This window comes from Streptomyces sp. NPDC008150 (assembly GCF_042956945.1).
Lineage (GTDB): Bacteria > Actinomycetota > Actinomycetes > Streptomycetales > Streptomycetaceae > Streptomyces.
In genome coordinates this window covers 164110-622839 of sequence record NZ_JBIBHJ010000002.1, presented here as the reverse complement: position 1 = coordinate 622839, position 458730 = coordinate 164110, and the positions used below count along the sequence as shown (strand labels likewise).

Here is a 458730-nt window from a genome sequence, read left to right as displayed (position 1 = left end):
CTTCACGCTCCGGCGTGGACCGGAACCCCGTCGTCCAGGTGCACCGGGAGGGGCGCGCCCCTCGCCCGCGCCCCCCGCGCTGGGACCCCGGGGGACGGCGGACGGTGGTGTTCGGGCGACAGGACCATGCTTACGGACCCCTTGACGGCCACGTGTGCCGCCCCGTCAGAATCTGTTCGGTCACGATCAGTTGTGAGTACTTCTGGGCCCTGATGAGGGAGAGCCGCCATGACGGTCACTCGCAGATCGCTCTTGATCGCCACCACCGCGGCGCCGACGGCGGGTGCGCTCCTCGGCGCGCCCGCGGCCGGGGCCGCGGAGACCGCGCGGACCGCGCGGCCGACGTCCGGCCGGCGCACCGTCGCACTGCGCGACGGCTGGCGCTTCGCGCTGGTCGACCCCGGTGGCATCACCGACCCGACCGGTGCGTACGCGGACGCCGCGCTGCCCGGTCACGACGACTCGGGGTGGCGCGAGGTCGCCGTCCCGCACGACTGGAGCATCGAACAGACCCCCACCACGCAGTACGGCACGACCAGCGGCACCGGGTTCCTCCCCGGCGGCCTCGGCTGGTACCGGAACACCTTCACCCTCCCCTCCACGGACCGGGGCAGGCGGGTGTTCGTGGAGTTCGACGGTGTCTACATGGACAGCGTCGTGTACTGCAACGGGACCGAGGTGGGCACCCACCCCTACGGCTACACCGGCTTCGCGTACGACCTGACCGACCTGGTGCACACCGACGGCAGGACCCCGAACGTCGTCGCCGTCCAGGTCCGCAACAAGCTCCCCAGCAGCCGCTGGTACTCCGGCAGCGGCATCTACCGCGACGCCCGCCTGGTGATCACCGGCCCGGTGCGCGTCGCCCGCTGGGGCACCCGCGTCACCACCCCCGAGGTCACCGCCGCCCGCGCCGCGGTCCGGGTGGCCACGACCGTCCTGAACGCGGCGGACACCCCCGCGACGGTCGAGGTGCGGTCCCGGATCGTCGCTCCCGACGGCAGCACCGTCGCCACCGCCGCCAGCACGGTCGGCGTCCCCGACGAGGCCACCATCACGCACGAACTCACCGTGCGCAGGCCGAAGTTGTGGGACTTCACCGCACCGCACCGCTACACCCTGGTGACCGAACTGCGGTCCGCGGGCGGCACGCTCGACACGGTCACCACGACGTTCGGCATCCGTACCTTCGCCTTCGACCCGGACGAGGGCTTCAGCCTCAACGGCGTCCCGGCCAAGATCAAGGGCGTCGACCTGCACCACGACCAGGGGGCCCTCGGGGCCGCCATCAGCACGGACGCCGTGCGCCGCCAGCTCACCATCATGAAGTCGATGGGCGTCAACGCGTTCCGCACCTCGCACAACCCGCCCTCGCCGCAGATCATCCAGGTCTGCGAGGAACTCGGCATCGTCATGATGGTCGAGGCGTTCGACTGCTGGCGCACCGGCAAGACCACGTACGACTACGGCCGCTTCTTCGACGAGTGGTGCGAGAGGGACGCCACCGAGATGGTGCTCGCCGCCCGCAACTCCCCGGCCGTGGTGCTCTGGTCCATCGGCAACGAGATCCCCGACTCCACCTCCGTCGCGGGCCTCGCCATGGCCGACCGCATCATCGCGGCGATCCGCGCCGCCGACGACACCCGCCCGCTCGTCATCGGCTCCGACAAGTACCGGAAGGTGCCCGCCAGGGGGAGCGCCGCCGACCTCATGCTCGGCAAGCTCGACGGGCTCGGCCTCAACTACAACACCGCGCAGTCCGTGGACAACCTGCACGCCGCGTACCCGCACCTGTTCCTGTTCGAGTCGGAGTCGTCGTCCGAGACCTCCAGCCGCGGCACCTACCAGGAGCCCGAGCACCTCAACACCGGTGAGAACCAGACCCCGGGGCGCCGGGCGACCTCCTCGTACGACAACAACCTCGCCTCCTGGACGATGAGCGGCGAGTACGGCCACAAGAAGGACCGCGACCGCAAGTGGTTCACGGGGCAGTTCCTGTGGTCCGGCATCGACTACATCGGCGAACCCACCCCGTACAGCGGCGTGTTCCCGGTCAAGGCGTCCTTCTTCGGCGCCGTGGACACGGCGGGCTTCCCGAAGGACATGTACCACCTGTTCCGCAGCCAGTGGGTGGCCGAGCCCATGGTGCACCTGCTGCCCGCCACCTGGAACCACGAGGCAGGCGACACCGTCGAGGTGTGGGCCTACGCCAACGTGGAGACCGTCGAGCTGTTCCTCAACGGCACGTCCCTGGGCGTGCGTTCGTTCGACACCAAGAAGACCGTCGACGGCCGCGTCTACCTGGAGACCACCGAGCCCACCGGCGACGACAGGACCGTCACCGCCGGGCCGTACCCCGGCAGCTACACCAGCCCCAACGGCAGCGCGGGCAAACTCCACCTGACCTGGCACGTGCCGTACGCGCCGGGCGAGTTGAAGGCGGTGGCACGGCGCGACGGGAAGACGGTCGCCACCGACGTGCTGCGCACCGCGGGCGCCGCGCACGCCGTGCGGCTCACCGCCGACCGCACGACCGTGGCGGCGGACGGCAGGTCGCTGGCCTTCGTGACCGCGGACGTCGTGGACGCCAGGGGCGTCGTCGTGCCGGACGCCGAACACCTCATCTCCTTCTCCGTGTCCGGCGGTTCGCTCGCCGGACTCGACAACGGCCGCCAGGAGAGCGCCGAGCGGTACCAGGCGTCCACCCGGACCGCCTTCCACGGCAAGGCGCTGGCGATCGTGCGCTCCGGCACGAGGGCGGGCACCCTCAAGGTCACCGCGCGGGTCCCCGGCCTCGGCACCGGCACCGTGTCCCTGCGCACCACCGCCGCGAGGTCCGTCGCCACCACCGCGCCCCAGCGGTTCGCGCCGGAGCCCGCACCGGTGCCCGACCTCCCGGCGGCGGACGCCAGTTACTCGGGCCGCGTCGACACCCTGCCCGCCGCGATGCTGGACGGCGACCCCGCCACCGGCTGGTCGAACGCCTTCTACAAGGCCGCGACCGCCCTGCTGCCCGCGTTCTCCGGGGCCCGCGCCTCGGACTGGGTGAGCGTCGACTTCGGGCGCGCCCGCACGGTCGGCCGGATCGAGGTGTCGTTCACCGTGGACGCCACGCACACCCTGCCCGCCGGCATCGCCGCCGAGGTCCGGGACGGCGGCCGGTGGGTGCCCGTGAAGGGGGCGGCCGTGGACCGCGCGGACGTCTCCGACGACCCGACCGTGCTCACCTTCGAGCCGGTGCGCGGCTCCGGGGTCAGGCTCGTCCTGACCAGCGCGCACCCCGGCGGGAGCGACGGGGCGGTGCGGATCAGCCGCCTCGACGTGCCTGCCGTCTGAGCGGCCCGCGCCCGCTGTCCGTGCGCCGGGCGCCGGGATGTCCGCCCGGCGCACGGGCCCGAGCCCGCCGTACGCCCCGGGGTACCGTCCGGTGTCCCGCTTGACCTGGGGGTATTTACGAGTAAGTACCCGAGCGGTACCGTGAAAACATGCCAGCCCTCAATGTGGAGTTCAGCGACCGTGAACTCGAGGATCTCCGGCAGATCGCCAAGGAGCGCGGTACGTCGATGAAGGCCCTCGTGCGTGAGGCCGCCGCCGCGGACATAGCCCGGCACCGCGCCCTCCAGGAAGGCGCGGAGGCCTTCCGCCGCTTCTTCTCGGCGCACGCCGACGAGTTCGCGGAGGCCTTCCCCGACGACGAACCGCCCGCGCACGGTGAGGGGCGGGCCGCCTGACCGATGGCTCCCGTCATCCACATCGACGTGCCCTGGCTGCTCCAGCGACATGAGGAAGTGCTGCCGGACCAGCCCACGGTCAACGACTTCTCCGCCCTCGTGGCCGCCGTCGCCCGGCACCGCGTGGACCCGCCGCGCCTCGGCGTGGACTCCGACCCCGCCTGGCGGGCCGCCGCCCTGCTGCACACCCTCGCCCTGCTCAAGCCGCTTCCGTCGGCCAACGCCCGCTTCGCGTGCGCCACCGCCGTCGCGTACATGTACGTCAGCGGCGCCGGCATCGACCCGCCCTACGGCGCTCTCGTCGACCTGGCCCGCGACCTGATCTCCGGCAAGGCCGACGTCTACGGCGCGGCGGACCGGCTCCGCTCCTGGCAGATCTGAGCCGGTCCCGCGCGCAGGGCGGCCCGCGGTGTCAGGACCCGGCCGCCACGAGGTCGCCGGGCCCCGGTGTCGCGGGCGTCGCGTGGCCCGACAGCGCGAGGGTCAGGTCGAACTCCGCGAGCAGGCAGCGGATCACGTGCTCCACCCCCGCCTGCCCGTCGAGCGCGAGCCCGTAGACGTACGGGCGTCCCAGCAGCACGGCGTCGGCGCCCAGCGCGAGCGCCCGGAAGACATCGTCCCCCGTGCGCACCCCGCTGTCGAACAGCACGGTCAGCCGGTCGCCCACCGCGCCCGCGACCCCCGGCAGCGCGTCCGCCGCCGCGACCGCCCCGGCCACCTGACGGCCACCGTGGTTGGACACCACGACGCCGTCCACTCCCGCGTCGGCGGCGAGCCGGGCGTCGTCCGGGTGCAGCACGCCCTTGAGCACGATCGGGCCGTCCCAGTTCTCCCGCAGGAAAGCCAGGTCCGGCCAGGTCTTGCCCGGGTCGGCGAACATGCTCACGAAATGCATCACCGCCGCGTTCGGGTCCTCGTGCGGCGGCTTCGCGAGACCCGCGCGAAACGCCGGGTCGGAGAAGTAGTTGGCGGTGCCCACCCCGTGCAGGAACGGCAGGTACGCCTGGTCCAGGTCGCGCGGGCGCCAGGCCAGGAGCGGGGTGTCCAGCGTGACCACCAGCACCGAGAAGCCGGACGCCTTCGCCCGCCCGAGGAAGCTCCGCGTCACCTCGCGGTCCTTCGCCCAGTAGAGCTGGAACCACCGTTCGGCGTCGCCCATCGCGGCCGCGACCTCTTCGAGCGGGGTGCTGGACGCCGACGACAGCACGTACGGCACGCCCTGCGCGGCTGCGGCACGGGCCGCCGCGCACTCCGCGTCCGGGTGCACGATCGACAGCACGCCGACCGGGGCCAGCGCCAGCGGGGCGGGCAGCGGCCGGCCCAGTACCTCGACCGACAGGTCCCGCGCCGACACGTCCCGCAGCATGCGCGGCACGATGCGGTGGCGGGCGAGCGCGTCCCGGTTCGCCCGCGCCGTACTGCCGTCGCCCGCGCTGCCCGCCACGTAGCCGACGGGGCCGGGGCCCAGCCGCCGTTCGGTCAGCTCCTCCAGGCGGGTCAGGTCGGTGGGCAGCCGCGGGACCGCGCCCGTCATCCCGTTCAGGTAGATCTCGTACTGGAAGTCCGCCCAGTGCTTCGCCATCCCCGCGTCCGCCTCTCACCGTCGGGATCTCGCCGTCGAGTCCGCGCCGCCCCCGACGATACTGACGGGTAGCCACGCGGTGGCACCGGGGGACGCACGAGGGGCCGCCGCCCGGACGAACCGGGCGGCGGCCCCTCGGCGAGGACCGGCGGTCACATGTGGACGACCGGCGCGGCACCCTCCTCCGCGGCGGCGGGCACCCCGCGCCGGTAGAGCACCAGGGCGATCACGGCACCGGCCGCGAAGAAGCCCGCCGACCACCAGAACGCGGTGGTGTAGCTCTCGATGGTGGCCTGCGCCCGCACCATCCTGTCGGCGGGGTTCTTGCCCACCAGGTAGTCGGTGGCGGCACTCGCGGCCAGGGTGTTCAGCAGCGCGGTACCGACCGAACCGCCCACCTGCTGCATGGCGTTGACCGTCGCCGAGGCGACACCCGCGTCCGCGGCGGACACCCCGCCGGTGGCGAGCTGCATGCCGGGCGGGATGACCATGCCGAGGCCGAGACCGATCACGATCAGCTGCGGCAGCACGTTGCCGAGGTAGTGCGAACCGACCCCGATCTGCGCCAGCCACGCCATGCCGACCGCCGCGATCGCGAAGCCGAGCGGGATGATCACCTTGGGGCCGATCCGGGGCACCAGGACCGTGGTGCTGAGCTGTGCCGCGACCATCAGCGCGCCGACCATCGGCAGGAACGCCACACCGGTCTTGGTCGGGCTGAAGCCGAGGTTCAGCTGGAGGTAGTAGGTGAGGAAGAGGAACACGCCGAACATGCCGGCGCCGGTGATCAGCACCGCGACGAACGAGGCCCCGCGGTTGCGGTCGAGCAGGATGCGCAGGGGCAGCAGCGGGTGCGCGGCCCGGGTCTGCCACCAGGCGAAGGCGGCCAGCAGCAGGACACCCGCGATCAGGTAGACCCAGGTGTCGGGCGAACTCCAGTGGTGCGTCTCGGCGTTGGAGAAGCCGAACACCACGCAGAACAGGCCAGCGGCCACGAGCAGCGTGCCGGGCACGTCGAGCTTGGAGTTCGCCGCGTCCCGGTGGTTGCCCAGCAGGATCCAGCCGCCCGCGAAGGCGACCACGGCGATGACGACGTTCACGTAGAGCGTCCAGCGCCAGTCCAGGGCGTCGGTCAGCAGACCGCCGAGGAGCAGGCCCACGGCGCCGCCCGCGCCGGCGATGGCGCCGTACACGCTGAAGGCCCGCGCGCGTTCACGGGCGTCGGTGAAGGTCGTGTTCAGCAGGGACAGGGCCGCCGGGGCGAGCAGGGCGCCGAAGACGCCCTGGAGGGCGCGCGCGACGACGAGCATCACGAAGCCCTGCGCCGCACCGCCGAACGCGGAGGCCGCCGCGAAGCCGGCCACGCCCACGAGGAAGGCGGTCTTGCGCCCGAAGAGGTCGGCGATGCGGCCGCCGAGAAGCAGCAGGGAGGCGAAGGCGAGGGCGTAGGCGGTGACGATCCACTGCCGGTTGCCGTCGGAGAAGCCGAGGTCCTGCTGCGCGGACGGCAGCGCGATGTTCACGACGGTCACGTCGAGAACCACCATCAGCTGCGCGATGCCGATGACCGCGAGGATCCACCACCGCTTCGGCGAGGGCGCTTGCGTCGCCTCGGCGGCGTCGACGGGGGCGCCTTGGGCCCCGGAGTTCTGGGACATGGTGCGAACACTCCAGCACTGTCGTTCGTGACGGTGAACAAAAGATTTTGGTACGGAGAGTCTGGCGCGGGTCCGGCTCCACTGCGTCGTGACGGAGATCCCGACAGGAAACTTAAACGAAACCGTTTCGTACACATAGAGGCTAGACCACCCTCCGCGGGACGGCAAAGCGGTCCGGGGGGCCGACCGGTGTGTCGCGCGCCACGTCGCGTCCCGCCGCGCGTGCCGCCGCGCTTCCGACACGCCCTTTCGGAACGGCAGTTGGGGGCCGGGACTGAACGCCCCGGCCGGCCCGTCCGTACCAACGGCCAGTCAGGCACCCCCCACCCGGCTGCCGTCCGGCGGCGCCGACCCCGGTTCCAGGAGGTCGAGAGGTCTTGAGTCACCAGCGTCACCAGCGAACATCGAAGCGCAAGGTCGCGGTCGCGGCGGGTGCCGCGGTCGCCCTCGGGGCGGCGGCGGTCCTGCTGCCGCACGCCAACGCCTCCCAGGACGACCCGGCGGACAACGCCCCCCGCACGCTGAGCACGTCGGCCGCCGCGGACCTCGCGGCCCGGCTGCCCGGTCTGCTCGGCGACTCCCTCGCCGGTGCCTACTACGACCCGGCCGGCAACCGGCTCGTCGTCAACGTCAGCGACGCCGGCGGGAGCGACGCGGACACGGACGCCGTCGAAGAGGCCGGGGCCGTCGTGCGCACGGTGCCCAACAGCGCCGCCGAACTGGCCGCCGCCGCGGCCACGTTGCGGGCGCGGGCGACCGTCCCGGGCACCGCCTGGTCCGTCGACCCGCGTACCGACAAGGTCCGGGTGACGGCCGACAGCTCCGTGACCGGCGACGCCTGGGAGCAGGTGAAGGGCACCGTCGACGCCCTCGGCGCCGGCACCGCGACGGTCACCAGGTCGCCCGGCACCCTTGCGCCGTTCGTGTCCGGCGGCGACGCGATCTTCGGCGGCCAGGTGCGCTGCTCCCTCGGCTTCAACGTCACCGCCGGCGACGGCGCCCCCGCCTTCCTCACCGCCGGGCACTGCGTCGCCGCCGACCGGTGGTCCGGCTCGGCGACCGGCGCCCCGGTCGCCACCGTCGACACCGCGACCTTCCCCGGCGCCGGGGACTTCTCCCTCGTGCGCTACGACGACCCGGCCACCGGGGCGCCGAGCGAGGTGAACGTCGGCGGCGGCCAGGTCGTGCCGATCGTCGCCGCGCAGGACGCCACGGTCGGCCTCCAGGTCTTCCGCATGGGCAGCACCAGCGGCCTGCACGACGGGACGGTCACCGGTCTGAACGCCACCGTGAACTACCCGGAGGGCACCGTCACCGGCCTGGTGCAGACCGACGTGTGCGCGGAGCCCGGCGACAGCGGCGGCCCCCTGTTCACCCGGGACGGCGGTGCGGTCGGACTCACCTCCGGCGGCAGCGGCGACTGCGCCACCGGCGGCGAGACCTTCTTCCAGCCCGTCACCACCGCCCTCGCCGCGACCGGTGCCACGCTCGGCGCGGGCACCGCGGGCGCCGACCCCACCGACGGCACGCCGACCGGCCCCGCCGCCGACCCGACGGCCGCGGACCCCGCCACCGCGAGCGCCCCGGCCGGGCACCGCCGGCACGGCCACCGGGGCGGCAGCTCCGCGTTCACCGCGACCGGGGGGCGCTGACCCCGTCCCGGACCGGGCACCGTTGGCGGCGCGCGCCGGTCCCGCCCCCGGCGGGCGGACCGGAGCCCGCGCGTCCGCATCATCTCCCGTACGGGCGTGGCGAGTTGAATGTTCCGATAAGCCCCCATTGCGGCCCGCCCGGCCGTGCGCCCGGCCGCACGGAACGGCCGCAGGGGCTGCGCGGGCGCCCGACAAGCGCTGTAATGACGGACGTGGCCGAAGAGGACGCCGGAGGGCGCGGCAGCCCGAGAAGGCCGCGAGCCGAACTCGCCCTCAAGACACTGAGCACCGAGCCCGACGCCCGCGACCGGCCCCGCCGCGTCCTGGAACTCGCCCTCGCCTACGGCGGTGCCGTCCTGGCCGCCGCCTACACGCCCACCGCCGACGGCGACCTGCTGTGCCTGGCCGGATCCGTCGGCGCGCCGCGCACCCTGTACGGGCTGCGCGACAGCTACCCCACCGGCGGCCGTTCGCCCGCGGCCGACGTCCTGCGCACCGGACAGGCGGTGTGGCTCGGCCCGGAGGACCTCACCGGCGGGCCCGAGTTCCGCCGCCTGCCCGGCGAGGACTTCTCCATGGCCGTGCTGCCGCTGCCCGGCACCGGCGGCTGCCTGGTCGCGGTCGGCGAACACGCCGGCGGCTTCGACCCCGACGACCGCACCTGCCTGTCCCTGGTCGCCGACGCCGCCGGGCGGCTGCTGTCGTCCGCCCCGCAGCACACCGGCGGCGCCGAGGAGGCGCCGCCCGGGGGACACCTGCCCTCCCACGCCTTCAGCCTCGCCATGGACACCGGCCGGGTCGAGGCGGGCGACGGGCTGCTCGACCTGTTCGGCCTCGCGCCCGCCGAGTTCGACGGCCGCATCGAGACCCTGCTCGCGCTCACCGTGCCCGACGACCTGCCCGCCCTGATGTCCGTCGTCGAGGCCGACCACATGTCCATCGGCGACCGCGAACTGGAGTTCCGCGTCCTCAGCCCCTCCGGACGCCCCCAGTGGCTGCGGCTGCGCGGCCGGCTGCGGCCCGCGGGGGAGGGCAGCCCCGTCCGGCTGACCGGCACCGTCGACGACGCCTCCGCGCTGCGGCCCGGCGTCACCGACGTCACCCGCGTGCAGCGCCTCGCCGCCGCCCTCGCCACCGCGGGCACGGTCCGCGACGTCGCCCGTGCCGTGGTCACCGCGCTGCGCGGACCGCTGGGCGCCGACCGGATCGCCTTCGCGGGACTGGAGAACGACCGGCTCGTCGTCGCCGCCCTCGACCCGCCGCACCCTCAGGCCTGGCCCATGGCCTGGCGGCTGGAGTGGCGCGCCGAGTGGCCCGACGCGCCGGTGCGCGCGCTGCCCGTCCTCGCCTCCGTGCTGCGCGAGGGCCGCGCCCGGATCTGGCCCGCCGGGACCGACCTCGACCCGGCCGTCGCCGAGGTCGGCCCCGGCGGCCTCGCCCTGCTGCCGCTGCCCGCCGACGGACGCACCGCCGGGGTCTGCCTCATCGGCTGGGACACCCCGCACGACGTCGGCCCCGACGAACGCGCCCTGCTCACCGCCTGCGCTGGCCTCGCCGGCCAGGCACTGGTGCGGGCCCGCGCGTTCGACGCCGAGCACGAACTCGTCGCCACCCTCCAGCGCACCCTGCTGCCCCGCCGCCTCGCCGAGCTCCCCGGCGCCGAGGCCGTCGCCCGGTACCTGCCGACCACCGCCGACCTCGAAGTGGGCGGCGACTGGTACGACGTGATCCCGCTGCCCGACCACCACGTCGCCCTCGTCATCGGCGACGTGCAGGGCCACAACGCCGGCGCCGCCACCCTCATGGGTCAGATGCGCACCGCCGTACGCGCGTACGCCACCGAGGGGCACCCGCCCGACGTTGTCGTCTCCCACGCCAACCGCCTGCTCATGGACATGGAGAGCGACCTCTTCGCCACCTGCTGCTACGTCGACCTCGACCTCGTCGACGGCACCGCCTGGTGCGTGCGCGCCGGGCACCTCGCGCCCGTGCTGCGCCACCCCGACGGACGCACCGAGATCGTCGAGATCGAGGGCGGCCCGCCGCTGGGCGTGACCGCGGGCGCCGAGTTCCCCATGAGCCCGGTCGGACTGCGGCCCGGCACCCTCCTCGCCCTGACCACCGACGGCCTCGTGGAGTCCCGCGACGCGGACATCGACGTCGGCCTCGCCCGCCTCGCCGAGGCCCTCGCCGGCTGCGACCCCGCCCGCCTGAACCCGGCCGCCGACACCCTGCTGAGCGACGCCCGCCGCGAGGACGACGTGGCGCTGCTCCTCGTGCGCTACGACGGCATGTCCGTGCGCCCGCTGCGCGAGAGCTGGACCGTGTGGCGGGTGCCCGAGGCGGTGCGCCACGCCCGCCGCTTCACCCGCCGCACCCTGCGCGCCTGGGACGTGCACGGGGTGGGCGACGCGGCCCTCCTCGTCGTCTCCGAACTCGTCACCAACGCCCTGGTGCACACCGACGGCCCGGTCCGCCTCGACCTCACGTACGTCGGCGGCCGGCTGCGGATCGCCGTCGCCGACAACTCGCCCCGCACACCGGCCAAACCGCGCAGCATCGGCTGGAGCGCCACCGGGGGCCGCGGCATCCTCCTGGTCGAGGCGGTGTCCGCGGCCTGGGGCGCCGTGCCGGTCAGCGGCGGCAAGCAGGTCTGGAGCGAGATCCTCCCGGAGCAGTGAGTCCCCGCCACACGGGTACGGCGGCGAGCCGCCCGGCAGGTCGGGCCCGGTACCGGCCGCCGTCGCGCCTAGGGTCCCTGCCTGTGGCACACACCTTCGAAGAACTCGTGGAGAAGAAGCGCGCGGCGGACGCGGCACACACGAAGGTCCTGGAACTCCGGGACACCTACGGACCGCCCGCGCACGAACCCTGGGCCGACCCCCAGACCGAGACGTACGAGACGGCCTGGCGTGCCTGGCGCGACCTCGCCCGCGACGCGCAGTCCGCGATCGGCGAGTACGCGAAGGACGAGGGCCGCCCGCGCCCGGAGGTCGAGGAGGAGGTGGCCGCCGCGGCGGGCGGGGCCCCGCCGCCGTCGGCGACCGGTGCCGCGTAGCCCGGCCCCCGCCGCCCGGCCGCTGAACTGGGCGTCGCCCCGTGGATGTTGTCTTGGTCAAGCGCGTCGATAGCCCTTGGAATCGCGAGGTTCACCGCTAGGGTGAACGGATGAAGGCTCTCGTTCTCTCTGGCGGGGCCGGTACGCGCCTGAGGCCGATCACCCATACGTCGGCCAAGCAGCTCGTCCCCGTCGCCAACAAGGCAGTCCTCTTCTACGGCCTGGAGTCCATCGCCGCGGCCGGCATCACCGAGGTCGGGATAATCGTCGGTGACACGGCCGCCGAGATCGAGGAAGCCGTCGGCGACGGGTCGGCGTTCGGCCTGGACATCACATACATCCCGCAGGAGAAGCCGCTCGGGCTCGCCCACGCGGTGCTCATCGCCCGCGAGTACCTGGGCGACGACGACTTCGTCATGTACCTCGGGGACAACTTCATCGTCGGCGGCATCACCGAACTCGTCGACGCCTTCCGGGAGAAGCGGCCCGACGCGCAGATCCTGCTCACCCGCGTCCCCGACCCCAGAGCCTTCGGCGTGGCCGAACTCGACGCGGCCGGACAGGTGGTCGGCCTGGAGGAGAAGCCCGAGCACCCCAAGAGCGACCTCGCCCTCGTCGGCGTGTACCTCTTCACCCCGGCCATCCACGACGCGGTCCGCGCCGTCGAGCCGTCCTGGCGCGGCGAGCTGGAGATCACCCACGCCATCCAGCACCTGATCGACGTCCGCGCCGACGTCCGCTCCACGACCATCACGGGCTACTGGAAGGACACCGGCAACGTCGAGGACATGCTGGAGGTCAACCGCATGGTCCTGGAGGGCCTCGACGCCCGCGTCGACGGCGAGGTGGACGAGAGTTCGGAGACCGTGGGCCGTGTCGTCGTCGAGGCCGGCGCGCGCGTCGTCAACTCGCGGATCGTCGGCCCCGTCGTCATCGGCGCGGGGTCCGTCGTCACCGACTCCTACGTCGGCCCGTTCACCTCGGTGGCCGAGAACTGCGACATCGTCGACAGCGAGCTGGAGTTCTCCATCGTGCTGCGCGAGTCCTCGATCCACGGCGTGGGCCGCATCGAGTCCTCCCTGATCGGACGGCATGTCGAGGTGACCCCCGCCCCCGACGTCCCCAGCGCCCACCGACTCGTCCTCGGAGACCACAGCAAGGTGCAGATCCGTTCATGAACCTCCTCGTCACCGGCGCCGCCGGGTTCATCGGTTCCCGTTACGTCCGCATGCTCCTCGACGCCCCCGACGCGCCCCGGATCGTCGTGCTGGACAAGCTCACCTACGCCGGAACCCTCGACAACCTCGACCTCGACCACCCGGGCCTGGAGTTCGTCCAGGGCGACATCTGCGACACCGAACTCGTCGACAAGCTGGTCGGCGGGGCCGACCAGGTCGTGCACTTCGCCGCCGAGTCCCACGTGGACCGGTCCATCGCCGGCGCGGGCGACTTCGTGCGCACCAACGTGGTGGGCACCCAGACACTGCTGGACGCCGCGCTGCGCCACCGCGTCGGCCCGTTCGTGCACGTCTCCACCGACGAGGTGTACGGCTCCATCGCGTCCGGCTCGTGGCCCGAGACCCACCCGCTCGCCCCCAACTCGCCCTACAGCGCGTCCAAGGCGTCCTCCGACCTGCTCGCCCTGGCCTACCACCGCACCCACGGCCTGGACGTCCGCGTCACGCGCTGCTCCAACAACTACGGGCCGCACCAGTTCCCCGAGAAGGTGATCCCGCTCTTCATCACCAACCTCCTCGACGGCAGGAAGGTCCCGCTGTACGGCGAGGGCCTCAACGTCCGCGACTGGCTGCACGTCGAGGACCACTGCCGGGGCGTCGACCTGGTCCGCGCCAAGGGCCGGGCCGGCGAGGTCTACAACATCGGCGGCGGCACCGAGCTGAGCAACCGCGAACTGACCGGGCTGCTCCTGGAGGCGTGCGGCGCCGGCTGGGACCGCGTCGAACAGGTCGCCGACCGCAAGGGCCACGACCTGCGGTACTCCGTGGACTGGCGCAAGGCGCACAGCGAGCTCGGCTACAGCCCGCGCCACGACTTCACCACCGGCCTCGCCGAGACCGTCGCCTGGTACCGCGACCACCGCTCCTGGTGGGAACCCCTCAAGCGCCGCGTGGCCGCGAACGAGACCCGGGAGGGCGCGTGAGGTGGCTGGTCACCGGCGCGAACGGCATGCTCGGCCGTGACGTCGTCGACGAACTCACCTCCCGGGGCGAGCAGTTGACCGCCCTGGACCGCGCCGGCCTCGACATCGCCTCCGCCGCGTCCGTGGCGGAGGCCGTCGCCGGCCACCGCCCCGACGTCGTCGTCAACTGCGCCGCGTACACCGCCGTCGACGACGCCGAGACCGACGAGGAACGCGCGCTGCTCGTCAACGGCGAGGGCCCCCGGCTGCTCGCCCGCGCCTGCGCCGCGCACGGGGCACGGCTCCTCCACGTCTCCACCGACTACGTCTTCTCCGGCGACGCCGGCACCCCGTACCCGGAGGACGCGCCCACCGCGCCGCGCACCGCGTACGGCCGCACCAAGCTCGCCGGTGAACACGCGGTCCTCGCCGAACTCCCGGGCGCCGCCGCCGTCGTACGCACCGCGTGGCTCTACGGCGTGCACGGCCGCAGCTTCGTGCGCACCATGAGCGAGCTGGAGGCACGCCGCGACACCCTCGACGTCGTCGACGACCAGCGCGGCCAGCCCACCTGGAGTGCCGACCTCGCCGCCCGCCTCGTCGAGCTCGGTCCCCTGGTGGGCCCCGACGGCGCCCACGGCGTCTACCACGCCACCGCGTCCGGCGAGGCCACCTGGTACGACCTGGCCCGCGAGGTGTTCCGGCTGATCGGCGCCGATCCCGAACGGGTCCGCCCCACCACGAGCGAGGCGTTCACCCGCCCCGCACCCCGACCGGCGTACAGCGTCCTCGCGCACGGCCGGTGGCAGGAACTCGGTCTGCCGCCGCTGCGCGACTGGCGCTCCGCGCTGCACGAAGCACTGCCCTTTGTCCGCAAGGTGTCCTGCTAGGAGTCGTCCGTCGTGAAACGCCATGAGTTCCTGCGCGAACTGCACAAGGTTTCCGCCAACCGCAACTACCTGGAGATCGGGGTCAACGACGGCCGCAGTCTCGCCCTGTCGCGCGTGCCCAGTGTCGCGATCGACCCGGCGTTCAAGGTCGTCACCGAGATCCGGTGCGACGTCCACCTCGTGAAGGCGACCAGCGACGCCTTCTTCGAGCGCAAGAACCCGCTCGTCCACCTGCGCAGCGGCCGCAACCCGCTGCGCAACATCGCCCGCAACCGCAGCCCGATCGGGCACTGGCGCCGGCCGGTGCTGGACCTCGCGTTCATCGACGGCATGCACCTGTTCGAGTTCGCGCTGCGGGACTTCATCAACATCGAGAAGTACGCGGACTGGGCGAGCGTCATCGTCTTCGACGACATGCTGCCGCGCAGCGTGGACGAGGCGGCCCGCGACCGGCACACCGACGCGTGGACCGGTGACGTCTACAAGGTCATCGAGATCCTCAACCGCTACCGCCCCGACCTGGTGACCGTCCTCGTCGACACCCAGCCCACCGGACAGCTCGTGATCTTCGGCGCCGACCCGACGAGCACCGTGCTCACCGACAAGTACGACGAGATCATGGCCGAGTTCGAGGTGCCCGACCCGCAGAAGGTGCCCGAGGGCCTCCTGGAGCGGGTGCAGGCGGTCACCCCGGAGAAGCTGGTCGAGGCCGGCTTCTGGGCGCCCCTCACCCGCGCCCGCAACCGCGGCACCAAGCGCTCGCGCGGCTGGGAGCCGCTGCGCAAGGCCCTGGAGCCGTTCGCCTCCAACCGCTGAGCCCGCCGAACCCGCGGACCGCGCGCGGCCGTCAGCCTTCCGGCAGGCGGTCGCGCAGGCCCGCGCGGTAGGCCGTGCACCGGGCGTACGAGGGCAGCAGGCCCGACCGCTCGGCCTCCGTGAGGGAGGGGGCCTCGGCGTCCTTCGCGGAGAGCACCGGCTCGATGTCCCGCGGCCAGGCGATCGCCAGGTCCGGGTCGAGCGGGTCGATGCCGTGCTCGCGGCCGGGCGCGTACCCCGTCGAGCACAGGTAGACGACGGTGGCGTCGTCGGTCAGCGCCATGAACGCGTGCCCGAGGCCCTCCGAGAGGAACACCGCGTGCCGCGTGTCGTCGTCGAGCCGCACGGCTTCCCACCGGCCGAACCCCGGTGACCCGACACGCAGGTCCACCACCACGTCGAGGACGGCGCCCCGGACGCAGGTGACGTACTTGGCCTGGCCCGGCGGCACGTCGGCGAAGTGCACGCCGCGCAGCACACCGCGCCGCGACACCGAGCAGTTGGCCTGCGCCAGGGTCAGGTCGTACCCGGTGGCCCCGCGGAACTCCTCACCCCTGAACCACTCGTGGAAGCTTCCCCGGTCGTCCGGGAACACCTTGGGCTCCAACACCCAGGCGCCTTCTACGTCCAGTGCGCGCACGCCGTCACGTCCTCCGTGCTCGAATCGGAACTGCCTTGCTCCCCCCGCCCGTTGGGCTACCGCCCCAGGGCCGAGCGCAGCGTGCGCCGCAGTTTGCGCACCACCCGCCGTGCCAGGCCGGGCCGTTGGGGCCCGCCAGCGGCGGGCGCCGGAGGCCGTACCGCCCGTACGCCCGAGGCCGTGACCCGCAGCGCGGGCGTCAGGGCGTGGCGGCGCCGGCCGGGCGCGTCGGGCACCAGGCACACCGAGGCGCGCCAGGTGGCGCCCTTGAGCCGTTCGAGGGGCAGTTCCGCGGTGAGCGTCGCGCGTCCCGCGGCGCCCTCGCCCGTCCCGTCGCCCGGGGACAGCGTCGCCGGCACGTCGACCGGCGGCACCCCCGGCCCGGTCAGCCGCAGTTCGACCGGCGTCGCGGCGGCCACGTGCAGCGGCAGCGGGACGCGGAGCACGGGTCCGTCGCCGCGGATGTCCTCCGGGGCGACCGCGGCGATGCCGAGGCGCTTGCCCGCCCGGTCCACGTCCAGCGAGAAGTTGTGGTGCTCGTTGGTCCAGTACGGCAGCACGACCCGGCCGCCGACGACCCCCGCGTGCGGCTCGGGGCGGTCCGGGCCCGCGTCCGGGCCCAGCCGGCAGTCCTTGGTCCAACTCCCCAGTCCCACACGGACGTACGTGTCCCACAGCCCCGCGCCGAGCGGGGCGCCGCCCGCCGCGGTCGCCGGGTCGATGTCCGCGGTGACGTGCAGCACGAGCCGGACCCGGCCGTCCTCGCCCGACGGCACCGTCTCGCGCTCGACCGTGACCGGCTGGAAGTACTGGGCGGAGGTGGAGCGTTCGCGCACGAGGAGGTCGGCGGTGGCCTGGCCGAAGCGCGCGACGGCGTCGGCGTCCAGCCACGCGTTGGCACCCTCCAGGTCCTCGGGGGTGCCGTCCGGGGCCTTCGCGTGCTCGGAGAACGTCAGCGGCGTGTCCGCGTGCAGGTACTCGACGTCGAAGGTGACGCGCACCGCCTCGCCCGCCCAGGCGACGCCCGTGGGACGCGCGGCGGGGGCGATGGCGGCCTGCCGTTCGGCGAACGCCAGCAGGTCGTCGTAGCGGTCGGCGCGCACCAGGGCGGCGACGATCCGCTGGGCGGGCCGCAGCCCGGCGTCGACACCGGGGCCGAACCGCTCCAGGACCACCCCGCGGATCTCGTCGTACAGCTCGCGGCGGTACTCGTCGGGGATCGTGCGCATGCGCCGGCCGCTCAGCCGTTCGACCATCTCCACGCGCAGCCAGCGGCGGAACAGCCGGTCCCGCAGGGGGCCCGGTTCCGTGTACCGCTCGACGACGTCGAGGGCCTCGCGCAGGTTCTTGAAGTAGCCGACCGGGTCGAAGCGCTGGAAACCGGCGTTGGAGCCGTCGTCGCGCCGGATGTGGTAGTAGCACACGTAGTCGCTGAGGACGGAGACGTTGTCCGCGCGCAGGTACGCCTCCGTGACGAAGACGTGGTCCTCCAGCCGCCGCCTGCCCTCGGGGAAGCGCAGTCCGGTGCGCTCCAGGAACGCGCGGCGCACCATCTTGTGCGGGGTGAGGCTGTCGATCAGCGGCGCGTTCTCGACGTTCGCGTGCGGGCGGTTGACGCGGAACAGCTCCACCGGGACGCCGCGGCCCTTGCCCGCCATCTTGCCGACGACCACGTCCGCCTCGTTCGCGACGCCGTAGTCGTACATCCGCTCGAGGGCCTCGTCGCCGAGGTAGTCGTCGTTGTCGACGAACATGACGAACTCGCCCTTGGACGTGTCGATGCCGACGTTGCGCGGCTTGCCCGACCACCCGGAATTCTCCTGGTGGACGACCTGGATGTGGGCGTGTTCGGCGGCCAGTTCGTCGAGCCGGGCGGGTGTGTCGTCGGTGGAGCCGTCGTCGACGAAAATGACCTCGAACTCGTCGGGGGGCAGCGACTGCCGCAGCATCGAACCGACGCAGTCCTCGATGTACGGCCCCGGGTTGTAGACGGGGATGATGACGCTGACCTTGACCGGCATCCGGCTCGTGGCCCCCTCGGATCGTTAGCCGCTCTGCTCCTGGCACGGTGTTCGTGGCGTGATGCTATCCGGCTCGGCCGCCCGTTCTGTGTCCGACGTGTTCCCAGGGGAACGCGTCGTCAGTGGCCTTGGTTCCCGGGCCGGTCCGCGCCCGGGGCGCGGCGCGGACGGACCCGTCGGGTCCGCTTGCGGCGGTGCCCTCCGGTTCCCGACGTGCGGGTCAGGCCGTCTTCCTGACAAGGGAGACGAGGGAACGGTCGGGAGCGCTGGCCAGGAGCAGCAGCGCGGAGCCGGCGAGCATGAAGAGGGCCAGTCCGTGCAGGCCGCCCGTGTCGGCGCGGTGGTGGTAGAAGCCCGCGTTGGCGGCGGAGGCGGCCAGTGCGCCGAGGTACATGAAGGTGCGCAGCAGACCGGCGGCGGAGGCGATGCGGGCGGGTTCCGCCTGACGGTAGAGGGCGTTCTGGTTGGCGAGCCCGATCAGGCCCTGCGGCAGCCCCATGACGACACCGGCGGCGAGCAGCAGCCACACCGAGCTCGCCGAGCCGACCGTCAGCAGCACCAGGCACCCCACGATCTGGACGGCGGCGCCGACGACGAGCTTGCCGCGGATCGCCTCCCGCCGTCCGGTCAGCGAGGACACGGTGAGCGCGCTGACCGACAGCGGAAGCAGCACGAGACCGGCCGTGGACGCGCTGAGCCCGCGCCCCTCCTCCAGCCACTGCGTGTAGCCGTACATGAAGGCGTACGAGGTGGTGTAGCCGAGGAACTGGCGCACGTACGTCGCCAGGAGCGGCTTGTTGCCGCCGAGGACGCGCAGGTCCACGAAGGGCGCGGGCACGCGCAGCTCACGGGCGGCGAAGCCGGCCGCCGCGAGCGCGCAGACCGCCAGCAGGTAGAGGTCGTCGACGCCCGGCTCCATCAGGAAGAGCATCAGCGCGCCCAGCATCACGGTGAACAGGCCCATGCCCGGCAGGTCGAGGCCCTGTCCGGCGGCGGCGGACCGGGTACGGGTGCGCGGCAGACGCAGCGCGCCCAGCACCAGGCAGGCGGCGGACAGCGGGACGTTGACGGTGAACACCGCGCGCCAGCCGCCGACCCCGATGAGGAAGCCGCCGAGGGCCGGGCCCACCACGGACACCGTCTGGTTGGCGATCGCGAGCGCGGTGAGCACGCCCGCCGGGCTGTCCTGGCCGGTGCGCTCTGCCTCGCTGCGGGTGAGCTGCATGGACGCGGGGTACGCGGCGGAGGTGCCGAAGCCGAGCAGGACGCGCGCGGCGATCAGGAAGCCCAGCGACGGCGCGAGCGCGCCCAGCACACCCGCGACACCGACCATGCCGGTGCCGATCAGGTAGAGGCGGCGCGGCCCGTACATGTCGACGAGCCGCCCGATCACGGGCTGGCCGATCGCGGTGGCGAGGTAGAGCGCGGAGACCAGCCAGACGGTCTCGGAGGGGGGCGCCCCGAAGGCGATGCCGATCGGGACCAGGGCGACCGCGATCATCGAGGAGTTGATCGGGTTCAGTACCGAACCCAGGATCATCGGCGCGATCAGCCTGCGGTTGAACGAGGTGGGGGAGGGGGCGGGCGCTCCGGCCGTGCGCGGCCGGGTGGGTGCGGGCTTCGGTATCACTGCTGTGTCAGTGGCTCCATCGGGGTCGGTGCGGTGAGCGTGGGGGAGCCCTGCCGCTCGGTGACCATGCCCGTCACCGTAAAACATGTACAGCGAAACTGTCTAGTTTGCACTCAACAGTTTCGCTGCGTATTCACCGCTTGCCCGATGCCGCGCCGTGGTACGGCGCCGTGCTGCCGCGTCGTGAAGCCCCGCTTACTCCGGGAGCGGCCGGCCGGCGGTCAGCTGCCGCGGGTTCACCGGCGCGTCCGGCCTCGGGCCACCGCGCGGGCCGTGCCCGACGCCCGGGACAGCAGGCGGGGGCGCGCGGCGCGCAGCACGGAGCGCAGCACGCGGCAGGGCAGCCCCGCGGGCGCCGCCGGGGTCGGCCCGGGGTGCCGGGGGGCGCGGCGTGCCGCCGTGGAGACCGTCCAGGTCATCCGTGCCGACGCCGAGAACCGGACCCGTCCGGCGGCCCGGCCCATCACGCGTCCCCCGGCGGGACCGGGCCCGTGCGCACCGGGACCGGTGGGGCTCCGTCGTGCTCGGTGCGCGCCGCCGTCGCGTTGTCTGCCGCCAAACTCATGTCGGCCTCCCGGGAGGACCGCGGCCCGTCGAGGGGGAGCGGGCCGCGGCGGACCTCCCTTCGAGGCTCCCCCGCCCCGCCGGACGCGGCAAGCGCAGGCCCCGGTTTCCGCCTGACGGGTGAGCGGAACGGTCCGCCCGTGACCGCCGGGCACCCCCCGCCGTTGCTGAGGGCATGTTCTCAACACGACGAATCGTCGCCGCCGTTGGTCTCGCCGCGTCCGTCACGGCCCTCGCCGCGCCGATGGCGAGCGCCGAGACGCAGGGCCAGGACGCCGCCAAGCTCAACCCGGTCACCGCGCTCGACACCATCGCCTCGACCGGCCTCCCCGCCGACCGCCAGGGCGAACTCCCGCGGATCTCCGACCAGTTGTCCGGCCTGAACCACCTCAACGACCTGAACCAGCTCCACCAGCTCACCGACCTGGCCGCCCCCGTCACCGGTCTCCTGCCCGGCATCCAGGCCTGACCCCGGCCCCGGCCCGGTACTGACCGGCGCGCTCCCGCGTGCCCGGCGTACCGCGGCGGCCTCCACGGCCCCCGTGCCGGTGGCCCTCCGGACCCGCGCGGCCACCCGCCGTGACGGACGGAAGGCCCCGGCCGGGGGCCGTCGCGATGCCCCGGGCCGCGGGCCGCCGGGCCCGGCACACCCCCGACCTGTGCCCTTGCCGTCCGGCAGCACGTAGGGTCGGGAGTCCGAGACCGACCGACACAAGGATGGAGCGCCATGGCGCAGGAAGTACGCGGCGTGATCGCGCCGGGCAAGAACGAACCGGTGCGGGTCGAGACGATCGTCGTGCCGGACCCCGGTCCGGGAGAAGCCGTCGTACAGGTCCAGGCCTGCGGCGTCTGTCACACCGACCTGCACTACAAGCAGGGCGGGATCAACGACGACTTCCCCTTCCTGCTGGGCCACGAGGCCGCCGGTGTCGTGGAGTCGGTGGGCGAGGGCGTCACGGACGTCGCGCCCGGTGACTTCGTGATCCTCAACTGGCGTGCCGTGTGCGGCGATTGCCGGGCCTGTCGACGCGGCCGCCCCTGGTACTGCTTCAACACCCACAACGCCGCGCAGAAGATGACCCTCGCCGCCACCGGCCAGGAGCTCTCCCCGGCGCTGGGCATCGGCGCGTTCGCCGAGAAGACCCTGGTCGCGGCCGGCCAGTGCACCAAGGTCGATCCCGCGGTCTCCCCGGCCGTCGCCGGTCTGCTGGGCTGCGGCGTGATGGCCGGCATCGGTGCCGCGATCAACACCGGGAACGTGGGCCGCGGTGACACCGTCGCCGTCATCGGCTGCGGCGGCGTCGGTGACGCGGCCGTCGCGGGAGCCAACCTGGCCGGGGCGGCAAAGATCATCGCGGTCGACATCGACGACCGCAAGCTCGCCACCGCCCGCAAGATGGGCGCCACGCACACGGTCAACTCCAAGGAGCACGACCCGGTCGAGGCGATCCGCGAGCTCACCGGCGGCTTCGGCGCCGACGTCGTCATCGAGGCGGTCGGCCGGCCCGAGACCTACAAGCAGGCCTTCTACGCCCGCGACCTGGCCGGCACCGTCGTCCTGGTCGGTGTGCCCACGCCGGAGATGAAGCTCGAACTCCCGCTCCTCGACGTCTTCGGGCGCGGCGGCTCGCTCAAGTCCTCCTGGTACGGCGACTGCCTGCCCTCGCGCGACTTCCCGATGCTCGTCGACCTGCACCTCCAGGGCCGCCTGGACCTCGGCGCGTTCGTGACCGAGACCATCCAACTCGACCAGATCGAGCAGGCCTTCGAGCGCATGCACGACGGTGACGTCCTGCGCTCGGTGGTGGTCTTCTGATGGCCGCGCGCATCGAACGCCTCGTCACCTCCGGGCAGTTCAGCCTCGACGGCGGCACCTGGGACGTCGAGAACAACGTGTGGATCGTCGGCGACGACCACGAGGCGATCGTCATCGACGCCGCGCACGACGCCGCAGCCATCGCGGAGGCCGTCGGCGACCGGCGGCTCACCGCCATCGTGTGCACGCACGCGCACAACGACCACATCGACGCGGCCCCGGAACTCGCCGAGCGCACCGGCGCCACCATCTGGCTGCACCCCGACGACCTGCCGCTGTGGAAGCAGACCCACCCCGTCCGCGAACCCGACGCGTGGCTCACGGACGGCCAGGTCGTCGAGGCGGCCGGTGCGGACCTCACGGTGCTGCACACCCCCGGACACGCGCCGGGCGCGGTCTGCCTGCACGACCCCGGCCTCGGCGTGGTCTTCACCGGCGACACCCTCTTCCAGGGCGGCCCCGGGGCCACCGGGCGGTCGTACTCCGACTTCCCGACGATCGTCAGCTCCGTCCGGGACCGGCTGCTCACGCTGCCGCCCGGCACCAAGGTCCTTACGGGACACGGCGATCCGACCACCATCGGCGACGAGGCCCCGCACCTCGACGAGTGGATCGCGCGCGGACACTGAGGACACCGCCCGGCGGGGACACGTGTGTCCCCGCCGGGCGTCCCGGTGCCCACCGACCCCTGCCCCGTTGATCGTTCCGGCAGTAGGTTCGGACCATGACGGACACGGAACGCTTTCAGGGGCACGGAGTTCTCATCACCGGCGCGGCCCGCGGCATCGGCGCGGCCACCGCCCGCCGTCTCGCCGCGGAGGGGGCGTCGGTCCTCGTCACCGACATCGACCTTCCCGCCGCCGAGGACACGGCGGCGAAACTGCGCGAACGGGGCGGCACCGCCGAGGCGTTCGCCTGCGACGTCGCCGACCGGGCGTCCGTCGAGGCGGCCGTCGCCCGCGCCGTCGAGCGGTTCGGCTCGCTCGACGTGCTCGTGAACAACGCGTACGGATGCACCCCCGACACCCCGCTCTTCGAGGACGGCACGGACGAGGTGTGGACCCGTGACCTCGACCTCACGCTGAACGGCGCCTACCGCTGCTGCCGCGCCGCGCTCCCGCACCTGGTGGGCTCCGGCCGCGGCGTGATCGTCACCATCGGCTCCGTCAACGGTCTCCAGGACTTCGGCAACCACGCCTACAGCGCGGCCAAGGCCGGGCTCGGCTCCCTCACCCGCACCCTCGCCGGACACGCGGGGCCGCGCGGGGTGCGGGCCAACCTCGTGATGCCCGGCACCGTGCGCAGCGGCGCCTGGCGCGGACGGGAGGCGCAGCTCGACGCGGTCAGCGGGCTGTACCCCCTCGGCCGGGTCGGCGAACCGGAGGACATCGCCTCCGCGGTCGCCTTCCTCGCCTCGCGCGACGCCGCCTGGATCACCGGCACCACCCTGGTCGTCGACGGCGGACTCACCGCCGTCAACACCGGTTTCCGGCGGGCGGTGACGGAGAGCGAGACGGTGTGAGCACGGCCGCCGGCGGCGTGACCCCGCTCACCCGCGTCGCGTCCCGGCGCCCCGTCAACACCCCCGCGAAAACCCCGCCGACCAGCCAACTCGCGGGTGAACTGCCTTCTGTACGGGGACAGATGGACGTGACGAGCGACACGGTCTGAAATGTCCGTATAGCCAGCCATTACTCACATCGCCTTCACGGCCCCGGTCGTATGCTTCACGCCATGTCCACCACTCCTGAGCCCGCCACCGAGCGATCGGCTGCCGAGGTCAACGAGGAGATCCGGGCCCTGTGGCTGCGGTCGGGCGGGATACTGAGCGGCGAGCAGCGCGCGGAGTACCAGCGGCTCGTCCTGGAGTGGGCCGCCGTAGGCCCGCACCCCGTCCGGGCGGCCTGAGAACCACCTTTTCGGGCCCGGCTCCTCGCCGTCCCCGTGCGGCACGTCAGCTCCACAGCGTCGAGTACGACCGCCGGTAGGACCGGCGGTCCCGCTCGTCGCGGATCCAGCGCGCCGCCACCAGCGCGACCAGACTCCCGCCGGCCACCAGCAGCCCGGGGCCGATGTTGCGGCGGTGCGCCAGCCGGGACGCCAGCGCCGCGGCGTCGTCGCCCGAGCGCGGCAGCGAGAGGCCGGTCGACCTGTCCCCGGTGGCTGCGGCGCCCGCCGTGGCCGTGGCGGACGCCGCAGGTGATGCCGTCGCGGCGCCGTCGGAGGTGCCCTTCGCCGCCACGACGAGATGGACCCCGAGCGCGGTCAGCGCGTCACCGACCGGCTGGAAGAACGTCGTCCCGCCCTTGGCGCAGTCCCCGTTGCCGCCGGACGTCACCCCGAGCGCGGTGCCGCCCGCGAACAACGGCCCGCCGCTGTCGCCCGGTTCGGCGCACACCGACGTCTGGATCAGACCGGTGACCGTGCCCTCCGGGTAGTTGACGGTCGCGCCGACCGCGGTCACCCGGCCGGTGCGCAGTCCGCTCGTGCTGCCGCTGCGGGACACCCGCTGCCCGACGGTCGCCTCGCCCGTGCCGGTGATCGTCACGCTTCCGCCCTTCCCGGTGGCCACCGTGTCCGTCGATGCCCTCCCGTTCGCGTACCGGACCAGCGAGAAGTCCTTGCCGGGGAAGGTCCGCGCGACGGTGCGGCCGAGTTGCCGGGTGCCGTCCGCCTCGGTGAACCACAGGGAGCCGACCGGGCCGCAGTGCCCCGCCGTCAGGACGAAGTCGGCCTGCCCGTTGGTGACGTTGAAGCCCGCCGAGCAGCGTCCCGCGGTCGACAGGATCGGCTCTGCGCCGTCCACCAGCGGGGTGAACGACCCGGCGGTGCGCTCCATGCGGACGAAGCTGCCGGCGGCGCGGGCGACCGAGCCGAGGCGGGACCAGTCGGCGGCGGAGACGGACCCGTCGGCCAGGACCACGACCTCGTTGGCGGGGTAGTCCAGCGACCACGCGGTGCCGGCGACGCGGGGCGCGGCGGCGAGGGCGGCCGTGGCCGCCGTGAGGTCCTGGGTGCTGTGGCTCACCCGCTCGGCACGCAGGCCCGCCCGCCGGACCGTGTCCGCCGCCTTCGTGTCGGTCACCGCGACCACCGTGCGCCCGTCCGAACCGGTCCAGGTGCCCGCGGTACGGGCGGCGCCCAGCCGCTGCACCACGGCCGCCCCGGAGTCGGCGGGGGCCGAGCGCACGGTCGCCGTCCCCGCGGCCGGCTCGCCCGCCGCCGCGCGGGTGACCATCACGCCCCCGAGGATCAGCCCGCCCGCGGCGGCCAGCCGTACCGTCCGCCGGACGACCCGTCGTCGCGCGTGCCCCATGCCTGCCTCCCGACCCGGACGGCGCGCGGGCCGTCCGTGGCGCCGCGCTGCGGATCCCGCCGGACGGCGGCCGCCGCCCCTCCATACGGGGCGCGGCGCACCGGCGTTCAGCGGCCGGGCGGCCGGTGTCAGGACCAGGGGCGGAACGGCTCGTCCACCAACTGGAAGACCGGCTCGCCGCGTACGGGGTCCTTGGCGGTGGACAGCCGCACCCGGTCCCCGCTGTGGATGGCGACCGGCGGGCCCATCACCCTGCCGCGCACGACGAAGCCCTCGGACATCTCGATCAGCGAGACGTTGCGCGCGGAGGGGGTGTTGCGGTGCACCACCGAGGTCCGGTGGACGACGCCGGTGCCGTCACTGCGTTCCGTACGCAGCTCGCTGCCGCGGCAGACGGGGCAGATCACCCGGTGGTACATGGCCGTCGCGCACCAGGTGCACCGCTGGTAGACGATGGCCTCCGCGTCGGGGGCCTCGGTGAGAAGGGCGCCCGGGGAGCCGGTCGTTGCTGGAGTGGCGTTCGCCGAGTAGTGGTACACGCTGGTCAACTCCCTTTGCCCGGCGGGTTGTCCACGTGCGCGGTCGCCCCGTGCACAGGCGTGCCCGATGCGCCGTTACCCCGAGCACCGGCCCAGACTATGGCACTCAGTGTCACCCGTAAAGGCACTGCGTACCCTCAGTTGGGGCGGGATGCGGCGCCGCACGGCACCCGCCGGTGCGCCAACTCGCGTCCGCGCGAAGGGGATCGGGGCGACGGCTCAGCCGCGGCCGAGAGCGGTCTCGATCTCCCGCACCACCTGCCACAGCGGTGCCCCGCGCCGCGAGACGACGACCACGACGTCCTCGGCGCCGCCGTCCTGGGCGGCGGCGGCCCGCGCGGCGCTGCCCGCGGCGGCGGGTGCGGCGGGCGCGGGGGCGTCCGTCGCGGGGACGCCGGCCGGGGCGCGGTCCGCGAAGACCGACCCCACGTGGGCCAGGGCCCGGTCGACGGCCGCGTGCGCGTCGACGGAACCACCCGAACGCAGCCAGGACCGCAGGGCGTTGTTGTGCGCGGCGACGACCGCGGCGGCGATCACGTCGGCCCGCAGCGTGCCGTCGCCGAGTCCGGCGAAGCGGCCGCGCAAGTACTGGGCCAGGGCGCGCTCGTAGCGCCACACCACCGACAACTCGTAGGCGCGCAGGCCCGGTACCTCCTTGGTGAGGCGGTAGCGCTGCACCGAGAAGTCCGGGTTCTCGGCGTACATCCGCAGCACCGTCCGCGCCGCGTCGCACACGTGCCCCACCGGCTCCTCCGCGCCCGAGCCGCCCGCGAGGAACGCCGTCATGTCGGCGAGGCACCGCTCGTGGTCGGGGAAGACCACGTCCTCCTTCGAGGGGAAGTACCGGAAGAACGAGCGCCGGCCGACCCCCGCGAGCGTGACGATGTCGTCGACCGTCGTCTGCTCGTAGCCCCGTTCGAGGAACAACCGGAAGGCGGCCGCGATCAGCGCCTCCCGCATGGGCGGCTTCGAGGCCGGCGGATCCGTCTTATCGATGCGCCGGACCGCCGGGGAGCTGGAACTCATGGCGCGAACGTAACACCCTGTGCGTAGTGGTGGCACTCGGTGCGCGGTGGAGGGGTACTGAGTGCAGCCGGCCCGGTGCCGCCCGGCGGTCAGCGGGGTGCGTGGTGTTCGGACAGGGCCTGGGTGACCGCCCGCACGCTGCGCGCGATGTGCTGGAGTTGCAGGACCTCGGCCGCGTACAGCTTGATCGTGTGCTCGATGACCGACTCCGGGATGCCGAGCCGGGGCAGGTCGGCGCGGGCCGTCTGGAGCGCGGTGCGGGCCACCCGGATCTCCTGCTGCACCTGGATCTGCGCGTGCCGGGCCAGCAGTACGGGGTGACGCAGGAGCACCGGGTAGCCGCCGTAGCGGGACGGCACCAGGTCGCGCAGCCAGCGGGCCGCGGAACGTTCCCAGTCGTAGCTGCCGGGTGCCTTGACCTGGCACGGCCAGTCGGGGCTGAGGTGCGTGGTCCGAAGCATGGGCATCGCTTCCGGCGGAGGTGCGGACTTTGCCCGCCGAGGGGCGGTTCCGTGAGCCACGAGAAGTATTTATATATGCCAACTCCTTTGCAAGCCGTATGAAAACATTCATACGGCCGCTCCGGGCCCCTCAGTCCTTCAGGAAGAACCGGTACTCGTCGGCGACCTGTTCGTACTCCTCCAGGCGTGCCTGGGTGCGCTCGGGATCCGCGTCCGTCATCGCCTGGAGCAGCGCCGCGCACATCACGCCCGAGGCGGCGTACGAGTCGAAGACCAGCCGGGAACCGGTCCCGGTGGCGAAGGTGACGTCGGCCTCGTCGGCGACCGGGCCGAGCGCCAGGTCGGTGATCAGGGCCACCTTGAGCCCCGCGGTCCGCGCGACCCGGACCGCCGTCAGCGTCTCCTGGGCGTGCCGGGGCATCGAGAACGCCAGCACCCAGGTGCCGCCCGCCTCCCGCGACTGGAGGAGCGAGTCGTAGGCGACGCTGCCGCCGCGGGTCACCAGCCGGACGTCGGGGTGGATGCGGCGGGCCGCGTAGGCGAAGTACTCGGCGAGCGACACCGCGATGCGCAGGCCGAGCACGGTCAGCGGCGTCGACCGCGACAGTTCGCGGCCGGTGTCGATGATCCGGCCCGGGTCGGCGAAGTCGCGGCGCAGGTTCTCCAGGTTCTCCAACTCCGCGTCCACCGCCGCCTGGAGCTCGTTGCCGCCGCTCTCCTCGGCGGCGCCGGGACCGCCGGCCATCCGGCTGCGCGCGACGGACTGGAGCCGCTCGCGCAGCGCGGGGTAACCGCCGAACCCCACCGCCGCGGCGAACCGGGTCACCGACGGCTGGCTCACGCCCACCCGGTCCGCGAGTTCCGTGATCGACAGGAAGGCGGCCTCGCCGATGTTCTCGATCAGGTACTGGGCGATGCGGCGCTGGCCGGGGGAGAGGCGGCGGCCGTCGAACAGGGTGCGGAGGCGGGACGCCGTCGAGCCCTCGGGCGGCGGACCGGCCTGACCCGAGGTGATCGCGGACGCCTGCGCCCGAGCCTGTTGCGGCGACGGCACCGGCGGGTCTCCTTTGTCTCGCACGGGGGTCAAGATAGCCCACCCTCCGCCGTGACCAGCGCTTGTGCGCCGGTTCCGCCCGGCCCGGACGGGATGCCGCGCGAGGGGCCGCGCGCGGGGGACGGATACACCGGCGCGGACGGGGAACCCGCCGTCAGCACCCCGGCGAAACGTGCGGGGCGGACATGTTCGGCGGCGCCCAGGCGCGGCCGAGGAGCAGGCGGCGCGCGGTGGACGGCGACCGGAACAGCGGGCGCCGGGACGGACGACCAACCCCTACGCATGACGGCAGGTGACATCGATGAGCGCGATCAGCGCCCTGGAACAGGCCATGGAGAGCCGGTGGGAGGCACTCTGGGCTCGGATCTCGGACAAGGGGCCGGTCGAACTCCTCGACGCCCTGCGGCGCGAGTGCGACGACAACGCCGTCGTGTGCAGCGGGTCGCGCACCGTGGTGCCCAACGCCTACGACGTCGAACTCGCCGACGCCGTGCACGACGAGCTGACGCGCCGGGGCAGCCGCAGCCGCGTCGGGCAGGCCATCGCCGACAGCCTGCTCAAGCACGCCGAGCGGCGCGGCTACGAGTGGGCGGGACCGCTCGCCGTGCACGTCACGCGTTCCAGCGATGTGCCCAACGGCCGCTACCGGGTGGCCAGCAGCGTCATGCGCAACGTACGGGCGAGCGGCTTCCAGTACGCCGCGAGCTGACCGGGACCCGCACGCGCACCCGGCTCCCGTGCGGGTGGCCGTGCCCGCGGACGGCGGTCACCTGCGGTAGACCGTGATCGAGTGGCCCACGTCGTCCACGGGCCGGCTGGTGCGCAGCAGCAGCGCCAGCCGGCCGGTCGCCCTGGCGGCGGCCGAGTCCGAGACGGCGAGCAGCCCGTGCACCGTGTCCGGCGGCACAGCGCGCGGATCGGCGGCCCGGATGCCGTACCGGGCGGGGACGCCGCTGCCCTTGTACACCAGCCAGACCCGCTCGCCCGGGTACCGCTCGCGCAGCCGGTCGGCGAGGCGGCCGAGGTCCTGGCCCCAGTCCACGTTCGAGTCGTGCAGCCGCAGATGGGTCGCCGCCGGGCCGCCGAACGCCTCGTTGGAGTACGGCAGGTAGTAGGGGTGGGCGCGCACGGAGCTGACCGCGGCGAAGGCGACCAGCGCTCCCGTCGCCGCGAACGCCCACCGTCGGCGGGTGTCCCGGAACGCCCTGCGGACCAGGACCGGCACGCACCCCGCCGCCACGGCGAGCAGCATCGGCACGAGCACCGCGTACCGGGTGCCGAAGTCCCGTGCGGAGTCCATCACGAAGGCCGTCAGCACCGCGGCGGGGAGCAGCACGTAGAGCGCGGCCGGCCGCAGCCCGCGCACCGCGAGCAGCGCTCCCGTGCCGGCCGCCCAGAGGACCAGCGTGCCCAGCGGCGTCTTCACCGCGAACGCGGCAGGCAGGTAGTACCAGAGCGGCCCGGTGTGCACCCGCCCGAACAGGAAGGTCTGCCACGGCCTGGCCTCCAGCCCGAACTGGATCAGCAGTCCGTCCCGGTACGGCCGGGGGAAGGGCAGCAGACCGGCCAGCCGGACCCGCAGTCCGTGCGGACGGCCGACCTCGGGCGGGAGGGCCCAGCGCAGCCGCGGATCGACCGCCAGGTAGGACACCCAGACCACGGCGACGGCCGTCACGAGGACGACGAGCACCGCGCAGACCGCCCGCGCGAGAGGCGTACGGAGCCGGCCGGGCACGGGCTCGGGGCCGGGGCGGCCCGGCGGGCGGTGCCGTCCGTACGCGGCGCGCACCGACAGCACGGCGAGCGGCACCAGCACCGCGACCGCCGGCAGGGTGCTCGCCCGGGTCGCGCACGCCGCGCCCAACGCGGCCCCGGCGAGCGGCAGATACCGCCAGGGCCGGATCCTGGCCCGCCACAGCAGCCACACGGACGTCAGCACGAAACCGGCGGCGGGTACGTCGAGGGTCGCCAGGGAACCGTGCGCCACGACGTCCGGCGAGAAGGTGTACAACGCCAGCGCGGTCAACCCGCCGACCGCGCCCGCCAGTTCACGGGCGAACGCGAACACCGCCAGCCCGAACAGCAGGGTGAGCGCGATCACCGGCAGCCGCGCCCAGAGCATCAGCCGCCACGGGTCGTTGCCCGACTCGTACAGCAGGTGCCGTCCCACCGCCCCCTCGTCACCGGTGAAGGACGTGTCGAGGTGCGGACGCGCGAGCGCCACCCCCGCCCCGATGAACAGCTTGCCCAGCGGCGGGTGTTCGGGGTTGTAGCGCAGGCTGTGCTCCCGGACGTACACGGCGGCCGCACCCACGTACACGGGCTCGTCGATGGTCGGCGTCTCCTGCGCGGCGCACGTCACCAGCGCGACGGCCATCTGCGCGAGCAGCACCGTCACGAGCAGCGGCAGCACCAACCGGCGCGTGCGCGGGGACGGTTGGGACAGCCGCCGGACGGGGCCCCCGGTGGCGCGGGCGCCCCCGCCGGTCTCCGTCCCCGCGTCGCGTGCCGTTCGTGTGCCTGTTTCGCGCGTCATCGACCGCTCCGCGGAGACCCGGCCTCCGGCGTCGGTGCGGGAGCGGACGAGGTACGACGGGGAGCAGTCGTCCCGCCGTCGTACCGCACCGCGCCCGCACCCGTCACCGGAACGGCCCGCCACCGCCTCAGGATGCGTACCGACGGACCCTCCGTCGTGCAGACGGGTACGGCCCGCGGGCCCGCGGAGTTCACGCCGGTCCGGCCGAACCGCCCGCGCGGCGCCGGGAAGGCCGGGGGACGGCGCACAGCCCCGGCCGCCGTGCGGGGCCCGAACACCCCCCGGGCGAACGGGTCTTCGTGCCCGGGGCCCGGCCGTCGGGTCAGACGCGGGACGGCCGTTCGGGCAGCGCGTCCGGCGGGACCACCAGGTCCGCGCGGTCCCTGGTCGCCGCCACCAGCCGGGCGTTGCGGCCGTCCGGGCCGAGCGTCCACGCCACCGCGGCGTCGTGGTCCTTGCCGAACTCCTCGTGCCGGGCCACGAGCCGGCGCACCCGTTCCGCCTCCGGCACCTCGCAGAACCACACCTCGTCCAGCTCCCGCCGCACCCGCGCCCAGGGGCCGGTGCCGAGCAGCAGGTAGTTGCCCTCCGTCACGACCAGGCGCACCGCGGGCGGCACGGGGATCGCCCCGGCGAGCGGCTGTTCGAGGACGCGCTCGAAACCCGGCGCGTAGACGACGCCGGGTTCCCCGACCTCTTCGCGCAGGCGTCGCAGCAGGGCCGCGTAACCGCCCGCGTCGAACGTGTCGGGGGCACCCTTGCGGTCCCGGCTGCCCAGCCGGTCCAGTTCGACGTCGGCGAGGTGGAAGCCGTCCATCGGAACGTGCGCCGCCCACGCGGCGCCCGTTCCGTTCAGCCCGGCCACCAGCCGCCGCGCCAGCGTCGTCTTGCCGGAGCCGGGACTGCCGGCGATGCCGAGCACGGCGCGGTGCCCGTCGTGCACCAGGGAGCGGGCGCGGGCCAGGAGATCGTCGAATGTCGCGGGCATCCGAGAAGTCTGCCACCGGCAGCCGTGCGGCCGCGTCCGCACCGGTGGCCGGGACCGGCCGCGCGTGTGGCGTCCGCCACCCGCGCAACTGAACCGGGCCGTACGGGGAAGTGGGCCTGTATGACGGAGCTCGGTCTGCCCGAAAACATCCTGGCCTGCCTCTTCGACCTCGACGGGGTCGTCACCAAGACGGCGGTCGTGCACGCCGCGGCCTGGAAGGAGGCGTTCGACGCCTTCCTCCACGAACGGGACGGCGACGGCTTCCGGCCCTTCGACGCGAGCGGCGACTACGACGAGTACGTCGACGGCCGCCCGCGCGCCGACGGTGTCCGCGCCTTCCTGGAGTCGCGCGGCATCCATCTGCCGGAGGGCGACCCGGGCGACCCACCGGACGCGTCGACCGTCAACGGCCTCGGCAACCGCAAGAACGAGCTGCTGCTGGAGAAGATCCGCACCGACGGCGTCGAGGCGTACGACGGCACCATCCAGTACCTGCGGGACGTCCGCGCGGCCGGGCTGCGGACGGCAATCGTGTCCTCCAGCGCCAACTGCCGTGACGTACTGCGCTCGATCGACGCGGAGGACCTGTTCGACGTGCGCATCGACGGCGTGGTCGCCGCCGAGCGCAAACTGCCCGGCAAGCCCCACCCGGACACCTTCCTCGCCGCCGCCGAGGACCTCGGCGTCGACGCGGCCGGGTCCGCCGTCTTCGAGGACGCGCTCGCGGGCATGGACGCGGGCCACGCCGGCCACTTCGGCTACGTCGTCGGCGTCGACCGCGTCGGCCAGACCGACGCCCTCTACCGGCACGGCGCGAGCCGCGTCGTGAAGGACCTCGCCGAGCTCCGGAACTCCGACGGCGGCACGGACGGCGGCCCGGACGGCCCGGCGGACGCCCGCAACGACACCCGGGGAGGTACCGCGTGATCACCCAGGGTGCCTACGCCGTCGAACCGTGGACCGTGCGCGAGACGGAACTCAACCTCGACGTCCTCGCCCAGAGCGAGTCCGTGTTCGCGCTGTCCAACGGGCACGTCGGCTGGCGCGGCAATCTCGACGAGGGCGAACCGCACGGCCTGCCGGGCTCCTACCTCAACGGCGTGTACGAACTGCACCCGCTGCCCTACGCCGAGGCCGGGTACGGCTACCCGGAGTCCGGCCAGACCGTCATCAACGTCACCAACGGCAAGGTGCTGCGCCTGCTGGTCGACGACGAGCCCTTCGACCTGCGCTACGGCCGGCTCGTCAGCCACGAACGCACCCTCGACCTGCGGCGCGGCGTGCTGGAACGGGTCTGCGAGTGGACGTCCCCGGCCGGGTCGACGGTCCGGGTCCGCTCGACCCGGCTGGTCTCCCTCACCCAGCGCGCCCTGGCCGCGGTCGCCTACGAGGTGGAGGCCGTCGGCGAGGAGACCCGCGTGGTGGTCCAGTCGGAGCTGGTCACCAACGAGCAACTCCCGGCGGGCAACGGCGATCCGCGCGCCTCCGTGCTCCTCAAGTCCCCGCTGGAGCCCGAGCAGGACGCCTGCTCCGGAGAGCGGCTGCGCCTGGTGCACCGCACCCGCCGCAGCGGACTGCGCGTCGCCGTGGCCGCGGACCACACGATCGACGGGCCCGAGCGGACGACCACCAGCAGCGAGAGCAACTGCGACGTGGCCCGGCTGACCGTCACCTCGGTCCTGAAGCCCGGCGAACGGCTGCGCGTCGAGAAGCTGGTGGCGCACGGCTGGTCCGGGGTGCGCTCACTGCCCGCCATGTGCGACCAGGTCGAGGCGGCCCTCGCGTCCGCGAACGGCGGCTGGCAGGGCCTCGCCGACGAACAGCGCGCCTACCTCGACGACTTCTGGTCGCGCGCCGACGTCGAGGTGGACGGCGACGAGGAGATCCAACAGGCCGTCCGCTTCGCGCTGTTCCACGTACTCCAGGCCGGCGCCCGCGCCGAGCAGCGCGCCATCCCGTCCAAGGGGCTGACCGGCTCCGGCTACGACGGCCACGCCTTCTGGGACACCGAGACGTTCGTCCTGCCGCTGCTGACGTACACCGCGCCCGAGTCGGTCTCCGGCGCGCTGCGCTGGCGGCACAGCACCCTGCCCGCCGCCCGCGACCGCGCGGTCCAACTCGGCCTGCGCGGCGCCGCGTTCCCCTGGCGGACCATCGAGGGCTCCGAGGGTTCCGCCTACTGGCCCGCCGGCACGGCCGCGTTCCATGTGAACGCGGACATAGCCGACGCCGTCGTACGGTACGTGGCGGCCACCGGCGACGAGGCGTTCGAGCGCGAGGCGGGCCTCGAACTCCTCGTGGAGACGGCCCGGTTGTGGCGTTCGCTCGGGCACCACGACCACCGCGGGGTGTTCCACCTCGACGGGGTGACCGGCCCCGACGAGTACAGCGCGATCGCCGACGACAACACGTACACCAACCTGATGGCGCGGGCGAACCTGCTCGCGGCCGTCGCCGCCGTCGAACGGCATCCCGCGCAGGCGGCGGCACTCGGCGTCGACGACGAGGAGAGCGCCGCGTGGCGCGACGCCGCCGACGCGGTGCACGTCCCGTACAACGAGGAGCTGGGCGTCCACGAGCAGAGCGCCGGCTTCACCCGTTACCAGCCCTGGGACTTCGAGGACACCCGCGCCGACCAGTACCCGCTGCTGCTGCACTTCCCGTACTTCGACCTGTACCGCAAGCAGGTGGTCAAGCAGGCGGACCTGGTCCTGGCCATGTACACCTGCGACGGCTTCTTCGACGACGACCAGATCGCCCGCAACTTCGCCTACTACGAGCCGCTGACCGTACGGGACTCGTCGCTGTCGGCCTGCTGCCAGGCCGTGATAGCCGCCCAGACGGGGCACTTGGGGCTCGCCTACGACTACACCGCCGAGGCGGCGCTCATGGACCTGGCCGACCTGGAGCACAACACCCGGGACGGCCTGCACATCGCGTCGCTCGCCGGTACCTGGACGGCACTGGTCGCGGGCTTCGGCGGACTGCGGGCCGGCGCGGACTCCCTCGCGTTCGCGCCGCGGCTGCCGGAGCGGTTCCGGCGGCTCGCGTTCAACCTCCAGTTCCGCGGGCGGGGACTGCGCGTGGAGATAGCGGCCGACAAGGCGACCTACACCCTGCTGTCCGGGCCGCCCCTGACGATCCGTCATCACGGGGACAGCCTCACCGTGGGCGCGGACGGCCCCGTCGTGGGCGTCGTTCCCGCTCCCCGCAGGCGCCCGGCACCGCGGCAGCCGCGGCACCGCAAGCCCAACGTCCGCTGAAACGGGGCGGGTCGGGGGAGCCGGGCAGGTGTCAGGGGTGGACGAGATCCAGCGACACCTGCCACAGGCGGGCCGCGCGGTCGGGGTCGAGCGCGTAGCCGGCCACCCCGCGCCGCACGCCCGGCCGGTGCGGGCCGGCCTCCGCGCAGTCCTCGAAGTAGCGTCCCCCCACGCCGTCGAGCAGCGGTGAGGCGGCGAGCAGGGCGGACGTGGCGGCACCCTGCTCCGGTGTCTTCCAGGAGACACCGGAGCCGTCCGTCCCGGCGTCCACGTGCGGGACGTGCCGCATCAGGCCGGTGGACGGAATCCGCCCGGGATTCAGGGAGTTGGCGAGGATGCCGTCACCGGCCCACCGCCGTGTCGCCTCCACCGCGAACAGGATGTTGGCGGTCTTCGACTGCCCGTACGCGACGAACGCGTCGTAGGGCCGCCGGTCGAACATGAGGTCGTCGAAGTCGACGTCCCCGCCGACGTGGCCGACCGAACCGACCGAGACGATCCGTGCCCCGTTCGCGGCGGCCAGGGCGTCGTGGAGTCCCGCGGCGAGGGCGAAGTGCCCGAGGTGGTTCGTCGCGAACTGCGCCTCCCAGCCCTCCGGCGTCCGCGTCAACGGCATCGCCATGACACCGGCGTTGGCGACCAGGATGTGCAGCGGGCCCTCCCACCCGTCCGTGAACCGCCGGACGGACTCCCGGCTCACCAGGTCGAGTTGGGCCACGCGGACGTCCGGGCCGCCTGTCGACGCCGCGATGTCCGCGCGCGCCCGCTCCCCGGCGGCCGTGTCGCGGACGGCGAGGGTCACTTCGGCGCCCGCCGCCGCGAGCGCCCGCGCGGTCTCGACGCCCAGACCCGACGAGGCTCCGGTGACGACGGCACGACGGCCGGCCAGGTCGACCCCGTCGACCACTTCGAGCGCGGTGGACCCGGCGCCGAACGGTGTGGTCAGGAGCGGGGTGTCGGTCATGGCGGGGATCTCCTTGTCGGCGTCCGGTGGCCTGCGGGCCCTGTGTGCCCTCCGGATGGCGGGCGGGCGCGGGGGTGCCGCGTGGTCCGCGTGGTCGGGCCCGCGCCTAGACTGGTAAGCGGAGCCGGGTCCGGTAATCAGCGTAAGCGGACCCGGCTCCGGATAGCAACAGGGCGGTGTCAGGAGGCGGGCGTGGAGCGGACCGAGGGTGTGCGGCCGGGCGCGGAGGGCGGGAGCGCGGGCGGTCGCAGGCTGCGCGCCGACGCGCGGCTCAACGAGGACCGGCTGCTCGAAGCCGCCGCGCGCGCCTTCGCCCGGGACGGCGCCGGCGCGCAGCTCAAGGCCATCGCCCAGGACGCGGGCGTCGGCATCGGCACCCTCTACCGCCGCTTCCCCTCCCGCGAACGCCTGGTCGAGGCGGCCTACCGCAACGAGACGGCCAAACTCTGCGCCGCCGCACCCGGGCTGCTCGACGGCACCCCCGCCGATCTGGCGCTGCGTGCCTGGGCCGGCGACTTCGTCGGTTTCATGGCGGCCAAGCACGCCATGGCGGACGTGCTCCAGAGCGTCCTCGCCGCCGACGGCGACCTGCGCACACGGACCCGCGACCTGCTCACCGAGGCCGTCGCCGCCCTGCTCGCCGCCGGGGCGCGGGACGGCACGCTGCGGGCCGACGCCGACCCCGACGACGTGCTGATGGCCCTCGGCGGCGTGACCCTCATCGCCGGGGACGCCGCCGGGCGTCCTCTCGCCGACCGGCTGCTCGACCTCCTGCTCGACGGCCTGCGCCACCACGCGCCCGCGAAGCGCCCCCCGGTGGTGTGAACCCGGTGTGAACGGGCGGTCGCCGTCCGTGCCCGCACATCGCGGTGACCTCGCGGGATGCGCAGGAGCCCCGTCCGGGGCGCGCTCCCGGCGCCGTGACGCACGGTGCGCGACGGGCACGTGCGCGTTACTTTGTCCGTGTTCCTACCGGACTTGCGTGCGCGGCCCGAGGGCGGTGGCGCGCCAGAGACCCTGCCCGGCGCGGGGGAGGGGCTGGACGATGACTCCGCAGCGCGAACGCGGCGCCCGTGCGGCGCGGACGCCCCGCGGGCCGTCCCGCCGAGGGAGGGGCGCGACCGTATGACGACACCTTCCGGCATCACCGCGGCCACGGCCGGCAGCCGCAGACGGGTCTACTGGCAGGCCGGGTTCACCCTCCTCGTGCTGACCGCCTTCGCCGTGCTGGCCCGCCGCCACTGGCCCGTGCTCCAGTCCGGCGCCGGGCGGCTCGTGGTGGCCGACCCGGGCTGGCTGCTGGCCGGGGCCGTGGCCGCCGCGGGGACCTGGCTGTGCTCGGCGCTCGCCCAGCAGGGCGCGGTGACCGAGCGGCTGCCGGGTGGGCGGCTGCTCGCCGCGCAGTTCGCGGCGAGTGCCGCCAACCATCTGCTGCCCGCCGGACTGGGGGCGGGCGTGGTCAACGTGCGGTTCCTGATGCGTCAGGGACTCGGATGCGCGCGCTCGGCGACCGCCGTCGCCGTCAAGGGGACGGCCGGCGGTGCCGTGCGCGCGGTCCTGATCGCACTGCTGGCGCTCGCCTGCCCGGGACTGCTCCGCGTGCCGCCCGGTCCCCTCGTCCCGATCGCCGGGGTGCTGGGCGTCGCGGCCCTCGTGACGGTCCTGGTGGTGGCCGGGCGCCGGCCGCGCTGCGGGCGGGTGCTGGCCGCCGCGGTCGCCGACGTGCGTGCCGTGCACGCCAGGCCGGCCAGGGCCGCCGCCCTGTGGGGCGGCTCGCTCGCCTTCGCGACGCTGCACTCCCTCGTCATGATCGCCGTCACGCAGGCGGTGGGTCTCCGTCTGCCACCTCTGACGGTGGCCCTGCTCTACCTCGCCGCGAGCAGCGCCGCCGCCCTGCTGCCGACGCCCGGCGGCATCGGCTCGCTGGACGCGGCCCTCGCTCTCGCGCTCACCGCGGCGGGCGCCCCCGCCGCCACGGCGGCCTCGGCCGTGCTCGGGTACCGACTGCTGACCGTCTGGCTGCCGCTGGTCCCGGGCCTGGTCCTGCTCGCGGTCATGGTCCGCCGCAAGTCCCTGTGAGCACTTCGAACGTTCTTTCTTTAGGTGACTCCAAAAGAGGGAACACCGGACATATGGGTGCAAACAGCTTCGAAGTGATCGCGGCCAGTGCCATCGGCAACTCGGTCGGTGCCTTCGTCGGCGGCCTCGTCATCGTTCTCGCGCTGGTGTGGGCCGTGCGGCTCGGCATCGGAGTGCGCCGCCGCGAGTCCAGGCCGCCCCGGGCCGCCGAGCAGCCGAAACTGCCCGCCACCGGTGCGGTGCACGAGATACAGGAGGCGCGCGAGCCGGACGAGATGCCGCACACCGCGAACGGTGAACGCCTCATGCCCTACGAACTGCACGCCGCCTCGACCAAACGCAGCGGCGACCAGCGCCATCGGCAGTGGAGCCCCGGTTCCAGCGGCGGCTTCGGCAGCGGCGGCCCCGGCCACACCTGAGAACGGCCGACCGGTGCACCGCCGGCGTACGGGCCCCCACGCGGGCGAAAGGTGTGAACCGTGCGATCCGTGTGATTGGAGCGGGCCCGGCGGGAAACGCGGACCATGGCGGCCGAGCGGCACGGCGACGCGAGCACGCGAGCGTCACGCCGCCGTGCGGCCGTGCACCACGAACCCGAGGAGGAGGCGCCCATGAGTACGGAGCGACCGGAGATCGACCCCATGGCGGACGACGTCTACCAGCCCACCGGGGGCAACGAGGAGCAGCAGGACGCCGGCGCGCTGGACCCCGAGGACGCCCTCGACGAACTGTCCTACGACAAGACCCTCGACGAGGGGTACTCGCCGCCCGAGCGGCCCCTCGGGGTGACCCGCTACGGCACGACCGCCGAGGAGCAGAACGAGGGCGAGACCCTCGACCAGCGGCTGGCCGAGGAAGTCCCCGACGTCACGGACGAACCCGGCGACGGCATCGGCGACAGCCGGGACACGGCGGGCGAACCCGTGGACCCGCAGGCGGGCGACGGCCGGGCGGGCCGGCTGGTCGCCCTGGACGAGGGCACCAGCGCCGATGTCACCAAGGAAGAGGTCGCCAACGACGTGGGGATCGACGGCGGCGCGGCGGGTGCGGAGGAGGCCGCCGTCCACGTGGTCGAGGACGACGTGCTCCTCCCGGACGAACCGGCGTAGGTCGCGGCCCCTGCGGCGGCCCGTCCTCGGCCGGTGTCGCGGTTGGGCGCGCCGGGCGGGTCCGTACCGCCCGGCGCGCCCCGTGGCACGGCCGTCCCGCTCCCCTCAGTCGCCGAGCTGGGCGATCTGGCGCAGCTTGTTCGTGGCGTCCAGCGCCGCGATCTTGTAGGACTCGGCGAGGGTGGGGTAGTTGAAGACCGTGTCGACCAGATAGTCGACGGTCCCGCCGCACCCCATCACGGACTGTCCGATGTGGATCAGCTCGGTGGCACCCGTGCCGAAGCAGTGCACACCGAGCAGCTTGCGGTCGGTGGGTGACACCAGCAGCTTCAGCATGCCGTGCGAGTCGCCGATGATCTGGCCGCGGGCCAGCTCGCGGTAGCGCGAGATGCCGACCTCGAACGGGACGGATTCCTCAGTCAGTTGGTCCTCGGTGCGCCCCACGAAGCTGATCTCGGGGATGGTGTAGATGCCGATCGGCTGGAGGTCGCCCATGCGTCCCACCGGCTCGCCGCACGCGTGGTACGCCGCCGCCCGGCCCTGCTCCATGGAGGTCGCCGCGAGCGCCGGGAAGCCGATCACGTCGCCCACCGCGTAGATGTGCGGCACCTCGGTCCGGTAGTGCTCGTCGACGGATATCCGCCCGCGCGGATCGGCGCTCAACCCGGCCTTGTCCAGGTCGAGTTCGTCGGTCAGACCCTGGCGTCCCGCCGAGTACATCACCGCGTCGGAGGGGATCTTCTTGCCGCTCTCCAGGACGGTGAGCGCGCCGCGCTCGTGCCGCTCCACCGCCGCGACGGTCTCCCCGAAGCGGAACGTCACCGCGAGATCGCGCAGGTGGTACTTCAGCGACTCGATGACCTCGACGTCACACATGTCGAGCATCCCGGACCGCTTCTCGACCACCGTCACCTTGCTGCCCAGCGCGGCGAACATGCTCGCGTACTCCATGCCGATCACGCCGGCACCCACGATGACCATGGACCGCGGGACGCGTTCGAGGGCGAGGACGTTGTCCGAGTCCATGATGGTGCGCCCGTCGAACTCCACCGCGTCCGGGCGGGCCGGCCGGGTGCCGCAGGCGATGACGATGTGTTCCGCGCCCAACAGCTTCTCGGCGCCGCTGAGTTCACGCACGGCCACGGTGTGGTCGTCGAGGAAGTGCGCGGTACCGGCGAACAGGGAGATGCGGTTGCGCGAGAGCTGGCTGCGGATCACGTCGACCTCGCGGCCCACCACGTGCTGGGTGCGCGCGGTCAGGTCGGAGACGGTGATGTCCTCCTTCAGCCGGTAGCTCTGGCCGTACAGGTCCCGCTGGGTGAGACCCGTCAGGTACAGCACTGCCTCGCGCAGTGTCTTGGAGGGGATGGTTCCGGTGTGTATGGAGACCCCGCCCACCATGTCGGGGCGGTCCACCACGGCCACGCGGCGGCCCAGTTTCGCCGCGGCGATGGCGGCCTTCTGGCCGCCGGGTCCGGAACCGATGACGAGCAGGTCGAAATCGAAGTCTGGCACCTCCGGAGTCTGACAGGCCGGACGTCCGGGCGAAAGGGCCGACGGACAAACGCGGTTGGCGGCGGGACGCGGTTCCCGGCGGCCGGACGGCCCGGCCCGTAGGCTCGCTCGGGTGATGGAGACCATGGTGTTCGACGTCGGAGAGACGATCACCCGTGACGACCGGTACTGGGCGTCGTGGGCGGACTGGCTGGAGGTTCCCCGCCACACCCTGTCGGCGCTGGTCGGCGCGGTCGTCGCCGAGGGCCGCGACCACGGCGACGCGCTGCGGCTGGTGCGTCCCGGCATCGACGTCGCGGCCGAGTACCACGCCCGGGAGGCCGCGGGACGGGGCGAGGCGCTCGGCGAGGACGACCTCTACGACGACGTCCGCCCCGCCCTCGCCGGGCTGCGGGCGCGCGGGGTCCGGGTGATCGTGGCCGGCAACCAGACGCCTCGCGCGGGGGAGTTGCTGCGCGACCTCGACCTGCCGGCCGACCTGATCGTCACGTCGGGCGAGTGGGGTGTGGCCAAACCCCGGCCGGAGTTCTTCCACCGCGTGCTGGAGGTGGCGCGGGCCGCCCCGGAGCGCACCCTCTACGTGGGCGACCACCCCGCCAACGACCTGTACCCGGCGAAGGCGGCGGGCCTGCGCACGGCACACCTCAGGCGCGGTCCCTGGGGTCACCTCTGGGCGGACGCCCCGGAGGTGGTCGCGGCGGCGGACTGGCGCGTGGACTCGCTGCACGAGCTGGTGGCGCTGGCCGAACAGGACTGACGCACACGGGTGTTGGCGCCGTTCGGCGGTGTCACCCCGCCAGCGGGCGCACTCCGCCCTCGGTGAGGGCCGCCGTGTGCCGGGCGACGAGACCCCGCAGCGCCCGTTCGGTCGCCGCGTCGGCCGGGGTGAGGACGAGCAGGCGCTGGTCGGAGCCGTCCACGGCGGCCAGGGTGTCGTAGCACAGGGACAGGACCCCGGCCGTGGCGTGGCGGACACGTTTGCCGCCGTGGGCCCGTTCCCGCACCGTGCGGTCGTCCCACCATGCCGCGAACTCCGCGCTGGCGGACCGCAGTTCGGCGACGAGCGTGCGCAGACGTCCGTCGTCGCGGTGCCGGGCCAGGTTGGCGCGGAGGTTGCCGACCGTCTCGCGGGCGACGCGCTCCCAGTCGAGTTGGGCGGCCCGGACGTCCGGGGAGAGGAACAGCAGCCGCGCGCTGTTGGCGGCGAGGCCCTGCCCGAAGCCGGTGCCGAACAGGGCGGTCGCGGCGGCGTTGTGGGCCAGGACGTCGAAGCGGCTGTCGATCACGTAGGCGGGCAGCAGCGGCATGCCGTCGAGCAGTGCGCGCAGGGAGGGGCCGACCGGGGCGGCGACACGCTCGCGCGGCGGCGCCTCGCCGCGGGCGATCAGGTGCAGGTGCCGGCGCTCCGTCGGGGACAGCCGCAGCGCGCCGGCGATGCCGTCGAGCACGGTGACGCCCGGGACGCCCACGCGGCCCTGCTCCAGCCGGGCGTACCAGTCGACGCTCACCGCGGCCAGTTCGGCGACCTCCTGGCGGCGCAGCCCCGGTGTGCGGCGGCGGCCGTGGCCGGGCAGGCCGACGTCGCGCGGGGCGGTGCGCTCCCGTGCCGCGCGCAGGAACGCGCCCAGCTCACCTCGCCGTCCACCGGCCCGCTCGTTCACGCGCCCAGCATCCGCGCCCGCTCGGCACGGTGTCCAGGGCGCAGGGTCGCACTCCGGGTGCCAGGATGCGGGCGGCCTTCCTGCCCCGTGCTCCGGCCGCGATCGTCGAGGTCATCGGGGCCGCCGTGCGGCGGTCCCCGCGAAACGGGAGGACGTCATGAACAGAGGCAAGCGGACGGTGCGTTCGGCTGTCGCGATCGCGGGTGCCGTGGCCGCGCTGTCCTGCGCCGGGGTGGCCGGCGCGAGCCCCGCGGGCGGCGGTTACGGGTACACGGCCGTGCGGGAGGGGGTGCCGGACGGTGCCGCCCGGTTCACGGTGACGAGTCCGGACCTGCGCGACGGCAGGCCCTTCCCGGCCGACGAGATCGCCAACGCCTTCGGCTGCTCCGGGGCCGACCGGCAGCCCCGGCTGCACTGGACCGGTGCTCCGGCCGGTACCCGGAGCTACGCGGTCACCATGTTCGACCCCGACGCGGCGACGGGCAGCGGCTTCTGGCACTGGATCACCTGGGACATCCCGGCCGGGACGAGCACGCTGGACGCGGCGCTGCCCGCCGGCGCCGTGGCCGGCACCAACGACGCGGGCGGCACCGGCTACCTGGGCCCGTGCCCGCCCGCCGGGGACGGCACCCACCACTACCGGCTGACGGTGCTGGCCCTGGACGTGCCGACCCTGGACCTGCCGGCCTCGACGCCGGACGCCGTCGCCCGGTTCACCATGAGCGGCCACGTGATCGGTTCCGCCCGCATCACGGCGACGGCGCGCACGGCCGCGGGGGAGTGACCGAAGGAGACGTTCGGGCGCCGGGAGGTCCCGGCGCCCGACGGGTACGTGCTCGGTGTGCGGGGCGCCTACGCCCCCGGGCCCGGACCGGCCTCGTCGCCGGGGCCGGTCGCCTCGGGCTGCGTGTACGCGTCGGTGTCCAGGTCGCGGCGTCCGCCGCGCAGTTCGTACCGTGCGCGGAGCACGGAGGCGGCGCGGTCGCGCGGTGCGCAGCTGATGCCGAAGTGCTGGTGGGCGTACTCCAGGACGTCGGCGACGTCGACCCGGCCGCGCGGTGCGGGCGATCCGTCCGTGCCCTCGGCCGAACGGGCGGCGAGTGCCCGGCGTTCCGCGGTGATGGCGATGTCGGCGGCGACTCCGAGCTGGGCGCGCAGATGACGTGCCCGCCGCGCGGAGATCTCCCGCGCGGACCGACCGTGCCACGGGACCAAGCGTCTCATCCCGACCAACCCCCTGACAGCTCGGCGCCGCCCGGGCGGATGCGGGGGCGGCGCGTGTGTGAACGTGCCCCGCACGCCTACCCCGGGGGCGTTCGTTCAGACAGCCGCCACCGAGATAACCCGGACATCAGTGTCAACGGCACCCCGAACGGGGCGACTTGACCACCGGCTCCGCAGACCGTGCCGTCCCGACGACCAGCGCCGCTCCCCGCGTCCGTGCCGACGACGGCCCGGTCTCCAGGCGCAGTTCGCCCGGCTCGACCGCCACGGCCAGCTCCCGGGTGACGGACCCCAGTACCTCCGCGTCGATGCCGAAGACCGCCTCGCCCTCCGCGCCCGGTGCCAGGTCCAGGCGGACGAAGCCGCGCAGCTCGCGGACGCGGGGCCACGAGCTGCCCCCCGACAGCCGGCGCACGTACAGCTGGACGGTCTCGCGGACCCGGTGCCGCCCGGTGTTCCGCACGGTGACACGGCAGGTCAGCGTCGGGTCCGCGACCGTGACGGCCGACCGGGACAGACGCGGCTCGCCGTAGGCCACCGTGCCGTAGGACAGTCCGTGGCCGAACGGGTGCCGGGCGACCGCGGGTTGGTCGACGTAGCCCCGGTAACCGTGGTCCTTGACGTTGTAGAACACCGGGAGCTGGGCGGCCGACCGGGGGACGGAGACCGGCAGCCGGCCCTCCGGGGACGCCGCGCCGAACAGGACGTCGCCCACCGCACGCCCGCCCCACGGGCCCGGGTACCAGCAGGTGAGCACCGCGGCGGCCGTGCCGGACAGGTCGGGCAGCGCGTGCGGGCGGCCCTGGACGAGGACGACCACGACAGGGGTGCCGGTGGCCGCCACCGCGGCGAGCAGCGCCGACTGGCCCGCGGGCAGTGCCGGATCGGCCAGGTCGACGCCCTCGCCGCAGGTCATCCCCGACGGCCGCCCGGCGCCGACCACGGCCGCGCCGTTGGCCTCGAACGACGTGTCGTCCGACCGCGCGCTCGACCCGCCGAGGACCAGCACGGCCACGTCCGCCGCGCGGGCCAGCGCCACGGCGTCGGGAACGCCGCCGACGTCGTCCCCGGTCAGCTCCGCGCCCCGGGCGTACGTCACCCCGGTGCCGGCCGGCGCGGCCGCGCGCACCCCCTCCAGGACCGTGGTCCCGCCGCCGGGCCGCTGCGGCGCCGTGTAGTCGCCGATCTGCTGCGCCACCGAGTCGGCGTTCGGGCCGATGACGGCGACACGGCGCACGGCCGTGTCCAACGGCAGTGTGCGGCCGTCGTGTTCGAGGAGGGTGAGGGACGCCCGCGCGATGCGCTCGCTCAACTCGCGCAGCGGGAGCGGCTGTTCGGGCGGTGACGCGGGGGTGTACGGCTGCTCGAAGAGGCCCAGCCGGAACTTGAGCGTCAGCACGCGGGCGACCGCCGTGTCGAGCGCCGCCTCCGCGAGGAGCCCGCCCGCGACGGCCTCCCCGAGCCGGGGGAAGCACGCGTCCCACAGCCCCAGGTCGCACCCCGCGTCCAGCGCGAGGGCACCCGCGGCGACCGGGTCCCCGGTGAGGCGGACCAGGCGGTCCACCGCGCACCCGTCCGCCACGACGATCCCGTCGAAGCCCCACGTCTCGCGCAACAGGCCGGTCAGCAGGTCCCTGTTGGCGACGCAGGGCAGGCCGTCGAACTCGTTGTACGCCGCCATCACCCCGGCCGCGCCCGCGCGCACCCCGGCACGTGCCGCCGTCAGGTGGATCTCGTGCAACTCGCGGGCGCCCAGCTCGGTGGCCGCGCTGTTGCGACCTCCGACCGTCGCGCCCTGGCCCGCGAAGTGCTTGAGCACGACCCCGACGCCGGAGCTCCGCATGCCCCGCACCAGTGCCTCCGTGAAGCGCGCCGCGAGGTACGGGTCCTCGCCGAAGCACTCCTCCGCCCGGCCCCAGCGCGGGTCGCGCACCAGGTCGAGGGCGGACACCAGGGCCACATGGCCGCCGCGCGCCCGCAGTTCGGCCGCGGCACCGGCCGCGGCCGCCTCGTACAGGCCGGGGTCCCAGGTCGCGCCGACGGCCAGGTTGACCGGCAACACCGTTCCGTCCAGGGCCTGATGGCCGTGCGGAACCTCCTCCACCAGCAGCACCGGGATGCCGAGACGGGTTTTCTCCACCACGTGCCGCTGGACCGCGTCGGCGACCCGGGCACCGTCCGCCGCGGTGATCCCGTCGGCGAAACCGACCCCGGACCACGCGTCGGCGCGCTGAAGCCCGTACAGGGCGCCCATGCCGTCGTACGCGGCGACCTCCGCGCGGAACGCGTCGGACAGGCGGTGACCGTCGGGGGTGCGCTCCCACGCGTCCCAGCCGTACATCCGCTGGTTGACCTGGCCGACCTTCTCGGCGAGCGTCATCCGGCCGAGCAGGTCGCGCACCCGGTCGGCCACGGGCGCCGACGGGTCGAGGTAGCGCGCCGCCGTCCCGCTCCGCGCGGGCCGCCCGGTCACGCGAGCTCCAGGACACGTACGCCCCAGGGGGCGAGCGTCACGTCGGCGGTCTCGGCGCCGGTCGTCAGCTCGCGCAGGACACCGTCCGCGACCGGGCGCACCGTGACCTCCTCGGGGCTCTGGCTGACCAGCCACACGAACCGCCGTCCGTCCTCGTGCAGCAGGACGTCGGCGCCGACGTACGGGGAGTCCACGGTCACGGGCCGCCGCGCTCCCGCGACGTCCGCGAGCGCCGCGTAGAGGCGGTGCGTCTCCTCGGGGTTGACGCGCGCGGTGCGGGCGGCCATGTGCTCCAGGGGGTACGTCGCGAGGACGGTGCGGCCCTCGCCGGTCTCGTTGACAAGCAGCGCGGGACGGCCGTGCGCGTCGACCGCCACCACCCGCGCGCTCCGCGGCACGACGGGCAGGTAGGCCCTGCTGTCCTCGTTGCCGGCGACCGGGAAGCGCAGCACCTCGCCGGCGCCGACGGACCCGAAGTCCTCGGTGAACCTCATCTCCAGCACGTCGTCCTCGATCGGCTCGGCGACGCCGTACGCCAACTGGAGCTCCACGCCGAACAGTCCGTCCAGGTCGTCGAACCACGGTCCGCGCGTGCCGGGGTGCTCCCCGGAGCAGAACGACAGGTAGACCGTGGCGCCCGCCGCCGCCCGCCGCTCCAGCTCCCGCCGGGTGCGCGTGGTGAACTGCCGTGTCGACGGGAGCAGATACAGGCTCGCCCCGCCGGGCAGCCCGTCGGCCTCCCGGGTCAGCGCCACCGGCAGGTCGGCCGCGCGGGCGGCCACGTAACCCTGGTGCAGCGACGTGAAGATCAGCGGGCGGTCCGCCGGACGGCTGTAGGGGTAGCCGCGTTCCAGGAAGGCGGGCACCACGAGGGCCGCGTCGGCGTCGGAACGAGCGCAGCGCGCGAAGTCGACGTCCTTCAGCACCTGGGCGAAGGAGGCGAGTTCGCGCAGCGGGGCCTTGGGGGCGCCGGTGCCGTCGGTGATGCCGAAGTGCATCTCGAAGGGGTGGTGGTCGTAGGGCGAGCGGTCCCACAGCGCGTCGTAGTCGGTGTTGTTCCACGCGATCCAGCCGGTCGCCCCGCCGAGCAGCGAGTTGTGCAGTGTCTGCCGGTAGTAGGTGCCGGCGTTCTCCGCCGACACCGTGTCCGTCGACAGACCGAACTCCTCCAGGACCACGGGCTGTCCGGTGACCGCCGCCAACTCGCACTCGAACGCGGCCCGTTGGTGCTGGCGTGCCAGGTCGGTGTCGGAGCGGTAGACGTGCGGGCCGACGAAGTCGACGTACTCGGCGGTGTCCCGCAGCGAGAAGCCGTTGTCGCGCCCGGTGACCTCGATGCCCCACGCCCCGTCGCCGAGCGACACCGGCTGCGTGCCGCCCGCCGCCCGCACCGCGTTGCACATGGCCTGCGCCCACGCCGTGACCACGTCGGACGACGGCGGGTCGACCTGGTAGATCCGGCCGTAGCCCGGCATCTCGTTGGTGATCAGCCAGCCGGTCACCGCCGGGTGGTCCTTGAACCGCCGGGTCATCCGCGACACGAACCAGGCCTGCCTGCCCACCATCCACACGTCCTCGTAGAGGTCGCGCCCGCCGCGCCAGGCGGGGTCCCAGTTCTCGCCGGACATGTGGCCGACGATGAACGTCGGCACCGTGCCCATGCCCAACTCCCGGTGCGCGTCGAGGAAGTCGTCGAAGCGCTCGCACAACGTCTCGTCGACGCGGTGCGGTTCGGGGTGGAAGTCCGGCCAGTAGAAGAACGACCGTGTCATGGTCAGACCGTGCTCGCGCAGTACCCGCAGTTCCTCGCGGACGATCCCCGGGTCGTAGTCCCGCCACATCAGCGGACCGCCGGTGCGGGACCAGAAGTTGGCGCCGAGCCAGGGCAGAACGGCGTTGTCGTGGGCGAGTTGGGCGCTGTGGCGTCGCATGGTCCTTCTCGGATCTCGTTCGTACGGTACGGGCGCGGGGGCCCGGGGCGGCGGTGGGGCGGCGTCAGCCGGGGGCGGGTCCGGTGGACTCCCGGACCACCAGCCGGGGCCGGTCGTCGAGCACGGCCTCCTCGACGTCCTCGCCGCAGCGGGCGAGCAGCAGCCGGGCGGCGGCCGCCCCCACCCGCTGCACCTGCTGGTCGACGGTGGTCAGCCGCGGGTGCAGCCAGCGGCCGAGCGGCAGGTCGTCGTACCCCACGACCGACACGTCGGCGGGGACGCGCAGGCCGTGCCGCTGCGCGGTGCCGATGCCGCACACCGCCATGGAGTCGTTGGCGTAGACGACCGCCGTCGGCCGGTCCGGGGCGTCCAGCAGCGCCTCGGTGGCCGCGGTCGCGGAGCGTTCGGTGAAGTCGGTGTGCAGCACGGCGAACGGCCGCAGCCCGGCCGAGCGCAGCCCCGCCTCGAAGACGCCCAGCCGCAGTCGCGTGTGCTGGAGTTCGGCCGGCCCCGCGACATAGGCGACGCGCCGGTGGCCGAACTCCAGCAGATGCGCGACGACTTCCGCGACACCGGCGCCCTGGCCGCCCAGTCCGACCCGCGGCACCGCCGCCGTCCGGTCCGGGGCGCCGAGCAGTACGGCCGGCAGCCCGAGCCGGGCGAGCAGCGCGGGCCGGGAGTCGTCGGCGCGCGCGTCCGTCAGGATCGCCCCGTCCACCCGCCCCTCGGCCGCGAACCGCTCGTACAGCAGGTTCTCCTCCTGCACTCCGGCCACCAGGTGCAGCAGCAACCCGTAGCCGCGCGGGGCGAGTTCGCCCTCTATCCCGGTGATCAGCTCACTGAAGTGGGGGTCGGCGCCGAGTACGTCGGTGGGGCGGCGCACCACCAGCGCGAGGGTGCGGGTGCGGGCGCTGCGCAGGGCGGCCGCCGGTGCGCTCGGCGACCAGCCGAGCCGCAGCGCCGCGTCCAGGATGCGCTGCCGGGTCGCGCCGGAGAGCCGCCCCTTGCCGTTGAACGCCTGGGACACCGCCGCCGTCGACACGCCCGCCTCGGCCGCGACCTCCTTGATGGTGGGCCGCCGCCCGGCCGGTTTCCCGGCGGGCGTCCCGCCCGCGGGCGCCTGCTCCGTGGACGCGCTCACATCTTCACCGCCCCGTTCACCAGTGCCTGCTGCATCCGCTTCTGGAGCACCGTGTAGACGACCCAGACCGGTACGAGGGTCAGTACGGTACCGGCGGTGAGCACGCCGTAGTCGGTGCCCGTGATGGCCTTCAGAGTGGGCAGTGCCACCTGCACGGTGCGCTGCGCCGGGTCCGGCCCGATGATGACCAGCGAGTACAGGTACTCGTTCCAGAACGTCAGGAAGTTCAGCAGCAGCACCGTCGCGATGCCGGGCAGGCACATGGGCACGTACACGTGCCGCAGCACCGCGAACGTGGACGCGCCGTCGAGCCGCGCGGCCTCCTCCATCTCGGCGGGGATGGTCCGCATGAACTGCACCAGGATCACCACCGACAGCGGCATCGCCGTCGCGGGCAGGAACAGCACCATGAACGTCCGCGTGTGGAACAGCCCGGTCGCCGCGGCCAGCAGGAAGGTCGGGAAGAGCGCCGCGAACGTGGGGATGAGGAAGCCGAGGGAGAAGACCTTCTCCATGACGGACGCTGCCCGCCCCGTCGACCGGGCCAGCGCGAACGCCGCCGGGAGGGCGAGCGCCAGCGTCAGCACCAGGGAAAGGACCGTCACCAGACCCGAGTTGACGACCGCGAGGCCGAGGTCCGCGCTGGTGAAGGCGGTCCGGAAGTTGTGCAGGCCGAACGACGAGGGCAGCGCGAAGGGATGGGCGAAGATCTCCTCGTTCGACTTGAACGCCGAGGCGAGGAAGTAGTAGAGCGGCACGATCAACAGCACCGCGTAGAGCCACACCAGCAGGTGGGCGGGCAGCCAGCGTTTGCCGAGCTTCATGGACAGCCGCTCCGATCAGTAGTTCTGGCGGAACACCCGGCGGATGACGAGCAGTCCGGCGAGCCCGGCCAGGAAGAGGATCACTCCGACGGTCTGGCTGTAGCCGAGGTCGGCGGCGATGAACGCCTTCTGGTACACGAGGAAGGACAGGGTGGTCGACGACGTGCCCGGACCGCCCTGCGTCAGCAGCAGCACGTTCTGCGCCGAGCCGAACAGCGTCCACAGGAACTGCAGCATCGTCACGACACCGACGTAGTCGCGGATCACGGGGAAGTGGACGCGCCACATGGTGCGCCAGTGGCCGGCCCCGTCGAGCTGCGCCGCCTCGCCGAGTTCGTCCGGCACGCTGTTCAGGCGGGCCGCGAACAGCACCGCCGTGAAACCGATGCCGCTCCACACGTCCAGCGCGATCAGGCACGCCAGCGCGGTCGACGGCGACGCCAGCCACGCGTCGGTCAGCGAGCCGAGCCCCACCGACTGCAACGCCCCGTTCAGCAGCCCGTCCGGTGACAGCGCCGCGTAGAACACCATCGCCTTGGCGGGCGTGGAGATCAGGCCGGGGATGAACAGCAGGTAGCGCAGGACGCGGTGGCCGGGCGGCCGCTGGGCCACGTAGTAGCCGAGCATGAACGCGCACACGATCATGACCGGCAGCGCCACCGCCAACTGGACGGCGGTGTTGCGCACGGAGTCCCAGAACACCGGGTCGTCCATGACCGTACGGACGTTGTCGAGCCCCGCGAACGACACCGGCTGGAGCATCCCCGGCCAGTGCAGGGTGGCGATGACGAAGATGGCGACCATCGGGCCGACCATGAACACGAGGTACCAGACCAGCGCCGGTACGGCGAGGATCGTGCCGCCCTGCCGGGGCGTGCGCCGGCCGGGGGCCGGGGAGGGCGGACCGGGCCGGCGGACCGAGGTACCGCCCGGTGTGGACGTCAACGTCGTCATGGGGTGACTCCCGTGCACTGGTTCTGGGCCGACGAGCGGGCGGACACGTGCGGACGCCTCACGCGGAGCGGTAGGCGGCTTCGAGGACCGCGCGGACCTTGGCGGCGCTGGTGCCGCGCGTGAACGACGTACTGGTCGCCGTGACGAGCGGCTGGCTCGCGGTGGGCGGGACGTACACGTCAGGCAGCAGCACCTGGCTCACGTCGGAGCCGAGCCGCTGCGCCGCGGCGACCAGCGGGAAGTCCGTGCTCACGGCGTCCGAGCGCAGCGCCATGTCCCGGCCCGCCTCCCGGATGAACCGGGACACGGTGTCCGCCGAGTACATGAACTCCAGGAACTTCCGTACCGCGTCGATCTTCTTCACGCCGTTCGGGCTGATCCAGAACCCGATCAGCGTGTACGTCCGCAGGATCGTGGGCCTCGGGTGCGCCGCGCCGTCCGTGAGGGGCCAGCCGCCGACGTCCGTGTGGCGCGCGATCTCGTCCGGCACCGTCGCGAGCGCCGACGACATCGCCGACTCGACCGCCGCGGCACCGGTGTTGAACTGGGTGGTCATCGAGTCGGACGTCAGGCCCTGCGCCTTGTCGGCGAACACGCCCGCGTCCCGCAGTTCCACGAAGTAGTCGATGCCCTGCCGGGCGCCCCGGCTGCCGAAGTCGCCCGTGGAGTAGGCGTGTTGGGCCTCGGCTTCGGAGAGGAAGGTCTGGATGATCTGCGCGAGCAGCTTCTGGCCCGTCCAGTCGTTGCCGCCGATCGTCACCGGCGCCACACCCTTGGCGCGCAACTTGCGTGCGGCGGCGATGAGTTGGTCACCCGTCGTCGGCACCGTCCCGACGCCCGCCCGGTCGAGCAGTGCCCTGTTGTACGCCACGGGCCAGTTCGTCGCGAAGTAGGGGAAGGCGCGCAGCCGGTCCTTGTCGTCCGTCCACGCGGTGACGGCCGCCGGAAGCACCCGCTCGCGCAGTCCCCAGTCGTCGAGATAGCCCTTGACGTCGACGGTGGCACCCACGTCGGTCCACGCCAGCGTCTTGTCGTAGAGGTTGACCATCACGACGTCGGCCTCCTTGTGGGCCAGTCGCGAGGTCTCGTAGACCTGGGCGAGGTCGTCGCCGTTGATCAGGTTCTTGACCTTGAGCCCGGGGTTCGCGTCACGGAACCGGTCCAGGGCGTGGAGGTACGTCGGCGAGCCCGGTGCCGTGGTGCCCAACTGGCTGTGCACGACCAGGGTGTCGGGGTCGTCGTCCGACGCGACGAGCGCGGAGCAGCCGGAGAGGGCGGGCAGAGCGGTGGCGGCGAGGCCGGTACCGGCGGCGAGGAAGCCGCGCCGAGTCAACGGTGAGCGCACAGCGGGGTGTCTCCAAGCAGGCGGTTAACGAGTGGTTAATCGATGTACCTCCGAAGGTGCGAGGAACTTAAGGTGCGACGGGCGTGGGGTCAACCCCCTGCCGGGAATGCGGGCGCCCGGGACGGGAGGGCCGTGCGCGGGGAAACCGGTGCGGTGCGGTGCGGCCCGTGCGGCGTCGGGCGTGCGGGAGGATGCCGTCATGGCAGATCTCTCACCGCTCGTGGAACTCCTCGGCCTGCGACCGCACGTCGAGGGCGGCTGGTAGCGAGACCTGGAAGACCACCACGCGGATCCGGCCCGAGGGCTACGACGGCCCCCGCTCCTGCGCCACGGGCATCTACTTCCTGCTGCATCCCGGCGAGGCGTCGCGCTGGCACCGGGTGCGCTCGGACGAACTGTGGCTGTGGCACGGCGGAGGCCCGCTGCGCCTGCGGCTCGGCGGGGACGGGGACGCGCCGGACGAGGGGAGTGCCGTGGACATCACGGTGGGCGGTGCGGTGGAGAGCGGGGCGAGCCCGCAGGGGCTGGTTCCCGCCGGGGTGTGGCAGAGCGCCGAACCGACGGGCACGGAGCCCGTGCTGGTCACGTGCGTGGTGGCTCCGGGGTTCGACTTCGCGGACTTCGAGATGCCCTGAGCGGTGAACTCCCTCAGGAGCGGCCCCTGTCGGGAGACGGCCGGTCGGTCCGCGTCGCGGTGACCGCGACCGTCGAGTACGCCGCCGTGAAGCTGCCGCCGAGCGCGTCGACGGCGGCCCCGACGCCGTCCAGGATCGCCGCCCGCTCCTTCTCCGGAACCCGGGTGAGGGTGCCCTGGGTGGGGAGTTGGTCCAGCCACGCCTCCCGGGTGTAGGTCCGCTCCCAGTCGAACCGCCACTCGCGCGGACCGCCGAAGCCGCCCGCGGCCGTGATTCCGTCGGCCGCCGCGTCGAACATCGTCCGGTAGCCGGCCAGGGCGGGCCCCGTCCTGCGGAGGTCGAACGGCGAGTCGGGCAGCACCTGTCGAAAGACCTCCGCGAACGCGTCGGCGACCTCCGGCGGCGGTTCGACCACGTGCCAGAACACCGCGAGCAGACCGCCGGGCCGCAGCACCCGCGCCGCCTGCGCCGCGCCCGCGACCGGATCGATCCAGTGCCAGGCCTGCCCGGCCACCACCGCGTCGAAGGTCCGTCCACCGGGTTCCCAGGTCTCGAAGGCGGCCACCTCGACGTCGGTGCCGTCGCGCCGGGCGAACTCGGCCATCCGCGCGTCGGGTTCGACCCCGGACACCCGGCAGCCGGCGGCCCGGAACTGGCGCGCCGCGATGCCGGTCCCGGTGCCGACGTCGAGCAGGTCGGGCCCCGGCGCCGCGGCGACGACGGCCTCGATCAGGCCGTCCGGATACGGGGGCCGGGTGCGGTCGTAGCGCTCGGGGTCGGTGCCGAACGACTCGGCGACGCCGCGGTGCCGGTGGATCTCGTTGCCGGAGGGGCGCGGGGGCCCCGGAGGTACAGTGGGCATGTGCCCATTCCTAGTGGGCGCACGCCCACTGGTCAACCGGGCGGGACGGCCGGGCCTGCCGCCCGGCCGGGGCGCAACAGCCGGGCGAGCCCCGGCGGACGAGACGGGACGACGCGAAAGTGCCGACAGGTGTGGCGATCCGCGACGCGCGCGAGCAGTTGTTCATGGCGGCCGAACGCGTCCTCCTCCGGGACGGACCCGGGGCGCTGACCAGCCGCGCGGTCACCACCGAGGCCGGGTGCGCGAAGGGCGTGCTGCACCGGCACTTCGCCGACTTCGACGCCTTCCTCGCGGAACTGGTCCAGGACCGCGTCGCCCGCCTCGACGACCTGGCCGCGGTGCTGCGCGACCGTACCGGGACCGGCACCGTCGTCGGCAACCTCACCGACGCGCTGACCGACCTGTTCGGGACGGTGGCCGTCGCGGTCGTCGGCCTGATCTTCGCCCGCGACGGGCTGCGCGCCCGGCTGCGGCCCACCACCCCGACCGGGATTCCGCTGCTCACCGAGGCGACCGCGGTGATCGCCGCGTACCTCTCCGCCGAGCGCACCGCCGGACGCGTCGCCGCGGACGCCGACGCCGGGACCCTCGCCCCCACTCTCATCGGAACCGCGCACCTGCTCTTCGCCGACCGTGACGCCCCGCCGCCCGACACGGCCGCCGTCCACCGGATGGTCGGCACCGTCCTGACCCCCGTCCTGCGCGAGCCGGGCGGGAGCTGACGGACCGCGGCACGGCGGGGGTGCGACCGGTCGCGGTCTCCCCGGCAGGTCAGGATCGAAGAAGCGGAACCGGACCGCGGCCCCGTAGCGTGAACCGCAGCACCGGTCGGACCCCGTCGCCCTGCCTCGCGCGCGGGCGGGCCGGCCGTCGGCAGAAGTCGTCGGCGAGGCCGCCCGGGCGTCCCGCGCAACGGATGGAGACACGATGAGCAGGGCCACCAGGACGGACGCGGGCTCGCCCGAACAGCACGGCGCCGACGGCCACGATCTGATCCGCGTGCTGGGCGCGCGCGAGAACAACCTCAAGGACGTCAGCGTCGAGATCCCCAAGCGCAGGCTGACGGTCTTCACCGGGGTGTCGGGCTCGGGCAAGAGCTCGCTGGTGTTCAACACCATCGCCGCCGAGTCGCAACGGCTGATCAACGAGACCTACAGCGCCTTCGTGCAGGGCTTCATGCCCACACTCGCCCGGCCCGAGGTGGACGTCCTCGAAGGGCTCACCACCGCGATCATCGTCGACCAGCAGCGGATGGGCGCCGACCCCCGCTCCACCGTCGGCACCGCCACCGACGCCAACGCGATGCTGCGCATCCTCTTCAGCCGCCTCGGCAAGCCGCACATCGGCCCGCCGAGCGCCTACGCCTTCAACGTCCCCTCGGTGCGCGCGAGCGGTGCCATCACCGTCGAACGCGGCAACAGGAAGGCGGTGAAGGCCACCTTCAACCGCACCGGCGGCATGTGTCCGCGCTGCGAGGGCCGCGGTTCCGTCTCCGACATCGACCTCACGCAGCTCTACGACGACTCCAAGTCCCTCAACGAGGGCGCGATCACCATTCCCGGGTACGGCTCGGACGGCTGGAACATGCGGCTCTACAAGGAGTCGGGCTTCGTCGACCCGGACAAGCCGATCAGCGAGTACACCAAGAGGGAACTGCACGACTTCCTGCACCACGAGGCGACCCGCATGAAGATCGCCGGCATCAACATGACGTACGAGGGGCTGGTCCCCCGGGTGCAGAAGTCGATGCTCTCCAAGGACAAGGAGGCGATGCAGCCGCACATCCGGGCCTTCGTCGACCGCGCGGTCGCCTTCACCACCTGTCCCGAGTGCGACGGAACCAGGCTCGGCGAGGGCGCCCGCTCCTCGAAGATCGGGCGGATCAGCATCGCCGACGCCTGCGCGATGCAGATCAGCGACCTCGCCGACTGGGTCCGCGGGCTCACGGAGCCGTCGGTGGCACCGCTGCTCACCGCGCTCCGGCAGACACTCGACTCGTTCGTGGAGATCGGCCTCGGCTACCTGGCCCTCGACCGCCCGGCCGGCACGCTCTCCGGCGGCGAGGCCCAGCGGGTGAAGATGATCCGCCACCTCGGCTCCTCCCTCACCGACGTCACCTACGTCTTCGACGAGCCCACCGCCGGCCTGCACCCGCACGACATCCAGCGCATGAACGACCTGCTGCTGCGCCTGCGGGACAAGGGCAACACCGTGCTCGTCGTCGAGCACAAGCCCGAGACCATCGCCATCGCCGACCACGTCGTCGACCTCGGGCCCGGCGCCGGCACGGCGGGCGGCTCGGTCTGCTTCGAGGGCACCGTCGAGGGGCTGCGCAAGGGGGACACCGCCACCGGGCGGCACTTCGACGACCGGGCGTCCGTCAAGGACACGCCGCGCGCACCCACCGGCACGCTGGAGATCCGCGGCGCGTCGGCGAACAACCTGCGGGACGTCGACGTGGACGTCCCGCTCGGGGTCCTCGTCGTGGTCACCGGTGTCGCGGGCTCCGGCAAGAGCTCGCTCGTCCACGGGTCGATCCCCGCGGGCGAGGGGGTCGTGTCCGTCGACCAGGGCCCCATCCGCGGTTCGCGGCGCAGCAACCCGGCGACGTACACGGGGCTGCTCGACCCGATCCGCAAGGCGTTCGCGAAGGTGAACGGCGTGAAACCGGCCATGTTCAGCGCCAACTCCGAGGGCGCCTGCCCCACCTGCAACGGCGCCGGCGTGGTCTACACCGACCTGGCCATGATGGCCGGGGTGGCCAGTCCCTGCGAGGACTGCGACGGCAAGCGGTACCAGGCGTCCGTGCTGGAGCACCGGCTCGGCGGCCGGGACATCAGCGAGGTGCTCGCGATGTCCGTCGACGAGGCCGGCGAGTTCTTCGGCGAGGGCGAGGCGGCCACCCCCGCGGCCCGGCGCGTCCTCACGAGGCTCGCCGACGTCGGCCTCGGCTACCTCACGCTCGGCCAGCCGCTCACCACGCTGTCCGGCGGCGAGCGGCAGCGCCTCAAGCTGGCCACGCACATGGCCGACAAGGGCGGCGTGTACGTCCTCGACGAGCCGACCACGGGGCTGCACCTCGCCGACGTGGAGCAACTGCTCGCCCTCCTCGACCGGCTCGTCGACTCCGGCAAGTCGGTCGTCGTGGTCGAACACCACCAGGCGGTCATGGCGCACGCCGACTGGATCATCGACCTCGGCCCCGGCGCGGGCCACGACGGCGGCCGCGTCGTCTTCGAGGGCACCCCGGCCGACCTCGTCGCGTCGCGCGCGACCCTCACGGGCGAGCACCTCGCGGCGTACGTGGGGGCATGACGGCCCGCCCCGCCCCGTCACCGGCCGCTGATCCTCCGCTTTGCGGCCGTGACGTTCACCACCGGCCGGTCCGCCGCGTTACCCGGCGGGCCGGCCGGGTACTCGGCGGTGACGGTGGTGCGGACGGTACCGACGGTGCGGTCCGCACCCGGCGGCCCGGTGCGGCCGTACCCCTCGGCGGCACCCGTCGGCCTCCGCGGTCCGGCGGTGCCGACGCGCGTGCGGACGCACGAGGACGGGGCGCCCCCCGGCGCGCCGAACCGTCCGCCGGCCATTCGCGAAAGGTGAGTCATGCGAGCGACTTTGATCTACGGCGCCGGAGACGTGCGCGTCGAGGACGTGCCCGACCCGGTGATCCGGCAGCCCACGGACGCGCTGGTGCGCGTCCTGCGGTCCTGCATCTGCGGCAGCGACCTGTGGCCCTACGGTTCCAAGCCGGCCGGTGAGCACGGCGACCGGATCGGGCACGAGTTCCTCGGCGTGGTCGAGGAGACCGGCGCGGACGTGACCGGGCTGAAGCGCGGCGACGTGGTGGTGGCGCCCTTCGTGTGGGCCGACAACACCTGCGACTTCTGCCGCGAGGGCCTGCAGACCTCCTGCCGGCACGGCGGTTCCTGGGGCTCCGAGCACGTCGACGGCGGCCAGGGCGAGGCGGTGCGCGTTCCGCAGGCGGACGGCACCCTGGTCAAGCTGCCCGTGGGGGAGGACTCCGCACTGCTGCCGTCGCTGCTCACCCTCTCCGACGTCTTCTCGACCGGGCACCACTGCGCGGTGACGGCCGGGGTGAACCCCCGCACCACGGTGACCGTCGTCGGCGACGGCGCCGTGGGCCTCTCGGCCGTCCTCGCGGCGAAGCGGCTGGGCGCCGAGCGCATCATCCTGATGGGCAGGCACAAAGTGCGCACGGACCTCGGCGTCGAGTTCGGAGCCACCGACGTGGTGGCCGAACGCGGCGACGAAGGCGCGGAGAAGGTACGGGAGTTGACCGGCGGCGACGGAACGCACACCGTGCTGGAGTGCGTCGGCCTGGAACCGGCGCTGGACACCGCGTTCGCGGTGGTGCGCGCGGGCGGCACCGTCTCCCGCGTGGGTGCGCCCCAGTACGACCGGGTACGGATGGGCGGCCCCGAGTTCATGCGCAACATCACGCTGACGGGTGGCGTCGCCCCCGCCCGCGCGTACATCGAGGAACTGATGCCGGACGTCCTGGAGGGCAGGGTCGACCCCGGGCGCGTCTTCGACCGCACGGTGAGCCTCGACGAAGTCCCGGACGGCTACCGGGCGATGGCCGACCGCAAGGCCCTCAAGGTCCTCGTCCGCCCCTGACCCGAACCGCTCCCCGGTTCCGTCGCCGCTGCCCGGCCCGCCCCGACGCGGGCCGGGCAGCGGCGTGCCGGGGAGGTGCGCGGGCCCGCCGTAGCTTGAACCACCGCGGCGAACGCGGACGTTGTCGCTGATCAGGGCTGGGATAGGGTGCGTGCAAGGTGAGTTGCCGCCGGACCGGACGAGATGTCCGACGCCCCGGCGGTCGGTCGGCGGCGGGGAGTGTGCGGCACGTGGTGACGGTCTTCGACAGGAGCGAACGGCTGATCTGGGCGGGACGCAGTGCCGACTACGCCGCGAGCTTCGCGAGGCTGTGCGCGCACACCGTTCCCCAACTCCTTGACGCGGCGGGCGTGGTGGCGGGCACACGTCTCCTCGACGTCGGGACGGGGCCCGGCACCGTCGCCGTCGCGGGACGCGCCAGGGGCGCCTCGGTCACCGCGGTGGACGCGGACCCCGGCATGGTCGACATGGCGGCGCGTGCCGTGCCGGACGCAGACGTCCGCGTCGGCATCCTGCCCGAACTGCCCTTCGCGGACGGCACGTTCGACGCGGTGACCGCCAACTTCGTGGTGAACCACGTCGGCCGCCCCAGGGAGGCGCTGACCGAACTGCGGCGCGTGCTGCGGCCCGGCGGCCGGATCGCCCTGACCATCTGGGCCGCGCCGCCCGCCCCCGGCCAGGCGCTGATGGGCCGGGCGCTCCGTGCGGGCGGCGCCGTACGCCCGCCGCACCTGCCCGCGGGACTCGCACCCGAGGACGACTTCCCCCGCGACGAGAGCGGCCTGACCGCCCTGCTGGACGCGGGCGGCCTGCGGGACGCGGCCTGCGAAACGCTGCGGTGGAACCACCGGGTGGGCGCCGAGGAGTGGTGGAGCGGCCCGGCGGCGGGTGTCGCCCACGTCGGAGCCCTCCTGAGCAGCCAGACCCCCGAGGTCCGCGCCGAGGTGAGGCGCCAGTACGACCTGCTCGGCGCAGAGTTCACCACCCCCGACGGCCTCCTCGGCCTGCCGCACGCGGCGTTGCTCGCCCGCGCGCGGCACTGACCTCGCGGAACCGGGGCCGACCTACTCCTCGGGAGCCAGCCGCGCGGGGAAGCCGCCCGTCGCCAGGGGGCCCCAGCGCTCCGGGGTGATCCTGATGATGGACTTGCCCTGCTTGAGCATGGCCGCGCGGTACTCGTCCCAGTCGGGGTGCTCGCCCGCGATGTTCCGGTAGTACTCGACCAGGGCGTCCACGGAGTCCGGCGCGTCGATCACCTCGGCCGTGCCGTCGACCTGGACCCAGGGGCCGTTCCAGTCGTCGCTGAGGACGATGACGCTGACCTTCGGGTCACGCTTGGCGTTGCGGGTCTTGGCCCGTTCCGGGTAGGTGGAGACGACGATCCGGCCCGAGTCGTCCACGCCGCAGGTGAGGGGCGAGCCCTGCGGTCCGCCGTCCGCGCGGCGGGTCAGCAGCAGGGCACGGTGCCGGGGACGGACGAAGTCGAGCAGCTCGTCCAGGGTCACGGAGGTGTTGGTCGCGATGTTCGGTGCCATGGGCCCAGCCTAGGCCGTGCGCCGCGGGCCGGCCGGGGCGACGGGCGCCGCGCGGTCCGGCAGCGGCGGATGCGGCCCGTCCGCCCCGCTGCCACCGCCGGGGCCGGGCCCGCCGGTACGCCGCCGCAGGTGGGCGTGCCCGGCCGGTGGGCTCCGTCACTCGGCCCTGCTGCGCGCCGGCCCCGCCAGGATGCGGCTCTCGATCTCCGCGTAGCGCTGCTTCGTCTCCTTGACCGAGCGGCGCCGCGACAGCATCGTGCCGAGCCAGCCGCACAGGAAACCCGCCGGGATCGACACCAGGCCCGTCGTGGCGAACGGGAACCAGTTGAAGTCGGCGTCCGGGAAGGCGGACACGGGGGAGCCCGACACCAGCCGGGTGCCCGGCATCAGTACGAGGACGACGAGCGACCCGCCGAGGAGGGTCCACAGCAGCCCGGTGCGCGTGTACCGGCGCCAGAAGAGGCTGTAGACGAGGGCCGGTGCGATGGCCGACGCGGCGAGGCAGAAGGAGAGCGTCGCCAGCGGTTGCAGGCTGCGGTGCTGCACGAGGGCGGCGAGCAGGATCGCGGGGACGCCGACCGCGACCGCCGACGCCCGCGCTACCGTCATCTCCCGCATGGGGGTGACCTCTCCCTTGCGGGTCGCGAAGACGTCGTGCGCGAGGGAGTTGGCGCAGGCGAGGATCATGCCGGCCACCGAGGCGAGCAGGGTCAGGAAGATCGCCGTGGTGACCGTGGTGAAGAGGAAGGTTTCCGCACGGGAGACGTGGGTCCCGAACGCGGCGCGCGAGCCCAGCAGGTAGGCGGTGTTGCCCTGCGGGTCGGCGGCGGTGATGCCCGCCCGCCCGATCAGCGCGGTCGCGCCGATGCCGACGACCGTGATGACGACCACGAACAGCGCGACGGACGACACCGCCCAGGACATCGATCGCCGCACCTGACGGGCGTTGTCCGGTGTGTACATCCGCATCGTGACGTGCGGCAGGCACGCGCCGCCGAGGACGATGGAGAACTGCGTGCTGATCATGTCGAGCTTCGGGTGCGGGCCGCCGCTGAACTGGAGGCCCGAGCGCAGGAACGCGGGCCCGGCGCCGCTGCGTTCGGCCGCCGTGCTGAACAGCCGGCCCGGGTCCCAGGAGAAGGTGTGCATGATGAGCGCGGCGACCACCGCGCCCGAACCGAGCAGCACGACCATCTTCAGCAACTGGATGAGCGCGGTGCCCTTCATGCCGCCGATGGCCGCGTAACTGATCATCAGCGCACCCATGCCGATGATGCAGCCCGTTTTCATGACCCCGCTGGAGAATCCGAGGATGAAGGCCAACAGCTGCCCGGTGCTGGCGAGTTGGACGAGCATCATGGGCATCAGCGCGGTGATGGTGACGGCGCACGCGGTGATCCGCACCGAACGATGGGCCGGCATCCGCCGCGCGAACACGTCACCCATCGTGAACCGGCCCGTGTTGCGCAGGGGTTCGGCGAGCAGGAACATCAGCAGCAGCAGCGACAGCAGACTGCTCAGCGCCAGGACGACACCGTCGTAGCCGCATGTCGCGATCACCCCGCCGATGGTCAGGACCGTCGCCGCGGAGATGTAGTCGCCCGCTATGGCGAGGCCGTTGCGCATCGGCGACACCGACCGGTACCCGGTGTAGAACTCGTCGAGGTCGTCGCGGTCGGGACCGGTCATCACGCACAGCAGCAGCGTCACGGTCACCACGGTGCAGAAGGCGACCAGCGACCACGACTGCGCGGAGCCCGTGAAGACCGTCATCGCGGCAGCTCCTTCTGGCCGTGCGGCACGCTCTGGCGCCGCACCCGCCGCGCGAGCGGATCGACGAAGCGGCGGGCGGTCCACCCGTACAGCGCGATCGCCAGCCAGGTGACCGGGAGTTGGACCAGTCCGAGCAGCATGCCCATGGAGAGACCGCCGGTCACCGGCCGGGTCATGACGTCGGGAGCCAGCGCGGAGAAGACGAGGAAGAGGGTGAAGTACCCGAGTGCGGCGAAGGCCGCCACCCGTCGCTGCCACCGGTAGGCACGCCGCAGCACGCGCAGGTCCCGGTGCTGTCCGAGGATGGACCGCGACGGGGCCCGGCTGCGCATCGGTTCGTCGGTCGGCGGCCAGGTACGGGGAACGGGAGCGGAGGAGGAGTGCCGTCCGCGGTGCTGCCGGGCGGGGTACGACTCGGGCTGCTCATAGATCATCCCGGTTCTCCTAGCGCGGCTGGAGCCCGGTGGTCGCGGACTCCAGGGAGGTGGGGAGAGCGGTTCGGGTCATTGCACGCTATGCGCCGAGATCGGGGCGAGGAGGGCGTTTCCCCGAAGTGACTGTTCGGAGTGTATATGCCTCGCTGACCTTGGACGTTGCCCGTGAGAGAGGGGTGATCGGTGCGCCCCGAGGGGCAGTTGGGATCTGCTTGGGCAGGCTTCGCGAGGGGGCCCGCGGGGGGCCCGCGAGGGGAGCCCGGGGGGCGCGGAAGACGCCCGCTCACTGCCCGGCGGTCACGCCCCCAGGTCGGCCCTCGCCCTCCGCACCCAGTCGAGGACGCCGTCCGATCCCGAGTCCTCGGCCAGCCGGGCCGCTTCGTCGAGCAGCGCCGCCGCCTCGTCGGTCCTGCCGTCCTCGACGGCGAACTGCGCGAGCACGATCAGGTTCGCCGCCACTCCCGGCCGGAAGTTGAGCTCGCGGCGCAGCCGGTTGGACTCCTCCAGGAGGTCCCGGGCGGCGGCCGGCCGCTTCGCGGCGTGCTCGGCGAAGCCGAGGTGGCGGAGCACGTAGGACAGCGTCAGCGGATCGTCGCCCCGGGTGGCGAGTTCGCGTGCGCGGCGCAGGGCGGGCAGTGACGCCTCCATGTCGTCCCGGACCACCTGGTGGTAGGTGCCCACCCAGAACAGGGCCTCGCCCTCGCCCCGTTCGTCGCCGAGCCGTCCGTACAGCTCGGCCGCCCGCTCGAAGAGCGTCAACTCCTCTGCTGCGGCGGCCGGTTCCCCTGTCTCCCGCGACGCGAGGAAGCGTGCGTGCACCAGCCGGCCGCGGGCCAGGCAGAGGTCCGCCTCGACCGCGTCCAGTCCGGTGTCCGCCACGTCCAGGGCCGCGGGTTCACCGCCGAACACGGCCCGCTCGTACAGGAACCGGGCATTCTTGAGATGCGAGTCCGCCGTCATACGCAGAGCGTAGGCGGGGTACGGGTGCGCGGGCTCGGAATTCCGCCACCGCGCCGGGCGCGCAGGCAAGGCGCCGGGATGCCCGGAGAGCCGTCAACGCCCGCCGTGGTCCGGGCGGTTGTGGCTTCCGCCGTGCTGCTCCTCGGTGTTCTCCTCGTCCCTGCGCTGGGTGGTGCCGGGCTCGCCGTTCTCCCGGTGCCAGGTGACGACGAGTTCGTCCTTGGTGCCGAACCGGACCAGGTGCCGGCCCACCACGCCCTCCAGCAGGTCCAGGTTCTCGGGGTCGGTCTCCACCGTGAGCAGCAGCGCGCCCTCCGCCGCGGTGAGCGATCCGGTTCCGTTCTGGAACACGATGGTGCCCACCCCGCCCTCCTCGTCCCACGTCGTCGTGGAGCGGCGGCCGAGGTGGGACGCGAGCTGCTTCGCGTAGCGGTGCGGGCGGTCGGTGGCGACGCGCGCCTCGGTTCGGGTCATCGAAGTGCTCCCGGGGGCAGGGTGGACGGCTGTTCCCCACCGTACGTCCAGTGGCTCCCGGCGGGCATGTCCCGCGCGTCCGGGGCGGGTTGGCCCGGCGCAACCTGTGTGTGCCGGACCGGAAGCGACCCGGGGCTTGTGCCGCGGGGCGCCCGCGTGACGGGTCCGCGGGTGCGGGTGCCCGTGCGGTCGGCGGGCGGCGCCGCCGTCGCGGACCCGCGGCCCGCGACGGCGTTCGGGCCGCCGGGGACTCACTTCTTGAGGAACTCCAGCAGGTCCGCGTTGAACCGTTCCTTGAAGCCCGGCACCAGAGCGATGCCGTGCGAGCCGCCCTCGTACACCTTCAGCTCGGCGCCCTGGACGATCTTGGCCGTCTTGCGGCCGGTGGCGTCGATCGGCACGATCTGGTCGTCGTCGCCGTGCACGACGAGGGTCGGCACGTCGAACTTCTTGAGGTCGTCGGTGAAGTCCGTCGAGGCGAAGGCGTCCACGCAGTCGACGCCACCCTCGATGGTCTGCGCCATCCCCATGTACCAGAACGCGTCCCTGTTGCCCTGGGTGACCTTGTTCCCGGGCCGGTTGCCGCCGAAGAAGCTGTCCGCGGTGTCCTTCCAGAACTGCGAACGCTCCGTGATGATCCCGGACTTGATGTCGTCGAACGCCGACTGCGGGACGCCCTCGGGGTTGTCCGGGGTCTGGAGCATCAGCGGGGGCACGGCCGAGAGCAGGACCGCGGAACGGATGCGGTCGGTGCCGTGGCGGCCGATGTAGCGGGCGAGTTCGCCGCCGCCCATCGAGTGCGCGACGAGTGTCACGTCGCGCAGGTCGAGTCCGGTGACGAGGTCGTTGAGGTCGTCCGCGAACGTGTCGAAGTCGTACCCGTCGTACACCGGGGTGGAGCGGCCGTGTCCCCTCCGGTCGTGGGCGATGCCACGGAAGCCGGCGTCGGCCACGGCCTTGAGCTGGTCCTGCCAGGCGTCGCCGTTCAGCGGCCAGCCGTGGATGAAGACGACCGGGCGGCCGCTTCCCCAGTCCTTGTAGAAGATGTCGACGCCGTCTCGCGTGGTGCAGATGGGCATGGTCTCTCCGTCTGTCTGCGGCGCCCGCGCGCGGCTCGGGCGGCGGGTCGCCGGTGGGAAGAGTCGGGGAGGGCGCTGACGGGCACCCTCTGCCAGTCGAACCGACGGGGGCGCCGTCTGCCCCAGGTAAGGGGCCGAACGAGTGAGTCGTGCGGGGTGAGGCAGTGGATCCGCCCGGACGTCGACGGTGCCGTCGCGGACTGCGGGACGCCGAGAAGCCGGCCGCCGCCCACGCGGGCGGCGGCCTCCGTGGCCCCAGCCTCACGCGAAGGCGTCTCGCAGGGCGGGCAGCAGGGTCTTCTCCGACCAGTCCAGGAACGGAAGTTGGTGGTCGCCGCCGACCTGGACGAGGGCGACCTCGGTGAACCCCGCCTCGGCGTAGGGGCGTACGGCCTCCACGAAGGCGTCCGGGTCGTCACCGCACGGGATGGACTCGGCGACGTCCTCGGGCCGCACGAACTGAGTGGCGCCCGCGAACGAATCGGGGTGCGGCAGCTCGGAGTTGACCTTCCAGCCGCCGCTGAACCAGCGGAACTGGTCGTGCGCGCGGGCCACGGCGGCGTCGCGGTCGGTGTCGAAGCAGACCGGCAGCTGTCCGACCCGCGGCTTGCCCGTGCCGCCGTGCCGGTCGAAGGCGGTGAGCAGGTCCGCCTTCGGCTCGGTCGCGATCACGAGGTCGCCCAGGCGGCCGGCCAGCTCGCAGGAGCGCTCGCCGGACACCGCGATCCCGATGGGCGGCGGCGAGTCCGGCAGGTCCCACAGCCGGGCGGAGTCCACCGTGTAGTGGGTGCCGTGCCGGGTGACGTGCTTGCCGCCGAAGAGGTCGCGGATGATCTCCACGGCCTCCTCGAACATCTCGTGCCGCACGTCCACCGACGGCCAGCCGCGTCCCACGACGTGCTCGTTGAGGTTCTCGCCGGAGCCGAGGCCCAGCCGGAAGCGCCCCTCGGCCAGGATCTGGAGGGTCGCGGCCTGCTGCGCGACGACGGTCGGGTGGTAGCGGAACGTCGGACACGTCACGTACGTCATCAGCGGGATGCGCGATGTCGCCTGCGCCGCCGCGCCCAGCACGGTCCAGGCGTTGGGCGCGTGGCCCTGGGAGCGCAGCCAGGGGAAGTAGTGGTCGCTGCACACCGAGAAGTCGAAACCGGCCCGCTCCGCTCCGACGACATGGTCGACGAGGTCACGGGGGCCGGCCTGCTCGGTCATCATCGTGTATCCGATTTGCACCATATTCTCCGCGTCCCCCACGGTGCGGAGGCGAAACCCGCGGTCCGCCGGGACGACGCCGCGCGTGCTCTCCGGCCCGCCCCGCGCCTGCCCCGCGCCCGTCGAGTGCCCCCGTCGCGGTCCCTCACCCCACCCGTCGCCCGTCGCCCCTCCCGGACGCGGGGCGGATGGGCCGCGCGGGGGCAGCGCGCGCCGCGCGAGGGCCGTTCATCCGTCGTGCCCCGACGACCAACCCCCCTCCCGCGCCGTCACCCGGAAGGTCACGGAGAGCCACGGCCGCCGGGCCGACCGCGACCCGGGTCTCTCGGGGACAGCGCCCGTGCCGGCCGTACGCCCGGTCGTCCGTCGTGCGCCCCCTCGGTGGGGGAGGGGCGGCGCGCTCGCGGGCGCTCTTGACGCGTACCGGGCTCGCGGCGCCGACGGGTCGGCGGCCCGCAGCCCCGGCACGGCCCGCCGCCGCCGGCCGGAAGGGGTGGGGCCGCGCTCACGCGGGCACGGGTGCCGGGGCGCTCGGGCCCAGGTCGGGAGCGGCCGAGATCTCCAACTCCGTTCCTGCCTGGTGCAGTTCGAGGATCACGATTTCGTTGTCCCCGGTGTGCCAGAGCGGTCCGGGGGCGTAGAGGGTGCGCTGCGGCCCGATGTTCCAGTACCTGCCGAGCGCCTCCCCGTTGAGCCACACCATGCCCTTCGTCCAGCCGGGCAGTGCCAGGAAACCGTCGGCAGGTCCGGGCACGGTCACCGTCGCCCGGTGGAAGGCGGGCCCGTCGGCGGCGGTGTCCGTGAACCGCAGGGCGGACAGGTCGTCCAGTGGCAGCGGGCGGTTCTCCCAGCCGAACTGGTACTGGTTGTCCAGGCGCAGCCCGCCGACGATGCCCTTGCGATCCTCCAGCAGGGGGCCGTAGTTGATCCGGCCCTGGTTCTCCACCAGCACGTCGAGCACGGCGGACGCGCCGGTGACCCGGACCGGGAGGGTGTCCCGGGGGCGGTCACGGTGAAGGACACCGATCTCGCGCCCGTCGAGGAAGACCTGCGCGCGGTCTCCGAGGCCGTCGATCGTGAGGTCCGCGTGGGTCAACGGCCCGCGCAGCCGCGTCCGGTAGTGGATGAGCCCGTGGGCCTGGCCGGCCTCCTCCATCGTCAGCGGCTCGGCCGAGGGCACCGGGGTGGACAGCAGGTCGAGCGACTCCGCCAGCGACACGCGTTCACGCACCGGAACCCGCAACGGGGCCAGCCGGGGCGGCGGTTCGGGCGCCGCGTCCGGCGCGGCACCGGTGTGCCGGACGATGACGTCGCGGAACAGGCGGAACTTCTCGGTGAGTTCACCGGCCTCGCCGACGGGAGCGCCGTAGTCGTAGCTCGTCGTGTCGGGCTGGTGCGAGCGCCCGTCGTGGTTGGCGCCCGCCCACCAGCCGAAGTTGGTGCCGCCGTGGCCCATGTAGATGTTGACCGAGGCGCCCGCCCTGAGCAGCCGGTCCAGGACGTCGGCCGACTCGGCGGCGTCCCGCACGTGGTGGGACTCGCCCCAGTGGTCGAACCAGCCGTGCCAGTACTCCACGCAGAACAGCGGACCGGTCGGCTGGTGGGCGCGCAGGACCGCGAGCGACTCCTCGGGCCGGGACCCGAAGGTGGCGGCGGCGAGCAGACCCGGGACACGGCCGCCGAGCAGGAACCCGTCGCCCGCCCCGTCCGACGTGAACAGCGGGCAGTCGACGCCGCGGGCGGTCATGCCGTCGCGCAGGTACTCCAGGTGGGACGTGTCGTTGCCGAAGCTGCCGTACTCGTTCTCGACGCCCATCGCCACGACCGGTCCGCCGTGGCCGGCCAGCAACGGGACGAGCCGGGGCAGCAGTTCGTCGAACCAGGCGTCCACGGCGGCCAGGTAGCGCGGGTCCCGGCGGCGCAGCCGCACGGTCCGGTCGGCGAGGAGCCACGCCGGCAGGCCGCCCAGGTCCCATTCGGCGCAGATGTACGGGCCGGGCCGCACGATCACGTCCAGGCCCAGCGCACCGGCGGCCCGCACGAACGCCGCCACGTCCCGGCCGCCGTCGAAGCGGAACTCACCGGGGTGCTGCTCGTGGAAGTTCCAGGCGACGTACGTCTCGACCGTGTTGACCCCCATGGCCCGCAGCCGGGTGAGGCGGTCGGTCCACAGCGCGGGGTGGACGCGGAAGTAGTGGATGGCCGCGGACACGATGCGGTGCGGGCGTCCCGCGCGGAGGAAACCGTCGGGCCCGACGGTCAGCGGCACGGTCGTGGAGCCGGTGGGTGTCATGAGCCGTTCCTCTCCCCGGAAGCGCGGTGGGCGGTCACGCGGAGCGGTGCAGGGCCGTGGGGCGAACGGCGTGCGCGAAGCCCGACCTGTCCGCGTACCGCTCCAGTTCGTCGATCGCGAAGTCCGCCAGCCGGGCCAGCTCGCCGCCCAGCGAACCGGCCAGGTGGGGTGTCAGGAGTACGTTCGGCAGGTCGTAGAGCGGCGAGTCCGCGGGCAGCGGTTCCGGATCGGTCACGTCCAGCACGGCGTTGAGGCGGCCCGCCACGAGTTCCCGGGTGAGCGCCCCGGTGTCCACCAGGGACCCGCGGGCGGTGTTGACCAGCGTCGTGCCGTCCCGCATGAGCGCGAGCCGCCGCTCGTCCAACAGGTGCCTGGTCTCTGGCAGTTCGGGGGCGTGGACGCTGACGACGTCGCTCTCGCGCAGCAGCGGGTCGAGGTCCATCGGAGTCGCGCCGAGCGCGTCGGCGTCCGCCGCGGACAGGTAGGGATCGTTGACCAGGACCCGCAGGTCGTACGGGCGCAGCAGCTCGACGACACGGCGCCCGATCGTCGAGGCGCCCACGATGCCCACCGTGCGGCGGTAGTTGCCGATGCCCGGCAGGAGGGTCGCGAGGTCCGGCCGCGCACGGGCGGTGCGGAGGGCGTGTGCGCCCAGCAGTACTCCCTTGTTGGCGAACAGCACGGCGGCGACGGTGAATTCGGCAACGGGCAGTGCGTTGGCGGCCGTTGCGCTCGTCGCCGTGAGGCCGCGTGCCCAAGCCGCCTCCGTCATGTGGTTCTTGAGCGAGCCGGCCGCGTGCACCACGGCCCGCAGCCCGGGCATCCGCGCCAGTGCCTCCTCGTCCAGCGGCGGGCAGCCCCAGCCGGTGAACAGCACCTCGGTGTCGCGGAGGGCCGTGGCCAGCGGGGTGCCCGGCGCGCTGTCGGGGCCGCCGAATCCGGTCAGCAGCAGAGCGGCGTCGACGTCGCACACGCGTGACAGCCGGTCGAGGGCCGCCGCGTCGAGCAGGGCGTCACGGGTCTCGGCGCTCATGGCGAGCACCGTGCGCGGGCGGCGGACCGTGCGCCGCGCTGCGGGTTCCTGGAGGTGCGGGTCCATGGGCTGCCTCACTGCTCCGGTGGTCGGGCCGGACGGCCGGGGCCCCGGCGGCGGCGAGGTGATCGTAGATCGTCCGGAGGGCCGTGCGGCAGGGGGCCGGAGGCAGGACCCGTCGGGCGCCCGCCCGCGTCCGGAACGGACGGTGGATCCCCACCGGTGTGCGCCGGGACGGGTTCGCTCCGACACTGGTGAGGCAGCGCGGACGCGGGAGAACGGCGCGGGGCGGACGCAGGGAACGCCACGGACCGAACGCAACGAACGGCACGGAGCGAACGCAGGGAACGCCACGGACCGAACGCAACGAACGGCACGGAGCGAACGCAGGGAACGGCACAGAACGGAGAGTGGTCATGCGCGTCGCAGTCGCCGGTGGGACCGGGCTGGTCGGGAAACTCGTCGTCGAGGCGGTCCGGGACACCGGTGCCGAGCCCGTGGTGCTGGCCCGCGCGGCGGGCGTCGACCTGACCACCGGCCAGGGTCTCGGCCGGTCGCTGACAGGTGTGGAACGGGTGATCGACGTCAGCAACATCGCCACCATGTCGCGTTCCCGGTCCGCCGCCTTCTTCGAGGCGGCGACCAGCCGTCTGCTGCGGGCCGGCGAGACCGCGGGCGTCACCCACCACGTCGCGCTGTCCATCGTGGGCGTCGACCGTGTCGACCTTGGCTACTACGCGGGAAAGCGCCGCCAGGAGGACCTGGTGCGCGCCGGCCAGGTTCCGTACAGCGTGCTGCGCGCCACGCAGTTCCACGAGTTCGCCGCCCAGATGCTGGCGCGGGGCGGCCCGTTCGTGCCGGTGCCGCGCATGCTGTGCCGCCCCGTCGCGGCGGCGGAGGTCGCTCGCGCGCTCGTGGACCTCGCCCTCGCGGAGCCGGTCGGCGCGGCTCCGGAACTCGCGGGACCGGAGGAGCGGGAGATGGTCGGGATGGTCCGGCAGCTCCAGCGGGCCCGTGGCGGGCGTCGCCCCGTCGTTCCCGTACGGCTGCCCGGCCGGGTCGGCGGGCAGCTCGTCGGCGGGGCACTGCTCCCGGACGGTCCGGGGCCGCGCGGGACGACGACCTTCGACGCGTGGGTCGCCGACTCCGGTGCGGCGGGTTCCGCGCGTCCCTGAGCGCCCATTCCGTCGCACCGGATGCGGGTGCGAGGGGAAGGTGCGGGCCGCGGCCCGGCCCGGGAGCGGCCGCCGGTGTGCGGGCGAGGCTGTTTACGACCACAGTGGAGGGGCACCCCGACGAAGGTGCTTCGGACAGCAGGCGCGCCCGCACGGTGACGGCGTTCACGTGGGGGAACTGGATTTCCGTCCCCAGGGACGGCACACCCGCCGCCGCCGCGACCGAGGCGCCGGCGACACGGCCGAGGAGCTGGCACCATGCCGACGCAGCCACGTGCGTTCCGCCGGGGCGCGGATGCGCGCGGGCCCGACCGGCCGTGCTCAGCCGACGGGGTACGCGCGGGCCCGCCGGACCCGGGACGGTCCCGCGCGACACAGGTCCCCGGTCCCGGCGCGGTGCCCGGCGCCGCCGGGCGGACACCGGTCCCGCCGGGCGCACACGTGTGACGCGGCCTTGCCGGTCCGAACGCTCCGGCTCGAACGGTCAGAAACGGTCAGAAACGTTCTGAGCAGTCCGAAGCAGTCTCAAGCAGTCCGAAACGGTCCGGGCGGTCCGCGCGGCTCGTCCGGCCGCCCCACACCTTTCCGGTTCCACCGGCCGGGTTCCGCCACCCGGGCCGGCCGATCCGTCGTCCGAACCGGCGCACAGCCACGAGGAGCATCCCCATGTCCGACAGCGCACTGTCCCTCTCCACCCCCCTCGCTCCCGAGGGTCCCGGCCGCGCAGGCGGCGAGGCCGACGGCAACGGCTCCGAGACGACGGACACGCGGGCCCTGCGCGAGGCGACGGCCCGGCGGTTCGCGGCGGTCGCCGAGCAGATCACCACCGGCCGCAGGCCCGTCCCGCTGCCCGGGTCCGGAGGCACCGCCCAGCGGCTCAGCGTTCTCCAGGCGGTCGCCGAGGAAGATCTCGCGGTCGCGCGCCTGGTCGAGGGGCACGTCGACGCGCTGGCCATCCTCGCCGAACTGCGCGGACCGGCGGCCGGGTCCGGCGAACGCTGGGCGGTGTGGGCGGCCGAGCCGCCCGGTGCCGGACTGCGCGCCGTGCGCGAGGGCGACGGCTGGCGCCTCGACGGCACGAAGAAGTACTGCTCGGGGGCGCACAGCTGCACCCACGCGCTGGTCACCGCGGACACGGACGACGGCAAGCGCCTGTTCGCCGCGGAGATCGCGGGGGCCGGGAACGCGCCCGGGACCGCCGAGTCCGCCGGGGCGGTCGGCGACGCGCGGGGTGTGCCGCGGGCGGGCGGCACCTGCCGCCCCGTGCCGGGCACCTGGCCCGCCGTCGGCATGGCCGGCAGCGACAGCCCGGACGTCGAGTTCCGGGGGGTGCGGGCCGTACCGGTCGGCGAGGTCGGGGCGTACGTGGCCCGGCCCGGCTTCCAGCACGGCGGGATCGGGGTCGCGGCCTGCTGGTACGGGGGAGCGGTCGCCGTCGCCGGGACCCTGCGCACGGCCGCCGCGCGCGGAGCCGATCCGCATCGCGACGCCCACTTCGGTGCCGTCGACGTCCTCCTCAACGCCGCGGCCGCCGTGCTGGGCGAGGCGGCCGCCGAGATCGACGCCGATCCCGCCGACGCGTCGGGCGGCGCACGGGTACGGACCCTGCGTGTGCGGGCGTTCGTGGAGTCGGTGTGCGCCGAGGTGCTCGCGAGGGTCGGCCGGGCCACCGGCGCGGGCCCGCTGTGCCACGACGCGCGGCACGCACGCGCCGCCTCCGACCTCGCCGTCTACATCCGCCAGCACCACGCGGAGCGGGACCTCGCCGAACTCGGCGCGCTCGTCGCACGGCCCGGAGCCGGCCGATGAGCCCCGCGGCCCCGGGACGGGCCCCTGCCGACCCCATCCAGGAACCCGGCACCGACGAGTCCGAGTGGCGTCGCTGGCCCGGCTGGGCGTCCCTGCGGGAGGCTCAACTCCCGGACGCGGGACGGGTGGTGGTCGTCGCCGCGCATCCGGACGACGAGGTCCTCGGCGTCGGCGGCTGTCTCGCCCTGCTGGCCGCGCGCGGCGTCGGGATCACCCTCGTGTCCGTCACCGACGGCGAGGGCTCGCACCCCGGCAGTACGGCGGTCACCCCGGACGAGCTGACGCGGGTCAGGGCGGCGGAGACCCGGGCCGCCCTCGCGGAACTCGGGGCGGGACACGCCGACGTCGTACGGCTTGGCGTGCCCGACACGCTGGTCGGGCGGCACGAACAGTCGGTGGCGGACGCCCTCGTGCCCCTTCTGTCGGGGGCGGCACTGGTGATGGCGCCGTGGACCGGCGACGTGCACGGCGACCACGAGGCGGCGGGCCGGGCGGCCCGCGCCGCCGCCCGCTCGGCGGCGGTGCCGTGCCGGACCTACCCGGTGTGGATGTGGCACTGGGCGACCCCCGGTGATCCCCGCGTGCCCTGGGACCGGGCCGGGCTCGTCGCCCTGCCGCCGGAGGTCCAGCGGCTCAAGCGGGCCGCGGTCGCCCGCTTCCGGAGCCAGACCGAACCCCTCGGCCCGGCACCCGAGGACGCCCCGGTGCTGCCGCCCGACGAACTCGCCCATCATCTGCGCACCGTGGAGGTCCTGTTCACGTGAGCACCCCCTCCTCCTACTTCGACGAGATGTACCGCGGCGCCGAGGACCCCTGGCACCTCGCCGAGCGTTGGTACGAACACCGCAAGTACGACTTGACCGTGGCGTCGCTGCCGCGCCGCCGCTATCGGTCCTGCTTCGAACCCGCGTGCTCCGTGGGCGAGTTGACGCTTCGCCTGGCCGAGCGCTGCGACCGGGTGCTGGCCTGCGACCGGGTCGCCCCGGCCGTGGAGACGGCACGCGCGCGCACGGCCGGCCTGCCGCAGGTGACCGTGGCCCGGCACGTCCTGCCCGGCGAGTGGCCCGAGGGCCGCTTCGACCTCGTCGTGCTGTCGGAACTCCTCTACTACTTCGACGAGCCGACCCGCGACGAGGTCCTCGCGCGGGCCGTGGACGCGCTGGAGCCCGCCGGGACCCTCGTCGCCGTCCACTGGAACCATCCCGTTCCCGAACACCTCGCCACCGGCGACGAGTTGGCGCCCGTGCTGGCGGCCCTGCCCGGTCTCGCCCGTGTCGTCGACCACCGCGAGGACGACTTCGTCCTCCAGGTCTTCGAGCGCCTCGGTGCCGACGGCGGGCCGGGGCCGGGCCCCGCCGCGCGCGAGGGACTGGTGTGATCCCCCGCGCGGTCGCCGTGGTCGTCCCGGCGCACAACGAGGAGCAACTGCTGCCCCACGCGCTGCGGTCGGTGCGGGTGGCCGCAGCGCATCCCCTCCTGCGCGGCGTACGCGTCCTCACGGTCGTCGCGGCGGACGCCTGTTCCGACGCCACGGCGGCCGTCGCACACGACGCCGGTACATCCACGCTCACCGTCCACGAGCGCAACGTGGGCCGGGCGCGGGCGGCCGGGGTGGCACGCGCCCTGGAACTGCTCGGCGGTCCCGTCGGCACCTGGATCGCGTCCACGGACGCCGACAGCACGGTCCCGCACGACTGGCTGGCCCACCACCTGGCGAGGGCGCAGGAGGGCTGGGACGCCGTCGTCGGCACGGTGACCACGGCCGTCGGTCCGGGCGGCCCCACCGAACTCGCCCTGCGGCACCACGCGTTGTACACCGCGTCCCGGCCGCCCGTCGGCCCGTGGCCGCACCCGCACGTCCACGGGGCGAACCTGGGCGTGGACGCGTCGGCCTACCTGGCGGTCGGCGGCTTCCCGCCGCTCCCGCTCGGTGAGGACCAGGCACTCGTCGCCGCCCTGCGGTGCAACGGGCACCGGGTCCTGCGGACGGCGGACTGCCCGGTCGTCACCTCGGCCCGGCTCGTACCGAGGGCACAGGGCGGGTTCGGCCACTACCTGGCCGCGCTCGCGGCCCCGTCCGAGCGGGAGGGCGGGCCGGAGGACCACTCGCTGCGTGACGACGGCGTCAATATTGCGAAATAGGCTGCATGTGATCGCTTCGCGGGGGCAATCCAATGATGGGCGTGCCGAGCCGCCGCGCACGGCACGCACCATGCGACACCCGCTGATCCGATGCCCCAGGAGGCCGACGTGCTGACGCCCCGCCCTGACGTCCTGTCCGAACTCATCAGCCGTTACAACGCACTTGACGCCGCGCAGGCCGACCCCGAGACGGCACGGGCCCGCGAGGACGCCGCGTACACCCTGTGCGTGCTCACCGGGACCCGTGACATCGGCGAGGCTCTCGCGCGGGCCCGCCGCCTCCTGGCGACGACGGCACCCGACACGCAACGCACCGGCGCCCCGGCCCCGTTCGTCGTCGTGAGCACGGGGGCCGCCGCACCGGAGGACACCGTCGTGACGGTGTGAGACCGTCGCCGACGGCCGACCGCCCGCAGGGGGCGACTGCTACCTCCGGGACATGTAGAACGCGAACGCCGTGTGCAGTGCCCTGTTGAGCGGGTACTCCCACTCGCCGAGGTACTCGACGGCCTCACCGCCCGCGCCGACCTTGAAGCGGAGCAGGCCGAGCAGGTGGTCCTCCGCGTCCAGCGTGTCGGTGATCCCCCTGAAGTCGTAGACGGCGGCGCCCAGTTCGTGGGCGTCGCTCAGCATCCGCCACTGGATCGCGTTGTTCGGCTGGACCTCCCGCTTGCGGCTGGTGGACGCCCCGTACGAGTACCAGACGTGGTCGCCGACCCGCAGCATCGTCGCCGCCGCGAGGACGTCGTTCTCGTGATGCGCGAGGTACAGCCGCATACGGTCGGGGTCCTCGGCCCGCAGCGCCGTCCACATCCGCCGGAAGTAGGCGAGCGGACGCGGTACGAACCGGTCGCGGGCCGCGGTCTCGGTGTACAGGTCGTAGAAGACGGGCAGGTCCTCGATGCCGCCCTCGACCACCTTGACGCCGGCCTGCTCCGACTTCTTGATGTTGCGGCGCCACTGCTGGTTGAGACCGGCCCGCACCTCCTCCAGCGAGCGTCCCGCCAGCGGGACCTGGCACACGTACTGCGGCTGCCCGGCGGCGAAGCCGTCCTCGCCGCCCGCCTCCGCCCTGCGCCAGCCGGCCCGGCGCAGCCGGTCCGCCGCGTCGAACGCGCGCGGCTCGTGCACGTCGGCGTCCACGTCGCGCAGCCGCCCTGCCCGCGGGTCGGCGATGGCCGCCTTCACGGTCTCGGCGCGCCAGCGCCGTGCCACCACCGGCGGCCCCATCCGTACCGAGAACGCGCCCTCCGCCTTCAGGTGCGCCAGCATCGGGTCCAGCCAGCGGGCCAGGTCGGGTGCCGTCCAGTCGATGAGGGGTCCCTCGGGCAGGTAGGCCAGGTGTCGGCGGACCTTCGGCAGCGGGCGCAGCAGGACCAGGCCCGCCCCCACGAGGGACCCGTCCTCGTCGAACCAGCCCAGGCTCTCGGCCCGCCAGTCCGGTTTCACCTCGCCCCAGGAGGGTGTCTGCAGATGGCTCGCCGAGGGGCGGGCCCGGACGAAGGCGAGGTGTTCCTCGCGGGTGATGGTCCGCAGGCGGAGGCTCATACGGGGTGCTCCTCGGTTCGGGTCGCTTCTGGTCGTACCGGTCGGGGTCGGCCGGTCGTTCGGGGCGGGCCGGCCGTGGCGGGCCGGCGGGCGCGCCGCCCCTCCAGTGGTTCCACGCCGGGAGCCGGACGGTCGGTTCTCCGGCGGATGCCCGCCGGATGTCAGCCGGTCGGGGGACACGGCGGCCCTTCCCGGGGGCGGGAATGCCACGAGGGGGGTCGCTGTTACAGCACACGTAGCCGCTGACATGACCGAGTCAAGACCATTGAGTCGGGCAACGCGTCCGGACCGGATCGCGAGGTGTGGGCGGCGGGCGAAAGGAGACACCCCATGGCACGCAGCGTCCTGCGTCCCGTAGTCACCCTGAGGTCGACGGCCGGCACCGGCGTCACGTACGTGACGCGGAAGAACCGCCGCAACGACCCCGACCGGCTCGTCCTGCGCAAGTACGACCCGGTGGCGGGAGCGCACGTCCCCTTCCGGGAGACGCGCTGACCCACCACCACCCACGGCGTCACCACGCGGACGGCCACCAGGAAGGACATCGCATGAAGAACGGCATCCACCCCGAATCCCGCCCGGTCGTGTTCCGGGACAGGGCGGCGGACGTGGCGTTCCTGACCCGCTCCACCGCCGGTTCGTCCCGGACGGTCGAGTGGGAGGACGGCGCCACCTACCCGGTGATCGACGTCGAGGTCTCGTCCGCGAGCCACCCGTTCTACACGGGCAGGTCGCGCGTCGTGGACAGCGCCGGCCGGGTGGAGCGCTTCGAGCGGCGCTTCGGCCGCCGGGCGCCCGCGGCACGGCACTGACCGCGAGGCAGTGACCGCGAGGGTACGAGCAGGAGGAGGACAGAGCCATGAAGGTACGTAATTCGCTGCGCTCACTGAAGGCCAGGCCCGGGGCGCAGGTAGTGCGCCGGAGGGGTGTCACCTTCGTGATCAACAAGAAGGACCCGCGCTTCAAGGCCCGCCAGGGCTGACGGGCGCGACCCACCGAGCCGGGGCCGGCCCGGACCCGCACGACGCGGGTCCGGGCCGGCCTTCGCGCGTGCCGAGGCCACCGCGCCGGGCCCGTCCGGTCGAGGGGTGCGGGCCCGGCGCCGAGCGCGGCCGGGTGTGTGCCACCGCGCTCCGCTCTTCGAGGAGGGGGACCCCGCCGCGCTCGGTGAGCCCAACTCCTTCGCGGGCACGGGGGTTTTCGGATGCACTTCGATCGGGGGGCGCCAGGAGGCCCCGTGTTGACGCCGGGGAGGGGAAGTCCCCGCCCATTTCGGCCCCGGTTCCGGCCCGGCCCGCCAACACGGAGAAGCGTTACGTCCGTTGGGGGCGCGGCCGTCGCTTGTCGGCGGCCATCGGAGTCGTTACGGGGAGTAGTCGCCTTCCCCGGTTTTCTCGCCGCGCGCCCCAGGTAGAGGGAGGTCAGTGCCACCGGCCGACCCGAGCCGGTCACGGAGAGAAAGCAGAACGTTGATCCCCACCAGCAAACACCGCCTCGCCGCCAGGGCGACCGCCGCCGTCACGAGGAAACTCGCCGCCACGATCGCGGTCGCGCTCACCACCGCTCTCGCCGCCGTGACCCTCCCCGCGGCCACCGCGTCCGCCGCCCCGGCGGCCACACCGCCCGGACTGTCCTGCCACACCGGCAAGCACAACAACGACGAGTACACGGGCTTCGCCCTCTGCGAGAACAGGGGGACGGCGACACAGACCTTCTGGGTCCACCTCGTGTGCGGGTGGGCGCCCGACGTCGACGGGACCAGGGTGACGATCGCACCCGGGCGGGTCGGGCAGTCCGAGGCCCACTGCTCGATCCTCGGCTCGGGCATCGGAGGGATCTCGGTCCGGCCGTAGCCGTCGCCCCGACCGTGCCGGCTCCGCGGGACCGGCCGCCGCGCTCCCACCCCCTGCCGCGGCGGCCTCCCTCCCCCCTCACCCGCCCGGGGGGATCGTCGCCGCGGAGGCGGTACGGGCCGGACCCGCGGGAAACCCTCGCCCTATGAACCCGATGCAGCACGGCCAGGGACCCGCACCCGACGACCGTCCCGACGCGGCGCACCGGCGGCCGCCGGGCGTCACGGACGGGACCGCGATGCAGCACGGCCAGGGACCCGCACCCGACGACCGTCCCGACGCGGCGCACCGGCGACCGCCGGGCGTCACGGACGGGACCGTCGAGGCACTCGGCGCCCTCTCGAAGGCGCTGGAGACGACCGAGCGGGCGCGCGGGCACCTGTACTCCTTCCACCAGCTCACCGGCGGCGCGGACCTCGAACTCGACCGCGCCGTCGAGCTGTTGCGGGCAGCCGGGCACGACGACGTCGCCGACCGCGTCGAGTGCGAGATCATCGGCCGCAACGTCATCCCGGGACACTGGACCTTCCAGATCGTCGAGGAGTACAACTCCACCTACTACGAACCCTTCCGGGACCTGGAGGCCGCGGCGCGCCGCCGACTGGCCGACGGCAGGGACCACCTGTACGAGGCGGAGATGAAGGAGCGCCGCCGCACCGCCGGGCACCCGGACCACACCGCCGGACCGGACGGACACCCGGGGACCGGTCAAACCCCCTGACCGCGGCGGCAGTTCACCCTCGCCGCCGAGGCGGCCGGCGCGTGCGGAGCGACCCCGCCGGGAGCGGAGGGGGTCACCGCGCGCACACGCGCGGGGCACGCCGCCGGGCGACTTCGGACGGACGAACCGCACGTGCGCCCGGTCCCGCGTCGCCGCCGACCGCCCGATTTGTTGATATCTGTTGGCCCATGACCCTTCTTCCGGTGCGAACGAGACGCCGTGTGCGTCCGGGCGGCGCTCCATGAGCCCGCACCGGTTGAGGACGGGCCTCGTCTCCGTCAGACCCTCTGCCGTCGGCGCCCGGCTGCCGTTGTGGGTACGGCTGATCCCGCTGGTGCTCATCCCCGTCACCGTGGCCGTGGACTTCTCCCTGCCGCAGCCGTGGAGCGCGGACGTGCTGCTCGCGCTCAGTTCCACGGCGGCGGCCTGTCTGTACTCTGTCCCGGGCATCGTGCTCGTCGCGCTGCTCAACAGCCTCGCCGGTCTGATCCTCGCCGTGTACAGCAAGCAGCCCGCCGGCACCGGCCACGCCTGGCTGGACTACGGCGCGCTGGTCGTCCTGTTCTTCGCGGCGGTGCCGCTCGGCATGCTGCGGGACCGGCTGCGTACGCATCTCCAGGTCGCCTGGGAACTCGCGGAGGCGACCCAGAACGCGGTGCTGCCGCCGGTGCGTGCCTGGCTGGGGCGGGTGTGGATCGCCGTCGGGTACGAGGCCGCGTCGACGGCCGCGGCGGTCGGCGGCGACCTCTACGCGGCCGAACTGACGCCCTGGGGCGTGCGGCTGCTCATCGGTGACGTGCGCGGCAAGGGCCTCGACGCGATTCCCGGTGTCGCCGCGCTCGTGGGGTGTTTCCGCGAGGCCGCCCACCACACCGAGTCGCTGTCCATGCTGGCCCGGCACCTGGACCAGGCGGTCACCCGGGAGTTCATGGAACTGGCCGAGGAGGCCCGGGACAGTCCGGACAGCGGCGAGCGGTTCATCACGGCGGCCGTCGCCGAGATCCCCGCCGAGGGCGACGTCGTGCGGCTGATCAGCCGGGGCCACTGCCCCGCGTTCCTGGTGACCCCCGCGGGTGTCGTCACGTGGGAGCCCGCCGTCCCGGGACTGCCCCTCGGCCTCGGCGAACTCGACCCGCAGGAATGGGAGTTCGAGTCCCGGCCCTTCACCGAGGGCGACCTGCTCCTGCTGTGCACGGACGGCCTGCTGGAGGCGCGCAGTCGCGACGGCGTGTTCTACACACCGCAGACCGACCTGCTCGCCTGCCGCGGACAGGGCCCGCCCGCCGTCGTCGGTCACCTCGTCGACGCGGTGCACCGCCACACCGGCCGGGTACTCAAGGACGACATGAGCCTGATGGCCGTCACGGTGGTGCGGCCGGGCGCGGAACCGGAGCCCGGGGCGACGGGCCCGGCGCGGGGGAGCGCCCGGGTGTGAGGGCGCGCGTGTGTCTGCCGGTCGGCGGGCGAAGGCGGGGTGGCGGACCCGCGCGGACGTGCGGGTGATCTCTCGGGCACATGTGCCCGTGGGGGAGCGGGCGCCTCCCCGCCTACAGTTGCGCACTGGCGGCGCCGCCCTGCCGGGGCGGCCGTCCGCGGTTCGGGTTCGGTTCGGCGTCGAGGGAGGCCGCTCATGGCCAGTGCCTTTCAGGAGCGCAAGCTCAGGGGAATGTTCGCCGCGTTCGACGCGGACAGCGACGGCTTTCTGCGCGAGGAGGACTTCAGGGCACTCGTCCGCCGCTGGCGCGCCCTGCCCGGGGTGGGCCCCGGCACGGAGCTGGGCGCGCGGGTGGAGACGCTGCTGATGGGCTGGTGGGCGGCGCTGCTCCAGACCGGCGACGCGAACGGCGACGGCGCGGTCGACATGGCTGAACTGCTCACGCTGGTCGACAAACTGCCCGCCATGGTCGCGGACGTCACCGCCACCGCCGACACCGTCTTCGACGCCGTGGACGCCAACGGCGACGGCCGCATCTCCCCGGAGGAGCACCGGCGGCTCGTGGAGACGTGGAACGGCCGGCCCGTCGACATGGCGGGCGTCTTCGAACTGCTCGACCTCAACGGCGACGGTCACCTCGACCGCGCCGAATTCGCCCGGCTGTGGCGGCAGTTCTGGATCAGCGACGACCCGCTGGAACCCGGCAACTGGCTCTGCGGCCGGCTGCCGGCGGCCTGATCCGCCGTCCGTCGGCAGGCCCCGACGGGCGTCGCCGCGGCGCCCGTCGACCGCCGTCCGCGGTACGGGCGGGGATGTGCCGCGCGCGGAGCGGGAGTTCACGGATCCGGTGTGCCGCGCGAGGCCCCCGGTTTCAGCCGAGGGGCAGGTCCCCGGCGATCGCCACGCGCTCGGCGACTGGTTCACCCCCGACACCACCTTCCCGCGGGCGGTCGCCGGCACCTACGGCTACTGGCGCGTCGTCGACGCCCTCGCCCACGTCGCGGCCGTCCTCGGCGACGACACCGGGGCGGCCGCCTACCGCGCCGAGGGCTCGCCCTGGACATGGGCGCCTACCCGGCGGGGGAGAAGCAGCGGCTGTTCGACCACTTCACCGCGTCCGTCCGGAACGCGGGCGACCACCTGCTGCTCGGCGAGATCTCCCTGCCGGCGGCCCTGCGCGTCCTGTCCGCGGGCGGCCGCGACGACATCCTGAACGCCGTCGCCACCCGGACGACCAGCCCCGGTCACGGCTACCAGGTGCTCGCCGGCAACACCACCCTCGGCGAGTCCTGGGACGGCGGCCCGGGGCAGTCGCAGAACCACTTCATGCTCGGCGCCATCGGCTCCTGGTTCACCACCCGGGTCGCCGGCCTCGACCAGACGCCGGACTCCGTCGGCTTCGCGAAGCTGCTGATCGCGCCCGCGGTCGAGGGCGCCATCACCTCGGCGTCCGCCTCGCACCGCACCCCGTACGGTGTCGCCCGCACCGCGTGGCGGCGCACCGCGGACCGGTTCCGGCTCACGGCCGACGTACCGGCCGGGAGCACCGCCGAGGTGCGCGTGCCGCTCCTCGGCGGACGGGCCGCCCCCGCCGTCCGGCGCGCACCTGGTGCGCGCCGACGCCACGACGGCCGTCCACACCATGGGCTCCGGACACTGGACGTTCGGATCGGACCACCTTCCGCGCGGCTGACAGCACCCGGCCCGGCCACGGGGACGTCCGCCCCGTGGCCGGGCGCGCCCGTGACGTGCGCCGTCGCATACGCTCGACACACGATGAAGAACAACCTGACCCCTCTTGAACCCAAGGCCGACAAGGCCACGGTCAGACGGCACAACCTGAGTCTCGTACTGCGGGCCGTGCACGAGGCGGGGGAGGCGACCCGCGCCGGGATCGCCACGCACGTCGGACTGACCCGCGCGGCGGTGTCCTCACTGGTGGAGGAGCTGCTGGAGTACGGGTTCGTCACCGAGTGGGGCAAGACCGCCAGCGGTCACGTGGGACGGCCCGGCACCGTCCTGAAGGTGTCCCGCTCCGGACCGGCCGGCCTCGGCGTCGAGATCAACATCGACTACGTCGCCGTGTGCGTCGTAGACCTCGCCGGCACCGACCGGGTCCGGCTCGTCGAGCACTACGACAACCGCGGTGTGCAGCCCTCCGAGGTGATCGCCCGCGCAGCGCGCATAGCGTCCAGGGCCCTGGTCTCCGCCGCCGAGCAGGAACTGCGGCCGGTCGGCGCCCACCTCGCGCTGCCCGGTCTGGTGTCCGGCGGGGCGGTCCGCCAGGCGCCCAACCTCGGGTGGAAACGCGTCGCGGTGGAGGGCCTGTTCGCGCAGGCACTCTCCTCCCTGCGTCCCACGCAGCGGGCGCTGCCGGTCAGCTCCGACAACGAGGCCAACGTGGCCGCCCTGGCCGAGCTGTGGTTCGGCGCGGGCAACGAGGGCGTCCGCAGTTTCCTGTACCTGACCGGCGAGATCGGTGTCGGCGGCGCACTCGTCCTGCGGGGTGAACTGCTGCGCGGCGCCCACGGGTTCGCCGGGGAGATCGGGCACGTCGTGGTGGACCCGGCGGGACCGCTGTGCCGGTGCGGTGCGCGCGGCTGCCTCGAACAGTACGCGGGCCAGTCCGCCCTGCTCAGGTCCGCCGGCATCGACGAGACCGCCGGTCTGCCCGGTGTCGCGGAACTGGAGCGCCGCGCCCGCCGCGGCGACGCCGTGGCCGTCGCCGCCATCGAGGAGGCGGGGCGGCAACTGGGAGTCGTGGTCTCCGGCGCGGTCAACCTGTTCGACCCCGACGCGGTCATGCTCGGCGGGGTCTACCGCGACCTGATGGACTGGCTCGCGCCCGCGGTGGACCGGGAGTTGTCGCTGCGGGTGGTGTCGGGCCTCTGGGGCGAGGGGCGCAGCAGGCTCCGGCCGTCGTCCCCCTCGGGTGACGCGACGCGCGGTGCCGCGGGTGTCGTCGTCCGCGAAGTGCTGGCCGACCCGGCGGCGTTCGCGGAGCGGGACGCGAAGTGACGTACACGCGCGGGTAGTTGACGACCTGGCACGCGACGCCGTGGGGGCCGCCGGACGTTCCGGCGGCCCCCACGGGTCGAAAGGTCGCGGTGCGGCCGGCCGCGTCAGCCCCGCTGCTGCGCCTCGATCAGCGACCGGTACCAGTGGTAGCTGTCCTTCGGCGTGCGGACCTGCGTGTCGTAGTCGACCCGGACGATGCCGAACCGCTTGTCGTAGCCGTAGGCCCACTCGAAGTTGTCGAGCAGCGACCACACGTAATAGCCGCGCACGTCGACACCCGCGTCCATGGCGGCCCTCAGCGCGGTGAGGTGGCCGCGCAGGTACTCGACGCGGTCCGTGTCGTGCACCGCGCCGTCCGCGTCGAGCACGTCGTCCTCGGCGGAGCCGTTCTCCGTGATGTGCACGGGCGGCAGCGCGTCGCCGTACTGCTGCTTGAGCTGCACGAGCAGCTCGGTGAACGTCTCGGGGACGACCGGCCAGTCCATCGCCGTGTGCCGCACGCCCGGCAGCCGCGTCTCCTCGTACCGGTTGTCCGTCGCGGTGCGCAGCGCCGGGTCGGCCTCGCGGTGCGGGGCGTCGCCGACGATGATCGGCCGGTAGTAGTTGATCCCGAGGAAGTCCAGCGGCGCGGAGATGATCTCCAGGTCGCCGTCGCGCCGGAAGTCCTGCCCGGTGATCAGCTCGCCCCAGGTCTCCTCCTCGGTGGCCGGGTAGCGGCCCGCGAGGATCGGCTCGGTCCACACCAGGTTGTGCTGGGTGTCCGCGCGGACGACGGCCGCCAGGTCGGCGTCGGAGGCGGTGGCGGGCAGGTTGCGGTCCAGGTTCAGCGTGATGCCGACCTCCCGCACCCCGGCCGCCCGCAGCGCCTGCACGGCGAGTCCGTGGCCGAGGAGCAGGTGGTGGGCGGCGGCCAGGGCACCCCGGCCCTCCTTCGCGCCCGGCGCGTGCCGGCCGATGGAGTAGCCGAGGAACGCGCTGCACCACGGCTCGTTGAGGGTGATCCAGCGCGGCACCCGGTCGCCCAGGTGCTCGGCGACGACCGCCGTGTACTCGGCGAACCGCTCGGCGGTCGCCCGCACCCGCCAGCCTCCCTGGTCCTCCAGGGCCTGCGGCAGGTCCCAGTGGTAGAGGGTGGCGGCGGGCTCGATGCCCTGTTCGAGGAGTTCGTCGACGAGCCGGGAGTAGAAGTCCAGGCCCTTCGGGTTCACCGGGCCGGAGCCGTCCGGCACGATCCGCGGCCAGGCGATCGAGAAGCGGTACGAGCCGACGCCCAGGTCGCGCAGCAGCGCCACGTCCTCCGGGTAGCGGTGGTAGTGGTCGCAGGCCACGTCACCGCTGTCGCCGTTCACCACCAGACCGGGGGTGTGGCTGTACGTGTCCCAGATCGACGGACCGCGGCCGTCCTCGGTCGCGGCGCCCTCGATCTGGTACGAGGCGGTCGCGGCACCGAACACGAAGCCGGGCGGGAAGCCGGGGAAGTCACTCATTGAACAGGCCCATCTCAAAGCGGGGGACGGTCACTTGACGGATCCGCCGGTGATGCCGGCGGCGATGTACTTCTGGGCGAGCACGAGCAGGATCGCCGCGGGGATCGCCGACAGCACGGACGCGGCCATCACGGAACCCCAGTCGCCGACGTGCGCGCCGATGTACTGGTAGATGCCGAGCGTGACCGGCTTGACGTGGTCGGTGGTGTTCAGCGTCAGCGCGAACATGAAGTCGCTCCACGCGTACAGGAACGAGAACAGGCCCGCGGTGATCAGGGAGTTGCGGCTCATCGGCAGCACGACCTGGACGAACGTCCGCAGCCGGCCCGCCCCGTCGACCTCGGCGGCCTCGATGACCTCGCGCGGGATGGCCACCATGAACGACCGCATCAGCACGATCGCGAACGGGATGCCGAGCGAGGCGTCGGCGAGCATCAGGCCGAAGTACGAGTTCACCAGGCCGAGATCGACGTACGCGCTGTAGAGCGCGTTGGCGATGACGATGCCCGGGACCATCTGCGTGATGAGCGTGCCGAACACGACGGTCCGCGCGCCCGGCAGCTTGAACTGGGCGAGGCCGTAGGCGGCCGGTGCCGAGAACAGCAGGCAGATCACGACCGCGCCGAGCGCGACCGCGAGCGAGGTGAGCAGGTGGCCGCCCTGCTCGGTGATGGCCGAGCTGAAGCCGGAGAAGTCCACGCTGTGCGGGACCGGGTCGACCTCCAGCAGACCGGACTCCGGCTGGAGCGCCGTGTTGATCATCCAGTAGAGCGGGAACAGCATCAGGCACAGGATGACGATGCCCGCGATCATGGTGCCCCAGCGCTTCTTCGGTGCGCGGGTGGCCGCGGCCCGGGGGGCGGTGGTGGTGGTCGCCATGCCGGTCACTTCCCCTCGTTGCGGTTGGCCCGCAGGTAGAACACCGCGAAGACGGCGGAGATCAGGATCAGGATGTTGCCGACGACGGCACCGGCTCCGAAGTCCAGCTGGACGAAGGAGTCCTGGTAGGTCAGCGTGCCCAGGGTCTGGGTGGAGTCGGCGGGACCGCCGTTGGTGAGGGCCAGGACCAGGTCCAGGATCTTCACCGTCGACATGAAGCCCAGCACCAGCACCACGGTGATGACCGGCTTCAGCAGCGGGAACGTCACCGAACGGAAGGTGCGCCAGCCGGAGGCGCCGTCGAGCGAGGCGGCCTCGTAGACCTCCTTGGGAACCTCCTGGAGACCGCCGTAGAGGATCACCATGTTGAAGGGGATGCCGATCCAGACGTTCACCAGGACCACGGACAGCAGCGCCATGTGGGTGCTGGTGAGCCACGGGGTGTGGCCCGCGCCGAACAGGCCGAGGAAGGAGTTCAGCACACCGGTGTCCTGGTCGAGGATGCGCCGCCAGACGATGCCGGAGACGACCATGGGGACCAGCCACGGCAGCAGGATCAGCGCGCGCAGCACGCCGTTGAGCGGGAAGCGGCGGTTGAAGAACACCGCGAGGGCCAGGCCGATGCCGAACTGCCCGATCAGGGAGCCGATCGTGAAGACGATGGTCTGCCACAGGGCCTTGCCGAACAGGTCGTCGCCGAAGACCTTGCGCCAGTTGTCGAGGCCGTTGAAGGGCGCCTTGCCGGTGAAGAACGTCGACGGCGTGTAGTGCTGGAAGCTCATCACGACGTTGCGCACGAGCGGGTAGCCGAAGAACAGCAGCATGAAGATCACGGCCGGGGCGACGAAGCCCCACTGCGCGAGGGCGCGGCGCCGGCGGACCCGGTTCGGGTCCGGTGCGGGGGCGGCCTTCGCGGTGCCGGTGGTCACGGGTGCGGGAACAGCGGTGGTGGACATCGTCTAATACCTCAGTTCCCGCTCTCGACGCGCTGCTGCGCGTGCTTCAGTGCCGACTCGCTGGACTGGCCGGTGAGCGCCGACTGGAACGCGCTCTGCAGGGCCAGCGAGATCGAGCTCCAGCCGGAGCCGACCTTGGCGGTCCGGGACCGGGCGGCGGCGACCTGTCCGGCCAGGGCGCTCAGCGAGGGGACCTTCTTCTTCCAGACGGCCGCGGCCTTCTCGTTGGCCGGGATCATCCAGCTGTTGAGCGCGTAGGTGACCTCCTCCTGCTCGCTCGTCATGCAGTTGACGATCTTCGCGGAGGTCTTCTCGCGGGCGGTGTCGCCGATGTTCGGGATGGTCAGCTCACCACCGCCGAGCGGGCCGACGGAGTCGTCGCCGGTCTTGGGGACCGGGATCTGCGCGATGCCCCAGTGCAGGCTCTTCTTGGTGTTGAGGGTCTCCACCTGCCACGGACCGTTGATCATCATGGCCGCGTTGCCCGCCATGAACTGGTCGTTGACGTCCGCCTGCGTCCAGTTGATCGTCGACTTCGACAGCGAGCCGTCGCCGATCAGCGACTTCCAGTAGTCCAGCGCCTCGGCCACGTTCTTGCTGTCGAGGTCGGTCTCGTCGCCGCCGTTGGACCACATGAACGGCGTGAACTGGTAGACGCCGTCCTCGGCGCCGCCCGCGCTCAGCGCGATGCCGTACTGGTGGCCCTGGGTGAGCTTCTTCGCGTCGGCACGCATCTCGGCCCAGGTGGTGGGCACCGACAGGCCGGCCTTCGCGAAGACGTCCTTGTTGTAGAACAGCGCGAGGGTGTTCACCGTGCGCGCGGCGCCGTAGTAAGTCCCCTTGTAGGAACCGTAGTTGATGATTCCCTCGGGGATGTCGGAGGTGTCGACGCCCAGCTTCTTCAGGTCCATCAGGCCGCCGGTCTCGGCGAAGCTCGGCATCTCGGAGCCGTCGAACTGGATGATGTCCGGCAGCGACTTCGACGAAGCCATGCGCAGCGACTTGGACATCACCTGGTCCGCGGGGACCGACTGCTGCTGGATCGTCACGCCGAGCTGCTCGCTGCAGCGCTTCAGGGTGGCCGCGTCCCAGCTGTGGTACGAGTCGTCCGTCGAGGAGTTCAGGACGGTGTACACGTCGGGGTCGCGGGACTGTCCGCAGCCGGCCAGTGCGACGGTGCCGACGAGCGCGGAGACAACGGTGAGCGGGACGAGAACCCGCCGGCGGATGTGCCGGGGTCCGGGACGTGCCCCGTTCGAGATGTGTGCTGTCACGGTGGTGCCCTTGGGTGAGAGGGGTGCCGGCCCCGGCGGACGCCTGTGTCCGGCGGAGGAAGAGGTCAGGCCCGGACACGGCTCCGGCTGTCGCGTGTCAGGTGGGGGGTGGCTCGCCCGAGTGCCCGGCGCGTGACGCGCGCCGGGCACGGGATGACGACGTCGTCCTAGCGGGCGCCGAGGAGGTGGTCCATGGCGAGCTGGTCGAGGTGTTCGAAGGCCATGCCGCGGGCGGCGGCGGCCTCGACGTCGAAGTCCTCGTGGGCGGTGCGGTCGGCGAGGAGGGCGGCGAGGCCGTCGGCGGCGGTGGGCCGGGCGAGTTCGTCGAGGCGGGAGGCGGTCAGCGCGGCCTGGACCTCGGGGTCGGCGCGGAAGGCTGCGGCACGGTCCTTGAGGATGAGGTAGTTGCGCATGCAGCCGGCGGCGGAGGCCCACACGCCGTCCTTGTCCTCGGTGCGCGGCGGCTTGAAGTCGAAGTGCCGCGGCCCCTGGTAGCCGGCGGACTCCAGCAGGTCCACGAGCCAGAACGCGGACCGCAGGTCACCGGCGCCGAAGCGCAGGTCCTGGTCGTACTTGATGCCGGACTGGCCGTTGAGGTCGATGTGGAAGAGCTTGCCCGCCCACAGTGCCTGCGCGATGGAGTGCGTGAAGTTCAGGCCCGCCATCTGCTCGTGGCCGACCTCGGGGTTCACACCGAACAGCTCCGGGCGCTCCAGGCGCTCGATGAACGCCAGCGCGTGGCCGACGGTGGGCAGCAGGATGTCGCCGCGCGGCTCGTTCGGCTTCGGCTCGATCGCGAAGCGCAGGTCGTAGCCCTGCTCGGTGACGTACTCGGCCAGGAGGTCGAAGCCCTCCTTCATCCGGTCCAGCGCACTGCGCACGTCCTTGGCGGCACCGGACTCCGCGCCCTCGCGCCCGCCCCAGGCGACGTAGACCGACGCGCCGAGCTCCGCGGCGAGGTCGATGTTGCGGATTGTCTTGCGCAGCGCGTAGCGGCGCACGTCCCGGTCGTTCGCGGTGAACGCGCCGTCCTTGAACACGGGGTGCGTGAACAGGTTCGTCGTCGCCATCGGCACCTTCATGCCGGTCGCGTCCAGCGCCTGGCGGAACCGCTTGACGTGCGCCTCGCGCTCGCTGTCGGAGGACCCGAACGGGATCAGGTCGTCGTCGTGGAAGGTGACACCCGCCGCGCCCAGCTCGGCCAGCCGGGTGACCGACTCCACCGGGTCCAGCGCCTCGCGGGTGGCGTCACCGAAGGGGTCCCGGCCCTGCCAGCCGACGGTCCACAGACCGAACGTGAACCTGTCCTCGGGGGTGGGAGTGAAGCGATCCGACATTGTCGCGGCCCTTGCTGTCGTACGACCCGGCAGCTCCGCCGGGTTTGTTTGTTTGCTCAGATGACTAATACGCGAAAGTTTCGCGCGCCGCTAGTCCCTCCAGGTGTCGTCCTCTTCACCTTCGGGGTTTCGCCGGACGGCACAAGGCCTGTTCCCCAGGGTTGCCCGCAGTGCGACCGGGGGAGGCTTCAGGGGGCAATTTGTTTTGTGTACGATCAAAATGGCGGTGATGCCCCCGCCCCGCATCGAACCGATCCCGCTCCACCGCACCGAGGAAGAACATGAAGTTCACCAACGGCTTCTGGCGCATCCGCGACGGCGTGCAGATCTCGTACGCCACCGAGGTACGCGACCTCCGCGCCGACGCCGACCGCTTCACCGCCTTCGCCGCCGTGAAGAAGGTGGAGCGGCGGGGCGACACCCTCAACGCGCCGCTCCTCACGGTCGACTGCTTCTCGCCCGCCGAGGGCGTCATCGGTGTCCGCGTCACCCACCTCGGCGGCAAGCGCCGCCTCGGCCCCGACTTCGAGGTGACCGGCGCGGAGGGCGGCGCGGGCGCGGTGCGCCGTGCCGACGGGGTGACGGAACTCACCAGCGGCCCGCTCACCGTCAGCCTCGACGAGAACGCGCCCTGGAGCCTCGTCTTCCGCGACGCCGACGGCCGGGAGCTGACCCGGGCCGGCCGCAAGGGCACGGCGTTCGCGACGCTGGACGAGAAGGCCCAGTTCGACACCCCCGAGAACCACCACATGCTGACCCAGCTCGCGCTCGGCGTCGGCGAGCAGATCTACGGCCTCGGCGAGCGCTTCACCCCGTTCGTCAAGAACGGCCAGATCGTCGACATGTGGCAGGCCGACGGCGGCACCAGCAGCGAGCAGGCGTACAAGAACATCCCGTTCTACCTCTCCTCGCGCGGCTACGGCGTCTTCGTCAACCACCCCGGCGCGGTCTCCTTCGAGGTGGGCTCCGAGGCCGTGGGCCAGGTGCAGTTCAGCGTCGAGGACCAGACGATCGAGTACTACATCGTCGCCGGCCCCACGCCCAAGGAGGTGCTGTCCCGCTACACCGCCCTCACCGGCCGCCCGGCCCTCCCGCCGGCCTGGTCCTTCGGCCTGTGGCTGACGACCTCGTTCACCACCTCCTACGACGAGAAGACGGTGACGTCCTTCGTCGACGGCATGGCCGAGCGCGGCATCCCGCTGTCGGTGTTCCACTTCGACTGCTTCTGGATGCGCGAGTACCAGTGGTCGGACTTCCAGTGGGACCCGGAGGTCTTCCCCGACCCCGAGGGCATGCTCGCCCGCCTCAAGGCGAAGGGGCTGCGCGTCAGCGCCTGGATCAACCCGTACATCGCCCAGAAGTCCGCCCTGTTCGACGAGGGCGCCGCCCTCGGCCACCTGGTGCGCAAGCCCAACGGCGACATCTGGCAGTGGGACCTCTGGCAGGCCGGCATGGGCCTCGTCGACTTCACGAGCCCCGCCGCGTGCGAGTGGTTCCAGTCGAAGCTGAAGGTCCTCCTCGACCAGGGCGTCGACTGCTTCAAGACCGACTTCGGCGAGCGCATCCCCACCGACGTGGTGTGGCACGACGGCTCCGACCCGGAGCGCATGCACAACTACTACACGCACCTCTACAACAAGACGGTCTTCGACCTCCTGGAGAAGGAGCGCGGACAGGGCGAGGCCGTGCTGTTCGCCCGCTCGGCGACCGCCGGCGGCCAGCAGTACCCCGTGCACTGGGGCGGCGACTGCTGGTCGTCCTTCGGCGCCATGGCCGAGTCGCTGCGCGGCGGCCTGTCGCTGTCGCTGAGCGGCTTCGGCTTCTGGAGCCACGACATCGGCGGCTTCGAGGGCACCCCCGACCCGGCCGTCTTCAAGCGCTGGCTCGCGTTCGGCCTGCTGTCCTCGCACAGCCGCCTGCACGGCTCCTCGTCGTACCGGGTGCCGTGGGAGTTCGGCGACGAGGCCGTGGACGTGGCCCGGGAGTTCACGCGCCTCAAGCACCGCCTCATGCCGTACCTGTACGGCAGCGCGGCCGAGACGCGGCGCACCGGCGTCCCGATGATGCGGCCCATGGTCCTGGAGTTCCCCGGCGACCCCGCCTGCCGTCCGCTGGACCGCCAGTACATGCTGGGCTCCGACCTGCTGGTCGCCCCCGTCTTCACCGAGGACGGGGAGGTCGAGGTCTACCTCCCCGAGGGCACCTGGACCCACCTGCTCACCGGCGAACAGGTCACCGGCCCGGTCTGGCGCACCGAGCGGCACGGCTTCGACAGCCTGCCCCTGTACGTCCGCGAGGGCGCCGTGCTGCCGCTGGCGTCCGACGACGGCCGCCCCGACGGCGACTGGCTCGACGCCCCGACCCTGCTGGTCCACCCGACGGCGGCGGCCGGCTACGAGGCCGACGTCACCGTGCCCGACCTGACCGGCGAGACGGCCGCGACGTTCCGCGTGCGGCGCGACGGCGACGCGCTCCGGGTCACCGCCACCGGCACCGAACGGCCGTACACGGTACGGGTGGTGGGCGGCGGCGAGGTCTCCGGCAGCGGCGATGTCGTCGTCCCGCTGTCCTGAACCGCCCCGGAGGTCCGTCCGCGCACCGGACGGGCCCGCCGGACCGCACGGGCCGCAGCGCCCGCCAAGACCACCGCCCGCGGGAGCAGTTCGCGTCCTGACCGCGCGTCCCGCACGCGGGCGGTGTGCACCACCGGGGCCCCGCGCCCGCCCCGATCCGCCACCGTGCGGACCGGGGCCGGGCGCGGGGTTTTCCGCGTCCTCGCCCCGGCGCCCGCCCGGCCGAACGGGCGGGTTCTGCAACGGTGTTGTGGAGCCGGCCGTTCCGAAGTTCTTTACGATCCAGTAGCACCGCGGGGTTGCGCCGGTGCGGCACTCGGACGTTTCCTGGCGGTCGGCAGTCCGTCAACTTGCCCGGGGCGGCCGGTCGTTGAGGCGACCGGCCGCCCCGCGGTCACGTCCCGGCGGAAGCGTCCGCGTCCACGCGGGCAGAACCGGCCACCGGAGGAGAGCACATGAACAGTCCAGGCGCCCGCACCGCCGCCCCCTCGCCCGCTCGCCCCGTCGCCCGCGGACTCGCGGCGGCCGCCGCCGGAGCCCTCCTCACGTTCGCCGCGGCGGTGCCCGCCGACGCGCACGACGCACACGCCGCGCACCAGGACCACCACTCGCACAAGGGGCACGGCCACGCGCCCGGCACCTACGTCGCACTGGGCGACTCCTACGCGGCGGGCCCCGGCATACCCGACCAGGTCGACGCCAACTGCGCCCGCTCCGACCACAATTACGCCTCCCTCGTCGCGGCGGAGCGGCACCTGCCGCTGAAGGACGTCACCTGTTCCGGTGCCACGACCGCCGAGATGACCGGACCCCAGGGCACCGCACCGGCCCAGTTCACCGCGCTCAACTCCCGCACGGCGCTGGTGACGCTGAGCATCGGCGGCAACGACATCGGGTTCTCGACCATCCTCGGCACCTGCGCGCACCTGACGGCCGCCGACCCGGCCGGTGCCCCCTGCCGCGCCTACTACAACGCGACGGGCACCGACCAACTGCGCGCGGCGGTCAACACGACCGCACCGAAGATCGCGGCCGTCCTGCGCGGCATCCACCACCGCGCCCCGCACGCCAAGGTCATGGTGGTGGGCTACCCCGACCTCCTCCCCGACGACGGCGTGGGCTGCACCAGCGCCTCCGTGCCGTTCGCCGCCGGGGACTTCGCCTACCTCCGCGACACGGAGAAGGCACTGAACGCGATGCTCGCGAAGCAGGCGGCACGTGGTGGCGCCCGTTACGTCGACACCTACCGTCCGACCGTCGGCCACGACATGTGCAAGCCGGTCGGACAGCGCTGGATCGAGTCCCTCCAGCCGGCCTCCCCGGCGGCACCCGCGCACCCCAACGCCGCGGGGGAGCGGGCGATGGCCACCGCCGTCGAACACGCCCTGCCGGTCGGCGGAAAGCGCCACTGAGCCCCACCGGCCCACGGACGCCCGCCCCGCCACCGGCAGGGGCGGGCGTCCGTGGGCCGCGCGGGCACCCCCGCCCGGAATGCGCCCGCCGGGATTCCGTCCGCGTGGTATGCGTTGACGTCATGGACTTCCGCGAGGTCTCCCTGACCGCCCTCCGGGTCTTCCGGGCCGTGGCCGACGAGGGCACCTTCACCGCGGCCGCCGCCGCGCTCGGCTACACGCAGTCCGCCGTGTCCCGGCAGATCGCCTCCGTGGAACGGGCCGCGGGCACCACGCTGCTGGAACGGCGCCGCGACGGCGTACGGCTGACCGCCGCCGGGCACCTCGTCCTGCGCCGCGCCACCGACGTGCTCGACGGCATCGACCTCACCGCCCGCGAACTGTCCGGCCTCCCCGCCGACGGCGGCACCGTGCGGCTCGGCTGGATCCCCAGCGCGGGCGCCGCCCTGCTGCCCCGCGCCCTGACCGCCCTGCGCGCGAGCCACCCCGGGATCACGGTGACCACGCGGGAGGGCAGCACGCCCGAGCTGGTACGGGCGCTGCGCAGCGGGGGCCTCGACCTGGCGCTCCTCAGCTCGGCGCCGCCGTTCCGGCCGCCGGACGCGGAATCGCCGGCGCTGGTGACGCGCACCCTCGCCGAACGCGGCCTCTGCCTCGCGCTGCCCGCCTCCCACCCCCTGGCCCGACGCGACTACGTCGACGTCGCGGACCTGCGCGGGCGGCACTGGATCGCGGCACCCGCGTCCGCCGGTGACCGGGTCATGGGCGTCTGGCCCGGCCTGGACGAGCGCCCCGAGATCGTGCACACCGCCCGGGACTGGCTGGCCAAGCTGCACCTGGTCGCCGCGGGCCTCGGCTTCACCACCGTCTCCGCGTCCCTCGCCCCCGTCGCGCCCGAGGGCGTACGCGTCCTGCCGGTGCGCGGCGGGCCGCAGGAACAGCGCCGCCTGGTGCTCGCCCGGCTGCCCGGCCCGCTCCCGGAGGCGACGGAACGCGTCGCGGAGGCGCTGAGGGCGGCCGTCGTGGAGGGCGACACGCTGCCGTGACGACGGGACGCGGGACCCGTCGCACCGTACGCGCGTACGGCACGGCCGGGTACGCGCGTACCGCCTACGCCCCGCCCCCGGCGGAGCCGTCACCGGGCGCCGCCAGCCGCAGGTGCACCTCGGTCCGGGCGTCGGGGGCCGACGTCAGCGGATAGCGCTCGACCTCGGTGAATCCCCGCCGCGCGGCGAACCGGAGGCCGTCGGCGGCGGCCTCCAGGACGAACGTCTCCACCGTGCGCGCGCCGAGGGCGAGGGCGTGCCGCAGTCCCCGCTCGTACAGGTGGGCGCCCAGTCCCCGGCCGCGGTGGGCGGGCAGTACGCGCGCGATGACGGTGGCGGCGGCCGCGTCCCGCGCGGTCGCAGGCGCCGGTGGGCGGACCGTCGAGCAGCCGATCGGTTCGCCGTCGAGCAGGGCGATCTCCAGGTGGTTGCGCCGTGCGCGCTCGCGCACCTCGGCGAGCGTCAGCGCGCAGGGCGGCACGACCAGGTTGTGCACGTACCGCCAGTGCAGCAGGTCGGCTTCGCCGTCGACGGGCCGGACGTCGGGGGTCGTCATGACGGGCAGCAAAGCCCGGCCGGTGCGTCCGCGTCAACGGAATACCGGGCGCGGGGCGACCGGGGGCGGGAGCTCGGAGAACATTGGACGAACATGTTCGTCAGGAACTTGTTCGTTACGAACATGTTCGTTACGATGGGAGGCGTGACCGAGAAGCAGCCCCCCTCCCGCAGCCGTCGCGAACGGCCCGCCAAGCCCGCCCTGACCTACGAGGGCATCGTCGGGTCGGCGGTCCGGATCATGCGCGCCGAGGGCCTGGGCCGCGTCACCATGCGGCGGCTCGCCCAGGAGCTCGACACCGGCCCCGCGTCGCTGTACGTCTACGTCGCCGGCACCGCCGAACTGCACGCGGCGATCCTGGACGAACTGCTGGGCGCGGTGGACCTGAGCCCGGTCGGCGCCGAGGGCGACTGGCAGGACCGGCTCTCCGCCGTGCTGGCGTCCTACACCCAGGTCCTGTTCGACAACCCCGGCCTGGCCCGGTCGGCGCTGGTGGCGCGGCCCTCCGGCCGCAACTACCTCGCCCTCGTGGAGGCCGTGCTCGCGGTCCTGCACCAGGGCGGCGTGCCCGACGCGCAGGCCGCGTGGGGCATCGACGTCCTGCTGCTGGTGGCGACCGCGACGGCCGCCGAGCAGTCCACCCGCGCCGCCGACGACCGCGCCGAGGAGGACACCGAGGCCCTCGTCGGCGCCCTGCACACGGTGGACGCGGCCACCCACCCCCGTATCGCCGCGCTCGCCGACGAGCTGATCTCCGGCCCCCCGGAGGCCCGGTTCGCCTGGACCTTCCGCGCCGTGATCAACGGCACCCTCGCCACGCCCCGGCCGGAGCCCGAGCCCCGGCCGGCCCCCACTCGCAAGGAGCAGCCATGACGGACACGACCGGCAACAGCGGCCCCGCGGCCGTACCCCACCACCCCGTGACCGTCGTCGGCGGCGGACTCGGCGGGCTCATGCTCGCGCGCGTCCTGCACGTCAACGGCATCGGGGCGACCGTCCTCGACCTCGAACCGTCCGCCGACGCGCGCACCCAGGGCGGCATGCTCGACATCCACGAGGAGACCGGACAGGCCGCGCTGCGCGAGGCCCGGCTGTACGAAGCGTTCCGTGCCAAGGTCCACCCCGGCGGCGAGGCCGTCCGCATCCTCGACCGGCACGCGAACGTACTGCGCGAGGAGGAGGACGACGGCACCGGCGGCCGACCCGAGATCGACCGCGGCGACCTGCGCGACCTGCTGCTCGGTTCGCTCCCGGCGGGCACCGTGCGCTGGAACGCGAAGGCCGTCTCCGCGCGCTCCCTCGGCGACGGCCGGCACGAGGTCACCCTCGCCGACGGCTCGCGCCTCACCACCGACCTGCTGGTCGGCGCCGACGGGGCCTGGTCCCGGATCCGTCCGCTGCTCTCCGACGCCACCCCCGCGTACAGCGGCGTCTCCTTCGTCGAACTCGACCTCCTCGACGCCGACGCCCGGCACCCCGAGGCCGCCCGCACGATCGGCGGCGGCATGTTCTTCGCCCTGGGCGACCACAAGGCGTTCCTCGCCCACCGCGAGACCGACGGCAGCCTGCACGTCTACACCGGGCTGCGCGTCGCCGAGGACCGGCTGTCCGCCGTCGACTTCACCGACCCGGGGACCGCGAAGGCGACGCTGCTCGGGGAGTTCACCGACTGGGCGCCCGAACTGCGCCGCCTGGTCATCGAGGCGGACGGCCCGCTCGTCCCGCGGCTCATCCACGCGCTGCCCGTCGGGCACCGCTGGGAGCGGGTGCCGGGCGTGACACTCCTCGGCGACGCCGCGCACCTGATGTCACCCTTCGCGGGAGAGGGCGCGAACCTCGCCCTGATCGACGGCGCGGACCTCGGCCGCTGCCTCGCCGCGCACCCCGGCGACCCGGAGGCGGCACTCGCGGAGTACGAGGCACTGCTGTTCCCCCGGGCCGAGCGGACCGCACGGGAGTCCGTCGCCGGACTGGCCGCGATCTTCAACGACGACGCGCCGCAGTCCCTGCTCGACATGTTCGCGGGCCACGACGCCGCACCGGAGGCATGAGGCCCGCGGACCGGCGGCCGCTCGGGGCCGGGATCAAATCAAGTGCGGTGCGCACGGCCGCCGCCGCACACTTCCCCGGTGAGTACCCACACCGGCCCGGACTCCGTACCGACCGCCCAGGACCGCGCGCTCCAACACGTGGCGGGGCTGTCGTCGGGCGGCCCGCTCGGGTCCGCCTACCGGCTGACCATGAACTTCCACCCCGACCGGGCGGCGACGGGCGGCCGTGACGTCCTCACGGCGATGGCCCAGGACGGCGTCTACCGCTCCCAGTTCGTGACCCGCACCGGCAACGGCGGTCTGACCGCGCACCCCGGCGGCGACCGCTGGCTCTGGGAGAGCCGCATCTTCGGCGGGGCCTACGACAGCGCGCCCGCCGCCGAGCGGCCCGTCTACGGCGCGCTGAACTTCCGGCGGGACGTGGCGGGCGGGGCGCCCCGGTTCGGCTCCTCGTACTTCCGGCTGACCGCGCGGACCCTGGCGAGGGCCACGTTCTGCTACCCGGACAGTTCCACCGGCCCCACGGCCTTCGCCACGGCCGGGCGCTTCTCGCTCCTCGGCCCCGCCTCGGCGGACGGTCCCGACGCCCTCGACCGTCATGTCGAGGCCCAGATCCACGGGCCGGTCCGCTTCGACCGCGACGTCGAGGCACTGGTCCTGGACGCCTGCTACCGGGGCACCCCCGTCGAACACGCCGCGCGGCGCCTGCCCTGCGCGCTCGAATGGCACCCGGGCTTCCGCCTCACCGTCGCCGCACTGCGCCGGCATCCCGGGTACCGCGGACTCTGCCGCGTCGTGCTGGGCGAACGGATCGCGGTGGACGGGGAGTTGACGCCGGCGGTGATCGGCGACGCCGTGCGGGCGGGCCTCGACGACCCGCAGAACCTGAAGAAGGTGTGGCACTGCCTCGCGCGGTTCGGGGCGCCGCACGGCCGTACCGTGCGCGACGGGCAACGGCCGGCCGTCGGCGCCGACAACACCCCTGGCCACGAAGCGCGTTGAGCCCCCACCACCCGACGGGCGGCAGCCGGCGACGCCGGTCGGGACGTCCGCGGCCGGTCGCCGCGGACACGCCGAGGGGGCGGTACGCGCGCGTACCGCCCCCTCGGCGCAGGGCCGTTCGGCTACAGCCGTATGTCGTGCCGCACGTCGCGGTCCGTGTCCCGCACCGTCAGCGTCTCGGCACGCGGCGAGTGGTCGGGCGCCGACACCACGAGCGTGTGCGAGCCGGGCCGCAGGTCCAGGCGGTAGCGGCCGTGCTCGGCGTATCCCCGGGCGACCCGCTGACCGCGCGCGTTGATCACGGTGAGCCGCGCCGGGCACCCCTCGGGATGCAGCTCGCACAGCACACCGCCCGACACGGCGACGGTGACGGCACCGGCGGCGGAGGCCGTGTCCCGTACGTCCCCGTCGGCGAAGGCCACCGACCGGGCGGTCCCGGACGCGTCCCCGGCGGTCGCGCCCGCGGGGGTCGCGCCCGGGGACGCCGAACCCGGAGCCCGTGCCGGGGCCGGCACGGCTGCTCCGTCCTGCCGCTCGCCGGTCCCGGGCCGCCCGTCCAGCGACGGGTGCCGGGGCTGGTTCCACGCGGCCACGACCGACCTGGTGCGCCGCTGCATGGGAGAGGTCCGTCCCGGCTGCCCGGGGACGGCGGGGCCGCCGGTCTCGACGGCCATGCCCGACTGCTCGGCGAAGGCGGCGAGCGTCTCGTCGAGGGCGTCGAGCTCCCGCAGCGCGAGGTTCAGCCGCCGCGCCCGCGGGCCGGGCGCTGCGGGACGGAGTTCGTTCTCCAGCTCCCTGATCAGGGGGCTCACCCTGCGCCAGGGGTGCTGCGCGGAGCCGGTCTCCAGGTGGAGGTCGAGGGCGCGCAGCGAGTCGCCGAGGGTGGTGGTGACAAGCCGGCCCCGCTCGGTGAGCCGGGCGGACAGGTCGATGTCCATGTCGGCGGCCGCGGCGAGCGCTCGGACGTGGCCCGTCGCCGTCGTCAGCAGCGCGACGCGGTTGTCGGCGCCGCGTCCGCGGACACCGAGCGGCATCCGCACCAGAGGCCGGGCCACGGCCGTGAGCTGGAACAGCGCCGCCTCCACAGACCGGGCCGCGCCGCGCAGCCGTACCGGGCTCTCCGGCTCGCCCCAGCGCGCGGCGACCTGCGTGGTCAGGTGTTCCACCGCGCCCACGAAACCGCGTTCGGCCTCGCGGACGACCGCCCGGCTCGACAGCGGGAAGATCAGCGCGGCACACGCCGTCGCGACCAGTATTCCGAGCCCGTTGTCGAGCAGCCGCTCGCCGAGCAGGTGGTCCATTCCGCTGTCGGGCGTCGTCATGCCGTACATCTGCACGAGTGCCGCGACGAGACCGGTGACCCAGTACCCGTAGGCGCGCTGCATGCCCCACGCGCCGAACGAGATGCCGAGGACGATGACGGTGAGCGTCAGGTAGATGTGATCGCGCCCGATCAGGTGCAGCAGGAGCACACCGATGACGGCGCCGGCCACGGTGCCGACCATGCGGTGGCCGAACTTGCGCAGCCGTTCGTGCGTGGTGTTGGTGCCGAACAGCGTGATCATCACGCCGACCAGGCCCCAGTAGAAGCGCTGCGGGTCGATGCTGTCCACGATCGGGCAGACGATCGCGGCGGCCACGCCCGCGTGCAGCGGCGCCCGGAGGTACGGGACCGCACGATGCCAGCCGCTCTCGCTGCGGGCCGAGAGCGCCCGGCCGGCGGGCCCGGCGGACCCGGGAACGCGGTTGTTCTCCAGGGCCACCGCGGGCTGGAACGGCACGGCGGCGGGTGTCCTCGGGGTGTTCCTGCCGAGGGTGAGCCAGTCGAGGAGCGAGCCGGCCAGCGAGTCGAGCAGGTCGGCGACCCGGCGTGCCACCGTCGCCGCCTCGGCGTCACCGGGCCGTGCGGCGGGGTCGTGCAGCACGGCGTCCGCGCGGTCGCGGATCATCCGCACGGCGGGGCGCAGGCCGTCGGCGTGGGCGGGTGCCGTGTCGCGGGCGAGCTGGAGCCCGACGGCCAGGGCCTCGCGCAACTGCGCGGGCGGGTCGAGCCGGGAGAGGTCCTGGACCGCCTGTCCGATGCCGCGCAGCGCGAGCTCGGCGTCGAAGAGGTAGCGGTGCAGCAGCTCCGTCGTCGCCGGGTCGGCGGCCAGCTCCGGCTGGGCGAGGCGGCCGTCGATGGTGACGGTCACGACGTTCAGGCGCCGCAGCGACCGGCTCATGCGGCGTGCGACGCGCTGCTGGTCGGCGTCCGGGTCGAGGGTGTCGACGGCGGTGTCGGCAAGGCGGCGCGCCTCCACGACGAAGGCGCGCTGCGTGCGCAGCAGGTCCTCGCGGGGCATCGGGTAGCAGAGCAGCAGCCGGGTGCCGAGCACCCCGGCCGCGCCGACCAGGGCGGCGAGGAACGCCTTGCCCACCATGTTGGTCGGGATGCCCGCGATGCTGCCGATCATGAAGCCGTTGAACAGCATCATCCCGGTGAGCAGGGGCAGCTTCCCGAACCGGGCGAGGAAGAAGGTCAGGGCCAGCGCGGTCGCGTTGAGGGCGATCTCCACCGCGCGGTGGGCGTGCAGGCTCGCGGCCAGCCACAGGACGGCGCCGAAGGGGAACGGCATCCACATGATGGACTGGGTCAGCTGCGTCCAGGTGTTCTCCGCGATGGCGAACGCGCTCATCAGGCCCATCATCCCGGCGACCATCATGCCGATCATGGACGGGATGCCGAGCGCGTGGGACATGCCGTAGCCGACGGCGAGACCGGTGACCATGGCCACGAACGACCGCCAGCCGGACTGGAGTTGACCGAGGCCGGGGTCGGTGACCAGGACCCAGTCCCACCAGCGGCGCGGGCCGCCGACGCGGTGCGGTGTCACGTCGGCGCGATGTGCGGGGGAGTGGGTGCGGACGGTGTCCCCGTCCGAGGGTCCGGCGTGGGGCGATATCGCCCCGTGACGTGCGGCCGAGTCCGGCCGGGCTGCGCCTGGGCTGGTCAACTGACCTCCGATTCCATGGCGTTGGCGAGTTTGACGACGGCTTCACGGGCGTCGCTCACGGCGCGCTCCGAGTCGTCGATGGTGCTGTCGAGCGCTTCCCGCAGGGCCACGGCCATGCGCTGCCGTCCCCGTTCGAGGAGCTGCCGGCCGGCGGGCGTGAGAGTCGTCTCCACCGCGCGGCGGTCGTCGGTGCAGCGGTGCCGCTCGACGAGACCGGCCTCCTCCAGCTTCTTGAGGAGCATGGTGACGCGCGGCTGGACCATCCCGGTCCGGGCGGCGACCGCGGTGACGCGCAGCGGAGCCGCGTCCAGGGAGTCCAGGACGGACACCTCGCTGCGGGTGAGGCCGTAGTCGCCCGCCTTGAACAGGCTGCGCGTCAGCCGTCCGATCCCGCTCAGCAGTCCCCGGGCCGCGTCCTCGATGCGCTGTTCGTCCGAGGTGTCGGGGGCCGCGGGGGATAGATGCATATCGAAAGTATATACATGTCGGCCCGACACGTCCGACCTCGACGGCGGCGCGGCCGGGCGGAGGCGTCGCCCGCCCGGGGAAGCGGCTCCCGGGTGCCTCCTGCGGGTGCCGGGCAGGCCGGCGGTTCTCGGGTGCGAACGTTTCGCGGTGCCGGGGCGGCGGGCGCGAGGTGCGAGGGCGCGAGGGGCGCGGCCCGGTTCCGTGGCGGCGGTCGCTCGTTCGTCTTCTCGGCGGGGACTTTCCCGGCCGCCGTCCCCGTCGGCGGGGCGCGATCGCGGCCAAGTTGGCCGAACTCCGCTCCTCGACTTGTCGACTCCGTCATCCTGGGCGTGTGCGGCGGATCGAACGCGGCCGTCCGGCCGTGCGCACCACGGCGCCAACCGTCGAGCGGGACGCGCGTTGTGCCCTTTTCGTGCGTGGTCACGGGGTAACCGGAAGGCCGTCTATCACAGTCGTGAACGTTGTGTTCGAATCTGGGGCGAGATCACGCGGACTGGTGAAGCGGAACGTTTTTTCACCCCGGAAGCAGCCATCGCCGTGACTAGCATGGCCCGCACGCAAGTGCCGCTGCGGCCGGCCGATGTGGATCCGTGTGCGCGGTCGTGCGCACATGTGCGGATCCGGTCGGTGTTCGCGTCCGCGGACGGCACGCTCGGAGCCGACACGTCATTGGGGAACGCGGAATGGCACATCCGGTCGCAGCCCGCTCTCGCCCGTCGCCCGCAGGTCTGGTGTGGCCGGCCGTCGGCGTCGCGCTGATCGCAGGGGCCGGCGCCGCACTCGTCCTGGCCGCGCCCCGGCAGGGACGCCTCCTCCTCGCCGGTGTGGCCGTCGTCGCCGGAGTCTGCGTCCTCCTCCTCGGTGCCTCACTGTCCCGCGCGCGCCGTCTGCTCCGGGACCGGTCCGAGGCGCGGGCCGCCGAACTCGCCCAGGCGCGGGCCGAGATGTCCTACCTGGTGAACGCCGTGCTGCCGCGGCTGGCGTCCGGCGAGGACGACGGCGCCACGGGCGGCGACCCCGCCGGACACCCGTGGCAGCCGTCCGACCCGGGACTGTCCACCGTCGTCAACGCGTTGAGCGGGACCCTGCACGCCGCCCGCCGCCGGACCGCGGCCGCGGAGGCGGAGCGCGACGCGGCCGTCGCCGAACTCAACGGCGTCACGGACGACTTGAGGCTGCTCGTGGCCCGCACGGTGCCCGGCGCCGTGCGACGGCTGCGCGAGGGGGCGTCGCTCGACACCCTCCGCAAGGAGCAGGACCGCGAGGTTCCCTTCGGGGAGTCCGTGCGGCCGGTCGCGGACGTCGTCGTCCGTGAACTGGCCATCAGCGAGAGGCGGTTCGCCGCCGCCCAGGCCGCGAGCGTGAAGGCGCTCGGCCGCGTCCAGGCCAAGGCCGTGAGCATGCTGGCCGACCTGCGCGAGATGCAGGACCGGCACGACGAGTCCGTCCTCGGCGACCTGCTCAGGCTCGACCACAACACCTCCCAACTCGGCCTGCTCACCGACCGGTTGGCCCTCCTCCTCGGTGGCCGCACCAGCCGCTCGTGGAACAAGCCCATCCCGATGGAGAGCATCCTGCGGGGCGCGGTGGGCCGCATCGCCGCCTACCGCCGGGTCACCCTCAACTGCGCGAGCGACGCCACGATCGCGGGCTACGCCGCCGAGGGCGTGATGCACCTGCTGGCCGAGGTGATGGACAACGCCGCCAACTTCTCGGCCCCCATCGACCAGGTCCACGTCTACGTCGAGGAACGCGCCGCGGGCATCGTCGTCACCGTCGAGGACGGCGGCCTGAAGATGGCCGACGCGGCGATGCGCCGGGCCGAGGAGGCGGTGTCCGGGTCCGCCAGTGACCTGGCCACCCTCCAGGGGACCCGGCTCGGGCTCGCCGTCGTGGGCCGGCTCGCCCTCAAGTACGGCATCGCCGTGAGCTTCCGCCCCTCCTCGCGCGGCGGCACGGGCGTCGTCGTCCTGGTGCCGACCCAGTTGCTGTCACAGCAGCGCACGCCCCCGGGCGTACGACAGGGAAGGCGCACGGGCGCACAGGGGAACGCGGGCGGCACGGGCGCCGGTACGCCGCACCCGGCCCCCGCGACGCGCGGCGCGGACGCGTCACGCCCACCGGGGCAGGCCGCCGGGGACACCGGATCCGTCCCGGCCGCCGGGGCGGGCCCCGCGCCCCGGAGCGGGATCGCCCCGCCACGCCGCCCGCAGGACGCCGGGGGCGTCCCGCCGTACCCGCCGCGCGACAACGGAGACAACTCGACCACCCCGGGCGGGCTGCCGGTGCGCGCGCCGGGCCGGACGATGGCCGCCGTCGACCACACCCGCACGGTCGCCGACCGGCCCGCGGACACCCGCCCCCGGCGCAGTGCGGGCGACAGCTTCGGAGCGTTCCACAGCGCGCGCAGGGCGGCTGCCGGGGGAGACGCCACGGGAGCGCACGCCCGCCCCGCCCCGCCCCCCGAACCCGCCGCCGCGGAACCCACCGCACCGGACGGCTCCGGTGCCGAGGCCGGTGCGGCAGGCCCCGCCGGGGCGACCGACCCGACGTCCGCGGACTGATGCGCGGCCCTGTCCGACCGTCGGGCCCCTCGCCGGCCGGACGGGTCCGCCGTCCGGCTTCCCGCCGCCGACGGGCGACCGGCCGGACGCCCGTCGGACCGCGGACCCGCCCCGGCTCCCGCCGTCCGGCGGCCCCGTGACGGACGGCGCACAGCCCCGCCCCCCACAGACGGACGACCGCCCCCCAAGGCGACAACCGCCCGTCACAGACCGGAGATTGGAGGAAAGGACCGGTGTCCGGGCCCAGCCTGTTCACCAGCTCCCCACCGCCTCATGCAACAGACGACCGACTCCTCACTCACCTGGCTGCTCGACGCGCTCCTCGAACGCACCCCCGGCACCCGGCACGCCCTGGTCCTCTCCCGCGACGGCCTGAAACTCTGCTGGAGCCGCCAGCTCGACGTCGACCAGGCCGACCAGCTCTCCGCGATCGCCTCCGGGATGCAGGCCCTCGCACAGGGTGCCTCCGTCGAGTTCGGCGACGGCAGCGGGGGAGTGCGCCACTCGATGACCGAGTTCTACGGCGGTCTGCTCTTCATCGTCGAGGCGGGCGAGGGCGCCCATCTCGCCGTCGTCGCGGCGGACGGGGCCGAACCGGCCGTCGTGGGCCACCACATGACGGAACTGGTGGAGCAGATCGGCGACCATCTGCGGGCCGAGGCCCGCGGCACTCACAGGGAAGGCTGACCTCTGTGGCACGACGTCCGGTCGACACCGGAGATCCCGACCGGCTCTACACGATCACCGGCGGACGCAGTGCGGCGCCCGACGACCTCGACCTCGTGTCCCTCATCGTCAGCGAGTGCGAACCGGCGCGCGGCATGCAGTCGGAGCACACCCGGATCCTCGAACTGTGCCGCCGCCCCACCGCGTTGGTAGAGATCTGCGCCGAACTGCGCCTGCCCGTCACGGTGGTGCGCATCCTCGTGGGCGACCTGCTGGCCATGGCCAAGGTCACCGCACGCCACCCCCGCGCCGCACGGGCCGTCGCCGACCTGCCCGAATCCGAACTGCTCCTAGAGGTTCTCCATGGACTCCGCAACCTTTGACCTGCCCGCCGCCCGCACCCCGCTGGGTTCGGCGGCCGAGACCGGTCTCAAGATCGTCGTCGTGGGCGGGTTCGGCGTGGGGAAGACCACCCTGGTCCGGTCGGTCAGCGAGATCCGCCCCCTCAACACCGAGGAGGTCATGACCGAGGCCGGAGTCGGCATCGACCGGACGGCGGGACTGCCCGACAAGTCCACCACCACCGTTGCCTTCGACTTCGGCCGGATCAGCCTGAGCGAACGCATGGTGCTCTACCTGTTCGGCGCGCCCGGCCAGGAGCGGTTCTGGTTCCTCTGGGACCGGCTGTTCAGCGGCACGCTGGGCGCCGTCGTCCTCGTCGACACCCGGCGGATGAGCGAGTGCTGGTACGCGATAGACAGGCTCGAACACCACCGGACGCCGTTCGTCGTCGCGGTCAACCGGTTCGAGAACGACACCAGCGTGTTCTCGCTCTCCGAGATCCGCCAGGCCCTCGCGCTCTCCGACCACGTGCCGATGGTCGACTGCGACGCGCGCGTGCGCAACTCCGGCAAGAACGTGCTCATCACGCTTGTCGACCACCTCTACGAACTGGCCACGGCCCGGGAGGCGACCCGATGACCGACCACGCGACCAGCTCCGTCCCGCACCCCTCCGCCCCGTCCGGATCCGGCCCCAACGCCGGTGCCGCGTACGCCGGTTGTCCCGTCAGTCCGGAGGCGGTGCCGTTGAGCGGCATCGCCTACCAGCAGAGTCCCGCCGTCGTGTACCAGGAGATGCGGCGCCTGCACGGGCCGGTCGCCCCCGTCCTGCTCGACGGCGGCATCCCGGCCTGGCTGGTGCTCGGGTATCCCGAACTCTCCTACGTCACCGCGCACGACGACCTGTTCGCACGGGACTCGCGCCGCTGGAACCAGTGGGAGAACATTCCGGCGGACTGGCCGCTGCTGCCGTTCGTCGGCTACCAGCCCTCCGTACTGTTCACCGAGGGCGCCGAGCACCAGCGCAGGTCCGGCGTCATCAGCGCGGCACTCGAAGAGGTCGACCAGTTCGAGCTGGGCGTCAACTGCCGCCGTATCGCGGACGAGTTGATCGACGGCTTCGTGGGCAGCGGCGAGGCCGAGCTGATGAGCGCCTACGCCCACCCCGTCCCGATGCGGGCGGCCGTCGAGATGTGCGGCATGGCGGCCGGCAGCGCCGACACCGACGACCTCGTCTCCGACCTGCGGACCTCGCTGGACGCCTCCGAGGGCGAGGACCCGGTCGCCGCCTACGTCCGGGTCCAGGAGCGCATCCAGCGGCTGGTGAAGGACAAGCGGGCCCAGCCGGGACCCGACGTCGCCTCCCGCATGCTCACCAATCCGGCCGGGCTCACCGACGACGAGGTGGTCCAGGACCTCATCTCCGTCATCGCCGCCGCGCAGCAGCCGACCGCCAACTGGATCTGCAACACCCTGCGGCTGCTGCTCACCGACGACCGGTTCGCCCTCAACGTCTCCGGGGGCCGCGTCAGCGTTGGCCAGGCACTGAACGAGGTGCTGTGGATGGACACCCCGACCCAGAACTTCATCGGCCGCTGGGCCGTGCGCGACACCCAGCTCGGCGGACGCCGCATCAAGGCCGGCGACTGCGTCGTGCTGGGTCTCGCCGCCGCCAACACCGATCCGCAGATCTGGCCCCAGGGCGACCTCGGTGCCGAGGGCAACGGCGCGCACCTGTCGTTCAGCAACGGCGAGCACCGCTGCCCGTATCCGGCGCCGCTGCTCGCCGACGTCATCGCCCGCACGGCGGTGGAGACACTCCTCGAACGGCTGCCGGACGTGGTGCTCGCCATCGAGGCGGAGGAACTGGTGTGGCGGCCCTCGGTGTGGATGCGCGGGCTGACGTCCCTGCCGGTGGAGTTCACGCCGTCCGTGCAGTGACAGCCACGTGAGGCCCCGGGGTGAGCCCGCCGTGCAAAGGCCGTGCCCGGGACGGACGGTGCCGGCGCCGCCCCGGGAGGCCGTCCGCGGTGCGCGCGGGCGGCCGGTGCGGCCGGTCGAAGCGCCGCAGCGCGGCCACGGCACCTGATCGGCCCGGAACCGTGTGCGCGCTCCCCGATCCGGCCGGGCACCCCTGCCGCTTCCACGCGTGTTCCGCGCGTGCCGCCGGGACGGCGGCGGGGCCGGCCGGGTCAGGGGCCCGTCACCCCTCGCGCCGCTCAGGCCACCGTGAAGCGCACCGGCAACGACTGCGGTCCCCGGGTGAACACGCCCTGTTCGGCTGGCCGGAAATCGTCGTCCAGGCGCAGGTCCGGCATCGCGTCGAGAAGCTGGTTGACGCCGATCTCCACCTCGGCACGCGCGAGCAGGGCGCCGACGCAGAAGTGCCGCCCCAGGGCGAAGGCCAAGTGGTCGGCGGCGGCCGAAAACGCGCTCGTGGTCGTCAGGTCGTCGCGGAAGATGTTGAACCGGTCGGGCTCCGCGTAGCGCTCGGGGTCGCGGTTCGCCGCGCCGATCAGGCACGTCACGGTCTTGCCCGCGGGGATCGTGCCGCCGGACACCTCGACGTCCACGGCCGACTGCCGCATGATCATGTGGACGGGCGGGGTGAACCGGAGGGTCTCCGCGAACGCCCGGTCGATCAGGGATCGTTCGGCCCGCACGGCCTCCAACTGGTCCGGATTCACCAGCAGGTTGGCGAAGATACTGGCGATGGCCTTGTCCGTGGTCTCGCCGCCCGCGGCGAGCAGCAGGCTGCAGAACGCCTTGATGTCCTCGTCGCTCATCCGCACACCGTCCACCTCGGCGGCGCACAGCGCGGACAGCAGATCGTCGCCCAGGTTGTCGCGCCGGTGCCGGATGATCGGCAGCATGTACTCGGCGAACTCCACGCGGGTGCGCTCCCCGGCGGCGGTCACCTCCGGGTCGCCCGCCAGGTTGCCGAGGAACGCGATCACGGACGTGTACCAGCGGTGGAAGCGCTCGTGGTCGCCCTTGTCCAGACCGAGCATGTCCGCGATCACGTTCACCGGGAACCGCGTCGCGAAGTCGGCCACGATGTCCGCGCGGCCCGACTCCCTGAAGCCGTCGATGAGTTCACGGGCGTTCGCCTCGATCACCGGCAGGAACTTGTCCTGGAGGTCCCGGCCGCGGAACGCCGGCGCGACCAGGGCCCTGCGCACCGCGTGCTCGCGCCCGCTGAGCTGGAGGATCGTCTTGCCGTGCACGGGCTCGATCTGCCAGCCGTAGTTGTCGGTGGTGAACTGGCCCTCGCGGTCCTTGAAGACCCGCTCCACGTCCTCGTACCGCGACAGGATGTAACTCTGGGTGGCCTCGTGCCAGATGAGTGGCGCGCTGCCGCGCATGACGCCGTAGGCGGGGTACGGGTCCTCGGCGAATTCCCTGGACAGGATGTCGGGCAGGTCAGGCGCGGTGGTCACGAACGACTCCTCGGTGCGTCAACAGACGGACACCGCAAGGCTATTGATCACATGGCGCCGGTCACAGGGCAATATTGGCCGCACCTGCCCGCACGCCGCCCCCATTCGGTCGCGAACGGGCGGACACCCCCGTGAAGGCAGGTGTCCGCCCGTTCGTACCGGCGTCAGGGTGCCGGCGTCAGCGGTGCCTCAACAGGCGCCCTCGTCCTGCCAGACGCCCCAGTCCGAGGCCACCGGGGTCTCGTTCTGGGTCCACCACTTGGCCTTCCAGTTGTGCTTGTTGTACGAGACCTCGTTGCCGGCCACGTACACCGCGCTCGAACTCCACGCCGTCTTGCACCCGGTACCGGTCGTCGGGGTGGGCGTGGGCGTGGGAGTGCCCGTCGGGGTCGGGGTGGAGGTGGGGGGAGTGGCACCGGCGAACTTCACCGAGTACTTCGCGAAGTCCCACGAGTTCTGCGCCACGCTGGAGCAAGTACCCGACGTCGTACCGCCGTTGTCGACCGGGCTGCACTGCCGGTCGCGGTTGAGGGACCAGAACGTGAAGCGGTCCATGTTGTGGCTGGTGGCGAAGTCCAGCACGGTCTGGAAGTCGGCCTGCGTGAACACCTCGCCCGTGTCGCTGCGCCCGTTCATGCCGGAGAAGCCCTCGTGGGCGTAGGCGGTCGCGGCGTCCCAGCCGAAGGTCGACTGGAGGATCGAGTTGAAGTTGGTCAGCGCGCTGGTCTGTGACGCGGCGCCGTTGAAGCCGCCGTCGAACGGCATGATGGAGAAGTTGTTCGGGGTGAACCCCTGCGACTTCGCCTCCAGCAGCATCTGCTTGCCGAACCAGCCGGTGCCGTCCGCCGTGCCCGCCGTGGTCACGGAGACGTAGAGCCCGGCGTTGTTCTGCTGGAGGATCTTGGCGGCGCCGATCTCGTTCTTGATGGCCGCCGTGTTCTCGTACTCCGGCTCCTCCAGGTCGAAGTCGATCGCGTGCAGGCCGTACTTGGTGATGACCTGCTGGTACGCGGCCGCGGTCGACGCCGCGTCGGAGCAGACCTGGCCGAGCTTCGTGCCGCCGTACCCGCCGATGGAGACGGAGACGTCACCGCCCTTGGCGCGGATGGTGTTGATGACGGACTGCACTGCGGTGTCCGAGGACACGGCCGAGGTGCCGCCCCAAGTGGGGGAGCAGCCACCGCCGTTGGGGGCGAGGACGAACGCCAGCTGGAACGCCTTGAGGCCGGTGGCGTCCATGATGGCGCCGGCGTCCGGCGGGTTGTTGTCGGTCGGCATGAGGTAGGGGGCCGCCGCGTACCAGCGGTTGCTGAGCGCGGTGGTCGCGCCCGAGGCGCTGCCCGCGACGAACGCGATCGAACCCGCTGCGGCGAGTCCGACGGCGGTTGCCGCGCCCAGACATGCGCGAAGACGTCTCACTGCGTGCCTCCGGGGGAGAGGGGGGAAGTTGCCCCAGCTTCCCGGTGGCGTCGTGATCACGTCAACGGTTTGGACTAGACCAAATGGCACTTTGGACTAGACCATGCAAACTCTTTACCTGTGCCGACCGGTGCGGGCCCCGGCCGCCGTCGCTGCCGGGGCCCGCATCGCGGACCGCTCAGCCGTCGCGCCGCCTGCGCTTCAGCGTGAAGCTCTCGAACTCCTTCAACTGCCCCTGCGTGCCCACGACGTCGTAGTACGTGACCTTGATCGACGTGGTGCCGCCGGGCCTGCTGCCCGGGTCGACCTCGAACGAGGCGAAGCCGTACGAGTTGGCCGCGTCGCGCACCGCCGACCAGGGCGCGTCCTCACGCGTGTAGACCGCCGTGCGCTTGCCGGTCGTCGCGTCCGGGTCGGCCACCGACGTGATGACGCGGCAGGCCGGCGGCGTGAAGAACAACTGGTTGGAGGGCGCCGAGGTGCCGCCACCGCCGATCACCATGTGCACGGTGCCCTGCGTCGTGTCGATGACGTCCGTGTCAGTGGCCGCCGGGATCGGGGTGAGCGTGGCGTTCTCCTGCCGGCCGCGCAGCGGGTGGGACCGCTCGTAGTGGTGCTCGTGGCCGCAGACCACCAGGTCCACGCCGTACCGGTCGAACAGCGGCAGCCACTCCTGGCGGATGCCCAGGTCGGCACCGTTGAACTGGTCGGCGGTGCTCACCGCCACCTGGTGCATGCACACCACGATCCAGTCGATGCCCTTGTCGGCGCGGGCCGCCTTCAACTCCTTCTGGAGCCAGGCCTTCTGGGCCCCGCCGGAGTAGCCGCGCACGTAGCTGTTGCCGCCGTCCTGGAGGCAGACGTCGTCGTTCGCGAGGAAGATGACCCTCACCGCGCCCGCCGTGACCGAGTACCAGAGGCCCTTGGTGGTGTCCGTCTGGCCGTCCTGGCGCGGGGTCGCGAAATAGGTCTGGAAGGCCTGGTAGCCGATGGGCCCGTTGCCCAGCTCGTTCTCGTGGTTGCCGGGGGCCGGCATCCACGGCCGGTGCCGGGCGCTGCGCGTGTTGTTGTCCCAGAAGTCGGACCAGGTGCGCACCCGGTCCGTCGACAGGTTCGCGTAGCAGAGGTCGCCGTTGAACAGGTGGAACAGCGGCCGCACCCGCTCCACGCCGGCGGGCAGGTTCCCCGCCGCCGGGCTGCCCAGGTTGTCGTTGACGTAGACGCCGTTCGCCAGCTTGCCCATCGTCGGGGTGCCCTGGTCGCCGAAGCTGGTGAACACCACCTTGGCGCGGCCCTTCGGCGCGGTCGTGAAGGTGCCGAACTCCGCCTGGGCGCCCTCGTGCACCGCGAAGTACAGGTAGTCCGTGTCCGGCTTCAGGCCGGTGACGCGCGCGTGGTGCGCGTACACCACGGTGCCCGACTTGGCGTCGGTGTAGCTGACGGTGTCGGCGGAACGGCTGCGGGAGTAGGCGCCGTGGGCGTCACCGAGCAGCACACGCGCGTTCCGGACCGGCTGGAGGGTGTGCCAGGACACCACGACCTCGGTGGCCGCGTCGGCCCCGAACTGGAGGTGCAGACCGGCCACGGTGGGAGTCGTGACGGGATCGCCGGCCGCGCCGGGGGCGGCGGCCCGCTCCCGGTCCGCACCGGACGCGGGTGCCGCGCTCGCCGTACCGCCGAGCAGGGGAGAGGCCGCGATGCCCGCACCGGCCGCGCCGGCGGCGGCGAGGATTCCGCGACGGGAGAGAAGTGAGGCGAAGAGTCTGTCGTCGGAGTGCATGGGGCCACGGTGCCGCTCGGGGCGAGCGGGCAGGTGAGCGCCGGATGGCCCCCGGGTGAACGCCGCGCGGGAGTGCCGGCGCTCCGGGCGGCCGAGGGGAGGGCGGTTCGGCGGGCGCGACAGCGACCGACCTGAGAGCCCGTCAATGAGCTTACTGCGAAGCCTGGTTGAGGAGGTTCCGGCGGTTCCCCTCGCGTCGTCCGAGCGTATCGGTAGAACTTCCGTCGGCGGTTCCCGCTCCGCCATGTCGTTGTCATGTTCACAGAGCTACATGTTCGGCGTCGAACCTCGACCGGCCTCCACCCCCTTCCACCCGCCGACGAACGCTGTCGTGAGGAGCCCCCGTGCGCATCCCCCGTACCGCCCTCGCCCTTGCCACCGCCACCGTGCTCTGTGCCGCGCCGGTCGGTCCGCTCGTCGTGCCGGCCCTCGCCGCGGAACCCGCCGCCGCGGCCACCGCGGCGACAGCCACCACGCCCTTCACCGCCGCGCGGGCCACCCTGAACAGCGACGGCGGCTACGTCGTCACCTGGGCCTCCACCGCGAGCACGGTGAGCGTCACGGCGACGACGGGCGCGTCCGCCGTCACCGGCGTCACCCTGGGATCGGGCGCGGGCACCGGCAGCCTCACCGTGCCCGCGGGCACACTCCCCGCCTCCTCGCGCTGGTACTTCCGGCTCACCACCGACACCGGCGGGACCCTCACCGTCGCCGAACGCTCCCTCGGGCTCCCCGATGCCAAGAACTTCCGTGACGCGGGCGGCTACCGCACGACGGACGGCCACTGGGTCCGCACCGGAGTGGTCTACCGCTCGGGCAAGCTGAGCGGTCTGACCGCGGCGGAGCAGAAGGTGCTCACCGACGAGGGGATCACCCTGGACGTCGACCTGCGCAACGTGTCCGAGCGGTCCGAGGACCCGGACCGGATCCCGGCCGGAGTCGGCTACAAGGTCGCCGACGTCGTGTCCCTCGCCCACGGGGTGAAGTTCCACGAGAACGCCGTCGCCACCCTGGCCCAGGCCCTGGCGGCCGGGCTGTTCAACGGATCGGGGGACCTGGGGCAGTCCATCGGCTACCCGTTCATGGTCAACTTCGTCGGAGGCGACTACGCGTTCCACGACACCCTCGTCGGCATCGAGAACAACTCCGGTGCCACGGTGCTGCACTGCACGGCCGGCAAGGACCGCACCGGCTGGGCGACCGCCGTCCTGCTCACCCTGCTCGGCGTGCCCAGGGCCACGGTCGAGGCCGACTTCCTGGCCAGCAACACCTACACGGGCGACCCGGACGCCGTCGAACTGTCCTGGCTGACGTCCGCATTCGACGAAGTCACCAAGATCTACGGCGACTTCGACACCTATCTGCACAGGGGTCTCATGCTCACCGACGCGGACATCGCCGCGCTGAAGGCCAAGCTCCTGGTCTGACAGGGCCGTTCGCGCCGGACACGGGGACCGGGCGGTGCGGACCGGACCGGACCGGATCGCACCTGGCCGGGCCGGTCCGCAGCGGTCCGGTGCGGTCGGGCCGTCAACCGGTCCTGGAACGACCGGTGTTAATCCGGATGTGAATCTTGGTCCACCGCACGTCATGTGCCGTTCGGACGGACGTCAATCCGCCCGTTCAGGATCGTACGTGTGCGAACCCGAGCCGCGCGCGTCCTCGCAGGACGCGTGAACAGGTCCGCCGCAGCAGTCGCCGGCCGACCGGACCGCCAACGGCCGGTCGGCGACGAACGTCCGGTGTGCCAGGACGCGCACGACCTGACGACGAGTCACCGATGGGCAGCCTCTCGTCCGACGGCCCGCGGCCCGCGGCCCCCGGCCACCGGCGCACGACGTACCACCGGCGGATGCGCGGCGAACACCGCACGAACGTCCGGCCCGTGCGGCACCGGGCGGTGAGCGAAGTACGAGGAAGGTGGGGACGGGATGACCCAGGAGCCCGAGTCCGGCCCGGACGCACACACCGAGCGGCTGGAGCGCCGCCTCGCACAGGCCAGGGCCGAACTGGAGACCGCCGAGCGGGAAGCCGCCAACGCCGAGGCGGAGATGGGCGGTTACTCGTCGGTGGCGGTCTCCGACGACGGTTCCGTCGAGGTCACCGTCGGGCCGCAGGGCGAACTGAGCGACCTGCGGTTCCTGGACGGCAAGTACCGGAAGATGTCCGGCGAGGAACTCGGCGCGGCGATCGTCGAGGCCGCGGACGCGGGCCGCGAACAGGCCCGCCGCGAAGCCGCCCGACGGTACCGGACGCTCGACGCCGACGGGCCGCAGGTGCCCGAACTCGCCGTGCTCGACATCGACTGGACCCGGTTCCTGGGCCCGTACGCACCCGCCACCGACGGGCCGGGCCGCCCCGGGGCGGGCGCCCGGCTGCGCGACGAGATCGCAGAGGACGAGGAAGACGGAGGCACCCGATGACCGGACCGTCCTACACCGCGAACCCGGCGGCCATCACCGGCGGCAGCCGGGCCATCCGGGACCTGGGCAGCTACGCCGCGGAGGTCGGCTCCGCGGCCCGTTCGGACCTGGCGGACACCAGCTGGACCGGGGACGACAGCTACGGCCAGAAGCTCAGGAAGCAGTTCGTGCAGACCCGGGACACCGTGCTGGGCGCCATCGATGCCATCGCCACGGGCATCACGGCCGTCGGCGACGGCACCCTCGACAACCTCCAGTCGATCCGCGGCACCCAGAGCGGCATCATCGACGCCATCCACGAGCAGAGCGGCCGGACCGGGGGCCGTCCGTAACGTGGCCATCGTCGTCTCACCCAAGCTCAACTGGCTGTTCTTCGTCCTCATCGGCGAGAAGTTCCTCGAAGCCAACGAGGACCGCGCCTACGACACCAGCCAGTCCTTCCACCTGCTCCGGCAGCACGTCGGCGAACTCAAGTCGCGCGCGAAGCAGTCGGTGCTGGTGGTGGGGCAGGGCTTCCCCAAGGGCACCGCCGACGAGTTCATCGGCGCGATCAACCAGGTCCTGCCCTACCTCGACAAGTTCGAGAGCGACCTGGACAAGGTCACCAAGAGCCAGGTCAACACCGCGATGCAGATCCGTGAGGCGAAGTGGAACATCATCGCCGAGCTGATCCGGCTGTTCATCGAACTCGCGATCCTTGCCGTGATGTCCTTCTTCACGGGTGGCGCCAGCGCCTCCCAGGCGGCGGTGGCGCGCGCCCGCAGCCGGATCTTCATCCTGGAGGTCCTGCTCGAACTCTCGCGCCGCACGCACCTGTTGCCCAGCTTCCTGGAGGCCGTCGAAGAGGCCTTCATGACGCTCGCCGTCCGGCTGGCCATGATGAAGGGCGCGCCCAAGGGGCAACGGCCGACGTCGATCGACTGGAAGGACATCGGCATCAGCGCCGCGTTCGGGGCGGTGGCGGGTTTCCTCGCGCCGATCTTCTCGAACACGATGAAGAACTTCACCAACAACATCAAGAACGTGTCCAACATCGGCAAGAAGTTCGACGACGTCGATCTGCACGGCCCCAACGGGCCGACGCCGAACACCAATCCGACCCCCACACCCAGGCCGAAGCCGAAACCGACGCCCACGCCCCACGGGACGTCCGCGCCCACCCCGCACGTGACGCCGACGCCCAAGCCGCACGTGACGCCGACGCCCAAGCCGCACGTGACGCCGACGCCCAAGCCCCATGTGACGGCGACCCCCACCCCGCACGTGACGCCGACTCCGCACGGCGACGAGAGCCTGGCCCACAAGTCCCTCGACCAGACAGGCGAGTTCATCGCCGACGGCGCGTCGGAGACCCTGGCCGAGTCGCTGGTGATGGGCGCGTTCTTCGGTGACTTCACGCCCAGTTGGCAGACCTTCGTCGGCTCGGGCCTGAGCGAGCGGTTCGAGGCGGGCGCCGAGCACGCCGTCACCAACAGCGCCGACTGGCTGAAGAACTTCGCCAACCCACCGACGGTCTCGACGCAGGCGAACGGCGACGGACACCACGCCGCCCCGGACCAGGACGGGGGACTGGACAAGGGCGTCGGCGGCACGGGGAGCACCTCGGGTTCCAATACGCCGAACCGCAACACCACGTCGAACATCCCGGTCCCGCCGCACACCACCGGCACGCCGACGGCCGGCGGCACCAAGGCCGACCCGGACGGTGACACCGTCACCGTCAACGATGCGGACGTGGACCGGCCGGACACCCACGTGGACCCGCCCCCGGTACTCGACCCGCCCGCGATCAGCTCCGTACCGCCCGTCGTCACGACGACCACGCAGGCTGCCCCGCCGCCCGTCACCCCGCACGACGTCACCGGTCCCACTCCGCCACCGACCGCGCCTCCTGTCGGCCCGGTCCAGAACGGTGGGGTCCACACCGTCACCCCGACCCCGACCCCGACGCACACAACGACCGGCACACGGACGAACGACGACGACCAGGTCGTACGGGGCGACGACGAGACGTCACAGGGCACCGCTGAACTCCCGGCCCAGCAGGGCGGCTCGCACCTGTCCCCTCCCGTGCAGGTTGCCCCGGCCACAGCAACGACGGTCACACCGAACCCGATCCGGGTGGACCCGTCCCCGGACCTGCCGCCGGCGGTCGTCACGCCCGTCGCCACGCCGCCGGCCACCGTGGGCGCGCCCACCCCGACGAACACCACCGTCCCTCCCACCAGTGCCCACCCGACCGGCAGCGTCACCCACAACGGCGGTCCCCACCCCACGAGTTCGAGCACCGGCAACGAGAACGGGAGCGCCACCGGCAAGGGCAAAGCCTCCGTGACACCGACGCCCGACGGCCCCCGAGGCACGGACAGCAGCACCGACAGCGCGAACAGCGCGAACAGCGCGAACAGCGCGAACAGCGGGAACACCACAACCGTCCACACCACCTCCATTACCCCCACCGACATCGACACGGCCCGCGACGCACACGCCGACGCGGTGCGTTCACTGCGCGAGGCCGTCGACACCGCCGACCGGCTGCGCCTGCGCGTGGAGACCGGTGAGGGCTCCAGCAGGGACGCCACGGCGCTCCAGGACGCCGAGGCCAACGAGGAGACGGCGCGGGCGCACGTCGCGCGGACGGAGTCGCGGCTGCGCGATCTCGGCGGCGAACCGCGGCTGGACGCCACGGGTTCCCCGAACGTGCACGCAACCCTCAACGGCACCCCGGACCTCACCCCGGGCCGCACCCCGCACATCGTCCCGGTCGTGCAGCGCGACGCGGCCCAACGGCTGTGGATCGCAAGCCGGTTGACGGAGGAGGACCTGCCGCCCGGCCTCACCGCCACCGATCTCCCCACCGCGGACACCGACATCGACGTCGACGCGCTGACGTCCACCGGCACCACCCTCACCGTGGAGCAGCGGACCCAGGCGCTGCTCGGCGGCGGCAAACTGTCCCTGCGGGACACCGGTCTCACGCCGTTGCAGCAGGTCAAGGCCCTGATGACGCAACCAGGCCCCTGGTCGGGACACCTGGACACAACCGCCGCCAACGCCTCCCGGCGCCTGTGGGACGACGCGTACCAGGACTTCGCGCAGGCCACCCCCGCGCCCCACCGGGACGCCGCGCGCCCGTCGTGGGACACCGCCACCGCGCTGGTGCTGCCGATGGAGCTGCACCCCGTGCTCGCCGACTCGCGGCACGCCGTCGACGCGTACCGGGACGCGGTGCGCCAGGTCGCCGACCGGCTGGCCCGGGGCGGAACCCGTGCGGAGGCGACCGCGCTCGCCGACCGGCTCCGCAACGGCCTCGGCCTGCCGCCGCGGCTCCGGGGCGGCGGCAGGTCCGGGAACGGCACGGACGTCCCGCAGCCCGTGGTCACTTTGGGCGGCGACACGCCCGTGATCACCACGGTCAGTACGTCGAGCACCTCCAGTACGTCGGGTCCGACACTCGATCCCCCCGCCACGACCCCGAAGCCGAAGCCGGCGGTGACGCCGAAGGCCGCCAAGTCCCCTGCCAGGAAGGGCCTTTCGGTCACCCTGGAGGCCATCGACGAGGACTCCGAGGCCAAGTTCACCGCCCCGGCAGTGGTCAAGTCGCCCGCCGTCAAGCCCGGTCCCACGTGGGTCGTGCACGACCTCGACTCACGCCGCCCGCCGCGCGTCGACCTCGACCTGCCCGCCGCTCCGCAGTCCGGCGGAGGCCCCAAGTCGTTCACCGACGGCGCGCGACTCCCCGAGTACATGGGCGGCATCGGCAAGGTCCTGCGCGGTCTGCCGCGCAACCTGCTGCGCAGCTCCTACACGTTGGGCCAGGGGGACCGCGTCCTGCGCGGCACCGACCAGGTGATCAGACAGCTCGAACTGAACCTGCGACAGCCTCTCGGCGTACGCCCGCGCCCGGCCCGGCCCGGGGGCAACCGCGTCGGAGACGGCCTCATCGACGACGTGCGGCGCACCCTCGTCAACAACCCGCACGGGTTCTTCGGCGACGGACAGCAGTTCAACTACCGCACGGTGGACGGCAAGAGGCGGGTCCTCACGGTGACGGCCCGCCCCTACGGCCAGTGGGAACGCTTCACCTTCGGATACGCCAACCCCGTGAAGATCGACACCATGCAGCGCAACACCGGTCTCACGGGCCGGGTCGCCGTCAACAGCACGGCGACGTCGCTGGCGCCGACCGCGCCGCTCGGCCCGGTGAAGACGCTGTTCGCGCCCTGGGGGCGGATCTTCGCGCAGGTCTCCTGGACCAAGCGCGTCGAGTACAACCTCCAGAACCTCGTCGTGAACCAGAACGAGACCCGTACGACCGACGGCTCGCACGCCCATCTCGACGACGTCTGGTACGAGTTCAAGGTCACCGACCCCTCCGGGCACGCGGTGGACCGGACCGGCAAGGCCCTCAAGTCCCCGACCGGCAACCGCGGTCAGGTCGCCTTCGGGTTCGCGGTCCGTGACGGCCTGCTGGTGCGGATCGCCGACAGCCTTACCCACGCGAAGCCGCCCGCCGACCGGCTGCCCGCCCGGATGCGCCTCGACGGCAGCTCCCACTACCGCATGATGAACACGGAGAGCTTCGGCCCCGTCGCGCACATCCGGGACTGGGCGCTCCAGCAGATCGGCGCCGACACCGACAGCATGGCGGGCAGGCAGATCGGCTCGTTCTTCTCCACCGACGGCTTCCACCGCATGGGCCGGATCATGGCCGCGGGCAAGGTCATGTCGCCCCCGCTGTTCAAGGACGACGCGGGCAAGAAGCCGCTCGGCGTGTTCTCGGTCAAGGTGCAGTCCGGCGAGGCCGTCCTCATCAGCGAGACCACCGCCGCCGAACTCCGCGACATCTCGCAGACGACGGTCCGCAACGAGCGGACCACCAGCAAGTCGTCCGGCGTCGACGTCGGCGGCGCGATCGGCCCCGCCTTCCAACTCCTGGGCATCGACAGCGGCAAGTTCGACCTGCGGCTGCTCGCCGGCCTCAACTTCCGTTACGGCTCCTCCCGCAACCGTGCCTCGGTGAGCGGCGGCACGGGTGCCGTCAAGTCCGCGGGGCAGGCCAAGGGCGACCCGACGGGCCTCTACCTGGTGCAGAAGACCGTCACGGTCACCGCCCCGCCCGACACCAAGGCGCCGCTGCCCGCCCGCAGGAGGGACGACGCGCAGTCGGTGTCCGGCAGGCTGCGCAAGAACACCCCGCAGGCGTGGAGCGAGGCTCCCCGTACCCGGACGTTCCAGACGTGGGCGGTCGAACGGCTGACCCGCACCGAGGCGCGACGACTGGCCGGAGAGGCGGCCCCGCCGCCCGGCAAGGCGCCCAGGGTGCCGCCGTACCTCACCGAGGACTCGCCGCCGACCCTCGGCATGAGCCGCGTCGAGGAGTTCACCTTCCCCGACGGTTCCCACGTGCGGAACATCGACGGCGAGGACCGCACCTTCCTCGACCACTTCAGCGACCGGATCGTCGAAGAGGTCGCCCGCGCCTACCCCGACCTGGTCGCGCCGCTCTCCGAACTCGACCCGAAGAACCCGCGGTGGCGCAACGCCGACCACTTCCAGATGGCGGTGTCCAACACCCTTGAGGTGCTGAACACCCTGGCCTTCCACAGCATGGCGGGCAACCTGGAGACCATGATGACCACGGGGCTGCGGATCTCCCTGGTCGACTCCCGCCGCGCCACCCGCGCGCACCGCTACGTCTGGGTGGACGCCAACCTCACCGACCGGCGCTTCGAGGGCACGCAGAAGGACATGCGACTGCGGTTCAGCGCGCCCGGCAGCGAGAACCTCGGCGGCCGGCAGAACAGCGCCCGCGGCGCGCACGTCGGCCTGGAGGGGCTCGTCTCGCTGCGCGACGCCCAGACCGACGAGGCCGGCGGTCCGCTGCACGCGGGCACCGGCTCCGCGGGCGTCCGCTACGGCAGGCGGACCGACTCGGAGAGCGGGTACGGGGCGGGCGCCACCCACGAGGGCATGTCGATCGGCACCAAGGGCACCCACCTCTACAGCTACGAGGTCACCCTCACGGCCCGGCGCGGCGGCTTCCGGCGGTTCCGCGGCCTGCTGCGCGGCGTGCTGTTCCTCAACCTGCTCGGCACCCAGCCGTTCGTGTTCACCGAGCGGGAGAAGAACCTCATCGGCCCGACCGGGGCGCCGGCCCCCGGCGCGGTCGGCACCGGCCGCGCCAACGGTCCCGTCGTCGGCCGCGTCCTGATCGGCGTGCCCGTCGAGCACACGCCCGCCCACGACGTCACCACAGCGCACGACCCCCTGCACGGCATACCGCTGCGCTCGACGACGCAGATCGCCCGGGACCTCGCGCTCTCCACCCGAGGCCTCTTCGAGCGGGCCTCCCGCCGGGGCCGCGAGGAGTACCGGCGGCACCCGCACCAGACGCTCTCGGTCACCGCCGATCCCGCGCTCGCGCAGGCCGCCGAGGACGTCCTCAAGGAGTCCTCGGGCAACTCGTGGCTGCTGACCCACAAGGGCGCGCCCGCCCACGACGCCGCGCTGCGCGTGTTCCAGAGCCAGTTCCTGACCGCCAACTTCGACCAGTCGTCCGCCCCCACCGGCTGGCGTGCGTCCGGCCTCTGGGCCAAGGCGCCCTACCTGGACCGCTCCTCGGTCCTCGCCCACCGCAGCCGTATCCGCCCCGGCAGCCTCGTCGCGCTCACGGGCGCGATCCCGGTGGAGACCGAGACCACCCTCGGCGGTGTCACCCAGGCCGCGGGCCGCAACACCAGCACGAGCACGCTGTTCTTCGGCGGACAGCTCGTCTATCTCCACTCCCACGACACGGGTACCGGCACCACCGGCAACTACGGTCTCGTCGCCAGCCCCTACCGCCTCGACAAGTCCCGCTTCCGGGCCGTCACCAGGGCCGCGCTCGCCGAGATCAACCGCAAGGACCTCAACCGCCAGGTCCAGATCAAGGGCGACGTCGAGCACGAGATCGCCGCCACCTCCACCAGGGTCGGGGAGCGCGCCACGGGCATGAGCCACGTCCCTCGGTGGCTGGCGGGCGCCGCGGGCCGCCGGGTCCTCGTCAACAACGGCTGGGTCGGGCACGTCCCCGAGAAGAGCGCCTACCGGATGGGGCTGCTCCGGGACCGCTGGGGAGACGTTCCGCTCTACACCCGGCGCACCTGGTCGCCCCAACCGTGGCTGCTGGACAACCCGTTCGGCAGTTTCCCGCTCACCGCGCTCAACACCACGACCGTACTCAACGACTTCGACCGGCAGTTGAGGCCGCTCGGACTGTCCAGCAACGACCGCGACACGGTGCACCGGCTGATCTCGGAACGCGTCGTGCGCGCCCTCGGCAAGGAGATGACCGGCGGCAGCTCCTCCGTGCCCGCCCGCGTGGGCCGTTGGGGCTCGTCCACCGCGAACCTGTGGGTGGGCCACCGCAAGGTGCGGGCGCGCGCCGAGCTGATCCCGGTGAAGGTGCCCGTCGGCAGGGCGAACCCGGACGGCACCGGCTTCGGCGGCATGGGCCACAGCGTGGAGCTGGAGGAGCACCGGCACGCGGTGGAGACCACCCAGGACGGCCGCAGCCGTACCTCCGGCGCCAGCGTCGGCACCACCGTCGCCGAGGGCGCGCACACCGGCAACGGCACCGTCCGGATGGCCGGACCGTCGTACTCGGAGGTCGGCTCCACCCAGCAGACCGCCGCGCAGAACCAGACCGAGGGCAGCGTGCGCATCGCCACCGCGACGACGACCCAGGGGCACGGCGAGTACGTCACCCGCTACCGGCTGCGGCTCACCCTGGAGGTCACCGACACCCGCGAGCCCCGCACGGGCACCGGCACCGCGGCCTGGGTGAAGCGCACGGCGGGCCGCACCTGGCGGGGCGTGTCCGGGCGGCGCCTGCTGACCGTCCGCTCCGAGGGCGACGTCGGCGAACTCGTCGAGCACTACCCGCTCAGCCTCATGCGCCCCGACCCCGCCGACCCCACGGCCGACGGCGACGACCCGCTGGCCCCGGCCGAGCTCGACGACCCCGGCCCCTCCCGCCGGGTCCCGACCCCCGCCACGACCGGACCCGGCGGCTGGCTCGACACGCTGCACCCCGACGACACCATGAAGCCGTTCACGATGCCGCCGGACGGCTTCAAGGTCCGCCGCATCGTCGGCGTCGACCAGCTCCAGACCGCCAACTCCCTTGCCCTGGCCGCCGCTTACGACACGTCCTTCCCGCTCACCGGCCCCGTGGACGAGGACCTGATAGCCCGCGCCCAGGACACCCCGCTGACCCGTGCCGGAAGCGGGCCCGCGCAGAACCTGGAGGACGGCACCGGCAACGGCGCCCTCAGCTCCTTCTTCGAGCGCACCCTGACCCCCGGCGGTTACGAGGTGGCCGGGCTCACCGACCGCGGCTTCTTCGGCGGCGCGGACGGCGACCTGCGCCTGTTCTCCCGGCCGCGGTTCCGGCAGGCCACGCTGCTCGCCGTCACCGACGGCATGAAGCACGAGGCACCCAAGCGCGACATCCAGGGCGGCGGTGCGACCGCCGGCCGCGTCGGCCAGACGGAGTCGTCGATCGGCGGCGGCCCCGCCACCTCGTCGCAGGCCACCGGCACCAACCAGATGGGCGCCTCGGGACCGGGCGACACCTCGTCGGAGTCCGACACCCTCGCCTCGGCGGGCGACCGGCTCGCCTCGGTGAACGTCAAGCCGAACACCACGCGGACGTTCCTCTTCGCGATCCCCACGACGTGGCTGAGCGTCGCCGCCGTTCACCATCACGTGAAGGACTCCGCGCCGGTCAAGGCGATCCGCAGCCCCTTCGGCAATCCGCAGCGGGCACCGCAGGCGCGCGAGACCGACACCACGGTCCTGGCGTGGGTCCGCGAGGACATCGCCAGGGAGCTGGGCCTCATCAAGGACGACGGCTTCCCGCCGAGGGCGGCCAAGGCGTGGGACGCGGTCACCAAGGCCGACAAGGAGTGGACGGCGGCCGACAAGAAGTACTGGGAGCTGCGCCGCGACGAGGGACCGCGCCGCGAGGCCGCGCTCACCGACGCCGAGCACAACCTGACCACCCTCGTCGCCCGCGACCCCGAGACCCTGCCCCGGGTGATCGCCGCCCGCGCCGAGGTCGCCCGCCTGGAGACCGCGAACGACGGCGCCGAACCCGCCCACGACGGCTGGGCGGAGCTGTACGACGAGGAACTCGACGCGGCACGCGACCGCGTGGACGCGGTCCTCAGGGCGGCCGACGACGAGGTGACCGCCGCGCGCACGGCCCGTGACGCCGCGCGCGACAGCCTGGACGAGTTCACCGCGGAACTGGGCGAAAGGCGGGACCACGCCGAGGCTCTCGCCGACGAGTACGCGCGCGTTCGCGAGGCGGCCGACCGGCTCACCCGCTGGCACCAGCTCTCGGCGACCCCCGAGGGCCGGGCCCGGCTCGGCTCGACCCCGGAACCGGACGAGGTGGTCTTCACGGCACCGGCCGCACCCGGAACCGGGCCCACGAAGGACAAGGCCCCGGAGAAGAAGGACGACAAGGGCAAGGCCCCGGAGAAGAAGGACGACAAGAAGGACGAGAAGAGCGGGACGGGGGACGGCACCGACCTGCGCCCCGCGTTCAGCCGTCCGCCGTGGGAGAGCGACGGCACCCCCGACCCGTCGTTGCGCCGGTTCGACGCGTCACTGGACCACCGCACACTGACCGTGACCGACCCGAACGGCCAGAGCCGGCTGTACGACCTGCACGAACCGGCCGGCGACGGCAACGGCTTCTTCGGCGCGGTCCTGGCCGCCACCGACCCCCGGGGCCCCGGCGCGGTGACGGAGGCCCGGCGCGACAACCTGGCCGGCCGGGTGTCCCAGAGCACCGCGATGCCGGACGACGTGACGCTCGACCCCCACGCCGTGTTCCACCGGGACGAACTGGACCGCAGGCTCGCGGAGATCGTCCGGAAGGACGGCTCCCTGCTCGGCAGCACCGCGGACGAGGGCGGACGCCTGCCGGCCGAGGTGCTGGCCACCCTCACTCCCGCTCAGCGGCGGAGTCTGGTGCGCCTGCACGTGCGGCGCGGGCGCCGGTGGGACGGCGCGACGTCGGACCTCGTCGCGGGCCTGACCGCGCGGACGCTGGGCGTCGACCTCACCGTGGTCGGCGAGGACGGCACCTACCAGTTCTTCCCGGGGTCCGACGACCCGTCGACGGGACCGCGTCCGCAGGCCACCGTCTACCGGCGGGGCGACAGCTATCTGTCGGCACGCCCGCAGCCGGGATCAACACCGCTGTCGGCACCGCCCGTTCCGCCGACGCCGCCCGTTCCGCCCGTTCCGCCCAAGGACACGGGCGGGCGGAAGGGTCCGGCGGACTCCGATCAGGAGGCCAGGGACAGGGCAGCGAAGGACCAGGAGGCGAAGGACAGGGCCGCCAAGGACCAGGAGGCGAAGGACAAGGCCGCCAAGGACCAGGAGGCCAAGGGCAAGCCGCGTGACACCGACAGGCCGAACCCCGACCGCACGGTCGTCGTCGACGGACAGACGCTGACTCTGCGGAACGTGCGTCCGGACGGCAACTGCCTCTTCTCGGCGGTCATCGCCGGCCTGGCCACCCAGCACCCGGGGCACACGGTGGGAGGCAGGGCGGTACGCACGATGACCGTCGGCGACCTGCGGAGCCGTACCGCCGACTGGTACGCCACGTCCGCGGCGGCCCAACAGCACGGCACCCGGGACCCGTTGGAGACGATCGTCCACGACAGGTATCCGGACCTGCGCAGTCTGCGCCCCCTGCTGGTACCCCTGGCGCTCCAGTCGTTCCCTCCGCTGACCGACGCCCAAAGGGCGCGCATCGAGACGCAGTTGCGGGGGGCCACCGGCGCCGTCTCGACCGTACGGCGCCGAGCGCTGACCGACACCGCGCACGCGGACAACCTGCGCCAACTGGTGCTGCGCACGCTGCACGGACCCGCGACCCCGAGGGCGAACGCGCTGTGGCGGGAGATCAGGCAGCACCTGCCGAGCGTCGTCCCGAACACCGCGGCGCGCACACTGGCCATGGGACAACGGGGACTTGTCGACCGGGCGATCCGCTCGGCCGAACTGTGGCACACCCCCTTCTACGACGAAGTTCCCCTGCTGCTCGCCCAGTCGCTGGGCATCGACCTCGTCCTCGTCCGGTCGGACGAGAACGGCGGGCAGTTGCTCCAGCGACTCTCGGACCAGGCCAACGGGCCCACGGTCTACGTCAGTTACAACGGCGTCGACCACTACGAGACGCTGGAATCGGCCTCCCCCCTGCCGCAACCGCCCCTGGAAACGGGCCTCAAGGGCGGCACTGGGCCGGAGGAAAAGGGCGACAAGGGAGGTGCCGAGAAGGGAGGCGGGGAGGGCGGAGGGGGCGCGAAGGAGAAGGGGAGCGGCGGCAAGGAGTCCGGCGCCGAGGGGGAGACCAGGACGCCGCCTTCCCCCGAGCAACTCACCGCCGACTACGGCGACTCCGTGATGCCGAAGCGCGTGAAGGACGAGGAGCGCGACGAGGACGGGGACGTGCGGGCGAACCCGTTGTGGATCCCGCTCGAAGAGGTCGACCCCGATCTGCTGGTCACCGGCAACCACGACGCGGTGTGGCTCTACACGGTGACCGACGACGGCCGCGTCCTGCTCGGCAGCGAGGCCCCGTCGCAGGTGATGGCGGAGGACCAGTTCGACGCGCTGCTCGCTGGGGTGCGCACGCGCCGCCCCGAGGTGACGGCGGATTCCCTGCGGGCGGAGATCGACGGTCTGGGACACACCGGTATCGCCGCCGTGTTCCAGGAGGGCGGGCGCACACAGCCCGGCGCGAGCCGCGTCTCGGGCGAGTTCCGCTGGAGTGCCGCCCAGCGCTCCTGGACCGTGAACGACAAGTCCGGCCGGTACATGAGCAAGTCGGTGCGGCCGGGGATCGATCCCGCGGTGGCGGCCGGCTGGCTCGACAACGTCGCCGATCTCTTCACCGGCCACCTCGGCGTCCAGGTCCGCCCCGACCAGGTGAAGTCCGCCGCCACGACGGCCCCGGAAACCCTAACCGGCACCAACTCCACCGCCGTTCCCATGCCCTTGATGCTGCGTCAGCAGGGCGGCACGGGCGACTGGCTGCCCACCGCGCTCGCGGACTCCGTGCGGAGGAAGGCACCCGAACTGCTCGACCGGCCGGGACTGGGCGCGCTGCTCGGCGGACCGGACCCGTCCGACGCGCTGCACCGCTGGACCGAGTTCCGTCTCGCCGCACCGGACGCCGCGGCGCGGGCGCCCCGCCTCGCCGCCGACGACTGGGCGGGCCCGTCCCGTACGACGGTGCCGCTCGCCGACCTCGCCGCGGTCGGTGTGACACCCACCCCGGACCAGGCGGCCTTCGCCGCGCTGACGGGCGCGCTCCCGATCGGCGAGGTCACGCTCACGCTCGCGCAGCGCTACCGGCTGCTGCGCCGATGGGCGGAGCGCGGGGAACTCCTGTCGGAGATCGCGGCGGCCACGGCGGCCCGCGACCTGGGGACGGTCCTGACCGTCGTCACCGGCGACGGCAGCGTGCGGCGTTTCGATCCGTGAGGCGCGCGGGCCGTCGCTCAGGCCAGCGCGCCACCCGTGTCCGGGGACTTCCGCTCGGGTCCGGGCCCGGTGCGGGGCCGGTTGCGGAGCGCGAAGTCGAGGGTGTCCAGCATCCACGCCCAAGACGCGTCGGCGCTCCGGGGGGTGTGGCTGAAGCCGCCCACGGTCTCCAGGCTCACGAAGCCGTGGAACGCGCCGTGCAGGAAGCGCACCGCGTCCGTCTCGTCGGGCTCGGGCAGGTGGTAGTCGCGCAGCATGGCGCGGGTCATCGCGGAGTGCCGGGGGGCGGCGCTGGCCCTGGCCTTCTCGTCGTCCAGCTCGAAGCGGCTCGCCGCGTACCTGCCGGGGTGCTGTCTCGCGTAGTCGCGGTAGGCGTCGGCGAAGGCGGTGAGGGCGTCGCGCCCGGCCCGGCCGGCGAGCGCGGAGGCGGCCGAGTCGGCCAGCTCCTCCAGGGCCAGCAGTGCGACCCGCGCCTTGAGGTCGCGGGCGTTGCGGATGTGCGCGTAGAGGCTCGGATCCTTCACCCCGAGCCTGCGCGCGACCGCGGAGACGGTCAGGCTGTCGAAGCCGATCTCGTCGGCGAGTTCCGCCGCGGTCCTGGTCAGACGTTCGGGGGTGATGCCCGTACGCGCCATGCGAGCTCCCTCCAGCTAGGAGAATAAATCGTTTGCCTAAATATATTAGGGAAGCTAGCCTCGGCACAGTGGAACACATCACCGAGACCCAGATCCGGGCGTCGTTCGTCAACTGCTCGAAGGGTGAGGCCAAGCGGCTGAGCGTCCCCAGGGACCTGGAGGAGCTGCCGTGGGCGGACCTCGACTTCCTCGGCTGGCGGGACCCCGGCGCGCCGGACCGCGCGTACCTGGTGGCCCGGCACGACGGCGGGCTGCTCGGCCTGTCGATGCGGGCGGCCGGGGGCGCGAGCCGCAGTTTCACCGCCCGCAGCATGTGCTCGCTGTGCCTCACGACCCACACCAGCGGCGGGGTGGCCCTGATGAGCGCCCGCCGCACGGGCGAACCGGGCCGGCAGGGGAACACGGTCGGCAAGTACCTGTGCGCCGACCTCGCCTGCTCGCTGTACGTGCGCGGCAAGCGGCAGGCCTCCGCCGGGAAGGGCTTCGACGAGACGCTCACCCCGGCGGAGAAGATCGCCCGGCTGCTGGACAACCTCTCGGGTTTCGTCGGCAAGGTCCTCGACTGACCCGGCCGGCGGTCCGGCCCGCGCGGATCAACCCTCGTTCTGCTCCGTGCGGTTGAGGCCGCGGGCGATCTCCTGGAGGATCTCCGGCTCGGACTTGCCGGTCATCTGCGCCATCTGCCGCAGCAGCAGCGCGCACAGCGCCGTCGCGCCGTCCGCGACCTGGTCCAGGTTCCCGTCCGAGTCCCGGCGCTCCATCATGTACTTGGTCAGGAGGACGTTGCCGGAGACGTACGCGGTCATCGTCTCGATGCCGACGCGGACCCGGTCGTAGTCGTTCGTGCTCATCGCGCCACCATTCCACGTCGATGCGGAAAGGCGCCACTGGCCACCGCGGGACGACCACCGTACACACGTGTGGCCCGGCGGCTCCGCGCGGCCCCCGTCGTGCGGCAACTCCCTTGTGCGGCCTCCCGGGGCAGCGCGCGCCGCGCGCAGCGCGCGCCACGCGGTTCGCCGGGCACGGCGGCGGACGTCCGGCGTACCCGTGCCGCCGCACGCGGCGGCACGGGCGCGCTCCCTCTCGGTCACCGGGACCGCGGTGGAGGGGTCAGTCGGCGGCCGTGCACCGGGGTGCTTCGGTGATCGATTTGGGGGCAGGGATGTCGATCGCGAAAAACCGGGTGCCGGTTCCGGCGATCGTGTGCAACTCGGGGGTGACCTTCCGCCCGTTGTTCCAGGTGCACTGGACGGCGTGAACCCCGGGGAGGGTCCGCCCGAAGAGGAACCAACCGGAGCCGGTCGGGGAGAGCTTCCCCCAAACGGTCTCCACCTTGCGGTCCTCTGTTCCGCTCAGTGCTCCGTCGTCCACGAACGAGTGCCGCTCACCCACCTTCAGGTTGGCGAAGTACCAGCCCGTTGTGGTGAGTTGGGGCCCTGCCGCGCCACCCGCGCGTTGTGCGTCCGGGTATTCGACCTCCGCCATCGCGTCCCACACCCGGCCTGCCTCCTTCGCGTCCGCGGCACGTTTCCACACATCCACACTGAGGCTCCAGGGCTTCCCGTCGAGCAGCCCCGTCGCGATCACTTCCGTCACGGGGCGGGGCGCGGACCGCTGTTCGGCCGCGGCGGGTGCGGCGCCGGATCCCTCGTCCAACCAGGACGTCGTGGCGATGCCGCCGGTGCACACGACGGCCAGTGCGACGGCCAGTCCGGCGGCACGACGTCTGTTTCTGCGTCGCATGCCGCCGGCAACGATCGCGTGGACGGGCGCGTGCTCGACCTGGGCGCGCCGCGCGGCGTCGGCGAGCATGGTGGAGATGTCGGCGCCTGTGTCCGTCATGTTGTCCGCCCTTCGTGCATCACCTGGGTTGTGTCGGTACCGGGGTGGGTCAGCCCGAAGGCGGACCGGAGCCGGGTGATCCCTCTGGCCGCGTTGCTCTTCACGGTGCCCACCGAGCAGCCCATCGCGGCGGCCGTCTGCGTCTCGCTCAGGTCCTCCCAGTACCGCAGCACGACGGCCTCCCGTTGCCGGACCGGCAGTTGGGCCAGCGCCGCGACCAGGTCCCAGCGGTCGTCCGCCCGGCCGATGCGATCCTCGTTCTCCGGCAGTTCGCTCCCGAGCCCCGAGCCGTCACCGCGCGAGAGGTACTCCTTGAGCCCCCTGCGGTATTTGCGCGCATGCGCGTTGACCATGATGCGTCGCACGTAGGCGTCCGGGTCCCGGGCTTGCGAAACCTTCCGCCAGGCCACGAACGTCCGCTCCAGGCAGCCCTGCACGAGGTCTTCCGCCGCCTGCTGCTCTCCGGTCAGGAGATACGCGGTCCGCAACAGTCCGGACCAACGCCCGATGACGAACGCCTGGAAGTCATCGGAGCCGTAGCCGGCGTCGGTTGCCGGTCTGGCCATGTCTCTCATGGCTCACCTCCTCGCCCCACAGAGTCCGCGAGCACCCGGAACCGTTGCAGAGGCCGCTAGCGATCTCTCGGGAAAAAGGCGGGCACGGTCGCGGAGCCCGCGGCGGCCCTGGCGCACCGCCTCGACGCCGCAGGACGCCCGTCCCCGTCGGACACCCCGACCCCGGAACCGTCACTCACGCCGACCTCGCCCGCGCCGTCCCGACGGACGAGGGGCGCCCCGCGCCGGGTGGCGGCCGTTCACCGCTCGACGGCGCGCCCCGGGCCGACCCGCCGACCGCCGTTACACGTACCGGCCCGTGGCAGGGTGAACGCCAACGTGACCGAGCAGCAGGTCAGTTGGGCGGGAACCCGACGATGCTGTGGGTGACGGCGGGGCATTCCTCGGTCGTGTAGCAGTGGGCCGACCGGCCGTCGAACCGGGCGCTGTCGCCGGTCTCCAGCAAGTACGGCACGTCGTCCACGACGAGCGAGACCCGGCCCGAGACGACCATCACGTACTCCACGGAACCCGCGCCGTGCGAGCTGACCTGACTCCTGGTGTGCGGGTGCAGCCGCGAGCGGTAGATCTCCGCGCGGCCGTGCCCGGTCGTCGCGAACAACAGGTTCACGGACGTCTCGCCCTCGGGCTCGGCCAGTTCGGCGGCACGGACGATCTCCGGCCGGGCCAGTGAACGGCGCAGCAGGTCGATCGGATCGGTCTCCAGCACGTCGGCGATGCGGCTGAGCACGTCGAGCGTCGGATTGGCCTCGGCCCGCTCGATCTGGGAGAGCAGCCCCTTGCTGATCCCGGTGGCGGCCGACAGCGAACGCAGGCTCCAACCACGCGCCAGGCGGCGCTGGTTGAGGTTCGCCGACAGGGCGTCACGTACCGAACCGCGAGGGGCGGACACCGGGCCCGCTGCCCCTCGGTCCGCTTCCTCGGGTGCTGTGCCGTCCGGTTCGGCCGCCGGGGCGGAGCTGGCGGGCTCGTTCTCCGGACGGGCGGGGACGGCGGGGGTGGCGGACACCCATCCTCCTCGGCGGCTCGGTCCACGCGCGGTGGGGCTTGTACGGGCTCGTGGGTGATCTTCCGGTCGGCGTCAGTCTAGGGGCTCCGAACCCGAGGGGTCCCGGCCGTGGGAGGTGCTCGACGGCAGCGCGGCGAGCATGCGCCGGGTCCAGGCGTGCGCCGGCCGGTCCAGCACGTCGGCCGTGCGTCCCCGTTCGACGATCTCGCCCTCGTACATCACGGCGACCTCGTCCGCGATCTGCCGCACCACGCCCAGGTCGTGGGTGATGAACAGCACCGCGAACCCCTCGGCGCGCTGGAGCCGCGCCAACAGGTTGAGCAACTGCGCCTGGACGGAGACGTCGAGGGCCGCGACCGCCTCGTCGCAGATCAGCAGCCGGGGCCGGACGGCCAACGCCCTTGCCAGCGCGACGCGTTGACGTTCACCGCCGGACAGCCCCGCTGGGCGTCGTGCCGCGTACCGGGTCGGCAGCCCCACCTGGGTGAGGAGTTCGTCCACGCGCCGCCGGTCGCGCTCCGCCCGCTCGCGTCTGCCGACCCGGGTGTCCTGCCCGGCGGCGGTAAGCGCCTCGCGCAGCGTCGCACTCACGGTGCGCAGCGGGTTGAGCGACGCGTACGGGTCCTGGAAGACGATCTGTGCCCGCCGTGCGAGCCGGGCCCGCTCCGCGACAGTCGGCCGGCGTCCCGGCGCGAGCGGCAGCCCGGCCACGTCGACCCGCCCCGCGTCGAACGTCTCCAGCCCGATCGCGACGCGGGCCAGCGTGGTCTTGCCCGACCCCGACTCGCCGACGAGCGCCGTCACCCGCCCCGCCGCCACGGTCAGCGAGACCCCGCGCACGGCGACGTGGTCGCCGGCGTCCGACCGGAACGTACGGCTCACGCTGTCGACGCGCAGGGCGGGTACGCCGGCCGGGGCATCGCCCGCTCCCGAGCCGCTCTCCGCGCCGGCCGTGATGTTCGCGCCGGCCGTGCTGTTCGTGCCGGCCGTGGTGTCCGTGTCGTCCGCGCGGGCCGAGCCGGCCGGTGCCGGTGCTTCCGCCGCCCGTGGCGGAGCGTCCCCCGTCACCCGCTCGGGGGTCAACGGGCCGTCGATCTCGGCGAGTCGGAGGCACGCGGACAGCCGCGTCCCGGGCTCGCCGCCGCGCGGGGCCGCGGCCACCGGCCGCAGCCTCACCGTGGTGCTCCCGCAGACGGGTGCCGCGTGGGGGCAGCGGTCGGCGAAGGGGCAGCCGGCGCCGCGCCTGCCGGGCGGGGGCACGGACCCGGGGATCGTGGGCAGCCGCTCGAACCGCTCGCGCACGGAGGGCTCCGACGCCAGCAGCCCGGCGGTGTAGGGGTGTCGCGGATCGGCTTCCAGTTCCGCCGCGCGGCCCTCCTCCAGCACCGCGCCCGCGTAGAGGACGTACACCCGGTCGCAGGCGGAGAAGGCGACCCGCAGGTCGTGGGTGATGAGGACGAGGCCCATGCCGCGCCCCCGCTGGAGCGAGCGCAACAGGTCGAGGACGGCACCCTGGTTGGCGGCGTCCAGCGCGGTCGTCGGTTCGTCGGCGACGAGCAGTTCCGGATCGCCGGCCAGGGCGGCGGCCACGGCGACGCGCTGGCGCATGCCGCCGGAGAGCTCGTGCGGATAGCGGTCGGCCACCTCCGGGCGCAGACCGACCTCGGCCAGCCTGCGCGCGATCTCCCGCCGTTCCGCCGTGCGCCGAGCCCGGCGCCCGCGTGCGGCGGCGAGCGCGGGCAGTTCCGCGCGCAGGCCGTCCGCGATCTGCGCCCCGCAGGTGAGCTGGGGGTGCAGCATCGTGAAGGGGTCCTGGAGCAGCAGGGCGACCTGGCGTCCGCGCACCGCGTGCCGGGCGGCCGGCGGCAGGTCGAGCACCTCCCGCCCGGACAGCCGCACGCTGCCGCCGTCGACGGCGGTGCCCTCGGGCAGCAGGCCGACGACCGCCCGCACGGCGAGCGACTTGCCGCTGCCGGACTCGCCGACCACGCCCACGCACTCCCCGGGGGCCACCCGCAGGTCCACCCCGTCGAGGACGACCGCGTGCGCACCGGCGCCACGGGTGGCGACGACGCGCAGACCGCGCACGTCGAGCAGGTCGCCCGGCGCGGGAGCCGCGGGCGTCGCGACGGAGCCCGCAGGCGCGGCGGCGGAGGGGGAGGCGGAGTCGGCGGTCATCAGGAGCTCCGGTCGGAGAAGGCCTCGAACAGCCGGTCGCCGAGCAGGTTCAGCACCACGGCGCACACGATGATCGCGGCGGCGGGGGCGAGCGCGGCGGACGGGTTGTCGTAGAGCAGCGTGCGGTTCTCGGCGAGCATGCGTCCCCAGTCCGGTGCGCCGGGCGGTACGCCGAGGCCGAAGAACGACAGGGAGGACAGCGTCACGACGGCACCCGCGAAGTTGAGGGTGGTGTTGGCGACGACCACGGGCAGCACGTTGGGCCAGATGTGCCGCACCATGACGGCCGTCCGCGACAGGCCCAGCGTCTCCGCGGCCTCCACGTAGGCGCGGTGCCGCTGCTCCAGGACCGCGGAGCGCACCAGCCGGGTGTCGCCGGGCGAGGTCAGCACCACGAGGACGCCGACGGCCACGGCGTAACCGCCGCCCCCGATGCCCGCGACCACGATGGTCACCAGGAGCGCGGGCAGCGCGAGCAGCAGGTCGGCCCAGCGGCGCACGACGGCGTCGGTCCAGCCGCCGAGGTAACCGGCCGCCAGGCCCAGCGCGTTGCCGACGAGCATGGAACCGAGGGCCACCAGCGCGGCCCCCGCCAGCGTGCTGCGGGCTCCCGCGACGACCATCTCCGCGACGTCGCGGCCGAGTTCGTCGGTGCCGAGGGGGTGACCGCCGCCGGGCATCGAGACGCCGGTGAGCAGGTCCTGCGCGTCCCAGTCCGGGAGGAGCCACTGTCCGGCCACGGCCGCCACCGCCATCAGCGCCGCGAGGACGGCACAGACGAGGGTGAGTACGGAAGGCCGGCGGCGGCGCCCGGGGGCGGCGGCCCCCACGAGGCCGGCCTCGGCGGTGGCGTCCGCGTCGGCGGGCGCGGTGGGAGTCGTGGGCGGGGGCCCGGTGGTCGGGCTGCCGGCGGTGGTCATGACGGTCCCTTCCGGACGGCGGACCGTCCTCGGCGCGCGACGGGCGCGGGGCGCAGCCGCGGGTCGGCCAGGGGATGGGTGAGGTCGGTGACGAGGTTCGCGAGACAGACCAGGGCGGCGACGAGCAGTGCCTCGGCCTGCACCACGGGGACGTCGCGGAACGTCACCGAGTCGACCAGCAGTTGGCCCAGACCCGGCAGGGCGAACACCTGCTCCACCATGACGGTCCCCGCCAGCAGGTAGGCGAGGACCAGTCCGACGCCGGTGGTGACGGGGACGAGGGCGCCCCGCAGGACGTACTTCACCGTCACCGTCCGCACGGGGACCCCGCGGGCGAGCGCGAACGTGACGTGCTCGCGGGCCAGTTCACGGACGACGGCCGCGCGCGTCAGCTTGATCAGCACGGCGGTGACCGCCAGCCCCAGGGTGACGGCGGGCAGTACCAGGTGCAGCAGCCGGTCGCCCGCGCCGCCCGTGCCGGGGCCGTAGGCCGGCAGCCAGCCCAGCATCAGGGAGAAGACGTAGATGAGGAGGAGTCCGCCCGCGAACGCCGGGGTGGAGAGGGCCACCACACCGAGGGTCTGCACCGCCCGGTCGGCGGCCCGGCGTGCCCGCAGTCCCGCGACGACGCCGAGCGGCAGCCCCAGGACGAGCGCCACCGCGAAGCCCAGTCCGACCAGTTCGGCGGTGACGGCGAGCCGGTCGCCGAGCGCGGACGAGACGCTCTCGCCGGTCCTGATGGAGGTGCCGAGATCACCGTGGAGCGCGTCGAGCAGCCAGTGCCCGTACTGGGCGGCGAACGGGTCGTCCAGGTGGTACCGGTCCCGCACGGCCGCCAGCGCCGAGGGGGTCGCGCTGCGGGCGCCCAGCAGGGTGCGGGCGGGGTCGCCGGGTGCGATGCGCACCAGTGCGAACACGGCGACCGACAGGACGACGAGCAGCCCGGCGGTGCCGGCCAGCCGTCGCAGCACGTACCGCAGGGGCAGCGCCGACCGGAGCCGCGCCGACCGCGTGGGCGGATCGGGCACCGGAGGCCGGGCGGCCGGTGCGGCCGGGGCCTGATCGACGGCGGTCATGGTGTCTCTCCCGTCGTGCCGGAGGCGCGGATCGGTGGGCGCCCGCCGGGAACGGTCGCGGCGGGACCGGGCTCTGGCGCCGGACGGCCGTCGGGACCTTCCGGGCCGGAGGGGTCCGCGCGCGGACCCGCGACCACGTGTCTGTCGAGCCACGCCTCGGCGCGGGCGGCGGCGTCCAGCAGGTGTGCCGGGTCCGTGAACTCGTGGCCCTCGCCCGGGTAGACGTGCAGTTCCACCGGGGTCGTGCCGCGCCGGGCGAGTGACCGGTACAGCTCCTGCGCCTGCGAGACGGGTGTGACCCGGTCGTGCTCGCCGTGCAGCAGCAGGGTCGGCACCGGGGAGCCCGCGTCGGCGAACACCGGTGACCGGGCGAGCAGTTGGGCACGGCCCTCGGGGGTCGCCGCGTCGCCGATGCGGTAGGTGAGTTCGTAGCCTCCGCCGATGACCGAGGTGTGCGCGAAGCTCAGCCAGTCGGTCGGAGCGGAGACCACCACCGCCGCCCGGAACACCGTGGTGCGGGCGGCGGCCACCGCGGCGAGGTAGCCGCCGTAGCTGTGCCCGAGGACGGCGGCCCGGTCCGCCGCGGCCTCTCCGGCCGAGGTCAGCGCGGCGACCCCGGTGAGCAGGTCGTCGAGGTCGCGTTCGCCGAAGGTGCCGACGACGGCGCGGGCGTGGTCGAGTCCGTAGCCGCTGGAGCCGCGCGGGTTGGGCAGCAGCACCAGCCAGCCCGCCGCGGCCAGCGCGGGGGCGAGGCCGAGGACGTCGGCGGGCGCGTGGTGCGCCGACCACAGCCAGGACGGGCCGCCGTGCACGACGACGGCCAGCGGCCGGGGCGCGTGCGCGGACGCGCCGTCGTCGCCGGGGTCACCGCCGGGGACCGGCACGCCCGGCGCGTCCAGGAGCAGGCCGTGCACCGGGCTGCCGTCGGCCGACGTCCATGACGTCTCGCGGGTCCGGACCCGGGCGAGCTCGGCGAGACCGGGCGCGGTGCCGGCGTCCGCCTCGTCGCCCCAAGTGCCGTTCCCGGTGGTTCCGTTGAGTGCGGTGACCGGCCGCCAGGCCCAGGCGTCGGGCCCGGCCGTCGTCGCGACGACGGCCTGCGGCGGCAGCCCGGGTCCATCGAGGACGCTCGCGGCGAGCGAGCCGTCCGCGCTGAGCGTGAGGGCGGGCTGGAACGTCGGTCCGCCGAGCACGGCCCCGGACCGCCCCCGGACGGTCACGTCGGCGCCGCCGGGCAGGTTCGCGCCGAGACGCACCTCGGTGACCCGGCTTCCGGTGCCGCACCATCCCGCGGTCAGCAGACGGTCGGGACACCCGGCGACGAACCGGAGCCAGGTGACGTCCTCCGCCGGGGTCGGCACGGCGGGCCCCGCGGCCGGGTCCGCGAGGTCCACCACGACGGGGCGGCCCGCCACGATCGAGATGCCCTCGACGACGGCCGCGCGCCGGCCGTCCGCGCTGAGCGCCGGCGCGGCGAGCTGGCCCTCCGACTCGTACAGGGTCCCGGCCGAACCGTCGTGGAGACCGAGCCGGGCGAACCGCGCCCGGTAGTAACCCGCGGGCAGGGTCTCCTCCGACACGGTCGCCACCGCCGTACTCCCGCCGCGCCAGGCGCAGTTCCACACCGTGAGCCCGGTGGGCCCGGCGTCGCGCAGCTCCGCGCGGACCTGGCCGCCCGTGGCGAACAGGGCCTCGGGAAGCGGGAGTTCGCCGTGCAGGAGCCGCCGCCGCCCGGCGCCCGGACGGAACGTCTCGGGGTCGGGGGCGGGGCCGAGGCGGACCGGCAGCCCCAGGTTCATGCCGTCGCGCTCGGTGCCGTCGTCCGCGACGAGCAGCAGCACCTCGGTGCCGTCGTCGGCCACCAGCAGGTCCTCGACGGCGCCCGGAACACGGGCGAGGGTGCGCCGCGCACCGGTCGCGGTGTCCCAGGCGGTCAGCGCGGGCAGGGCCGTCGCGCCGGGCCGCTCGGGCGGTGCCTCGGTCACCAGCAGCAGGGTCCGCGAGTCCGGCAGCCAGCGGGGGCGGTGCCGGTGGACGGGCTGCGCGGAGTCGGCCGAAGCGGCCGAACTGCCCGCGTGCGGGGGCTGGTTGGCGGCGGACGCGGCCCGCCCGGTCGCCGAGCCGTCCGCGGGGACCAGGATCACGTCCGTGCACGCGGGACCCGCGACCGTCACTGCCACGGTCCGGCCGTCGGGGCTGACGCGCGCCTCGACGGGGCGGTCGAGTCCGAGCAGCGCCTCCTGGACCCGGCGCACGGTGCCGGCCCGCGGCCGCTCCGCAGCGGCGGGGGGAGGAGAGGTGCTGGACATCGTGGGATCCGATCGTCGTGCGGGTGGGGCGGACGTCAACCGACGGGCGGTGCGGCCGAGTTGCTGCGCGTGCCGGGCACCCCGGGGGAAGGGTGCCCGGCACGCGGTCTCAGGTGGTGCGCCGCAGCCGGGTGGCCCAGGGGCCGACGAAGGTGAACGCGCCGGGCTCCTCGAGCACCAGGTCGTCCGACAGGGCGGTCGCCGTCTGCGCCCACCACAGCGGCAGGTAGGGCAGCTCGGCGGCGGACGACCGTACGGCGCTGAGCAGTTGCCTGCCGCGCGTGGCTTCGTCGGTCTCGCCCTTCGCCGCGGTGAGCGCCTTGTCGACCGCGGTGTTCCTGTAGTGCGCGAGGTTGGTCGCCGAGGCGGAACTCTTGAGGTAGGCGTCGGTCAGCTCGGACGGGTCGCCGGTCACGGGGAAGTACCAGAGGAACTGGAGCGGCTTCTTGCCCGGCACCAGGTCGGCGATCCACTGTTCGAGGGTGACCTCCTTCACCGTGAGGGTGATGCCGAGGTCCTTCAGCGAGTCGGCGAGGGCCAGCGCGCCCTTGCCCAGCTGCGGGCCGCTGTTGGGGTAGGTCAGCTCGACGGTGAAGCCGTCCGCGTGGGCCGACTTCGCGAGTTCGGACTTGGCCCGCGTCAGGCTGAAGTCGAACGACGGCAGCTCCGCGTACCCGGCCTTCACCTCGTCGGAGCCGAGCAGGTCGCCCCACATCTGCGGCGAGACCAGCGTGGAGGCGACCTCCGCCTTGCCGTGCAGGATGCCGCTGACCATGCCGGAGCGGTCGGCGGCGTACGCGAAGGCCCGGCGCACGTGAATGTCGTCGAACGGGGCCCGAGCCGTGTCGAAGGCGAGAGAGACGACGGACCGGTCTCCGGTGTAGGTGACGCGGGCGCTCGACTCCCAGCCGCGGGCCTCGTCGGAGGCGAGGTCCAGCGCGCCGTCCACGGACCCCGACTTCATGGCCACCAGCCGGGTCCCGGCGTCCGGCACGAAGGACAGCTTCAGCGAGTGCAGGACCGGCTTGTCGCCCCACCACGCGTCGTTGCGTTCCAGCTGTACGTGGTCGTCGGCGGCGAACGAGGTCACCTTGTACGGCCCGGAGCCCAGCAGCAGCGTCTTCGGCGTGCCGACGTCGTCCTTGTGCTTGGTCAGAAACGCGCGGCTGCTCACGAGCAGGGTGCCCGGGGTCGGCGTCCAGGAGAACGCGGCGTCGGCGGCCTTCAGCCTGATCGTGATCTCGCGCTGCCCGGTGGCCCTGACCGACGCCACGTTGGCCCAGGCGTAGGCGAGGGAGCTGGACTTCTCGCGGGCCGCCTCGACGGACGCGACGACGTCGTCGGTGGTGACGGCGCTGCCGTCGGAGAAGACGGCGCCGCGCCGCAGCGTGTACACGTACGTGGTGGCGTCGGCCTGCTTCCAGGACTCGGCGAGGCCGGGTTCCAGCTTGCCCGTCGGGCCGACCGACAGCAGGGACTCCTGCACGAGTGCGGCGACGACGTAGTTGAGGATGCCCGCCTCGCGCCGGACGTCCAGGCTCGACAGGGACGACGGCAGCGCCAGGGTGAGGCTGTCGATCGGCGTGTCGGTGCCGTCGGCCGCGGCCGACGCGGAACCGCCGGAGGCGGAGGCGTCGCTCCGGGGGCCGGGCGAACACGCGGCGAGCAGGGACGACGCGGCGAGCACGCCGACGCCCGCCCCGGTCATACGGAGGATGTCGCGTCGACCGACCTGACCACCCGGCTCCGACTTCACGGGAACCACCTAACGTGTGCTGTCCAGCGCGTCCACTGAGGATGCCCAACTGGGCGTGGACAGTATCCGCAACGTCGAAAGGTGTCAAAGGGTGCCCGAGTGGCGGACGTTGGGCGGCGCGCGGACCGGCCGGGGGAGCACGACGATGCCCGTGGCACCCACCGGGAGGCGGGCGCCACGGGCATCGTGGACGGGTCGGCGGACGGGCCGGGCGGCTACTTCCAGACCAGCGCGGTGAGGACGGCGCTGGTGACGGTCACCGGCGAGGCGGAGGTGTTCAGCAGCCGCACCCGCATGCTGTGGCCGGAGGCGAGATGCTTGACCAGGGGCGTGACGTGATACGTGTCGCCGCCGGTGCCGACCGCCTCGTCGATCGGATGGTCCTGCACGAAGTTGTCACCCGTGTACTCGGACATGCGGACCTGCACGGTCTCGCCCGGGGCGAGACCCTTGACGTGCAGGCTGAGCGTGCCGGAGAACTTGCACGCCCCGCGGGCGAAGACCGAACCGCCCGACGCGTGGTCGCCCGTCTCGTCGATCCACTCGGTGGTGTACTCGATGCTGTCCCAGCCGCCGGGCTTCAGCGTGTACGAGGCTGAACCGAGGTTCACTTCCTGCGGCATGTCGTCCTCCTGGTCTGTGGTGCCGGCCGCCCACGCGGCCATCGCCGAACGGCTGCTGAACGCGGCCACGTTGGTGTCGATCGGGTCGCTGGTGTACTGGTGGACGACCCACGCCGCGTCGATGTCGGGGGAGCCCGGGTGCCCGTTGTACTGGGCGATCCACAGGCCGTCCGCCCGGTACGACGAGGTGTCCCGGTTCAGCCAGAAGTCCCGGTTGCAGTACAGGAGTACACGGTGGCCGGGTGCCTGCTTCTGGAGATACTTCAGTGCCTGGTCCTTCTGCGCCGAGGTGACCGAGGTCTCCTCCCAGTCCACGGCGAGCAGGTCGCCCGCCTTCGCGTCGGCCTGTCGCAGGAAGTAGTCCATCTGTGCGGACATGGAATTGCTGTTGAGGTAGTGGTAGTGCCCCACCACCCGGTCGTTGTTCCGCGCACGCGTCACCTGGGCCGCGTGCCGCGGGTTCGTGTACGAGACGCCCTCGGTCGCCTTGACGAACACGAAGTCGTGGCCGGACAGGTCGTAGGTCTCCGACTGGTAGCCGGAGACGTCGATGCCCGTGATCGTCATACGGTGTCCTCTCGGTCCGGGACCCCGCGTGCGAAGCAGGCCCCGGATTCCAGCAGTTGCACGGACCTGCCCGGGGACGGGGCCGTCTCGGGCGGGGGCGGGCCGTTCCGACGGGCCGCCCACCGTGCCGCCTGCGGACCCGCGTGCGCCACTGAGGCAGGTGAGACAGTCAACGTACGGGTACGGGTGCGCCGTTGTACCGGATTCATGCCAACGTCACCTGTGCGGTGCCGATCCGGGGGCGACGCCGCCACGCGTGTTCGAGAGGAGAACCGCAGGCGGGACCGGCGGGCCGGCTCGCTGCGAAACGTGCGGGGGCCGGGGCGGTCGGTCCGCCCCGGCCCCCGTCGGGAGTGAGCCGGCCGCTACTGGCCGCCCGAGATCCTCACGACCCCCGTCACCGTTCCCTGGTACCAGACGCCGCCCGGCGCGGCGTTCCCCGCCATCTGGAGCGTGTCGTAGAGAGAGCCCACGCCGATGGACGAACTGCGCGTCACCTGGCCCGTGTTCGGATCGATCTCCGCGTACCGGTACGGGTCGAGGATCCCGGAGCCGGTCGTGCCGGGAATCAACGGGTCGCGCAGCACGGTGTGCAGCTTGCCGTCCCCGGTGGACAGCTTCGGCACGGCGGCCGAGCGCAGCTTGTTGTCCCACACCAGGTCGCAGCCCGATCCGTCGGCACGCACGTCGACCCGGGTGAGGCCGCCGGTGAAGTCGGCGGACGCGGGCACGCTGGTGCCCGCGTCGTCCGGCACCTTGGGGTACGGATAGCCGTAGGTGCTCGCCACGAAGACGCTGCGGCCCGCGCCGATGGGTGAGTTCTCGCTGCCGGGGCCGCCGGAGACCAGGACGGGCGTGGAGCAGATCAGCCGGCCGGTGGACGTGGCGTACACCTGGAGCTTCTCCCGGGTGTCCGCGTTGTCCACGATCGCCACGTAGTCGGTGCCGTCGGTGGGACCGAAGAACGTCGGGGTGGAGCCGCTGCCGGGGCTCAACTGCCCCGGCTTGCGGGCGGTTCCGCGGTCGTAGGCCTGCCGCCACGAGATCTGAGGGGTCCCGTCCGACGAGGCGGTCAGCAGATACGTGGCGTACGTGGTGGTGACCAGGGTCCCGGCGGGCGCGGTCGAGATGCTGTTGTCCACCCGCTCACCGGCGGGCAGTTGAAGGGTCCGTACGACACCGGTCCTGTCGTCCGCCGTGCCGACGACCCCGCCGCCGGTGGCGAACCAGACCCTGCCCTGCCAGTCCGGGGCGATGCCCGTCACGTCGTCGCCGGACGGCACGGCCGAGGTCAGGGAGAGGGCGGAGTCCACCGAGAGGGACCAACTGCCGTCCGTCCCGCGGTGATGCCCGATCCGCAGGAGCCGGTGACTGCCGTCGATCACCACCAGGCGGTCGTTCTGGTCGAGGTAGGCGTACACGCCGCCGAGCAGCGAGCCCTTGGTGAGGGTGAGCGTGGCGATCGAGTCCCCGTCGGCGGGGTCGAGGAGGTGCACGGTCGGCACCTGCCCGAAGATCGGCGTGCACAGCGCGACGGGGTAACCGTCCGAGCCGATCAGGACGGTGGGGCAGGCCGACGCGAGCGCGATCCGCTTGGAGGTGAGCGTTCCCGCGCCCGGTCCGGGCAGCGGCGTGGTGTCCGAGGACGCGGAGTCGCCGTGCATGGTGGCGCTGCCGTCCGGCCCCGCGTACGGATTGTGCGCGACGGCCGGGCCGAACGTGGTCGAGGCGGCGTCCGCGGGGCCCGTGGCGACGGCCGCGAACACGGCGGCGCAGGCGGTGGCGACGCACAGCCGTACGAGGGAGGAGCGGGGCGGCGCGGAACGCGGTCTTGACGACGGCATGGGTAACTCCAGGTGAGGGGAAGGGAATCGCGGGCGGGTGGGGCGCTGGGCGCGGTGCGTACGGCACGGCGCAAGGGGCGGGCGGGCACTTTCGGGGCAGGCCCCGGTGCCCTCCCGCCGAACGGTGGAAGCGGCCTGCGAGGGGTTCCGGGAGTCGAGGCCGTCAACCGGCCTATGACTGCGCCCCGTTGGCCGTTCGGCAGCGGCGGGGGACCGGCAGAGGCCGGCACCCGTCCTGCGAACAGCCGCAAGGGCCGGGCTGGTTGCGAGGCGGGCCCACCGGAACCGGCAGGAATTCCGCACGCCGGAGCAGGCCGGTGTGCCGGCCGGGCAGCGGTGCGGAAGGAGTCAGGCCGCCGTGCTCAGCGGCGACAACAGGATCGCGGACTGGGGGCGCTGGGGCGCGCGAAGCCGACGGCGCGGCGCCGGCCCTCCGGTCGGGTACGAAGATCCATGGCGGACATCCTGCCGTCCGCCGTACCTCGCGGGCAAGGGCGTCTCGCTCTGCGGCCGTTCGCTGCCCTCCCGGCGCCCGTGAGGCCAACCGGTCCACTGCGCCGCTGAGTTGGGGCACTCGCGGCGACAGGCGAGGCTCGCGCGCGTCCCTCCCGCGGTCTTCCCCGGGGGGCTTGACGGGGGTTCGCCTCCCCTTCGGGGCACGTCTGCGGCTACGGTGCTGCAATGGTGATCACACGGGAGGGGACGGTGTCCGGTACCGCGCTGCTGATCGCGGCCTCCCCGGCCGGAAAGAACTGTCTCGTCGAGGCGGCCTCGGTACTGCCCGCGCTGGCGGCTGTGCCTCCGACCGTCCTTACCGGGACGGCGGCGGCGACGGTCGTCGAGCTCGCCGACCCCTTCGACCCGCAGACCGTCCTGACCCGGATACGCGCCGCGGCGGCGGTGCCCGGCCCCCTCACGCTGTACTTCGCCGGGCAGCTCCACGTCGACAACAAGCAGCGTCTGCTCCATCTGGCGCTCGCCCGCACCACCCCCGCCACGCTGCGCTACACCGGGCTGCCGTGGCACTGGCTGACCGGCGAACTCAGGCTGCGCCGCCCCGGCACCACCACGGTCGTCGTCGACCTCGTCGCCGACCCGGCGGCGAGGGCCCGCATCGACGAGGAGGGGCTGTCCGTCGGTCACGGCGTCCGCCTGTTCGGACGGGTGGTCCCGCCCGCGCCGCGCCGGACGCTCGTCACCCCCGACTACCTGCGGGCGTGCTCCGAGATCTGGCGGTCCGGCGCCACACCGCCGCTCGGCCGGCTCCACGAACTGGCCGCGGCGAACGCGGAGGCGGAGAACGCGCTGTTCTTCGCCGTCGACGTCCCGGATCCCGCGTCCAGGCAGGCGAAGGTTCCCGTGGTCCCCGCCGACGCGGCGGCCGTCTTCGCGGTCCTCGCCCCGGACTCCGGCGCGCTGCCCGACAGCGGGCCCACCTCCGAGCCCGGCAGCGGGCCCACTTCCGAGCCCGACAGCGGGCCCACCTCCGAACCGGACCTCGCCCCCGACCCCGGCTCTGACTCCGGCCGCGCCGCCGGCTCCGGCACCGACGCCGAGCCCGTCCCGGTGACCGCACCCGAGGCGCCGCCGACCCCCGAGGCGCCGTCGGCCCCCGAGGCGCCCCCCGCCCGGGAGTTGCCGCCCGTTCCCGAGTTCCCGCCCGCTCCCGGGACCCCCGCGGCGCCGGGCGGAGGCGCTCCGCCGCCGAGCCTTCCGGCGCCCCCGGGGCAGGAGTACCCCCTGGTCACCGCGCGCGTGGTCGCTCCCGCTCCGCAGCCCCCGACTGCCGTGCGCGCGGCGCCCGTCGCGGCGGCGAGCGCGGAGGTCACCGATCCGCACCCCGCGATCCTGGCGGCCGCGAGGGCGGGCCGGCACAGCGAGGCGGCGACGATCACCGCCATGTGGGAGAGCGAGGCGCTGCGCACGTACGGCAGCGGCTCCGTGCAGGCCGTGCACTGGCTCGAAGTGCGGGCGGACCTCGCGCGCCTCGCGGGGGACCACGCCCGGAGCTGCGAACTGTGGTTGTCCGTCGCGCAGTCGCGCCTCGCACGGCAGCAGCGCACGGACGATCCCGAGGTCGAGGCCGCCGTCGACCGCGCGCACCACCAGTGGGAGCAACTCGGCGACGAGCGGAGGGCCCACGCCCTGGCACCGGCCCTCCTCGAACTGCGCCGCCGGGTGCCGGGCAGGCGGCAGGGCGCCCTCGCCGCGATCCAGCGACGGCTCGACCGTCCGAAGTCGGGGTCGTCGACGGCGACGGCGTGACCGCGAAGTCGCCCGGCGGTGACGGAATGCACGCGCTGAGCAGGCGTCAAAAGGGCGTATTGGAGAGTGTCTTGCAGCGGTCAGGGCCGCGATGCGGCAACCCCGCGAGCACCGCGAGCACGAATTGATCGCGGCCGGGGCGTCCCGGAGCACGTCGTGCCTCGCCGTGGGCGTCGCCCTGGTGACGGCACCCCGCAGGAGGCGGCATGGCCGGGCGTCGGGGCCGACGGGGCCGCGACCGGGGTGAGTCGGGGGCTACTCCTCCGTCGGCAGCCACGTCCCGTGCAGCCCCAGCGGGACGCGGACCGGAATGCGCACGCGCGCCACCGGGCCGCCGCCCGGATCGCCGGCCGGGACGACCAGCAGCCAACTGGTGTCGTCCGTACGGTCGGTGGCGAACGTCATCCAGTAGCCGCGTCCGGCGTCCGTGGTGCCCGGGGACGCCGCGTAGGCCGGCTCGCCCACGGAGAGGTCGCCCGCGTACCAGACCTGCGGCGCCGCCGTGGGGTTGCGCGCGTTGTACCAGCGCAGCGCGTCGTACTCGCCGGGCAGCAGGTCGGGCACGCGGCCGCTGTCGGCGGCGACGGCCGTGCGGTGGTGCTGCTGTCCGATCAGCCGGTCGTCGATGCGCGGGAACTCCACGCGGGAGTCGTCCAGTTGGGTGCGGTGCACGGTGCCGGCCTCCGGGTCCACGACGGCCCGCGTCAGGCCCCGGTGGGCGCCGGAGGACAGCGTGGCCGGCGCGCCGCCCAGGTTGAGGGACGGCCACTGCACGTAGTCGAGGACGACGTTGCCGTCGGGTGTGGTGTCGTAGGCGTTGACGGTGTGCCAGACCCAGAAGGCGTCGTCCGCCGCCCAGCGGACGGTGCCGCCGTCGCGCGGGATCAGGGCGATCCGGGTGCCGTTCTCGGGCCGCCAGGAGAGGAAGGAGCCGCCCTTCATCGCCGCGTCGATGTCGAAGACAGCGGGCGCGAGCACCAGCACGAGGAAGCGGTCGGTGAGGGCCATGTCGTGGATCATCACCGGGTCGGCCAGGGCGGGCACGGGCGTCGGGCCGCGGCGCACCACGCCGTCCGGCCCGATGAGCGACCACGTCAGGTAGGGCGGTTCGAGCGCGTAGCAGAACACCGCCATCTCGCCCGTGCGCGGGTCGACCTTGGGGTGCGCGGTGATCCCGGCCGGCAGCGCGCCGCCGAAGGTCTCCTTGCCCAGGGTCTCCAGCTCGGGACCCATCAGGAACGGGCAGTCGGACTCGGCCAGCGCCAGCAACCGCCCCGCGTGCCGTACGACGTTGATGTCGGGCAGGTTCTTGAAGGTCCGCGCGAGGTCGGGCCCGACCTCGTCCGCGTCCGGCAGGATCATGGACTCCAGACCGCCCCACAGGGCCCTTCCCGCGCGCTCCTCGGCGACCACCTGCGGGGTGCGCACGAAGCGGTTGCGGTAGCGGGCCCGGCCCCCGGAGATCCACACGCCGTGCAGCATCCCGTCGCCGTCGATCGGGAACAGGTACGAACCGATGGGCGTGAAGCGGGGGTTGGGGCCGTTGCGCAGATAGACGCCGTCCAGGTCGGCCGGCAACTCGCCGACCACGGAGAGTTCCGCCTCGTCGACCTCGTCCGTCACGGGGGCGAAGCGGCCGGTGAGGTGCGCGACGCGCGTGGGGTCGAACGCGGTGGGGGTGGTGGTCATGGCAACCTCCTGCCGGACAGGGCGAGGCGTCCGTGTGCCATGTCCAGTCAAACGCCGTCGCCCACGTCCCGCCACTTCCCGGACCGGGGGCCCGCGACGACGGGGGCGGCCGTGACCGAGCGCGTCGGGAGGTGACGGCCGGTGACCGGTTGCCCCGCCGTGCGTGGGCCTGCCGCACACGGCGCGCCCCCGCCCGCCGGACGGCGCGAGGGGGCCCGCCGGAACAGGCGGACCCCCTCGGCCACGGGCGGCGGACGGCCGGCCGTCAGCGGCGGCTCCGGAACAGCAGGTAGATGAAGTACGGCGTGCCGACGATCGCCGTCATCAGCCCCGCGCCGAGCTGTGCGGGCGCGATCACCGTGCGGCCCAGCATGTCGGCGACACCGACGAGCGAGGCGCCCAGCAGCATCGCCACCGGCACGACCCGCACGTGCCGCCGGCCCACCAGGGCGCGCGCCGCGTGCGGTGCGACCAGCCCCACGAAGCCGATGGTGCCGGCGGCCGCGACGGCCGTGGCGCTGAGCAGCACACTGACCGCGAGGAAGCCGAGCCGCCCGGGAGAGAGCCGCAGACCCAGCAGCCGGGGCGTGTCCTCGTCGAGCGAGACCAGGTCCAGTTCGGTCCGGCGCGCGACCGCCACGACGATGCCGACGACGAGGACCACCGCGAGCGGCACCACGTCGGGCATGGTCCGGCCGTAGGTCGAGCCGGACAGCCAGGTGAGGGCCTTCGTCGCGTTGAACGGGTCGGTGAGCGTGACCAGCAGACTGATCAGCGCCGTCGCCCCGGTGGAGACACCGACGCCGACGAGCACCAGCCGGTTCTGCCGGAAACCGCCCCGGGCCGACAGCCCGAACACGACGAGGGCCGCGAGCGCGGCGCCGCCGAACGCCGCCCCGGCGATGCCCCACGACCCGGCGAGCGGCACCGACGTGACGAGCGCGACGGCGCCCAGGGCGGCACCGCCGGACACGCCGAGGATGCCGGGGTCCGCCAACGGGTTGCGTGTGACGGCCTGTACGAGGGTGCCCGACAGGGCCAGCGCGGCACCCGCCAGCAGCGCCGCCAGCACCCGCGGCACGCGGGTGTCGAGGACGAAGCCGACGGCCTGACCCGCCCTGCCCTGCGCCCAGTTGGCGACGTCGCCCAGCAGGAGCTTGCTGTCGCCGAGCAGCACGCCCGCGATCGTCACCGCGACCAGCACGACCACCAGCAGGCAGACGGTGACCAGGAAGACGGCCCTGCTCGGGATGCGCAGCCGGTCGGGTGCCGCCGAGTCGGCGGTGTCGCGCACGCGCAGCGCCATCACGACGAGGAACACGGCGCCCACCGCGCTCGTGATGACGCCGGTCGGTACGGACACCGAGTCCTCGGCGCCGACGACGGCGCGCAGCAGCACGTCCGAGCCGAGCACGAGCACGGCACCGACCAGACCGGCCAGCGGCATCGTCGCCCGGACCCGGACGAACGCGCGGTAGCGGCGGCCGAGCGGGCGCACCAGGGCGGGCGCGCAGAGGCCGACGAAACCGATCGGCCCCGCGAGCGTCACCGCGGCGGCCGACAGCAGCGAGGTCAGGACGACCACGGTGACGCGGGTGCCGCGCACGGGCACGCCGAGTCCCTGGGCGGCCTCGTCGCCGAGTGCGAGCGCGTCGACGCGTCGGGCGACCAGCAGCAGCCCGACCAGCCCGGCGACGGCGACGGGCGCCATCTGCAGGACGCCGTCGGAGCCCGACTGGCTGATGCTGCCCTGGGCCCACTGGTACAGGCCCTGCGTGCTCTCCGGGAACAGCAGGAGCAGCCCGTCGGTGACGGAGCCGAGGCCGAGGGCGAGCGCGCTGCCCGCGAGGACCAGCCGTACGGTTCCCGTGCCCAGGCCGGAGAGGCCCAGCACGACCGCGGCCGCCGCGAGCCCGCCGACGAACGCGACGCCGGACGACGCGAGCAGCGGGACGGACGCGCCGGTGACGGTGACGACGCCGAGGCCGAGGTAGGCACCGGCGTTGACCGCGAGGGTGTCCGGAGCGGCGAGGACGTTGCGGCTGACGGCCTGGAGGGCGCAGCCCGCCGCGCCGAGGCAGACGCCCACGAGGAGGCCGGCGAACATCCTCGGCAGCCGCGACGCGACGACGACGGAGGCGTCGCCGCTGTCGGCGCGGCCGAGGAAGGCCTTCCACACCTCGGCCGGGCCGACCGACGAGGTGCCCTGGGTGATGTCGACCACGGCGAGCACCGCGACCAGGAGGACGAGCGCGACCGCCACCGCGGCCGCGCCCGTCCGGGACGCGGCAACCGGTGGACGGACGGCGGGAGGAGAGGCGGTGACGGTCACGGTGCTGCTTCGTCCTACTTCGTCAGGGTGTCGACGATGGCGTCGATGTACGACTCGGCGGCGGCGGGACCACCGAACATCCAGATGCCGTCGTGGAGGCGGTGCACCTTGTCGTCCTTGACGAACGGCAGCGACTTCCACACCGAGTTCTTGGCGAGCTGGTCGGTGAACGGGTCGCCGTCGGCGTCGTTGACCTCGTAGGCGAACTGGACGTCACCGAGCTTGGTGAGCCCCTCGACGTCGGTGGAGGCGAGACCGTAGGCGCCGTCGCCCTTGAGGGTCCAGGCGTTCTTGAGGCCGAGTTCCTCGTTGACCGCGCCGAGCATCGAACCGCTGGTGTAGGCGCGGACGGTGACCTGGTTGGAGACGACGTAGGCGTCGGCGAACGCGATCTTGGAGCCGGTGAGACCGGCGTCCGCGATCTTCTGCTTGCCCTCGGCGATCTTGGTGTCGAGCTGCTTCTCGATCGCGGTGGCCTTCGCGGTGGTGCCCGTCGCCTTGGCGATCATGTCGAGGTTCTTCGTCATCTGCCCGATCTGGTCGGCCGCGTCGGCCGACTTGACCGTGATGACGGGGGCGACCTTGCGCAGCTGCTTCAGGGCGGACGCGCTCAGGTCCGTGGTCGCGACGATGAGGTCGGGCGACAGCGAGGCGATGGTGTCCATGCTGGGCTCGCCGCGGGTACCGATGTCCTTGGTACCGCTCTTGAGCGGCTCGGCCGTGTCGTAGCTGTTGTAGCCCTTGACGTCCGAGGCGCCGACGGGGTCCACGCCGAGCTGGACGAGGTTCTCCAGGACGCTCCACTCGGTGCCGACGACCTTGGTGGCCGGACCGTCCAGGGTCACCTTGGTGCCGGTGGCGTCGGTGACGGTGATCTTCTTCGAGGCGGGCGACGCGGTGTCGCCGGACGACGCGGACTCGGTGGTGCCGCAGGCGGCCAGGGAGAGCGCGGCGGCGGTGACGACGGCTGCGGCGACGAGATGGCGTCTCATGAGGCGGTGCGGTGCCTTTCGGTGCGTATGTGGTGGCGGCCGACGGCGCGGGTGCGCAGACTGCCGGTCTGTGGGTCGGTGTCGACATCGATGCGGATGCCGTACGTGGAGCTGAGCCGCTCCGGGGTCAGGACCTCGGCGGGGGTGCCGTCGGCGACGATCCGCCCGGTGTCGAGCAGGGCGATCCGGTCGGCGACGGCCGCCGCCTGGTCCAGGTCGTGCAGGACGACGCCGACGGCGATGCCGTGGTGGTCGGCCAGGTCACGGATCAGGTCGAGGAGTTCGACCTGGTAGCGCAGGTCGAGGTAGGTGGTCGGCTCGTCGAGGAGGAGCACGCCCGTCTGCTGGGCGAGACAGCTCGCCAGCCAGACGCGCTGCAACTGCCCGCCGGACAACTGGTCGGCGCCGCGGTCGGCCAACTCCGTCACCCCCGTCATGCCGAGCGCGCGGTCCACGGCGGCGGCCCCGTCGGGGTCCGGCCGGCCCCAGCGCCCCCGGTAGGGGTAGCGGCCGAACTCGACGACGTCGCGGACCGTCAGCCCGCTCGGGGTGGGACGGCCCTGGGTGAGCAGGGCCACCCGCCGGGCGAACTCGCGCGCGGTGAGGGCGAGTCCGTCGTGGGTCTGCTCGTCGCCGGTGTCGAGGGTGAGGGTGCCGCCCCGGGCGGGCTGGAGGCGTGCCATCGTCCGCAGGAACGTCGACTTGCCGCTGCCGTTGGGACCGACGAGCGCGGTCACCTCGCCGGGCCGCAAGCACACGGCGGCCCCGTGCAGTACGTCGACACCGTCGTACGACACGGTCATGCCTTCGGCTGCCAGTTGGTGACCGCGCTGGACACGCGTGTCACCGGCAGTGGGTTCGCCAGCTCTCACGCTCCGAAGGTTAGCCTACCCTTAACTCGGCATCATCCCTGGTGCCCGCTGAAAGGGAATCACCACCTCCGGGGGAACGGGGCACGGCCGTCCGTCGTGCCGCGGCCCGGCCACCGTGTCTCAGCGGCGCTCGCAGTACAGGAAGAGATGCGGCTCCGGAGCCGCGTCGGGACGGGCCGGGGTGAACAGGACGCTCTCCTGCGCCAGAACGGCCAGCCCCGACGCGTTCGCCATCGCGACGACGTCGTCCGCGGAGAAGCTGCTCACCCGTACGGGTTGTCCCATGAAGAGACCCTCCACGTCCTCCACGTCCAGCGGCACGGTGGCCAGCACCAGGCTGCCGCCCGGCGCGAGGGCGTCCGCGAGCCGCCGCACCAGGGCCGACTGCTCCGGGCGGGACATCTGCAGGAGGCTGAAGTACACGCACACCGCGTCGAACGAGCCCACCGCGAGGGGTACTTCGCGGATGTCGGCACACCGGAAGGCCGCCCGCGGCACCTGCCGCGCGGCGAGCGCGGCCATCACGGGAGAGACGTCCACGCCCAGCACGTCGTGACCGGCGGCGGCCAGCGTCGCGGCCGTGGGCCGTCCGGTGCCGCTGCCCACGTCCAGCACCCGGCTGCCGGGCGACAGCCTGCCGAGCAGCCACTCCAGCGACGCGCGGTGCGCCTCGGAGCCGCCGAACGCCTCCTCGTACGCCGGTCCCAGCGCGTCGAACACCACGGCGGCGGGCTGCCGTTCGTCCCTGTCGGTCACGTGCGTCCTCCCGTCGGGGTGGTGCGGGTCCCGGCATCGTTCCATCGCCGCGCACCACCCACAACAGGGCGGCCCCCGGGCGGCCGTCGGCATTCCGCGGCGACTTGCGAACGTGAAGGCCGCGACGGCAGGGTTCACCCGTGGCCACTTTGCTGATCGTCCATCACACGCCGTCGCCCAACTGCCAGGCGATGCTGGAAGCCGTCGTCGCGGGCGCGACGACGCCCGAGATCGAGAACGTGAAGGTCGTCCGCAGGGCCGCACTCGCCGCGACCGCCGTGGACGTCCTGGAGGCCGACGGCTACCTCCTCGGCACCCCCGCGAACCTCGGCTACATGGCGGGCGCCCTCAAGCACTTCTTCGACCAGGTCTACTACCCGTGCCTGGACGCCACCCGGGGCCGCCCGTTCGGCTTCTGGGTGCACGGCGGCAACGACGTCACCGGCGCGGTGCGCGGCATCGAGGCCATCACGACGGGCCTCGGCTGGCGCCGCGCCGCCGACCCGGTGCGCGCGACCGGCGAACCCGACCGCACCACGACGGAGGCATGCTGGGAACTGGGCGCCACGGTCGCGGCGGGCCTCTCGGACTGAACCGCCGGACCCCTGGCCGGCCTTCCCCTCGAGTGAACGCGGCCTGCCGGGCCCGGCTCTCCGGGCCCGGCTCTTCGGGCCCGGCAGGCTCCCGACGGCCGACCGTCAGCCGGTCGTCAGCAACTCCGCCAGCGCCAGCGCCGTCTCCGGATGGCGCCCGGCCAGGGCGACACCGGCCGCACCGGGCTCGCCGGTCTCCCACCCGCCGTCGCAGCCCAGCAGGTCCGCCACCGCGTCGCACGTCGCCGGATGCGCGGCGAGCAGCGGAACTCCGTCAACACCGGTGCGTGAGACCGGAGTTGGCGGCATCCCACCTTGTGGCTCGCGCCACGGCGGCACCCACGCGTCCAACTCCGCCAGCCGCCCCGGGAAGACCCGGCCCGCCTCACGGATCAGCAGCGGTGCCAGCTCCGCGCCGCCCGCGCGCAGGGTGCCGATCAGGGTCGGCAGCCACGGCAGCAGCACCGGGTCCGGCAGCCGTGCGAACGCGTTCGACACCGCCTCCACCACGAACTCCGCCAACTGCGGCACCGGCTCCAGCGCGTGCAGGAAACCGCTCAGGTAGCGCGGATAGGCGGGCACGACCAAGGGATTGGCCAGCAACTCGTCGCAGCGCGAGCCCAGTTCCGCCCGCGAGAGCCGGCCCAGGTGCACGCCCGCCGCCCACAGCAGAGCCACCTTGTCCGGCTCCTCGGGGTGCGACTGCGCGAAGGCCAGCTCCAGTTGCGTCCGGTCGCAGCCCAGCGACAGCGCCAGCGACTCCATGCTGAACAGGAATCCCAGCATCGCCGCGACCTGCCGCACCGTGGCGTCCTCGTCGGTGAACGCCGTGGGCAGCAGCGTGCAGTAGTGCGCGTAGCCGGCCTTCACGAACGACTCGATCCACTGCGGCAGCGCGGGCCGGCTCGTCCGGTAGTACGCGAGCAGCCGGCGCACCCGGCGCAGCACCTCCGGCGCCCCGTCGACACCGCGTTCCGCGGACAGCACCGTCAGCGCGTGCGTACCCAGTTCGTCCGCGAGCCGCCCGCCGCCCAGGTACAGTGCGGCGTCCTCCACCGCCTCCAGCACGACGGCCGCCGTCGCCTGCGGGCCGTACGCGGTGCGGCGCAGCCGCTGCTCGAGGACCTGCTCGATGCTGACGCCCTCGTAGCCCAGCTCGATCAGCGCCCGCTGGCCGGAACCGAGCGACAGGTCCCACGACTCCTGGATGGACCGCTCGCCCAGTCGCCGCTCGCCCATGATGGGCCGTGCCGTGCCCGGCGGCATCAGCCGCCGCAGCATCCACAGCACGTCGGAACACTTCGCGAGCTCCGGCCGGGACGCCATGTCGAGCAACGCCCTTTGCACACCGCGCTGTTCGAGCCGCAGACCGAGCGGTTCGAGACGGTCGTGCACGTCCCGGGCCAGCGGGGGCAGCGAGTCGTAACCGACCTGTCCTACCCGGTCGCCGCCCATCATGATCTCGACGAGACGCCGGACGTCGCGCCGGCCCGGCACCGCGTCCTTCTCGATGCAGGTGATCGCCGCGTCCTGGAAGTCGTACGGCGTCGGACGCGCCCGGTCCCGCATGCCGGCCAACAGGATCGACGTCTCGAACACGGCGATGGCGTCCGCGGTCGAGGCCAGGTAGCCGTTGCGGCGCGCGGCGCGCACGATGTCGACCGACCAGCCCAGCAGCTCCGCCTCGTCCAACGGGTCGAGCACGGGCGGGCGTTGGAGGAAACCGGTGAGCATGTCCGACGTCACCGCGTCCGCCTCGGCCGGCGTGGCGGGCAGCGCCCGGGACGCCGCCTTCGCCGGCTTCCTCGCCCCCGCCTGGCCCGCGAGCCGGAACGGCTTGACCTTCGTCCGGCGGACGTTCTTCGCCCACTGCGTCGCCGCGATGGACACGGAACCGGCGGCGAGGCCGAACTGCGCCTCGATCGCGGCGTGGCTGGACGGGATGAGACCGTACTGCCAGGTGCTCCCGCTCGGCGGACCGATCTCGAAGGTGTCGGTGCCGTGCACCCCGAACTCCGCGACGCGGCTCGCCGCGTGGAACGCGCCGCACACGTACACGCAGTCCGCCGGGTCGGTGCCAGACGCCGCGAGATGCTCCCGCATCCGCGTCCACATGTACCGCTCGCGGTCCTCGTCGACCCGGACCCGCCCGGGGTCGCCGGGCGCCAGACGCCGGAACAGGCTCCCGATCAGCAGCATGACCTGGCGGTAGGTGTCGTGGTCGCTGTCGCCCAGCGGCAGTTCGACGTACTGGTGCCACCACTCCGACCAGTGCCGCACCCGCCCGTGGTGCAGCAGGTGCTCCTCCAGTTCCGCGAACCGCGGCCGGAGGTCGCCGATCTCCACGCCGACCGCGTCACCGTGGAGCTGGGCCTCCTCCTCGGCCGGGGGCGCGTCCGGGTCGGCGGCCTCGGCCGGCTCCGTGTGGTCCTCCTGCCACTGGAAGACGTGGTCCGAGGACCTGTCCACCAGGACCAGTTCGACCCCCGGGGTGTCCAACGCGTAGGCGATGGCCTGGTACTCGGCCGACGCCTCGGTGACGGGCGCAACCACCGACAGCGGCGCCCAGTCGGCGGGGAAGCCCTCCACCTCCCGCGCGAACGCCTGCACCGCCACCGGCAGGCGGCAGTTGCGCAGCTCGGACAGCAGCGGCGCCATGTCCTCGCACAGCTCCAGGTACACCACCTTCGGCTGCTTCTCGCGCAGCCGCCGCGCCATGGCGACGGCCGAGGCGGGCGAGTGGTGGCAGACGGGGAAGATCTCCAGCGGCTCCCGCACGGCACGGTCGACGTCGTCGACGATGCCGAGCAGGATGCCCTCCAGCGCGTCGGGCCCGTCGGCGAACGCGGTCGCCGCCTCCTGCAACTGCGCGCGCAGCGCCCCGAAGGAGGTCCCCTCCCGGACCGCGCTCACGACAGGGTGGCGATCGCGTCGCGGCCGCCCTCCAGGAACTCCGGCCAGGAGCCGCCCTCTTCACGGCTGCGCGGCTCGACGACCCCGTGCAGGTACTTGTTGAGGATCGCCAGGTCCTCCGGCTCGCGCCGGGCGAGCGACCCGACGAGCGAGGTGGCGAGCGTGCCCGCGGTCAGCTCGCGCTGCCCGAAGAAGTTGCTGTGCAGGATCGCGTCCTCCAGCACACCGATCTGCTCGGCGGTCGACAGCGCCGACTCCAGCTTCTCGTCGTCGCTGCCGGCCGCGGCGGCCGAGGCACGCAGGTCGGCGAAGCTCTGGAGCAGCACGTCCAGCAGCGTCGGCGGCACGTCCAGCTCGATGCTGTGCCGGCGCAGCAGCTCCTCCGTGCGGAAACGGACGATCTCCGCCTCGCTCTTCTTGTTCGTCACCACCGGGATGCGGACGAAGTTGAAGCGCCGCTTGAGCGCGGACGAGAGGTCGTTGACCCCCCGGTCCCGGCTGTTGGCGGTGGCGATGACCGAGAAGCCGGGCTTCGCGAACACGATGTTGTCGCTGTCGAGTTCGGGCACCGAGATGTACTTCTCGGACAGGATCGAGATCAGCGCGTCCTGGACGTCACTGGTGGAGCGGGTCAACTCCTCGAAGCGGCCGATCGAGCCGGTCTCCATCGCCGTCATGATCGGCGAGGGGATCATCGACTGCCGGGACTGGCCCTTGGCGATCACCATGGACACGTTCCACGAGTACTTGATGTGGTCCTCGGTGGTGCCGGCCGTGCCCTGCACCACCAGCGTCGAGTTGCGGCTGATCGCGGCGGACAGCAGCTCCGCCAGCCAGCTCTTGCCCGTTCCCGGGTCGCCGATCAGCAGCAGGCCCCGGTCGGAGGCGAGGGTGACGATGGACCGCTCCACGAAGCTGCGGTCGCCGAACCACTTCGGGGCGATCTCCCGGTCGAGGCCGTCGGAGCGCTCGGAACCGAGGATGAACAGACGGACCATCTTCGGCGACAGCCGCCACGCGAACGGCCTGGGGCCGTCGTCGACGGACTCCAGCCAGTCCAGTTCCTCGGCGTACTTGGTCTCGGCGGGGGCGCGCAACAGGTCGGACACGGCGATGCCTTTCATGATGACGAGAGTGGGAACTCCGGTCGGGGGCGGGCCGGTTGGCCGCCCGAAGCCCTGCTACGTGAGGAACGTCTTGAGTTCGTGCACGAGCTTGCGGATGTGTCCGGAGAGGACCGGCGTACCGAGGTCCTTGAACCGCTCGCGGAACCACGGGTTCACGCTGCCGCGGCCCGAACTGTTCACCGACCCGACGGGGATGAACTTGGCCCCGGAGCGGTGGATGTCGGCCATGGACTTGAACAGCGGCTCGGTCTGCCACTCGTAGAAGTCCGAGATCCACACCACCACGGTGCTGCGCGGCTCGGAGATCTTCGGCTGGACCAGGTTCATGGCGACCGTGCCGTCGGTGCCGCCGCCGAGGTTGGTGCGCAGCAGCGTCTCGAACGGGTCGTGCACCCACGGTGTGAGGTCGAGCGCCTGGGTGTCGTACGCCACGAGGTGGACGTCCACCTTCGGCAGACCCGCGAAGATCGACGCCAGGATGGTGCAGTTGACCATCGAGTCGACCATGGAGCCCGACTGGTCGACGACCACGATCAGCCGCTGCGGCGTGGTCTTGCGCGCCGTGTGCCGGTAGTAGAGGCGGTCGACGTACAACCGCTCCTCCTCCGGACTCCAGTTGGTGAGGTTCTTCCAGATGGTGCGGTCGATGTCCAGGTTGCGGAACACCCGCTTCGGCGGGACCGACCGGTCCAGAGCCCCCACGGTGGACTTCTCGACCTGGGTGCGCAGCACTTCGGCGATCTCGTCCACGAAGCGGCGGATCAGCGACTTGGCGTTGGCGAGGGCGACGCCCGACAGGTTGCCCTTGTCGCGCAGCAACTGCTCGACGAGCGACATGCTCGGGGTGAGCTGCGCCGCGAGCTTCGGGTCGGCGAGCACCTCGCGCAGCCGCATCCGCCGTACGAGGTCCGCCTCGATCGTGCCCAGTTCGGGGCCGATCGCCGGGATCAGCCGGCCGAGGTCGGGATTTGCCCCGCGCCCGCCCGTGCCGGTGGGGCTGACGCCCGGACCGCCACCGGGCCCGGGCCCTGCACCCGCGCCCCGGCCGCCGCGCAGGTCGCCGGGCCGGCAGCCCAGGGCGCGTTCGAGCCACCCCGCGTCCGACTGCCAGCGGGCCAGCTTCCCGGCGGTGACCGTGCCGGAACCCGTGGCGAAGACGTTGAGCAGCACCTTCGACACCAGGGCCGCGCGGCGAACCTCGGCGGCCCGGTCCCGCCCGGCCGCACCGGGCGCGTCGTCGGCGTCGGCCACCATCAGGTCGTCGAACTCGGCCGCGAGCCCGGGGTGGCGCTGCACGACGGAGTCGACGGACGCCTGCGGGTCGAGCAGCGCGGCCGGCAGGCCGATGTCCTCGACCACGGCCAGGCTCGCCGACTCCAGCGTCGCCTGCTCGTCCTGGTCGAAGAGACGGGCCAGGAGCCGCCAGTAGAGCACCTGACGGCGGTTGTCGTGGGAGGCGTCGTCCGGACCGCCGTCGCCGTGGAGAGGACCGCCGGCGCCCGGCGTCCCGCGGTCGGGGAGGGCGGCCGCTCCCTCGCTGGGTACGGTCATTTCCGCAACAGCCTTCCGGCGCGCTCGCGCAGCACCGCCACCGCGTCGGTGGCGGCCTTCTCGGCCTTGACGCCCGCCTTGTCGGTGGTGCCACCCGCCCAGGCGCCCGCGTGCACCGTGACCGGCTTCTTGCGCACGGTGGTCTCGACGGCGAGCGGCTGCACGCGGAACACGCCCGCGTCCCAGCGCAGCAGACCGATGCAGGCGGTGGACGCCGCCACGGTCTGCGGGGTCAGCGGCCCGGCGGCCGGGACGCGGTCGGTGTCGACGTCCAGCCGCCGGCCGGCCAGGGTGAAGGCGGCCCCGTCGTCGCTGAGTTCGGCCGTGTAGCCGTCGAGGAGGACGGGCACGGCCAGGCTCGCCGGGTGGCGGTCCAGGGGAGCGGTCGGCGCCGTGGTCGCGGTCGGCAGCGCCACCCGTGCCGTCGCGAAGGCGTCGGCGGGTTCGCCCGCGCGGGCGTGCGCGTCGTCCCAGACCAGGTCGTCCTCGGAAGTGACCGGCATGTCCGTGAGGTCCATCGATCGGCCCTCGCCGACCGCGGCGAGCAACGACATGTGGGGACGCAGCAGTTGCCAGATCCCCGCACCCACCACCGTGTCGGGCTTCGGCACCGACACCCCGGCCCGCACCAGGCGCGGAGTACCGCCGCCTGCGGGCTCGAACACCGCGTGGACCTGGGCCTGCACGGCGGTCGCGTGCTCCTGGAGGTCGACACCGAGCGGCAGCAGCCGCCCGGTTGCCAGTCCGGTTCCGGCCGCCGCCAGAGCGCCCGGCACCGTCAGCAGCAGGGCCCGCGACCACAGGTCCGCCCAACGGCGCTCCGGTACGCGCTCCAGCCCGGCACCCGGGCAGGACGCGGCGAGTTCGGCGGCGAAGCCGTCCAGGAGCGTGGACAGCCGGCGCAGACCCGGGTCGGGCAGCATGGCCGTGACGACGGGGGCCGCCCCGGCGACCGTCTCGTGGTCGATGCCCCGCCATCCCGCCCGCGCTAGGTCGGACAGCCAGGAACGGGCGGCGGCGAGCAGGTTGGGCGCGTGCTCCCCGGCGGTGCGGACGCCCGCCTCGCCGCGCGGGCGGCCCGTGGCCTCCTCGACCCGCTCGGCCAGGGCGTCGTGCACGGAACCCAGCAGCGCCGTCCGGGCCGCGGCGAGCGCGACGAAGTGGTCCTCGCCGGCGGCCCCGGCTGCGGCCTTGCCCGCGGCCTCCTCGACCCGGGCGGCCAGCGGTGTCCCCGCGACCGCGTGGGCGAGACCCGTCACCCCCGCCGCCTGTTCGGGGCGCGGGCGCAGCAGGCCGGCGACGAGGGCCCGGTCGAAGCCGTCGACGGCTTCGAGCGCCTCGTCCAGCCCGTCGACGGAGTCGGTCAGCACGTCGGTGCGCATCACGCCACCGCCCTGGTCGGCGGGAACCACTGCATCTCGGGCAACGGGCCGGTGGTCGGGGCGAGTTCGAGGTAGGCGAGGTGACGCAGGAACCGGCTGAAGACCGGGGCGGCGGCACCGCCGTCCCCCTGCTGCGGCCGGGTGCCGGCCATGTCGGCGGTGATGCCGGCGGCGGTCGTCTCCTCCGCCGAGCCCTCGACCCGCAGGTAGCGGGCGACCCGCTCCGCGCCGTACTGGAGGACCGCCTCGGTGACCAGCGCCCTGATGTGGTTGCAGAAGCCGCCGCGCGCGCCGCCGCAGGGCCGGTTGTTGTTGGTGCTGCACGTGTACGCGTAGGTGCCCGCCGTCACGGACGACACGTAGACCCGCTCGATGTCCGAGCCGCTGGACACGACGCCCTGGAGGCGCCCGTCGGCGAGTTCGACGAACGGAACCTTGGCGAGCTTCCGCGGTCGTGCGGGTGGTATCACCCGTGCCGTGCTCGACCTCTCCCAGTCCGACACCGCACCCTCTCCTTCGCAGCCGACACCCACGCCCACGCCACACCGGCGGGGACACACGACTGAACATAGCGGCGGCCACTGACAACGCCGATCATGAACGGACACCGCTGTCGCCAAGGTGTCGAGCCGGGTGCGGAGTTGGGGCCGGGTGTGCGTTGCCGTCGGTGGCAGGACGGGAAACGTGTGCGCGGGCGGGGCCGCGAAGAGAAGCGGGCGCGCCGCGCCGTGCCGCCGTGGCACGCACGACGGAACGGCGCAACGCGCCCGTACCGCAATGGAGTTGGGAGCCCTTCGGCACCCGGATCCGCTACTTCTGCTGGGCAGGCTCCTCCGCCGGTGCCGCGGCCTCGGCGGGGGTGGCGGTGCCGTTGGCGGGAGCCGCCGCGTAGAAGACCGACGAGCCCTGCTTCGTTCGGTGCACCTGACTGCGGGCGACCAGGTTCTCCAGCGTGGTGCGCACCACGGTGGCCTTGATGCCGCGCTCCTTGTGGGACCCGTCCAGGGCGGTGGTGATCTCGGCGGCGGAGAGCGGCTTCCGCTCCCGGTCGAGGTGCGCCCGCACGAGTTCCACGAGGGTGGGCTTCGAGGCCGCGTCGCTCTTGGCGGCCTTGCTCGCCTTCGCGGCGCGCGGGGCGGCCTTCGTCCCGGCAGAGGACGACGTGGAGGGCGCGTCGGACGGCGTGGCCGAGGCCGAGTTCGCCGTCGCGGTCCTGGCCGTCGCCGTGCTCACGGCCGGCTCGGCGGCGGAGCCCTTCTTCGCGGCCGGGGCCTTCCGGGCCTTTTGGGCCGGGGACTTGGCGGTGGATGCCTTGGTGGCGGGCGTCTTGGTGGCGGACGTCTTGGCGGCGGGGGCCTTGGCCGCCGGGGACTTGGACTGCCCGGCGGTGGTGCCGGCCTCCGCGTCCGCGGTCCGCGTCGTGCCCGCCTTCGGCGTGCGCGCGGCCTTGGTGGCCGGACGGCGGGTGGAGCGGGCCTTGCCCTCGGGCTTGCGCGCCGAGCGGCGCGGCGCCGGTACCACGGCGCTCGGCGCGTCCGTCGTGCCGATCGCCTGCTGGATGCTGCGCAGCACGGTCTCGTCACTGCGGAGCACGCTCAACTGCTCCTGGAGCGCCGTGATGTCCGAGGCGACCCGTTCCTGCTCCTGTGCGTTCCGGTCGAGGTCCTGCGCGACCTGGGCGGCGTACTGGGACGTCACGCCGATGACCGTGCTGGGGGCGTCAGCCATGGTGTCGTTCTCATCTCCTGTGGGGGCGGCGCCGGTTCCCGCCACGGGACCTGAACCGGGTGGCGGACCGACGGTTGGCACGCTGATGCGGTTCCCGCACCGATTGGGCGTGTTCTGTCCGGCGTAGTGATGGTACGCATGGGTGACACCTGTTGTTCCCCTCGCGTGATGTTTCACCCCCGTATTCGATGCTGGACCTGTGTGCTAACTGCCCTGCGGCACGGGCGCGAAGAGCGGACGAGGGCGGTACCGGCGGGGCCGAAGCCCGCCGGTACCGCCCTCAACAACCTTGTGTGTCACCGCAGTTGGGGTGACGTGACGCGCTCGGGGCGCGCGGCCTCAGCCGCGGCCGTCCTGCTCGCCGCCCCGGGGTGTGAAAACCACGATCCGTCGTCGGCGCGGCGTCATGACCTGTCGCAGTACCGGATCGGTGAGCAGCACGACGGGGGCCGTGCGGTGCGGGGACAGGGGCCGCCACTCCGGCAGGGCCGCCTCCACGACCGCCCACGCCTCGTCGTTGCGGCCCCGCGCGGCGAACAACCGGGCGCGTTCCAGGGCGTGTTGGAAGGCCGGTGCCTCCGGCAGCGCGGGCGCCCGGTAGCCGGTCGCCCAGCGGTCCCAGGCCGGGGCGATCTCGGTGCCCTGCGCGTCGTGCGGTATGCCCGGCAGGTCGGGCAGCAGGTCGCCCAGGGTCCGGCACGGCAGACCGGGGGAGTCGGGCCGGTCGGCGGCGGCGCAGCGCAGGAAGAGCGGGACCGCCTCCGACAGCAGTACGTCCCTGCCGATGGCGAGGCGCACATGCTCGTGGTGCAGTACTCCGCGCAGCTCGTGATGGGTGAAGCGGTCGCCGAGGAACGCCGCCAGGACGACCTTCTGGTAGGAGGCGGCCCCCGACCCCTTCCGCGCGGCGGCGTCGAACACGCGCAACGCCTCGTCGACCTCACCCGACAGCGCGAGTTCCGTTCCCCGGGCGAGGAGTTCGTCCGCCCCGTCGGGTGCGACCGGGTTGCCCTCCCGGCCCTTCAGGTCGGCGGAACTCTGCCACTCGGCCTCGACCAGTTCGGCGAAGGACGCGTGCCGTTCACCGAGACCCGGATACCAGCTGGCCCAGATGTACGCCGCCCACTCGCCGTCCGCGGACACGTCGCCCGGGTCGAGCAGCCAGTACTGGGCGTCGCCCTCGCCCGACACCAGCACCACCCGGTCCATGAAGTCCTGCTCGTCCTGGTCGAAGTAGTCGTCCTCGTCGTCCTCGTCGCCCCGCAGGATTCCCCAGGTTCCGGGATCGACGTCGCGCAACCGGCCGACGCCCTTCGCCGGGAGCAACTCGTACATGAACGTGCTGATCGCGCCCCAGCCGTCGGAGGCACCGAGGAAGGACCGGTAGCTCGGCGGGAGCGGGGCCTCCAGACGTGCCTCCAACGCGACGAGCTGCTCCTCGGACGCGCCGGCGTGCCCGAGCCAGGGCCCGGTCCGGCCGGACGCCGCGTCGTCGGCCGGCTGCTCGGCCTCCCCGGTCCGCACCATGTCCGCGCTGAAGGACCGGAGTCGGGACGTCCACGACTCGGCGGAGTACGTCCGTGCCGAACCGGTGCGCAGCCCTTCGTACGGCATGGCCGGTGCACCGGGCAGCAGGCGGTAGCCGGAGAAGGACGTGAACCGCGGGCGCTCGCCGAAGAACCTCACGCGGTTCAACTGGTGGTGCGGAGAGCCCGCGTTGCGCACGATCTCCAGGCGGAAGTGCCGGTACTCCCGTTCGGCGGCGGCCCCTTTGACGTTGAAGCCGAGGGACTCGTACCGGCCGCCGAACGTCACGTCCGAGCGGCTGTCCAGGGTGTCCCAGGTGAGACCGTCCTCGGACCCCTTGAGCACCCACTCGGCCGGGTCGCGGTCGGGTGCGTCGTTGGCCGAGACGAGGACGTAGTGGCGGACGGCGACGGGCCTGGTCATGGTGAACGCGAGCCAGTCGTCGCCGGTGCGGTTGCCCAGCCACTTGCTGCCGGTCGCGTCGAGCACGTTCACCGCGACCTCGCCGGCCTCCGTGTACTCGTCGTGCGCCCAGGCGTCGCGGATCCGTCCGCCGAGGTCGTCGCCCGGCGCCGACGACCGCAGCACGACCGCGCCCGAGCCGCCGGAGCGGTCCGCCCAGGTCACCCGTGTCACGGGCGCCCCGCCGTCGTCCACCAGGAGCCGCAGCTCGCCGCCGCCGAAGGCGGGCGGTGCGGTGAACGGCGTCGCCGACGTGGCCGGGACGCGCCCGGCGAGCCTGCCGCGCCAGCCGTGGGGCTCGCCGCCCGTTCCGCGGGTGCCCAGGAAGCCGGTGAGGCCGGGGGAGAAGCCGACGACGGTCTCGACACCGTCCTCGTCCCGCCACCCGAGCTGCGACAGGTCCACGGGCCCGCCCGGTTCCAGCAGCAGCACCAGACGCCCGTCGGGCACCCACGGGCCCTGCCGGTGGAGCTGCCGCTCGGTCAGGAAGGCGAAGGCGTCCGCCGCCGGATCCGCCGGCGTCGATGCCGCCGCAGTCGAATTCACTGTGTTCTCCCGGGAGTTGTCGTCACCACCGGTCCGCACCGGTCCGGCACCGCAGACCCTAGGCAGGGGCACTGACACCGTCGTGTCGCGTCACCCGGCCATGTCACCCGGCCAGGGAGGCCCCGCCGTCGCGGGCGCGGCCCCGGGCACGGTCCGCGGCCCTCACAGCGCCTTGCGAGGGCTGCGCAGCGAGGCCAGCAGCAGCGCCGCCGCCGTCATGGCGAGGACGACCCCGAGCGAGCGGAGGTAGCCCGCGTCGTCGCCGTTCACGGCGTCCCGCAGGCCGTGCAGCCCCCAGTAGCCGGGGGTGAGGGGCGCCACGTCGCCGACCCAGCCCGGGAGGACGGCCAACGGCACCAGCGAGCCGCTCAGGCAGGTCACCGCCAGCGCGCCGATGTCGGAGGTGGCGGCCAACCGCCCCTGCGTGCGCACCCACACACCGAGGGCGAGCCCGCAGCAGGAGACGCACAGCCCCCAGCAGACGGCCATCAGCGGGAGCCGCCACGTGCCGTCCGCCACGGGGAAGCGGAAGACCACGCCGGAGAACAGGAAGAGCGCGGCCTGCTGGAGGGTGAACAGCACCGTGAGGGGCAGCGCCTTCCCGATCAGTACCGCGAGGGTGCCTACCGAGCCGACCCGCAGCCGGTCCCAGGTGCGCCAGGTGCGCTCGGAGAGCAGCAACTGCCCCGCCACGTCCAGCGCGAGCAGGGTGAACATGACCGCGAGACCGGGCGTCCCCTGCTCGGCCGGTGAGCCGCCGGGGGTGCCGAGCCGCTGGTAGACGGGGCGCAGCACCACCAGCAGCACCATCGACATGACGGTGTACGCGACGACCGTCCCGGGATCACGGGCGAGCAGGACGCAGGTGTGGCGGAACACGGCCAGGGCCTTGCGCAGGGACGCGGACGCACGGGCGGAGCGCTCCGCCACGACGTGCGGTCCGGCGGTGGGGCCGGCCTCGGCGGCCGGGGCGGTCTCGGGGACCATGGCGGGCCCTTCGTGGTCGGGGCGGGCGCCTCACGAAAGGGGCGCACCGGCCGTGGTGTGCGGGGTCGAGGTCAGATGCAGGTACAGGTCGTCGAGGGTCGGCCCGCGGGTCTCGACGGTCGTCACCTCGTCCGCGCGGTCGCCCAGTCCGGCGAGCAGTCGGGCGAGCGTGTGCGCCGGGCGGTCGGTGGCGAAGTGCAGCTCCCGTCCGTCGGTGACGCTCGTCGCCGCGGCGCGCAGGGCGGCCGGAGGGGCGCCGGAGAAGCCGAGGGCGACCCGGCCCGGCAGCCCGGCGAGCAGCTCGGCCCGGCCGCCGCGGGCGACGACCCGACCTGCCCGCGCCAGGGCGAGCGTCGCGTCCAACTCCTCCAGTTCCGGCAGGTAGTGGGTGGTGTAGCAGACGGCGGCACCGTCCCGCGCGCGCTCGCGCACCAGGTCGAGCAGGGCCTGCCGGGTGACCGGGTCGGCGCCCGCGGTCGGCTCGTCCAGCAGCAGCACCTCGGGCCGGTGCAGCAGCGCCGTGGCGGCCTGGGCCCTTCGCTGCTGGCCGCCGGAGAGTGTTCCGACGACGCGGTCCAGCTCGGCGGTGAGTCCGACCGCCTCGGTGATCTCCTCGATGTCCCGGCGCAGCGCGCCGCCGTGCAGGGCGGCGAGTCCACCGTAGAAACGCAGGTTCTGACGGAGCGTCACGGTCGGGTAGAGGGCGATCTCCTGCGGCGCCAACCCGAGCCGTGAACGCGCCTGTTCGGGACGTGCGCGAACGTCGTGACCGGCGATCTCGACCCGGCCCGCGTCCGCCCGTTCGAGACCCGCGCAGACACGGGCGAACGTCGTCTTGCCGGCGCCGTTGTGCCCCATCAGGCCGCAGATCTCGCCCGGCCGGACGGTCAGCGAGAAGTCGTCCAGGGCCTGCACGCGTCCCCACCTCTTGCGGAGGCCTTCGGCCTTCAGCACGTGCTCCCCCCTCGCTGGTATACGTCGTATACTCCGGAGGGTAGCCGCACAAGACAGGAGGGCGCAATGAACCCGCCCCGCATCACCCGGGCCCGAGTGCTCGACGCGACCTTCGAGTTGGCGTCCGAGTCGGGCCTCGGCGCCGTCACCATGCGAGCGGTCGCGGCACGTCTGGGCGTCACGCCGATGGCCCTCTACCGGCACGTCGGTGACAAGGCGGGTCTGCTCGACGGCCTGGTCGAACGGCTGATGGGCGAGGTGGCGCGGACCCCCGGCCCGGACGGCGACTGGCGCGTACGGCTGCGCGCCCTGGCCGACAACATGCGGGCGACCGCCCGCCGTCACCCCGACCTGTTCGTCCTGCTCTTCCAGCGCCGGGCGCTCACCGACGGGGCGGTCGTCGCGCGCGAGGAGGTGCACGACGCGCTGCGCCTGGCCGGCGTGCCCGAGGGAGAGGTGCCGCGCCTGGAGCGGATGGTGTCGACCTACATGCTCGGCTTCGCGGCCTCGGAGGCCGGCGGCCGCTTCGCGGGCCTGGACGCCGACGCGGAGTTCGACCACGCGGAGGAACTCCTGTCCCGGCTGGTCGAGTTCGCGGCCGCGGAGCCCCCGGCCCGGGACTCCGGCCTGGCCCCGGGGCGGCGGCGCCAGGTCCCGGGGTAGGGGCCGTCACCGGCGGGGTCGGCCGCGCCGAGGCAGGCCCGGCGGGGCGGCGCGCCCGTGACGCCTGCGAAGCCCGTCGGGCCCGGGGCACCCGAGGCGTCGTCGGGCAGTGGCGGCGGACTCGACCTGCCCGGGTGCCGTTCGGTCCGGGGCACGGACATCCGGGCGTGGACGTCCGGACGCGGCCCCCGGGCACGGACGCCCGGACACGGACCCCCGGTACGAGGCCGTTCCCCGTGCCCTCCTTCGGCGCGCCCGCCCCCGTTTCCGTCGCGCCGGACGGCGTCCGTCCGTGCGGGCTAGGGAGCCGTCGCCGGTGCGGCGGAGGTGACCGTCGTGAGGCACTCGGCGACCGCCGCGGCGACCGCCGCCCGCGCGGCGGACAGATAGCGCCGGGGGTCGACCGCCTCGGGTGCCTCGCGCAGCCCGGCGCGGACGGCGTCCGTGAACGCGACGTTGAGCAGCGTCCCTATGTTGACCTTCGTCATGCCGTGCGCGACGGCCGCCCGCAGCGTCGCGTGAGGCACCCCCGACGACCCGTGCAGCACCAGGGGCACCGGCACCGCCTCGTGGATGCGGGCGATCAGCTCCAGGTCCAGCGAGGCCGTGCGGGACACCATCGCGTGGCTGCTGCCCACCGCGACGGCCAGCGCGTCCACCCCGGTCTCCTCGACGAAGCGCGCGGCGTCGCCGGGGTCGGTGCGGACGCCCGGGGTGTGGGCCGAGCCCTTGCCGCCGATCTCTCCCAGCTCCGCCTCGACGAACAGGCCGTTGGCGTGGGCCCATTGGGCGGCACGACGGGTCGCGGCGACATTCTCCGCGTCCGGCATCCGCGAGGCGTCGAACATCACGGAGCTGGCCCCGCACTCCGCGGTGCGGTGGAGCAGTTCGACGTCCTCCACGTGGTCCAGGTGCAGCGCGAGGCGCGCCGCCCCGGCCTCGGCGAGCGCGGCCACCGCCGAGGCCAGCGGCAGGACGTCGCCGCCGTGGTAGCGCACGGCGTTCTGGCTGATCTGCACGATGGCCGGCAGGCCGGTCGCCTCGGCGGCCGCGGCCACCGCCTCGGCGTGCTCCAGCGTGATGACGTTGAGGGCCGCGATGCCGGTGCCCGACGCGCGGGCCTCGGCGATCAGATCCGCACTGCGACAGAGCACGGGACGTTCCTTCCGCGTGACGGGTGCCGGGTGACGGGCACCGGGGGGACGACGGCACGCCGACGGCGTTGCCGGGCGGGGGTGTTCACGACCCCGCGCTGTCGAGCACCACGGACCGGGTCAGCGACCGCGGCCGGTCGGGGTCCAGGCCCCGGCGTACCGCGACCGCCTCGGCGAGGCGGTGGACGCGCACCAGGTCGGCCTGCGGGTCCTCCGGGTGGTCGACGAAGGTCGCCCCGGTGGGTGCGACGTCGGGGCGCAGCCCGTCGCGGTCCGGGCCGAAGTGCCAGACCAGACGGCCGGGCGCGGCGATGGCGATCGGACCGTGCCGGTACTCCATGGACGGGTAGGACTCCGTCCAACTCTGCGTCGCCTCCCGCATCTTGAGCGCTGCCTCGCGCGCGACGCCGTGCGCCCAGCCCCGCCCGAGGAAGGTGATCTGCTCGGCGTCGAGCCACTGTTCGGGGAGCGGGTCCGCCAGGGCGGTGTGCGCGGCCTCGGCCAGCGGGCCGACGTCCTCGCCGAGTCCGGCGCGCAGCGCCGTCAGCGCGGTCGTCGCGAACAAGGTCTGCACGACGGAGCGTTCGTCCGCGAAGGACAGGTCGACGATGTGCTCGGCGGCGTCCACGACCGGGGTCGCCGTGTCCGCGGTGAGGGCGACGGCGGGGTACCGGCCGCGCCGCCGGTCGAGCAGTTCCAGTACCTCGGTCGTGGTGCCGGAGCGGGTGATCGCCACGAGCCGGTCGTAGCGGCGCTCGTGCGGGAACTCGGACGCGGCGAAGAAGTCCGTCTCGCCGAGCCCCCGCCCCTCGCGCAGCACCGCGTACGCCTCGGCCATGAACCACGACGTCCCGCAGCCGACCACGGCCACCCGCTCACCGGGAAGGGGAAGTCCCTCCCCGCCGGCGGCCACGGTGCCCGCCGCCGTGAGCCAGGCCTGGGGCTGGCGGGCTGTCTCCTCGCCGATGAACGACATACGTCCTTGTCCTCCCTGAACGAACCGAACCGCGTGACGGAGCAACGGAGTTGATGGGCATTCGGCGGCCGGGCGGGGACCGGGAACCGGTCGGCCGCAGCTCGCCGTACCGACGATAAGTGCTCGCAAGTAGCCCATCAATGGCAGTAATGAGCACTTACGAGCACCACTGCTACGATCCCGTAACGCAGTTGGGAGCTCCAGTGAACCGATACGCCCGCATGAACGCCCTGCTGGACGCGATGGCCGCCGAGGGGCACGTCGATGTCGCCGCGCTCGCGCGGCGGTTCGGCGTCTCGCCCACCACTGTCCGCCGTGACCTGAACCAGTTGCACGAGCAGCAGTTGGTGACGCGCACCCGGGGCGGGGCGGTCGCCACGACGGTCAACTACGACCTCCCGATTCGCTACCGCCGTGCCAGCAGGGGGACGCAGAAGGAGCGGATCGGCAGGGCCGCCGCCGAACTGGTCGCGGCCGGCGACGTCGTCGGCCTCAACGGCGGGACGACCACCACCGAGGTGGCGCGGGCGCTGGCGCACCGGCACACGCCGGACGAGGGCGTGGGTCCCGACCGGCGGCTCACGATCGTCACCAACGCCATCAACATCGCCGGCGAACTCACCGTCCGCCGCCACGTGAAACTCGTCATGACCGGCGGCGTCTCCCGCCTCCAGTCCTTCGAACTGACCGGCCCACTGGCCTACGACACGCTCGCGCAGATCGACCTCGACCACGCGATCCTCGGCGTCGACGCCCTCGACCCGGAGTACGGGGCCAAGGCACTCGACGAGGAGGAGGCGCGCATCAACCGGCTCATGGCCCGGCAGGCCCGCACGGTCGTGGTGGTGGCCGACAGCACCAAGCTCGCCGCGCGCGCCTTCGCACGGGTGTGCCCGCTCACGGACATCGACCACCTGGTGACGGACACGGACGCGCCCGGGGCGGTACTGGACCGGATCCGCGAGGCGGGCGTGCGGGTCGTCACGGTCTGAGCGAGGGGCGGCGTCCTCGAGGAGCGGGGGCGAAGAGCACAACATCGGGTGGTTTGCGCCGGGATGTGGTGCGTGGGGAGCCCTTTTCGGGTGCTACTGGTGGCACCACCCGAACCGGGTGGCGCACCACTCCCCACCTCCCCGGGAACCCACATGACCAACTCCTCCCTGCCAGGCCCCGGTTCCCTCCTGCGCCGCACGCTCGGCGAGTGGCGCATCGCCCTCGTGGCCTGGCGGCTGCTGGTCCTCCAGAACGCGGACCCGGCGGTCGCCGCCGGCGTCGGCCACTTCTCCACGTACCGCGCGCATCCGTGGCGCCGCGTCGAGCACACCATGGACAGCGGCAGACGCCTGTTCTTCTCCGACCGCGACGGGCTGCGCAGCGAGATCGCCCGACTGGAACGCAGCCACCGCCGCATCTCCGGCACCGACCCGGAGGGGCGGCCGTTCACCGCGGTGGATCCCGGGGTGCGGGTGTGGGTGCTCATGACCCTCTACGAGTCGATGACGGCGATGCGGGAACTGTCCGGCGATCCCCTCTCCGCGGCCGAACTCGACGAGCTGTACGCCCAGTTCCGCGCCGTGTGCGCCGAGTTCGGGATGCCGGACGAGCTGTACCCGGCCACGGCGGCGGACGTCCCGGCGTACATGGACCGCACCATCCGCGAGCGACTCGAATGCGGCGAGGTCGTCCACGACTTCCTGTACGGGGTCCTGCGCCAGGCCCCGGCACCGCGCAGGCTGGGCCGCCTGCGTCCCGCGTGGCCCCTGCTGCGGGTCGCGGTCGCCCGCACCCTGACGGCGCTCACCCTCGCCGACCTGCCGCCGGCGTTCCGCGAACGCTTCGGTCTCCGACGCACCCCGTCCGCGGCGGTGCTGTCGTGGACCCTCCACCGGGGAACGCGGCTGGTCATGACCCGGCTGCCGGACCGGATGCGGTACCGGGGCTCGACGAAGACGCCCCGGTCCCCGCGGCACGCCTCGCACGCGGCGGCGCACGGCGCCCACGCCGCCCCCAGGAGCGAGGGCGCGTCCACGGCGGCACGGTCGCTGCCCGGACAGCGCGGCCCCCGCCGCGGGGACGACCGGGCGCGGCGCGTCGACGCGTTCTTCCGCCAGGTGCTCGACCAGACGGGCGACGGCTGCATCACCGCGGTCGACCTCCAGTCCATGGCCCACAACGTGTGCTGGCAACTCGAACTCGACGACGACCGGCAGTCCGACGTGTACACCGCCTTCGACACCTGGTGGCGGCACATCCGCGCCACGATGGACGCGGACGCCGACGGCAGGGTCTCGCGCACCGAGTTCGTCACCGCCGTACTGGCCGGTGTCGACCAGGACCCCGCCTACCTGGACAAGGGCCTGCGGGTCGCCGTCCGCGCCCTGTTCAGGGCGGCGGACACCGACGGGAGCGGGCGGCTGGGCGCCGACGAGTACCGCGCCCTCTTCGGCGGTTCCCGGGTCCACCCGGCCGAACTCAACCACGGGTTCCGGCAGTTGGACGGGGACGGCGACGGGGAGATCTCCGAGGAGGAGTTCGTGGCGGCCTTCACCGACTACTTCACGGCTCGGGCCGACACGACGGCGGGGACCCAACTGCTCGGCAGACCCTGACGAGTCGGCCGGTCCCGGGAGCCGGTCGGGTCCGCCCGTGCCACTACTCCGTGCGCAACCCGTCCGGCCGCATCAGCCGCAGCAACGGAGGCAGGCTCAGGAGCGTCACCGCCAGGACGACACCCGCGCCGATGCCCGTCATCGCCAGGACGCTCGCCCAGTCCACGCTCACCCTCTCGTCGGCCATCCGCAGCAGGACCGCGCCCAGGGCGAGGCCCGCGAGCATCGCGAGGGCGAGGCCGAGGGCGACGGGGATCGCCGTCTGCCACAGCACCGAGAGGGTGAGGGTGCGACGCCGGGTGCCGAAGGCGACCAGCGCCGACAGCAACCGCCTGCGCTCGCGGAGCTGTTCGAGCTGGGAGACCAGGAGGCTGGCCCCGATGAGGGTGAGCACGCACGCGGCACCCGCGAGCAGGCCGGTACGGATCGAGGCGAACTTGTGGGACTGGTCGGTCTCCGACCACACGGCGGTTCGCGCCAGCGGATCGACCCGGGCCGCGGTGTTCCGGACCCGGTCGTGCACGTCCGCCACCGAGTCGTCGACCCTCAGCAGGAACGTCGCGGTGAGGGTCGCCCCGGCTCCCCCGGGCAGCGCGCCCGGCGTCACCAGGAGACCTCCCCGGTGCTCGCCGACCGGGTTCATGACCGACACGGCCCGTTTCACCCGGCGCGGCAGCGTCCAGGCGAGACTCGCGTCGGCGGCCTCCGAGCCGGCGAGGGTGTCGTACGGGTCGAGATAGACCCGGTGGCCGCGCTCGGCCAGTGCCTCCGTGTCGTCGCCGACGTCCTCGCCGCGCACGGTGAAGACGTCCCCGTCGTGGCAGGACGGCAGCTTCGCGCTGGTGCGCAGGGCCGCGCAGTCGCCGACGGTCAGCAGGGTGGACCACCCCGAATCCGCGTCCGGCCTGTCGGCGACCATGCCCTCGGCGTACGCGTAGACCCGGTCGACACCCTTGGTGGCGGCGAACTCGGCGGACGCCTGGGCCACGGAGACCCCGCGTGATGTGCTCACCTGCATCTGCGCCCGGGTGAGGTCCTGCGGCGACGCCGACGTGTAGGCGGGCTCCACCCCGGTGAAGAGCATCTGGAGCGCGATCGCGCCCGCCACCGCGACGGCGATGCCGTTGACCATCCGGGACGCGGTGCTGCCGCTCAACTGAAGGCGCCTTACCGCGAGTTGCCAGGCCACACCGCCCGAACCGAGCCGCGTTACGACCGCGTCGACGACCCACGGCAGCAGGACCGTGACGCCGGCGAGCAGCAGGACCACGCCGGCGCTCACCTGGTACTGGTTGAAGTTCCCGCCGGTGGTGCCCCTGCCCATCAGGGTGGCGAGCAGTCCCAGGCCGGCCACGGGCAGCAGCAGTCGCCACCACAGGCGACGTCGGGCCGGCCGTGCCGTGCGCACGACGCCGAGGGGCTCGACCACGACCCGCCGCATCGCCAGCAGGGTGACCGCCACGGCGGCGGCGGGAACGCAGACCGCGACCAGGAGCACCAGGGCCGCGGAGGGGTCGAGGTCGCCGGGCAGCACGCTGAGCCCGAACAGCTCGAAGCGGTCCGCCAGTCGTCTGCACCCGAGGAAGCACGCGGCACCGCAGAGCAGGCCCAGGACCGCCCCCGCCAGTGCCTCGCCGGCGGCGATCCGCCGGGCCGTCGCGCTGTCGGCGCCCACCAGCCGCAGCGCGGCGAGCCTTCGGTCGCGCCGGTCGCCGCCGAACCGGACGGCGGTGGCGACGAAGACGCAGACCGGGGTCAGCAGGACGACGAACACCACGAGGGTGAGCAGCAGCAGGACGGGGTCCAGTCCGTCGCCCGAGCGGTCGGCCTCGCCGAACCGGTCGATGCGGATGACGCTCTGGCCGCCGAGCTTGGCCGCGAGCCCCTCCGTGCCCCGGTAGAAGGCGAGTTCACGTGAACCCAGCAGCCCCCGACCGCCGATCGTGCCGACCACCCGGTCCGGCAGCCGCTGCCGCAGCAGCTCGCCGTCGGCGGAGTCCAGCAGTGCGCGCAGCGCGGGGGAGACCACCATCTCGCCGGGCGCGGGGAAGGCGTCCACCCCCGGCGGCAGCGGTGCGTCGGCACCCTCGGGCTCCAGCTCCCGCCCGTACACGTCCTTGTCGCGGTACGTGGTGTCGACGTCCGCGACGAGCACCGTACGGTCGGACCTCGGGAGGGCCTTCGCGGTGTTGAGCATGGTGCGGTCCATACGGTCGTCCGCACGGTCGGTGCGGGCGGCGAGTGCGTGCGGCACGGCGGTGGTGACCAGCAGCAGTGCCACCCCCAGGCCGACCCCGACGGCCGTCAGCACGACCCGGATCCAGCCCTCGCGGCCGCCGGAGAAGGCGAACCTGAGTCCCATCGAGAGGTCCCGCGACCACTGGCGCGCGGTCATACGGCACGCTCCATGTCGCGGGACCGGCCGTCGCGCACGACGATCTCACGGTCCGAGTACGCGGCGACCCGGGCCTCGTGCGTGACGAGGACGACGGCGGCGTTGGACGAGCGGGCCGCGTCCGTCAGCAGTTCCATCACGAGTTCGCCGTTGAGCGAGTCGAGGGCGCCGGTCGGCTCGTCGGCGAACACCACGCGCGGGCCCGTGACCAACGCCCGTGCCACGGCGACCCGTTGGCCCTGACCGCCCGATATCTCGTCGGGCCGCTTGGCCCGCAGGCCGTCCACCTCCAGGCGCTCCAGCCAGGAGAGCGCGGCCCGCTCCGCCTCCCTGCGGCCGGTTCCGTTCAGCCGCAGCGGCAGCGCGACGTTCTCGACGCACGTCAACTCGGGTACGAGACGGCCGAACTGGAAGACGAAGCCGAACTCGCTGCGCCGCAGCGCGCTGCGGCGGGCGTCGTTCATCGTCGTCATCTCTGTGCCGTCGAAGGTGACGGAGCCGGAGTCGGGCGGCACGATGCCGGCCAGGCAGTGCAGCAGCGTCGACTTGCCCGAGCCGGAGGGGCCCATCACCGCGACGACCTCGCCCGGGTGGATGGAGAATCCGGCGCCGTCCAGGGCGGTGGTCGGTCCGTAGTCCTTGCGGAGGTTCTCGGCGGTCAGCAGGGAGCCGGGCGGAGGGGTCACTCGGTCACCGCCTCGGCGAGGCGTCCCAGGCGGGCGGCGGTGAGTTCGAGCCATCGCAGGTCGGCCTCCAGATGGAACAGGGCGTGGTCGCAGATGAGCTGGTCGGCGAGATCGCCCTTGCGCTTGCGTTCGGTGAGGCCGCGCATCATGCGCAGGTGCTCGGAGCGCTGGGTGTCGAGGATGCCGGCCGCGTCGCGGTGGGTGAGCAGCGCCAGGACGACCTTGGTGTAGAGGGTCGACTGGAGGTACGGCTCGGGCTTCTCCGGCGTGGCGAGCCACTGCTGCACGTCGGTGACGCCCGCGTCGGTGATGGCGTACCGCTTGCGCTCGGGGCCGCCGCCCGCCTCGATGCCGTCGACCTCGACGAGGCCGTTCCGCAGCAGCCGGGACATCGTCGAGTAGACCTGGCCGTAGTGCAGCGGCCGGTCGTGGCCGAACTTCTCGTCGAAGGTGCGCTTGAGGTCGTAGCCGTGGCGCGGACCTGATTCCAGGAGTCCCAGAAGGGTGTGACCGATGGACATGCGGAGCACTCTACACAGTGTGTATACCTCCTGTGTATACGCGCGGTGCATAGCGGGACGCGGCCGGGAGCCGCGATCGGTGATGCCGCAGGTCAGCGTCAAGTCACGGCCGTACGAGGGCTGTTCGGGACCCCGGAACGCCGAGACGCCCCGCCGTGGAATCCGGCGGGGCGTCTCGCGGGCGGGCGGGTGCGTCAGACGGCCGGCTGTCGCAGTACGGCGACCTCGCGCGGCCCGAGAACGGGGCCTCCGTCGGCCCCGGCCGGAGCCGTGGCCCCCACCAGGACCTCGCCGCCGAGGTCCGGCAGCGGCACCGTGCCGTCGGTCCGGTTGACCACGAACAGGAACCGTCCGGCCGCACCGCTGCGGACGGTCAGCTCGACCGGTCCCCGTGCGGACGGCGGCAGTTCACTGTCCACCCCGGCGGGTGCGAGCAGCCGGGGCAGCAGCGCCCGCAACCCCTCGACGCCGAGCCGCGTGGACACGTAGGCGGCCGAGCCGCCGCCCGTCGGACGCCGTGTCACGGCGGGCCGTCCGGCATGGACACCGGTGCGGTAGCGGACCAGCACCTCCGTCTCCGGCGCCGTCACGTCGATCCGGTCGGTCCACAGGCTTCCGGTGCTCGCGTCGTCCAGTTCGACGGTGTCGCCGTCCAGCAGCGGCCCGAACTCCTCGATGCGGATGCCGAGAAGGTCGCGCAGGGCGCCCGGGTAGCCGCCGAGCCACACGTGGTCGTTCTCGTCGACCACGCCGGAGAAGTACGTCGTGACGAGGTGGCCGCCCCGCTCGGTGAACCGGGTGAGTTCTTTGGCGAGTTCGGCCGGAACGACGTGCAGCACCGGGGCGACGAGCACCTGGTGGCGGTGCAGGTCGGCGCGGGTGGTGACCAGGTCGGCGCGGACACCCAGGTCGAGCAGCGCCGAGTACCAGTCGAGGGCCTCACGCCGGTAGTCGAGCAGGGAGGTGGGATGCGAGTCCTGTTCCGAGGCCCACCACGACTCCCAGTCGAAGAGGATGCCGACGCGCGCGGGTTCCCGCTCGGTGCCGGCCACTTGCGCGAGACGTCCCAGGGTGGCCCCCAGGGCGGTCACCGCGCGGAACAGGTCGCTGTCCGCGCCGGCGTGCGGGAGCATCGCCGAGTGGTACTTCTCGGCGCCCGCCGCCGACTGCCGCCACTGGAAGAAGCACACCGCGTCGGCGCCGTGGGCGACGTGCAGCAGGGAGTCCCGGGCGAGATCGCCGGGCCGCTTGGCCAGGTTGACCGGCTGCCAGTTCACGGCGCTCGTGGAGTGCTCCATGAGGAACCAGGGCCGGCCGCCCGCGATGCCGCTGGTCAGGTTCGCGGAGAAGGACAGCTCGTCCCGGTCCCGGGCGCCGGGCACCACGTAGTGGTCGTTGGAGACGAAGTCGATCTCCTGCGCCCAGTCCGGGTAGTTCATGCCCTTCGTGCCGCCCATCACCATGAAATTGGTGGTGACCGGGATGTCCGGGGTGATCTCCCGCAGCACCTCGCGTTCGGCGCGCAGGTGGTCCTTGAGGGCGTCCGACGAGAAGCGCTTGAAGTCGAGCTGCTGGGTCGGGTTGGGGTGCGAGGCGGCCAGGCGCGGCGGCAGGATCTGCTCCCAGTCGCTGTAGCGCTGGGACCAGAACGCCGTTCCCCAGGCGTGGTTGAGCGCGTCGAGGGTGGTGTAGCGGACGCGCAGCCACTCCCGGAAGGCGCGGGCGGCGTCGTCGGAGTAGTCGTAGACGTTGTGGCAGCCCAGCTCGTTGTTCACGTGCCACGCCACCAGTGCCGGGTGGTCCGCGTACCGGGTCGCCAACTCCCTTACCAGGCGCAGCGCGTGCTCGCGGAACACGGGGGAGGTGGGGCGCCAGTGCTGGCGCGCGCCCGGCCACACCGTCTCGCCGCGCGCCGTGACCGGCAGGATCTCGGGATGGGCGGTGGTGAGCCACGGCGGCGGCGAGGCCGTCGCGGTCGCGAGGTCGACGCCGATGCCGCCGCCGTGCAGGAGTTCCATGACCTCGTCGAGCCAGGCGAAGTCCCAGACGTCCGGCCCGGGTTGGAGGCGGGCCCAGGAGAAGATCCCCACGGACACGGTGTTGACACCGGCCTCGCGCATCAGCCGTACGTCCTCCTCCCACACCTCCCGCGACCACTGCTCCGGGTTGTAGTCGGCGCCGTAGGCGAGACGGGGCGCGGGGTCACCGTCCGCCCCGCGTCCGTGGCGGGACAGAAGGGTGGAGATCATTGCGGTCCTTCCGGTGCGTTGCGCCGGGCGGCGCGGTGGGTTGGCCCACCGCCCGGCGTGACAGGACGTCTCTCGGTGTCCGCCGGTCGCCGGCACCCGTGCGTTGCGCGGATGCCGGCGTGGTCCCGGCCCGCGCGGGGCGGATGCCTCGCGCGGGCCGCCCGCCGCACCCGCGGGTGCGGCGGTGGACCCGTGGACCGGCCGGTCCCGTGGGGCGACGGCCTACTTCTCGACGGTGAAGCCCTGTTCGTTGCCGTACTTGACCGACGCCGCCTGCCAGGACGCGAGGCCGTCCGTCAGCGTCGTGCCCGAGATGTAGGCCTTGCCGACGGTGTTGTTGAAGATCGAGTTCGCGTACACCTGGTACGGCAGGTACGACCAGTCGTCGGCGACGTTCGCGGCCGACTCGGCGAATATCTTGTTGGCCTGCTGACCGCCGAAGTACGGGAACTTGGTGTCCTGGAACGCGGTGGAGTTCAACTGGGCGGTCGTCGCCGGGAAGGCGCCGTTGTCGACCCGGGTCTGCACCCCGGCACCGGCGTCCGCGTACTCCATGAACGCGTACGCCAGTGCCTTGTTCTTGCCGAGGGCGGGCATCGCGAGCGAGCTGCCGCCGTTCTCCGCGCTGGCCTTGCCGCCAGCCGTCCACTGCGGCAGCGGTGCGACGCGCCAGTCGCCGGAGGCGTTCTTCACGCCGGAGGCGAGGTTGGCGGGCATCCAGGCGCCGGTGGCGAGTGTGGCGATGGAGCCGTCACCCAGGCCCTTGTACCAGTCGTCGGACCAACTGGCCACGGGGGAGAGGAGCTTCTTGTCGAGCAGCTTCTGCCAGGTGGCGGTGAACGTCTTGGCGCCCTGGTCCGAGAAGTCGATCTTCACCTTCGTGCCGTCGACCGTGTACGGCCGCGAGCCGGCCTGCCACAGCATGCTGGTGGTGAAGCCGGCGTCACCGACGTCGTTGGTGATGTACGCCTTCGGGTCCGCCTTGTGCAGCTTCTCGGCGGCGTCGACGTACTCGTCCCAGGTCGTGGGCACCGCGATCTTGTACTTGTCGAAGAGGGTCTTGTTGTAGAACAGCGCCATCGGGCCGGAGTCCATGGGCAGTCCGTAGACGCCGTCGCCGCCGGCCTTCACGCTGTTCCACGGCCCGGGGGAGAACGTGGAGGCGAGCTTGTCCGCGCCGTACGCCTTGAGGTCCGTGAGCTCCTTGGTCAGCGCGTATTGGCCGAGCGCGTAGTACTCGACCTGCGCGACGTCGGGAACGCCCTTCTTCGCGGAGATGGCGTTCTGGAGCGCCGTGTACTGGTCGTTGCCCGTACCGGCGTTGACCAGCTTGACCTTGACGTTCGGGTGCTCCTTCTCGAAGTCGGCGACCACCTGCTTGAGCGTGGGTTCCCACGCCCAGACGGTGACGGTGCCGCCCTTCTTCAGGGCGGCCTGGACGTCCGACTGGGACACCGCCTTCTGGTCGTCCGAGCCTCCGTCGTCGGAGCCGCCGCAGGCGGTCGCGCCCAGGGCGAGGACGCAGACGAGGCCGAGGCCGCGCAACGCGCGGCGGGGATTCTTGCGCATGGTCGTGTTCCACTTCTTCGTGGCCGAAACCGGGTACGGCGAGGGTGTGTTGAGGAGCGGGTGACGAGAGGGAGGGGCGGGGGAGCGGCGCGCCGCGGACGGCGGTGCTACTCCTTGACGCTTCCGGCGGCGAGTCCGGACTGCCAGTACCGCTGGAGCAGCAGGAACGCGACGATCAGCGGCACGATGGTGATGAGCGAACCGGTGAGGACCAGGTTGAAGACGACCTCGCCGCCCGCGGTCTGGGCCTGCGCCTTCCAGCTGTTGAGGCCGAGGGTCAGCGGGTACCAGTCGGGGTTCTTGATCATGATGAGCGGCAGGAAGAAGTTGTTCCAGGTCGCCACCATGGTGAACAGCAGGACGGTGACGATGCCGGGCGCGAGCAGCGGCAGGGTGACACCGAAGAAGGTGCGTATCTCCCCGGCGCCGTCGATGCGCGCGGCCTCCAGCAGTTCGTTGGGGACCGCCTCCGAGGCGAACACCCACATCAGGTAGAGGCCGAACGGCGAGATCAGCGAAGGGATGATCATCGCCCACGGGGTGTCGGTGAGCCCCATCTTGCTGAACATCAGGAAGGTCGGCACCGCGAGCGCCGTGGCCGGCACCGCGACGGCCCCGATGACCAAGGCGAACACCGCGCGCCGGCCGGGGAAGTCGAACTTGGCGAGCGCGTAACCGCCGAGCACGGCGAGGAACGTGGCACCGCCCGCGCCGACGACCACGTACAGCAGGGTGTTGAGGAGCCAGCGCGAGAAGATGCCGTCGTCGTAGGTGAACGTGTCGTGGATGTTGCTCCACAGCGCGAAGTCGCTGTCGAACCAGAGGCCGAACGAACGGCCCAGCCCCTGCTGGGACTTGGTGGCGCTGATGAGCAGCCACAGCAGCGGAACGAGACTGTAGAGCAGCACCAGACCGGTGAGCAGGGTCAGCAGCACACTGCGCCGGGGACGTCCGGGCCGGTGCTCCGCGCGGGCCCGGCGCAGGCGCGGCGCGGAGCGCGTCGTGCGGGTCGGGCGGGCCGGGGAGTCCGCGGGGACGGTGGTGACGGGACTGGTCATCGCAGCCTCACGCTCCCTTGCGCATGCCGCGCAGCTGGACGACGTAGGCGATCACCATGGTGATCAGCCCCATGACGATGGCGACCGTGGCGGAGTAGTTGCTCTGCTGGCCGGAGAACGACAGCGAGTAGGTGTAGTAGTTGGGCGTGTAGTCGGTGGTGATCGCGTTGGGCGCGAGCTTCTGGAGCACGTTCGGCTCGTTGAACAGCTGGAAGCTGCCGATGATGGAGAAGATCGTCGCGATCACCAACGCGCCCCGGATCGCCGGGAGTTTGATGGCGCTGATCACCCGGAGCTGGCCCGCGCCGTCGATCTCCGCCGCCTCGTACAGCGAGTGCGGGACGACGCGCAGCGCCGAGTAGAAGATCAGCATGTTGTAGCCGACGAACTCCCACGTCACGATGTTGCCGATCGAGGCCAGCACCAGGTGCGTGGAGAGCGGGTCGGGCAGTGTGACGCCGAACGCGTCGTCGATGTCGCCGACCAGGCCGAACTTGGTCCCGTACATGAAGCCCCACATCAGTGTGGCCACGACCGAGGGCACCGCGTAGGGCAGGAAGACGGAGACGCGGAAGAAGCTCTTGCCGTAGAGCCGGCCGCTGTCCAGGGCCAGGGCCACCAGCAGGGCGATGCCCAGCATGATCGGCACCTGGACGCACAGGAAGAGCGCGACGCGGCCCAGTGACTCCCAGAACACCTTGTCCTGGAAGGCCTGTTGGTAGTTGTCGAACCCCACGAAGTGGTTTCCGCCGATGAGCTGGTCACGGAAGAGGCTCAGGTAGACCGAGTAGGCGATCGGCGCGAGGAAGACCAGCGCGAACACGGCCACGAACGGACCGACGAATCCCCAGCCCACCCATGAGCGGCGGTCCCGTCGCGCCGGGGGCGGTGCCGTTCCCGGGCCGTCCACCGCCGGCGGATGCAGCGTCGTCATGTCGTTCCTCGCTCGTCCACGTCGTCCATGTCGTCCACGTCCGGGAACCAGATGTGCCACGCGGACGTCCCGGCCCCCGCGCCGCTTCGATGTTTACGCAAACATCTGACGGTGCGACAGCGCCGCCACCTGTTATGTTTACGTAAACATCCGGTGGCGGCATGTCTACACTCCACCGACGACGACGGTCAAGAGTCGTGAGTCGCGGGACGTGGACGGCAGTTGCAGTGACGGAGAGGCGGTAAGCACTCGGTGGACGCCGACGAGGAAACCCCGACCAGTGCCGACGGTCCGGCCGCGGAGCCGCGCGGCGCGTCCGGAGCCGCTCCCGGAGCCGCTCCCGGATCCCGCCGGCCGCGTGGCGCCTCCCGGGCGACGGGCAGGCCAGGCGGCCGTGTCCAGTCCGCGTCGATGGCCGACGTGGCACGGCTGGCCGGCGTCTCCTCCCAGACCGTCTCCCGGGTGTCCAACGGATTCGCCGGTGTCAACGAGGAGACCCGGCAACAGGTCCTCGCCGCCATGAAGGAACTCGGCTACCGCCCCAACAGCGCGGCCAGGGCCCTGAAACGCGGCGAGTTCCGCACCATCGGCGTCATCACGTTCACGCTCTCCACCACCGGCAACGTCCGCACCCTGGAGGCCATCGCGACCTCCGCGGCGAGCGAGGGCTACGCGGTGACACTGCTCCCGGTCGCGGTCCCCACGCAGGACGAGGTGCGCGGCGCGTTCTCCCGTCTGGAGGAACTCGCCGTCGACGCCGTCATCGTCATCATGGAGGTCCACCTCCTGGACGCGGCGACCCTCCAACTGCCGCCCCACGTGCAGGTGGTGGTGGTCGACTCCGACGCGGGCGACCACTACACGGTCGTCGACACCGACCAGGCGGGCGGCACCCGCGCGGCCGTGCTGCACCTGCTCGGGCTCGGCCACCGCACGGTGTGGCACCTCGCGGGCCCCGAGGGCTCGTTCGCCGCCCAGCGCCGCACGGACGCGTGGCGCGCGGCGCTGACCGAGGAGGGCCGCACGGCGCCGCCGCCGGTCCGCGGCGACTGGTCCGCGGAGTCGGGCTACCGGGCCGGACTCGAACTCGCCGAACAGGCCGACTGCACAGCCGTGTTCGCGGCCAACGACCAGATGGCGCTGGGCCTGCTGCGCGCCCTCGCGGAACGCGGCCGCCGGGTACCGCAGGACGTCAGCGTGATCGGCTTCGACGACATACCGGAGGCGACGTCGTTCCTGCCCCCGCTGACCACGGTCCACCAGGACTTCGCGGAGGTGGGCCGGCTGTGCGTCGACGCGGTCCTGAGCAAGATGCACAGGGACGGCCCGGAACAGGGCACGACGCTGGTCCCGACCCGCCTGGTGGTGCGGGCGAGCACGGGGGTGCCGCCGGGCGGGGGCCACGGGGAGTGACTTCCGCCGGGCCCGGGGCGGGGGTGCCGGACGGGCCGTCGCCCGCGGCGTCCCGCCCGTAGTGCGTTCCGGTTCGCCGGATCGGTTCGCCCGACGCGTACCGGAGCCGAGCCGGCACTGCGCCCGCCCGCTCGGAGCACGGGCGCCCCGCCGTCGTGAAGGCCCTGCTCCGAGCACGCTCCGCGGGCCGTTCGGATTCCTGTTCCCCCCGAAACGATCACCGGTTAAGCTCCAGCGCGCACAGGAAACGGACAGCGGGAAAGCAGGCGGGGGACATGGCCGAAGAAGTGACCGCACCCAGACGTGGCGGCGGCACGGGGGCTCAGGTCGTGGCGGCACTGGCGTTCGTGGGTGTCGTGGTGGCCGCCATGTGGGCGCTGAACGGTGCGTTCAAGGGCCAGGCCGCGGCCGCGCAGAAGAAGCCGGCCACGTGCACCAGGCTGACCGAGGTCCTGCCCGCGCGCTACACGTCGGGCGCACGGCTGTGCTCGGTACTCAACCGCCCTGATCTTCCTGCCATGTTGGGCACCCCGGAGGACCACGTGCAGACCGCGGACGGGTCCGGCAACTGGATCACCCTCGCCGGCGGCGACAAGATCGCCGCCCCCGAGGCCCACGTGGAGACGCAGACCTACTCCGTGAAGCTCTCCGTCGACTACGACCACCTCACCGTCTCCCAGATGGCGGACCTGTTCGGCAAGGACGCGGAACCGCGAACCGTCCTCGGCCACCCGGCCGTTCTCTACTCCGACCACACGATCACCTTCTCCCTCGGTGGCGACGGCGGTACCCGGCCCGGCGGCATCGCCCGCCACCTGGTCGTGGCCAAGAGCGCGAAGGACGGCGGCGGTTCGTTCGAGGTCGTGATCTGGCGCCAGGACGACGTGCCGCCGGACGACACGGCGCTGCTCAACGTCGCCCGGATGGTGCTGCCGACGGTCCCGGGCTGGGTCGCCGGCTGACCCCGGCTCCGCCCCCTCGGGCGGAGGGCCGTGCGCCGGGACGCGACTGCCCGCCGGACCGGGCGGGTTCGGCGGCCTGACATTCAAGTGCGCTGTCCCGTCGGAAGGTTGCAGGCGGACGGCGACCGAGGGGCGGCCACACCATGAGCGGCGAACAGCGGCCGGGGGCCCGTGTGCCCGGTGCCGGTCCGGGTCACCCCCCGGCCCCGGGCGGGGAACCGGAACTCGGCGTCGTCATGGGCGAGCGGCGCCGGCTCGTCAACCTCGCCTACCGGCTGCTGGGTTCACTGACCGAGGCCGAGGACGTCGTGCAGGAGACGTACGCGCGCTGGTACGCCACGTCCCCCGCGCAACGTGCCGCCGTCGCCTCCCCGGGGGCCTGGCTGACGACGGTCGCGAGCCGGGTCTGCCTCGACCAGCTCCGCTCGGCACGCGCCAGGCGTGAGGCGTACGTCGGCGAGTGGATCCCGGAGCCGGTGCCGGAGCGTGCGGAGTGGATCCACGGCTGGTCCGGCGGCGGCGGCACCGACCCCGCCGACCGGGCCACCCTCGACGAGTCCATCAGCATGGCCTTCCTCGTCGTCCTGGAGCAGATGACCCCGGCGCAGCGCGTCGCGTTCGTCCTGCACGACGTCTTCCGCTTCTCCTTCGCCGAGGTGGCCGGCATCGTCGGCCGAACTCCCGCCGCCTGCCGTCAACTTGCCTCCGCCGCACGCCGTCGCGTGCGCGAGTCGCGGGAAGGGGCGACTCCCGACGCCCAACACCCCGATGTGGTCAGGGACTTCAAGGCGGCATGGGAGGCGAAGGACCTGGACGCCCTGATCGGGCTCCTCGACCCCGACGCCACGGCGACCGGGGACGGCGGCGGCGTGGTGCGGGCCGCCCTGGTCCCGGTCCGGGGGGCCGAGGAAGTCGCGCGTCGCGCCGTCGGCCTTCTCGACGTGCTGCCCGGCCTGACGCTCGTCGAACGTACGGTCAACGGCCGTCCCGGCCTGGTCGTCCGGCGGCACTCCGCCACGGTGGCGGTGGTGGCGATCGCCATCGTGGACGGCCGGATCAAGCACATGTGGACCGTGCGGAACCCCGAGAAGCTCCGCCCGTGGACAGAGGACGACGGGCTCGGCTGACCGCCGCGGCCGCCCGGGAGCGACACCCGGAGAAGCGAACCGCCCCCGTGCTCACCGCGGGACTTCCCCGGGTGCCGCAAGGAGAGCAACGCTTCCGTACGGCGGAGGTTTTTGGACGCACTCACATCGAGTGGACCGATGCTCGTGCGGTTGACGACGCCCGCGCCCGTCCGGCCGTCGCTCCGGGCCGAATGTACTAAGGCTGATTGATAAAGTAGCCTTAGTACATGACGGACGAGTCGAACACCGGTGCCGTTGCCGCTGCCCTCCTGGCGAGCGTCGGTGCGCTGCTGCGGCGCGTGCGCCAGGTCCCCGCGGAGGGCGAACTCACGATGCCCGAGCGGACCGCCCTGTCGCTGCTGGACCGCACGGGCCCCACGACGTCGTCGGCGCTCGCCCGGCAGGTGCAGATCACCGCGCAGGCGATGGGCGCCACGCTCGGCGGCCTCCGGGCCCGGGGTCTGGTCGAGCGCGCCGCCGACCCGGCGGACGGCAGGCGCGTGGTCCTGGCGCTGACGGACGCGGGGCGACAGGCGCTGACGGACAAGCGCGGCGCCCGCGGCGAACTGCTCGCGCGAGCGCTCGCGGACGGCTTCACCCCCGTGGAGCTGGAGCAGCTCGCGGCGGCGGCCCCGCTCATCGAACGACTCGCCCAGAGGATCTGACCGGCTGGACCCGCTCCGGCGAACCCGGTTCGGCCGAGGTGGCACGTTGTGAACCACTCCCGCAGAAAGACACGTACGACCCATGACCCTGACAGTGCTCGACCCCACGCCCGCCCTCGTCGTGATCGACCTTCAGAAGGGAATCGTCGAAGCCCACAGCGGTGACGCCGTCACCGCTGCCGTACGGCGGTCCGCGGAGCTGGCGGCGGCGTTCCGCCGGCACGGCCTGCCCGTGGTCCTCGTCAACGTCACGGGGGCGCCTCCCGGGCGCACCGACAACCGGCCGTCCGGCGGCGCCGCCGCCGCGTTCCCGCCGGGTTGGGCCGACCTGGTCGACGAACTCGACGTACGGCCGACGGACCACCTGATAAGCAAGCGGCGGCGCAGCGCGTTCCACGACACCGGTCTCGACACGCTGCTGCGTGATCTCGGCGTCACGCAGGTCGTCCTCACCGGCATCTCCACCGGCTCGGGCGTCGAGTCGACCGCGCGTTCGGCCTCCGACCACGGCTACCACGTCGTCGTCGCCACGGACGCCGTCACCGACCCGGACGTCGAGACGCACCGCCACAGCGTCGGACGTGTCTTCCCGAAGCTCGGGGAGACCGCCACCACCGACGAGATCCTCGACAAGCTGGGAGCCACACGATGAGCCTGCTCGGACGCCTCCTCAAGGACCGCAGGGCGGGCGAGACCCACGGGGCGTGGAGCCGTCCGAACCTGGCCGCCCCCGAACTGCTGGAGCCGACCAGCGAGGACTTCGAGGACGGCGGCGCGATGCCGCGCGACCACCACGCCAAGAACGTCGGGGGCCGGAATCTCTCCCCCCGGCTGGCCTGGAACGCGCCGCCGCAGGGCACCGCCCAGCTTCTCCTGGTGATGGAGGACCCCGACGTCCCCCTGGGCAAGCCCGCCGTGCACTGTGTCGCCCTCGTCGACCCGGCGGTCCGGGCACTCGCCGCCGGCGCCCTCGCGGCGGGCCGGCCCGCCGACGGCGTCAGGGTGCTGCGCTCCACCATCGGACGCGGCTACCACGGTCCCGCGCCCATCAAGGGGCACGGACCGCACCGCTACGTGTTCCAGCTCTTCGCCCTCGCGGCCCCCGTGGGTGCCACCCCCGACGGGACCGCACCCGAGCGGGCGAGGCCCCGCGTGCTGCTGTCCTCCGTGACCGCGCCCGTCCTCGCCCGGGGCCGGCTGACGGGCACCGTGGAGCGCTGACCGGCCGTCGGCCGCGGGCGGGCCGGGGTTCCGGCCCCGGTCCACCCGCGGCCGCCCTCCGCCCTGCCCCCCGGCCCGCCCCGCTCGCGCGTGCCGCCGCACGTACGCCCACGCCGCCCGCGCCCCGCCCGGCCTTCCGTGCCGCCCATTCCGCCGGACGGCCTCCTGGGTGTGCACCCGGTGATCACCCCGGTGCACAATCCCCTTTGGTAACAAAAGGGCTTATCGGCAGAAAGGCGGCAGCGTGGGTGATGTGAGGCCCGACCGACAGCCCCCCTCCCCGAGCCGCGCGAAGATGGCGAGGACCCTCGCCGCGATGCCGCACCAGGTGCGGGAGGAACTGACCCGGCGGCTGCGCCGCAACAAGCGCGCCTTCCGCAAGGAGGACGTCTCGGTCGTCGAGGCACCCATGCTCAAGCGGGCGGTCAGCGCCTCCGCGCTCGGCAACTGCATGGAGTGGTTCGACTTCGGCGTCTACAGCTACCTGGCCTCCACCATCGGCAAGGTGTTCTTCCCGGACGCCTCACCCGGCGCGCAGGTGGTCTCGTCCTTCGCCACCTTCGCCGCGGCGTTCGTCGTCCGGCCCCTCGGCGGCCTCGTCTTCGGCCCCCTCGGTGACCGTATCGGCCGCCAGAAGGTGCTCGCCACCACCATGATCATGATGGCGGCCGGCACCTTCGTCATCGGCCTGATCCCCAGCTACGGCACCATCGGTTTCGCCGCCCCGATCCTGCTGCTCCTCGCCCGCATGGTCCAGGGCTTCTCGACCGGGGGCGAGTACGGGGGCGCCACCACCTTCGTCGCCGAGTACTCGCCCGACCGCCACCGGGGTTTCCTGTCGAGCTGGCTCGACTTCGGCACCTTCGTCGGCTACGCCCTCGGGTCCGCGCTCGTGACCCTGCTCAACTTCCTCCTCAGCGACGACCAGATGGTCTCCTGGGGCTGGCGCCTGCCGTTCCTGATCGCCGGCCCGCTCGGCGTCATCGGCCTCTACATGCGGCTCAAGCTGGAGGAGTCCCCCGCCTTCCAGAAGCAGCTCGACGAACACGAGAAGAGCCTCGCCCAGGACTCCGCCGGCACCGAGTTCAAGACCATCATCAGGAACCACTGGCGTCCGCTGCTGCTGTGCATGGGCATCGTGCTGCTCTACAACGTCACCAACTACATGGTCACGGGCTTCCTGCCCACCTATCAGACGGACACGTTGAACCGCTCCAGCAGCTCGGCCGACGTCCTGGTGCTGATCGGCATGCTGTGGATCGTCGTGCTCATCACGTTCATCGGGCGGCTCAGCGACCGGGTGGGACGGCGGCCGGTCTACGCGGTCGGTGCCGCCGCGATGATCGTGCTCGCGATCCCCGCCTTCCTGCTCATCAAGGCGGATGGCACCTGGCTGCCCATCCTGGGCGTGCTGATCCTCTCCACACTGCTCGCCTGCTTCGCGGCGCCCAGCGCGGCCACCCTGCCCGCGCTGTTCCCCACGGCGATCCGCTACGCGGCGATGGGCATCGGCTTCAACTTCGCGGTCGCGGCCTTCGGCGGCACGACCCCCCTCGTCACCGAGGCACTGGTGAACGTCACGGGCGACGACATGGTGCCCGCGTACTACCTGATGCTGGCGGGAGCCATCGGCCTGGTGACCGTGAAGTTCCTGCCGGAAAGCGCGCAGGTGCCGCTCAACGGCTCGCAGCCGATGGTGGGTTCGGAGGAGGAGCGGCAGGAACTGGTCAGCACCAGCAAGGAGCTGTACCGGGTCTCGCAGGAGCACGCCGGGAAACCGTGAGGGGACGCCGCTCGCGGACGCCGGGACGGGGCGGGACGGGGCGGTGGGACGGGGCGGGTCGTGCGCGGCGCGTCACGCACCGCGCACGACCGCTGAACGCCTAGATCCTGCTGGCAGTTCCGCAGGGCGCGTCCGACTCCGAGTCGAGTTCGCCGCTGCGGTCGTACGGGTCCGCCGTCGGGCCCGTCGCGGGGTCGCCGGTGGCGTCGGCCCCCGTCGTCGAGAACCCGGGGTGGAGGTAGCCGTCGAACACCCCGCAGGCCGAGTTGCTCGCGTCGTACCGGTAGCCCTCGATGTCGATCCTCCCCGGCGTGACCATGTACCGCGCCGGGTCCTGAAGGCCCACGTCGAGCACGCGGCGCACCACCGTGCGGGTCACCTCCTGGGCGGAGTCGTCCGGGCGGACCACCGGGTACACGAACGAGTAGTCGGCGTGCACGCTCACCGACCCGTTCTTCCCCTCCTTGAGCGTCATGCGGCCCCGGGTCTTGACCACGATTCCCGCCAGCCGGACCGCGCCCGGGTCGAAGCGGCTGAAGAGCGCCACCGGGTCGTGCGCCTTGTCCGGTGCGCTCAACGCGGTGTTCAGCGTCGCGAGGAGGTCCTTCTGCATCGGGTCGAGCACGTCGAACGCGGCCTTCGGGCGTGAGCCCTGGAGGGTGTTCAGGTCGAGGCTGCCGGAGACCAGCAGGGTGCGGGTCTGCTCCAGCGCCTTCCGCACCTGGGCCTTGGAGAAGCCGGCCACGGCGTGCGCCTTCGGCAGCACGATGCCGGACTCGCCGTCGGCCCACCGCTCGGCCGGGGAACCGGCGAACGGACGGTCCATCGTCGGCGTCCCGGGGGCGACCTGGTCCGGCGGGGCGGTGGGAGCGGCCGTCTCCGGGGGCAGGGGCGAGGCGGCGACGGCGGACGTGCCGTCGGAGGTCGCCGCCCCGAAGGGGTTGCCCGGGATCAGCGACGGCTTCATCGCCACGACGGCCACCGCCACCACCAGGGGGATGCCGATCACGGCGCGCCAGCGGCGGCGCTGCTGGGCCCGCCCGGTCATCTCCTGCCACGCCGGGCCGGTACGCCAGCCGGGCGGCGTCTGGTTGCGTGCCTCCTGCTCGCGCAGCCGTGCGGCGACCCTCCGCGCGCGTGCCGACGGTTCCTTGGGGGCGGAGCCGCGGATGTCCCGCTCGGAGTCCCGGAGGAACTTGTCCCACACGTCGTCCGGGACGTCCGACGCCCCGCTGCCTCGGCCGGCACCCGGCTGTGCGCCCGTTCCCGTCCCCGGTCCCGTGCCGGCGGCCGACGGCGGTACGGGGCGGGCGGGGGAGCCGTTCGTTTCCTCGTGCGCGGATCCGGGTTCCTCGTGCGGTCTGCCGCTGTTCGACCTGTCACTCACAGTGCGTCTGCTCTTCCGGTTGGGACGTGAATGCGTCGTGCGAAGGGCGCCGGGACCTCGGACGCCGCCGGTTCCCCGAAGGCGCCGGGCCGGGCGCCGGGGTCAGCCGGTGGGAGCCACGCCGGGCGCGGTCGTCTCGACCGGGTCGCCGGGGGACCAGGCGGCCGAACTCCACTCGGGTGTCGGCGAGGGGCGCGAGGGAGCGGGGGGTGGCGAGGCGCCCCTGTTGGGGTTCTGCGGAACGGACCCGGAGCCGCCGCCACTGCCGGAACCCGTGGAACCTCCGGAGCCGGAGCCGGAGCCGGAGCCGGAGCCGGAGCCCGTGCCCGACCCCGTGCCGCTCCCGGACCCGCCGGCTCCGCCCGTCGCCGTGCCCGCGCTGTGAACCGCCGCCGTTTTCGACGGAGTTGGGGAAGAAGCGGCCCTGTCGCCGTGTGCGGGGGAGGCGTTGGGCGACGCGGACGCCGAGTCCGGCGCGTCGGCGGAGGGTTCCGGTGCGGAGACCGAGGCCGACGTGCCGGGCGTGCCGACCCCGCGGTCCGGGTGCGGTCCGCCGGACGCATCCTGCGCCGAGCACGCGCCGAGCGAGAGAACGAGGCCGAGGGCGAGACCGACGGTGAAACCGGGGCCGGCCGGGGCCGTGCGCGGCACTGCTGCGGACACGGGCGCGGTCCCGGTCCGTCTCGCGGAAAGCGGCAGGTCCGTCCGCGTGTCGGGAGTCATCGTGGCGCTCGTTTCGGACGGTCCGGTCGACTGCGGCCGGACGAAGGGGTACTGGCGTGCCGGATGGGCTGAGTCGTCGAGGGTCGGGTACGGCGCGAACGCACCGGCGCGTGTGCGGATCGGTGCGCGGGAACGCCCGCCCGGACTCCCGGTCGGCTCTGCCGTGCGCTCACCGACGGTGCGGTGGTGTGGAGGACACGTGCGCACGAGTCCCGGCGTCGACCGGACAACGTACGGTGAACACCGCCCCACCTCGGTGAATGCACGTGAGGAAGTTCTAAGCGATCTCTCCGCACCTTCACAAGTCGCCCACAGCGTCGGACGGGTGGGAGGTGACCATGATCACAACGCGTTCTGGTGCAAATCGCGTTTCCCGGTGTTTCGGCCGTCTCGCGAGCGGCGGCGCGGGGATTTCCCGGGTCCGCCCCGCGATGCCGCAAGGGCGTCGCGAGGAACGCGGGAGGGGCACGGGAGGGGCAAGTTCACGCTGTGTTCGCCGTGTTGTCCCCGAGGTGGCGGTTCCGGCGGCCCGGGGTCCGGCGTGTCGCCGCGTCACAGGGTGCGCGCCTGCGGGTGATCGACGAGTCGACATCTTTGGCCGGGAAGGATCTTGTGGTCCGCCGCGCCAGGGTTCTTTTCCGGCCGCCCGCACAGGAGCGCAGCGTTGCCGGGGGCGCCCGAATCGGCTTCACTGACGCCGTGCGCGCTCGACCGGCCGCACCGAACCCCGGGGGAGGGGTCCCACGATGATGGACGCGAACAAGGCTCGCGCCGCCGGGCACGCCGCGCCGCACCGGGGCGGACGGCGCGCCGGCCTCGCCGCCCTCCTGGGCCTGCTGCTGCTGCTCGTCGTCGCCGCCGGGACCGGACTCGCGCTCACCACGCGGAGCGGTACCTCCGAACAGGCCGCGCCCTCGTCCACGGCCACGGGCAGCGGCGCCGACATGGCGGCCGACGCCCTCCGCGCGCCCCTCCCGTTCGACATTCCGTCCACCGCGCGGCTGCGCGACAGCGAACACCTCGTGTTCGCGCACTACTTCACGCCGTACCCGCTCTCGCTGGACAACAGGACGGCCGACGAGGACTACTACACGCGCAACTACCTCGACCCCGCCGGTGAACAGGGCAAGCACGCGGCCTACGGCGGACTGCTCCGGGACCGTCCGCAGCCGGTGCCGTCGAAGACGGGCGACTGGCAACTCGCCGACATGGAGCAGGAGGTGCGCACCGCGATCGGGGCCGGCATCGACGGGTTCAGCGTCGACCTGCTCTCGCTGAGCGGGCCGAACTGGGACCGGGTCCGACTGCTGATGCGCGCCGCGCAGGCCGTCGACCCCGGGTTCCGGATCATGCCCATGCCGGACATGACCGCGCTGCACACGGATCCGGCCACTCTCGCGAAGGCGCTGGGCGAACTGGCGGCGTCCCCGAACGCCTACCGGCTCGGCGACGGCAGGCTCGTCGTCTCGCCCTTCAAGGCCGAGGCGCAGAGCGTCGACTGGTGGCGCCAGGTCGTGGCGTCGCTGAGCGGACAGCACGGCACGAAGACGGCGCTGGTCCCGCTCTTCCTCCAGTTCGCCGCACACGCCGAGGAGTTCGCCCCCATCTCGTACGGCTTCTCCGCGTGGGGCAGCCGCAGCTACAACGCGCAGGAGCACATCACCGCGGACGTGGACCTGGCCCACAAGCTCGGCAAGAAGTGGATGCAGCCCGTCTCCGTCCAGGACGCGCGGCCCAACCAGGGGATCTACGACGAGGCGGGCAACACCGAGACGCTGCGGGCGACTTGGACCCACGCCATCGACGACGGCGCCGACTGGGTGCAGCTCACCACGTGGAACGACTACAGCGAGACCACGCAGTTCGCCCCCTCGCTGCACAACGGCTACACGTACCTGGACCTCTCCTCGTACTACCTGACGCGGTTCAAGACCGGTGACTGGCCCGCCGTCGTGCGCGACACCGTCTACGTCACCTCACGCACCCAGTTCGCCGCGGCCACCGCCGGTCAGCGGAAGCCGATGACACTGCGCGGCGGATCGGCGCCCGCCCGCGACACGGTCGAGGTACTGACCTTCCTGGCCGGCTCCGCCACCGTCAACGCCACGTCGGGGAGCCTGAGCAGGAGTTACCGCGCCGACGAGGGCGTCCATGCCGAACTCCTGCCCCTGCGCACGGGGTTGGCGACCGCCGCCGTCGTGCGGGACGGACGGACGACGACGAAGGTCACCACGCACTACCAGGTGACCGACAGCCCCGAGGTCCAGGACATGCAGTACTACGGGGTGACCAGCGGACGCGTCACTCAGTGACCGGTGCGGGCGGGCCCCGGCGGCGGTCGGTGCGGCACGGGACCGGCGCGCCCGGGTGACCCGACGGCCGGCGTCCGGGCGTCAGGAGTCGGGCTGCCGCCAGGACTGGAGGACCCGCTGGAAGCGCTCCTGGGTCACGGCCCAGTCCTCCGCCGGTCCGGACACGTAGAGCGCGTACTCGACGCCGTCCCGGCCGATGTACGTCTCCTCCACCGCGTGCTTGGGGCCGGGGAACGGACCGTCCTTGGCGAGGGCGGTCCAGGTGAAGTCCCACAGCGAACCCTTGCAGTCCCGGTAGGTGTTGGCCTCCAGGCTGCCGCGGGTGTAGTCCTGCAAGCCCTGCAACTGCTGTTCCAGGTCGAGCTGGTGGAGGTTCGGGTCGTCGTAGTCGGGCGTGCTGTCGAGGGCGATCCGGACGAAGTGCCGTCCGCCGTCCGGGGTGTAGTCGATCTGGCCGTTCGTCTCCTGCCGGGTCCACCCCTTGGGCAGCGCCAGGCTGAACCCCGCGGGGTCGTCGACCGTGACCCACGAGGCGGGCAGCGCCGTGGACGCCGAGGCCGACGGCGAAGCGGACCCTGAGGCGGACGGTGTGGCCCCGCTCCCGGCGTCCGGCGAGGCGGACACGGTGGAACCCGCCCCGGTTGCGTCCGTGCCGCCCCGGTCGGAGTTCCAGTGCTGGAGCGCGAGCGTCGCACCCCCCGCGAGCACCACGCACGCGGTCACGGCGGCGATCGCCCCGCGCCGGCGGAGCGCGGACGGCGCTCCCGGGGCGGCGCCGGTCCGCCCCGCCGGGCCGTGCGGGCGGTCGCCCGGACTGGTGTACGCGGACGTGGCGGATGTGACGTCGCCGGGCCGGCCGCCCTGCGCACCGGTGTGCCGGGTGTCGCCGGAGGCGGGGCCACCGGGCCCGCCTGCACCTCCGGAGGCGCCCGGTCTGCCCAGGTTGACCCCGCGCGGCAGGTGGGACTGCGCGGCCCGGCCGTCGGGCACCGTCGGCCCGCTGGTCGAGGCGAACGTCAACAGGTCCTGCACGCGGGCGGCGTCGGGGCGCCGGGCGGGGTCCTTGACGAGCAGGGCGCCGATGACCGGGGTGAGCGGGCCGGCATGGGGCGCTCGGGCCGGTTCGTCCTCGACTATCGCCTGGAGGGTGACGAAGGGAGAGGTGCCGCGGAACGGCGGGGACCCCTCCACCGCCGTGAACAGCGTCGCGCCGAGCGCCCACAGGTCGGCCGCGGGGCCGGGCTCCTGCCCGCGGACCCGCTCGGGGGCGAGATAGTCGACCGAGCCGACGAGCTCCCCGGTGCGCGTGACGTGGTCGTCGCCGTCGACCTGCGCGATGCCGAAGTCGGTGAGCAGCACCCGTCCGTCGCGGGCGAGGAGGACGTTGGCGGGTTTGACGTCACGGTGCAGCACTCCGGCGGCGTGCGCGGCCATCAGCGCACGCAGCACCCACAGGCCCACCCGCGCCGCCTCGACCGGATCGACTCGGCCGCGCTCCCGTACGACGTCGTCGAGCGAGGATCCGTCGACCAGTTCCATCACGATCCACGGGCGGCCGTCGTACTCCAGCACGTCGTGCACCGTGACCACCGCCGAGTGGTTGATCCGGGCAGCCGCCCTGGCCTCGGCCCGGGTGCGGGCGAGCAGCTTCGACTGCTCCGCCTCCGTCGCGTAGAACCCGGCGGTCAACTCCTTGATGGCCACCGCCCGGTGCAGCACCTCGTCGTGGGCCCGCCAGACCCGCCCCATGCCTCCGCTGCCGATCGCCTCCACCAGCCGGTAACGGTCGGAGAGGAGCCGGCCCTGCATCTGATTCACGTTTCCCCGCAATGCTGTTGACGGCATCAGCGTAGGTGCCGCCCTGTGCCGCCGGAACCGCAGGGTTGGCACGGAGACACCCCTGTGACGTGTCCTCACGCGCGGACGTGACAAATGAGGACCACTCGGCAGGGATCGGCGGCGGGCGGGTGCGCAAGCCGCCGCCCGCACGGGACTTGTCGACGTACCGACCGACGGGTCGGGCAACTCCGGTCAAGACCGGCACAGTTGGTGTGGGAAGCTGTCGTCGGCCGATCGTGGGCGAGTGCCTGACGGTCGTTGGGAGGAGCACAGCGTGACACGAGACGGTTTCCGGGCCGCGGACATCGACACCAGCAAGCCGCACCCGGCGCGGATCTACGACTACCTGCTGGGCGGCAAGGACAACTACGAGGTGGACCGCGACGCGGCCGACCAACTGGCCGACGTGGCACCCGAGGTGCGCATCGGTGTGCGCGCCAACCGCGCCTTCATGCAGCGCGCCGTCAAGTACGTCGTCGGCGAGGGCGTGCGGCAGATCCTGGACGTCGGCACGGGGCTGCCCACCTCGCCGAACGTCCACGAGATCGCGCAGGAGGTCGCCCCGGACGTGCGCATCGCGTACGTCGACAACGACCCGATCGTGAACACCCACGCCAACGCGCTGCTCAGCCTCAACGGGGCGACGAGCGTCGTGCTCGCCGACCTCCGCGACCCGCGGGCGATCCTCGAACACCCGGGGGTCCGGCAGGTCATCGACTTCGACCGCCCCGTCGCGCTCCTCCTGGTCGCCGTGGTGCACTTCCTCACGGAGGCGGACGAGCCCGAGCGGATCGTCGCGACCCTGTGGGACGCCCTGCCCGCGGGCAGTTTCCTGGTCCTCTCCCACGCCACCGACGACTTCGCCGACCGCAGCGAGGCCCAGGCCGTCTACACGAAGGCCACGGCCACCCTGAACCTCCGCTCACGGGACCGGATCGAGCGCTTCTTCGAAGGCTTCGACCTCGTCGAACCCGGTCTGGCGCAGGTCCCCTACTGGCGCCCGGAGGGCACCCCGCCGGAGGAGTCCGAGAGCATCGGCTTCTACGGGGGCGTGGCCCGCAAGCGCGCCTGACCGGACAGACCCGAGGCACCGGACACGCCGGTGGGTGCCCCACCGGCCACGGTCGGTGGGGCACCCACCGGCGTGTCCGGCACCCTTGCCGCGGGGCGACGGGCTGGGCACCGCCCCGGGCGAAGGGCGACGACGCCGAAGGCGCAGCACCGCGACCGCGACCAGGGGCAGCGCGACCGCGGTACGGCGTCCCCCGCGCCGCTGATCGTCGACACCGCCCAGTACGGCCGGAACAGCCCGCCCGACCGACCGTCCGCCCGCGCGGTGGGCCGCTCCGTGACCTCCCTGGACACCGTCCCGGTCATCTGTCCGACCCTCGGTTAGTATCGATTAGAGACTCGCTCGGGAGGTCCGACGGGAACGTGCGAGGGTGGGGTCATGCGCTACACGGAACTCTCCGACACCGACTGCGCCATCGCTCAGGCGCTGGGGGTCGTGGGGGACTGGTGGACCCTGCTCGTCGTCCGCGACGTCGCGGGCGGAGTCCACCAGTTCGACGGGCTGCTCGAAAGCAGCGGCATCAGCCGCAAGGTCCTGACCCAACGGCTGAAGGCGCTCGTCGAGAACGACGTGCTGGAGAGGCGCCTGTACAACCCGCACCCACCGCGCCACGCGTACCACCTGACCGACAAGGGCCGGGGTCTGCTGCCGGTGCTGATCGCGCTCCAGGACTGGGGGGCGCGTCACGTCATGGGCGACGGCAGCCTCACCGCGACCGCCGCCCCGGACTCGACGGAGGCGCACCGCGTCCACGGGCTCGTCGGGACCCGCGTGCCGGACATGTCGCTGCCCTCGGCCGCGGGCGTCGCCACCACCCCCGTCGCGGACACCCGGTGGACGGTCCTGTACTGCTTCCCCGGCGCGTTCGCCCCCGGCGGCCAGGGGTACCCGCCCGCCTGGGAGACCATTCCGGGCGCCCCGGGCTGCACGCTGGAGTCGAGCACGTACCGCGACCGGCTCGGTGAGTTCGACGCCCGGGACGCGACCGTCCTCGGTGTGAGTACCCAGCGCCCCGACCAGTTGGCGGCGTTCGCCGCCCACGAGCGCATCACGTTCCCGCTGTTGTCCGACGCCGACCTGCAACTCGGCGGATCGCTGCGCCTCCCGACCTTCCGTGCCGCCGGTACGGACCGGCTCAAGCGCCTGACGCTGCTGATCGACCGGGACCGCACGGTGCGCGGGGTGCTCTACCCGCTGCCCGACCCGGCCGGCTCCGTCGAGGACGCCCTCGCCCTGATCGACGCGCAGTAAGGGGCGGTTGGCCAAGTCCGTTCGTGCGCGCCCGTGTTCGGCGGCCGCACGCGGAGGAGGCGCGCGGGTCACTGCCGGGACGGTCGCCTCCGACCGTCAACTGACTTCCGTCGCGGGCCTGTTGAGACGCTTCCGGCGGTTGCCGCCCCTCGCCCGGCCGATCGGGCTGCGGTCTCGGCCGCCTTCGGCCGGCAACTCGCCCCGCCTTCTCCTTGCTTGAATCGTTGTCACACCTATTGACCCGGAGTCGAGCCGCGAATTAGCGTTCCCGCGTTCCCGGTGTTTGAAACGATTCAATCACTGTTCTCCCAACTTCCCTGGGGCTGAACCATGCACGAATCACACCCGCAGCGTGGCGGTGCGACGCGTCGGTCCGTTCTGGCAGCCGGTCTCGCCACCGGCGTCGTCGCGGCGCTCGGCCCGGCCGGTGTCGCCGCCGCGTCCTCCGCGCGCGGCGCCTCGACGGCCGGCTCGACCCTCGGTTCCGGCTGGCTCGCCGACCCCGCGGCCGCCGTCCGCCCCAAGTTCCGCTGGTGGTGGCCGGACGGGCTGGTGGACCCCGCCGAGATCGCCCGGGAGATCGACCAGATGGCCGACGCGGGCTTCGGCGGTGCGGAGATCGCCGCCGTGCACCACAGCGTCACCGACAGCTCCGTGCTGGACACCGCGCACCACGGGTGGGGCAGCGGACCCTGGCGCGACGGTGTGGCCGCCGCACTGCGGCAGGCAGCGAGACGGGGACTGACCGTCGACCTCACGCTCGGCCCGAGCTGGCCGGTCGCCGTCCCCGGTGTGACTCCCGACGACGACGCCGCGGTCAAGGAACTCGCCTACGGCAAGGCCACGTTGACCGCGGGCGCGGCCTTCGACGGTCCGGTGCCGGCCCCTGTGTACGCTGCGGCCTCCGGCGTCACCGTGCAGAAGCTGTTCGCCGTGCAGGCGGCCCGGGTGAACACCGCCTACTCCAGCGGCAAGGCGACCGGCCTCGACGCCACCAGCGTCACCGACCTCACCTCGAAGGTCTCCGGCGGCAACCTCGCCTGGACCCCGCCGGACTCCGGCACCTGGGTCGTGCTCTCGTACTGGCTGCGGGGCTCCGGACAGCAGCCGGAGGCAGGTCCGCACTCCTCGCCCGCCGCGTACGTCGTCGACCACTTCAGCGCGGCCGGCACCGCCGCGGTGACCCGCTACTGGGACGACGTCATCATCACCCCGACCCTGCGCAAGCTGCTCAAGGCCGCGGGCGGCGCCTTCTTCGAGGACTCCGTCGAACTGGAGACCAAGGGGCTGCAGTGGACCCCGGCGCTCCCCGACGCGTTCCTCCAGCACACCGGGCGGCCGCTGCTGCCGTACCTGCCCGCGATCGTCCTGGACAACAGCAACCAGATCTTCGCCTTCGACGCCCAGCTCACCCAGGAGATCCGGCACGACTTCTGGGAGACCGTCTCGGGCCTGTTCAACGAGCACCACGTGCGCGCGCTGCGCGACTGGGCCCATTCGCACGGCATGAAGCACCGCGCCCAGCCGTACGGACTCCAGACCGACGCCATCGCCTCCGCCACGATCCTGGACATCCCCGAGGGCGAGTCGCTCGGCTTCAAGAACCTCGACGACTACCGCTGCCTGGCCGGCGGCCGGGACATGGCCGGCAACCGCATCCTGTCCTGCGAGGCCGGCGCCTACGCGGGCGGTGCCTACAACACGACGTGGGACAAGTTCCTGCGCACCATGGGCGGCGCCTACGCGGCCGGTGTCAACCAGACGGTGATCCACGGCTTCTCGTACGCGAACCTGCCGGGTGTGAGCTGGCCCGGCTACGCCGCGTTCAGCCCGTACGGCGGAGCGCCCGGCTACGGCGAGTCCTGGGGCCCGCGCCAGCCGACCTGGCGGCACGTGCCCGACATCGCGGACTACCTGGCCCGCGTCCACAAGGTGCTCCAGTCCGGCGTCGCACGGGCCGACATCGCGGTCTTCCGGCAGACCGGTTACACGGCCACCGGCATCGGCGCCTCCTGGCTCACCTCGACGGGGATCCCGCTCGGCTGGACCCACCAGTTCCTCAGCGGCCCCACCCTCGACCTCCCCAACGCCCACGTGTCCGGGAAGCGCCTCGCCCCCGACGGCCCCGCCTACAAGGCCCTGTTCCTCGAAGGCGACTTCTTCTACGGCTCCAACCCCACCCTCGCGGTGGCCGACGCCCGGACGTTGCTGAAGTTCGCGAAGGCCGGGCTGCCGACCGTTCTCCTCGGTGCCTTCGACCAGGCCCTCACGCCCGGCGTGCCGGACGACGGCGAGACCGCTCAACTGCGTGCGATCACAGCGCAGTTGCTGGCCCTGCCGAACGTCCGCAAGGTCACCGACAAGACCCTCGTCGGCGCGGCCTTCGCCGACCTCGGGGTCACGTCGGACGTCCGGTACGCCGTGTCGTCGACCCTGCTCAACGCCCATCGGGCCACCGCCGACGCCGACTTCTACTACCTCTGCAACGGCAAGCACGCGGAGACGGTGAAGCCGGCCGTCGCCCTCGTCGACCACGACGTGACACTGCGCGGCACGCACGGCAGCGGAGTCGTCCCGTACCTCCTGGACCCGTGGACGGGGAAGGTCGCCCGCCTCGCCCGGTACACCCAGGACGGCGACGCCTTCACGTTCCGGGTGACGCTCCAGCCCGGCGAGACACTCGTCGTCGCTCTCGGTCGTCCCGCGCTGTTCGGCGACCGCAACGGCAGGCTTCCGCACGCCGTCGACACGGCCGCCGACTCCGTCCGGTTCACGTCCGCGGGTCTCGCCGTACGGGCCGCGCAGGGCGGCGACTACAGCACCAGGCTGTCGAACGGCCGCACCGTGACGGCGAGGATTCCCGCGACCCCCGCCCCGGTCACCCTGACGGACTGGACGCTGGCCGTCGACGACTGGCAGCCCGGAGCCACCGCGACCACCACCAAGGTCGTCAAGCACACCCTGAAGCTCGACGCCCTGCTGCCGTGGTCGCAGATCGACGAACTGGCGGACGTCGGCGGCATCGGCCGCTACCGCACCACGGTCACCCTGCCGAAGTCCTGGTCGTCGGCCATGGGCGCCGTCCTCCAGGTGGGCAGCGTGAGCGACACCTGCCGGGTCACGGTCAACGGCACGCGGCTCGACCCGGTGGACAGGATCAACCCCGTCGTCGACCTCGGCGGTCACCTGCGCCGCGGCGACAACACCATCGAGATCGAGGTGGCCACACCGCTGTTCAACCGCCTGCGCGTCAGCAACCCGGCCGTGTTCGGCACTTCGGCACGGCAGTCGTACGGGCTCGTCGGCCCCGTCCAACTGGTGCCGTACGCCGAGCAGACGGTGGCGTGAGCGTCGCCGGCCGGTAGCGGGACGCGCCGGAGTCACCGCCCGCGACGAGGCGGGCGGTGACTGTCCGCGACGGACTGCCGGGCGCATACACGCTGTTGAACACGCGTCAGCAGCGGAACGGCCTCCGGTGCGCTACCGTGCTTCTTGCGGCCCTGCGTTCTCCCCCGTACGCAGGGCCGCTTCATGTCCGGCCCCGGGCCCCACGGCAGCACACGAACCCGGCCCCCGTTGAGGCGCGTTGCGCGGTCCGTTCGCCGACGAGGGCCGAAGGGGCGCCGCGGGCAAGGGCGTTCAGGCGCGGCGGGCAGTGGGCCTGGTGCCGGTCCCTTCCTTGCCGCGCACCGGTCGGAGCTGGTGCTGTCGGCGCGGCTTTGGCGCGTCGAGCAGGGTGACGCCGTTGTAGAGCCGCCCGCGCAGGAAGAGCGTGGGGGCCGCCGCGAACGTCACGAAGGCGGCGCCGATGCTGACGGGAAAGAGAACCGGCAGCGACGCGCCCTCCGGCAGCGTCCGGCCGCCCTCGTGCAGCGCGTAGACGAGGGAGCAGACGAAGAGGACCGCGCACAGTGCCGCGAGGGCGAGGGAGACACCGCGGACCAGACGTGTGCGGGACGCGTCGCGCACCTCGGCCAGCAGTGACGCCGAGCAGCGGGGGCAGTCCAGCTCCACCGACTCCCGCCCCTCGGCGGGCCGTTGCACCTGGTAGACACCGTCGGACCAGGTGACCGTGCGGGTCCGTGGCCTCACCACCCCGCCGGAGACCTTGTCGCTGAGTATGTGCCGGACCGCCACCTGCACGGTGCCTGCCGAGTTCATGTGCCCCCACCTGCCTTCTTGCCGAGCCCGCCCTCGCCGAAAGGGCCATCACAGCTTGACCGTTGTGGCGGACGATCTCAGCGAAACGCGGATTTCGCGCGGCACATCACGATGATGTTCGGCAACTCGCGCGCGTACGCTCGCCGTTGTGAAGGACGACATCGCTTCGCTGTTGGCCGCCTACGACGAGCAGATGCGGGAGGCGCCCTCCGCGCTTCCGGCCGGGGTGGTGTGCGAGCGTGCCGGTCCGGTGCGGCGGGTGGTGGGGCACTTCCGCGGCTTCGTCCTCGCTCCGCGCGACACCGGTCTGCGGGGTGCCGCGCTCGACCGGCTCATCGCCGCGCAGCGCGACCACTTCGCCGGACGCGGCGAGTCCGTCGAATGGAAGGTGCGCGAACACGACGCGCCCGCCGACCTGACCCGCCGTCTCCGGGCCGCGGGGTTCGTCCCCGGGGAGACGCAGACCGTTCTCGTCGGCCGCGCCGCCGGCCTGGCGTCGGAACCGGTGCTGCCGGACGGTGTGAAGCTCCGCAGGGTCACCGAGGACACCGACCTCCGTGCGATCGCGGCCATGGAGGCGGAGGTGTGGGGGAGCGAACCCGCCCAGTTGCACGGGTTCCTCGCCGGTCAGGTCGCGGCGGCACCGGACGACGTCGCCGTGCTCGTGGCGGAGGCGGACGGCGAGGTGGTGTCGGCGGCGTGGCTCGTACTCGCCCCGGGCTCCGCCTTCGGCGGGCTGCGCGGCGGCACGACGCTGCCGGCCTGGCGGCGGCGCGGCATCTACCAGGCACTGGTGGCCGCCCGCGCCCGCCTCGCGGTGGCGCGAGGCGTCGAGTATCTCCAGGTCGACGCCTCGTCCGACAGCACCCCGATCCTCGTACGACTCGGCTTCCGCGCGGCGACCACCGCGACGTCGTACGTGTGGACGCCCCCGGCCGCGCGGTGACGGCTGCGGGTCCGCCGGCGCCCCGGGGACGGGGCGCGGACGTCGACGTGCCGGATGCGGGGCGCGCGGCGCCCCGCATCCGGCACGGGTCCAACTGGCAGCGCGCTCAACCGAGTTGCGTCCCGTACGGCTCCGGCTCCGGCTCCCGTTCCCGGGTCTCGGACGCCTCGCGGACGGCGCGTGCCTCCACCACCCTGCCGGCCGCACGCACCTCGGGGGTCTCGCGGGCCTCGGTACGGGCCGCCGTTCGGTCCTCCGCCGACAGCGCGGACGTCCACCCTCCGGCCGCGCGGGAACGACGGCCGCCCGTGAGGACCGCGCCGGCACACGCCACGGCCGCCGCCGCGAGGCCCGCCCAGCCGGTCGTCGCGAGCAGGACGGCGGCGACCAGGGAGGCGAGGCCGGCGATCCAGCGGACGGGGCCGGTCAGCAGGCGCGTCCCCGAGGCCAGCGCGACGACGTAGACGCACAGGAAGAGCGACGTCGGCACCGCCACCAGGGCGGTCGTGCCCAGGAACCCGGCGCCGGTGCAGGCCAGCAGCAGCGCACCGCATCCGGTCACCGTCCAGGTCAGCAGCCGCTGACGACCGGCACCGCCGCCGGGGGCGAGCGCGGCGGCCATGGTGGTGGCGCCCTGCAGGTACGCGTTGACGCAGCCGACGGTGACGACCACCGCGACGATCCCGGCCGTCCACGTTCCCGGCGTGCCGAGGGCCGCGCTCATCAGGCCGGCCAGCGGCGCCGCCCCCGAGGCCTGCGCGCCGAGCACCGCGATCGTGGCGGCGGCGAGCGCGAGGTAGAGAACGGCGGTCAGTACGAAGGACGTCGCGATCACCTTCGGCAGGTCGCGGCGCGGGGAGCGCAGCCGGGGGATGAGCGGTGCCGCGGCCTCCCAGCCGGTGAACGCCAGCATCAGCAGCCCGGCGGCGTGCCACGGAGCCCTGCCGCCGTGGGACAGGAACGGGTGCCAGTGGGCCGCCCGCACCGAAGGCAGTGAACCGAGCACCGCCACCGCGACCAGCGCCACCAGCACGGCCATCAGGACGAGTTGGAGCTTCGCCCCGCTCCCCGCGCCGCGCAGCCGCAGGACCAGCACCACCGTCAGGAGCGCCGCCGCCGACAGCACGGTCGCCCCGCGCCCCGTGAGCCCCAGGGTCTCGGCGACGTACGCGCCGCCGATCAGGCAGACCACCGGCGCTCCGGTGACGGCCCCCGCGAAGAAGCACCACGCGGTGGCGCGGCCCGCCCTGTCGCCGAGACCGGCCCGTGCGTAACCGGCGGCACCCGCCGCGGATCCTGCCGCGGTGCCCAGCCGTGCGAAGACGAGGGCGATGAGGCCGGAGAGCACCAACAGCCCGGTCCAGGAGAGGATCGACGCGGGCCCGGCGACGCGGTACGCCAGTCCGGGAAGGAGCAGCAGACTCGGGCCCAGGAGGGCGCCCGTGCAGAGGGCGGTCGCGCGGGCCACGGAGAGCGGAGCACCGGAGGATTCCATGACGGCATCCTGCGCCGGACGGCGCGGCACCCGATTGCGAACATGCGCCGGACACCTGCCCCGTACGCAACATCCGTTCGCCGCAGGGCAGTTAGGGTGCAGAACATGCAGAGCCCCCTGTACGACCGGGTGGACCGGGAGATCCTGGACCGGCTTCAGCGCGCCGGGCGAACCTCGAACGTCGAACTCGCCGACGCGGTGCGGCTGTCGCCGTCGGCGTGCCTGCGCCGCACCAAGGCCCTGGAGGAGTCCGGGGTCATCGCCGGATACGGTGCCGAACTGAGCAGGCAGCACCTCGGGCTGGGCCTCACGGCATTCGTGGCGCTCAAGGTGGAACAGCACTCGCGGGCGACCTCGCGGCTGATCGAGGACCAACTGACCTCGATTCCCGCGGTGGTTGCCTGTCACGTGGTCGCCGGTGAGGCCGATTTCCTCCTGGAGATCGCCGTTCCCGACCTGGCCGCCTACGAGCAGGTGCTGCTCGACCGGATCCTGGCCATCGGTCCCGTCCGGGACGCCCGCACGACGTTCGCCATCCGCAGCGTGCTGCACCGCGGCGGCCTCCCCCTGGACGGCTGGCCCGGCCCGGCCCGCTCCCGCTGACTCCCGCACCACCAGGGGCACTTCGAGGTCCGGGGTGCCCCGGGCGCGGTCGCGGGCGCGGCGCGAACGGCCCGCGCCCCCGGCACGAAGTGCCTCCGCGCGCCCGTCCTCCGCACGTTCGCGCCCGCCGCCCGGGAGGGCATGCACTCCTCTGCCGCCGATCGCGCGGTGGTCCTTGGTGGAGGTGGGGGTGTTGGGCACGCGGTATCGACATGCCGATGTTCTCGTGGTCGGCGCGGGCCCGGTGGGTCTGGCGACGGCCTGGGAAGTGGCACGGCGGGGGAGAACGGTCCACGTACTCGAACAATTCGACGTCGGACACGACAAGGGAAGCTCCGCCGGACTGGAGCGGCAGTGGCGCATCCAGTACAGCCAGGAGCAGTGGGCGCGTCTCGCCCTGCGCACACTGCCTCTCTGGCGCGAGCTGGAGTCGGCGTCCGGCCGCGACCTCGTGCACACGACCGGCAGCCTGTGGTTCGGCCGCACCGGCGTCGCCACCAGCGAGGGCGAGATCGGGGCCGCCGCGGCCGTGCTCGACCGCCTCGACGTGCCCTTCGAGTGGCTGACGGCCGCGGACATCGAGCGAAGGTTCGGCTTCGCCGGCCTGCCCGCCGACCACGAGGGCTTCCACCAGAAGGACGGCGGAGTCATCGACGTCCGCGGCACCCTCGAAGCCCTGACCGACCTCGCGCTGCGGACCGGAGCGACGGTCACCGAGCACGTGACGGTCCACGCGGTCGAGCCGGACGGCGCCGGCGTGACGGTGCGCACGTCGCTCGGCGACCACCGCGCGGACACCGTGGTCATCGCCGCCGGCGCCTTCGCGGACACCCTGCTGCGCCTGCTCGGCAGACCCTTGGACCTGCACGTCTTCCGCATGGTCTCGGCCTACTTCGCCCCGCGCACACCCGCGTTCGACCTGCCCACCTGGTATGCCTTCCTGGAACCCGAGGAGCCCGGCATCAACGGATCGTTCTACGGATTCGGCCGCAACCCGTGGACCGGCAGCGGTCTCGTCCGCGCGGCCCCCGACACCGAACTCCCCTCCACCGCGACCGCGTCGAGCCGGGTGGACGCCGCCGGGACCGAGCGCCTGCGCCGCACCGAGTCCTGGGTGCGGGACCATCTGCCCGGCCTGGTACCGAAGTTCACCGGCGCGAGCACCTGTCTCGCCGCTCTGCCCGCCGATCCCGGGCGTCAGTTCTTCCTCGGCTCGCTGCACGGCCAAGTCCCGTACGGCGAGCGGGTGGTGGTGCAGTCGGCGGGCTGGGCGTTCAAGTTCGTCCCGTCCTTCGGCCGCCTCTGCGCCGAACTCGCCCTCGGCCTCGACGGCGAGACGCACACCGGCGCCGACGGCGCCCTCGTCCCCGGGGCGGCGTCGTGGTGACCGCGCTCCCCGGTCCGGCCGGTCCGCCGGACCACACCGCCGGCGTACGGATCACGCGCTTCTACGGGCCGCGCGGCAGCGCCGTCCACATGGCGCTCGCCGAGGGCGACCCCGCACGGCCACTGCCCGCCAACGGCGGTCTGCGGGTGACCCGCAGGAGGCTGACCGAGTCCGCCGCCCGCGGCCTCACCGGCCGGCTCGCCGCCGAGATGCTCCTCAAGCACCGGCTGCACCGGACCGGCTTCTGGGGCGCCAAGATCGTGGTCGACGGCGTGGACGCCGTCGGCGACGACCTGCTCGCCCTGGTCGCGGAGGTCCTCAACTCCTGCGAAGGCGCGGTCTACACGGGTGCGGACATGGGCGTCGACGCCGCCGACATGGAACGCCTCGCCCAGCTCACGCCGTACGTCCTGAACGCGGTCGGCAGCCGTGCCGAACCCCAGGCCGCGACGGCGCACGGCGTGCTCGGCGCCATCACCGCGTGGGCCGGCGGCTCCCCGCAGGGGCTGCGCGTCCTGGTCCACGGCGCGGGCAAGGTCGGCGGCGCCCTCGCGCGTGAACTGGTGGCCGCCGGCGCGACGGTGCTCACCTGCGACAGGGACGCGAGCGCCGCGGACATCCCCGGCTGCCGCCCCGTACCGGACTGGGCCGCGCACTCCGTGGACGTCCTCGCCCCCTGCTCGGTCAGCGACCTCCTCGGGCCGCCCGCCGCCGAGCGGCTGCGCTGCGGTGCGGTCATCGGGTCCGCGAACGCCGTGCTGTCGGACGAGCGGGTCACGGCGGCGGTCCTCGCACGGCGGGGCATCACCTTCCTGCCCACGGCGCTGACCAACGCGGGTGCGGTGATCGTCGACTCCGTCGAGCACTACTCCCCGCACGCCTTCCGCGCCGCCGCCCCCGAGGACCTGTACGCGTTCGTCCGCACCACCGTCCACGCGGCGGCCGCCGCCCACCTCGGGTCGGTGGCGTCCCCGTCGCGGGCACCGGGGGTGCTGCCGCCGCCCGCCGAGGAGTTCTGCGGTCTGCGGTTCGCGGCGGGCGGGCCGGCGGCCGCGGGCCCGGCGGGCCCCCGGCGCGGCGGCACGGCGGAACAGGGGCCGGGCGCGGGCTCCGGCCCGGCGGAGGTCGGCACCCCGGCCGCCTGAACCTCCGGACCGGGCGCGCCCGCCCGGGTGGCCGGGCCCCTGCGGACGCGGGCCGCGACGCCGGGCGGCCCGTACCCCTTCACAGCGGCGCACGGTACTTTTGACCGTTGCCGTGTCCGCCGGGGGCTTCTCGCCGCGCCGCTCGTGACCGGCCGCGACACCCACTGCGACCCCTGCCGCCCCACCGAAGATCGGACCCGGATCCGCCTGATGCACAACCGCCGAGTACCCGCCAAGATCGCTGTCGCCGTGGTGTTCATAGCCGCCAACTTCATGGCGATCATGGACACCACCATCGTCAACGTCGCTCTGCCCACCGTGGGCCACGACTTCGGCGTGGACCCGTCCGGCCTGAGCGCCGTCAACGTCGGCTACCTGGTGGCTCTCGCGGTCTTCATCCCCGCGTCCGGCTGGCTCGGCAACCGCTTCGGCACCCGGCGCACCATGCTCGCCGCACTGCTGCTCTTCACCGTCGCCTCCGGCCTGTGCGCCACCGCCGGTTCACTGGGCGCGCTCACCGCGTACCGCATCCTCCAGGGCGTCGCCGGCGGACTGCTCACCCCCGTCGGCATGACGATGATGCTGCGCGCCTTCCCGCTCGCGGAACGCCTGCGCGCCCAGAAGTACATGATGCTGCCCACCGCCGTCGCGCCCGCCCTGGGCCCGGTGCTGGGCGGCTGGCTCGTCGACACCGTGTCCTGGCACTGGGTGTTCCTCGTCAACCTGCCCGTCGGCGCCCTGGCCCTCGTCTTCGGCCTGCTGTTCCTGCCCGACCTGCCGGGCGGTTCGAGGTCCCGCTTCGACGTGGCCGGGTTCGTCCTGGCCGGCGCGGGTCTCGCGAGCGTCCTCTACGCGCTGACGGAGGGCGCCAACCGCGGCTGGGGGAGCGCGGGAATCCTCGTGGCGCTGGTCGGCGGAGTCGTCCTGCTCGCCGTGATGGTCCTGTGGGAGCTGCGCGCGGCACACCCCATGATCAACCTGCGGGTCACCAAGGACCAGCTCTTCCGCACCACGCAGCTCGCCCTGCTGCCGATCAACGCCACTTTCATGGGCGTCCTCTACCTCTACCCGCTGTTCCTGCAGACGGCCCTCGGCTACGACGCCCTGCACTCCGGGCTGGCCACGTTCCCCGAGGCGCTCGGCATGATGACCGCGTCCCAGCTCGTGTCGCGCCTGTACGACCGGATCGGCCCGCGCCGGCTGATGGCGGCGGGCGGTACCGGGGCCGCCCTGCTCATGGCCCTCATGGCCACGTTCACGGCCGGCACCAGCAGCCTCGTGTTCTACCCGATGCTGTACCTGCTCGGCGTCTGCGTCGGCCACCTCGTCATGACCGCGCAGAACACCGCCTTCGCGACCATCCCGCCGGCCCGCATGGGCGACGCCACCACCGTCCTGAACATGCAGCGCCAGACCGGCGCCGCCTTCGGCACGGCCCTGGTGGGCACGCTGCTCGCGGTGCTCGGCACCACCACGTCCACCGGACAGGTCGACACCACCGCGTACCACGTGGGCTTCGTGACCCTGGGAGCCATCACCCTGTGCGCGGCGCTGCTCGCCCTGCGGATCAGCGACCGCACGGTACGCGCGGCCTTCCGCGCCGCCGCCGCCCCGACGCCCGCCGCACCGGGGGACGCCGGGCCGGCGGGAGACGCGTCGGCGGGAGCGGCCCCGACCGACGCGACGTCGCCGGGGCGTCCCGCCGACCTGGCCTGACCGGCGCGCCTCGCGCCCTGGGTCGCACCCCTGGGGACCGCCACGGGCGGGGGCGCGCGGCCCGGCTGTCAGTGGCGGATGCCATGGTGAGGTCATGGACGAGCGGCGGTTTCTGAGCGGTCGTCGGGTGTACGGCGCGGACTACGACGACGCAGGCACCCGTCCGGACCGCGCCTACGTGGAATTGGTCGGCGGCCCGCTGGACGGGCTGCTGCTGGACGTGACCGGCTGGAGCGACGACGCCCTGCGCGAGGGAGCCGCGCTCAGAACGGACCTGGGCCGCTACGGGGACACCGGCCGCTCCCTGTACGAGCCCCGCTCCGGGGACGCCCGCCGCTTCGACTGGCAGGGGGACACACCGTGACAGGGACATCGTGACCCGCGCCCGGTGACCGGCGCGGCCCACCCCCGCACGGGACCGGACGCGGCGGGACCGGCGGGTGTCGTTGCACCCGCCGGTCCCGCCGGGCCGCGCGCAAGGGGCCGGGCAGCCGGCCGTGGATCAGCTCCACAGCGTGAACGTCACGACCTGCGGGTAGCCCGCCGGACGCTGGTCGCCGTACGTGAGGGTGATCTGGCTGTAGTGGCGCTGCTGGGGGTGCGCCTTCCAGGTCTGCGGCTGGTCGAGCCGCACGCTCACGTCGTAGCTGCGGAACTTGCCGGCCGCGCAGTACGGCTTGCAGTCGTTGACGACGTTGACGCCGTGCCCGACGGCCGAGGATCCGTTCCACTGCGACCACTGGAGCGAACCGAGGCGGCTGTTGCCGTCGCCGCAGGCGAGGACGAAGTCGGAGGGGCGCACCTGGCCCTTCGAGCCGCAGTCCACCACTACGGGCGACGCGGTGCGCTGCGTCACCGAGGACGCGGTGGCCGGTGACGCCGTCGTGGCGGCGGCGGAGACCGTCGTCATGGCCGCTGTGAGCGACGCGGCGGCACAGAGTGTGACCACCGCACTTCCCGTGATTCTGCGCATGTCCACTCCCGGCCGGACGGCCGCGCACACTCCTGGCGCCTGCCCCCACCGCCGTCCGCCCGGAGGGGCGGCGCGGCGGCAAGGACGTCGTGCGGCGGTGCCGCGGCTCTTCCGGCGATCGACTCCGTACCGACGTTACGGCCGGCACCCGGGACGTACCACTCGAACGGACCAGCTCTCGCTCCCGCGCGGCCGCGGAGGCCGACGGCCAGGACGGGACCGGTCCGCACAGGTCGAGGCGGTGCGAGGGCCGGTCCTCCGGGGCTCGGGGCGGAGGTCGGTGAGCGCGCGGCGTGATTTCCTCAGGCCCAAGTGACGCGCCGGGAGGCGTCCTTGCGCGAAGCACCCCTCGGTATGCGGTAAGCTGGATCATGAGCCGGTCGCCGGAATGGCGGTCGATTCGCGCGTCGGTGGTCCAAGGAAAGACGTCTCGCTTCCCGCGAGGAAATGCAGGTGCAAGGCCTGCCCGGCGCTCCGGTCAGAAAGGGTCCGTCCCCAGTGGGGACGGACCCTTTCCGTTGTCCGGAGCCGCCCTCGGCCTTCGTCGTCTCAGCGTCGCTCGCGGGCGTACCGGCGCAGCACGTGCACGACGCGGCACACCGCGAGGGCGCCCGCCGCCCACGCCCCGGCGACCGGCAGATTCCGCTCCGCCGCCCGCGGCAGGTCCCAGACCAGGACGGGTCCGGCGACCACCGCGAACACGAGGCCCGCGAGCAGACAGGCGCTCGCCAGCGCGTACCCGATCTCGACGGTGGTGGCGTCCCGCCGGGCCTGATCGTGCCGTCGCGTGCTCAACCCGTCCCCACCCGTCCCCACCGGTCCCCACCCGTCCTCGTGCTCCGCTCGTCGGACCAGCGTGGCACCCCGGGCCGTGACAGGTCCAGGAAACCGCGACTCCCGCGGCCCGCCCCGCCGCGGGAGTCGCCCTCACGCGGTCCCGGCAGGCACCGGCCGGGACACGGGTGCCTGCCGCAGGGCGCCCCGGCGGCCCACCGCCCACACCAGCAGCGTGACGGTGCTCAGGCCGGCCCCCGCCAGGGTGACGGCGTTCCAGCCCCCGGCGGACCACAGCAGGCTCGCCGTCGCGGAGCCCACCGCGCCGCCCAGGAAGTTGCAGGTGACGAAGGCCGTGTTCACGCGACTGCGGGCCTGCATGGTGACGGCGAACAGGCGCGACTGGTTGAGCAGGTTCAGGCCCTGCACGGCGATGTCCAGCAGCACCACCGCCACCACGACCAGCGCGGCGCTGTGCGCGGCGAGCGACGCGACCCCGAAGGAGACCAGCGCCAGCGCGGCCGCCGCGCCCGTCGCGGGCAGGGACAGGCCCCGGTCGTGGAGCCGCCCCGCACGCTGCGCCGCGACGGCTCCCGCCAGGCCCGCGAGCCCGAACAGGCCGATCACGGCGACGGAGTAGTGGAACGGCGGACCGCTGAGCAGGAACGTCAACGAGGTCCAGAAGAGGGTGAAGACGGCCATGGTGGTCGCGCCCATCGCCAGCGTCCAGCGCACGGCGCGCTCCCGCCGGACCACCTGCGCCACGGAGGCCAGCAGCCGGCGGTAGGGGACCGCGTCCTTCGGCGGCAGCGCCGGGATCGCACGGTGCAGGAGTACGGCGAGGACGACCGCGGCCACCGCCGCCGCGGCGAAGATCGTGCGCCAGCCGGCGATCTCGGCGACCAGCCCGCTGATGGTCCGGGAGGCGAGGATGCCGGTCAGCAGCCCGGACACGACCGTGCCCACCACCCTGCCCCGGTGTTCCTCGTCGGCCAGGTCGCCCGCCAGCGGCACGAGTATCTGCCCGGCGACGGTGGTCGTCCCGAGGAGCGTGGTCGCCACCAGCAGCAGCGGGAAGGACGGCGCCGACGCGCAGGCCACGAGCGCGACCGCGGAGCAGAGCAGCATCACGGGGACGAGCCGGCGCCGCTGGAGGACGTCGCCGAGGGGGACGACGAGCAGGATGCCGGCGGCGTAGCCGATCTGGGTCGCGGTGACCAGCCAGCCCGCCACCGAGGTGGAGGCGTGCAGGTCCCGGGCGATGAAGTCGAGCAGCGGCTGCGCCCAGTACAGGTTGCCGACGGCGAGTCCGCAGGCGACGGCGAACAGCAGCGTCAGGCCTCGTGTCATCGGGTGCTGAGGTGGCATGTCGGGGAGTGGTCCTTGTCGTCGGGGAGGCCGTTGCCGGTCGGGTTCGAGCTGTTGAACAGGCCGCCGGGCGGTGCTGTTCCCGGCCCGGTCCGGCACGTGCACCCGCGCGTACGTGCCGGACCGCCGCCGCGGTGACGGCTCAACTCGGCGTCGCCGCCGCACGGTCCGCCGCCGGGCGCCTGCGCAGACCGGGGGTGGTCAGCGCGGCGGGTGCCCACGCGCCGTCGGCCCGGTAGGTGTCCGTGCCGGGCGGCACGATCTCGTCGATGCGGTCGAGCGTCGCGTCGTCCAGTGTCAACGAGGCGCCCCTCAGGGAGGATTGGAGCTGCTCCAGCGTCCGCGGGCCGAGGATCACGGACGTCACGGCCGGATGCGTCACCGGGAACGCCACGGCGAGTTCCGGCAGCGTGCAGCCCAACTCGTCGGCCAGCGCGACCAGTTCCTCCAGCGCGTCGAACTTCGCGCGGTTCGCCGCGAGCGTCGGGTCGAACCGGGCGGGGGCGATCGACGCGCGCCCGGACGTCAGGTCCACGGGTCGGTCGCGCCGGTACCTGCCGGTCAGGCAGCCCCAGGCGAGAGGGCTCCAGGTCAGGACGCCCATGCCCAGCCGCCGGCACGTCGGCAGCAGCGAACGCTCGATGCCGCGGGCCAGGATGGAGTACGGGGGCTGCTCGGTCCTGAACCGGTGCAGGCCCCGCCGCTCGGCCACGTGGTAGGCCTCCACGACGTCCTCCGCCGGGAAGGACGAGCAGCCGAAGGCCCTGATCTTGCCCGCGCGGACGAGATCGGTGAGCGCGCCCAGCGTCTCCTCGATGTTCGTGTCCGGGTCCGGCCGGTGCACCTGGTAGAGGTCGATCCAGTCGGTGCCCAGCCGCCGCAGGCTCTCCTCCACCTCGTGGACGATCCAACGCCGGGAGTTTCCGCCCCTGTTGGGCCCCTCGCCCATCGGGAAGTGCACCTTGGTCGCCAGTACGACGTCGTCACGGCGCCCGCGCAGGGCCTTGCCGACAATGGTCTCCGACTCGCCGCCCGAGTACATGTCCGCCGTGTCCACGAAGTTGATGCCCGCGTCGAGTGCCGTACCGAGGATGCGGGCGCAGTCCTCGTGATCGGGGTTGCCGAGGGAACCGAACATCATCGTCCCCAGGCAGTAGGCGCTCACCTGGATGCCGGTGCCCCCGAGGGCGTGGTATCTCATGGTCATGCCCGTGACGGTACGAGGTGGAGTGGACTTGAGGGCAAGCCCCCGCCCGCCGGGCCGGGCGGCGGACGCCCCGGCCGCCGCCCCTCCCGGAGCGCTCCGTCCGCCCCCGGCCCGGGAGTTCAGCCGATCTCGACCACCCGGGCCCACTCCGGCGGCCTGTCCGGGACGTGGTCGGGGTCGCTCTCGTCCCAGGTGTCGGAGTCGGCCCGCGGGAACAGGCCCACCACGGTTCTGCACGGCGGCCGGGTGCTCGGCCAGGGTGTCTGCCCGTCCGTGAGGGCGACGACGACGTCGGGTGCGGGGCGCGTCCGCAGCGCCCGCGCGAACCCCGCGCGCAGATCGGTGCCCCCGCCGCCGGTCAGCGGGATCGACTCGGCCCGGCACAGTACGTGCACCGAGTCCGCCGCGGCGTCGCACGGCACCACCGTGACCAGGTCGCGGCGGCCCCCCACCGCCCGGGAGATCTCGGCCACCTCCCGCAGCGCGGCCCCCAGTTCGGCGTCGCTGACGGACCCGGAGGTGTCGACGACCACACACACCCGGGGCGGTCTGCGGCGCAGGCTCGGCAGCACCACACCGGGCACACCGGCCGAGCGGCGGGCCGGCCTGCCGTAGGTGTAGTCCTCCCCGGCGCCGGATCCCGAGGTCGCCGATCGCACGGCCGCTCCCAGCAACTCCCGCCATTTCTGCGGAGGTTGGAAGGCCTCCTCCGCCCACCGACGCCATCCCCCGGGCGTGTTCCCCGGCGAGCCCACGATCCCGCGCGCCACGCGGAACCGCACCGCGTCCCGCTCGTGCGCGCTGAGGCCGTGCGCGCCGTCCGGGCCGAGGTCCCACTCGCGCTCCAGGCCGTCGGACCCGCTGCCGCAGTCGAGCCAGGAGAGGTCCGCGGTGCGCGGTCCGAGGGTGAACCGGCGCAGGTAGTCCTCCATCAACTGCCCTTCGCCCAGCCCCAGTACGGATGCCCGCGCGGCGCCCTCGGGCTCGGCGAGCCCGTCGCCGTACACGTCGTCGTTGATCTCGAAGTCGGCTGCGATGTTCACCCGCAGCCTTGCCCCGGGGCCGGTCAACTCCCGCTCGCGCACAACGCGTTCACCGCGCCCGTGGTGATCGCGCAGCAGGTGCGACACCTCGTGCACCCACACCCCGGCGAGCTCCTCCAGGGGCGTCCGGTCCACGAAGCCGGGGGAGACGTAGCAGCGCCAGTACGCGTCCACCGCCATCGTCGGGACCCGCCGCGTCGGCACCGCCCGCAGGGCGAAGAGGGCGGTCGCCAGGTAGGGGCGGACCCGGACGGCCTGGAGCCGCGCGGCGTAGAGCTTCTCGTGGTCCAGTGCCTCTTCCGCGGAGGGGATCACCGGCCCGCCCCGGGCCGCGCGGCGGCGGTGACGCGGGCGGTCGCCCGGTCCGCCCGCCGGGAGAGCGTCACCACTCCGGCGAGCTCCTCGATGGAGGGCGGCACGTCCCAGTCGGCCCGGCGCAGTGTGGCGAGGGTCGTCGCGGGCACCACGACCAGGTCGGGCGCGCCCGTCTCCACCGCGCGCACCAGCAGGGCCCAGGCCGCGTCCCAGCGCGCCCGGTCCGGACGCCCGCGGACCGCCGCGACCACTCCGTCGAGCACGGCCTGCCGCAGATCGCCCCGCTCGGGCAGTTCGGCGGCCGTCGGGTCCGCGAGCAGGTCCTCGGGGTCCGGCAGGTCCATCCGGTCCAGGCTCGCCAGCAGTTCGAGGCCGGGGCCGTCGCCGACCGTACCCCTGACCAGCAGCGACAGCACGTCCCGGGACGAGCCGGCGGCCGTGGCGAACGCGATCAGGCGCAGGGTCGTCTCCCAGCTGCGGGGCGACGGCCAGGCACCGCCACGGCGGGCCTCCCCGCCGGGCAGGCGGTGGACGAGTTCGGGGCGGGCGGCGAGCAGTCCGCACACCGCCCGGCGGGCGAAGGCCACGGCCTCCGGGAGCCGGTCGGGGTCCAGGCGCGGCAGTGTCGCACGCGGCCAGACGCCGCCCAGACCGCGTACCACGACGTCCTGGTCGTGGGCCCACTGGAGGTGCACGAACCGGTTCGCCAGCGGCGGGCTCAGCTCCCAGCCGTCGGCCGCCGACGAGCGGGGGTTGGCGGCGGCGACGATCCGGACGCCGGGCGGCAACCGCAGTGCGCCGACGCGTCGTTCGAGGACGAGCCGGAGCAGGGCGGCCTGCACGGCGGGAGGCGCGGTGGACAGTTCGTCGAGGAACAGCAGCCCCCGGCCGGCCCGGACCAGCCGTACCGCCCAGTCCGGCGGCGCCATCGGAACGCCCTGCTCGGCGGGGTCGTCCCCGATCACGGGCAGCCCCGAGAAGTCGGACGGCTCGTGCACGCTGGCGATGACCGTGGTGAGCGGCAGGTCGAGCGAGTCGGCGAGCTGGGTGAGCGCCGCGGTCTTGCCGATCCCGGGCTCGCCCCACAGCAGCACGGGCAGGTCCGCCGCGACCGTCAGGGTCAGCGCCTCCAGCTGGGTGTCGGGTCGGGGTTCGGTCGTGGAGTCGCGCAGCAGCGCCAACAGGTCTGCCGCCACGTCGAGTTGGGTGCCGGTGGGTGGTGCGGACGGTGCCGCGGAGGGAGCGAGGAGACTGTAGACGGACATGTTGATCACCTTTGGGTTCGTGGCCGGACGGCGTCGCCGCGTCCGCGCGGGGTCCGCGGCGGTGTGCCGCGGTCGCGGGGCGGTGTGCCGCGGCGTCGCGCGGCCCGCGTGCCGAGGGCACGAGGGCGCGACGGCATGTGGAAGTGGCAGGCGGCGTTGGGCGGTTGGTGAGGGTGTGACCCGCCGGTCGGTGGCCGGAGGGGGGCGGCCCGAGGGGCCGGTGGTCAGCGGGTGGTCGGGACGCGCCGCGGAGGACGCGTGGGGAGTTGGCGGGGGCCCGCGGTCCGAGGCGGTGGACCGCCGATCAGCCCCGCCCTGAACAACCCGTGCGTGAGCCGTCGTTGGGCCGCCGACTCCAACTCGTCCCGCAGGGCTCCGTCGCGCAGCAGCGCGGCGGGGCCCAACAGGTCCTCGACGACCGCGAGGGCGCCGGTGAAGTCGCCGTGGTCGAGCCGCTCGCGGACGCCCGGAAGGCATCCGGGGCGACGGTGGGCGTCGTCGATCACCTGGAGGCAGGGCAGTGGTGTCCCGGTCAGCGCGGCCAGCAGTTCCTCCCGCCGGACCTCGTCCGGCGGGTGGTCCAGCGGGACGAGCACCCCGTCGACCACTCCGATCCGGTGCCGCTCTCCCCGGCATTCGATCAGACGCCGCGAACTCCCGCTCGCCGCACGTGGGTCGGCGGTCGAGGGCGGTCGTCCCGGCCGCAGCGCCGAGGCGACCAGGGGATGCAGCAGGCCGATGTCGATCAGCCCCGCGTCGAGGAGTTCCAGGTCGGGCAGCGCCCATGCCGCGGCGTACGGAAGGACCGGCGGCACGGGCCCGGAGCGCACCCTTCCGCGGCGCCGGCCGAGAACCTCGGGTGTGACCCGCCAAGTCAACGTCCCCGGTGGGGAGTTGTCGTCGGCGTTCGACCGGTCCGCGGCGAGCAGCCAGTGCCGACCGGGCAGGAGCGGCACGCTCACGGTAGGGCTCCCGGTGCTGCCGCCCCCGTGTGTCTCCCCGGCGCCGACGAGGATCTCCGCCTCGGCCGCCCACCGGTCGACGGCACACCCCGGCGGCAGCAGTGCGGCGACCTCCGGGTCCGGCGCGAGGTGTCCGCCCTCGGCCCGCGGGTCGGCACCGCACCGCAGGCGCAGCTCGTCCGTCCTGCGGTCGTCCCACAGATGCCGGTGCAGGTCGAGCCGGTGCAACCGGCTCGGGTGCGGGTGGGGATGGCGGAGCGCCGAGGGTTCCGTACGGGACGGGTCCCACAGGGCGAGGCTGATCCGCTGGCCCGCGTCCGCCCAGGCGGGCGGGGTGCGGGCCACGAGGGAGACCGGGCTCCGGGGCCCCGGTCCGGCGTACCGCGCGAGAGCGACGGTGAGCCCGGGGCGCAGCAGTCCGTCCGGAGCGATGCGCGGCATGTGCCAACGCAGCAGATCAGGAGCCAAGTGGCGCAGGTCGGCACGGACTTGGGACGCGAAATCGGTCCCGTACGTGCGGGCTGCGGTACGCAGGTCCAGGTCGACGTCGAGGTGTGCGGCGGCACACGCGCCTGCCCAGTCGCCGTTGCGGCGGCGGGCGGTGGCAGTCTCGATCATGGAGGGCGGCACGGCGAACTCGCGCACGAGCCGCCAGCGGAGGAGGCGGGAATCCCTGTCCACGGTCGTAGTGAGCATCAGCACTCACTTCGCGTGGAGAGGGCCCCCAATCTGTTGACAGAATGAGTAGTCATCGCCGGGATCGTAACCCCTCCCGCCGGTCGACCGCCAGATCCATTTCCCGGACGGCGGCCGTCAAGTGCGCGTGGGCGCCGACATGTTGCCGCCCCGCTCACACCTCGCGCGCTGGCCGCCGCACGGTCCGGGGAGGCAAAGTGGAAGGGACGTGGGAATCCGTGCACACCCGGAGCGACGGGAACACCGGCGGCCGACTGCACGCAGGTCCGATCGGGACACGCCGGCTGCGTCTGGTGCCGCTGGGCGTCGCGCACGCGGGCGAGATGGCGGAGGTGCTGGCCGACCCGGCCCTGCACGAGTTCGTCGGGGGACGCCCGCTGTCCCCGGACGCCCTGCGCGCACGGTACGAGCGGCTGGTCGCAGGGTCCCCCGACCCGGCGGAGAGCTGGTGCAACTGGGTGGTGCGGGCGCGGGACACCGGCGGTCTCGTGGGCACCGTCCAGGCGACCGTCAGGAACGCGGGCACCGGCCCTGCCGGAGCCGTCGTCCGCGAGGCCGAGGTCGCGTGGGTGGTGGGGACGCGCCGGCAGGGACAGGGCATCGCAAGCGAGGCGGCCGTCGCGCTGGTCGGCTGGCTGCGTGCCCGTGGGGTCGCGACGGTCGTCGCCCACGTCCACCCCGACCATCGCGCCTCGGGGGCGGTCGCGGCCGCCGCCGGGCTCGCGCCCACCGCGCGGTGGCAGGACGGCGAGGTCAGGTGGGAGTGGCGATCAGGCGCGCCGGGGGACGAAGGCCCGGCCGGTCACGATTCCCCGGACGGGTTCAGGGCACCCGGAACGAAGAGTGAAGGTTGTTGAGGAGGCATCGTGACAGATCAGGGAACCACCGGGTTCCGTCGGTACTGCAAGGCATGCGGCAGCAGGGCGGCCGTCCGGGGCGGGAAGCTGTGCGCGCACTGCGGATCCGTCCTCGTCCTGCCGGACCCCTCCGGGTTGGTCGAGGACGAGGGGGCGGCGGTCCGGCGGGCGTTCTTCGCCGTGGCGGACACGCCGCTGCAACGGCCGTGAACACCGGGTCCCACCCCGGTCGGGCGAAGCCGTAGTTCCCTGTCCCGCGGGGCGGGTCACCCCTCGGGCCGCCCCGGTTCCGCGTCGTGCACCGCCGCCAGGTCGGCGAGGCCCGAGACGGTCAGGACCGGGGTGATCAGCGGCCCGGCGATGATCTCGATGCGGTCGACGTGTGAGAACAGGACGCTCAGCCCCGCGCTGTCGAGGTAGTCGACACCGGTGAGGTCGATCACCAGCCTCCCCTCGGTGCTCTCCAGCGCGGAGGCGAGAGCGTCCGTATTGCTCATGTCGATCTCGCCGACGGCCTTGAGCACCGCTGTTCCGTCCGGGCGGCGTCCGGGGGCAAGAGTGAGCGGCGTGGTCATCAGGCGATCCTCGTATGCATGGCGACGGTGGTCCCCACCGGGCCGGGTGTGATGGTGACTTGCTGCATCAGGGCATGCATCAGGGCGACTCCGCGGCCCCGGTGGGTGTTCGTCTCGGGCTGCGGCGTCTTCCAGTGACCTGAGTCGGCGATGATCAGCCGGATGTCCTGCACCAGCGCCTCCGCGCGCAGCCGCACCGTCTCACCCGGCGCGTCGCGGTGCCCGTGCTCGACGGCGTTGGCACACGCCTCGCCGACGGCCACCAGGATGTTCTGCGCGGTGTGCGGCGGGAGGTCGCACTGTTCGAGCCAGCTGCGCAGCGCCTTGCGGACCGGCGCGAGCTGCGCCGACTCGGCGGGGAAGACCATGTCGAGCGGTGCGGGGTGCCGGTACAGCAGCAGCGCCACGTCGTCGTCGTAGCCGTCAATCGGCGCCAGCCGGTCCATGACCTGGGTGGCCAGGTCGTCGACGGAGGAGTCCCGGCCGTCCTGCACCGCCTCGCCCGCCTGGTCGATGCCCGTCGTCAGCGGACGCCTGCGCCGCTCCACGAGACCGTCCGTGTACAGCAGCAGCGTCGCGCGGGCGGGGACCGTGGTCTCGGCCTGCGGCCGTTGCACACCGGGCTTCACCGCGAGCGGCGCGAACCGGCCGCCGTCCAGGAGCACGGTGGTGCCGTCCGGAAGGGCGAGTATGCCGGGCGGATGGCCGGCGCTCGAATACGTCAACTGCCCCGTCTCGGCGTCCAGTACGCCGCAGAACACGGTGGTGCACACCGCGCCGGGGATGCCCGCGGCGAAGTGGTCCAGGGCCATCAACGTCCGTGCCGGTTCGGCGTCCTGGAGCAGCAGGGCACGGCAGGCACTGCGCAACTGGCCCATGACGGTGGCCGCTTCGAGCCCGCGCCCGACGCAGTCGCCGACGACGATGCCGATCCGGCCGTCGGGCAGCGGGATCGTGTCGTACCAGTCGCCGCCGACCTCCAGGGGGCGCGCCGCGGGCTCGTATCGCACCGCGAAGCCCTCGGGCAGGCGGGACGGTCCGAGGATGGCGCGCTGCAGGGCGAGCGCGGTCTCGCGCTGCTGGTCGATCTGTGCCGCACGGGCGAGCCCCTGCGCGATGTGACCGGCGAGCAGCGACAGCAGCAGCGCGTCCTGCTCGGTGAACGGCCGCTGCGGGCCCAGCTCGATCCACAACACCATGGGGCCGTGCGGGTGTTCGACGGTGACGCCCGCCCCGCGGGTGTCGATGACCGGGGTCAGCCGCGGCTGTTCGCACAGCGCGGCCAGTGCCTCGCGCCGTTCGGGCGGCAGGTCGGACCAGCGGGTGTCCGCGTCGGTGGCGGTGAGCTTCGGCGTGTCGCCGTGGTCGAAGACGGCCGCGACGACACCCCGGGCCGACCACAGGTCGCGCATCTCCTCCAGGGCGCCGCTCAGCGCCTCCGGCAGACTCGTGGCCTGCGTCAGACGCAGACTGACCGCGGCCAGCGCGGTCTTGCGCTGGATCGCGTAGTGCTCCTCGGTCACGTCCCGGAAGGTCCCCACGACGACACTGCGCCGCGTGTCCGGGTCCTTGGCCTGGTTGAACGTGGCGCTCACCCACAGCCGGTGCCCGTCGCGGTGCCGCACCGGGATGGTGTAACTGCCCTGCTCGTTGCCGAGCAGCAGCGCGAAGGCGTCCGCGACCTGCTGGTGCGCCGCGGGGTCCGTCTCCGCGTCGGGCCACCACGGATGCTCCGCCGCGTACGGCAGTTCCTCGGGCGGGTAGCCCAGGATGTCGGTGAACGCGGTGTTGATCTCGATGACGGAGCCGTCCTCGTCGCAGACGAAGAACGCCTCCTGGAGCGAGTCGACGAGAGCAGTGCGCCACCGGATGTGGTGGTTGCGCAGCCGCGACAGCTCGACGTTCGCCCGCACCCGGGCGAGGAGTTCGGCGGCGGCGAAGGGCTTGACCAGATAGTCGTCCGCCCCGGCCTGGAGCCCCTCGATGGAGGCCTCCTGACCGGCCCGCGCGGACAGCAGCAGCACGGGCACGGACGCGGTACGGGGGTTGGTGCGCAGCCGTGCGACCAGGCCGAGGCCGTCGAGGCGGGGCATCATCACGTCGCTGACGACCAGGTCGGGAGCGTCGGCGCGGACGGCGTCGAGCGCTGCCCTGCCGTCGGTCACCGCGTCCACCTCGTAACCCGCGCCGGACAGCAGCCTGCTCAGGTAGTCACGCATGTCGGCGTTGTCGTCGGCGATCAGCACGCGGGCGGCCGCGGCCGGCGCCGAGGAGAGGGAGTTCCATCCGGCGCTCGCGGGGTCCGTGGCCAGGCCGTCCTCGGCGAGGGCGTCGTTGTCCGACGGCAGCCAGCGCAGCGCCTCCTGGACGTACGGCGCGGCGGTCGCGGACACGTCGGCGGGTTCGGCGGCGGGCGCGAGCGCGTCGGCGGGCAGGTGCGCCGAACCGAACGGCAGCCGGACGGTGAACCGGGTCCCGGCGCCCTCGGAGCTCTCGGCCGTGATGACCCCGCCGTGCAGGGCGACGAGTTCCTGCACGAGGGCGAGACCGATGCCGCTGCCCTCGTTGGACCGCGACCGGGTGTTCTCGATGCGGTGGAACCGCTCGAACAGGCGCGGTATCTCCCGCGCCGGCACGCCGATCCCGGTGTCGGCGACCGTGACCAGCGCCCCGTCGCGGTCCGCGGCGACCGAGACGGACACCGACCCCTCGAAGGTGAACTTCAGTGCGTTGCTGAGCAGGTTGAAGACCACCTTCTCCCACAGCCCGCGGTCGACGTACACCGCGTCGTGGAGCGGCGGACAGTCCACCTCGAAGGTGAGCCCCGCCCGCTCGACGGCCGAACGGAAGACGCTGGCGAGCTCCGCGGTGACGGCCGCGAGGTCGACCGGCTCGAAGCGCGCCTGCATCCGCCCGGCCTCGATACGGGAGAAGTCGAGCAGCGTGTTGACCAGCTTGCCCAGCCGCAGGCCGTTGCGGTGGACGAGTTCGAGCTCCTCGTGCGACCGCCTGTCCGCCGGGTCCAGCCGCGCCCGCAGCTCTTCCAGCGGGCTCATGATGAGCGTCAGCGGGGTACGGAACTCGTGACTGATGTTGGAGAAGAACGTCGTCTTCGCACGGTCCAACTCGGCCAGTTCCTCCGCCCGTTGCTGCTGCGCCTGGTAACTGCGCGCGCTCGCGACGCCGGCGGCGACGTGCCCGGCCACGAGCTCGACGAAGCCCCGGTACGCCTCGTCCAGCGGCCGGTACCGGTTCAGCCCCGCCACCAGGAAGCCGTACGGCGTGCTGCCCTGCTGGAGCAGGGGCACCACCAGGGCCTCGGACGGCGGCTCCGCCCAGTGCCCGGAGGGCAGTTCGGTGAAGGGCGGACCGTCCAGCGCCACCAGCGGGGTCTCACCGCGCAGCACACTCGCCGCGGGCCACGCTCCGCTCTCGTCCGCCGACCCGGCCGGCTCCGCGGACAGGTGGGGAAGCGGCTCGGGCGGCTCCGGCGGGACCACCAGCACCGGCCGCGCGGCGGGGTGACCGGCGTCGACGCCGGTCGTTCCGGCGAGCGCCGCGGTGCCGTCGTCCTGGAACAGATAGGTCAGGGTGAAGGGCAGGTCCCACTGGTTGCCCTCCAGCTGCCGGGTGCTGAACGCGAGCATCTCCTGCTCGGTGCGCACCACCCGGGGGTCGGAGCCCAGGTCGCGCAGCGTCCCCATGCGGCGCTCGCCGATGACGCTGTCGGTGTCCTCGCGGACCACGCAGAGCATGCCGACCACCTGGCCGGCGTCGTCGCGCAGCGGGCTGTACGAGAACGTGTGATACGTCTCCTCCGGGTAGCCGGAGCGCTCCAGGAACAGCAGCAGTGCCTCGTCCCACGTCGCCTCGCCCGTGGAGAGCACGGTGTCGATACGGGGGCCGATGTCGCCCCAGATCTCCGCCCACACCTCGCTCGCCGGCCGGCCCAGCGCCCACGGGTACTTGCGCCCGAGTGTGTCCCGGCGGTAGGCGGCGTTGCAGAAGAAGGTCAGCTCGGGGCCCCAGGCCATCCACATCGGGAACCGGGACGACAGCAGGATGCTCACACAGGTGCGCAGGCTCTGTGGCCAGCCCTCCGGGGGTCCCAGAGGTGTCCGCTCCCAGTCCACCCGGGCGAGATCGGCACCCACCTCGCTGTCGGCCGTGAACACGTCCGGAACGGCCGCGGCCGACGGCTCGTGACCGGTGTCTTCGGAACCCACCACTCGGCTTCCCCTCGCTCGCGCCGGTCCGCTCCGGACGGGACGGCGCCGCCCGTCTCTCGCCGACTCTCGGAGATCGGTGGCGCGATCCGTAGGATAAGCGAGGCATCCCGTCCCCGGGGTGCCGGGCAGGGCGAAGACACACCAAGTGGGGGCGATGATGGCGGTGACGGGGGAGAGCCCCCACCCCGACGTGGTAGAAGCGCCGGACGGGAGCGGGCGGACGGCCACCGGGGCCGCGCTCCGAGTCGTGGGCAGCCGCCGTCCGGCCGACGCCGAGACGGGCGTCCCCGACGCGCGGACACGGCGTCCGGGACGGCGGCCGCAGGCGCCGGGACGCGCCGGGGAGCCGCCGGAGCCGGCCGCTCCCGGGACCGGGCCGCGCACCGACACGCCGCTCGCGGACGCTGCCGCACCGCCGGTCGCCGCCGACCGTCACGCGACCGCCGGTGCCCGGCACCGGGCGGACGGCACCGACAGCCGTCGGGCCGACGGGGACGCCCCGGCGGCCGGCACCGGCGACCCGCGGGCGGACGAGGACAGGCGGCTCGCCGCGGTCCGCCGCTACCAGATCCTGGACACACCCCCCGAGGGCGCCTTCGACCGGGTCGCCGCGCTCGCCGCACGCCTCTTCGACGCGCCCATGGCGACCGTGGCGATCGTGGACACCGACCGCGTCTGGTTCAAGGCCGGACACGGGCTCGGCGGTGTCACCCAGGTCGGCCTCGCCCCCGACGCAGGAGCCTCGGCCTTCGTCTACGACACGCCGTCCGCCGTGGCCGACGCACACCTCGACCCGCGCACCGCGGACAACCCCATCGTGCACGCGGGCCTCGGCGTCCGGTTCTACGCCGCGGCGCCCATCGTCACCCCGCACGGCGAGTACCTCGGCAACCTCAACGTCCTCGACACCCGCCGCAGGGAGGCGACCGCCGAACAGCTCGCCGCCCTCCAGGACCTGGCCGCGCTGGTGGCGGACCAGTTGGAGCTGCGCCTCTCGGCCATCCGCACGGTGGCCGACGAGCGCCGGATGCGCACGGACGCCGAACGCCTTGCCCGGACACTGCAACGCACCCTGCTCCCGCCCGCGTTGCCGGAGGTGCCCGGCCTGAGCACCGCCGCCGCCTACCACACGGCGGCCGACAACGAGGTGGGCGGCGACTTCTACGACCTGTTCCCCCTCAACGACGGGCGGTGGGCGTTCTTCCTCGGCGACGTGTGCGGCAAGGGCGCCGACGCCGCCGCGCTGACCTCCCTGACCCGCTACACCCTGCGGGCCGCCGCCATCCGCGACCCCGACCCCTGCCTCGCCCTGTCCACCCTCGACACCGTCCTCAAGGGCGAGTACCAGGGCGACGACCCGCGCTACTGCACCGCCGTCTTCGGCGTGCTGAAGCCCGAGGACGACGGCACGTTCACCGTGACCGTGGCCGGCGGCGGGCATCCCCCGGCGCTGGCGCTCCGCGCGGACGGGACGGTCGAACCCGTCTCCACCCTCGGCGGCCAGCTCGTCGGCATGCTGCCCGAACCTCGCTTCGTGCGGAACACCACCCGGCTCGCCCGGGGCGAGACACTGCTGCTCTACACCGACGGGCTCACCGAGGCGTGCCGTCCCGACGGGAGCATGCTCGGCGAGCACGGGCTCACCGCACACCTGACAACGGCACGGCCGCGCGGCGCCGACCAGGCACTGGCAGCCGTCGACCGCCTCCTGGGCGAGCTGGGGGACGGCGTCACCGACGACACGGCCCTGCTCTCCCTCTCCGTACCGACCGACCATCCAGCCCCACGCGCACAGGAGAACCGGTGACCGACCGCACCTTGACCGTCACCTCGCAGACCCGGCCCGACGGAGCCACCGTGCTGTCCGCGGCGGGCGAACTCGACCACCACACCGCCGTCCAACTACGCACCGCCGTGGACGAGTCGCCGTTCGGCCCGGTGGGCACGGTGATAGACCTCGCCGGCCTCACCTACTGCGACTCCACCGGCATCACGGTGCTCGTCACGGCCTACCACCGCGCGACCTCCGCGGGCAGCCCGCTCGCGCTGGCCGGTCTCAGCGCCGACCTGCAACGGGTGTTCCGGATCGCGGGGCTCGACCAGGTGTTCACCTTCTACGCGACGGCCGACGAGGCGGTTGCCGCCCTGCGGGCCTGAAGCGGTCCGTCGGGGAACGGTGTGCGGGCGAACAGGCCTCGTGCAGGCGGGTGTTGGGCAGTGCGGGGTGGACCGACGCCGTGCCGTGTTCCTGATCGCCCGCGCGCGGTCGTGCACTTGGGGCCGCCGGAACGAACACCCGGCGGCGTGCCCGTGGTCGGCGTCCCGGTGTCCGGCGGGCGCCCGTTCGGTCCGGACGCCGGATGCCGGACGTCGAACCACACTCACGACGACAGGACTTGGGGAATGACGACCGACCTCACCGCACTCGCCCGGAGTCTCTTCGCCGCGCAGCCGTTCAGCCGACTCGTGGGTGCCGAGCTCACCGCCGTCGGCCCGGGGTCGGCCGAGATCCGGGTCCGCAACCGGCCCGAACTCCAGCAGCAACACGGCTTCGTCCACGGTGGCGTCATCAGTTACCTCGCGGACAACGCCCTCACCTTCGCGGGCGGACTCGCGCTCGGCGGGGACGCCCTCACCGCCGAGTACAAGATCAACTACGCCCGGCCCGCGGTCGGTGACGTCGTCGTCGCCAGGGCCGACGCGGTGGTGACCACGCGGCGGCAGGCCGTCTGCCAGTGCTCGGTGTACGTGATCGGCGGTGCCGACGAGGCCGAGCGCCTCGTCGCGGTCGCCCAGGGAACGGTCGTGGCGGCGGGTGCGCCGCAGCAGGCGGAGAGCTGACCGGCGGGCGGTCGGGGGCACCGCGTCCGGCGGGCGGGGCCGCCGCTCGCGCGGACAAACCCGGTGGAGTTCCGCGGGACGTCCCGCATAGGGTCGCGTGATGAGCACTCGCACCTTCCGTGTCACCGTACGCGGCGTTTTTGACGGACTCGAGGCCGACCAGCGCGCGGAGCTGGCCTCCCGGGCGGCCGAGCACGACGTACTGCGCGCCGCGTTCACCCCGGAGGGCCACCTCACCTACGACATCGCCGCGCGCACCGCCTTCACCTTCCGCTTCCTCGACTCGGGCGAGGAAGAGGAGGACATCCTCGAGGCCACCGAACGCGCCGAGGAGGCGGCCGCCGCCTGGCTGACGCAGCGGGGCTACGGATACAAGAACCTCCGGTCGCAGGCGGAGGACCTCTCGCAGGCGCCGCTCGGCAAGCGGCAGCGCCGCGAGGCGGCCCGGCAGCAGCCCTGACGGGTCACGGGGGGCGGGCGCCCCCGGCCCCGGCGCGGGGCGGGAGCGGTCCGACTCCGGCGCGTGCCGCGGCTGTTGAGGCGTCAGGGCCGGGTGTCACCCACCCGGACCGGACCGGCCTGCGCGTACGCCCGCCCCAACCGCCGGACGCCCTCGCGCAACTGGTCGCCGCTCACCGCGCTGATGTAACTCAGCCGCAGGTACGGTCCCGGTGCCTCCGCCGGGAAGTACGCCCTGCCCGGCGTCACGGCGGCGCCCGCGCGGAGAGCGGCCGTCACCAGGGCGGTCTCGTCCGTACCGTCCGGCAGCCGCACCCACAGGTGGTAGCCGCCGCGCGGTGCGCTCGGGCGCAGGTCCGGGGCGTCCCGGCGCAGTGCGTCGGTCAGGACGTCGCGCCGCTCGCGCAGTGCGCCGGCCAGTGTCCGCAGATGGCGCCGCCAGGCGGGCGCGCCCACGAGTTCGAGGGCGGTCTCCTGGAGCGGGCGGGGCACGAAGAACGTGTCGACGACCTGCGTCGCACGCAGCCGCTCCATCGCCGGCCCCCGTGCCGTGAGCGCCCCGACCCGCAGGCTGGGCGAGGTGGCCTTGGTCAGGGACCGCACGTGCACGACGACACCGTCCGGGTCGTCGGCCGCCAGCGGCCGGGGAAGCGGCGGCGAGTCGGCGTGGACGAGCCGCCGGGCGAAGTCGTCCTCCACGACGAAGGCGCCGGCCGCCCGCGCGACCCGCAGCACCTCGGGACGGCGCTCCGGGGACAGCGTCACCCCCGTCGGGTTGTGGAAGAGGGGCTGGCAGACGAACAGCCGCGCACCCGTGACCCGGAAGGCGTCGGCGAGGAGGTCCGTGCGCACCCCCTCCGCGTCGACCGGGACCGGAACGGGCCGCAGGCCGGCGGCCCGTGCGGAGGCGAGCATGCCCGGATAGGTGGGCGACTCGACGAGCACCGGTGCGCCCGGGGCCGCCAAGGACCGCAACGCGATGCCGAGCGACCCCTGACCGCCGCCCGTGACCAGGACATCGGCGCCGCTGAGCGTGGAGCCCGGCCCCGCGATGTCCCGTGCGAACCAGGACCTGAGATCCGTCAGGCCCTCGACCGGCGGTCGCTCCCAGGCACCGGGCCGGCGACCCGCCCGTGCCAGGGCTCCGGCCATCGCCTGCTCGGGCTGGAGGGAGGGGTGCAGATAGCCGCCGTTGAGGTCGACGACGTCGGGCGGCGGCACGGCGAGCGTGGCGAGGATTCCGGAGGCGTCCGGCGCGGGTGCGCCGATGCGCGTCGGGGCCGGAGCGGGGTCGGCGGCGGTGTCCGCGTGCGCGTCCGGCCGCGCGCCGCCGGTTGCCGAGCCGGCACGGGTGCCACCTCCGCCGGTGCTCGCGCTGAGCGCCATCTCCTGCCAGGACAGGTCCCCCGACGGGGGTGCGCCGGCGTACCGCCGCGCGCCGCTCGCGCGGAAGACCCCGGCTCCCGGCCGGGACACCACCAGACCCTCGGCTACGAGTGCGGCGATCGCGCGGGAGACGGTCACCGGGCTCACCCGGTGCCGCTCCATGAGGACGCGGCTCGACGGCAGTTTCCCGCCGTCCGGGTAGCGATCCAGCTCGTTCCGCAGGACGTCGAGCAAGATCGCCACACTGCTACCATCGTTCATGTCGGAACAAGATAGCGCTACTCTCCCGCGAGCGGTAACAGTGAACCGCGGAGCGAGGCCGCGGGCGCACCGCGGCACCCTCCTCGCCGGCCTCGGCGTCCTCGCGTTCTCGTTCAGTTTCCCGGCCACCGCATGGGCACTTGAGGGCTTCGGGCCCTGGACCGTCACGGGTTTGCGCGGCGTCCTCGCCGCCGTCCTCGCGGGAACCTGCCTCGCCGTCAACCGCGTCCGGCTGCCCGACCGGCGGCACTGGGCCGGGATCCTGACGGTCGCCGTGGGCTGCGTCGTCGGTTTCCCGCTGCTGACCACGCTGGCGCTGCGGACCTCGTCCACCGCGCACTCCGCCGTCGTCATCGGGCTGCTGCCCCTGGCCACCGCCACGGCCTCGGTCGTGCTCACCGGCGTGCGGCCCTCGCGCCTCTTCTGGTGGGGAGCGGTGGCGGGCGCGGTCGCCGTCGTCGCCTTCGCCCTCGAACAGAGCCACGGCAGACCGACCGTCGCCGACGCGTTCCTCCTCGGCGCGCTCCTCCTGTGCGCGGCCGGGTACGCGGAGGGCGGACGCCTCTCGCGTCACATGCCCGGATGGCAGGTCATCGCCTGGGGCGTGGTCGCCGCGCTGCCCGCGACGGCGCTCACCCTCCTCGTGGCCGTTCCGTCGGAGCCGGTGCACATCACGGCGAAGGCGGTGACCGGAATGCTCTACGTCGCCGCCGTGTCGCAGTTCGCCGGCTTCGTCGTCTGGTACCGGGGCATGGCGCTCGCCGGGGTGGCCAGGGCGAGCCAGCTCCAACTCGCCCAGCCGCTGGTCTCGTTGCTCTGGTCCGCGCTTCTCGTGGGCGAGCGGGTACCGCCGGTGGCACCGATCGCCGCCGCGGCCGTGGTCCTCTGCATCCTGACGACCCAACGAGCAAGGGAGTGAAGGGAGTTGGGGTGCCGGGGAGGTGCGCGGCGCCCAGGTTCAACCTCTTTCGGCCGGGAGCCGGAAGCCGTGTCCGGGTATCAGAAAGAGCTAAAGAAAGCGGCTAATTCCGGCGTGTGATCCGTTAGGATCCGCGACGGAGGTGGAAGGCCGTATGGCGACAGAGGAAGAGCTGTTCGCGTCCGTCGACGCGCTGTTGGAGGAGGAGCCCCAGCTGCCTCCTCCGGCGGAGCGGGCCCGGCTGCGCGAGAGCGCCGGCATCACGCAGGCCCGCCTCGCCCAGGCGCTGAGGACGACCCCGCAGACCGTGAAGAACTGGGAGAACGGCCGCTCCGAGCCACGTCCGCCGCGTCTCCAGGCGTACCGGCGGCTGCTGGAGGGGTGGGCGGAGCGGCGGCAGGTGCCCGGCGCCGCGACGGTGCCGGGCGAAGGCCACCCCGTGGACGAGGCGCGGCCCCAACTCGCGGCGCAGCCCCAACTCGCCTCGGCGGCAGCCTCGTTGGCGCCGCGGCCCGTGCCGGACCGGCCCGCGGCGCCGACTCCGGCACCGGTACCGGAGCCCGCCGCCCCGGTGGTCCCGGGCGAGGTCGCCGCCCCCGCTTCCGGCCCCCCGGCCGTCGACGCCGGGGCGCGCACCGCCCGTCGGCCCGCGACCGCCCGGCGCCCGGCTGCCGCGCTCCGCAACCGCGCCGTGCCGAACATCGCGGCGCCCCCCTTCCAGCACGGCCCCCTGGTCGTCCTCGACGGGGACGGCAACGCCTTCGGCGCGCAGGGCGTCGTGCAGGACTGCCCTGCCACCACCCTCGTCGAGCTCGTCGAGTGGACGCTCGGCGAGGCCCACCTCGGCGCCGCGCGCCTGCACCGCAACGGCAACGACAGCGACCCCCTCGTCGTGCTCACCGGGGCGGCGGCCGTGAAGCTCGGTCTCCCCGAGCGGCTGGAGACGGCGGAACAGCGCCGTTCGCTGCGCCTCGCGGACGATCACCCCGTGGTCAAGCAGATCGCCCGAGCCAAGTGGAAGCTCACCCAGCGCGGGTTCGGCCCGTGGGCGCGTGTGTACCGGCCGGCCAAGGCGGGGCGGCGGCAGTGCGTGCAGTTCGCCGTGCTGTCCTGGGACGCGCTCGACACGCGGTCCTGGCCGGGCGTCGCCGAGTTGGAGCCACCGGAGATCGCGCGGGTGCTCGGTGTCTACGCGCAGCGGGTCCTCACTCCGCGAGGCTCCACCGCCGTCTCGGGCCTGGAGCTGATGACCGCGCTGCGTCCTCCCACGCGGGCGGTCAAGGACGAGGCCACGGGCCAGTGGGTCTCCGGGCACAACCCCGGCTCGCTGGGCACCGAACCTGTCGACCCGGCCCCGCCCGAGGCGACCCCGGAGCACCCCGTCGTCGTGAACGGCGGCTGGACGGGCGGCTTCCTCGACGAGGAGGCGTACCAGTGGGTGCGCGACGTCGACCTGCTCTCCGACGCGGAGTGCATGCTGCCGTGGGCCGTCGGCCTCGACCTGAACGTCGCGTTCCTCGCGGCCGCGAGCAGGCTGACCGTGGGGCTCTCGGCACCCGACCACTTCCACGGCCCGCGGTTCAACGCCAAGATCCCCGGGTCCTGGCTGGTCGACCTCTCCCACGTCGAACTGGACCCGCGCCTGCCGTCCCCGTTCACGCCGAACGGCCGGCGCCCGGAAGGACCTGCCTGGTACCACACCACGACCGTCGCCTACGCGCAGGAACTCGGATACAACGTCACGCCCGTCGAGGCATACCTGCGGCGCGAGACCGGCGCCTTCCTCGACCCCTGGCACGACCGGCTCCGGAGCGCCTACCTCGACACGCTCGCCGACCTCGGTGTCACGAAGGAGCTGGACGACGCCGGCTTCCTCGCGGCGATGGAACGGCACAAGGAGACCGACCCGGCGATGGCGGCGGTCCTCGCGGCCGTCAAGGCCACCGTGAAGGGCGGCATCGGCAAGCTCCGCGAGCGCCCGCAGGGACGCCGCTACAAGCAGGGCGAGCCGTGGCCGGCGATGGAACGCCCCACCTGGCGGCCGGACATCCGCGCCGCCGTCATCAGCAGGGCCCGCGTCAACATGCACCGCAAGATGCTCAGGACCGCCGAGGCGACGGGCCTGTTCCCGCTCGCCGTGCTCTCCGACTGCGTCGTCTACCCCTCACCGGGGCGCAGCCCGCTCGACTTCCTCCCGTACACCACCTCGGGCAAGCCGCTGCCCGGCAGTTTCCGGCTCGGTTGCAGTCCCGGTCTCGCGAAGGTGGAGGGTGTCCAGGAGGTGGCCTGGGCGGTCGACCTGATGGAACAGGGCCACAACCCCGCCCGCCACATCAAGGGCGACGGCCACGACGCGGCGTTCGACGAGGGCGAGTGAACGCGCCGATGAGTCCGACGAGTCCGAACCTGCCCGTGCCGTACGCCACTTCGCGCTTCACGGACGATACGGTGCGGGTCGCCCCGACCGCGGAAGAGAGCTGAGCAGCGCATGGGTGACATCGACGACGCCCTCCGGCGGGCCGACAGCGAGGGGTTCACCCGCGAACCCCCGAAGGGGCTCCAGGCCCGTATCAACTTCCTGCTGAAACAGCTCAAGACGGCCCGCGCGGTGGCGGCGGAACTCGGGATCACCGCCGACTCCGTGAACCGCTACCGGCGCGGCGCGCGCAAGAATCCCCCTCCGCACATCGCGGAGAAGATCGACGCGGCGGTCCGGTCCCGGTGGCAGCCCCGGGTCCGCAAGCGCCGCCGCAGCCAGGCGGCGACGAGCGGCGGCATCACGGTCGAGACACGCGCCAGGTTCGGTTACACGGCCCCCGTCGGCACCACGGACGACGGCCGCTTCCGCCGGCTGACCGTGCACCTCCCGCCGGCCTACGCGCAACGCCTCTTCGACGCCCGCGACCAGGGAGCGGGCGACCAGCAACTGCGCCGGATCATCGCGGACGGCTTCAAGAACGTCTACTTCCAGGACGGCGGCACCCGGGCGGCGGACCTCAGCGAGGTCGAGATCAACGACATCGACTACCTGGACCTGGACTTCTGAACCCGGGCGCCCTGCCCGGCAAGTCATGTGACTGTGACCGAGTGCCTCAGTTGGCGAGTGAGCCGTTGAGTTGGCGAGCTGAGCTACATGGCTTGCCTTGCCGTCTGGTGGCGCTGGACTCCAGTTGACCATCAGGTGGAGGAGCGCTCCATCGCCCTGTCCAGGCGCGCGATGACGGTCGGCACGTCACCGCTCTCGGTCCGCCGGATCAGTTCCAGGGCCGGCCGGACGATACCGGTCGGCCGTGCGATCAGCCTGGCGAGCACAGCGGCTCGGATGTCGAGGCGTTCGAGGGTGGCCTCGCGCTCCCGTTCGCTCTGGCCGGCGAGCAGGACGGCGTTGTACCAGGCCTCCTCGCGGGACTGGCGGATGCTGAAGTCAAGGATCTGCTCGTCGGTGCGGCCGCCGACCTTGTCCAGCAGCGACAGCAGGGGCGACAGGGCGTCGACCGAGTCCTGCACGGCCAGCACCACGCGCGCGAGGATGTCGTTGATCAGCAGGAAGTCGCGCCGCAGCCCGTGGATGTCCGCGCCCGGGCCGGTCCGTGCGGCGGCGACGGCCAGGTCGAGGTTGATGTGTGCGTTCACGCCGAGCAGCAGGTGCTGGACGATGACGGTGTCGGTGTCGTCCAGCAGTCCGAACGTCTCGCGCCAGCAGCGCGGCCCGCTCCGGTCGCGACGCCAGGCGTCGTATGCCTCGAAGTAGCGGTTGCCGAAGTGGGTGTCGAAGCGATCCATGCGGGGACCGTCGTCGAACAGATCTTCATGGATGGTCTTGCGGACCTCGACGGTTACCTGTCGGTACAGCGCGGCGAAGTACCCGATCCGGTCTCCGGTGCGGACGGCCTCGCGCACGATCTCGGCAAGGCCGTCGACGACATCGTCGATGTTCTCCGCCACCATGTTCGGCTCCCCCTTCGCGGCTCCCTCGACCCCAGGACTGTAGGTCAAATGCCGCGCTGGGATGAGGAGTTGACGTTTTTCTGGGATGGTCCCCTACCCTGCCCGCGGGGGTCTCGGTCATTTGGCCGTGAAGACGGCGCCGGTCCGCCTCCCGCTGATCGACGCATCCCTACATCGTTCTCGCACCCCGGAACCCGGGCCTGGTCCGAGCAGGCTGGGCCGGCGATGCCGTGCCGGCAGTGCTCAACTCGCCAAACGAAGCGCTCAGTCACAGTCACGCCCGGCCCTTGTTAGGTATTTAGCCAAAGTGCTAAACAGTTTCCATGACGGAAGCAGAGGACGAGGCCGGGGCCTTCCGGGCGCTTGCCGATCCGACGCGGCGGCAGATCCTTGAGGACCTGCGGGGCGGTGAACTCGCCGCCGGGGAGATCGCGGGCAGGTTCTCCATCAGCGCACCCTCGATCTCGCGGCATCTCGGCGTGCTCAAGGGGGCCGGCCTCGTCACCGAGCGCCGGGAGGGCAACCGCATCCTCTACGCACTCGCCGAGGACCGCCTGGCCACCTGCGTGGGCAGGTTCCTCAGCGCCGTGTGCCCCGAACAGATCGTGCTGCGCCGCACCAAGTGGCGTCCCGACCACCGGAACGAGGAATCGTGATGCGATTACGGCTGGCCAGCGTCGTCGAACGGCGGCTCCTCGTGAACTACCGCGTCGATCCGGACGCGGCGGCCCGGCTCCTCCCCGCCCCGCTGCGCCCGCAGTTGGTGCGCGGCCACGCGGTCGCCGGGATCTGCCTGCTGCGCCTGGGGCACGCCCGCCCGGCCGGGGCGCCCGCCGCGTTCGGACTGCGCAGTGAGAACGTCGCCCACCGCGTCGCCGTCGAGTGGGACGGTCCGGACGGTGTGGAGAGCGGTGTCTACATCCCGCGCCGCGACACCGACTCGCGGCTCAACGCCCTGGCCGGCGGCCGGCTCTTCCCCGGCGAGCACGGCCGCGCCGCCTTCGACGTGCACGAGACGGCGGGCGAACTGCGGGTCGGATTCGCGACGCGCGACAGCGGCGCGGACCGGGTCGCCGGTGACGTCCACGTCGAACTCACCGACGAGGTGCGGGACAGCGGACTCTTCGCCGACCTCGCGGACGCCTCCCGCTTCTTCCGCGCCGGGAGCAGGGGCTACTCCGCCACCCGGTCCGGTGACCGCCTCGACGGCATGGAGCTGTCGACCGACGCCTGGCACCTGGACGCCTGCCGCGTCCGTTCCGTCACGTCGTCCTACTTCGACGACCCGGACCGCTTCCCTCCGGGCACCGCGGCCCTGGACTGCGCCCTGGTCATGCGGAACGTCCCCGTCGGGTGGCGGGCCCTGCCGGACATGGCCGTACGGGGGAGCGCCGCGCCGCGGGCGGCGCGCACGGTTCCCCGGCCGGCCGGCTGACGCGCCGCGGAACCGCACACCGCCCCGGCGCCCGCTGTCCGGGAGCCGGGACCGTGGGCAGGGGCCGTGGGCCGTGCCAGGCGTTCTCACCGAGCGGGCCCTCCGACCCGGTGTGAGACTTCCTCCCAGTGACCTCTGCGGCCCCGGCGGGCCGCGCCCGGGTGGAGAGGAGGAACGCGGTGGTGTTCTCGGACACCGGCGGTGAACCCCTGCACGACTTTCTCGCCGACCCGGCCAACCTGACCCTCGACCTGCCCACCGCCGTCGGGCGCTGCGCCAAGGCGCTCGGGTTGCAGCACGCGGTCGTCTACCTGGCCGACCTGCAACAGCGCGACCTCGTCCCGCTCACCGACGTCACCGGCGTGCTCCCGGTCGACGGCTCGCTCGCGGGCTGGACCTACCGCACCGAGTCCCTGCGGGTGGAGGAGGCGGACACGGGCGGGGTGACCGTCTGGCTCCCCCTTCTGGACGGAGCGGAGCGGCTCGGCGTCCTCGCCGTGCACAGCAACGCCCTCACCGCCGTGGCGCTGACCCGCGCCCGTGCCCTCGCGTCGCTGCTCGGCATGATGATCACCTCGAAGCGCGCGTACAAGGACTCCTTCGTACGGCGCACCCGCACCGAGCGCATGGAACTGCCGGCCGAGATGCTCCGCGCCTTCCTGCCGCCGCGCACCATCGGCAACGCCCACGTGGTGTCCACGGGCGTGCTGGAACCCGCCTACCAGCTCGGCGGCGACGCCTTCGACCACTCGCTCACCGCGTCGAGCCTGCACGCCGGAGTGCTCGACTCCATGGGGCACGACCTGTCGTCCGGCCTCACGAGCGCGGTCGCCCTGGCGTCGTGCCGCAACGCCCGGCGCACGGGCAAGGACCTGCCGGACCTCGTCGCCGGGGTCGACGAGGCGCTGGCCGAGTGGCTGCCGGACCGGTTCTGCACGGGCGTGCTCGCGCAGCTCGACCTGGCGACCGGCCTCCTGCGGTGGACCAACTGCGGTCATCCCGCACCGCTGCTCATCCGCGACCAGGTGCTGATCGTCGATGCCATGGAACGCGAGGCCGACCCGCCCATGGGCATGCCGTCGCTGCTGTCGCCCCGTCCCCGGCAGACCCACGAGATGACGCTCCAGCCCGGGGACCGCGTGCTGATGTACACGGACGGAGTCACCGAGGCGCGTACGCAGGACGGCAGTCTGTTCGGCCTCGAACGGTTCGGGGACTACATCATCCGGGCCACGGCGGCCGGCGAACTGCCGGCGGAGACCCTGCGGCGGCTCATCCACTCACTGCTGGACGCGGGCACCTACCGGCTCCGGGACGACGCGACCATCCTGATGTTCGAATGGCGGCCGCCGGGCCGCTGACCGCCGCGCGCGTCCGTCACCCCGCCCCGCCGGGAAGGCCCAGCTCTTGACGGTGTTTTGGTACGGCGGCCACACATGGCCGGCGGTCTTCGGGAAACGCGGGGGCCGTGATACGCATCGGAATGGTCGTCCTGGCACTGGCCGCCGCACTGGCGGCGGTCGCCGCCGCCGTGGCTCTCTCGCCGTGGTGGTGGTTCGCCGCCGTGCCCCTGCTCCTGCTCGGCCTGCTGGGTACGTGGGACCTGGCGCAGCGCAAGCACTCCGTGCTCCGCAACTATCCGGTGCTCGGGCACGCCCGGTTCCTGCTGGAGCACGTCCGCCCGGAGCTGCAGCAGTACTTCGTCGAGCGCAACTTCGACGGCCGCCCCTTCGACCGCGACGTGCGCAGCATCGTCTACGAACGCGCCAAGGGCACCGACGCCGAACAGCCCTACGGCACCGAACGCGACGTGTACGCACCGGGCTACGAGTTCCTGGTGCCGTCCATGGCCCCGCGCGAGGCGCCCGGGACGCCGCCCCGGGTGCGCGTCGGCGGCCCGGACTGCGCCAAGCCGTACGACATGGCGCTGCTGAACGTGTCGGCCATGAGCTTCGGATCGCTGTCGTCCAACGCGATCCTCGCCCTCAACGGCGGTGCCGCGGCCGGGGGTTTCGCCCACGACACCGGTGAGGGCGGCCTTTCGGAGTACCACCTGCGGCCCGGCGGCGACCTGGTGTGGGAGATAGGCACCGGATACTTCGGCTGCCGCACCCGTGACGGTGACTTCGACCCGAAGGAGTTCGCGGACAAGGCGGCGCACGACCAGGTCAAGTGCGTGTCCCTCAAGCTGTCGCAGGGCGCCAAGCCCGGGATCGGCGGCGTGCTGCCCGGCCCCAAGGTGAACGCCGAGATCGCCGGCGTGCGGGACGTGCCCGAGGGCCGCACCGTGATCTCACCGCCGTACCACCGGGTGTTCTCCACACCCCGCGAGCTCGTCCGGTTCGTCGCGCGGATGCGGGAGTTGTCCGGCGGCAAGCCGACCGGCTTCAAGCTCTGCGTCGGCTCGCGGCAGCAGTTCCTCGCCGTGTGCAGGGCGATGCTGGAGGAGGGCACCACCCCGGACTTCATCATCGTGGACGGCGCCGAGGGCGGTACCGGGGCGGCCCCGCTGGAGTTCGCCGACCACGTCGGCACGCCGCTGACCGAGGGACTGCTCACCGTCCACAACTCCCTTGTCGGCGCGGGACTTCGCGACCGGATCAGGATCGGGGCCAGCGGCAAGATCGCCACCGGGGCCGACCTCGTCAAGCGTCTGGTGCAGGGCGCCGACTACGGAAACGCCGCGCGCGCCATGATGTTCGCGGTGGGCTGCATCCAGGCGCAGCGCTGCCACACCAACCGCTGCCCCACCGGTGTCACCACCCAGGATCCGCGCCGGGCAAGGGCGTTGGACGTGGGCGACAAGACGCAGCGCGTGCAGCGCCTCCAGGCCGCCACGGTGGCCAGCGCCGTGGAACTCATGGCGTCCATGGGCGTCACCGACCCGGCCGACCTGCGCCCCCACATGCTGCGCCGCCGTATCGACCCGTACACCGAGCGCTCGTACGAGGAGCTGTACGAATGGCTGGCGCCCGGCCAACTCCTCACCGGACCGCCCGAGTCGTGGGCCGCCGACTGGAAGGCGGCCGACCCGGACCGCTTCACCGTGTGAACGTCCCTGCCGCGAGAGGCAGTTCACGTGGCGGCACCTCGGGTGCCGCCACGCGCGCGAAAGCCGCCGCCCCCGAGGGCCGGCCCGCTCGCCGCGCACCCCGCATCCGTTCCGTCCGTACGAACTGGAGGACCCCCGTGGCCCGAACCGTTGCCCGCGTCATCGTGGACGCCCTGAGCGAGCTTGGCGTGCGCCAGGTCTTCGGCGTCGTCGGAGACGCGCTCAACCCCCTGACCGACGCCATCCGCACCACCGACGACGTGGAATGGGTGGGGTGCCGGCACGAGGAGGCCGCGGCGTTCGCCGCGAGCGCGCAGTCGCAGCTCGGCGACGGTGCCCTCGGCGTGTGCATGGGCACGGTCGGCCCCGGCTCGGTGCACCTGCTCAACGGGCTCTACGACGCCGCGAAGAGCCGCACTCCGGTGCTGGCCATCGCCGGACAGGTGCCGCTCACCGAACTCGGCAGCGACTACTTCCAGGAGGTCGACAACGACGCGCTGTTCAGCGACGTCGCCGTCTTCCGCGCGACCATCACCTCGCCCGACCAGTTGCCGCAGATGCTGGAGACGGCCGTGCGTACCGCACTGGGCCGCAAGGGCGTGGCCGTGCTCACCGTGCCGGGCGACGTGGGCGACCGGGAGCTGAGCGCGGACCGGCCCGCCCGCTTCTCGCTCAGCCCCGCGGTGACCCGTCCGGAGGAGTCGGCCGTGCGCCGGGCCGCGGAGCTCCTCGACCGCGCCGAGCGCGTCACGATCCTGGCCGGCCGGGGCGCCCGCGCGGCCCGTGAGGACGTCCTCGCGCTCGCCGACCGGCTGGCGGCGCCGATGGTGCTCACCCTGAAGGCGAAGGAGGGCTTCGAGGGCGACGGCAACCCCTTCCAGGTGGGCCAGACCGGCCTGATCGGCAACCCGGCGGCGGCGTCGGCACTGCACGACGCCGACACGATCCTCATGCTCGGCACGGACTTCCCGTACCGCGACTGGTACCCGGAGGGACGCACCGTCGTCCAGGTGGACACCGAGGCCGACCACATCGGGCGCCGCGTCCCCGTGGAAGTGGGTCTGGTGGGGGACACCGGCGCCACCGTCCGCGACCTGCTCACCCATCTCGCCGCGCCGCCCGCCGGCACGGACGGTGCCCGCGACCGCGGGCACCTGGACAAGGCCCGCGAGGCGTTCACGCAGTGGCGGTCGGGGCAGGCGCGGCTCGCCGACCCCGCCCACGACAAGGGCGTCGTCGGCCGCATCCGCTCCGCGCTGGACAACCGCGACCACGACATCCGCCCCGAGGCACTGGCCGCGGTGGTGGACCGGGTGGCCGCCGACGACGCGATCTTCACCTCCGACACGGGCATGGCGACCGTGTGGCTGTCCCGGTTCGTGGAGATGCGGGGAGGGCGCAGGCTGCTCGGTTCCTACAACCTCGGGTCGATGGCCAACGCAATGCCGCACGCACTGGGCGCCCAGTGCCTCGACCGGCAGCGGCAGGTCGTCGCGTTCTGCGGAGACGGCGGCCTGAGCATGCTGCTGGGTGACCTCATGACCCTGAAGACCCAGCAACTCCCGGTCAAACTGGTCGTGTTCGACAACCGCCGACTCGGCATGGTGAAGCTGGAGCAGGAACAGGGCGGCCTGCCCGAGTTCGGCACCGTGCTCGACAACCCCGACTTCGCCGCCGTCGCCACCGCGATGGGCATCACGGGCATCCGGGTCACCGACCCGGCCGAACTGGAGGACGCCGTGCGGCGCGCCTTCGCGGTGGACGGTCCGGTGCTGCTCGACGTGCTGACCAACCCCGAGGAGATCGCGGTTCCGGCGAAGCCGACCGTGGAACAGGGCTGGGGGTTCGCCGTCGCCAAGGTGAAGGAGGTCGTGCGCAGCCACGGCGACGGCTGAGCGGGAGCGGGGCGCCCGGCCCCGGGCGGAGTGCGGCGCCCGGGGCCGGGGGACCCCCGTTCGCGCCGGCCGGCGACCGCTGAGACGGTGGTGCCATGGAAACGCGCAACGAACCGGTCCCGTTCGCCCCGGGCTCCCTCCTGTGGGAGATCACCGGCGACGTACGGCTGGTGTTCTCCCTGCCGCCCGCCCTCGTGCTCCAGGTGATGCACCCGGCGGTCGGCGCGGGCGTCGACGAACACTCGGTGTTCCGCACCGACCCCTGGGGCCGGGCCCAACGCTCGGTCGAATCCTTGCAGTTGTGGGTCTACGGAGGCCGGCGCGCGATCGAGGAGGGCCGCAGACTCCGCACCCTGCACAAGGACATCAGCGGCACCGACACCCGCGGCAGGCCCTACCACGCGCTGACACCCGCCAACTACGCCTGGGTGCACGCCACCGCCTACCCCGCCTTCCTGCGGGCCGCGCGCTACCTCTCCCGCCCGCTGGACGAGAGCGAGCAGCGCCGCCTCTACGACGAACTGCTCCGCCTCGGCGACATCCTCGGGCTCAGGCGCCGCGACATGCCCGCCACCCCCGAGGAGTTCTGGCCGTACTTCGACGCGATGGTCCGCGACGAGCTCGAACCGACCGCGGTGGCGAGGGAGTTGCTCGACCCGAGCCGTCCGCTGCCGCCGCCGCCCGCCGCGGGACGTGTCCTGCGCCTGCTGTGGCCCGTGCTGCGGCCCCCGGCGGCGCGGCTGAACGTCTTCGTCACGACCGGCATGCTCCCGCCCGCCGTCCGCGAGCGTCTGGGTCTTGCCTGGACGGCCCGGGACGAGCGGCGGCTGCGGCGCTTCGGCGCCGTCGTGCGCGCGGTCGTCCCGCGGCTGCCCGAGCGGCTGCGGTACCTGCCGATCGCCCGCGCGGCCCGCAGGCGGGCGCGGAACGACTGAGTCAGGAGTGGAACGGCTGCTGGGGCTGCCCCTGCGGCTGCGCTCCCGGGGCGGGCGCGCCCTGGGCCAGCAGGTGATCCACCTGGTCCTTGCTCACCTTGTCCTGCGCCCCGCAGAAGGTGCACTGCGTGTGGTAGCTGACGGCGATGGGGAACAGCGGCACGAAGAACAGGGAGAACTTCGTGACCCGCTTGCGCAGGGTGTGCGCGGCGGGGTTGCCGCACCGGCCGCACAGCAGCGTCAGGATCGCGAGCTGGTACAGATACCCCTTGGTCCCAAAAATGATCATGCTGAAAGCCCCTCCCCGGTGCGGTCGTTCGCCGCATGCCCACCGCATCGTGCGTGACGCACACCGGGTCGGACAACTCCGCGGCCGTGATGTGACCTCCGGCGCGTGGACAGACCGGTGAATTACGGGACTTGACGGGTCGCCGCAGGAGAGGGGGCGAGTCCGCGACCGCCGGGGCCGACCGCGTCGCCGACGACCGGCCCCGCGCCGAAGCCGCGGCTCAGGCGGCCCGCCCCGCCGTCCGCTCCTCGTCCTGCCCGCGCCGCCGGTACAGCCACACACCGGTGACGGCCGCGACGACGATGACGCACCCCGTGAAGATCAGGCCGGCGCTGCGCAGCCCCAGCGCGACGGACAGCGCGCCCACTCCGATGACCGGGACGGAGATGCCGGTGTAGGCGACGACGAAGAACGACGAGACGGTCGCCGCCCGGTGCGCCGCCGGAGCCGCGGCACTGACGCCCGTCAGCCCCGCCCGGAACGCCAGGCCCTGCCCGAGGCCGCCGCACATGCCGCCCAGGACGAGCAGCGCCAGGGACTCCGCCCACAGCGAGGCGCCGACGAGGACCAGCCCCACCACTAGGACGGCGCAGCCGAGCGGAAGGGCGTTGCTCACGCTGGTCCGGCCGGTGAGGGCCTGGCCCGCCGTGGAGGCCAGGAACACCGCGAACACGACCAGGCCGCAGACGGCGAGGTTGCGCTCCCCGAGGGTCTCGGCGAGGAAGCTCGGGGCGACGGCGGTGAACAGGCCCAGGAGCGAGAAGCCCGCGAACGCGGCCACGGCCGCGGGCGCGAACACGGCACGCACCTCGGGCGGTACGTAGACGCCGGACGGCGCGAGCCGCGACCGGAGCCTCGGCTCCGACACCGTCTCCGGCAGGAGCAGGACGGTCACGGCGGCGACGGCGAGCAGCACGAGGTGGGTGACGAACGGGAGGGTCAGCGGAGAGGGCGCGTACTCGGCCAGGAACCCGGCGAGCAGCGGACCGCAGCCCAGGCCGCCCATGTTCGCCGCGGTCGCGGCGAGCCCGGCGCGGGCGCGACGGGCGGGGTCGGCCAGTTCGATGACGGTGACGGTGCCGACCCCGCTCAGCAGCCCCGCGGACACCCCGGAGAGCAGCCTGCCCGAGTACAGCAACGGGAGGCCGCCCTCCAGCAGGAAGCAGACCGCGCTCGCGGCGCCGAACAGCAGCGCGCAGAGCAGTACGGGCCGGCGTCCGACGCGGTCGGAGTGGTTGCCCGCGAGGAGGAGGGTGATGATGACGCCGACCGCGTAGGTGGCGAAGACCAGCGTCACCGTCAGCTCGGAGAAGCCGAGTTCCTGCCGGTACAGGCCGTAGAGGGGCGTGGGCAGCGTGGTGCCTGCCATTCCGACCGCGAACACGGCCGCGGCGGAACGGAAGCCGGCACGGCGCGGGGCGGTGCTCCGGAGGCCTGCGGGGCTGTTGGTCATGTCGACACTTTACGTGCGTGATCAACCGGAGCCCGCGTCCCCGACACCGGAGGGCGGCGTCGCGGCCGTCACGGACTCACCCCCCACGTGATGCGGTAACCGCACTCGCCCGAGCAGGTCAGGACGCTGGTCGCGTCGTCGTCGACGTACGAGTACGCGAAGGGCTCCGCCTTCTTGAAGACCGCCGCCGAGTCGGTGGGCCACGACGACGGGACGCACTTCGGGCGCGGCGCGTACGGGCCGGTGCAGCAGGTCCGGTCGGTGTCGTAGACCAGGCAGGCGCTGAGGCACGCGACGACACGGCCGTCACGGACCCGCTGGAGCGCGCTGGGGCACGTCGCGTTGGCGTCCCGCGTGCAGCCCGCCGCCGAGCAGCCGTCGGCGTCGAGGGTGTCCGGCGTCGAGCCGCCGTAACTGTTGATCCACATGGGCAGGTTGTTGCCCTCGACCAGGCTCACGTCGTAGAAGTCCATGCCGTTCCACGCGTTCAGGTTGAACTCCGCGAGCGTGGAGGGGAATTCGCCCCACGTGCTGCCGCACTGGAAATGGCCGCAGTCACCCGTCAGGCAGTGCCCGTCGCCCGACGCGTCGAAGTGGCACCCGGTGCGCGCCCACACCCGTACGTCCCAGTGGTCCGGAACCGCGAAGCTCACACTGGCCCCCGGCGCCAGTACCCAGCCCGTCGCCCCCACCGGGTGGTCCGGATCGGCGGCGATCGCGGGCCAGATCGTCCGGGAGAGCCGGTTGACCAACGTCACGACACGTTTTCCGGGCGTGCGGGCAGCGGGAGCGGCGGCCCGCGTCGCGGAGGGCGAACTCCCCGCGTGCGGTGATGACTTGGCCGTCTCAGTGGGCCTGGCGGTGGACGCCGGGGGACGACGTCCGTGCGTGACGGACGGCGACGCCGTGGGTGTGCCGCCCACGCGACCGGCGCTCGCGGCGGACTGCACCCCGGATCCGGCCTCCGTCACTCCGGAGCCGGTCGGGTTCCGTGCGACGAGCACGCCCGCCAGCACGGCCAGACAGGCGAGAATCACCCCGCAGGCCAGGAACATGTTCCGGCGCGCACCGCCGGTGCGCGGGCCGGGCGCACGGTGCCGCGCCCCGGCGGTCGAAGCGGTGCCACGCGACCGCCCGCGCGGCGCCCCGGGATCATCCACCATGTGCTGCTCTCCTGCCTGTTCACGAACGCCCTTGCGCTCCACCGCCGTTGGGGCGGCGAACCTTCTGTGGGGGAGACGGGCGGGGGCGGGGCGGGACAACGGAAAACGCGGGGCGGCCGCCGAGCGGCCCCACGGGCGCGGCCCGGACCGGTGGGCCGGGGCGGGCCGCCGCCGACCCGAGGGGGAACCCGACGCCGGCGCACGCCTGTAGCGTGGCCGGGTGGTGGCGAACGACACGTACAAGGAACTGGGCGAAGCGGCCTGGTCGTGGGTGCTGGACCAGGTGCGCGAGGACGACGGGCCGTGGCTGCCCGAGGCCGTGACCGAGGACGGGCGGCGGGACGCGGACGGCGGCCGGGAGGGCGCGGGCGGGCCGGACCCCCGGCCCGCCAAGGACCGTGACTCGCTGTACGCGGGCATCGCCGGACTCGCTCCCGTGCTGACGGAGATCGAGCAGTACCGGGAGCTGGACGGGAGGGAACGGGATCTCGCCGCCGGCATCGTCTCCCGTCTCGCCGCGGGCGCCGCCGAGAACGCCGAACCGTCCCTGTACGACGGTCTGGCGGGCGACGTGACCGCGCTGAAGCTGCTCTCGCCGGGCGCCGAGCGGGCCGCGCTGCGCCGGCTCGCCGCGCTGGCGACCCCCGACGGCTGGAGGACCACACTGGAGTACAAGCCCGGTTCGGACGCACCCCTGACCGACGTCGTCATGGGCACCGCCGGTGTGGTCATGGGCGCCGTCTGGGCGGGCGGCGAGTACGCCGACGAGGTCGCCGCCACAGGGTGCGAGGCCCTGCTGCGGACCGCCGACCGTACGGCGGCCGGGCTCGACTGGGGCATCTCGCCGGGCGCGGCGTCGAGGTCGCCCAACTACTCCCACGGCACCGCCGGGATCGCCTCCGCGCTCGCCGTGGCCGGTGTGGCCCTGCGCCGGGACGACTTCGTCGCCGCCGCGGTCGACGGGGCGCGGCACGTCCTGTCCGCCGGTTCGCTGGAGGACGGCGGCTTCGTCGTCCCACACACGATCCCGCCCTCGAAGCGCGAGGTCGAACCCCTGACGTACAGCTGGTGCCACGGACCGACGGGGACCTCGCAGATGTTCGCGGCGCTGTCGTACGCGGGTGTGGCGGAGGTGGACGGGCACGGCGTCGAGGACCTGCGGCAGCGTTGCCTGACCTCCGTGCTCACCTCGGGGGTGCCCGACCGGCTCCGCCCCGGCTTCTGGGACAACGACGGCCGCTGCTGCGGCACGGCGGGTGTGGGCGACGTGCTCCTCGACGCCGCCCAGGACCTGGGGCCGGGGGAGCGGGCGGACACCCTGGTGCGGGCCGCGCGCCGGATGGGCGACGCCCTGGTCGAGCGGGCCGTGCGGGACGCGGCGGGTGCCCGCTGGCGGTTCGTCGAATACCGGCAGGAGCAGCCCCTGCTGCCCCCGGGGACGTCCTGGATGCAGGGCGCGGCGGGCATCGCCGCGTATCTGCTGCGGCTCGGCCGCTTCGTCGGGACGGGCCCCGACGCCCCGGTCGTGGACCGCCCCGACCAGTGGTGGGCCGTCCCGGCCCGCCTTCGCGTCACGGCCCCGCGCGCGGAGCGCTGAACCCGCCGCACGCCGCCCGTTCCGCGTTCCGTCCGAGGCCCCCGATCCGTTCCGCGGTCGGGGGCCTCGCCGTCTCCCGGGAGCGGGGATCGTGCCGGCTCGCAGGCGCACACTCCGAAGCCGTGGTTGCTCGTTGCGAAAGCTTAGGGTTCGGGTTCGGGCCTGTGCCTTCGGCGAGGACTGTGGACAACTGCCCGCCCGGCCACCAGCGTTGTCGTCCGGTCAGAGGCCGGTACCGCGCTGCCCGCGGTGTCGGCCTGTTCGTTCGCGCTGAGAAGCAAAGGGGCTTTTTCCTCATGAACGACCATTCTTCCGCCCGGGTTCCCACGGCCGCCGCCGGAACGCCGGGGGGTCCCTCGCGCCGCGCCGTGCTGCGCGCCGCCTCGACCGCCGCGGTCGCCCTGCCGGTGCTCGGCCTCGCACAGAACGCGCGGGCGGCGACGCACAGCGACGGCGGGGAGTTCCTGTACATCGGAACGTGGGGCGGCACTGACATCCACGGTGCCCGGTTCGACGCCGCGACCGGCACGCTCACGGCGGGCGGGCCGGTCGCGGCCGTCAACGCGAGCTGGACGACCCGGCATCCCTCCCTGCCCGTCCTCTACGTCGGCGGCGGCGGTGACAACGGGGCCGTCTACAGCTACCTCGTCGACCCCGCGACCGGGGCCCTGACCCGCACGAGCCGGGTCGAGACCGGGGGCGCCGGCACCATCGGTGTCGTCTCGTACGTCACCGTGGACGAGCCGTCGAAGACGCTGCTCGTCGCCAACTTCGCGCAGGGGCTCACCGCCGCGCTGCCGATCGCGCGCGACGGAAGCCTGGGTCCGGCGACGTCCGTCGTCCAGGACACCGGCTCCGGGCCGAGCCCGCGCCAGGCCGGACCGCACGTACACACCGTGACGGTCGACCCGTCCGGACGCTACGTACTGATCGGCGACTTCGGCGCCGACCGCGTGTTCGTCCACCCCTTCGACCGGGCCACGGGTGCCATCTCGACCGCTGCGGACGGTCCCGCTCCGTACGAGCCCGGGGCCGGGACCGGTCCCCGGCGTCTGGAGTTCCACCCCAACGGTCACACCCTCTACCTGCTGACGGAACTGACCGCGGAGATCCGCACGTTGCGATGGAACGCGCGGACGGCGGAGATCACCGAACGGCAGGCACTGTCCACGGACAGCTCCGGCTTCACAGGTGTGAAGAGTGCGGCGGAGATGGCGCTGAGCCGGGACGGGCGCTTCGTGTACGTCTCCAACCGGGGTGAGAACGCCCTCGTCGTCTACCGGGCCGATCCCGGGAGCGGCCTGCTGTCGTTCGTCCAGCGCGTCCCCTGCGGCGGCACGACACCGTGGAGCTTCACCCTGCACCGCGGCGGCCGGTGGATGCTCGTCGTCAACCAGGCCAGCAACACGGTCAACGTCTTCCACGTCGACCGGCGCACCGGCCGGCTGACCGACACCGGAGGGGCGATCACCGTACCGCTGCCGGACGGTGTCACCTTCCTGCGCCCCTGATCGCTCCCAGGCTGCGCGCTCCCGCGCGACCCACGACGTTCCCGAACCCCTGATCCGTCCCCAGGCCGCCGCGGCAGCTCTCGCGGCGGCGACGGGCGGGTGCCCGGACGGCTTGCGCCCTCGTCCGGACGCCCGCCCCTTCCGCCTGCCCGAACGCGGTGCGGTACGGAGCGAGACGCGGAGCGCGTCCCCGTCCGGTCGCCCCGCCGATGCTGGCCCGTCGCGAACGTGCGGCTCAACTCCCCGCCGTCACCCACCGAGTTGTCCGACGATCCGGGAGATCGGATGCCGGCGTCTTCTCGTCGGACGCAGGATTTTCCTGCGTACTTCTTGAACGTGTGAAACGCCGGTGTTACGTTCCCTTCACCGCTTGTCAGACAATCCAACGGTCACGGTGCCGCCCCGGCACCGCACCGGCAGACGAAGGCCAGGTCCCCGCCGCACCCCTGGTGCACGGGCGGCACACGAACCACTTTGCCGATCAGACCTGTGCCTTCGGACAGGGGCGCCTCCACCGGTACGACGAGCGACCGCTCACCGGAGGCGCCTGCACCTCGCGCGGCAGTCGTTCTCTCCCGGCGGACATTCAGGGTGGTTTGGTCATGGTGGATGCGCACGGGTTCGACGCCTGCGGGCCGGGCCGCACGTCGCCGACGAGGCACGACCGGGCCCCACGCCGCCGCACGCCGATGCCTCGCCTCCCGGCGGGCCCCGGCCGGTAACCGCACACCGCACACCGATCACCGCACACCGACCCTGGAGAGAGACCATGCGTGACCCAGTGCAGACCGAAGCGGGACTGGTGCGGGGGGTACCCGGGCGGGACGGCGGCGTCACCGTCTTCCGCGGCATCCCCTACGCGGCCCCGCCGGTCGGCGCCCTGCGCTGGCGTCCTCCCCGGCCGGCCGAGCCCTGGCCGGGGGTGCGCGCGGCCGACCGTTTCGGGCCGATGTGCCCCCAGGCCCCGGGCCCGGAGACGGCCGCCCTCGGCCTGCCGATGAGCGAGGACTGCCTGTACCTTAACGTGTGGACCGCCACGGGCACCGGCACCACTCCCGGAACCGACGCCGCCCCCGTCTCCGACGTCGCCACCCACGACGACGCCCCCCGCCCCGTCCTCGTCTGGATCTACGGCGGCGGCTTCCGGGTCGGCACCGGGGCCGACCCCCGTTACGACGGGGAGAACCTCGCCCGTCGCGGTGTCGTGGTCGTGACCTTCAACTACCGCCTGGGCGCCCTGGGTTTCCTCGCCACTCCCGGACTCGGCGACGAGTCCGAGGACGGGGCCTCCGGCAACTACGGGCTGCTCGACTGCGTCGCCGTACTGCGCTGGGTGCGGGACAACATCGCCCGGTTCGGCGGCGACCCCGGCCGGGTCACGATCGCCGGACAGTCCGCGGGCGCCGGGGCGGTGAACTTCCTCGCGATGTCGCCCCTGGCCCGCGGCCTCTTCCACCGGGCCGTGGCACAGAGCCACGCCCGGTACTCCCGGGACCCCGAACTCCGTTACCTGGCAACGTCGTACCGCACCCTCGCCGACGCCGAGCGCGCCGGAACCCGCTATGCGGCGGAACGCGGCGCACCGACGGTCGAGGAGCTGCGCGCGCTGCCCTGGCAGCAACTGGTCGAGGGGGACACCTCCGACGTGGACACCGACGTCGACACGGGCGGGCCGGCGAAACCGCCGCTGTTCCGGCCCGTCGTCGACGGCCGGGTCCTGCCCGCCGGTTACGACGAGACCTACGCCAAGGGCCTCCAGAACGACGTCTGGTACCTCGCGGGCAACAACCTCGACGAGAGCGGGGCCGTCCCGGAAAGCACCTTCGCCGGTTACCGCGCCGCGGGCAGCGGGGCGTCCCGTCCCGGAGCGCCCCCGGTGCACGTCACCCTCGACGACTTCACCGCCGCGGCACGCGTCAAGTTCGGTGCGATGGCGGAGGAGTTCCTGCGCCTCTACCCGGCGGCCACCGACGACGAGGCGGCCCGCGCGCACTGCGCGGCGGTGCGCGACAACGCCCGGGTCTCCACCTGGCTCTGGGCGGCCGACTGGACCCGGCACGCCGACCGCCCCGTACACACGTACTTCTGGACCCACGCCTCCCCGCGGGGACAGAACCCCCCACGGGCGTCGCACAGTTCCGAGATCGACTACGTCTTCGGCAATCTCGACCCCGAACGCGCCGAATGGACCGACCAGGACCGGGAGATCGCCCGCCTGATGACCGGCTACTGGGCCAACTACGTGGCCACCGGTGACCCCAACGGCGCCGGACTGCCCACCTGGCCCGCCTGGTCACCGGACGTACCGGCGGTCATGGAGGTCGGTGACGCGTTCGGACCGATGCCGTTGGCGGCACCGTCCCGGCTCGACTTCTGGAAGCGCTTCTTCCCCACCCAGCAGGCATGGTGACAGGAGAGAACCACATGCGACACGGCAACCGCACAACCGGCCTCGCCCGCGGAACCACCACTCCGCGGCACGGCGGCCACCGGCGGCTCCTCGCCCTGGCATCCGCCGCACTGCTCGCCCCCGCCCTGCTCACCGCGTGCGGCGGGGACACCCCGGCCAAGACGTCCGGCGGCCTGACGGTCGTCACCGTCGGCTCCGGCGGCAACATCTTCGACATGCCGCTGAGGCTGGCCGACACCAACGGCTACTTCGAGAAGCAGGGGCTCAAGGTCAAGTTCGTCACGCTCACGGCGGCGACCGGGCCCTCGGCCCTCCAGTCCGGGTCGGTGCAGTTCCTCAACGACAGCCCGACCGGGTTCGTCTCCGCGCTCTCCAAGAAGCTGCCCGAGATCGCGATCTCGGCGGACGGCTCCGGCAACCCGCTCGGACTCGCCGTCAGCAAGAAGTTCGCCCAGGAGCACGGCCTCACCGCCGACAGCCCCGCGGCGACCGTCGCCAAGGCGCTGGCCGGGTCGACCGGCGGAGCCAGCTCGGCCAACACGAAGGCCGAGGCCGGGATCTTCCTGAAGGGGCAGGGCGTCGACCCCGGCAAGCTGAAGTGGGTGTCGCTGCCGAGCCCCGCCGCGGACAAGGCCGCCCTCAAGAGCAACCAGATCGACTGGTTCGTCACCTCGGAACCCATACCGCTCCAGATCCAGTCCGACGGCGACGGCGTCGTCGTGGTGGATTCGCAGAAGGCTCCCGAGTGGTCGGCGAAGGAGGCCGGGTACGGGCAGTTCGTCGTCACGCAGAAGACGTACGCGGCCCAACACCCGGAAATCGCGAAGAAGTTCGTCGCCGCGGTCCAGCAGGCGACGGCCTACCTGGGCACCCATCTCGACGCCGACAACGACAAGACCGTGCTCGACGTGGCGCAGAAGGCGCTGCCCGGTGTGCCGGCGGACGTGCTGCGCAGCAGCCTCCAGCAGGTCGACTGGCCCGCGAAGGGGGCGATGAGCGCGGCCGACTGGCAGAAGACGCAGGCGTTCATCGACAGCCTCGGTGCGCTCCCGAAGGGGACGTCCGTCTCCTCGTCGGACTGGACCAACAAGTACCTGCCCTGACGGGACGGCGGACCGGCCGGGGAGCGGTGACCGCGCTCCCCGGCCGGTCCGCGCGGTCAGCCGTCGCGGCGCGCGACGTAGATGCGGTTGCCCTTCGGGCCGGTCCACTCCAGCCGGACCACGCCGGGCACGGCCCCGTCGTCCGCGCGTGAACCGTTCGACCAGTAACCGAAGTTGGGGTTGCGGAAGAAGGTGGACCACAGCCCCCCGGTGTGGTCCTCGAAGATGTTGTCGTGGCCGGCGCCCACCCCCAGCGTCCAGCGCTCGGAGTAGGGTCCCTCGAAGCTGTCCGAGACGGCGGCGACCGCGTCGTACTGGTACTGCACCCGCCCGGCCGCGGCGGTGTCGTAGGCCTGCCGGACGCTGCCGTCGGCGTTCACCGACGTGCGGTCCCACGCCGTCTGGACCAAGTAGTACTTGCCGCCGTGCTTGAACACGTAGGCGCCTTCGAGGTACGGCTCCGGCGAGTAGGGCCGCTGCTGGAAGGCGGGGAGGCCGGTCGGGGTGACGATGTCCTCCATGTCGTCGCGGAACTTCGCGTAGAGGTTGTTGTGCAGCACGAGCCACGCGTCGTCGCCCTCGGAGAACAGGCCGCCGTCGATGTGGAAGTACGTGCCCGGCCGCGCGACCGCCGGGCCGCCGTTGACCACCTCGCCGAACGGCTTCGCGAGGCTCCCCTCCACGACCCGGTAGGGGCCCTCGACACCACCCTCGCTGACCAGCATGAACGAGCCGACCTTCTGCGAGTGGTCGCCCATGCACGCGACGATGTACCACTTGCCGCGGAAGTAGTGCACCTCGGGCGCCCATGCCTCGCCGCGCTTGCCGAACTCCGTGTCGTACCAGTACTCCTGCCACGGCGCGACGACGGTGCGTCCGGCGGAGTTCTCGCCGACGAACTCGGGCGACCACACCTTGCCCTTCTCCGCGCCGGGCCGGATGCCGGTCGTGTCGGCCAGCTTCCACGGACCCTTCAGGGAACGGGCCAGCCACACGAAGATCCCGTCGTTGTACGGATTGGCCGCCGCCAGCCCGTCGACCCGGGTGGTACCGGTGGCCACGTACAGCGGACGGCCGTCCACCTCGAAGCAGTTGACGTAGGTGTCCCGCATCCAGACCACTCCGCGCGCCTTGTCGCGGGGCCTCAACTCCAGTGGCAGGACGAAGGAGTTGTCGTCGCGCGGCCACAGGTCCCTGCGGACGTCGGCGAGCCCGTAGGTGTCGGGTGCGGGCCAGTTGGGCGGATACACGTGTGACGCCGGCTCCCGGGTTCCGGACGTCCGCGCGTGTGCGGCGCCCTCGGCGGCCTGTGCGGCGGTCGCGGGAAGTGCCGCCGCGGCGCCCAGACCGGCCGCTCCGGCCAGCAGGGCACGACGGCCGACGCCGGATCCGCTGTCGGTACTGCTCATCAGCTGCTGCTCCTCGGGTGTGCGGGGGAGAGGGCATGGCGGCAAGGGTGGCTCTCGGGCACGCCAAAGGCCCACGGGGCAAGGGGAGTTGCGGAGGATGTGCGGGTGGAACCGCGGTCGTGGTGCGCGGGGTGTCACCGACAGGCGGCGACCGTCGAACAGGATCCGGCGGCGCTGCGGCCGGTGTGCGCGACCGGCGTGCGCCGGGTCAGGTGTGCGCGGGATCCGTCGTGCGGTGACATGTGTTCAGCTTGCGAACACCCGTCGATCTTCGTCAACACGCCGGGTATTTAATCCGGCACGAAGGGTGCATCGGAATTTTCGGGCAACTCGGCGTCTTCGCAGGTTGGCAGGGGTGTGCGGGGCCCTGCGCCCTGGTAACGATCGGATAACGCCGAGGTGGTCCCGTACGGCACGCGAACGCCGGACCCGCCGGGGCCCCGCACGCGCCGGGGCCCCGCACGCCGCCCACGGACCGGAGCGGCCGTGACCGGTGTGCGGGGCCCCGACCCCGTCGCCGTTACCGGGCGCCCCTCACTTGATGCCCGTCGTCGCGATGCCCTGCACGATCTGCCGCTGGAAGACCAGGAAGACCGCGATCAGCGGCAGGAAGCCGAGCACCGCGGACGCCATGACCTCGGCGTACTGGACGCTGGTGTTGTCGATCAGGGAGGCCAGGCCGACCGGGATGGTCTGCGACTTCGTCTGGTTGAGGACGAGCAGCGGCCACAGGAAGGCGTTCCACGACGTGATGAACGTGAGGATCGCGACCGTCGACACCGCGGGACGGCACATCGGCATGCAGATCCGCGAGTAGATCCGCCACCAGCCCGCCCCGTCGATGCGGGCCGCCTCGATCAGTGGCCGGGGGATGCCGCGGAAGAACGCCTGGAACACGAAGACGGAGACGGGAGCGGCGACCGAGGGCAGGATCAACGCCCAGAAGGTGCCGAGCAGATGGAGCGAGCGGTACTCGATGAACTGCGGCAGCACCAGCGCCTCGCTCGGCAGCATCAGCCCCGCGGCGACCAGTCCCATCACGACGAGCCGGCCCCGGAAACGGAGGAACGCCAGTGCGAACCCTGCCATCGAGCAGAGCAGGACCGTGAACACCACGGCGAGCGTGGAGATGACGAGGCTGTTGAGATACCAGGTGCCGATCGGGTGGTCGTCCCAGGTGGTGGCATAGGCGTGCAGGGACCAGCCGCCCGCGAACGGCGAGGTCGGGTCCTGGGTGATCGCCCCGTCGGGGCGCAGGGAGGTGATGAGCGCCCACGCGAACGGCACCAGCCAGATCAGGGCGAACAGGGTCAGGCACGTGGCGCACAGCCGGTTGAAGAGCTTCGCGCCGTCGAACGGGGGCGCACTCGTCGTGGCGGCGGGCCGCGGCGGGGTGACGGTGGTCAAGGTGTCCTCCACTCAGACCGCGGTGCCGGTCGCGCGCCGCTGCCGCAGCCCGTACCAGGCCGCCGATATCGCGACGATGATGACGAAATAGACCATGGTGGCGGCGGCCCCGTAGCCGCCCCGGTAGGACGTGAAGCCGGTGTCGTAGATGTACTCGATGACCGGTCGGGTGGACTGGCTCGGGCCGCCGCCCAGAAGCAGGTAGATCTGGTCGAAGACCTTGAGCGAGGCGAGGATCTGGAGCATCAGCACCAGACTCGTCGTACGGCCGAGCAGCGGCACCGTGATGTGGCGGATCTGCTGCCAGGGGCCGGCCCCGTCGATGGCGGCGGCCTCGTAGACGTCGGGCGGCACGTCCTGGATCGCCGCCGTGTAGAGGATGAAGTTGAACCCGAAGGTCCACCACAGGGTCATCAGCGTCACCGCGAGCCAGCCGCCCGCGGTGCTGCCGATGAAGTCGGGCACCGGCAGGCCGACCGCGCCGAGCAGCTTCGGCAGCAGGCCGTTCGTCGGTGTGTACAGCCACAGGAAGATCATCGCGACCACGGTCGACGGCACCACGTACGGCGCGAAGAAGGCCAGGCGGTAGAAGACCCTGCCGCGCGGCATCCGGGCCGCGAGGACGGCGAAGACCAGGGAGAGGACGACCAGGAGCGGCGTGGTGAACAGGGTGAACAGCACCGAGTGCCACATCGCGTCCCAGAACAGCGGGTCGCCCACCACCTGCGCGTAGTTGGACAGGCCGACCCAGTCGCCCAGACCGCTCTTGACGGTGGTGGTGTTGAAGAAGCTCAGCACCACACCCACGAGCAACGGGCCGACCAGGAACAGCAGATAGATCACGAGGAAGGGCGCGGTGAGCAGCGCGCCCGCCCGGCGTTCGGAGCGGGGCGGCCGCTCCCGCGGCGGGGTCGTTGCGGACGCCGCGGGTGCCGGTCGCGTCGGGGCGACGGTCGTCATGGTGGGCTGCCTCCTACTTCATCGTGACCGGCGGTCGGGCCGTGGTGTACCGCTTGAGGTCGGAGCGCATCGCGGACACCGCTGCCCGCGGACCGGTCCGCCCCGCGAGGACGTCGATGATCGTCGAGCCCACGGTGTTCTGGAAGTCCGAACCCGCGCCCGTGTACCAGGCGACCGGGTCGTACTGGGCGTTGAACGCGGCCTGCACGTAGTTGCGCTGCGGCGACAGGTCCTGGAACGCCTTGCCGCGCTGCGTGGGCAGCCACGCCGGGACGTGTCCGCCCTGGGCCCACACGGCGCTGTCGTCCAGCAGGCTCTTGACGAACCGCGCCGCGGCCCGGGTGCGGGCGTCGGATCGCCCGGCGTTGCGCGGCACCACCAGGGCGTGCGAGTCCGCGTAGGCCACGGGCTTCGGACCGAGCAGGGCGGGGAAGGGCACGACGTTGAAGTGCAGGCCCTTGACCAGCCGGTAGGTGGGTATCTGCCACTCGCCGTCGAAGAGGAAGCCGGCCTTGCCCGTGCTGAAGAGGGTGTTCGCGCCGGATCCCGTGGTGTTCTTCGGCATCAGGCCGTCCGCGGTGAGGCTCTGCATGAACGCGAACGTCTCCTGCATCGCCTCGCTGTCGACGTCGGTCTTCGTGCCGGAGTCGGTGACCAGCGGTCCGGCGAGGCCGGAGTAGATCATGCTGAAGTAGCGCCACGCCGTGGCCGGGTCCGCGGTGATCGACATGACCGCGCCGTACTGCGCGCCGCCCGTCTCCTTCATCGCCTTCACGGCGTCGAGGAAGTCGTCCTTGCCCTTGAGGGGCTTCAGGCCGTCGCCCGCCGCGTTCAGCAGCCCCGCCCTGCGGGCCAGGTCCGTGTTGTAGAAGAGGACGAAGGGGTGGGTGTCCAGGGGGACCGCGTACACCGTGCCGTCGACGGTCGCCTTGCGCCAGGCCGCCGGCGTGAACTTCTCCTCGGTGACACCCAGGTCCGCGACCCCGGTGTTCGCCACCGGTTCCAGCAGCCCGGCCGCGGCCAGCAGCGGGAGCCGCGAGAGGTGGGAGATGCCGACGTCCGGGGGAGTGCCGCTCGCCGTGGCCAGTGCCAGCTTGGTGTAGTACGGGTTGCCCCAGCCCAGGATCGTCGCCTCGACGGACGTGCCGGGGTTGGCCTTCTGGAACGCCTTCTCCATCAGCACCATGTTGGCGCCGTCACCTCCGGTGAAGAGGTTCCAGAAGATGACGTCCGCGGTGTTCGGCTGGGATCCCGTCAGGCCGGAGGCGAGCGGGGAGGAGCACGCGGAGAGCCCTCCGGCCAGTGCAAGACCGCCGCCGAGGGCAAGGAACCGCCGGCGCGCCATCGCTCCGCTCATAGGGGTATTCACCTCGTTAAATCGATGTGAACTCGATGGCGCAGACCCTCGCACACGATTTGCAACGATGCAATAGATCAACGCGAACTGGCTGCCGGGGCCTCGCGACGCCGACACGCCGGGGCCCACGTGCGACGGAGCGTCAGGCGTCCCTCGTCGGCGTCCGGTCCGGCGAGGGATCGCGGCGCGAGGACTCGCGGACCACCAGCCGGAAGGGCGTGTCCACCTGCGGCGCCGTCCCCGTCCGCGCATCCCCGGCGCCCGCGTCCGGGTCCGCGTGCGTGTCCGCCCGCGGGCTCGCCCCGGTGTCCGCCGCGTCCGGTGCGTCCGCCGCGTCCGGAGCCGCCGGGCGGGAGATCTGCTCCTCCAGCAGCGCGAGCGCCCGTTCCGCGATCGCGTCCAGGTCGGGGGCGACCGAGGACAGCGGCGGGTGCGTGTACGCCGACTCCTGGATGCCGTCGATGCCGACGACTGCCACGTCCTCGGGCACCCGCACGCCGGAGGCGTCCAGCGCGCGCAGCGCGCCGACGGCCAGCGCGTCGTTGAAGGCGAAGACCGCGTCGGGCAGCGGGCCGTCGCCCACGAGGAGTTCGCGCACGGCCTCGTAGCCCTGCTCCCTGGTCCAGTCGTCGACCGGCACCACCAGCCAGTTGACCCGCCGGACCCGGGCCGCCGACAGGGCCTGCCGGTAGCCCTCCGTGCGCTGGCGGCCGTTCTCGCTGCCGTTCCGCCCCAGGGCGACGATCCGGCGGCAGCCCTGCTCCAGCAGGTGCTCGACCGCCGCGCGGGCGGCCGCCACGTTGTCGATGCCGACCCGCGGGAACTGGTCGCCGACGCTGTGCTCGCCCAGCATGACCAGCGGGAAGTCGGTCCCCCGGGCGGACGTCTCGGAGGCCGGCACGGTCAGGGCGCTGAGCAGCACGCCGTCCGCGACGTTGGTGAGACCGCCGTCGAGGATGCGCCGTTCCGCGTCGCTGTCGCCGGCGGTCGCCTCGACCAGGACGGTGATGCCGCGCCGGGCCGCCGCGCGGATGACGGCCTGGGCCAGCTCGGCGAAGTAGGGCTCGTCGAGGAAGGGCACCGCCAGCGCGACGAACCCGGTCCGCCCCGAACGCAGGCCGCGCGCGAGGTAGTCCATCCGGTAGCCCAGCTCGTCGAGCGAGCGCTGCACGCGGGCGCGGGTCTCGGGGCTCACGTGCGTGTAGCCGCTGACCACGTTCGAGACCGTGCGCACCGACACTCCGGCGTGTTCGGCCACATCCCGCATTCGGACCCTGGCCACAGGGCCTCCCTCCTGTCGGACTTCTCGTCGGCCGCGGTGCCCGACTCCGGTCGGACTCCGCGGCGGGCCGGCCGGCGCACGTTCCGTGTGCCGCCCGGTGTGTCGGCCCCGGGACCCGGCCCTCCGGGGTGCCGACCTCCGGAGTCTGCCCCACCGCCGGTGCCGTCGCGCCGCCGAGGTGGCCTTGCATCGTTGCAAACGATCACTCATGATGGCAGGACTTTCGACCGGAGAAACGCTGGTACCGGGCATGCCGGACAGGCAGAAGGAGGAGATCCGTGAGGGCGAGCGAGCAGGACGGGACGTATCCGAGGCCGATCCTGCGACGGGAGCGGTGGCACAGCCTCGACGGTGTCTGGGACTTCGGGTTCGACGACGCCGACGCGGGCGAACGCGAGGCGTGGTTCGCCGCGGAGGGCGCGGGTGCCTTCGACCGCGAGATCACCGTGCCGTACCCGCCCGAGGCACCCGCCTCCGGGATCGGCGACACCGCCCCGCACCGCGTGGTCTGGTACCGCCGCCGCATACCCCGCGCGGTGCTCGCGGCCGGGGCCGGAGAGCGGGCCCTCGTGCACTTCGGCGCCGTCGACCACCGGGCCAAGGTGTGGCTGGACGGCCGACATGTCGCCGAACACGTGGGCGGGCAGAGCCCGTTCACCGCGGACGTCACCGACGCGCTGCGCCCCGGGACCGACGAGCACGTGCTCGTCGTGCGTGCCGAGGACGACCCCGCCGACCTGGCCCAGCCGCGCGGCAAGCAGGACTGGCAGGACCGCCCGCACGCCGTCTGGTACGAGCGGACCACCGGCATCTGGCAGACCGTGTGGACCGAGACGGTCCCCGCCCAGCGCGTCCACGACCTGGCCTGGGTGCCCGACCCCACGCGTGGCGTCCTCGCCGAACTCACCCTCGCCACGGTGCCGTCGGGCCCGCTCCGCGTGGACGTCGAGCTGAGCCACGACGGTGAGCCGCTGGCCGCCGGCAGTGCCACGGTGCGCACCCCGCGCAGCAGCATCGACCTCGTGATTCCCGCGCTGCGCAACGGAATCGACCGCGAGGACCTGCTGTGGAGCCCCGAGCGGCCCACCCTGATCGACGCCCGGGTGACCGTGCGCGACGCCGCGGACGGCACGGTCGTCGACACGGTGGACAGCTACCTCGGGCTGCGCAGCACGGGAGTCGGCCGGGGTGCCTTCCTCCTCAACGACCGTCCCTATTACGTGCGTTCGGTGCTGAACCAGGGCTACCGTCCGGACACCCTGATCGCCAACTCCGGTACCGGCGAGCTGCGCCGCGAGGTCGAACTCGTCAAGGAGATGGGCTTCAACGCCGTCCGCATCCACCAGAAGGCGGAGGACCCGCGCTTCCTGTACTGGGCCGACCGGCTCGGCCTGCTGGTGTGGGGCGAGACCGCCGCCGCCTACGAATTCGGTTCGCACGCAGTGGAGTTGCTCACCCGGGAGTGGCTGGACCTGGTGCGGCGCGACCGCAGCCACCCCTCGGTCGTCACCTGGGTGCCGATGAACGAGAGCTGGGGCGCCTCCGACATCCCGCACGAGCCGGCGCAGCACCACTACTCGCTTGCCCTCGCCGAACTCACCCGGGCCCTCGACCCGACCCGCCCCGTCCTGTCCAACGAGGGCTGGGAGCACACCGACAGCGACATCCTCGGGGTGCACGACTACTGCGGGGACCCCGAGGAACTCACCCGCCGCTACGGCGACGCGGCCGCCTTCGACGCGGTCCTCGCCGGACCCGGGCCGCAGGGCAGGACGCTCGCGGTCACCGCACGCCAGATCGAGCGGTACGCGGCGGGCGACGCCCCGCTGATGATCACCGAGTTCGGCGGCCTCTCGCTGCGCGCCGACGACGACGACTTCTCCTACACGCGCACCAGTTCCGACACGCAGTACGCCGCCCTGCTCGGCGACCTGTTCGGCGCGCTGCGGTCGAGTCCGATCATCGCCGGGTTCTGCTACACGCAGTTCATGGACACCGCGCAGGAGACCAACGGCCTGCTGTTCGCGGACGGTTCGCCCAAGCTGCCGATGGAGACGATCCGCCGCATCGTGACGGGGGAGAAGGACACGCCCCGGGGCCCGGCCGCGTGAGACCCGGGGGTGCCGGGCCGGCCCGCCGGTGTCGGCGCCCCCGACGTCCGCGCCGACGGGGCGCGTCGGGGACCTACGAAGACTCGCCCCTGGAAAGGGCGTACAGCTTCGGGAGGTTCACCACGATCGCTTCCTGCGTGCTGCGCGCGATGACCACCACCGCCTCGTCCGCCGGGTCCGGGTTCTCCTCGCGGTGCGGCACGAACGGCGGTACGAAGATGTAGTCGCCCGGCGAGGTGCGCAGCCGGATCTCCTCGGGCGCGGCGCCGGAGTCGTCGACGAAGACGAACTCGGGGTGGCCGCTCACCACGTAGATCGCGGTCTCGGACTCGCCGTGGTGGTGGTCGGAGCTGGCGGTGGCCGGGGCGACGTGGGTCTGCCCCATCCAGAGTTTCTCCGAGCCCACGGTGCGTCCGCTGACCGCGGCGAACCGCCGCATGCCGCCGGTCTGGGCGGTGTCCCCGTCCAGGGCGTCGGCGCGGACGTGGTGCAACCGGGTGCGCAGGGGCGCGGTGGCACCGTCGGAGGCGTCGTGGAGATGGGGGTGGAAGCCCTCGCCGGGCGCGGTCAGCGGCTCGCTCATGGCGGCGACGCTAGGGTGCCCCGGAAAAAGATGTCAAGAGGTGTCCTTTGGGCTTCACCTGCGGCAATGTTCCCGCAACGAACGAGGGGCATGCTGTGAAGACCTCGGCGGCGCCGGGCCGTTCGGGCATGATGGTCGTATGTACATCTCCGCGAAGGCGGACTACGCGACGCGCGCCCTGCTGGAGCTCGCCTGTCGCCCGGACCGTCCGCTGACCTGTGAGTCCATGGCCTCCTCCCAGGAGATCCCGTTCCGGTTCCTGAAGTCCGTGGTGGGCGAGTTGCGCCGGGCCGGACTCGTCCGCAGCCAGCGCGGCTGCGAGGGCGGGTACTGGCTGGGCCGCCCCGCCGACGCGATCACCCTGCTCGACGTGGTGCGTGCCGTCGACGGCGAACTGATCACCCTGCGCGGCGATCCGCTGTCCGGCCTCGACTACCCGGCCCCGGCCGCGGCCCTGCCCGGCGTGTGGTCCCGCGTGGAGGCCGAGGTGGCGGCCGTGCTGGGCGGTACCACCATCGCCGCCCTGCTGCCCGAGCGGGCGGACGCCCTGGCCGGCGGCGCCCCCCTCGACGGGGCGGACGTGGCCGGCAGGGTGGTCGGACAGGGCGCGGCGTGAACGGCGGCCCGACGCGGCCCGACGGGTCGCCGGGGGTGCCGGGAGCGCCGGTGGCGCCGGGCGAGGGCGGTGCGGCCCCCGCGCCGTGTGAACTCGTCGAGTACACCGACCCGTTGTGTCCCTGGGCCTGGGGTGCCGAGCCGCTCTTCCGGGGGTTGCGCGCGGCGCTGGGCGAACGGGTGCGCCGCCGCCGGGTGTTCGCGATCCTCTTCGACGAGGACGACGACCCGGCGCCCGACGCGGCGGCGGAGACCGCCTGGTACGCGCGCTACGTCGAGGAGATCAGCGGGCACACCGGTGCGCCCCGGGCCGAACGGCTGAGCCGGGTCGCCGCCAGTTCCTGGCCCTCCTCGCTGGTGGCCAGGGCCGCCGAGGCGCAGGGCGGTGCGGTGGCCGACCGGGTCCTGCGGCGGCTGCGGGAGACGGTGTTCGTGCTCGGCGAACCCGCCGACACGCTCGACGCCGCGCTCTCCGCCGCGAGGGGCGTGCCCGGACTCGACGAGGTCCGGCTGGCGGCCGATGCGGTGTCCGCCGCCGTGCGGGACAGCGTCGCCGCCGACCGGGCCGAGGCGCGGCGACCGGTCCCCGAGGTGTTCTCCGTCGAGGCGGCGGGACCGCATCCGGGCGCCGCCAAGGAGACCCCGGACGGCGAACACCGTTACGCCCTGCCGACGTTGCTCGTGCGCGGTGCCGGCGGACACCGCGTGGTGCCCGGCCGGCGCCCCTTCGCGGCGTACGCGGCGGCGGTCGGCGCAATGTGTCCGGGGCCGGTGCCCGACCCGCCCCCGCTGCCCGCGGCGCGGGCGCTCGCGCACTACGGGAGCCTCACCGAGCCCGAGCGGCTGCTCCTGACCCGGGGTGCGTGGCCCCCGGCCGGTGCCGTACGGGTCGACACCGGCAACGGGGCTCTGTGGCTGCATCCGGAGGAGGCGGCGACCCACCCCGCGACGCGGAGGACGGCGCGGAACGCTCGCGCCTCCGGCCGTACCTGACGAACCGTCACGCACGGTGTCCGGCCGCCCCGGCACCGGCGCCCCGCCGGTCCCCGCGTGGCGCGAGCGTGTACGGCGTGTTTCGCCCTGTCCGGGCGCCGGCGCCTGCGGCCCGTGAAGTGCGCCGAGCGGTACGGCAGTTGTGGTCCGGGGCCCGTCCCGGCCAATGAGACACCAATAGGTGTCCATTGACAGTCGGTCGCGACGGGCCCCAGGATGTCCACCATGCTCACGACGCACCCCGGTGTGGTGTGCCGCTACGTGGACCTGCGGCGCACCTCCAGCGCTCTCTGTCGCTGACCTTTCGCCGCCCAGGGACCACGGACGCCTGAAGTGCCGTTCGCGACGGCCGTCGTTCGCGTCCCCGGTCGAGCCGTGACCGTCCGACCGCGCTCTCCCGTTCGCCGCGTCCCGCGGCGAGGGTCCGGCCGGTCGCCTCTCCCGATCTCCCACGATCTCGTCCGAGACCGCTCCGTGTCCCGGTCCGTCCCGTGAACCGCCGAAGCCCGTGCCCCGGGCGCGGTGTGCCCGAAACCGGCGCAACGCCGCGTGGAGGGGCGCCCGTCGGTGCCGGGCGGGCGTGCGGTCCGGCGCGTACCGCTGCCTCCTTCCCGGCCCGCCGCACGCGGACCGGGAACGTCACAGAAAGAACGCCATGCCCGGACGCCTCACGCCCCGTCGCCCCGGAACACCTTCCCGGCCGAACGGTTCGCCCCGCCCCGCGCGGTTCGCCGAGTCCCCGCTCAGAAGACTTCGCCTGCGCGGCGTCGCCCTCGCCGCCGCGCTGCTCACCGTCCTCGTTCCCACCCTGAGCGCCTGCGCCGGGGACGGCACGACCGCCGGCGGCAGCGGCAGCTCCACCCTGAACTGGGCCTCCTCCTACTTCCCCGCCCACTGGGACCCGGTCGTCTCCGGCAGCGGTGCGCAGTTCCGTGAACTCGCCCTGGTGTACGCCTCGTTGACCCGCACGGACGCCAAGGGCAACGCGGTGCCCGACCTCGCCAAGAGCTGGAAGTACAACAGCAAGGGCGACGAGATCACCTTCCACCTGCGGCCGAACCTGAAGTTCAGTGACGGCACGGCGGTGGACGCCGCCGCGGTGAAGGCCGCCGTCGAGCGCGCCCAGAAGCAGAAGAACTCGGCTCTGTTCGGTGACCTGACCTCGATCAGGTCGGTGGACGCGAACGGCCTCGACGCGGTCCTGCACCTCTCCCAGGTCGACTACCAGATACCGCAGTTGCTCGGCGAGCGCGTGCTCCAGATCGCCAGCCCCAAGGCCGCGGCGTCGCCCGACGCGCTGGACAAGCAGCCGGTCGGCGCGGGCCCGTTCGTCCTCAAGCAGCTCGTGCCGGGCACCAAGGCGGTGCTGACGAAGAACCCCGACTACTGGGACGCCGAGAACATCCACATCGACAACGTCAACCTCACCTCGGCGCCCGACGCGTCGACGGTCGTCTCCGGACTCCAGACCGGCGTGTACAACTTCGCCGACATCGCACCGAGTCAGGCCTCCGCCGCCAAGAAGGCCGGCCTGAACGTCTTCGTGCAGCCCGGGTTCAACGCCGAGAACATCAGCCTGAACGTGAACAAGGCGCCGTTCGACAACGACAAGGTCGTCGACGCGGTCCGCTACGCGATCAACCGCAAGGAGTTCGTGGACAAGCTGACCTTCGGCTACGGCGACGCCACCGACCAGCCCTTCCCGAAGGGGTACGAGGCATACGACCCCGAGTCCGCGGACCTCTACCCCTACGACCCGGCGAAGTCCAAGAAGCTGCTGACGGAGGCCGGTTACCGGTCGGGCGACATCAAACTCTCCCTCGTCATCCCGGCCGAGGACCCGCAGGCGGAGATCGTCCAGTCGCAGCTCGCGAAGGTCGGCATCACCGTCAGCATCAAGATCGACAAGAACTGGGCCACCCCGTTCTTCGCCAAGGACCTGACGTTCTCGCTGTACGGCACCACCGGCCGCGACTCCGCGGTGCAGACCCTCACCGCGCACTTCGGCCCGAACGGACCGCTCAACCTCAGTACCCCGTACGAGCCTTCGGGCTTCGAGGCGGCCGTCGCCAAGGTCCGCGAGACGCCGCTCGGGTCGGCCGGCTACGTGAAGACCCTCCAGGCCGCCACCCGGGCCGGGCTGAAGAGCAAGGCGCTCGTCTTCACCTACTCCGCGCCCAACCTCTACGCCAAGAGCAAGGCGATCTCGACGCTGCCCGCCAACCCGGGCCACATCGACTGGACCGGCGTGACCATCTCCAACTGATCAGCCCGGCAACGCAGTTCGTACGTCCTTCGCACGAGCACCGCACCACCCCGCACGACGGGTGCCGGCGCCCGCCGGCACCCGTCCACCACCACAGAGAGGGGGCAACCCCATGACGACGACAGAGGCGGCAGCCACCGTCCTCCCGCGTCCGGGGACCGCCACGGTCAGGACGCGCCGCGCGCTCGGCCGCGTCCTGACCACCCTCGCCCGGTCCGTCGCCATCTTCGTGCCCGTCTTCCTGGTCGCGACGTTCGTGACGTTCGCGATGCGGTCGCTGAGCGGACTCAGCCCCGCCCGCATCCAACTGGGCGAGAACGCCACACCCGAGGCCATCGCCAGGGTCGAGTCCCAATGGGGTCTCGACCGGCCCTTCCTGGTCCAGTACGCCGACTGGCTCGGCGGAGTCCTGCACGGACAGCTCGGCACGAGCTGGACCAACGGCGCCGACATCTCCACCCTGATCGGGCTCGGCCTCGGAGTGAGCCTCTCCGTCGCCGCGTTCGCCCTGATCATCGGCGTGGTCGTGGGATTCGTCCTCGGCACCGTCGCGGCCCTGCGGCACACCACCTGGATCGACCGCACGATCACCGCGTTCGTCACGGTGACCTCGGTGATGCCGGCCTTCGTCGTCGGCATCGTGCTCGTCGAGGTCCTCGCGGTCGGGCTGCACCTCTTCCCGTCCGCCGGATACGTCCCCGCCGCACAGGGGTTCGGCCCCTGGCTCGCGCACATCACCCTGCCCGCCCTCGCGCTCAGCTTCGACGTCATCGCCGACGTCGCCCGCCAACTGCGCGGCAGCCTCGTCTCCGCCTACCGCGAGAACTACGTCACCGGCGCGGTGGTTCGCGGCCTGAGCCCGCGCCGGATCTTCTTCGGGCACGTGCTGCGCAACGGCATCGGCCCCGCGCTCGCCACCCTGGGGCTGAAGTTCCCCGCCCTGGTCGGCGCCTCCGTCGTCACCGAGTGGATCTTCGGACTCCAGGGCTTCGGACGGTTCGCCAACGACTCCGCCCAGTCCGGCGACGTACCCGCCGTGCAGGGCGTCCTCGTGGTGTCGATCGCCCTGGTCGTCGCCTTCAACCTCATCGTCAACCTGGTGCTGGCCCGCGTGACGCCGGCCGCACAGCGGGGGGTGTGACATGGTGCGCCGCGTTCTCTCGCTCGGCACCGGCCGGATCGCCGTCGTCGTCCTTACGGTGATCGCCCTGCTCGCGCTCCTCGGACCCGTACTGGCCCCGCAGGACCCGCTGGCCACGAGCGACCACACCCTGGCCGCCGTGTCGGGCGAGCACTGGCTGGGCACCGACTACCTCGGCCGCGACGTGCTCAGCAGGCTCCTCGACGGTTCCCGCGTCAGCGTGTTCGGAGCACTGGAGGTCGCGCTGACGGCACTCGTCGTCGGTGTGCTCCCCGGCATCCTCTCCGTCTACCTGGGCCGGGTCTTCGAGTGGGTCACGCTGCGGCTGGCCGACACCCTGGTGGCCCTGCCGTTCCTGCTGTTCGCCGTCGCCGTCGTCTCCCTGCTCGGCAACGGGCTCAACCAGGCGATGCTGGTCACCGGGGTCCTGGTGTCGCCGCTCTTCTACCGCGTGTCCCGCGCGGCGACCCTCGCCGTGGCCCGCTCGCCCTACGTGGAGGCCGCGCTCGTCTCGGGCGCCTCCGTCGGCTGGATCGTGCGCCGCCACGTGTGGAACAAGGTGCTGCCGCCCCTCGCGGTCGCCCTCGCGCAGACCGTCGGGGTCGGATTCGTCATCGTCTCCAGCCTGACGTTCCTCGGTATCGGGGTGCAGCCGCCCGCACCCACCTGGGGCGGCCTGCTCGCCTCCGACCTCGGCTACCTCACCCAGGCGCCGTGGGCGCCGGTCGTGCCGGCCGTGCTGATCATGGTGACGGTCTGGGCCTGCAACCTGCTCGCCGACGCGATCCGCGACGTGTCCGGCGAGGCGGGCCGCGCGCTGGTGAACCAACGAAGGGCCCGCGCACGACGAGAGGGCCGGGCCGAACCCGTCACCACAGGAGGAGTGCGATGACCACCCTGTCCCAGAAGCGGTCGGCGTCCACGCCGACGGTGGCACCCGCCCCCGCGTCCGCTCCCGCCCCCAAGTCCGCCGCTCCCGCGCCCGGCACCGGGGCGCCGACGCGCGAGTCGCCCGAGCACGCGGAACAGCCCGCCCCGGTGCTCTCCCTGCGCGACGTCCGCGTCTCCGACCGGGCCGCCGGACGGGAGATCGTGCACGGGGTGAGCTTCGACCTCACCCCCGGAAGGACCGTCGGGATCGTGGGGGAGTCCGGCAGCGGCAAGACCCTCACCTGCCGCGCGGCCCTCGGCATCCTGCCGCCGCACTTCGAGGTCAGCGGCGGCGTCGTCGAGATCGACGGCACCGACATCACCGGCCTGACCCCGCGCGAGTGGACGGCCCTGCGCGGCTCGACCCTCAGCGCCGTCTTCCAGGACCCGGCCTCCTACCTCAACCCGTCGATCCGGGTCGGCGCGCAGATCGCCGAGGTCGTCCGCGTCAAGAAGGGACTCGGGCGCCGCGAGGCACGGGCACGCGCCCTCGAACTGCTGCGGGCCATGCACCTGCGCGACCCCGAACTCGTCCACGGGCAGTACACCCACGAACTGTCCGGCGGCATGCTCCAGCGCGTCCTGATCGCCGCCGCGATCGCCGCCGGACCGCGTGTCCTCATCGCCGACGAGGCCACCACCGCACTCGACGTCACCGTCCAGGCGGAGATCGTCGACCTCCTCGCCGACCTGCGCGAACGGGAGGGCCTGGCCCTCGTCGTCGTCTCCCACGACCTGGCGCTCGTCGCGCAGCTCTGCGACGAGGTGCTCGTCATGCGCGAGGGGGAGGTCGTGGAGCACGGGCCCACCGCGTCGGTGCTCGACGACCCGCGTCACGAGTACACCAAGCTGCTCATCGCCGAGCACGAGCAGTACGGCCTGGAGAAGTTCCTCGAACCGAAGGGGGAGCGGCAGTCGTGAGCGGTACCCAAGGAAAAGTCCGTCCCGTCCTGGAAGTCAGGGACCTCGACGTCGACTACGGGGCACGCCGCAGGCGCCGCCGCGCCCTGCACGGTGTCGGCCTGAGCGTCGTGCCCGGCGAGACCGTCGGCATCATCGGCGAGACCGGCTCCGGCAAGACCACCCTGGCCCGCGCCGTCCTCGGCCTCGTGCGTCCGTCGGCCGGCTCGATCGTCGTGGACGGCGAGGAGGTCGCCGGACACAGCAGGCGCCAGTGGCGCGACCTGCGGCGCCGGGGCGTCGTCCAGTACGTCTTCCAGGACCCGCTGCGCAGCCTCGACCCCGACCTCACCGTCAAGGCGTCCCTCACGGAACCGCTCCTCGTGCGGGGCGTCGGCACAGACGAGGCGGCGGACCGGGTGCGCACGCTGCTCGACCGGGTCCGCCTGGACGAGGAACTCCTCGACCGGCTCCCCGGCGAGATATCCGGCGGCCAGCGCCAACGCGTCGCCGTGGCAAGGGCGTTGGTCACCGAACCGCGGCTGGTCATCCTCGACGAACCGGTCAGCGCCCTCGACTCCGCGAACCGGGTCCAGGTGCTGGAGATCCTCAAGGAACTGCGCGACTCCGGCACGGCCCTCGTCTTCATCTCCCACGACCTCGGATCCGTCGCCGGCATCGCCGACCGTGTCGCCGTGCTGTACCGCGGCGAACTCGTCGAGACCGGCCCGGTCCGCGACGTCGTCAACGCACCCACCCACCCCTACACCCGGCTGCTGCTCAGCTCCGCGCCCACCCTGCGCGGCGACGCACCCGCCGACCGGGCCGAACGCGAGGCGCTGCGCGCCCTGTTGCACGCCTGACCCGAACACGTCCGGCCCGGAACACCCGACCCGTCACCCACCGCTCGCACGTGCCCGGCCCGCCCCGGCCGTCCGCCGGGCCGCCCCGGCCTGCCTCGCACACCTCCGCCGAGCACCCACCAGACAAGGAAGAGACATGTCCCGCACCCTGCACCTCGCCCTGCACCCCTACGGCGTCGGCGGCCCCGGCCAGCACGGCCTGTGGAAGGACCAGAGGGTCGCCAACGACTCCAGCATCGACATCAACTACTACATACGGCTGGCGCAGGCGGCCGAACACGCGCTGTTCGACGCCCTGTTCATCGTCGACAGCCAGTTCATCAACGCCACCTACCCGGCGCACTACCTCAACCGCCTGGAACCGCTGACCCTGTTGTCCGCCGTCGCCACCCACACCCGGAACATCGGCCTCGTCGGCACGGCCAGTTCGACGTACAACTCGCCGTTCAACCTCGCCCGCCGGTTCGCCTCGCTCGACCACATCAGCGGCGGCCGGGCCGGCTGGAACGTCGTCACCAGCTTCGACACCGGCACCTCCCGCAACTTCGGGTTCGACGAACACCTCGACTACACGACCCGGTACGGCCGGGCCCTGGAGTTCGTTGAGGTCGCCCGCGGCCTGTGGGACTCCTACGAGGACGACGCCTTCCCGGCGGACGTGGCGCGCAACGTCTTCCTCGACCCGTCGAAGCTGCACGAACTCGGCCACGAGGGCGAGCACTTCAAGGTGGCCGGCCCGCTCAACCTGTCGCGCTCCCCGCAGGGCCAGCCGGTCATCTTCCAGGCGGGTGTCTCCGAGGAGGGCCGCGACCTGGCCGCCCGGGTCGCGGAGGGCATCTACGCGCCCGGCGGTTCCCTCGAACAGGCCCAGGAGTACTACTCCGACATCAAGCGCCGCACGGCCGCCCACGGGCGCGACCCCGAGCACATCAAGATCTTCATCCACGGCGGTCCCGTCGTCGCCGCGACCGACGAGGAGGCCCGCCGCCGCGAGCGCGAGATCTTCGAGGAGGACAACGACCTCGAACGCAACCTGGCGCTGCTCGGCCGGGGCTTCGGCGCCTACGACTTCAGCGGCCACGACCTGGACGCCCCCTTCCCCGACATCTTCCACCTCGCCGAGAAGGGTGGCCGGACGGGCGCCACGAAGCTGCGCGAGCGGGTGCGCGAGGGCAACCTGACGCTGCGTCAAGTGGCGGAAACAGCATCGGAGTTCCGGCGGTCCCCGTTCGTCGGCGCCCCGGAGACCGTCGCCGACGCCATCGAGACCTGGTTCGCGGCGGGCACCCTGGACGGGATCAACCTCGCCTTCCGCACCGAGGAGGACCTGGCCCTCTTCGTCGACGGCGTGGTCCCGCTGCTCCAGAAGCGCGGCCTGTTCCGCACCGAGTACGCGGCCGACACCCTGCGCGGCAACCTCGGGCTGCCGGTCCCCGCCAACCGGCACACCGCCGCCCGCGGTCTCGCGGAAGCCTGAGGGGCCCCGACCATGAGTGAACTCTCCGCAACCGGCGGCCGGGACGTGCACCGCGTTCCCTTTCCCGCCGACCCACCCCCCGCCGCCGTCGACGTACTGATCGTCGGCGCCGGACCGGTCGGCCTCGCGGCGGCGGTCGAACTCACCGGCCGCGGTGTCCGCGTCGCCGTCGTGGACCGGGCCCGCGAGGCGACCCTGGTCCGGGCCGGCGCCATGGGACACACCCCCCGCGTCGTCGAACACCTGCGCCGCTGGGGACTGCTCCAGCAGGTCCGCGCGGGCTGGACCAGCCCGCCGGAGTGGAACCGCGGCATCCGGCTCGTCACCTCGCTCGCCGGGCACGAACTGGTGGCCGCACCCGTACCGGCGTTCTCCGCGCCGGGCGGCCACGCAGCGACCACCTCCGTGGAGGCGCTGCGCCGGCCGCAGACCGTGTTCCAGCACGTCTTCCTCGAACGCCTCCGCGAGCGGGGAGTCCCCGTTTCGGGAGGCTGGGAGCTGCGCTCCCTCACCCAGGACGAGGACGGCGTGGACGTCGGCGTCGCCCCCGCGGGTGACGACGCGGACGGTGTGCCCCGCACGATCCGCGCGTCCTGGGTCGTCGCCGCCGACGGCGGCCCGAGCACCACCCGCCGCCTCGCCGGCATCGCCCGCGAGGGCGCGTACGCGACGGAGAAGCGCGTACGTCTCATCGTCCGCACCGGCGACCTCCCGCCGAGCCTCGGCCCCGCCCCGTCCGCCACCAACATCGTCCTCAACCACGGGGCCTCCGGCTTCCTCGCCGCGGTCAGCACCCGCGAGTGGCGGGTCTACGCCGGCCCCTACCCGCTCGACCACGAACCCACCGAGGACGAGCTGCTCACCGTCGCCCGCGCCGCCTTCGGCACGGACCTCGACCTGGAACTCGCCTCCGCGACCACCTTCTACGAGGCCACCCGCATCGCGGAGACCTTCCGCCGCGGCCGGGTCCTGCTCGCCGGGGACGCCGCCCACGTGCGCACCCCCGGCGGCAACCTCGGCGAGGGCATCGGCGACGTGGTCAACCTCGGCTGGAAACTGGCCGCCGTCCTCGCGGGCCACGCCCCGCACACCCTCCTCGACTCCTACGACCAGGAACGGCGCCCGCACAACCACCGGGTCGCCGCCCACGCGCTGGACCGCGCCCGCCGCTCACGCACCGCCGTCGCCGAGATCCGGCAGGGCGGCATCCCCGACGACGCCGACCTCTCCGCCGCCGCGGAACTGCGCCGTGCCGAGATCGCCGAACGGCTGCGCCGCGACCAGCGGCCCAGTCCGGGCGTCACCTTCGACGAGCGGTACGACGCGTCCGACGTCGTCTGGTACGAGCCCGGCCAGCCGGACTCCGAACGGCCCTGGCGGCCGGAGGTCTACGAGGACGACCCGCGCCCCGGCCACCGCGCGCCGGACGGGGTCGTGGACCCGTACGGGCTGACCCTGCACGACCGCATCGGGTCCGCCTTCGCGCTGCTCGTCCTGGCCGGCGGTCCCGAGGACCGCGCGGTCCACGGTGAGCCCAATCCGCCAACCGTGGAGGGGGAGTTCGCGGACGAGGCCGTGGCCCGCGGGCTGCCGCTCACCGTCGTCCACCTCGCCGACCCGGCCGCCCGCGCGGTCTACGGCACCCCCTACGTGCTCGTCCGTCCCGACCAGCACGTCGCGTGGCGCGGCACCGGGCTCCCGTCCGGCGGCGCCGCCGAGGTCCTCGACAAGGTGCTCGGACACCGCGCCGGCACCGCCCCCGCCGGACGCCGGGCCACCGTGCTCTCGCCCCGCCGGACCGAAATCCGCGAACCCCGCACGGCGGACCTGACAGGAAAGGCGGCGACCCCGTGACCGTCCCCGGGACACCGACCCTGCGGCTCGGCTTCCTCACCCACGTCCAGAACCGTGCCGGCGACTGGGCCCGCACGTACCGCAACGCCCAGGAACTCTTCGTCGTGGCCGACGAGTTGGGCTTCGACATCGGCTGGGTCGCCCAGCACCACGAACCCGGCGGAGGCGGCGGCCTGTCGTCCCCGTGGACCTTCCTCGCCCACGCCGCGGCCCGCACCACCCGCATCCGCCTCGGCACCGCGATCACCGTCCTCCCGCTGGAGGACCCGGTCCGGCTGGCCGAGGACGTCGCCGCCGTCGACACCCTCAGCGGCGGCCGCGTCGAACTCGGCGTCGGCAGCGGCTCCAGCGCCCTGGAGTACGCGGCCTTCGGCCGGGACGCCCACCGCAAGCGCGAACTCACCAGCGAGAACCTGGCAATCGTCCGGCAGGCCCTCGCCAACGAGGAGGTGGGCACCGCCGGGTTCCGCATCCAGCCCGCGGCGGGCGACTTCACCGACCGGATCTGGCAGGGCGTCTTCAGCGGACCTGGCGCCGCCTACGCCGCGGCCGGCGGTTCGAACCTGCTCCTCAACAGAGCCGCCTACGGCTACGACGAACCCACCGACGAGGTCCAACGACCATGGGCGGACGCCTACTTGGCCGCCTGGGACCGACCGCGCAGGCCCCGCGTCGGGCTGTCCCGGTTCGTGTTCCCCGCCAAGGACCGGCGCACCGCGCTCAGCCAGATCGGCGACGACGTCCACCGCGCCGCACTGCGCATGGTCCGCGGCGGCGCGTTCCCCGAGGGGCTGGGACAGGACGAGGCGCTGCGCCGCTTCCACGCCTTCCACGGGGCGCCCGAGGAGATCGTCGCCGCTCTCCGGAAGGAGAAGGTGCTCCCCGTCGCCACCGACCTCATCACCCAGTTCAACCCCGCGGTCCCCGACCACGACGCCGCGATCCGCGCGCTGGAACTGATCGCGACCGAGGTGGCACCCGCCCTGGGCTGGCAGCCCGCCCGCCGGGCGACGCCCGAACCCGCAGGAGTGTGACATGACCGAGTACACCGACCACCACGGGCCCACCGGGCTGCGTACCCGCGGCACGATCGTCGTGGTGCCCGGCCGCGGCGAGACCCGGGCGACCTACGGCCGCCTCGGCAGGCGCCTGGCGGCGGACGCCTACCGGGTGCGCGTCACCGACACCCCGGACCTCGACCCCGCGGACCTGCCCGGCTCGCTCTCCGCCCTGGCCGCCGCTCTCACCGCGGCCGTCGGGGGCACGGCCGCCGAGGATGGGGCCGACGCGGTACGTCCCGTGGTCCTGATCGGCGCCGACACGGGTGCCCTCGCCCTCGCGGCACTGCTCGGCCGGCCCGAACTCCTCGGCGCGCTGCGGCCGGACGGCGTCGTGCTCGCCGGCCTCCCCGGCGAGACGGCGTCCCGCAAACGCGGTTGGGACGACGAACTCGACGTCCGCACGTCCTGCCCCGCGCACCGAGGCACCCTCACCGACGACGCCGGGGTGCGGCGCGGCAGCCTCGACGACGCGGTCCCCGGCGCCCTCCTCGACGCCGCCTACGGCGCCGAACTCCCCTTGCCCGCACTGCTGTTGACCGGTGACGCCGACCCCCTCGCCGACCCCGACACCCTCCGCCACGCGGCGAAGACGTGGGGCCGCACCCGGCTCGCGGTCGTGCGCGGTGCCCACCATGACGTCCTCAACGACCTCCAGCACCGCTCGGTCGCCGCCGAGACGGTGACCTTCCTGGAGACGCTCCGCGAGGACCTCGTGCCGCTGGTCGCGGTGGAGTCGAGCGCCTGGTGAACACCTGAACACCTGAACACCTGAACACCCCCTGCAAGCGCCGCCGTTCGCGATGTCCCGGGCCGCCCGCACCTCCGGGCGGCCACCGACCGCGCAGCGCGACCGTCCCGTCTTCCGCCGCCCCGACCTCGGAGGGTCCTCGTCATGGCAACCGTTCTGTCCGTCTCCGGAAGCCCGTCCGCCACGTCCCGTACCGCCCGCCTGCTGCGACACCTGGACACCCGCCTCGTCGAGCAGGGACACGAGGTGATCGCCCTGGACGTCCGTACGCTGCCCGCCGAGGCGCTGCTGGGCGCCGACTTCGGGCACCCCGCGATCGTCCGCGCCGCCGCCCTCGTCGAGCAGGCGGACGGCGTGGTGATCGGCACCCCGGTCTACAAGGCCGCCTACTCCGGCCTGCTGAAGTCACTGCTCGACCTGCTGCCGCAGTTCGCGCTGGCGGGCAAGACGGTGCTGCCGCTCGCCACCGGCGGAAGCACCGCCCATGTGCTGGCCATCGACTACGCGCTGCGCCCGGTGCTCAGCTCCATGGGCGCCGCGCACATCGTGCCCGGCTGGTTCACCCTCGACAAGGACATCGTGGTCGACCAGGACGGCACCCTCACCGTCGCCCCGGGCGCGGCCGAGGCGCTCGCCCAGGTCACCGACGTGTTCTCGACCGTGCTCGGCGGGCGCACCGCGCACTCCGTCGCCGCGGCCTGACAGGGGCGCGGCGCACCCCCGTCGGCGGCACGCCCTCGCCCCTCCCCGGCCGGCACCGGCCGTTCCGCTCCGGCCCGGCCGGGCGGGCCGGCCGGGGACCGGCGACGCGTGAGGGCCCCGCTCACACCGCCCCGCGCGCGGCGGGCGTGTGGACGGCCGACGCGAAGATGTTCAGCCCGAGGCTGCGGGACAGGAAGGCCGTGGCACGCTGCCCGCGGACACTGTTGCCCGCCCTGTCCAGCGGCGGCGAGTACGTCCCGATGCCCGCCTTGCCGGGGGAGACGGTCACGATCCCGCCGGACACCCCGGACTTGCCCGGCAGCCCGATCTCGAAGAGCCACTCACCGGATCGCTCGTAGAGGCCGTTCGCGGCGAGGACCGCGAGCGTGTCGCGGCACACCGCCGCCGACACCACCCGTTCCCCGGTGACGGGGTTGACGCCGCCGTCGGCGAGGGTCGCCCCCATCACCGCGAGATCGTGCGCGTCCACCAGCAGGGAGCACTGGCGCGTGTACACGTCGACGACGTCCGCCGGCCTGCGGTCGATGCGCCCGTAGCTCTCCAGGAGTTGCGCGATGGCACGGTTGCGGCGGTTCGTCGCCGCCTCCGAGGCGTGCACGACCGGGTCGAGCTCCAGCGTGCGCCCGGCGAACCGCGACAGCCCCCGTGCGACGAACGCCCACTGCTCCTCGGCGCCGGAGCCCGGCACCAGCGCGGTGGTCGCGAGGGCGCCCGCGTTCACCATGGGGTTCATCGGGTGGCCGTCGTTCAGCTCGATCGCCGTGACCGAGTCGAAGGGCAGGCCGGTGCTGTTCACCCCCACCTCTTCGAGGGCCAGCGCGTGACCGAGTTCCTCCCGCACGAGGGCGTACACGAACGCCTTCGAGATCGACTGGACCGAGAACCGCCGGTGCACGTCGCCCGCGCCGTGCGCGCTCCCGCCGACCTCGACCACCGCCACCCCGAACGCGTCCGGATCGGCCTCGGCGAGCACCGGGATGTAGTCGGCCACCACGCCCCGCGTGTTGTCGCGCTCCCGCGCGTGTGCCGCCGCCACGAGGGACGTCACGTGCTCCTCGACGGGCAGGTCGCCCGTGGAGGCGCGTTGCGCGACATCGTCGACGCCCAGGTCCATGAACCGTCCTTTCGGCCGTTCGGCGACGGGCCAACCGGAGCATATGTCCCGGCCTGTCCGATCCCCGGCACACGTCCGCGCGTGGCGCGGACCCGCCCGCCGTCACACCGCGTGACGGCCCGTCAGCGACCGGCAGACATCACGCAGCCGGTGGACGACGGAGGTGCCGGCCGCCGACGCGAACCACCGCGTGTGCTCGGTGAAGTACGCCCGCGCCAGCGCCGTGTTCGCGGGAGAGCGGGTGACACCGTGGAAGTAGTCCATCTCCGACAGCGCGTACTCGGCGTTGACCAGCGGAAGCAGCGACGGCAGCGCCTCGGCCTCCGGCTCCGTGAGCGGGCGCACGGCGGTGTAGCCGCGCAGCAGGGACTCGATGTGCCCGTACTGCACGGGCACGTGCCCGGTCGGCAGGTCCAGCCAGCCGAACATGTTGCGCTCCAGGGCGACCGCCAGGTCGTGCACGGCGGTGGTGCGGTCGGACAGCCCGAAGTCGAGCACGGTGGCCACACGGGCACGCCGCGGTGCGGCACCCGGCCGTGGCGTGCCGCCGGAGGTGTCCCACAGCAGGTTGGACGCGTGCCAGTCGTTGTGCGTCCACAGCGGTGCCAAGTGCGGCAGCAGCGGCGCCAGTTCGGCGTGCAGCGGAAGGTGCAGCCGCTCCATGTCCGCCGCGACGGGGAGTTCGCGCAGTGCCTCGGCCAGGGCGGGGCGCGCCGCCGTGTACGTCCGCAGCGCCGCGACCGGGTCGGCGGCGGCGAACACACCGAACGACGCGACCAGCGGCTGCGGTTGACGTGGGGGAGCGTCGTGCCCGGCCGCCGCCAGATGCAGCCGGGCCAGCGCGGCTCCCGCCTCGTGCGCGTGCTCGTCCGACGCGAACGGCGTCCACGACAGGGCGTCCTGGTAGAGGTCGGAGCCGGTGCCCACCGTGTGCACCTCGTACGTCCACTCGCCGCGCGCCTCCGCGCCGAGCACCTCCACGACGGGGGCGCCGCGCGAGCGCAGATGCCGGGCGAAGGCGTGCTCCTCCGCGAGGCCGTCGAGCGTCCGTACGCTCACGTGGTGCCGCTTGAGGAAGACCGTCCGGCCGTCGTGCTCGACGACGGCCGCGGCGGACAGCGGTCGCGGACTGTGCCAGCGCAGCCGCACGGGACCGCCGAGGACGTCTGCCACCTCCTCGGCCGTCAGCCGGGCCCAGTCCGGCTCGACGCGCTCGTAGCCGAGACCGTGCGTCGCCAGGGGCACGTCCGTGCCGTCCGCGTGGTGTGCGCTCATCGTTCCGAACTCCCGTGTCCGCCGAGCGCGTTCAGCACCCGCTGTTCCACCGCGGCCGCCGTGACCGGGTCGAGCGTCCTGCCGCCGCCTGCGTCCGCCCCGGCCGCTCCCGGGCGCGGGACCTCGATGCGGGCCGTCACGGTCGCCGGCCGCGGCGACAGCACGTGCACCGTGTCGGCCAGCAGCACGGCCTCCCGGATGTCGTGCGTGACCAGCACCACCGTCCAGCGGTAGCGCTGCCACATCTCCGCGAGCCAGCGCTGCATGTCGGACCGCGTCAGGGAGTCGAGCGCCCCGAACGGCTCGTCCAGGAGCAGCAGTTGCCGTTCGAGGACCACCGTGCGCAGCAGTGCCGCACGCTGGCGCATGCCGCCGCTGAGCTGGGACGGGTAGCTGTCCTGGAAGCCGTCCAGCCCGAACGCCTCGAACAGCGCGGCGGCCCGGCGGCGTGCCTCCGCCCGCCGCACGCCCTGCGCCTCCAGACCGAGCGCGGTGTTCGCGAGCACGGTGCGCCAGGGGAAGAGCAGGTCCTTCTGCGGCATGTAGGCGACGCGTCCGGACCGGGTGCGCGGCGGCTCTCCGGCTACCAGCACCTCGCCGCCGGTGGGCTGTTCGAGCCCGGACACCAGGTTGAAGAGGGTGCTCTTGCCGCTGCCGCTCGGCCCGATCACGGCGGCGAACTCGCCGGGCGCGACGGAGATGTCGAGGTCCCGCAGCACCTGGAGGCCGCCGTAGGACTTGCGCACGCTCCGGACGAGCAGCAGGGGGTCGGCGGTCGCCGGGGTGCGGTGCCGGTCGTGGATGCTGGGGCTGCTCACGAGTGGTCCTCCCGGTGGTTCGCGCGCTCCCAGGGCAGGAGCAGCCGCTGGAGCAGGTACGTCGCCCCGAACAGGGCGATGCTCAGCACGGCGGTCACCGCCACCGCGGCGAAGACGAGGTCGGTGCGGAAGGCGCTCTTCTGCGCCTGCATGTAGATGCCGAGGCCGCTCTCGGCCCCCGCGTACTCGGCGAACACCGCCCCCACCACCGCGTACGTGATGCTCACGCGCAGCCCGGCGAAGAAGTACGGCATCGCGCTCGGGACCCGCACCATGCGGAACGCGCGCAACCGTCCCGCGCCCAGCGAGCGCAGCAGTCGCATGGCCTCGCGGTCGGCGGAGGCGAAGCCGGCCGCCAGGTTCGCGGTGAGCGGGAAGAACGTGGCGAGGGTGACGACGAGCATCTTCGGGAACAGGCCGAACCCGAACCAGATGATGAGCAGCGGCGCGACGGCCACGATCGGGATCGTCTGCGAGGCGACCAGCAAGGGGTAGAGGCTGCGCCGGGCGATCGCGGAGAAGTCGAGCAGCACCGCCACCAGCCAGGCCGCGACGAACGACATGCCGAACCCGGCGGCCGTCTCCTGGAGGGTGGGCAGGGTGCTGTTCCACAGGTCCCGCCGGTTCTGCCACCCCTGCACGAGCACCCGCCACGGCGAGGGCAGCGTCGTGGGGTCGACGTGCGCGGCACTGGTGTACGTCTGCCACACCGCGAGCAGCACGGCGACCACCAGTACCGGGGGCAGTGCGAGCGACACGGCGCGGCGCGTCCCGCGACCGCGTCCGGCGGCCCGTGCCTGCCGGGTGCCGGAGCGGTCGTCCGCCTCCGCGGCGGGGGCCGTCTCCGGCGTCGCCTCGGTGAGGGCCGGCCCGGTCACTTCTGCCCCGGCAGGTACGCGTCCGTGAAGAACGTCGAGGTGTCGGGCGCGGACGTCAGCTTCTTGCCGTCGGCGTCGCTCAGCAGACCTGCCCGGTACTCGAAGTCGGCGAACGCCTTCCAGCGTGCGGCCGACTGCGTGCCGATGGAGCCGTCGGCGGCCCGGTAGTAGGAGTCGGCGAGCATCTGCTCGCTCTCCTTGACCAGTTCGGTGTTGGTGAGCACGCTCTTGTTCGCGTCGATCAGCAGGTCCGCGGCCTTCGCCGGGTGGTCGGCGGCGTAGGTGTAGCCGCGCTGGACGACCGACAGGAACTTCTTCGCCGTGGCGCTGTTCCCCTTGAGGTACTGGTCGGAGGACGCGACCAGCGTGGAGTAGATCTCGGGGAAGCCGTAGTCGGAGAGCTGGAAGTCCTTCAGCGGCTTGCCCGTGAGCTTCGCCTCCAGCCCCTCCCACGTCGGCATCGGCATCGCGAAGTCCGCCTTGCCCGCGTAGAGCGCGGCGTAGGCCGAGGTGTTGAGGGTGACGGTCTTGAACGTGCCCTTGCCGCCAGCGTTCTTGATGACGGACTGGAGCAACGGCTTCTCATACGGCGCCCCGAACCCGGCGTACGTCTTGCCGTCCAGGTCCTCGGGCGAGGTGATGTCGTCGCGCTTCGCGGAGACCGCGATGGTCACGTCGGTCTTCTGGGTCACCGCGAAGACGGACGTGATGTCCTGGCCCGCCGCACGCGCGGTGGTGACACCCTCCTGGTACGAGATGCCGAAGTCCGCCTTGTGGTTGGCGATCAGCGTCTCGGGCGCGGTCGAACCATACGGCACGATCTTCAGGTTGATCCCGGCCTTCTTGAACCAGCCGAGCTGCTGTGCCACGTAGATGCCGGTGTGGTTGGTGTTCGGCGTCCAGTCCAGGGCGAGGGTCACTGTCTTCAGCCCCTTCGCGTCGGAGTCCGAACCTCCGGAGCCGGAGGAGCACCCGGTGGCGGCGAGCAGCGTGCCCGCGGCGGCGAGCGCGAGGGCGAGACGGGACGTGCGGCGCAGGGCGCGCGAGCGGGGGCGGAACGGGTTCACGGGAGGAGCTCGTTTCTTCTGGCGGACGGCGACGGGCCGGTACGGGGCGGAGGCAGGGGCGTCTTGGCGGGCGCGGAGGCCCGGTGCGCGTGCCCGGTGGGCGCGGCGGGACGGGGGCCCGGACAGGGCAGGGCGTCCCTCGGCCGCCCGCCCGCGACGGCATCCCGGGCCGGTGGGAGCACGCTCACGCGCCGCTCCCCTCACGCCCCCCGGCCGCCGCACCGCGCCCGGCGTCGGCGAGGACACCGGAGCGTCCGGCGGGCGGTTCCGCGAGCAGGTCCGTCGTGTACGCGTCGCGCCAGCCGTCCGCCCGGGGCAGCACCCCGTGCTCGGCCAGCCAGTCCGCGTACGGCCCCGTGCGGTCCTCGGCGATCACACCCCACCTGCCCAGCGGGTCCGTCCAGGTGGGAGCCACCAGGTCGAGGGAGCGGGCTATCAGCGGGCGGGTGAAGTACGGGATCACCCGCTCCAACAGGTCGAGCGTGTACGTCCGTTCGGCCTGCGCGGTGCGGAAGCCGCGTTCCGTGGCGGCCAGGAAGCGGCGTACCTCCTCCGGGTCGGAGCGGACGGTCTCCTCGTGGGCGCCCAGCAGATAGCTGTGGTAGCGCGGGGCCCCGATCTCGTCCACGGGCCAGGTGATCCGCCGGTCCTCGGGCAGGTCGCCGCGCAGCGCGTCCCACGACCAGTACACGCCGAACGTCGCGTCCGCCTCACCGGCCTCCAGGTCGTCCACGGTCAGCTCGCGATAACCGGCGTCCACGGTGACCACGGCGTCCGGGTCGCCGCCGTCCGCCGCGACGAGGTGCCGCACCATGGCCCGGCCGCGCGGTGTCGGGTTGTACGCGACCCGCTTGCCCGCGAGGTCCCGGGGACGCTCGATGCCGCGGCCGGTGATCGTCTGAACGGCTTCCAGCGCACGGTGGTTGACCGCGGCCGTCCCGATCAGCGGCTGCCCCTGCGCCCGCCGTACCAGCAGCCGGTTGGGCGGGAACATCCCGAAGTCGGCCTGGCGGCGCGCCAGATACTCCAGGGTGTCGCCGCGGCCCGGGTCCTGCACGCTCAACTCGACGTCGAGCCCCGCCTCGCTGTACCAGCCCCTGTCCCGCGCGACGAAGAAACCGGCGGAGTTGGGCCAGGGGTGGAAGTAGTCGAGCATGACGCGGATGTGGGACACGACGGCTCCGGATCGGTAGGGCATGCGGGGACGGGAGGTGGGGCGCGGGGGCCGGCCGCGCCGAGGGCGGTCGCCGGTGCGGTGCCGGACAGGTGAGCTGCCGCCCCCGTGTGCGGGGCAGGGGCAGGGGCAGGGGCCGGGCACCGGCAGCGCGGAGGGTGGCCGGGAGGAGTGTCCGGGGCCGCGGGTGCGGGCGGCGCGCACCGGTCACGGTGCGACGGGCCGTCCGGGGCGGCGGACGTCAGCCGACGGTACAGACGGAGCTGGAGCAGCGCCCGAGGTCGACGTGGCGGCGCAGGGTGAGCCGGCGGTCCTGACCGGTGGGACGGCCGGTGCCGGTGGTCGCGGCGGCGCGGCGGAGCGACGGCCCGCTGCGGAGATCCGTGGGCACTCGTGGCTCCTTTCCGGTCGGCCTGGCGCGGTCGTTCTGGGGCGGTCGTTCTGGGGCGGTCGTTCTGGTGGGGTGGGTCTGGTGGGGTGGTGCGGGCATCGGGCCGGGCGGGTGTCGGCCGTTCCCGATGCCGTCATTTGTGTTCTTGTCAGGACAAGTTGCGACGAATGGCGGTGATCCTAACAGTCGTTCGAATCCGGTCAACGGACCGTCCGAACGGCGATACGGAGGCCCCGCGACCGTCGGCGCCGGATCGCCCGCCTCCGGGCGGTCCGTCAGGGCGGCGGGCCGTCGTCGCCCACCAGCGTGTTGATCCGCTGCTCCAGGCTGCGCCGCAGGTGGGCGCGGGCGGCGTCGCGGGCCCGGTCGGGCGCGTGGTCGTGCAGGGCGCCCAGGATGAGCTGGTGCTCCTCCTGCAACGGGTCGACCCCGCCGAAGGGGGACGGCGGCCCGCTGTCGTAGATGCGCAGCCGCGCGGTCAGTTTCACGAGCAGGTCGGTGATCGTCGCGTTGTGCGCGGCCTGCCACAGCAACTCGTGGAACCGGAAGCTGGCGGTCCGGGCGGCGGAACCCTCGTCCCCGGCCGCGAGGATTACCTCATGTTGGTGCCGCAGCCGGGCCAGGTCCAGCTCGGTGGCCCGCAGGGCCGCGGACGCGGCGGCCTCCGACTCCAGCGCGATGCGCGCCTCGTAGATCTCCACCACGTCCTCGGCGGTCCCCGACCGCACCCGGAAACCGCGCGGCGCGCGCTCCAGCAGCCCGTCGTGCTCCAGCAGGCCGAGGGCTTCCCGCATCGGGGTCCGGGAGACGCCGTAGTCGCTGCTCAACGTCGTTTCCAGCAGCGGTGAACCGGGCGGGAACCGGCCGTCCATGACATCGCGCCGCACTCGCCAGTACAGCTCGGACCCGTAGGGGACCTGCTCGGCGGGCGGCGCCGCCGGCTCGGGGTCCGGCGCGGACGGAGTGCGTCTCGGCATGGCGTGGTCCTTTCCCCTGGCCCGGACGTGTCCGCGCAAGCGTATACGTATCGAGGGAAGATTACAGGATGCGTATACCTGCGTATACGCTGGCGACGCGGTGGGGTCCGCGGGGCGCGGTCCCGGACGGCCACCGCCGCGCGCACCCCGGACCAGGCACCGCGCACCACCCGCACACGAATTGGAGGCCGGCCGCATGACATCCGGCGCACCCGGCTCGCCCGCCGCTTCCCGCACTCCCGTTGCCTCGCCCACGTCGCGGGCCGGTGGCCCCGCTCGGGCCGCTCGCGAGGACGTACTGATCGACGTCCCCGGGCTGCGCGCCCTGCTCGCCCGGTCCGACGCGGAGCGAACCGCCGGCGGTCAGGGGGTCCTGCTGCTGGACACGACGGTCTCCCTGGCGTCGCCGGAGCACGACGGCGACTACCGTGCCGCCTCCGGTGCCGCCGGGTGGGCGGCGGCCGGCATCCCCGGCTCGCGGCACGTCGACCTCCTCACCCGCTTCACCGATCCGGCCGCCCACTGCCACTTCACGCACCCCTCGCGGGAAGGCGTGCGGCGGGAACTGGCCGAGCTCGGCGCCACCGAGGACACCGAGGTCGTGCTGTACGACCGGGGACCCCTCCAGTGGGCCGCGCGCCTGTGGTGGACGCTGCGCGACGCGGGCGTCCGGGCCCGCGTACTGGACGGCGGACTCCCCGCCTGGACGCGGGCGGGGCAGCCGGTCAGGTCCCAACACCCGGACCCGGAAGCGGAGTCGACGCCGTCCAGGTCACCGGCGGATGCCGAGACGCACGCCGCCGCACCGCACTCCCCGGAGCGGCCCGAAGCGTTCCCGCGCGCGGCGGCCGGCGACGCGACCCGCCCCTCCCTCTGGGCGGACAAGGACCAAGTGGCCGCCGTCAGTGAGGGCCTGGCCCCCGGCACCCTCGTGTGCGCCCTGAGCGCCGAGCACTTCGAGGGCACCACACCCACCCGTTACAGCAGGCGGGGCCGCATCCCCGGGAGCGTCAGCCTTCCCGCGCAGCCGGTCCTCGGCCCGGCCGGCACGATCCGCACCGACCCCGAACTGGCCGCCTACGCGGACCGGTTGCCCGCACGGCGCGAAGGTCCGGTGATCCTCTACTGCGGCGGCGGCATCTCGGCCTCGCTGGGCGCCCTGGCGCTGACCCTTGCCGGAGTGGGCGAACTCGCGCTCTACGACGGTTCGTTGGAGGAGTGGACCGCGGACCCGGCCAGGCGTGTCCTCACCGGAGCGCCCTGAACGCGGTGCGCTCCGCGGCCCGCCCGGACCGAACTCCGCCGCGCCGCACGCTGATCACCCTCCTCGCGAACACCGGTACAACCTTCGGTTGCCGCCGGGAGTCCCGTACATGGCCGGACGGACGGCTTCCGGCGCCGCCGGGCGCCGGCCGTGTCGCCGTTGCCGGCTTCGAGCTCCCTGTTCGTTGTTCCACGTTCCACGTTCCAACGGAGGAATCCCGTCGTGCGCGCCCCACTTCGTCACGCCGTATCGATCGCCGCAGTCTCGCTGATGGGCGCCGGTCTCCCCGCTGTCGCCGCCTCGTCGGCGGCCGCCGACGAGGCTGTCCCCGCCCCCTCCCTGGAGATCTCGTCGCTTCCGGCCGCGTCCCCCGCACCGGGCTCGGTGTACGACCAGCCGGTCACCATCACCAACAACGGCACGGCCGCCGCGAACGGTGTCGTCTTCCAGGTCCGCCTGACCCGGGGGCTGGCCTTCCCGGCCGCCGCCGACGGCTGCGCGTACTCGACCGACGCCGACCAGGTGGCCCAAGCGCTGTGCAAGCTGGACGTCGTCGTCGCGCCGGGGCAGTCCGTCACCACGCCCGTGCGGTTCAAGGCGCTGCCGAAGGCACTGATGGAGGTCGTCGAGTACGGGACGGGTCCCACGGGCCAGGCCCCGGGCGACGACGGGTTCGACGACAGCTACCGGCGCCTGGCGCTGACGGCGGACAGCTCGGCGGATCTCGTGGCGACCGGCGACAGCGCCAAGGGCAGTCCGGGCGGCTACGTGAACGTCACCGCGACGATGCGCAACGACGGCCCCGGCTGGATCCACGACGAGGAGAGCGACGAGCAGCCCGGCCTGCTGGTGCACATCCCGCCGGGCACCACGGCCGTCGAAGTCCCCGAGGAATGCGCGCCGTTCGGGATCGACGCCCCCACCGGCCCCTCCGAGCCCGGCCACAGCACGTACGTCTGCTGGCACGACGACAACCTGATCGAGGTCGGCCAGTCGCTCGCCTACACCTTCCGGCTCAGGCTCGCCAAGGACGCGAAGGACACGAAGGGCGCGGTGACGGCGAGTTCGGTCTACGGCACTCATGAGGCGTACGACAAGAACACGTCGAACGACACCGCGTACCTGAAGGTCGACGTGACCGGCGGCGACACGTCCGGCACGGGCCACTCCGGCGGTTCCGGTCCGGGGTCCGGCGGCTCGGCGGGCGGCGGATCGGGCACGGGCGGCGGCAACGACCCGCACCCCCAGGCGTCGGCCCGCCCCGGCGCGGCGTCGGCGAGCCCCGTGTCGGGTGCGAACCCGACCGCCACGGCGACCGCGGCCGCGACCGGCGGGGACCCGGGCGACGCCACGGCGAACGGCAACCTGGCGAGCACCGGCAGCGACGGCACCCTCCTCGTGGCGGGCACGGCCACCGCGGCGGCCGTCCTGGGCGGCGGCATGCTTCTCGCGGCCCGCCGGCGCAGGAGCACGAAGACGTCCTGAGGCACTCGCCCGCCACGAGGACCGGCGGGGAGTCTTCGCCCCGACGGCCCCCTGACGGGCGCGGACCCCGCGACGACCACGCCGCTCGTGTGCGCGCGGCGGTCGTCGCGGGCCACCGGCGCGCTTGCCGACTACCCTGTCGCGGTGGGCCGGTCCTCGGCCGAGAACCTCAACTCCCGCATTCCGGACGGTTCGAAGAACCGCTCGACGTCCTTCTCGGTCACGTCGCCCAGCGTGGCAGGCGACCAATTCGGCCGCCTGTCCTTGTCGATGACCTGGGCGCGGACGCCCTCCACCAGGTCCGCGGTGGACAGGGCCGCGCAGGAGACGAGGTACTCCTGCTCCAACACCCGCTCCAGGGAGCCGAGATCGCGCACGCGGCGCATCGAGGCGAGCGTGACCTTCAGCGCGGTGGGCGACTTGGACAGCAGCGTCCGCACGGCTTCCCGCGCGGCGGGCTCCGGACGTGCGGCCAGCCGTTCGACGATCGCCTCGACCGTGGCGCCGCGGTAGCAGTCGTCGATCCACTCCCGCCGTGCCGTCCACTCCGTACGCGGTACGGGCTGCTCGTGCCGGGCGACGGCCTCCGCGGCGGGCAGGGCCGCCAGGTCGTCCAGGAGGGCCGGAAGCGACGGGGACGGCACGAAGTGGTCGGCGAGTCCGCAGGCGAGAGCCGCGTCAGCGCCGATGTACTCGCCGGTGAGAGCGAGGTGCGTGCCCGTCCCGCCCGGGGCACGCCCGAGGAGATACGTCCCGCCCACGTCGGGCACGAACCCGATGCCCGTCTCCGGCATGGCGACCCGCGACCGCTCGGTGACGATCCGCACGCTCCCGTGGGCGGACACCCCGACCCCGCCGCCCATGACGATCCCGTCCATGAGGGCGACGTACGGCTTCGGGTAGCGGGCGATGCGCGCGTTCAGCCTGTATTCGTCGTACCAGAACGCGGCGGAGGCCGTCCCGTCCCCGTCGCGGGCGTCGTCGTGCACGGCGCGGATGTCACCTCCCGCGCACAGACCGCGCTCACCGGCTCCCGTGATGACGACGGTCTCGACGGCGGGATCCCGCTCCCAGGCGGAGAGCGCCTCGTCGACAAGACGCACCATGGCGTGGTTGAGGGCGTTGAGGGCCCTGGGCCGGTTGAGGACGATGTGCGCGGCCCGCCCCGCCGTACGCAGGAGAACAGGCTCTTCGCTGTCGGTCATCCGAACACCTCCGTCACGCCGGGCCACCGTGACCCGCATGATCCAGTCTGACGTCCGGTCCCGGCCGCACGGGCGTTCCGGCGGTGCGGCGTGAGTCACGGCGGCCCGCCTGCGCGCGCCCGGGGGAGGGGAGGCGACCGGGTTCAGCCGACACGGACCACGAGGACACGTCCGTCGACGGTGCCCACGAGAAGGCGACCGTCGTCCGCCTCGGTGAGGGTGTGCGCGGTGGTCGGCAGGCCGCCCACCACGAGCCGCTGCCGGTGGCCGAGGGAGCCGTCGCGGGCGTCGAGGACGGCCAGGGAGTCGTCGGAGAGGGCGACGCAGAGCAGGTTCCGGGACGGCAGGTGGAGCAGGGCGGTGGGGCGGGCGCCCAGATCCGTCCGCCACAGCACTCTGCCGTCGGGCAGCCGGAACCGCGCCACGGGCCAGGCCGTCCGGTCCTGTCGCGGAGGCTCGGAGGTCACCAGCAGCGCGGGCCCCCGCGCGTCGAGGATCTCGGCCAGTGGACCGAGGTGGCCCAGCGCCGAGGAGCCGACGGGGAGCGGGAACAACCGGCGGAGCACGGCCCGGCCGGCGCTGTCGGCCGGACCCGGGGCGGCCGTGTCGCCGACCGCCGCGTCCGAGCCGCTCGCCGCCGCGACCACGTCCACCCGGGCCACCCAGCTGCCGGACAGCGAGCTCGCACCGTGGTCGGTGGCGGGCAGCAGTGCGTAAGGGACCCGGGCTCCCCGGACGGGGAGGAGGGCCGGCGCGCCCGGGAACGACGCGCGGGGCTCAACGGGCCGGGGAAGCGCCCCACCGATGCCTCCCGCGTCCTCCTCGGTGTCCATGAGCAGCGGGGGGCTGACGGCCCCGGCGGGCAGCAGCGCGGCCAGACCGGCCGCGCGGCCCAGGTAGGCGGAAGCCTGTAGGGAACGCTGCCGCAATCGCGTTCCGTCGTGCACCGAGTACCGCACACAGCGCAGGAGTTGGTTCCGCCAGGCGGAGCCGCTGGCCGGCGGACCGAACGCACGGCTCAGCGCCCACACCGTGTCACCACCCCGCTCCGGCACGAGCCGACCCCCGCCGCGCGGACCCGGCACGGACCACAGCGGATTGCCGTCCGTGTCCCACGCCTCGAGGAGGCCCCCGTCGACGGCGGCCAGGAAGCGCCCGTCGCCCAGCATCCGCAGATCCTGGACGGCACCCCGGTACGTCCACCGGCGCCCTGCCTGCCGCGCCAGCCGGCGCAGCGCCCGGCGCGCCGAACGTTCCGTGGTGCGGCCGACGTTGGGGCGGTGCGGGCCGTCGAGCTCCTTCCGGCCGATCGAACCCGGCCCCACCGCCGTCCAGTCGGCACGCTCCACCATGCCGTCGAATCCCGCGACGAAGGCGTCTCTGCCCAGTTCGTTGTCCGAGGTGGGGGACACCCCGATGTCGAGCACACGACCGTCGCGATCCGGCCGCCAGGACACCGTGCGCACCTCGACACTCGTGTCGAGCGCGGAGACGGTGCCTCCCGTCTCCAGGTTGGCCAGGAGGAGTTCCCCGTGGAAGGAGAAGCCGCCGTCGTAGTACCCGCCTCCGATCGCGAGCATTGGCTGACTCGGGTGGAAAGCGATCGAGTTCACCCGGTAGGCAGCCTTGATCACCTGTCGGCAGCGCAGATCCTCCAACCCGTAGACGCCGACACGACACCGAGGGCGGAACGTCTCGTACCCGTCCCGCGACTCGATGCGGACCACTCCCGCGATCGCCACCAACGACCGCGCCGGACACACCGCCACCGCCAGCGGCCGGCCGATCTCCCTGAACACCCCGTCACCCAGGACACGTTCGATCCGCAGCGCGCGAGCGGCGAACTCCCTTTGCCTGCCGCCCGGTTGAGTGCCGCCCGGCCTTTCGGGACTGTGCGGCGTCACAGGCTGGTGAGCAGGGCGTCGAGAGGAGCGGGTACGCGCTCGACGTCGAGCGCCTCGACCAGGAGCCGTCCGTAGCGGATCTTGCGCCCCTTCTTCGTGCCGAAGAAGCGCCGCAACCGCTGCTCGGGCTGTCGGTCGCGCTGCGCGGGCTGCGACAGGAACGTCTGGAGGGAGCGCAGGTCGCCCGCCGCGCGGACGACCTCCCGCACCCGCCCCACACCCAGCGCACGAACGAGTTCGTCCTCAAGGTCGGCCGCGCAGACGAAGATGTCCGCGCGCGGCGTCCCGTCGCCGGCGGGTGTCGTCAAGGCCCGCTCGTAGAAGGGCAGTTCGTTCACGTCGCAAAGCCCTGCGATGCGGATGTCCAGGCCGCCGGGGCCGAGAGCGCGCGCGAAGCGGCCGACGCTCATCGCACCGCCCATCGGCAGCACGCAGACCCCCTCGGCCGCGAGGTCCCGCCCGCGGGCGGCGGCGAGCGCACCGACGGCGGCGGCGTCGCTCGGCCCTTCCAGCAGGACGGCGGCCCTGACGGGCAGGAGCTCCGCGAGCCTGCGTGCCCGCTCTGCGGGGCCCGCGGAATCCACGGCGCCGGGGGAACGGCCGCCGCCGTTGTCCGCCGCCCACGCGATGACCGCGTCCCTGAACGCCTCCATGTCAGCCATGGGGGGAGTGTGGGTGCTCGGTGGCCGGAGCGACAGCGATTTCCGCGACGGGTCCGGGCCCCGCCTGCCGGTCGGGGCCGGGTGGGTAGGCTGCGCCGACGTGCGGACAGGGTGCCGCGGCACCGGGGAGAAGGAGTACGAATGGCATCGCGCGCGCTGCGGGCAACGGTCCTGGTGGGTCTGGCGGGAGTTCTCGCGACGGGGTGCGGCGAAGGCGGGGGGACGGGAGCCTCCGGCAAGCCGTCGGAGGCGGTCTCGGGGGTGTCGAGCCCGGCGGTGTCCGGTGACCCGGTCTCCGACAAGGGGCTGTTCGCCGAGAAGGTCAGGGCGGCGGTCGACAAGCGGGTCGGCGCGGACGAGGAGAAGTTCGGCAGCGGGGACAGGTCGCCGTGTTCGACGTCCTCGTCCCTCGTGCTCACGTCGACGTGCGGTGCGGCGGCCGACGCGACCGCCGTGGACGCCGAGTTGGCCCTGCGAGAGATCAACGGGAGTCACGGCTTCGCCACTCTCGACGCAGTGGCGCGCAAGCTCGTTACGTCCGTGCGGAGTTACCGGGACCTGGGGTGCGCGACAGGTCCCACGGCGGCCGACACACGCGAGGCGTGTCTGGTTCCCGCCGCGACCATCGCCCAGGGGTTCTCGGACCTGCACGACGGAACCGTCCTGGGACTCTCCGGGAAGTAGACGGCGGTCGGCGCGCCGACTCGACGCCCCGGGCGACAGACCGGAGGGGTGCGCACCAGGCCGGGTGTTCCGGACTCGTGCCGCCTTGACGACCCGGCTCCTCCGAGGCAGGGGCCGCTGACATGGGGCGGTCCCGCGCGCTACCCTCCGCGCACTGACATGGGACTGCGGGGGGAACATGAACAGGCCGTTGGTGTGTGCCGTGCTCGGTGTGGCGCTGCTGCCGTCGGTGGTCGCCTGCACCGCGAGGGGCGGCCGGCCCGCCGAGGCAGCGTCCTGGGGAGCGGCTTCGCCGCGCGCCTCCGCGCCCGGCCGTACCCAGGTGGTCGACGCGTCCAGGGCGAACCTCACGACCTCCCTGTCCACGGCGGATCTTCCGGGCCCGACCGGGATGTACACGGCCGCCGTCGGCCGCGCCGCCGCCACGTTCGTCTGGGAGACCGCCGCTGGGGGTTTCTGTTTCGGTTCGGCCGCCACGTCGGGCGGGTTCATCTCGACGTCCTGCGTCCACGACCCCCGCGACGTGCCGTTCTCGGCCCGTCCCGCGCTGGTTCCCCTGGTCAGTACCTATTCGTTCGCCGAGGTCCATGTGATCGGCGCGGACCGTGAGACCGTCCGCTCGGTGACGTGCAACGGCGAACCCCTCACGTTCCGCCGCCTGCCGCCCTTCATGAACGGCCGGCGCGAGCTCTACGCCTTCGACCTCACGGAACCGACGGCCGGTAGGGTCACCGTCACCGTCGTACGCGGCCGGGCCACCACCACGGAACACGTGGCGCTGATGGGCGGGTCCCTCAAGCACAGGACGTCGTGCCGCTGACGGACAACGGGCGTCCTACTTCCCGTTCTGGTCGCCGTACCTGATCCGGTGGCACAGCGCGGGCACCTCGCCCGACACCAACTTGGGCAGTAGATCGGGGAGTTCGTCGAAGGCGCTCTCCCCGGTCACGAGGGCGTCGAGTGCCGGGTCGGTGAGCAGGTCCAGGGCGAGGGCGAGGCGGTCGCCGTAGTCGCGGGTCGCGCGGCGGGCGGGTGACACCGTGCCGACCTGGCTGCTGCGCAGCACCAGCCGGCGGGAGTGGAACGCCTCGCCGAGCGGGAGGGAGACCAACCTGTCGCCGTACCAGCTCAGTTCGAGCACGGTGCCCTCGGTGCGCAGGAGTTCGAGCGACCGGGCCAGGCCCCGTTCGGTGGCACTCGCGTGCACGACGAGGTCGCACTCGCCGAGGGCGTCCTCCGGGGCGGCGAAGTCCACCCCGAGGGCGGCCGCCGTGGCGGCCCGTGCGGGATCGGCGTCGACCAACTGGAGCCGCACGCCCGGGAAACGCGCCAGCAGCGCCGCCACCGAGCAGCCGATCATGCCGCCCCCGACCACGGCGACACGGTCACCGATCAGCGGAGGCGCGTCCCAGAGCGCGTTCACCGCGGTCTCCACCGTCCCGGCCAGGACGGCCCGCGCGGCGGGAACCGACTCCGGTACGGGAGTGACCGCGGCGAGGGGCACGACGTACCGGCTCTGGTGCGGGTAGAGGCAGAAGACGGTGCGGCCGGTCAGGTGCTCGGGCCCCTCCTCCACCACACCCACGTTCAGGTAGCCGTACTTGACCGGCCCCGGGAAGTCACCCTCCTGGAACGGCGCCCGCATCACGGTGTGTTGACTCCCGGGCACGCCGCCGCGGAACACGAGGGTCTCGGTGCCCCGGCTGACACCGGACCACAGCGTGCGCACCACCACCTCGTCCCGGGACGGCTCCGGCAGGGTGACGTCACGTATCTCGCCGTGCCCGGGGGAGCGGAGCCAGAAGGCGCGGGCGGAGCGGTCCATCGTCGTTCTCCGATCGAGTCCTGCGCGCACATCCGGGGGCGTGGCGCGGCCTTCAGAAAACTACGCGACGTCCATGACGCTGTCATGCGCCGCACCGCGGACGGAGACCACCGAATACCCTGCCCATGACGTGCGTTGACCGGGCGCGGGACGTGAGCGGGTGACACACTTCGGGAACGTGCCGCCCTCGACGGACCCAGCGGTCGCACCACGTTCCGTCCGCGAGCGGCCCGGTCCCGAAACTGTTCGTGTGGTTCGCGCTCTTCCGTTCGTGGCCATCTCCGTAGGTACCATGCGCAAACGTCGTCCACCATGAAGGAGTGAATGGTTGTGACCAGCCAGGCAGTTGAGACGCTCCGGTCGCGCTACGCGGCACAGGTCGCCTCCGACCTTGACGAGAACCATCGCCTTCAAAAGGAACTCGCCGAACGGATAAGGGTGTTGGAGCAGGAGGAGGCTCTCCTGGTGAACATCCTCAAGCTCGCGGAGGAAGACGGGAACCCTGCGGAGGTGCCGCCCGCGACGAAGTCCGGGAGCGGCGCGCCGCTCCCGGCGCAGGCCGCCGTCCCGGCAGTCGCACCGGCAAAGACCGGGTCCACGTCCGCGTCCAGGCCCAAGACCGCCACCAAGTCCTCGCCCAAGTCCTCGCCCAAGCCCGCGGCCAAGTCCGCCTCGAAGGAACCCCGTTCGCAGCGTCAGGCGTCCGCGACGGCACCCCCGCCGGTCGTCGCCGAGAAGCCGGGCACACCGGGGACCACCGTGAAGCCGGCGAAATCGGCGAAGTCGGCCAAGGCCGCGAAGGAGACCCCGCGGCAGCCCCTGCTGGGAGCGCTCCTGCTCGACCTGCTCGCCGCTCACAACGAGCCCCGCCTGGCGAAGGAGTTGCGCGACGAACTCATGGAGAAGCTCCCGGAGCGCAAACCCACACCGCAGGTCGTGCGGAACACCCTGGAGTCACTGGTCGCCAAGGGGCGCATCCGGCGTCACAAGCAACAGCGTTCGGTGATGTACACGGTCATCGAGACCGCCAAGGGCTCCGCCGACCCCGTGACCGCGGGCGGGAGCGGGCAGGAGACGGGAACGGGGGAGGCCGGCTGAGCGGTCGACCCGCGGCACCCGCCGCGGGTCCGCGCGCCCGTGTCTCAGGCGACGCGTCCGCGCAGCCGGTGGGGGTGTGCCGGGTAGACGCCGAGGACCCGCACCTCGGAGGAGAAGAACCGCAGCTCCTGGAGGGCCAGTGCCACGTTGGGCAGGTCGGGGTGGCCCTCGATCTCGACGTAGAAGCAGCTCGGGTTGAGGCCGGCGCCCATCTGGTAGCTCTCGATCTTGGTGAGGTTCACGGCGCTGCTGGCGAACCCGCCGAGGGCCTTGTAGAGGGCGCTCGGGATGTTCCGCACGGCGAAGAAGAGGCTCGTCATCGTCGGCTCGTCGGTGAGGGGCGCGAAGTCGGCCTCGCGGGAGAGCACAACGAAGCGGGTGGTGTTCTCCGGGTCGTCCTCGACACCTGCCCGCAGCACGTCCAGACCGTAGTGCCGGGCGGCCGCGGGCGGGGCGAGCGCCGCGTGGCGGGGATCGCTGAGTTCCGCCACCTCGCGGGCGGCCCCCGCGGTGTCGTCGCTGACGAGCGTGCGCCAGCCGCCTTCCCGCAGGACCTTCCGGCACTGGCCGAGGGCGTGCACGTGGCTGCGCACGTATTCCACGTCGTCCTCCGTGGCCCCGGGGACGCCCATGAGGTCGAAGTGGATGGCGAGGAAGTACTCCCCGATGACGAACAGCCCGGATTCGGGGAGCAGGTGGTGGACGTCGGCCACGCGCCCGGCGGCGGAGTTGTCCACGGGGATCACGGCCAGGTCGGCGGTGCCCAGCGTGACCGCGTCGAGAGCCTGTTCGAAGCTTGTGCAGGGCAGCTCGGTGCTGCCCGGAAACAGGTTCTGGGTGGCGGTCGCCGAGTTTGATCCCGATTCGCCCTGGTACGCGACGGTCGTCACCTGGTGTCACCTTTCAAGCGGAGTCTGGCGTCCCGGCCAGCAGGAGATCCACCGTAGTCGGCCGGTCAGGGTGGTCGTCACGCTGTCCACAACGAGAGACCCGGAGCCCGTCCGGAACACGACGCCCCGACGCCCGCCCGGACACCGGGCGGCGGACGCGCGGCGGCCCCTCGGCGCGCGTCCGTGCCCCCTTCCGCCCGGCGCTGCGAGCGGTCCGCGCCGGGGCCGGGTTCCCGGCACGGGCGGAACTGCCGCAGGGCGGAGGTGAGTTCCGTGGCAGCGTCCTCCGTGACGTGGTGACCCGACTCGATCGGGTCGCCGACCGGCCGGGCGGCCGTCCGGTCCCGCCGGACGTCCAGCACGTCGTCGCCGTGGAGAGCCGCCATGTCGTCGCGTGTGACCCAGAGCACCTGTACGGGGGAGGTGGCGCGTCGCCCGTCGCGGCGGTCGGCGCCGTCGTGGGGGCCCGGTCGATGCCGAGCCCCGCCCGGTAGTCCTCGCACAGAGGCGTCGGGGTCGGCGGAGGGGATCCGTTCGGCGGGCTCGTCCGTCTGCCCGTGCGCCCCGCGGGTCAGCCGCCCTCCGCGGAGCGCGGGTTCTCCAGCCGGTCGAGCCACGACGTGAGGAGTTCTTCGAGCGCTCCCGCCTCGGTGGACGGCAGCAGGCCCAGCAGTCGGCCTTCGTTGCGCATATGGTCGCCGAACGCCTTGTCGATCAGGTCCCGTCCCGGGTCCGTGAGGGCGACGATCCGGCCGCGCTGGTCGTCGTCCGAGCGGCGGCGGGTGACGAGGCCCGCCTTCTCCAGGCGGTCGATCCGCTTCGTCATCGCGCCGGTGGTGACCATGGTGTGCGTGGCGAGTTCACCGGGGGCCCGTTCGTACGGCTCGCCGGCGCGACGCAGCGCGCAGAGGACGTCGAACTCTCCTTCGCTGAGGCCGTACCGGCCGTAGACGAGGCAGAGTTCCTGGGTCAGCCGGTCGGCGAGGCGGTGCAGCCGGCCGATGACCCCCTGCGGGGAGACGTCGACGTCCGGACGTTCGCGGCGCCAGTCGGCCTGGATCCGGGCCACGTGGTCCAGCGGCTTCCGGTCCTCGCCGCGGGCCTGGTCTTTCCTGTGCTCCAGAGGCATACCGCCCAATATAACTTCCCGGGAAGATATGTCGTGTAGCTTAGCTTCCATGGAAGCTAATTCGCGGCGCGTGGCCGTCACGGCGATAGCGCCGGTCGCCTGGGGTGCCAACTACTACGTCACGCGCGAGTTCCTGCCCACCGGCAGCCCGCTCTACGGTGCCGCCCTGCGGGCGCTCCCCGCCGGTCTCGTCCTGCTGGCGCTGTGCAGGCAGCGGCCGCGCGGCGTGTGGTGGGGGCGGTCGGCGGTACTGGGGCTGCTGAACGTGAGCGTGTTCTTCGTCCTCGTGTACGTCGCCTCGCAGTCGCTGCCGACGAGCATCGCCTCGACCGTCATGGCCGTGTCCCCGATGGCGATGATGCTCGTCGCCTGGGTCCTGGTCTCCGAACGCCCTCGCCCGGCCCACCTCGCCGGGGCGGCCGTCGGGCTGGCCGGTGTCTGCCTGATGCTGCTCACGGGCGTGGACGGGGTGAGTGTCCGCGGTGTCCTCGCATCGGCGGCGGCGATGCTGGTGTCGGCCTTCGGACATCTGCTGAGCAAGCGATGGAGCGACGACTCCGGTGCCGGCGCCGACGTGCTCGCCTCGACCGCGTGGCAGCTCACGGCGGGCGGTCTGCTCCTGCTCCCGGCGGCGGTGGTGACCGAGGGTGCGCCGCCGGCGCTCTCCGGCCGGGCGCTGCTGGCCTTCGGCTACGTCTCGCTGATCGCGACGGCCGCGGCCTTCGTCGCCTGGTTCGCGGGGCTGCGGCGGCTCCCGGCGGGCACGGTCGGGCTGATCGGACTGCTCAACCCGGTAACGGGAGTGCTGCTGGGCACGGTGCTCGCCTCCGAGGTGCTGACCGTGCAGCAACTGGGCGGCCTCGTCATGGTGTTGGCGGGCGTCGTCCTCGGTCGCCCTGCGCGCCGGGCCGGGCGCGGCGCCGGGCGCCTCCGGAGCGGCGTCGGTCCGGACGTCCCCCGGCCGCCCGGCGGGGCGGCCCCCGCCGGGGGATGTCCCGCCGAGGGGAGTCCCGCCGGAGATCCGGCGTCGACGTGACGCCGATGCGCGCGGAGTGAATGTGCAACCAACTCGTCCTGGCCTCCCGCTACTTGGGAATTCGATTCCGACCGTGCCGCGGCTCGCGGCCTGGTGGGAGGCTGGTACGGACCTGCCGGTTCTCTGCGCGTAGATTCATGGGCCGCCGGCCCTTCCCGGGGGCGTGGGGGCGCTTCTAGGATCGGCCCTGTCATGTACGCGCCGTGACGTCTGTCCCCCCATTCGGAGATCCCCCATGCCCGGAAACAGACAGGCTCGTCCCCTCGCCCTCGCCCTCGCCCGGCTGCGGCCCCGGCTCCACCCCCACGGACTCACCGGTTCCCTCCGCCGCGCCGCGGCCCTCCTCGCCCTTCCGCTCGGTGTACTGCTGCTCCTGCTCGCGGTGCCCGGCCCGGCGTCGGCCGCCGGCGGCTCCGCCGGTCCCGCCGCACCCTCGCCCGCACCGCGTCGCGGCTCCGCCCACGCGGGCAGCTCGCTCGACGGCACGGTCTCCGCCGCCAGGTCCGCCGCCACGGTCGACGCCGTCGAGGCGGCCGCCGCTGCCGCCGCCAACCCCGTCGGCCTGGACGTCAGTTCCTGGCAGGGGAACGTCGACTGGGCCACCGTCGCAGCCGACGGTGCCTCCTTCGCCTACGTCAAGGCGACCGAGGGCGTCAGCTACATCAACCCCTACTACAGCCAGCAGTACACCGGTTCCCGCGGTGCCGGCCTGATCCGGGGCGCCTACCACTTCGCGCTGCCCGACGTGTCCGCCGGTGCCGCCCAGGCGGACTGGTTCTTCGCCCACGGCGGCGGCTGGACCGCCGACGGCACGACGCTGCCGCCCGCGCTCGACATCGAGTACAACCCGTACGGAGCCTCCTGCTACGGGCTGAGCCAGAGCGCGATGGTCACGTGGATCAAGGCGTTCAGCAACGAGACCCACGCACTGAGCGGCCGGTACCCGATGATCTACACCACCACCGACTGGTGGACCACCTGCACCGGCAACAGCAGCGCCCTCGCCGCCACCAACCCGCTCTGGATCGCCAGGTACTCCACCGGCGTCGGCACTCTGCCCAACGGCTGGGGCGCCCAGACGATCTGGCAGTACGCCGACTCCGGCACCTTCCCCGGCGACCAGAACGTCTTCAACGGGAGCACCGCACAGCTCCGGGCGCTCGCCCTCGGCACCGGCTCCGGTACGGGGACGACGACCGCGTGGCCGACCGTGAGGAGCGGCGCGACCGGGCAGACCGTCAAGACCGTCCAGTACCTGCTCAACGCCCACGGCGCCGCGCTCACCGCCGACGGCGACTTCGGCACGAACACCTACAACGCCGTCGTCGCCTTCCAGTCGGCCAACGGACTGACGGCGGACGGCATCGTCGGACCGCTCACCTGGGCCCAACTCGTCGTCACCGTGCAGAAGGGGAGCAGCGGCGCGGCCGTGTCCGCCGCGCAGAGCGAACTGAACGCGAGCGGGGCCGCGTTGACGGTGGACGGCGCCTTCGGCACGGCGACGTACAACGCCGTCGTCGCGTTCCAGTCCGGCAAGGGACTCACCGCCGACGGCATCGTGGGACCGCTGACCTGGCGGGCCCTCGTGGCGTCCTGACCCGGCGGGCGGCCCAGTGCCGCCCGCCGCCGCAGCGCGGCCGGGGCGGCGGCGAGGCTCCCCCCTCGCCCCGCCCCGACTCCGCTGCGCCCGCCCCCGTCCGCACGCCGTCCGCGACCGACCGTCTCCGACCGTTCGTCGCCGACCGGCCCTCCCCGGGTGCGGCTCCCGTCACATCCGTCGTCGCGTCCCGTCGTTCCGTCGTCCCGTCCGTGAGGAGCCCGTCCATGACCACCACCCCACGTCCCGGTCCCGACCGCCGGACCGTCCTGCGCCGCGCTCTCGGGGTCACCGCGGCGGCCGGTGCCGCAGGCGCCCTCGGTCTGGGCCTGTCCGCGCCCGCCTCCGCCTACAGCTGGCCCGGCACCCTGACCCAGGGGTCAACGGGCGCCGCCGTCACCGAACTTCAGGTCAGAGTGGGCGGCTGGGCGGCCGCCAGTGCCTCGCAGACGTACGTCGCGGTCGACGGTGCCTTCGGTCCCGGTACGGCCGCCGCGGTGAAGCGGTTCCAGACCGCGTACGGCCTCGCCGTCGACGGGATCGTCGGTCCCGCGACGCAGGCCGCGCTCAACGCGCTGGAGAGTTCGGACGGTTCGACCGTCCACTTCGAGTTCAGCGAGTTCCACTCGCACGACGGCGCCGGGTTCGGCGGCGGCAACGTCTCCGCCACGCAGGTCAAGGAGAACATCCGGCGCCTGATGTACAAACTGGAGGCGCTGCGCAAGAAGGGCGGCAACCGGGCCGTCACCGTCAACTCCGGTTTCCGCAGCACCTCGTACAACGCCTCGGTGGGCGGTGCCTCCAACAGCATGCACACCTACGGGGTCGCCTCCGACGTCGTGGTCTCCGGCCTCTCCACGCTCTCCGTGTACCGCATCGCCGAGACCTGCGGCTTCTCCGGACTTGAGACGTACTCGGTGTCCTGGCAGCACGTGGACAGCAGGATGCAGTACCCGTACGGCTCCCAGTTCTGGTGGTGGGAGGACGGGGTGGCGTAGGACGCAGGCGGGCCCTGCGCGCGACCGCGCCCCTGCCGGCCCGAGCCGTGGCGCGGTCGCCGGGGCGCGCGGGCAGGCGCGTCCCCTAGCCTGCTGCACATGCCCGACAGCACTGCCCGCCCCGGCCGCGACGACAGGCCGGAGGAGGCCCGACGCCGGCAATTGAGCCGGACCTTCGACGAGGACGCCGAACTGTACGACCGGGCCCGGCCCGGGTACCCGCCGGAGCTGTACGACGACCTCGCGGAACTCGCCGGAGCGGGACCCGGCGCCCGTGTGCTGGAGATCGGCTGCGGAACGGGTCAGGTGACGGTGCCGCTCACCCGGCGGGGTTGCTGGATCACCGCCGTCGAGGCGGGGCCGAGGATGGCCGCCGTCGCGCGCCGCAACCTCGGCGGGGTCGGGGCGGTGGAGGGCCAAGTGGAAGTGATGACGGCGGAGTTCGAGAACTGGCCGCTGCCCGACCAGCCGTTCGACGTGGTGCTCTCAGCGACCGCGTTCCACTGGATCGACCCCTCCGTACGCGTTCCCAAGGCGGCCGACGCACTGCGTTCCGGGGGTGCGCTCGCCGTGGTGCGCGGTCAGCATGTGCGGGGCGGCACCGAGGAGTTCTTCGCCGAGGTCCAGCGCTGCTACGAGCGTTTCGACCCGGCCACGCCTCCCGGCCTCCGGCCTCCCGAGGCCGCCGACGTCGACAGCGCGGACCACACGGCCGAGGTGGCGCGCGGCGGCCGGTTCGGCCCGGCCGTCTCACGCCGCTACGAGCAGGATGTCACGTACACGACCACGGAGTACCTGGACCTGCTGCGGACCTTCTCGGGCCACCGCGCGCTCCCCGGAACCGCCAGGGACGGCCTGCTGCGCTGCGTCGGGAACCTGATCGACGGCCGGTACGGCGGTCACGTCACGAAGCGGAGCCTCATCGAGCTCACGGTGTCGAGGAAACGCTGACCTCTCCCGGTTCCCGGCCGCAGCGTCCCGACCGTGCACACGGTCCCGCCCCGCGCCGACCATGCGTTTTCCGCATAGTGGGTGTGCCGAACTCTCGTTGGACTCATGCCTGCCGGGTTCCTACCGTGGCAGGCATGAAGACCTCGCGCATCGCCCTCGTCACGGGCGCCAACCAGGGGCTCGGTCGCGCTCTCGCCGAAGGGCTCGCGGCACGCATGGGCCCCGCCGACCTGGTTCTGCTCACCGGCCGCAACCGCGACCGGGTCATGGCCGCCGCCGACGAGGTGGCGGGCCTCGCCGACAGCCGGGCACGTGTCGAGGGCCGGGTCCTCGACGTCACCGACACGGACGCGGTGGCCCGTCTCGCCGACGACGTGGCACGGGAGTACGGAGGAATCGACGTCGTCCTCTCCAACGCGGTGGCCCGGCTGCTGCCGCAGGACTCGCAGTCCGAGCGGGCCGACGAGTTCATCGACGTCTCCAACACCGCCACGCACGCGATCCTGCGCGCCTTCGGCCCCGTCCTGCGTCCGGGAGGGCGGCTGATCGTCGTGGCGAGCAGCCTCGGCACGCTCGGGCATCTGGACCCGCGGCTGCACCACCTGTTCGACGGGGCGACCCTCGACCAGGTCGAGTACGCCGTCGAGTCGTGGCGCCGCGCCGTCCACGACAAGACCGCCGCGGAGGCCGGCTGGCCCCTGTGGCTGAACGTGCCGTCCAAGGTGGCGCAGGTCGCCGCCGTGCGCGCGGTGGCGGCGGAGCGCCGCGAACTCGACCTCGCCACAGGGACGTTGGTCGCCTCCGTGTGTCCCGGCATGGTCGACACCGCGACGTCCCGGCCCTGGTTCAGCGACTACAGCCAGGCCCAGTCGCCCTCGCGGGCGGCGGCACACGTGCTCGACCTGGTCTTCGCGGACCACGTCGATCCCGCTCTCTACGGCGAACTGGTCCGCTTCGGCAAGGCGCTGCCCTGGCACGACGGCACCCCGCCGGTCGAGCAGGACCTGCTGCTCACACCCTGACCGGGGTGCCCCGGGGCACGGCCGTGCGGACCGCCCGTTCGCGCGTGGCGCAGGGGAGGGTCCGGTGCGCGTGCCTGGCAGACTCGCAACGGCACAGTCGCCGCAGCCGCAGGTGGCGGCGTCCCTACCCCGCTGGTGGCGGTCCAGCCGGCGCCGAGATCGGAGCGAACGATGAAGGCAGCCCGTTTCAGCCGGTTCGGAGGCCCGGAGGTCCTGGAGATCGTGGATCTTCCCGATCCGCGTCCGGGTCCCGGCCAGGTCCGGATCGCGGTGCGGGCCGCGGGCGTCAACCCGAGCGACTGGAAGAAGCGCGCGGGCCTGATGGACGAGGGGCTTCCGCAGACTCTCGGGTACGAGGCGGCGGGCATCGTCGACGAGCTGGGGGAGGGCGTCGAGGACGTGGCCCTCGGCGACCGTGTCTTCGGGTTCTCCGCCGAGGGCGCGGCCCAGGCCGAGTCGGCGGTGCTGTCCCACTACGCGCCGATCCCGCTGTCCCTCGGCTTCCCGGGCGCCGCCGCGCTGCCGGCCGCCGTCGAGACGGCCACGCGAGCGCTCGACCAACTCGGCGTCGGATGCGGCAGCACGCTGCTCGTCAACGGCGCCTCCGGAAGCGTCGGCAGCGCTGCCGTCCAGCTCGCGGTGGTGCGTGGCGCCCGGGTGATCGGCACCGCGAGTCCGGCCAACCACGAGTACCTGCGCTCGCTGGAGGCCGAGCCCGTGGCTTACGGCGAGGGCCTCGTCGGACGGGTCCGCGCACTCGCGCCGGACGGGGTCGACGTCGCCCTCGACGTCGCGGGCAGCGGGGTGCTGCCGGAACTCGTCGAGCTCGCGGGAGACGCGCGGCACGTCGTGACGATCGCCGACTTCGCGGGCGCACGGGAGCACGGGGTGCGGTTCAGCAGCGGTGACTCCGGCAGGGCGTTCCACGCGCTCGCGCAGATCGACGAGTTGACCGAGTCGGGCCGTTTCGCGCTCCCGGTCGCGGCGACGTTCCCCCTCACGGAGATCGCGGAGGCACACCGGACGGGAGAGGCGGGCGGCGTGCGCGGCAAGCTGGTCCTCGTCGTCGATCCGCCTGTGGGACAGCCCGGTTGAGACCGAGGGAGGAGGCGGCGCCGGCTGGACCGACCGCGCGCCGCCGTCTCCTGCCCCGGCGTTGACGCCGCCGCCCCTGACGGCCCGGAACGGAAGGGCTGCGCGGGCCCGCCGGTTCGCCCGCTGCGAGGCGGGGCAGGTGAGCACAGGGAAGCCCGCGGATTGTCCGTACCCGGCGGCATAATCCCGGCGTGACCCTCTCCACACGACAGCTCGCCCTCGCCACCCTCGACCGCCAACTGCTGCTCGAACGCGCCCGTCTCGACGTGGCGGAGGCGGTGCGGCGGATCTGCGCCGTGCAGGCGCAGTCGCCCGCGTCGCCGTACCTGGCGCTGTGGAACCGCGTCCAGGACTTCACTCCGGAGGACCTCGACGCGGCGTTCACGCGACGGCGGATCGTGAAGGCGACCCTGATGCGGATCACGCTGCACGCCGTCCACGCCGAGGACTACGCGCCCTTCCACGCGGCCATGACGAGGAGCCTGCGGGCGTCGCGGTTGTACGACCGGCGGTTCACCGCCACCGGTCTGGCCGCCGAGGACGTCGACGCCGTGCTCCCGGACATCGCCGTCCTGCTCCAACGGCCGCACACCGGAGCGGAATTGGAGACCGAGCTCACGGACCGCTTCGGCGAGCACGCCCGGCGCGTGTGGTGGGCGCTGCGCACCTTCGCCCCCGTGCAGCACGTGCCGGCCGGTGGCCCCTGGTCGTACACCCTCCCGAACGTCTACCGCGCGTCGCCGACGGCACGAGGCGGCGCGGTGACGGAGGACGCCGGTGTCCAGTTCCTGCTGCTGTCCTACCTGCGGGCGTTCGGGCCCGCCTCGGCCCAGGACTTCGCCCGGTTCACCCTGCTGACGAGCCCGATCGTGAAGAGCGCGCTGGCGGGGCTGGGCGACCGGGTGGTCCGGGTGCCGGGACCGGGGCGCGCCGCTCTGTACGACCTTCCCGGGGCCCCTGTGCCCGACGAGGACGTCCCTGTTCCGCCGAGGCTGCTGGCCATGTGGGACAGCACGCTGCTCGCCCACGTCGGCGGGGGCCGCCTCGTGCCGCAGGAGTACCGGTCCCTGATCGTCCGGCGCAACGGCGACGTACTGCCCTGCGTGCTCGTCGACGGGCAGGTCGCCGGCGTGTGGCGTGCCGTCGAGGGCGGTCTGGAGGTGACCTCGTTCCACAAGCTCGGCAAGGCGGCGTGGCGCGGTCTGGCCGACGAGGCGGCGAGCCTGCTGACGATGCTCGCCGCCCGCGAACCGGAGGTCTACCGGCGCTACCGGCACTGGTGGGACAAGGGGCTGCCCGGCGCCGAGACCGTGCTGCTCAAGGGGTGACGGGGCGAGGCGTTCAGACGCGGAAGAGCGAGCCGATGAACTCCGCCAGCAGCCGTTCCTTCAGCCGCGGCGGCAGCGCGTCCAGCAGGGCCAGGACCGGCGCCATCCTCGTCGGCAGCCCCGTCTCGCCGGTACCGAGACCGGCGAACGCGAGGAACCCCGCGACGTCCTCCGGGGTGAGGGTGTCCGGGTCGAGGGTGGCGGCCAGTTCGGCCGTCCCCGGGTCCACGGTGACCGGTTCGTTCGTCCGTGCCGCCGCGACCGACGCGGCCAGGTCGGCCAGCAGCGCCTCGACCCGGTCGACCGTCGCCGGGGTGAGTGTCAGGTGCAGGTTGGGCGGCAGGCCGTCGAAGGACAACTGCGGCTGGAGGTACCAGCCGCGCTCGCGCATCTCGTCCGCCACGTGCAGCACGAGCCCCAGGTCGGGTGCGCCGTCCGCTCCCGCGACGGTGAACGCGACGAGGCTGCCCGCCGGTTCGCCGAGCACCCGTATGCCGTCGGTCGCCCTCAGACCCGGCAGCAACCGGTCGGCGGCCAGGGCCACCCGGCCCGCGAGCGCCGTGTAGCCGTCCTCGCCGAGATGGTTCAGGACCGCCCACGCCTGCGCCAGCAGCCCGCCCGACTTGGTGCCCTGCACGGTCGGGTTGACCACGGGGTAGCCCGGCCAGCCCGCGTACGCGAAATACTGGTGACGTCTCAACTCGGCGTCCCGGTAGAGGATCACGGACGCGCCCTTGTCGACGTACCCGTACTTGTGCAGGTCCACCGAGACGGACGTGACGCCGGGCACCGACAGCCCGAACGGCTCGACCGTGCGTCCGGTGCGGGCCAGGAAGGGCAGGAACCAGCCTCCGATGCAGGCGTCGACGTGGCACAGCACGCCCCGTCCGGCCGCCGCCCCGGCGATCTCGGCCACCGGGTCCAGCACCCCGTGCGCGTACGACGGGGCCGACGCCACGACCAGCACGGTCCGTTCGGTGATCGCGGCGGCGACGTCGGACGCCACGGCACGGAAGGTCAGCGGGTCCACCGGGACCGTCACCGTCTCCAGGCCCAGGTAGTGCGCGGCCTTGTGAAAGGCCGCGTGGGCCGTGGACGGCAGGACCAACTCCGGCCGTGTGACGCCCCGTACGCTCCGGGCGTGGTCGCGCGCGGTCTTCACGGCGAGCAGGATCGACTCGGTGCCGCCGCTCGTGAACGTGCCCTGCGCGCCGGGGGCGCCGAGCACCGCCGCCACGGCGCCCACCACGTCGTTCTCCAGCCGCGCCACACTCGGGAAGACCGTCGGGTCGAGCCCGTTGACCGTCGCGAACGCGCCGTACGCGGCGGTGGCCAGTTCGTCGACCTCCGGCAGACCCGGGTCGTAGACGTACGCGAAGGTGCGGCCGCCCCGGGTGGGCGCGTCCGCGCCGCGCAACGCGCGCAGTTCGGCGAGCAGTTCGTCGGCGGGGCGGCCCGCGGGCAGGGCAGGCACGCGGGTGGGGCCGGGCGCGTCGGCGCCGACGGCGGGTGACGCGGCGGTGGCCGGCCCGGCGGCGGACTCGGCGGGCACGGGGGAGGGGCGCGACGACATGCGGGGATCTTCGGTCACGGGGCGCCCCGGTGGCAAGCGTCGGTCCGGCGCGAGGTTCCGTGCACGCCGCCGCCGCGGACCGACCGACCGGGCGGCGGCGGTGCCGACGTCGCCCCGGCCGCCTTCCTCCCCGACCGCCGCACGCGGGGCATGTCCCGCCCCCGGACACGCACGGGCTGGCGGACCCCGGGCCGGGCGGGCTCCGCGTGCCCGTGGGCCGTCCCCGGCCGGACGGTACTTCCATCGGCCGAAAGCGGGTACTCGCCCCCTGCACCTGTTGTCGGGCCGGAGGGAAGACCGTGGGCGACGATTCATCACTGAGGGCCGTTGGCTGGGCACGCTCGCTGCCGGTGAGCAGCGGCGTGAAGACGGCCAGGGACTGGACGCGCCGCCACCTCGACACCCTCGGCTGGGCGAAGACGTCCCCCGACACCGTCGACTCGATCCTGGTGGCCGTGTCGGAACTGGTCACGAACGCGCACGTGCACGCGCGGGACACCGCGCAACTGGTCCTCACCTGGGACAGCGAGTGCCTGCACGTCACCGTGCACGACTCCTCGGCACACCTGCCGGAACCCCGCGAGCCCACCGACGACGGCTTGGGCGGTCGCGGCATGCTGCTGGTCGACGCCCTCGCCGACACCTGGCAGGCGTACTCGTGCCCGACCGGCAAGGACGTCACCGCCTGCTTCCGGCCGCCCCGGCCCCCGTCCGCCGAGGCGGAGTCGGGGAGCCGCACCGCGGACCGGTAGCGCCCGGCGCGACGGCGTCGGCGCCCTCGGCCCGCCCTCCCCGGACGGCGCCGGAGGCGATGTAGGGGTTTCCCCAATGCTCACCCCACGGCCCGCGCACCACAGTTGGTGCCGCCGGGACCGCACACCCCCGAGTGCCGGACCGGCCCGGGAACCGGAGGTGTGCCGTGTCGTCCCTTCCGCTGCGGCTGTTGGTGGGTGCCGTTCTCGACGAACTCGCGCCCGCCGACTGGGAGACGACGGAGGACGGCGTCTGGTGCCGGGTCACGTGCGCGTCGGCGCGCGAACGTGTCCAGGGCTGGAAACTGCACGTCTCGGCCACCGCGCTCTCCGCCCCGCACGTCCTGTACCGGGCCGCCCGGGTGCTCGTCGCGGAGGGGTGCTCCTTCAAGTACGCCCGGACCGTCGAGCTCGCGGACGAGATGACGTCGGCCTCCTACGACCGTGCGCAGTGCGGGAAGTTCCTGACGGCCTATCCCGCCGACGACGATCAACTCCGGCGGCTCGCGGAGAAGTTGGACCTCGCCACGGCCGGGCTTCCGGGTCCCGCGATCCTCTCCGACCGCGCCCTGCGGCCCGGCAGCCTCGTCCACTACCGCTACGGGGCGTTCGCCGGCGTTCCCGTCCTGAACGACGACGGATGCTTCGAGGCGCGACTGCGCGAACCCGGTGGCGCTGCCGTCCCCGACGCGCGCAAGCCCTGGTTCTGTCCGCCGGCCTGGACCACCGCACCCTTTCCCGGGCCCGCCGCCCGCTCCCGCACGGCCCCGGCCGCACCCGCGCCGGTACTGCTCGACGAGCGGTTCGTGGTGAAGGAGGCCGTACGGCACTCGGCGCGCGGCGGTGTGTACCGGGCGCTGGACGAGCACACCGGTGCCGAGGTCGTCGTCAAACAGGCACGCGCCCACGTGGGCGGACACCTCACGGGTGACGACGCGCGCGTGCTGCTGCGGCGCGAGGCGGCGATGCTCACCGCGCTTTCCGGCCTCTGCCCCGAGGTCGTGCACCAGTTCGAGAAGGACGGGCACGCGTTCCTCGTCATGGAGTGCGTCTCCGGGCGCACCCTGGCCGCCTGGGTGCGCGAGCGCTGCGCGGACCTCGGGCCGGGCGTGGACGCCGGGGCCGCCCTCGCGCTCGCCTCCCGGCTCACCGCGCTGCTGGCCGGGGTGCACGAACGGGGTTACGTCTACCAGGACTTCAGCCCGAACAACATCATGGTCGGCGACGACGGACGGCTCAGACTCGTGGACCCGGAGTGGGCGGCACCGGCCGGCACCTGGACCTACCGGGCGTTCACCCCCGGTTTCGGCGCGCCCGAACAGCGTGGTCCGCTGCGCCGGGGTCCCGTCCACGGTCCGGCCGTCGACCTCTACGCCCTCGGCGGCGTCCTCTGCTACCTGGCCACGGGCGTGGTGCCGGCGTTCGCGGCGGACGACGAGGACCGCCCGGCGGTCGACCGCGTGCGCACCATGCTGGCCATGACACGCGCCGAGCGGCCGGCCGTCGTGGCACTGGAACCGGCGGTGCTCGGCCTCCTCGCGGAACGGCCCGAGGACCGCTGGAGCCTCCGGCGGCTCGCCGGGTTCCTCGACCGCCGGAGGACGACCGAGGCCGACAAGTGGACTGCCGAGCAACCGAGTTCGGCCTCCGCCGAGCCTGTCCGCGAGGCGGTGCCGGCGCGGGGGACGGCCGGCGGAACGCGGTCCTCGGCACGGGTGACCGATCACGGCAGCCTCGCCGAACTGCTCGCCGACGGACTCACGTACCTGGACCGGGCGGTCCCCGCCACCGCGGACGGCCGTGCGGACCGTTGGGCGCCCGGGTCCCCGCCGGAGGGCGACGGCGCAACGGCCGCCGGCACTGCCCGCGCCACCGGCACCCCCTGGCGCCGGGACGGCTTCGCCGCGTCGACCGACCCGTGTGCCGTGCAGCACGGCACCGCCGGTGTGCTCGCGGTCCTCGACAGTGCGGCCGGGGTTCTGCACCGGCCCGACCTGACCGCCGCCGTCGCCCGGCTCGCGCGGTGGACCGGGGACCGCGCCCTGAGCGTGCCCCGCGTCCTGCCCGGCCTCTACTTCGGCCGCTCCGGAACGGCCTGGGCCCTGCACGCGGCCGCCGCCCGCCTGGGCGACGAGAGCCTGGCGCGCACCGCCGAGCAACTCGCCCTCGCGGTACCCGTCCGGTGGCACAACCCGGACGTCTGCCACGGTGCCGCGGGTGCCGGCCTCGCCCAGGTGTACTTCCACGACGCGACGGGGGACGAGGTGTTCCTCGACCGCGTCACCGAGTGCGCGGACGGCCTCGTCGCCGCCGCGGAGACGGCCGGCGGCCGGACGGTGTGGCCGGTGCCCCGCGACGCCGACTCGCAGCTCGCGGGGGCACGCCACCTCGGCTTCGCCCACGGCGTGGCCGGCATCGCCTCGTTCCTGCTGGAGGCGGCGCGGGTGACGGGAACCGAGGCGTACGCGGATCTCGCCGCGGCGGCCGGTGACACCCTGGCCGCCGAGGCCGAACGGGGGCCGTGGGGTGCGCGCTGGCGCCCGGACCTGGACCACGAACCGGGCACCGGCCTCCTCTACAACTGGTGTTCGGGCTCGTCGGGCGTCGGCACCTTCCTGCTGCGGCTGTGGCGGGTGACCGGGGACCGTCGGCTGCTCGACCTCGCGGAGGAGGCGGGCGTCGCGGTCCACCGCTCCCGCTGGACGGCCTCGACGGCGGCCTGCCACGGGATCGCCGGGGACGGGCAGTTCCTCCTCGACCTCGCCGACGAGCTTCCCGGCGGCGACCACGCCGACCGGGCCCGCGACCTGGCGGACGTGCTGCTCCTGCGGGCGGTGCGGCGCGACGGCCTGCTCCTGGTCCCCGACGAGTCCGGCGTCGCGCTGAACCCGGACCAGCAGACCGGCGTGGCCGGCACGGTCGCGTTCCTGCTGCGGCTGGCGCACGGCGGACCCCGTCCGTGGACCCCCGGCGCACTGTCCGTGCCCGCGTCAGCGTGACGTCCGTCGGCCCCCTGGCGGCCCGGCCCCCCGATCCGCACCGCACCCGCGGTGTCCGTCACCCGAAGGGAAACCCATGGAAGCCGAACTCGAAGCGCTGCAACTCCTCCCCGCCGGCGAGGAGGAGACCGCCATTGCATGCACCTACACCTGCGGGGTCTCGTGCAGCCCCGGCGGCACCTGCACCGTGACGGGCTGACGCGCCCGCACGTCCCCCGGCACCGCGCACCGCGCGCACCGCACCCCGTCCCGCACATCTCTCGCCCCCCACTCGGAGGACCACCGTGGAACGTGACATCGACGCCCTTGAACTGCTGTCCGGCAAGGAGGAGAGCGACCACATCCTGGACACGTGTTCCGGCGCCACCTGCAACGGCGGCAACACCTGCGGGATCTCCTGCAACGTGACCAACTGAGCCACCGGGGAGGCCGGTCGGGGGCCGACGCCGCCGCCCGGCCTCCCCGCACCGCACCTCCGCAACGCCGTGCGTCCGCAACCCCGTACATCCGCAAGCCCGTACATCCGTCCCAGCGAGAGCGGTGAAGATGACCACTCCCAGCCAACCCCCGCGCCCCGTGCGGCGGGACGGGCTGCCCCGCATCGAACTGCCGCGCAAGCGCCTGCTGTTCGTCGCCTCCGGAGGCATCTCGGTCACCGCCCTGCCCGAATGGATCATGCTCGTCCGGGTGCGCTACGGATGGTCGGTGCGGGTGTGCCTGACCCGGTCCGCCGAGACGCTCGTCTCCCGCACCGCGCTGGCCGCCGTGACCCAGGCACCGGTCGCCGGACCCGACTGGGACACCTCCGCCGGGGTGGTCCCGCACAAGGAACTCGCCGAGTGGGCGGACCTGTTGGTGGTGGCACCGGCGACGACCAACTTCATCGCCAAGTGCGCCGCGGGCATGGCCGACAGCCTGGCGCTGACGACGGTGATCTGCTCCGAGGCACCCGTGCTCTTCGCCCCGGCCGTCCCCGCCCGCGCCATGGCCCGCGCGTCGGTGCGCCGCAATCTGGAACTGCTCGAACAGGACGGACATCACGTCGTGCCCTGCGAACCGGCGCGATCCGCGCACGACGGCACCACCGTCGAGGCGGGCATGCCGTCGCTGCCCGGCATCCTGCGGCACGCGGCGCAGGTCCTGTCCCCGCACGTCCCGTCCCCGGCCGAAGGGAAGGGCGACGGTGGCCTCCGCACCGCCTGACACGCACCGGCGCGGCAACCGTCTGCTCGCCGAGATCACCCGCGACACCCGCGCGTCACTCGTTCCGCTGGTCCTCGTCATGGTCGTGCGCGTCGCACTGTCCGTGGCCGTACCGGCGCTGCTCGCGTCGGTCGTCGACGGGGTCCTGCTGGGCGACGGCCCCGGCACGCCCGCCGCCCTCTGGGGAGGCGCCGTCCTGCTCGCCGCCGCCTGCGACGCGGCCATGCCGCCCCTGGGCGCCGCCGGTACCGCGCGGTCCGTCGCCACGCTGCGGACACGCGTCGTCGACCACCTGCTGAGAGTGCCCGCGCGCGACACGGTGTCCCCCGGCGAGGCCGTCACGCAGGTCACCCAGGCGGCGCCGCAGGCAGGCTCGCTGCCCACCGCCGTCGCCGGGTCGGTGGTGTCCCTCGCCGGATCGCTCGCCGGCTTCGCCGCCCTGTGGCTGATCGACTGGCGCACCGGAGCGGTGTTCACCCTGGCCGTCCCGGTGTCGGTCGTCATCGCCCGCCGTTTCGTCGGACGCGCGGCACGCGCCGACAGCGCCTACCTCGGTGCGCAGGCCGACCTCGCGACCCGCCTGCTCGGGGCCCTCGCGGGGGCGCGCACGATCCGCGCCTCCGGAACCCTGCGCGCCGAGACCCACCGGGTCCTCGCCCCGCTCGCCGACGTGTCCGCGGCCGGGCACGCGATGTGGCGGCTCCAGCGGGCCACCGTATGGCAGTTCGGACTGCTGCTGTCCCTGACGGAAGCGCTGGCGCTGGCCACCGCGGGCCTCGGCGTGGCCGGCGGCCGGCTGCCCGCCGGTGAACTCCTCGCCGTCGCCGGATACGTGAAGGTGGCCGTCGGCGCCCTCCAGCAGATCGACGTGCTGCTCGCACTGGCCCAGGCCCGCGCGGGTGCCGACCGGGTCGCGGGCACCCTCGCCCTCCCGGTGCCCGTGCCCGGCCGGACCGCCGCACCCGGCGGCCCCGGAGAGGTCCGGCTGCGCGGCGTCGTCGTGCGGTCCGCCGACGGCGAGGCGCTCCTCGACGGCGCCGACCTGGTACTTCCGGCGGGCCGGTCGGTCGCCCTCGTCGGCAGGTCCGGAGCGGGCAAGAGCCTGCTGGCCGGACTGCTCGGCAGACTCTCCGAACCCGACGAGGGCGAGGTCCTCGTCGACGGGGTCGACGTCCGCGACCTCCCGGCGGCGGACCTGCGCGCCACGGTGACCTATGCCTTCGAACGGCCCGTCCTCATCGGGGGGACCGTCCACGACGCGATCTCCTACGGCAGGCCCGGAACACCCCGCGGCACCGTGGAGGACGCGGCCCGCGCCGCCCGCGCCGACACCTTCGTGCGCCGCCTGCCCGACGGGTACGACACCCCCCTCGACCGCGCGCCGCTGTCCGGCGGCGAGCGCCAACGCCTGGGCCTCGCACGGACGTTGGCCCGTCCCGCCCGCGTGTACGTGCTCGACGACGCGACCTCCGGCCTGGACACCGTCACGGAGGCGGAGGTCACCCGCGCGGTGACCGGAGTCCTCACGGGGCGGACCCGGCTCGTGGTGGCCCACCGGGTGACCACCGCCGCCCGCTGCGACGAGGTCGCCTGGCTGCACGGGGGCCGGGTCCGCGCCATGGCCCCGCACCACGTGCTGTGGCGGGACCCCGACTACCGGGCCGTCTTCGCCGCCGCGAAGGACGCCGCCGAGCCCTCCGGCACCTCGGGCGCCTCCGTGGCCTCCGCCACCACCGTGACCGCCGAAGGAGGCCGCACCGCGTGAACGTCCGCCGTCCCCTGTTCCGTCCCGCCCGTCCGGCGACCCGGCTGCTGGTGGACTCCCTGCGCGGCACCGGCCGCCCGCTGCGCCGGGTCGCCGCCTGGTCGCTGGTCGAGGCCGCGCCGGCCCTGGCCTCCGGCTGGGTGCTCGCCGCCGCGCTCGACCGGGGGTTCCTCGTGGGCGACACCCGTGCCGGACTGTGCTGGATCGCCCTGCTCGCCGCCCTGTACGCCGTGCGCGCCCTCGCCGAACGCGCCCTGTTCGTCCCGCTCGCCGACTGCGTGGAACCCTTGCGCGACGCCCTGGTGACCCGCGTCGTGCGCACGGCCCTGCGCAGGGCCGTGGAGGACGGCGGAGCCGTCGACGCGGCGGACGTGTCCCGGATGACGAGCCAGGTCGACACCGTGCGTGCCGTCGTCGGCGCCCTGCTGCGCACCGCGCGCCCGCTGGCGGTCACCCTGGTCGCCACACTGGCCGGTCTCGCCGCGCTGGCACCGCTGTTCGCGCTGCTGGTGGCGGTGCCGCTGGCCGTGGCCCTGGGCGGGTTCGCCCTCTCGCTGCGTGCCGTCACCCGCCGCAGACGTACCGCGGTGCGGGCCGAGGAGGACATCGCCGCCCGCACCGGGACGGTGCTCGGCGCGGCCCGCGACATCTCGGCGATCGGTGCCCACGAGGCCGCCGTCGCCTCCGTCGACGACAGTGTGCGGGCGGGCGCGCGGGCCTCCGTCGCGGTGGCGGTGGCCACGGCCGCCCGCGTACCGATCGTCCTGGTCGGTGGCCAACTCCCCTTGCTGCTCATCCTGTTGTGCGGACCCGCCCTGGTGGGGCGGGGAGCCGTCGGTACCGGGGACGTGGTGGGCGCGGTCCTGTACGTGACCGGCAGCCTGGTCCCGGCCCTCCAGACGCTCACCGGCATGGTGGCCGGCCTGTGGAGCCAGCTGACCGTCACGGCGGAGCGCCTCGCCCTGGCAACGGCCGTTCCTGCGAAGGGAAACGCTCCGGCGGACGAGGGGCCTTCCGGGGAGTCGAAGCCGCCGCGCATGTCCGGCCCCGGCCCCGGTGTCGGCCGTCGCCCTGTGGGCGTCGCGGACCGTCGTCCGGAAGGGGCGGCCGGCTCCCGCCCCCCGAACCCCGCCGCGTCGCACCGCCTCATCGTCGACGGTCTCACCTTCGCCTACGGCCCCCATGCCGAACCGGTGCTGCGCGACGTGCGGTTGGACGTTCCCCACGGGGAACACCTGGTCGTCGTCGGGGCCAGCGGGGTGGGCAAGTCGACCCTCGCGTCCCTGTTCGCCGGGCTGGAACGGCCCGGCAGGGGCGAGGTACGCCTCGGCGGGCGGCCCGTCACCTCCCTGTCCGCGACCGAACGCACCGCAGCCGTCGCGCTGTTGCCGCAGGAGGCGTACGTCTTCCGGGGCACCCTGCGGGAGAACCTGTGCTACCTCGCCCCCGGGGCCGGCACCTCCGCCGTCGCGTCCGCCGTGGCGGCCGTGGGGCTGACGCCGTTGGCCGATCGTCTCGGGGGACTCGACGCGGAGCTGGCCGATCCCGCCACCGCGCTCTCCAGCGGCGAGCGTCAACTGATCGCCGCCGCACGGACGTTCCTGTCGCCGGCGCCGGTGGTCGTGCTCGACGAGGCGACCAGCCACCTCGACATGGCGGCCGAGGCCGTCGTGGAGTCGGCATTCGCGGCGCGGCCCGGCACCCTCGTCGTCGTCGCCCACCGGCTCGCCTCCGCGCTGCGCGGCGACCGCGTCCTGCTCCTCGACGGCGACCGGGCCGTCTGCGACACGCACGCGGGCCTGCTCGCGGCCGAGCCCGGATACGCCGCCCTCGTGGGCCACTGGGACGGTGACGCGGCGGAGCCCGTCGCGGTCGGTGTGGCGCGCGACCGCGTGGCGGCTGCCGGGTCGGCGCCCGAACGGCCGTGACCGGCCGGGTGATCGGGGAACGGGGACGTCCGCCGTCAGACGCCGACCGGCGAGGACGGTGCGAACGCGGCCACCAGCGCAGCACGGGAGCGGATGCCCGTCTTGCGGAAGACGCGCGTCAGATGGGCCTCCACCGTCTTCACCGACACGAACAGCGTCTCGGCCACGGCACGGTTGGACAGCCCCCGGCACACCATCGCGCAGATCTCGGCCTCCCGGGGAGACAGGCCGGGTCCCGCGGGAGGCGAGCCCCCGCCCTCGTCCCGGGCGCGCGGCCCGCGAGCGCCGAGCGCCCGCTGCACGGCGACCGCCGCCCGGCGCAACGGTGCCGAACCGGTCGGCTCCGCACCGGACTTGGCGAGCCCGGCCTGGACCGCCGCCTCCCGCAGCCGTCCCGCGCCCATGAGACGTTCCGCGAGGTCCAGCCGTACCCGGCACTCCGTCAGCAGGCACCCACTGTCCGCGCTGAGCCCGGCGGCCCGCGCCAGCAGAGTCACCGCCTCGTCGTCCGGAGCCACGGCGGCCCGTGCACGGAGCGCGGCCACCTCGTGCGTCGGGATGTGTACCCGCAGTGCCTCGGCGTGGGCGCGTGCGGCCCAGGCGTGCGCGGCGCCGGACCGTCCGGCGGCGGCCGCCGCCCGCGCGGCCAGGGACCACCAGGGCGCGTCGCCGGCGGTTTCCGCGGGGCTCGGGGCGCGGTCGGCGGCACAGCCGACGAGAAGGTCCAGGGCTTCGTCGGGCCGGTCGGCGGCGAGCAGTACGGCCGCGGTCAGGGCGACGGCCGGACGGCGCAGCGCGGCGGGAAGGCCGTCGGCGGCGCACAGGTCCCGTGCGGCGGGGAGCGCGCCGTCGGCGCCCTCGGACCACAGCAGGGCCGCCACCGAGACCCAGCGCGCGCGGTGTGCGGCACGGACCCCGCCCAGGGCGAGCGCCGCCTCCTCGGCCTCGGCCGCGGTCTCCCGAGCGGCGGAAAGGCGTCCGAGGCGTACCTGTGCCCAGGCGAACTCCGGCAGCAGCAAGGCGAGTTCGAGGGTACGGCGGCCCGCCCGCGCGCATCCGACGCCACGGGCGAGCAGGCGTGCCGCCCGGTCGGGACGCCCCGACAGGGAGTGGGCGCGGGCGAGTTGGCCGACGGCGTCCAGCCGGTCCGTCAACTCGGCGTCGGTGAGCGCGTCGACGGCCGCCCCGCCCCGTGCGAACACCGCGTCGCGGTGGGCCGCGTCCGAGGAGTGCACGGCGTCCCGCGCCAGAGCGGCGTCGACGGTCGTCCGCCACCGGGCGGCGGTGTCCGCCCCCGTGCGGGCCGCCGCCGCGGCGTGGTCGCGGGCGCCCCGGCCGTCACCGCGCTCGGCGGCCAGCGACGCGGCGCGGGCGTGCAACGCGGCGCGGGCCAGGGCTTCTTGCCGCGCGGCCGGGCCGTCGGGGGTCCGGACCGGAGCCGGGACGATTTCCACGGCACCCACCGTCCCGCCCGCCTCCGCCAGCGCCGACCGAAGTTCCGCGCGCGCCTCCCGCTCGCGTCCCGTCGCACTGTGCAGCCGTACGCGCAGGTCCGCCAGCCGCGCGCGGTCCGCGGCGGGCAGGGGCGGTGAGGCGGACAGCAGGACCCGCGCCTCTTCTTCGAACCGCGCCGTGTCCCCGGCCCGTGCCGCCGCGACGCACAGCTGGAACCTGTTGCCGGTCGTCTCCGCGCCGGTCCCGGCACCGACGCGCACGGCGGCCGCGAACCAGTCGGCCGCGGTCCGGGGGTCGGTGTCCAGCACCTGCCGGGCCGCCTCGCCCAGGGTTCGGGCGGCCGCGCCGTCGCCGGGGGCGGCGGACCGGGCGAGGTGCGGCGCCCTTTCGGGGGCCGGGGCCCCGGCCCGCGCGAGGTGCGCGGCTGCGGCGGCGTGGGCGGTGATACGCCGCCCCGGCGGCAGTTGGGCGTGGGCGAGTACCCGCAGCGCGGGATGGGCGAAGCGGAAGAGGGGGGCGCCCGTGGGGTCGGCGAGCACGAGGCGGTGCGCGGCGAGACCGTCGAGCGCGCCGAGGACGCGGGGCAGGTCCCAGCCGGTGAGCGCGGTCAACGGGGCGGGGGAGAAGCAGGTGCCGAGCACGGCCGCGTACCGCAGCACGGTCTTCTCGTCGTCGGTCGGCGCGGCGAGGGCCCGGTGCCAGCCCGACCCGGGCGGCGGCTCGGGCACGGGTGCGCACAGCCCGGTGCGCGCGAGGTCCCGCAGGGCGTCGTCGGGGAGGGGGGTCAGGGCTTCGAGCCAGCCGCGGTTGCCCGCGCCCAGCGTGTGCAGCAGCGCGCGCCGGGCCGGTCCCGTGCCGGGTGGCAGCAGCCGTGCGAGGCGTTGCGCGTCGAGCGGTTCGACCCGGAGGCGGGCGACGCGGTAGACGGCCCCCACATGTGCGGTCAGGGCGTCGTCCGGTCGGTCGGGCAGGGGTGCGCGGGTGCGGGTCCAGGCGACGACGGTGGGGACGGCGGGGGAGCGGGCCAGCAGGCCGGCGAGGGCGTCGCGCACCGGCGCGGGCGCGTGGTCGGCGTCGTCGGCGTACCGCAGCACGCCGCGCGTGCCGTGCGGAACCGGGTGCGCGTCGCCGGTGACGCCGGTGACCGCGAGGCCGGCCGCGGTGGCACGGGTGGTGAACTCGCGCAGGAGATGGGTGCGTCCGCTGCCGGGGTCGCCGGTGATCTCGACGGCGGTGGAGAGTCCCGCGACGCACGCGGCGACCAGGCCCGCGGGTGTCGGGGTCTCGTCGGACGGCTGCCGGTACGTCACGTGGCCCTCCCGGGGCGGTGGACGGGGCGGCGGCCCCCCTGCTGGGGCGGGGCCGCCGCGGAGGTCCGGCGGTGCCGGGCGGGGGTGTCAGCAGACGACGACGCTGACGTTGCTGTCACAGGCGAAGGTGCTGAAGTCGCTGGCGATGACGACGCCGTCCTCGTCGGTCACGTGCTCGGTCTCCAGTTCCTGAAGGTCGAGGACCTGCTGCATGGTGATCTCCTTGTTCGACGTTGTGCGCGACCCGGACGCCCTTGTGGCGCCCGGGGGTTCGGGGGGCCGGGACGGGGTGTGTCAGCTCCGCGAGGAGGCCACCCGGTCCACGGTGAACAGCGGGTCGGGCGCCGGGTCGAGGACCTCGGCGAGCGCCAGGAGGACACCCGCGGAGCCGCTCCACAGGTCGGCGCTGAAGCGCAGGGTCTGGTCGCCCAGCACACGGGTCCCCGTGGGGTGCGGGACGACATGGGCGAACAGGCCGCGGGCGGCGGTGAGGGCGAGGCGCCGGCTGTCCGGTGCTCCGGCGACCTCGGCGTGGTCGGACAGCGCGAGCACGAGCCCGGAGAGCCCCTGGCCGAGCCCGCTCATTCCGGTGTAGTCGGTGCTCAGCGCGCGCACCAGTTTGGGCACCGCCGTGGTGACCCGCTCGTCCTCGGTGTCGCGGGCGTACCGTGCCGCGGCGTGCAGCACACCGGCGGAACCGCTGTACAAGTAAGGCATGCGGCGCACGTCGGTGCGGGAGACCGGGAACTGGAGCTGGTCGGCGTCCGGATCGGCGGCGCGGTCCAACTCGGCGTGCAGCAGCCGCAGTCCGGGGGTGAGGAAGTCCTTGTCCCCGCTGACGGAGGCCAGTTGCTGGAACGCCAGCGCCACGCCGGTCCTGCCGTGCCACAGCCCGCACGCGTCGTCCGCGCCCAGCATGCCGGTCAGGGAGGCCGGTTCGCGGTCGAGACCGCGCATCAGCCGGTGCGCCCGGTCCAGGTGGACGGCCTCGCCGGTGTGCCCGTAGAGCGCGAGGCGGGCGAGGGCGACCCCGGCGCCGCCGCCCGCGAGCGTGGCGTCCGACCCGGTCAGCGGATGCCGGTCGGCGATGTCGAGCAGGTCGGCGGCCTCCTGCGCCAGGCCGCAGTCGGCCAGCACCACGGCGATGCCCGCCAGCCCGAACTGGAGCCCGGGGACCAGGGTTTCGGCCTCGGCGACGGCATCGGCGCGCAGCCGCTCCAGGACGCCGTCGGGGAGCGGCCGTCCCGCCCGCCGCAGGGCGTGCACGACGCCGGCGGTTCCGTAGGCGACGCACAGGGTGTTGGTCAGGTGGCCCTGCGGGACGGTCGGGAAGACGCGGCGCGGATGGCCGGGTTCGGCCAGCGCCACCAGTGCGTCGGCGACGCTCTCCCGCAGCCGGGCGAGACTCCCCGGGGGATCCGCGGCGACCTGGCGCGGCGAGGGGAGTCCGCCGAACGCGGGGTCGTCGTCGGCGTCGGGGGCGGGCACCGGGTGGTAGGCGGTGACGCGCCTCCACAGCCCGTCCGGGATCTCGGCACCGCGCCGGCGCAGGGAGTCCCGTACGTACGCGAGGGCGCCCGGGGCCCGTTCGACGACCTGGTGCAGCGGGGCCAGCAGCAGCAGCGCGAGGGCGCCGACGCCGTAGGAGTCGTGGACGTACGGATCGTCGCCCGCGAGGCCGGGGGGCGGCGTGTAGCCGGTGGTGCCCGACGGCACGAACGCGGTGCCCTCGCGGTGGGCCGACTCGAAGTCGATCAGCCGCACGGTGTCGTCGTCCGCGACCAGCAGGTTGCCGGGGCTGACGTCGACGAAGCAGTAACCCGCCGCGTGCAGCCGGTCCATGGCTTCCTCGACGCGTGCCAGGAGCGACTCGCAGCGCTCCCAGTAGCGGTGGAAGTCCGCGGCCTCCGCACCGCGCCGTACGAGCGGGTTGTGGCCGACCACCCACGCGTTGAGGGATTCGCCCTCGACGAACTCCGTCACCAGGAAGTCGTGTTCCCACTCGGTGAAGTACGCCAGCGGCTCGGGCGCCAGCCCCGGTGCCGTCTCGTGCAGGGCGCGCAGGGTGTCCCACTCGGCGCGCAGTCTGCTCTGCGCGTCGGCGCCGCCCGCACCGATGCCGGTGTGCGCCCTGGCCTCCTTGATGAACACCTTGCGGCCGGTGGTGTCGCTGCGGCCCCGGTAGGCGCCCCCGCCGTTGCTGTGCCGCAGCGCGGCCTCGAAGGTGTGGCCGCCGAAGCTCGCGTCGCCGTCGGCGGCGGGCGTCTCGCGGACGAACGGGTCGGTGATGCCCGGCGGCAGCCGGAAGGAGACGTCGCGCCGGTCCTCGACGAGGTTGCCGTGACCGTCGGGGACCAGCAGGACCGGCGTCCCGTCGGCCAGCGGTCGTTGGCGGCGCACGAAGGAGCCGTACCGGTAGTGGACGGTGCGCGAGTCGCCGAAGCGCCGGTCGCTGAGTACGAACGGGCCTTCTTCGTCGGCGAGTTCGGCAGTCAGCGCCTCCATGAGGGCGCGGGCGGCGTCGACGGTGGGCGGGTAGGCGGCGCAGAACTTGCCGCCCTGCGGCCGGGCCGCGTGCTTGTGATGCGTCCAGCCGTAGAACAGGCGGGTGGCGAGGTGTTTGAACGACACGTCCTGCGCGGTGCAGACGTCGGCGACCGTGTCGAGCACGTGCTCAAGACGGCCGGGCCGCGCGGACACGTGGACCTTCCAGCCGGCCGGGGCGACGTCGAGACCGGGGCGCCGCCACATGGTCCACACGCCCGAGCGGGTGCCGTGCCAGCCCCCGGGGATCCGGGAGGGCCGCAGTTCACCGGTGGTGGGGGCGGTCTCCAGGGGTTCGTAGAAGTCGGGGTCGGCGACCGTGAAGGTGTGGGGGGTCCGCATGGCGCCCTCTTCTTCCTGGACGGGCAGGGATCAGCTGACGTGAATGACGGGCGGTGCCGGAAGGGTTCCGGAGGCGCCGCGACGCGGTTCACGATGGCCGAGGATCGTGCCGTACGTCAACTGAAATGAATGACATTGCTGAGACCGTTCATGTACGCTCACGCCGTCCCGGCAACCCAGCAGGAGGAACCCGTGTCCCGAGTCCTGATGCTCCAGACGTTGTCCCCCACCGAGGAACAGGCCTTGCTGCCGCCGACGATCACCACGAGCGACAGCTCGCTCAGCGTGATCTTCTGCGACTCCAACACCACGTGGGCGGCCCCGCCGGACCTCGGTCACTGACCGGCCCACCACGGCCGGGGGACGCGGCGCCGCGACGGTGACCGCGTCCTTCGGCATGCGCTCCGCCCGCCCTGCCGCTGTCAGCTAGGATGAATCGTCCGGTGCCCTCTGGGGGCTCTGAACGACCGGGCGGAGGTGGAGAGGTGACCCAGACCGACGGCGCCCCGGCGCAGACGCTGGCCGAGAAGATCGACGCGCTCTTCCGGCTGGTCCGCCGCCCGAACCGGGAGCAGTACAGCCACGAGGACGTCGCCAGGGCGTGCCGCGAGGCGACCGGGGAGAGCTTCTCGGCGACCTACCTCTGGCAGCTGCGCACCGGCCGCCGCGACAACCCCACCAAGCGCCACCTGGAGGCGCTCGCCGCCTTCTTCCAGGTGCCGGTGACCTACTTCTTCGACGACGCCCAGGGGGCCGCCGTCGCCGAGGAACTCGAACTCCTCGGTGCCCTGCGCGACGCCGGGGTCCGCAGCATGGCACTGCGCGCGGTGAACCTCTCCCCGCAGGCCGTGGACACCATCAGCGACATGATCGACGTCATCGCCCGCCGGGAGCAGGGCGGAGGGTCCGCGCACCGTGGCACCTGACGGCATGCCCGGCGGCAGGGAACGGCGCCGCCTGTGGCGCCGGTGCCGCCGCCTCGTGGGCGGACTGCGCCTGCCCGAACCGTTCGAGGCGGCCGCGTTCCTCGACTCCGTCGCCGAGTCCCGCGGCCGGCCGGTCCGGCTCGTCCCCGTCCGCGCCCGGCCCGACCTGCCCTGCGGACTCCTGCTGACGACGGACGCCTGCCACTACGTCCTCTACACCGCCGACACCACGTACTTCCACCAGCAGCACATCCTGCTGCACGAGGCGGCCCACCTGCTCTGCGGCCACGACGAGTCGGCGGCCCTCGGGACGGCCGACCGCGCCCTCATGCCCAGCCTCTCGCCCGAACTCGTCAGACGTGTGCTCGGCCGCACGACGTACAGCGAACCCCAGGAGGCCGAGGCCGAGTTGGTCGCCTCCCTGATCCTCGCGCGGGCCGGCGCCCACACCGCGGAGCGATGTCCGGACACCGAACAGGACGCGATAGCCCCGCTGTTCGGACTCCCCGGCCGCCTCCCCGGCCGCGCGCCGGAGAACCCGCACACCGCACCGGCACCCGACCGGCAGGACTCGCCGGCACCGGGACCGGGCTCCGCACCGGACCGGACCGGCTTACCGCTGCCCGAGCAACACGGCCGCCCCGCACCGGAGTTACCCTCCGCCCGCGACCGGAGGGACCCCGGCCGATGATCGACGCGGCGGTGTTCACAGCGGCCGGCATCCTCCTCCTCTTCGCCGCCCACCGGCTCGCCGTCGCCCGCACGGGACGCGTCCAGCGGTGCATGTACGTCTTCGCCCTCTGCCTGGGCTTCTCCCTCGTCCTGAACACCCCCGGGATGCTCCTCGCACCGGGCGGCGCGGCCCTTCTGATCGTGGTGGTCCACGGCCTCAAACTGGCGGCCCTCACCTGTGTCGCCCTCATCGCCGACGCCCTCGGCCGCCGCGCCGCCGCCCGCCACGCGCCCCTGCTCCTCGGCGTCGCGGTCCAGGCCGCCTCCGCCCTCTGCTTCGTCCTCGCGCACGTCACCGTCACCACCGACAGCCTCGTCGTACGCCCCGGGCGCGAGGGCTTCTTCGCGGTGTACGGCGCGCTGTTCGCGATGTACGGCGCCTGGTGCGCGGCCGGTCTCGTCCCCGTACTGGCCGGGCACCGGCGCGCCAGCCCGCCCGGTGCCCTCCGCACCGGCCTGCTGCTGCTCACGGCCGCGGCCGCCGTCGGGACCGCCTGGACGTCCTGGGCCCTGGCCGACGCGATCGAGGTGCTGCGACGCGGACGGGTGGGCCTGGGCGAGGACCTGGTGTCGACACTGCTCGGGGTCACGGTCGCCGTCCTCGCCGCGAGCGGGGCGTCGGCGGCGTTCTGGCCCCGCGCGCTGGCCGCCCCCCGGCGCTGGCTCGGGGCCCGCCGCGCGTACCGGGCCCTCGAACCCCTCTGGGGCGCGCTGCACCGCGAACTCCCGGGCATAGCACTGGACATGACGCCCGCCGGCGCCCACGGGCTGGGCCCCTGGCGTGCCTCGTACGCGCTGTACCGCCGGGTGATCGAAATCCGTGACGCCTACCTCGCCCTGCGCCCGTACATGCCGTCGGCGCCGTCCGGGCACGGGGCCGGAATCGCGGTCATCGGGGCGACCCCGGCCGCCAGGGAGGCCGCCGCCATCGCCGCGGCCCTGGAGAACCGCCGTGACGACGTGCGCCCCGGTCCCGCCCGCCCCGCCACGACGGACGCGGGACCCGGCGCGGGACCCGACGCCGAACTCCTGGTGCGCACACTGGAGGACGAGACCGTGTGGCTCGTCGAGGTGGCGAGGGCCTACGCGGGCCGGACGGTCCGACCGGCAACGGGCCCGCGCGTCCCCGGCGCCGTCACACCGGCTGCCGGTCCGCCGACGTCTCGGCCGCCAGGCCGTTCATGACGTGTTCGAGCAGGGCCAGCAGCACCTTCTTGACCGACTGCCGGTCCCGGGCGTCGCACAGCACGAGCGGTACCTCGGGCGACAGGTCCAGTGCCGCCCGGATCTCCTCGGGGGACTCGTCGCACCGCCCGTGGAAGCAGTTCACCCCCACCGCGAACGGGATGCCGCGGTGCTCGAAGAAGTCGACCGAGGGGAAGCAGCTGTCGAGCCGGCGCGTGTCCGCCAGCACCACGGCACCGAGCGCGCCCCGCGACAGGTCGTCCCACATGAACCAGAAGCGGTCCTGGCCGGGCGCGCCGAACAGGTAGACCACCAGCGCCTGGCTGATCGTGATGCGGCCGAAGTCCATGGCGACCGTGGTCGCCGTCTTCTGCTCCACGCCGGTCAGGCTGTCGACACCGGCGCTGGCCTGCGTGATCAGCTCCTCGGTCCGCAACGGCACCGTCTCGCTGATCGTGCCGACCAGGGTGGTCTTGCCGACGCCGAAACCACCGGCCACCAGGATCTTGGCAGTGGCCGCGTTGGGCGAGATCGCGGTGGGATCGGAGTCAGAGTCTGCGAATACCATCAATCACTGCCTGGAGGAAGCGGGCGTCGGGAGCACCGACGGCGGAGGGCGAGGACACGGAGACGAGTTCGTTCTCCAGAAGGTCGCCGAGGAGCACGCGGACCACGGCGACGGGCTGGTTCAGCCGCGCGGCGACCTCCACCAGCGCCACCGGGGTGCGGCACAGGGCGAGCAACTGGTGCTGTTCCGGCTGGAGCCGGAGGTCACGGGCCGGGGACCGCACGGTACTGATCAACGAGATCAGTTCGATGCCCGACCGGGCGGACGGCGTCCGCCCGCCGGTCACCGTGTAAGGCCTGACGAGCGGACCTGGGTCGTCCTCCCACGGGTCTTCCTCGGACCAGTGCCTCATCCATGCTCACCCGCGCGTGGTGCGTCGCCGTTGTCGTCGAACCGCGGGGCGGCGCTGAGGAACTGCCCCACCTGCCGCACCAGCATCGTCATCTCGTAGCCGACGTTGCCGACGTCGACCGCGGACGTGGCGAGCACCGCGAGACGCGCCCCGCCGCCCGCGGTGGTCACGAAGAGGAACAGGTCGTCCATCTCGATCACGGACTGCTGCACCCGGCCGCCGCCGAAGTGCCGGCTGGTGCCCTGGGCCAGCGAGTGGACGCCCGAGGAGATGGCCGCGAGCTGCTCGGCGTCGGCGCGGGCCAGCCCCTCGGAGGCGCTGACCAGCAGGCCGTCCTCCGACAGGACGATCGCGTGCCGGATCTCCGGGATCCGCTCGATCAGGTTGTCCAGCAGCCAGGCCAGTCCGTCGTGCGTGGTGTCGGTCGTAGTCATGAGTCGTTCCTTGTCGAGCCGGGACGGGTGGGCAGCGAACGCCGCTGGGGCAGGTTGTCGGGCCAGACCGGGGCGGGCACCTCTTCCTGGGCGCGGGCCCGGCGGGTGCCGTCCCGCAGCGCGGCGAGCATCGACCGCGCCTGCTCGGGCCGGCGCTCGTCGTCCCGCGGTTCGCCGGTGTCGCCGTCCTCGGGGGCCCGGTGTCGCTCCACCAACTGCGGTGCCAGATTGGCCTGTCGCACACGTTGCGGCAACTGGCCCGAACCGTACGGGTGTTGGTCCGCCTCCGGACCGGAGAGGGCCGAAGGGGCCTGACTGTGCCCGTGGTCGTCCGCGGCAGACGGGGCGACGTGTCCCCGGCCGTCCGCGGGCGGTACCGCGCCGAGCTCCTGGTCGTGGCCGGGCGGCAGCGCCGGTGCGGGGGCGGCCGGGGAGCGGGGAACCGTGCGCGTACGCACGGGCATGCCGCCCGCCGTCACGTCCTCCCGCTCCGGAGCGGTGACCGACGCCAGGTGCCGGTCCGGGCGGTCGTCCGGCACCGCGGGAGCGGGAGTGGCCACGGGCTGGGTGACGGAGGCCGGTACGACGACCACCGCGAGCGTCCCGCCGTAGGAGGATGCCTGGAGGCTCGCCGTGATGTGGTGGCGCGCGGCGAGGTGTCCCACGGTGAAGAGGCCCAGCCGGGGGTCCTCACCGAGTGTGGTGAAGTCGAACGCCTGCGGGTGGTGCAGCAGTTCGTTGGCGGAGACGTACTCCTCGGGGGAGAGGCCGAGCCCCCTGTCCTCCACCTCGACGGCGTACCCCTGGGCGACCGGCAGCGCGCGCACGCGCACCTCGGTGTGCGGCGGGGAGAACGTCACGCCGTTCTCGATCAGCTCGGCGAGGAGGTGGATCGTGTCGCCGACGGCGGGGCCGTTCACGGCGATCGGCGGCATCGGCTCGACGATGACGCGGGCGTACCCCTCGACCTCCGACACGGCGCTGCGCACCACGTCCGCGAGCGGCACCGCCTGCTTCCAGCGTCGCCGCGGGGAGGAGCCCGAAAGCACCGTGAGGCTCTCGGCGTTGCGGCGCAGCCGGGTGGCGAGGTGGTCGACCCGGTAGAGATCGCCGAGGAGTTCGGGGTCCTGTTCCTTGCGCTCCATCGCGTCGATCACGGTGAGCTGGCGGTGCACCAGGATCTGCGTGCGGCGGGACATGTTGAGGAACATCTGCCGTGCGCCCTCGCGCAGCGACGCCTGCTCCAACGCGGCCTCCACGGCCGTCCGTTGGGCGCTGTTGAACGCCTCGGCGACCTTGCCCAGCTCGTCCTTGCCGAAGTCGAGGTCGGCGATGGCGTCCGCCTCCGCGCGGGTGCCCTCGGTGCGCAGCCGGCCGATCAGGTCGGGCAGCCGGTGGTGGGCGAGATCCAGGGTCTCCTCGCGCAGGCTGGTCATCCGGCCGATGAGCGACCGGGTGATCCGCCACGACATGAGGCCGACGACGGCGATCGCCAGCAGGGCCACGGCACTTCCGGTCAGTGCCCGGACCAGCAGGTCGTGGTTGCGGCTCGTGCCGTTCGCCTGGACCTTCGCCAGGTACGGTCCCTCCACGCCCTGCACCTGGGCCGCCACGCGACTCGGCGCCGCCGCCTGCGCCTTGGTCACCCTCGGGATCCTGACATCCGAGTTGTCCATGCTCGTCCGTGCCGGAATCGCCGCCTCGAAGGAGGTCAGGGCCGCCCAGTCGGGGCCCACGACGATCTTGTCCAGCGACTGCTTCAGCCGCGCGGGAAGATAGGGGGCGACCTCGTTGACGAGCAGGTGCTCGCGCACGGCCGAGGCCGCCGCCAGGACCTGCCGCTCCTGCGAGGCCAACGTGCCGCCCGCGTGGGCGCTGTTGAGGATCGCCTCCTCCTGGGCCAGCGCTTCCGCGGCGCGCATGAAGGCGAGCGCGTGCGCCGCCTCGGCCGCGGTCGAGCCGCTGCCGTCGTCGGTGCTCAGCAGCCCGAAGAGGTTCAGGGACGAGGCGATCAGGCTGGAGTACACGGTCAGGATCTGCCGGCCGGTGGCCTTGCGGTCGTCGACCGCCGTGCGTTCGTCCGCCAGGTCGCCGAGTTCCCGGCGGACGACGGCCAGTTGGCTCTTGTACTGCGCCGAGCCGGCGTGCGAGGAAGCGGCGTCCGCCCGGCGGAACCCGGCTATCACGGCGTCGGTCTGCTCGCGCTGGGCGTCCAGGGCGGTCCTGCTGCCGTGGGACGCGAGATACGCCATCGTCAGCCGCCGTTCCTGCTGGAACGCGGTGACGCCCGGCATGAGGGCGTAGGTGGTCTTCGCCGACTCGCCGACGTCGGCCGCCGAGCGCCACTGGCTGAACAGCACCGCCGATCCACTGCCCCACAGCGCGACCAGCGCGACCGCCGGGATCAGCGCGAGGGCGACGAGAGAGAAGCGGATGCTGCGCCCCCGGCCCACGGTCGGGCGGATGCGTACCGGCTTGCCCCCGTGCCGGCTCATCTCTCCCACCGGAATCCAGCGGCTCTGCTCGGAAGTGGGACCGTGCTGACGAGCTGGGACACCGGTGTTTCCTTTCCGGGTGGTGCATGGCGTGACTGCCCCAACGGCGCGCGAAAGCACGCCTTGTGGCGGTGGTGAGGTCGCTGGGGCGCGGCACGGGTGTGCCGGGCGGGGGTGCGGATGCGCGAGGGGCGGCGGGCCACTTCGCAGACGTGAGGGTCGTATGAAACCGAGCCGGAAGACCCAGGTCAATAACCCGGGAGGTGCCCCGTCCTCGGGCCCGAGGACCGTCGGCCGCGTGTGCGCTTCGGCGCCGCGGGGCGGCCCGGGGAGCAATTCCCGTGGGGGAAACGCGTTCTGGCTGGACACGCGTGTTCGAGCCGGGAGTAAGGGCGTTGATACGCGCGGTTGACCCGCCGGGGGAGCGGCCGGGAGTGGAGTAGACCTCCGCGGTCACTGTGACCCAAATCACAGAAGATGGCGGAGTGAAACGCCGCGGTCACCCTCGCGCCTCAGATGTGTCGGACTGCGTCACCGGAAGTCGGGACATGACGGAAGTCGAACTCTTCCTCCGGAACCGGCCTCACGCGGATTCCCGCACCACCAGCCTCGGGGTGAACACCACGGAGGCCGGCTCGGTGCGTGTGCCATGGATGTGCTCGTCGAGGAGACGGGCCATCTCGCCGGCCATGTCCTCCACCGGCTGACGGACCGTGGTGAGCTGCGGGCGGCACGTCACGGCGACGGTCGAGTCGTCGAAGCCGACGACGGCCACGTCCTCGGGCACCCGCCGGCCCGACTCGCGCAGCACCTGGCAAGCGCCTTGCGCCATCAGGTCGTTGGCGGCGAACACCCCGTCCACGTCGGGATGCGCGGCCAGCAGCGCGGCCATCGCCTCGGCTCCGCTCGGCAGGGTGAAACCGCCCTCCACCACCGGCACCCCGGGACGGCCGCCCAGCGCCGTCGCGGCACGGAACCCGGCCAGTCGTTCGCGGCCCGCCGCCACCGCCAGGGGGCCCGCGATCGTCGCGGGTCGGCGGCAGCCGCGCGCCAGCAGGTGCTCGCCGGCCAGCCGTCCCCCCTCGCGGTGGTCCAGGTCCACATGGCTGAGCGGCACCGGACGGGCGGGACGGGCGAACAGCACGGCGGGCAGACCGGCCTCCGCGAGCAGGGCCGGCAGCGGGTCGTCGGCGTGGCTGGAGACCACGAGCGCCCCGTCGGCACGCCCCAGCCGGAGGTAGGCGAGCACCTCCTCGCGGGCGTCGGCGCTCTCGGCGAACATCAGCACCGGATGGATCGAGCGCGGCCGCAGATGGCCCACGGTGCCCGCGACGACCCGGCCGAAGAACGGGTCCGCGAACACCCGGGCGGCGAAGCCGACCTGGTCCTCGTCCGAGGCGTCGCCCGCACCCGACATCACCAGCGCCACGGTCTCCGCCCGCCGCGTGACCAGAGCGCGGGCGGCCCGGTTGGGCGCGTAACCGGTGCGCTCGATCGCCCGGCGCACGATCTCCTGGATCGCCGGGTCGACGTTGCGCACGCCGTTGACGACCCGGGACACGGTGGCCCGGGACACACCCGCCTCGCGCGCCACGTCCTCCAGCGTCGGGACCCGTCTGGTGGTCATGCCCGCACCCTAACCGCCCCGCGGGTGCGCCGGACAGACCGCTCCGGCGCACCCGCGGGGCGACACCCTCACTCGGGGCCGCGCACCATCGTCCCGCAGCTCAGGGGCAGATCACCGGCCGAGCGGCCGACGAGCACCCGGCAGGGTCCCGGCTCGGTGCGCCAGCCGCCCGCCGCGACGTCCCAGTGCCGCAGGGCACGCCCCGGCACGCGCACCGCCACGACGGCCGTCGCACCGGGTTCGGCGCGCACGGCGGACCACCCGGCGAGCCACCGCAGCGGGTACTCGACGGCCGCGCCGGGCCGGGACAGGTACACCTGGACGACCTCCCGTCCCGCCCGCGTCCCCGTGTTGCGCACCCGGACGTGGACGGTGAAGTCCTGCCCCGCGGCCGTCGCCGCCGGCACCCGCGCCTCCTCGAACTCCCAGGTGGTGTAACCGAGTCCGTGACCGAACCAGTACGCGGGAGTGCGCCCGGCGCGCAGCCAGCCGCGGTGCCCCACGTGCAGACCCTCGTCGTGCACGACCTGCCCGGCGGCGTCCGGCCGGGCGCGGGCGACGGGCGCGTCGGCGAGTGCGACGGGCCAGGTGGTGGGAAGCCGTCCGCCGGGTTCCGCACGGCCGAGGAGGACGTCGGCCACGCCGCCGCCCGCCTCCTGCCCGGGGAACCAGGCCAGCAGCAGCGCGCCGACCTCGTCGCGCCAGGGCAGCTCGACGGGACCTCCGCTGTTGACCACGACCACCGTGCGCGGGTTGGCGCGGGCCACCGTGCGGACCAGCGCGTCCTGCGCCTCGCCGAGGTCGAGCCGGGTGCGGTCGTGCCCCTCGGCCTCGTCCTGCTCCCCGGTGCCGACGACCACGACGACCGCGTCCGCCGACCGTGCCGCCCGCTCCGCCGCGGCCCGCGCCTCGTCGCGGCGCGGCCCGGGGGGCGCCGCCCCGACCACCGTGGCCCGGCCGGTGTCCGGCGCGAGCTCCCGGCGGGCCACCAGCAGTGGCGAGGAACCGGCGCGCAGCCGCGCCGTGACCTCCTGGGCGGGCGGGTTCACATGGATCACGGCGGGATCGGCGGTGGCGGCGGGAAACGTCCCGTCGAGCAGCGGGTCCCCGTCGAGGCACAGGCTCATCCGGCCGAACCCGGCGAGTGCGAGACGCCAGTCGCCGGACACCTGCGGGCGCAGCCGGGCACTGATCTCCACGGTGTGCGCGCCGGGCGGCAGAGGAGGCTCCAACTGCCGCGCGCTCAAGCGTCGTTCGGCGTGCAGCTCGGCTCCTTCCGCATCGAGAACGCGCAGCAGCACGCCCGGCTCGCCGCTGCGGGGGTCGCTGCCGAGGACGGTGTCCAGGGGTGGCGGCGGACCGTCCGGCGCCGGGCCCGGCACGTGGACGACGCGGGCCCGCCCGCGCAGGCCCGCCCTGAGCCCGTCGAGGACCGACACCTCGGCCGGCGGGAACACACCGGCGCTCCCGCCGCCCTGGGTGCGGGGGCGCGCGGCGAGGGCACCGACCACGGCGACGGTGCCGAGGTCCGCGGCGGCCAGGGGCAGGACACCCCGGTTGGCCAGCAGCACCGCGCCCGCCGCCACGGCGCGCCGGGCCAGCGCCCGGGTCCGCGACGAGCCGAGGAACGGGCGTGCGCGCGGCTCCGGCGGCCCGAGCGCGCCGCAGCGGGCGGCCAGCCGCAGCAGCCTGCGTACCTTGTCCTCGATCACGGACTCGTCGACGTCCCCCGACTCCACCGCCCGGACGAGCTTGTCGCCCCACTCGTCGGACGGCCCCGGCATCAGCAGGTCGAGACCGGAACGCGCGCTGTCCGCCGTGTCGCGCACGGCGCCCCAGTCGGAGACGACCACCCCGTCGAACCCCCACCGCTCCTTCAGCGGGTCCCGCAGTACGTCGTGCGCGGTCATCGTGGTGCCGTTCAGCCGGTGGTAGCCGGCCATCACCAGCCGGACGCCCGCGGCCACCGCCGCCTCGAACGGGGCGAGACCGACCTCGTGCAACGCCCTTTCGTCCACGCGGACATCGGCGTTGAGCCGGTCCGTCTCGGTGCTGTTCGCCACGTAGTGCTTCGCCGCGGCGGCGACACCGTGCGCCTGGATGCCGCGGATCAGCGCCGCCCCCGTGCGGCCGGTCAGCTCCGGGTCCTCCGAGAAGCACTCGAAGTGCCGGCCGCCCAGCGGGTCGCGGTGCAGGTCGAGGTTGGGCGCGAGGACCACGTCCACGCCCTTGCGCCGCGCCTCGGAGGCGAGGACGCCGCCGAGTCCCGCGACGAGGTCCTCGTCCCAGGTGGCGGCGAGCGCGGAGGCCGAGGGCAGCAGCACCGAGGTGCTGCGCTCGTCCCACGTCTCGCCGCGTACCCCGGCGGGGCCGTCCGACAGAACCAACTCCCTGAGCCCTGCCGCGGGTTCGGCCGCCGTGCGCCACGTGGTGGCACCGGTCAGCAGCCGCACCCGCGCGCGCAGGCTCAACTTGTCGAGCAGCCTGTCGAGTTCGTCCTCGTCGATCGTCCCCGCCCCCTCTTTCCCTTGTGTGCCGGCGCCGTCGGGTCAGCCGTAGACGCCGAACTCGTACAGCGAGTAGCCGTAACCGGTGCCGCGTGCCGTGCCGTTGACGCGGATGTAGCGACCGCTCCCGTTGACGTCGAGGTCGTCCACGCCGCCGTCGCCGTTCGTCACCGTGCTCAGCGTCCGCCACGTCTGTCCGTCGTCGGAGGTCTGCACGGTGTACGCCTTCGCGTACGACGCCTCCCACAGCAACTGCACGTGACGGACGGTGGTGGTGGCGCCGAGGTCCACCCGGAGCCACTGCGGGTCGCTCCAGTCGCTGGCCCAGCGAGTGGTCTGGTTCCCGTCGACCGCGTTGGCCGCCGTGCAGGGGCAGTCCCCGTAACTCGCCTGGTACGACGAGGCGGTGGCGGGCTTGCCGCGGGCCAGGTTCGTGCCGTTGATCACCGGCGGCACCACCTTGGCGGAGAGGGTCTCCACTCCGACGTTGCCGTGGCCGTCGGTGACCTTGACGTACATCTTCCAGACGCCGGGCCGGTCGGGCGCGGTGACCTGGAGCCGTCCGCCGCCGAGGTTCGTGAAGGCGAGGGGGTTCAACTGCTTGCTCTGGTCCAGGTACATGCTGTTGTCGAGGACCTCGTACGACAGCGGGTCGCCGTTGGGATCGGTGGCCGCGACGTCGAGGGTGAGGGGCTTGCCCGCCTGCACGGCTCCCGCGCCGCCCTCGGCCGTGAGGGAGGTGATGACGGGCGGGGTGTTGTCGTGCGAGGTGTCCGCCCCGTAGGCCCGCTTCACCGCGTAGTAGGACAGCCGCTTCTGGCCCGCCGGCAGCAGGTTGAACCAGATGCCGCCGAAGTCGTACTCGGTGCCGTAGTGGAACAGCGTGGCCCCGAGCGCGACGCCCTTGTGCCCGGTGACGCAGTTCCAGGCCCGGGTGTAGCCGTCCGCCTTGGCCCGGTCGGTCGGTTCCTGCGGCACTCCGTTGGCGTCGTCGGGCACCTCCCACTCACCGGCGGGGCCGCTCTCGGTGACGATGTACGGCTTGGTGTAACCACCCTGCTGCCAGGCGGACTTGATGTCGCAGACCGCGTTGTAGGAGTTGACGGCGTACAGGTCGAGGTCCGGGGCGTTCTTCTTGAAGTACGTCCAGGCGCCGACCCAGGCGTCCGTCGAGGTGACCGGGTGGTTGGGGTCCACGGCGTGGATCTTCTTGGTGATGTCGTTGACGAGGGTGGTGTACGCGTCGCGCTGCCGCTCCAACTCGTCGCCGCTGTAGCAGTTCTGGAGGCCGAGCACGGACTCGTTGCCGACGTCCCACATCAGCACGCCGGGGTTGTCCTTGTAGGTCTGCACCCACTGCGGGAACTCGGTCAGCACCTGGTTCTTGTAGGCGGTGTCGGTGAGGTAGTTGACGCAGCCGCCACTGCCGGGGCCGCCACCGGGCTGGAGCCAGAACCCGGCGACCACCTTGATGCCGTGGGCCGCCGCCGAGTCGAACAGCGGCTTGCTGGAGGCGTCGGTGCCCCAGGTCCGGATGGTGTTGACGCCCATGGACGCCAGGTCGGGCATGTACTTCTCCGCGTCGGCGACGGAGGGCCCCCAGGTCAGTCCCTTGACCTGGTAGGGGGCGCCGTTGACGGTCAGTTGCCAGTTGCCCTGGCCGCCGGTCACCTTGACGACGCTGCCGGCCGCGTGGGCCTGCGTGGCGGGGAGGGCGGTGAGGGCGCCGACGGCCAGGGCGCCGGCGACGAGCGGCGCGGCGAGGCGGCGCGCTCCGGTGCGGGGTGGTGAGGTCATGGCGAGGTTGCCTCCGGTGGGGGTACGGGTGCGGGATGCGGGTGCGGGGAGCGCCGAACGTTGATGCCGTGCAGGGGAGTTGGAGAGGGGGGTCTACGGCAGCCGGTAGTCAGCGTTCAGTGCCGCGCCCGCCGCGGGGTGGGTCTCGTCGTAGCCCCGCGCGTCGCACTGGAGGCCGCCGACGACGCAGTGGTCGACGAGCGCCTTGAGCGTCGCGTCGTCCCAGGCGTTGAAGAAGTCGTAGTGGAAGCTGTGGCCGGCCCCGCTGGCCAGCCGCACCTGCGACATGTCGCCGTTGACGGGGAACGCCATCTTGAACTCGATCATCGGCAGCGCCACCGGGTGGTCGGTGGGGCAGATGTTGTCGTTGGTCCCCGGCTTCACCACGGGATAGGCCATGTGGCTCTTGTGGTCGGGGGTGTCCAGGTACTTGCCGTCCCAGCAACTGGGCGCCTGGAAGCGGATGTTGAGCTGCACGTCGGCACGGTCGGGGCAGCTCGCCGGGAACTCGGTGTTGAAGTAGCTGTCACCGCACTCCCAGCCCTCGACGAAGCCCTTGTGGTTGCGGAACTCGTCGGCGGTCTGTGTGGGGCTGCCGACGACGAACCGCAGTCCCTTCGGGAAGGGGCGCACGCTGGTGTAGTCCGTGACGCCGGCCTTGTAGTAGATGACCTGCGGCCCCACCGGGAGGACCGGGGTGCTGCCCTTGTAGAGGGTCGGCATCCAGTAACCGGACAGGTCACCGGGCGCCTTGCAGGTGGTGCCGCCCGAACTCAGCGACGCAGTGGTGCTGTTGGCGTCGGTGGTGGTGTTCCCCATGAAGGTGTGGTCGTGCGACTTGCCGGGCTGCTGCGGATAGACGATCGGGTCGTCCGGCCTGGTGTGGGTGACCGAACAGTTGGCCTGGAACTCGTGGAAGTAGGCCGGCGGCGGAGTCTTCGCCGACGGGGTGACGCCGGTGACCTGGGGCACGGCCGGGATGTAGCCGTCGCCGTCGGGGTCCTCGGGCGAGGCGAGCGTCGACTGCGCCATGACGTGGCCGGTGTGGCCGAGGGCCGCCGGGGGAGCGGCGGCCGGGGTGTCGCTCGATCCGGCGACCTTGCTGAGCCCGATCGGGGTCAGCAGCAGGGCGGACGCGATCAGCGCGCTCGACAGGGTCTTCGATCTCCGTGACATGCGGGCTCCTTGACGGAGGTGGGGGTCTGGGTACGGAACCGGGCCGCGCGGAACGGACCGCGCGGCCGTACCTGAAGCGTGGGGAGAGCCTTGGGAAACCTGTGGGAGAGCGCTCTCCCAAAGCTGGAGTGTTGAGGCGGCGCGGTGGGGTGTCAAGGGAACGCGCAAAAGGATCAACGTCGTACGGGCGGAGCCGCCAGGGGTCGCCGATGGCCGGAAACCGACGTACACGGAAGGGGTGTTGTGTCCCGGTCGCGTAACAGGTGAGCGGCTGTGCACAACTTCGTCCGGTCCGACGGGTCTGATCCGGTGTGCGACGACAAAGGCGGTACGGTCTGATTCGTTCCGCCTCAACGGGCTCCCGGTGAGCCCTCGGACCCAGCAGAAACGGGGAGATCGACATGGCAGCGATGCGAAGGACTGCGATCCTGGGCGCGACGGGAGCGGCGGCGGTGGCCGTACTGCTGACCGCGCCCGCGGCGGGTGCGGACGAGCGCCCCGCGGCGAGCGCGGCCACCACCTACAACGGCGCGTGCGGCAAGGGCTACAACGTGGTGAACTCGGCGGCGATCGGCACGCAGGGCACGGTGTACCTCACGTACAACGCCGGCACCGGAGCCAACTGCGTGGTGGCGCAGCGCAGGACGGCGGGAGCGCCGGTGCACATGACTGCGTCGCTCGGCTTCTCCTCGCCCACGACGTGGGTCGTGGACAGCGGCAACTACCGTTCGTACGCCGGTCCGGTGTACCTCGACGCCCGCGGGCTGTGCGTCACCTGGCGCGGCCAGATCGGCGACGAGGTCGCGGGCAAGAACGGCACCAACTGCGGTGCCCGCGTGGCCGCGCGCGGCTGACCGGTCCGGCACGGGGGTCCGTCCCGCCGTCGGCCGGGCGGGCCCTCACCCTTCGCGCGATCCGGCGCCCGGGGCCGTGAGACGGGGCCAACTCGAATGCCGGGGGCGGGAATCGCCGGTTCTGTCAGCGCCCGCTCACCGGGGTACCGCCCACGGCCACGGATCGTGCCGGTTCGGCCGCCGAGGCTTCGGAGACGGTGTCGCGGATGCGGGCGAGCAGTTCGCGCAGCAGGGTGCGTTCCCGGGCGGTCAGCGCGCCGGTCGCGGTACGCAGGGCCTCGCGGTCCAGGTTCTCGGCCTCCTGGTGGCAGCTCCGGCCGGCGTCGGTGAGGGCGAGCAGGTGCGCGCGGCGGTCGGTCGGGTGCGGCAACCGCACGACCAGGCCGTCCCGTTCGAGGGCGTCGACCAGGCCGGTGGCGGTACGGGCGGCGACTTCCAGCATGTCGCTGAGGTCCCGCATGCGCATCGGTTCCGCCGCGTGGGCGAGGAACCGCAGGGCGCGCAACTGGGCGACGGTGGTGCCCTTCTCGGCCAGTCTGCTGTCGACGAAGAGCCGCAGCCGATGGGTGGTGGCGAACATCTCGTCGACCAGCGGGTCGCTGCTGCCCGGTACATCCCTCACCGTGGCGCTCCTGTCGTTGTCGCACTGCGCTGTGCATCGGTACCTACCGTAAGCGGAGGCGGGCGGCGGACCGCCGGACGCCGCCCGGCGGGGCCGACCCGGCAGGCCCGCCACGGCTCCGCCCCGGGGCCCGTGCTCCGGCAGCCGTGGCCCGAACTTGTCCCCGGGTGATGCTGAGGGTACACAAACTGAGTATGCTCAGCATATGTTCGCTCGCCTCGACCAGCGCATTGTCGTGCCCATCGTCTGTGTGACCACCGCGTTCATGGCCATCGTGGACGGAGTCGGCACCACCGTCGCCCTGCCGTCCATCGGACGGGACTTCGGGCTCGCGACCGCCGGCCTCGACGCCGTCGTCGTGGTGTTCCCCGTCTGCGTCGGCCTGGCGGTCCCCGTCTCCGCGTGGCTCGGTGACCGCTTCGGCGCCCGCCGCGCGATCCTCGCCGCGTTCGCCGTCTTCACCGTCGCCTCCGGACTGTGCGGCGCGGCCGGGTCGCTCGGCGAACTCGTCGTCTGGCGAGCCTTCCAGGGCCTTGCCGCCGGCATCCTGCTCCCCGTCACGGGGGCCCTGCTCTACCGCACCTTCACGCTGTCCGAACAGGTCAAGGTCTCCCGATACATGATCATCCCGCAGCAGGTGGCCCCGGCCCTCGCCCCCATGGGCGCCGGGTGGCTGGTGGACACCCTGTCCTGGCGCTGGGTCTTCTACGCGAACCTGCCGATCGGCGCCGCCGTCATCGCCTTCGGGCTGCTCTTCCTCGACCAGCACCGCGATCACGTGCCCGGTCGGCTCGACATACCCGGCCTGGTGCTGACGGCCTTCGGCACCGGCGGCCTCATGTTCGGCATCAGCGAGGGCGCGGAACTCGGCTGGGGCAGCGCACCCGTGCTGGCCGGTCTCGCGGGCGGCGCCGCGCTCCTCGCGGCCGCTGTGTTCGTGGAACTCCGGGTGCCCGAACCCGCCCTGCGCGTAAGGCTGTTCACGGACCGCCTGTTCCGCGACACCAACATCACGGCGTTCCTCGGCTTCACCGGATTCATGGGCGCGATGTTCCTCGGCCCGCTGTTCCTCCAGGAGGGTCTGGGCCTGAGCGCCTGGCAGTCGGGCTCCAGCACCTTCGCCGAGGCGCTGGGAGTGCTCCTCACCGTCCAGCTCGTCGGCCCCCTCTACGCCCGCATAGGCCCGCGCCGCATCGCGGGCAGCGGACTGGTCGGCGTCGCGCTGGTCCTGGTGGCGTTCTCGCGACTGGACGCGGACTCCTCGCTGTGGACGTTCCGGGCCCTGATGTTCCTGCTCGGCGCGGCGATGGGCGGGGTCTTCATGCCCACCACGGTCGCCTCCTTCACCGGCATACGGAAGGCCGACGTCTCGCACGCCTCCACGCTCAACAACGTCGTCCGGCAGAGCGCCAACGCCACCGCGCCGGCCGTCGTCACCGTCGTCCTCGCCTCGGCGGCGGCGGTCGGCACGGGCGCCGACGCCCACCCGCCCGTCGCCGCGTTCCAGCACGCCTACCTGGTGCTCGCGGCGATCTCCGCCGCGGCGGCGGTCTTCGCCTTCACCATGCCCGACCGCGCCGCCCGCATCGCCGCCGCGTCCGCACGTCCCGCCACCCGGCCGGCGTCCGTCGAGGTGTGACCCGCCGCGGGCGGGCGGGGCCCAACGCCCCGTCCGCCCGCGGGTGTTGCGGAGCCACCCCCGCGACGACGTCCCCGGAAAACCGGTGGAGCACTCCCGCCCCGGCCGCTACCGTGCTGCCCGTCCGAGTCGTCGAGCGAGGGGCGCACCCTTGTACACCGTTTGAGTTCTCCCGAGCGCTGATCTGTCGCGCGTCGCACCCTGTGCGCCGTGCCCCTTTCCGCTGCGGATTTCTCACTGAAACCGGTGCACTTCTGTGCTCAACAGCTGGGTGGTCATGCCCACCTGCCTTCCTCTCGTCCGCCGCCGTTGCCACCGCTGCGCGTCCGGCAGCTTCCGGCCGAGCGGCAGATTCCGCGTCAACGCCAACCACAAACTCCTCGACGTGTGGCTCCTGCTGCTCTGCACCGCCTGCGGGGAGACGGTGAAACTCACCGTCCTGGAGCGCGTGCACGTACGCTCCACGAGCCCCGGCCTGCTTGACCGTCTGCACGACAACGACCCTTCCCTGACAGCCGAGTTGATCCAGGACCCGGCTCTGCTGCGCCGCAACCGCGTCGCCCTCGACTGGAGCGGCGCCTGGCGCCTCGACACCGGCGGAACGGATCACCTGGACCGCGAGGTCGTCGACGTCTCGGTCCGCTTCGCCGCGAGGATCCCGGTCCGGCCCGTCCGGCTGATCGCCGAGGGATGCGGCCTGTCACGGGCCGAGACCGACCGACTGGCCGCCGAGGGGAGGCTCGTCTCGGCGGTCCGGCTGAACGCCAGAGTGGCCGGTGACTTCACCTTCACGCTCAAACGCTGAGCGCTCGGCACCAGGTGCCCCTCCGGCGGCAGCCGCCGGAGGGGCACCGATCGTCCCGCCCGTCCCGGTGGGTTCCGCCCCGGCTGCCCGGCCTGTCCCACCACCTCTGTGCGCGTGCATGTCACGAGCAGGCAACAGAAGGAATTGGGGTGGCTGTAAGCCCCCGACCGGGGCACACGGTCTCCTGCGACACCCGATGGTGTCGTCGTCCCCGACAGAAAAGAGAGACCCGTGTACATAGGCCTCGGCACCGTCGTCCTGATCATCGTCATCGTCGCCGTCGTGATGCTGCTGCGCCGCTGACCCCGTGCCGCCCAGTCAGCGATGAACCGCAGCCCGCCCCGAACTTCAACTCCGGGCGGGCAAGGTCATGTTCGGGTGAGAATCGGCGTTGCCGCCGGACGCCCCGCGCGGATCACCGGTCGCACCACCGACCCACCGACCCCACGCACAAACCCGTACGCCCGTGGGCCCCGGAGCGGAGGAATCCCCGGGGCCGCCCCCGGCGACGGGGATGCGCGTTCGCCCCCTCCCCGCGCAGCCCCTGCCCGGCCTGTCCGGCGCGCGCGCCGTCGCTGTTCGTGTCGCTCCGGACATCGTGGTGCAATGCCGGGAACGATGCGAGAAATGTCCGTCGATGGCGGAATGGGGCGTTCGTGAAGGTTCGGATTCCGTCCTGGGGTCTGCTGGCGAAGTCGGCCGGTCTCGTCCTGCTGGCGGCGGTGCCGGTGGGGGTGGCCTGGCTGTTCACCGAGGGTGGCACCGCCGTCTCCGTCTACCTCGGGATGACGTTCATGGTGGTCGCGGTGGGCCGGCTCCCGACGGCCGACCAGTGCTGGATCGCCGTGTGCGCGGGTCTGGCCGCGGGCGTCGGCGCGCTGGTCGCCGGGAACACCCCGCTGCTGATCCTGGCCGTCGTTGCCGCCTGTGCCGTGCAGGGACTCTTCAACCGCCGCAGCATCGGCGCCGCCGCGCTACTGCCCTCCAACCTCCTCCTCTACGCGTCCCTGTCGCCCGGCAATCCGGCGGGAGCCGCGGCGGCCACGTTCCTGGGGGCCGCGATCGTCGTCGTGCTCGCTCACGTCACGCGCACGCACTTCGCCGCGGAGCCTGCGTCGGGCAGGGCGGCCGCCCTGCACGCGGCCGAACTGGCGGTCGGCTGCGTCGGCCTGATCCTCCTGATCAACCTGCTGTCCCTGCCCCGGGGCACCTGGGCCGTGCTGACCCTGTGCCTGGTGCTCGTGCCCGGCACGGGCCGCACACGGGCGCGCGTCCTGCACCGGGCGCTGGGCACGGCGGCCGGCGCGGTCGTCGCCGTGGCCCTCGCGGTGGTGGCTCCCTCGGCCCTGTGCGTGGCCCTGGCCGCCGTGTGCGCGGTGTTCACCGTGGCGTACGCGCTGCTGCCCGACGATTTCGCCTACGCCGTGTTCCTCACCCCGACGGTGCTGCTGCTGTTCTCGGGAGGACGCGCGCACGCCGCGTACCGCATCGCGCTCGAACGTGTGGAGATGACGGCACTCGGCGCCGCGGTCGCCCTGCTCCTCACCTGGGTGACGGCCACCTGGATCCGGCGGGCGGGCATGGAGCCCGTGGAGCCCGCGTAGGAGGCCGGGCGCGGCGCGGGAACCGGCCCCGGCGCCGGACGGACGCTCCGCCCGACGGCCTCAACGCGCGCTGGAACCGAACCACTTGTGCAGGTGGCCGACCAGTTCCGCCTGCTCCTCACCGACCCACGCGACGTGTCCGTCCGGCCTCAACAGCACGCCGCCGAGGTCCGGTTCGGCGTCCAGTTCGACACCGGGGTCGATGACGTGGTCGACCCGGTCCGCCCAGCCGCCGACCGAGAGCCGGCCCGTCCGGTCGAGCAGAAGACCACGGCCCTCGCGGGTCAACTCGTAGAGACGGCCCTGCTTCAGGGGGACGTCCCGCAGCCGCCTGCCCAGGAGTTCGTGTCCCGGGCCGAAGTCGTAGCGCACCGAGATCGCGGTGATCTTCTCGATCAGGAACCGGTTGACGTTGTCGAGGTCCATCAGCTCCGACAGCAGTCGGCGTACCGACTGGGGTCCCGGTTCGGTGGACATCAACTGCATCTGGGCGCGGGTGTTGTCCAGGACGTCGGCGGCCACCGGATGCCGCTCGGCGTGGTAACTGTCCAACAGCCCCTGCGGCGCCCAGCCGTTCACCTCGGCGGCCAGTTTCCAGCCGAGGTTGAACGCGTCCTGGATGCCGAGGTTGAGGCCCTGCCCGCCGGTCGGCGGATGGATGTGCGCCGCGTCGCCCGCCAGCAGCACCCGACCGGTCCGGTAGCGCTCCGCCTGGCGGGTCGCGTCGCCGAAGCGCGACAGCCAGCGCGGCGAGTGGACCCCGAAGTCCGTTCCGGCGTACGCCCGCAACTGCTTCCGGATCTCGTCCAGCGTCGGCGGGACCGAGCGGTCCTCGGCCAGACCGTCCGCGGGCACGACGACGCGGAACACACCGCCCTCGAACGGGCCGACGCCGAACCGCTTCTCCGTCCTGCGGACCTCCGCCACCCGTGCGGCCACCGTCTCCGCAGACGCGGTAACCTCCATCTCGCCGATCAGCGTCTCCACCCTCGTCGGCTCGCCGGGGAAGCCGACGCCGAGCAGCTTGCGCACCGTGCTGCGGCCGCCGTCGCAGCCGACCAGCCAACGGGCCCGCAGGCTTGTGCCGTCGGCCAGTTCGGCACTCACGCCGTCCTCGTCCTGGCTCAGCCCGACCAGCTCGGCGCCGCGCCGGACGTCCGCGCCGAGCTCGACCGCGTGCTCGGCCAGCAGCCGATCCGTCGTGGGCTGCCGGATGCCGAGGACGTAGGGGTGCGCGGTGTCCAGGTCGTCGGGCCACGGCTTGCCCATGCCGGCGAAGAACCCGCCGACCTTGTACTGCTGCCCGTGCGCGAGGAAGCGCTCCAGCAGACCGCGCTGGTCCAGCACCTCGATACTGCGTACGTGCAGCCCCAACGCCCGTACGAATGACGCCGGTTCCGGCTCCTTCTCCAGCACGACCGTCTGCACACCGTGCAGCCGCAGCTCGCCGGCCAGCATCAAGCCGGTCGGTCCGCCGCCGGCAACGATCACGTCGATCATCGAGCCCTCATTTCCGCAGGTTCCGGCTTCGGCTGGAGATTCTGCGGTACGAAGGGGGCCTTGCCGCAAGGCCCCCTGTGCGCTATAAGTTGAGAGTGGCAAGGAGAGCGCTTACTCCTTGCCTTTCGTTTTGCCCCCACGGGTAGCCTGCCCACATGGTGCGTGTCTGGATTCTGCCGGCGGCGTTCGTGGCCTGCGGTGTGCTCGTCGCCGCTCCGCTCCTCCTCCACGGGTCGCCCGGCGCGGCGGTTCCTCCGCTGGTGGCGTTCGTCCTGGTGGCGTGGCTCAACTCGCCCTTGCTGTTTCCCCGTTCGGTCGGCTCCGCCGAGGCGCGGCGTCGCAGCGCGACCGACGGGCGGCCGGTCGTCTACTGGCGGCCGGGCTGCACGTACTGCATGCGTCTGCGGATCCGGCTCGGCCGTCGCGCCGGGCGGCTCCATTGGGTGAACATCTGGCGCGACCCGGACGGTGCGGCCGTGGTGCGGGCCGCCAACGGCGGCGACGAGACGGTCCCGACCGTGGTGGTGGCGGGCCGCCCGCACGTCAACCCCGACCCCGGGTGGGTGCGCGCGCACCTCTCGCCCTCCGAATGATCAGCCGAGGCGGAGCCGGATCACCTCGTCCGTGACCGGCATCAGGCAGCGGCTCGCGCCGCAAGCCCCGTAGCTGACGACGACGTCGGCCTCGTCGGAGCCGGTCGGGCGGACCGGCAGCGTGAACGTCACCGGCCCGTCCGGGTATACGGGAAGCTCGGTGGGGAGCCCGGCCGGGCGCAGCCCCACGACAGTGCGGTCCGCCGTCGGTCTGCCCTCGGCGGTCAGGCCGCCCCGTACGGAGAGCCTGGTGGGGATGCCCAGCCCGTCGATGCCTCCGTCGGGCAGGTCGATGCTGTAGACGTGGAACCCGGCCCGGCGCGGGCTGAAGGTCGCGCGCAGTTCCCGGCCCCCGTCCGCCGCGGGAAGCAGGGTGACCACGACGGTGACGCCGTTCGCCGTGACGCGTGCGCCCGGCGCGGGCCGGGCGGGGGACGCCGCGCCGCCGCCGAGCAGGAGGGTTGCCAACGCCGCGCCAAGCAGGGCCCGTTGGAGCGCACGGCGACGAGCGGGAGTTCCCATCGTCCGCTCTACCGGTCGCCGTCGGGCGCCCAGCGGCCGAGGAACTCGGCGACCTGGTCCGCGTTCATGGCGTGGGCGTCGGCGAAGCTGCCGTCGTTCGTTGCGGTCCGGACGGTGCCGTCCGCCTTCAGGACCACCAGCGCCGGGATTCCGCTGGTCTCCAGGTCGACGTAGCGGCCGGCGACATCGAGGTTGTGGTCGAACCGGCCGACGTCGACCGCCACCCTGACGTAGTTCTCCGCCAGGACCGGCGCCGCCTTCGCCGAGCCGAACATGACGTCCAGCGCCCGGCAGTCCGGGCACCAGTCGGCGCCGAAGTCCAGGAGCACCTCCCGGTGGTCCGCCGCCGCCCTGGCGAGGGCCGCCCTGATGTCGGCGCCCGCGTCCCGTGTGGCGTCGTATCCGCCGGGCGCGGCCTCGCCGGACGCCGCCGTCGTGGCGCCGGCCGCGGCGTTGCCCTTCGCGGCGGCGGGGGAGGGGGTGGCCGCCGCGGAGGCGGCGGGAGTCGCCGTCCGGGAGGCCGGTGCCGTCGCCGTCGGGCCAGCGGCCGAGCATCCGGCGGCAAGTGCTGCCGCCGTCAACGCTGTTGCCAGTCCGAGGATCGTTCGGCGGTGCATGGGTTCCCTCCCGTTGTGGATCAGTCGCAGGAGGATAGCGGTGGTCGGCGCCGGGCGTTGACCAGGTTTTCGGCGGAGGAGCGGCCTCGGGACATTTGCACAGGCTGGACTGCGCAAGTTAACCTGTATTCATGAACGAGATCCCTGACACCAGTGACGTGTCCGAGTCGGCCGTGCGCGCGGCACGTGAGGTCCGCGTGGTGTTCAGCAGGCTCCGGCGCCGCATGCGGGAGACGTACGACCCCGCCGACGTCACGCCGTCCCAGAGTTCGGTGCTCAGCCGCCTGGACAAGGACGGCGAGGCGTCGGTCAGTGATCTCGCCGCGGCCGAGCGTGTCCGGCACCAGTCCGCGGCCGCCACGGTGGCCGTACTGGAACAGCGCGGGCTCGTCTCCCGGCGCCAGGACCCCGGCGACGGGCGGCGTCAGCTCGTCTTCGTCACCGAGAGCGGTCACTCCTTCCTGGAGGACCGTCGCCGCGCCGGGGAGAGCTGGCTCACCCGCGCACTGGAGGACGAATGCACCGAGTCGGAGCGGCGCGCCATCCGCGAGGCGGCGGCGATCCTCGAACGGATCGCCCGGTCATGACCTCGAACGGAAGGACCGGCGGTACCGGGACCGGGCACACGCACGAGACCGGGGAGGGATCCGAGGTGGCGACCGGGCGAATGGCGCGGGCACTGCGGCGGTTGCGTCCCGGCCGCGCCCCGGGCCCGGAGCCGGGCCCGGCCAAGTCTTCCCGCGGTGGCTTCGACCGGCGGCTGCTCGCGCCGATGATGCTGGGGTCGGCGCTCAACCCCGTCAACTCCTCGATCCTCTCGGTCTCGCTGGTGCCGATCGGCGCGGCGTTCGGTGCGCCGCCCTCGCAGACCGCGTGGCTCATCTCCGCCCTGTACCTGGCGACCTCCATCGGCCAGCCCGTGGTGGGCAGGCTGATCGACCTCTTCGGTCCGCGCCGCCTGTTCCTTGTGGGAACGGCGCTGACCGGCGTCGCCGGCGTCGTCGGCATGCTCGCGCCCAACCTCGGCGTCCTCGTGGCGGCACGTGTCGTCCTCGGCTTCGGTACCTGTTCCGGCTATCCGGCAGCCATGTACCTCATCCGCAGCGAGGCCCGGCGCACCGGCGAGGAGAGCCCCGCTGGCGTCCTCACCGCGCTCGCCGTCACCACGCAGACCATCGCGGTCATCGGCCCGAGCCTCGGCGGACTGCTGATCGCCGTCGGAGGCTGGCGGGCCACCCTCGCCGTCAACATCCCGCTCGCGCTCGTCGGCCTGTACCTCGGAATTCGCCGCCTCCCGGCCACCCGCCCCGCCCGAGCCGCCGCGGAACGGCCCCTCGCCGTCCTGGACCTGCCGGGCATGGCGCTGTTCGCCTCGGCGCTGGTCTGCCTGCTGCTGTTCCTGATGAACCCGGGCGCCGGCCAGTGGTACCTCCTGGTACTGACCCTCGCCGCGGCGAGCGGCTTCGCCCGGCGCGAACTGCGCGTGGCGCAACCCTTCATCGACATCCGGGTCCTGGGCGGCAACATGCCCCTCCTGGCCACCTACGCGCGGGCGCTGCTCACCTACGTGGTCAGCTACGCGTTCCTCTACGGATACACGCAGTGGCTGGAGGAGGGCAGGGGACTTTCCGCCTCCCAGACCGGACTGGTCCAGCTCCCGCTGTTCGCGACCGCCATCGTCGTCTCCACCCTCACCGGACGCCGCCAGGCGGTCCGCGCCAAACTCCTGGTCGGTGCGGTCGGCCAGATCGTCGCGTGCGCCATGCTGCTGCTCCTCCAGGCGCACAGCCCCGTATGGCTGCTCCTGGGCGTCGTCCTGGTGCTCGGTGTCCCGCAGGGCCTGAACAGCCTCGCCCTCCAGAACTCCGTCTACCACCAGGCCGACCCCGACCGGATGGGCTCGTCCGCCGGGCTCCTGCGCACCTTCGGCTACCTCGGCGCCATCGTCGCCTCCGCGGCCAACGGCGCCTTCTTCGGGCAGCGCGCCGACACCGGGGGACTGCACGACCTGGCCTGGCTGATGCTCGCCGTCAGCGTCCTCTTCCTCGCCGTGACCGTCGCCGACCGCTCCCTGCGCCGGATCGGGAAACCCCAGGAGGACCCGGCCGCCGGGAGTCCCGCCGGGAGCGCGGAGCGGTGAGAGACCGGACCCGCCGATCCGGCTCGCCGGGGCCCGGTCGGCGACCCGCGCCGCCGCGTGCGGCGGCCCCGAAAGACAGACCCGACCACGTAAAGGATCAACCGTGACCAACTCCGCCCTGCTCGTCATGGACGTCCAGCAGTCCATCACCGCACGCATTTCCGACCCCGACTACACCTCCCGCGTCGCCCGCGCCGTCGCCGCGGCCCGGAAGGCCGGCGTCCCCGTCGTGTACGTCGTCGTCGGCTTCCGCGACGGGCACCCCGAGACCAGGTCCAGCCCGACGTTCAGCGCCCTGCCCGAGGGCGCCTTCACCGAGGGTGACCCCAACGCCGCCATCCACCCCGACGTCGCGCCGCAGCCCGGCGAGACGGTCGTCACCAAGAAGCGCATCAGCGCCTTCGCGGGCAGCGACCTCGACCTCGTACTGCGCGGCGGCGCCGTCGACCACCTCGTGCTGGCCGGCCTGTCGACGAGCGGCGTCGTCCTGTCCACCCTCCGGCAGGCCGCCGACCTCGACTTCCGGCTCACCGTGCTTTCCGACGGCTGCGGCGACACGGACGCGGAGGTCCACCGGGTACTGACCGAGAAGGTCTTCCCGCGCCAGGCCGATGTCACCACCGTCGACGAATGGGCGGCCCGGCTCGGCTGAGACGAGCCGGACCGGCCGGGCCGTCCTGACAGGTCGGCCCGGCCGTGCCCCGACCCGTCAGGACGCCGCGTCGTGCTCCGCCAGCACCTGGTTCACGATCTCCTCCAGGTGCTGGTGGTGCGCGCCCTTCCAGTACGCGCGTCCGCAGTCGGGGCAGCGGGCGAACACGTCGTAGGTCCGCCTTGTCCCGCTGTGCAGTTGCTCGGCCACGTCGTCGAGAGTCGCCTCGGTGAGCATGCCGTTGCAGGCCGTGCACCGGGTCCACGGTCGCAGCTCGGGCGCGAACCGGGCCAGGACGTCCCGGAGTTGCTCCTCCGGGCGGGTGCTGTAGACGTAGGCGCCGGCCCACAGCTCGCGGCGGTGCAGCAGGCCGCGGTCACGGCTCAGCAGGACACGTCTCTCGGCGGCGGAGCGTGCCGCCAGCGCGGGATCACCGATGTCGGTCGACTCGTACGCCGCGTCCACCCCGAGCAACCTCAACCGGCGCGCCAGCGTGCCCAGATGAACGTCGAGCAGGAAGCGCAGCGGTGCGCCCGGCACCTCCTGGGGGCGCGCGACCGGCCGTACCTCGATCGTCTCCCCGTCCCCGGGCACGTGTGACGTCGGCGCGGGCGTCCCGTCCACCGTCAGCGCGCCGACCTCCGTCAGCGGCACACCCAGTGACTCCACCACGTGGCCCAGCGTGGACGCGCCGTCCGTCTCGGCCTCCGTATGGCCGCCGCGTCGGAAGGCCGGTACGAACAGGGCGAGTTCGGGGGCGAAGGCGATGCGCACGACAGGTCTGTTCACGGGATCAGCATGGCACGGCCCCCGCGCCGAGGAATCGGACACCCGGCCCTCCCGAAACGAGGGAGGGCCGGAACAGGTGTGCTTCCCGGCGGGGTGGGCCGTGCGGGCACCCGGGCGGACTCGGCGTCCCGCGGGGGCCCGCGCCACTCAGGGTGCCGCGACGGTCAACGCCCCGATGCCGTAAGACCGTTGAGTGTCCCGGACGCGATACGTCGCCGTCACCGAGAAGCTCCCCGGTGTCGCGCCCGCCGGGACGGCGACCGGGACGCTGACCGTGGTGGCCCTGCCGGGTCTCAGGGCGGGGACGGTGACCGGCGGGGCGCTCCAGCCGGCGGGCAGTGCGAGTGACACGGTGCCCGCGGGGAGCGTCGCGGCCTCCTGGCTGACGACGCGGACGGAGACGCCGGACGTCGCCCCCGACGGCAGGGACGCGGGCGGTGTGACGGTCACCGGGGCGCAGACACCGCCGAGCCACTGGAGGCCGAAGGACGAATACGTGATGTGCCGGTACTTGTCGCGTTCCCACAGCAGACCGACCCGGGGATCGCGCCCGGTGCCCGCGTCGAGCGGAGCGAGCGTCGAGTAGGCGGACGAACCGGCCTCCACGGTCCTGCGGACCGGCCAGTTGCGCCCGTTGTCGCAGGACAGCCGGACGGTGAGATTGCTGCGGGTGCTGCTCGCGGTATTGCTGAACAGGAGCCAGGACGACCGGCGTTCGGACGCGCCCACGTCCGGAGCCAGGCGCACGACGGAGCCGTTGTTGGCGGGATCGGGCAACTCGGTGTCCTGCCGGAGAGGCGTGTACGTGGCGCCGCCGTCGCTGGAGTAGGCGACCTTGCGGTACGGCGCCGAACGGCTGTTGAGCATGAGGCGGCCGTCGGAGAGTTCGACGGTCTTGTTCTCGTCGGCGCCGGGCCCCACCGGCGTGCCCGTCCGCCAGGTCGCCCCGTGGTCGTCGCTGTAGACGCTGACGGCGTAGTTGCCGCCGCCGCTCCGGATGGCGTACTGCTGGACCAGCCGCCCCCTGTGGGGCCCGTGGCGCAGTTGGACGCCCTGCCCCGAAGAGGCCAGCACGCCGGACCAGGCGGGGTTCTTGATCCTGGCGGTGAGGCGTTCGTGCCGCCAGGTGAGACCGTCGTCGTCGGAATAGCTGTGGTCGGCCTGGAAGACGTCGGGGCTGCTCTCGTCGATGCCCGTCGCCGAGCCGAAGAAGCCCCGGTTCACGGATGCTGCGTAGAAGAGGTGGACGCGGCCGGTCTCCCGGTCGACGAGCAGGCTCGGATCGCCGTAGCCGTTGGGCGCGGGGTCGTGCCGGACGACCCGCTGCGCCCGCCAGGTGCGGCCGCCGTCGGTGCTGCGCCGCCCGACGAGGCTGATGTTGCTGGGCAGGTCGGAGAGGTTCGGCCGGGCGTCGTAAACGGCGAGGAGCGTACCGGCGGTCGTTCTGGCCAGGGCGGGGATGCGGTAGTACGGGGAGCCCGCGCCGGCGGTGGCGATGTCCTGGGAGGCGATGGTGCCGGGCCCGGGGGAAGGCGCGGGAGCGCCGCTCGGTCCTGGTGTGCCCGCACCGCCGGGGGCGCGGACGCTCACGGCGGCGCCACGGGTGCTCCTCGTTGTTCCCGCGTCGCTCGGAGCGGCCGTTGCGACACCGGTGAGCAGGGCGAACGCCGCGGCCGCCGCGGCGGCGACCGTGACGGCGGAGGGGACGGGAAGAGCGGTGTTCGGGGCGAGGGGGACTCTTCGCTGCATGGGCTGGGCTCGTCTCGTTGGCGTGGGGCGAGTTGGGGGCGTGCAGTGCGGAGAGGGGAGGGCGACGGAGGAGCGGGCCCTCCGCGGGGAACGGAGGAGCCGACGCCGACCATCATCGCGATCAAGAAGGGTGCCGGGGTGACGGCACGCGAGGCCGAGCGTGTGGTGTGTGCGTGGCGGGGGAGCGGCGCGGCGACGGGACAGCGGCCGGGACGGGCCGCCGCCGGGCGGGAGGGCGGTGTCCGCGCGGCCGGGACACCTCGGCGTACCGGCCGCGCCCGGACACGAATCGGCCCGTCCGGGTACGGCCGGTACGCCTCAGAGGCCCGCGGCCGCCGCCAGACTGTCGCGGTCGCCGTCGTCCAGGGACGCGCGCGCCAACAGCTCCTGGTCCGCGAGCAGTTGCCGGACCAGCACCGGGTCCGCCGCGAACGCCGCACGGCACAGGGTCCGTTCGGGGTGGTCCTCGTCGAGACCGTGGGCCACCGCCCACCCGCTTCCGGGGGCGACGGGTTCGGACAGCGCGGCGGCGATGAACAGCATCCCGAGCAGTTCGGTCCGGCGCGGCACGGAAGGGTCCACCGCCAGACGCAGCAGAAAGGGCACGACGGCCGGCATCACGGCGCTGATGCTCATGGGCCCCGACATCACCAGCCGGTCCAGCACCGAGTCGGCCTCCTCGGCCGCGTCCGCGTCGGCAAGGCCCCGCAGTACGACGGGAACACCGTCCGGGCAGCCGGGGATCGCGGACCACTCCACGTCCGCGCAGCCCGTCAACGCGGGTTGGGCGGACGGGTCTTGCACAAGGTGGGGGTGTGCTGCGGCGAGCCTGGCGATCGAGGCGGTCACGGCCGCCCGTGCGGACTCCGGATCCACCGTGCACATCCGCGGACTCCCCTCGCGTCGGCCCGAGTGCCGAGGGAAGCGGACCACACGCGGGGCCGAACGGGCGCGCCGGGTCACGCGGCGGTCTGCTCTCCCGGCAGTCGCCTGCCGGGAGAGCACACCGGTGCTGCCGAGCCCGGCCGGTACGGACGGGTGCCCGAGGGCGGGTCCGCACCGGCTCGGTCGGGCCGGCCCGCTCAACTCAGGCTGAACACCTGTGCGGTGGAGCCGTTGCAGTCCCAGATCTGGAGCCGGGTGCCGTTGGCTGTTGCCCCGCTGGGGGAGTCGAGGCACCGTCCGGACTGGGGGTTGAGGAGTGAACCGTTCGCCTGCTGGACCCATTTCTGGCCGCCGGCCCCGTTGCAGTCCCACAGCTCGACCGTCGCGCCGTTCGCCGTGCCGTTGCCCACGATGTCCAGGCAACGCCCCAGCGTGGAGAGCGAGTTGTCGGAGCGGTGGAACCAGTGCTGGTCCGCCGCGTACGACTGGCAGTCCCAGAGCTGGACGGCGGTGCCGTTCACGCCGGAGTCGTCGGCCGCGACGTCCACGCACTTGCTGCCGGGCCCCTTGACCGAACCGCCCCCGTTCACCGCGAACTTCTGCGCGGCGGCGCCGTTGCAGTCCCAGATCTGGAGCCGGGTGCCGTTGGCGGTCGCGCCGCTGGGGGAGTCGACGCATCGTCCGGACTGCGGGTTGCGCAGGGACCCGTCGGCCTGCTGCACCCACTTCTGCCCGCCGACGCCGTTGCAGTCCCACAGTTCCAACTTGGCGCCCGCGGCGGTGCCGTTGTTCTCGATGTCGAGGCACCGTCCGAGGGTCGACAGGGACCCGTCGGGGTTGTGGGTCCAGTGCTGGTCCTCGGCGTACGACTGGCAGTCCCAGAGCTGTACGGCGGTGCCGTTGACGCCCGAGTCGTCGGCCGCGACGTCCACGCACTTGCCGCCGGGGCCGGTGATCGTGCCCTGCGGACCGTTCGGCACGTCCGTCGCGCCGTTGTAGCCGACGGAGACGACGTTGGCCTGCACGGCGTTCTCCGCGGCGTCGGTCGGATAGCCGGAGACCATGACCCCCTCGAAGAAGGTCCCCCTGTTCCAGTTGCTGTTGTCGCCGCCGATGCCCAGGATGATGCCGCCCTCCTGATGCATGGGCTGGTAGCCGCCCCGGGTCGGCAGGGCCCCGTCCCACCAGGTGGTCAGCCCGCCGGACCGGGAGTCACCGCCCTTCAGCGCGTACCGTGTCTGCCCGTTGTTCTTGAGCACGGCGGTCACGAAGGTGCTCTTGTTGCCCTGGTTGGCCGTGTTGGAGCCGTTGTCGCCCTGGAACATGCCGTTCTCCAGGTCGGCCTCCACCCACGGTCCGGTCCCGGTGCACGGCGCGAAGTAGCAGGTCGTGGCGATCGAGACGGCGTCCATGTGGCCGTTGCCGGTGTCGGCGGGCGTGCTCTCCGCGTTGCCGTAGTCGAAGCAGCAGGCCGACCCGACGTGGGTGCCGCTGGCCACCATGTAGGCGCCCTCCGGCTGCCCGTTGACGGCGACGCCGGACGCGACCCCGGTGTAGCGGTATCCCACGCCCGGCGAGATCCAGACCCCGTAGACCTTGTGCCCGCCCGCGGTGACCGAGATCGCGGACGCGCTGGCACCCCGGTCCGCACCCGTGCCCGCGGTGCCGGCCGGGCCGGGCTTCAGGTCGTTGTGGCGGCCGCTCTGGTCGTAGATCTTCGTGATGCGACAGCCGCCGCTGTTGGCACAGAAGGCGTCCTGCGCGGCCGCGTTGGCGTACCCGCCCTGGGCGAGCACGCCGATGTCGGCGGTCGCACCGTCCGAGACCCGGGTCACCTGGTAGAGCGGCCCGTTGTACGAGGCGAGCAGTGCGCGGGTGACGCTGTGCGCGGCCACGCACGGGGTACCGGCGGCGGCGTAGATGTCGCAGGGCAGCGACGTGGCGGCCTGGGAGGCGGCGGGAAAACCGAGCAGGACGCCGAGGGCGAGACCCAGCGTGGTCAGGACGGCGGCGACGCGCCGCAGGGGCCGGCGGGGCCCGCTGCCCGGCCCTCCGGACGAGAACCGTGCGAACGGCCTGCGGCGGCCGGGGCGTTCCGGGCGTTCGGTGTGCCCGGTTCGCCGGGATGGCGCGAACATGACATGTCTGAGGAGAGAGGAACCGTGCATGGCAAGTCCCTTCGATGCTCATGTGGGGGGTGTCGCGCCGACGACACGGCGACGCGACTCCTCGATCGGCTCGGCTCGGAACCTACGCACGCTGTTCGGTGACGTCAATATTTGTTTCCTTTTCTGGTACGGACCACGGCACGGATGTGCAGCGGTGTCGAGAACTGTGCGATTCACGGATGGCTCGAACTGGGCTTGGCGGAGCGGTGGTTGGAGTGCCGACGTGCCACGCCTGCGGCTCGGCCGCCGCCCCGGTGGTCAACGCGCGGGGGGCGTGCGGCCCGTGCGGTCCCGGTCGGGTGAACGGTCCGGGAGCCGTCGGCAGTCGGGCGGGGCCGCGGGTGCCGGCTCGGTAGCATGCGCCGCATGCCCATCAAACTGGAGAACGTCGGCATCGCCGTCCGCGACCTCGAAGCGACGATCGCCTTTTTCACCGACCTCGGCCTGACGGTCGTCGGCCGGGACACGGTCAGCGGCGAGTGGACCGACACGGCCGTCGGCCTCGACGGCAACCACGCCAACATCGCGATGCTCCGGACACCGGACGGCCAGGGCTGCCTCGAACTCTTCGAGTACATCCACCCCGAGGCGATCGAGACGGCGCCCACCCTGCCCAACGAGATCGGCATGCATCGCGTCGCCTTCTCGGTCGACGACATCGACAAGGCCCTTGAGGCGGCGGCGAAGCACGGATGCCGCCCGCTCCGCGGCGTCGCCACCTACGAGGACGTCTACAAGCTCACGTATCTCCGCGGCCCCAGCGGCATCCTGGTGATGCTCGCCGAGGAGCTCAAAAAGAACTGACGGCGCACAGCGGCGCATCGGCCCCGGGTTCGGCCGGGGCGCGACGGTCCGTCACGCGGTGCGCGGGGCACGCCCCGGAATACCCCTCGGCTAGGGGCAGTTGGTGGCGATGCCCGCTCAACCGCTTCCCGGGATGCCGCGCCGAGTACCCGGGCCGATCTCGGAGTACGCCATGTCCCGTTCGTTCCTCTTCCTTCTCGGCAGCGCCCGCGTCGAGGGCAACACCGAGTTGCTCGCCCGCGCCGCGGCGGAGCAACTGCCGGGGGACGTCGAACAGCGCTGGCTGGATCTCTCGCAGCTGCGGCTGCCGGACTTCTCGGACACCCGGCGGGCGACGGATCCGGCGTCGCCCGTGGAGAACGACGAGGAACTGCTGCGGCAGGCGACACTGGCCGCCACCGACGTGGTGATCGCGTCGCCGCTCTACTGGTACTCCGTGTCGTCCTCGACCAAGCGCTACCTCGACTACTGGTCGAATTGGCTGAGCGCGCCGGACCCGGGGTTCAGGGCGAGGATGGCAGGCCGGACTCTCTGGGGCGTGACCGTCATGACCCACCGCGAGGAGATCGTCGCCGAGCCGCTGATCCTCACCCTGCACCACACCGCCGCCTACATGGGCATGCGTTTCGGTGGCGTCCTCCTCGGCAACGGCTCCCGCCCCGGTCAGGTTCTCGACGACGAACGTGCCCTCACGCGGGCCAAGACCTTCTTCGCCCAGGACGCTCCGCCGGCCCGCTTTCCCTACGAGAACGACAACGAGAACGTGAACGCGGACAAGGGCGGGGACGGGCAGGGGAACTGACGGGCCGACGGGCGGCGGGACGCGACACGGAAGGGCGACAGGGACGGGCCGGCGTTCCGGACCGGGTCGCCCCGGTCCGGCCCGCCGGCCCGTCACCGCCCCGCGTTCCGGGTGCTGTTCAGCCGGGCCGCCCTGCGGGTCAGGTAGTCGCGTTCCGCGAGGTTGGGGGCCTTGTGGGCCGCCTCCGCGTAGAGGCGGGCGGCTGTCGCGAGGTCGCCGTCCCGCTCGTGGAGGTAGGCGGCGACCGCGGTGTGGCGGGGCAGGGTGTCGTGCAGTGCCGCCAGCTCCTTGAGCCCCGCGCGGGGGCCGTCCGCCTCGCCGACGGCCACCGCGCGGTTGAGGCGGACCACTGGGCTGTCGGTCAGGGCCACGAGTTCGTCGTACCACTCGACGATCTGCACCCAGTCGGTCTCCTCGGCGGTGGCCGCGTCCGCGTGCAGCGCCGCGATGGCGGCCTGCGCCTGGAACTCGCCCAGCCGGTCACGCGAGAGAGCCGTCTGGAGGATCCGGACACCCTCGGCGATCGCCCCGGTGTCCCACCGTCCGCGGTCCTGCTCGGAGAGCGGCACCAGACCGCCGTCCGGATCCGTACGGGTCGCCCGCCGCGCGTGGTGAAGCAGCATCAGGGCCAGCAGCCCCGCCACCTCGGGATGGTCGATGGCCGCCGCGAGCCGCCGGGTCAGCCGGACGGCCTCGGCGGCGAGGTCGACGTCGCCGGAGTAGCCCTCGTTGAAGACCAGGTAGAGGACACGCAGCACGGTGGCGACGTCACCGGGCTGGTCGAAGCGCACCCCCGAGACCGTGCGTTTCGCGCGGCTGATGCGCTGCGCCATGGTCGCCTCGGGCACCATGTACGCCTGCGCGATCTGTCGAGTGGTGAGCCCGCCGACCGCACGCAGCGTGAGGGCCACGGCGGACGACGGCGTCAGCGAGGGATGGGCGCACAGGAAGTAGAGCTGGAGCGTGTCGTCCAGGCCGGGCGCAGGGCCCGGCGCCGGCTCCTCGTCGACCAGTTCCTCACGCCGCCGCCGGGCGGAGTCCGCACGGGTGGCGTCGAGGAACCGGCGCCACGCGACGGTGATCAGCCAGCCCTTCGGGTCGCACGGTTCGTCGTGCGGCCAGACACGGACGGCCTCCACCATGGCGTCCTGCACGGCGTCCTCGGCCGCCGCGAAATCCGCTCCGCGGCGCACGAGGACGGCGAGCACACCAGGGGTGAGGCTCCGCAGCAGTGCCTCGTCCATGGGTGAGGTCACTCCGTGACGGTGGGCGGCGCGGTCAGGAACGGGCGCACTTCGAGCCACTCGTGGATCGGCTTCCCGCCGGCTCCGGGGGCGGCCGACAGTTCCCCGGCCAGCTCCACCGCCCGCTCGGAGCTGTCCACGTCGATGATCATCCAGCCGGCGATGAGGTCCTTGGTCTCCGCGAACGGACCGTCCGTGACCGGCGGGCGCCCCTCGCCGTCGTAACGGACGAACATGCCGTCGGGCGCCAGCGCCTGGCCGTCGACGAACTCGCCGGTCCCCTCCAGGCGCGCCGCGAAGTCCTGCATGTACTTCATGTGCGCCGAGATCTCCTCGGGCGTCCACTGGTCCATGGGGATGTCGTTCACCGCGGCCGGAGCGCCTCGGTAGTGCTTGAGCAGCAGGTACTTGGCCATCGTGGTTCTCCTCGGTGCTGGTGCGACCCATTCTGGTCGCGTTCACCTCGGGGACGGAGCCGCTCGGTGATTCTCGACATCGCCGTCCGACTTTTTTGGCCCGGGTGGCGGCAGGCCCGGGGAACGGGGTGCGCACGGGCTCGCGGGAGCCCGAAACGATCAAGCCTGAACCTGAAGTACAGGGTTCGGGTTGGGACCCTGTACCTGTCATTCAGGCTTCACCGACGCGGCGACGGGACGGCGTGCGCCGGGAGGCGGGGGCAGGCGCTCCGGACGCCGCGCGGGGGGCTCACCAGTGAGCGTAGAGCCCGGACGAACGCGGCGTGCGGGCCTGTGGAAAACCCCTTGGTGGGTCCTCGGTCCGCTGTGTCACGCTGGCGCCCTGGGGATGTAGCTCAGAGGCCAGAGCGCCGGATTCCAAACCCGGATGCCGCAGGTTCGACTCCTGCCGTCCCCGCCGAGCGACCCCGGCCGGACCGTTCCGTCCGGCCGGGGCACCGCGAAGAGTCCGCCGGTGCACCGGTCGCCTGCGGGCTCGGTACGCCTTACTGGTTACTGACCCGACTACTGGGTCTGCGCCGCGACGGCGTCGCTGAGGTCGCCGACGTCGGAGGCGGGCGGCGCCGTGACCGGCTTGGTGGCGCCGAACTTCACGAAGTTCATGGTGACCGTGATTCCGCCACCGCTCTGCTTCACGCGGACAGGCAGGTCCTGGCCGTCGACCCAGACGTCGAGGGTCAGCTTCCCGCCGCTGGACGCGAGGGACTTGACGGCGGTCTTCTTCTCCGCGGCGGACAGTTCGGACGCGTTGATCTGTGTCGCGTCGACGGTTCCCCGGTAGTGAGTGGCCTTCTTGCCGCCGACCGTCACCTTGCCGAGGTCCTTCACGTTCTTCGAGGCGCCGATGTAACGGAGACCGGCCGTCGGGTCTGCGTTCTCCGACATGGCGTCCACGCCCGACTGGCCCATCACGGCCGAGACGTCCACGCGCATCCAGTGCTTGCCCTTGAGCGGACCGCTGGCCTGCGGGTCCACCTCGTAGTAGTACGCGCCGTCCACCATCTTCACGGTCATGGTGGGGTCGTCCTGGAGCGTCTGCATCTGCGCGCTGGCGGTGTCCATCCGAACGTCGAGCGCGGGGCCGTCGCCCCAGGAGTACGTGCCGTCCATGGTGACGGGCCGGCCACCGGTCGCGGTGATCGTGGTCGCCGTCTCCACTTCGGCCGAGCCGAGCCTGGACGTCTTGTCGGACGCCCGGGTGAGCGCGGCCATGATCGTGTCGGCGTGACTGGCCGCCCCGACGGCCGTCTTCGCGGCCTCCGCGCCGCACGCGCTGGTCGCGACCAGCACGGCGACGGTGACCCCCGCCCATCCCGCGTTCCGTGTATGTCTCATCTTTTTCTGTCCCCGCCCCTGCTGTGCATTCCTTGTGCCGTTGGTGAGGACACGGACTTTAGCCGGGTCCGGATCCACCACTGCTTTCGGGCTGCCTCAAGAGGCCCTCGGGGACCGGGCGTTCGACACTTCGGCGGGCAGGAGCGGGGGCCAGGGGCACGGAACGACGGGGCGGGCAGCGGGTGTTGACCGCCAAGGGCCAGCGGCCGACTGCGGGCGGCCCGTCGTAGTCAGCGGTTCTCGGGCCAACGGCCCGCGAGTCAGCGGCCCTTGCGGACCCGGGCCGCCGCGCGGGCCTCCGCGATCTTGCGGGCCTCGGCGGACTTGCGGGAACCCTTGGCGGGTCCCGGGCGGGTGCCCATGCCGCGGAACGGGGCGTTGCCGCCGTCGGGCTTCGGACCGGTCGGCGGACGCTTGGCGCCGGTGATGGCGGTCAGCGCCTGCTCCCCGGAACGCACCTGCGTGACGATCGGCCGGACACCGGCGGCGGACATCATCGCGTTCACGTCGCGCCGCTGCGCCTGGGTGACCAGGGTGACCACCTTCCCGGACTCCCCGGCGCGCGCGGTCCGGCCGCCCCGGTGCAGATAGTCCTTGGCGTCGGCCGGCGGGTCGACGTTCACGACGAGGTCGAGGGCGTCGATGTGGATGCCGCGCGCCGCGACATTGGTCGCCACCAGCACGGTGACGTCGCCGCTCTTGAAGCGCCCGAGGGTGTGCGTGCGCTGCGGCTGCGACTTGCCGCTGTGCAGCGCCGCGGCCTGCACGCCGCTCGCGCGGAGGTGCCGGGTGAACTGGTCCACGGCGGCCTTGGTGTCGAGGAACATCAGCACACGGCCGTCCCGCGCGGCGATCTCGGTCGCCGTCGCGTACTTGTCGGCGGCGTGGATGTTGAGCACGTGGTGCTCCATGGTCGAGGCCGTCCCCGCACCCGGGTCGACCGACACGGTCACCGGGTCCCGAAGGCGGTCCCGCACCAGCCGGTCGACGTCGCGGTCGAGCGTGGCCGAGAACAGCATGCGCTGGCCGTCGGGACGGACCTGGTCCAGCAGTTCGGAGACCTGCGGCAGGAACCCCAGGTCGCACATCTGGTCCGCCTCGTCCAGCACGGTGATCCGCACGTGGTTCAGGTGGCAGTCGCGGCGCGAGACCAGGTCCGTGAGGCGGCCTGGGGTCGCGACGACGACCTCGACGCCGGTGCGCATCTCCGCGGTCTGCCGGTTGATGGACAGGCCGCCGACCACCGTGGCCAGCCGTACGTTCAGGGCGCGTGCGTGCGGTGCCAACGCGTCCGTCACCTGCTGCGCGAGCTCACGGGTCGGTACCAGGACCAGCGCGAGCGGACGCTTCGGCTCGGCCCGTCGGCCGGCCGTCCGGACGAGCAGGGCGAGGCCGAACGCGAGGGTCTTGCCGGACCCGGTGCGGGCGCGGCCGAGGATGTCCCGGCCCGCGAGGGCGTTGGGCAGGGCGGCCGCCTGGATCGGGAAGGGTTCCGTGACCCCCGCGTCACGCAGGGTCGCCATGATCTGCGGCGGCAGTTGGAGCGCGTCGAACGACGCGACCGGCGGCAGCTCGGCGGGAGTGGGCTGCGGCGCGGTCGCCGATGTGTGCTCGCTGGTGGGGGACTGTCCAGCGGCAGGCGACTTCGCCATCATGGGAACCTTCCTCGGTCTGACGTCCGGAACGCGCCGGGGCCCGTACACGTTGGTACGGGCCCCGGCGGCGTCGACGCGAACCTCCATTTTACCAGCGGCCACCTGGTACGCCCGCGCCGTGCGCAGGGCGGGGTCGGGGGGCGGGGGAGCGACCGGGCGGGAGGAGCCGGACGCCCCGAAGCCGGGCAGGGTCCGGCGCACGTCGGCCTGGCGGGGGCGCGCACCCGTACGGCCCGCACCCGTCGGTCCCCGCGGAGGGGGCTCTCCGCCGGTCGTGTCGCGGCCACCCCCGTTTCCATAGGAGAACGGCGCGGAGTAGCGGCAGTTGGGGTGCGCGCGTCGGCAACGAGAAGCAACGTCGGACCCGTTGGGCCACGCGACGCGGTGCGACGGGCGTCCGGGGTCGCCTGGGCTTCAGCCAGACGTGAACCGGAGGTTTCACGCAGCGAGTGTGCAGTTCACTTCGGCAACCGAAGGTTCCGGAGTCGTCGAGATGCGCCGAGGCCCGGTGCCGGTGCATCCCGGTCGCGACCGGAGCAGCGGCCACGCGGGCCGCGCCACACTCAGGAGGAGACCGCCTTGCAGCAGTCCGAAGACCGTGAGCGCATTTCCCACCCGGCCGAGGAGGCGACGGCGGGTGCGGACCGCCGCACCCTGCTGAAGGCGGGCGGAGTGATCGGCGCGGCGGGGGTGCTGACCCTGGCGCCCGTCGGGTTCGCGGTGGCCGACACCGGCTCCGGCGCGACGGGGACGCCCGCCGACGGCTCCGAGGTGACACGTGTGGTCACCGGCCATCTGGCGACCGGGGCGGCCGACTTCGTCCACGTTCCGGTACAGGTCCCCCGGGGTGTCAACCAGATCGCCGTCTCCTACACCTACGACAAGCCGACCGTCCCGAGCGGCACCCCCGGCAACTCGTGCGACATAGGTGTCTTCGACGAGCGGGGAACGGCCCTCGGCGGCAAGGGATTCCGCGGCTGGTCGGGCGGTGCGCGCACGTCCTTCGTCATCAACAGCGACGACACGACGCCCGGTTACCTGCCCGGCCCGGTCAACCACGGCACGTGGCACGTCGTGCTCGGCCCGTACCAGGTGGCCCCGCAGGGCATGGACTACTCGGTGACCGTCACGCTGCGGTACGGCAAGGCGGGCCCTCCGTTCAAGCCGAACTACGCGAGCGAGCGCGCCAAGGGCCGGGGCAGGGCGTGGTACCGCGGCGACTGCCATCTGCACACCGTCCACTCCGACGGCAAGCGTCTGCCGTCCGAGGTCGCGGCCGGAGCACGTGACGCGGGCCTCGACTTCATCGTCTCCACGGATCACAACACCTCCTCCGCGCACGCCGTCTGGGGCGAGTACGCGGGATCGGACCTGCTGATCGTCAACGGCGAGGAGATCACCACACGCAACGGTCACTGGCTGGCGCTCGGCCTGGACGCGGGCTCGTGGATCGACTGGCGCTACCGGGCGCGGGACGACGCGTTCCCGCGCTTCGCGCGCCAAGTGCGGCGAGAGGGCGGCCTGGTGGTGCCGGCGCACCCGTACTGCCCGTACGTGGCCTCGCAGTGGAAGTTCGGCTACGAGGACGCCGACGCCGTCGAGGTGTGGAACGGCCCCTGGACGTACGACGACGAGTCGGCCGTCGACACCTGGGACGGAATGCTCGGCGCCGCCATGCGCAGGGGCGAGCGCTGGCTGCCCGCCATGGCGAACAGCGACGCCCACAGCGTGCCCCAGGTCATCGGCCTGCCGCAGACGGTCGTCTACGCGGAGGACCTCACCAGGAAGGCCGTCCTCGACGGCATCCGTGACGGCCGTACCTACGTTGCCGAATCCTCGTCCATTTCGGTGGAGTTCACCGCGACCGGCGCCGGTCGGCAGGCCGGCATCGCCGAGACGCTGACCGTGTCCGAGGACGCCCCCGTCGACGTGCGCCTCGTCGTGTCGGGTGTGCCGGGCGGAACGGTGCGGTTCATCACCGACGAGGGTCAGATGCACCAGGAGTCCCTCGACGCGACCGGCAGCGGCACCGTCGTCTGGCGCACGACCGCCTCGCTCGCCGCATACGTCCGTGCCGAGGTCCGCCACCCGAAGGCGGACGGCACCCCCGGCAAGGGCAACACCATGGGTGCGGACCTGCAGTGGGGCGCGATGGCGGCGCTGACCAACCCGATCGTCTTGAAGATCAAGGGCTGAGCGGCGGGCCGGACGGCGGTGCGTGCCAGTGCCGCCAACCCGGCATCCAGGGACTGAGGTTGCGCGAGGCGGCCTCAGTCCCTGCCGCTGAACGCCAGACGTACTCCCAGGCCGACCATCACCGCCCCCGACGTCCCGCCGATCCAGGACAGGCGGCGGGGCGATCCGGCAAGCCAGCCGCGCGCGGAACCGGCGAGCAGCCCCCACGTCGCGTCCGAGATCAGTGCGAACGTCACGCAGACGAGGCCCAGGAGTAGCAACTGCACCTGTACGTCGGCAGCGTGGGGATCCACGAACTGCGGCAGGACCGCGCCGAAGATCAACAGCCCCTTCGGGTTGCTCACCCCGACGACGAATCCCTCACGCAGCACCCTGCCGAGCCGCCGGGACTCCGAGGTGTCGTCCACGCGCCCCGGGAGCGACTTCCGGCCGCGCCACGCCTGAACTCCCAGGTAAGTCAGGTAAAGGGCGCCCAGGAACTTCAGGATCGAGAAGATCAGCAGCGAGCGCTCCAGCACCCTGCCCAGCCCGAAGGCGACCAGGAGCACCTGTACGAGCAGGCCGGCCTCGTTGCCGACCGCGGTGCAGAGCGCCGCTCGCCGTCCCAGCGCGACACCGCGGCTGACGACGAAGAGCACGCTGGGGCCCGGCACCGCGATCAACACGGCGACGGCGGTGACGAATCCGGCCAGACGGTCCCATCCCATCATCGGGGAACGGTAGCGCGGGGAGCCGGTGCGTCTCGTGCCTTCCGCCGATTCACCTGCGCGCCGGGCCGGGCTCGTGCCTGCGGTCCCGGCCCCGGGACCGCAGGGCAAGGAGCGTCCAGCCGCGGCCGGTCGGGTCGAGCGGCGCGGTGGCGGCGGTGAACAGCTCGGCGGCCCGGCGGTAGGAGAGACGCCCCCGGCCGGTCAGCGGGCACAGGTCGGCGGCCGGAGTGGCCTGCGGGGCGCGCCTGCCGGTGACGAACACCGGCCCGGCGGTGCGGCCTGCCAGCAGCAGGGGCAGCAGGCGCGCGGTCCCCGACCCCCAACTCAGGGGAGCCGCCGTGCCGGTTCTCGTGCGTCGGGTCGGCAGGTCGAGATCGCCGATGTCGAGGGCGAGGATCCGCTCGACCGGTGCGCCCGACTCGTGGAGCAGGTGCCACAGTGCCAACTCCCTGAGCGGCGCGGGCAGTCCGAGAGCGGCACGTGCGCGTTCCGGGTCGCTGGGCGCGGCAACCGCGGTGGTCGCGGGGGTGAGTTGGATCCGTGGTGCGGGTGGCGGCAGCGTCAGTCGCTCCGCCGGGTCGGCGGAGATCCAGCCCCGCGCCCGCCACCAGGAGATCGCGGTCCGCAGGCACGCCAACTCGCGTTTGAGTGTGCGCGGTTCGGCGCTCTCCGCGCGGTCGGTGAGCCCGCGCCGCAATTGGCGTACGGCGGCCGGAGCGTCCAGCTGGGCCAGGGGGACGACGGGCGGGAGCGCGCCCCTGCGTTCGCGGCCGGTGGGTGTGCGGCGGTCGACCAGCGGCCAGGCCCAGCCGTGCAAGGAGATCCGGTAGACGCGGCTGGACGAACCGCTCAGCCCCGCCTCGACGAGGTACCGCTCGACGGCCGCACCGTACTCCGCCGGCGCCGGCCGGGAAGGCGACACCCGACCTGCCGTCTCCTCGACACGTCGCCCCTTCATCGCCCCCGCCGCCTTCACTGTCGATGATCTGCCGCAACTGTCTCGTCGAAGAAACCTCAACCGCAGTAAACGAGTTATTCGAAGAGGTTTCCCCTCTCTCTCATGCGAGCCTACCAACAGGGACATCGCGCGCAGGCGCAGTAAATCGCAGCCGTTTACTGCGTCAATTGTTGAGCAAGTAAAATTACTCGTAAAGGGGTCGGGATTTCTCTCGCGAAAACTTGTGGAAGGCCCGGCGAGGGCGGCACATTGCGGAGCTGTGACGCTCCCGACGAATTCTCCTGATCCTGCCGACGCGACGGTTCCGCCGAGGACGACGCGCCGCCTGCGGGTGCTGCGGCATCCGCGGTTCCGCCGCTTCCTCGTCGGCCAGACCACGTCCCTGCTCGGCTCCGGCATGAGTACGATCGGCGCGACTTTCGCCGCACTCCGACTCCCGGGCGGCGGGGTCGATCTCGTCGGCGTGGTGATGTCGGCCCGCATACTGGCCGTCCTCGCCGTACTGCTGCTCGGCGGTGTCCTCACCGACCGGCTCGGGGCGCGCTCGGTGATGGTGGCGGCGGATCTGCTCCGGTTCGTCACCCAGGGCGTTCTGGCCACCCTCCTGATCACGCACCATGCCCGGGTCTGGGAGATCGTCACGCTGGCGGTGCTGCTCGGCGTCGGCGAGGGAGGGTTCGGCCCCGGCCTGACGGCCCTCGTGCCCGGACTGGTCCCGGCCGAGGAACTGCCGGACGCCAACTCGCTGCTCCAGACTGCCCAGGCGGTCGCGTCGGTGGCGGGCCCGGGGCTGGCGGGCGTGATCGTCGCCATCTCGGACGCCGGTGCCGTGATCGCGGTCGACGCGGCCGGTTACGGGGTCAGCGTCCTTGCCCTGGCGGGGCTGCGTCTGCCTGCGGTGAGCGTGGTACGACAAGGGCTGTTCACCGAACTGGGGCGCGGCTGGGCGGAGTTCACCTCACGCACGTGGCTGTGGGTCACGACGCTCCACATCGGGCTGTTCAACTTCGCGCTGTGGGCGCCGTTCCTGGTGCTGGGGCCGTCCCTCGCCCAGCGCCGACTCGGCGGAGCCGGGGGCTGGGGCCTGGTGCTGGCCGTGTACGGCTGCGGGTCGGTTCTCGGCGGGCTGGCGCTGCTCGGCAGAAGCCCTCGCCGCGCGCTGGCCTGGTCCATGGCGGCGTCCGCGTGCTGGGCGCTTCCGGTGGCCGCTCTCGCGGCGCGATGGCCACTGGAACTGGTGGCAACGGCCGCCTTCCCCGCCGGAGTCGGCGCGGCGGTGTGCGGAAGTCTGGTGACCTCGGTCATCCAGCGTGAGATACCCCCGGAAGTGCAGGGCCGCATCAGCGCGTTCGACAGCATGGGTGCCTTCGCACTGGGTCCGCTCGGACTGGCGCTGGCCGGTCCGGCTGCCGGGGCGGTCGGGGCCGAACGGCTCCTGGCGTTGGGCGTGGTGTGGCAACTCCTCGCCGTGACCGTGGTGTTGTCGCTGCCGTCGGTGCGGCGGCACGAGGTGACGTCCCGGCCGGCGGCGGCTCGGCACCCGCAGCTCACCTCTCGGACGCCACCGCCCCCACCGCCGCGGGCATCGGAACGGGCGTCCGCTTCACGGCGCGGCTCACGATGGCCGTCTCGACGTGGGTGATCCCCAGGCCGGCCAGGTCGTTCGACAGGAAGCCGTAGAGCGCCGCCAGGTCGGTGAAGTACGCGGCGGCGTGCAGGTTCGAGGGACCGGACGTGGCGAACGCGCCGTGCACGGAGGGGTGTTCGGCCAGGGCGTGTCCCGCCGCGGCGAGGTGGTCGGGGGCGACGTTCAGCAGCAGCTTGGCCTCGATCGGCAGCCCGAGGCGGTGCGGGTCGACCAGGACCTGCGTGACCAGACGCCCTTGGGCGCCCAACCGGGCGATGCGCCGCCGCACCGTGCTCTCCGGGTGCCCGGTGCGCGCGGCGAGGACCGCGGCGCTCAGCCGTGCGTCGGGGGTGAGGGCGTCGAGGAGCGCCTGTTCCAGGGCGTCCGCGTCGACACCGTAGCCGTACGGGCCGGGGGACTCGACGCCGTGCGGTCCCGCTGCCGCCACCGCGCCGGGGGCCGCTCCGGGCGTGCCGAGGGCCGCGCGTTCGGGCGGAGTCAGCACCTGGTGGCGCCACTCCGACGTGAGCCGGAAGACGTGCAGGATGGTGGCGCTCTCCACCGACGTCACGGCCTGCGTCGACGGCAGTCGCCGGAACACCAGCGGGTCGCGCGAGCCGGGCTCGGTGCGGGCGACGGCGAAGATCTCGTCGCCCGACGTGGTGACGTCGATGAACGGGATGTCCTCCCGTGCCGCGAGCGCGGCGACGATGGTGTCGAGCTTCCCCCGCAGGACCCGGATCCGCAGGAACAGCGCTCCCGCCGAGCCCCCGTTGCGCGGTCGTGCGACCGGTGACACCACCACGCGCACGACGCCGTCGGCACTGAGCGCGCGCAGTCGACGGCGCACGGTGGCGGGGCTCAGGTCCAGGACCTGGGCCGCGCGCTCCGCGGTGACGCGGCCGTCCCACTGCAGCGCGGCCACCAGCCGCTGATCCACGCGGCTCAGTACGGAATCCGCCGATGTGCCAGCCATACACGCGATTTTCGCTCACTTCGGCGTCGGGAGAAACCCTCGCGGGCTGCGGGCGCCCCAGTCTGGAGGTCGTCGACAGACATCGGCGGTCCGACCGTCGCGGATCACGGAGGATCACATGCCCGCGTCCAAGCAACGAGAGAAAGTGCACTTCACCAGCGGCGACACCACCTGTGCCGCCTGGTACTACCCGGGGTCCAACGGCGGCTGCGTGATCATGGCCGGGGGGACCTCGGTGACGAAGGAGCCCGCCTCGGACCTGTTCGCGCCCCGGTTCAACGACGCCGGCTACGCCGTCCTGGCCTTCGACCACCGGCGGTTCGGGGAGAGCGGCGGCTCGCCGCGCCAGGTCGTGCGCTTCGACGAGCAGGTCGCGGACTGGCAGGCCGCGATCGAGTGCGCGGCCGGTCTTCCCGGCGTCGATCCCGAGCGCGTCGCGGTCTGGGGCTTCTCCCTCGCGGGCGGTCACCTCTTCCGCGTCGCGGCCGGCAGCCCCCGGCCGGCCTGCGCGATCGCGCAGACCCCCCTCGTCGACGGCCTGGCGGTCGCCCCCCACGCGCTGCGCGCCATGACCCCCTCCGCGCTGCTGCGGCTCCTCGGCCGGGGGGTGGCGGACACGCTGGGCGGTCTCCTCGGACGGCCACCGCTGCTGGTCCCGACCGCGGGCGAACGCGGTGCCGTCGCCTCGCTCACGACCCTCGACGCCATGGACGGCGACCGGGCCCTCGACCCCGGCCGCCGGCACGCGAACTGGGAGCAGACAGTCGCAGCGCGCATCGCCCTCCGGATCGGCGGTTACCGGCCCGGCCGCGACGCACCCCGGACACGTTGCCCGCTGCTGGTGGTCGTCTGCGACGAGGACGACAGCGTCCTCGTGGAACCCGCTGTCAAGGCGGCGCGGAAGGCACCGAACGCGGAGGTGGTCCATCTGCCGGGCCGGCACTACGCCCCGTTCCTGGAGGCCCACGAGCAGGCGGTCGAGGCGGAAGTCGCCTTCCTGGACAAGCACATGGGCGGACGGGGCGCACGGGGTGCACAGGACGAACGGGGTGCACAGGATTGACGCAACCGGAGCGCGGAGTGCGGAGCCCGGGGCGCGGCAAGGCATGCCGTGGGCCGACGCCCTCAGCCGGCAGTGGGGGCGGCAGCGGCAGCGGTTGAGGCGGCGGGCGACGGCGCCGTGTCCTCCCCTTCCTGGGCGGCCCGCTCCTGGGCGGTGGTGCGATGCGCCCGTTCGACGGCCTGTCCCCAGTACGTTCCCGCCAGCATCAGCAGCGCGCCCACCGCGGCGAAGGCGGTCAGCCGTTCGCCGCCGATGCCGATGCCGACCGCGAGGGCCCACACGGGTTCGGTGCCCAGCAGGAGGCTGGCCCTGCTGGGCGAGGTGCGCTGAACCGCCCAGGTCTGGGCGAGGAACGCGAACACGCTGCAGAACAGCGCGAGATACACCAGTTGCCCCCACACACCGGCGGAGGCGCGGGTGAGCGTGGACAGACCGCCCGCGGCGGGGGCGAGGCACAGCACGGTTCCCACGACGGTCTGCACGGAGGTCAGTTGAAGGGGGCGCAGCGACCGGCCCGCGGTGAGCCGCCCCACAAGAACCACATGGCCGGCCCGGACGACGGCGGCGGCCAGTATCAGGGCGTCGCCCGCGCCGGGAGTGTGCAGACCGTTGCCGGAGGTCAGGAGGCCGACCGCGACGACACAGAGTCCGGCGGCGAGGAAGAAGCGGGCCGGCAGCGGGGCACGCCGCCGTCGGCCGCCGAGGTGGTCCAGGACAGGGGTGATGACAAGGGTCAGACTGATGAGGAGACCGGCGTTGGCGGCGCTGGTGTGTGCCACGCCGTACATCTCCAGCACCAGGATGGCGGCCTGGGTGACGCCCAGGACCGACCCGATGCGTACCTCCTCGGACGTCCACCGTCTCCGGCCCTCCCCGCGGCGCGCTGTGCTGAGAACGAGGGGGACGCACACCAACGCGGAGATCAGATAGCGCATGAACAGCACCACCAGCACCGGGGCGGCGTCCGTGGCGGCCTTCGCCGTGAGATAGCTGGAGCCCCAGACGAGGGCGACGGCAAGGAGCACCAGATCGGTTCGGCGTGTGTCAACCATGCGGCAAACGTTGCCCGTTCGGGAATGTGTAGCCAAGTACCAACATCTGAACAGATCTTGTAGCCAGGCTACAGTGTTGCCGTGGACGAGAGGCAGTTGCGGGTTCTGCGTGAGCTGGGCGAGTCGGGCAGCGTGACGGCCGCCGCCGAGGCGCTCAGGGTCACGCCGTCGGCGATCTCGCAGCAACTGCGGCTGTTGCAGCGCTCGGTGCCCGTTCCCCTCACCGAGAGAAGCGGGCGGCGGCTGGTGCTCACGCCTGCCGGGCAGGCGCTGGCCGGAGCGGCGATCGAGGTCGAGACGGCTCTCGCGCGGGCCCGCGGCACCGTCGGCGAGTTCCTGGGCCGCCCCGACGGTGTGGTGTCGGTGGCGGCCTTCCACAGCGCGGCCGCGGTCTTCGGGCCCGACCTGGTGCGTGCGACGTCGGGCCCCGGCTCTCCGACGGTCGCGCTCGCCGACGAGGACGTCGCCCAGAGTGAATTCCCGCCGCTCACCCGGGAGTACGACATCGTCGTCGGGCATCGGCTCGACCACACGGCACCGTGGCCGGGGACCGTGTCCGTCACGCCCCTGCTGCACGAGCCGATGGACATCGCGCTGCCCACGGGTCATCCCCTGGCCGCCAGGACACGGCTCACGCCGGGCGACGTGGCCGACCAGCCCTGGATAACCGTCCACGACGGCTTCCCGCTCATGGCCACCATCGAGGCGATCGCGGCGGCGGCCGGGCGCCGCCTCCATCTGGCGCACCGCGTCAACGAGTTCGCCGTGGTCGCCGAGATCGTCGCGGCGGGCGGCGGGATCGCCCTCATGCCGCGCTGGACCACCCGGCCGCATCCGCAGACAACTCTCCGCCCGCTGACCGGCGTTCACGCCCGCCGCCACATCGACGCCCTCCACCGCCCCGAACGCACGGCGCGCAGCGCGGTGCGCACCGTGCTGCGGCACCTGCGGACGTCGGCGGAAGCCGTCAGCAGCCGCGACGGGACGGACGAGGCGGCGACGTAGAGGTGTGCCGGGACGCCGGCCGTGCGCGGGACGCCGTGCCCCCGGAGTGATGCCGGCTGCGCGCGTGACGCCGTGCCCCGGGCTGGGACGCCGGCCGTCGGTGCGGCCGCGCGGACTCAGTCGCCCGTCGCGCCGTCGGTGCGCTCGCGGAGGAGGTCGGCGTGGCCGTTGTGGCGGGCGTACTCCTGGATCATCAGCAGGTAGACCCAGCGCAGACTCAGGCGCGTACCTCGCGCGGAGACGAACGTCTCGTCGAGATCGTGCCCGGCCGCCGCCGCGTCGCACGCCGCCACCTCGGCGAGGAAAAGCCGGAAGTCCCGCTCCGCGAGTGCCGCGTCGGCGCCCCGCAGTCCCTCGTCCCCGTCCGAGGGGCCGGTGAAGACGTTGCCCACGGGCTCGCCCGCGAAGCTCCGGCGGAACCACCAGCGCTCCACCTCCGCCATGTGGCGGACCAGCCCCAGCAACGTCAGGCCGGAGGGCTCGACTGTCGTACGGGCCAACTGGGCGCCGTCGAGGCCGGCACACTTCAGCAGCAGCGTCTCCCGGTGCCGGCCCAGCCAGCCGCGCAGCATCCGCCGTTCGTCCGCGACGCCCAGGCCGCCGAGGTCGACCGTGCGGTGCATCGAGGGTGCCCTCCAGGTCATGTGGCAACTGTGCGACGGACATTGGCCGGGTTCAAGGCGGCCGTACCCGAGTGCGTCGGGCCCTCGCCGGGCTCCGGGGCCGGGTGCCCCGCGGCGGGCACCGCGCGCAGCGGCCCGCGCGCCGATTCCGGATCGGGCCGACGCGCGGTACGGCGCACTCCGTGGCACTGCGCCTTCCGGGCCAACACGACGGGCGTGACCGGTGTGGCTGTGGTGCGGTGGAGTTCATGCCGCGGGAGGCCCGGCCGGGGTTCCGCTTCGATGCCGGAGGTCGGATGTCGCACGTCGCCACGCCACACGCTTCGCCGCTGAGGGACCGCACGGCGGTCGTGACCGGTGCCGCCCGGGGAGTGGGCGCGGCGCTGGCCAGGGAACTCTCCGGGCGGGGGATGAGGGTGGCGCTGCTCGGACGGGAGGCGAAGACGCTGAACGAGGTCGCCGCGGAGCTGCCCGCGGCCTCCTTCTGCTGCGAGGTCGACGTGACCGACAACGCGGCGCTGGCCGAGGCGGCCGCGGCGACGCTCCGGGAGCTGGGCCCCGCGTCCGTGGTCGTGGCCAACGCGGGCATCGCGGCCGGGGGCCCTCTGGCGACCTCGGACCCGGACCTGTGGCGACGGGTGGTCGACGTCAACATCGTCGGCAGCGCCAACACGGCGCGCACCTTCGTACCCCAACTCCGCGCCACCGGGGGCTACTTCCTCCAAGTGGCCTCCACCGCGTCCTTCGGCTCCGCCCCCATGATGAGTGCCTACTGCGCCTCGAAGGCGGGCGCCGAGGCGTTCGCCCAGTCGTTGCGCGGAGAACTGGCGCCGGAGCGGGTCGGCGTGGGCATCGCCTACCTCCACTGGACCGACACCGACATGGTCCGCGACATGGACAACCAGCCCGTCCTGGCGGCGCTGCGCGAGCACCAGCCGTGGTTCGCCCGCCGCGTGCACTCCGCACCGGAGGTCGCCGGCCGCCTCGCGCGGGGGATCGAGCGCCGCAGGGCGTCCATCTACGCCCCCGGCTGGCTGCGGGCGGTCCAGCCCCTGCGGCCGGTGCTCCCGGTCGTCGTCGGCAGGGTCTCCGCACGCCACCTGTCGGGCACGGCCGACCGGCAGTTGGAGGAGACGGGTGTGCTGGGGGAGGGCGGCCAGGCGGACGAGGAGGCGCTGCGGAAGTCCCGGAACACCTGAAGGGTGACGGGGACCGCTGTGCGCCGCCGGCCGCTCGCCGTCCGCGCCAAGGCGTACGCCTCCGAGGTCACTGCCGCATGACCAGGTGCCGCAAGCCGTCCGCCAGCAGGGCGAAGCCGAGTTCCGCGTCGGCGACCGCACCCGTATACCGGGCGTCGGCCGTCTCACCCTGGGCCAGGCGATCGGCGTTGTCGTCCGCCAGGGCCCACCGGACCGCCACGATCTGCGCCGCCGCGAGTCGCGCGGCGAATTCCGGAACGTCCGCCGTCTCGTGCAGGGCCAGGGCGAGCGCGCGTTCGGCCCCTGCCTTGAACCCCTCCATGCGGGCCACCAGGGAGGGCGCTTCGACGATCATCCGGTGGACCCTGCGCACCTGGGGGTGATCGTTGAGCCCGGTGATCGGGTCCCGGACGCGCAGCCCTTCGAGGTAGTGCTCACGCAGGGCGGTCAGCGGATCGGTGCGGGGCGCCCGGCCGCGCACCACGCGGGCGAGTTCCGTCTCGTGGTCGGCGAGCCGGTGCACCACGAGGTCTTCCTTGGTGGGGAAGTAGGCGAAGAGCGTCCGTTTGGACACCTCCGCTGCCTCGGCCACCTGCACGACGGAGACCTGGTTGAAGCCGCGTTCGAGGAACAGGGTGATGGCCGCGTCGGAGATCGCCGCACGGGTCCGCTGCTTCTTCCGCTCCCGGAGCCCCGGCTTGCCGTCCACGTCGCCCGCGCCGCCGCCCACGTCACTCATGCCGTGCACGCTAACAGAAAGATCACCCGAGTTCATTTCTGCACCTGGTATACATTTGCCCTCGGCGGGGGAATGGGCGACAGGTGAAGTGGAGCGAGGACGTGACCGAGACCGAGCACGGGATCAACACCGAAACCGAAGCGGGCACGGAGACGAGGGCGGAGACCGAGGTCGAGACCGAGGTCGTCGTCGTCGGTGCCGGTCCGACCGGGCTGATGCTGGCGTACGAACTGGCCCTGGCCGGGGTCGAGACGCTGGTGCTGGAGAAGCTGCACCGGCGCGTCGAACAGGTGAAGGGCGGCGCGATACAACCGCGCACGGCGGAGCTGCTGGAGTCGCGCGGGCTGCTGGAGCCGCTGCTGAAGCGGGTCACGCCGCACGAACCGGCCGGCGGGCACTTCGCCGCCCTGCCCGTACCCCTGGACTGCGCTCCCTGGCAGACCCGGCACCCCTTCCCGATCGCGATCGCCCAGGGGGAGATCGAGGGCGTGATCGAGGAGTGGGCGACCGCCGCGGGTGCGCGGGTCCTTCGCGACGCCGCCGTGTCGGGAGTCGAGTCCCACGACGACGGTGTGGCCGTGGCGGCGGAGGGGCTGCGGGTGCGTGCCCGCTACCTTGTGGCGTGCGACGGCGGTCACAGCACGGTACGGAAGCTGCTCGGGCTGCCGTTCCCCGGCAGCCCCGGAACCCGTCAGGCGGTGCTGGCGAGCGTCCGCCTGACGTCCGTCTCGGCGTCGGTGCCGCGGCAGATCGGGCACATGAGCACGCTGTTGCGCCAGGCGAACGGCTACTGGGCCATGCTGGCCCCGCTCGGCGAAGACCGCTACAACCTCACCTTCGGGCGCACGGACCCCGCGGACGACATCGACACCGACACCTCCGACACCGTGGGCCGGCAGGAGATCACCGCCGTTCTGCATGCCGTGTACGGCGAGGGGACCACCCTCGGTGCCGTCGAGAACGCCTCCCGATTCGGCGACGCCACACGCCAGTTGGAGCACTACCGGACGGGCCGTGTGCTGTTCGCGGGCGACGCCGCGCACATTCACCCGCCCCTCGGCGGCCAGGGCCTCAACCTGGGGATCCAGGACGCCTTCAACCTCGGCTGGAAGCTGGCCGCGACTCTCCGGCACAGGGCCCCGGACGGCCTCCTCGACAGCTACCACGACGAGCGGCATCCGGTGGGAGCGCAGGTTCTGCATCACACGTCGGCGCAGCGGGCGCTGGCGGACCCGAATCCGAGTGGGGACGTGGCCGCGCTGCGCGACATCTTCGTCGACCTCCTCCGCCTGCCCGACACCAATCGCCACATCGCGGGGCTGACGTCCGGCCTCTCGCTGCGCTACCCGCTGCCCGGCGACCACCCGCTCGTCGGCGGGCGAGTGCCGGACGTCGACCTGGTCACCGAGCCGGGGCGGGGCACGGACGCCGGTACGACCCGGCTGTCGGCACTGTTCAGGGCGGGCCACGCCGTGCTGCTCGACCTGACCGGTGCCGTCCCGGCCGACCTCCGGCTTCCCGCCCGGGTCGACCTCGTCCGTGCCGCGTGCGCCGACGACCTGGGTGCCGCCGTCCTGCTCGTCCGCCCGGACGGCTACGTCAGTTGGGCGGCGGACGCGTCAACGGCTGCCGACGGAAAGGGTGTTCGCGCGGCGGTCGCGGCCATGGCCCCTTGAGCGGGGCACTAGGATTCCCGGGCTGAGCCGACGCGAGGCCGAAACCGTGCGGCGGAATGCGTCACATCAACCGAGGGAGGCGTGAGATGACCGCCGCAGTGCTCGTCCACGGCCTTTACCACCAGCCTGAGCATTTCGCCGCGGTGGCGGAGCGCCTGCGCGTCCGCGGGGTCGACGTCGCGGTTCCCGAACTTCACCGGGGCTCATTGCACGCTGACACGGCGGCGGTTCAGGCCGCCGTGGACGAACAGCCTGAACCACCGGTCCTGTTGGGGCACTCCTACGGAGGTTCGGTGATCACCGGGGTCGGGGGAGCGAGGCACCTGGTGTACCTGGCCGCGTTCGTACCGGACGTCGGCGAGAGCGCGGCCGCTCTGGGCGGGGCGTCCCGGGAGCTTCGGGCAGCGATCGTTCCCGTCGCGGGCGGTTCGACGGTCCTGCACGCCGGCCGGGCCGCCGACGTCCTCTACGGCGACTGCCCTGATCCGGCGGCGAGCCGGGCGGTCGGTCTGCTCCGCGAGCAGGGTGCCGGCTGCGGTCGGGGAGTGCCGGAGCGGCAGAGTTGGAAGGGCACCGCCTCGACCTACGTCGTCTGCGCCCAGGACCGGGCCGTCGACCCGGCTTGCAACGGGAGTTGGCCGCGCGGTGCACCGGCGTGCGGGAGTGGCGGACGGGCCACTCGCCGTTCGTCGGGCACCCGCAGCTCGTCGCCGACCTGGTCCTTGAGCTGCTGGGTGCCGACGTCCGGGGCGGGCCGTGTCCGGGCGAAGGCGATGTGCCGCCGCCCGTGCGACCGGACGGCCGCGGCGGACGTGCTACCCGACCGTGAAGGCGGCGGCCTCGGTGACCAGGCCGGTGGAACCGTCCTTCGCGGTCGCGAGGGCGGAGACGTGCCAGGCACCGCGCGGTGTCGTCCTGGCCTCCTCGGTGGACACACTGACCGTGTAGACGCAGTGCGCGGTGCCCCGCCCCGCCGGCTCGCACTCGGCCCGCTCCGCCGACGCCATCTCCCGGGCGCTCGGCTTCTGCTTGGCGAGAGCCGAACTCCCGGGCCAGGCAAGGACCTTCAGACTCGCGACACCCGAGGTCGCCTCGACGTCGGCGGTGAAGGTGAACGATCCGTCGCGGGTGCCCTGCGGAGCGACGTACCGCGCGGTGCTGTGCGACAGGGTGGGCGTGGAGGTCTGTTCCCCGCCGTAGGCCAGGGCGGCGGTGCCCGCCCCCGCGAGGACGACGACACCGGCGGCGACGGACAGAGCGATACGTCGGGACATCAGGGTTCTCCGTAACTGACTGCTGCTGGGACCGGACCGGCGCTGTCGTTCGCGCCGCTCTCCCATGCTCTCGGCGCCGCACATCCTGGACATGAGCACGTGTACTCAACCCGCCCTGAGTGGGAGTCCGTGAGCACGTCGGCCGCGTGGTGACCCCCTCGGCTTCCCGGTGTCGCCAACCACGGCGCGCGCCGGAGCCGTTGTGGCTAGGGTGCGGCCATGGTCACGACCCGCCCCCACGAGCCCGTCCTATTGGATCCCAAGGGGCGGGTCATCACGGTGGTCGCCTGCGTTTTGGGTGCGGTCCTGGTGGTGGGTGGGGGCGGAGTCTCGGTCCTCTGCGTGGTGCTGGCCGTCACCGGCAGCGGCGGGACCCGCGGCGGGTGGGCGTGGGGCGCCGCCGGCCTCGCGGTGGTCGCGGCACTCGTCGCCTGGACCGGGTTCGGCACCCTCGTCGACGCACGTGCGGAACGGCGTGCCACTCTCCTGCTCGCCGCCGTCGGCGTCGAGGCGACCGCCCTTGTCCTGACGGTCGCCTCCGCCCCGCCGGGCAGCGACGAGACCCCTCGGGTCCGGCTCCTGACGCGGATCAGCGGCCCGGGATTCGAACCGTTCGAGTCCGGGAACGACGTTCCGGCGTACCGCTTCGGACGGGCCCCGCAGGGCGCGCTGCTCCGGGCGCGGGTCAACCCGACCACCCGCGCGTTCACGCTGGAGCGACCACCCGCGCCACCGGCACCGCGCGAGGCTCCCGACCCGCTTCGCTGAGGAGTCCGGCGCCGAGCGTTCGCCGCGGACCTGTTGACCGGGCGCGCACTGCGTGCGCGGGGAGGGGGCCGGGGGTGGGGTCGGCGACCCGTGCCCGTAGCGCCGTCGGACGCGTCCGCGTCCTTGCGCGGCACGGATGCCAGGAGAGGCCCGGCATCCCGAACCGGCCTTGTTTCTGCGGTAGTTGGGGAGCGCGCGGCTGCGGTCCCGTGCGCACCGGCGGGTGTGCGCCCTCGGGCGGCTACAGCTTGTGCAGGGCCGAGGTCAGCGCTTCGATCTCCTGTGCCGTGAGCCTGCCCGTGAAGTGGCGGCGTACCGCCTCGTCGAGGTTCGGACGTACCGCGACGATGGCCGCGCGGCCGCTGTCCGTGAGGGCGACGGTGACGCCGTTGGCGCGTTCGCGGGTCACCAGTCCGCGCTTGCCCATGCGCGTGAGCTGGTGGGAGATGCGTGTGCGGTCCCAGCCCAGCGAGGCGCCGAGTTCGCTCTGGCGCAGTGCGCCGCCCGCCTTGTTGAGGTTGATGAGGATCGTCAGGTCCGGTTCGGACAGGCCCGCCGCCTCGGCGGTGTCCGCGAGCACGCGGGCCCGGACGATCTCGTGGGCGCGCTTGAAGGCGAACCACAGCTCGACGGGCTCCGAGGCGCCGTGCGGGGCCGTGTGTCCGGTGGTCGCGGCGTGCGTCGTCGCCCCGTCCGGTGCGGCGGACCCACGGTCCGGTGTTGACATCTCAACATGCCCTTCTTAGTGTAGATATGTCAACACTAGCAGGCGGTACTGATCGCCGCAGGTTCGCCCTCGCCCGCCCGCACCCCCACGCCCACGGAGGGCCCATGCACACCCGCTCCCTCGGCACCGAAGGCCCGCAGGTCGCGCCCATCGCGCTCGGCTGCGCCGGCATGTCCGACAGCACCGCCCCCGCCGACGAGGCCGAGGCCATCGCCACGATCCACTCCGCCCTCGACGCGGGCGTCACGCTGCTGGACACCGCCGACTTCTACGGCATGGGCCACAACGAGGACCTCATCCGCCGGGCCCTCCGCGAGGGCGATCGCGAGAAGGCACTCCTCAGCGTGAAGTTCGGCGCGCTGCGCGACCCCGCGGGAACCTTCGTCGGCGTCGAGGGCCGGCCCGCCCACGTCAAGAACGCACTCGCCTACTCGCTGCGCCGCCTCGGCACCGACCATGTCGACGTCTACCGCCCCGCGCGCGTCGACCCCGCCACCCCGATCGAGGACACCGTGGGTGCCGTCGCCGAGCTGATCCAGGCCGGCCACGTCCGCCACGTCGGACTCTCCGAGGCGGGACCGGAGACCATCCGTCGCGCCCATGCCGTGCACCCCATCTGCGACGTGCAGATCGAGTACTCCCTGTTCAGCCGGAACCCCGAGGCGAACGGCATTCTCGACACCTGCCGCGAACTGGGAATCGGCGTGACCGCCTACGGGGTCCTCGCCCACGGCCTGCTCACCGGCACCTACCGACGACCCGCGGAAGGCGACCCGCGCGCCCACTGGCTGCCCCGCTTCCACCCCGACAACCTCGACGCCAACCTCGCCCTGGTCGACCGGCTGCGTCCGCTCGCCGACGCCCGCGGCATCACCGTCGCGCAACTCGCGACGGCCTGGGTCGTCTCGGAGAACCGCGCGCTCGGGAACGTCGTGGCCGTCGTGGGCGCCCGTCGGCGGAACCGCGTCGAGGAGGCACTGGCGGCCGCCGCCGTCACCCTGACCGAGGACGACCTCCGCGCCGTCGAGGAAGCGGTCCCGGCCGACGCCGTGGCCGGAACCCGCTACGCCGCACCTCTGATGACGCTGCTGGACAGCGAGCGCACGGCCGCGCAGCCGTCACACAGCCGCCGGTGACCCTCGCACCCCCACCGCCACGCCCCGGGCCCGGCTCCGGCCGGTACCAGGTTCAAGCCTGAAGCCGACCCGGCCCGCACCCGCCGACCAGGGCACGGCCCCCCGGATACCGGCCGACTCGCGCACGGCAGAGCCGGTTTCGGCACGGCCGCCCCAGCGCCGGTCGGCGCCGCCCACACCGTTGATATCCCCCCCGAGAACGGACTTTCCGTGACCACTTCCGCGCACCAGCCCCAGCACCAGTCCCAGCCTGATTCCACCTCCGTGTCCGGCTCCGACCGCACCGCTGCCGGTGCGATGCGAGCCGGAGGGCCCGGCAGCCTCGCCGGGCGCGTCGTCTCGCGCGTCGGCTACGGCGCCATGCAACTCCCGCGCCTGCGGGGTGACCGCGACAGCGCCGTCCGCATCGTGCGCCGAGCGGTGGAACTGGGGGTCGACCACATCGACACCGCCCAGTTCTACGGAGACGGCTTCTCCAACGAGGTCGTACGCGAAGCCGTCCTTCCCGGTGACGGCGTCCTCGTCGCCACCAAGGTCGGCGCCACCCCCGACCCCGGAGGGCCCCGCCCGTTGCGTCTGGCGCAGCGCCCCGAGGAGCTGAGGGCCGCGGTCGAGGACAACCTCGCGAGCCTCGGTCTGGAGCAACTCCCCCTGGTCAACCTCCGTCGCGCCGTCACCGGACCCGGACTGCGCGCCGAGGGGCCGCAGGTGGTCGACATCGACGACCAGCTCGCGGAGATGACCGCTCTCCGGGACGAGGGCAAGATCGACAGTGTCGGCCTCAGCCACATCGGCATCGACGAGCTGCGCCGGGCTCTGCCGATCGGCCCCGTGTGCGTACAGAACGCCTACAGCCTGGTGGACATCGCTGACGAGGACGTGCTTCGACTGTGTGTCCGGGAGGGCATCGCCTGGGTGCCCTACTTCCCCCTCGGCAGCGCCATCCCGGGCAGGCCCAAGGTGACCGACGAACCCGCCGTCGTCTCCGCGGCCCAGGCCCTGGGACACACCCCCTCGCAGATCGGCCTGGCCTGGCTTCTGCACCACGCTCCGAACGTGCTGCTCATCCCGGGCACCGCGAACGCGGACCACCTTGCGGCCAACGTCGCCGCCGGCGCGATCGACTTGGACGACGCGACCCTCGCGGCGCTGGACGCCGCCGCCACCACCGACCGGACATGAGGGTTGGACAACTGAACGCCGCCCGGCCGGCGTCCGGTTGCCGCCGCGCGACCTGCCGGACGGCAGTGGTCAGGATGCCGGGACGAAGGCCGGTGCCGGCCCTCCGGAGGTGAACTGATCTCTTTGTCCGGCCCCTCCACGGCAGCCTGTGGCTCTCGTCCCCTTGACCGTGTGCGTGCGGCAGCGCCTAGGCTGACGCGGTGACTGACGCGACCGACGATCTCCCTTGTGCAGAGCCGGAGTTCGTCGGCCCGAGTCTCTGGCGGCAGCGGGACTTCATGCTGTTGTGGGGTGGCCAGACGGTCAGTGAGATGGGTTCCGCGGTCACCGAGATCGCACTCCCGCTGGTGGCGGTCGTCGCGCTACAGGCGAGTACGTTCGAGGTGGGACTGCTGACGGCGGCCGCCACGGCCGCGTTCGCGGTGATCGCCCTTCCCGCGGGGGCGCTCGTCGACCGGCGCTCGAAGCGGTCGGTGATGATCGTCTGCAACGTCCTCCGCCTGCTGATCATCGGTTCCGTTCCGGTGGCGGCAGCGTTCGGGGACCTGACGATGACTCAGCTCTATGTCGTCGCGGCCACGGCCGGCGTGTGCACGGTGTTCTTCGACGTCTCGTACCAGAGTTACGTGCCGTCCCTGATCCGCGCCGAGCAACGGATGGACGCCAACGGGAAGTTGGGAACAACCCAGGCGTTCGCCCTGCTCGGCGGGCCGGGCCTGGGCGGCGGACTGGTGGCGGTGTTCGGAGCGGCCGCGGCGATGACGGCGGACGCCGTCTCCTACCTGGTCTCGGTCGTCTCGATCTCCGGGATCAGGGCGCGGGAGGAGCCGCCGGCCGTGCGGCAGACGGGCGAGACGCTGCGCGGCCGGATCGCCGAAGGCCTGCGCTTCGTCTTCGGGCACGAGGTGTTGCGGTGGATCGTGGCGTGCACGGCGACCGCGAACCTCTTCGGCGGCATGGGGTCGGCACTTGCCACGATCTTCCTCGTCCGGGAGCTGCACGTACGCCCGGGGCTGCTCGGGCTGGTCATGGCGGGTGCGGCCGTCGGCGGGGTCGCCGGAGGGGCGTGCGCGGGCCGGCTGGCCAGGAGGATCGGCTCGGCGCGCGTCATCTGGGTGTCGATGCTGGTGTTCAGCGCGCCGCAGGTCGTCGCGGCGACGGCCCGGCCGGGCTGGGGGGTGCTGCTGTTCCCGCTGGGCTGGGGCATCGAGTACTTCGCGGGGATGGTCTACAACATCGCGCAGCTCAGCTACCGGCAGTCGGTCACCCCGCCGGAGCTGATGGGCCGGATGAACGCCGCCGTCCGCTGGGTCGTGTGGGGCACCCTGCCGCTGGGCGGCGTCCTCGGCGGCGTGCTCGGCACGCAGATCGGTGTGCGGCCGACGCTCTGGCTGGCGTTCACGGGGTCCTGGGCGGCGGGCTGGTTCGTGTTCCTCTCCCCGCTGCGCCGTATGCGCGACGTGCCCGCACCCGCGGCCGCGACGCACGCCTGACTGTCCCACCCGGAGTCGTCGAAGCCCGTCCCGGACGACGCGACCGGACCGGGCCCGACCCGAGCCGACGCCGGACTCCTGGACCTGAACCGCCGCGCGCTGCACGGATGTTGTTCACACCTGACCCTCCGGTGCCGGTGCCGGACTACCCGGCGTGCTGAACCCTCGCAGCTCTCCCGTGGCCGCGCCCACCGCCACCACGGCGCCCAGGCACAGCAGCCCCCCGCTCACCAGCGCCACCGCGCCCGAGGTCGCGTCGGCGACGAGCCCGCCGCGTACGTTGCCGATGGCGGGGCCCGCCTGGCCGATGATCTGCTCGACGGCGCCGACGCGGCCCAACAGCTCCTGAGGAGTGTGCAGTTGGATCACCGTGCTGCGCGAGACGACCGAGACGGTGTCGGCGGCACCGGCCAACGTGAGGAAGACCAGACCCGCCCAGGCGTTGGGAGCCAGGCCGAACAACGTCAACGCCACTCCCCACGTCGCGGATCCGCCCAGCATGACCAGGCCGGGGCGGGGCAGCCGGACGAATGTTCCGGAGAGCAGTGACGCCGCCACACCGCCCGCGGCCAAGGCGCTGAGGAAGAGGCCCAGAGTGCGCGGACCGCCCCCGAACCGCTCCGAGTTGAGCAGGGGGAACAGGCTGACGGGCATCGACAACGCGGTGGCCGCCAGATCCGTGAGCAGGGCCCCGCGGACGACGGGAGTCCGTGCCAAGAAGGTGAGCCCGTCGAGAACACCGCGCAGGCCCGGACGCGCCGCCTCCCCGCCCGGCCTCATGTGCGGCAGCCCGAAGGCCCCGTAGAGGGCGGCACCGAACGTCAGCGCGTCGACCAGGTAGCAGGCGCCGAGCCCCAGCGCGCCGACGACCAGGCCGCCCAGCACGGGCCCCGCCAGCATGGCGCCCTGGAAGGCGACGCGCTGGAGCGCCAGCCCCGCGGCCAGTCGGTGCTTGGGCAGCAGGTACGGAACGAAGGTGCGCGAGGCCGGTCCGGTGCCCGCCGCGAAGCTGGACTGGAGCGCCACCACCCCGAGGATCCCGGCGGCCGGCAGGGGCCGGAGGTAGCCCTGGAGCACGAGAAGGGGGGAGCAGAGCGCCTGCCCGCCCAACGCGAGCAGATAGAACTTCCGGCGGTCCACCCGGTCGACGAGCGACCCGGCGAACAGCCCGAACACCACCAGCGGAACCGCCTGCGCCAGACCGACGGCGCCTGTCCACGTGGTGCTCCCCGTCGTCCGCCACATCTGGAACATCACGGCGACGAGAGTCATCTGGCTGCCGAAGCCGGCCAGGGTCTGTCCGATCCACAGTCGCCGGAACGCCGGCGACGACTTCAGCGGTGTCACGTCCATCAGTGACTGCCGCAGTACCGGCCCGGACCGCCTTCGCCCGCGGTTCGGCCTCATTCCGAACCCGGGTTCGTTTTCGGAGGTGGGCTCGGATCCGTGGCCGCGTTCAGGGTCAGCTTCTCGGCGATCCGGTCGTGGAAACTCCTGCGTTCAAGCGCCTGCCCGATGTCGGTGACGACCCGCGAGAGCGGGTACGGAATCTCCGCCTCCAACTCGGCGAGCGCGGCCTCCGTGGCCTGCCACTCGGCGGCCAGCCGGTCCACCACGCGGCGGGCCCGGTCGGTGAGCGTCACCTTCCTGGTGCGCGCGTCGGCGCCCACGACGGTCTGGACCCAGCCGGCGGAGCGCATGGCGGCGACTTTCTGGCTCAGCGCCGAGTGCGTGCGCCCGACCGAGTCGGCCAGCTCCGCGATGGTCATGGGCCCGTGGGCGTTGAGCCGGAGCAGTTCCATCACGTAGCTCGGCTTGAGCCCGTCGATCCGCTGCTCGGTGTAGATGCGTTCGATGTCCGCGTCCATCGACGCCTGAAGCAGACGGAGCGGCCGCCAGAGGCTTTCCCGCGTGGGGTCGGCCGCGCTCCGTGCGGGCGCGGGGGTCAGTGGATCCGGTGGCTCCGGTGTCTTCGCTGTCTCCGGTTCGGGCATGCGGCAGATCGTAACAGTGCTTATATAAGCGCTGTTGTTTCGCGGCGCCGTCAACCGTCGTCCGTGATCGACCCGGGTATATAACCCGTTCGGTAACTATTGTGGAGATTGTGACCGAACGGACGTCGGGTGACGCCTCACGACCCCCTCCTCATGCCGGAGGCAGGATCGTCGGCTCGTTGCTGGACGTGCGCTCCGTGGTGGGGCGCATGTTCGTGCTCCAACTCGTGACCGTGCTGCTGCTCGTGGTGGGTGCCGTCGTCGGAGTGGTGCTGACCGTCCAGCGCGACGCCGCCCGCAGCGCGGCGAGCCAGTCGCGGAGCGTGGCGGAGACCTTCGCCCACGCGCCGGACACCGTTGCCGCCCTCCAGTCCTCCGACCCCTCGTCGCGGCTCCAGTCGTGGGCCGAGCAGGTGGGCGACACCTCCGAGGTCGACTTCATCTCCGTGTTCGACCGCGGTGGGATCCGGCTCGCCAACACGACGCCCGAACTCGTCGGGAGCCGGGTCGACCAGGACGTTGACACGGTGCTGGAGGGCAAGACCTCCACCGGACGCGGCGACGGGCCGCGTGGTGCGTCCGTGCGCACGGTCGTTCCGGTGGTCGACGCCAAGGGCAAGGTGCTCGGAGCCGTCGCGGTCGGAGTGCGGGAGGCCAGCCTCGGCGCCGAACTCACCCGGCAGCTTCCGACCGTCCTGGGGACCGGTGCGCTCGCCGTCCTGGTGACCGTCGTGGGCGCGGCACTGATCAGCAGAGGTCTGCTGCGGCAGACCCGGGGCCTGGGACCCGCCGAGATCACCCGCATGTACGAGCACCACGACGCCGTACTGCACGCCACGCGCGAGGGCGTCGTCATCGTCGACTCCGGACGCCGGGTGATGCTCGTCAACGACGAGGCGCGACGCCTTCTCGGGCTGCCCGAGGACGCCCAGGGCAGGCAGGTGCGCGAGCTGGACATGGTGCCGCCGATCGCCGAACTGCTCGTCTCGGGACGCGAGGTCTCCGACGAGGTGCACGCGGCCGGCGGCCGGCTGCTCGCCGTCAACCAGAGGTCGCTCGACCGCTACGGAGTGCCCGCCGGCACCGTCACCACCCTGCGCGACTCGACGGAGCTGCAGGCGCTCTCCGGTCAGGCCGAGGCGGCGAGCGAGCGCCTCAAGGTGCTCTACGACGCGAGTGTCACCATCGGCACCACGCTCGACGTGCGACGGACCGCCGAGGAACTGGCCGAGGTGGCCGTGCCGCGGTTCGCCGACGCCGTCACCGTCGACCTCGCGGACTCGGTGCTCAACGGGGAGGAACCCTTGCCCGGCGCCCAGCAGCTCCGCCGTACCGTCTCGCCCTCGCCGCCGGGGAAGTACGGCCTGCGTCCCGTGGGGGAGCACATCCACTTCGCCCCGTCGTCGCCCCAGGCCAGGGCGGCGACCGGCACCCGGGCGGTGGTCGAGGCGACACTGGGCGTCGCGACCGGCCCGTGGACCGAGGACACGGAACCCGAGCAGGTCCGGCGCGTGGTCGAGGAGGGCATGGGCTCCCTGGTCACCGCCCCGCTGCGCACCGCCGGGGTCGTCGTCGGGGTGGTGAACTTCTGGCGCAGGCTGGAGCGCGAGGCGTTCGACGAGGACGACGCGACCCTGGCCGAGGAACTGGCCACCCGCACCGCGGTCTGCATCGAGAACGCCCGCCGCTACACCCGCGAACACGTGATGGCGGTGTCGCTCCAGCGCAGCCTGCTGCCGAGGACCATCCCTGACCAGGACGGCCTCGACGTCGCGTACCGGTACCTGCCCGCGCAGGCCGGCGTCGGCGGGGACTGGTTCGACGTCATCCCGCTGCCCGGCGCACGTGTCGCCCTGGTCGTGGGGGACGTCGTCGGGCACGGACTGCACGCGGCCGCCACGATGGGCCGGCTGCGCACCGCCGTCCGCAACTTCTCCTCGCTGGACCTGCCGCCCGACGAACTCCTCGCCCGCCTCGACGAGTTGACCTCCGACTCCGACACCTCGCAGGACACCGGTGAGCCGTACGCCATCACCGGCGCCACGTGCCTGTACGCCGTCTACGACCCTGTCGAGGGCCGCTGCACGGTCGCCACGGCGGGTCACCCGCCGCCGGTCCTGCTCCGCCCGGACGGCACCGCCGAGATCCTCGACGTGCCTCCCGGTCCGCCCCTGGGCATCGGGGGACTGCCGTTCACGGCCCACGACGTCGACGTACCGGACGGCAGTCGCCTGGCCCTGTTCACCGACGGCCTCTTCGAGCGCCGCGACCGGGACATCGACGTCGGCCTGGAGACCCTGCGACGTGCCCTGACACTGGCCGGGGACGACCTCGACGCGGCGTGCGGGGCGGTGGTCGACGTGATGCTGCCCGGCCGGCCCGGCGACGACGTCGTCCTCGTCCTGGCGCACGCGCACACCCTGCCCGCGTACCAGGTCGCGCACTGGGACGTCCCGCCCGACCCGGAGGCGGTCCGGCACGTGCGCGCGGCGGTCGACGCGAAGCTCACCGAATGGGGCCTGGAGGACGTCGGGTTCGTCACCGAACTCGTCCTCAGCGAACTCGTCACCAACGCGATCCGCCACGCCGCCGGTCCGATCAGCCTGCGGTTGCTGCTGGACCGCAGCCTGATCTGCGAGGTCTTCGACGCCAGCAGCACCACCCCGCACCTGCGGTACGCGGAGACCATGGACGAGGGCGGGCGCGGACTGTTCCTCGTCTCCCAGTTCGCCAGCCGCTGGGGCGTCCGCTACACCCCCGACGGAAAGATCATCTGGACCGAGCAGCAGCTCCCGAGCGGATACCGGCCGCCCTCGGCACCGACCGGGACGACGCCCGACGGCGGGCGTCCGTGAGCACCAACACCTGTTCGCCGGGCACCTGTCGACGTCTCATGGGCGTCACTCCGTGTTCCCGGGCACGGCGTTGTGGATGAGTCGGCCACAACTCCCGCGTAGAGGAGGGGAGTTGCAGCTCGGCGAACCATCCGCACGGCGAAGGAAGGTCTCCCGCGCACCTACCCACGGGGAAACCGCACCGTGACGCGGAGACCGCCTCCCGGACGGGCGGCCAGGTCGAGCGTCCCGTCGTGGGCGCGGACCACGGCGGCCACGATGGCCAGACCCAGGCCGACGCCGTCGTGCTCGTCGGCCCGCGTCCGCCCCGTGCCCCGCTGGAACGGTTCGACGAGGGTCGGCACCAGGTCGGGTGCGAGCGACCGGCCGGTGTTCTCGACGCGCAGCACGCTCGTGTTCCCGTCCGTTCCGGTGGCGACGGTCACCGTGCCGCCGTCGGGGAGGTTGTGCACGACGGCGTTCTGCACGAGGTTCGTCACCGTCCGCAGCAGCAGTTCCGTGGAGCCGTGCGTCGGGGCGGCCCCGCCGGTGACGTCGAGGGTGGTGCCGCGCTTCTCGGCCAGGGGGAGCAGCGTCTCCGCGGCCTCCTCGGCGAGCAGGGACAAGTCGACGTCCTCGCGGGTGAGTTCGCCACTCCCGCCGCGGCTGAGCAGCAGGAGCGCCTCGGTGAGGTCGATCGCCCGCGTGGTGACGACGTGCAGGCGTTCGACGAGTTCGCGGGGGTTCCGGGTCGGGTCCTTGCGGGCGACGTCGAGGAGCGTCCGCGAGATCGCGAGCGGTGTGCGCAGCTCGTGCGACGCGTTCGCCGCGAACCGCTGCTGCTCCGCTACGTGGGACTCCAGCCGCTGGAGCATCGAGTCGAACGCGTCGGAGAGCTCCCGGAACTCGTCCTGACGGCCGCCCAGGCGGATCCGATGAGACAGCGCTCCGTTCCCGGCCGTCCGCGCCGCCTCGGTGATCCGGGTGAGGGGCGCGAGCATTCGGCCGGCGAGGAGCCATCCGCCCGCCAGGCCGAACACGAGCAGGCAGGCCATCGCCACCGCCGCGGCGGGGACGAAGGTGTGCACCAGGAGGTAGCGGTTGGGCGAGACCCCGAGGAGCCCCCTGGAGTTGTCCGGCACGTAGCGCAGCAGGTACGCCCACACCACGGCGAGCAGGGCGGCACCGGCGACGGCGAGGAACCCGACGTAGCTCAGGGTGAGTTTCAGCCGGGCGCTGAGACCCGGGCGCCTACGCACGCGGACTGCCGGAGCCGGTGGCGCCCGCGCCGGGGGCGGCCTGCGTACCCGCGTCGATGCGGTAGCCGACGCCGGGCACCGTCGCGATGGTCCAGGGCTCGCCGAGCCTCTTGCGCAGTGCGGAAACGGTGATGCGTACGGCGTTGGTCAGCGGGTCGGCGTTCTCGTCCCAGGCTCGTTCCAGCAACTCCTCGGCGCTGACCACACCTCCCTCGGCGGCCACGAGGACCTCCAGGACGGCGAACTGCTTGCGCGTGAGCGCCACGTAGCGGCCGTCACGGAAGACCTCGCGGCGGAAGGGATCGAGCCGCAGGCCCGCGATCTCCCGGACCGGGGGCCGCGCGTACGCACGCCGCCGGTCGAGCGCACGCAGCCGCAGGACCAACTCCCGTAGCTCGAAGGGCTTCGTGAGGTAGTCGTCGGCCCCGAGCCCGAACCCGGACGCCTTGTCGTCGATGCGGTCGGCCGCCGTGAGCATGAGGATCGGGATGCCGCTGCCGGAGGCGACGATCCGCCGCGCGACCTCGTCACCGGACGGGCCGGGGATGTCGCGGTCCAGGACCGCGAGGTCGTAGGAGTTGACGCCGAGCATTTCCAGGGCGGAGTCGCCGTCCCCGGCGATGTCGGCGGCGATCGCCTCCAGCCGCAGACCGTCGCGGACGGCCTCGGCGAGATACGGCTCGTCCTCCACGATCAGTACGCGCATGTCGGAAGCCTAAACAGCGAGGCGTATCGCCGACGTATGCGGAACCGACGGACACCGTCGCGGGCACGCACCGGGTCGCGAGGCGTCCGGGGGAGGGCGCGCCGCACGTTCAGCCCGTGGGGGTCGGCCGGGGCGCGGACCGGGCCCGGTCCGACGCCGCTTCCGTCGGCGCACGCCACCAGCGGCGCGACGCCAGCCCGGCCAGCAGGGCGCCCGCGGTGTTGACCAGCACGTCGTCGACGGACGACACCCGGTCCAGCCGCAGCACGTACTGCGCGATCTCGACCACGGTCGAACACCCGGCCCCGAGCGCCAGCACCCGCGGCACCGACGCCAGCGCGCCGAACCGCATCGGCGCGAAGAACCCCAGCGACGCGAAGACCAGCAGGTTGCCCACGATCCCGAGGGCTCCCATCGTGGCCAGGTCCTTCAGCGGTATCAGGCTCAGCCTGCCGGGGACGACACCGGCCCCGGCACCCGGCATCATCGTCAGCCACAGGAACGGCACCGTTCCGTGCACCATGCCGACCTCCGCGAGCGACGTCCGCCACGCCCGGGGGACGTCGGCGGCACGCCGACGCCGTGCCAGGGCCCATGCCACCAGGGCTGCCGCCGGCAGCGTGAGCAGGGTCATGAGGACGACGCCGTTGAACGTGTCGAGGCAGCCGTGCCAACGGCCTGCCACACACACCGGAGCGGACATCATGAGCGGCCGGCGCAGCACAATGGCGCCGCCCACCAGGCAGAGGCCGAGCAGGCCCAGGAGCACGATGCTGCCCGCGCGGCGAAGAGTCCGGCGCGGCGGTTCCGGTGAGGTGGAGAGTGCCGGCACTGCTGCGTCCGGCACTGATGCGTAGTCGTTCACGCTCCCATTGGAGACGGCGCCCGGTTGCGGGCGCGTATGCGTTTTCTGATACGCGGGCGATACGCGAGAGGCGCGCGGACAAGGGACGAGCCTGTGCTCGGCGCCTCGTCCGCGTCAGCGTGCGAACTTCTCCCTCGCCGCCTCGCTGACCGGCGTGAAGAAGTTGACGAGGTTGCCGTCGGGGTCCCGGAACAGAAGGGACCGGTTGCCCCAGGGCATCGTGGTGGGCTTCTGGACGACGTCGTCCACGAGGCCGGCCAGGTTCGCGTGCACGGCGTCCACGTCGTCGACCAGGAATTCGAGGATGACACTGCGGTTGTCGCCGGGCGCCGCCGCGCCCGGGGCGAAGAGGGGGACGGTACGGGTGCTCGCGACGGCGAGGGTCGCCGAGGCCGTCCTGAGTTCGGCGAAGTCCTCGGTCGACCAGACGGCCCGGACTCCGGTGACGCGCTCGTAGAAGCCGACGAGACGGGCCACGTCGGCGGTGATGACGCGGATCGACACGAAATCGGTCTGCGTGGTCTGGTTGGTGTGCGCGGTCCGGGGGGTTTCCATGGCGGGTCGCTCCTGGGCGGGTCGTGTGGGCGGTGGCCGGCACCGGCCGATGTCGGGCTGCGGCTCCTGCTTCGTGCCGCTGACCTCACGCTACGACCGATACCGGACAGAAACCGCCCGGTATCGGTGGGAGACTTCCCGGTATGCCGAGACCCACCGCGCGCGTACTCACCCTGCTGGAGCTCCTTCAGTCGGGCGGGCTGCGGACCGTGGCCGAACTCGCCGGCCGACTCGACGTCGACGAGCGCACGGTGCGGCGCTACGTGGACCACCTCCTCGACCTGGACGTGCCCGTCGAGTCGGTGCGAGGGCGCCACGGCGGATACCGGCTCGCCCCCGGCTACCGCGTGCCGCCGCTCATGCTCAGGGACGACGAAGCCCTTGCCGTGCTGCTCGGTCTGCTCGCCGGACAGCGGGCCGGTCTGCTCGGAGCGGCGGGGACCGCGAGCGAGACGGCGGCGGCCAAGATCCGGCGCGTCCTGCCCGAACGTCTCGCCCGGAGACTCGACGCGCTGCTCGACTCGGTCGCCTTCACGGCTTCACCCGGCCGTTCCACGCCCCCGCGGACCGAGGTGCTGCTCGCCGTCGCGGACGCGGTGCACCACCACCGGCCCGTGTCGATCAACTACACGGCGGCCGACGGCAGACGCAGTGACCGCACCCTGCACCCGTACGGGCTCGTCGCCCACGCGGGCAGGTGGTACGTGACGGGGGAGGACCCCGCTGTCGGGGAGAACAGGACGTTCCGGCTCGACCGGATCGCCGTCGCGAGGACCCTGCCCGGTTCGTTCGACCCCCCTGCCGGGTTCGACGCGGCCGAACATGTCCTGTCGGGGCTGGCCACGGCACCGTACCGCCACGAGGTGCACTTCCGGGTCGAGGCAACTGCCCAGTACGTACGAGGAGTTCTGCCCGCCGGGGTCGCGATCGTCGAGCAACTGCCGCCCGGCGCGGAGGCCGTGCCCGACGCGGACTCCGGGCCGGGTTCCGCCTCGCACGGCGACACCGGGGTCTGGTCCCGCGTCGAGATGCGCGTCGAGCGTCTCGACTGGCTCCCCCCGTTGCTCGCCTCCCTGGACCGCCCCTTCGTGATCGAGCGCCCGGACGAACTCCGCGTTCGTGTAACGGAGTTCGCCGCCCGCCTGGCGGACTCGGCCCGGCGCGGGACGCCGCACGCAGGAGGTTCTTGACCCTGCCCCTGGGGCAGGCGCGAGGATTCCGTCATGGCCGTTGATCCCCCGGGTGCGCTGGTCTCGATCGGTGAGTTCGCCCGGCGTACCCGACTGACCCACAAGGCCCTGCGGATCTACGACCGTAGCGGTCTGCTCCGTCCGGCCGTCACCGATGCCAACGGCTACCGGCGGTACGCCGTCGGCCAGGTACGTGCGGGCCGGATCGTCGGGCTGTTGAGGGGAGCCGGACTCGGCCTGACCACCATCGGCCTGGTACTGGCGGAACTTGACGCCGCCGACGACCGGGCCGTCGAACGGCTGGAACGCGTCCTCGCCGACCTCGAACGCGAGCACGCCAACCGGAAACTGCTCGTCCGCCACGTCCAGTCCACCTTGCGACAGGGAGACGATCCGATGTTCCCGATCCGGACCCGCCACGTCCCGGCGCTCCGCGTCATGTCCGTCCAACGCCGGCTCCGCGCCCCGGAGACGGACGACTTCGTCCGCGAGGCGAAGGCGGCCTTCGCCCGGCACCTCGGGGGCGCGGAGGCGACCGGGCCCTTCACCCTGATCTTCCACGGCACCGTCGACGGGGAGTCCGACGGCCCGCTCGAAGCTGTCCTGGGCTGCCCCGATCATGTCCTGCCGACGGACCTGATCGGCATCCGCACCGAGCCCGCGCACGACGAGGCGTACACAGCCATCACCAAGGCGCAGTGGGCCTATCCCGCCATCCTGGCCGCCTACGACGCGGTCGCCTGCTGCCCGGAGGCCGTCGCGCGCCCCGGCAGCAGGCTCTCGTGCAGGGAGGTCTACCTGGCGGAACCCGACGCGATCGCCGAGGACGAGGTCGTCTGCGACATCGCGTTCCCGCTCGGCGGGCAACGGTAGGAGGTGTCGCCCCGATCGCGCGGGCGGGGAACGCGGGCAGGGCCTCTCGGTAGCTCGCGGTGTCTACTACAGCGAGTGTCAAGAGGCCCTGTTGCGTGCAGTGTTGCGCGGCCGTGAGCGGGCAGTCCAATCCGCTCACCCCGAGGTGTGACCGTCTCGCCCGCAGGTTCGGGTCGGGCGCGGTCAGGAGCGGCGGACGAAGCCAACTGGCCCGAAAACCTGGGTGATCGCGCCCACGGACGACCGGCAGCTTGGCCGCGGCGAGGCCATGGAGGGGCTTCCTTCTCACCTCCCTGTTTCCGTTTCCTTCGCGTCGCCGCCACCGGATGGGCGGGGCCGGGGAGCGCGGCCGGTTCGTGGTCCTCGGGCGCCCCCGCTGCCGTGGTTCGGGGCCGGTCGGCTGCGGACCGGTCGTGCCTCGTGCCGCGGAGGGCGCCCCCGTGGGTCACCCGTGTGGCGGCAAGGGGGTCCGCGGAGTGGCGGTGAAGCCCGCCAGGAGTGCGCCGAGTACGCGGACCAGGCGCGGTTCGACGTCGACGACGGCATGGGCGAGTAGCGGATCGCTGCGGTAGAGCGCCTGGATGTGGGGGCCGGGGGTGGCCATCTGCCACAGGGCACCGGCCATGCTCGTCGCCGTCGCGATCAGGTCGACGGTCTGCGTCTCCGTGAGCGGGAGCAGTCGGCGCACCGCGTCACCGATGGACCGGACCTCTTCCAGCGTGACGAGCTTGAAGGCGCGCACCGCCTCGGTGGACACGTTCCGTTCCAGGTTGAGCGGGGCCTGGGCGAGCAGGTCGCAGAACAGGGGCCGGGCGACGAGGGAACCGGCGAAGGCGCGTGCCACACCCGGGACGGTGTCCGGGGTGGCGGGGACCGACGCGGCGAGACGTTCGCGGAGGTCCGCCGACCAGTCGCGCCAGTCCTGCGCGGTGAGATCGAGAAAGATCTGCTCCCGGGTCCCGAAGTAGCGCAGCAGCGCGGATTTGTGCATGCCCACGGCCGCGGCGACGTCCGTGAGCGTGATCTCCCGGATGCCGCGCTCGGCGCCGAGCGCGCGGGCGGCGGCCAGGATCGCCGTCTCGCGCTCCTGCTTGGCCCGCGCACTGCGCGCGCGCTGGAACCCGGGTGCCGTTGAGGTCATGACTGCATCGTAAACCGCGTCCACCATAAGGCACCGCTGTTGCGTTAATAACGCAACCGTGTTTTGCTAGGGCTATGACTCAACAACAGGTCTGGTTCGTCACCGGTTCCTCGCGCGGCTTCGGTGCCGCCCTCGTCGCCACCGCCCTGGAGGCGGGCGACCTGGTCGTGGCCACGGCCCGCCGGCCGGAACAACTCGCCGATCTCGTCGAGCGGTACGGGGACCGTGTCCTTCCGCTCGCGCTGGACGTCACGGACGCGGCCGCCGCCGACGCGGCGGTGAAGGCCGCGGTGGCCCGCTTCGGCCGGCTCGACGTGCTCGTCAACAACGCCGGGTACGCCAACGTCTCGCCGATCGAAACCACGGACGACGACGACTTCCGCACCCAGTTCGAGACCAACTTCTGGGGCGTCTACAACGTCACCAGGGCCGCACTCCCGGTCCTGCGCGAGCAGGGCTCGGGCACCGTCGTGCAGTTCTCCTCGGTCGGCGGCCGGGTCGGCGGATCCCCCGGCATCGCCTCCTACCAGGCCGCGAAGTTCGCGGTCGACGGCTTCAGCCGGGTGCTCGCGGTCGAGACGGCGCCCTTCGGCGTGAAGGTCATGGTCGTCGAGCCGAGCGGCTTCGCCACCGACTGGGCCGGAGCGTCGATGACCGTGCACGAGGTCCCCGAGGGGTACGAGGAGACCGTCGGCCGGATGAACAGCCGCATGCGGCAGAACGAGAGCGGCCCGGCGGGAGACCCGTGGCGCGCCGCCGAGATCATCGTCCGCACCGTCAAGCGCGGCCACCTTCCCAGCCACCTCCTCCTCGGCGTCAACGCGGTCGACATGTCACTCGACCACTCCCGCCGCCAGCTCGCGGAGGCACAGGCGTGGGAGGCGGTCAGCCGTTCCGCGGACTTCGCGGAGCCGTACCCCGCCGAGTTCCCGCCGGACGAAGCCGCCCGGTAGCGGCTCCACCCGCCGACGGGCGCACCGACGGCGACCCAGCACAGCGGGCCGAGGGCCCGCGAGCCGCGGGCCACACCGAACCGTGTCAGCTCTCGGTCCCCGCGAAGCGGTCGAACCCGAGGACCGCGAGGAGCCGCAGCTTCTCGTAGCCCTCGGTCCGCGGCGGAGCGGTGAGGACGAGCAGCGTCTGGGACTGGTCCTCGGTGAACAGGGCCTGGCAGTCCAGCTCGATGGGACCGAGTTCCGGATGGACGAGCGTCTTGTGGTCCTCGAACCGCTGAGCGACCTCGTGCCGCGCCCACAGCCCGGCGAACTCCTCGCTGGTCCTCTCCAGGGCGCGCACCAGCTCGCCGGCCCGCGACCGGGGACCCCGCAGCCCGTACGCGGCACGCAGGTTCGCGACCTGGGCGCGGCTCTGCCGGTCCCGGTCACCCTCGGGGTACACGGACCGTTCCGCGGGATCGGTGAACCACCGGTAGATCGCGCTGCGGGAGAGCCCCGTGTACCCCGAGGCGTCGCCGAACAGGGCGGCGGCCATCCGGTTCTGTACGAGCGTCTCGCCCAGGTCGGTCAGCACGAGCGCGGGAGTGTCGTCGAGGCGGTCCAGCACCCGCAGCAGCGCGGGCGCGACATGCGGGGAGGCCGACAACATCGTCGGCGCGTTGTGCCCGGCGGTCCGGTACAGGTAGTCGCGCTCGTCCGCCGTCAGCCGCAGCGCCCGGGCGAGCGACGCCAGCATCTGCTCGCTGGGCTGCGGGCCACGCTGCTGTTCCAGCCGTGTGTAGTAGTCGGTCGACATCACGGCGAGCGACGCGACCTCCTCGCGACGCAGACCGCGGGTCCGCCTGCGCGCGCCCGTGGGGAGGCCGAGGTCCTCGGGCTGAAGCGCCTCGCGGCGGCGGCGCAGGAAGTCTGCCAGTGCTGCACGGTCCATGCGGCGATTATCGTCCGGCGCGGACGCCCGAGCCAGGGACCGCCGATCCCCCGACAACCGCTCTCTGCACGTGAGGGGACGGGACGGTAATGATCGGAGCATGAACATCTCCGGAAACACCATCTTCGTCCCCGGCTCCACGAGCGGCATCGGCCTCGCCCTGGCCCTGGAGCTGAAGGCCAGGGGGAACACCGTCATCGTCGGCGGCCGCCGCACGGAACTGCTGGAGCGGATCGCCGCCGAGCACCCCGGCATCGACACCGTACGGATCGACACCACCGACCCGGCGAGCATCACCGCCGCCGCGAAGCAGGTGCTGGCCGCGCACCCCGACCTCAACGTGCTCGTCACCATGGCCGGCGTGATGCGCGTCGAGGACTGGCGCCACCCCGAGTCGTTCCTCGCCTCCGCCGAGTCGACGGTGACGACGAACGTCCTCGGCCCGATCAGGCTGATCGCCGCGTTCGTGGAACACCTCCAGGCGCAGCCGGACGCCACGATCATCACCGTGTCGTCGGGCCTCGCGTTCACACCCCTCAAGGCCACGCCCAGTTACAACGCCTCGAAGGCCGCGATCCACATGCTCAGCGAGTCGGTCCGGCTCCAGTTCGCGGACACCTCGGTCAAGATCGTCGAACTCGAACCGCCCGCCGTGCGCACGGCGTTGATGCCGGGACAGGAGGAGAGCGAAGTCGCCATGCCGCTCGACGAGTTCGTCGCCGAGGCGGTGGGCCTGCTGGAGTCCCGGCCCGACGCCAAGGAGATCCAGGTCGAACGAGTCAAGTTCCTCCGCTACGGCGAGGCCCGCGGCGACTACGACCAGGTCGTGGAAGCACTCAACGGGGCCGACCCGCACGGGAAGTAGGGCGGCCGGGCGCCGGACGCCCCGCACGTCCGGGACGCGCGACGGATCACGGACTCAGGTGCTCGTGCAGCATCCGCCAGTCCCCGTCGCGCTTCACGATCACGTTGGTGCCGCGCCCCCTCCCGGACGCGGGGCGGCCGTCGATGCAGCCGGTCCAGGAGAAGCGGTAGCGGCACACGGCGTGGTCGGCGGTCAGGGTGACCCACTCCAGGTCGCCGATCTCGTAGACCTCGTCGGTGATCCTCGCGAAGGTCCGTGCGACGGCCGCCGTGATCTCGGCCCGGCCGCGGTAGGAGCCGTCGGAGAACCAGTAGTTGGCATCCTCGGCGATCAGCGGTGCCACCAGGCCGATGTCGTGGCTGTTGGTGGCCCGCTCGTAACGGGCCATGAACGCGGTTGGTTCGGCTGCGAGTTCGGACATGCGGCTCAGTCTTCCCGAGGTCGGTGCCGGCGCGGCCGGCCTCGCGGGTCGGGTATCCGTGCGTTCCCGCGGGTGAACCGCCTCTCAACTCCGCCTCTCAACTCCGCCTCCCGTACAGGCGCAGTGCGACCGGGGCGCAGACGAGGGTGATGACCGCGATGGTCGTCAGGGACCAGACGAGCGCTCCGTCGGCACCACCGGAGCCGTTCATCAGACCCCGTGCCGCCGTAGCGACGTGGCTCAGCGGATTGACGTCGACGAAGGCCCTCAGCCAACCGGGCATCGTGCCGGGCCGGACGAAGATGTTGCTGGCGAACGAGAGAGGCATCAGTACGGCGTTGGCGATGCTGATGACGACGGCCGGGTCCCGGACGACCAGGGCGACCGCGGCCCACAGCAGGGACAGCGAGAACCCGAGAGCGACGACCAGGACGACTGCCGCGAGCACACCCGGCGCGCCGCCCCCGGGGCGGTAGCCCATGGCCAGCCCCAGGCCCACCACGACGGCGGACGCGAACAGGTACCGGGCCGCGTCGCCGAGCAGCCCGCCGAGGACGAACGCGCCGCGCCACACGGGCAGTCCGCGAAACCGGTCGAAGGCGCCGCTGCGTACGTCCTGAGCCAGACGGGCACCGCCGTACATGGTGACGATGGCGATGCTCATGGTGAGGACGCCCGGCAGGAGGACCGTCAGGTAGTCCCCGGTCGAGCCGCTGACCGCACCGCCGAACAGGTAGGTGAACAGGACGGTGAAGAGGATCGGGATGGCGGCCGAGTCGACGAGTTGCTTGGGGTCGTGCTTGATCTTGAGGATCGAGCGGCTTCCGAAGGTGAGGGAGGCGGCGAGCGCTCCCGCTCGGCCGTGCGAGCGTCCCGCGGCGAGCAGCAGGTCGATCGGGTCGGCCACGGTCTCGGCCGCCACGGAGCCGGATGCGGAGGAGGCCGAGGGCGAAGGAGCAGCGGAGGGATTCATGCGCTCGCGTCCTCGTGGTCGTAGGCAGGGCTGTGGTCGTCGGCGGGGCCGTGGTCGTAGCCAGGGCCGTGGTCGTCGGCGGGGTCGAGGGTGGCATCGGGTTCGGCGGGGGACTCGGCCGGGCGGCCGGTCAGGGTGAGGAAGGCCTCCTCCAGGCTGGGGCTGCCGAGGGAGAGCTCGGCGACGCCGACTCCCGCGTCGGCGAGCCGAGTTGTCGCGCGGCCGACCAGCCGGCCCACGTCCGCCGTGCCGCCGGGCCGGGATGCGAGCAGTACGGACAGGGAGTGCGGGTCGGCGGCGGTGCGGATCGTGCCCTCCAGCGCGTCCGCCAGAATCCGCAGGGCCTGCGGACGTTGCCCGCCGTCCAGCAGACGCAGGTGCAGAGTCCCGGACCCGACAAGGGACTTGAGCTGGGTGCTGGTGCCTTCGGCCACGATCCGGCCGTTGTCGACGACCGCGATCCGGTCGGCGAGCTGGTCCGCCTCGTCTAGGTACTGGGTGGTCAGGAGCACCGTGGTGCCCGCCGCAGTGATCCGGCGCACCAGCTCCCAGACCTGCTTGCGGCTGCGCGGGTCGAGGCCGGTGGTCGGTTCGTCCAGGAAGAGGAGTTCCGGGGTGACGACCAGGCTGGCGCCGATGTCGAGCCGGCGGCGCATGCCGCCCGAGTAGCCGCTCACGGGCCGGCCCGCCGAGCGGGTCAGGTCGAACGCGGCGAGCAGGTCGTCCGCGCGCCGCGCGGCCGCCGTCCGTGACAGGCCGCGGAGCCGGCCGAGCAGCCGCAGGTTCTCCTGCCCGGTCAAGTCCTCGTCCAGGGAAGCGAACTGGCCGGTCACCGCGACCTCGGAACGGATCGCGTCGGCCCCGGCCAGGACATCGTGGCCGAGGACGCGGGCGGTTCCGCCGTCCGGCCGGGTCAGGGTGGCCAGAATGCGGATCGTGGTGGTCTTGCCCGCTCCGTTGGGGCCGAGAAGCCCGAACACCTGTCCGCGTCGAACCGTGAGGTCGATCCCGTCGAGCGCTCTGCCCGCCCCGTAGATCTTGACCAGACCGCGTGCCTCGATCGCCGGAGAGTCTCCGGGAGACCAGTTCTCTGACATGTTGTCAGAGTTCGTTATCTCTTGCAGTTTGTCAAGGTTGCGGCCGAGCGCATACCGTCACGGCATGCCCGACTCGCGCGATGCCGTCACCCCCGCCGCCGGCGCTGCCGCCGCACCGCCACGCAGGCGTCGCCGGTCCGACGCCCGGCGCAGCATCGACGCGATCCTCGACGCGACCCGCGTCGTCCTCGGTGAGCGGCCGGACGCGAGCATGGAGGAGATCGCCGCGGCGGCCGGTGTCACCCGCCAGACCGTCTACGCGCACTTCTCCTCACGCGAGACCCTGCTCTCCGCCCTCGTCGAGACGGCCGCCGCCGAGTACGACGCACTGCTCGACGAGGCCGGCCTCGACACGGCGCCGCCGGTCGAGGCGCTCACCAGGTTCCTCGCCGCGGGCTGGCGGTTCCTCGACCGCTACCCGATCCTGCTGAACCCGGGCACGACCCGCATCCCGCGGCCCGATCCGGACCCGCACGACGTCGTGCCCCCGCGACTCGAACGACTCGTCCAACGGGGCCAGGAAACAGGGGAGTTCACCCCCGCTCATCCGGCGTCCTGGCTGACCGCGGCCGTCTTCGGGCTCATGCACACCGCGGCGGAACAGGTCACGGCGGGACGTCTCACCGCCGAGGAGGCGGAGCGGCTGTGCCGGGAGAGCGCGCTGCGGCTGTGCGGCGCACGGAACCCGGCGGGGTAGGCGGTGAAGCACCGCCCTGGCCGGCTTCCGTGCGCCGCTCCCGCGGCTCCGAGGTCCCGGGGCGGGGAACACCGCGCGCACCAAGCTCGGTTGTGCGCGGAGGGTGCCGGCTGAAATCCTCGCAGCGCGCGGCCGGTTGCGGCAGTCGGCGGCTGCGTGGGCGACCATCGGCAGCGCCGACCAGAAGGGCGGGAGCAGTGGAACTGCGTCACCTGCGGACGTTCCGGGCCGTGGCACGCACGCTCAACTTCACGCGTGCGGCCTCGGAACTCAACTACGCCCAGTCGAGCGTCACCGAGCAGATCCAGGCCCTGGAGTCCGAACTCGCCACCAAGCTCTTCGACCGCTCCCGCCGCAGGCTGTCGCTGACACCCGCGGGCGAGCGCCTGGTCGAGTACGCGGACCAACTCCTCGTCCTCGCAAGGGAAGCACGGCTCGCCGTGGCGGAAGAGTCCGAGGAGCCCGGCGGCGTGCTCACCGTCGGCGGCCTGGAGACCCTGTGCGCCCACCGACTGCCCGCCGTCCTCGCCCGCTACCGCGAACTCTCCCCGCGCGTAGGGGTGACGGTGCGCGAGGGCGGTCGCGGCGAGCTCTACGACGCGGTCCGGCGCGGGGAGATCGACGTCGCGCTGACCTTCGGCACGGCACCCGTGGACAAGCTCCTCACGAGTGAAGCTCTCGCCCCCGAGCGGCTCATGGTGGTCACTCCTGTCGGACACCGCCTCGCCGCACACGCCCAAGTCGACGGGCACGACCTGCGCTGGGAGCCCTTCCTCGCCACTCCTCAAGGGTGTGGCTTCAGGGAGATGCTCGACAGCCTGATCCAATCCCTGGGACAGGACGGGCCGTTCGTCGACACGCAGGTCGCGAGCATCGCGGCACTGGCCCAGTGCGCGGCGGCCGGGATGGGCTGCGTCCTGCTTCCCGAGACCGCGGCGGCCGGTCCCGCGGCACGCGGCGAAGTGGCCGCGATGCCACTGACCGGGGGCTTCTCGCAGACGGAGGTCACGATGACCTGGTCACACAGGTCGCAGGGGCGCCCGAGTGTGTCGGCGTTTCTCGCCGTCGCCCGATCGACCTTCGAGAACCGACCCACGGGACGTGCGGCCTGACGCGCGGGGACACCCCAGGACCCTTCGCCCAACTGATCGGCCACCACGTACCGTTCTGCGAACTGGACGAGCTTTCTGGCTGGTGCTGTCACCCGGTGCGGCGGACAAGACCGTTGTCACCTCGGCGCCTGACAGTCGGATGCCTGATGAGTCGGACGGTCGGAGAGGCCGACAGGGTGAGGAGAGAGGGCGAGTTGGGCGCACCGAATGCACCGAATGCACCGAACGCACCGGGCGGATCGAGCACGCCGGGTGAGTCGGACGAGTCGAGGGGTCTGGACGGTGTACCCGTCAGCGGCGGAGCCGGGATGGGCATCGGCGTCCTCGTGCCGTTGTCCCGACCCGGCTGGGTCGAGGCCGGACAACACCTGCTGGCCGGTTTGGAGTTGGCCGTCCACGAGGTCAACAAGTCGGGTGGGGTGGCCGGAAGGCCGCTGGAACTGGTGGTCAGGGACACGGCCGCCGATCCGGCCGGAGCCGTTGCGGCCGTGGACGAACTGGCCCAGCGGGGTGTGGTCGCGGTGGCGGGGGAGTACCACAGCGTCGTGGCCCGCGCCGTCGCCGCCAGGGCGGACGCTCTCGGTCTGCCCTTCCTCTGCTCGTCGGCGGTGCTCGACGCCCTCACCGACCGGCCGAGGGACCTGGTCGCTCGCATCGCTCCCGCGCAGTCCCACGGCTGGCGGATCTACGCCGACTTCCTCCTCGCCGCCGGGCATCGTCGCACAGCCGTGGCAGTCGCTCCGAGTGTCTACTGGTCGTCCGGGATCCGAGTCCTGCGGGACCACCTCCTTCCGCGCGGTGGCAGCGTCGTCGAACTGGACGCTGCGACGCTCGCGCCAACGGCCCTGTGCGACCGACTCGTCGAGAGCGGCGCGACAGCCCTCCTGCTGCTCGTCGGCCATCCGGAGCCGGCGGTGTCGATCGTCAGGTCCGTCCGCCGGGACCCGCGCCTTGCCGACGTGTTGATCGGTGCTCCGGCGGGGCAGCCGGAGTTCGCCGAGTGGGCGTCCTCGCTGGGCGAGTACGGTGCCGCGGTCCCGTTCCTGCGTTATCTGCCCGAATGCTTCGGCCCCCTTGGTGTCCAAGTGGAACGGGCCTTGCGTGAACGGCTGGGCACGGCACCCTCCTTCGTCGCTTTCGAGGGCCACGACACCGTCATGGTCCTCGCCGAAGCGCTGCGCTCCTCCGGAGCGTGCGGGGCGGGGGATGCGGGGTTCTGGTCGCGTGCGGCGGTCGAAGGCACCCGTGGGCGGATCGAGTTCACCTCCGCTTCGGGAATCGGCGTTCGGCAGTGGGTGTGGGCGCCGGTCCAGGTCGTCGGCCGCGATCCCGCTGCTCCCGACAACTTCCGCGTGCTCCACTCGGGTTGAGAGTGCGCGGTGATCGGCGCCGGTCGGCAGCCATGCACCGCCTGCCGCCTGCCGCCTGCCGCCTGCCGCCTGCCGACCGGCGGCTGGTGACCCGAAGGGAGCGGGCGGGCCGCTCCAACAACCAACCACGGGGCCCTACTTCACTTCGGTGACCTCGACCGGAGCAGGGGGAGCCGGGGGAGCGGCGGCCCTCGCCGCGGCGGCGTGTACCTGTGCCCGCCCCGGCAGCCACACGCACAGGGCCGTCGCGACGAGCGAGAAGCCCGTCGCCCACCAGAACGCGGTATGGAAGCCGGACACGAGCGCGCCCTCGCCGGTGCCGGAGACCGACCGTTCGAGCACGACCGCGAGCACGGCGGTGCCGAACGAGCCGCCGATCTGCTGCGTGGTGCGTGTCAGCACGCTTGAGTGCGGGATCTGGGAGCGATCGAGTCCTACGTACGCTGCGGTCATGACCGGCATGGTCACGGCGCCGAGCCCGATACCGCGGATCAGCAGCCACAGCGCGAGCAACCGGCCGTCGCTCGCCGCATCGACGAAGGAGAACGGCACGGTGGCCGCCGCGACGACGAGAAACCCGACGACAGCGATCGACCGCGCTCCGACGCGGTCGGTGAGCGGCCCGACGATCTGCCGGCTGACCAGGGTGCCCACCCCCTGCGGGACGAGCATCAGCCCGGCGCTCAGCGCGCTCACGCCGCGGACCTCCTGGTAGTACAGCGGCAGCAGAAGCATCGCCCCGTACAGGGAGAAGCCCGACAGGAACAGCACGGAGGACGACGAGCCGACCGAGCGCGCGGTGAGCAGCCGTACGTCCACGAGCGGGTCGCGGTGGCGCAGTGCGTAGCGGGTGAACGCGACGAGGAGGACGACACCGACGGTGAGGGGTGCGACGACGTCGGTGTGCCCGAACCCGTCGGCGGAGCCGGCGTTGGAGAGGCCGAGGATCACCGCTGCGATGCCGGGAGCGAGCAGTGCGAGTCCACGCACGTCGAGCCTGGGCCGCGTGGCGCCGGCCGAGGGGGCCGGGGGTGCGTCGTCGGCGAGGTGGCGGCCCGCGAGGATCAGCCCGGCCACGCAGAACGGTACGTTCACCCAGAACATGAAACGCCAGTTGAGGTCGGTGATGATCGCGCCGCCGACGAGCGGTCCGAGGATCGGCCCGAACAGCGCGGGCAGCGCGACCCAGGTCGTCGTACGCCCCAGTGCCCGGCCGCCCGCCGCCTGCATGATGAGCGTCGTCATCACCGGCAGCATCAACCCTCCGCCGAGGCCCTGCACGACACGCCAGCCGATGAGTGAGCCGGCGTTCCACGCGAGGCTCGATCCGACGGAGCCCACGAGGAAGACCGTGAGGGCGGCCATCCACACACGCTTGCCGCCGAAGCGGGCCAGCGCCCAGGTGCTGAGCGGAACCGCCACGCCGAGGGCCAGCATGTAGCCGGTGCTCACCCACTGGATCGTCGAGACCGAGGTGTGGAGGCCGACGGCCAGCTCGTGCAGCGCGACGCTGACGATCGTCGTGTCGAAGACGACAGCCAGGGCCCCGACGACCAGGATCAGCGCGGTCCTCAGTACCTGCGGATCGACCTTGTCGGGGGCCGGTGCTCTGGCCGGTGCCGCCCCTCCGGCACCGCGCGCCCCGTTCGCGCTCCTGTCCCCGGACATCGCACCCCTCCATTAAGAGTCGAATCCATTCCTTACTGCGAGCGTAGGACGTCCTGGCGAAGGAATGCAAGGCTCTCTTATCCTGGAGGCATGACGAGCGAGCACGCCGCGCCCACGGCAACGACGGCCCCCCACGTCGTCAGGCGCCGACGCAGAGGGGCCGAACTCGAACACGCCCTCCTCACCGCGGCCTGGGAGGAACTGGCTGAGGCCGGTTTCGCGAAGCTGACGATGGAGTCGGTCGCTGACCGCGCGGCGACCGGGGTCGCCGTCCTCTACCGCCGCTGGGCGAACAAGAACGCCCTCGTGCTCGCGGCGATCCGCCACTACGGCGACAGCCACCCGGTCGAGATCCCGGACACCGGCAACCTGCGCGACGACATGGTCGCGCTGCTCCAGAACGTCAACGCCGGGCGGCTTGAACTCGCCACGATCGCGGGGGCGACGTTCGCGGGTCTCCACGACAGCGCCGGTCTCACCCCGGAGGACGTCCGCGTCGCCCTGACCGCCAAGAGCCCGGCTCGTTCCGATGTGGTGTTCCAACGCGCCCATGAAAGAGGCGAGTTGGACCGTACGAGGATCCCGCAGGCCATCCTGGAACTGCCCTTCCAACTGGTGCGCCACGACATCCTCATGACCCTGCGGCCGATCCCTCCCGAGCGGATCCGCACGATCGTGGACGACATCTTCTGGCCGCTCATCACCGGGCTGAACGCGCTCGACGCCGAGCCGGAGGGCTGACGGCGCGAACCGGACGGCCCGGCCGGACGGAGCCGATCCGCTCACGGCGGACCGGCGGTTGAAGGCCCGTCGCCGCGCGCCTCCGGATGACAGGATGGGCGCATGGAACGTGTGCTGGGAATCGGCGGGTACTTCGTGCGGGCGGCCGACCCCGCGGCCCTGACGGCTTGGTACCGCGACTGCCTCGGGCTGGACGCGGACGACAACGGACTGTGGCTTCAGGAGGCCGGGCCGACGGTGCTCGCGGCGTTCGAGTCCGACACCGACTACCTCGGAGCGCGCGCCCAGCAGACCATGCTCAACTTCCGTGTCCGTGACCTCGATGCCATGCTCGCCCAACTCCGCGTCAGGGGTGCGGACGTGGCTGAGGAGACACAGGACGTGGCGGGCGTCGGCCGGTTCGGCTGGGTCACCGATCCCGAGGGCAACCGCGTCGAGCTGTGGCAGCCCGAGCGCGACGGGACGGCCGGGAGCGAGACCCGCTGAGCGCCGGCCGGACGGAGGAGTCCGGCCGCGCTACCGGAAGCCGCGTCCCTCGGCGGCCTCGCCTCTGATGATCGTTGATACGGTCCCGGCATGACGGACAACCAGGTACGGGAATCATCGAGCGGCCCGAGCAGTCCGGTCGCTGCGGCCGATGTGGAACTGGCCGTCCGCCTGGCGCTCACCGCGTTGCGCGGGGCGAGCGGCGCGGACTGGACCGTGAAGGCCGGGTCCCTGGAGTGGGACTGCTGGGAGACGGTCGAGCATCTCGCCGACGACCTGTTCTCCTACGCGGCCCAACTGGGCCCGGCGAGCCCGCCGTCGGACACGGATGTCCCGTTCGCGTGGAGCCGCAAGAGACCGGGCGGTCCGGCGAACGCCGTCTTCGCGGACCGCGAGGCGGGCCCCGCCGGTCTGCTGCAAGTGCTGGACGCCTGCGGGGCGTTGCTGACGGCGATCGTGAGTACCAAGGCGCCCACCGTCCGGGCACACCACATCTTCGGCCGGGCCGACCCCGAGGGGTTCGCCGCGATGGGCGTCGTCGAGACGCTGGTGCACACCCACGACGTCGCCGCGGGCCTCGGTGTCGACTGGACACCGCCGGCCGACCTCTGCGACCGCGTACTGGTCCGGCTCTTTCCCGACGCCCCGACCGACACCGAACGGTGGCCGACCCTCCTCTGGGCCACCGGCCGAGGGGAACTCACCGGTCGTCCGCGCCGCACGGAGTGGCGCTGGTACGGAACACCTGACGGTGACCAGGAGCGGTAGTCGAAACCCCACGTGAGCGCAGCGCTCCGAGGGAACACGGGGGAGACGCGCCGAACCTCCGCCCGGCGGTGTGTCCGTAGGACGTCGCCGGGCGGAGGTTCGTCAACTCGGGTCTTTGCAACGCCTGTTACGCCGGGGGAGCGGTCGCCGAGCCGTCGTAGACGTTCTTCGGGGTGATGACCTGGGTGATGGCCCTGGCGAGGAGCGTGGACGGTTCCTGGCCCTGCGTCGTCGAGTCCGTGTTGATCATGAGCACCAGGGTCGCCTTCTTCGAGGGAAGGTAGACGGTCACGGTCTCGTAGCCCGGGATGGAACCGTTGTGTCCGATCCACCCGTTGGTCTTGAGGATGCCGAGTCCGTAGGTGGTGCCGGGAAAGCCGGTCGGCAGTGTCCTGAGCCGCTGCGCCTGCGTCGCGGGGCTGAGCAGTTGTCCCGTGGCGACCGACCGCGCCCAGTGGTGCAGGTCCTCCAGGTTGGAGATCATCGCCCCGGCCGCCCAGGCCCAACTCGGGTTCCAGTCGGTGGAGTCCGCGGTCGCGCCGGTCAGTGTCTGGTTGGTGTAGCCCTGGGGGTGCGGCTGCGGGAACTCGCTGCCCTTCGGGAAGAGCGTGTGGCGCAGATGGGCCGGGCGCAGCACGCGCTCGTGGATGAAGTCGGCGAGCGGCCGGCCGCTGACCTTCTCGATCACCAGCCCGAGCAGGACGAAGTTGGAATTGTTGTACAGGAACTGCTTGCCCGGCGCGGAGACGTTCTTGTGCTTGTAGCCGTAGGCGAGCAGCTCCCGCGGGGTGAACGTCCGCATCGGGTCGCTGAGCAGGTCGTGCTCGAAGTCCGCGTCGGCGCTGTACGGGAACAACCCGCTGCGCATCTCGGCGAGTTGGCGCAGCGTGATCCGGTCACCGTTCGGAACGCCGCGGACGTAGGCGGAGATCGGGTCGTCGAGCCCGATCCGCTTCTCGTCGACGAGTTCCAGCAACGCGGTGGCGGTGAAGGTCTTGGTCTCGCTGCCGATCCGGACGTAGGAGTCGGCGGCCATCGGCTCGCGGGTGGCCGTGTTGGCGACGCCGGTGGCACGGACGTAACACCCCTTGCCCTCCATCCACACCCCGGCGACGACACCCGGAATTCCGGCCTGCCGTCGTACGTCCCTGATCGTCTTGTCGAGGCGGGCGGTCAGCTCGGGGCCGAGGCCGTCCGGCGGGCAGTGGTCGTGGTGGTGGCGGCGGTCCATGGCCGCGGCGTGCACACTCGGGGCGGGAACCACGATGGTCGGGGCCAGTACGGACGCCGCGAACAGCGTCGCGGCGAACAGTCGGCGGTAGTGGGTGCGTCGCACGTCGGGCCACCTCTTCCAGGTCTCGGATTGCGGACGCAACATCACCATCGGGATCCTTCGGGGCAGGTCCCTCCCCCTCCGTGTCCGGGGGAGACCACTCGTTCGGCCGGAGAACGGGGAGGCCGGATCGGTCGGCGGGTGTTCCGGCAGGGGCACGCGCCCTCGCCGGCAGGATGCGGCCACGGATCCTTCGACGGCGGTTCAGGAACCGTGGGAGCGCAGGCGGGCCCGGGACCGTGACGGGCTGCGGGAGTTGCCGGCCGGGGCATGGTGGCGGAGTGGCGGGCGGGCCCGGTCGAGCCGTTGTGAAGGAGTCGTGCGGTCGACGGCCCGTGTGCCGAGCGCCAGGCGCGCCGGGATCGGTGTCCGCCCTCGGCGTCCGGCCTCAGCGGGTGGAACGCGGGGTCCCGCCGGTGCCCAGGCCCTGCCGGACCGCGGGGGAGGCGGCGAAGTCGGCGAGGGCGAGGAAGTCGTTCTCGCGCAGTCCGATGCGGGGGTTGACGTGATGCAGCAGCCAGGGACCGTCGTGGTGGGCGTTCACGTACGCGTGATCGAGTTCGCTCTGCTCGTCGTCCACCCAGGCGAAGGGCCGACCGGCCGCGAAGTCCACGAGCGGGCCGGTCTTCCAGTGGACTCCGTCCGGACGCTCCCGGAGCAGCGCGCCGCCGAAGTCGACGAAAGGCAGGTCCGGGAGACCCAGCACCGGGGCGATCGTCCGGTTGGCCTCCGCCATCCACGTCGTGGCCCAGCAGAGTTCGTAGCCGAGGCGCAGGAGTGGCTGTCCGTGGTCCGGGTAGAGCCAGAGGCGCAAGTGCCTTCTGTTTCCCCGAAGTTCACCGAACACGGCATCGGGTCGGGGAATCCTGAGCGTTGGCCAACCCGCGGGCCGTCTCTCCGGCTGCGCCGCGTAGGGATTGAGCGGCCCGTCGACGTCGAGGAACAGCAGCGGCCTCGACGGCCGCCGTTGGGCACGGTCGAGCTCTTCCTCGACGATGCGATCCGCGGCTGCTTCCTCGGTCATGAGTGCAGCATCCCATCGCCGGAGGGGAGTTGGCGGCGTCGCCCCGACGGGACGCCGCGCCGCGGGTGTTCGCGAGACCGGACCGGGAGCCGCCCGACGTCACGTGACGGCACGGCCGCACCTCGGGACTCGGCCCCGGCGCCCCGAGGGTGACGGAACTTCCGCCGTCCGGCAGGGCGATATCGGCACGTCGTGGCAGGTGTGGACTGCGTGCCTCCATGGTTCCGGGCATTCAGGTGATTCTTGTCCGATCCGTCACTTGTCTTCACCTACCATCCCATCTCGTGACTGAAGGGCAGAACTGCGGAGCGGCCGATGTGGTCGTTCTCGGCGCCGGACCGGCCGGGCTCGTGCTCGGCAACCTCCTACAGGACAGCGGGATCGACTGCGTCATTCTGGAGCGTGCCGAACGCGCGCATGTCGAGACGCGGGCACGCGCCGGATTCCTCGCGGCCAACACCGTACGGATTCTGGAGGAGCACGGCCTGGCGGACGGGTTGCGCCGACGCGGACAGCCCCACAGCACTTGCGAGTTCCGCACCGCGGACGGCAGGTTCCGGCTGGAGTACAGCGAACTCGGGCTGGGCGAGCGGCACACCGTGTATCCCCAACAGGAGCTTGTCACCGACCTGTTGAAGCGATTCCTGGACGTCGGCGGGCGCGTCCGCTTCGGTACCGAGGCAGTGGCCGTCCACGACACCGAGACCGACCGGCCCTCGGTGACAGTGCGCGAGGCCGACGGCCGGCCGGGCCGCTGGCGGGCCCGGTACGTGGCCGGATGCGACGGGCGCCACGGCGCGGCCCGGCGATCGTTGCCGCCCGGCTCGGTGCGCCGGCACCACTGCGACCACGGGGTGACCTGGCTCGGGCTGCTCGCCGAGGCGCCGCCCAGCCTCGACGCGGTCGGATACGCGGTGCACGAGCGGGGCTTCGCCGGCCACATGGCACGGACCAGCGAGATCACCCGCTACTACGTGCAGTGCGAGCGCGGCACACCCGCGGACGCGTGGTCCGAGGACCGCATCTGGGACGAACTGGACCTGCGGATGCGGGCGAAGGAGTACGGCCCGCTGCACCGCGGCAGCGTCGTACAGCGAGCCGTCGTCGACCTGGAGTCCGACGTGCTGGAACCGCTGCGCCACGGCTCGCTGTTCCTGGCCGGAGACGCCGCGGCCCTCATCAGCCCGTCCGCGGCGAAGGGCGCCAACCTCGCGGTCCTGGAAGCGTCGATCCTCGCTCCCGCCCTGGCCGCGGACCTCGTCCACGGCGACTCCGGGCGGCTCGACGCCTACTCCGCGCGGTGCCTGGAGCACATCTGGCGGGCGCAGGAGTTCTCGCACTGGATGATCGGGCTGCTGCACGGCCCGCCGGGCGCGTCGGGCCCGGAAGGCGAATCGCTTTTCCAGACCGCCCTGCGGCGCTCCCGCATCAACTCGCTGCGCACCTCGCGCAGTCGGCAGGACTGGTTCGCCGAGCACTACGTCGGCGTGTGAGTCCCGCCGGTCCCCGTGGCCCTCCGGTCGCGCCCGGCCGTCCCCTCCGCGCCACCTTGCCCGCCACTCGAACTGCCCATCTCCGAATGAGGATTCCCCTGATGATCACGACTCTGTCGGGCGACACGACCCGCCTGCGCAGGACGGTCGACTTCGTGAAGGAGCAGGACACCGCCACACTGCTCCCGCTCCTGCTGCCCGGGGTCGACGGCCCGGAGCTGCGGGCTCTCGCGGAACGCTGCCGCTTCTCCCACGCGGCACTGCTCGTCTTCCCGTCCGGCGACGACGAGTTGAACGCGACACTCGACGACTGCGGCCTCGCCGTCGTCGAGCCCGCGCGGCCGAGCGTCGTCGTACGCGACCGGCTGGCCCTGCGGTACCGCCGGCCGGCGGCGGACCTCGACGTCCGTATCCTGCGCCCTCCGGTACAGGGACGTGACGGCGCGCGGCGCATGGTCGAGGTGTTCGCACTGACCGTCGCCCCGGGCTCGGAGCTGGACCCGATCGCCGCCCAGGAACGTGAGTCGCAGAGCGAGGCACACGTCGCCTTCGACGTCACAGCCCCCGACCCGCTGGTGCTGCGTGGGCTGTGCGCGACCTTCGCCCGCTACGGGGCGGTCCCCGACGGCGGCGGCTACAACCCCCACGAGAACGGCACGGTCTTCTACTTCGGCCTGCCGGCCGACACCAAGGCCGGATACAGCAGGGTCGAGCTGTACGTCCCCGGTGACCACCGCGACGTACTGGCCGCCCACCTCGACGAGCACCGCGCACGACAGCCCGCCGAAACGCTCCTGCGCCTGCTGACCGGAGCATGGACGACGCAGGCGCTCGCCGCCTTCACCGAACTCGGGGCACCCGACGCCCTGGACGGCGAACGAGGAACCCACCCGGCCGAGTTGGCGCGAATCACCGGTGCCGAGCCTCGGAACCTGGCGACGCTGCTGCGCTATCTCACGATGCTGGGCGCGGTGACCGAAGCACACGACGGCTTCCGCCTCACCGAGGTGGGCGCGCTGCTGCGCACGAACGCCCCTGTTTCGATGCGGGCGTTGGCGCTGATGTACGGCGGCCCCTTCTACCGGTCCTTCGCCGGGCTCGGGCACACCGTGCGCACCGGGCAGGTCGCCTTCGAGCACGTCTTCGGCGAGAACCACTTCGACCACTTCGCCCGGGACCCCGAACTGGCGGAACTCTTCGACCAGTCCATGGCGGCCGGTTCCGCCATGTTCGACCCGCTGCCGCTGCACCCGGCACTCACCCGCGCCGCCGAGGCCCCCGACGGCGCCACGGTCGTCGACGTCGCGGGCGGCAACGGAGAACTCCTCGGCCGTCTCCTCGACGCGCATCCCCGCCTGCACGGCGTCCTGTTGGAGCGCCCGCACGCCGTCGAAGCAGCCCGGCACCGGCTCGAACAGGCAGGCCACGGCGCGCGCTGCGCCTTCGTGGAGGGCGACTTCGCGGACCTGCCGGACAACGGCGACGTCTACGTCCTGTCCCGGATCCTGCACGACTGGGACGACGAGCGCTGCCGCGAGATCCTGCGCCACTGCGCCCGCGCGATGCCCGACAGCGCCGACCTGCTCGTCGTCGAACGGCTGCTGCCCACCGACGGCTCGTTCTCCCTGGCCACGGCCTGGGACCTGCACATGATGTGCAACGTCGGCGGGCAGGAACGTCAAGTCGGCCACTACGGCCGCCTGTTCACCGACGCGGGCCTGACCCTGGTGAGCCGGACGTCGTTGCCCCTGGACGGCCACGTACTGCACGTGCGGAAGGCGGGGTCGCCCCTCGACTGATGGGCGGGCCCGCCACGGACGGTGCACGGCGGAGCGCCGACAGGCGGGCGAGTGTGGGTGATCCGCGGTCTCCCGGAGACATCCATGACGCGTACAACCGACGTGGCCCGGCCGCACACGGGCTACGTAGAGTACGGAACGAGGCCTCGCGCGAGCCGCCGCGGACCCGTCCGGCCGGGCACCGCAAGAGGATCGCGTCCGGCGGCGCGGTGTCCCGGACCCGCACCGTGGTGGTGCCCCCTTACCCGACACGCGCCCAGGGCCGTCCGACACCCACAGAGGAAGAGCACCCCATGCGCACCGTGATCAGTACCGCCTTCATCTCTCTCGACGGTGTCGTGGAGGCCCCCGGCGGTGAGCCCGGTTACCGCAACTCGGGCTGGACGTTCAAGGACATCGCCTTCGTGCCCGAGGCGTTCGAGATCAAGGGACGCGAGCAGGAGGAGTCCACGGCAGTCCTGCTGGGCCGCGCGAGCTACGAGGCGTTCAGTCCCGTGTGGCCGGACATGGCGGAGTTCGCCCACTACAGGACGCTGCCGAAATACGTCGTGTCCACCACCCTCACCGAGGACGAACTCGTCTCCGACTGGGGCGACACCACCATCCTCCGCTCCCTCGACGACGTCGCCGCGCTCAGGGACACCGACGGCGGCCCGATCATCGTCCACGGCAGCGCGCGGCTGAACCACGCCCTGTCGGACGCCGGCCTGATCGACCGTTACCACCTCCTGGTCTTCCCGCTGCTCCTCGGAGCGGGGAAGCGCCTGTTCTCGGCCACGGACAAGGACACGCAGCGGCTCAGGCTCGTGGAACACGAGGCGTACTCCAACGGCCTCCAGAAGAACGTCTTCGACGTCCTCCACTGAGGGAGGAGCGGAGCCCCCTGGCGTAACCGGCGCCGCAGCAGGCCACGTTGCGGGGCGGGGCACTGGAGATGAACTCCGTGCCCCGTTTCTGTCAACAGGCCTGTCACTCGAAGGGATTGCTTCAGGGGGAGGGATCTTCGTTGTCGTCCGACTGCCGTACGGTCTGCCCATCGCCTCCTTGTACGAAGGTGGGCGGGCCGAGGGAGAGGACGGCACTGGGGGATGACCGCTGGCAGCGACGACTGGGCGACACGAGCGGCTTGCCGTGCCGCCGATCCCGACGAGCTTTTCGTGGAGGGCGCGGCGCAGAATCGCGCGAAGGCGGTCTGCGGCGGCTGCCCGGTCCGCACGGAGTGTCTGTCGCACGCTCTCGACGGCCGTATCGAGCACGGCATTTGGGGAGGGATGACGGAGCGTGAGAGGCGCGGGCTGCTGCGGCGAAGGCCGACGGTCACGTCCTGGCGGGTCCTGCTGGAGACCGCGCGCGCGGAGCACGACCGGCGGGGCCGGGGCGGCGGGCGGTCCGACGACGCCGTCCGCCTGCCGAGGACCGGCTGAACGAGGCCCGGAGCAGCGGCTGTTGTGCACCGCGTCGTCGTGGCCGGCCCGTGCCGCGCGGCTACACGATGCCCGCGGTGCGGGCCGCGGCGAGCCAGTCGGGGAACTCCTGGAGAAGCCGGTCGAAGAGCACGTCGTCGTCGACGGCCAGCGGACTGCGGCCGGCGTGGAAGAAGCCGGCGTTGTCGACGACGCGGTGAGCGGGAACCGCGAGCGAGTCGAGCTTGCGCAGGAACGCGAACTCGTTGTCGGCGGGGTCACCGAAGCCGATGAACTGCCAGAACAGCGGCAGACGGGCGGACTTGCACAGGTAGCGTTCGGCGGCCGGCCGGCTGGTGGGACCACCGTCCGTCTGGAAGATCACCAGGGCGGGGGCGTCACTGCCGGAGTCGATGTAGTGGTCGATGACCGCGTCCATCGCCCAGTGGTAGTTCGTACGCCCCATGTGCCCCAGGTTCTCGTGCAACTTGTTGATGCGGCCTCGGTGCCCGCCGAGCCTGAGATCGGTGGATCCGTCGACGTCGGTGGAGAAGAAGATCACCGGTACCGTGCCGTCGTCGTCGAGGTGGGCGGACAGTGTCAGTACTTGCTCGGCGAGGTGCTGCACGGTGCCGTCCGCGTAGTACGGCCGCATGGAGCCCGAGCGGTCCAGCACGAGATACACCGCGGCGCGCACCCCTTCCAGTCCGTGACGGCGGACACCGGCGCCGGCTGACTTGTAGAGGTTCACCAGGTCGGGGGCCCGCTCCCGCACCTTGGACAGGCTGACGGCGGACGTGCGTTCAGTGCGGTTGGTCTCGATCACCCCCACAGCATGGTCCGAACCGGACGTCCCGACCTGCGGTTTGCTCATTTCGTCCGGGGAGGGCGGGAGGTGTCGGGGCGAGTCGGCCGCGCAGGGTCCCGTGCCGGGTCAGGGCCACGCGGCGACTGTCGCCTCCATCAGGCTGGGGAAGGTCCGGAAGGCGGCCGCGGTTCCGGTCACCTCGAAGGTGCGGGCCACGTAGGCGCTCAGCGGTCCGGACAGCCAGGGGCGCGGCCTGCCGCAGTGCCCCGGCTTGAACAGTTCGTAGAGCAGATCCGCGCCCATGAAGCCGACACCGGACAGATCGACGACCACCGGCTTGCCGCAACGCCCCGCCACCTCAAGGGCGATGCCCACCAACTCCAAGTCTCTTGCCTCTTCGACGTCCCCCTTCAGGAGGACGACGTACATGTGCGTCCATTCAGACATCAGATCGATCGGACTGCGCATCGATCCGGAATTCGGATCCATGTCCCCATGCTCCCGCTGACCGGCGTGCCGGGTGCGGAAAGCCGGCTACCGGACGGCCTCAGCAGGGGGCGTACGCCAGCTCGGCACGTAGTCCATTCGAGCCGCGCACGCCCCTCCGTTCCCTCACGGCGGAGACAACCCCTGGTCAGGCCCGCTTGACCGCTCGACCTCGACCGCTCTCCTCGGCGACACCAGCAGGCGCGAGCCGGTGTCGTGGACGCCGTCGGACCGCGAAGTGCCGCTGATACGTGTGTTGTTGGTCAGCCGACGATGGCGACCGGCGCGTCCCAGGCGTCGCGGTCGACCGTGATCGTGTAACCGCCGCGGGTCTCCTTGCTGTTGACCATGTACTGGTGGGCGCGGCTGTGGTCGGTGTACAGCTTCTTGTCCCAGGGCCAGTCCGTGGTCGTGGTGTTCTTCTTGTCCCACAGGGCGTACCAGAGGTTGCCCGGGAGATCCGTGCGGTTCGTGGCTGTGGCGATCGCCTTCGCGCTGGAGCTGCTGAAGCCGTAGTAGCCGCCGCGGTAGGTCTTCGCGCGGAGCGTCTTGCTGAAGGAGCGCACGTAGGTGAGGACGGCGTCGTTGCACGCCTTGTTGGTGATGTCGTACGCCTCCATGTCCAGGTAGACGGGGCTGCCGGGCTTCATGCCGAGCGCGGCGGCCTTCGCGACGGCGTCCTTCGCGTTGGCGGCACCCACGGAGGCCGCGGTGGAGGCGGTGAACCTCTCGTGGTTCGCGCTCGTCTGGCAGGGCGGCTGGGCGCCGACGTAGAGGGGGATGAGCTTCCAGCCGGCGGCGCTGACCGACTTCACCCAGGACGCCGTGAGGTTGGGCTGGTTGCAGCCGCGGTTCTTGCCCCCGACGTACACGGCGGCGGCCCCGTAGAAAGTGGTCCCCCATGCCTTCATCGCGGCGAGCGACGGCGCCGTGCACGTGTCGAACGCGCGGCCCGTGTACGTCTTCTGCGCGGGCCAGCTGGTGGCCGCCATGGACGTCTGCGCGGTGATCCCCGCACCTGCGAGGACCGCGGCACCCGCGGTCCCCCACGCGATGTAGCGGCCTCTCTTGGACAAACGGTGTCTGGACATCCCCGCCCCGTTTCTGCTCGCGGTCCGGTGGCCGGCCCGCTTCCGATGGCCTTCGAGCGTCATCCCGTGCGTACGGCGGCCAGGTTGAAGGCCACTGCCACCGCTGCCTGTCGGCTGCTGGTCCGGACAGCGCGACCGCTCGAAGTGCTCGCACCCTATCCCGGGGCAGCGGGCAGGGAATCGGGGCCCCGGCCGGGGGACGATCCGCGGCCCGGTGTCACGGTCCGCCGTCGAGAGAGCCGCCCATCCATCGGCGGTGGGCGTGCGCGTCGACGTTGCTGCCGCACACGATGGTGACGACGTGACGGCCGGCGAAACGGTCCCGGTCTTCCAGGACCGCCGCGACGCCCAGGGCCGCCGAGGGTTCCACGACGAGGCCGGCGTGGTCGTGGAGCATCCGCATGCCCTCGACGATCGACCTCTCCCGCACCAGGACGGCATCGTCGGCGACCAGCAGCAAGTCGTCGAGGACGGCCGGGATGGGATGCCGTCCCGCGACACCGTCGGCGATGGTGACGGCGGAGTCGGTGCTGACGACGCGGCGCTCGCGCCAGGAGCGGGTCATCGCCGGTGCGCCCGACGGCTGGACGCAGATCACTTCCACCCCGGGAGCCATGGCCCGCATCACGTGACCCACGCCCGTGGCCAGCGCACCACCGCCGAGCGCGATCAGTACGGCGTCGAACGGGGCCGTCGCGTCCGCCAGTTCGAGTCCGATGGTCGCCGCGCCCTCGCAGGTCTCGATGTCCAGGCTGTCCTCCAGCAGCCGGACGCCGTCGTGCCGTGCGACGGCCGCCGCCCGCTCCCGAGCCGCCTCGTGGTCACCGTCCACGAGCTCCAGCGTGGCGCCCAGCGCCCGGATGCGGTCCAGCTTGGCCGCGGTCGCGAAGCGGGACGCCACGACGGTCACGTGAAGCCCCCGGCCGCGGCCGGACCAGGCGAGGGCCTGGCCGAGATTGCCGGCGCTGGCGCACACCACGTCCCGGGAGCCCTCCTCGGCGAGCGCACTCGCGACGATCTCGGTGCCCCGGGCCTTGAAGCTGCGCACCGGGTTCGCCGTTTCGAGCTTGATGCTCACCGCGCACCCGAGGCCGGGTTCCAGAGCCTCGCAGCGGTACAACGGGGTGTCGAGGAACACCGGGTCGATCACTCCGCGCGCCGCACGGATCCTTGCCGTGTCGAGACGTGTCTTCTGCACGACGCAGCAGGCTAGCGCCCGAACGGCGTGCCGCGGGCTACCTGTGCCCCGCCGGTGGCATCCGGACGACCGCGGTGCCGCCCGCGAGGTCCACGGTGGTCCGGTGCGGCGGTGCCCCGTCCTCCTCGTCGTCCCGCAGGAGGAGCGCGGACTGCCGCTCCTTCAACTCGCTCTGCTTGCCCGGGGAGAAGCTCGCGTGCAGTTGCTCGAACCCGGTGGCCGATATCTGCCCCTGCCGGGCGCCGTTACGCCAGGGCAGCATCCCCGCCCGCCCCGCGCGCAGGAGCAGTTGGTCCGCGAAGGCCACGACGGTCAGCACGATGACCAGTCCGGGCAGAGTCATGAAGACGGCGTATCCCATGGGCCCAGTATCCGGGGCGAGGCGGCGTCGCGGGAGGGAAGGTTCCGGGGACCCGCGGCGGCGCGCAACCAGGGCGCGGCGCCGGGCGGTTGAGGTGTGCGGCGAAGAGGCGGCCGTTCCGCTCGGGCCAACCGGTCAGCCCAGCGTGGCTGTTGCCGCGCGCAGCTCCTCCAGGGCCGCCAGCGCGTGGGGCGCGAGCCCGGCCGTGTCGCCGTCGCCGCTGTCGGACCAGTGCGCGTAACCCCGCTTGAAGGCGAGGACTCCCAGCTCGCCCGCGAGATGCGCCGTCGGTCCGGGCACGCCGCGCGCGACGAGCGCGGTCGTCATCGCGGCCGCGAGGCCGACGTTCTTGAGGGCGTCGCGCTCCTGGAGTTCCGTGCTGGCCGCGACGGCCGCCTTGAGGCGGGGGCCCAGTTCGCGGTTGGCCGGTCCCATGGCGCTCGACGCGCGTTCGAGACCGGCGGCCACCGCCTGGAGCGGCGTCGCGTTCGCGGGAGCCTCGGCGATGCCGTCGGCGAGCAGCCTGCTCAGCGTCTCCTGGCCGGCCACCAGCAGCTCGCGCTTGTCGGAGAAGTGCCGGAAGAAGGTGCTCTTCGTGACGCCGGCACGTTCGGCGATCTGCGTCACCGTCGTCGCGTCGTATCCCTGCTCGGTGAACAGGTCGACGGCCGCGACGACGAGTCGCATGCGTGCGTCTGGTTGCCATCTGGCCATGCCGCCAGGATAGGTGATGGGACCGTTGTCCCGTCATCCGGTGTAGATTGAGTGATGGGACAAAGGTCCCATCACTTGAGGAGAGATCATGCACGTCTTCGTGACCGGCGGTACGGGCACCATCGGCTCGGCCGTCGTCGCCGAACTTCTCGGCAACGGACACACCGTTCTCGCGCTCGCCCGCTCGGACCGCTCGGCACATGCCCTTGCGGAGGCCGGGGCCGAGGTGCTGCGGGGGGACCTGACGGACCTCGATGTCCTGCGCTCCGGCGCCGCGCGCTCCGAGGGCGTGATCAGCCTCGCCTTCGGGCGCGACTACAGCAGCCAGGACGCGCTCGCGCGGGCCATCGCGGAGGAGGGCGCGGCACTCGACGCGCTGGCGCGGGAACTGCTGGGCAGCGACCGCCCGATCGTCACGGTCTCGGGCACACCCTGGGTGCCGGGGCGCGCCTCCACCGAGGCGGACCCGCTGCCGACGGACGGACCGGTGGGCGGTCGCGGCCGTTCGGTCACGGCGCTGCTGGACCTCGCGGCGCGCGGACTGCGCAGTACGGCCGTCCGCATGCCCCGCACGGTCCACAACCGGGGCGAGGGCGGCTTCGCCGGTCTGCTGGTCGACGCGGCCCGCCGTACGGGGGTGGCCGGATACCCGGGTGACGGGACCCAGCGCTGGCCCGCCGTGCACGCACTCGACGCGGCGGTCCTGTTCCGCCTGGCGCTCGAATCGGCGCCGGGCGGCACGTCCTGGCACGCCGTCGCCGACGAGGGGGACAGGGTGCGGGACATCGCGACGGTCGTCGGCCGACGGCTGGGGCTGCCCGTCGAGGAGGTCCCGCAGGAGAACTTCGGTCCCTTCGGCCCGATCTTCGCCATGGACCAGCCCGCGTCCGGCGCCCACACCCGCGAGGCCCTGGGCTGGCAGCCGACGCACGCCGGCCTCCTCGCCGACCTGGAGAACATCCGGCCCTGAGCGGCCCCGGGTGTTCCCCGCCCCGGCGACCGCGCGGCGAAAGAGACCGGGGCCGGACGGCGCGGACGGTGTCCTGCGCGGGGGCCGGAGGGATGCCGAACTTCCCGCTGGCCAACTCCCGCCCCCGCACGTCCCGTTCCGCGAGGCGCTTTCTTGGGCCCGAGCCGGCCGGAGGCCGTCGAGCCTTCGTCGGGGCGCCGTGCGGCGGGCGCGGAGGGGCGCATAGGGTCTCCGGCATGGGGCCTGTCGCGCGTACTCGGACCGTCGCCTGCGCGGTGGCCGTCTTCACGGTCGCCGTCGGCGTGGGGGTCAGGGTCGCGATGGCGGGTGAGGTCGCCAAGTACGCGGGCGACGCGCTCTACACCGTTCTGGTGTACGTCCTCGTCGTGCTGATCGCTCCCAGGGTGCGGCCGCCGGTGGCCGCCGGCGTGGCACTGCTCTTCAGCACCGCGGTGGAGCTGTTCCAACTCACGCCGATCCCGGCGGAGTTGGCGCGGGAGAGCGTCGCGATGAGACTCGTCCTGGGCTCCACCTTCAACGCCCCCGATCTGCTCTGGTACGCGGCGGGCGCGGCCCTCTCCGCGCTCGTGCACACGGCGGCCGGCCGCTCGGCCGCGCGTACCGCCGGCGCGTCGGTCGAGTGACTCCGGCTCCACCCGGGTGTCGCGTCGACCGTTCCCGGCTCGGGCGGCCGGACGGAGCCGGTTTTTGATCTGTCCGGTAAGTGGCCTGTGCAACAAGGGAGTTGTCAGCACACTGAAGAGGCCCGTGCGGCGGCCGGTGAACGTGCTGTCGTCAGGGCTTCGAGTCGACGATGCATCGGGCGCCCTCGGGGGAGGGAGGCCCTTACGCAAAGGGGGATGCATCCATGCGCAGATCCATGGGACTTCGGCGGGCCTGGACGGGTGCGCTGGCGAGTCTGGTGATCGGTCTGGGTCTCACCGCCGCGCTTGCCCAGCCTGCCGCCGCGGCGAGCGGGACACCGAAGGCGGTCACCAAGTACAAACAGGTCAGTGCGGAGGGCGACTACGTCGGCCAGGGGCAGACGCTCTCCTACACGCCGGCGACGGCTGCCGTCACCGTCAGCGGCAACGTGGGCGACGCCCAGCTCTCCGTGTCGACCGACACCGACTGGTGGAACGTGGAGCTGGCGGCGCCGCAGGGCGAGACACTGCACCCGGGTGTCTACCGGAACGCCGAACGCGCCCCGCTCCGCACCGGCCGTTCGCCGGGACTCGACGTCTCCGGCAGCGGGCGCGGCTGCAACGAGGTCTTCGGTCAGTTCTCGATCAACCAGATCGAGACGGATCCGTCGACCGGCGCGATCACCCTGCTGGACGCCACCTACACCCAGCGATGCGAGAGCGCCACCGCGCCCACGCTCAAGGGAGTCGTCAAGTACCGTGCCTACCCCCTGAGTTACGCCTACACCAGCGACGCCGGCGACTACATCGGGGCGGGCGGCAAGGCCACCTACACCGGCTCGACCAGCACCTTCTCCGCCGGTCCGTACGGTGACGGTGTCCGGTACGCGGTCTCGGGCAAGCGGGACGACTGGTCGGCGACCCTCACCCCGCCCACCGGCGAACAGTTCGAGGTCGGCCGCACCTACCAGGCCGAGCGGTTCGCGAGCACCGGCACCGCGGGACTCGACGTGGACGGCGACGGACGGGGCTGCAACGCGGTGACCGGGGAGCTGACCGTCACGAAGCTGGGCCTGGACGCCGACGGCACCGTCAAGGCGTTCGCGGCCACCTTCGTCCAGCACTGCGAGGGCGGCGAGCCCGCACTGCACGGCACCATCCACTACTACGCCTGAGCGGAACCCGCGACCGCCCGTGACCGCACACCGGTAACCGCGGCTCGCGAAGACGTACGCACCGCGGCTGCCGGCCCCCGATCCGGGGGTGCCGGCAGCCGCGGTGCGTCTCGGCCCGGTCGCCGGCCCTCACGTCTCCCGCAGGGGCCGGTACGCCTGCTCCGACACCCCGAAGGTCCAGGCGACGCCCGCTCGCGCGGTGCGCGTCGTGGGCGGCACCCGCAGCCAGTACTTGCGGACACTGCCGTCCGGCTCCGGCGTGGAGTTGAGCACCTCCACCATGACCACCGGCTCGTCGCCGTCCAGGTCTATCCGCCACAGCGTTCCGGTCTCGTCGCGGTCGACGGGGTGGGCGCCCGAGTCCGTGAGGTAGCGGTCGTAGCCGTAGTGCTCCAGCATGACCCGGCGCAGTTCGGCGTTCTCCTCTGCCCTGATCCGGTCCGGTGTCAGCGTGGCCAGTTCGGCCAGGAAGGCGGCCGGGACCGGCATGCCGCGCCAGGCGCACAGCGCGAAGCCGTCCGGGTACGAGAGGGCGGGGCCGTCGCCGTTGTCCAACCGTCCCGCCTCGTCGCGGTGCAGGGCGTTCGGGCGTTCGCACACCACGGCCACCTTCGCGAACGGCCACCACCAGCCCGCGTTGCGGGCCACCTCGCCCAGCCCCGCCAGCGGCCCCCGGTCCGTCGGGAACGCGGCCAGCCAGGGCGCGTCGTGCTGCCCCAGCACGGCGTCCAGCAGGATCAGCGTCATCTCGGAACGCGCCCGGGAACGCTCCCGTCGCCCGGAGGCGTCGGTGCCGTCGGAGGACGCGGCGGCGGGGACGGCGCCCAGCAGGTCGTCGAGCACCCCCTGGCGTATCCGCTCCACCAGTGACCGCGTGGTCTCCCAGAGTCTCCCGCCGGTCGCGGACCAGTGTGCCGACCAGCCCGCCGCCCCCAACTCGGAGTACAGCCGCGCCCGTTCCCCGGCCCAGGGCGCGGTCCGCACCGCGTCCCGGACGCTCGGCCCGATGTCGGCCGTCCCCAGGACGAGCGTCACCGCCTCGCGCGGCGAACCGGCCCAGAGCACCCGCTCCGGTTCGGGAAGACCTGCCTGTCGGTAGGCCGCCCTGACACCCCTCTCGGCGGCCGCCCGGTCGGCGGGAGCGGTGTCCACGGAGCACGCCCGCCACGCCGCCGTGCTCCCGGGCCCGCCCGCGGGCCGGGCGGCCCCCCGGCTGCCCGACACCGCCGCACCTCCGGCGGCCTCCGTCTCCACCGCGGCCGGGTCCGTGACCCCGTCCGCGCCGTCGACCACGCCCGTCCCGCCCGTCGTGCTCATCGCGTCCACCACCGCACCCATCGTTCGCCCGCTCATTCCTTCGCGCTCTTCGCGCTCTTCGCGCCTTTTACGTCCTGCCGTCTCCGTGCCCGTGCTCAGTCCGCGACGATCCGTACGGATCCCGGCACGTACTCCCGCTGCCGGATCACGCGGAACCAGCCCTTCGGCAGGGCGATCGGTCCGTGTTCCTCGTGCACCACCCGGCCGCCCTGCGGCAGATGGAGCAGGAAGGGACCGAACGGCCCCTGCTCACGCACCAGTTCACCCGGCCCGACCACCGCGTGGGTGTGACCGGTTACCTCGCCCAGGGCCAGCACCAGCCGCCCCCGCCCGTCGCGCCGCTCCCGCGGCGCCGCCGCGACGTGCGACGGCACGGCCTCCTCCGCCAGCGGCACGATCAACACGTCTCCCTGCCGGTACACGGCACACCTCCGTCCGGCCGGCGTACCCGGCGCCGACCTCGTGCCACCGACAGTAGGAGCCACCACCGACAACGGGCCGTACGGCGAACCCACTTGGGCCGTTACCCCACCCTCGGCGCCGCGTTGTCGGCGCCGGTTGGTAGAACTGCGACCATCACGGAACATCCGACTTGCCACAGGAGCAGCCGCATGACCATCGGTGACCACCTCGACGAGCTGTACGGGCTGCCCGCGTACACCTTCCCGGGGCCCAACGCCCCGCAGACAGACCTGCCCGACGCCGAGGCGGTCGCCTGGCGGATCACCAGCGACGTGTACGACGCGGACGAGGACTGGAAGGTGGCGTTCACCCGGTTCTGCGAGACCGTCGACCCCCACCGGGTACGGGCACTGATCGTCGGGGCGTGGCAGGACGCCTACGAGAGCGGTTCCTCCGTGGTGATCGAGGCGCTGACCGGTGCCAAGGAGCGCTTCCCGGCCCTGCGCGCCCTGTTCGTCGGGGACATGGTGATGGAGGAGTGCGAGATCTCCTGGATCAACCAGTCCGACGTCACCCCGCTCCTCGCCGCGTTCCCGCGGCTGGAGGTGTTCGGCGTGCGCGGCGGCACGGGGCTGGAGTTCTCCGGACTGAGCCACGCCTCCCTGCGCCGGCTCACCATGGAGACCGGCGGGCTCCCCGCGGCGGTCGTACGGGGAGTGGGCGCCAGCGACCTGCCCGCGCTGGAGCACCTCGACCTGTGGCTGGGCACCCCGGACTACGGCGGCGACAGCGAGGTGTCCGACCTGGAGGGCGTCCTCTCGGGGGCCCGGCTGCCGCGCCTGCGCCAACTGGCCCTGCGGAACAGCGAGATGCAGGACGCGGTCGCCGCCGCGGTGGCCGCGGCGCCGGTCGTCGCCCAACTGGAGGTCCTCGACCTGTCGATGGGTGTGCTGACGGACGAGGGCGCCGCCGCGCTCCTCGCCGGGCAGCCCCTCACCCATCTCAAGAAGCTCGACCTGCACCACCACTACCTGAGCGATGCGCTCCAGGAGCGTGTCCGCCAGACCCTGGAGGCAGCGGGTGTCGAGGTCGATCTCGACCGCTCCGACGCGGACGAGGACGAGGGGGACGACGGCACCGTCTGGCGCTACGTGTCCGTCGGTGAGTGAGGAGGTGCCGCGTTTCGCCGTCGTCGGCAACCCGGAGAACCGGCGCGTGTCCCTCTTCGCGGACGCCGTCCGTGCCGCCGGTCTGCCCGCCCCCCGGGTCGTCGCCTGGGCCGACGTCCTGAAGGGCGGCGGGGCCGACTTCGGCCCCCGGGAGATCGTGCGGGTGGACTCCCCGGGCGAGAACGCCGAGGTCGACCGGCTGCTGCGCGGCGACGGGGAAGCCACCCGGGTCGAGGGTTCGGCCCGCTGGTACGCGGGGCTGACGGCGGCGCTGGGCGAACTGAGCGGTGGCCGACGGCTCGACGACCCCGGCGACCTCGCCGTCCTCTTCGACAAGCGCCGTTGCCACGCCGTTCTCGACGCGGCCGGGGTGCCCGTGCCGGCCTCGCCCACCTCGGGGCCGGCGGCGGCCCGGGTGCGGGGCTGGGACGACGTACGCGCGCTGATGCGGGAGCACGGTATGCCCCGGCTGTTCGTCAAGCCCGCTCACGGTTCGTCCGCGTCCGGTGTGCTGGCGGTGGAGTCGGGCGGGGGAGGCAGGATCAGGGCGACCACCTCCGTGGAACGCGCCGCGGACGGGGTGCTGCACAACTCCCTCAAGGTGCGCCGCTACGAACGGGAGCAGGACGTCGCGGCGATCGTCGACGCCCTCGCCCCGGACGGCCTGCACCTGGAACGCTGGCTGCCCAAGGCGTCCCAGCAGGGGCGGGCCACCGATCTGCGGGTCGTCGTGATCGACGGCAGGGCCACCCACGCGGTCGTCCGCACCAGCCGCACCCCGCTGACCAATCTCCACCTCGGCGGTCGACGGGGAGACCTGGACCTGGCCCGGCGCGCGGTGGAGTCAGCCGGCGCCCGCTGGGCCGACCTGCTCGGAGTCTGCGAGCGGGCCGCCGCGTGCTTCCCGGGCACCCTCTGCGTCGGCGTCGACCTGCTGCCCGCCGTCGGCTGGCGCCGTGCCGCCGTCGGCGAGGTGAACGCCTTCGGGGACCTCCTGCCCCGCCTCACCGGACTGCCCGGCAGCGGAGCGGAGGGCCTGGACACCTACGCGGCCCAAGTGGCGGCGGCGTTGCGGCGGTTCGCCCCCGCCCACCAGGGCCCGCGCCCCGACCGGCACCACGGCCTCTGACCGCGCACACCCACCGCACCCCGCTTCCCACGCTCCCGACACCGCATACCGACCGACCCCGCACACCGATCGCCACCGCACACCGACCGACTCCGCATACCGATCCACACCCGATACCGACCGACACGCACCCGATGCCGACCGACACGCACCCGCGAGTCCCGCACCGCCCCGGCGCCCCGCCCGAAGAAGGAACCCGCATGGCCCCGCCCGCACCGACGTCCCCGCCGGACATGAACGACGTGGTCGGCAGCCACGACCTCCTCCTCGTCACCCTGGACACGCTCCGCCACGACGTCGCCGTCGAACTCGCCGCCGAAGGACGCCTGCCGAACCTGAGCCGCCACCTCCCCGGCGGGCACTGGGAGGAGCGGCATGCGCCCGGCAGCTTCACCTACGCCTCCCACCAGGCGATGTTCGCGGGCTTCCTGCCGACCCCGGCCGCCCCGGGCCCGCACCCCCGCCTGTTCGCCGCGAGCTTCGCGGGCAGTGAGAGCACCGCCGACGGCACCTTCGTCTACGACGCGCCCGACCTCGTCGCCGGCCTCGCCGGAGCCGGATACCGCACCGTCTGCATCGGGGGAGTGGGCTTCTTCAACAAGCAGGGGCCGCTCGGCTCGGTGCTGCCCGGCCTGTTCCACGAGTCGCACTGGGAGACGGAGTTCGGTGTCACCTCACCCGCCTCCTTCGAGAACCAGGTGGCCCGTGCCGAACAGGTCGTGCGTGAACTCCCCGACGAACAAAGGCTGTTCCTCTTCGTGAACGTGTCCGCCCTGCACCAGCCGAACTGGTTCCACCTGCCCGGCGCCACCCGCGAGGCTGGGGACAGCAGGGCCACGCACGCAGCCGCCCTGGAATACGTCGACCGGCACATCGGGCGTCTGTTCGCCGCCACGAGCAGCCGGCGGCCCTGCTTCGCGATCGTCTGCTCCGACCACGGCACGGCCTACGGCGACGACGGCTACACCGGCCACCGCCTGGGCCACGCGTCCGTGTGGACCGTTCCGTACGCCCACTTCTTCCTGGACCAGGCGGAGGCCGCCCGATGACCCTCGCACCCCCGGCCCGCACCACCGCGAGCCCGTACCAGAGCTACGTCTACGCCTACCCCCACAAGACCGCCTACCGCCCCCTCCCGGACCGCCCCGCCCTGCGCGACCTCTGGGCGGACGAGCCCAAGGACGCGCTCTCCCTCTACCTCCACATACCGTTCTGCGAGGTGCGCTGCGGCTTCTGCAACCTCTTCACCCGCATCGGGGCGTCCGAGGGACTCACCGGCGCCTACCTGGACGCCCTCGACCGGCAGGCGGGCGCGGTGCGCGAGGCGCTCGGCGACGGCGGCCGGTTCGCCACCGCGGCCTTCGGCGGCGGCACCCCCACCTTCCTCACCGCGGCCGAGCTGACCCGGCTCTGCGACATCGCGGAGCACCGCATGGGCGCCGACCTGCGGGCCGTTCCGCTGTCCGTCGAGGCGTCCCCGGCCACCGCCACCGCCGACCGCCTCCAGGTGCTCGCCGAACGCGGTACCACCCGGCTCAGCCTCGGCGTGCAGAGCTTCGTCGACACCGAGGCCAGGTCCGCCGTACGGCCGCAGCGCCGCGCGGACGTGGAGAGCGCGCTGAGCCGCGTCCGCGACGCACGCATCCCCGTCCTCAACATCGACCTGATCTACGGCATCGACGGCCAGACGGAACGCACCTGGCGCCATTCCCTCGACGCGGCCCTCGCCTGGCGTCCCGAGGAGCTCTACCTCTACCCGCTCTACGTCCGCCCCCTGACCGGCCTCGGCCGCCGCGCCGCGCCCGGCGCCGACCCGGCCTGGGACGAGCAGCGGCTGCGCCTGTACCGCGCCGGCCGCGACCACCTCCTCGCGCAGGGCTACGTCCAGCAGTCGATGCGGATGTTCCGGCGCGCGGACGCCCCGCAGCAGGGTGCGGACGACTACGCCTGCCAGACCGACGGCATGATCGGCCTCGGCTGCGGTGCCCGCTCCTACACCTCGGGCCTGCACTACTCCTTCGACTACGCCGTGGACATGCACGAGATACGCGGAATCGTCGACGACTACGTCTCCCGCCCCGCCGACGACTTCGCGCGCGCGGAGATCGGCCGCCGTGTCGACGCCGACGAGGCACGCCGCAGGCACCTGCTGCAGTCGCTCCTCCAGGCCGACGGCCTGACCCACGCCGACTACCGGGCCCGCTTCGGCACCGCGCCGGCCGACCACTTCGGTCCCGAACTCGCCAGGTTCGCCGACCGGGACTGGCTCACCGACGACGGCCTCGTGCTGCGCCTGACCCCCGAGGGCCTGGCCCACTCGGACGCGATCGGTCCCGAGCTGTTCTCACCGGCCGTGCGGTCCGCCATGGCCGCCTACGAGCGGAAGTGACCACCCCGCCATGGACCTGACGCTCCTCTACCGCGGTCCGCTCGCCTCCTGCGACTACGACTGCCCGTACTGCCCGTTCGCGAAGCGGCGCGACACCACAGCCCAACTCCGGGCCGATCGGGCCGCGTTGGAACGCTTCGCGGCCTGGGTGGCCGAGCGCACCGACGATCGCCTCGCCGTCCTGTTCACCCCGTGGGGCGAGGGCCTGGTCCGCTCCTGGTACCGGCGCACCCTCGCCGACCTGTCCCGGCTCCCGCACGTGCGCCGCGTCGCGATCCAGACCAATCTCAGCTGCCGCACCGACTGGCTGGCCGAGGCCGACCCGGACACCCTCGCCCTGTGGTGCACGTACCACCCGGGCCAGACGCCGTACGAGCGGTTCCTCACCAAGTGCCGCGAACTGAGCGTGCGCGGCGTCCGGTTCAGCGTCGGGGTCGTCGGACTGCCCGAACACCTCGACGCCGCCCGCCGGTTGCGCGCCGACCTGCCCGAGCACGTCTACTTGTGGATCAACGCCGCCGAGGGGCACACCTACACGGACGCCGAGGCCGACCTCTGGACCGGCCTCGACCCGCTGTTCCCCTACAGCCGCCATCCGCACGCCAGCGCCGGACTGCCGTGCCGCACGGGCGAGTCGGTCGTCTCGGTGGACGGCGACGGCACGGTCCGCCGCTGCCACTTCGTACCCACTCCGCTGGGCAACCTCTACGACGGCTCCTACCGCACCGCCCTCCGCCCCCGCCCCTGCCCGCTCACCGTCTGCGACTGCCACATCGGCTACGTCCACCTGGAGACGCTGCCCCTGTACGACGTGTTCGCGGGCGGCGTCCTGGAACGCGTCCCGGCCGCCGCGACCCCACGCACGCCCGGGAACGCGGTCCTCGTCGGCCTTCCGGTCCCTCGTCCCCCTTCGCGCTGAGCGGCGTCCGCCGGCCTCCGTCCCGAGGTCACCGGCTACCGCACGGGACGGCTCAGGTGCGGGCGGGCGGCGGCGCGAGCACCATGGGCCACTCGTCCTCGGCGTCGACCAGGTCGTCGAGGGGGACGCCGGGGCCGGCGACGAAGACGGCCGTCGGCTCGGCGAGGTGCGCGGACGGCGCCGGGTCGGCCGTCGTCCGGGCGGACAGGACCAGCAGGGCCTGCGGATCGACCGCCGAACGGCCGGGGAAGCCGAGCGGGTCCACGCCCACCTGCCGCAGCGCTTCGGGACGGACGGCGACGTCGACGGTCAACCACCCGTCACGGAGCGACCGTTCGGCCCAGCCGTCGGTGCGGACGAGGTAGACCGCTCCGTCGCCCTCGTAGCAGTACGAGCCGAGAGCGGCGACGGCGCGCTCCGCGGGTGTGCCGTCGGGATCGACGACCAGGACGACGAACGCCGTGTCCGGGGTGTCGGGATCGAGACCGGAACACACGTACAGGCGGGCGGTCATGGGGCGGAGCCTCCGGGAGGTGATCGGGTCGGCCGCCGGGCCCGAGCGGCCCGGTCGCCGGTGTTGAGGCCCGGGGGTGCCGGACCGCCCGTCGGGGTGGTCCGCTCAGGCCGCGGCGGGGCCGAGCTTGGGGCTCGGGCCGTACTCGTTGCTCGCGGCCGTGCCCTCACTGGCCAGGAAGACCAGCAGGGTGACGGCACCGGCGAACGGGACGAAGGAGATGAGGAGCCACCAGCCCGAGCGCCCCGTGTCGTGGAGTCTGCGGAACGCCACGGCCAGCGACGGGAGCGCGGTCGCGAGGAGGTACAGGGAGTAGGGGATCATCACCGCTTCGAGAGCGGTGCCGGCCTGGAGCAGGATCGCCACGGTCACGCCGAGGACCGGCAGCACGATGGCCGCGAGGATGTTGAAGAGGACGAACATCCAGTACTCCCTGCGGCGTGCGCGGCCTGCGAATCCGACGTAGTTCCTGAGCACTGCCAGGTACCAGCTCACTGCGGTCCCTCCCCGGGTCCAGGCCCCTCGACCTGCGTTTTTCCATGGCGAACCAGCCCTGCCGAACACCCGGCAGGGCTGAAACATGTCAGGGACATTATCGCGAGCACGTGTCCGCCGCAGGCGTACACGGGGCCCGGCCCCCGCATGCGGGCGGGCGCCGCGGGAGTGACGATGGTCGGGGGAGCCGACCAGCCGACCCACAGGAGGACGGCCATGGCACAGCAGACGGCGGCCGCGACACCGGCGCCGACGAGAAAGCCGCCGGTTCGCACCGGTGGTGTCTTCCTCTCGTTCCTTCCGTGGATCATCTTCTCGTTCGTCGCGAGCCCCAGCACCTGGGAGTACGCGGCTCTCGCCGGGCTGATCGCCTCGGTGGTGCTGTCCGGGGAGGACCTGCTGCACGGGAAGATCCGCGTCCTGGACGTGACGGCCATCGTCTTCTTCGCGGTCCTCTGCGTCCTCGCCCTGTTCCTCGACCGGGGCGATCTCCGCTGGCTGGAGACGTACGCGCAGGTCATCTCGTACGGACTGGTGGCGGTCGTCGCGCTGGGGTCGCTGGCGTTCGACCCGTTCACCGCGCAGTACGCCCGGGAGACCGTCCCGCGCGAGGTGTGGAAATCGCCCGTGTTCGTGCACATCAACCGCGTGCTGACCACGCTCTGGGGCGTGGTGTTCGCCGTGCTGGCGGTCTCGACGTGGATGGCGGTCCGCCACCCGTCGCAGGACGACTGGTTCAACTGGATCATTCCGATCGCCCTGTTGGTGCTCGCGGTGAAGGTGACCCAGCAGTACCCGGAGTCGTACAAGGCGCGTGCGCGGAGCTGAGGCCCACGGCAGCGGCAGCGGCAGCGACAGGGGCCCCGCACCGGCATCGGTGCGGGGCCCCTGCCGCCGTCCGTCAGACGCCGACCACCGCGGTCGTCCCGCGCCGGGCGTGGGCCGCCGCGCCGACGGGCACCGCGTCCGACGCGAGGGCGGACCGGACGAGGCGGACGGGGTGGCCGCTGACCGGCGGGTCGGCGGCGAGCGCCGACCGGATGAAGGGTTCCAGCAGGTGCCAGGCCCGGCTGACGCCGCCGCCGACGACGACCGTGGTGATGTCGACGACACCCGCCGTCATCACGACCGCGCGGGCGATGCCCGCCCCCGCCGCGCGGTACACGGCGAGCGCGTCCTCGTCGCCGTGCTCCGCCGCCCCGGCGATCTCGCGGGCGGTCAGCCGGCGGCCGGTGCGCTCCGCGTAGCGGGCGGTGAGGGAGCGGCCGGCGGCCAGGGTCTCCAGGTGGCCCCGGCCTCCGCAGGAGCAGGGCAGGTCGCCGAAGCCGGGGATGTGCCCGATCTCGCCGGCCGCGCCGTGCGGCCCCGCGAAGATCGCCCCGCCCGTCCACAGGGCGCCGCCGACGCCGGTGCCCAGGGTCATGCCGAGGACGTCGGTCTCGCCGCGGACCGCGCCGCCGGAGACCTCGCCGTGGAGGAAGGCGTTGACGTCGTTGTCGAGGAAGGCCGGCACACCGAGAGCGGCGGTCACGGTGTCGGTGACCGGGAAGCCGGCCCAGTCGCGGAAGGAGTCGCTGGCGACCAGGATGCGGCCGCCCACGGGGTCGACCACACCCGCGGCGCCGACACCCGCGGCGGCGAGGCGGCCGGGAACCCGGGCGAGCAGGGGGGCGAGGGCGCCGAGGGCGGCGCCGACCATGGCGGTTCCGCCCCGGGCGGCCGGGGTGGCCACCTCCGCGCGGTCGAGCACGGTCAAGTCGTCGGAGCACAGCACCACTTGCGTGGTCGTACCCCCGATGTCGACACCGGCGAAAAGCGTCCGGCGGTCGTTCTTCACGCCTGTTCCTCCGTCCGCCCGGCCGCGAGGACGGCGAGGCGCTCGGCCCTGCGGCCGCGCTGGACCACCGGGTCGGGCACCGGCACCGCGGCGAGCAGCCGGCGGGTGTAGTCGGTCTCGGGGTGCAGCAGGGTCGTACCGGTGCCTCCCTGTTCCTCGATGCGGCCCGCGCGCATCACGACGACGCGCTGCGCGAACTGCTGCACGACCGCGAGGTCGTGGGAGACGAAGAGGCAGGCGAAGCCCAGTTCCGCCTGGAGTTCGGAGACGACCTCCAGGACGGCCTCCTGCACGCTCACGTCGAGCGCGCTGGTGGGCTCGTCGGCGACGAGCAGCCGGGGTTCCAGGACGAGGGCGCGGGCCAGGCTGACGCGTTGGCGCTGGCCGCCGGACAGCTCGCGCGGCGCGCGGCGGGCGACCTCGCGGGGCAGCCGCACCCGGTCGAGGACGTCGGCGACGCGCTGCTGACGCTCCTGCGCGGACACCTTCCGGTTGTGCACCCGCAGGGGTTCGGCGACGCACTCGCCGACCGTCATCCGGGCGTCGAGGGAGGCGACCGGGTCCTGGAGGACGACGCCGATGCCGGCCCGCAGGGCGCGGCGTGCGCGGGCCCGGGTGCGGGCGAGGTCGGAGCCGAAGAGGGTGACCGAACCCGAGGTGGGTGCGATCAGGCCGAGGGCGACGCGGGCGGCGGTGGACTTGCCGGAGCCGGACTCGCCCACCAGCCCCAGCGTCTCGCCCGGACGCACGGCGAAGGAGACGCCGTCCAGTGCCCGGACCGCACCGCTTCCCCGGCCGAACACGACCGAGACGTCCCGGAGTTCGGCGACGGGAGCCTCCGCCGCGGAGTCCGCGGGTGCGGACGCCGTGACGCTCGGCGCCGCGACGGCCGCGGCCGGGGCCGCCGTCCGCGCGACCTCCAACTGCGGTACGGCGGCGAGCAGTCGGCGGGTGTAGTCGTGGGTGGGCCGCAGCAGGACGTCCTCGACGGGCCCGGTCTCCACGATCTCGCCGTGGTACATCACGGCGACCCGGTCGGCGAAGTCGGCGACGACCCCCATGTTGTGGGTGACGAGCAGGACACCGGTGCCGGTCTCGGCGGCGAGCCGGCGCAGCAGGTCGAGGATCTCGGCCTGCACGGTCACGTCGAGGGCCGTCGTCGGCTCGTCCGCGATGAGCAGCGCCGGGTCGTTGGCGATGGCCATCGCGATGACGACGCGCTGGCGTTGGCCGCCGGAGAGCTGGAACGGGTAGGCGGAGGCCCGCTTCTCCGGGTCGGGGATGCCGACGCGGCGCAGTAGGGACACCGCCTCGGCGGCGGCGTCGGCGGCGGAGACCTCGCGGTGGTTGCGGATCACCTCCGCGATCTGCCGGCCGATGCGGGTCAACGGGTCGAGGGCGGTGGCGGGTTCCTGGAACACCATAGAGACGGTGCGGCCGCGCAGCCCGGCGAGATCGTCCTCCGGGGTGCCGACCACGTCGTTGCCGGCGATGCGGGCCCGGCCGGTGGTACGGGCGTTGGGGTCGAGCAGGCCCATGGTGGCAAGCGCCACCGTGGACTTGCCCGAACCGGACTCGCCGACCAGGGCCAGCGTCTCGCCGGCACGGACATGCAGTGACACACCCCGTACGGCGGGCACTTCGCCGGTCTCGGTGGTGAACACCACGCCCAGGTCGTCGAGTTCGAGAATCGGGCCCGCCGCGTCGGCGGTGCCCCGGGCGGCGGCGGTCATCCGCGTCCCCTCACGTCGAATGCGTCGCGGAGTCCGTCCCCGATCGCGTTGAACGCCCAGACCACCAGGATGATGGCCAGGCCCGGCGGCAGGATCAGCCACCAGTAGCCGGAGTACGCGGCGGTCAGACCGGCGGTGAGCATGCCGCCCCAGTCGGTCTGCGGCGACTGCACGCCCATGCCCAGGTAGGACACGTAGGCGACCAGCAGGATGGCGTCGGCGATCTGGAAGGTGGCCGCGACGACGACGGTGGAGACCGAGTTGGGCAGGATGTGCCGCAGGATGGCGCGGGCGTGCGTGCCGCCGATCGCGCGCAGGGTCAGCACGTAGTCGCGGTTCTTCAGGGTCAGCGTCTCGGCGCGCACCAGCCGCGAGGGCACCAGCCAGGAGACCAGGCCCAGGATGACGACCAGGCCGAGCAGGCCGGGTGTGGTGATCGCGGAGACCACCAGCAGGATGAACAGCGCCGGGATGGCGATGCCCGCGTCGACGACGCGCATCATGAACGCGTCGATCCAGCCGCCCGCGTAACCGGCGGTGGCGCCCCAGAGGGTGCCGATCACGGTGGCGAGCAGACCGGCGGCGAGGCCGACGATCAGCGACACCTTGCCGCCGTACATCAGCCGTCCCAGCTCGTCGTGGCCGACGGCGTCGGTGCCGAGCCAGTGCGAACCGCCGGGGGAGAGGTTGACCTGCTGGAGCATGGTGTGGGTCTGGTCGGTGCTGTACAGCAGCGGGCCCACGAAGCAGAACAGGACGAAGAAGACCACCACGCCGAGTCCGACGACGGCGAGCCGGTTGCGCACGAAGCGGCGGACGGCGAGCCGGGTGCCGGAGGGTTCGGGGACGGCGGGGGCCGTGCCGGGGAGGCCCGGCTGGACGACGGCGCTCATGACCGGCCTGCCTTCACTCGGGGGTCGATGACGCGCTGCACGACGTCGGCGAGGAGTGTGCCGATCACCGTGGCGACGGCGATGACGAGGACGCAGCCGAGCAGCACCGGGTAGTCGGAGGACTGGGCCGCGTTCCAGAACAGCAGCCCCATCCCGGGGTAGTTGAAGAGCTGCTCGACCACGAGGGCGCCGCCGAAGAGCACCGGCACGTAGTAGCCGAGCATCGCGACCACCGGGGTCAGGGAGTTGCGGAACACGTGCCGCCGGAGGATGGAACCGGCACGGGAGCCTCCGGCCCGCGCGGTCCTGACGTAGTCCTCGGAGAGGTTCTCCAGGGTCGCCGCCCGCATGTAGCGGCTGAACACGGCGACCATGGAGGCGGCGCCGGCGGCCACCGGCAGTACGAGGGCCTGCGGGTCGGACAACACCTGGGCGAGCGTGTCCCCCTGCGGTGCCTGGGACGGGAACCAGGGCAGCCACTGGCTGAACACCATCACCAGGATGAGCCCGAGGAAGTACACGGGCGTGGAGTAGGCGATGAAGCTCAGCGTGGTGACGACGTAGTCCACCGGCTTGTTGCGGCGCATCGCCTGCCACATGCCGAGCGGGATGGCCAGGACCAGTCCGACGACCGCCGAGAGGACGGTCAGCAGCAGGGTCTTGGGCAGCCGTTCGCCGATGAGCTGGGACACGGGCGCGTTGAGGGTGTACGAGGTGCCGAGGTCGCCGTGCAGCAGTTGCTTCAGGTAGATGAAGTACTGCTCGGGCAGCGGCTTGTCGAGGCCCTGTTCGTGGTTGAAGCGGGTGATCTGCTGTGCGGTGGCCTGGGGGCCGAGGATCCCGCGGGCGGGACCTCCGGGCAGGGCGTGCAGCAGGCAGAACACCACGATCGTCACGATGACGATCACCACGACGGCCTGGAGGACCCGTCGGACGAGGTAGGAGGGTGTGCTCATGTGTTATCCGGTCGCTTCGGCTCAGTACTGCTGGCGGTCGCCGGCGGGTGTCACTTCGTCCACTTCCACATGTTCGGGTGGAAGTTGGCGAGGGAGTCCTGGGCGAAGCCGCCGAGGCCGTTCTTGATGACGGACACCTGGTAGTCCGGCTCGGGCAGCCACACGACGGGCAGGTCCTTGGCCAGCGCGGCGCTGTACTTCTGCATCGCCTCGGAGGACGACGAGGTCGTGGTCGCGCTGATCAGCTTGTCCACCGAGGAGTTGGAGTAGCTGCCGAAGTTGGAGCCGCCGCCGGTGGAGAAGAGGGAGTCGCCGGTCGGGTAGGCGGGGAAGTACCAGCTGCCCGCGGTGCCGAAGAAGGAGAGCTGCCACTTGCAGTCGGCGTCGCCGGACTTGCACTGACTGGCCTGCGACAGAACGGTGTTGACCGGGGCGGACTTCACGGAGAACTTGATGCCGGAGTCGCCGAAGGACGACTGGAGCGCGCTCATCATGTTGTCGGTGACCGTCGAGCCGGACTGCGAGAGCACCTGCATCTCGAACTTGGTGCCCTTGGCGACGCCGGCGCCGCACTGGTCGTCGCCGCTGCCGGCGTCGTTGCAGACCATGACGCCGCCCTGCTCCTTCCAGCCGTGGTCGGTCAGCATCTTGCGGGCCTTGGCGGTGCTGAACGGGTAGGGGTCGCTGGTCTGTTCGGTCGAGACGAACGACGACTTCTGCCCCTGCGGGACCGGACCGAAGGTGGAGACGGCGGTGCCGTTGAAGACCACCTTGGACAGGCTGGTCTGGTCCACCGACATCTGGATCGCCTGGCGGGCGTAGAGCTGCTTGAACACCGCGCCCATGGCGGGGTTGTTGAAGTTGTAGGGCATGTAGGTGACCGCCCAGCCGCTCCACTCCTTCACCGCGTAACCCTGCGAGGTGAACGAGGACTTCTGGCCGAGGTCGGTGGCGTTGATGTAGCCGTAGTCGACCGTGCCGGCGCGCAGCGCGTTCTCCTCGGCGTCGGTCGTGGTGAACGGCAGCAGGTTCACGTTCTTGATCTGCGCCGTACCGCCGCCGTCGTACTTGGCGTTGGCCGTCAGGTCCACCTTGCCGGAGGTGGTGAACGACTTGATGGTGTACGGGCCGCTGACGGTCTTCCACAGGGGGTCGGTGGCGTAACCGGAGATGTTCTTCGCGGCGTTGTTGAGGTACGACCACACCTTCTTGGCGCCCGCGGGGGTGCGGTCCAGGTCGGACACGGCACCGGAGTCACTGGTCTTGTCCCACACGTGCTGCGGCATCGGGCGGATCATGCTCAGCTCGTTGGCGAGCATCCACTGCGTGTTGTACGCCTTGTCGAAGGTGATCGTGAAGTGGGTGGCGTCGACCGTCTTCAGCGAGGTCCAGTTGTCGGGCGCCTTGCCGGGGCTGTAGCTGGCCCAGTCGGCCTTGTTCGCCTTGACGAGGTTGAACCAGAACTCGACGTCGCGGGAGGTGATTTGCTTGCCGTCGCTCCAGTGCCGGTCGCCCAGGGTGATCGTGACACTCTTGTTGTCCGCGGCGAACTTCGCGTCCGTGGCGAGGGAGTTGTTCTTGTTCCAGCCCACCTTGCCCGCGGAGCCGTCGTAGGCGACGAGCGGTTCCCAGAGAACCTGCGATATCGACGAGTTGTTGGTGTTCAGGTGGGAGGAGGTGCCGACCGGCAGGATCCAGTTGGGCGTGAAGTTCGCCGGCAGGGCGTAGTTGATGGTGTCCGCGGAGGCGGCGGAGGACGACGAGGTGCTCCCGCCCGAACACGCGGTCAGCAGAGCGCCGGTGGTGGCGACGGCACCCGCGACCAGGGCCCAGCGGCGGATGTGCGCCGTGTGAGCAAAGGACATGACTCTCCTCAGGATGAAGGACCCGAAACACCCCCGGTCAACGGGGGTGTGCGCCGCGGGGTTCGGCGCTGCGACGTCAGTCAACGTCGGACTCGCCGAACAAACAAACAAGAATTAGTAAAAAGTAAGTTTCTGCGCCACTGAAATAAGTTCCGGTGTGCTCGCGTGAGTTGACCAGGCGGGTATTCCGTCCGTATTTCACTGCTTTTGGCCTCACGGCGGCGCGCTGTGCCGTCACGTGAAGCTGTTCCCTCCCGCCCTCGGCGGGCGTACTGTCATCGCTGTCCACACCATTGCGGAAGTTACTTCGTCCATGACTGAAATAAGTGCGCGGGACCGCAGGGCCGCCAGGGGCACGTCCTCCCTCGCCGCGCAGGTACTGGAACTCGTCGCCTCCGGCAAGGCGTCCTCACGCGCCGAACTGGCAGCCCAGCTCGGCGCGGCGGCCTCCACCATCTCCCTCACCGTGGGACAGCTCGTGGAACGCGGGCTCGTCGCCGAGGAGGGCACCCACTCCTCCACCGGCGGACGGCCCCGCAAGGCCCTGCGCCTCGGCGGCACCGACGAGTTCGCCGTCGCCGCCGACCTGGGCGGCAGCCACGTCCGCGTCGGCGTCGTGCTCCCCGGGGGCGGCCGCGCGGAGGTCTCCACCGTGCCGTTCGACATCGGGGACGGCCCCGAGGCCGCGCTGAACCGGCTCGCCGCCACCCTGGAGGAACTCGCCGACCGGCGCGGACGCCCCCTGCTGCGCGGTGTCGGGCTCTCCCTGCCCGGACCCGTCGACGTCGAGTCGGGCACCGTCGTCCTGCCGTCGCGCATGCCCGGCTGGAACCGGTTCCCGGTCACCGCCTGGCTGGAGGAGCGCTTCGGCGTCCCCGCCGGGGTCGACAACGACGCCAACTGCATGGCGATGGGGGAGCAGAGCGTCCGCCCCGCCGCCCACCGCCAGTCGATCATGGTCAAGATCGGCTCGGCGATCGGCTCCGGCATCATCGTCGACGGACGCCTCTACCGGGGCGCCACCGGAGTCGCCGGCGACATCACCCACAGCCGCATCGACGGCGCCGCGGACATCCCCTGCTCCTGCGGCAACACCGGCTGCCTGGAGACCGTCGCGTCCGGCGCCGCCCTCGTGCGCATCCTGCGGGAACGCGGCGCCGACGTCACGCGCCCCGAGGACGTCGTCCGACTCGCCCGCGACGCCGACCCGGAGGCCACCCGCGCGGTCCGCCGCGCCGGCGACCACCTGGGCCGGGTACTCGCGGCCAACGTCAACTTCTTCAACCCCGACGCCGTCTACCTCGGCGGGCTGCTGTCCACCCTGGAACCCTTCGTCGCCGCCGTGCGCAGCCAGCTCTACGAGAGCTGCCACCCGCTCGTCACCGAACACCTCACCATCGAGCGAGCCCTGCTGGGCGCCGACGCCGGACTGGTCGGCGCCGGGCAGTTCGCCCTCCAGCGCGCCCTCGCCCGCGCCCTGCGCGAGGTCGGCACCGACCTGGGGCCCGACCGCTTCCCCGCACCGCCCCGCACCGTCTGATCCGCCCGCGCCGCACCTCACGGGGTGCGGCGCGCAGCACACCCGTACGAGGAGCCATGCCGCAAGACAGCACCACCGCACGCCCGGTCATCGCCGTCGCCGGACTCGGCATCGAGTCGTCCACCTTCTCCCCGGCCCGCACCGAGGCCCCCGCCTTCCACCCCTCGCGCGGGGCCGAGGTCCTCGGGCGCTACCCGTTCCTCGCCCCGGGCGAGGAACTGCGCGAGGCCGCCGACTGGCACGGCGCCCTCGTCGGCAAGTCGCTGCCGGGCGGCACCGTCACCGCCGCCGCCTGGGAGGAACTCACCGGCGAACTCCTCGAACGCCTCGCCGCGCTGCCCCCGCTCGACGGCCTCTGGTACGACATCCACGGCGCCATGACGGTCGAGGGCGTCGACGACGCCGAGGCCGTCCTGCTCGAACGCATCCGCGCGATCGTCGGCCCCGACGTCCTGATCTCCACCTCCATGGACCTGCACGGCAACGTCTCCCGCGAACTCGCCCACCGCAGCGACCTCATCACCTGCTACCGCATGGCTCCGCACGAGGACCACATGGAGACCAAGGAACGCGCCGTCCGCAACCTCGTGGACCTCCTCGCGTCCGGCGGTCCCCGCCCGGTCAAGGCATGGATCCCCGTCCCGGTGCTGCTCGCCGGCGAACAGACCTCCACCCGCATCGAACCCGCGAAGAGCGTGTACGCCGCCGTCGCCGAGGTCGAGGCGACGAGCGGCGTCCTCGACGCCGCCGTCTGGGTCGGCTACGCCTGGGCCGACGAGCCCCGCAACCGCGCCGTCGTGGTCGTCACCGGCACCGACACCACGGCCGTCACCGCCGGCGCCGAACGCCTCGCCCGCGGCTTCTGGGACGCCCGTCACGACTTCGACTTCGTCGCTCCCACCGGCACCTTCGACGGCCTCCTCGACGAAGCCCTCGCCGCCGCCCCCGAACAGCGGCCCTACTTCATCAGCGACACCGGCGACAACCCCACCGCCGGCGGCGCGGGCGACGTCACCTGGGGCCTGACCCGCCTCCTCGAACGCCCCGAGTTCCAGAAGGACGACGGCCCCACCGTCCTCTACGCGTCCGTCCCCGGCCCCGCGGCCGTCCGGACCGCGGTCGAGGCGGGCGTGGGCGCCACCGTCACCGTCACCGCCGGTGCCGAGGTCGACGACCGGCACGCCGGCCCCGTCACCCTCACCGGAGTCGTCCACGCGATCCGCCACGGCGACCGCGACGCCCGCACCGAGGTCGTCGTCCGCGTCGGCAGCGTCTACGCGATCCTCACCGAACTGCGCAAGCCGTACCACCACGAGCACGACTTCACCGACCTCGACCTGGCGCCGCGCTCCGCCGACATCGTGATCGTCAAGATCGGCTACCTGGAGCCCGAGCTGTTCGACATGTCGGCGGCCTGGAAGATGGCGCTCACCCCCGGAGGCGTCGACCAGGAACTGGTGCGCCTGGGCCACCACCGCATCCACCGCCCCATGTTCCCCTTCGACCGCGACATGGCCGACCCGGACCTGACCGCCCGCGTCGTCCCCGCCTCCGACCGGCCGCTCACCGGGGACGACGAGTGACCGCCCCGGTGTCCCGGCCCGCGCTGGAGATCGCGGTCACCCTCCCGGCGGGCGCGCGCACCGCGCGCGAGCACGGCGCGGACCGCGTCGAACTCTGCACCGGTCTCGAACTCGGCGGCCTCACGCCGTCCGCGGCCCTGGTCACCGCCGTCGTCGCGGAGGGGGTACCGGTCCACGCCCTCGTGCGCTGCCGCCCCGGCGACTTCGTCCACGACGCCGAGGAGATCGCCCTGATGGCCGCCGACGTCCGCACGCTCGTCGCGTGCGGTGCCGCCGGCGTGGTCGTCGGCGCGCTCACCCCGGAGGGCGCCCTCGACACCGACGCCGTGGCCCGCCTCGCCGACGCCGCACGGGAAGCCGCGGACGCGGAGGGCCGCCCGGTCGAGATCACCCTGCACCGCGCCGTCGACCAGGCGGCCGACCCGCTCGCGGCCGTCGCCCTGCTGCCCGCGCTCGGCATCACCAGGGTCCTCACCTCGGGCGGCGCCGCGACCGCCGCCGCCGGGCTGCCGGTGATCGCCGCCATGGCGGCCGCCGTCCCCGGCACGCAGGTCATGGCCGGCGGGGGACTGCACCCCGCCGACGTCCCGGCACTCGTCGCGGCCGGTGCCGCCGCGGTCCACCTCTCCGCCAAGACCAGGGCGGCACACCGGGGCGCCGGCACCTGGATCCCCCTCGGCGCGGCGGGCACCTCCGCCGACCAGGACACCCACTTCGTCACGGACCCGGCGGTCGTCGCGGAGGCGCGACGGGTGCTGGACACGTGCGGGGCGGCCGAGGCCTGACGAGAGCCGCCTGCCGCCCCGACGCATGCGGGCGGCAGGCGGCGGCGTTCCCGGCCGGAGCCCGAGAGGTGCCGCTGACGCCCGAACTCCCTTGATGCGCAGGGCGATTGGCCGCCTCCCGCTTCCGCCGGGCGCCTCCCGCTCCCGCCGGACGTCCCCGCCCGAGCGCTCAGCGCAGCCGTCGTGCCCGGACCACGAGGTCGTCGGTGTGGTGCGCGCCGGCGCCGCCGTCGGGGGCCACGCGGGGGCGCTGCTCGTCCACCTCCACCTCCCAGTCGCCGTCGAGGAGAGCGGTGACCATCGAGGGCCACACATAGTCGGCGGGGTCGAAGCCGCTGTCGTCCGCCGGGCGGGTGTCCATCCCCGCGTGGTGCACCAGCAGCAGTACGCCGCCGGGCGCGACCGCCGCGAGCAGCGCACGCTCGGCCGCGGCGTCGGGAGTGCGCAGCAGAGCGGGGTACTGCGCGGACACCAGGTCGAAGGAGGCCGCCGGGAGACCGGCCTCCGCCAGCCCGGCGTGCACCCAGCGGACGGTGACACCGGCGTCGCGGGCATGACCCGCGGCCCGCTCCAGCGCCACGCCCGAGACCTCCAGGGCGGTCACGTCCCAGCCCTCGCGTGCGAGCCAGACGGCGTCCGCGCCCTCGCCGCAGCCGACGTCGAGGACCCGTCCGGGGGTGAGACCGGCGGTCTCCGCCACGAGCGCGCCGTTGGGGCTGCCGCTCCACAGCTGCTGCCGGTCGAGGTAGCGGTTGTCCCATGCCGTCCTGACGGCGGGGTCTCCGACGTATCCGTCACCGGACGGTGCGGCGCCGGGCGCCGAGAGGTGGGACGCGGTCGCGGGCGATGCCGCGGTGATGTCGTGGTCGGTCATGGGGCCACCGTCGCCCATGCGCCCGCGCGCGGGCAAAATTTCTTGCCGATCCGGCAAGGAGGGCGCCCGCCCCGCCGGAACGAGCGGTGCCCCCGCCCGCCCTCGTGGGGCGGGCGGGGGCACCGGATGCCGTGGGCAGGGCGCGTCGGCCCGTGCTCAGGCCGTCGCCTCGTCGTCGTGGACGACGACCCGGGCGTAGTTCTGCCCGATCACCGCGTCCCGCGGCACGGACACGTACACCTTGTAGACGGTGTCCGCGCTCGTCTCGACGGTCGGGTCGTCCACCACCGGCAGGTCGACGGTGACCGAGGTGGCGTGCGCGGGAATGGTCACCTTCCGTGCGGCGGTGGCCAGTTGGCTACCGGTCCCGGCCAGCGACTGGAGGTTGACGGTCACCGGGGACTTGCCGCGCGCGGAGAGCGTCAGCTTCACCGGCACGGTACCGGCGTCCTCGGCGACGGATGCCCCGGCGACGGAGACCTGCGGCAGGTCGCTGGGACCGCCCCGGCCCGCGGTGACGGACTGGAAGGCGACGTCGGAGAGGTAGGCGCCGCCCGCGGTGGACGGTGACGTCAGGACCACCTTGCGGATGTCGGACAGATCGACGCCGTGCACGGTCGAGAGCTTCCAACTCACCGTCTGGAGCCACGTCTTGGGCAGCAGGGTGCTGGTGCCGGAGGACGGGTTGCCGTCGAGCGCGTGGCTCAGCGAGGACACCGGGACCGACGCGGTGCGACCGCGCCCGTCGGTGAGCGAGACGGTCAGGTCGGTGTCGGCGCTCGTCTCGTCGACGGCGGCGCGGAACGAAAGGGTCGAGTAACGCCGCACGTCGCGCCCGCCCTTGGGTATCTCCACGGTCACCTTCGACCGGGCGGCGGCCGAGGTGCTGTCCGGCCAAGTGAGGTGGAGCAGCGGTGTCGCCTCCACGTTGCCCGCGTAGTTGGCGGGAGTCCACGACGGGAACCGTGAGGTGTACGTGGAGGCGGTGCAGGCGGGGAGGACGCTGGTGGTGACCCGGCCGCTGAAGCCCGCGCAGTACACGCCCGAACCGGCGCCCGTGACAGCCACGTTGGAAGCGGCAGCCGTCAGCGGCGCCACGTCCGACCGGCTGGAGCCGGGGGCCTGCACCTCGGTGTACACGGTGGCCGCGCCGACCGTGGTGGCGGCGCCCTGACTGCCGTCGAACAGCGCCTGGAACTGCTGCTTGCCGCCCAGGGTGAGCTGGAAGAAGCCGGACATCAGCGCGGTGCCGGTCTGGGACTGCTCGGCGGCGGTGAGCCGGGTGCTGGTGGCCGAGACGCCGGCGTCGGTGCCGCAGACCGTGTCGGTCCTGGCCGACCAGTCGTCGCCGGCCGGGGCGACCGCGACGCCGGGGGTCCACTCCGTGTTGAAGAAGTTGTGGTCGGCGCCCATCACCATCACGGAGGCGCGCATCACGTCGTCGTCGGCGCCCGCGGAGCGGGTGTCGTCGTAGAAGTGCTGGCCCTGCTGGTTGGAGACGTCACCGTCGCAGTAGGGCAGGACCACCGCCATCGGCACGTCCGGCAGCGTCTCGCGGCCGAAGTCGATCGGGGCCAGCGGGAGTACCGCGTTCACGCCGTACGGGTGCGGACGGGCCGAGTTGAGCAGCGCGGCCTTCACCACGCCCTCGCCGCCCCGGGAGTGACCCATCAGGCCCACGTCGGAGAGGTCGAGCCTGCCCTTGAGAAGCGAACTGACGCCCGCCGCACGGCCCTTGTCGGCCTGGGCGAGCAGATCGAGGTGGTCCATGACCAGTTCACCGCGGGCCAGGGTGCCGGCGTCGTCGGTGAAGGAGGCGTCCTGCGCGTTGATGCCGTCGGCGCTGACGGAGACGACGACGTAGCCCTGCGAGGCGAGGGTCTGCGCGGCGTCGTCGTACCCGAGGTAGCTCGGTATCGGCTGGTAGCCGGCCGGGCAGGGCCAGGCGGCGTTGTTCGTCCTGGCGTTGACCGGGTCGTAGCAGGCCGAGTGGCGGCCGTGCAGGAAGACCACGACCGGGCGTTCGCCCTTGGCGTCCGTCGGCACCCAGACCGCCGCGCGCTCCTCGACGGGCTTGCCGCCGAGACCGTCGAGCGTGAGCGCGGTGTCGCCGAAGTCGTAGTCGGCGCGGGCGACGGTGTAGCGGCCCTGGGCGGTCGCCGCGGCGGTCAGTTCCTCGGCGGTCTGCGTGGGCCTGCTCGGCCGGTGCCCGCCCTTGTAGGCGCCGTCGCTCTTCGCGGTGGAGGTCGCACCGTTCCAGGCGACCCGGACGTCGTCGGGGTGGGCGGAGCGCAGGTCCCGGGTCTCCAGGGTGAGAGTGCGGCCGTCGGCCGACTCGTCGGCGTAACCGAGCGAGGTGCCGTCCACGGCGATCTCGGGCAGCGCGTTCCGTACGGGGAGCGCGTCGTCGAGCTTCAGGCTGACCCGGTAGCCGTCGCCGGACTGCGTGACGGTCCAACTGCGGCCGTCCGCCGAGCCGGTGGCCGTGGTGACGCCCGGCGAGGGGGCGGCGCTCGCGGTCCCGGCGAGGGGCAGGCCGAGCGAGAGCGCGACCGCCCCGGCCACCGCCGCGGCGGCCGGGGCGCGCCGCCGTCCGTGTTGCGACGATCCGTTCCGCGAGAGTGTGTTCCGCGAGGATCTGTTCCGCGAGGATCTGTTCCGCGACCGTGAGGCCCAACTGGATATGGACATACAGGTGGTTCCTTCCTGCACCGTCGACGCCTCACCGGGGGGAGAGCGGGCGCCTGTGAGCCGGCCGGAGACCGGCTGTCTGGTACAGCACCACCGAAATTGATCATGTGAATGTCGCTCAGGTTTCCCCATGATCAATTGAGTGGGGGCCGAGCGCGGGCGCGTGAGAAGAGGGGGCGGTGGCCGCCCGGGGCGGACGGAACACCGCCCCCGTGCGCGGGCGTTGGGCGGGGCACGCGACCGGCGCGCCCCGCGCGTGCTCAGGCGGTGTGGTCGGCCAGGGCGTCGATGATCTCCGGCCAGAGTTCGCGCGGACGGTCGTGCCCCATGTCGGGGACCAGGAGCAGCTCGGCCCCGGGCACCAGTTCCGCGGTGCGGCGACCGCCGTCGGGGTCGATCAGCGTGTCGTCCAGGCCGTGGATCACGAGCGTCGGCACCCGGAGCGCCCGGAGCCCGTCGGCGCGTGAGCCGCCCAGGGTCATCGCGGCGAGCTGCCGCCCCACCCCGGCACGGTAGTTGGCGCGGTCGTAGCTCGCGGCGGCCAGCTCCCGAAGCGCGGCCGCGTCGCCGTACCGCCGGGACGCCCACACCAACTCCCGTTCCGCCGCGGCGATGTAGCCCTCGCGGTCCGCCGGCCTCGGCTCGAACAGCACGGCCTGCGCCTCCGGGGCGGGCCGGCCGTACTCGCGCTCGCCGGTCGTCGACATCATCGACGTCAGCGTCAGCACGCGCTCGGGGTGGGTGATGGCCATGGTCTGGGCGATCATGCCGCCCATCGACGCCCCGACCACGTGGGCCCGTTCGACACCGAGCGCGGTGAGCAGCGCGAGGCCGTCGTCGGCCATGTCCCGCAGCGTGTAGGGGGCCATCGCGAGAGCGGCGTTGATGTCTCCCGCACGCACGGTGGCGACGAACCGGCCGACGTCGACGGGGTGTTCGTCGAACTTGGTGGACAGACCGCTGTCACGGTTGTCGTAACGGATCACGTAGCGCCCGCGCGCCGCCAGCTCACGGCAGAAGCCCTCGTCCCAGGCGATCATCTGGGCCCCGAAGCCCATCACGAGCAGGACGGGCGGATCCTCACGGTCACCGAAGTGGTCGTAGGCGATGGACACGGTGGGCGACACGTCGACGATCGGCATGCCGCGATCTTGCCAGGGCGGCGCGGGGAAACGCACGGGGATTGTGGGTGCGGCGGGGTGATGCGCCTCTGCCGGGTCACCGCTCCGGAGGCCGGTGGTGTGCGGGGAAGCACGACAGCCCCGTTCCCGGGCGACGGCTCAGCGGACGGACTCCGGCTGGTCGCCGCCCGCCCAGGGCCGCAGTTTCTCCGGGTTGCGAACGGCCCAGACACGGGTGACCCGTCCGTCGGAGACGTCGAACGAGGCCACGGTCAGGACGACGCCGTCCCGTCGGGCGACGAGCCCGGGAGTTCCGTTGACCGACCTCTCCAGGAGTTCGAGACCCGAGGCCTTGTCGGCGATGGCGACCATGTACCGGGCGATGCGCTCGCTCCCCTCGACCGGTCGCAGGGCGGCACCGGTCAGGCCGCCGCCGTCGGCGGTCATGACGGCGGCGGGGTTGAGCAGACCGACGAGGGCCGGGATGTCCTTCGTCTCCCACGCCTCCTTGAGGTGTCTCACCACGTCCGCGCGGTCGGCGGCAGACACCGGCGCGGCCGCTGCGCCCGTCCGCCGCCTGGCGGAGGACGCCAGTTGTTTGCAGGCGGCCGGAGTGCGGTCAAGGATCTCGGCGATCTCGACGAACGGGTACCGGAAGACGTCGTGCAGGACGAACGCCACCCGCTCGGCGGGCGTCATCGCCTCCATGACGACGAGGAAGGCCATGGTCACCGACTCGTCCAGCACGATCAGGTCGGCGGGATCCGCGGGCCCGTTGGGGTGGCCGGCGCGGGTCGCGTCGTCGCGCTCCGTGCGGTCCGGCAACGGTTCGGGGAGCCAGGCGCCCACGTAGCGTTCGCGGCGGACGCGTGCGGAACCGAGGACGTCCAGACAGATGCGGCTGGTGACGGTCGTCAACCAGGCGCCGGGGGACCGGATTTCGTCCTGGCGGCTGCGAGGCAGCGCGTACCAGCGCGCGTAGGCGTCCTGGACGGCGTCCTCGGCCGCGGTCACCGAGCCGAGCAACCGATAGGCCACGTTGAGCAGTTGGCGCCGCTCGGCGGCCGTCGCCTCCGTGCCGTCTCCGACAGTCCCCATGTTCCGGGTCGCCCCCGCCTTACCTTTCCCCCACCCGCGTCGTCGGGCAGTCGAGACCATATCGATCAACCGCCGGACGGCGGAAACGGGGGCCGGCACATGGCTGTTGGGACGACTGCGGCGGACGCGAAGACCACGGCGACACCGAGCGGGCGACGCACGTCCGCGTTCCTGCGGATCACGATCGGGCTCCAGACCCTGACCATCTTCCTCCAGGCGGTCTCCGCCGGACTGCTGCTCACCGTCTCCTACGGAGAGACGGTGCACAGTGTGGGAGCACGGGTGATGTACGGGGCGTCGATGCTGTACGTCCTCGCCGCGGTGCTCGCGTGGAAGCCGGGCGGCGGTCCGGCGCGGCCTGTCTGGCAGGCTTCCGGGTTCCTCGTGCTCGCCTCGGTCCAGGTCATGCTCGGCATCGCGCACGTACCGTCGGTTCATGTCCCGCTCGGGGTCCTCATGTTCGGCCTGAGCGTGCTGGCGCTGGCCCGTCGCTGAGGTCCCGCTGTGAGGCCCATCCCGTGCAGGGCGGCAGTCCTGGAGGGGGACGACAGCACGCCGCCCCGCCGGTACCGGCCGAGGTGACGGGACACCCGCAACGGCCTCTCCGCGGGCCGCGAACGGCTGCTGCCGCCTTCCGTCCGGTTGTCGCGCCGGGCGATGGAGCGCGGACCGCCGTCCGGCCCGGCCGGCGGTCCGGCCGATCAGGGATGCGGCTTCTTGGCCTCGGCCAGCATCGTCACGAACTTCTCGATCCGGCGCAGCCGGGTCTCCGGCCTCTTCGCCTCCTGGACGCGGTACAGGATCGCGTAGCGATTCTGCCTGTCGAGTGTCTCGAAGAACTTCGCCGCGGCCGGGTTCGTGGCGAGTGCCTCCGCCAGGTCGTCCGGCACCTGCGCGGACCTCGCGCCGTCGTACGCGGTCTCCCAGCGGCCGTCGGCCTTCGCCCGCTCGACCTCGGCGAGCCCCGGGGGCCGCATGCGCCCCTGTTCGATCAGGGCCGTCGCCTTGGCGCAGTTGATCTTCGACCACCTGCTCCTGTCCCGCCGAGGGGTGAACCGCTGGAGCCAGAACGCGTCGTCCAGGGCGCGTTTCTGCCCGTCGATCCAGCCGTAGCACAGGGCGACATCGAGAGCCTGCGCGTAGTCCAGGGTCACGAGGCCCGGTGTCTTCTTCCGCAGTTTCAACCACAGACCGGGCGAGGAACCGTGGTTGCGCGCGAGCCAGGACTCAAAGGCGTCGGCGGACTCGAAGGACGCGATCTCCGGGGTATCAGCCACTCCGGCAGTCAAGCACGGCCGGGGCCCGGAGGTGCGCGGACGCCACAGGTTTCGTACACCAGTTCGCAGCCCGCCGACGACGCGCGGGTACGGTCGTCGCCCGGCCGTGCGCTCAATCGTCGACCGCCGGGCCTCCGGGGCCGCCGAGGCCCCCCGGGTGCCCGAGGTCGCCGAGGTCGCCGAAGTGCCGGACGCCCGGTGCCAGGCGCGTGAGGGCCAGGGCCAGTCGGGCCGGTTCGACGCGGCCCAGGGTGGTGGCCCGGCTGATCCGGACGGCGCCCTGGAAGGTGGCGACGAAGTCGGGCGAGACCTGCGTGGCGAGATAGACGTCGAGCGCGTCGGGCGCGGCCGCAGGGTCGGAACCGGCCTTGCGGGGGCGGGAGTCGCGCCGGTAGACCGTCAAGGTGCTCGTGCGGCCGAGCAGATGGGGCTCGGCGGACCAGTTCACCGCCAGGACCTCGGACCAGGGCATCAACTCGGTCCTGCGGGAGGTGAGTTGGAACGGGTGAGGGTAGAGGGTGAGCCCCTTCCCGTCCAGGCGCACCAGCGGGCGGCGGCTGGAGCAGAGCGCCGCGATCCCCAACGCGACCGGGCTGAGGGCCAGCTCGACATGACTCGTCCCCGGCCGTTGCGCCCAGGGCAGGAAGCCCGCTGTCACGAGCAGGGCGACGGCGAGGAAACTCGTCACGCCGGCGCGCGTCCAGCCGTACCGCATCGTGTACGTACCCTCGGCTTCCCCCACACCCCCCATGATGACCGGCCCCCCGGCCCGCCCGCAGCCGGTCCGGGACGTGCGACCCGTCCTGTTCGCGCGGCCCCTGTCGTCCGCGGCGCGGCCGGGTGGTCCGGCCCCCTCCCCGGGCGCGTCCCCACCACCGCCCCACCTGCGGTGACGCACATCACTGAACCGGGTCCGCCATCGTGGAATGCGCGCAAGTCCCCGCGTTGCTGCAACGTTCCGGGGGTTCTGCCGTGCGAAGGCGCTCAGCATGCCTGCGCCGCACGGAGGCTGGAGACAACTCTTGGTTCCGTCCCGCTCCCTCGTCCCGGACCGCTGTCTCCGAAAGGTTTTCCCGCATCATGCCTCTGGCACTGCTAGCCCTGGCTGTCGTCGCGTTCGGCATCGGCACGACCGAGTTCGCCACCATGGGTCTGCTGCCTCAGATCGCGGACGGGGTAGGGGTCTCCGTGCCGCACGCCGGCAACCTCGTCTCGGCGTACGCGCTCGGTGTCGTCGTCGGCGCCCCCGTGCTGACCGGGCTCGGCGCCCGGATACCCCACAAGCGGCTGCTGCTGCTCCTGTCGGGTCTCTTCGTGATCGGCAACACGGCGTCCGCGCTCGCCCCCAACTTCGGCCTGCTGTTCGCCGCCCGCTTCCTCGCGGGTCTCCCGCACGGAGCGCTCTTCGGCGTGGGCGCCGTCGTGGCCTCCCGGCTGGTGGCTCCGGAACGGGCGGCGCGCGCCGTGTCCCGCATGTTCCTCGGGCTGACCGTCGCGAACATCGTCGGAGTACCGGCCGGCACGGCGCTCGGCCAGCAGTTGGGCTGGCGGTACGCGTACTGCGCCGTGGCCGTCATCGGCCTGGTGTCGCTCGCCGCGCTCGCCCTCCTCGTCCCGCACCAGCCGCGCGGCCCGCAGTCCGGGATCCGGCACGAGCTGCGGGCGATGGGCAACCGCCAGGTCGCCATCGGCCTCGCCACGGCGGTCGTCGGCTTCGGCGGTTTCTTCGCCGTGTACAGCTACCTCGTCCCCATGCTCACGCACCTGACGGGCATCTCCGACTCCTCCACCACCCTTGTCCTCGCCCTCTACGGCGTCGGCATGACGGTGGGAACACTGATCGCGGGGCCGCTCACGGACCGCGCCCTGCGCCCGACCCTGTACGCGGGGCTGGCCCTGCTCGCCGGCGCGCTGGTCGCACTCTTCTTCGCCATCCACAGCACGGTGCCGGCCCTCGTGATGATCACCTTCGTCGGGGCGGTGGGCTCGCTCATCACCACGCCCGTCCAGATGCTGCTGATGGCCAACGCGAAGGACGCGCCGACGATGGCGGCGGCCTCCAACCACTCCGCCTTCAACCTGGCGAACGCGGGCGGCGCGTGGCTGGGCGGTCTGGTCATCTCCGCAGGCTGGGGCTGGGCGGCCCCCAACCTGGTCGGCGCGGGCCTCGCCCTGGCCGGGCTCGGTCTGGCCTTCACCGGCGGCATCATGAGCCGGGGAGGCCGGGGCTCCGACACGGTCGCCTCGTCCGGCCCGGAGACGCCGACCGCGGCCTCTCCCGTCCCGGCACCGGCGACTGCCACCGGCCAGGACTGACCCGACCCGCAACCCGCCCCGACTCGGCCCGGAGCGGCGGGTTGCCGGGCGGCCCGCCGCCGAACGGACCGGGCCGGTCACGGGCGCACGAGCACACGGGCACACGGACCGGCGGTGCCGCATCCGGTCCGGGCGCGGCACCGCCGGCCCGCCGCACGAGCGGCGGCAGCGGGTTCCGGCCCACCCCCGCGGAACCGGGAAACCCGCCGAAGCCCGGTGGCCTCCCCTCCGCGTCCCGTCCTCCGGAGCGCGTCGGCCACCGGACCGCGCGCGCCCGTCCCGGCACGCGCGGCACCCGTGACGGACGGGACGGGACGGAACGGTCGTCGGCGCGAGCGACTGCGCGCCGGACGCCCACACGCTCGCCGTCAGCCCACGACGAGCGTCTCCACCGGCGCTTCGGCAGCTCCGTCCAGGGTCACCACGACGGGCGCGTCGAGGGTCACCGCGGGTGCCACCCGCAGGGGCGCCTCGACGTCCGGTGCGGTACCCGACCAGTCGGTGTTCAGACGCCGGGTGACCTCGGTCAGGTCGGCGACGAACATCCCCGCGAGTTCGGCCGTGAACCCGGTCCGCACCACTAGGCGCAGCACGCAGACGTCCTGGCAGGGGGCGGGGAAGGCGTACGCCGGCAGGTGCCAGCCGCGGGCGCGCATGGCGTGCGAGACGTCGAAGACGGTGAAGCCGCGGGTGCCGGGGGCCAGCCGGAAGGCGAAGGCCGGGAGTTCGGAGCCGTCCGTGATCAGCTCGTACGGGGCGATGGCACGGATCCTTGCGGACAGCGCGCGGGCGGTCGTACGGCTCTGGTCCGCGAGCCTGCGCAGCCCGTCGACGCCGTAGCGCAGGAAGCTGTAGTACTGCGCGACGACGTGGGCGCCCGGCCGGGAGAAGTTGAGGGTGAAGCTCGGGGAGCTCCCGCCGAGGTAGTCCACCTCGAAAACCAGGTCGTCGGGGAGCGCGTCGGCGTCACGCCACAGCGCCCAGCCCAGGCCGGGGAACACGTGCCCGTACTTGTGCCCCGAGGTGTTGATGGAGGCGACGCGGTCGAGCTGGAAGTCCCACATGAGACCCGGGTCGAGGAACGGCGCGACCATGGCCCCGGAGGCGCCGTCGACGTGCACCGGGATGTCGGTGCCGGTGGCCGCCTGGTAGCCGTCCAGCGCCATGCAGATGTCGGCCACGGGCTCGTACGAACCGTCGAAGGTCGACCCGAGAACGGCCACGACGCCGATGGTGTTGTCGTCGCAGTAGGAGGTCAGGACGTCGGCCGTGAGGTGGTAGCGGCCGGGTTCCATGGGGACGTAACGCGGCTCGACCTCGAAGTAGTTGGCGAACTTCTTCCAGCACACCTGTACGTTCGCGCCCATCACGATGTTGGGGCGCGCGGTGTCCTTGCCCTGGGCCTGCCGGCGCGCCTGCCAGCGACGCTTGAGCGCGAGCCCGCCGAGCATGGCGGCCTCGCTCGACCCGGTGGTGGAGCAGCCGCGGACCTGGTCGGGTCGCGGCGCGTTCCACAGCCGGGCGAGCATCCGCACGCAGCGCTCCTCCATCGCCGTGATCTGCGGGTACTCGGCGCGGTCCGCGAGGTTCTTCTCGGCGGTCTCGGCCATCAACTGCTGTGCCTGCGGCTCCATCCACGTGGTGACGAAGGTGGCGAGGTTGAGGTGTGCGTTGCCGTCGAGCATCAGCTCGTCGCGCACCCGGCGGCAGACCACGTCGGGAGGCGACTCGGCCTCGGGCAGTTGATCGACCGGCAGCAGCAGGTCGTCGAAGGGCGGCCGGCCGAGGCCGGAGGTGTCGGTCGGGGAGTTGAACTCGATCACAGGCATGACGTCGTCGGTGTTCGGGATGGCCATGAGTGGCTGTGTGCCTTTCTGGTCCGTGCGGGCCCCGTGCGTTTCGACGCTAGAGCTCCCGACGGCACGGCATCGGTGCCGATTACACCGATCCAGTGATCGATTTGCGGACTGATGAACCGAATTTTCCCAAGGGCATACCGGCCGCGGTTCCCGGCGGCCCGGCAGCTCACCGGCCGGCCGCGAGCACCACGGGCCGCGTCGGCGGCCGGGAGGGCTTCCTGTACAGGTCAGAGCCACACTGCTGCTCGACGGCCCTCATTGCGGCGGTACCCGGGGGCTGAGCCGATCGGTACAGGGGACGTCGCAGCCACGGGTGATCGAATGAGGCCGGGGAGAATCTGGGGAGATCCACTACGGCTTCTCGAACCAGCTCTGCATCGCAGCCCTGCCGCGGCCGTCAGCCTCCGGCATCATGTGCGCGTAGATCCGGAGAGTGATCGACGGATCCGCGTGGCCGAGCCACTTCGAGACTGACACGACGTTCTCCCCGGCGTCCAGATGCACCGACGTGAAGGTGTGCCGCAGGGCATGGAATCCGTTCTGGCGGCTCTCCACGTAGACGGCTCGGGCGACCTGTTTTCCGGGGCGCCTGGCGTCGGGACGCTTCGAGATCGTCGGCGGAGGGATGACTCCGGCACCAGCCAGCGCAGGCTTCCACATATGTTCGTAGAAGGTGTTCGTCCGGATAGCCCCGCCGCGCGCCCCTGTGACGATCAGGGCATGTGTCTGGGGCGCTCGTTCCTGTGCCTGCCGTTCTGTCGTCGGCGGACGCGGATCCCTCCAGGGCAGTTCGATCGGGACCGCGGGGCGCCTCTCCAGGGATGCCCGGATGCGCTCCAGCAGGTAGTCGGGGACGGGTACCTCTCTCGTCTTGTCACCCTTGGGAAGAGCGAAGATCGGCTGAGAGGCAACCTTCTTCACCTGGCGGCGTATCAGGAGGCGCCCGTTGTCGAAGTCCACGTCGGCGAGAGACAGCCCGAACGCCTCGCCGGCCCGGAGTCCGGCACCCACGCCGAGGTCGACGAGGAGCCGGTAGCGCTCGTCCATGGCCTCCCGCACTGCAAGAACCTGCTTCTTCGACCATGCCCGTGCGGCGGGCGACGCCTTCGTCGGCACCTTGAGTGTGGTCTGGCTGCGGCAGGGGTTACGGGTTATTCGTTCGTCGTCTATGGCCGCTTGGAGGATCGAAGACAGGTGGCCCCACACGGCGTTGGCGTTCGACGGCCCGCACGTGGCCTTGAGGGTGACCAGCCACTCTGCCAGCTGCGGTGTTCTGACACCGGAGAGGGTGTGGTCGCCGAGGTGGGGAATCACGTGGGTCCAGATCCGCGTCCGGACTGTGGCTTCGCTGCTGGGATTCTCGTAGTCGCGCCGCGGCCACCACTCGTTCTCGATGTAGTCCCGTAGCAGGATCTGGCCTCGGCGCGGATCGATGAACTCCCCGGCGGTGGACTGGTGCTGCGCCTTGGCGAGCCACGCCTTGGCGCCTTCTGGCCCTTCGAGTTTGGCGAAGGACCGGTCCTTGACGCCGGGTATGCCGGCGACGCGGTAGCGCTTGCCCTGTCCGTACCGTGCTGTACGGCGTTTGGCCCCGGTGGTGGGGTCGGGTTTCTTGGTCATCCACCGGTCTTCGATGTAGCCGGGCATCGGCTGCCCCCCTTGTGCGCAGACCCTCAGACCATGACGGTCTCGGGTGAGTCCATGGTGACGATCTCACCCTGCCACCACTGGAACCACTGCCCGCCGGAAAGGAACTTTTCGATGGCGGGGTTGAGGAAGCAGACGACGAGCTCGGCGGGGAAGGCCGGGCTGACGTGGAGCCGGACGGTGCCGCAGTCCTCTCGGATCTCTGCTCCTGAGCGGAGGCTGACGTCGGGGTCCGCGACGTACTGGACGGTGAGGGGGCTGTCGGGGGATGCGGCGCTGATGATCTGGCCGCGCCAGATCTGGAACCAGCTGCACTGGTCGACGAAGACCTTGAGGGCGGCGTTCAGCGGAGGGATGTAGTCCTCGGCGCGGCTGCCTGCGCGGATCTTGATGGTGACGCGTCCGCGGGTTTCCTTGATCTGGACTATCTCGTCCGCGGCGAGGTCGTGGCTGGATTCGTACACAACGCGCAGCATGAAGGGCCCTCCCGTTGGTGCGGTGCGCGTGGGCGAAATGAGCCGGACGCGCACGGTTGTGGAAGGGTACGCCGCGTGAGCAGGCGTCGACAATCAGTTGTAGAGAAAGTCTACTTGGGGACTTTTCCGGTCAATGACCGCACGGAGCCAGGGGATCCTGCTACTCGCTCTCGCGCCTGAGTCGCTCGTCTGCCTCGATCATCGCGCGCCAGCGGCGCAGCTCGGCCTCGGGCATCCCGGCGAGGTGGCCGACGATGATGCGCACCTCGTCGTTGTAGCCGGCGAGTTCTGTTGCCGTGTATTCCAGCCACTGTTCGGCGGCGGCGGCCTTGACGCGGCGCTCGCTTACGCCGAGCGCGGCGGCGAGTGCCTTCAGTTGCTTGGGGCTGGGGGAGTTGGCCGGCGGGTTCCCGACGAGGCGCTGCAGGTAGGGCTTGGAGAGTCGGGTGCCTGACTTGGCGTCGACGGCCCGGTCGGACATCTTCTGGTAGGAGAGGCCTCGGTCGTTTGCGTCCTGGATGAGCTGTGAGAGTGCTCCTGGGACGCTCGGCTCGTCCGTCCCGGTGTCCGGGGCGGGGGCCGGTGCCGGTGCCGTCATTTCCTCGTCCTCTCGGGTCACTTCAGATACCGACTGTCTCTGTAGGGGGCGGGCGGGCGTCGAGAAAGTACCAGCTCAGTCCGTACAACCATCCGAGATCCGAGACGGTTCGTCTACGGATCAATGTTAACGAGCCAAGAACTTTGCCGATAGTCGACTCCCGGTCGCATCGAATCGTCTCGGGTATGTAGACGATTCGGCTCGACTGTGGTTGTCTATGTCGTGCAAGCAGCTCAGACCGCACGGGGGAAATGTGAGCCGACGTCCCAATCGCCGCTGGACACTTCGCAGCATCTCGGTCTTCAGGCACTTCATGCAGTTCCCGGGCCGCGGACAGTCTTTCTCGGTCCGGGCTTTGGCCGAAGAGTCGGGTGTCAGCCAGGGGCTGATCGACAAGCTTCTGACCGGCAGGCAGGACAACGCCGACGTGGACGATGCCACCGCCCTCGCGGAGGCCCTCGGTAGCACCATCCTCCCTCTTTTCGCGCCCCCAGCGTCTCCGAATCCGAGCCAAGCGTCTCGGAGGAACACCCCCAACCCCGCAAGTGAGGAATGAGCCCCATGACCACCAAGCTGAAGCCGCCGCCCCGCGGGTGGCTCTGGAGTGAGGACGCCGCCGACTACCTGGGCGTTCACTTCACCACCCTCTACCGCTGGCGCCGGGACCACATCGGCCCGCCCCACATGCGGCACGGTCAGCGCCGCTACAGGTACCGGATCGCCGACCTGGACGCCTGGCTGGCCGGCGAGACCGCCCCCACGGGCCAGCAGATCGCCGCCTGACCTTCACCCCACCGCCCGCGCCACATTCGAGATCGGAATCCCTATGAACGTGCTCGACCTGTCCGCCCGCATCCTTGCGGCGACCGCCGACCGCCTCGACGAGCAGGCCTTCATCGAGGAGCCCTGCTGGGGCGGCCCCGTCTCCTTGTGCATCACCGCCGGAACCCTCGACGCCGCTCTGGCCGTCGGTACGGACTTCGTTCTGCGCTCCAACCGCTGGGTGAACCACCTGGCGCTCGAAACGGCGCGGGAGGCCGTGCGGAAGTGCCTGCCGCCGTTCGAGGGCACGGTCGCCGAGTACGCGGCCCGCTTGCGGGCGGTCGAACTTCCCTCCGCCGCCTGAGACGGCGAAAGGCCCCACCCGCCGGGCTCTCACACACCGGCAGCCGGGGCCCGCGACCTCAAAGGTCGCCCGATCCACCCTCACGAACCTCACGAAACGAAAGGGCTTCACGTGCCTCAAGTGAACCAGACGCCGGAAGCGACTCCGGCTCGCACCGCGATCTCGGATCGCCTCTGGTGGGCCATCCCGAGCGGCGACGACACCGAAGCGAAGGCGACCGCCGAGCGGATGCTCGACACGTACAAGGCCGAAGTGCTCCAGGGGCGCGTTCACGTGCCCGACCCGTGGCAGCCCGTGTTCCGACTGGTCGGCTGGCTGGACCGTCAGAACGGCCGCTCCCCGCAGGAGATCGGCCTCCGCTTGTTGAAGCTGGTCGAGGAGGCCGGCGAGGTCGCGCAGGCGTTCATCGGCATGGTCGGTCAGAACCCTCGCAAGGGCGTCACGCACACCCGCGACGAGGTGTGCGGCGAACTCTGCGACGTGATCATCACGGCGATGGTGGCGCTGGTTTCCATCGCCGACGGCAACCCGGACGACATCCTCGCTGCGAAGCTCGCCAAGGTCGAGCAGCGCGCCGCCCAGACCGAAGGCGGTGCGGCGTGAGCGTCCACTACGCGGACATCCCGGCGCAGGTGTACGAGATCACCTGGCAGACCGGGCATGTCGAGACCGTCATCGCCCATCAGGTGTCCCACGACACGCTGCGCGCGAAGGTCGCCATCCTCGGCGACGGCACGTTCGGCACGGACAGCGAGGGCGCCCGGATCAGGTTCCACGCCGAGGTCGACGGGCGGTGGACGCTCCAGTTGTCCGCGCTGGAGGCGGACATCCGGACGATCCGGAACATCACCAAGGGCGAGCAGGCGCCGGGCGGTGCGGCATGAGTGATCGCCCCGAGATTGCCGCCCGCTTCACCAACGACACCGCTGGCCACAAGATGGTCATCCTCCACGACGACGGCGTGTACCGGCACCTGGCGTTCTACGAGCCGAAGCACGGCTACTACTGGTTCGAGCTGATCACCACGCCGCAGCAGCTCGTGTTCTCCGGCGACGGCAACAGCTACGTCTTCCGCCGCTTCACGGACATGTTCAAGTTCTTCCGCACGGGAATCCGGCGGGACGGCTCGCACCACATCTCCCCCGGCTACTGGTCGGAGAAGTTGACCAGCGGGCGCGAGGCCGCCACCTCCTACAGCAGGGAGCTGTTCGAGAAGGAGGTCGCCGAGACCCTCGCGGACGTCGAGGGCGACTACCCGGGGATCACCGCCGCGTGGGCCGAGCACGTCGAGTCCGAGTTCAACACCGAGTACGAGGAAGAGGCCCGCCGCGCCGTCTCCGAGTTCCGGTTCGGCGAGGCGTATCGGGTCGAGTGCCGGGCGTGCGACTGGGAGTTCGAGGACGAGAGCTACACGGTCGCGGTCTTGAAGGCCAGCACCCACCGCCGGGAATCGGGCGAGAAGCACTACGCCCCCACCAGGGACCTGACCTTCGCTTTCTCTGACATGGACGAGATGCAGTTCCAGGACTTCGACTGGTGGTTCCTGTGGGCCTGCCACGCCATCGTCGCGGGAATCGCCCGCTACGACCGGATGCGCCGCTACGGCCTGGAGAAGCTCGCCGTCCGCGAGCAGGCGGAGGTGGCCAGGTGAACGCCGCCGAGTTCAACGCCCTCCACCCGGTCGGCACTCCGGTGTTCGCCTACCCCGGCGCCCGACCGGAGGACATCCCCGGCGCACGCCGGCTAGTCACCCGCACCAGGACGGAAGCGCAGACGTCGGCGAGCGGCGACCCCGTCGTCTGGGTCGACGGTGAAGGCGCCTACATCTGTCTCACACACGTCGACCCGGTGTCCGAGGTCGTCTACGAGGCGGCCAAGCAAGCAGAGCAGACCGCCACTGCCGTCGTCGCCCGTGAGGAGGCGAAGGACCGGCGCCGCCGCATCTACGTCGACGGCAACGGCAACGGCTGGATCGACCTCACGGTGGACACGGAAACCGGCGAACGCGACCTGGTCGGCCTCACCGACACCTGGAAGATCGCCACACCCGGCGAGATCCGCAGGAAGACCGGCGGCCTTCGTGAGATCGGCAGGTGCTGGTGATGGCCCTCATCGACGACGCCGAGTTCTACGGCTCCCGGGTGGACGCCGGCGACATCGACGGAGAGGAAGCCGCCCATCTCCTCGCGGTCGCCAGCAACGGGGGACTCACCCTGGTCGGCGCACGGTCGGCGATCGCGAACTGGCAGGGAACCCGGGCCCGTTTGGAACGGCTCCACGCCGACACCATCGACCTGCTCCGAGCCGCACAGAACGGGCGGCCCATCCCAGAGCACATCCGGAAGCGGGGAGGTGGGCTCTGGTGACCCGCCCGATCGCGGACCTGGACGTACCGCTGACGACGCTGCAGAAGCAGATCGCCGACCTGGTCGCCCGCCAGCAGGCCGCCGTGAAGACGCAGCACGCCGAAGCCTCTGCTGCCCGGCTCCGGAACCTGCTCGCACCCACCACCAACGCCGAGGAGGCGTGATGTTGCTGCACCTTGCCACCGCTCTGGCCGCCGCGAACGCACTCGTTGCGAAGCACCCCCTGCTGCCTGCCGAGGAAATCATCCCTTCGAAGCACGGTGTCGCGGTCCACCTCCACGGCGGATTCGCCGACTTCGAGGCGTGGCGGGAAGCCCTCAACATCCCGCCGCAGTCCCTGTACCTGCGGTGCAACCGCACGAACGCAGTGCTGCGCGCCGAGACCGTGTTCAACGGGGTGCCGGTCTCCCTGGTCGGCTACTCCAGCCTCCTGCCTGAGGAGCCGGCGTTGAGGGCGGTCGCCGCATGAGCGCCGAGCAGCCCCTGCTGGCGGACCTGGAGCAGGCCGCGATCGCAGCCGTTGACGTTGAGTTCGCCCGCCGCGGCCACGGCATCAAGCCGTGGACCTGTGACGAGTACGTGAACCGTGTCGAGGCCGTCCACGTCCGCTACAACCACCGCCGCCGCTGGTTGGCCGCGCACCCGCAGGAGGCGGCGGCATGAGCATCCTCGACCTGCCCGCCACCCCGGCAACCGCGGACCCGGTGATCCTGCCCGGCCTCCTCACCGGCCTCGGTCTCACCAAACCGCAGACCCCGGCGTGGATCACCGACCCCGACCTCCTCGAATCCATCCGCCTCGGCCTCATCGACATCGACGACGAACTCACGGGGGACCGCAAGTGAGCACAACATCCAAGATCGAGTGGACGGACGCGACGTTGAACGTCGTGACCGGCTGCACGAAGGTCTCGCCAGGCTGCGACCACTGCTACGCGGAGACCTTCGCCGAACGGTGGCGCGGAACCGCGGGCCACCACTTCGAGAACGGGTTCGACCTCACCCTCCGCCCCGAACGGCTGGCCCTGCCGCTGCGCTGGAAGAGCCCTCGACGGATCTTCGTCAACAGCATGTCCGACCTGTTCCACACGGACATCCCCGACGACTACATCGCCCGCGTCTTCGCCGTCATGGCTCTCACCCCGCAGCACACCTACCAGATCCTCACGAAGCGCCACGGCCGGATGCGTGCACTCATCGGCAACCCGGAGTTCGAGAAGCAGGTCGACTACGAGCTCCTGCACTTCCCCGCTTTCTCCGACGCAAAGCTGACCGGCCGTCCGTGGCCGCTGCCCAAACCGGGATGGCCCCTGCCGAACGTCTGGTTGGGCGTCAGCGTCGAGGACCAGAAGCGCGCCGACCTCCGCATCCCCGCCCTCCTCGACACCCCCGCTGTCGTCCGCTTCCTCTCCTGCGAGCCACTCCTCGGCCCGGTCGACCTCAAGCAGGCCGTGCGGACGATGGGCGGTGAGCGCGGCCACGGCCTGACCGCCTCCTACGTCCACGCCGGTGACTGCTGCCAGAAGTTCCACGGCATCGACTGGGTGATCGTCGGCGGGGAGTCCGGCCACGGCGCCCGCCCGATGAGCCCCGACTGGGCACGCTCACTCCGCGATCAGTGCCAGGCGGCCGGTGTGCCCTTCCTGTTCAAGCAGTGGGGCGAGTATGCGCCGACCGGCCTCATGGCCATCGGCGCCCGCGAACAGGGCCGCGTCTTGGTCGGCGACCCGATCGATGACCTGGGCCACCGCTGGGAGATGCGCCGCGTCGGCAAGGGCGCCGCCGGCCGGGAGTTGGACGACCGCACCTGGGACGAGTTCCCGGCAGCCACCTCCTCGGTGGAGGTGGCGGCATGAGCCTTACCTCGTTCATCCCGGGCCGCAAGGAGCGGAAGCACCACCCGGACACGGTGATCCGCAAGCTGCGCGACGAGAACAACAAGCTCCTCGAACGGCAGCTGGCCGCCGACGAGTTCTTCGGCCGGCTGATCGCCGACCGCGACGAGGTCTACGCCTGCTGGCTCCACGAGCAGCAGGCCCGCGCGGAAGCCGAGCAGGCCGCAGCCCAGATGCGCATGGAACGCGACGAGATCAAGGCCCAACTCGAAGAGCTCGCCGAGAAGTTCGGGCCGCAGCTCGCCGCCGAGGCCAACGCGCACCCCGTGACCGTGCCGCCCAGCATCCGCGACACCACCGCCATGGAAGACCAAGCCACCGCACCCATCGACGTCCAGCCGCTCTGGGAAGCCATGGGCATCGCACCCACCAGCGCAGTCACCAACCCCGGCCGCATCGCCGCCTGACCAGCAGACGAAAGGGAACCACCATGGGCATCTTCACCCGCAAGCCGGCCGCCACCATCGACGAACCGGCCACCGAGCCCACCGAGCCCACCGACCCGACCCCCGCCCCTACACCGGCCGGCACGGTCAGCCTGTCGAAGGGCGCCTCCACCGGCATCAACCTCACGAAGACGGACCCGGCCCTCCAGATCACCGCGCACCTCGACTGGGACGGCGGCACCGCGTCCCGGCAGGCCCGCGGCGCCGACCTGGAGCTGTACATCCTCTACGTGCCCCGCGAGAACGTCGGCACCGCCGCCAACACCATCGGCAACGCCGTCTACTACAACAGCCTCGGTCACCTCGACCGCCCGCCGTTCATCCGCCACCACGGCGACAGCCTCATCCCCGGCCGGGAGACCGCCACCATCGGCCGCCTCGACCAGCAGGGCTACGCCCTCGTCTGCGCGTACAGCGCCGTCGGGAACGGCGTCGGCTCGTTCAAGTCGTTCGGGGCGCAGGCCATCGTCACCGACGGCGCCGGGCAGACCGTCACCGTCCCCTTGTACGACGACAACCCGAACGCCTACTGGGTGGCGATCGCCCTCGTCGACTTCACCGGCGACGGTGCTGTGATCCGGCAGGTCGAGCAGTACAGCCGGCCCAACTCCGAAAGCCGGCCGGTGTTGTACGCCGACGGCCTGGTCGTGATGGACGCCGGACCGATCGAGTTCAAGCGGTGATCCGCTTCCTGATCGGCCTGGTCCTGGGCGGCGTCTCCTCGGGCGCGACCTGGCTTCTCACCCACGACTACGGCTGGACGACCGTCGCCGGGATCACCGCGCTCATCCTCGACGACCTCCTCGACCTCTAGACCGCCGCGTCGAGCACTTCCCCCGAGGCTCCGCGGCACCCAGGGGCCAGCCCCCACCACCCCCAACGGGGGCTGGCCCCCTCATCAGCACACCCGAAAGCAGAGAACATGCCAGATCAAACCGACACCAAGCAGGCACCGCCGCTCGCGTTCGTCGACACGGAAACGACGGGCCTCGACCCCTTTCTCCACGAAGCGTGGGAGGTCGCTGTCATCTTCCGCGAAGGCGATTTCGACACCGAGCATGTCTTCCGCATCCAGCCCGACCTGTCGAACGCCGACCCGAGGGCCCTGGAGATCGGCCGCTACGAGGAACGGACCAATGCCCCTGGCTGGCACTGGCAGGACCGGCAGAAGACGGCCGAGATCCTGTACGGGCTCCTCAACGGCGCCGTGATGATCGGCTCCAACCCGGCGTTCGACGCCGAGATGCTCACCCATCTCCTCGGCCGCTACTACGACAACCCGCGGCCGTGGCACTACCGCACCGAGGACATCGCCACCCTGGCAGCCGGCTTCAGGTACGGGCAGGCATCCACAGGGGCCCTTGGCGGCGACTTCACCTTCCCCGGCGACTATCCGCAGCAGCCGTACAGCAGCTACGGACTGTCCCGCGCGGTTGGCGTCGAACCGCCCGCGAAGGAGGTCGCCCACACCGCGCTCGGCGACGCCCGCTGGGCGAAGGCCGTGTACGACGCGGTGACGGGCGGTGCGAAATGAGCACCGACCTGGACGCCCGCGTCGCGGAGCTCGAAGCCGAGAAGGCATCCCTTGAGGAGCTGCTCGACGAGACCAGCGACAAGCTCCGTGAGATCACCGAAGAACGCGACGAACTGCGGCGCGTGAACGTCGAGCTCGAAGAGAAGGTCGACACCGCCAAGGACCAGGTCAACGACCTCGCAAGGGACCTGAACCGGTGACCGCCATCCAGCCCGCGCCTCCCGCCGGCCGCCTCATTGGCACCTTCGAGCCCGGCAGCCCCGACTGGCATGCGGCCCGCGCCCACGGCATCGGCGGCTCCGAGATCTCCGCCGTCCTCGGCCTGTCCCCGCACGAGTCCCGGTTCTCCCTGTGGCACCGCAAGCAAGGCCACATCGGACCGGTCCAGGAAAGCCCCGAGATGTACTGGGGCAAGAAGCACGAGCCCACCATCTGCGATGAGTTCACCGAACGACACCCCGAACTCCTCGTCCTGCCCGCCGGTACCTACGTCGCCGACGACGCGCCCTGGTGGATCGCCAACCCCGACCGGCTCGGCTTCACCGCCGACGGCGAACTTGAAGTCGTCGAAGCGAAGACCGCTTACGACGACTTCGAATGGGGCGACGAAGACACCGACCAGGTCCCCGTCCACTACAAGGCGCAGGTCCGCTGGTACTGCCGAGCCCTCGGCGCCCGCCGCGCCCGCGTCGCCGTCCTCTTCGGGCTCTCCGACTACCGCGAATACGTCGTCGAACCCGACGACGAAGACGCCCAACTCATGTTCACGGCCGGCCAAGAGTTCATGAACTCGCTGAAAGCAGGCCAGGCCCCGTCGATCGACGGCCACACCGCGACCTTCCAAGCCGTGAAGGAAATCCCCGACGGGATGGTCGACGTCGACGTGCCCATCGACCCGTCACTCCGTGACCGGTACTTCGCCTCCCTGGCAGCCTTCAAGGCCGCCGAAGAGGAGAAGCGCTGCGCTTCCGGCCTCGTCCTCGACCAGATCGCTGACGGCCGCCGCGCCGTCGTCGGCAAGGACCGCGTCGCCACCCGCACCGTCCGCGACGGCAAGACCTACTCCCTTCAGCCCGCACGAAACAGGAGCACCGCCGCATGACCGAACAGTCGATCTCCAACGCTGTCGCCGTCCGCGACAACGGCCCGGCCGCCATGGTCGAGCGCTACCGCACCGACCTCGAACTCGTCATGCCCAGCCACCTCCAGGCCCGCGTCGGAGCGTGGATCCGCAACACCCAGGGCCTCCTGCGCCGCGACGAGAAGCTGATGAAGGCCGCACAGAACGACGTCGGCCAGTTCATCGCCATTCTCATGGACGCCGGACGCCTCGGCCTCGAACCCGGCACCGAGCAGTACTACCTGGTCCCGCGCTGGAACAACAAGAAGAAGTGCACCGAAGTCACCGGCGTCCGCGGTTACCAGGGCGAGATCGAGCTCATGTACCGGGCCGGCGCCGTCTCTTCGGTGATCGTCGAGGCCGTCTACACCAACGACGACTTCCAGTTCCGTCCGGGCCGTGACGAGCGGCCCGTCCACGACATCGACTGGGATGCCGAAGAGCGCGGCGAACTCCGCCTCGTCTACGCCTACGCCGTCATGAAAGACGGCGCCACCAGCAAGGTGGTCGTCCTCAACAAGGGCCACATCGCCAAGGCCATGGCCAAGTCCGACAGCGCCGACCAGGGCTGGTCGCCGTGGAAGACCGACACAGAGGCCATGTGGCTGAAGACCGCAGCCCACCGCCTCGCCAAGTGGGTGCCGACCTCCGCCGAATACATGCGCGAACAGCTCCGCTCTCAGGCCGCCGTGGAAGCCGAGACGCGCCCCGATCCGCTGCCGCTGACCGTTCCCGCACCCGCTCCCGGAACCGTCGACGACGACTACGACGAAGGCCCCGTCGAGGGCGAACTCGTCAACTGACCAGACCAGTTGGGGAGTCGCCGCGGCCCGAACCTGCGGCGACTCCCCGGACCAGGAGACCACACCATGCCCGAACTCCTCGTACAGATCGGCGGCGAGACGCTCCCGCTCCGATCGTGTCACTGGGTTCTCTTCGGCCCGAACGACTGCGCCTACGCCTCCGAGTACGGAGACGCCGCGGTCGACGCCGAACAGGCCCACAAGAATCTCCGCCCCTACAAGCGCGAACGAGACCGTGAAATCCAACAGGGCTACCGCATCGAACTCCTCAGCAAGGCCCAGTGGCACGAGCGGGCCTCCGACTGCTTCCGCGGCACCTGCACCCACCTGCCCCGGAGTCGTAAGGCGGTGGCGTCATGAAGGCCCTCACCGTTCGCCAGCCCTGGGCGGGGGCGATAGCCCACCAGTCGAAGCGGATTGAGAACCGTACCTGGCAGCTCCCCGGCAAGTACTGGGGTGCCCGCGTTCTCATCCACGCCAGCGCGCAGCGAGACCGGTTCGCAGTCGTCTACGGCGAGCACCTCGACGTGTACTCCGCGATCGTCGCCGTCGCCACGATCACCGGCTGCCACTACAGCGAGGACGGCACCTGCTGCGGGCCGTGGGGCGAAGAACGCGTCTACCACTGGACGCTCGCCGACGTCACCGCCCTCCCCACGCCCGTGCCCGCCACAGGGGCGCTCGGCTTCTGGACCCCCACCGAAGACGTCCTCGCCGCGGCCCTCCGCGAACTCACCGACCAGGAGGTCACGCCATGACGGACCAACTCCAGTTCCCGATCACCGTCACCGGGGTCATCTCCCCGACCGCCGCCGAGAACGCCAAGGCGGACGGCATGGCCCGCGCCGAGGCCAACACCAACCCGGACTGGGCGACCGCCTGCCGGGCTGCGATCGAGCTCATGGCCCGCCGCGGTACCCCGTTCCAGGCCGCCGACCTCATCGCCGAAGGCCTCGTCGACGAACCCGACCACACAGCCCGCTGGGGCGCCGCCTTCCAGGCAGCAGCCCGCGCCGGAGTGATCGAACACGCCGGGTTCGTGAAGTCGAAGCGCGCCACCGTCCACGGCTCGATCTGCAAGCAGTGGATCGGCAGCCCCATCTACCGGGGGAGCGCCGCATGATCAGCATCCTCGCCGGCCTGCTCTTCCTCGCGGTCCTCGCTTTCGCCGCCCACGCGGTCATCGCCCGCGCCCGTACCAGGAGGCGGACGTGAACGCACTCCAAGCCTGGTGCCTCGCCATCGACATCGGCACCGACGTCACCCCCGCCATGCAAACCCTCTCCGTCCTCATCCCCGGCGTCGTCTTCATCGCCGCCGCCTGGGCGTTCATCCGGCTCGCACGCCTCACCGCCCACCACCACAAGGCGTGGCGCCAGAGCCGGCGAAAGGTGCGCCAACTCCAGCAACACCTCCACGACCCCGCCAACCAGACCCGGAAGGAGCAGCCGTGACCACCACCGCACGCAAGGCCCCCCACCACAACAAGCTCACCTGCTACACCGACTACGGCTGCCGGCGCACCGACTGCGTCGAGCGCTACAACGCCTACCGCCGCGAACGCCGCCGCGCCGAAAACGAAGGCACCTGGCAGCCCTTCGTCGACGCCGCACCCGTCCGCGAACACCTCCGAGACCTGGAAGCCGCGGGCATCAACGCCCACCGCGTCGCCGCCCTCACCGGCCTGCCCTACCAGACCGTTCGTGAATTCCTCCACCACGCCTACGGAAACCGGCGTGCCCGGCGAAGCCGCACCAGCGCCGAGACCGCGCAGAAGATCCTCGCCGTCACCGCCGACGGCACCCTGCCCGGCTTCGTCGACGCAACCGCCACCCGGCGCCGCATCCAGGCGCTCGTCGCCCGCGGCTGGCCCATGAGCCGCCTCGGCGAACACATCGGCATCACCCCGAAGCACGTCTACAAGATCACCACGCAGCGATACGTGTACCACCACACCGCCCGCGCCGTAGAAGACGCCTACCACCGACTCGCAGCCAAGCGCCCCGACAAGAGCGGCATCGCCAAACGAGAGGCCGCCATCGCACGCCGCCGCGCCGCAGCCAACCGCTGGCCCACCCCCGCCTACTGGGCAGACCTCGGCGACCTCATCGCCGACCCCGACTTCGAACCCGAATACGGCCGCCTCCAGGCCGAGATCATCGCCGAAGAAGCCCGCTGGCTCATGACCGCCGGCCGCCTCAACCGCCAACAGGCCGCAGACCGCCTCGGCGTGTCCCTCTTCACCGTCGACCGCGCCCTTCGCGAACACCCCCACACCGAAATGGAGGTGGCCGCATGAGCTACCGCAACGACAACGACGCGCTGACCGTCATGGATTGGTTCTGCGGGGCCGGCGGGTCCAGTCAGGGCATGCACTCCGTTCCGGGCGTGCGCATGGAGCGCGCGGCGAACCACTGGGAGCGGGCGATCGAGTCGCACGCCGCGAACTTCCCGGAGGTCGACCACTACCGCGGCGACATCCGGGAGGCACCGGTCGAGCAGTGGCCGGTGACGGACATCTTCTGGGCCAGCCCGGAGTGCCCGCAGTGGTCCAACGCCCGTGGCAAGAAGCGCGACTTCGACGCCTCGTTGCAGGGCGACCTGTTCGAGGGATTCGGTCCGTCCGAGGAGGTCGAGCGGTCCCGGGCACTGATGGAGGAGGTGCCGCTGTACCTGCGCGGCGTCCAGGAGCGAGGCGGCCTGGTGAAGGCGGGCGTCGTCGAGAACGTCGTCGACGTCCGCGCCTGGGACCAGTGGGACCGGTGGATCGGCGAGCTCCACAAGCTCGGCTACAAGACCCGGGTCATCGCCCTCAACAGCATGCACGCGGACCCTCGCACGGTGCACAAGGCGCCGCAGTCCAGGGATCGCCTGTACGTCGCGTACTGGCACGCCTCGCTGGGGCGGACCCCGGACTGGGACAAGTGGCTGCGCCCGCGCGCCTGGTGCACCGGCTGCGAGCAATGGGTGCAGGCCGTGCAACGGTTCAAGCAGCCCGGCCGCGACATGGGCCGCTACCGCCAGCAGTACGTGTACCGGTGCCCGAACACAGCCTGCCGCAACCAGGTCGTGGAACCGGAGACGCTGCCCGCCGCCGTCGCGATCGACTGGACCATCCCCGGGCAGCGGATCGGAGACAGGGCCAAGCCGCTCGCGGACAAGACGCTGGCCCGGATCCAGGCCGGCCTCGACAAGTTCGCCCGACCGGTCACCCTCGAAGCCGCAGGCAACACCTTCGAGCGCAGGGCCGGCGTCCGTACCTGGCCCGTCGACGCCCCGCTCACGACCCAGACCACTACACCCACCAAGGCCGTCGCCTACGAGCCCTTCATGGTGCCCGCGGGAGGAACGTGGCGCAACGACCCGTCGAGCGTCCTCGACCCGATGGCCTGCCGAACCACCCGGGAGAACGACGGACTCGCCGTTCCCCCGCTCCTCATCCCCGTCGAGGGCCGGGACGGCAAGGAGCCGAACACGGCGAACCTGCCGCTCCGCACCCAGACCGCGCGGAACGAGACCGGCCTGGCCTGGCTGCCGTTCATGGTCACCATGCGCGGCGGCGGCGACCAGCTCCGCGGCCGGTCGATCGCCGAGCCCGTGGGCACGGTGTCCGCCAACGGCAACCACCACGGCCTCGTCACCCCGGACATCCCCGCCATGGTCATGCGGAACAACGGGTCGAAGGGTGACGGCGGCGAGCACTGCACCAGCGCCTCCGAGTACCTCCGCACCATGACGACGGCTGGCCACCAGTCCCTCGTCACCTGGGAGCACCTCCTCGTGCCGTACTACGGCAACGGCACCGCGAAGACGGTCCGCGAACCGGTCGGCACCTTGTCGACCCGCGACCGGTACGCCCTCGTCACGGGCGACGTCGACATCGAGGACGTCCTGTTCCGGATGCTGGAGCCCCACGAGATCGGCCGGGCAATGTCCTTCGCCGACCAGTACATCGTCCTCGGCTCGAAGCGCGAACGGGTCCGGCAGTACGGCAACGCGGTCACGCCGAACTGCGCCGAGGTCATCGTGTCGGCCCTCGTGGAGGCCATCAGCGGCGAGGAGATGGATCGGTACGCCGAGTCGGACCTGGCGGTGGCCGCATGACAGCAACCCGCCCGCACGGCAACGCGAAGTGCCACCTCGAACGCTGCCGTCGCACGACCTGCTGCCAGGGGGCCCACAGCTACGACTGCGCCCGGCGCCGGGCGATCGCCTACGGACGCTGGCAGCCCTACGTCGCTGCGGAACCGGTCCAACTGCACGTGCGCATGCTCGGCGAGTTCGGCATCGGTTGGATGCGCCTCGCCTACCTGGCCGGCGGTTCCCAGCTGGTTATCCGCCGCGATCTTCGGAGGGGACGAAGGCGACCGGCCCCCGAAAGGGCAGCCAAAGGGCGGCTGGAGGGCGGCTAAAGGACTGCAGGGAGGCAGGCGAAAAGACCTGGTCAACGCACTACCAGGCCGGAAGCGTGATCCACACACGACGAAGGCCCCACCGGAAGGCGGGGCCTATGGAGAGGAGGGAACGTGACGTCAGTCCGCCTCGGCCGTTGGCTTCTTGCGACGCACGACGATCTTGCGCTTGGGCTGTTCGATGCCCTGCTGCTTACGCCATGCGGCGACGCGGGCGTGGGCGTGGCGTCGCAGGTCGTCGGCTCGCGACGTTCCCTCCGCCTCGCACAGTTCCCCGTATGCGGTCCACGTGTCGTCGTCGATGCGGACTACGCGGCCGGGGGTTCCCTTCGTCGTCATGTCGACAGCGTATCTGACCGTGCGATGGCTAGTCACCGACCCGTTACGACGTGGCCCCCTGATGACCTACTGGTGACCGGTCACCTTGCGGTACCGTTCAAAAGTGCCACGGCGGCGCTCAAACGCTTCAACAGGCCGCCGTAAGGGCTTGGTTCCGTGCACCCAAATAGCCCCCAACCAGCACTCTCCGAAGGACATCCACTCATGGCCCGTGGACACGGCCGGATCCTCACCTCCATTTGGGAGGACCCCGACTTTCTCGCGCTCGACGAGCGGGCGCAGCGCCTCTACCTGTTCCTCATCTCGCAGCCGAACCTGAACCACGCCGGCTTGCTCGACCTGACGCTGCGGCGCTGGTCCCGCAAGGCCCGCGGGCTCACCTCTGCCGAACTGGAGAAGCTGCTCCAGCGCCTCGAAGAGACCCACTTCGTCGTCATGGACGACGACACCGAGGAACTCCTCATCCGCTCCTTCGTCCGCAACGACGGCGTCTGGCGCATGCCGAAAGTCATGGGCGCCATGGTCTCCGGCGCTCTGGAGATCTCCTCGCCGCGCCTTCGGACCGCCCTGCTCGCCGAGATGGACCGCATCCCGCTCGACGAACTCAGCGACGAGCCGACCAAGTACAAGGGGCAGGACGGCCCCTCCATCCGGCAGCAAGTCGTCATCCACATCAGCACCCTGCGCAAGGCGTTCGGCACCCCTGACCCTGACCCGTCCCGGAGGGGTTCGGAAACCCCCTCCGCACCCCCTTCGGGAACTCCCTCCGAAACCCCATCGCAGCCCCCTGCCGAGGGGGGTCCGAAAGGCTCTACGCGCGGGCGCGGGCGCGCGCTACACGCGCGTTCCCCTGCCCCTGCCCCTGCCCCTGCCCCTGCCCCTGCCCCAAACCCCGTAGTGGTTGAGGTGGGGGAGGAGACCTCAGGTAGTAGCCACCCGGGCCCCACGCCGCCTCACGGCGACGCCCCCATCGACATCGACGGCTTCGCACTCAACGACGGCATGCGGCGCTGGGCCCACCGCGACGGCTACGCCGACCGCATCGACATTGACTTCGAGACCGCCCAGTTCATCAGCCACTTCCGCAGCAACGGCCAACGCCGCAGCAACTGGAACGAGGAGTGGCAGAAGTGGATCCGCCGCGCCCACAAGTGGGACGTCGAGAACCAGCAGCGCCGCCCTGCCAACGTCATCCAGCTGCCGTCCGGTCAAACCCTCACCGGCACCGACGCCAAGGTCGCCGGCTGGGCCGCCATTGCCGCCTCCTTCGACGACGAGGACTCCGCATGAACCGAAAGGAAGCCGCCGAACTGCTCGGCCACTGCACGGCCTTCGACAACCGCCAGCCGTCAGCCGCCGCCGCAACTGCTTGGGCATCCGCCTTGCACGACGTGCCTCTCGACGACGACACGAAGAACGCTGTCGCCGCCTACTACACGACGCCGCCGCAGAACCCGAACGACCGGCTGTGGATCCTCCCGCACCACGTCCGCACCCTCCGCACCAAGATCCGCAACTCACGGCTGGAGAACTTCCAGTACGAGCCGCTGCCCGACGAGACGACCGGCGAGTACCTCGCCCGCTATCGCGGCCAGGTGCAGGCCATTGCCTCCGGCCGTATAGGCGCCCCCACCGGCCGGCTCGCGCTCGAAGGCGGCCCCTCCGCGCAGTTCATGGTCGAGCTGGAGGCCCGCGGCTGGGAAGGCAACCGGACTGTCCCGG

General features: G+C 72.8%; 406 protein-coding genes, 1 tRNA gene and 3 pseudogenes (1 of these 410 only partly in view). 220 read left to right on the top strand and 190 right to left on the bottom strand.

The genetic code is table 11. From position 1 onward, the window contains the following. Nucleotides 1-228 precede the first annotated feature (228 nt). The 3 genes from ACFZA0_RS08710 (at nucleotide 229) to ACFZA0_RS08700 (ending at nucleotide 4112) form a co-directional block, all read left to right on the top strand. Nucleotides 229-3336 (top strand): glycoside hydrolase family 2 TIM barrel-domain containing protein, encoded by a 3108-nt coding sequence (locus ACFZA0_RS08710; protein ID WP_391013305.1) that lies wholly within the window; start codon nucleotides 229-231, stop codon nucleotides 3334-3336. A gap of 149 nt (nucleotides 3337-3485) precedes the next feature. Further along, the gene (locus ACFZA0_RS08705) at nucleotides 3486-3731 is read left to right on the top strand and encodes a hypothetical protein (RefSeq protein WP_391013303.1); all 246 of its coding nucleotides are present in this window, start codon (nucleotides 3486-3488) and stop codon (nucleotides 3729-3731) included. A 3-nt stretch (nucleotides 3732-3734) separates the two neighbouring features. Beyond that, nucleotides 3735-4112 (top strand): toxin Doc, encoded by a 378-nt coding sequence (locus tag ACFZA0_RS08700; RefSeq protein ID WP_391013302.1) that lies wholly within the window; start codon nucleotides 3735-3737, stop codon nucleotides 4110-4112. Between the two features lie 31 nt (nucleotides 4113-4143). Here ACFZA0_RS08700 and ACFZA0_RS08695 read toward each other — a convergent pair whose 3' ends face one another. Continuing rightward, nucleotides 4144-5313 (bottom strand): alpha-hydroxy-acid oxidizing protein, encoded by a 1170-nt coding sequence (locus ACFZA0_RS08695; RefSeq protein ID WP_391013300.1) that lies wholly within the window; start codon nucleotides 5311-5313, stop codon nucleotides 4144-4146. A gap of 152 nt (nucleotides 5314-5465) precedes the next feature. Beyond that, nucleotides 5466-6971 carry a DHA2 family efflux MFS transporter permease subunit gene (locus ACFZA0_RS08690; RefSeq protein ID WP_391013299.1) on the bottom strand — a complete coding sequence of 502 codons (1506 nt, stop codon included), beginning with the start codon at nucleotides 6969-6971 and terminating at the stop codon, nucleotides 5466-5468. A 377-nt stretch (nucleotides 6972-7348) separates the two neighbouring features. Between ACFZA0_RS08690 and ACFZA0_RS08685 the strand changes: the two genes are divergently transcribed. The 7 genes from ACFZA0_RS08685 (at nucleotide 7349) to ACFZA0_RS08655 (ending at nucleotide 15527) form a co-directional block, all read left to right on the top strand. After that, the gene (locus tag ACFZA0_RS08685) at nucleotides 7349-8623 is read left to right on the top strand and encodes an alpha-lytic protease prodomain-containing protein (RefSeq protein ID WP_391013297.1); all 1275 of its coding nucleotides are present in this window, start codon (nucleotides 7349-7351) and stop codon (nucleotides 8621-8623) included. 203 nt (nucleotides 8624-8826) lie between these two features. Next, nucleotides 8827-11304: a SpoIIE family protein phosphatase gene (locus ACFZA0_RS08680; RefSeq protein ID WP_391013295.1), complete on the top strand. Its 2478-nt coding sequence runs from the start codon at nucleotides 8827-8829 to the stop codon at nucleotides 11302-11304. An 83-nt stretch (nucleotides 11305-11387) separates the two neighbouring features. Beyond that, nucleotides 11388-11681, top strand: a complete 294-nt coding sequence (locus tag ACFZA0_RS08675; protein WP_391013293.1) for a hypothetical protein — start codon at nucleotides 11388-11390, stop codon at nucleotides 11679-11681. A gap of 110 nt (nucleotides 11682-11791) precedes the next feature. Beyond that, complete coding sequence (locus tag ACFZA0_RS08670) at nucleotides 11792-12859, top strand: glucose-1-phosphate thymidylyltransferase (protein ID WP_391013291.1); 1068 nt, start codon at nucleotides 11792-11794, stop codon at nucleotides 12857-12859. Next, the gene (gene rfbB, locus ACFZA0_RS08665) at nucleotides 12856-13842 is read left to right on the top strand and encodes a dTDP-glucose 4,6-dehydratase (RefSeq protein ID WP_391013289.1); all 987 of its coding nucleotides are present in this window, start codon (nucleotides 12856-12858) and stop codon (nucleotides 13840-13842) included. The genes ACFZA0_RS08670 and rfbB overlap by 4 nt, the downstream gene beginning before the upstream one ends. Continuing rightward, nucleotides 13839-14711 carry a dTDP-4-dehydrorhamnose reductase gene (rfbD, locus tag ACFZA0_RS08660; protein ID WP_391013287.1) on the top strand — a complete coding sequence of 291 codons (873 nt, stop codon included), beginning with the start codon at nucleotides 13839-13841 and terminating at the stop codon, nucleotides 14709-14711. Before rfbB ends, rfbD begins: the two co-directional genes overlap by 4 nt. A 12-nt stretch (nucleotides 14712-14723) precedes the next feature. Further along, nucleotides 14724-15527: a class I SAM-dependent methyltransferase gene (locus tag ACFZA0_RS08655; RefSeq protein WP_391013285.1), complete on the top strand. Its 804-nt coding sequence runs from the start codon at nucleotides 14724-14726 to the stop codon at nucleotides 15525-15527. Between the two features lie 31 nt (nucleotides 15528-15558). Here the strand turns inward: ACFZA0_RS08655 and rfbC are convergent, their stop codons facing one another. The 3 genes from rfbC to ACFZA0_RS08640 all read right to left on the bottom strand — a co-directional run bounded on the left by rfbC (nucleotide 15559) and on the right by ACFZA0_RS08640 (nucleotide 19815). Beyond that, a complete protein-coding gene (rfbC, locus tag ACFZA0_RS08650; protein WP_391013283.1) occupies nucleotides 15559-16167 on the bottom strand; it encodes a dTDP-4-dehydrorhamnose 3,5-epimerase in 609 nt (202 codons plus the stop codon). 56 nt (nucleotides 16168-16223) lie between these two features. Continuing rightward, entirely contained in the window at nucleotides 16224-18188 is a 1965-nt protein-coding gene (locus ACFZA0_RS08645; RefSeq protein WP_391013281.1) for a glycosyltransferase, read from the bottom strand. A gap of 220 nt (nucleotides 18189-18408) precedes the next feature. Beyond that, a complete protein-coding gene (locus tag ACFZA0_RS08640) occupies nucleotides 18409-19815 on the bottom strand; it encodes an MFS transporter (protein ID WP_391013566.1) in 1407 nt (468 codons plus the stop codon). A 742-nt stretch (nucleotides 19816-20557) separates the two neighbouring features. On the opposite strand from ACFZA0_RS08640, the gene ACFZA0_RS08635 reads away from it, so the two are divergent. From ACFZA0_RS08635 to ACFZA0_RS08610, 6 genes are all read left to right on the top strand, one after another. After that, a complete protein-coding gene (locus ACFZA0_RS08635; RefSeq protein ID WP_391013280.1) occupies nucleotides 20558-20851 on the top strand; it encodes a hypothetical protein in 294 nt (97 codons plus the stop codon). A 258-nt stretch (nucleotides 20852-21109) separates the two neighbouring features. Further along, nucleotides 21110-22198, top strand: a complete 1089-nt coding sequence (locus ACFZA0_RS08630; protein WP_391013278.1) for an S-(hydroxymethyl)mycothiol dehydrogenase — start codon at nucleotides 21110-21112, stop codon at nucleotides 22196-22198. Then, the gene (locus ACFZA0_RS08625; RefSeq protein WP_391013277.1) at nucleotides 22198-22827 is read left to right on the top strand and encodes an MBL fold metallo-hydrolase; all 630 of its coding nucleotides are present in this window, start codon (nucleotides 22198-22200) and stop codon (nucleotides 22825-22827) included. Before ACFZA0_RS08630 ends, ACFZA0_RS08625 begins: the two co-directional genes overlap by 1 nt. A 95-nt stretch (nucleotides 22828-22922) precedes the next feature. Further along, entirely contained in the window at nucleotides 22923-23720 is a 798-nt protein-coding gene (locus ACFZA0_RS08620; protein ID WP_391013276.1) for a glucose 1-dehydrogenase, read from the top strand. After that, nucleotides 23717-23869, top strand: coding sequence for a hypothetical protein (locus ACFZA0_RS08615; RefSeq protein ID WP_391013274.1), 153 nt, complete (start codon nucleotides 23717-23719; stop codon nucleotides 23867-23869). The genes ACFZA0_RS08620 and ACFZA0_RS08615 overlap by 4 nt, the downstream gene beginning before the upstream one ends. A gap of 51 nt (nucleotides 23870-23920) precedes the next feature. Next, complete coding sequence (locus tag ACFZA0_RS08610; protein ID WP_391013272.1) at nucleotides 23921-24106, top strand: hypothetical protein; 186 nt, start codon at nucleotides 23921-23923, stop codon at nucleotides 24104-24106. A gap of 46 nt (nucleotides 24107-24152) precedes the next feature. On the opposite strand, the gene ACFZA0_RS08605 is transcribed toward ACFZA0_RS08610, so the two are convergent. The 5 genes from ACFZA0_RS08605 to ACFZA0_RS08585 all read right to left on the bottom strand — a co-directional run bounded on the left by ACFZA0_RS08605 (nucleotide 24153) and on the right by ACFZA0_RS08585 (nucleotide 28594). Next, on the bottom strand, nucleotides 24153-25514 hold the full coding sequence (locus tag ACFZA0_RS08605) for a trypsin-like serine protease (protein WP_391013270.1): 1362 nt from the start codon (nucleotides 25512-25514) through the stop codon (nucleotides 24153-24155). A gap of 128 nt (nucleotides 25515-25642) precedes the next feature. Further along, nucleotides 25643-26053 carry a zinc ribbon domain-containing protein gene (locus ACFZA0_RS08600; RefSeq protein ID WP_391013268.1) on the bottom strand — a complete coding sequence of 137 codons (411 nt, stop codon included), beginning with the start codon at nucleotides 26051-26053 and terminating at the stop codon, nucleotides 25643-25645. A 219-nt stretch (nucleotides 26054-26272) separates the two neighbouring features. After that, on the bottom strand, nucleotides 26273-27079 hold the full coding sequence (locus ACFZA0_RS08595; RefSeq protein WP_391013267.1) for a TetR family transcriptional regulator: 807 nt from the start codon (nucleotides 27077-27079) through the stop codon (nucleotides 26273-26275). A gap of 89 nt (nucleotides 27080-27168) precedes the next feature. Next, entirely contained in the window at nucleotides 27169-27540 is a 372-nt protein-coding gene (locus tag ACFZA0_RS08590) for a hypothetical protein (protein WP_391013265.1), read from the bottom strand. Between the two features lie 130 nt (nucleotides 27541-27670). After that, complete coding sequence (locus tag ACFZA0_RS08585; RefSeq protein ID WP_391013564.1) at nucleotides 27671-28594, bottom strand: SIS domain-containing protein; 924 nt, start codon at nucleotides 28592-28594, stop codon at nucleotides 27671-27673. A 301-nt stretch (nucleotides 28595-28895) separates the two neighbouring features. Between ACFZA0_RS08585 and ACFZA0_RS08580 the strand changes: the two genes are divergently transcribed. After that, complete coding sequence (locus tag ACFZA0_RS08580; protein WP_391013263.1) at nucleotides 28896-29303, top strand: FhaA domain-containing protein; 408 nt, start codon at nucleotides 28896-28898, stop codon at nucleotides 29301-29303. Nucleotides 29304-29360: 57 nt separating this feature from the next. Here ACFZA0_RS08580 and ACFZA0_RS08575 read toward each other — a convergent pair whose 3' ends face one another. Together ACFZA0_RS08575 and ACFZA0_RS08570 are read right to left on the bottom strand one after the other, a co-directional pair. Next, the gene (locus tag ACFZA0_RS08575) at nucleotides 29361-31130 is read right to left on the bottom strand and encodes a glycosyltransferase family 39 protein (RefSeq protein ID WP_391013261.1); all 1770 of its coding nucleotides are present in this window, start codon (nucleotides 31128-31130) and stop codon (nucleotides 29361-29363) included. 322 nt (nucleotides 31131-31452) lie between these two features. After that, a complete protein-coding gene (locus tag ACFZA0_RS08570) occupies nucleotides 31453-32118 on the bottom strand; it encodes a nucleoside/nucleotide kinase family protein (RefSeq protein ID WP_391013259.1) in 666 nt (221 codons plus the stop codon). A gap of 120 nt (nucleotides 32119-32238) precedes the next feature. Here ACFZA0_RS08570 and ACFZA0_RS08565 point away from each other — a divergent pair, with 120 nt between their 5' ends. Together ACFZA0_RS08565 and ACFZA0_RS08560 are read left to right on the top strand one after the other, a co-directional pair. Continuing rightward, entirely contained in the window at nucleotides 32239-33045 is an 807-nt protein-coding gene (locus tag ACFZA0_RS08565) for a beta-phosphoglucomutase family hydrolase (protein WP_391013257.1), read from the top strand. Continuing rightward, complete coding sequence (locus ACFZA0_RS08560) at nucleotides 33042-35381, top strand: glycosyl hydrolase family 65 protein (RefSeq protein ID WP_391013255.1); 2340 nt, start codon at nucleotides 33042-33044, stop codon at nucleotides 35379-35381. Before ACFZA0_RS08565 ends, ACFZA0_RS08560 begins: the two co-directional genes overlap by 4 nt. Nucleotides 35382-35412: 31 nt before the next feature. On the opposite strand, the gene ACFZA0_RS08555 is transcribed toward ACFZA0_RS08560, so the two are convergent. Next, nucleotides 35413-36345, bottom strand: coding sequence for an SDR family NAD(P)-dependent oxidoreductase (locus ACFZA0_RS08555; protein ID WP_391013253.1), 933 nt, complete (start codon nucleotides 36343-36345; stop codon nucleotides 35413-35415). Between the two features lie 192 nt (nucleotides 36346-36537). Here ACFZA0_RS08555 and ACFZA0_RS08550 point away from each other — a divergent pair, with 192 nt between their 5' ends. From ACFZA0_RS08550 to ACFZA0_RS08535, 4 genes are all read left to right on the top strand, one after another. Beyond that, a complete protein-coding gene (locus ACFZA0_RS08550; protein ID WP_391013251.1) occupies nucleotides 36538-37170 on the top strand; it encodes a TetR family transcriptional regulator in 633 nt (210 codons plus the stop codon). A gap of 300 nt (nucleotides 37171-37470) precedes the next feature. Continuing rightward, on the top strand, nucleotides 37471-38424 hold the full coding sequence (locus ACFZA0_RS08545) for a lysylphosphatidylglycerol synthase domain-containing protein (RefSeq protein WP_391013249.1): 954 nt from the start codon (nucleotides 37471-37473) through the stop codon (nucleotides 38422-38424). Nucleotides 38425-38477: 53 nt separating this feature from the next. Continuing rightward, entirely contained in the window at nucleotides 38478-38843 is a 366-nt protein-coding gene (locus ACFZA0_RS08540; RefSeq protein WP_391013247.1) for a DUF6479 family protein, read from the top strand. Nucleotides 38844-39035: 192 nt separating this feature from the next. Then, on the top strand, nucleotides 39036-39533 hold the full coding sequence (locus ACFZA0_RS08535; RefSeq protein WP_391013245.1) for a DUF5709 domain-containing protein: 498 nt from the start codon (nucleotides 39036-39038) through the stop codon (nucleotides 39531-39533). A gap of 105 nt (nucleotides 39534-39638) precedes the next feature. On the opposite strand, the gene sthA is transcribed toward ACFZA0_RS08535, so the two are convergent. Continuing rightward, nucleotides 39639-41048: a Si-specific NAD(P)(+) transhydrogenase gene (sthA, locus tag ACFZA0_RS08530; RefSeq protein WP_391013243.1), complete on the bottom strand. Its 1410-nt coding sequence runs from the start codon at nucleotides 41046-41048 to the stop codon at nucleotides 39639-39641. Between the two features lie 115 nt (nucleotides 41049-41163). On the opposite strand from sthA, the gene ACFZA0_RS08525 reads away from it, so the two are divergent. Then, nucleotides 41164-41805, top strand: a complete 642-nt coding sequence (locus ACFZA0_RS08525; RefSeq protein ID WP_391013562.1) for an HAD-IA family hydrolase — start codon at nucleotides 41164-41166, stop codon at nucleotides 41803-41805. A 31-nt stretch (nucleotides 41806-41836) separates the two neighbouring features. On the opposite strand, the gene ACFZA0_RS08520 is transcribed toward ACFZA0_RS08525, so the two are convergent. Then, on the bottom strand, nucleotides 41837-42709 hold the full coding sequence (locus tag ACFZA0_RS08520; protein WP_391013241.1) for a helix-turn-helix domain-containing protein: 873 nt from the start codon (nucleotides 42707-42709) through the stop codon (nucleotides 41837-41839). A gap of 157 nt (nucleotides 42710-42866) precedes the next feature. Between ACFZA0_RS08520 and ACFZA0_RS08515 the strand changes: the two genes are divergently transcribed. Then, nucleotides 42867-43493, top strand: a complete 627-nt coding sequence (locus ACFZA0_RS08515) for a YbhB/YbcL family Raf kinase inhibitor-like protein (RefSeq protein ID WP_391013239.1) — start codon at nucleotides 42867-42869, stop codon at nucleotides 43491-43493. 68 nt (nucleotides 43494-43561) lie between these two features. Here the strand turns inward: ACFZA0_RS08515 and ACFZA0_RS08510 are convergent, their stop codons facing one another. The 7 genes from ACFZA0_RS08510 to ACFZA0_RS08480 all read right to left on the bottom strand — a co-directional run bounded on the left by ACFZA0_RS08510 (nucleotide 43562) and on the right by ACFZA0_RS08480 (nucleotide 52601). Then, the gene (locus tag ACFZA0_RS08510) at nucleotides 43562-43933 is read right to left on the bottom strand and encodes a hypothetical protein (RefSeq protein ID WP_391013237.1); all 372 of its coding nucleotides are present in this window, start codon (nucleotides 43931-43933) and stop codon (nucleotides 43562-43564) included. A gap of 133 nt (nucleotides 43934-44066) precedes the next feature. Continuing rightward, complete coding sequence (locus ACFZA0_RS08505; RefSeq protein WP_391013235.1) at nucleotides 44067-46406, bottom strand: glycoside hydrolase family 3 N-terminal domain-containing protein; 2340 nt, start codon at nucleotides 46404-46406, stop codon at nucleotides 44067-44069. Next, nucleotides 46403-48337 (bottom strand): cellulase family glycosylhydrolase, encoded by a 1935-nt coding sequence (locus tag ACFZA0_RS08500; RefSeq protein ID WP_391013233.1) that lies wholly within the window; start codon nucleotides 48335-48337, stop codon nucleotides 46403-46405. The genes ACFZA0_RS08505 and ACFZA0_RS08500 overlap by 4 nt, the downstream gene beginning before the upstream one ends. Nucleotides 48338-48401: 64 nt before the next feature. Beyond that, nucleotides 48402-49478, bottom strand: a complete 1077-nt coding sequence (locus tag ACFZA0_RS08495; RefSeq protein WP_391013231.1) for a substrate-binding domain-containing protein — start codon at nucleotides 49476-49478, stop codon at nucleotides 48402-48404. After that, the gene (locus ACFZA0_RS08490; RefSeq protein ID WP_391013229.1) at nucleotides 49475-50302 is read right to left on the bottom strand and encodes an ABC transporter permease subunit; all 828 of its coding nucleotides are present in this window, start codon (nucleotides 50300-50302) and stop codon (nucleotides 49475-49477) included. Before ACFZA0_RS08490 ends, ACFZA0_RS08495 begins: the two co-directional genes overlap by 4 nt. Before the next feature lie 15 nt (nucleotides 50303-50317). Beyond that, nucleotides 50318-51256 (bottom strand): ABC transporter permease subunit, encoded by a 939-nt coding sequence (locus ACFZA0_RS08485; protein ID WP_391013227.1) that lies wholly within the window; start codon nucleotides 51254-51256, stop codon nucleotides 50318-50320. Nucleotides 51257-51314: 58 nt separating this feature from the next. After that, entirely contained in the window at nucleotides 51315-52601 is a 1287-nt protein-coding gene (locus tag ACFZA0_RS08480) for an extracellular solute-binding protein (RefSeq protein WP_391013225.1), read from the bottom strand. Between the two features lie 191 nt (nucleotides 52602-52792). Here ACFZA0_RS08480 and ACFZA0_RS08475 point away from each other — a divergent pair, with 191 nt between their 5' ends. Further along, entirely contained in the window at nucleotides 52793-53236 is a 444-nt protein-coding gene (locus ACFZA0_RS08475) for a cupin domain-containing protein (RefSeq protein WP_391013223.1), read from the top strand. 13 nt (nucleotides 53237-53249) lie between these two features. Here ACFZA0_RS08475 and ACFZA0_RS08470 read toward each other — a convergent pair whose 3' ends face one another. Beyond that, the gene (locus ACFZA0_RS08470) at nucleotides 53250-54098 is read right to left on the bottom strand and encodes a methyltransferase domain-containing protein (protein WP_391013221.1); all 849 of its coding nucleotides are present in this window, start codon (nucleotides 54096-54098) and stop codon (nucleotides 53250-53252) included. 119 nt (nucleotides 54099-54217) lie between these two features. On the opposite strand from ACFZA0_RS08470, the gene ACFZA0_RS08465 reads away from it, so the two are divergent. The 4 genes from ACFZA0_RS08465 (at nucleotide 54218) to ACFZA0_RS08450 (ending at nucleotide 59782) form a co-directional block, all read left to right on the top strand. Next, on the top strand, nucleotides 54218-54820 hold the full coding sequence (locus ACFZA0_RS08465; RefSeq protein ID WP_391013219.1) for a TetR family transcriptional regulator: 603 nt from the start codon (nucleotides 54218-54220) through the stop codon (nucleotides 54818-54820). Nucleotides 54821-55025: 205 nt separating this feature from the next. Then, on the top strand, nucleotides 55026-57413 hold the full coding sequence (locus ACFZA0_RS08460; RefSeq protein WP_391013217.1) for an ATP-binding cassette domain-containing protein: 2388 nt from the start codon (nucleotides 55026-55028) through the stop codon (nucleotides 57411-57413). Between the two features lie 291 nt (nucleotides 57414-57704). Next, nucleotides 57705-58739 carry a zinc-binding dehydrogenase gene (locus ACFZA0_RS08455; protein ID WP_391013215.1) on the top strand — a complete coding sequence of 345 codons (1035 nt, stop codon included), beginning with the start codon at nucleotides 57705-57707 and terminating at the stop codon, nucleotides 58737-58739. A gap of 233 nt (nucleotides 58740-58972) precedes the next feature. After that, nucleotides 58973-59782 carry a methyltransferase domain-containing protein gene (locus ACFZA0_RS08450; protein ID WP_391013560.1) on the top strand — a complete coding sequence of 270 codons (810 nt, stop codon included), beginning with the start codon at nucleotides 58973-58975 and terminating at the stop codon, nucleotides 59780-59782. 21 nt (nucleotides 59783-59803) lie between these two features. Here the strand turns inward: ACFZA0_RS08450 and ACFZA0_RS08445 are convergent, their stop codons facing one another. From ACFZA0_RS08445 to ACFZA0_RS08405, 9 genes are all read right to left on the bottom strand, one after another. Beyond that, nucleotides 59804-60274, bottom strand: a complete 471-nt coding sequence (locus tag ACFZA0_RS08445; RefSeq protein ID WP_391013214.1) for a TIGR03618 family F420-dependent PPOX class oxidoreductase — start codon at nucleotides 60272-60274, stop codon at nucleotides 59804-59806. A 156-nt stretch (nucleotides 60275-60430) separates the two neighbouring features. Continuing rightward, the gene (locus ACFZA0_RS08440; protein ID WP_391013213.1) at nucleotides 60431-62047 is read right to left on the bottom strand and encodes a cation acetate symporter; all 1617 of its coding nucleotides are present in this window, start codon (nucleotides 62045-62047) and stop codon (nucleotides 60431-60433) included. Further along, on the bottom strand, nucleotides 62044-62481 hold the full coding sequence (locus ACFZA0_RS08435; protein ID WP_391013212.1) for a DUF485 domain-containing protein: 438 nt from the start codon (nucleotides 62479-62481) through the stop codon (nucleotides 62044-62046). The genes ACFZA0_RS08440 and ACFZA0_RS08435 overlap by 4 nt, the downstream gene beginning before the upstream one ends. Nucleotides 62482-62778: 297 nt before the next feature. Further along, nucleotides 62779-63441, bottom strand: a complete 663-nt coding sequence (locus ACFZA0_RS08430) for a tetratricopeptide repeat protein (RefSeq protein ID WP_391013210.1) — start codon at nucleotides 63439-63441, stop codon at nucleotides 62779-62781. A gap of 93 nt (nucleotides 63442-63534) precedes the next feature. Then, nucleotides 63535-63915, bottom strand: coding sequence for a DUF2218 domain-containing protein (locus tag ACFZA0_RS08425; RefSeq protein WP_391013209.1), 381 nt, complete (start codon nucleotides 63913-63915; stop codon nucleotides 63535-63537). A gap of 251 nt (nucleotides 63916-64166) precedes the next feature. Next, the gene (locus tag ACFZA0_RS08420) at nucleotides 64167-64994 is read right to left on the bottom strand and encodes an alpha/beta fold hydrolase (protein WP_391013207.1); all 828 of its coding nucleotides are present in this window, start codon (nucleotides 64992-64994) and stop codon (nucleotides 64167-64169) included. Between the two features lie 261 nt (nucleotides 64995-65255). Beyond that, nucleotides 65256-66227 (bottom strand): TIGR03557 family F420-dependent LLM class oxidoreductase, encoded by a 972-nt coding sequence (locus tag ACFZA0_RS08415; RefSeq protein WP_391013205.1) that lies wholly within the window; start codon nucleotides 66225-66227, stop codon nucleotides 65256-65258. A 481-nt stretch (nucleotides 66228-66708) separates the two neighbouring features. Then, the gene (locus ACFZA0_RS08410) at nucleotides 66709-68496 is read right to left on the bottom strand and encodes a beta-galactosidase (protein ID WP_391013203.1); all 1788 of its coding nucleotides are present in this window, start codon (nucleotides 68494-68496) and stop codon (nucleotides 66709-66711) included. 34 nt (nucleotides 68497-68530) lie between these two features. After that, nucleotides 68531-69529, bottom strand: coding sequence for an NAD(P)-dependent oxidoreductase (locus tag ACFZA0_RS08405; RefSeq protein WP_391013559.1), 999 nt, complete (start codon nucleotides 69527-69529; stop codon nucleotides 68531-68533). Nucleotides 69530-69945: 416 nt separating this feature from the next. Between ACFZA0_RS08405 and ACFZA0_RS08400 the strand changes: the two genes are divergently transcribed. The 6 genes from ACFZA0_RS08400 to ACFZA0_RS08375 all read left to right on the top strand — a co-directional run bounded on the left by ACFZA0_RS08400 (nucleotide 69946) and on the right by ACFZA0_RS08375 (nucleotide 75042). Next, the gene (locus tag ACFZA0_RS08400; RefSeq protein WP_391013201.1) at nucleotides 69946-70704 is read left to right on the top strand and encodes an SDR family oxidoreductase; all 759 of its coding nucleotides are present in this window, start codon (nucleotides 69946-69948) and stop codon (nucleotides 70702-70704) included. A gap of 666 nt (nucleotides 70705-71370) precedes the next feature. Then, nucleotides 71371-72513: an acyl-CoA dehydrogenase gene (locus ACFZA0_RS08395; protein WP_391013199.1), complete on the top strand. Its 1143-nt coding sequence runs from the start codon at nucleotides 71371-71373 to the stop codon at nucleotides 72511-72513. Beyond that, a complete protein-coding gene (locus ACFZA0_RS08390) occupies nucleotides 72510-73277 on the top strand; it encodes a PIG-L family deacetylase (RefSeq protein ID WP_391013197.1) in 768 nt (255 codons plus the stop codon). Before ACFZA0_RS08395 ends, ACFZA0_RS08390 begins: the two co-directional genes overlap by 4 nt. Next, a complete protein-coding gene (locus ACFZA0_RS08385) occupies nucleotides 73274-73891 on the top strand; it encodes a methyltransferase domain-containing protein (protein ID WP_391013195.1) in 618 nt (205 codons plus the stop codon). The genes ACFZA0_RS08390 and ACFZA0_RS08385 overlap by 4 nt, the downstream gene beginning before the upstream one ends. Next, entirely contained in the window at nucleotides 73888-74655 is a 768-nt protein-coding gene (locus tag ACFZA0_RS08380) for a glycosyltransferase (protein ID WP_391013192.1), read from the top strand. The genes ACFZA0_RS08385 and ACFZA0_RS08380 overlap by 4 nt, the downstream gene beginning before the upstream one ends. A gap of 90 nt (nucleotides 74656-74745) precedes the next feature. Continuing rightward, complete coding sequence (locus ACFZA0_RS08375) at nucleotides 74746-75042, top strand: DUF5133 domain-containing protein (protein WP_391013190.1); 297 nt, start codon at nucleotides 74746-74748, stop codon at nucleotides 75040-75042. 39 nt (nucleotides 75043-75081) lie between these two features. On the opposite strand, the gene ACFZA0_RS08370 is transcribed toward ACFZA0_RS08375, so the two are convergent. Beyond that, nucleotides 75082-76203 carry a peptidoglycan bridge formation glycyltransferase FemA/FemB family protein gene (locus ACFZA0_RS08370; protein WP_391013188.1) on the bottom strand — a complete coding sequence of 374 codons (1122 nt, stop codon included), beginning with the start codon at nucleotides 76201-76203 and terminating at the stop codon, nucleotides 75082-75084. A 330-nt stretch (nucleotides 76204-76533) separates the two neighbouring features. Between ACFZA0_RS08370 and rpmG the strand changes: the two genes are divergently transcribed. The 9 genes and pseudogenes from rpmG to ACFZA0_RS08325 all read left to right on the top strand — a co-directional run bounded on the left by rpmG (nucleotide 76534) and on the right by ACFZA0_RS08325 (nucleotide 83230). Continuing rightward, a complete protein-coding gene (gene rpmG / locus ACFZA0_RS08365; protein ID WP_391013186.1) occupies nucleotides 76534-76698 on the top strand; it encodes a 50S ribosomal protein L33 in 165 nt (54 codons plus the stop codon). Nucleotides 76699-76751: 53 nt separating this feature from the next. Further along, on the top strand, nucleotides 76752-77015 hold the full coding sequence (locus ACFZA0_RS08360; RefSeq protein ID WP_391013184.1) for a type B 50S ribosomal protein L31: 264 nt from the start codon (nucleotides 76752-76754) through the stop codon (nucleotides 77013-77015). 47 nt (nucleotides 77016-77062) lie between these two features. After that, on the top strand, nucleotides 77063-77185 hold the full coding sequence (ykgO, locus tag ACFZA0_RS08355) for a type B 50S ribosomal protein L36 (RefSeq protein WP_125191140.1): 123 nt from the start codon (nucleotides 77063-77065) through the stop codon (nucleotides 77183-77185). Between the two features lie 559 nt (nucleotides 77186-77744). Beyond that, complete coding sequence (locus tag ACFZA0_RS08350; protein ID WP_391013557.1) at nucleotides 77745-78056, top strand: hypothetical protein; 312 nt, start codon at nucleotides 77745-77747, stop codon at nucleotides 78054-78056. Between the two features lie 238 nt (nucleotides 78057-78294). Beyond that, entirely contained in the window at nucleotides 78295-78777 is a 483-nt protein-coding gene (locus ACFZA0_RS08345) for a hypothetical protein (protein ID WP_391013555.1), read from the top strand. A 241-nt stretch (nucleotides 78778-79018) separates the two neighbouring features. Then, on the top strand, nucleotides 79019-80212 hold the full coding sequence (locus ACFZA0_RS08340) for a SpoIIE family protein phosphatase (RefSeq protein WP_391013181.1): 1194 nt from the start codon (nucleotides 79019-79021) through the stop codon (nucleotides 80210-80212). Nucleotides 80213-80407: 195 nt separating this feature from the next. Beyond that, complete coding sequence (locus tag ACFZA0_RS08335; protein WP_391013179.1) at nucleotides 80408-80950, top strand: EF-hand domain-containing protein; 543 nt, start codon at nucleotides 80408-80410, stop codon at nucleotides 80948-80950. Between the two features lie 324 nt (nucleotides 80951-81274). After that, nucleotides 81275-81730 (top strand): annotated as a pseudogene (locus ACFZA0_RS08330) (alpha-L-rhamnosidase C-terminal domain-containing protein); the annotation flags it as partial. 258 nt (nucleotides 81731-81988) lie between these two features. Then, nucleotides 81989-83230, top strand: coding sequence for an ROK family protein (locus ACFZA0_RS08325; protein ID WP_391013554.1), 1242 nt, complete (start codon nucleotides 81989-81991; stop codon nucleotides 83228-83230). 104 nt (nucleotides 83231-83334) lie between these two features. On the opposite strand, the gene ACFZA0_RS08320 is transcribed toward ACFZA0_RS08325, so the two are convergent. The 5 genes from ACFZA0_RS08320 to xylA all read right to left on the bottom strand — a co-directional run bounded on the left by ACFZA0_RS08320 (nucleotide 83335) and on the right by xylA (nucleotide 89163). Next, nucleotides 83335-84717: a GH1 family beta-glucosidase gene (locus ACFZA0_RS08320; RefSeq protein WP_391013177.1), complete on the bottom strand. Its 1383-nt coding sequence runs from the start codon at nucleotides 84715-84717 to the stop codon at nucleotides 83335-83337. A gap of 30 nt (nucleotides 84718-84747) precedes the next feature. Then, on the bottom strand, nucleotides 84748-85596 hold the full coding sequence (locus ACFZA0_RS08315) for an ABC transporter permease subunit (RefSeq protein ID WP_391013175.1): 849 nt from the start codon (nucleotides 85594-85596) through the stop codon (nucleotides 84748-84750). A gap of 5 nt (nucleotides 85597-85601) precedes the next feature. Beyond that, nucleotides 85602-86552, bottom strand: coding sequence for an ABC transporter permease subunit (locus ACFZA0_RS08310; protein WP_391013173.1), 951 nt, complete (start codon nucleotides 86550-86552; stop codon nucleotides 85602-85604). A gap of 11 nt (nucleotides 86553-86563) precedes the next feature. Then, the gene (locus ACFZA0_RS08305; protein WP_391013171.1) at nucleotides 86564-87826 is read right to left on the bottom strand and encodes an extracellular solute-binding protein; all 1263 of its coding nucleotides are present in this window, start codon (nucleotides 87824-87826) and stop codon (nucleotides 86564-86566) included. A gap of 167 nt (nucleotides 87827-87993) precedes the next feature. Further along, a complete protein-coding gene (gene xylA, locus ACFZA0_RS08300; protein WP_391013169.1) occupies nucleotides 87994-89163 on the bottom strand; it encodes a xylose isomerase in 1170 nt (389 codons plus the stop codon). A gap of 281 nt (nucleotides 89164-89444) precedes the next feature. Here xylA and yicI point away from each other — a divergent pair, with 281 nt between their 5' ends. From yicI to ACFZA0_RS08285, 3 genes are all read left to right on the top strand, one after another. After that, nucleotides 89445-91736: an alpha-xylosidase gene (gene yicI, locus ACFZA0_RS08295; RefSeq protein WP_391013167.1), complete on the top strand. Its 2292-nt coding sequence runs from the start codon at nucleotides 89445-89447 to the stop codon at nucleotides 91734-91736. Between the two features lie 455 nt (nucleotides 91737-92191). Continuing rightward, on the top strand, nucleotides 92192-93148 hold the full coding sequence (locus ACFZA0_RS08290) for a GDSL-type esterase/lipase family protein (RefSeq protein ID WP_391013165.1): 957 nt from the start codon (nucleotides 92192-92194) through the stop codon (nucleotides 93146-93148). Nucleotides 93149-93270: 122 nt separating this feature from the next. Continuing rightward, nucleotides 93271-94194 (top strand): LysR substrate-binding domain-containing protein, encoded by a 924-nt coding sequence (locus ACFZA0_RS08285; protein WP_391013163.1) that lies wholly within the window; start codon nucleotides 93271-93273, stop codon nucleotides 94192-94194. 64 nt (nucleotides 94195-94258) lie between these two features. On the opposite strand, the gene ACFZA0_RS08280 is transcribed toward ACFZA0_RS08285, so the two are convergent. Beyond that, entirely contained in the window at nucleotides 94259-94750 is a 492-nt protein-coding gene (locus tag ACFZA0_RS08280) for a GNAT family N-acetyltransferase (protein WP_391013161.1), read from the bottom strand. Between the two features lie 135 nt (nucleotides 94751-94885). On the opposite strand from ACFZA0_RS08280, the gene ACFZA0_RS08275 reads away from it, so the two are divergent. The 3 genes from ACFZA0_RS08275 (at nucleotide 94886) to ACFZA0_RS08265 (ending at nucleotide 97803) form a co-directional block, all read left to right on the top strand. Continuing rightward, nucleotides 94886-95623, top strand: a complete 738-nt coding sequence (locus ACFZA0_RS08275; RefSeq protein WP_391013159.1) for a TetR/AcrR family transcriptional regulator C-terminal domain-containing protein — start codon at nucleotides 94886-94888, stop codon at nucleotides 95621-95623. Then, a complete protein-coding gene (locus tag ACFZA0_RS08270; RefSeq protein ID WP_391013158.1) occupies nucleotides 95620-96801 on the top strand; it encodes an FAD-dependent monooxygenase in 1182 nt (393 codons plus the stop codon). Before ACFZA0_RS08275 ends, ACFZA0_RS08270 begins: the two co-directional genes overlap by 4 nt. A gap of 189 nt (nucleotides 96802-96990) precedes the next feature. After that, complete coding sequence (locus ACFZA0_RS08265) at nucleotides 96991-97803, top strand: DUF3626 domain-containing protein (RefSeq protein ID WP_391013552.1); 813 nt, start codon at nucleotides 96991-96993, stop codon at nucleotides 97801-97803. Between the two features lie 122 nt (nucleotides 97804-97925). Here the strand turns inward: ACFZA0_RS08265 and ACFZA0_RS08260 are convergent, their stop codons facing one another. Both ACFZA0_RS08260 and ACFZA0_RS08255 read right to left on the bottom strand, forming a co-directional pair. Further along, nucleotides 97926-100676 (bottom strand): FUSC family protein, encoded by a 2751-nt coding sequence (locus ACFZA0_RS08260; protein WP_391013156.1) that lies wholly within the window; start codon nucleotides 100674-100676, stop codon nucleotides 97926-97928. 116 nt (nucleotides 100677-100792) lie between these two features. Next, nucleotides 100793-101263, bottom strand: coding sequence for a MarR family transcriptional regulator (locus ACFZA0_RS08255; RefSeq protein ID WP_391013154.1), 471 nt, complete (start codon nucleotides 101261-101263; stop codon nucleotides 100793-100795). Between the two features lie 684 nt (nucleotides 101264-101947). On the opposite strand from ACFZA0_RS08255, the gene ACFZA0_RS08250 reads away from it, so the two are divergent. The 5 genes from ACFZA0_RS08250 (at nucleotide 101948) to ACFZA0_RS08230 (ending at nucleotide 106776) form a co-directional block, all read left to right on the top strand. Next, nucleotides 101948-103828: an ATP-binding protein gene (locus tag ACFZA0_RS08250; protein WP_391013152.1), complete on the top strand. Its 1881-nt coding sequence runs from the start codon at nucleotides 101948-101950 to the stop codon at nucleotides 103826-103828. Nucleotides 103829-104101: 273 nt separating this feature from the next. After that, nucleotides 104102-104515, top strand: a complete 414-nt coding sequence (locus ACFZA0_RS08245) for a roadblock/LC7 domain-containing protein (RefSeq protein WP_391013150.1) — start codon at nucleotides 104102-104104, stop codon at nucleotides 104513-104515. A gap of 5 nt (nucleotides 104516-104520) precedes the next feature. Next, nucleotides 104521-104877: a DUF742 domain-containing protein gene (locus tag ACFZA0_RS08240; protein ID WP_391013148.1), complete on the top strand. Its 357-nt coding sequence runs from the start codon at nucleotides 104521-104523 to the stop codon at nucleotides 104875-104877. Further along, nucleotides 104858-105475 (top strand): ATP/GTP-binding protein, encoded by a 618-nt coding sequence (locus ACFZA0_RS08235; RefSeq protein WP_391013146.1) that lies wholly within the window; start codon nucleotides 104858-104860, stop codon nucleotides 105473-105475. Before ACFZA0_RS08240 ends, ACFZA0_RS08235 begins: the two co-directional genes overlap by 20 nt. After that, on the top strand, nucleotides 105472-106776 hold the full coding sequence (locus tag ACFZA0_RS08230) for a cytochrome P450 (RefSeq protein ID WP_391013144.1): 1305 nt from the start codon (nucleotides 105472-105474) through the stop codon (nucleotides 106774-106776). The genes ACFZA0_RS08235 and ACFZA0_RS08230 overlap by 4 nt, the downstream gene beginning before the upstream one ends. 278 nt (nucleotides 106777-107054) lie before the next feature. Here ACFZA0_RS08230 and ACFZA0_RS08225 read toward each other — a convergent pair whose 3' ends face one another. From ACFZA0_RS08225 to ACFZA0_RS08215, 3 genes are all read right to left on the bottom strand, one after another. Next, the gene (locus ACFZA0_RS08225; protein ID WP_391013142.1) at nucleotides 107055-108275 is read right to left on the bottom strand and encodes a cytochrome P450; all 1221 of its coding nucleotides are present in this window, start codon (nucleotides 108273-108275) and stop codon (nucleotides 107055-107057) included. Between the two features lie 189 nt (nucleotides 108276-108464). After that, nucleotides 108465-109694, bottom strand: a complete 1230-nt coding sequence (locus ACFZA0_RS08220) for a carbohydrate-binding protein (protein ID WP_391013140.1) — start codon at nucleotides 109692-109694, stop codon at nucleotides 108465-108467. A gap of 178 nt (nucleotides 109695-109872) precedes the next feature. Further along, the gene (locus ACFZA0_RS08215) at nucleotides 109873-111474 is read right to left on the bottom strand and encodes a fibronectin type III domain-containing protein (RefSeq protein ID WP_391013138.1); all 1602 of its coding nucleotides are present in this window, start codon (nucleotides 111472-111474) and stop codon (nucleotides 109873-109875) included. A gap of 344 nt (nucleotides 111475-111818) precedes the next feature. Between ACFZA0_RS08215 and ACFZA0_RS08210 the strand changes: the two genes are divergently transcribed. The 4 genes from ACFZA0_RS08210 (at nucleotide 111819) to ACFZA0_RS08195 (ending at nucleotide 126452) form a co-directional block, all read left to right on the top strand. Further along, nucleotides 111819-112901: a tyrosine-protein phosphatase gene (locus ACFZA0_RS08210; protein ID WP_391013136.1), complete on the top strand. Its 1083-nt coding sequence runs from the start codon at nucleotides 111819-111821 to the stop codon at nucleotides 112899-112901. A 504-nt stretch (nucleotides 112902-113405) separates the two neighbouring features. Next, nucleotides 113406-113897 (top strand): YbaB/EbfC family nucleoid-associated protein, encoded by a 492-nt coding sequence (locus ACFZA0_RS08205; protein WP_391013134.1) that lies wholly within the window; start codon nucleotides 113406-113408, stop codon nucleotides 113895-113897. Next, a complete protein-coding gene (locus tag ACFZA0_RS08200; protein ID WP_391013133.1) occupies nucleotides 113894-114229 on the top strand; it encodes a hypothetical protein in 336 nt (111 codons plus the stop codon). Before ACFZA0_RS08205 ends, ACFZA0_RS08200 begins: the two co-directional genes overlap by 4 nt. A gap of 1 nt (nucleotide 114230) precedes the next feature. Continuing rightward, nucleotides 114231-126452, top strand: a complete 12222-nt coding sequence (locus ACFZA0_RS08195) for a hypothetical protein (RefSeq protein WP_391013131.1) — start codon at nucleotides 114231-114233, stop codon at nucleotides 126450-126452. Nucleotides 126453-126469: 17 nt separating this feature from the next. On the opposite strand, the gene ACFZA0_RS08190 is transcribed toward ACFZA0_RS08195, so the two are convergent. Further along, entirely contained in the window at nucleotides 126470-127087 is a 618-nt protein-coding gene (locus tag ACFZA0_RS08190) for a WHG domain-containing protein (RefSeq protein WP_391013129.1), read from the bottom strand. 68 nt (nucleotides 127088-127155) lie between these two features. On the opposite strand from ACFZA0_RS08190, the gene ACFZA0_RS08185 reads away from it, so the two are divergent. After that, nucleotides 127156-127653: an FBP domain-containing protein gene (locus tag ACFZA0_RS08185; protein ID WP_391013127.1), complete on the top strand. Its 498-nt coding sequence runs from the start codon at nucleotides 127156-127158 to the stop codon at nucleotides 127651-127653. 27 nt (nucleotides 127654-127680) lie between these two features. Here the strand turns inward: ACFZA0_RS08185 and ACFZA0_RS08180 are convergent, their stop codons facing one another. From ACFZA0_RS08180 to ACFZA0_RS08130, 11 genes are all read right to left on the bottom strand, one after another. Further along, nucleotides 127681-127938, bottom strand: a complete 258-nt coding sequence (locus ACFZA0_RS08180; protein WP_391013126.1) for a hypothetical protein — start codon at nucleotides 127936-127938, stop codon at nucleotides 127681-127683. Nucleotides 127939-128200: 262 nt separating this feature from the next. Continuing rightward, on the bottom strand, nucleotides 128201-128932 hold the full coding sequence (locus ACFZA0_RS08175) for a hypothetical protein (RefSeq protein ID WP_391013124.1): 732 nt from the start codon (nucleotides 128930-128932) through the stop codon (nucleotides 128201-128203). Further along, on the bottom strand, nucleotides 128929-129507 hold the full coding sequence (locus tag ACFZA0_RS08170) for a SigE family RNA polymerase sigma factor (protein ID WP_391013122.1): 579 nt from the start codon (nucleotides 129505-129507) through the stop codon (nucleotides 128929-128931). Before ACFZA0_RS08170 ends, ACFZA0_RS08175 begins: the two co-directional genes overlap by 4 nt. A 334-nt stretch (nucleotides 129508-129841) precedes the next feature. Further along, on the bottom strand, nucleotides 129842-130516 hold the full coding sequence (locus ACFZA0_RS08165; protein WP_391013120.1) for a helix-turn-helix domain-containing protein: 675 nt from the start codon (nucleotides 130514-130516) through the stop codon (nucleotides 129842-129844). 72 nt (nucleotides 130517-130588) lie between these two features. After that, nucleotides 130589-132694: a dipeptide ABC transporter ATP-binding protein gene (locus tag ACFZA0_RS08160; protein WP_391013118.1), complete on the bottom strand. Its 2106-nt coding sequence runs from the start codon at nucleotides 132692-132694 to the stop codon at nucleotides 130589-130591. Next, a complete protein-coding gene (locus tag ACFZA0_RS08155) occupies nucleotides 132694-133614 on the bottom strand; it encodes an ABC transporter permease subunit (RefSeq protein ID WP_391013116.1) in 921 nt (306 codons plus the stop codon). The genes ACFZA0_RS08160 and ACFZA0_RS08155 overlap by 1 nt, the downstream gene beginning before the upstream one ends. Further along, nucleotides 133611-134690, bottom strand: coding sequence for an ABC transporter permease subunit (locus ACFZA0_RS08150; RefSeq protein WP_391013114.1), 1080 nt, complete (start codon nucleotides 134688-134690; stop codon nucleotides 133611-133613). The genes ACFZA0_RS08155 and ACFZA0_RS08150 overlap by 4 nt, the downstream gene beginning before the upstream one ends. Next, nucleotides 134687-136999: an alpha/beta fold hydrolase gene (locus ACFZA0_RS08145; protein ID WP_391013112.1), complete on the bottom strand. Its 2313-nt coding sequence runs from the start codon at nucleotides 136997-136999 to the stop codon at nucleotides 134687-134689. Before ACFZA0_RS08145 ends, ACFZA0_RS08150 begins: the two co-directional genes overlap by 4 nt. A 109-nt stretch (nucleotides 137000-137108) precedes the next feature. After that, nucleotides 137109-138755 carry an ABC transporter substrate-binding protein gene (locus tag ACFZA0_RS08140; protein WP_391013111.1) on the bottom strand — a complete coding sequence of 549 codons (1647 nt, stop codon included), beginning with the start codon at nucleotides 138753-138755 and terminating at the stop codon, nucleotides 137109-137111. Nucleotides 138756-138970: 215 nt separating this feature from the next. After that, nucleotides 138971-139945 carry a GH25 family lysozyme gene (locus ACFZA0_RS08135; RefSeq protein ID WP_391013109.1) on the bottom strand — a complete coding sequence of 325 codons (975 nt, stop codon included), beginning with the start codon at nucleotides 139943-139945 and terminating at the stop codon, nucleotides 138971-138973. Between the two features lie 365 nt (nucleotides 139946-140310). Then, nucleotides 140311-141789, bottom strand: coding sequence for a hypothetical protein (locus tag ACFZA0_RS08130; protein ID WP_391013108.1), 1479 nt, complete (start codon nucleotides 141787-141789; stop codon nucleotides 140311-140313). 681 nt (nucleotides 141790-142470) lie between these two features. On the opposite strand from ACFZA0_RS08130, the gene ACFZA0_RS08125 reads away from it, so the two are divergent. Continuing rightward, the gene (locus tag ACFZA0_RS08125; RefSeq protein ID WP_391013106.1) at nucleotides 142471-144054 is read left to right on the top strand and encodes a hypothetical protein; all 1584 of its coding nucleotides are present in this window, start codon (nucleotides 142471-142473) and stop codon (nucleotides 144052-144054) included. 255 nt (nucleotides 144055-144309) lie between these two features. Here ACFZA0_RS08125 and ACFZA0_RS08120 read toward each other — a convergent pair whose 3' ends face one another. The 5 genes from ACFZA0_RS08120 to ACFZA0_RS08100 form a co-directional block, all read right to left on the bottom strand. Then, on the bottom strand, nucleotides 144310-145743 hold the full coding sequence (locus ACFZA0_RS08120; RefSeq protein ID WP_391013105.1) for a carotenoid oxygenase family protein: 1434 nt from the start codon (nucleotides 145741-145743) through the stop codon (nucleotides 144310-144312). A gap of 265 nt (nucleotides 145744-146008) precedes the next feature. Then, on the bottom strand, nucleotides 146009-148075 hold the full coding sequence (locus ACFZA0_RS08115; RefSeq protein WP_391013103.1) for a Fe(3+)-hydroxamate ABC transporter permease FhuB: 2067 nt from the start codon (nucleotides 148073-148075) through the stop codon (nucleotides 146009-146011). A gap of 14 nt (nucleotides 148076-148089) precedes the next feature. Further along, on the bottom strand, nucleotides 148090-149067 hold the full coding sequence (locus tag ACFZA0_RS08110) for an ABC transporter substrate-binding protein (protein WP_391013101.1): 978 nt from the start codon (nucleotides 149065-149067) through the stop codon (nucleotides 148090-148092). Next, nucleotides 149064-149939, bottom strand: coding sequence for an ATP-binding cassette domain-containing protein (locus ACFZA0_RS08105; protein WP_391013099.1), 876 nt, complete (start codon nucleotides 149937-149939; stop codon nucleotides 149064-149066). The genes ACFZA0_RS08110 and ACFZA0_RS08105 overlap by 4 nt, the downstream gene beginning before the upstream one ends. Nucleotides 149940-150059: 120 nt before the next feature. After that, nucleotides 150060-150695, bottom strand: coding sequence for a methyltransferase domain-containing protein (locus ACFZA0_RS08100; RefSeq protein ID WP_391013097.1), 636 nt, complete (start codon nucleotides 150693-150695; stop codon nucleotides 150060-150062). A gap of 140 nt (nucleotides 150696-150835) precedes the next feature. On the opposite strand from ACFZA0_RS08100, the gene ACFZA0_RS08095 reads away from it, so the two are divergent. After that, nucleotides 150836-151288, top strand: coding sequence for a flavodoxin family protein (locus tag ACFZA0_RS08095; protein ID WP_391013096.1), 453 nt, complete (start codon nucleotides 150836-150838; stop codon nucleotides 151286-151288). Between the two features lie 105 nt (nucleotides 151289-151393). Here ACFZA0_RS08095 and ACFZA0_RS08090 read toward each other — a convergent pair whose 3' ends face one another. From ACFZA0_RS08090 to ACFZA0_RS08050, 9 genes are all read right to left on the bottom strand, one after another. Beyond that, a complete protein-coding gene (locus ACFZA0_RS08090) occupies nucleotides 151394-154201 on the bottom strand; it encodes a hypothetical protein (protein WP_391013094.1) in 2808 nt (935 codons plus the stop codon). After that, the gene (locus ACFZA0_RS08085) at nucleotides 154198-155310 is read right to left on the bottom strand and encodes an AAA family ATPase (protein WP_391013550.1); all 1113 of its coding nucleotides are present in this window, start codon (nucleotides 155308-155310) and stop codon (nucleotides 154198-154200) included. Before ACFZA0_RS08085 ends, ACFZA0_RS08090 begins: the two co-directional genes overlap by 4 nt. 72 nt (nucleotides 155311-155382) lie before the next feature. Further along, nucleotides 155383-156879: a VWA domain-containing protein gene (locus ACFZA0_RS08080; RefSeq protein ID WP_391013092.1), complete on the bottom strand. Its 1497-nt coding sequence runs from the start codon at nucleotides 156877-156879 to the stop codon at nucleotides 155383-155385. Continuing rightward, nucleotides 156876-158291: a hypothetical protein gene (locus ACFZA0_RS08075; protein WP_391013090.1), complete on the bottom strand. Its 1416-nt coding sequence runs from the start codon at nucleotides 158289-158291 to the stop codon at nucleotides 156876-156878. Before ACFZA0_RS08075 ends, ACFZA0_RS08080 begins: the two co-directional genes overlap by 4 nt. Next, the gene (locus ACFZA0_RS08070) at nucleotides 158261-158764 is read right to left on the bottom strand and encodes a hypothetical protein (RefSeq protein WP_391013088.1); all 504 of its coding nucleotides are present in this window, start codon (nucleotides 158762-158764) and stop codon (nucleotides 158261-158263) included. The genes ACFZA0_RS08075 and ACFZA0_RS08070 overlap by 31 nt, the downstream gene beginning before the upstream one ends. Before the next feature lie 307 nt (nucleotides 158765-159071). Beyond that, complete coding sequence (locus tag ACFZA0_RS08065; RefSeq protein WP_391013087.1) at nucleotides 159072-159989, bottom strand: hypothetical protein; 918 nt, start codon at nucleotides 159987-159989, stop codon at nucleotides 159072-159074. A gap of 339 nt (nucleotides 159990-160328) precedes the next feature. Continuing rightward, entirely contained in the window at nucleotides 160329-162524 is a 2196-nt protein-coding gene (locus ACFZA0_RS08060; RefSeq protein ID WP_391013085.1) for an SMI1/KNR4 family protein, read from the bottom strand. A 162-nt stretch (nucleotides 162525-162686) separates the two neighbouring features. Further along, nucleotides 162687-163511 (bottom strand): ABC transporter permease, encoded by an 825-nt coding sequence (locus ACFZA0_RS08055; RefSeq protein ID WP_391013083.1) that lies wholly within the window; start codon nucleotides 163509-163511, stop codon nucleotides 162687-162689. A gap of 30 nt (nucleotides 163512-163541) precedes the next feature. Further along, entirely contained in the window at nucleotides 163542-164465 is a 924-nt protein-coding gene (locus tag ACFZA0_RS08050; RefSeq protein ID WP_391013081.1) for an ATP-binding cassette domain-containing protein, read from the bottom strand. 66 nt (nucleotides 164466-164531) lie between these two features. Between ACFZA0_RS08050 and ACFZA0_RS08045 the strand changes: the two genes are divergently transcribed. Beyond that, nucleotides 164532-165128: a TetR family transcriptional regulator gene (locus ACFZA0_RS08045; protein ID WP_391013080.1), complete on the top strand. Its 597-nt coding sequence runs from the start codon at nucleotides 164532-164534 to the stop codon at nucleotides 165126-165128. A gap of 299 nt (nucleotides 165129-165427) precedes the next feature. Here the strand turns inward: ACFZA0_RS08045 and ACFZA0_RS08040 are convergent, their stop codons facing one another. Both ACFZA0_RS08040 and ACFZA0_RS08035 read right to left on the bottom strand, forming a co-directional pair. Then, on the bottom strand, nucleotides 165428-166282 hold the full coding sequence (locus ACFZA0_RS08040; RefSeq protein WP_391013078.1) for a class II fructose-bisphosphate aldolase: 855 nt from the start codon (nucleotides 166280-166282) through the stop codon (nucleotides 165428-165430). Nucleotides 166283-166367: 85 nt separating this feature from the next. Then, nucleotides 166368-167258 carry an SIS domain-containing protein gene (locus tag ACFZA0_RS08035; protein WP_391013077.1) on the bottom strand — a complete coding sequence of 297 codons (891 nt, stop codon included), beginning with the start codon at nucleotides 167256-167258 and terminating at the stop codon, nucleotides 166368-166370. A gap of 203 nt (nucleotides 167259-167461) precedes the next feature. Between ACFZA0_RS08035 and ACFZA0_RS08030 the strand changes: the two genes are divergently transcribed. After that, nucleotides 167462-168250 (top strand): DeoR family transcriptional regulator, encoded by a 789-nt coding sequence (locus tag ACFZA0_RS08030; RefSeq protein WP_391013076.1) that lies wholly within the window; start codon nucleotides 167462-167464, stop codon nucleotides 168248-168250. Between the two features lie 153 nt (nucleotides 168251-168403). Beyond that, a complete protein-coding gene (locus ACFZA0_RS08025; RefSeq protein WP_391013074.1) occupies nucleotides 168404-169867 on the top strand; it encodes an oxygenase MpaB family protein in 1464 nt (487 codons plus the stop codon). A 43-nt stretch (nucleotides 169868-169910) separates the two neighbouring features. Here ACFZA0_RS08025 and ACFZA0_RS08020 read toward each other — a convergent pair whose 3' ends face one another. From ACFZA0_RS08020 to ACFZA0_RS07990, 7 genes are all read right to left on the bottom strand, one after another. Beyond that, a complete protein-coding gene (locus tag ACFZA0_RS08020; protein WP_391013072.1) occupies nucleotides 169911-172262 on the bottom strand; it encodes an FtsX-like permease family protein in 2352 nt (783 codons plus the stop codon). Next, a complete protein-coding gene (locus ACFZA0_RS08015; RefSeq protein ID WP_391013070.1) occupies nucleotides 172259-172948 on the bottom strand; it encodes an ATP-binding cassette domain-containing protein in 690 nt (229 codons plus the stop codon). Before ACFZA0_RS08015 ends, ACFZA0_RS08020 begins: the two co-directional genes overlap by 4 nt. Then, a complete protein-coding gene (locus ACFZA0_RS08010; protein WP_391013068.1) occupies nucleotides 172945-173469 on the bottom strand; it encodes a helix-turn-helix transcriptional regulator in 525 nt (174 codons plus the stop codon). Before ACFZA0_RS08010 ends, ACFZA0_RS08015 begins: the two co-directional genes overlap by 4 nt. Nucleotides 173470-173663: 194 nt before the next feature. Then, nucleotides 173664-175718 carry a beta-galactosidase gene (locus tag ACFZA0_RS08005; protein ID WP_391013067.1) on the bottom strand — a complete coding sequence of 685 codons (2055 nt, stop codon included), beginning with the start codon at nucleotides 175716-175718 and terminating at the stop codon, nucleotides 173664-173666. Between the two features lie 222 nt (nucleotides 175719-175940). Next, a complete protein-coding gene (locus ACFZA0_RS08000; protein WP_391013065.1) occupies nucleotides 175941-177287 on the bottom strand; it encodes an extracellular solute-binding protein in 1347 nt (448 codons plus the stop codon). A 107-nt stretch (nucleotides 177288-177394) separates the two neighbouring features. After that, nucleotides 177395-178345 carry an ABC transporter permease subunit gene (locus ACFZA0_RS07995; protein WP_391013063.1) on the bottom strand — a complete coding sequence of 317 codons (951 nt, stop codon included), beginning with the start codon at nucleotides 178343-178345 and terminating at the stop codon, nucleotides 177395-177397. A gap of 7 nt (nucleotides 178346-178352) precedes the next feature. After that, nucleotides 178353-179279, bottom strand: a complete 927-nt coding sequence (locus ACFZA0_RS07990; protein WP_391013061.1) for an ABC transporter permease subunit — start codon at nucleotides 179277-179279, stop codon at nucleotides 178353-178355. 411 nt (nucleotides 179280-179690) lie between these two features. On the opposite strand from ACFZA0_RS07990, the gene ACFZA0_RS07985 reads away from it, so the two are divergent. From ACFZA0_RS07985 to ACFZA0_RS07955, 7 genes are all read left to right on the top strand, one after another. Next, the gene (locus ACFZA0_RS07985; RefSeq protein WP_391013060.1) at nucleotides 179691-180692 is read left to right on the top strand and encodes a substrate-binding domain-containing protein; all 1002 of its coding nucleotides are present in this window, start codon (nucleotides 179691-179693) and stop codon (nucleotides 180690-180692) included. A 275-nt stretch (nucleotides 180693-180967) separates the two neighbouring features. Next, nucleotides 180968-181654, top strand: coding sequence for a DUF6215 domain-containing protein (locus ACFZA0_RS07980; RefSeq protein WP_391013058.1), 687 nt, complete (start codon nucleotides 180968-180970; stop codon nucleotides 181652-181654). Nucleotides 181655-181797: 143 nt separating this feature from the next. Next, nucleotides 181798-182781 carry an RNA polymerase sigma factor SigJ gene (gene sigJ / locus ACFZA0_RS07975; RefSeq protein WP_391013056.1) on the top strand — a complete coding sequence of 328 codons (984 nt, stop codon included), beginning with the start codon at nucleotides 181798-181800 and terminating at the stop codon, nucleotides 182779-182781. Nucleotides 182782-183008: 227 nt separating this feature from the next. Beyond that, nucleotides 183009-183446 carry a MarR family transcriptional regulator gene (locus tag ACFZA0_RS07970; RefSeq protein ID WP_391013055.1) on the top strand — a complete coding sequence of 146 codons (438 nt, stop codon included), beginning with the start codon at nucleotides 183009-183011 and terminating at the stop codon, nucleotides 183444-183446. A gap of 82 nt (nucleotides 183447-183528) precedes the next feature. Then, a complete protein-coding gene (locus ACFZA0_RS07965) occupies nucleotides 183529-184098 on the top strand; it encodes an isochorismatase family protein (RefSeq protein WP_391013054.1) in 570 nt (189 codons plus the stop codon). After that, nucleotides 184095-184667 carry a YbhB/YbcL family Raf kinase inhibitor-like protein gene (locus ACFZA0_RS07960; RefSeq protein ID WP_391013052.1) on the top strand — a complete coding sequence of 191 codons (573 nt, stop codon included), beginning with the start codon at nucleotides 184095-184097 and terminating at the stop codon, nucleotides 184665-184667. Before ACFZA0_RS07965 ends, ACFZA0_RS07960 begins: the two co-directional genes overlap by 4 nt. Nucleotides 184668-184962: 295 nt before the next feature. After that, nucleotides 184963-186450 (top strand): MFS transporter, encoded by a 1488-nt coding sequence (locus tag ACFZA0_RS07955; RefSeq protein ID WP_391013051.1) that lies wholly within the window; start codon nucleotides 184963-184965, stop codon nucleotides 186448-186450. A gap of 100 nt (nucleotides 186451-186550) precedes the next feature. On the opposite strand, the gene ACFZA0_RS07950 is transcribed toward ACFZA0_RS07955, so the two are convergent. Next, the gene (locus tag ACFZA0_RS07950) at nucleotides 186551-187837 is read right to left on the bottom strand and encodes a hypothetical protein (RefSeq protein ID WP_391013049.1); all 1287 of its coding nucleotides are present in this window, start codon (nucleotides 187835-187837) and stop codon (nucleotides 186551-186553) included. Between the two features lie 1469 nt (nucleotides 187838-189306). On the opposite strand from ACFZA0_RS07950, the gene ACFZA0_RS07945 reads away from it, so the two are divergent. Continuing rightward, complete coding sequence (locus ACFZA0_RS07945) at nucleotides 189307-190872, top strand: endo-1,3-alpha-glucanase family glycosylhydrolase (protein WP_391013048.1); 1566 nt, start codon at nucleotides 189307-189309, stop codon at nucleotides 190870-190872. A gap of 81 nt (nucleotides 190873-190953) precedes the next feature. Here the strand turns inward: ACFZA0_RS07945 and ACFZA0_RS07940 are convergent, their stop codons facing one another. Continuing rightward, a complete protein-coding gene (locus tag ACFZA0_RS07940) occupies nucleotides 190954-192681 on the bottom strand; it encodes a protein kinase (RefSeq protein ID WP_391013548.1) in 1728 nt (575 codons plus the stop codon). Between the two features lie 304 nt (nucleotides 192682-192985). On the opposite strand from ACFZA0_RS07940, the gene ACFZA0_RS07935 reads away from it, so the two are divergent. From ACFZA0_RS07935 to ACFZA0_RS07920, 4 genes are all read left to right on the top strand, one after another. Continuing rightward, the gene (locus ACFZA0_RS07935; protein ID WP_391013047.1) at nucleotides 192986-193783 is read left to right on the top strand and encodes an SAM-dependent methyltransferase; all 798 of its coding nucleotides are present in this window, start codon (nucleotides 192986-192988) and stop codon (nucleotides 193781-193783) included. 72 nt (nucleotides 193784-193855) lie between these two features. Beyond that, nucleotides 193856-194107, top strand: a complete 252-nt coding sequence (locus ACFZA0_RS07930; RefSeq protein ID WP_391013045.1) for a hypothetical protein — start codon at nucleotides 193856-193858, stop codon at nucleotides 194105-194107. A 54-nt stretch (nucleotides 194108-194161) separates the two neighbouring features. Next, nucleotides 194162-195034 (top strand): winged helix-turn-helix transcriptional regulator, encoded by an 873-nt coding sequence (locus tag ACFZA0_RS07925; protein WP_391013043.1) that lies wholly within the window; start codon nucleotides 194162-194164, stop codon nucleotides 195032-195034. A gap of 330 nt (nucleotides 195035-195364) precedes the next feature. Next, nucleotides 195365-198382, top strand: a complete 3018-nt coding sequence (locus tag ACFZA0_RS07920) for a glycosyl hydrolase (RefSeq protein WP_391013041.1) — start codon at nucleotides 195365-195367, stop codon at nucleotides 198380-198382. A gap of 291 nt (nucleotides 198383-198673) precedes the next feature. On the opposite strand, the gene ACFZA0_RS07915 is transcribed toward ACFZA0_RS07920, so the two are convergent. Further along, nucleotides 198674-199195 carry a hypothetical protein gene (locus ACFZA0_RS07915; RefSeq protein WP_391013039.1) on the bottom strand — a complete coding sequence of 174 codons (522 nt, stop codon included), beginning with the start codon at nucleotides 199193-199195 and terminating at the stop codon, nucleotides 198674-198676. A 193-nt stretch (nucleotides 199196-199388) separates the two neighbouring features. Here ACFZA0_RS07915 and ACFZA0_RS07910 point away from each other — a divergent pair, with 193 nt between their 5' ends. Continuing rightward, complete coding sequence (locus ACFZA0_RS07910) at nucleotides 199389-200141, top strand: GNAT family N-acetyltransferase (protein ID WP_391013547.1); 753 nt, start codon at nucleotides 199389-199391, stop codon at nucleotides 200139-200141. Between the two features lie 106 nt (nucleotides 200142-200247). On the opposite strand, the gene ACFZA0_RS07905 is transcribed toward ACFZA0_RS07910, so the two are convergent. After that, complete coding sequence (locus ACFZA0_RS07905) at nucleotides 200248-201636, bottom strand: amino acid permease (RefSeq protein WP_391013037.1); 1389 nt, start codon at nucleotides 201634-201636, stop codon at nucleotides 200248-200250. A 105-nt stretch (nucleotides 201637-201741) separates the two neighbouring features. Between ACFZA0_RS07905 and ACFZA0_RS07900 the strand changes: the two genes are divergently transcribed. The 5 genes from ACFZA0_RS07900 (at nucleotide 201742) to ACFZA0_RS07880 (ending at nucleotide 206851) form a co-directional block, all read left to right on the top strand. After that, nucleotides 201742-202239 (top strand): Lrp/AsnC ligand binding domain-containing protein, encoded by a 498-nt coding sequence (locus tag ACFZA0_RS07900; protein ID WP_391013035.1) that lies wholly within the window; start codon nucleotides 201742-201744, stop codon nucleotides 202237-202239. Nucleotides 202240-202432: 193 nt separating this feature from the next. After that, nucleotides 202433-203626, top strand: a complete 1194-nt coding sequence (locus tag ACFZA0_RS07895) for an FAD-dependent oxidoreductase (protein ID WP_391013034.1) — start codon at nucleotides 202433-202435, stop codon at nucleotides 203624-203626. Next, nucleotides 203620-204771, top strand: coding sequence for a hypothetical protein (locus tag ACFZA0_RS07890; RefSeq protein WP_391013032.1), 1152 nt, complete (start codon nucleotides 203620-203622; stop codon nucleotides 204769-204771). Before ACFZA0_RS07895 ends, ACFZA0_RS07890 begins: the two co-directional genes overlap by 7 nt. A gap of 210 nt (nucleotides 204772-204981) precedes the next feature. Beyond that, on the top strand, nucleotides 204982-206487 hold the full coding sequence (locus tag ACFZA0_RS07885) for a DHA2 family efflux MFS transporter permease subunit (RefSeq protein WP_391013030.1): 1506 nt from the start codon (nucleotides 204982-204984) through the stop codon (nucleotides 206485-206487). 94 nt (nucleotides 206488-206581) lie between these two features. Beyond that, nucleotides 206582-206851, top strand: coding sequence for a hypothetical protein (locus tag ACFZA0_RS07880; RefSeq protein ID WP_391013028.1), 270 nt, complete (start codon nucleotides 206582-206584; stop codon nucleotides 206849-206851). Between the two features lie 138 nt (nucleotides 206852-206989). Here ACFZA0_RS07880 and ACFZA0_RS07875 read toward each other — a convergent pair whose 3' ends face one another. The 7 genes from ACFZA0_RS07875 to ACFZA0_RS07845 form a co-directional block, all read right to left on the bottom strand. Beyond that, nucleotides 206990-207460, bottom strand: coding sequence for a hypothetical protein (locus tag ACFZA0_RS07875; protein WP_391013026.1), 471 nt, complete (start codon nucleotides 207458-207460; stop codon nucleotides 206990-206992). A gap of 549 nt (nucleotides 207461-208009) precedes the next feature. Next, complete coding sequence (locus tag ACFZA0_RS07870) at nucleotides 208010-208255, bottom strand: DUF6332 family protein (protein WP_391013024.1); 246 nt, start codon at nucleotides 208253-208255, stop codon at nucleotides 208010-208012. Nucleotides 208256-208387: 132 nt separating this feature from the next. Further along, complete coding sequence (locus ACFZA0_RS07865; RefSeq protein WP_391013022.1) at nucleotides 208388-209602, bottom strand: MFS transporter; 1215 nt, start codon at nucleotides 209600-209602, stop codon at nucleotides 208388-208390. 142 nt (nucleotides 209603-209744) lie between these two features. Next, nucleotides 209745-210803, bottom strand: a complete 1059-nt coding sequence (locus ACFZA0_RS07860; protein ID WP_391013545.1) for an aldo/keto reductase — start codon at nucleotides 210801-210803, stop codon at nucleotides 209745-209747. 125 nt (nucleotides 210804-210928) lie between these two features. Next, nucleotides 210929-212167, bottom strand: coding sequence for a VWA-like domain-containing protein (locus ACFZA0_RS07855; protein ID WP_391013020.1), 1239 nt, complete (start codon nucleotides 212165-212167; stop codon nucleotides 210929-210931). Then, nucleotides 212164-213432 (bottom strand): AAA family ATPase, encoded by a 1269-nt coding sequence (locus tag ACFZA0_RS07850; RefSeq protein ID WP_391013018.1) that lies wholly within the window; start codon nucleotides 213430-213432, stop codon nucleotides 212164-212166. Before ACFZA0_RS07850 ends, ACFZA0_RS07855 begins: the two co-directional genes overlap by 4 nt. A gap of 224 nt (nucleotides 213433-213656) precedes the next feature. Continuing rightward, nucleotides 213657-215090, bottom strand: a complete 1434-nt coding sequence (locus ACFZA0_RS07845; protein WP_391013016.1) for a hypothetical protein — start codon at nucleotides 215088-215090, stop codon at nucleotides 213657-213659. Between the two features lie 218 nt (nucleotides 215091-215308). On the opposite strand from ACFZA0_RS07845, the gene ACFZA0_RS07840 reads away from it, so the two are divergent. Both ACFZA0_RS07840 and ACFZA0_RS07835 read left to right on the top strand, forming a co-directional pair. Then, a complete protein-coding gene (locus ACFZA0_RS07840; protein WP_391013014.1) occupies nucleotides 215309-215947 on the top strand; it encodes a GNAT family N-acetyltransferase in 639 nt (212 codons plus the stop codon). A 9-nt stretch (nucleotides 215948-215956) separates the two neighbouring features. Further along, nucleotides 215957-216157: a hypothetical protein gene (locus tag ACFZA0_RS07835; protein ID WP_391013012.1), complete on the top strand. Its 201-nt coding sequence runs from the start codon at nucleotides 215957-215959 to the stop codon at nucleotides 216155-216157. Between the two features lie 56 nt (nucleotides 216158-216213). On the opposite strand, the gene ACFZA0_RS07830 is transcribed toward ACFZA0_RS07835, so the two are convergent. Beyond that, nucleotides 216214-216522, bottom strand: a complete 309-nt coding sequence (locus ACFZA0_RS07830; RefSeq protein WP_391013010.1) for an STAS domain-containing protein — start codon at nucleotides 216520-216522, stop codon at nucleotides 216214-216216. Next, nucleotides 216522-220751 carry a SpoIIE family protein phosphatase gene (locus ACFZA0_RS07825; RefSeq protein ID WP_391013008.1) on the bottom strand — a complete coding sequence of 1410 codons (4230 nt, stop codon included), beginning with the start codon at nucleotides 220749-220751 and terminating at the stop codon, nucleotides 216522-216524. The genes ACFZA0_RS07830 and ACFZA0_RS07825 overlap by 1 nt, the downstream gene beginning before the upstream one ends. Before the next feature lie 247 nt (nucleotides 220752-220998). On the opposite strand from ACFZA0_RS07825, the gene ACFZA0_RS07820 reads away from it, so the two are divergent. From ACFZA0_RS07820 to ACFZA0_RS07805, 4 genes are all read left to right on the top strand, one after another. Further along, on the top strand, nucleotides 220999-222558 hold the full coding sequence (locus tag ACFZA0_RS07820) for a SpoIIE family protein phosphatase (RefSeq protein WP_391013006.1): 1560 nt from the start codon (nucleotides 220999-221001) through the stop codon (nucleotides 222556-222558). Next, complete coding sequence (locus ACFZA0_RS07815; RefSeq protein WP_391013004.1) at nucleotides 222555-222908, top strand: anti-sigma factor antagonist; 354 nt, start codon at nucleotides 222555-222557, stop codon at nucleotides 222906-222908. Before ACFZA0_RS07820 ends, ACFZA0_RS07815 begins: the two co-directional genes overlap by 4 nt. Nucleotides 222909-223154: 246 nt before the next feature. Continuing rightward, complete coding sequence (locus ACFZA0_RS07810; RefSeq protein ID WP_391013002.1) at nucleotides 223155-223592, top strand: hotdog fold thioesterase; 438 nt, start codon at nucleotides 223155-223157, stop codon at nucleotides 223590-223592. Between the two features lie 100 nt (nucleotides 223593-223692). Then, nucleotides 223693-224052, top strand: a complete 360-nt coding sequence (locus ACFZA0_RS07805; RefSeq protein ID WP_391013000.1) for a DUF6204 family protein — start codon at nucleotides 223693-223695, stop codon at nucleotides 224050-224052. Between the two features lie 83 nt (nucleotides 224053-224135). Here the strand turns inward: ACFZA0_RS07805 and ACFZA0_RS07800 are convergent, their stop codons facing one another. Further along, entirely contained in the window at nucleotides 224136-225698 is a 1563-nt protein-coding gene (locus ACFZA0_RS07800) for an aminotransferase class I/II-fold pyridoxal phosphate-dependent enzyme (protein ID WP_391012999.1), read from the bottom strand. On the opposite strand from ACFZA0_RS07800, the gene ACFZA0_RS07795 reads away from it, so the two are divergent. From ACFZA0_RS07795 to tpg, 3 genes are all read left to right on the top strand, one after another. Beyond that, nucleotides 225697-226617, top strand: coding sequence for an EamA family transporter (locus ACFZA0_RS07795; RefSeq protein WP_391012998.1), 921 nt, complete (start codon nucleotides 225697-225699; stop codon nucleotides 226615-226617). The genes ACFZA0_RS07800 and ACFZA0_RS07795 overlap by 2 nt on opposite strands. 154 nt (nucleotides 226618-226771) lie before the next feature. Further along, complete coding sequence (gene tap / locus ACFZA0_RS07790) at nucleotides 226772-228994, top strand: telomere-associated protein Tap (RefSeq protein ID WP_391012996.1); 2223 nt, start codon at nucleotides 226772-226774, stop codon at nucleotides 228992-228994. Between the two features lie 111 nt (nucleotides 228995-229105). Next, a complete protein-coding gene (gene tpg / locus ACFZA0_RS07785) occupies nucleotides 229106-229663 on the top strand; it encodes a telomere-protecting terminal protein Tpg (protein ID WP_391012994.1) in 558 nt (185 codons plus the stop codon). 131 nt (nucleotides 229664-229794) lie between these two features. Here the strand turns inward: tpg and ACFZA0_RS07780 are convergent, their stop codons facing one another. Beyond that, a complete protein-coding gene (locus tag ACFZA0_RS07780; RefSeq protein WP_391012992.1) occupies nucleotides 229795-230565 on the bottom strand; it encodes a DUF5995 family protein in 771 nt (256 codons plus the stop codon). A gap of 323 nt (nucleotides 230566-230888) precedes the next feature. Here ACFZA0_RS07780 and ACFZA0_RS07775 point away from each other — a divergent pair, with 323 nt between their 5' ends. From ACFZA0_RS07775 to ACFZA0_RS07750, 6 genes are all read left to right on the top strand, one after another. Then, nucleotides 230889-231221 carry a metalloregulator ArsR/SmtB family transcription factor gene (locus ACFZA0_RS07775; protein ID WP_391012990.1) on the top strand — a complete coding sequence of 111 codons (333 nt, stop codon included), beginning with the start codon at nucleotides 230889-230891 and terminating at the stop codon, nucleotides 231219-231221. Then, nucleotides 231218-232000 carry a DUF2071 domain-containing protein gene (locus tag ACFZA0_RS07770; protein WP_391012988.1) on the top strand — a complete coding sequence of 261 codons (783 nt, stop codon included), beginning with the start codon at nucleotides 231218-231220 and terminating at the stop codon, nucleotides 231998-232000. Before ACFZA0_RS07775 ends, ACFZA0_RS07770 begins: the two co-directional genes overlap by 4 nt. A 179-nt stretch (nucleotides 232001-232179) precedes the next feature. Then, nucleotides 232180-233361: a SpoIIE family protein phosphatase gene (locus ACFZA0_RS07765; RefSeq protein ID WP_391012986.1), complete on the top strand. Its 1182-nt coding sequence runs from the start codon at nucleotides 232180-232182 to the stop codon at nucleotides 233359-233361. 107 nt (nucleotides 233362-233468) lie between these two features. Next, nucleotides 233469-235052: a glutamate synthase-related protein gene (locus ACFZA0_RS07760; protein ID WP_391012984.1), complete on the top strand. Its 1584-nt coding sequence runs from the start codon at nucleotides 233469-233471 to the stop codon at nucleotides 235050-235052. Nucleotides 235053-235189: 137 nt separating this feature from the next. Beyond that, nucleotides 235190-236947, top strand: a complete 1758-nt coding sequence (locus ACFZA0_RS07755) for a thiamine pyrophosphate-dependent enzyme (protein WP_391012982.1) — start codon at nucleotides 235190-235192, stop codon at nucleotides 236945-236947. Between the two features lie 95 nt (nucleotides 236948-237042). After that, on the top strand, nucleotides 237043-237882 hold the full coding sequence (locus ACFZA0_RS07750) for an oxygenase MpaB family protein (protein WP_391012981.1): 840 nt from the start codon (nucleotides 237043-237045) through the stop codon (nucleotides 237880-237882). 1 nt (nucleotide 237883) lies between these two features. On the opposite strand, the gene ACFZA0_RS07745 is transcribed toward ACFZA0_RS07750, so the two are convergent. From ACFZA0_RS07745 to ACFZA0_RS07735, 3 genes are all read right to left on the bottom strand, one after another. After that, complete coding sequence (locus tag ACFZA0_RS07745) at nucleotides 237884-238171, bottom strand: zinc-ribbon domain-containing protein (RefSeq protein WP_391012979.1); 288 nt, start codon at nucleotides 238169-238171, stop codon at nucleotides 237884-237886. Nucleotides 238172-238391: 220 nt separating this feature from the next. Next, nucleotides 238392-239624, bottom strand: a complete 1233-nt coding sequence (locus tag ACFZA0_RS07740; protein ID WP_391012977.1) for an MFS transporter — start codon at nucleotides 239622-239624, stop codon at nucleotides 238392-238394. A 68-nt stretch (nucleotides 239625-239692) separates the two neighbouring features. Continuing rightward, entirely contained in the window at nucleotides 239693-240382 is a 690-nt protein-coding gene (locus ACFZA0_RS07735; RefSeq protein WP_391012975.1) for a thaumatin family protein, read from the bottom strand. Nucleotides 240383-241007: 625 nt separating this feature from the next. Between ACFZA0_RS07735 and ACFZA0_RS07730 the strand changes: the two genes are divergently transcribed. From ACFZA0_RS07730 to ACFZA0_RS07715, 4 genes are all read left to right on the top strand, one after another. After that, a complete protein-coding gene (locus ACFZA0_RS07730; RefSeq protein WP_391012973.1) occupies nucleotides 241008-242384 on the top strand; it encodes a lanthionine synthetase LanC family protein in 1377 nt (458 codons plus the stop codon). A 296-nt stretch (nucleotides 242385-242680) separates the two neighbouring features. Beyond that, complete coding sequence (locus ACFZA0_RS07725) at nucleotides 242681-243895, top strand: beta-propeller fold lactonase family protein (protein ID WP_391012972.1); 1215 nt, start codon at nucleotides 242681-242683, stop codon at nucleotides 243893-243895. Between the two features lie 769 nt (nucleotides 243896-244664). Then, entirely contained in the window at nucleotides 244665-246305 is a 1641-nt protein-coding gene (locus ACFZA0_RS07720; protein WP_391012970.1) for a carboxylesterase family protein, read from the top strand. A gap of 14 nt (nucleotides 246306-246319) precedes the next feature. Next, complete coding sequence (locus tag ACFZA0_RS07715; RefSeq protein WP_391012968.1) at nucleotides 246320-247408, top strand: ABC transporter substrate-binding protein; 1089 nt, start codon at nucleotides 246320-246322, stop codon at nucleotides 247406-247408. Between the two features lie 56 nt (nucleotides 247409-247464). Here the strand turns inward: ACFZA0_RS07715 and ACFZA0_RS07710 are convergent, their stop codons facing one another. The 5 genes from ACFZA0_RS07710 to ACFZA0_RS07690 form a co-directional block, all read right to left on the bottom strand. Continuing rightward, entirely contained in the window at nucleotides 247465-248817 is a 1353-nt protein-coding gene (locus ACFZA0_RS07710) for a family 43 glycosylhydrolase (protein ID WP_391012965.1), read from the bottom strand. A 534-nt stretch (nucleotides 248818-249351) separates the two neighbouring features. Continuing rightward, nucleotides 249352-250224, bottom strand: a complete 873-nt coding sequence (locus tag ACFZA0_RS07705; RefSeq protein ID WP_391012962.1) for an ABC transporter permease subunit — start codon at nucleotides 250222-250224, stop codon at nucleotides 249352-249354. A gap of 12 nt (nucleotides 250225-250236) precedes the next feature. Next, nucleotides 250237-251184: an ABC transporter permease subunit gene (locus ACFZA0_RS07700; RefSeq protein WP_391012959.1), complete on the bottom strand. Its 948-nt coding sequence runs from the start codon at nucleotides 251182-251184 to the stop codon at nucleotides 250237-250239. A 13-nt stretch (nucleotides 251185-251197) separates the two neighbouring features. Next, complete coding sequence (locus ACFZA0_RS07695) at nucleotides 251198-252541, bottom strand: extracellular solute-binding protein (RefSeq protein ID WP_391012956.1); 1344 nt, start codon at nucleotides 252539-252541, stop codon at nucleotides 251198-251200. Nucleotides 252542-252683: 142 nt separating this feature from the next. Next, the gene (locus tag ACFZA0_RS07690; protein WP_391012953.1) at nucleotides 252684-253823 is read right to left on the bottom strand and encodes a substrate-binding domain-containing protein; all 1140 of its coding nucleotides are present in this window, start codon (nucleotides 253821-253823) and stop codon (nucleotides 252684-252686) included. Nucleotides 253824-254101: 278 nt separating this feature from the next. On the opposite strand from ACFZA0_RS07690, the gene ACFZA0_RS07685 reads away from it, so the two are divergent. Next, nucleotides 254102-255934 (top strand): glycoside hydrolase family 2 TIM barrel-domain containing protein, encoded by a 1833-nt coding sequence (locus ACFZA0_RS07685; RefSeq protein WP_391012951.1) that lies wholly within the window; start codon nucleotides 254102-254104, stop codon nucleotides 255932-255934. A gap of 73 nt (nucleotides 255935-256007) precedes the next feature. On the opposite strand, the gene ACFZA0_RS07680 is transcribed toward ACFZA0_RS07685, so the two are convergent. Further along, nucleotides 256008-256517 (bottom strand): cupin domain-containing protein, encoded by a 510-nt coding sequence (locus ACFZA0_RS07680; protein ID WP_391012948.1) that lies wholly within the window; start codon nucleotides 256515-256517, stop codon nucleotides 256008-256010. 139 nt (nucleotides 256518-256656) lie between these two features. Here ACFZA0_RS07680 and ACFZA0_RS07675 point away from each other — a divergent pair, with 139 nt between their 5' ends. The 12 genes from ACFZA0_RS07675 (at nucleotide 256657) to ssuE (ending at nucleotide 270067) form a co-directional block, all read left to right on the top strand. Continuing rightward, entirely contained in the window at nucleotides 256657-257133 is a 477-nt protein-coding gene (locus tag ACFZA0_RS07675; protein WP_391012945.1) for an Rrf2 family transcriptional regulator, read from the top strand. 50 nt (nucleotides 257134-257183) lie between these two features. After that, nucleotides 257184-258125, top strand: coding sequence for a DsbA family protein (locus ACFZA0_RS07670; RefSeq protein ID WP_391012942.1), 942 nt, complete (start codon nucleotides 257184-257186; stop codon nucleotides 258123-258125). A 655-nt stretch (nucleotides 258126-258780) separates the two neighbouring features. Further along, nucleotides 258781-260391, top strand: a complete 1611-nt coding sequence (locus ACFZA0_RS07665; protein WP_391012939.1) for an ABC transporter substrate-binding protein — start codon at nucleotides 258781-258783, stop codon at nucleotides 260389-260391. A 112-nt stretch (nucleotides 260392-260503) separates the two neighbouring features. Further along, nucleotides 260504-261532 (top strand): ABC transporter permease subunit, encoded by a 1029-nt coding sequence (locus ACFZA0_RS07660; RefSeq protein ID WP_391012936.1) that lies wholly within the window; start codon nucleotides 260504-260506, stop codon nucleotides 261530-261532. A gap of 1 nt (nucleotide 261533) precedes the next feature. Beyond that, nucleotides 261534-262424, top strand: coding sequence for an ABC transporter permease subunit (locus ACFZA0_RS07655; protein ID WP_391012933.1), 891 nt, complete (start codon nucleotides 261534-261536; stop codon nucleotides 262422-262424). Then, entirely contained in the window at nucleotides 262421-263383 is a 963-nt protein-coding gene (locus ACFZA0_RS07650) for an ATP-binding cassette domain-containing protein (RefSeq protein WP_391012930.1), read from the top strand. The genes ACFZA0_RS07655 and ACFZA0_RS07650 overlap by 4 nt, the downstream gene beginning before the upstream one ends. Then, the gene (locus tag ACFZA0_RS07645) at nucleotides 263380-264225 is read left to right on the top strand and encodes an ATP-binding cassette domain-containing protein (protein WP_391012927.1); all 846 of its coding nucleotides are present in this window, start codon (nucleotides 263380-263382) and stop codon (nucleotides 264223-264225) included. Before ACFZA0_RS07650 ends, ACFZA0_RS07645 begins: the two co-directional genes overlap by 4 nt. 136 nt (nucleotides 264226-264361) lie before the next feature. Beyond that, nucleotides 264362-265702 (top strand): NtaA/DmoA family FMN-dependent monooxygenase, encoded by a 1341-nt coding sequence (locus ACFZA0_RS07640; protein WP_391012924.1) that lies wholly within the window; start codon nucleotides 264362-264364, stop codon nucleotides 265700-265702. A gap of 12 nt (nucleotides 265703-265714) precedes the next feature. Continuing rightward, nucleotides 265715-267556 (top strand): FAD-dependent oxidoreductase, encoded by a 1842-nt coding sequence (locus ACFZA0_RS07635; protein ID WP_391012921.1) that lies wholly within the window; start codon nucleotides 265715-265717, stop codon nucleotides 267554-267556. Further along, nucleotides 267553-268590 carry an LLM class flavin-dependent oxidoreductase gene (locus ACFZA0_RS07630; RefSeq protein WP_391012918.1) on the top strand — a complete coding sequence of 346 codons (1038 nt, stop codon included), beginning with the start codon at nucleotides 267553-267555 and terminating at the stop codon, nucleotides 268588-268590. The genes ACFZA0_RS07635 and ACFZA0_RS07630 overlap by 4 nt, the downstream gene beginning before the upstream one ends. A 1-nt stretch (nucleotide 268591) precedes the next feature. After that, nucleotides 268592-269365, top strand: coding sequence for an alpha/beta hydrolase (locus tag ACFZA0_RS07625; protein WP_391012915.1), 774 nt, complete (start codon nucleotides 268592-268594; stop codon nucleotides 269363-269365). A gap of 144 nt (nucleotides 269366-269509) precedes the next feature. Beyond that, on the top strand, nucleotides 269510-270067 hold the full coding sequence (ssuE, locus tag ACFZA0_RS07620) for an NADPH-dependent FMN reductase (protein ID WP_391012912.1): 558 nt from the start codon (nucleotides 269510-269512) through the stop codon (nucleotides 270065-270067). 121 nt (nucleotides 270068-270188) lie between these two features. On the opposite strand, the gene glsA is transcribed toward ssuE, so the two are convergent. The 8 genes from glsA to ACFZA0_RS07580 all read right to left on the bottom strand — a co-directional run bounded on the left by glsA (nucleotide 270189) and on the right by ACFZA0_RS07580 (nucleotide 277782). Further along, nucleotides 270189-271202 carry a glutaminase A gene (gene glsA, locus ACFZA0_RS07615; RefSeq protein WP_391012909.1) on the bottom strand — a complete coding sequence of 338 codons (1014 nt, stop codon included), beginning with the start codon at nucleotides 271200-271202 and terminating at the stop codon, nucleotides 270189-270191. Nucleotides 271203-271304: 102 nt separating this feature from the next. Then, a complete protein-coding gene (locus ACFZA0_RS07610; protein ID WP_391012907.1) occupies nucleotides 271305-272477 on the bottom strand; it encodes a phosphotransferase in 1173 nt (390 codons plus the stop codon). Continuing rightward, a complete protein-coding gene (locus ACFZA0_RS07605) occupies nucleotides 272474-273295 on the bottom strand; it encodes an ATP-binding cassette domain-containing protein (RefSeq protein ID WP_391012904.1) in 822 nt (273 codons plus the stop codon). Before ACFZA0_RS07605 ends, ACFZA0_RS07610 begins: the two co-directional genes overlap by 4 nt. After that, nucleotides 273292-274173 carry an ABC transporter permease subunit gene (locus ACFZA0_RS07600; protein ID WP_391012901.1) on the bottom strand — a complete coding sequence of 294 codons (882 nt, stop codon included), beginning with the start codon at nucleotides 274171-274173 and terminating at the stop codon, nucleotides 273292-273294. The genes ACFZA0_RS07605 and ACFZA0_RS07600 overlap by 4 nt, the downstream gene beginning before the upstream one ends. Next, nucleotides 274170-275240 carry an ABC transporter substrate-binding protein gene (locus ACFZA0_RS07595; RefSeq protein ID WP_391012899.1) on the bottom strand — a complete coding sequence of 357 codons (1071 nt, stop codon included), beginning with the start codon at nucleotides 275238-275240 and terminating at the stop codon, nucleotides 274170-274172. Before ACFZA0_RS07595 ends, ACFZA0_RS07600 begins: the two co-directional genes overlap by 4 nt. 184 nt (nucleotides 275241-275424) lie before the next feature. Next, nucleotides 275425-276438: an ABC transporter substrate-binding protein gene (locus tag ACFZA0_RS07590; RefSeq protein ID WP_391012895.1), complete on the bottom strand. Its 1014-nt coding sequence runs from the start codon at nucleotides 276436-276438 to the stop codon at nucleotides 275425-275427. A gap of 217 nt (nucleotides 276439-276655) precedes the next feature. After that, nucleotides 276656-276805: a hypothetical protein gene (locus tag ACFZA0_RS07585; RefSeq protein ID WP_391012892.1), complete on the bottom strand. Its 150-nt coding sequence runs from the start codon at nucleotides 276803-276805 to the stop codon at nucleotides 276656-276658. Between the two features lie 275 nt (nucleotides 276806-277080). Beyond that, nucleotides 277081-277782, bottom strand: a complete 702-nt coding sequence (locus ACFZA0_RS07580) for an FCD domain-containing protein (protein ID WP_391012889.1) — start codon at nucleotides 277780-277782, stop codon at nucleotides 277081-277083. Nucleotides 277783-277978: 196 nt separating this feature from the next. On the opposite strand from ACFZA0_RS07580, the gene ACFZA0_RS07575 reads away from it, so the two are divergent. Further along, on the top strand, nucleotides 277979-279046 hold the full coding sequence (locus tag ACFZA0_RS07575; RefSeq protein WP_391012886.1) for a rhodanese-like domain-containing protein: 1068 nt from the start codon (nucleotides 277979-277981) through the stop codon (nucleotides 279044-279046). A gap of 222 nt (nucleotides 279047-279268) precedes the next feature. Further along, a complete protein-coding gene (locus ACFZA0_RS07570; protein WP_391012883.1) occupies nucleotides 279269-280531 on the top strand; it encodes a hypothetical protein in 1263 nt (420 codons plus the stop codon). A 131-nt stretch (nucleotides 280532-280662) separates the two neighbouring features. On the opposite strand, the gene ACFZA0_RS07565 is transcribed toward ACFZA0_RS07570, so the two are convergent. From ACFZA0_RS07565 to ACFZA0_RS07555, 3 genes are all read right to left on the bottom strand, one after another. Beyond that, nucleotides 280663-281736 (bottom strand): 3-hydroxyisobutyryl-CoA hydrolase, encoded by a 1074-nt coding sequence (locus ACFZA0_RS07565; protein ID WP_391012880.1) that lies wholly within the window; start codon nucleotides 281734-281736, stop codon nucleotides 280663-280665. Between the two features lie 143 nt (nucleotides 281737-281879). Continuing rightward, on the bottom strand, nucleotides 281880-283316 hold the full coding sequence (locus ACFZA0_RS07560) for a PQQ-binding-like beta-propeller repeat protein (protein WP_391012877.1): 1437 nt from the start codon (nucleotides 283314-283316) through the stop codon (nucleotides 281880-281882). 320 nt (nucleotides 283317-283636) lie between these two features. Beyond that, nucleotides 283637-284302 carry a TOPRIM nucleotidyl transferase/hydrolase domain-containing protein gene (locus tag ACFZA0_RS07555; RefSeq protein WP_391012874.1) on the bottom strand — a complete coding sequence of 222 codons (666 nt, stop codon included), beginning with the start codon at nucleotides 284300-284302 and terminating at the stop codon, nucleotides 283637-283639. A 141-nt stretch (nucleotides 284303-284443) separates the two neighbouring features. On the opposite strand from ACFZA0_RS07555, the gene ACFZA0_RS07550 reads away from it, so the two are divergent. Both ACFZA0_RS07550 and ACFZA0_RS07545 read left to right on the top strand, forming a co-directional pair. Then, on the top strand, nucleotides 284444-284986 hold the full coding sequence (locus tag ACFZA0_RS07550; RefSeq protein ID WP_391012871.1) for a hypothetical protein: 543 nt from the start codon (nucleotides 284444-284446) through the stop codon (nucleotides 284984-284986). 178 nt (nucleotides 284987-285164) lie between these two features. Further along, nucleotides 285165-285806: a hypothetical protein gene (locus ACFZA0_RS07545; protein WP_391012869.1), complete on the top strand. Its 642-nt coding sequence runs from the start codon at nucleotides 285165-285167 to the stop codon at nucleotides 285804-285806. A gap of 15 nt (nucleotides 285807-285821) precedes the next feature. On the opposite strand, the gene ACFZA0_RS07540 is transcribed toward ACFZA0_RS07545, so the two are convergent. Further along, on the bottom strand, nucleotides 285822-286811 hold the full coding sequence (locus ACFZA0_RS07540; protein WP_391012866.1) for a zinc-binding alcohol dehydrogenase: 990 nt from the start codon (nucleotides 286809-286811) through the stop codon (nucleotides 285822-285824). Between the two features lie 330 nt (nucleotides 286812-287141). On the opposite strand from ACFZA0_RS07540, the gene ACFZA0_RS07535 reads away from it, so the two are divergent. Further along, nucleotides 287142-287909 (top strand): hypothetical protein, encoded by a 768-nt coding sequence (locus tag ACFZA0_RS07535; protein ID WP_391013543.1) that lies wholly within the window; start codon nucleotides 287142-287144, stop codon nucleotides 287907-287909. Between the two features lie 44 nt (nucleotides 287910-287953). Here ACFZA0_RS07535 and ACFZA0_RS07530 read toward each other — a convergent pair whose 3' ends face one another. Both ACFZA0_RS07530 and ACFZA0_RS07525 read right to left on the bottom strand, forming a co-directional pair. Next, nucleotides 287954-288799 (bottom strand): prephenate dehydratase, encoded by an 846-nt coding sequence (locus tag ACFZA0_RS07530; RefSeq protein WP_391012863.1) that lies wholly within the window; start codon nucleotides 288797-288799, stop codon nucleotides 287954-287956. A gap of 571 nt (nucleotides 288800-289370) precedes the next feature. After that, a complete protein-coding gene (locus ACFZA0_RS07525; protein WP_391012861.1) occupies nucleotides 289371-289928 on the bottom strand; it encodes a MarR family transcriptional regulator in 558 nt (185 codons plus the stop codon). A 49-nt stretch (nucleotides 289929-289977) separates the two neighbouring features. On the opposite strand from ACFZA0_RS07525, the gene ACFZA0_RS07520 reads away from it, so the two are divergent. The 8 genes and pseudogenes from ACFZA0_RS07520 to ACFZA0_RS07485 all read left to right on the top strand — a co-directional run bounded on the left by ACFZA0_RS07520 (nucleotide 289978) and on the right by ACFZA0_RS07485 (nucleotide 297955). Next, a complete protein-coding gene (locus ACFZA0_RS07520; RefSeq protein ID WP_391012858.1) occupies nucleotides 289978-290964 on the top strand; it encodes an EamA family transporter in 987 nt (328 codons plus the stop codon). A gap of 235 nt (nucleotides 290965-291199) precedes the next feature. Beyond that, nucleotides 291200-292135, top strand: a pseudogene (locus tag ACFZA0_RS07515) (lysozyme); the annotation flags it as partial. Nucleotides 292136-292174: 39 nt separating this feature from the next. Next, nucleotides 292175-292561 (top strand): peptidoglycan-binding protein, encoded by a 387-nt coding sequence (locus ACFZA0_RS07510; protein ID WP_391013541.1) that lies wholly within the window; start codon nucleotides 292175-292177, stop codon nucleotides 292559-292561. Nucleotides 292562-292788: 227 nt separating this feature from the next. After that, nucleotides 292789-293559 (top strand): D-Ala-D-Ala carboxypeptidase family metallohydrolase, encoded by a 771-nt coding sequence (locus ACFZA0_RS07505; protein ID WP_391012856.1) that lies wholly within the window; start codon nucleotides 292789-292791, stop codon nucleotides 293557-293559. 99 nt (nucleotides 293560-293658) lie between these two features. Next, nucleotides 293659-294510 carry a methyltransferase domain-containing protein gene (locus ACFZA0_RS07500; RefSeq protein ID WP_391012854.1) on the top strand — a complete coding sequence of 284 codons (852 nt, stop codon included), beginning with the start codon at nucleotides 293659-293661 and terminating at the stop codon, nucleotides 294508-294510. A 134-nt stretch (nucleotides 294511-294644) separates the two neighbouring features. After that, on the top strand, nucleotides 294645-295532 hold the full coding sequence (locus ACFZA0_RS07495; protein WP_391012852.1) for an SDR family NAD(P)-dependent oxidoreductase: 888 nt from the start codon (nucleotides 294645-294647) through the stop codon (nucleotides 295530-295532). Between the two features lie 171 nt (nucleotides 295533-295703). After that, complete coding sequence (locus ACFZA0_RS07490) at nucleotides 295704-296627, top strand: alcohol dehydrogenase catalytic domain-containing protein (RefSeq protein WP_391012849.1); 924 nt, start codon at nucleotides 295704-295706, stop codon at nucleotides 296625-296627. A gap of 191 nt (nucleotides 296628-296818) precedes the next feature. After that, nucleotides 296819-297955, top strand: coding sequence for a DNA glycosylase AlkZ-like family protein (locus tag ACFZA0_RS07485; RefSeq protein ID WP_391012847.1), 1137 nt, complete (start codon nucleotides 296819-296821; stop codon nucleotides 297953-297955). Between the two features lie 13 nt (nucleotides 297956-297968). Here ACFZA0_RS07485 and ACFZA0_RS07480 read toward each other — a convergent pair whose 3' ends face one another. Then, nucleotides 297969-299528, bottom strand: a complete 1560-nt coding sequence (locus ACFZA0_RS07480) for an aminotransferase class V-fold PLP-dependent enzyme (protein WP_391012844.1) — start codon at nucleotides 299526-299528, stop codon at nucleotides 297969-297971. Between the two features lie 299 nt (nucleotides 299529-299827). Between ACFZA0_RS07480 and ACFZA0_RS07475 the strand changes: the two genes are divergently transcribed. The 7 genes from ACFZA0_RS07475 (at nucleotide 299828) to ACFZA0_RS07445 (ending at nucleotide 308175) form a co-directional block, all read left to right on the top strand. Continuing rightward, on the top strand, nucleotides 299828-300280 hold the full coding sequence (locus ACFZA0_RS07475; protein WP_391012841.1) for an ATP-binding protein: 453 nt from the start codon (nucleotides 299828-299830) through the stop codon (nucleotides 300278-300280). A 167-nt stretch (nucleotides 300281-300447) separates the two neighbouring features. Next, entirely contained in the window at nucleotides 300448-303279 is a 2832-nt protein-coding gene (gene lanL, locus ACFZA0_RS07470; protein WP_391012838.1) for a class IV lanthionine synthetase LanL, read from the top strand. Nucleotides 303280-303355: 76 nt separating this feature from the next. Next, nucleotides 303356-303478, top strand: coding sequence for a hypothetical protein (locus tag ACFZA0_RS07465; protein ID WP_391012836.1), 123 nt, complete (start codon nucleotides 303356-303358; stop codon nucleotides 303476-303478). An 85-nt stretch (nucleotides 303479-303563) separates the two neighbouring features. Continuing rightward, nucleotides 303564-303695: a hypothetical protein gene (locus tag ACFZA0_RS07460; protein WP_391012833.1), complete on the top strand. Its 132-nt coding sequence runs from the start codon at nucleotides 303564-303566 to the stop codon at nucleotides 303693-303695. A gap of 130 nt (nucleotides 303696-303825) precedes the next feature. After that, nucleotides 303826-304482 carry a flavoprotein gene (locus tag ACFZA0_RS07455; protein WP_391012830.1) on the top strand — a complete coding sequence of 219 codons (657 nt, stop codon included), beginning with the start codon at nucleotides 303826-303828 and terminating at the stop codon, nucleotides 304480-304482. Next, nucleotides 304463-306247, top strand: a complete 1785-nt coding sequence (locus ACFZA0_RS07450) for an ATP-binding cassette domain-containing protein (RefSeq protein WP_391012827.1) — start codon at nucleotides 304463-304465, stop codon at nucleotides 306245-306247. Before ACFZA0_RS07455 ends, ACFZA0_RS07450 begins: the two co-directional genes overlap by 20 nt. Further along, entirely contained in the window at nucleotides 306244-308175 is a 1932-nt protein-coding gene (locus ACFZA0_RS07445) for an ATP-binding cassette domain-containing protein (protein WP_391012824.1), read from the top strand. The genes ACFZA0_RS07450 and ACFZA0_RS07445 overlap by 4 nt, the downstream gene beginning before the upstream one ends. Before the next feature lie 35 nt (nucleotides 308176-308210). Here the strand turns inward: ACFZA0_RS07445 and ACFZA0_RS07440 are convergent, their stop codons facing one another. The 3 genes from ACFZA0_RS07440 to lanKC all read right to left on the bottom strand — a co-directional run bounded on the left by ACFZA0_RS07440 (nucleotide 308211) and on the right by lanKC (nucleotide 313826). Beyond that, nucleotides 308211-310940 (bottom strand): LuxR C-terminal-related transcriptional regulator, encoded by a 2730-nt coding sequence (locus ACFZA0_RS07440; RefSeq protein WP_391012820.1) that lies wholly within the window; start codon nucleotides 310938-310940, stop codon nucleotides 308211-308213. Nucleotides 310941-311027: 87 nt separating this feature from the next. Beyond that, complete coding sequence (locus tag ACFZA0_RS07435; protein ID WP_391012817.1) at nucleotides 311028-311153, bottom strand: SapB/AmfS family lanthipeptide; 126 nt, start codon at nucleotides 311151-311153, stop codon at nucleotides 311028-311030. A gap of 81 nt (nucleotides 311154-311234) precedes the next feature. Then, nucleotides 311235-313826 (bottom strand): class III lanthionine synthetase LanKC, encoded by a 2592-nt coding sequence (gene lanKC / locus ACFZA0_RS07430; RefSeq protein WP_391012814.1) that lies wholly within the window; start codon nucleotides 313824-313826, stop codon nucleotides 311235-311237. A gap of 192 nt (nucleotides 313827-314018) precedes the next feature. Here lanKC and ACFZA0_RS07425 point away from each other — a divergent pair, with 192 nt between their 5' ends. The 4 genes from ACFZA0_RS07425 (at nucleotide 314019) to ACFZA0_RS07410 (ending at nucleotide 316669) form a co-directional block, all read left to right on the top strand. After that, complete coding sequence (locus ACFZA0_RS07425) at nucleotides 314019-314168, top strand: hypothetical protein (protein WP_391012811.1); 150 nt, start codon at nucleotides 314019-314021, stop codon at nucleotides 314166-314168. A 143-nt stretch (nucleotides 314169-314311) separates the two neighbouring features. Beyond that, nucleotides 314312-314752 (top strand): XRE family transcriptional regulator, encoded by a 441-nt coding sequence (locus ACFZA0_RS07420; RefSeq protein WP_391012809.1) that lies wholly within the window; start codon nucleotides 314312-314314, stop codon nucleotides 314750-314752. After that, entirely contained in the window at nucleotides 314742-315443 is a 702-nt protein-coding gene (locus ACFZA0_RS07415; RefSeq protein ID WP_391012807.1) for a ParH-like protein, read from the top strand. The genes ACFZA0_RS07420 and ACFZA0_RS07415 overlap by 11 nt, the downstream gene beginning before the upstream one ends. Beyond that, nucleotides 315440-316669, top strand: a complete 1230-nt coding sequence (locus tag ACFZA0_RS07410) for an MAB_1171c family putative transporter (RefSeq protein ID WP_391012804.1) — start codon at nucleotides 315440-315442, stop codon at nucleotides 316667-316669. Before ACFZA0_RS07415 ends, ACFZA0_RS07410 begins: the two co-directional genes overlap by 4 nt. Here the strand turns inward: ACFZA0_RS07410 and ACFZA0_RS07405 are convergent. The 8 genes from ACFZA0_RS07405 to ACFZA0_RS07370 all read right to left on the bottom strand — a co-directional run bounded on the left by ACFZA0_RS07405 (nucleotide 316620) and on the right by ACFZA0_RS07370 (nucleotide 327625). Next, a complete protein-coding gene (locus ACFZA0_RS07405) occupies nucleotides 316620-317237 on the bottom strand; it encodes an ATP/GTP-binding protein (RefSeq protein ID WP_391012802.1) in 618 nt (205 codons plus the stop codon). The genes ACFZA0_RS07410 and ACFZA0_RS07405 overlap by 50 nt on opposite strands. Further along, complete coding sequence (locus ACFZA0_RS07400; RefSeq protein WP_391012799.1) at nucleotides 317218-317589, bottom strand: DUF742 domain-containing protein; 372 nt, start codon at nucleotides 317587-317589, stop codon at nucleotides 317218-317220. The genes ACFZA0_RS07405 and ACFZA0_RS07400 overlap by 20 nt, the downstream gene beginning before the upstream one ends. Further along, nucleotides 317586-318023, bottom strand: a complete 438-nt coding sequence (locus ACFZA0_RS07395; RefSeq protein ID WP_391012797.1) for a roadblock/LC7 domain-containing protein — start codon at nucleotides 318021-318023, stop codon at nucleotides 317586-317588. The genes ACFZA0_RS07400 and ACFZA0_RS07395 overlap by 4 nt, the downstream gene beginning before the upstream one ends. After that, a complete protein-coding gene (locus ACFZA0_RS07390) occupies nucleotides 318020-320518 on the bottom strand; it encodes a nitrate- and nitrite sensing domain-containing protein (RefSeq protein WP_391012794.1) in 2499 nt (832 codons plus the stop codon). The genes ACFZA0_RS07395 and ACFZA0_RS07390 overlap by 4 nt, the downstream gene beginning before the upstream one ends. A gap of 583 nt (nucleotides 320519-321101) precedes the next feature. After that, a complete protein-coding gene (locus ACFZA0_RS07385; protein WP_391012791.1) occupies nucleotides 321102-322145 on the bottom strand; it encodes a substrate-binding domain-containing protein in 1044 nt (347 codons plus the stop codon). Nucleotides 322146-322213: 68 nt separating this feature from the next. Then, nucleotides 322214-324652: a glycoside hydrolase family 3 C-terminal domain-containing protein gene (locus ACFZA0_RS07380; protein WP_391013539.1), complete on the bottom strand. Its 2439-nt coding sequence runs from the start codon at nucleotides 324650-324652 to the stop codon at nucleotides 322214-322216. Between the two features lie 42 nt (nucleotides 324653-324694). After that, on the bottom strand, nucleotides 324695-326449 hold the full coding sequence (locus ACFZA0_RS07375; protein WP_391012789.1) for a discoidin domain-containing protein: 1755 nt from the start codon (nucleotides 326447-326449) through the stop codon (nucleotides 324695-324697). A gap of 93 nt (nucleotides 326450-326542) precedes the next feature. Next, nucleotides 326543-327625 carry a DUF1996 domain-containing protein gene (locus tag ACFZA0_RS07370; RefSeq protein WP_391012786.1) on the bottom strand — a complete coding sequence of 361 codons (1083 nt, stop codon included), beginning with the start codon at nucleotides 327623-327625 and terminating at the stop codon, nucleotides 326543-326545. Nucleotides 327626-328026: 401 nt separating this feature from the next. Here ACFZA0_RS07370 and ACFZA0_RS07365 point away from each other — a divergent pair, with 401 nt between their 5' ends. Continuing rightward, nucleotides 328027-328479, top strand: coding sequence for a spore-associated protein A (locus tag ACFZA0_RS07365; protein WP_391012783.1), 453 nt, complete (start codon nucleotides 328027-328029; stop codon nucleotides 328477-328479). 124 nt (nucleotides 328480-328603) lie between these two features. Here ACFZA0_RS07365 and ACFZA0_RS07360 read toward each other — a convergent pair whose 3' ends face one another. Then, entirely contained in the window at nucleotides 328604-329101 is a 498-nt protein-coding gene (locus ACFZA0_RS07360; protein WP_391012780.1) for a MarR family transcriptional regulator, read from the bottom strand. A gap of 205 nt (nucleotides 329102-329306) precedes the next feature. On the opposite strand from ACFZA0_RS07360, the gene ACFZA0_RS07355 reads away from it, so the two are divergent. The 3 genes from ACFZA0_RS07355 to ACFZA0_RS07345 all read left to right on the top strand — a co-directional run bounded on the left by ACFZA0_RS07355 (nucleotide 329307) and on the right by ACFZA0_RS07345 (nucleotide 333149). Then, the gene (locus ACFZA0_RS07355) at nucleotides 329307-330740 is read left to right on the top strand and encodes a DHA2 family efflux MFS transporter permease subunit (RefSeq protein WP_391012777.1); all 1434 of its coding nucleotides are present in this window, start codon (nucleotides 329307-329309) and stop codon (nucleotides 330738-330740) included. 277 nt (nucleotides 330741-331017) lie between these two features. Continuing rightward, a complete protein-coding gene (locus ACFZA0_RS07350; protein WP_391013537.1) occupies nucleotides 331018-331545 on the top strand; it encodes a DUF1062 domain-containing protein in 528 nt (175 codons plus the stop codon). Between the two features lie 656 nt (nucleotides 331546-332201). Beyond that, the gene (locus ACFZA0_RS07345; RefSeq protein WP_391012774.1) at nucleotides 332202-333149 is read left to right on the top strand and encodes an FUSC family protein; all 948 of its coding nucleotides are present in this window, start codon (nucleotides 332202-332204) and stop codon (nucleotides 333147-333149) included. A gap of 60 nt (nucleotides 333150-333209) precedes the next feature. On the opposite strand, the gene rox is transcribed toward ACFZA0_RS07345, so the two are convergent. Beyond that, the gene (rox, locus tag ACFZA0_RS07340; protein WP_391012771.1) at nucleotides 333210-334649 is read right to left on the bottom strand and encodes a rifampin monooxygenase; all 1440 of its coding nucleotides are present in this window, start codon (nucleotides 334647-334649) and stop codon (nucleotides 333210-333212) included. A gap of 155 nt (nucleotides 334650-334804) precedes the next feature. Here rox and ACFZA0_RS07335 point away from each other — a divergent pair, with 155 nt between their 5' ends. Continuing rightward, entirely contained in the window at nucleotides 334805-335242 is a 438-nt protein-coding gene (locus ACFZA0_RS07335; protein WP_391012768.1) for a glutaredoxin domain-containing protein, read from the top strand. Here ACFZA0_RS07335 and ACFZA0_RS07330 read toward each other — a convergent pair whose 3' ends face one another. Next, nucleotides 335243-335710, bottom strand: a complete 468-nt coding sequence (locus tag ACFZA0_RS07330) for a hypothetical protein (RefSeq protein WP_391012767.1) — start codon at nucleotides 335708-335710, stop codon at nucleotides 335243-335245. Between the two features lie 62 nt (nucleotides 335711-335772). Beyond that, nucleotides 335773-336381, bottom strand: coding sequence for a thioredoxin family protein (locus tag ACFZA0_RS07325; RefSeq protein WP_391012764.1), 609 nt, complete (start codon nucleotides 336379-336381; stop codon nucleotides 335773-335775). Between the two features lie 131 nt (nucleotides 336382-336512). On the opposite strand from ACFZA0_RS07325, the gene ACFZA0_RS07320 reads away from it, so the two are divergent. The 3 genes from ACFZA0_RS07320 to ACFZA0_RS07310 all read left to right on the top strand — a co-directional run bounded on the left by ACFZA0_RS07320 (nucleotide 336513) and on the right by ACFZA0_RS07310 (nucleotide 339173). Next, complete coding sequence (locus ACFZA0_RS07320) at nucleotides 336513-336968, top strand: MarR family transcriptional regulator (RefSeq protein WP_391012761.1); 456 nt, start codon at nucleotides 336513-336515, stop codon at nucleotides 336966-336968. An 80-nt stretch (nucleotides 336969-337048) separates the two neighbouring features. Next, entirely contained in the window at nucleotides 337049-338521 is a 1473-nt protein-coding gene (locus ACFZA0_RS07315; RefSeq protein WP_391013535.1) for an MFS transporter, read from the top strand. 103 nt (nucleotides 338522-338624) lie between these two features. Beyond that, nucleotides 338625-339173 (top strand): isochorismatase family protein, encoded by a 549-nt coding sequence (locus ACFZA0_RS07310; RefSeq protein WP_391012758.1) that lies wholly within the window; start codon nucleotides 338625-338627, stop codon nucleotides 339171-339173. A gap of 57 nt (nucleotides 339174-339230) precedes the next feature. On the opposite strand, the gene ACFZA0_RS07305 is transcribed toward ACFZA0_RS07310, so the two are convergent. From ACFZA0_RS07305 to ACFZA0_RS07290, 4 genes are all read right to left on the bottom strand, one after another. Beyond that, nucleotides 339231-339962: a Mut7-C RNAse domain-containing protein gene (locus ACFZA0_RS07305; RefSeq protein ID WP_391012755.1), complete on the bottom strand. Its 732-nt coding sequence runs from the start codon at nucleotides 339960-339962 to the stop codon at nucleotides 339231-339233. A 147-nt stretch (nucleotides 339963-340109) separates the two neighbouring features. After that, a complete protein-coding gene (locus ACFZA0_RS07300; RefSeq protein ID WP_391012752.1) occupies nucleotides 340110-341711 on the bottom strand; it encodes an exo-alpha-sialidase in 1602 nt (533 codons plus the stop codon). 318 nt (nucleotides 341712-342029) lie between these two features. After that, nucleotides 342030-342596 (bottom strand): hypothetical protein, encoded by a 567-nt coding sequence (locus ACFZA0_RS07295; protein WP_391012750.1) that lies wholly within the window; start codon nucleotides 342594-342596, stop codon nucleotides 342030-342032. A gap of 197 nt (nucleotides 342597-342793) precedes the next feature. Further along, entirely contained in the window at nucleotides 342794-344734 is a 1941-nt protein-coding gene (locus tag ACFZA0_RS07290) for an arabinofuranosidase catalytic domain-containing protein (RefSeq protein WP_391012748.1), read from the bottom strand. 396 nt (nucleotides 344735-345130) lie between these two features. Between ACFZA0_RS07290 and ACFZA0_RS07285 the strand changes: the two genes are divergently transcribed. After that, on the top strand, nucleotides 345131-345568 hold the full coding sequence (locus ACFZA0_RS07285; RefSeq protein WP_391012744.1) for a VOC family protein: 438 nt from the start codon (nucleotides 345131-345133) through the stop codon (nucleotides 345566-345568). Nucleotides 345569-345740: 172 nt separating this feature from the next. Then, nucleotides 345741-346370, top strand: a complete 630-nt coding sequence (locus ACFZA0_RS07280; RefSeq protein WP_391012741.1) for an NAD(P)H-dependent oxidoreductase — start codon at nucleotides 345741-345743, stop codon at nucleotides 346368-346370. Nucleotides 346371-346462: 92 nt separating this feature from the next. Here ACFZA0_RS07280 and ACFZA0_RS07275 read toward each other — a convergent pair whose 3' ends face one another. Together ACFZA0_RS07275 and ACFZA0_RS07270 are read right to left on the bottom strand one after the other, a co-directional pair. Beyond that, a complete protein-coding gene (locus ACFZA0_RS07275; RefSeq protein WP_391013533.1) occupies nucleotides 346463-347614 on the bottom strand; it encodes a DUF6596 domain-containing protein in 1152 nt (383 codons plus the stop codon). 8 nt (nucleotides 347615-347622) lie between these two features. Next, nucleotides 347623-348030 carry a YciI family protein gene (locus tag ACFZA0_RS07270; RefSeq protein WP_391012738.1) on the bottom strand — a complete coding sequence of 136 codons (408 nt, stop codon included), beginning with the start codon at nucleotides 348028-348030 and terminating at the stop codon, nucleotides 347623-347625. Nucleotides 348031-348414: 384 nt separating this feature from the next. Between ACFZA0_RS07270 and ACFZA0_RS07265 the strand changes: the two genes are divergently transcribed. Further along, a tRNA-Trp gene (locus ACFZA0_RS07265) sits at nucleotides 348415-348487 on the top strand. Between the two features lie 107 nt (nucleotides 348488-348594). Here the strand turns inward: ACFZA0_RS07265 and ACFZA0_RS07260 are convergent. Then, nucleotides 348595-349425: a hypothetical protein gene (locus ACFZA0_RS07260; RefSeq protein ID WP_391012736.1), complete on the bottom strand. Its 831-nt coding sequence runs from the start codon at nucleotides 349423-349425 to the stop codon at nucleotides 348595-348597. Between the two features lie 260 nt (nucleotides 349426-349685). Beyond that, nucleotides 349686-351080, bottom strand: coding sequence for a DEAD/DEAH box helicase (locus ACFZA0_RS07255; RefSeq protein WP_391012733.1), 1395 nt, complete (start codon nucleotides 351078-351080; stop codon nucleotides 349686-349688). A gap of 672 nt (nucleotides 351081-351752) precedes the next feature. Here ACFZA0_RS07255 and ACFZA0_RS07250 point away from each other — a divergent pair. Continuing rightward, a complete protein-coding gene (locus tag ACFZA0_RS07250; protein ID WP_391013531.1) occupies nucleotides 351753-353276 on the top strand; it encodes a CehA/McbA family metallohydrolase in 1524 nt (507 codons plus the stop codon). Nucleotides 353277-353350: 74 nt separating this feature from the next. On the opposite strand, the gene ACFZA0_RS07245 is transcribed toward ACFZA0_RS07250, so the two are convergent. Together ACFZA0_RS07245 and ACFZA0_RS07240 are read right to left on the bottom strand one after the other, a co-directional pair. Then, nucleotides 353351-353986 carry a LysE family transporter gene (locus tag ACFZA0_RS07245; protein WP_391012730.1) on the bottom strand — a complete coding sequence of 212 codons (636 nt, stop codon included), beginning with the start codon at nucleotides 353984-353986 and terminating at the stop codon, nucleotides 353351-353353. 49 nt (nucleotides 353987-354035) lie between these two features. Continuing rightward, the gene (locus tag ACFZA0_RS07240; RefSeq protein WP_391012728.1) at nucleotides 354036-354908 is read right to left on the bottom strand and encodes a hypothetical protein; all 873 of its coding nucleotides are present in this window, start codon (nucleotides 354906-354908) and stop codon (nucleotides 354036-354038) included. A gap of 295 nt (nucleotides 354909-355203) precedes the next feature. Between ACFZA0_RS07240 and ACFZA0_RS07235 the strand changes: the two genes are divergently transcribed. Further along, on the top strand, nucleotides 355204-356586 hold the full coding sequence (locus ACFZA0_RS07235; protein WP_391012725.1) for an MFS transporter: 1383 nt from the start codon (nucleotides 355204-355206) through the stop codon (nucleotides 356584-356586). Here ACFZA0_RS07235 and ACFZA0_RS07230 read toward each other — a convergent pair. Then, nucleotides 356492-357547 (bottom strand): winged helix-turn-helix transcriptional regulator, encoded by a 1056-nt coding sequence (locus ACFZA0_RS07230; RefSeq protein ID WP_391012722.1) that lies wholly within the window; start codon nucleotides 357545-357547, stop codon nucleotides 356492-356494. The genes ACFZA0_RS07235 and ACFZA0_RS07230 overlap by 95 nt on opposite strands. Nucleotides 357548-357665: 118 nt before the next feature. Here ACFZA0_RS07230 and ACFZA0_RS07225 point away from each other — a divergent pair, with 118 nt between their 5' ends. After that, nucleotides 357666-358610, top strand: a complete 945-nt coding sequence (locus tag ACFZA0_RS07225; protein ID WP_391012719.1) for an alpha/beta fold hydrolase — start codon at nucleotides 357666-357668, stop codon at nucleotides 358608-358610. Between the two features lie 62 nt (nucleotides 358611-358672). Here ACFZA0_RS07225 and ACFZA0_RS07220 read toward each other — a convergent pair whose 3' ends face one another. Further along, nucleotides 358673-359662 carry an EamA family transporter gene (locus ACFZA0_RS07220; RefSeq protein ID WP_391012716.1) on the bottom strand — a complete coding sequence of 330 codons (990 nt, stop codon included), beginning with the start codon at nucleotides 359660-359662 and terminating at the stop codon, nucleotides 358673-358675. Between the two features lie 81 nt (nucleotides 359663-359743). On the opposite strand from ACFZA0_RS07220, the gene ACFZA0_RS07215 reads away from it, so the two are divergent. Continuing rightward, nucleotides 359744-360667 (top strand): LysR substrate-binding domain-containing protein, encoded by a 924-nt coding sequence (locus ACFZA0_RS07215; RefSeq protein WP_391012713.1) that lies wholly within the window; start codon nucleotides 359744-359746, stop codon nucleotides 360665-360667. A 116-nt stretch (nucleotides 360668-360783) separates the two neighbouring features. On the opposite strand, the gene ACFZA0_RS07210 is transcribed toward ACFZA0_RS07215, so the two are convergent. After that, nucleotides 360784-361311, bottom strand: coding sequence for a DUF664 domain-containing protein (locus ACFZA0_RS07210; RefSeq protein WP_391012710.1), 528 nt, complete (start codon nucleotides 361309-361311; stop codon nucleotides 360784-360786). A gap of 275 nt (nucleotides 361312-361586) precedes the next feature. Here ACFZA0_RS07210 and ACFZA0_RS07205 point away from each other — a divergent pair, with 275 nt between their 5' ends. Beyond that, entirely contained in the window at nucleotides 361587-362489 is a 903-nt protein-coding gene (locus ACFZA0_RS07205; protein ID WP_391012707.1) for a short-chain dehydrogenase/reductase, read from the top strand. A 67-nt stretch (nucleotides 362490-362556) separates the two neighbouring features. Here the strand turns inward: ACFZA0_RS07205 and ACFZA0_RS07200 are convergent, their stop codons facing one another. Beyond that, complete coding sequence (locus ACFZA0_RS07200) at nucleotides 362557-363228, bottom strand: TetR family transcriptional regulator (protein WP_391012703.1); 672 nt, start codon at nucleotides 363226-363228, stop codon at nucleotides 362557-362559. Nucleotides 363229-363350: 122 nt separating this feature from the next. Here ACFZA0_RS07200 and ACFZA0_RS07195 point away from each other — a divergent pair, with 122 nt between their 5' ends. Continuing rightward, entirely contained in the window at nucleotides 363351-364904 is a 1554-nt protein-coding gene (locus ACFZA0_RS07195) for an FAD-dependent monooxygenase (protein WP_391013529.1), read from the top strand. A gap of 86 nt (nucleotides 364905-364990) precedes the next feature. Continuing rightward, nucleotides 364991-365733: pseudogene (locus ACFZA0_RS07190) on the top strand (alpha/beta fold hydrolase). On the opposite strand, the gene ACFZA0_RS07185 reads toward ACFZA0_RS07190, so the two are convergent. Continuing rightward, nucleotides 365720-366178, bottom strand: a complete 459-nt coding sequence (locus ACFZA0_RS07185; RefSeq protein WP_391012700.1) for a DUF5707 domain-containing protein — start codon at nucleotides 366176-366178, stop codon at nucleotides 365720-365722. The pseudogene ACFZA0_RS07190 and the gene ACFZA0_RS07185 overlap by 14 nt on opposite strands. A gap of 252 nt (nucleotides 366179-366430) precedes the next feature. Between ACFZA0_RS07185 and ACFZA0_RS07180 the strand changes: the two genes are divergently transcribed. Further along, nucleotides 366431-366946, top strand: a complete 516-nt coding sequence (locus ACFZA0_RS07180) for a hypothetical protein (RefSeq protein ID WP_391012697.1) — start codon at nucleotides 366431-366433, stop codon at nucleotides 366944-366946. A 241-nt stretch (nucleotides 366947-367187) separates the two neighbouring features. Here ACFZA0_RS07180 and ACFZA0_RS07175 read toward each other — a convergent pair whose 3' ends face one another. Continuing rightward, nucleotides 367188-367673: a MarR family transcriptional regulator gene (locus tag ACFZA0_RS07175; RefSeq protein ID WP_391012694.1), complete on the bottom strand. Its 486-nt coding sequence runs from the start codon at nucleotides 367671-367673 to the stop codon at nucleotides 367188-367190. A gap of 104 nt (nucleotides 367674-367777) precedes the next feature. Between ACFZA0_RS07175 and ACFZA0_RS07170 the strand changes: the two genes are divergently transcribed. The 3 genes from ACFZA0_RS07170 (at nucleotide 367778) to ACFZA0_RS07160 (ending at nucleotide 371484) form a co-directional block, all read left to right on the top strand. Beyond that, nucleotides 367778-368809, top strand: a complete 1032-nt coding sequence (locus ACFZA0_RS07170; protein WP_391012691.1) for an aldo/keto reductase — start codon at nucleotides 367778-367780, stop codon at nucleotides 368807-368809. Nucleotides 368810-369106: 297 nt separating this feature from the next. Then, nucleotides 369107-369991 carry an aldo/keto reductase gene (locus ACFZA0_RS07165; RefSeq protein ID WP_391013527.1) on the top strand — a complete coding sequence of 295 codons (885 nt, stop codon included), beginning with the start codon at nucleotides 369107-369109 and terminating at the stop codon, nucleotides 369989-369991. 200 nt (nucleotides 369992-370191) lie between these two features. Then, entirely contained in the window at nucleotides 370192-371484 is a 1293-nt protein-coding gene (locus ACFZA0_RS07160; RefSeq protein WP_391012688.1) for an MFS transporter, read from the top strand. A gap of 114 nt (nucleotides 371485-371598) precedes the next feature. On the opposite strand, the gene ACFZA0_RS07155 is transcribed toward ACFZA0_RS07160, so the two are convergent. Then, the gene (locus tag ACFZA0_RS07155) at nucleotides 371599-372837 is read right to left on the bottom strand and encodes an MFS transporter (protein ID WP_391012685.1); all 1239 of its coding nucleotides are present in this window, start codon (nucleotides 372835-372837) and stop codon (nucleotides 371599-371601) included. Between the two features lie 50 nt (nucleotides 372838-372887). Next, nucleotides 372888-373478, bottom strand: coding sequence for a MarR family winged helix-turn-helix transcriptional regulator (locus tag ACFZA0_RS07150; RefSeq protein WP_391012682.1), 591 nt, complete (start codon nucleotides 373476-373478; stop codon nucleotides 372888-372890). 188 nt (nucleotides 373479-373666) lie between these two features. Between ACFZA0_RS07150 and ACFZA0_RS07145 the strand changes: the two genes are divergently transcribed. After that, entirely contained in the window at nucleotides 373667-376333 is a 2667-nt protein-coding gene (locus tag ACFZA0_RS07145) for a SpoIIE family protein phosphatase (protein WP_391013525.1), read from the top strand. 161 nt (nucleotides 376334-376494) lie between these two features. Here the strand turns inward: ACFZA0_RS07145 and ACFZA0_RS07140 are convergent, their stop codons facing one another. The 4 genes from ACFZA0_RS07140 to ACFZA0_RS07125 form a co-directional block, all read right to left on the bottom strand. Beyond that, complete coding sequence (locus ACFZA0_RS07140) at nucleotides 376495-377571, bottom strand: ATP-binding protein (protein WP_391012679.1); 1077 nt, start codon at nucleotides 377569-377571, stop codon at nucleotides 376495-376497. Next, the gene (locus tag ACFZA0_RS07135; RefSeq protein ID WP_391012675.1) at nucleotides 377564-378277 is read right to left on the bottom strand and encodes a response regulator; all 714 of its coding nucleotides are present in this window, start codon (nucleotides 378275-378277) and stop codon (nucleotides 377564-377566) included. The genes ACFZA0_RS07140 and ACFZA0_RS07135 overlap by 8 nt, the downstream gene beginning before the upstream one ends. Before the next feature lie 109 nt (nucleotides 378278-378386). Next, the gene (locus tag ACFZA0_RS07130) at nucleotides 378387-379142 is read right to left on the bottom strand and encodes a VanZ family protein (protein ID WP_391012672.1); all 756 of its coding nucleotides are present in this window, start codon (nucleotides 379140-379142) and stop codon (nucleotides 378387-378389) included. A 114-nt stretch (nucleotides 379143-379256) separates the two neighbouring features. Further along, complete coding sequence (locus tag ACFZA0_RS07125; protein ID WP_391012669.1) at nucleotides 379257-379697, bottom strand: VOC family protein; 441 nt, start codon at nucleotides 379695-379697, stop codon at nucleotides 379257-379259. Between the two features lie 143 nt (nucleotides 379698-379840). Here ACFZA0_RS07125 and ACFZA0_RS07120 point away from each other — a divergent pair, with 143 nt between their 5' ends. Together ACFZA0_RS07120 and ACFZA0_RS07115 are read left to right on the top strand one after the other, a co-directional pair. Continuing rightward, nucleotides 379841-380887 carry a WYL domain-containing protein gene (locus tag ACFZA0_RS07120; RefSeq protein ID WP_391012666.1) on the top strand — a complete coding sequence of 349 codons (1047 nt, stop codon included), beginning with the start codon at nucleotides 379841-379843 and terminating at the stop codon, nucleotides 380885-380887. Nucleotides 380888-380920: 33 nt separating this feature from the next. Next, a complete protein-coding gene (locus ACFZA0_RS07115) occupies nucleotides 380921-381760 on the top strand; it encodes a MerR family DNA-binding transcriptional regulator (RefSeq protein WP_391012663.1) in 840 nt (279 codons plus the stop codon). 445 nt (nucleotides 381761-382205) lie between these two features. Here ACFZA0_RS07115 and ACFZA0_RS07110 read toward each other — a convergent pair whose 3' ends face one another. Then, complete coding sequence (locus ACFZA0_RS07110; RefSeq protein WP_391012660.1) at nucleotides 382206-382901, bottom strand: TetR family transcriptional regulator; 696 nt, start codon at nucleotides 382899-382901, stop codon at nucleotides 382206-382208. Nucleotides 382902-382975: 74 nt separating this feature from the next. On the opposite strand from ACFZA0_RS07110, the gene ACFZA0_RS07105 reads away from it, so the two are divergent. Next, the gene (locus tag ACFZA0_RS07105; protein WP_391012657.1) at nucleotides 382976-383854 is read left to right on the top strand and encodes an SDR family NAD(P)-dependent oxidoreductase; all 879 of its coding nucleotides are present in this window, start codon (nucleotides 382976-382978) and stop codon (nucleotides 383852-383854) included. Between the two features lie 85 nt (nucleotides 383855-383939). On the opposite strand, the gene ACFZA0_RS07100 is transcribed toward ACFZA0_RS07105, so the two are convergent. Continuing rightward, nucleotides 383940-384788 (bottom strand): helix-turn-helix domain-containing protein, encoded by an 849-nt coding sequence (locus ACFZA0_RS07100; protein WP_391012654.1) that lies wholly within the window; start codon nucleotides 384786-384788, stop codon nucleotides 383940-383942. A gap of 100 nt (nucleotides 384789-384888) precedes the next feature. On the opposite strand from ACFZA0_RS07100, the gene ACFZA0_RS07095 reads away from it, so the two are divergent. Next, a complete protein-coding gene (locus ACFZA0_RS07095; protein WP_391012651.1) occupies nucleotides 384889-385653 on the top strand; it encodes an SDR family NAD(P)-dependent oxidoreductase in 765 nt (254 codons plus the stop codon). 46 nt (nucleotides 385654-385699) lie between these two features. Here the strand turns inward: ACFZA0_RS07095 and ACFZA0_RS07090 are convergent, their stop codons facing one another. The 3 genes from ACFZA0_RS07090 to ACFZA0_RS07080 form a co-directional block, all read right to left on the bottom strand. Beyond that, nucleotides 385700-386074, bottom strand: a complete 375-nt coding sequence (locus ACFZA0_RS07090; protein ID WP_391012649.1) for a DUF4440 domain-containing protein — start codon at nucleotides 386072-386074, stop codon at nucleotides 385700-385702. 97 nt (nucleotides 386075-386171) lie between these two features. Beyond that, nucleotides 386172-387047: an ABC transporter permease gene (locus tag ACFZA0_RS07085; protein ID WP_391012646.1), complete on the bottom strand. Its 876-nt coding sequence runs from the start codon at nucleotides 387045-387047 to the stop codon at nucleotides 386172-386174. After that, complete coding sequence (locus tag ACFZA0_RS07080; RefSeq protein WP_391012643.1) at nucleotides 387044-388144, bottom strand: ATP-binding cassette domain-containing protein; 1101 nt, start codon at nucleotides 388142-388144, stop codon at nucleotides 387044-387046. Before ACFZA0_RS07080 ends, ACFZA0_RS07085 begins: the two co-directional genes overlap by 4 nt. Nucleotides 388145-388208: 64 nt before the next feature. Here ACFZA0_RS07080 and ACFZA0_RS07075 point away from each other — a divergent pair, with 64 nt between their 5' ends. From ACFZA0_RS07075 to ACFZA0_RS07065, 3 genes are all read left to right on the top strand, one after another. Continuing rightward, nucleotides 388209-388841: a TetR family transcriptional regulator gene (locus ACFZA0_RS07075; RefSeq protein ID WP_391012640.1), complete on the top strand. Its 633-nt coding sequence runs from the start codon at nucleotides 388209-388211 to the stop codon at nucleotides 388839-388841. Nucleotides 388842-389038: 197 nt separating this feature from the next. Continuing rightward, nucleotides 389039-389953: a LysR substrate-binding domain-containing protein gene (locus ACFZA0_RS07070; RefSeq protein WP_391012637.1), complete on the top strand. Its 915-nt coding sequence runs from the start codon at nucleotides 389039-389041 to the stop codon at nucleotides 389951-389953. Between the two features lie 308 nt (nucleotides 389954-390261). Beyond that, nucleotides 390262-391323 carry an ABC transporter substrate-binding protein gene (locus ACFZA0_RS07065; protein ID WP_391012633.1) on the top strand — a complete coding sequence of 354 codons (1062 nt, stop codon included), beginning with the start codon at nucleotides 390262-390264 and terminating at the stop codon, nucleotides 391321-391323. 135 nt (nucleotides 391324-391458) lie between these two features. On the opposite strand, the gene ACFZA0_RS07060 is transcribed toward ACFZA0_RS07065, so the two are convergent. Continuing rightward, nucleotides 391459-392991, bottom strand: a complete 1533-nt coding sequence (locus ACFZA0_RS07060) for a DHA2 family efflux MFS transporter permease subunit (protein ID WP_391012630.1) — start codon at nucleotides 392989-392991, stop codon at nucleotides 391459-391461. 90 nt (nucleotides 392992-393081) lie between these two features. On the opposite strand from ACFZA0_RS07060, the gene ACFZA0_RS07055 reads away from it, so the two are divergent. From ACFZA0_RS07055 to ACFZA0_RS07045, 3 genes are all read left to right on the top strand, one after another. Then, complete coding sequence (locus ACFZA0_RS07055; RefSeq protein ID WP_391012627.1) at nucleotides 393082-393732, top strand: TetR/AcrR family transcriptional regulator C-terminal ligand-binding domain-containing protein; 651 nt, start codon at nucleotides 393082-393084, stop codon at nucleotides 393730-393732. 102 nt (nucleotides 393733-393834) lie between these two features. Further along, complete coding sequence (locus ACFZA0_RS07050) at nucleotides 393835-394218, top strand: VOC family protein (protein ID WP_391012624.1); 384 nt, start codon at nucleotides 393835-393837, stop codon at nucleotides 394216-394218. Between the two features lie 90 nt (nucleotides 394219-394308). Next, nucleotides 394309-394986, top strand: coding sequence for a hypothetical protein (locus ACFZA0_RS07045; protein ID WP_391012621.1), 678 nt, complete (start codon nucleotides 394309-394311; stop codon nucleotides 394984-394986). A gap of 127 nt (nucleotides 394987-395113) precedes the next feature. Here the strand turns inward: ACFZA0_RS07045 and ACFZA0_RS07040 are convergent, their stop codons facing one another. Together ACFZA0_RS07040 and ACFZA0_RS07035 are read right to left on the bottom strand one after the other, a co-directional pair. Next, the gene (locus tag ACFZA0_RS07040) at nucleotides 395114-396322 is read right to left on the bottom strand and encodes a serine hydrolase (RefSeq protein WP_391012618.1); all 1209 of its coding nucleotides are present in this window, start codon (nucleotides 396320-396322) and stop codon (nucleotides 395114-395116) included. A gap of 385 nt (nucleotides 396323-396707) precedes the next feature. Then, the gene (locus ACFZA0_RS07035) at nucleotides 396708-397343 is read right to left on the bottom strand and encodes a hypothetical protein (RefSeq protein ID WP_391012615.1); all 636 of its coding nucleotides are present in this window, start codon (nucleotides 397341-397343) and stop codon (nucleotides 396708-396710) included. A gap of 317 nt (nucleotides 397344-397660) precedes the next feature. On the opposite strand from ACFZA0_RS07035, the gene ACFZA0_RS07030 reads away from it, so the two are divergent. The 4 genes from ACFZA0_RS07030 to ACFZA0_RS07015 all read left to right on the top strand — a co-directional run bounded on the left by ACFZA0_RS07030 (nucleotide 397661) and on the right by ACFZA0_RS07015 (nucleotide 402059). Beyond that, entirely contained in the window at nucleotides 397661-398836 is a 1176-nt protein-coding gene (locus tag ACFZA0_RS07030; protein WP_391013523.1) for a 4-hydroxybenzoate 3-monooxygenase, read from the top strand. Nucleotides 398837-398937: 101 nt separating this feature from the next. Further along, nucleotides 398938-400635, top strand: coding sequence for a methyltransferase (locus ACFZA0_RS07025; RefSeq protein WP_391012613.1), 1698 nt, complete (start codon nucleotides 398938-398940; stop codon nucleotides 400633-400635). Between the two features lie 293 nt (nucleotides 400636-400928). Beyond that, on the top strand, nucleotides 400929-401501 hold the full coding sequence (locus ACFZA0_RS07020) for a dihydrofolate reductase family protein (protein ID WP_391012611.1): 573 nt from the start codon (nucleotides 400929-400931) through the stop codon (nucleotides 401499-401501). A 222-nt stretch (nucleotides 401502-401723) separates the two neighbouring features. Then, on the top strand, nucleotides 401724-402059 hold the full coding sequence (locus ACFZA0_RS07015; protein ID WP_391012609.1) for a WhiB family transcriptional regulator: 336 nt from the start codon (nucleotides 401724-401726) through the stop codon (nucleotides 402057-402059). A gap of 61 nt (nucleotides 402060-402120) precedes the next feature. On the opposite strand, the gene ACFZA0_RS07010 is transcribed toward ACFZA0_RS07015, so the two are convergent. From ACFZA0_RS07010 to ACFZA0_RS06985, 6 genes are all read right to left on the bottom strand, one after another. Then, a complete protein-coding gene (locus tag ACFZA0_RS07010) occupies nucleotides 402121-402912 on the bottom strand; it encodes a VWA domain-containing protein (RefSeq protein ID WP_391012606.1) in 792 nt (263 codons plus the stop codon). A 60-nt stretch (nucleotides 402913-402972) separates the two neighbouring features. Then, complete coding sequence (locus tag ACFZA0_RS07005; protein ID WP_391012603.1) at nucleotides 402973-403293, bottom strand: hypothetical protein; 321 nt, start codon at nucleotides 403291-403293, stop codon at nucleotides 402973-402975. 302 nt (nucleotides 403294-403595) lie between these two features. Continuing rightward, complete coding sequence (locus ACFZA0_RS07000; RefSeq protein WP_391012601.1) at nucleotides 403596-404423, bottom strand: glycoside hydrolase domain-containing protein; 828 nt, start codon at nucleotides 404421-404423, stop codon at nucleotides 403596-403598. A 217-nt stretch (nucleotides 404424-404640) separates the two neighbouring features. Beyond that, on the bottom strand, nucleotides 404641-405621 hold the full coding sequence (locus ACFZA0_RS06995) for a pyridoxal-phosphate dependent enzyme (protein ID WP_391012598.1): 981 nt from the start codon (nucleotides 405619-405621) through the stop codon (nucleotides 404641-404643). A 37-nt stretch (nucleotides 405622-405658) separates the two neighbouring features. Beyond that, nucleotides 405659-405982, bottom strand: coding sequence for a DUF6191 domain-containing protein (locus ACFZA0_RS06990; RefSeq protein WP_391012595.1), 324 nt, complete (start codon nucleotides 405980-405982; stop codon nucleotides 405659-405661). A gap of 135 nt (nucleotides 405983-406117) precedes the next feature. Next, nucleotides 406118-406696 carry a TetR family transcriptional regulator gene (locus tag ACFZA0_RS06985; RefSeq protein WP_391012593.1) on the bottom strand — a complete coding sequence of 193 codons (579 nt, stop codon included), beginning with the start codon at nucleotides 406694-406696 and terminating at the stop codon, nucleotides 406118-406120. 88 nt (nucleotides 406697-406784) lie between these two features. On the opposite strand from ACFZA0_RS06985, the gene ACFZA0_RS06980 reads away from it, so the two are divergent. The 3 genes from ACFZA0_RS06980 (at nucleotide 406785) to ACFZA0_RS06970 (ending at nucleotide 409485) form a co-directional block, all read left to right on the top strand. After that, complete coding sequence (locus ACFZA0_RS06980; protein WP_391012590.1) at nucleotides 406785-407666, top strand: NAD-dependent epimerase/dehydratase family protein; 882 nt, start codon at nucleotides 406785-406787, stop codon at nucleotides 407664-407666. Nucleotides 407667-407902: 236 nt separating this feature from the next. Then, nucleotides 407903-408310, top strand: a complete 408-nt coding sequence (locus ACFZA0_RS06975) for a DUF2809 domain-containing protein (protein WP_391012588.1) — start codon at nucleotides 407903-407905, stop codon at nucleotides 408308-408310. Nucleotides 408311-408534: 224 nt separating this feature from the next. Then, nucleotides 408535-409485, top strand: coding sequence for a hypothetical protein (locus ACFZA0_RS06970; protein WP_391012586.1), 951 nt, complete (start codon nucleotides 408535-408537; stop codon nucleotides 409483-409485). 129 nt (nucleotides 409486-409614) lie between these two features. Here ACFZA0_RS06970 and ACFZA0_RS06965 read toward each other — a convergent pair whose 3' ends face one another. Further along, complete coding sequence (locus ACFZA0_RS06965) at nucleotides 409615-410838, bottom strand: DUF6745 domain-containing protein (RefSeq protein ID WP_391012583.1); 1224 nt, start codon at nucleotides 410836-410838, stop codon at nucleotides 409615-409617. A 59-nt stretch (nucleotides 410839-410897) separates the two neighbouring features. After that, nucleotides 410898-411224, bottom strand: a complete 327-nt coding sequence (locus ACFZA0_RS06960; RefSeq protein ID WP_391012581.1) for a hypothetical protein — start codon at nucleotides 411222-411224, stop codon at nucleotides 410898-410900. 189 nt (nucleotides 411225-411413) lie between these two features. Here ACFZA0_RS06960 and ACFZA0_RS06955 point away from each other — a divergent pair, with 189 nt between their 5' ends. From ACFZA0_RS06955 to ACFZA0_RS06935, 5 genes are all read left to right on the top strand, one after another. Further along, nucleotides 411414-412373, top strand: coding sequence for an STM4015 family protein (locus ACFZA0_RS06955; protein ID WP_391012579.1), 960 nt, complete (start codon nucleotides 411414-411416; stop codon nucleotides 412371-412373). After that, nucleotides 412366-413502: an STM4014 family protein gene (locus tag ACFZA0_RS06950; RefSeq protein ID WP_391012577.1), complete on the top strand. Its 1137-nt coding sequence runs from the start codon at nucleotides 412366-412368 to the stop codon at nucleotides 413500-413502. The genes ACFZA0_RS06955 and ACFZA0_RS06950 overlap by 8 nt, the downstream gene beginning before the upstream one ends. 233 nt (nucleotides 413503-413735) lie before the next feature. Then, nucleotides 413736-414551, top strand: a complete 816-nt coding sequence (locus tag ACFZA0_RS06945) for an STM4013/SEN3800 family hydrolase (RefSeq protein ID WP_391013522.1) — start codon at nucleotides 413736-413738, stop codon at nucleotides 414549-414551. Next, nucleotides 414548-415891, top strand: coding sequence for an STM4012 family radical SAM protein (locus tag ACFZA0_RS06940; RefSeq protein ID WP_391012574.1), 1344 nt, complete (start codon nucleotides 414548-414550; stop codon nucleotides 415889-415891). The genes ACFZA0_RS06945 and ACFZA0_RS06940 overlap by 4 nt, the downstream gene beginning before the upstream one ends. 10 nt (nucleotides 415892-415901) lie before the next feature. Beyond that, nucleotides 415902-416810: an STM4011 family radical SAM protein gene (locus ACFZA0_RS06935; RefSeq protein WP_391012571.1), complete on the top strand. Its 909-nt coding sequence runs from the start codon at nucleotides 415902-415904 to the stop codon at nucleotides 416808-416810. Nucleotides 416811-416862: 52 nt separating this feature from the next. On the opposite strand, the gene ACFZA0_RS06930 is transcribed toward ACFZA0_RS06935, so the two are convergent. Together ACFZA0_RS06930 and ACFZA0_RS06925 are read right to left on the bottom strand one after the other, a co-directional pair. Further along, nucleotides 416863-417324: a hypothetical protein gene (locus ACFZA0_RS06930; protein WP_391012568.1), complete on the bottom strand. Its 462-nt coding sequence runs from the start codon at nucleotides 417322-417324 to the stop codon at nucleotides 416863-416865. A gap of 105 nt (nucleotides 417325-417429) precedes the next feature. Further along, nucleotides 417430-417819, bottom strand: coding sequence for a DUF805 domain-containing protein (locus ACFZA0_RS06925; protein WP_391012565.1), 390 nt, complete (start codon nucleotides 417817-417819; stop codon nucleotides 417430-417432). Between the two features lie 216 nt (nucleotides 417820-418035). Here ACFZA0_RS06925 and ACFZA0_RS06920 point away from each other — a divergent pair, with 216 nt between their 5' ends. Next, nucleotides 418036-418647, top strand: a complete 612-nt coding sequence (locus ACFZA0_RS06920) for a hypothetical protein (RefSeq protein WP_391012562.1) — start codon at nucleotides 418036-418038, stop codon at nucleotides 418645-418647. Between the two features lie 73 nt (nucleotides 418648-418720). On the opposite strand, the gene ACFZA0_RS06915 is transcribed toward ACFZA0_RS06920, so the two are convergent. From ACFZA0_RS06915 to ACFZA0_RS06890, 6 genes are all read right to left on the bottom strand, one after another. Beyond that, entirely contained in the window at nucleotides 418721-419656 is a 936-nt protein-coding gene (locus tag ACFZA0_RS06915) for an ROK family protein (protein WP_391012560.1), read from the bottom strand. Beyond that, the gene (locus tag ACFZA0_RS06910) at nucleotides 419653-421389 is read right to left on the bottom strand and encodes a dipeptide ABC transporter ATP-binding protein (RefSeq protein WP_391012557.1); all 1737 of its coding nucleotides are present in this window, start codon (nucleotides 421387-421389) and stop codon (nucleotides 419653-419655) included. The genes ACFZA0_RS06915 and ACFZA0_RS06910 overlap by 4 nt, the downstream gene beginning before the upstream one ends. Next, entirely contained in the window at nucleotides 421386-422282 is an 897-nt protein-coding gene (locus ACFZA0_RS06905; protein ID WP_391012554.1) for an ABC transporter permease subunit, read from the bottom strand. Before ACFZA0_RS06905 ends, ACFZA0_RS06910 begins: the two co-directional genes overlap by 4 nt. After that, entirely contained in the window at nucleotides 422279-423238 is a 960-nt protein-coding gene (locus tag ACFZA0_RS06900) for an ABC transporter permease subunit (RefSeq protein ID WP_391012551.1), read from the bottom strand. Before ACFZA0_RS06900 ends, ACFZA0_RS06905 begins: the two co-directional genes overlap by 4 nt. Nucleotides 423239-423288: 50 nt before the next feature. Continuing rightward, nucleotides 423289-425103, bottom strand: a complete 1815-nt coding sequence (locus ACFZA0_RS06895; RefSeq protein ID WP_391012548.1) for an ABC transporter substrate-binding protein — start codon at nucleotides 425101-425103, stop codon at nucleotides 423289-423291. A gap of 76 nt (nucleotides 425104-425179) precedes the next feature. Further along, a complete protein-coding gene (locus ACFZA0_RS06890) occupies nucleotides 425180-425392 on the bottom strand; it encodes a hypothetical protein (protein ID WP_391012545.1) in 213 nt (70 codons plus the stop codon). Nucleotides 425393-425416: 24 nt separating this feature from the next. Between ACFZA0_RS06890 and ACFZA0_RS06885 the strand changes: the two genes are divergently transcribed. Genes ACFZA0_RS06885 through ACFZA0_RS06875 form a run of 3 tightly spaced genes read left to right on the top strand, consistent with a single transcriptional unit; the run spans nucleotide 425417 to nucleotide 429011 of the window. After that, on the top strand, nucleotides 425417-426643 hold the full coding sequence (locus ACFZA0_RS06885) for an ROK family protein (RefSeq protein WP_391012542.1): 1227 nt from the start codon (nucleotides 425417-425419) through the stop codon (nucleotides 426641-426643). A gap of 56 nt (nucleotides 426644-426699) precedes the next feature. After that, a complete protein-coding gene (locus ACFZA0_RS06880; RefSeq protein WP_391012539.1) occupies nucleotides 426700-428226 on the top strand; it encodes a M81 family metallopeptidase in 1527 nt (508 codons plus the stop codon). Then, the gene (locus ACFZA0_RS06875) at nucleotides 428223-429011 is read left to right on the top strand and encodes a copper homeostasis protein CutC (RefSeq protein WP_391012536.1); all 789 of its coding nucleotides are present in this window, start codon (nucleotides 428223-428225) and stop codon (nucleotides 429009-429011) included. The genes ACFZA0_RS06880 and ACFZA0_RS06875 overlap by 4 nt, the downstream gene beginning before the upstream one ends. A gap of 169 nt (nucleotides 429012-429180) precedes the next feature. Here ACFZA0_RS06875 and ACFZA0_RS06870 read toward each other — a convergent pair whose 3' ends face one another. The 4 genes from ACFZA0_RS06870 to sigJ (ACFZA0_RS06855) form a co-directional block, all read right to left on the bottom strand. Then, nucleotides 429181-429885, bottom strand: coding sequence for a methyltransferase domain-containing protein (locus ACFZA0_RS06870; RefSeq protein ID WP_391012534.1), 705 nt, complete (start codon nucleotides 429883-429885; stop codon nucleotides 429181-429183). Nucleotides 429886-430041: 156 nt separating this feature from the next. Further along, a complete protein-coding gene (locus tag ACFZA0_RS06865) occupies nucleotides 430042-432450 on the bottom strand; it encodes a hypothetical protein (RefSeq protein ID WP_391012531.1) in 2409 nt (802 codons plus the stop codon). A gap of 386 nt (nucleotides 432451-432836) precedes the next feature. After that, the gene (locus tag ACFZA0_RS06860) at nucleotides 432837-433718 is read right to left on the bottom strand and encodes an alpha/beta fold hydrolase (RefSeq protein ID WP_391012529.1); all 882 of its coding nucleotides are present in this window, start codon (nucleotides 433716-433718) and stop codon (nucleotides 432837-432839) included. Between the two features lie 138 nt (nucleotides 433719-433856). Next, the gene (sigJ, locus tag ACFZA0_RS06855; protein ID WP_391012526.1) at nucleotides 433857-434795 is read right to left on the bottom strand and encodes an RNA polymerase sigma factor SigJ; all 939 of its coding nucleotides are present in this window, start codon (nucleotides 434793-434795) and stop codon (nucleotides 433857-433859) included. A gap of 99 nt (nucleotides 434796-434894) precedes the next feature. Here sigJ (ACFZA0_RS06855) and ACFZA0_RS06850 point away from each other — a divergent pair, with 99 nt between their 5' ends. Then, on the top strand, nucleotides 434895-435290 hold the full coding sequence (locus ACFZA0_RS06850; RefSeq protein WP_391012523.1) for a hypothetical protein: 396 nt from the start codon (nucleotides 434895-434897) through the stop codon (nucleotides 435288-435290). A gap of 206 nt (nucleotides 435291-435496) precedes the next feature. On the opposite strand, the gene ACFZA0_RS06845 is transcribed toward ACFZA0_RS06850, so the two are convergent. Together ACFZA0_RS06845 and ACFZA0_RS06840 are read right to left on the bottom strand one after the other, a co-directional pair. After that, nucleotides 435497-436072: a YdeI/OmpD-associated family protein gene (locus tag ACFZA0_RS06845; RefSeq protein WP_391012520.1), complete on the bottom strand. Its 576-nt coding sequence runs from the start codon at nucleotides 436070-436072 to the stop codon at nucleotides 435497-435499. A gap of 112 nt (nucleotides 436073-436184) precedes the next feature. Then, a complete protein-coding gene (locus ACFZA0_RS06840) occupies nucleotides 436185-436814 on the bottom strand; it encodes a hypothetical protein (protein WP_391012517.1) in 630 nt (209 codons plus the stop codon). A gap of 338 nt (nucleotides 436815-437152) precedes the next feature. Between ACFZA0_RS06840 and ACFZA0_RS06835 the strand changes: the two genes are divergently transcribed. Continuing rightward, a complete protein-coding gene (locus tag ACFZA0_RS06835) occupies nucleotides 437153-438388 on the top strand; it encodes an MFS transporter (RefSeq protein ID WP_391012515.1) in 1236 nt (411 codons plus the stop codon). Between the two features lie 368 nt (nucleotides 438389-438756). Here ACFZA0_RS06835 and ACFZA0_RS06830 read toward each other — a convergent pair whose 3' ends face one another. The 4 genes from ACFZA0_RS06830 to ACFZA0_RS06815 all read right to left on the bottom strand — a co-directional run bounded on the left by ACFZA0_RS06830 (nucleotide 438757) and on the right by ACFZA0_RS06815 (nucleotide 442968). Then, on the bottom strand, nucleotides 438757-440244 hold the full coding sequence (locus tag ACFZA0_RS06830) for a glutamate decarboxylase (RefSeq protein ID WP_391012512.1): 1488 nt from the start codon (nucleotides 440242-440244) through the stop codon (nucleotides 438757-438759). Nucleotides 440245-440598: 354 nt separating this feature from the next. After that, complete coding sequence (locus tag ACFZA0_RS06825; protein WP_391012510.1) at nucleotides 440599-441894, bottom strand: tyrosine-type recombinase/integrase; 1296 nt, start codon at nucleotides 441892-441894, stop codon at nucleotides 440599-440601. Nucleotides 441895-441920: 26 nt separating this feature from the next. Continuing rightward, nucleotides 441921-442370, bottom strand: coding sequence for a hypothetical protein (locus ACFZA0_RS06820; RefSeq protein ID WP_391012507.1), 450 nt, complete (start codon nucleotides 442368-442370; stop codon nucleotides 441921-441923). A 160-nt stretch (nucleotides 442371-442530) separates the two neighbouring features. Beyond that, complete coding sequence (locus ACFZA0_RS06815) at nucleotides 442531-442968, bottom strand: hypothetical protein (protein WP_391012504.1); 438 nt, start codon at nucleotides 442966-442968, stop codon at nucleotides 442531-442533. A 217-nt stretch (nucleotides 442969-443185) separates the two neighbouring features. Here ACFZA0_RS06815 and ACFZA0_RS06810 point away from each other — a divergent pair, with 217 nt between their 5' ends. The 27 genes from ACFZA0_RS06810 (at nucleotide 443186) to ACFZA0_RS06680 (ending at nucleotide 456669) form a co-directional block, all read left to right on the top strand. Continuing rightward, nucleotides 443186-443524, top strand: a complete 339-nt coding sequence (locus tag ACFZA0_RS06810; RefSeq protein WP_391012501.1) for a helix-turn-helix domain-containing protein — start codon at nucleotides 443186-443188, stop codon at nucleotides 443522-443524. 5 nt (nucleotides 443525-443529) lie between these two features. Continuing rightward, entirely contained in the window at nucleotides 443530-443751 is a 222-nt protein-coding gene (locus tag ACFZA0_RS06805; protein ID WP_391012498.1) for a helix-turn-helix domain-containing protein, read from the top strand. 43 nt (nucleotides 443752-443794) lie between these two features. Beyond that, entirely contained in the window at nucleotides 443795-444094 is a 300-nt protein-coding gene (locus ACFZA0_RS06800) for a hypothetical protein (protein ID WP_391012495.1), read from the top strand. Nucleotides 444095-444214: 120 nt separating this feature from the next. After that, nucleotides 444215-444697, top strand: coding sequence for a MazG-like family protein (locus tag ACFZA0_RS06795; RefSeq protein ID WP_391012492.1), 483 nt, complete (start codon nucleotides 444215-444217; stop codon nucleotides 444695-444697). Further along, entirely contained in the window at nucleotides 444694-444978 is a 285-nt protein-coding gene (locus ACFZA0_RS06790; protein ID WP_391012489.1) for a hypothetical protein, read from the top strand. Before ACFZA0_RS06795 ends, ACFZA0_RS06790 begins: the two co-directional genes overlap by 4 nt. Further along, on the top strand, nucleotides 444975-445745 hold the full coding sequence (locus ACFZA0_RS06785; RefSeq protein ID WP_391012486.1) for a hypothetical protein: 771 nt from the start codon (nucleotides 444975-444977) through the stop codon (nucleotides 445743-445745). The genes ACFZA0_RS06790 and ACFZA0_RS06785 overlap by 4 nt, the downstream gene beginning before the upstream one ends. Continuing rightward, nucleotides 445742-446197: a hypothetical protein gene (locus ACFZA0_RS06780; RefSeq protein WP_391012483.1), complete on the top strand. Its 456-nt coding sequence runs from the start codon at nucleotides 445742-445744 to the stop codon at nucleotides 446195-446197. Before ACFZA0_RS06785 ends, ACFZA0_RS06780 begins: the two co-directional genes overlap by 4 nt. Next, on the top strand, nucleotides 446197-446460 hold the full coding sequence (locus ACFZA0_RS06775) for a hypothetical protein (RefSeq protein ID WP_391012480.1): 264 nt from the start codon (nucleotides 446197-446199) through the stop codon (nucleotides 446458-446460). Before ACFZA0_RS06780 ends, ACFZA0_RS06775 begins: the two co-directional genes overlap by 1 nt. After that, entirely contained in the window at nucleotides 446457-446624 is a 168-nt protein-coding gene (locus ACFZA0_RS06770; protein ID WP_391012477.1) for a hypothetical protein, read from the top strand. Before ACFZA0_RS06775 ends, ACFZA0_RS06770 begins: the two co-directional genes overlap by 4 nt. Next, nucleotides 446624-446929, top strand: coding sequence for a hypothetical protein (locus ACFZA0_RS06765; RefSeq protein ID WP_391012474.1), 306 nt, complete (start codon nucleotides 446624-446626; stop codon nucleotides 446927-446929). Before ACFZA0_RS06770 ends, ACFZA0_RS06765 begins: the two co-directional genes overlap by 1 nt. Beyond that, nucleotides 446926-447123, top strand: a complete 198-nt coding sequence (locus ACFZA0_RS06760; protein WP_391012472.1) for a hypothetical protein — start codon at nucleotides 446926-446928, stop codon at nucleotides 447121-447123. The genes ACFZA0_RS06765 and ACFZA0_RS06760 overlap by 4 nt, the downstream gene beginning before the upstream one ends. Beyond that, nucleotides 447120-447305, top strand: coding sequence for a hypothetical protein (locus tag ACFZA0_RS06755; RefSeq protein WP_391012469.1), 186 nt, complete (start codon nucleotides 447120-447122; stop codon nucleotides 447303-447305). The genes ACFZA0_RS06760 and ACFZA0_RS06755 overlap by 4 nt, the downstream gene beginning before the upstream one ends. After that, nucleotides 447302-448315 (top strand): DUF5131 family protein, encoded by a 1014-nt coding sequence (locus ACFZA0_RS06750; RefSeq protein WP_391012466.1) that lies wholly within the window; start codon nucleotides 447302-447304, stop codon nucleotides 448313-448315. Before ACFZA0_RS06755 ends, ACFZA0_RS06750 begins: the two co-directional genes overlap by 4 nt. Next, on the top strand, nucleotides 448312-448761 hold the full coding sequence (locus ACFZA0_RS06745; RefSeq protein WP_391012464.1) for a hypothetical protein: 450 nt from the start codon (nucleotides 448312-448314) through the stop codon (nucleotides 448759-448761). Before ACFZA0_RS06750 ends, ACFZA0_RS06745 begins: the two co-directional genes overlap by 4 nt. A gap of 23 nt (nucleotides 448762-448784) precedes the next feature. Further along, entirely contained in the window at nucleotides 448785-449483 is a 699-nt protein-coding gene (locus tag ACFZA0_RS06740) for a hypothetical protein (RefSeq protein WP_391012461.1), read from the top strand. Next, the gene (locus ACFZA0_RS06735; RefSeq protein ID WP_391012458.1) at nucleotides 449480-449614 is read left to right on the top strand and encodes a hypothetical protein; all 135 of its coding nucleotides are present in this window, start codon (nucleotides 449480-449482) and stop codon (nucleotides 449612-449614) included. Before ACFZA0_RS06740 ends, ACFZA0_RS06735 begins: the two co-directional genes overlap by 4 nt. 108 nt (nucleotides 449615-449722) lie before the next feature. After that, entirely contained in the window at nucleotides 449723-450334 is a 612-nt protein-coding gene (locus tag ACFZA0_RS06730; RefSeq protein ID WP_391012455.1) for an exonuclease domain-containing protein, read from the top strand. After that, a complete protein-coding gene (locus ACFZA0_RS06725) occupies nucleotides 450331-450534 on the top strand; it encodes a hypothetical protein (RefSeq protein WP_391012452.1) in 204 nt (67 codons plus the stop codon). Before ACFZA0_RS06730 ends, ACFZA0_RS06725 begins: the two co-directional genes overlap by 4 nt. Then, nucleotides 450531-451436 carry a lambda-exonuclease family protein gene (locus ACFZA0_RS06720; RefSeq protein WP_391012449.1) on the top strand — a complete coding sequence of 302 codons (906 nt, stop codon included), beginning with the start codon at nucleotides 450531-450533 and terminating at the stop codon, nucleotides 451434-451436. The genes ACFZA0_RS06725 and ACFZA0_RS06720 overlap by 4 nt, the downstream gene beginning before the upstream one ends. Beyond that, nucleotides 451433-452257: a recombinase RecT gene (locus ACFZA0_RS06715; protein ID WP_391012446.1), complete on the top strand. Its 825-nt coding sequence runs from the start codon at nucleotides 451433-451435 to the stop codon at nucleotides 452255-452257. Before ACFZA0_RS06720 ends, ACFZA0_RS06715 begins: the two co-directional genes overlap by 4 nt. Before the next feature lie 66 nt (nucleotides 452258-452323). Then, a complete protein-coding gene (locus tag ACFZA0_RS06710; protein WP_391012443.1) occupies nucleotides 452324-452617 on the top strand; it encodes a hypothetical protein in 294 nt (97 codons plus the stop codon). Next, nucleotides 452614-453015: a hypothetical protein gene (locus ACFZA0_RS06705; RefSeq protein WP_391012440.1), complete on the top strand. Its 402-nt coding sequence runs from the start codon at nucleotides 452614-452616 to the stop codon at nucleotides 453013-453015. Before ACFZA0_RS06710 ends, ACFZA0_RS06705 begins: the two co-directional genes overlap by 4 nt. Further along, the gene (locus ACFZA0_RS06700; protein WP_391012437.1) at nucleotides 453012-453380 is read left to right on the top strand and encodes a hypothetical protein; all 369 of its coding nucleotides are present in this window, start codon (nucleotides 453012-453014) and stop codon (nucleotides 453378-453380) included. The genes ACFZA0_RS06705 and ACFZA0_RS06700 overlap by 4 nt, the downstream gene beginning before the upstream one ends. An 88-nt stretch (nucleotides 453381-453468) precedes the next feature. After that, the gene (locus ACFZA0_RS06695) at nucleotides 453469-453711 is read left to right on the top strand and encodes a hypothetical protein (protein ID WP_391012434.1); all 243 of its coding nucleotides are present in this window, start codon (nucleotides 453469-453471) and stop codon (nucleotides 453709-453711) included. Continuing rightward, on the top strand, nucleotides 453708-454556 hold the full coding sequence (locus tag ACFZA0_RS06690; RefSeq protein ID WP_391012431.1) for a hypothetical protein: 849 nt from the start codon (nucleotides 453708-453710) through the stop codon (nucleotides 454554-454556). The genes ACFZA0_RS06695 and ACFZA0_RS06690 overlap by 4 nt, the downstream gene beginning before the upstream one ends. After that, a complete protein-coding gene (locus tag ACFZA0_RS06685) occupies nucleotides 454553-456361 on the top strand; it encodes a DNA cytosine methyltransferase (RefSeq protein ID WP_391012428.1) in 1809 nt (602 codons plus the stop codon). The genes ACFZA0_RS06690 and ACFZA0_RS06685 overlap by 4 nt, the downstream gene beginning before the upstream one ends. Further along, nucleotides 456358-456669 (top strand): hypothetical protein, encoded by a 312-nt coding sequence (locus tag ACFZA0_RS06680; protein WP_391012426.1) that lies wholly within the window; start codon nucleotides 456358-456360, stop codon nucleotides 456667-456669. Before ACFZA0_RS06685 ends, ACFZA0_RS06680 begins: the two co-directional genes overlap by 4 nt. A gap of 120 nt (nucleotides 456670-456789) precedes the next feature. Here the strand turns inward: ACFZA0_RS06680 and ACFZA0_RS06675 are convergent, their stop codons facing one another. Then, nucleotides 456790-457008 (bottom strand): hypothetical protein, encoded by a 219-nt coding sequence (locus ACFZA0_RS06675; RefSeq protein ID WP_391012423.1) that lies wholly within the window; start codon nucleotides 457006-457008, stop codon nucleotides 456790-456792. Between the two features lie 204 nt (nucleotides 457009-457212). Between ACFZA0_RS06675 and ACFZA0_RS06670 the strand changes: the two genes are divergently transcribed. Next, the gene (locus tag ACFZA0_RS06670) at nucleotides 457213-458298 is read left to right on the top strand and encodes a hypothetical protein (RefSeq protein ID WP_391012421.1); all 1086 of its coding nucleotides are present in this window, start codon (nucleotides 457213-457215) and stop codon (nucleotides 458296-458298) included. After that, nucleotides 458295-458730, top strand: the 5' portion of a protein-coding gene (locus tag ACFZA0_RS06665; RefSeq protein ID WP_391012418.1) for a hypothetical protein. 320 nt of this gene lie beyond the right edge of the window; 436 of the gene's 756 nt are visible here — the first part of the coding sequence; its start codon is at nucleotides 458295-458297; its stop codon lies off the right edge, out of view. The genes ACFZA0_RS06670 and ACFZA0_RS06665 overlap by 4 nt, the downstream gene beginning before the upstream one ends.

Coding starts and splice junctions, on each gene's coding strand:
- ACFZA0_RS06870 (WP_391012534.1), bottom strand. CDS start 429,885: ATGACCGACCACGACATCACCGCGGCATCGCCCGCGACCGCGTCCCAC.
- ACFZA0_RS07065 (WP_391012633.1), top strand. CDS start 390,262: ATGGGCATCGGCGTCCTCGTGCCGTTGTCCCGACCCGGCTGGGTCGAG.
- ACFZA0_RS08690 (WP_391013299.1), bottom strand. CDS start 6,971: ATGTCCCAGAACTCCGGGGCCCAAGGCGCCCCCGTCGACGCCGCCGAG.
- ACFZA0_RS08045 (WP_391013080.1), top strand. CDS start 164,532: ATGAACCCGCCCCGCATCACCCGGGCCCGAGTGCTCGACGCGACCTTC.
- ACFZA0_RS08700 (WP_391013302.1), top strand. CDS start 3,735: ATGGCTCCCGTCATCCACATCGACGTGCCCTGGCTGCTCCAGCGACAT.
- ACFZA0_RS06745 (WP_391012464.1), top strand. CDS start 448,312: ATGAGCCTTACCTCGTTCATCCCGGGCCGCAAGGAGCGGAAGCACCAC.
- ACFZA0_RS08270 (WP_391013158.1), top strand. CDS start 95,620: ATGACGGACACGACCGGCAACAGCGGCCCCGCGGCCGTACCCCACCAC.
- ACFZA0_RS07335 (WP_391012768.1), top strand. CDS start 334,805: ATGGTGCGTGTCTGGATTCTGCCGGCGGCGTTCGTGGCCTGCGGTGTG.
- ACFZA0_RS07580 (WP_391012889.1), bottom strand. CDS start 277,782: ATGCCGAGACGCACTCCGTCCGCGCCGGACCCCGAGCCGGCGGCGCCG.
- ACFZA0_RS07550 (WP_391012871.1), top strand. CDS start 284,444: ATGGCATCGCGCGCGCTGCGGGCAACGGTCCTGGTGGGTCTGGCGGGA.
- ACFZA0_RS07775 (WP_391012990.1), top strand. CDS start 230,889: ATGACGGAAGCAGAGGACGAGGCCGGGGCCTTCCGGGCGCTTGCCGAT.
- ACFZA0_RS07965 (WP_391013054.1), top strand. CDS start 183,529: ATGACCCTGACAGTGCTCGACCCCACGCCCGCCCTCGTCGTGATCGAC.
- ACFZA0_RS07885 (WP_391013030.1), top strand. CDS start 204,982: ATGCACAACCGCCGAGTACCCGCCAAGATCGCTGTCGCCGTGGTGTTC.
- ACFZA0_RS07695 (WP_391012956.1), bottom strand. CDS start 252,541: ATGAGCGGAGCGATGGCGCGCCGGCGGTTCCTTGCCCTCGGCGGCGGT.
- ACFZA0_RS06990 (WP_391012595.1), bottom strand. CDS start 405,982: ATGGGATACGCCGTCTTCATGACTCTGCCCGGACTGGTCATCGTGCTG.
- ACFZA0_RS08020 (WP_391013072.1), bottom strand. CDS start 172,262: ATGACCGCGCGCCAGTGGTCGCGGGACCTCTCGATGGGACTCAGGTTC.
- ACFZA0_RS07715 (WP_391012968.1), top strand. CDS start 246,320: ATGCGACACGGCAACCGCACAACCGGCCTCGCCCGCGGAACCACCACT.
- ACFZA0_RS07710 (WP_391012965.1), bottom strand. CDS start 248,817: ATGAGCAGTACCGACAGCGGATCCGGCGTCGGCCGTCGTGCCCTGCTG.
- ACFZA0_RS07090 (WP_391012649.1), bottom strand. CDS start 386,074: ATGTCCGAACTCGCAGCCGAACCAACCGCGTTCATGGCCCGTTACGAG.
- ACFZA0_RS08430 (WP_391013210.1), bottom strand. CDS start 63,441: ATGACGGCGGACTCGCATCTCAAGAATGCCCGGTTCCTGTACGAGCGG.
- ACFZA0_RS07565 (WP_391012880.1), bottom strand. CDS start 281,736: ATGACCGACAGCGAAGAGCCTGTTCTCCTGCGTACGGCGGGGCGGGCC.
- ACFZA0_RS07490 (WP_391012849.1), top strand. CDS start 295,704: ATGAAGGCAGCCCGTTTCAGCCGGTTCGGAGGCCCGGAGGTCCTGGAG.
- ACFZA0_RS08580 (WP_391013263.1), top strand. CDS start 28,896: ATGAGCGCGATCAGCGCCCTGGAACAGGCCATGGAGAGCCGGTGGGAG.
- ACFZA0_RS06945 (WP_391013522.1), top strand. CDS start 413,736: ATGAACGACGTGGTCGGCAGCCACGACCTCCTCCTCGTCACCCTGGAC.
- ACFZA0_RS08645 (WP_391013281.1), bottom strand. CDS start 18,188: ATGCCGGTCAAGGTCAGCGTCATCATCCCCGTCTACAACCCGGGGCCG.
- ACFZA0_RS07910 (WP_391013547.1), top strand. CDS start 199,389: ATGCGGGAGGCGCCCTCCGCGCTTCCGGCCGGGGTGGTGTGCGAGCGT.
- ACFZA0_RS07970 (WP_391013055.1), top strand. CDS start 183,009: ATGACGGACGAGTCGAACACCGGTGCCGTTGCCGCTGCCCTCCTGGCG.
- ACFZA0_RS08510 (WP_391013237.1), bottom strand. CDS start 43,933: ATGAGACGCTTGGTCCCGTGGCACGGTCGGTCCGCGCGGGAGATCTCC.
- tap (WP_391012996.1), top strand. CDS start 226,772: ATGGCGACAGAGGAAGAGCTGTTCGCGTCCGTCGACGCGCTGTTGGAG.
- ACFZA0_RS06905 (WP_391012554.1), bottom strand. CDS start 422,282: ATGAGCGCCGTCGTCCAGCCGGGCCTCCCCGGCACGGCCCCCGCCGTC.
- ACFZA0_RS07455 (WP_391012830.1), top strand. CDS start 303,826: ATGACCACTCCCAGCCAACCCCCGCGCCCCGTGCGGCGGGACGGGCTG.
- ACFZA0_RS07390 (WP_391012794.1), bottom strand. CDS start 320,518: ATGAGCCGGCACGGGGGCAAGCCGGTACGCATCCGCCCGACCGTGGGC.
- ACFZA0_RS08410 (WP_391013203.1), bottom strand. CDS start 68,496: ATGACACCCACCGGCTCCACGACCGTGCCGCTGACCGTCGGGCCCGAC.
- ACFZA0_RS08055 (WP_391013083.1), bottom strand. CDS start 163,511: ATGGTCCCCGAGACCGCCCCGGCCGCCGAGGCCGGCCCCACCGCCGGA.
- ACFZA0_RS07010 (WP_391012606.1), bottom strand. CDS start 402,912: ATGAGCAAACCGCAGGTCGGGACGTCCGGTTCGGACCATGCTGTGGGG.
- ACFZA0_RS07680 (WP_391012948.1), bottom strand. CDS start 256,517: ATGAGCGAGCCGCTGACCGCGCCCGGCGAGGGCTTCCACCCCCATCTC.
- ACFZA0_RS07750 (WP_391012981.1), top strand. CDS start 237,043: ATGGAAACGCGCAACGAACCGGTCCCGTTCGCCCCGGGCTCCCTCCTG.
- ACFZA0_RS08420 (WP_391013207.1), bottom strand. CDS start 64,994: ATGCCCATCTGCACCACGCGAGACGGCGTCGACATCTTCTACAAGGAC.
- ACFZA0_RS06765 (WP_391012474.1), top strand. CDS start 446,624: ATGTTGCTGCACCTTGCCACCGCTCTGGCCGCCGCGAACGCACTCGTT.
- ACFZA0_RS07220 (WP_391012716.1), bottom strand. CDS start 359,662: ATGGTTGACACACGCCGAACCGATCTGGTGCTCCTTGCCGTCGCCCTC.
- ACFZA0_RS07925 (WP_391013043.1), top strand. CDS start 194,162: ATGCGCTACACGGAACTCTCCGACACCGACTGCGCCATCGCTCAGGCG.
- ACFZA0_RS07110 (WP_391012660.1), bottom strand. CDS start 382,901: ATGACCTCAACGGCACCCGGGTTCCAGCGCGCGCGCAGTGCGCGGGCC.
- ACFZA0_RS08620 (WP_391013276.1), top strand. CDS start 22,923: ATGACGGACACGGAACGCTTTCAGGGGCACGGAGTTCTCATCACCGGC.
- ACFZA0_RS07915 (WP_391013039.1), bottom strand. CDS start 199,195: ATGAACTCGGCAGGCACCGTGCAGGTGGCGGTCCGGCACATACTCAGC.
- ACFZA0_RS08275 (WP_391013159.1), top strand. CDS start 94,886: ATGGGAGGCGTGACCGAGAAGCAGCCCCCCTCCCGCAGCCGTCGCGAA.
- ACFZA0_RS07395 (WP_391012797.1), bottom strand. CDS start 318,023: ATGACTACGACCGACACCACGCACGACGGACTGGCCTGGCTGCTGGAC.
- ACFZA0_RS06685 (WP_391012428.1), top strand. CDS start 454,553: ATGAGCTACCGCAACGACAACGACGCGCTGACCGTCATGGATTGGTTC.
- ACFZA0_RS07920 (WP_391013041.1), top strand. CDS start 195,365: ATGCACGAATCACACCCGCAGCGTGGCGGTGCGACGCGTCGGTCCGTT.
- ACFZA0_RS07095 (WP_391012651.1), top strand. CDS start 384,889: ATGAACATCTCCGGAAACACCATCTTCGTCCCCGGCTCCACGAGCGGC.
- ACFZA0_RS07955 (WP_391013051.1), top strand. CDS start 184,963: ATGGCGAGGACCCTCGCCGCGATGCCGCACCAGGTGCGGGAGGAACTG.
- ACFZA0_RS06930 (WP_391012568.1), bottom strand. CDS start 417,324: ATGACCGCCCGCCTGTACGTGTGTTCCGGTCTCGATCCCGACACCCCG.
- ACFZA0_RS06830 (WP_391012512.1), bottom strand. CDS start 440,244: ATGGCCATCCCGAACACCGACGACGTCATGCCTGTGATCGAGTTCAAC.
- ACFZA0_RS08255 (WP_391013154.1), bottom strand. CDS start 101,263: ATGCATCTATCCCCCGCGGCCCCCGACACCTCGGACGAACAGCGCATC.
- ACFZA0_RS07005 (WP_391012603.1), bottom strand. CDS start 403,293: ATGTCTGAATGGACGCACATGTACGTCGTCCTCCTGAAGGGGGACGTC.
- ACFZA0_RS08205 (WP_391013134.1), top strand. CDS start 113,406: ATGACCCAGGAGCCCGAGTCCGGCCCGGACGCACACACCGAGCGGCTG.
- ACFZA0_RS06860 (WP_391012529.1), bottom strand. CDS start 433,718: ATGCCGATCGTCGACGTGTCGCCCACCGTGTCCATCGCCTACGACCAC.
- ACFZA0_RS08155 (WP_391013116.1), bottom strand. CDS start 133,614: ATGACCACCGCCGGCAGCCCGACCACCGGGCCCCCGCCCACGACTCCC.
- ACFZA0_RS08245 (WP_391013150.1), top strand. CDS start 104,102: ATGCAACAGACGACCGACTCCTCACTCACCTGGCTGCTCGACGCGCTC.
- ACFZA0_RS08160 (WP_391013118.1), bottom strand. CDS start 132,694: ATGACCGCCGACTCCGCCTCCCCCTCCGCCGCCGCGCCTGCGGGCTCC.
- ACFZA0_RS08455 (WP_391013215.1), top strand. CDS start 57,705: ATGCGAGCGACTTTGATCTACGGCGCCGGAGACGTGCGCGTCGAGGAC.
- ACFZA0_RS07880 (WP_391013028.1), top strand. CDS start 206,582: ATGGACGAGCGGCGGTTTCTGAGCGGTCGTCGGGTGTACGGCGCGGAC.
- rfbB (WP_391013289.1), top strand. CDS start 12,856: ATGAACCTCCTCGTCACCGGCGCCGCCGGGTTCATCGGTTCCCGTTAC.
- ACFZA0_RS08415 (WP_391013205.1), bottom strand. CDS start 66,227: ATGGTGCAAATCGGATACACGATGATGACCGAGCAGGCCGGCCCCCGT.
- ACFZA0_RS06710 (WP_391012443.1), top strand. CDS start 452,324: ATGCCCGAACTCCTCGTACAGATCGGCGGCGAGACGCTCCCGCTCCGA.
- ACFZA0_RS08150 (WP_391013114.1), bottom strand. CDS start 134,690: ATGACCGCCGTCGATCAGGCCCCGGCCGCACCGGCCGCCCGGCCTCCG.
- ACFZA0_RS08360 (WP_391013184.1), top strand. CDS start 76,752: ATGAAGAACGGCATCCACCCCGAATCCCGCCCGGTCGTGTTCCGGGAC.
- ACFZA0_RS07610 (WP_391012907.1), bottom strand. CDS start 272,477: ATGAGCGCACACCACGCGGACGGCACGGACGTGCCCCTGGCGACGCAC.
- ACFZA0_RS06775 (WP_391012480.1), top strand. CDS start 446,197: ATGGCCCTCATCGACGACGCCGAGTTCTACGGCTCCCGGGTGGACGCC.
- ACFZA0_RS08345 (WP_391013555.1), top strand. CDS start 78,295: ATGCAGCACGGCCAGGGACCCGCACCCGACGACCGTCCCGACGCGGCG.
- ACFZA0_RS08110 (WP_391013101.1), bottom strand. CDS start 149,067: ATGAGACGCCATCTCGTCGCCGCAGCCGTCGTCACCGCCGCCGCGCTC.
- ACFZA0_RS07665 (WP_391012939.1), top strand. CDS start 258,781: ATGCCCGGACGCCTCACGCCCCGTCGCCCCGGAACACCTTCCCGGCCG.
- ACFZA0_RS07365 (WP_391012783.1), top strand. CDS start 328,027: ATGGCAGCGATGCGAAGGACTGCGATCCTGGGCGCGACGGGAGCGGCG.
- ACFZA0_RS07245 (WP_391012730.1), bottom strand. CDS start 353,986: ATGATGGGATGGGACCGTCTGGCCGGATTCGTCACCGCCGTCGCCGTG.
- ACFZA0_RS08175 (WP_391013124.1), bottom strand. CDS start 128,932: ATGACGGACACAGGCGCCGACATCTCCACCATGCTCGCCGACGCCGCG.
- ACFZA0_RS08010 (WP_391013068.1), bottom strand. CDS start 173,469: ATGTCCATCGGTCACACCCTTCTGGGACTCCTGGAATCAGGTCCGCGC.
- ACFZA0_RS08630 (WP_391013278.1), top strand. CDS start 21,110: ATGGCGCAGGAAGTACGCGGCGTGATCGCGCCGGGCAAGAACGAACCG.
- ACFZA0_RS08460 (WP_391013217.1), top strand. CDS start 55,026: ATGAGCAGGGCCACCAGGACGGACGCGGGCTCGCCCGAACAGCACGGC.
- ACFZA0_RS08705 (WP_391013303.1), top strand. CDS start 3,486: ATGCCAGCCCTCAATGTGGAGTTCAGCGACCGTGAACTCGAGGATCTC.
- ACFZA0_RS08475 (WP_391013223.1), top strand. CDS start 52,793: ATGCCGTCATGGCAGATCTCTCACCGCTCGTGGAACTCCTCGGCCTGC.
- ACFZA0_RS07300 (WP_391012752.1), bottom strand. CDS start 341,711: ATGCAGCGAAGAGTCCCCCTCGCCCCGAACACCGCTCTTCCCGTCCCC.
- ACFZA0_RS07170 (WP_391012691.1), top strand. CDS start 367,778: ATGCACACCCGCTCCCTCGGCACCGAAGGCCCGCAGGTCGCGCCCATC.
- ACFZA0_RS07995 (WP_391013063.1), bottom strand. CDS start 178,345: ATGACCAGTCCCGTCACCACCGTCCCCGCGGACTCCCCGGCCCGCCCG.
- ACFZA0_RS07905 (WP_391013037.1), bottom strand. CDS start 201,636: ATGGAATCCTCCGGTGCTCCGCTCTCCGTGGCCCGCGCGACCGCCCTC.
- ACFZA0_RS07260 (WP_391012736.1), bottom strand. CDS start 349,425: ATGAGACATACACGGAACGCGGGATGGGCGGGGGTCACCGTCGCCGTG.
- ACFZA0_RS07405 (WP_391012802.1), bottom strand. CDS start 317,237: ATGGTATTCGCAGACTCTGACTCCGATCCCACCGCGATCTCGCCCAAC.
- ACFZA0_RS07020 (WP_391012611.1), top strand. CDS start 400,929: ATGCGCACCGTGATCAGTACCGCCTTCATCTCTCTCGACGGTGTCGTG.
- ACFZA0_RS07075 (WP_391012640.1), top strand. CDS start 388,209: ATGCCCGACTCGCGCGATGCCGTCACCCCCGCCGCCGGCGCTGCCGCC.
- ACFZA0_RS07400 (WP_391012799.1), bottom strand. CDS start 317,589: ATGAGGCACTGGTCCGAGGAAGACCCGTGGGAGGACGACCCAGGTCCG.
- ACFZA0_RS07085 (WP_391012646.1), bottom strand. CDS start 387,047: ATGAATCCCTCCGCTGCTCCTTCGCCCTCGGCCTCCTCCGCATCCGGC.
- ACFZA0_RS07320 (WP_391012761.1), top strand. CDS start 336,513: ATGAACGAGATCCCTGACACCAGTGACGTGTCCGAGTCGGCCGTGCGC.
- ACFZA0_RS06980 (WP_391012590.1), top strand. CDS start 406,785: ATGCACGTCTTCGTGACCGGCGGTACGGGCACCATCGGCTCGGCCGTC.
- ACFZA0_RS07985 (WP_391013060.1), top strand. CDS start 179,691: ATGGCCGACGTGGCACGGCTGGCCGGCGTCTCCTCCCAGACCGTCTCC.
- ACFZA0_RS08445 (WP_391013214.1), bottom strand. CDS start 60,274: ATGGCACCGAACATCGCGACCAACACCTCCGTGACCCTGGACGAGCTG.
- ACFZA0_RS08000 (WP_391013065.1), bottom strand. CDS start 177,287: ATGCGCAAGAATCCCCGCCGCGCGTTGCGCGGCCTCGGCCTCGTCTGC.
- ACFZA0_RS07850 (WP_391013018.1), bottom strand. CDS start 213,432: ATGTCCGTCTACAGTCTCCTCGCTCCCTCCGCGGCACCGTCCGCACCA.
- ACFZA0_RS08145 (WP_391013112.1), bottom strand. CDS start 136,999: ATGTCCAGCACCTCTCCTCCCCCCGCCGCTGCGGAGCGGCCGCGGGCC.
- glsA (WP_391012909.1), bottom strand. CDS start 271,202: ATGGACCTGGGCGTCGACGATGTCGCGCAACGCGCCTCCACGGGCGAC.
- ACFZA0_RS07700 (WP_391012959.1), bottom strand. CDS start 251,184: ATGACGACCGTCGCCCCGACGCGACCGGCACCCGCGGCGTCCGCAACG.
- ACFZA0_RS07830 (WP_391013010.1), bottom strand. CDS start 216,522: ATGACCACGCCGCTCACTCTTGCCCCCGGACGCCGCCCGGACGGAACA.
- ACFZA0_RS07225 (WP_391012719.1), top strand. CDS start 357,666: ATGCCCGCGTCCAAGCAACGAGAGAAAGTGCACTTCACCAGCGGCGAC.
- ACFZA0_RS06970 (WP_391012586.1), top strand. CDS start 408,535: ATGCGCAGATCCATGGGACTTCGGCGGGCCTGGACGGGTGCGCTGGCG.
- ACFZA0_RS06940 (WP_391012574.1), top strand. CDS start 414,548: ATGACCCTCGCACCCCCGGCCCGCACCACCGCGAGCCCGTACCAGAGC.
- ACFZA0_RS07105 (WP_391012657.1), top strand. CDS start 382,976: ATGACTCAACAACAGGTCTGGTTCGTCACCGGTTCCTCGCGCGGCTTC.
- ACFZA0_RS07945 (WP_391013048.1), top strand. CDS start 189,307: ATGATGGACGCGAACAAGGCTCGCGCCGCCGGGCACGCCGCGCCGCAC.
- ACFZA0_RS07060 (WP_391012630.1), bottom strand. CDS start 392,991: ATGTCCGGGGACAGGAGCGCGAACGGGGCGCGCGGTGCCGGAGGGGCG.
- ACFZA0_RS07640 (WP_391012924.1), top strand. CDS start 264,362: ATGTCCCGCACCCTGCACCTCGCCCTGCACCCCTACGGCGTCGGCGGC.
- ACFZA0_RS07545 (WP_391012869.1), top strand. CDS start 285,165: ATGAACAGGCCGTTGGTGTGTGCCGTGCTCGGTGTGGCGCTGCTGCCG.
- ACFZA0_RS07025 (WP_391012613.1), top strand. CDS start 398,938: ATGATCACGACTCTGTCGGGCGACACGACCCGCCTGCGCAGGACGGTC.
- ACFZA0_RS07050 (WP_391012624.1), top strand. CDS start 393,835: ATGGAACGTGTGCTGGGAATCGGCGGGTACTTCGTGCGGGCGGCCGAC.
- ACFZA0_RS06895 (WP_391012548.1), bottom strand. CDS start 425,103: ATGTCCTTTGCTCACACGGCGCACATCCGCCGCTGGGCCCTGGTCGCG.
- ACFZA0_RS08515 (WP_391013239.1), top strand. CDS start 42,867: ATGAACAGAGGCAAGCGGACGGTGCGTTCGGCTGTCGCGATCGCGGGT.
- rpmG (WP_391013186.1), top strand. CDS start 76,534: ATGGCACGCAGCGTCCTGCGTCCCGTAGTCACCCTGAGGTCGACGGCC.
- ACFZA0_RS08320 (WP_391013177.1), bottom strand. CDS start 84,717: ATGAGTGACTTCCCCGGCTTCCCGCCCGGCTTCGTGTTCGGTGCCGCG.
- ACFZA0_RS07315 (WP_391013535.1), top strand. CDS start 337,049: ATGGCGCGGGCACTGCGGCGGTTGCGTCCCGGCCGCGCCCCGGGCCCG.
- ACFZA0_RS08035 (WP_391013077.1), bottom strand. CDS start 167,258: ATGTCGTTCATCGGCGAGGAGACAGCCCGCCAGCCCCAGGCCTGGCTC.
- lanKC (WP_391012814.1), bottom strand. CDS start 313,826: ATGCGGACCCCCCACACCTTCACGGTCGCCGACCCCGACTTCTACGAA.
- ACFZA0_RS06900 (WP_391012551.1), bottom strand. CDS start 423,238: ATGAGCACACCCTCCTACCTCGTCCGACGGGTCCTCCAGGCCGTCGTG.
- ACFZA0_RS07435 (WP_391012817.1), bottom strand. CDS start 311,153: ATGCAGCAGGTCCTCGACCTTCAGGAACTGGAGACCGAGCACGTGACC.
- ACFZA0_RS06725 (WP_391012452.1), top strand. CDS start 450,331: ATGAGCACCGACCTGGACGCCCGCGTCGCGGAGCTCGAAGCCGAGAAG.
- ACFZA0_RS07495 (WP_391012852.1), top strand. CDS start 294,645: ATGAAGACCTCGCGCATCGCCCTCGTCACGGGCGCCAACCAGGGGCTC.
- ACFZA0_RS08435 (WP_391013212.1), bottom strand. CDS start 62,481: ATGATCTATGAGCAGCCCGAGTCGTACCCCGCCCGGCAGCACCGCGGA.
- ACFZA0_RS07745 (WP_391012979.1), bottom strand. CDS start 238,171: ATGATCATTTTTGGGACCAAGGGGTATCTGTACCAGCTCGCGATCCTG.
- ACFZA0_RS06810 (WP_391012501.1), top strand. CDS start 443,186: ATGTCGTGCAAGCAGCTCAGACCGCACGGGGGAAATGTGAGCCGACGT.
- ACFZA0_RS06955 (WP_391012579.1), top strand. CDS start 411,414: ATGACCATCGGTGACCACCTCGACGAGCTGTACGGGCTGCCCGCGTAC.
- ACFZA0_RS08200 (WP_391013133.1), top strand. CDS start 113,894: ATGACCGGACCGTCCTACACCGCGAACCCGGCGGCCATCACCGGCGGC.
- ACFZA0_RS07900 (WP_391013035.1), top strand. CDS start 201,742: ATGCAGAGCCCCCTGTACGACCGGGTGGACCGGGAGATCCTGGACCGG.
- ACFZA0_RS08135 (WP_391013109.1), bottom strand. CDS start 139,945: ATGACGATCACGGGCATCGACGTCTCCGGCTACCAGTCGGAGACCTAC.
- ACFZA0_RS08310 (WP_391013173.1), bottom strand. CDS start 86,552: ATGTCCACCACCGCTGTTCCCGCACCCGTGACCACCGGCACCGCGAAG.
- ACFZA0_RS08545 (WP_391013249.1), top strand. CDS start 37,471: ATGACGACACCTTCCGGCATCACCGCGGCCACGGCCGGCAGCCGCAGA.
- ykgO (WP_125191140.1), top strand. CDS start 77,063: ATGAAGGTACGTAATTCGCTGCGCTCACTGAAGGCCAGGCCCGGGGCG.
- ACFZA0_RS07780 (WP_391012992.1), bottom strand. CDS start 230,565: ATGGTGGCGGAGAACATCGACGATGTCGTCGACGGCCTTGCCGAGATC.
- ACFZA0_RS08565 (WP_391013257.1), top strand. CDS start 32,239: ATGACGGAGCTCGGTCTGCCCGAAAACATCCTGGCCTGCCTCTTCGAC.
- ACFZA0_RS07055 (WP_391012627.1), top strand. CDS start 393,082: ATGACGAGCGAGCACGCCGCGCCCACGGCAACGACGGCCCCCCACGTC.
- ACFZA0_RS07805 (WP_391013000.1), top strand. CDS start 223,693: ATGAGCACTCGCACCTTCCGTGTCACCGTACGCGGCGTTTTTGACGGA.
- ACFZA0_RS07505 (WP_391012856.1), top strand. CDS start 292,789: ATGACCACCACCCCACGTCCCGGTCCCGACCGCCGGACCGTCCTGCGC.
- ACFZA0_RS07115 (WP_391012663.1), top strand. CDS start 380,921: ATGGCCGTTGATCCCCCGGGTGCGCTGGTCTCGATCGGTGAGTTCGCC.
- ACFZA0_RS08695 (WP_391013300.1), bottom strand. CDS start 5,313: ATGGCGAAGCACTGGGCGGACTTCCAGTACGAGATCTACCTGAACGGG.
- ACFZA0_RS07865 (WP_391013022.1), bottom strand. CDS start 209,602: ATGCCACCTCAGCACCCGATGACACGAGGCCTGACGCTGCTGTTCGCC.
- ACFZA0_RS07165 (WP_391013527.1), top strand. CDS start 369,107: ATGCGAGCCGGAGGGCCCGGCAGCCTCGCCGGGCGCGTCGTCTCGCGC.
- ACFZA0_RS08235 (WP_391013146.1), top strand. CDS start 104,858: ATGGACTCCGCAACCTTTGACCTGCCCGCCGCCCGCACCCCGCTGGGT.
- ACFZA0_RS07525 (WP_391012861.1), bottom strand. CDS start 289,928: ATGCCTCTGGAGCACAGGAAAGACCAGGCCCGCGGCGAGGACCGGAAG.
- ACFZA0_RS08610 (WP_391013272.1), top strand. CDS start 23,921: ATGCTTCACGCCATGTCCACCACTCCTGAGCCCGCCACCGAGCGATCG.
- ACFZA0_RS06815 (WP_391012504.1), bottom strand. CDS start 442,968: ATGACGGCACCGGCACCGGCCCCCGCCCCGGACACCGGGACGGACGAG.
- ACFZA0_RS08400 (WP_391013201.1), top strand. CDS start 69,946: ATGCGCGTCGCAGTCGCCGGTGGGACCGGGCTGGTCGGGAAACTCGTC.
- ACFZA0_RS07385 (WP_391012791.1), bottom strand. CDS start 322,145: ATGACCACCAGACGGGTCCCGACGCTGGAGGACGTGGCGCGCGAGGCG.
- ACFZA0_RS07350 (WP_391013537.1), top strand. CDS start 331,018: ATGCCCACCTGCCTTCCTCTCGTCCGCCGCCGTTGCCACCGCTGCGCG.
- ACFZA0_RS07940 (WP_391013548.1), bottom strand. CDS start 192,681: ATGCAGGGCCGGCTCCTCTCCGACCGTTACCGGCTGGTGGAGGCGATC.
- rox (WP_391012771.1), bottom strand. CDS start 334,649: ATGATCGACGTGATCGTTGCCGGCGGCGGACCGACCGGCTTGATGCTG.
- ACFZA0_RS07800 (WP_391012999.1), bottom strand. CDS start 225,698: ATGAACGATGGTAGCAGTGTGGCGATCTTGCTCGACGTCCTGCGGAAC.
- ACFZA0_RS08215 (WP_391013138.1), bottom strand. CDS start 111,474: ATGCACTCCGACGACAGACTCTTCGCCTCACTTCTCTCCCGTCGCGGA.
- ACFZA0_RS07725 (WP_391012972.1), top strand. CDS start 242,681: ATGAACGACCATTCTTCCGCCCGGGTTCCCACGGCCGCCGCCGGAACG.
- ACFZA0_RS08315 (WP_391013175.1), bottom strand. CDS start 85,596: ATGGCGACCACCACCACCGCCCCCCGGGCCGCGGCCACCCGCGCACCG.
- ACFZA0_RS08525 (WP_391013562.1), top strand. CDS start 41,164: ATGGAGACCATGGTGTTCGACGTCGGAGAGACGATCACCCGTGACGAC.
- ACFZA0_RS07675 (WP_391012945.1), top strand. CDS start 256,657: ATGTACATCTCCGCGAAGGCGGACTACGCGACGCGCGCCCTGCTGGAG.
- ACFZA0_RS06825 (WP_391012510.1), bottom strand. CDS start 441,894: ATGCCCGGCTACATCGAAGACCGGTGGATGACCAAGAAACCCGACCCC.
- ACFZA0_RS07280 (WP_391012741.1), top strand. CDS start 345,741: ATGTCCCGTTCGTTCCTCTTCCTTCTCGGCAGCGCCCGCGTCGAGGGC.
- ACFZA0_RS08335 (WP_391013179.1), top strand. CDS start 80,408: ATGGCCAGTGCCTTTCAGGAGCGCAAGCTCAGGGGAATGTTCGCCGCG.
- ACFZA0_RS07100 (WP_391012654.1), bottom strand. CDS start 384,788: ATGGACCGTGCAGCACTGGCAGACTTCCTGCGCCGCCGCCGCGAGGCG.
- ACFZA0_RS08485 (WP_391013227.1), bottom strand. CDS start 51,256: ATGACGACGTTGACGTCCACACCGGGCGGTACCTCGGTCCGCCGGCCC.
- ACFZA0_RS07990 (WP_391013061.1), bottom strand. CDS start 179,279: ATGACGACGCTGCATCCGCCGGCGGTGGACGGCCCGGGAACGGCACCG.
- ACFZA0_RS06975 (WP_391012588.1), top strand. CDS start 407,903: ATGGGGCCTGTCGCGCGTACTCGGACCGTCGCCTGCGCGGTGGCCGTC.
- ssuE (WP_391012912.1), top strand. CDS start 269,510: ATGGCAACCGTTCTGTCCGTCTCCGGAAGCCCGTCCGCCACGTCCCGT.
- ACFZA0_RS06715 (WP_391012446.1), top strand. CDS start 451,433: ATGACCGAACAGTCGATCTCCAACGCTGTCGCCGTCCGCGACAACGGC.
- ACFZA0_RS08490 (WP_391013229.1), bottom strand. CDS start 50,302: ATGAAGCTCGGCAAACGCTGGCTGCCCGCCCACCTGCTGGTGTGGCTC.
- ACFZA0_RS07275 (WP_391013533.1), bottom strand. CDS start 347,614: ATGGACGAGGCACTGCTGCGGAGCCTCACCCCTGGTGTGCTCGCCGTC.
- ACFZA0_RS08500 (WP_391013233.1), bottom strand. CDS start 48,337: ATGCGACGCCACAGCGCCCAACTCGCCCACGACAACGCCGTTCTGCCC.
- ACFZA0_RS07560 (WP_391012877.1), bottom strand. CDS start 283,316: ATGCTCGCGATCGGAGGCGGGTACTACGACGGCGGCTTCTCCTTCCAC.
- ACFZA0_RS08005 (WP_391013067.1), bottom strand. CDS start 175,718: ATGATCTCCACCCTTCTGTCCCGCCACGGACGCGGGGCGGACGGTGAC.
- ACFZA0_RS08250 (WP_391013152.1), top strand. CDS start 101,948: ATGGCACATCCGGTCGCAGCCCGCTCTCGCCCGTCGCCCGCAGGTCTG.
- ACFZA0_RS08680 (WP_391013295.1), top strand. CDS start 8,827: ATGACGGACGTGGCCGAAGAGGACGCCGGAGGGCGCGGCAGCCCGAGA.
- ACFZA0_RS07375 (WP_391012789.1), bottom strand. CDS start 326,449: ATGACCTCACCACCCCGCACCGGAGCGCGCCGCCTCGCCGCGCCGCTC.
- ACFZA0_RS07125 (WP_391012669.1), bottom strand. CDS start 379,697: ATGGAAACCCCCCGGACCGCGCACACCAACCAGACCACGCAGACCGAT.
- ACFZA0_RS07540 (WP_391012866.1), bottom strand. CDS start 286,811: ATGGACCGCTCCGCCCGCGCCTTCTGGCTCCGCTCCCCCGGGCACGGC.
- ACFZA0_RS07080 (WP_391012643.1), bottom strand. CDS start 388,144: ATGTCAGAGAACTGGTCTCCCGGAGACTCTCCGGCGATCGAGGCACGC.
- ACFZA0_RS07555 (WP_391012874.1), bottom strand. CDS start 284,302: ATGGCTGACATGGAGGCGTTCAGGGACGCGGTCATCGCGTGGGCGGCG.
- ACFZA0_RS07285 (WP_391012744.1), top strand. CDS start 345,131: ATGCCCATCAAACTGGAGAACGTCGGCATCGCCGTCCGCGACCTCGAA.
- ACFZA0_RS07205 (WP_391012707.1), top strand. CDS start 361,587: ATGTCGCACGTCGCCACGCCACACGCTTCGCCGCTGAGGGACCGCACG.
- ACFZA0_RS07480 (WP_391012844.1), bottom strand. CDS start 299,528: ATGTCGTCGCGCCCCTCCCCCGTGCCCGCCGAGTCCGCCGCCGGGCCG.
- ACFZA0_RS07875 (WP_391013026.1), bottom strand. CDS start 207,460: ATGCGCAGAATCACGGGAAGTGCGGTGGTCACACTCTGTGCCGCCGCG.
- ACFZA0_RS07500 (WP_391012854.1), top strand. CDS start 293,659: ATGCCCGACAGCACTGCCCGCCCCGGCCGCGACGACAGGCCGGAGGAG.
- ACFZA0_RS06920 (WP_391012562.1), top strand. CDS start 418,036: ATGGCACAGCAGACGGCGGCCGCGACACCGGCGCCGACGAGAAAGCCG.
- ACFZA0_RS07635 (WP_391012921.1), top strand. CDS start 265,715: ATGAGTGAACTCTCCGCAACCGGCGGCCGGGACGTGCACCGCGTTCCC.
- ACFZA0_RS07650 (WP_391012930.1), top strand. CDS start 262,421: ATGACCACCCTGTCCCAGAAGCGGTCGGCGTCCACGCCGACGGTGGCA.
- ACFZA0_RS08230 (WP_391013144.1), top strand. CDS start 105,472: ATGACCGACCACGCGACCAGCTCCGTCCCGCACCCCTCCGCCCCGTCC.
- ACFZA0_RS08290 (WP_391013165.1), top strand. CDS start 92,192: ATGAACAGTCCAGGCGCCCGCACCGCCGCCCCCTCGCCCGCTCGCCCC.
- ACFZA0_RS07860 (WP_391013545.1), bottom strand. CDS start 210,803: ATGAGATACCACGCCCTCGGGGGCACCGGCATCCAGGTGAGCGCCTAC.
- ACFZA0_RS07015 (WP_391012609.1), top strand. CDS start 401,724: ATGACCGCTGGCAGCGACGACTGGGCGACACGAGCGGCTTGCCGTGCC.
- ACFZA0_RS06835 (WP_391012515.1), top strand. CDS start 437,153: ATGCCTCTGGCACTGCTAGCCCTGGCTGTCGTCGCGTTCGGCATCGGC.
- ACFZA0_RS06670 (WP_391012421.1), top strand. CDS start 457,213: ATGGCCCGTGGACACGGCCGGATCCTCACCTCCATTTGGGAGGACCCC.
- ACFZA0_RS08625 (WP_391013277.1), top strand. CDS start 22,198: ATGGCCGCGCGCATCGAACGCCTCGTCACCTCCGGGCAGTTCAGCCTC.
- ACFZA0_RS07655 (WP_391012933.1), top strand. CDS start 261,534: ATGGTGCGCCGCGTTCTCTCGCTCGGCACCGGCCGGATCGCCGTCGTC.
- ACFZA0_RS07465 (WP_391012836.1), top strand. CDS start 303,356: ATGGAAGCCGAACTCGAAGCGCTGCAACTCCTCCCCGCCGGCGAGGAG.
- ACFZA0_RS08080 (WP_391013092.1), bottom strand. CDS start 156,879: ATGACCGTACCCAGCGAGGGAGCGGCCGCCCTCCCCGACCGCGGGACG.
- ACFZA0_RS07295 (WP_391012750.1), bottom strand. CDS start 342,596: ATGTGCACGGTGGATCCGGAGTCCGCACGGGCGGCCGTGACCGCCTCG.
- ACFZA0_RS08670 (WP_391013291.1), top strand. CDS start 11,792: ATGAAGGCTCTCGTTCTCTCTGGCGGGGCCGGTACGCGCCTGAGGCCG.
- ACFZA0_RS07590 (WP_391012895.1), bottom strand. CDS start 276,438: ATGCCCTACCGATCCGGAGCCGTCGTGTCCCACATCCGCGTCATGCTC.
- ACFZA0_RS08710 (WP_391013305.1), top strand. CDS start 229: ATGACGGTCACTCGCAGATCGCTCTTGATCGCCACCACCGCGGCGCCG.
- ACFZA0_RS06935 (WP_391012571.1), top strand. CDS start 415,902: ATGGACCTGACGCTCCTCTACCGCGGTCCGCTCGCCTCCTGCGACTAC.
- ACFZA0_RS06680 (WP_391012426.1), top strand. CDS start 456,358: ATGACAGCAACCCGCCCGCACGGCAACGCGAAGTGCCACCTCGAACGC.
- ACFZA0_RS08535 (WP_391013245.1), top strand. CDS start 39,036: ATGAGTACGGAGCGACCGGAGATCGACCCCATGGCGGACGACGTCTAC.
- ACFZA0_RS07155 (WP_391012685.1), bottom strand. CDS start 372,837: ATGGACGTGACACCGCTGAAGTCGTCGCCGGCGTTCCGGCGACTGTGG.
- ACFZA0_RS06850 (WP_391012523.1), top strand. CDS start 434,895: ATGGCTGTTGGGACGACTGCGGCGGACGCGAAGACCACGGCGACACCG.
- ACFZA0_RS08635 (WP_391013280.1), top strand. CDS start 20,558: ATGTTCTCAACACGACGAATCGTCGCCGCCGTTGGTCTCGCCGCGTCC.
- ACFZA0_RS06910 (WP_391012557.1), bottom strand. CDS start 421,389: ATGACCGCCGCCGCCCGGGGCACCGCCGACGCGGCGGGCCCGATTCTC.
- xylA (WP_391013169.1), bottom strand. CDS start 89,163: ATGTCGGATCGCTTCACTCCCACCCCCGAGGACAGGTTCACGTTCGGT.
- ACFZA0_RS07660 (WP_391012936.1), top strand. CDS start 260,504: ATGACGACGACAGAGGCGGCAGCCACCGTCCTCCCGCGTCCGGGGACC.
- ACFZA0_RS06800 (WP_391012495.1), top strand. CDS start 443,795: ATGAACGTGCTCGACCTGTCCGCCCGCATCCTTGCGGCGACCGCCGAC.
- ACFZA0_RS08340 (WP_391013181.1), top strand. CDS start 79,019: ATGAGCCCGCACCGGTTGAGGACGGGCCTCGTCTCCGTCAGACCCTCT.
- ACFZA0_RS07980 (WP_391013058.1), top strand. CDS start 180,968: ATGGCCGAAGAAGTGACCGCACCCAGACGTGGCGGCGGCACGGGGGCT.
- ACFZA0_RS06760 (WP_391012472.1), top strand. CDS start 446,926: ATGAGCGCCGAGCAGCCCCTGCTGGCGGACCTGGAGCAGGCCGCGATC.
- ACFZA0_RS08125 (WP_391013106.1), top strand. CDS start 142,471: ATGGTGATCACACGGGAGGGGACGGTGTCCGGTACCGCGCTGCTGATC.
- ACFZA0_RS07355 (WP_391012777.1), top strand. CDS start 329,307: ATGTTCGCTCGCCTCGACCAGCGCATTGTCGTGCCCATCGTCTGTGTG.
- ACFZA0_RS07625 (WP_391012915.1), top strand. CDS start 268,592: ATGACCGAGTACACCGACCACCACGGGCCCACCGGGCTGCGTACCCGC.
- ACFZA0_RS07960 (WP_391013052.1), top strand. CDS start 184,095: ATGAGCCTGCTCGGACGCCTCCTCAAGGACCGCAGGGCGGGCGAGACC.
- ACFZA0_RS08370 (WP_391013188.1), bottom strand. CDS start 76,203: ATGAGCCTCCGCCTGCGGACCATCACCCGCGAGGAACACCTCGCCTTC.
- ACFZA0_RS08590 (WP_391013265.1), bottom strand. CDS start 27,540: ATGCTTCGGACCACGCACCTCAGCCCCGACTGGCCGTGCCAGGTCAAG.
- ACFZA0_RS07410 (WP_391012804.1), top strand. CDS start 315,440: ATGATCGACGCGGCGGTGTTCACAGCGGCCGGCATCCTCCTCCTCTTC.
- ACFZA0_RS06885 (WP_391012542.1), top strand. CDS start 425,417: ATGACTGAAATAAGTGCGCGGGACCGCAGGGCCGCCAGGGGCACGTCC.
- ACFZA0_RS08130 (WP_391013108.1), bottom strand. CDS start 141,789: ATGCCGTCGTCAAGACCGCGTTCCGCGCCGCCCCGCTCCTCCCTCGTA.
- ACFZA0_RS08605 (WP_391013270.1), bottom strand. CDS start 25,514: ATGGGGCACGCGCGACGACGGGTCGTCCGGCGGACGGTACGGCTGGCC.
- ACFZA0_RS07175 (WP_391012694.1), bottom strand. CDS start 367,673: ATGTCAACACCGGACCGTGGGTCCGCCGCACCGGACGGGGCGACGACG.
- ACFZA0_RS07740 (WP_391012977.1), bottom strand. CDS start 239,624: ATGACCAACAGCCCCGCAGGCCTCCGGAGCACCGCCCCGCGCCGTGCC.
- ACFZA0_RS06785 (WP_391012486.1), top strand. CDS start 444,975: ATGAGTGATCGCCCCGAGATTGCCGCCCGCTTCACCAACGACACCGCT.
- ACFZA0_RS06820 (WP_391012507.1), bottom strand. CDS start 442,370: ATGCTGCGCGTTGTGTACGAATCCAGCCACGACCTCGCCGCGGACGAG.
- ACFZA0_RS08265 (WP_391013552.1), top strand. CDS start 96,991: ATGAACTTCCACCCCGACCGGGCGGCGACGGGCGGCCGTGACGTCCTC.
- ACFZA0_RS08190 (WP_391013129.1), bottom strand. CDS start 127,087: ATGGCGCGTACGGGCATCACCCCCGAACGTCTGACCAGGACCGCGGCG.
- ACFZA0_RS07150 (WP_391012682.1), bottom strand. CDS start 373,478: ATGCCCGAACCGGAGACAGCGAAGACACCGGAGCCACCGGATCCACTG.
- ACFZA0_RS07795 (WP_391012998.1), top strand. CDS start 225,697: ATGTCGGAACAAGATAGCGCTACTCTCCCGCGAGCGGTAACAGTGAAC.
- ACFZA0_RS06805 (WP_391012498.1), top strand. CDS start 443,530: ATGACCACCAAGCTGAAGCCGCCGCCCCGCGGGTGGCTCTGGAGTGAG.
- ACFZA0_RS08595 (WP_391013267.1), bottom strand. CDS start 27,079: ATGAGTTCCAGCTCCCCGGCGGTCCGGCGCATCGATAAGACGGATCCG.
- ACFZA0_RS07720 (WP_391012970.1), top strand. CDS start 244,665: ATGCGTGACCCAGTGCAGACCGAAGCGGGACTGGTGCGGGGGGTACCC.
- ACFZA0_RS08405 (WP_391013559.1), bottom strand. CDS start 69,529: ATGAGCGCCGAGACCCGTGACGCCCTGCTCGACGCGGCGGCCCTCGAC.
- ACFZA0_RS08285 (WP_391013163.1), top strand. CDS start 93,271: ATGGACTTCCGCGAGGTCTCCCTGACCGCCCTCCGGGTCTTCCGGGCC.
- ACFZA0_RS07000 (WP_391012601.1), bottom strand. CDS start 404,423: ATGTCCAGACACCGTTTGTCCAAGAGAGGCCGCTACATCGCGTGGGGG.
- ACFZA0_RS08440 (WP_391013213.1), bottom strand. CDS start 62,047: ATGACGGTCTTCACGGGCTCCGCGCAGTCGTGGTCGCTGGTCGCCTTC.
- ACFZA0_RS08470 (WP_391013221.1), bottom strand. CDS start 54,098: ATGCCCACTGTACCTCCGGGGCCCCCGCGCCCCTCCGGCAACGAGATC.
- sigJ (WP_391013056.1), top strand. CDS start 181,798: ATGAGCGGCGAACAGCGGCCGGGGGCCCGTGTGCCCGGTGCCGGTCCG.
- ACFZA0_RS07210 (WP_391012710.1), bottom strand. CDS start 361,311: ATGACCTGGAGGGCACCCTCGATGCACCGCACGGTCGACCTCGGCGGC.
- ACFZA0_RS07230 (WP_391012722.1), bottom strand. CDS start 357,547: ATGGCTGGCACATCGGCGGATTCCGTACTGAGCCGCGTGGATCAGCGG.
- ACFZA0_RS08375 (WP_391013190.1), top strand. CDS start 74,746: ATGCCCCAGGAGGCCGACGTGCTGACGCCCCGCCCTGACGTCCTGTCC.
- ACFZA0_RS08065 (WP_391013087.1), bottom strand. CDS start 159,989: ATGGCTGACGCCCCCAGCACGGTCATCGGCGTGACGTCCCAGTACGCC.
- ACFZA0_RS08180 (WP_391013126.1), bottom strand. CDS start 127,938: ATGAGCACGAACGACTACGACCGGGTCCGCGTCGGCATCGAGACGATG.
- ACFZA0_RS08575 (WP_391013261.1), bottom strand. CDS start 31,130: ATGACGCGCGAAACAGGCACACGAACGGCACGCGACGCGGGGACGGAG.
- ACFZA0_RS08025 (WP_391013074.1), top strand. CDS start 168,404: ATGACCAACTCCTCCCTGCCAGGCCCCGGTTCCCTCCTGCGCCGCACG.
- ACFZA0_RS06730 (WP_391012455.1), top strand. CDS start 449,723: ATGCCAGATCAAACCGACACCAAGCAGGCACCGCCGCTCGCGTTCGTC.
- ACFZA0_RS08280 (WP_391013161.1), bottom strand. CDS start 94,750: ATGACGACCCCCGACGTCCGGCCCGTCGACGGCGAAGCCGACCTGCTG.
- ACFZA0_RS08555 (WP_391013253.1), bottom strand. CDS start 36,345: ATGACCGACACCCCGCTCCTGACCACACCGTTCGGCGCCGGGTCCACC.
- ACFZA0_RS08570 (WP_391013259.1), bottom strand. CDS start 32,118: ATGCCCGCGACATTCGACGATCTCCTGGCCCGCGCCCGCTCCCTGGTG.
- yicI (WP_391013167.1), top strand. CDS start 89,445: ATGAAGTTCACCAACGGCTTCTGGCGCATCCGCGACGGCGTGCAGATC.
- ACFZA0_RS08425 (WP_391013209.1), bottom strand. CDS start 63,915: ATGACCCGAACCGAGGCGCGCGTCGCCACCGACCGCCCGCACCGCTAC.
- ACFZA0_RS07810 (WP_391013002.1), top strand. CDS start 223,155: ATGACGACCGACCTCACCGCACTCGCCCGGAGTCTCTTCGCCGCGCAG.
- ACFZA0_RS06755 (WP_391012469.1), top strand. CDS start 447,120: ATGAGCATCCTCGACCTGCCCGCCACCCCGGCAACCGCGGACCCGGTG.
- ACFZA0_RS08325 (WP_391013554.1), top strand. CDS start 81,989: ATGAAGAACAACCTGACCCCTCTTGAACCCAAGGCCGACAAGGCCACG.
- ACFZA0_RS07045 (WP_391012621.1), top strand. CDS start 394,309: ATGACGGACAACCAGGTACGGGAATCATCGAGCGGCCCGAGCAGTCCG.
- ACFZA0_RS06700 (WP_391012437.1), top strand. CDS start 453,012: ATGACGGACCAACTCCAGTTCCCGATCACCGTCACCGGGGTCATCTCC.
- ACFZA0_RS07035 (WP_391012615.1), bottom strand. CDS start 397,343: ATGACCGAGGAAGCAGCCGCGGATCGCATCGTCGAGGAAGAGCTCGAC.
- ACFZA0_RS08390 (WP_391013197.1), top strand. CDS start 72,510: ATGAGCCCCGCGGCCCCGGGACGGGCCCCTGCCGACCCCATCCAGGAA.
- ACFZA0_RS07845 (WP_391013016.1), bottom strand. CDS start 215,090: ATGCTCACTACGACCGTGGACAGGGATTCCCGCCTCCTCCGCTGGCGG.
- ACFZA0_RS07270 (WP_391012738.1), bottom strand. CDS start 348,030: ATGGCCAAGTACCTGCTGCTCAAGCACTACCGAGGCGCTCCGGCCGCG.
- ACFZA0_RS08170 (WP_391013122.1), bottom strand. CDS start 129,507: ATGAGAGACATGGCCAGACCGGCAACCGACGCCGGCTACGGCTCCGAT.
- ACFZA0_RS07185 (WP_391012700.1), bottom strand. CDS start 366,178: ATGTCCCGACGTATCGCTCTGTCCGTCGCCGCCGGTGTCGTCGTCCTC.
- ACFZA0_RS08395 (WP_391013199.1), top strand. CDS start 71,371: ATGTCCGACAGCGCACTGTCCCTCTCCACCCCCCTCGCTCCCGAGGGT.
- ACFZA0_RS06880 (WP_391012539.1), top strand. CDS start 426,700: ATGCCGCAAGACAGCACCACCGCACGCCCGGTCATCGCCGTCGCCGGA.
- tpg (WP_391012994.1), top strand. CDS start 229,106: ATGGGTGACATCGACGACGCCCTCCGGCGGGCCGACAGCGAGGGGTTC.
- ACFZA0_RS06985 (WP_391012593.1), bottom strand. CDS start 406,696: ATGGCCAGATGGCAACCAGACGCACGCATGCGACTCGTCGTCGCGGCC.
- ACFZA0_RS07255 (WP_391012733.1), bottom strand. CDS start 351,080: ATGATGGCGAAGTCGCCTGCCGCTGGACAGTCCCCCACCAGCGAGCAC.
- ACFZA0_RS06705 (WP_391012440.1), top strand. CDS start 452,614: ATGAAGGCCCTCACCGTTCGCCAGCCCTGGGCGGGGGCGATAGCCCAC.
- ACFZA0_RS07120 (WP_391012666.1), top strand. CDS start 379,841: ATGCCGAGACCCACCGCGCGCGTACTCACCCTGCTGGAGCTCCTTCAG.
- ACFZA0_RS08120 (WP_391013105.1), bottom strand. CDS start 145,743: ATGACCACCACCCCCACCGCGTTCGACCCCACGCGCGTCGCGCACCTC.
- ACFZA0_RS07575 (WP_391012886.1), top strand. CDS start 277,979: ATGACATCCGGCGCACCCGGCTCGCCCGCCGCTTCCCGCACTCCCGTT.
- ACFZA0_RS06965 (WP_391012583.1), bottom strand. CDS start 410,838: ATGAGCGGGCGAACGATGGGTGCGGTGGTGGACGCGATGAGCACGACG.
- ACFZA0_RS07520 (WP_391012858.1), top strand. CDS start 289,978: ATGGAAGCTAATTCGCGGCGCGTGGCCGTCACGGCGATAGCGCCGGTC.
- ACFZA0_RS07200 (WP_391012703.1), bottom strand. CDS start 363,228: ATGAGTGACGTGGGCGGCGGCGCGGGCGACGTGGACGGCAAGCCGGGG.
- ACFZA0_RS07290 (WP_391012748.1), bottom strand. CDS start 344,734: ATGTTCGCGCCATCCCGGCGAACCGGGCACACCGAACGCCCGGAACGC.
- sigJ (WP_391012526.1), bottom strand. CDS start 434,795: ATGGGGACTGTCGGAGACGGCACGGAGGCGACGGCCGCCGAGCGGCGC.
- ACFZA0_RS07325 (WP_391012764.1), bottom strand. CDS start 336,381: ATGCACCGCCGAACGATCCTCGGACTGGCAACAGCGTTGACGGCGGCA.
- ACFZA0_RS06675 (WP_391012423.1), bottom strand. CDS start 457,008: ATGACGACGAAGGGAACCCCCGGCCGCGTAGTCCGCATCGACGACGAC.
- ACFZA0_RS08540 (WP_391013247.1), top strand. CDS start 38,478: ATGGGTGCAAACAGCTTCGAAGTGATCGCGGCCAGTGCCATCGGCAAC.
- ACFZA0_RS07135 (WP_391012675.1), bottom strand. CDS start 378,277: ATGCGCGTACTGATCGTGGAGGACGAGCCGTATCTCGCCGAGGCCGTC.
- ACFZA0_RS07370 (WP_391012786.1), bottom strand. CDS start 327,625: ATGTCACGGAGATCGAAGACCCTGTCGAGCGCGCTGATCGCGTCCGCC.
- ACFZA0_RS06740 (WP_391012461.1), top strand. CDS start 448,785: ATGGGCATCTTCACCCGCAAGCCGGCCGCCACCATCGACGAACCGGCC.